This is a genomic window from Streptomyces sp. NPDC111507 (genome assembly GCF_055638955.1).
Genome location: NZ_JBVKBU010000003.1, coordinates 629366 through 990247 on the forward strand (window position 1 = coordinate 629366; position 360882 = coordinate 990247).

The 360882-nt window shown below is 70.4% G+C and carries 310 protein-coding genes, 1 tRNA gene and 19 pseudogenes (1 of these 330 running past the window's edge); 162 read left to right on the top strand and 168 right to left on the bottom strand.

Going from position 1 to position 360882, the window contains the following annotated elements; all coding sequences use genetic code 11:
- Both ACZ7M2_RS15435 and ACZ7M2_RS15440 read left to right on the top strand, forming a co-directional pair.
- Nucleotides 1-157: the 3' portion of an SDR family oxidoreductase gene (locus tag ACZ7M2_RS15435; RefSeq protein ID WP_471595669.1), read on the top strand. 755 nt of this gene lie to the left of the window's left edge; the window shows 157 of its 912 coding nt (coding positions 756-912); the start codon falls outside the window, past its left edge; it ends in the stop codon at nt 155-157.
- Between the two features lie 72 nt (nt 158-229).
- Nucleotides 230-964: a DUF998 domain-containing protein gene (locus tag ACZ7M2_RS15440; protein ID WP_471595670.1), complete on the top strand. Its 735-nt coding sequence runs from the start codon at nt 230-232 to the stop codon at nt 962-964.
- Between the two features lie 131 nt (nt 965-1095).
- Here ACZ7M2_RS15440 and ACZ7M2_RS15445 read toward each other — a convergent pair.
- A pseudogene (locus ACZ7M2_RS15445) lies at nt 1096-1422 on the bottom strand (transcriptional regulator); the annotation flags it as partial.
- Nucleotides 1423-1737: 315 nt separating this feature from the next.
- Between ACZ7M2_RS15445 and ACZ7M2_RS15450 the strand changes: the two are divergent.
- The 5 genes and pseudogenes from ACZ7M2_RS15450 to ACZ7M2_RS15470 all read left to right on the top strand — a co-directional run bounded on the left by ACZ7M2_RS15450 (nt 1738) and on the right by ACZ7M2_RS15470 (nt 7733).
- Nucleotides 1738-3801, top strand: coding sequence for a Shedu anti-phage system protein SduA domain-containing protein (locus ACZ7M2_RS15450; protein ID WP_471595671.1), 2064 nt, complete (start codon nt 1738-1740; stop codon nt 3799-3801).
- Nucleotides 3802-4088: 287 nt separating this feature from the next.
- Nucleotides 4089-4940 (top strand): annotated as a pseudogene (locus ACZ7M2_RS15455) (radical SAM protein); the annotation flags it as partial.
- Between the two features lie 170 nt (nt 4941-5110).
- Nucleotides 5111-6715 (top strand): alpha/beta hydrolase, encoded by a 1605-nt coding sequence (locus ACZ7M2_RS15460; RefSeq protein WP_471595672.1) that lies wholly within the window; start codon nt 5111-5113, stop codon nt 6713-6715.
- 56 nt (nt 6716-6771) lie between these two features.
- Nucleotides 6772-7170, top strand: coding sequence for a RidA family protein (locus ACZ7M2_RS15465; RefSeq protein ID WP_143628860.1), 399 nt, complete (start codon nt 6772-6774; stop codon nt 7168-7170).
- Nucleotides 7171-7196: 26 nt separating this feature from the next.
- Entirely contained in the window at nt 7197-7733 is a 537-nt protein-coding gene (locus tag ACZ7M2_RS15470; protein WP_471596024.1) for a GNAT family N-acetyltransferase, read from the top strand.
- 141 nt (nt 7734-7874) lie between these two features.
- On the opposite strand, the gene ACZ7M2_RS15475 is transcribed toward ACZ7M2_RS15470, so the two are convergent.
- Complete coding sequence (locus ACZ7M2_RS15475; RefSeq protein WP_471595673.1) at nt 7875-8444, bottom strand: adenylosuccinate lyase; 570 nt, start codon at nt 8442-8444, stop codon at nt 7875-7877.
- Between the two features lie 376 nt (nt 8445-8820).
- Here ACZ7M2_RS15475 and ACZ7M2_RS15480 point away from each other — a divergent pair, with 376 nt between their 5' ends.
- Nucleotides 8821-10626: a 3-hydroxyacyl-CoA dehydrogenase family protein gene (locus ACZ7M2_RS15480; protein WP_352044673.1), complete on the top strand. Its 1806-nt coding sequence runs from the start codon at nt 8821-8823 to the stop codon at nt 10624-10626.
- A 136-nt stretch (nt 10627-10762) separates the two neighbouring features.
- Complete coding sequence (locus ACZ7M2_RS15485) at nt 10763-11575, top strand: TetR family transcriptional regulator (protein ID WP_352044672.1); 813 nt, start codon at nt 10763-10765, stop codon at nt 11573-11575.
- 51 nt (nt 11576-11626) lie between these two features.
- On the opposite strand, the gene ACZ7M2_RS15490 is transcribed toward ACZ7M2_RS15485, so the two are convergent.
- Together ACZ7M2_RS15490 and ACZ7M2_RS15495 are read right to left on the bottom strand one after the other, a co-directional pair.
- The gene (locus ACZ7M2_RS15490) at nt 11627-12124 is read right to left on the bottom strand and encodes an NAD(P)/FAD-dependent oxidoreductase (protein WP_471596025.1); all 498 of its coding nucleotides are present in this window, start codon (nt 12122-12124) and stop codon (nt 11627-11629) included.
- Nucleotides 12125-12139: 15 nt separating this feature from the next.
- Nucleotides 12140-12349 carry a hypothetical protein gene (locus ACZ7M2_RS15495; protein ID WP_471595674.1) on the bottom strand — a complete coding sequence of 70 codons (210 nt, stop codon included), beginning with the start codon at nt 12347-12349 and terminating at the stop codon, nt 12140-12142.
- On the opposite strand from ACZ7M2_RS15495, the gene ACZ7M2_RS15500 reads away from it, so the two are divergent.
- From ACZ7M2_RS15500 to pssA, 8 genes are all read left to right on the top strand, one after another.
- The gene (locus ACZ7M2_RS15500; protein WP_471595675.1) at nt 12348-12614 is read left to right on the top strand and encodes a helix-turn-helix domain-containing protein; all 267 of its coding nucleotides are present in this window, start codon (nt 12348-12350) and stop codon (nt 12612-12614) included. The two genes, ACZ7M2_RS15495 and ACZ7M2_RS15500, sit on opposite strands and share 2 nt — an antisense overlap.
- A 700-nt stretch (nt 12615-13314) precedes the next feature.
- Nucleotides 13315-14652: a crotonyl-CoA carboxylase/reductase gene (gene ccrA, locus ACZ7M2_RS15505; protein WP_471596026.1), complete on the top strand. Its 1338-nt coding sequence runs from the start codon at nt 13315-13317 to the stop codon at nt 14650-14652.
- Nucleotides 14653-14661: 9 nt separating this feature from the next.
- Nucleotides 14662-16710 carry a protein meaA gene (locus ACZ7M2_RS15510; protein WP_403690906.1) on the top strand — a complete coding sequence of 683 codons (2049 nt, stop codon included), beginning with the start codon at nt 14662-14664 and terminating at the stop codon, nt 16708-16710.
- Nucleotides 16707-17672 carry an HpcH/HpaI aldolase/citrate lyase family protein gene (locus ACZ7M2_RS15515; protein WP_471595676.1) on the top strand — a complete coding sequence of 322 codons (966 nt, stop codon included), beginning with the start codon at nt 16707-16709 and terminating at the stop codon, nt 17670-17672. The genes ACZ7M2_RS15510 and ACZ7M2_RS15515 overlap by 4 nt, the downstream gene beginning before the upstream one ends.
- A gap of 5 nt (nt 17673-17677) precedes the next feature.
- Nucleotides 17678-18190 carry a MaoC family dehydratase gene (locus tag ACZ7M2_RS15520; protein ID WP_352044667.1) on the top strand — a complete coding sequence of 171 codons (513 nt, stop codon included), beginning with the start codon at nt 17678-17680 and terminating at the stop codon, nt 18188-18190.
- A 2-nt stretch (nt 18191-18192) separates the two neighbouring features.
- Complete coding sequence (locus ACZ7M2_RS15525) at nt 18193-19398, top strand: acyl-CoA dehydrogenase family protein (RefSeq protein WP_054230299.1); 1206 nt, start codon at nt 18193-18195, stop codon at nt 19396-19398.
- Between the two features lie 180 nt (nt 19399-19578).
- Nucleotides 19579-20235 (top strand): phosphatidylserine decarboxylase, encoded by a 657-nt coding sequence (locus ACZ7M2_RS15530; protein WP_352044666.1) that lies wholly within the window; start codon nt 19579-19581, stop codon nt 20233-20235.
- Between the two features lie 22 nt (nt 20236-20257).
- Nucleotides 20258-21076, top strand: coding sequence for a CDP-diacylglycerol--serine O-phosphatidyltransferase (pssA, locus tag ACZ7M2_RS15535; protein ID WP_355314172.1), 819 nt, complete (start codon nt 20258-20260; stop codon nt 21074-21076).
- Between the two features lie 100 nt (nt 21077-21176).
- Here the strand turns inward: pssA and ACZ7M2_RS15540 are convergent, their stop codons facing one another.
- On the bottom strand, nt 21177-22295 hold the full coding sequence (locus ACZ7M2_RS15540) for a glycerate kinase (protein ID WP_471596027.1): 1119 nt from the start codon (nt 22293-22295) through the stop codon (nt 21177-21179).
- 199 nt (nt 22296-22494) lie between these two features.
- On the opposite strand from ACZ7M2_RS15540, the gene ACZ7M2_RS15545 reads away from it, so the two are divergent.
- The 7 genes from ACZ7M2_RS15545 to ACZ7M2_RS15575 all read left to right on the top strand — a co-directional run bounded on the left by ACZ7M2_RS15545 (nt 22495) and on the right by ACZ7M2_RS15575 (nt 32194).
- Nucleotides 22495-23652: an ADP-ribosylglycohydrolase family protein gene (locus ACZ7M2_RS15545; protein ID WP_471595677.1), complete on the top strand. Its 1158-nt coding sequence runs from the start codon at nt 22495-22497 to the stop codon at nt 23650-23652.
- Between the two features lie 146 nt (nt 23653-23798).
- Complete coding sequence (locus tag ACZ7M2_RS15550) at nt 23799-24290, top strand: NUDIX domain-containing protein (RefSeq protein ID WP_471595678.1); 492 nt, start codon at nt 23799-23801, stop codon at nt 24288-24290.
- A gap of 70 nt (nt 24291-24360) precedes the next feature.
- Nucleotides 24361-24747, top strand: a complete 387-nt coding sequence (locus ACZ7M2_RS15555) for a CU044_2847 family protein (protein WP_471595679.1) — start codon at nt 24361-24363, stop codon at nt 24745-24747.
- On the top strand, nt 24744-26963 hold the full coding sequence (locus ACZ7M2_RS15560; protein ID WP_471595680.1) for a VMAP-C domain-containing protein: 2220 nt from the start codon (nt 24744-24746) through the stop codon (nt 26961-26963). The genes ACZ7M2_RS15555 and ACZ7M2_RS15560 overlap by 4 nt, the downstream gene beginning before the upstream one ends.
- Nucleotides 26960-27916: an AAA family ATPase gene (locus ACZ7M2_RS15565; RefSeq protein ID WP_352044662.1), complete on the top strand. Its 957-nt coding sequence runs from the start codon at nt 26960-26962 to the stop codon at nt 27914-27916. Before ACZ7M2_RS15560 ends, ACZ7M2_RS15565 begins: the two co-directional genes overlap by 4 nt.
- 109 nt (nt 27917-28025) lie before the next feature.
- Entirely contained in the window at nt 28026-31397 is a 3372-nt protein-coding gene (locus tag ACZ7M2_RS15570) for an SAV_2336 N-terminal domain-related protein (protein WP_471595681.1), read from the top strand.
- A 74-nt stretch (nt 31398-31471) separates the two neighbouring features.
- Complete coding sequence (locus ACZ7M2_RS15575; protein ID WP_471595682.1) at nt 31472-32194, top strand: Sir2 family NAD-dependent protein deacetylase; 723 nt, start codon at nt 31472-31474, stop codon at nt 32192-32194.
- 59 nt (nt 32195-32253) lie between these two features.
- Here ACZ7M2_RS15575 and ACZ7M2_RS15580 read toward each other — a convergent pair whose 3' ends face one another.
- From ACZ7M2_RS15580 to ACZ7M2_RS15590, 3 genes are read right to left on the bottom strand one after another with little or no spacing between them, the layout of a single operon-like run.
- The gene (locus ACZ7M2_RS15580) at nt 32254-32736 is read right to left on the bottom strand and encodes a methylated-DNA--[protein]-cysteine S-methyltransferase (RefSeq protein WP_471595683.1); all 483 of its coding nucleotides are present in this window, start codon (nt 32734-32736) and stop codon (nt 32254-32256) included.
- Between the two features lie 50 nt (nt 32737-32786).
- Complete coding sequence (locus ACZ7M2_RS15585; RefSeq protein ID WP_471595684.1) at nt 32787-34268, bottom strand: AlkA N-terminal domain-containing protein; 1482 nt, start codon at nt 34266-34268, stop codon at nt 32787-32789.
- Between the two features lie 55 nt (nt 34269-34323).
- Nucleotides 34324-36330, bottom strand: coding sequence for a heavy metal translocating P-type ATPase (locus tag ACZ7M2_RS15590; RefSeq protein ID WP_471595685.1), 2007 nt, complete (start codon nt 36328-36330; stop codon nt 34324-34326).
- Between the two features lie 34 nt (nt 36331-36364).
- Between ACZ7M2_RS15590 and ACZ7M2_RS15595 the strand changes: the two genes are divergently transcribed.
- The gene (locus ACZ7M2_RS15595) at nt 36365-36742 is read left to right on the top strand and encodes an ArsR/SmtB family transcription factor (RefSeq protein ID WP_471595686.1); all 378 of its coding nucleotides are present in this window, start codon (nt 36365-36367) and stop codon (nt 36740-36742) included.
- A gap of 74 nt (nt 36743-36816) precedes the next feature.
- Here ACZ7M2_RS15595 and ACZ7M2_RS15600 read toward each other — a convergent pair whose 3' ends face one another.
- The 4 genes from ACZ7M2_RS15600 to ACZ7M2_RS15615 form a co-directional block, all read right to left on the bottom strand.
- On the bottom strand, nt 36817-37689 hold the full coding sequence (locus tag ACZ7M2_RS15600; protein ID WP_471595687.1) for an NAD(P)-dependent oxidoreductase: 873 nt from the start codon (nt 37687-37689) through the stop codon (nt 36817-36819).
- Nucleotides 37686-38069, bottom strand: a complete 384-nt coding sequence (locus ACZ7M2_RS15605; RefSeq protein ID WP_471595688.1) for a carboxymuconolactone decarboxylase family protein — start codon at nt 38067-38069, stop codon at nt 37686-37688. Before ACZ7M2_RS15605 ends, ACZ7M2_RS15600 begins: the two co-directional genes overlap by 4 nt.
- A gap of 173 nt (nt 38070-38242) precedes the next feature.
- Nucleotides 38243-39184, bottom strand: a complete 942-nt coding sequence (locus tag ACZ7M2_RS15610) for a M48 family metalloprotease (RefSeq protein ID WP_471595689.1) — start codon at nt 39182-39184, stop codon at nt 38243-38245.
- On the bottom strand, nt 39184-39570 hold the full coding sequence (locus ACZ7M2_RS15615) for a BlaI/MecI/CopY family transcriptional regulator (protein WP_352044652.1): 387 nt from the start codon (nt 39568-39570) through the stop codon (nt 39184-39186). Before ACZ7M2_RS15615 ends, ACZ7M2_RS15610 begins: the two co-directional genes overlap by 1 nt.
- A gap of 116 nt (nt 39571-39686) precedes the next feature.
- Between ACZ7M2_RS15615 and ACZ7M2_RS15620 the strand changes: the two genes are divergently transcribed.
- The 4 genes from ACZ7M2_RS15620 to ACZ7M2_RS15635 all read left to right on the top strand — a co-directional run bounded on the left by ACZ7M2_RS15620 (nt 39687) and on the right by ACZ7M2_RS15635 (nt 43173).
- Nucleotides 39687-40388 (top strand): DedA family protein, encoded by a 702-nt coding sequence (locus ACZ7M2_RS15620; protein WP_352044651.1) that lies wholly within the window; start codon nt 39687-39689, stop codon nt 40386-40388.
- Entirely contained in the window at nt 40385-40993 is a 609-nt protein-coding gene (locus ACZ7M2_RS15625) for a phosphatase PAP2 family protein (RefSeq protein WP_471595690.1), read from the top strand. Before ACZ7M2_RS15620 ends, ACZ7M2_RS15625 begins: the two co-directional genes overlap by 4 nt.
- 97 nt (nt 40994-41090) lie before the next feature.
- Entirely contained in the window at nt 41091-41753 is a 663-nt protein-coding gene (locus tag ACZ7M2_RS15630; RefSeq protein ID WP_168497363.1) for a response regulator transcription factor, read from the top strand.
- Nucleotides 41754-41808: 55 nt separating this feature from the next.
- Nucleotides 41809-43173 (top strand): sensor histidine kinase, encoded by a 1365-nt coding sequence (locus tag ACZ7M2_RS15635; protein WP_471595691.1) that lies wholly within the window; start codon nt 41809-41811, stop codon nt 43171-43173.
- Between the two features lie 37 nt (nt 43174-43210).
- On the opposite strand, the gene ACZ7M2_RS15640 is transcribed toward ACZ7M2_RS15635, so the two are convergent.
- The gene (locus ACZ7M2_RS15640) at nt 43211-44038 is read right to left on the bottom strand and encodes a COG4705 family protein (RefSeq protein ID WP_471595692.1); all 828 of its coding nucleotides are present in this window, start codon (nt 44036-44038) and stop codon (nt 43211-43213) included.
- Nucleotides 44039-44077: 39 nt separating this feature from the next.
- Nucleotides 44078-45397: a HAMP domain-containing sensor histidine kinase gene (locus ACZ7M2_RS15645; protein ID WP_471595693.1), complete on the bottom strand. Its 1320-nt coding sequence runs from the start codon at nt 45395-45397 to the stop codon at nt 44078-44080.
- A 171-nt stretch (nt 45398-45568) separates the two neighbouring features.
- Here ACZ7M2_RS15645 and ACZ7M2_RS15650 point away from each other — a divergent pair, with 171 nt between their 5' ends.
- The 5 genes from ACZ7M2_RS15650 to ACZ7M2_RS15670 all read left to right on the top strand — a co-directional run bounded on the left by ACZ7M2_RS15650 (nt 45569) and on the right by ACZ7M2_RS15670 (nt 51173).
- Nucleotides 45569-46219 carry a hypothetical protein gene (locus ACZ7M2_RS15650; protein ID WP_471595694.1) on the top strand — a complete coding sequence of 217 codons (651 nt, stop codon included), beginning with the start codon at nt 45569-45571 and terminating at the stop codon, nt 46217-46219.
- Between the two features lie 11 nt (nt 46220-46230).
- Complete coding sequence (locus ACZ7M2_RS15655) at nt 46231-46950, top strand: ABC transporter ATP-binding protein (RefSeq protein WP_471596028.1); 720 nt, start codon at nt 46231-46233, stop codon at nt 46948-46950.
- Nucleotides 46937-47713 (top strand): ABC transporter ATP-binding protein, encoded by a 777-nt coding sequence (locus ACZ7M2_RS15660; protein WP_471595695.1) that lies wholly within the window; start codon nt 46937-46939, stop codon nt 47711-47713. The genes ACZ7M2_RS15655 and ACZ7M2_RS15660 overlap by 14 nt, the downstream gene beginning before the upstream one ends.
- Nucleotides 47710-50352, top strand: a complete 2643-nt coding sequence (locus tag ACZ7M2_RS15665) for an FtsX-like permease family protein (protein ID WP_471595696.1) — start codon at nt 47710-47712, stop codon at nt 50350-50352. Before ACZ7M2_RS15660 ends, ACZ7M2_RS15665 begins: the two co-directional genes overlap by 4 nt.
- Nucleotides 50353-50438: 86 nt before the next feature.
- Complete coding sequence (locus tag ACZ7M2_RS15670; RefSeq protein ID WP_471595697.1) at nt 50439-51173, top strand: response regulator transcription factor; 735 nt, start codon at nt 50439-50441, stop codon at nt 51171-51173.
- Nucleotides 51174-51242: 69 nt separating this feature from the next.
- Here the strand turns inward: ACZ7M2_RS15670 and ACZ7M2_RS15675 are convergent, their stop codons facing one another.
- Nucleotides 51243-52190 (bottom strand): lysylphosphatidylglycerol synthase transmembrane domain-containing protein, encoded by a 948-nt coding sequence (locus tag ACZ7M2_RS15675; RefSeq protein WP_471595698.1) that lies wholly within the window; start codon nt 52188-52190, stop codon nt 51243-51245.
- Nucleotides 52187-53692 carry a hypothetical protein gene (locus ACZ7M2_RS15680; RefSeq protein WP_471595699.1) on the bottom strand — a complete coding sequence of 502 codons (1506 nt, stop codon included), beginning with the start codon at nt 53690-53692 and terminating at the stop codon, nt 52187-52189. The genes ACZ7M2_RS15675 and ACZ7M2_RS15680 overlap by 4 nt, the downstream gene beginning before the upstream one ends.
- A gap of 199 nt (nt 53693-53891) precedes the next feature.
- Between ACZ7M2_RS15680 and ACZ7M2_RS15685 the strand changes: the two genes are divergently transcribed.
- Together ACZ7M2_RS15685 and ACZ7M2_RS15690 are read left to right on the top strand one after the other, a co-directional pair.
- Entirely contained in the window at nt 53892-54275 is a 384-nt protein-coding gene (locus ACZ7M2_RS15685; protein ID WP_471595700.1) for a BlaI/MecI/CopY family transcriptional regulator, read from the top strand.
- Nucleotides 54272-55168, top strand: coding sequence for a M48 family metalloprotease (locus tag ACZ7M2_RS15690; protein ID WP_471595701.1), 897 nt, complete (start codon nt 54272-54274; stop codon nt 55166-55168). The genes ACZ7M2_RS15685 and ACZ7M2_RS15690 overlap by 4 nt, the downstream gene beginning before the upstream one ends.
- A 45-nt stretch (nt 55169-55213) precedes the next feature.
- Here the strand turns inward: ACZ7M2_RS15690 and ACZ7M2_RS15695 are convergent, their stop codons facing one another.
- Together ACZ7M2_RS15695 and ACZ7M2_RS15700 are read right to left on the bottom strand one after the other, a co-directional pair.
- Complete coding sequence (locus ACZ7M2_RS15695) at nt 55214-56065, bottom strand: COG4705 family protein (protein WP_352044638.1); 852 nt, start codon at nt 56063-56065, stop codon at nt 55214-55216.
- Nucleotides 56066-56274: 209 nt separating this feature from the next.
- The gene (locus ACZ7M2_RS15700) at nt 56275-57186 is read right to left on the bottom strand and encodes a polyprenyl synthetase family protein (protein WP_471595702.1); all 912 of its coding nucleotides are present in this window, start codon (nt 57184-57186) and stop codon (nt 56275-56277) included.
- A gap of 911 nt (nt 57187-58097) precedes the next feature.
- On the opposite strand from ACZ7M2_RS15700, the gene ACZ7M2_RS15705 reads away from it, so the two are divergent.
- On the top strand, nt 58098-58718 hold the full coding sequence (locus ACZ7M2_RS15705) for a TetR/AcrR family transcriptional regulator (RefSeq protein WP_471595703.1): 621 nt from the start codon (nt 58098-58100) through the stop codon (nt 58716-58718).
- A gap of 37 nt (nt 58719-58755) precedes the next feature.
- Here ACZ7M2_RS15705 and ACZ7M2_RS15710 read toward each other — a convergent pair whose 3' ends face one another.
- Genes ACZ7M2_RS15710 through ACZ7M2_RS15725 form a run of 4 tightly spaced genes read right to left on the bottom strand, consistent with a single transcriptional unit; the run spans nt 58756 to nt 62184 of the window.
- Complete coding sequence (locus ACZ7M2_RS15710) at nt 58756-59868, bottom strand: alpha/beta fold hydrolase (RefSeq protein ID WP_471595704.1); 1113 nt, start codon at nt 59866-59868, stop codon at nt 58756-58758.
- Nucleotides 59869-59872: 4 nt separating this feature from the next.
- Nucleotides 59873-60490 carry a GOLPH3/VPS74 family protein gene (locus ACZ7M2_RS15715; RefSeq protein WP_471595705.1) on the bottom strand — a complete coding sequence of 206 codons (618 nt, stop codon included), beginning with the start codon at nt 60488-60490 and terminating at the stop codon, nt 59873-59875.
- Nucleotides 60491-60509: 19 nt separating this feature from the next.
- Nucleotides 60510-61835: a YbfB/YjiJ family MFS transporter gene (locus ACZ7M2_RS15720; protein ID WP_471595706.1), complete on the bottom strand. Its 1326-nt coding sequence runs from the start codon at nt 61833-61835 to the stop codon at nt 60510-60512.
- Nucleotides 61836-61881: 46 nt separating this feature from the next.
- Complete coding sequence (locus tag ACZ7M2_RS15725) at nt 61882-62184, bottom strand: muconolactone Delta-isomerase family protein (RefSeq protein WP_382246839.1); 303 nt, start codon at nt 62182-62184, stop codon at nt 61882-61884.
- 216 nt (nt 62185-62400) lie between these two features.
- On the opposite strand from ACZ7M2_RS15725, the gene ACZ7M2_RS15730 reads away from it, so the two are divergent.
- The 3 genes from ACZ7M2_RS15730 to ACZ7M2_RS15740 all read left to right on the top strand — a co-directional run bounded on the left by ACZ7M2_RS15730 (nt 62401) and on the right by ACZ7M2_RS15740 (nt 64657).
- The gene (locus ACZ7M2_RS15730; RefSeq protein ID WP_471595707.1) at nt 62401-63321 is read left to right on the top strand and encodes a LysR family transcriptional regulator; all 921 of its coding nucleotides are present in this window, start codon (nt 62401-62403) and stop codon (nt 63319-63321) included.
- 218 nt (nt 63322-63539) lie between these two features.
- The gene (locus ACZ7M2_RS15735) at nt 63540-64253 is read left to right on the top strand and encodes an SDR family NAD(P)-dependent oxidoreductase (protein ID WP_403693911.1); all 714 of its coding nucleotides are present in this window, start codon (nt 63540-63542) and stop codon (nt 64251-64253) included.
- A gap of 26 nt (nt 64254-64279) precedes the next feature.
- A complete protein-coding gene (locus ACZ7M2_RS15740) occupies nt 64280-64657 on the top strand; it encodes a nuclear transport factor 2 family protein (protein ID WP_471595708.1) in 378 nt (125 codons plus the stop codon).
- Between the two features lie 23 nt (nt 64658-64680).
- Here the strand turns inward: ACZ7M2_RS15740 and ACZ7M2_RS15745 are convergent, their stop codons facing one another.
- From ACZ7M2_RS15745 to ACZ7M2_RS15785, 9 genes are all read right to left on the bottom strand, one after another.
- On the bottom strand, nt 64681-65199 hold the full coding sequence (locus ACZ7M2_RS15745) for a P-loop NTPase family protein (protein WP_471595709.1): 519 nt from the start codon (nt 65197-65199) through the stop codon (nt 64681-64683).
- A 45-nt stretch (nt 65200-65244) separates the two neighbouring features.
- Nucleotides 65245-65754 (bottom strand): O-acetyl-ADP-ribose deacetylase, encoded by a 510-nt coding sequence (locus ACZ7M2_RS15750; protein WP_099925284.1) that lies wholly within the window; start codon nt 65752-65754, stop codon nt 65245-65247.
- A 76-nt stretch (nt 65755-65830) separates the two neighbouring features.
- Complete coding sequence (locus tag ACZ7M2_RS15755; protein ID WP_471595710.1) at nt 65831-67303, bottom strand: glycoside hydrolase; 1473 nt, start codon at nt 67301-67303, stop codon at nt 65831-65833.
- A 249-nt stretch (nt 67304-67552) separates the two neighbouring features.
- A complete protein-coding gene (locus tag ACZ7M2_RS15760) occupies nt 67553-68962 on the bottom strand; it encodes a phytoene desaturase family protein (RefSeq protein WP_471595711.1) in 1410 nt (469 codons plus the stop codon).
- Nucleotides 68963-69395: 433 nt separating this feature from the next.
- Nucleotides 69396-70241, bottom strand: a complete 846-nt coding sequence (locus ACZ7M2_RS15765; protein ID WP_471595712.1) for an inositol monophosphatase family protein — start codon at nt 70239-70241, stop codon at nt 69396-69398.
- Between the two features lie 86 nt (nt 70242-70327).
- Entirely contained in the window at nt 70328-72151 is a 1824-nt protein-coding gene (locus tag ACZ7M2_RS15770) for a gamma-glutamyltransferase family protein (RefSeq protein ID WP_471595713.1), read from the bottom strand.
- Between the two features lie 237 nt (nt 72152-72388).
- On the bottom strand, nt 72389-72802 hold the full coding sequence (locus tag ACZ7M2_RS15775) for a hypothetical protein (RefSeq protein ID WP_471595714.1): 414 nt from the start codon (nt 72800-72802) through the stop codon (nt 72389-72391).
- A 123-nt stretch (nt 72803-72925) separates the two neighbouring features.
- A complete protein-coding gene (locus ACZ7M2_RS15780) occupies nt 72926-73048 on the bottom strand; it encodes a hypothetical protein (protein ID WP_471595715.1) in 123 nt (40 codons plus the stop codon).
- A gap of 511 nt (nt 73049-73559) precedes the next feature.
- Nucleotides 73560-74330, bottom strand: coding sequence for a TetR/AcrR family transcriptional regulator (locus ACZ7M2_RS15785; RefSeq protein ID WP_471595716.1), 771 nt, complete (start codon nt 74328-74330; stop codon nt 73560-73562).
- A gap of 107 nt (nt 74331-74437) precedes the next feature.
- Between ACZ7M2_RS15785 and ACZ7M2_RS15790 the strand changes: the two genes are divergently transcribed.
- On the top strand, nt 74438-74824 hold the full coding sequence (locus tag ACZ7M2_RS15790) for a VOC family protein (protein WP_471595717.1): 387 nt from the start codon (nt 74438-74440) through the stop codon (nt 74822-74824).
- Nucleotides 74825-74888: 64 nt separating this feature from the next.
- On the opposite strand, the gene ACZ7M2_RS15795 is transcribed toward ACZ7M2_RS15790, so the two are convergent.
- Entirely contained in the window at nt 74889-75557 is a 669-nt protein-coding gene (locus ACZ7M2_RS15795; protein ID WP_352044622.1) for a response regulator transcription factor, read from the bottom strand.
- Nucleotides 75554-76666, bottom strand: a complete 1113-nt coding sequence (locus ACZ7M2_RS15800) for a sensor histidine kinase (protein ID WP_471595718.1) — start codon at nt 76664-76666, stop codon at nt 75554-75556. The genes ACZ7M2_RS15795 and ACZ7M2_RS15800 overlap by 4 nt, the downstream gene beginning before the upstream one ends.
- A gap of 216 nt (nt 76667-76882) precedes the next feature.
- On the opposite strand from ACZ7M2_RS15800, the gene ACZ7M2_RS15805 reads away from it, so the two are divergent.
- The 3 genes from ACZ7M2_RS15805 to ACZ7M2_RS15815 all read left to right on the top strand — a co-directional run bounded on the left by ACZ7M2_RS15805 (nt 76883) and on the right by ACZ7M2_RS15815 (nt 79502).
- Nucleotides 76883-77884 carry a carboxymuconolactone decarboxylase family protein gene (locus tag ACZ7M2_RS15805; RefSeq protein ID WP_471595719.1) on the top strand — a complete coding sequence of 334 codons (1002 nt, stop codon included), beginning with the start codon at nt 76883-76885 and terminating at the stop codon, nt 77882-77884.
- Entirely contained in the window at nt 77881-78714 is an 834-nt protein-coding gene (locus ACZ7M2_RS15810; RefSeq protein WP_471595720.1) for a class I SAM-dependent methyltransferase, read from the top strand. The genes ACZ7M2_RS15805 and ACZ7M2_RS15810 overlap by 4 nt, the downstream gene beginning before the upstream one ends.
- A 122-nt stretch (nt 78715-78836) precedes the next feature.
- Nucleotides 78837-79502, top strand: coding sequence for a hypothetical protein (locus tag ACZ7M2_RS15815; protein ID WP_471595721.1), 666 nt, complete (start codon nt 78837-78839; stop codon nt 79500-79502).
- A 31-nt stretch (nt 79503-79533) separates the two neighbouring features.
- On the opposite strand, the pseudogene ACZ7M2_RS15820 reads toward ACZ7M2_RS15815, so the two are convergent.
- Nucleotides 79534-79788, bottom strand: a pseudogene (locus tag ACZ7M2_RS15820) (cytosine permease); the annotation flags it as partial.
- Between the two features lie 83 nt (nt 79789-79871).
- On the opposite strand from ACZ7M2_RS15820, the gene ACZ7M2_RS15825 reads away from it, so the two are divergent.
- Nucleotides 79872-80264, top strand: coding sequence for a hypothetical protein (locus ACZ7M2_RS15825; RefSeq protein ID WP_471595722.1), 393 nt, complete (start codon nt 79872-79874; stop codon nt 80262-80264).
- A gap of 10 nt (nt 80265-80274) precedes the next feature.
- Nucleotides 80275-81033 carry a hypothetical protein gene (locus tag ACZ7M2_RS15830; RefSeq protein WP_471595723.1) on the top strand — a complete coding sequence of 253 codons (759 nt, stop codon included), beginning with the start codon at nt 80275-80277 and terminating at the stop codon, nt 81031-81033.
- Between the two features lie 315 nt (nt 81034-81348).
- Here ACZ7M2_RS15830 and ACZ7M2_RS15835 read toward each other — a convergent pair.
- The 5 genes and pseudogenes from ACZ7M2_RS15835 to ACZ7M2_RS15855 all read right to left on the bottom strand — a co-directional run.
- A pseudogene (locus ACZ7M2_RS15835) lies at nt 81349-81477 on the bottom strand (IS701 family transposase); the annotation flags it as partial.
- A 36-nt stretch (nt 81478-81513) separates the two neighbouring features.
- On the bottom strand, nt 81514-82581 hold the full coding sequence (locus ACZ7M2_RS15840; RefSeq protein ID WP_471595724.1) for a ferritin-like domain-containing protein: 1068 nt from the start codon (nt 82579-82581) through the stop codon (nt 81514-81516).
- Nucleotides 82582-82885: 304 nt separating this feature from the next.
- Nucleotides 82886-83284: a hypothetical protein gene (locus ACZ7M2_RS15845; RefSeq protein WP_471595725.1), complete on the bottom strand. Its 399-nt coding sequence runs from the start codon at nt 83282-83284 to the stop codon at nt 82886-82888.
- An 11-nt stretch (nt 83285-83295) separates the two neighbouring features.
- The gene (locus ACZ7M2_RS15850; RefSeq protein ID WP_471595726.1) at nt 83296-83931 is read right to left on the bottom strand and encodes a transposase; all 636 of its coding nucleotides are present in this window, start codon (nt 83929-83931) and stop codon (nt 83296-83298) included.
- Between the two features lie 149 nt (nt 83932-84080).
- Nucleotides 84081-85613: a hypothetical protein gene (locus ACZ7M2_RS15855; protein WP_471595727.1), complete on the bottom strand. Its 1533-nt coding sequence runs from the start codon at nt 85611-85613 to the stop codon at nt 84081-84083.
- A gap of 371 nt (nt 85614-85984) precedes the next feature.
- On the opposite strand from ACZ7M2_RS15855, the pseudogene ilvC reads away from it, so the two are divergent.
- Nucleotides 85985-86794: pseudogene (gene ilvC, locus ACZ7M2_RS15860) on the top strand (ketol-acid reductoisomerase); the annotation flags it as partial.
- A 223-nt stretch (nt 86795-87017) separates the two neighbouring features.
- Here the strand turns inward: ilvC and ACZ7M2_RS15865 are convergent.
- The 6 genes from ACZ7M2_RS15865 to ACZ7M2_RS15890 form a co-directional block, all read right to left on the bottom strand.
- The gene (locus tag ACZ7M2_RS15865; RefSeq protein ID WP_471595728.1) at nt 87018-88010 is read right to left on the bottom strand and encodes a Dyp-type peroxidase; all 993 of its coding nucleotides are present in this window, start codon (nt 88008-88010) and stop codon (nt 87018-87020) included.
- 253 nt (nt 88011-88263) lie between these two features.
- The gene (locus ACZ7M2_RS15870) at nt 88264-89067 is read right to left on the bottom strand and encodes an SDR family oxidoreductase (RefSeq protein ID WP_471595729.1); all 804 of its coding nucleotides are present in this window, start codon (nt 89065-89067) and stop codon (nt 88264-88266) included.
- A gap of 93 nt (nt 89068-89160) precedes the next feature.
- Nucleotides 89161-89616, bottom strand: a complete 456-nt coding sequence (locus ACZ7M2_RS15875) for a VOC family protein (RefSeq protein ID WP_471595730.1) — start codon at nt 89614-89616, stop codon at nt 89161-89163.
- Between the two features lie 389 nt (nt 89617-90005).
- Nucleotides 90006-91322, bottom strand: a complete 1317-nt coding sequence (locus tag ACZ7M2_RS15880) for a low temperature requirement protein A (protein WP_471596029.1) — start codon at nt 91320-91322, stop codon at nt 90006-90008.
- Between the two features lie 337 nt (nt 91323-91659).
- On the bottom strand, nt 91660-92535 hold the full coding sequence (locus ACZ7M2_RS15885) for an MBL fold metallo-hydrolase (RefSeq protein ID WP_471595731.1): 876 nt from the start codon (nt 92533-92535) through the stop codon (nt 91660-91662).
- Nucleotides 92536-92602: 67 nt separating this feature from the next.
- The gene (locus ACZ7M2_RS15890) at nt 92603-92956 is read right to left on the bottom strand and encodes an antibiotic biosynthesis monooxygenase family protein (RefSeq protein WP_471595732.1); all 354 of its coding nucleotides are present in this window, start codon (nt 92954-92956) and stop codon (nt 92603-92605) included.
- Nucleotides 92957-93562: 606 nt separating this feature from the next.
- Between ACZ7M2_RS15890 and ACZ7M2_RS15895 the strand changes: the two genes are divergently transcribed.
- Together ACZ7M2_RS15895 and ACZ7M2_RS15900 are read left to right on the top strand one after the other, a co-directional pair.
- Nucleotides 93563-94288: a GNAT family N-acetyltransferase gene (locus ACZ7M2_RS15895; protein ID WP_471595733.1), complete on the top strand. Its 726-nt coding sequence runs from the start codon at nt 93563-93565 to the stop codon at nt 94286-94288.
- Nucleotides 94289-94647: 359 nt separating this feature from the next.
- A complete protein-coding gene (locus ACZ7M2_RS15900) occupies nt 94648-95115 on the top strand; it encodes a hypothetical protein (protein ID WP_471595734.1) in 468 nt (155 codons plus the stop codon).
- 578 nt (nt 95116-95693) lie between these two features.
- Here the strand turns inward: ACZ7M2_RS15900 and ACZ7M2_RS15905 are convergent.
- From ACZ7M2_RS15905 to ACZ7M2_RS15950, 10 genes and pseudogenes are all read right to left on the bottom strand, one after another.
- Nucleotides 95694-97244: an NCS1 family nucleobase:cation symporter-1 gene (locus ACZ7M2_RS15905; RefSeq protein WP_471596030.1), complete on the bottom strand. Its 1551-nt coding sequence runs from the start codon at nt 97242-97244 to the stop codon at nt 95694-95696.
- 219 nt (nt 97245-97463) lie between these two features.
- Nucleotides 97464-97670 (bottom strand): annotated as a pseudogene (locus ACZ7M2_RS15910) (nitrate reductase); the annotation flags it as partial.
- A gap of 208 nt (nt 97671-97878) precedes the next feature.
- Complete coding sequence (locus ACZ7M2_RS15915) at nt 97879-98898, bottom strand: TIGR03842 family LLM class F420-dependent oxidoreductase (protein ID WP_471595735.1); 1020 nt, start codon at nt 98896-98898, stop codon at nt 97879-97881.
- Between the two features lie 18 nt (nt 98899-98916).
- Complete coding sequence (hydA, locus tag ACZ7M2_RS15920; RefSeq protein ID WP_351306761.1) at nt 98917-100320, bottom strand: dihydropyrimidinase; 1404 nt, start codon at nt 100318-100320, stop codon at nt 98917-98919.
- A 154-nt stretch (nt 100321-100474) separates the two neighbouring features.
- A complete protein-coding gene (locus ACZ7M2_RS15925) occupies nt 100475-101317 on the bottom strand; it encodes a nitrilase-related carbon-nitrogen hydrolase (protein WP_471595736.1) in 843 nt (280 codons plus the stop codon).
- Between the two features lie 145 nt (nt 101318-101462).
- Nucleotides 101463-103025 (bottom strand): PucR family transcriptional regulator, encoded by a 1563-nt coding sequence (locus ACZ7M2_RS15930; RefSeq protein WP_352044615.1) that lies wholly within the window; start codon nt 103023-103025, stop codon nt 101463-101465.
- A 25-nt stretch (nt 103026-103050) separates the two neighbouring features.
- Nucleotides 103051-104334, bottom strand: a complete 1284-nt coding sequence (locus tag ACZ7M2_RS15935) for an aspartate aminotransferase family protein (RefSeq protein ID WP_471595737.1) — start codon at nt 104332-104334, stop codon at nt 103051-103053.
- Nucleotides 104331-105173 (bottom strand): nitrilase-related carbon-nitrogen hydrolase, encoded by an 843-nt coding sequence (locus tag ACZ7M2_RS15940; RefSeq protein ID WP_403694044.1) that lies wholly within the window; start codon nt 105171-105173, stop codon nt 104331-104333. Before ACZ7M2_RS15940 ends, ACZ7M2_RS15935 begins: the two co-directional genes overlap by 4 nt.
- A 300-nt stretch (nt 105174-105473) precedes the next feature.
- Entirely contained in the window at nt 105474-107072 is a 1599-nt protein-coding gene (locus ACZ7M2_RS15945; RefSeq protein ID WP_471595738.1) for a hypothetical protein, read from the bottom strand.
- A 56-nt stretch (nt 107073-107128) separates the two neighbouring features.
- On the bottom strand, nt 107129-107401 hold the full coding sequence (locus tag ACZ7M2_RS15950; RefSeq protein WP_067362435.1) for a helix-turn-helix domain-containing protein: 273 nt from the start codon (nt 107399-107401) through the stop codon (nt 107129-107131).
- Nucleotides 107402-107433: 32 nt separating this feature from the next.
- On the opposite strand from ACZ7M2_RS15950, the gene map reads away from it, so the two are divergent.
- Nucleotides 107434-108201: a type I methionyl aminopeptidase gene (gene map, locus ACZ7M2_RS15955; RefSeq protein ID WP_471595739.1), complete on the top strand. Its 768-nt coding sequence runs from the start codon at nt 107434-107436 to the stop codon at nt 108199-108201.
- 45 nt (nt 108202-108246) lie between these two features.
- Here the strand turns inward: map and ggt are convergent, their stop codons facing one another.
- Entirely contained in the window at nt 108247-110058 is a 1812-nt protein-coding gene (gene ggt, locus ACZ7M2_RS15960) for a gamma-glutamyltransferase (protein ID WP_471595740.1), read from the bottom strand.
- Nucleotides 110059-110162: 104 nt separating this feature from the next.
- Here ggt and ACZ7M2_RS15965 point away from each other — a divergent pair, with 104 nt between their 5' ends.
- Together ACZ7M2_RS15965 and ACZ7M2_RS15970 are read left to right on the top strand one after the other, a co-directional pair.
- Nucleotides 110163-110921, top strand: a complete 759-nt coding sequence (locus ACZ7M2_RS15965; RefSeq protein ID WP_352044609.1) for a hypothetical protein — start codon at nt 110163-110165, stop codon at nt 110919-110921.
- Nucleotides 110922-111056: 135 nt separating this feature from the next.
- The gene (locus tag ACZ7M2_RS15970) at nt 111057-112625 is read left to right on the top strand and encodes an alpha/beta fold hydrolase (RefSeq protein WP_471595741.1); all 1569 of its coding nucleotides are present in this window, start codon (nt 111057-111059) and stop codon (nt 112623-112625) included.
- Between the two features lie 51 nt (nt 112626-112676).
- On the opposite strand, the gene ACZ7M2_RS15975 is transcribed toward ACZ7M2_RS15970, so the two are convergent.
- The 9 genes and pseudogenes from ACZ7M2_RS15975 to ACZ7M2_RS16015 all read right to left on the bottom strand — a co-directional run.
- Nucleotides 112677-113567 carry an amino acid ABC transporter permease gene (locus ACZ7M2_RS15975; RefSeq protein WP_352044607.1) on the bottom strand — a complete coding sequence of 297 codons (891 nt, stop codon included), beginning with the start codon at nt 113565-113567 and terminating at the stop codon, nt 112677-112679.
- Entirely contained in the window at nt 113564-114208 is a 645-nt protein-coding gene (locus tag ACZ7M2_RS15980) for an amino acid ABC transporter permease (RefSeq protein WP_054230381.1), read from the bottom strand. Before ACZ7M2_RS15980 ends, ACZ7M2_RS15975 begins: the two co-directional genes overlap by 4 nt.
- An 11-nt stretch (nt 114209-114219) precedes the next feature.
- Nucleotides 114220-115137 (bottom strand): glutamate ABC transporter substrate-binding protein, encoded by a 918-nt coding sequence (locus ACZ7M2_RS15985; RefSeq protein WP_471595742.1) that lies wholly within the window; start codon nt 115135-115137, stop codon nt 114220-114222.
- 16 nt (nt 115138-115153) lie between these two features.
- Nucleotides 115154-115897, bottom strand: coding sequence for an amino acid ABC transporter ATP-binding protein (locus ACZ7M2_RS15990; RefSeq protein ID WP_352044605.1), 744 nt, complete (start codon nt 115895-115897; stop codon nt 115154-115156).
- A gap of 140 nt (nt 115898-116037) precedes the next feature.
- Complete coding sequence (locus ACZ7M2_RS15995; RefSeq protein ID WP_351306741.1) at nt 116038-116478, bottom strand: DUF6278 family protein; 441 nt, start codon at nt 116476-116478, stop codon at nt 116038-116040.
- A 56-nt stretch (nt 116479-116534) separates the two neighbouring features.
- Nucleotides 116535-117314: an exodeoxyribonuclease III gene (locus ACZ7M2_RS16000; RefSeq protein ID WP_054230385.1), complete on the bottom strand. Its 780-nt coding sequence runs from the start codon at nt 117312-117314 to the stop codon at nt 116535-116537.
- Nucleotides 117315-117384: 70 nt separating this feature from the next.
- Nucleotides 117385-118020, bottom strand: a complete 636-nt coding sequence (locus ACZ7M2_RS16005; protein ID WP_352044604.1) for an MBL fold metallo-hydrolase — start codon at nt 118018-118020, stop codon at nt 117385-117387.
- 70 nt (nt 118021-118090) lie between these two features.
- On the bottom strand, nt 118091-119386 hold the full coding sequence (gene pcaDC, locus ACZ7M2_RS16010) for a bifunctional 3-oxoadipate enol-lactonase/4-carboxymuconolactone decarboxylase PcaDC (protein ID WP_471595743.1): 1296 nt from the start codon (nt 119384-119386) through the stop codon (nt 118091-118093).
- 31 nt (nt 119387-119417) lie between these two features.
- Nucleotides 119418-119623 (bottom strand): annotated as a pseudogene (locus ACZ7M2_RS16015) (IS110 family transposase); the annotation flags it as partial.
- Nucleotides 119624-119775: 152 nt separating this feature from the next.
- Between ACZ7M2_RS16015 and ACZ7M2_RS16020 the strand changes: the two are divergent.
- From ACZ7M2_RS16020 to ACZ7M2_RS16030, 3 genes are read left to right on the top strand one after another with little or no spacing between them, the layout of a single operon-like run.
- Nucleotides 119776-120105, top strand: a complete 330-nt coding sequence (locus ACZ7M2_RS16020) for an effector-associated constant component EACC1 (RefSeq protein ID WP_471595744.1) — start codon at nt 119776-119778, stop codon at nt 120103-120105.
- A 4-nt stretch (nt 120106-120109) separates the two neighbouring features.
- On the top strand, nt 120110-120262 hold the full coding sequence (locus ACZ7M2_RS16025) for a hypothetical protein (protein WP_471595745.1): 153 nt from the start codon (nt 120110-120112) through the stop codon (nt 120260-120262).
- Between the two features lie 12 nt (nt 120263-120274).
- A complete protein-coding gene (locus ACZ7M2_RS16030; protein WP_471596031.1) occupies nt 120275-120880 on the top strand; it encodes a caspase family protein in 606 nt (201 codons plus the stop codon).
- A 168-nt stretch (nt 120881-121048) separates the two neighbouring features.
- Here the strand turns inward: ACZ7M2_RS16030 and ACZ7M2_RS16035 are convergent, their stop codons facing one another.
- Nucleotides 121049-122143 carry an NmrA family NAD(P)-binding protein gene (locus ACZ7M2_RS16035; RefSeq protein WP_471595746.1) on the bottom strand — a complete coding sequence of 365 codons (1095 nt, stop codon included), beginning with the start codon at nt 122141-122143 and terminating at the stop codon, nt 121049-121051.
- A gap of 1060 nt (nt 122144-123203) precedes the next feature.
- Here ACZ7M2_RS16035 and ACZ7M2_RS16040 point away from each other — a divergent pair.
- The 3 genes and pseudogenes from ACZ7M2_RS16040 to ACZ7M2_RS16050 all read left to right on the top strand — a co-directional run.
- Nucleotides 123204-123800: a TetR/AcrR family transcriptional regulator gene (locus tag ACZ7M2_RS16040; RefSeq protein ID WP_471595747.1), complete on the top strand. Its 597-nt coding sequence runs from the start codon at nt 123204-123206 to the stop codon at nt 123798-123800.
- A 119-nt stretch (nt 123801-123919) separates the two neighbouring features.
- A complete protein-coding gene (locus ACZ7M2_RS16045) occupies nt 123920-124654 on the top strand; it encodes an NADPH-dependent F420 reductase (RefSeq protein ID WP_471595748.1) in 735 nt (244 codons plus the stop codon).
- 470 nt (nt 124655-125124) lie between these two features.
- A pseudogene (locus ACZ7M2_RS16050) lies at nt 125125-125451 on the top strand (IMP dehydrogenase); the annotation flags it as partial.
- Between the two features lie 130 nt (nt 125452-125581).
- On the opposite strand, the gene ACZ7M2_RS16055 reads toward ACZ7M2_RS16050, so the two are convergent.
- Entirely contained in the window at nt 125582-126280 is a 699-nt protein-coding gene (locus ACZ7M2_RS16055; protein ID WP_471595749.1) for a TetR/AcrR family transcriptional regulator, read from the bottom strand.
- A gap of 195 nt (nt 126281-126475) precedes the next feature.
- Between ACZ7M2_RS16055 and ACZ7M2_RS16060 the strand changes: the two genes are divergently transcribed.
- From ACZ7M2_RS16060 to ACZ7M2_RS16070, 3 genes are all read left to right on the top strand, one after another.
- Nucleotides 126476-127153: an SDR family NAD(P)-dependent oxidoreductase gene (locus tag ACZ7M2_RS16060; protein ID WP_471595750.1), complete on the top strand. Its 678-nt coding sequence runs from the start codon at nt 126476-126478 to the stop codon at nt 127151-127153.
- Nucleotides 127154-127609: 456 nt separating this feature from the next.
- The gene (locus ACZ7M2_RS16065) at nt 127610-127966 is read left to right on the top strand and encodes a DUF805 domain-containing protein (protein WP_471595751.1); all 357 of its coding nucleotides are present in this window, start codon (nt 127610-127612) and stop codon (nt 127964-127966) included.
- 255 nt (nt 127967-128221) lie between these two features.
- The gene (locus tag ACZ7M2_RS16070; RefSeq protein WP_471595752.1) at nt 128222-128326 is read left to right on the top strand and encodes a hypothetical protein; all 105 of its coding nucleotides are present in this window, start codon (nt 128222-128224) and stop codon (nt 128324-128326) included.
- Nucleotides 128327-128526: 200 nt separating this feature from the next.
- Here the strand turns inward: ACZ7M2_RS16070 and ACZ7M2_RS16075 are convergent, their stop codons facing one another.
- The 4 genes and pseudogenes from ACZ7M2_RS16075 to ACZ7M2_RS16090 all read right to left on the bottom strand — a co-directional run bounded on the left by ACZ7M2_RS16075 (nt 128527) and on the right by ACZ7M2_RS16090 (nt 131516).
- Nucleotides 128527-129405, bottom strand: a complete 879-nt coding sequence (locus tag ACZ7M2_RS16075; protein ID WP_471595753.1) for an alpha/beta fold hydrolase — start codon at nt 129403-129405, stop codon at nt 128527-128529.
- A 108-nt stretch (nt 129406-129513) separates the two neighbouring features.
- Nucleotides 129514-129917, bottom strand: a pseudogene (locus tag ACZ7M2_RS16080) (Rossmann-fold NAD(P)-binding domain-containing protein); the annotation flags it as partial.
- A 745-nt stretch (nt 129918-130662) separates the two neighbouring features.
- The gene (locus ACZ7M2_RS16085) at nt 130663-131241 is read right to left on the bottom strand and encodes an MmyB family transcriptional regulator (protein ID WP_471595754.1); all 579 of its coding nucleotides are present in this window, start codon (nt 131239-131241) and stop codon (nt 130663-130665) included.
- The gene (locus tag ACZ7M2_RS16090) at nt 131238-131516 is read right to left on the bottom strand and encodes a hypothetical protein (RefSeq protein WP_471595755.1); all 279 of its coding nucleotides are present in this window, start codon (nt 131514-131516) and stop codon (nt 131238-131240) included. Before ACZ7M2_RS16090 ends, ACZ7M2_RS16085 begins: the two co-directional genes overlap by 4 nt.
- 112 nt (nt 131517-131628) lie before the next feature.
- Between ACZ7M2_RS16090 and ACZ7M2_RS16095 the strand changes: the two genes are divergently transcribed.
- From ACZ7M2_RS16095 to ACZ7M2_RS16105, 3 genes are all read left to right on the top strand, one after another.
- Complete coding sequence (locus ACZ7M2_RS16095) at nt 131629-133128, top strand: MFS transporter (protein ID WP_471595756.1); 1500 nt, start codon at nt 131629-131631, stop codon at nt 133126-133128.
- A 167-nt stretch (nt 133129-133295) separates the two neighbouring features.
- Complete coding sequence (locus ACZ7M2_RS16100; protein ID WP_471595757.1) at nt 133296-133460, top strand: hypothetical protein; 165 nt, start codon at nt 133296-133298, stop codon at nt 133458-133460.
- 237 nt (nt 133461-133697) lie between these two features.
- Nucleotides 133698-134267 carry a TetR/AcrR family transcriptional regulator gene (locus ACZ7M2_RS16105; RefSeq protein ID WP_471595758.1) on the top strand — a complete coding sequence of 190 codons (570 nt, stop codon included), beginning with the start codon at nt 133698-133700 and terminating at the stop codon, nt 134265-134267.
- Between the two features lie 109 nt (nt 134268-134376).
- On the opposite strand, the pseudogene ACZ7M2_RS16110 reads toward ACZ7M2_RS16105, so the two are convergent.
- From ACZ7M2_RS16110 to ACZ7M2_RS16130, 5 genes and pseudogenes are all read right to left on the bottom strand, one after another.
- Nucleotides 134377-134481: pseudogene (locus tag ACZ7M2_RS16110) on the bottom strand (TetR family transcriptional regulator); the annotation flags it as partial.
- A 343-nt stretch (nt 134482-134824) separates the two neighbouring features.
- A complete protein-coding gene (locus tag ACZ7M2_RS16115; RefSeq protein ID WP_471595759.1) occupies nt 134825-138901 on the bottom strand; it encodes a beta-galactosidase in 4077 nt (1358 codons plus the stop codon).
- A 264-nt stretch (nt 138902-139165) separates the two neighbouring features.
- Nucleotides 139166-139378: a hypothetical protein gene (locus ACZ7M2_RS16120; protein ID WP_471595760.1), complete on the bottom strand. Its 213-nt coding sequence runs from the start codon at nt 139376-139378 to the stop codon at nt 139166-139168.
- 631 nt (nt 139379-140009) lie between these two features.
- A complete protein-coding gene (locus ACZ7M2_RS16125) occupies nt 140010-140381 on the bottom strand; it encodes a hypothetical protein (RefSeq protein ID WP_471595761.1) in 372 nt (123 codons plus the stop codon).
- 60 nt (nt 140382-140441) lie between these two features.
- Nucleotides 140442-141425, bottom strand: coding sequence for a helix-turn-helix domain-containing protein (locus ACZ7M2_RS16130; protein ID WP_471595762.1), 984 nt, complete (start codon nt 141423-141425; stop codon nt 140442-140444).
- Between the two features lie 152 nt (nt 141426-141577).
- Between ACZ7M2_RS16130 and ACZ7M2_RS16135 the strand changes: the two genes are divergently transcribed.
- The 3 genes from ACZ7M2_RS16135 to ACZ7M2_RS16145 all read left to right on the top strand — a co-directional run bounded on the left by ACZ7M2_RS16135 (nt 141578) and on the right by ACZ7M2_RS16145 (nt 143862).
- Complete coding sequence (locus ACZ7M2_RS16135; RefSeq protein ID WP_471595763.1) at nt 141578-142528, top strand: NADP-dependent oxidoreductase; 951 nt, start codon at nt 141578-141580, stop codon at nt 142526-142528.
- A 35-nt stretch (nt 142529-142563) separates the two neighbouring features.
- Nucleotides 142564-143064, top strand: a complete 501-nt coding sequence (locus tag ACZ7M2_RS16140; RefSeq protein ID WP_471595764.1) for a cupin domain-containing protein — start codon at nt 142564-142566, stop codon at nt 143062-143064.
- A gap of 480 nt (nt 143065-143544) precedes the next feature.
- Nucleotides 143545-143862: a hypothetical protein gene (locus ACZ7M2_RS16145; protein WP_471595765.1), complete on the top strand. Its 318-nt coding sequence runs from the start codon at nt 143545-143547 to the stop codon at nt 143860-143862.
- A 193-nt stretch (nt 143863-144055) separates the two neighbouring features.
- Here ACZ7M2_RS16145 and ACZ7M2_RS16150 read toward each other — a convergent pair whose 3' ends face one another.
- On the bottom strand, nt 144056-144265 hold the full coding sequence (locus tag ACZ7M2_RS16150) for a DUF6243 family protein (protein WP_471595766.1): 210 nt from the start codon (nt 144263-144265) through the stop codon (nt 144056-144058).
- A gap of 74 nt (nt 144266-144339) precedes the next feature.
- Nucleotides 144340-144825 (bottom strand): annotated as a pseudogene (locus tag ACZ7M2_RS16155) (transposase); the annotation flags it as partial.
- A gap of 169 nt (nt 144826-144994) precedes the next feature.
- On the opposite strand from ACZ7M2_RS16155, the gene ACZ7M2_RS16160 reads away from it, so the two are divergent.
- Entirely contained in the window at nt 144995-148372 is a 3378-nt protein-coding gene (locus tag ACZ7M2_RS16160; RefSeq protein WP_471595767.1) for a S8 family peptidase, read from the top strand.
- 145 nt (nt 148373-148517) lie between these two features.
- Here ACZ7M2_RS16160 and ACZ7M2_RS16165 read toward each other — a convergent pair whose 3' ends face one another.
- On the bottom strand, nt 148518-149516 hold the full coding sequence (locus ACZ7M2_RS16165) for a helix-turn-helix domain-containing protein (RefSeq protein ID WP_471595768.1): 999 nt from the start codon (nt 149514-149516) through the stop codon (nt 148518-148520).
- A gap of 575 nt (nt 149517-150091) precedes the next feature.
- Nucleotides 150092-150571: a winged helix-turn-helix transcriptional regulator gene (locus ACZ7M2_RS16170; protein ID WP_362521457.1), complete on the bottom strand. Its 480-nt coding sequence runs from the start codon at nt 150569-150571 to the stop codon at nt 150092-150094.
- Nucleotides 150572-150630: 59 nt separating this feature from the next.
- Between ACZ7M2_RS16170 and ACZ7M2_RS16175 the strand changes: the two genes are divergently transcribed.
- Both ACZ7M2_RS16175 and ACZ7M2_RS16180 read left to right on the top strand, forming a co-directional pair.
- Nucleotides 150631-152094 (top strand): MFS transporter, encoded by a 1464-nt coding sequence (locus tag ACZ7M2_RS16175; protein ID WP_471595769.1) that lies wholly within the window; start codon nt 150631-150633, stop codon nt 152092-152094.
- 602 nt (nt 152095-152696) lie between these two features.
- Nucleotides 152697-153917: a metallophosphoesterase gene (locus ACZ7M2_RS16180; protein WP_471595770.1), complete on the top strand. Its 1221-nt coding sequence runs from the start codon at nt 152697-152699 to the stop codon at nt 153915-153917.
- Nucleotides 153918-153975: 58 nt separating this feature from the next.
- Here ACZ7M2_RS16180 and ACZ7M2_RS16185 read toward each other — a convergent pair whose 3' ends face one another.
- Both ACZ7M2_RS16185 and ACZ7M2_RS16190 read right to left on the bottom strand, forming a co-directional pair.
- Nucleotides 153976-154263, bottom strand: a complete 288-nt coding sequence (locus ACZ7M2_RS16185) for a hypothetical protein (RefSeq protein WP_471595771.1) — start codon at nt 154261-154263, stop codon at nt 153976-153978.
- A gap of 128 nt (nt 154264-154391) precedes the next feature.
- A complete protein-coding gene (locus ACZ7M2_RS16190) occupies nt 154392-158105 on the bottom strand; it encodes a S8 family peptidase (RefSeq protein WP_471595772.1) in 3714 nt (1237 codons plus the stop codon).
- A gap of 215 nt (nt 158106-158320) precedes the next feature.
- Between ACZ7M2_RS16190 and ACZ7M2_RS16195 the strand changes: the two genes are divergently transcribed.
- Complete coding sequence (locus tag ACZ7M2_RS16195; protein ID WP_471595773.1) at nt 158321-158704, top strand: hypothetical protein; 384 nt, start codon at nt 158321-158323, stop codon at nt 158702-158704.
- A 323-nt stretch (nt 158705-159027) separates the two neighbouring features.
- Here the strand turns inward: ACZ7M2_RS16195 and ACZ7M2_RS16200 are convergent, their stop codons facing one another.
- On the bottom strand, nt 159028-161880 hold the full coding sequence (locus tag ACZ7M2_RS16200) for an AfsR/SARP family transcriptional regulator (RefSeq protein ID WP_471595774.1): 2853 nt from the start codon (nt 161878-161880) through the stop codon (nt 159028-159030).
- A gap of 233 nt (nt 161881-162113) precedes the next feature.
- Here ACZ7M2_RS16200 and ACZ7M2_RS16205 point away from each other — a divergent pair, with 233 nt between their 5' ends.
- The gene (locus ACZ7M2_RS16205; RefSeq protein WP_471595775.1) at nt 162114-162461 is read left to right on the top strand and encodes a hypothetical protein; all 348 of its coding nucleotides are present in this window, start codon (nt 162114-162116) and stop codon (nt 162459-162461) included.
- Between the two features lie 88 nt (nt 162462-162549).
- Nucleotides 162550-163470, top strand: coding sequence for a hypothetical protein (locus tag ACZ7M2_RS16210; RefSeq protein ID WP_471595776.1), 921 nt, complete (start codon nt 162550-162552; stop codon nt 163468-163470).
- Nucleotides 163471-163994: 524 nt separating this feature from the next.
- Here ACZ7M2_RS16210 and ACZ7M2_RS16215 read toward each other — a convergent pair.
- The 12 genes from ACZ7M2_RS16215 to ACZ7M2_RS16270 all read right to left on the bottom strand — a co-directional run bounded on the left by ACZ7M2_RS16215 (nt 163995) and on the right by ACZ7M2_RS16270 (nt 178174).
- On the bottom strand, nt 163995-164135 hold the full coding sequence (locus tag ACZ7M2_RS16215; protein WP_471595777.1) for a hypothetical protein: 141 nt from the start codon (nt 164133-164135) through the stop codon (nt 163995-163997).
- Between the two features lie 192 nt (nt 164136-164327).
- Nucleotides 164328-165098 (bottom strand): DUF3566 domain-containing protein, encoded by a 771-nt coding sequence (locus ACZ7M2_RS16220; RefSeq protein WP_471595778.1) that lies wholly within the window; start codon nt 165096-165098, stop codon nt 164328-164330.
- 286 nt (nt 165099-165384) lie between these two features.
- On the bottom strand, nt 165385-165915 hold the full coding sequence (locus ACZ7M2_RS16225) for a hypothetical protein (protein ID WP_470058061.1): 531 nt from the start codon (nt 165913-165915) through the stop codon (nt 165385-165387).
- A gap of 309 nt (nt 165916-166224) precedes the next feature.
- On the bottom strand, nt 166225-168399 hold the full coding sequence (locus ACZ7M2_RS16230; protein WP_471595779.1) for an SWIM zinc finger family protein: 2175 nt from the start codon (nt 168397-168399) through the stop codon (nt 166225-166227).
- Nucleotides 168396-171254, bottom strand: coding sequence for a DEAD/DEAH box helicase (locus ACZ7M2_RS16235; RefSeq protein ID WP_471596032.1), 2859 nt, complete (start codon nt 171252-171254; stop codon nt 168396-168398). The genes ACZ7M2_RS16230 and ACZ7M2_RS16235 overlap by 4 nt, the downstream gene beginning before the upstream one ends.
- A 106-nt stretch (nt 171255-171360) precedes the next feature.
- Nucleotides 171361-171942 (bottom strand): sugar kinase, encoded by a 582-nt coding sequence (locus ACZ7M2_RS16240; RefSeq protein WP_471595780.1) that lies wholly within the window; start codon nt 171940-171942, stop codon nt 171361-171363.
- Nucleotides 171939-173084, bottom strand: a complete 1146-nt coding sequence (locus ACZ7M2_RS16245; protein WP_075032911.1) for an ROK family glucokinase — start codon at nt 173082-173084, stop codon at nt 171939-171941. Before ACZ7M2_RS16245 ends, ACZ7M2_RS16240 begins: the two co-directional genes overlap by 4 nt.
- 165 nt (nt 173085-173249) lie before the next feature.
- Nucleotides 173250-174074 carry an ATP-binding cassette domain-containing protein gene (locus tag ACZ7M2_RS16250; protein ID WP_471596033.1) on the bottom strand — a complete coding sequence of 275 codons (825 nt, stop codon included), beginning with the start codon at nt 174072-174074 and terminating at the stop codon, nt 173250-173252.
- Between the two features lie 17 nt (nt 174075-174091).
- The gene (locus ACZ7M2_RS16255; RefSeq protein ID WP_403694096.1) at nt 174092-175153 is read right to left on the bottom strand and encodes an ABC transporter permease; all 1062 of its coding nucleotides are present in this window, start codon (nt 175151-175153) and stop codon (nt 174092-174094) included.
- Nucleotides 175150-176154 carry a sugar ABC transporter substrate-binding protein gene (locus ACZ7M2_RS16260; protein ID WP_471595781.1) on the bottom strand — a complete coding sequence of 335 codons (1005 nt, stop codon included), beginning with the start codon at nt 176152-176154 and terminating at the stop codon, nt 175150-175152. Before ACZ7M2_RS16260 ends, ACZ7M2_RS16255 begins: the two co-directional genes overlap by 4 nt.
- 140 nt (nt 176155-176294) lie before the next feature.
- Nucleotides 176295-177287 (bottom strand): sugar ABC transporter substrate-binding protein, encoded by a 993-nt coding sequence (locus ACZ7M2_RS16265; protein ID WP_471595782.1) that lies wholly within the window; start codon nt 177285-177287, stop codon nt 176295-176297.
- A gap of 149 nt (nt 177288-177436) precedes the next feature.
- Entirely contained in the window at nt 177437-178174 is a 738-nt protein-coding gene (locus tag ACZ7M2_RS16270; protein WP_352044860.1) for a GntR family transcriptional regulator, read from the bottom strand.
- 128 nt (nt 178175-178302) lie between these two features.
- On the opposite strand from ACZ7M2_RS16270, the gene ACZ7M2_RS16275 reads away from it, so the two are divergent.
- Nucleotides 178303-179313 carry a Gfo/Idh/MocA family protein gene (locus ACZ7M2_RS16275; RefSeq protein ID WP_060898450.1) on the top strand — a complete coding sequence of 337 codons (1011 nt, stop codon included), beginning with the start codon at nt 178303-178305 and terminating at the stop codon, nt 179311-179313.
- 78 nt (nt 179314-179391) lie between these two features.
- Here the strand turns inward: ACZ7M2_RS16275 and ACZ7M2_RS16280 are convergent, their stop codons facing one another.
- Entirely contained in the window at nt 179392-180564 is a 1173-nt protein-coding gene (locus ACZ7M2_RS16280; protein ID WP_471595783.1) for a cytochrome P450 family protein, read from the bottom strand.
- Nucleotides 180565-180605: 41 nt separating this feature from the next.
- The gene (locus tag ACZ7M2_RS16285; protein ID WP_471595784.1) at nt 180606-181280 is read right to left on the bottom strand and encodes a response regulator; all 675 of its coding nucleotides are present in this window, start codon (nt 181278-181280) and stop codon (nt 180606-180608) included.
- Nucleotides 181281-181394: 114 nt separating this feature from the next.
- Here ACZ7M2_RS16285 and ACZ7M2_RS16290 point away from each other — a divergent pair, with 114 nt between their 5' ends.
- Nucleotides 181395-182423, top strand: a complete 1029-nt coding sequence (locus tag ACZ7M2_RS16290) for an aldo/keto reductase (protein ID WP_471595785.1) — start codon at nt 181395-181397, stop codon at nt 182421-182423.
- Nucleotides 182424-182651: 228 nt separating this feature from the next.
- On the opposite strand, the gene ACZ7M2_RS16295 is transcribed toward ACZ7M2_RS16290, so the two are convergent.
- Both ACZ7M2_RS16295 and ACZ7M2_RS16300 read right to left on the bottom strand, forming a co-directional pair.
- Nucleotides 182652-183914, bottom strand: a complete 1263-nt coding sequence (locus ACZ7M2_RS16295; RefSeq protein ID WP_471595786.1) for a sensor histidine kinase — start codon at nt 183912-183914, stop codon at nt 182652-182654.
- A gap of 204 nt (nt 183915-184118) precedes the next feature.
- Nucleotides 184119-184511, bottom strand: a complete 393-nt coding sequence (locus tag ACZ7M2_RS16300) for a guanyl-specific ribonuclease (RefSeq protein WP_403694105.1) — start codon at nt 184509-184511, stop codon at nt 184119-184121.
- A 198-nt stretch (nt 184512-184709) separates the two neighbouring features.
- On the opposite strand from ACZ7M2_RS16300, the gene ACZ7M2_RS16305 reads away from it, so the two are divergent.
- Nucleotides 184710-185717, top strand: coding sequence for a magnesium transporter CorA family protein (locus ACZ7M2_RS16305; protein WP_471595787.1), 1008 nt, complete (start codon nt 184710-184712; stop codon nt 185715-185717).
- Nucleotides 185718-185752: 35 nt separating this feature from the next.
- On the opposite strand, the gene alc is transcribed toward ACZ7M2_RS16305, so the two are convergent.
- A complete protein-coding gene (gene alc / locus ACZ7M2_RS16310) occupies nt 185753-186868 on the bottom strand; it encodes an allantoicase (RefSeq protein ID WP_471595788.1) in 1116 nt (371 codons plus the stop codon).
- A 68-nt stretch (nt 186869-186936) separates the two neighbouring features.
- Nucleotides 186937-188259, bottom strand: a complete 1323-nt coding sequence (gene allB, locus ACZ7M2_RS16315; RefSeq protein WP_471596034.1) for an allantoinase AllB — start codon at nt 188257-188259, stop codon at nt 186937-186939.
- Nucleotides 188260-188558: 299 nt separating this feature from the next.
- On the opposite strand from allB, the gene ACZ7M2_RS16320 reads away from it, so the two are divergent.
- Nucleotides 188559-189362, top strand: coding sequence for an IclR family transcriptional regulator (locus ACZ7M2_RS16320; protein ID WP_352044549.1), 804 nt, complete (start codon nt 188559-188561; stop codon nt 189360-189362).
- Nucleotides 189363-189378: 16 nt separating this feature from the next.
- On the opposite strand, the gene ACZ7M2_RS16325 is transcribed toward ACZ7M2_RS16320, so the two are convergent.
- Together ACZ7M2_RS16325 and ACZ7M2_RS16330 are read right to left on the bottom strand one after the other, a co-directional pair.
- Nucleotides 189379-189879 (bottom strand): universal stress protein, encoded by a 501-nt coding sequence (locus tag ACZ7M2_RS16325; RefSeq protein WP_471595789.1) that lies wholly within the window; start codon nt 189877-189879, stop codon nt 189379-189381.
- A complete protein-coding gene (locus tag ACZ7M2_RS16330; protein ID WP_471595790.1) occupies nt 189879-190085 on the bottom strand; it encodes a hypothetical protein in 207 nt (68 codons plus the stop codon). Before ACZ7M2_RS16330 ends, ACZ7M2_RS16325 begins: the two co-directional genes overlap by 1 nt.
- Nucleotides 190086-190191: 106 nt before the next feature.
- Between ACZ7M2_RS16330 and yczR the strand changes: the two genes are divergently transcribed.
- Entirely contained in the window at nt 190192-191667 is a 1476-nt protein-coding gene (gene yczR, locus ACZ7M2_RS16335) for a MocR-like transcription factor YczR (protein ID WP_471595791.1), read from the top strand.
- A gap of 58 nt (nt 191668-191725) precedes the next feature.
- Here yczR and ACZ7M2_RS16340 read toward each other — a convergent pair whose 3' ends face one another.
- Nucleotides 191726-192043, bottom strand: coding sequence for a DUF5955 family protein (locus ACZ7M2_RS16340; RefSeq protein ID WP_054237073.1), 318 nt, complete (start codon nt 192041-192043; stop codon nt 191726-191728).
- A 207-nt stretch (nt 192044-192250) separates the two neighbouring features.
- Here ACZ7M2_RS16340 and ACZ7M2_RS16345 point away from each other — a divergent pair, with 207 nt between their 5' ends.
- The gene (locus tag ACZ7M2_RS16345) at nt 192251-192850 is read left to right on the top strand and encodes a nucleotidyltransferase family protein (RefSeq protein ID WP_471595792.1); all 600 of its coding nucleotides are present in this window, start codon (nt 192251-192253) and stop codon (nt 192848-192850) included.
- A 187-nt stretch (nt 192851-193037) separates the two neighbouring features.
- Entirely contained in the window at nt 193038-194672 is a 1635-nt protein-coding gene (gene aceB / locus ACZ7M2_RS16350) for a malate synthase A (protein ID WP_352044544.1), read from the top strand.
- A gap of 13 nt (nt 194673-194685) precedes the next feature.
- Here the strand turns inward: aceB and ACZ7M2_RS16355 are convergent, their stop codons facing one another.
- From ACZ7M2_RS16355 to ACZ7M2_RS16375, 5 genes are all read right to left on the bottom strand, one after another.
- Complete coding sequence (locus ACZ7M2_RS16355; RefSeq protein WP_054237070.1) at nt 194686-194961, bottom strand: Rdx family protein; 276 nt, start codon at nt 194959-194961, stop codon at nt 194686-194688.
- Nucleotides 194958-195872 (bottom strand): HipA family kinase, encoded by a 915-nt coding sequence (locus ACZ7M2_RS16360; RefSeq protein ID WP_471595793.1) that lies wholly within the window; start codon nt 195870-195872, stop codon nt 194958-194960. The genes ACZ7M2_RS16355 and ACZ7M2_RS16360 overlap by 4 nt, the downstream gene beginning before the upstream one ends.
- 191 nt (nt 195873-196063) lie before the next feature.
- Nucleotides 196064-198004, bottom strand: a complete 1941-nt coding sequence (locus ACZ7M2_RS16365) for an FHA domain-containing protein (RefSeq protein ID WP_471595794.1) — start codon at nt 198002-198004, stop codon at nt 196064-196066.
- 231 nt (nt 198005-198235) lie between these two features.
- The gene (locus ACZ7M2_RS16370; protein WP_471595795.1) at nt 198236-199975 is read right to left on the bottom strand and encodes a serine/threonine-protein kinase; all 1740 of its coding nucleotides are present in this window, start codon (nt 199973-199975) and stop codon (nt 198236-198238) included.
- A gap of 290 nt (nt 199976-200265) precedes the next feature.
- Nucleotides 200266-201810 carry an IucA/IucC family protein gene (locus ACZ7M2_RS16375; protein ID WP_471595796.1) on the bottom strand — a complete coding sequence of 515 codons (1545 nt, stop codon included), beginning with the start codon at nt 201808-201810 and terminating at the stop codon, nt 200266-200268.
- 86 nt (nt 201811-201896) lie between these two features.
- Here ACZ7M2_RS16375 and ACZ7M2_RS16380 point away from each other — a divergent pair, with 86 nt between their 5' ends.
- From ACZ7M2_RS16380 to ACZ7M2_RS16390, 3 genes are read left to right on the top strand one after another with little or no spacing between them, the layout of a single operon-like run.
- Nucleotides 201897-203393: an IucA/IucC family protein gene (locus ACZ7M2_RS16380; RefSeq protein WP_471595797.1), complete on the top strand. Its 1497-nt coding sequence runs from the start codon at nt 201897-201899 to the stop codon at nt 203391-203393.
- A 49-nt stretch (nt 203394-203442) separates the two neighbouring features.
- Entirely contained in the window at nt 203443-204708 is a 1266-nt protein-coding gene (locus ACZ7M2_RS16385; RefSeq protein ID WP_471595798.1) for a VWA domain-containing protein, read from the top strand.
- Nucleotides 204708-205523 (top strand): hypothetical protein, encoded by an 816-nt coding sequence (locus tag ACZ7M2_RS16390; protein ID WP_471595799.1) that lies wholly within the window; start codon nt 204708-204710, stop codon nt 205521-205523. The genes ACZ7M2_RS16385 and ACZ7M2_RS16390 overlap by 1 nt, the downstream gene beginning before the upstream one ends.
- A 118-nt stretch (nt 205524-205641) precedes the next feature.
- Here the strand turns inward: ACZ7M2_RS16390 and ACZ7M2_RS16395 are convergent, their stop codons facing one another.
- Entirely contained in the window at nt 205642-206067 is a 426-nt protein-coding gene (locus tag ACZ7M2_RS16395; protein ID WP_471595800.1) for a hypothetical protein, read from the bottom strand.
- Between the two features lie 104 nt (nt 206068-206171).
- Nucleotides 206172-206807, bottom strand: coding sequence for a winged helix-turn-helix transcriptional regulator (locus ACZ7M2_RS16400; protein ID WP_471595801.1), 636 nt, complete (start codon nt 206805-206807; stop codon nt 206172-206174).
- Nucleotides 206808-206892: 85 nt separating this feature from the next.
- Here ACZ7M2_RS16400 and ACZ7M2_RS16405 point away from each other — a divergent pair, with 85 nt between their 5' ends.
- The 4 genes from ACZ7M2_RS16405 (at nt 206893) to ACZ7M2_RS16420 (ending at nt 210119) form a co-directional block, all read left to right on the top strand.
- The gene (locus tag ACZ7M2_RS16405) at nt 206893-208101 is read left to right on the top strand and encodes a pyridoxal phosphate-dependent aminotransferase (RefSeq protein ID WP_352044536.1); all 1209 of its coding nucleotides are present in this window, start codon (nt 206893-206895) and stop codon (nt 208099-208101) included.
- 90 nt (nt 208102-208191) lie between these two features.
- The gene (locus ACZ7M2_RS16410) at nt 208192-208791 is read left to right on the top strand and encodes a histidine phosphatase family protein (protein ID WP_471595802.1); all 600 of its coding nucleotides are present in this window, start codon (nt 208192-208194) and stop codon (nt 208789-208791) included.
- A 194-nt stretch (nt 208792-208985) separates the two neighbouring features.
- A complete protein-coding gene (locus ACZ7M2_RS16415; protein WP_471595803.1) occupies nt 208986-209615 on the top strand; it encodes a hypothetical protein in 630 nt (209 codons plus the stop codon).
- 81 nt (nt 209616-209696) lie between these two features.
- Nucleotides 209697-210119: an acyl-CoA thioesterase gene (locus tag ACZ7M2_RS16420; RefSeq protein ID WP_471595804.1), complete on the top strand. Its 423-nt coding sequence runs from the start codon at nt 209697-209699 to the stop codon at nt 210117-210119.
- Between the two features lie 21 nt (nt 210120-210140).
- Here the strand turns inward: ACZ7M2_RS16420 and ACZ7M2_RS16425 are convergent, their stop codons facing one another.
- Nucleotides 210141-210542 carry a winged helix-turn-helix transcriptional regulator gene (locus ACZ7M2_RS16425; RefSeq protein ID WP_471595805.1) on the bottom strand — a complete coding sequence of 134 codons (402 nt, stop codon included), beginning with the start codon at nt 210540-210542 and terminating at the stop codon, nt 210141-210143.
- Nucleotides 210543-210654: 112 nt separating this feature from the next.
- Between ACZ7M2_RS16425 and ACZ7M2_RS16430 the strand changes: the two genes are divergently transcribed.
- Nucleotides 210655-212154, top strand: coding sequence for an MFS transporter (locus ACZ7M2_RS16430; protein WP_471595806.1), 1500 nt, complete (start codon nt 210655-210657; stop codon nt 212152-212154).
- A 157-nt stretch (nt 212155-212311) separates the two neighbouring features.
- The gene (locus ACZ7M2_RS16435; protein WP_471595807.1) at nt 212312-213139 is read left to right on the top strand and encodes a chitosanase; all 828 of its coding nucleotides are present in this window, start codon (nt 212312-212314) and stop codon (nt 213137-213139) included.
- 141 nt (nt 213140-213280) lie between these two features.
- Here ACZ7M2_RS16435 and ACZ7M2_RS16440 read toward each other — a convergent pair whose 3' ends face one another.
- The 9 genes from ACZ7M2_RS16440 to ACZ7M2_RS16480 form a co-directional block, all read right to left on the bottom strand.
- Nucleotides 213281-215815, bottom strand: coding sequence for a DUF6185 family protein (locus ACZ7M2_RS16440; protein ID WP_471595808.1), 2535 nt, complete (start codon nt 215813-215815; stop codon nt 213281-213283).
- A gap of 5 nt (nt 215816-215820) precedes the next feature.
- Nucleotides 215821-216201 carry a hypothetical protein gene (locus ACZ7M2_RS16445; protein ID WP_471595809.1) on the bottom strand — a complete coding sequence of 127 codons (381 nt, stop codon included), beginning with the start codon at nt 216199-216201 and terminating at the stop codon, nt 215821-215823.
- A 179-nt stretch (nt 216202-216380) separates the two neighbouring features.
- Entirely contained in the window at nt 216381-217781 is a 1401-nt protein-coding gene (locus tag ACZ7M2_RS16450) for a nucleobase:cation symporter-2 family protein (RefSeq protein WP_471595810.1), read from the bottom strand.
- A 223-nt stretch (nt 217782-218004) separates the two neighbouring features.
- Entirely contained in the window at nt 218005-219393 is a 1389-nt protein-coding gene (locus ACZ7M2_RS16455; protein ID WP_471595811.1) for an 8-oxoguanine deaminase, read from the bottom strand.
- A gap of 156 nt (nt 219394-219549) precedes the next feature.
- Entirely contained in the window at nt 219550-220497 is a 948-nt protein-coding gene (gene pucL / locus ACZ7M2_RS16460) for a factor-independent urate hydroxylase (protein WP_471595812.1), read from the bottom strand.
- 5 nt (nt 220498-220502) lie between these two features.
- The gene (uraH, locus tag ACZ7M2_RS16465) at nt 220503-220901 is read right to left on the bottom strand and encodes a hydroxyisourate hydrolase (RefSeq protein WP_352044525.1); all 399 of its coding nucleotides are present in this window, start codon (nt 220899-220901) and stop codon (nt 220503-220505) included.
- A complete protein-coding gene (gene uraD, locus ACZ7M2_RS16470) occupies nt 220898-221413 on the bottom strand; it encodes a 2-oxo-4-hydroxy-4-carboxy-5-ureidoimidazoline decarboxylase (protein WP_471595813.1) in 516 nt (171 codons plus the stop codon). Before uraD ends, uraH begins: the two co-directional genes overlap by 4 nt.
- A 133-nt stretch (nt 221414-221546) precedes the next feature.
- Complete coding sequence (locus ACZ7M2_RS16475; RefSeq protein ID WP_382123558.1) at nt 221547-221915, bottom strand: helix-turn-helix domain-containing protein; 369 nt, start codon at nt 221913-221915, stop codon at nt 221547-221549.
- A complete protein-coding gene (locus ACZ7M2_RS16480; protein WP_054237051.1) occupies nt 221912-222163 on the bottom strand; it encodes a YkoF family thiamine-binding protein in 252 nt (83 codons plus the stop codon). Before ACZ7M2_RS16480 ends, ACZ7M2_RS16475 begins: the two co-directional genes overlap by 4 nt.
- A gap of 170 nt (nt 222164-222333) precedes the next feature.
- Here ACZ7M2_RS16480 and ACZ7M2_RS16485 point away from each other — a divergent pair, with 170 nt between their 5' ends.
- The 4 genes from ACZ7M2_RS16485 (at nt 222334) to ACZ7M2_RS16500 (ending at nt 226889) form a co-directional block, all read left to right on the top strand.
- On the top strand, nt 222334-223191 hold the full coding sequence (locus ACZ7M2_RS16485; RefSeq protein ID WP_471595814.1) for a TIM barrel protein: 858 nt from the start codon (nt 222334-222336) through the stop codon (nt 223189-223191).
- 44 nt (nt 223192-223235) lie between these two features.
- Nucleotides 223236-224162, top strand: a complete 927-nt coding sequence (locus tag ACZ7M2_RS16490; RefSeq protein WP_471595815.1) for a 2-hydroxy-3-oxopropionate reductase — start codon at nt 223236-223238, stop codon at nt 224160-224162.
- A gap of 718 nt (nt 224163-224880) precedes the next feature.
- Nucleotides 224881-226338, top strand: a complete 1458-nt coding sequence (locus tag ACZ7M2_RS16495; RefSeq protein ID WP_471595816.1) for a catalase — start codon at nt 224881-224883, stop codon at nt 226336-226338.
- 314 nt (nt 226339-226652) lie between these two features.
- Nucleotides 226653-226889, top strand: coding sequence for a hypothetical protein (locus ACZ7M2_RS16500; protein WP_352044519.1), 237 nt, complete (start codon nt 226653-226655; stop codon nt 226887-226889).
- Nucleotides 226890-227162: 273 nt separating this feature from the next.
- Here the strand turns inward: ACZ7M2_RS16500 and gcl are convergent, their stop codons facing one another.
- Nucleotides 227163-228947 carry a glyoxylate carboligase gene (gene gcl, locus ACZ7M2_RS16505; protein WP_471595817.1) on the bottom strand — a complete coding sequence of 595 codons (1785 nt, stop codon included), beginning with the start codon at nt 228945-228947 and terminating at the stop codon, nt 227163-227165.
- A gap of 280 nt (nt 228948-229227) precedes the next feature.
- Here gcl and ACZ7M2_RS16510 point away from each other — a divergent pair, with 280 nt between their 5' ends.
- Nucleotides 229228-230091, top strand: a complete 864-nt coding sequence (locus ACZ7M2_RS16510; RefSeq protein WP_471596035.1) for a hypothetical protein — start codon at nt 229228-229230, stop codon at nt 230089-230091.
- Between the two features lie 21 nt (nt 230092-230112).
- Here ACZ7M2_RS16510 and ACZ7M2_RS16515 read toward each other — a convergent pair whose 3' ends face one another.
- Together ACZ7M2_RS16515 and ACZ7M2_RS16520 are read right to left on the bottom strand one after the other, a co-directional pair.
- Nucleotides 230113-231720 carry an AMP-binding protein gene (locus ACZ7M2_RS16515; RefSeq protein WP_471595818.1) on the bottom strand — a complete coding sequence of 536 codons (1608 nt, stop codon included), beginning with the start codon at nt 231718-231720 and terminating at the stop codon, nt 230113-230115.
- Complete coding sequence (locus tag ACZ7M2_RS16520; RefSeq protein ID WP_471595819.1) at nt 231717-233396, bottom strand: AMP-binding protein; 1680 nt, start codon at nt 233394-233396, stop codon at nt 231717-231719. Before ACZ7M2_RS16520 ends, ACZ7M2_RS16515 begins: the two co-directional genes overlap by 4 nt.
- Before the next feature lie 116 nt (nt 233397-233512).
- On the opposite strand from ACZ7M2_RS16520, the gene ACZ7M2_RS16525 reads away from it, so the two are divergent.
- The 3 genes from ACZ7M2_RS16525 (at nt 233513) to ACZ7M2_RS16535 (ending at nt 238468) form a co-directional block, all read left to right on the top strand.
- Entirely contained in the window at nt 233513-234352 is an 840-nt protein-coding gene (locus tag ACZ7M2_RS16525) for a response regulator transcription factor (protein ID WP_471595820.1), read from the top strand.
- Nucleotides 234353-234616: 264 nt separating this feature from the next.
- A complete protein-coding gene (locus ACZ7M2_RS16530) occupies nt 234617-237439 on the top strand; it encodes an AAA family ATPase (RefSeq protein ID WP_471595821.1) in 2823 nt (940 codons plus the stop codon).
- A 237-nt stretch (nt 237440-237676) separates the two neighbouring features.
- Complete coding sequence (locus ACZ7M2_RS16535) at nt 237677-238468, top strand: S1 family peptidase (RefSeq protein ID WP_471595822.1); 792 nt, start codon at nt 237677-237679, stop codon at nt 238466-238468.
- A 161-nt stretch (nt 238469-238629) separates the two neighbouring features.
- On the opposite strand, the gene dmpI is transcribed toward ACZ7M2_RS16535, so the two are convergent.
- Nucleotides 238630-238812, bottom strand: coding sequence for a 4-oxalocrotonate tautomerase DmpI (gene dmpI / locus ACZ7M2_RS16540; RefSeq protein ID WP_054237041.1), 183 nt, complete (start codon nt 238810-238812; stop codon nt 238630-238632).
- Nucleotides 238813-238916: 104 nt separating this feature from the next.
- Complete coding sequence (locus tag ACZ7M2_RS16545; RefSeq protein ID WP_471595823.1) at nt 238917-239783, bottom strand: LysR family transcriptional regulator; 867 nt, start codon at nt 239781-239783, stop codon at nt 238917-238919.
- Between the two features lie 52 nt (nt 239784-239835).
- On the opposite strand from ACZ7M2_RS16545, the gene ACZ7M2_RS16550 reads away from it, so the two are divergent.
- Entirely contained in the window at nt 239836-240483 is a 648-nt protein-coding gene (locus ACZ7M2_RS16550; RefSeq protein ID WP_471595824.1) for a LysE family translocator, read from the top strand.
- Nucleotides 240484-240492: 9 nt separating this feature from the next.
- Here ACZ7M2_RS16550 and ACZ7M2_RS16555 read toward each other — a convergent pair whose 3' ends face one another.
- Entirely contained in the window at nt 240493-241707 is a 1215-nt protein-coding gene (locus ACZ7M2_RS16555) for a winged helix DNA-binding domain-containing protein (protein WP_471595825.1), read from the bottom strand.
- A 167-nt stretch (nt 241708-241874) separates the two neighbouring features.
- Between ACZ7M2_RS16555 and ACZ7M2_RS16560 the strand changes: the two genes are divergently transcribed.
- Entirely contained in the window at nt 241875-243032 is a 1158-nt protein-coding gene (locus ACZ7M2_RS16560; protein ID WP_471595826.1) for a magnesium and cobalt transport protein CorA, read from the top strand.
- A 712-nt stretch (nt 243033-243744) separates the two neighbouring features.
- Here ACZ7M2_RS16560 and ACZ7M2_RS16565 read toward each other — a convergent pair.
- Together ACZ7M2_RS16565 and ACZ7M2_RS16570 are read right to left on the bottom strand one after the other, a co-directional pair.
- Entirely contained in the window at nt 243745-244074 is a 330-nt protein-coding gene (locus ACZ7M2_RS16565; RefSeq protein WP_471595827.1) for a transposase, read from the bottom strand.
- A 22-nt stretch (nt 244075-244096) separates the two neighbouring features.
- On the bottom strand, nt 244097-244579 hold the full coding sequence (locus ACZ7M2_RS16570; protein WP_471596036.1) for a helix-turn-helix domain-containing protein: 483 nt from the start codon (nt 244577-244579) through the stop codon (nt 244097-244099).
- 707 nt (nt 244580-245286) lie between these two features.
- Here ACZ7M2_RS16570 and ACZ7M2_RS16575 point away from each other — a divergent pair.
- A complete protein-coding gene (locus ACZ7M2_RS16575; protein WP_101401184.1) occupies nt 245287-245919 on the top strand; it encodes a M15 family metallopeptidase in 633 nt (210 codons plus the stop codon).
- 781 nt (nt 245920-246700) lie between these two features.
- Nucleotides 246701-247447, top strand: coding sequence for a LuxR C-terminal-related transcriptional regulator (locus ACZ7M2_RS16580; RefSeq protein WP_471595828.1), 747 nt, complete (start codon nt 246701-246703; stop codon nt 247445-247447).
- On the opposite strand, the gene ACZ7M2_RS16585 is transcribed toward ACZ7M2_RS16580, so the two are convergent.
- On the bottom strand, nt 247424-248323 hold the full coding sequence (locus tag ACZ7M2_RS16585; protein ID WP_471595829.1) for a UbiA family prenyltransferase: 900 nt from the start codon (nt 248321-248323) through the stop codon (nt 247424-247426). The two genes, ACZ7M2_RS16580 and ACZ7M2_RS16585, sit on opposite strands and share 24 nt — an antisense overlap.
- 313 nt (nt 248324-248636) lie before the next feature.
- Here ACZ7M2_RS16585 and ACZ7M2_RS16590 point away from each other — a divergent pair, with 313 nt between their 5' ends.
- The 9 genes from ACZ7M2_RS16590 (at nt 248637) to ACZ7M2_RS16630 (ending at nt 257681) form a co-directional block, all read left to right on the top strand.
- Complete coding sequence (locus ACZ7M2_RS16590) at nt 248637-249857, top strand: aminotransferase class I/II-fold pyridoxal phosphate-dependent enzyme (RefSeq protein ID WP_471596037.1); 1221 nt, start codon at nt 248637-248639, stop codon at nt 249855-249857.
- Between the two features lie 3 nt (nt 249858-249860).
- Nucleotides 249861-251099: an MFS transporter gene (locus ACZ7M2_RS16595; RefSeq protein ID WP_471595830.1), complete on the top strand. Its 1239-nt coding sequence runs from the start codon at nt 249861-249863 to the stop codon at nt 251097-251099.
- Nucleotides 251092-252408 carry an ATP-grasp domain-containing protein gene (locus ACZ7M2_RS16600; RefSeq protein WP_471595831.1) on the top strand — a complete coding sequence of 439 codons (1317 nt, stop codon included), beginning with the start codon at nt 251092-251094 and terminating at the stop codon, nt 252406-252408. Before ACZ7M2_RS16595 ends, ACZ7M2_RS16600 begins: the two co-directional genes overlap by 8 nt.
- Nucleotides 252409-252450: 42 nt before the next feature.
- A complete protein-coding gene (locus ACZ7M2_RS16605; RefSeq protein ID WP_101401179.1) occupies nt 252451-253635 on the top strand; it encodes an ATP-grasp domain-containing protein in 1185 nt (394 codons plus the stop codon).
- Nucleotides 253636-253671: 36 nt separating this feature from the next.
- Nucleotides 253672-254631 carry a D-alanine--D-alanine ligase family protein gene (locus ACZ7M2_RS16610; RefSeq protein WP_471595832.1) on the top strand — a complete coding sequence of 320 codons (960 nt, stop codon included), beginning with the start codon at nt 253672-253674 and terminating at the stop codon, nt 254629-254631.
- 28 nt (nt 254632-254659) lie between these two features.
- On the top strand, nt 254660-255265 hold the full coding sequence (locus tag ACZ7M2_RS16615; RefSeq protein WP_180362368.1) for a C39 family peptidase: 606 nt from the start codon (nt 254660-254662) through the stop codon (nt 255263-255265).
- Nucleotides 255266-255311: 46 nt separating this feature from the next.
- Nucleotides 255312-256145 (top strand): glutamate racemase, encoded by an 834-nt coding sequence (gene murI, locus ACZ7M2_RS16620; RefSeq protein WP_101401176.1) that lies wholly within the window; start codon nt 255312-255314, stop codon nt 256143-256145.
- Nucleotides 256146-256387: 242 nt separating this feature from the next.
- Nucleotides 256388-257380, top strand: coding sequence for a hypothetical protein (locus tag ACZ7M2_RS16625; protein ID WP_471595833.1), 993 nt, complete (start codon nt 256388-256390; stop codon nt 257378-257380).
- A 100-nt stretch (nt 257381-257480) separates the two neighbouring features.
- Nucleotides 257481-257681 (top strand): hypothetical protein, encoded by a 201-nt coding sequence (locus ACZ7M2_RS16630; protein WP_180362103.1) that lies wholly within the window; start codon nt 257481-257483, stop codon nt 257679-257681.
- Between the two features lie 1206 nt (nt 257682-258887).
- Here the strand turns inward: ACZ7M2_RS16630 and ACZ7M2_RS16635 are convergent.
- A complete protein-coding gene (locus ACZ7M2_RS16635; protein WP_471595834.1) occupies nt 258888-260120 on the bottom strand; it encodes a hypothetical protein in 1233 nt (410 codons plus the stop codon).
- Nucleotides 260121-260425: 305 nt separating this feature from the next.
- Here ACZ7M2_RS16635 and ACZ7M2_RS16640 point away from each other — a divergent pair, with 305 nt between their 5' ends.
- The 5 genes from ACZ7M2_RS16640 to ACZ7M2_RS16660 all read left to right on the top strand — a co-directional run bounded on the left by ACZ7M2_RS16640 (nt 260426) and on the right by ACZ7M2_RS16660 (nt 265114).
- Nucleotides 260426-262393: a choice-of-anchor P family protein gene (locus tag ACZ7M2_RS16640; protein ID WP_471595835.1), complete on the top strand. Its 1968-nt coding sequence runs from the start codon at nt 260426-260428 to the stop codon at nt 262391-262393.
- Between the two features lie 45 nt (nt 262394-262438).
- Nucleotides 262439-262768 (top strand): hypothetical protein, encoded by a 330-nt coding sequence (locus ACZ7M2_RS16645; protein ID WP_471595836.1) that lies wholly within the window; start codon nt 262439-262441, stop codon nt 262766-262768.
- A 71-nt stretch (nt 262769-262839) separates the two neighbouring features.
- Nucleotides 262840-263238, top strand: coding sequence for a DUF6415 family natural product biosynthesis protein (locus ACZ7M2_RS16650; protein WP_471595837.1), 399 nt, complete (start codon nt 262840-262842; stop codon nt 263236-263238).
- Nucleotides 263222-263515: a hypothetical protein gene (locus tag ACZ7M2_RS16655; RefSeq protein WP_471595838.1), complete on the top strand. Its 294-nt coding sequence runs from the start codon at nt 263222-263224 to the stop codon at nt 263513-263515. Before ACZ7M2_RS16650 ends, ACZ7M2_RS16655 begins: the two co-directional genes overlap by 17 nt.
- A 699-nt stretch (nt 263516-264214) precedes the next feature.
- Nucleotides 264215-265114, top strand: coding sequence for a replication-relaxation family protein (locus tag ACZ7M2_RS16660; protein ID WP_471595839.1), 900 nt, complete (start codon nt 264215-264217; stop codon nt 265112-265114).
- Between the two features lie 432 nt (nt 265115-265546).
- Here ACZ7M2_RS16660 and ACZ7M2_RS16665 read toward each other — a convergent pair.
- The 3 genes from ACZ7M2_RS16665 to ACZ7M2_RS16675 all read right to left on the bottom strand — a co-directional run bounded on the left by ACZ7M2_RS16665 (nt 265547) and on the right by ACZ7M2_RS16675 (nt 269210).
- Nucleotides 265547-265624 (bottom strand) — tRNA-Ser (locus tag ACZ7M2_RS16665).
- Between the two features lie 424 nt (nt 265625-266048).
- Nucleotides 266049-266822 carry a phage tail tape measure protein gene (locus ACZ7M2_RS16670; RefSeq protein ID WP_471595840.1) on the bottom strand — a complete coding sequence of 258 codons (774 nt, stop codon included), beginning with the start codon at nt 266820-266822 and terminating at the stop codon, nt 266049-266051.
- An 804-nt stretch (nt 266823-267626) separates the two neighbouring features.
- The gene (locus ACZ7M2_RS16675) at nt 267627-269210 is read right to left on the bottom strand and encodes a glycoside hydrolase family 32 protein (protein WP_471595841.1); all 1584 of its coding nucleotides are present in this window, start codon (nt 269208-269210) and stop codon (nt 267627-267629) included.
- Between the two features lie 178 nt (nt 269211-269388).
- Between ACZ7M2_RS16675 and ACZ7M2_RS16680 the strand changes: the two genes are divergently transcribed.
- Genes ACZ7M2_RS16680 through ACZ7M2_RS16695 form a run of 4 tightly spaced genes read left to right on the top strand, consistent with a single transcriptional unit; the run spans nt 269389 to nt 274049 of the window.
- The gene (locus ACZ7M2_RS16680) at nt 269389-270798 is read left to right on the top strand and encodes an extracellular solute-binding protein (protein WP_471595842.1); all 1410 of its coding nucleotides are present in this window, start codon (nt 269389-269391) and stop codon (nt 270796-270798) included.
- A complete protein-coding gene (locus ACZ7M2_RS16685) occupies nt 270795-271745 on the top strand; it encodes a carbohydrate ABC transporter permease (protein ID WP_471595843.1) in 951 nt (316 codons plus the stop codon). The genes ACZ7M2_RS16680 and ACZ7M2_RS16685 overlap by 4 nt, the downstream gene beginning before the upstream one ends.
- Nucleotides 271746-271794: 49 nt before the next feature.
- Nucleotides 271795-272667: a carbohydrate ABC transporter permease gene (locus tag ACZ7M2_RS16690; protein WP_471595844.1), complete on the top strand. Its 873-nt coding sequence runs from the start codon at nt 271795-271797 to the stop codon at nt 272665-272667.
- On the top strand, nt 272664-274049 hold the full coding sequence (locus tag ACZ7M2_RS16695) for a glycoside hydrolase family 32 protein (protein WP_471595845.1): 1386 nt from the start codon (nt 272664-272666) through the stop codon (nt 274047-274049). Before ACZ7M2_RS16690 ends, ACZ7M2_RS16695 begins: the two co-directional genes overlap by 4 nt.
- Here the strand turns inward: ACZ7M2_RS16695 and ACZ7M2_RS16700 are convergent.
- The 6 genes and pseudogenes from ACZ7M2_RS16700 to ACZ7M2_RS16725 all read right to left on the bottom strand — a co-directional run bounded on the left by ACZ7M2_RS16700 (nt 274012) and on the right by ACZ7M2_RS16725 (nt 280898).
- Nucleotides 274012-275076, bottom strand: coding sequence for a LacI family DNA-binding transcriptional regulator (locus ACZ7M2_RS16700; RefSeq protein ID WP_471595846.1), 1065 nt, complete (start codon nt 275074-275076; stop codon nt 274012-274014). The genes ACZ7M2_RS16695 and ACZ7M2_RS16700 overlap by 38 nt on opposite strands.
- A gap of 121 nt (nt 275077-275197) precedes the next feature.
- Complete coding sequence (locus ACZ7M2_RS16705) at nt 275198-275887, bottom strand: hypothetical protein (protein ID WP_471595847.1); 690 nt, start codon at nt 275885-275887, stop codon at nt 275198-275200.
- 922 nt (nt 275888-276809) lie between these two features.
- Nucleotides 276810-278030 (bottom strand): lactonase family protein, encoded by a 1221-nt coding sequence (locus ACZ7M2_RS16710; RefSeq protein ID WP_471595848.1) that lies wholly within the window; start codon nt 278028-278030, stop codon nt 276810-276812.
- Between the two features lie 175 nt (nt 278031-278205).
- A pseudogene (locus ACZ7M2_RS16715) lies at nt 278206-278460 on the bottom strand (histidine kinase); the annotation flags it as partial.
- A 106-nt stretch (nt 278461-278566) separates the two neighbouring features.
- Nucleotides 278567-279865, bottom strand: coding sequence for an ArsB/NhaD family transporter (locus ACZ7M2_RS16720; protein WP_471595849.1), 1299 nt, complete (start codon nt 279863-279865; stop codon nt 278567-278569).
- Nucleotides 279862-280898, bottom strand: a pseudogene (locus ACZ7M2_RS16725) (cation:proton antiporter domain-containing protein). Before ACZ7M2_RS16725 ends, ACZ7M2_RS16720 begins: the two are co-directional and overlap by 4 nt.
- A gap of 294 nt (nt 280899-281192) precedes the next feature.
- Here ACZ7M2_RS16725 and ACZ7M2_RS16730 point away from each other — a divergent pair.
- Nucleotides 281193-281435 (top strand): STAS domain-containing protein, encoded by a 243-nt coding sequence (locus ACZ7M2_RS16730; RefSeq protein ID WP_471595850.1) that lies wholly within the window; start codon nt 281193-281195, stop codon nt 281433-281435.
- Between the two features lie 110 nt (nt 281436-281545).
- Here ACZ7M2_RS16730 and ACZ7M2_RS16735 read toward each other — a convergent pair whose 3' ends face one another.
- The 5 genes and pseudogenes from ACZ7M2_RS16735 to ACZ7M2_RS16755 form a co-directional block, all read right to left on the bottom strand.
- On the bottom strand, nt 281546-282010 hold the full coding sequence (locus ACZ7M2_RS16735) for a CBS domain-containing protein (RefSeq protein WP_471595851.1): 465 nt from the start codon (nt 282008-282010) through the stop codon (nt 281546-281548).
- 68 nt (nt 282011-282078) lie between these two features.
- Nucleotides 282079-282192, bottom strand: a pseudogene (locus ACZ7M2_RS16740) (IS982 family transposase); the annotation flags it as partial.
- A 23-nt stretch (nt 282193-282215) separates the two neighbouring features.
- Nucleotides 282216-287045 (bottom strand): DNA repair ATPase, encoded by a 4830-nt coding sequence (locus ACZ7M2_RS16745; protein ID WP_471595852.1) that lies wholly within the window; start codon nt 287043-287045, stop codon nt 282216-282218.
- 79 nt (nt 287046-287124) lie between these two features.
- Nucleotides 287125-289203 (bottom strand): flotillin family protein, encoded by a 2079-nt coding sequence (locus ACZ7M2_RS16750; protein WP_471595853.1) that lies wholly within the window; start codon nt 289201-289203, stop codon nt 287125-287127.
- Between the two features lie 71 nt (nt 289204-289274).
- Nucleotides 289275-289889, bottom strand: coding sequence for a hypothetical protein (locus tag ACZ7M2_RS16755; protein WP_471595854.1), 615 nt, complete (start codon nt 289887-289889; stop codon nt 289275-289277).
- Nucleotides 289890-290137: 248 nt separating this feature from the next.
- Here ACZ7M2_RS16755 and ACZ7M2_RS16760 point away from each other — a divergent pair, with 248 nt between their 5' ends.
- Complete coding sequence (locus ACZ7M2_RS16760; protein ID WP_471595855.1) at nt 290138-291196, top strand: PucR family transcriptional regulator; 1059 nt, start codon at nt 290138-290140, stop codon at nt 291194-291196.
- A 10-nt stretch (nt 291197-291206) separates the two neighbouring features.
- Here the strand turns inward: ACZ7M2_RS16760 and ACZ7M2_RS16765 are convergent.
- Nucleotides 291207-291550: pseudogene (locus ACZ7M2_RS16765) on the bottom strand (flavodoxin family protein); the annotation flags it as partial.
- A gap of 201 nt (nt 291551-291751) precedes the next feature.
- Here ACZ7M2_RS16765 and ACZ7M2_RS16770 point away from each other — a divergent pair.
- Nucleotides 291752-292126: pseudogene (locus ACZ7M2_RS16770) on the top strand (methyltransferase domain-containing protein); the annotation flags it as partial.
- Between the two features lie 207 nt (nt 292127-292333).
- On the opposite strand, the gene ACZ7M2_RS16775 reads toward ACZ7M2_RS16770, so the two are convergent.
- From ACZ7M2_RS16775 to ACZ7M2_RS16785, 3 genes and pseudogenes are all read right to left on the bottom strand, one after another.
- Nucleotides 292334-292852: a hypothetical protein gene (locus tag ACZ7M2_RS16775; protein WP_471596038.1), complete on the bottom strand. Its 519-nt coding sequence runs from the start codon at nt 292850-292852 to the stop codon at nt 292334-292336.
- 14 nt (nt 292853-292866) lie between these two features.
- The gene (locus ACZ7M2_RS16780) at nt 292867-294117 is read right to left on the bottom strand and encodes a molybdopterin-dependent oxidoreductase (RefSeq protein WP_471595856.1); all 1251 of its coding nucleotides are present in this window, start codon (nt 294115-294117) and stop codon (nt 292867-292869) included.
- Nucleotides 294118-294249: 132 nt separating this feature from the next.
- A pseudogene (locus ACZ7M2_RS16785) lies at nt 294250-294516 on the bottom strand (transposase); the annotation flags it as partial.
- 123 nt (nt 294517-294639) lie between these two features.
- Between ACZ7M2_RS16785 and ACZ7M2_RS16790 the strand changes: the two are divergent.
- Nucleotides 294640-295788, top strand: coding sequence for a lactonase family protein (locus ACZ7M2_RS16790; RefSeq protein WP_471595857.1), 1149 nt, complete (start codon nt 294640-294642; stop codon nt 295786-295788).
- Nucleotides 295789-296268: 480 nt separating this feature from the next.
- Here ACZ7M2_RS16790 and ACZ7M2_RS16795 read toward each other — a convergent pair whose 3' ends face one another.
- From ACZ7M2_RS16795 to ACZ7M2_RS16810, 4 genes are read right to left on the bottom strand one after another with little or no spacing between them, the layout of a single operon-like run.
- A complete protein-coding gene (locus tag ACZ7M2_RS16795) occupies nt 296269-296598 on the bottom strand; it encodes a TfoX/Sxy family protein (protein WP_471595858.1) in 330 nt (109 codons plus the stop codon).
- Between the two features lie 43 nt (nt 296599-296641).
- The gene (locus tag ACZ7M2_RS16800) at nt 296642-297091 is read right to left on the bottom strand and encodes an SRPBCC family protein (RefSeq protein ID WP_471595859.1); all 450 of its coding nucleotides are present in this window, start codon (nt 297089-297091) and stop codon (nt 296642-296644) included.
- A 13-nt stretch (nt 297092-297104) separates the two neighbouring features.
- Nucleotides 297105-297527 (bottom strand): SRPBCC family protein, encoded by a 423-nt coding sequence (locus tag ACZ7M2_RS16805; RefSeq protein WP_471595860.1) that lies wholly within the window; start codon nt 297525-297527, stop codon nt 297105-297107.
- 56 nt (nt 297528-297583) lie between these two features.
- Entirely contained in the window at nt 297584-298012 is a 429-nt protein-coding gene (locus ACZ7M2_RS16810; protein ID WP_471595861.1) for an SRPBCC family protein, read from the bottom strand.
- Nucleotides 298013-298125: 113 nt separating this feature from the next.
- On the opposite strand from ACZ7M2_RS16810, the gene ACZ7M2_RS16815 reads away from it, so the two are divergent.
- The 4 genes from ACZ7M2_RS16815 to ACZ7M2_RS16830 all read left to right on the top strand — a co-directional run bounded on the left by ACZ7M2_RS16815 (nt 298126) and on the right by ACZ7M2_RS16830 (nt 301204).
- A complete protein-coding gene (locus tag ACZ7M2_RS16815) occupies nt 298126-298440 on the top strand; it encodes an ArsR/SmtB family transcription factor (protein ID WP_266420974.1) in 315 nt (104 codons plus the stop codon).
- Entirely contained in the window at nt 298437-298883 is a 447-nt protein-coding gene (locus tag ACZ7M2_RS16820) for an SRPBCC family protein (RefSeq protein ID WP_471595862.1), read from the top strand. Before ACZ7M2_RS16815 ends, ACZ7M2_RS16820 begins: the two co-directional genes overlap by 4 nt.
- An 835-nt stretch (nt 298884-299718) precedes the next feature.
- Entirely contained in the window at nt 299719-300021 is a 303-nt protein-coding gene (locus ACZ7M2_RS16825; protein WP_471595863.1) for an alpha/beta fold hydrolase, read from the top strand.
- A 196-nt stretch (nt 300022-300217) separates the two neighbouring features.
- Nucleotides 300218-301204, top strand: a complete 987-nt coding sequence (locus ACZ7M2_RS16830; RefSeq protein WP_471595864.1) for an aldo/keto reductase family protein — start codon at nt 300218-300220, stop codon at nt 301202-301204.
- Between the two features lie 252 nt (nt 301205-301456).
- Here the strand turns inward: ACZ7M2_RS16830 and ACZ7M2_RS16835 are convergent, their stop codons facing one another.
- From ACZ7M2_RS16835 to ACZ7M2_RS16845, 3 genes are all read right to left on the bottom strand, one after another.
- Nucleotides 301457-302263: a VOC family protein gene (locus ACZ7M2_RS16835; protein WP_471595865.1), complete on the bottom strand. Its 807-nt coding sequence runs from the start codon at nt 302261-302263 to the stop codon at nt 301457-301459.
- 212 nt (nt 302264-302475) lie between these two features.
- The gene (locus ACZ7M2_RS16840; RefSeq protein WP_471595866.1) at nt 302476-303495 is read right to left on the bottom strand and encodes an aldo/keto reductase; all 1020 of its coding nucleotides are present in this window, start codon (nt 303493-303495) and stop codon (nt 302476-302478) included.
- A gap of 47 nt (nt 303496-303542) precedes the next feature.
- Entirely contained in the window at nt 303543-304439 is an 897-nt protein-coding gene (locus ACZ7M2_RS16845) for a helix-turn-helix transcriptional regulator (RefSeq protein WP_471595867.1), read from the bottom strand.
- Between the two features lie 289 nt (nt 304440-304728).
- On the opposite strand from ACZ7M2_RS16845, the gene ACZ7M2_RS16850 reads away from it, so the two are divergent.
- The 5 genes from ACZ7M2_RS16850 to ACZ7M2_RS16870 all read left to right on the top strand — a co-directional run bounded on the left by ACZ7M2_RS16850 (nt 304729) and on the right by ACZ7M2_RS16870 (nt 308700).
- Nucleotides 304729-305763, top strand: a complete 1035-nt coding sequence (locus tag ACZ7M2_RS16850; protein ID WP_471595868.1) for an alcohol dehydrogenase catalytic domain-containing protein — start codon at nt 304729-304731, stop codon at nt 305761-305763.
- Nucleotides 305764-305881: 118 nt separating this feature from the next.
- Nucleotides 305882-306235, top strand: coding sequence for a hypothetical protein (locus ACZ7M2_RS16855; RefSeq protein WP_471595869.1), 354 nt, complete (start codon nt 305882-305884; stop codon nt 306233-306235).
- A complete protein-coding gene (locus ACZ7M2_RS16860) occupies nt 306235-307119 on the top strand; it encodes an aldo/keto reductase (protein ID WP_471595870.1) in 885 nt (294 codons plus the stop codon). Before ACZ7M2_RS16855 ends, ACZ7M2_RS16860 begins: the two co-directional genes overlap by 1 nt.
- Before the next feature lie 92 nt (nt 307120-307211).
- Nucleotides 307212-308279 (top strand): NAD(P)-dependent alcohol dehydrogenase, encoded by a 1068-nt coding sequence (locus tag ACZ7M2_RS16865; protein WP_471595871.1) that lies wholly within the window; start codon nt 307212-307214, stop codon nt 308277-308279.
- Nucleotides 308280-308328: 49 nt separating this feature from the next.
- Complete coding sequence (locus ACZ7M2_RS16870; RefSeq protein WP_471595872.1) at nt 308329-308700, top strand: DUF2255 family protein; 372 nt, start codon at nt 308329-308331, stop codon at nt 308698-308700.
- 243 nt (nt 308701-308943) lie between these two features.
- On the opposite strand, the gene ACZ7M2_RS16875 is transcribed toward ACZ7M2_RS16870, so the two are convergent.
- Both ACZ7M2_RS16875 and ACZ7M2_RS16880 read right to left on the bottom strand, forming a co-directional pair.
- A complete protein-coding gene (locus ACZ7M2_RS16875; protein ID WP_352053317.1) occupies nt 308944-309366 on the bottom strand; it encodes a hypothetical protein in 423 nt (140 codons plus the stop codon).
- Between the two features lie 370 nt (nt 309367-309736).
- Nucleotides 309737-310900, bottom strand: coding sequence for an NAD-dependent formate dehydrogenase (locus ACZ7M2_RS16880; RefSeq protein ID WP_471595873.1), 1164 nt, complete (start codon nt 310898-310900; stop codon nt 309737-309739).
- 308 nt (nt 310901-311208) lie between these two features.
- On the opposite strand from ACZ7M2_RS16880, the gene ACZ7M2_RS16885 reads away from it, so the two are divergent.
- The 5 genes from ACZ7M2_RS16885 (at nt 311209) to fmdA (ending at nt 314466) form a co-directional block, all read left to right on the top strand.
- Nucleotides 311209-311574, top strand: a complete 366-nt coding sequence (locus ACZ7M2_RS16885) for a FluC/FEX family fluoride channel (RefSeq protein WP_471595874.1) — start codon at nt 311209-311211, stop codon at nt 311572-311574.
- Nucleotides 311571-311939: a fluoride efflux transporter CrcB gene (gene crcB / locus ACZ7M2_RS16890; RefSeq protein ID WP_471595875.1), complete on the top strand. Its 369-nt coding sequence runs from the start codon at nt 311571-311573 to the stop codon at nt 311937-311939. Before ACZ7M2_RS16885 ends, crcB begins: the two co-directional genes overlap by 4 nt.
- Nucleotides 311940-312086: 147 nt before the next feature.
- Entirely contained in the window at nt 312087-312365 is a 279-nt protein-coding gene (locus ACZ7M2_RS16895; protein WP_352053306.1) for an FmdB family zinc ribbon protein, read from the top strand.
- Between the two features lie 190 nt (nt 312366-312555).
- Nucleotides 312556-313191 carry an AmiS/UreI family transporter gene (locus ACZ7M2_RS16900; RefSeq protein ID WP_471595876.1) on the top strand — a complete coding sequence of 212 codons (636 nt, stop codon included), beginning with the start codon at nt 312556-312558 and terminating at the stop codon, nt 313189-313191.
- Between the two features lie 24 nt (nt 313192-313215).
- Nucleotides 313216-314466: a formamidase gene (gene fmdA / locus ACZ7M2_RS16905; RefSeq protein WP_471595877.1), complete on the top strand. Its 1251-nt coding sequence runs from the start codon at nt 313216-313218 to the stop codon at nt 314464-314466.
- A 300-nt stretch (nt 314467-314766) separates the two neighbouring features.
- Here fmdA and ACZ7M2_RS16910 read toward each other — a convergent pair whose 3' ends face one another.
- Nucleotides 314767-315810 (bottom strand): NAD(P)/FAD-dependent oxidoreductase, encoded by a 1044-nt coding sequence (locus ACZ7M2_RS16910; RefSeq protein WP_471595878.1) that lies wholly within the window; start codon nt 315808-315810, stop codon nt 314767-314769.
- Nucleotides 315771-317000, bottom strand: a complete 1230-nt coding sequence (locus tag ACZ7M2_RS16915; RefSeq protein ID WP_471595879.1) for a hypothetical protein — start codon at nt 316998-317000, stop codon at nt 315771-315773. The genes ACZ7M2_RS16910 and ACZ7M2_RS16915 overlap by 40 nt, the downstream gene beginning before the upstream one ends.
- Before the next feature lie 313 nt (nt 317001-317313).
- Between ACZ7M2_RS16915 and ACZ7M2_RS16920 the strand changes: the two genes are divergently transcribed.
- From ACZ7M2_RS16920 to ACZ7M2_RS16955, 8 genes are all read left to right on the top strand, one after another.
- The gene (locus tag ACZ7M2_RS16920) at nt 317314-318360 is read left to right on the top strand and encodes a magnesium and cobalt transport protein CorA (RefSeq protein ID WP_471595880.1); all 1047 of its coding nucleotides are present in this window, start codon (nt 317314-317316) and stop codon (nt 318358-318360) included.
- 313 nt (nt 318361-318673) lie between these two features.
- Nucleotides 318674-319090, top strand: coding sequence for an SAV_915 family protein (locus tag ACZ7M2_RS16925; RefSeq protein WP_470056408.1), 417 nt, complete (start codon nt 318674-318676; stop codon nt 319088-319090).
- Nucleotides 319091-319099: 9 nt separating this feature from the next.
- The gene (gene lysA, locus ACZ7M2_RS16930; RefSeq protein WP_471595881.1) at nt 319100-320536 is read left to right on the top strand and encodes a diaminopimelate decarboxylase; all 1437 of its coding nucleotides are present in this window, start codon (nt 319100-319102) and stop codon (nt 320534-320536) included.
- 133 nt (nt 320537-320669) lie between these two features.
- On the top strand, nt 320670-320759 hold the full coding sequence (gene kdpF / locus ACZ7M2_RS16935; RefSeq protein ID WP_101913836.1) for a K(+)-transporting ATPase subunit F: 90 nt from the start codon (nt 320670-320672) through the stop codon (nt 320757-320759).
- The gene (kdpB, locus tag ACZ7M2_RS16940; protein WP_471595882.1) at nt 320759-322924 is read left to right on the top strand and encodes a potassium-transporting ATPase subunit KdpB; all 2166 of its coding nucleotides are present in this window, start codon (nt 320759-320761) and stop codon (nt 322922-322924) included. Before kdpF ends, kdpB begins: the two co-directional genes overlap by 1 nt.
- Nucleotides 322925-322926: 2 nt before the next feature.
- Nucleotides 322927-323814: a potassium-transporting ATPase subunit C gene (locus ACZ7M2_RS16945; protein ID WP_471595883.1), complete on the top strand. Its 888-nt coding sequence runs from the start codon at nt 322927-322929 to the stop codon at nt 323812-323814.
- A 2-nt stretch (nt 323815-323816) separates the two neighbouring features.
- Nucleotides 323817-325466 carry a potassium-transporting ATPase subunit KdpA gene (gene kdpA, locus ACZ7M2_RS16950; RefSeq protein ID WP_471595884.1) on the top strand — a complete coding sequence of 550 codons (1650 nt, stop codon included), beginning with the start codon at nt 323817-323819 and terminating at the stop codon, nt 325464-325466.
- Nucleotides 325467-325600: 134 nt separating this feature from the next.
- Nucleotides 325601-326995 (top strand): serine hydrolase domain-containing protein, encoded by a 1395-nt coding sequence (locus tag ACZ7M2_RS16955; RefSeq protein WP_471595885.1) that lies wholly within the window; start codon nt 325601-325603, stop codon nt 326993-326995.
- 39 nt (nt 326996-327034) lie between these two features.
- On the opposite strand, the gene ACZ7M2_RS16960 is transcribed toward ACZ7M2_RS16955, so the two are convergent.
- The 4 genes and pseudogenes from ACZ7M2_RS16960 to ACZ7M2_RS16975 all read right to left on the bottom strand — a co-directional run.
- Complete coding sequence (locus tag ACZ7M2_RS16960) at nt 327035-328231, bottom strand: cytochrome P450 (protein ID WP_471595886.1); 1197 nt, start codon at nt 328229-328231, stop codon at nt 327035-327037.
- 31 nt (nt 328232-328262) lie between these two features.
- A complete protein-coding gene (locus ACZ7M2_RS16965) occupies nt 328263-329636 on the bottom strand; it encodes an NAD(P)/FAD-dependent oxidoreductase (RefSeq protein ID WP_471595887.1) in 1374 nt (457 codons plus the stop codon).
- The gene (locus ACZ7M2_RS16970) at nt 329626-329835 is read right to left on the bottom strand and encodes a ferredoxin (protein WP_352053294.1); all 210 of its coding nucleotides are present in this window, start codon (nt 329833-329835) and stop codon (nt 329626-329628) included. The genes ACZ7M2_RS16965 and ACZ7M2_RS16970 overlap by 11 nt, the downstream gene beginning before the upstream one ends.
- A gap of 75 nt (nt 329836-329910) precedes the next feature.
- Nucleotides 329911-330465 (bottom strand): annotated as a pseudogene (locus ACZ7M2_RS16975) (saccharopine dehydrogenase); the annotation flags it as partial.
- Here ACZ7M2_RS16975 and ACZ7M2_RS16980 point away from each other — a divergent pair.
- Nucleotides 330382-330799 (top strand): annotated as a pseudogene (locus ACZ7M2_RS16980) (helix-turn-helix domain-containing protein); the annotation flags it as partial. The pseudogenes ACZ7M2_RS16975 and ACZ7M2_RS16980 sit on opposite strands and share 84 nt — an antisense overlap.
- Here ACZ7M2_RS16980 and ACZ7M2_RS16985 read toward each other — a convergent pair.
- Nucleotides 330705-331817, bottom strand: a complete 1113-nt coding sequence (locus tag ACZ7M2_RS16985; protein ID WP_471595888.1) for a hypothetical protein — start codon at nt 331815-331817, stop codon at nt 330705-330707. The pseudogene ACZ7M2_RS16980 and the gene ACZ7M2_RS16985 overlap by 95 nt on opposite strands.
- Nucleotides 331818-331887: 70 nt before the next feature.
- Nucleotides 331888-332304: a hypothetical protein gene (locus tag ACZ7M2_RS16990; RefSeq protein ID WP_471595889.1), complete on the bottom strand. Its 417-nt coding sequence runs from the start codon at nt 332302-332304 to the stop codon at nt 331888-331890.
- 134 nt (nt 332305-332438) lie between these two features.
- Here ACZ7M2_RS16990 and ACZ7M2_RS16995 point away from each other — a divergent pair, with 134 nt between their 5' ends.
- From ACZ7M2_RS16995 to ACZ7M2_RS17040, 10 genes are all read left to right on the top strand, one after another.
- Entirely contained in the window at nt 332439-333821 is a 1383-nt protein-coding gene (locus tag ACZ7M2_RS16995) for a hypothetical protein (protein WP_471595890.1), read from the top strand.
- Nucleotides 333821-335050 carry a hypothetical protein gene (locus ACZ7M2_RS17000; protein ID WP_471595891.1) on the top strand — a complete coding sequence of 410 codons (1230 nt, stop codon included), beginning with the start codon at nt 333821-333823 and terminating at the stop codon, nt 335048-335050. Before ACZ7M2_RS16995 ends, ACZ7M2_RS17000 begins: the two co-directional genes overlap by 1 nt.
- A gap of 3 nt (nt 335051-335053) precedes the next feature.
- Nucleotides 335054-336643 (top strand): hypothetical protein, encoded by a 1590-nt coding sequence (locus ACZ7M2_RS17005; RefSeq protein ID WP_471595892.1) that lies wholly within the window; start codon nt 335054-335056, stop codon nt 336641-336643.
- On the top strand, nt 336640-337935 hold the full coding sequence (locus ACZ7M2_RS17010; RefSeq protein WP_471595893.1) for a CHAT domain-containing protein: 1296 nt from the start codon (nt 336640-336642) through the stop codon (nt 337933-337935). Before ACZ7M2_RS17005 ends, ACZ7M2_RS17010 begins: the two co-directional genes overlap by 4 nt.
- 206 nt (nt 337936-338141) lie before the next feature.
- A complete protein-coding gene (locus ACZ7M2_RS17015) occupies nt 338142-341051 on the top strand; it encodes an AfsR/SARP family transcriptional regulator (RefSeq protein WP_471595894.1) in 2910 nt (969 codons plus the stop codon).
- A gap of 114 nt (nt 341052-341165) precedes the next feature.
- Complete coding sequence (locus ACZ7M2_RS17020) at nt 341166-341963, top strand: helix-turn-helix domain-containing protein (protein WP_471595895.1); 798 nt, start codon at nt 341166-341168, stop codon at nt 341961-341963.
- Nucleotides 341942-343840 carry an AfsR/SARP family transcriptional regulator gene (locus tag ACZ7M2_RS17025; RefSeq protein ID WP_471595896.1) on the top strand — a complete coding sequence of 633 codons (1899 nt, stop codon included), beginning with the start codon at nt 341942-341944 and terminating at the stop codon, nt 343838-343840. The genes ACZ7M2_RS17020 and ACZ7M2_RS17025 overlap by 22 nt, the downstream gene beginning before the upstream one ends.
- A gap of 172 nt (nt 343841-344012) precedes the next feature.
- Nucleotides 344013-344891: a helix-turn-helix domain-containing protein gene (locus ACZ7M2_RS17030; protein WP_471595897.1), complete on the top strand. Its 879-nt coding sequence runs from the start codon at nt 344013-344015 to the stop codon at nt 344889-344891.
- 138 nt (nt 344892-345029) lie between these two features.
- Nucleotides 345030-346001: an alpha/beta hydrolase gene (locus ACZ7M2_RS17035; RefSeq protein ID WP_471595898.1), complete on the top strand. Its 972-nt coding sequence runs from the start codon at nt 345030-345032 to the stop codon at nt 345999-346001.
- Nucleotides 346002-346043: 42 nt separating this feature from the next.
- Nucleotides 346044-346766 carry an alpha/beta fold hydrolase gene (locus ACZ7M2_RS17040; RefSeq protein ID WP_471595899.1) on the top strand — a complete coding sequence of 241 codons (723 nt, stop codon included), beginning with the start codon at nt 346044-346046 and terminating at the stop codon, nt 346764-346766.
- A gap of 51 nt (nt 346767-346817) precedes the next feature.
- Here the strand turns inward: ACZ7M2_RS17040 and ACZ7M2_RS17045 are convergent, their stop codons facing one another.
- Together ACZ7M2_RS17045 and ACZ7M2_RS17050 are read right to left on the bottom strand one after the other, a co-directional pair.
- Nucleotides 346818-348311, bottom strand: a complete 1494-nt coding sequence (locus tag ACZ7M2_RS17045) for a sensor histidine kinase (RefSeq protein ID WP_471595900.1) — start codon at nt 348309-348311, stop codon at nt 346818-346820.
- Nucleotides 348308-349012: a response regulator transcription factor gene (locus ACZ7M2_RS17050; RefSeq protein WP_190171588.1), complete on the bottom strand. Its 705-nt coding sequence runs from the start codon at nt 349010-349012 to the stop codon at nt 348308-348310. The genes ACZ7M2_RS17045 and ACZ7M2_RS17050 overlap by 4 nt, the downstream gene beginning before the upstream one ends.
- A gap of 151 nt (nt 349013-349163) precedes the next feature.
- Between ACZ7M2_RS17050 and ACZ7M2_RS17055 the strand changes: the two genes are divergently transcribed.
- The 6 genes from ACZ7M2_RS17055 to ACZ7M2_RS17080 all read left to right on the top strand — a co-directional run.
- Nucleotides 349164-350507 carry a ferredoxin reductase family protein gene (locus tag ACZ7M2_RS17055; RefSeq protein ID WP_471595901.1) on the top strand — a complete coding sequence of 448 codons (1344 nt, stop codon included), beginning with the start codon at nt 349164-349166 and terminating at the stop codon, nt 350505-350507.
- Between the two features lie 10 nt (nt 350508-350517).
- Nucleotides 350518-350952, top strand: coding sequence for an FMN-binding protein (locus tag ACZ7M2_RS17060; protein ID WP_471595902.1), 435 nt, complete (start codon nt 350518-350520; stop codon nt 350950-350952).
- Between the two features lie 4 nt (nt 350953-350956).
- Complete coding sequence (locus ACZ7M2_RS17065) at nt 350957-351679, top strand: FAD:protein FMN transferase (protein WP_471595903.1); 723 nt, start codon at nt 350957-350959, stop codon at nt 351677-351679.
- Between the two features lie 181 nt (nt 351680-351860).
- Nucleotides 351861-353351, top strand: coding sequence for a family 43 glycosylhydrolase (locus tag ACZ7M2_RS17070; protein WP_471595904.1), 1491 nt, complete (start codon nt 351861-351863; stop codon nt 353349-353351).
- 26 nt (nt 353352-353377) lie between these two features.
- Nucleotides 353378-354823 carry a family 43 glycosylhydrolase gene (locus ACZ7M2_RS17075; protein ID WP_471595905.1) on the top strand — a complete coding sequence of 482 codons (1446 nt, stop codon included), beginning with the start codon at nt 353378-353380 and terminating at the stop codon, nt 354821-354823.
- 540 nt (nt 354824-355363) lie between these two features.
- The coding region (locus tag ACZ7M2_RS17080) for a beta-ketoacyl synthase N-terminal-like domain-containing protein (protein WP_471595906.1) at nt 355364-360882 on the top strand (5519 nt) is incomplete at its 3' end.

Here is a 360882-nt window from a genome sequence, read left to right on the forward strand (position 1 = left end):
CGCGAAGCAAGGCGGCTACTACGGCCCCCGATACAGCATGGTCGGCCCCGCCACGACGGCGAAGCTGCCGCGTACCGCCGCCGACAAGGACGTCGCAGCCCGGCTCTGGACCGCGGCCGAGCAGCTCACCGGCGTCTCAATAACCGCCAGTCTCTGAACCTCATGACCATCGCTGCCGGAATCGCGTCCGGCAGCATCCGTCATTAACAGCCCCGTCGACAGGAACGTCATGACGGCTCAGATAAGCCTTCACCGCGGAAGAGCCCTTATCGGGAGCTTCCTGCTCATCGTCAACCCTCTCTTCTACCTCATAGCCGAAGCAGTGAGTGCGGGAGCGTGGAAGCACCCCACCTACAGTTACAGCAACAACGCAATAAGCGACCTCGGAGTGCCCAGCTGCGGTGACCTCGTGGGGCACCCCGTTTGCTCGCCGCTGCACACCGTCATGAACACCGGCTTCATCACGCACGGAATACTCGTCGCTGTCGCTGCGATCCTGCTGGCACCCCTCTTGCCGAGGAAGTCTGCCCGGCCCTACCGAATTCTCAGCCTTGTGACGGGCATCGGACTCCTGCTCGTCGGCACCTTCCCCGGCTCCCCCGAGGCCGTCGCCGACGGAACCATCGCGATCCACACCTCCGGTGCCGCTCTGGCGATCTTCGGAGGAAACTTCGCCGCCGTAATCGCGGGCATCGGCCTGCGTCGGCAGACGCACCGGCGCCTCGGTACCACTCTCATCGCCCTGGGCGTCGCTGGGACGATCAGCGTGGCGATCATGTTCGTGTACGTCGCACTCTCGACCGGCGTCATCTCCGGCCTCGCGATCGCTGAACGCATCTCCGTCTACACGATCATGGCCGCCGAGCTGACGGCCGCCTTCAGTGTGCTCGCGGCATTCCGGCGTGCGGCCTGGCGCGCCGGCATTGATACAGGACGTACCCGGACAGTCACGGACCCGGCCTGACCACCTCACAGGATGCGCGCCGCTACAGACTCTGCACACGAGCAGCAGGAGATCCAGCGCCAGGCTCGCTGCCATCACACACGAGGTTCACCCGTATTCGAAAGGCCTCGAAGTCTGCGGCGGTTGCCGGGCCGGACTCGGCAGCCCCGGCGCCGCACCAGTCGAGGGTGTCTCGGCGTCGCTCGAATCCACCGGCGGCTCACCTGGGACTGGTTGAGCGGGTGGATCTCCACGCGGGTGCCGCGGTTGAGGCGGGCCAGGAGGTAGCAGGCGAAGTTCACGCGCCGCACCGTGCGGTAGGCCTGCTCGATCGCGGCGAGGTTCTTTCGCGACGGCGTGCGGACCCCGCCGAGCCAGGCCTGCGCCGTGCGGGCTGTGACGGTCAACCCGGCCGTGCGGGCTGCGGCTTGGGCGTGGTCGGTGCGGGTGAGGCAGCGAAGCCGCACGAGCAGGCCGCGCCAGGCGGCCCCACTACGGTGTGCGCGCCCCTTCCTGAGGGGCCATAGTCCGGCGGGTCCGTGCCGAACGCAGTCGGCACGGACCCGCACCGTTTCCCACCGCACCGTGCGATACGCCCCCTCGATCGCGGCACGGTTCTTCCGCGAGGTAGCCGGCAGAGCCATGAAATCCCGGGCCAGGCCAAACAGATCCCTTGCCGCGGCCAGGCGGTAACACTGCACGCGGCCGCAGCATCCGCGATGTTGCCGCTGCGGTCAGAGACATTTGAGTTCAATCACCCACCACGTGAGGCGGAGTGCGTTCATCCTGGGGCCATGACGCAGTCCGCCGCCCCGGCATCACACAGCAATAGCACGCAGAGAATCACGACTCTGACGCGACGCGACATCGTCGACTACCTGACTGGTGAGGGTGGCCCCTGGTGGGGGCGGCTCGACGAGATCGGCTTCCTCGGATCCCTGTACGACCTCGACAGGCTTGCATCGACGGACTCTCGGTACACAACAGCGCGAGAAGACATCATCAAGCACCGGGTAACCAACTACGACTGGGAAGACAACTGGGTCTTCGAAAACCCCCACTTCCAACTCCACGACGGCCCTGACGAGGTTCTTCTCGCCTTCTTGGCGCGGTTCGTGCATCCCGAGGTGCAGCCTGACGCTGACCACGCATCCCAACGGGTCGCGAAGCTGAACCGTCTCCTCGGGCCGGACGGCTGGACGCTCCGCCCCTTCAAGTTCATATCGGAACGGCCTGTCTACGCTCCAGCCCCCGCACCGTCTACCGGCCCGCTGGTCTCCCTGCCGCTCGATGACGACGACACCGGCAAACTCGACCTCGTCCTCGGACAGACCTACAGCCTCCTCGATCGCGACGGCGAGAAAATCGCCCGAGACCTGCTCCGCCCGACTGTCCTGACGCTGCGCCGTGACGGCGGCATCTACCACCCCATGCCCGGTGACGGATGGACGGACGCCACGTACGAGGCAGTCCTCACCGTGCCTTCCGTCCTCCTGCCGGCATTCACGGAGACCGTCATCAACGCAGTCTGGCAACGACTGGAAGCCGTATTCACCCGTCTCCAACGCGCAGACGTCCAGTCCCTCGTCGTCGAAGGCGACCTGGGTCCGCTGCCGGCCGTCTCACCGGACTGGAGGAGCCAGACCGCCGAGCCTGATCTCCCCGTCCTGCGGGGCTTCCGCATCGGCCTCCAGACCACGGAGTTCGATGTCACGGCGCAGGACTTCTCAGATCTTGAGATTCGCGACCCAGACCAAGGGCTCCCCTACTTCTACGACACTCGCGGAAGCCGCCTGATCACCGATTTCCTTCTGGACGACCGGCCGCGGGTGGCCACGTTGTGCAACGTGACCCTCATCAACAAGGACGGTGTCCTTTCACCCAGGATCAAGCTGTGGAAGAAGGACAAGAGCAAGGCTGCAAAGACGGCAGCCACGGAAGCGATACCCGGCACCGAGGCCCCCCAGATCATCAAGGCACTCGTCGACGCGAGTGATGCCCACGAGAGCTTCTGGAAGGTCATCCGCTTCCTCGAAAGCTGCGTCGGGCTGGACATCCCTGACAGCAGCCTGCGGCTGGTCGTCGGCGACGAAGCAGAGTTGGCTCGCCTCCTGGCCGACCAGGACCGCACAACACTCCTCGAAGCCGTCAGAGCCGCCGTCGGCGGTACCCTCACGGAAGAGGACATCCGACTGATCAGCAACCGCAAAGCCCAACTCCAAAGGTTCGAGCGGTTGTTGAACGACCCGGAGTTCTTCCAGCAGGAGCGCGGCCAGGTGGCCGGGCCGGAAGCGGTCTGGCAGGGCTTCTTCGAAAAGAATTCCTGGATCTTCGGATACGGTCTCACCTTCGTTGCCTGTGGCCCCTACGACGACGGCAAGCTGGAGCGCATCACGACCGGCGCGAACATCTTCGCGGGGGCGGGAAAGCGCAGTGACGCCGTCATGCGTTCCAGGGGCTTCATCAGCAGCCTGCTGTTCTGCGAGATCAAGACCCATCTGACATCCCTGCTGGCCAGTGCACCGTACCGGGCGCCGGACGTCTATCAGGTCTCCAAGGAAGTCGTCGGCGCCGTGGCGCAGGTACAGAAGACCGCTTACAAGGCCCAACAACTGGTCAGCGGTCAACTGCATAGGCAGTTCCGGGACGACGGTGCCCCGACCGGCATCGAGGTCTCCACCGTCCGCCCGCGACAGGTGCTCGTGATCGGAAGCCTCAACGAGTTCACCGACGGCGGCGCGGCGAACCCCGAGAAGATGACTTCCTTCGAGCAGTACAGGCGATCCATCCAGGACGTCGAAGTCATCACGTTCGACGAGCTCTACGAACGGGCCTGCTTCATCGTGCAGGACAGATGAAGCACGACCGAACCGAGCCGGAAACTCCCGAGCTGAGAGCAGCCAGTCCGAACATCCCGGCTGGCTGCTCCCCCTCGCCAGCCGTCAGCGAGCGTCTCGGGCGATCCGCCGACCGACCGCGGCCCACGTCGGCTCAGTGCTTCTCTCGGGCACGGCTCCCGTCAGGCCATCGAGATGATCAACGGCCTGCCCAGTGATATAGCGGTCGGGATGACCTGCACGATCACCCGCAACCCGGACTTTGGAAACGACCCTGCCTCATGCCTCCCGTGTCGGGCACGAGAAGACACCGCGGGAGTAGCAGTACCTGTGTGTACTGCTTCGCGCGCAAGACCCACAGCTATCTGGACCTCGACACGGGACTCGACTTCGACTCCCAGATCGTGGTGAAGGTCAACGCGCCGGAGCTGCTGCGCCGCCAGCTCGGCTCACGCCGCTGGCAGGGCGAGCACATCGCGATGGGCACGAACGTCGACTGCTACCAGCGGGCCGAGGGCCGCTACCGGCTGATGCCCGGCATCATCGCGGCCCTGCGCGACCACGCGAACCCCTTCTCGATCCTGACGAAGGGCACGCTGATCCTGCGCGACCTCGACCTGCTGAAGCAGGCCTCCGAGGTCACCGACGTAGGGATCTCGGTCTCCGTGGGCTTCACCGACTCCCAGCTGTGGCACACCGTCGAGCCGGGCACCCCGGCCCCGGAGCGCCGCCTGGACGTCGTGCGCACCCTGACGGACCACGGCATCGGCTGCGGGGTCCTGATGGCCCCCGTGATCCCCTTCCTGGGCGACAGCCCGGCCCAACTGCGCGCCACCGTGCGGGCGATAGCGGCCTCCGGGGCCACCTCGGTGACCCCGCTCGTCCTGCATCTGCGGCCCGGCGCCCGGGAGTGGTTCATGGCCTGGCTCGAGCACTACCACCCCTATCTCGTCCGGCGTTACGAGCGGCTGTACGCGGAGGGCGCCTACGCCCCGAAGTGGTACCAGCGCCGGATCACCCGTCAGGTCCACGAGCTGGCCCAGGAGTACGGCATCGGTCCCACGCGCGCGGGGATGCCCCGCAGGATCGCCGCGCCCGCGGAGCCCGCCGAGCCCGTGGCGCCCGCCACGCCGGAGCCGACCCAGCTCACCCTGCTCTGACCACGGCGAACGGCCGTTGCCCGGCCCGTTCCTGACGGCATCCGAGCGGATCACACGGCTCAATCGGGTCAAGACTTTCCAGAACGAGTTCTTCCGGGGCCCCTTTCCGGGACGATGCGGCGAAGGCCGTGGCGTGCACGGCTCAAAATCCTCCGTCCTTGGGAGGCTCTGTGAAGAAACGCGCAGCTGCTCTGTGCGGGGCGGCGGCCGTGCTGGCCGGGATGATCACGTCGATCCCCGCCGACGCGAGCGCCGGTTCCGCGACCGCACCGCGCACCACCCTCACCACCGCGAAACCCACCTGGAAGAAGTGCGGGACCAGCAGCTATCCGACACTCCAATGCGCGTCCCTGAAGGTGCCGCTGGACCACTCCAAGCCCCATGGCCGGCAGATCACCCTCGCCCTCTCCCGCGTCCCGCACACCGCGAAGACGTACCAGGGGCCGCTGCTGGTGAACCCCGGCGGTCCCGGCGGCAGCGGGCTCTCGCTGGCCGGATTCGTCGCCTCCTCGCTGCCGAAGGCAGTGGCGGCGCAGTACGACGTCATCGGCTTCGACCCGCGCGGCGTCGGCGCCAGCAGGCCCGCCCTGGACTGCAGGCCCGGGTCCTTCAACCCGGTGCGCCCGGACTCCGTGCCCAGCACCCCCGCGATCGAGAAGGCCAACCTCGACCGCGCCAAGGCCTTCGCGAAGGCGTGCGGCAAGAAGTACGCCGACCTGCTCCCGTACATCGACACGGTGAGCGCGGTCCGGGACATGGACTCGATCCGCGCCGCGCTCGGCGCCAAGAAGATCAACTACTTCGGTTACTCGTACGGCACCTACCTCGGTGCCGTGTACGCGAAGCTCTACCCGCAGCGCGTACGCCGCCTGGTGCTCGACTCCATCGTCGACCCCAGCGGTGTCTGGTACGAGGACAACATCGGCCAGGACTACGCCTTCAACGACCGCCACCAGGCGTTCATGGCCTGGGTCGCCAAGCACAACGCGACCTACAAGCTCGGCACGGACCCGGCCAGGGTCGAGGCCAAGTGGTACGCCATGCGCAAGGCGCTCGCCAAGAACCCCGCGGGCAAGAAGGTGGGCGCCTCCGAACTGGAGGACACCTTCATCCCGGGCGGCTACTACAACGGCTACTGGCCCTCCCTCGCCGAGGCGTTCGCGGCCTACGTGAACGACAAGAAGACGGCCCCGCTCGTCGCGGCCTACGAGAACCTCGGCGCCATCGACGCCTCCGGCGACAACGGCTACAGCATCTACACCGCGGTGCAGTGTCGTGACACGTCCTGGCCGCGCGACTGGAACCAGTGGCGCAAGGACAACTGGGCGGTGTACGGCAAGGCGCCGTTCATGGCCTGGAACAACGCCTGGTACAACGCGCCGTGCGCGTTCTGGCCGACGAAGACGCTGCGGCCGGTGAACATCGCCAACAAGGCGCTGCCGCCGACGCTGCTCTTCCAGGCCACGAACGACGCGGCCACTCCCTACCAGGGCGGCGTGACGGTCCACCACGCACTGCGCGGCTCCAGCCTGGTGGTCGAGCAGGGTGGCGGGAACCACGGCATCACGCTGAGCGGGAACGCCTGCCTGGACAAGTACCTGGCGGCGTACCTCACCAACGGCAAGGTGCCGCACGGCAGCGGTGTGGCCGACGCGGTGTGCAAGAAGCTGCCGGACCCGGAGCCGCAGAGCACGAAGGCGGCGCTGTCCACCGCCTCGGGCGGTGCGTCCTCGGCAGGCACGACGCTGCACGGGCTGCTCGGCTACCGCGGCTGAGCACGTCCTGACGGCCCGTCGGGGGCGTTGTCAGACCCATGGTCCACCATGGACGCATGAGTGAGCTGACCCGCATTCCCGCCCCCGACGGGGTCGCCCCCGCCGCCGCGTACTCGCATGTCGTCCTCGGTACGGGCCGCTTCGTCGCGGTCTCGGGGCAGCTCGCCCTGGACGAGGACGGCAAACTCGTCGGCGCGGGCGACGCGGCGGCGCAGGCCCGCCAGGTGTTCGAGAACCTGCGCCGTTGCCTGGCCGCCGCCGGGGCGACCTTTGACGACGTCGTCAAACTCACCTTCTTCGTCACGGACATGGCCCACATGCCGGCCGTCCGCGCGGCCCGCGACGCCCACATACCCGCGGACCGCCTCCCGGCCGCGTCGGCGGTCCAGGTCGCCGCGCTGGTCCGCCCCGAGTTCCTGATGGAGATCGAGGCGTACGCGGTGGTGGACGAGTGAGCGCACTCCCGGTCCGGATCCGGGAGATGGTCCTCTCGGACTGCGAGCGGGTGGCCGAGATCCGCGTTCGCGGCTGGCAGACCGCGTACCGGGGGCTGATGCCCCGGTCGTACCTCGACGCGCTCAGCGTGGCCGAGGACGCGGCCCGCCGGCGCGAGCGTTTCGGGCAGGGCGGCGGCGCGATCGCGGACCTGGTCGCCGAGCGGGACGGCGAGGTGGTCGGCTGGGCCCGCCACGGCCCGTACCGGGACGACGAAGCCCGCGGCGACGGCGTCGGGGCGGCCGAGTTGTACGCGATCTACGTCGATCCCGAGCGGGTCGGGGCCGGGGTGGGCCGAGCGCTTCTCACGGAATCGATCGCCCGCTGCACCGCCGCGGGGCACGAGCGCATGCTGCTGTGGGTGCTCGAGGGAAACACCAGGGCACGTCGGTTCTACGCACAGGCCGGGTTCGGTCCCGACGGTGGCGAGGAGCCCTTCGATGTGGACGGTGTCGCGGTGCCCGAGATCCGGTACGCCCGCACCCTCACGCGCCCGGGCGCCGGCACCGGCGCGCGCCCGTAGCGGGGGAACATCTTTGCGGTTCCGACCGTTCCCGTGCGGACGTCACGGACTACGCTCGAAGGGCCGGGTCCGGAGCGCGACGACACGGTGAGCACGGTCGACGAGGCGCTGCGGGAGGCGGCCCGTCGGCCGCCCGCCGTGTCACCCGGGCAGCCGGGCCAGCGCGTGCACCGCCGCCTCGGCGAGTGCCGGATGGGCGAGCGCCTCGTTCAGGACGGGTCTCGCGCGTACGTCCCCCAGCTCCCCGAGCCCCTCCACACAGGCCAGGGCGACTGCGCGGTAGGGGTCGTGGGGGCGCAGCCTGCGCCCCAGGGTGGTGATCAGCGCCGGTACGGCCTCGGGGGCGCGCAGCTCGACCAGGAGCCGCACGGGATGCAGCGCGTAGGCGACGCGCAGTTCGTTGGTGGTGAGCGCGGCCGCCGCGCGGGCCGTGCGCGGATCGCCGAGGCGGGCGAGCGCGTGCGCCGCGGACGCGCAGCGCTGTGGGTCGCGGTGGTTCAGCAGCAGGACGAGCGCCTCGAAGGCCCGCCGGTCCCCGGCGAGTCCGAGCCGGAAGGCGACCAACTCCCGGGCCCACAAGGGCTGTCCTGGCGCGATCAGCGCGTCGGCCAGCACATTCGGATCCTCGGTCGCCGCAAGTCGCTCGTACGTCGGCGAAGCCCCCGCCTCGTTTCGTAGACGCTCCGTGAGTGATCGCAACTCTTCGTCCATGAAGCCGAGCCTAGGCGCGGCCCCCGTCGCTCCGGGACCTACATCACAAACTCGGGGGCTGGCGCGCTCGTTACCGGCGGGTTAAGCTCAGACGAGCGAGTTACCCACTCGCGTCTTGCTTGCGGTGGCCTGGTGACGCAGCCACCGTGAGAGCAGTCGGTTCGGTACCTCAGGTACCTCAGTACGACACGGCTCCGGGACAGGGCCGGTCGGCTTCACCGTTCCCTGGGTGCGCCCTCGCGGGCACCCCCCTCTGGACGGCACCGGGCGTGTGCGCTCGTCAGCCCGGCAACACCCGCACTCTCCGCACTCCGTGCGCCTCCTGGGCGTACCTGCGTGCGCTCCTCAGTCGTCACCCTCTTCCTGGAGTCCCGCGATGGCAACTCCCCTGTCCGACACCCCTCTGTCCCCCATCAAGACCGTTGCCGTCGTCGGCCTCGGCACGATGGGCACCGGCATCGCCGAGGTCCTCGTCCGGGCCGGCCGCGAGGTCATCGGCATCGACATCAGCGAGGCGGCGGCTGCCCAGGCCGTCTCCGCCCTCGAAGCCTCCACCGCCCGCGCCGTGCGACGCGAGCGCCTCAGTGAGCAGGACCGCGCCGACGCCCTGCCCCGCTTCCGCACCTTCACCGACCTCGCGGCCGCCGCCGACGCCGATCTGGTCATCGAGGTGACCCCGGAGTCGTACGACATCAAGCAGCAGGTCTTCCGGGCGCTGGACGGCATCGTGCGTCCGGACACCATCCTGGCCACCGGCACCAACGCCCTCTCGGTGACGCGTCTGGCCGCCGACTCGGCCCGCCCCGAGCGCGTCCTCGGCCTGCACTTCTTCAACCCGGCGCCCGCGATGAAGCTGGTCGAGGTCGTCTCCTCGGTGCTCACCGCGCCCGCGGCCGTCTCCGCGGTCACCAACCTCGCGCTCGACCTCGGCAAGGAGCCCGTCGCGGTCGGCGACCGCCCCGGCTTCGTCGCCGACGGGCTGCTGTTCGGCTACCTCAACCAGGCCGCCGCGATGTACGAGGCCAAGTACGCCTCCCGCGAGGACATCGACGCCGCGATGAAGCTCGGCTGCGGGCTGCCCATGGGCCCGCTCGCGCTGCTCGACCTGATCGGCGTCGACACCGCGCGGACGGTCCTGGAGGCCATGTACGCCGAGTCCCGCGACCGGCTGCACGCCCCCGCGCCCATCCTCAAGCAGCTCAGCGAGGCGGGCCTGACCGGCCGCAAGTCGGGGCGCGGCTTCTACTCCTACGAGGCGCCCGGCAGCGCGACGGTCGTGCGGGACGCGCTGACCCCTCTCTCCGGCGGCCCCGAGGTGCCCGGCCGCACGGTCCGCTCCGTCGGCGTCGCGGGCTCGGGGACCATGGCCTCCGGCATCGCCGAGGTCTTCGCGAAGGCCGGGTACGAGGTCGTCCTCGCCGCCCGCACCGAGGAGAAGGCACAGGCCGCGAAGGCCCGCATCGGCAAGTCCCTGGCCCGCTCGGTCGACAAGGGCCGGATGACCGCCGAGGCCGCCGCGAGCACCCTGGACCTGATCGTCCCGGCGGGCTCGTACGACGCCTTCGCCGACGTCGATCTCGCCCTGGAGGCGGTGGCCGAGGACCTGGAGGTCAAGCAGCAGCTGTTCGGGGTGTTCGACAAGGTCTGCAAGCCCGGCGCGATCCTCGCCACGACCACCTCCTCGCTGCCCGTCGTCGCCTGCGCCCGTGCCACCTCACGCCCCCAGGACGTGATCGGCATGCACTTCTTCAACCCGGCCCCGGCGATGAAGCTGGTCGAGGTGGTCCGGACCGTCCTGACCGCGGACGACGTGCACGCCACGGTCCGCGAGCTGTGCGGGAAGGTCCGCAAGCACCCGGTGGACTGCGGGGACCGGGCCGGTTTCATCGTGAACGCGCTGCTCTTCCCGTACCTGAACAACGCGATCAAGATGGTCCAGGAGCACTACGCCACCCTCGACGACATCGACGCCGCGATGAAGCTCGGCGGCGGTTACCCGATGGGGCCGTTCGAACTCCTCGACGTCGTCGGTCTGGACGTCTCGCTCGCCATCGAGAAGGTGCTGCACCGCGAGTTCCGCGACCCGGGTCTCGCTCCCGCGCCGCTCCTGGAGCATCTGGTGGCCGCGGGCTGCCTCGGCCGCAAGACGGGCCGCGGCTTCCGCGAATATGCCCGCCGCTGAGCGTCCCGGCGACCGGCTGGCCGACACCGCCGACTGGGGCGGACTGCTCGGCCCGGCCGGGAGCCCCCCGCCCGTCGAGGGCGGGGGGTTCCCCGGACATGCGCTTTCCCCTGCGCACATGCAGTACGTTCGGGTCATGCCCCAGCCCGCCAAGTCCTCACGTACACCAGCCACGCCCGACGCTCCGGAGAGCGCCGCGGGCAGTCGCGCCGCCGCCCAACGGCTCAAGATGCGCCGAGAACTGGCGGCCGCGGCCATGGAGCTGTTCGCGACCAAGGGGTACGAGGCGACCACCGTCGACGAGATCGCGGCCCGGGCCGGGGTGGCCCGCCGCACGTTCTTCCGCCACTTCCGCTCCAAGGAAGAGGCGATCTTCCCCGATCACGACGACACCCTGATCCGCGCGGAGGCGGTCCTCAACGCGGCTCCGGCGCACGAGCACCCGCTCGACACGGTGTGCCGCGGCATCAAGGAAGTCATGACGATGTACGCGGCGCAGCCCGAGATCTCCGTCTCACGCTACAAACTGACCCGCGAGGTACCCACGCTCCGGGAGGCCGAGATCGCCTCCGTGGCCCGCTACGAGCGGCTCTTCACCCGCTATCTCCTGGGCCACTTCGACGAGCACGCGCACGACGACGACGCCAACGACGATCCGCTGCTCGCGGAGGTCGCCGCGTCCGCCGTGGTCACGGCCCACAACCACGTCCTGCGGCGCTGGCTGCGGGCGGGGGGACAAGGCGACGTCGAGGCGCAGCTGGACCACGCCTTCTCCATCGTCCGCAAGACCTTCGGGACGGGGATCGGGGCCGGGCGGGAGACCACGCCCCGTACGGCGCCGGCGTCCGCCTTCACCGAGGGCGACGTCCTGGTGACCGTGGCCAGGGTCGACGCGCCGTTGGACCAGGTCATGCGGACCATCGAGCAGGCGCTGCGGGAGCGGTCGTAGAACGCGGGGCGAGGGGGGCTTCCGGCGCCGCAGGCGCGGTCCCGCCCGGACTCACGCGCGCCCGGCGGACGGGCCGAGTCCCCTCCTGACGGCTCGGCCGGGGGCGAATCCGGGGGTCAGGGAGTCGTCCGGCTTTCCCGTCAGGAGTCCCGTCACCAGGCGTCCCGTCGCCGGGGTCGGCATCAGCCCGAGCATGTTGTGGCCGGTCGCCAGGACCACCCCCGGGTGCCCGGGGAGCGGGCCGATCAGGGGCAGGCCGTCCGTGGTCATGGGGCGCGGGCCCGTCCACTCCTGCTCCCTGTGGTCCCAGTCCGCCTCCGGCAGACAGGGGCGGGCCGCCACCACGATCGCGTCCACGCGGGACTGGCGGAAGCGGTCGGGGTCCCGGTCGAACTCCATCGTGCCCGCGACCCTCACCTTCCCTCGGGCTCTCGAATCCGCTCGACCGGGATGCTGCGGACGGTACGGGAGGTGTTCGGCGGCGGGCAGGACGTGGCCGGTGAGATCGCCGCGGGGCGCTACGCGGTGCTGCCCGGGGCGCCCCGGGATCCGGCCGAACTCCCGCTACGGTGCGCGGAGTTGACCGAACTGCTCGAGGCGCGGCACGGTCTGGACGGGTGGGTCGGCGTCGGCGAGCCCGGCCGGGACGTTCCCGGGATGCACGGCTCGTACCGGGACGCGGCGCCGGCCCTGCGGACCGTCCGGGCCCCGGCTGGAGCCGGAACGGCGGGTCTTCGCCGTCGCCGAGTCGCGGGTGCCGCACCTGGTCGCCATGGCCGTACGCCAGGAACGCGCCCGGTACGCGGAGGCGCTGCTGTCCGGGTTGCGCGAGCGCGAGGACTGGCCGGCGCTGCGGGAGACTCTCGTCGCCTGTGCGGAGTGCGGGTTCCAGCCGGCGGGAGCGGCACGGCGGCCGACCGTCCACCGGAACACCCTGCTGTACCGCCTGGCCGAGATCGAGGAACTGTCCACCCGCGACGTCCGCGACCCGCGCACGGCGATGGCCCTGTACCTGGCCTGCCTGGCAGACGCGCCCTGACGCCGACCCAACACGCCACCGCCCCAGCCGGACGGGCTGGCGGGCGCCGCGAGGCGTGGGCCGAAAAGTGCTGTCCCTCGGGCCGGTACGCCCCCGCCTCCCGTCCCCCGCACCCCCGGCTCCGCCGCCGAGCGCCCCCGTCGTCGACCGCCCGGCGCACCCGCCGCCCGGCGCCCCCCGGACGTCTCGCCGGCCCTCCGCGACGCCGGCCCAGCTCGACGCCGCCCCCGCACGCGCCCCCCACACCGGAACCCTCACGCCGTGCCACAGACACCAGGTGTTCTCCGAAGCGGCCCACCGACCCGCGCCTCCGGCCCCCGCACCGGCCCCTCCATACCGCCCCTGACCAGTGCGTTTTGATCGATCATCGGTCGATCTGATCGATCATCGCTCACGTGTTACGTAAAGATTTCACCTGAGCGAAACTCATGGCACTCCGTGCCTTGCACGGTGACACGCCGTGCCATACGTTGATGTTGTCCGGGCGGCCGGCGTGCAGAGACCTTTCGTACGCCGGCTGTCCCCGCAAGCCACGGCGAGCGCGCCCGGACGCCTGCGTCACAGGCAACCTTTTGCGCCAACCCGGCGCTGCCACCGCACCACCCCTCCGCCGAACCGACGGCACACCCCTCACTCCCAGCAGCACCGACGTAACCCTCAAGTGTCTTCCCTCAAGACACTCATCGCCGGAGGCAACATCGTGAAGGACATCCTGGACGCGATTCAGTCGCAGACCGCCACGTCTGCCGACTTCGCCGCTCTTCCGCTCCCCGAGTCGTACCGCGCGATCACCGTGCACAAGGACGAGACGGAGATGTTCGCGGGGCTCACCACCCGCGACAAGGACCCCCGCAAGTCGATCCACCTGGACGACGTGCCGGTGCCGGAGCTCGGCCCGGGCGAGGCCCTGGTGGCCGTGATGGCCTCCTCCGTCAACTACAACTCGGTCTGGACCTCGATCTTCGAGCCGATGGCGACCTTCGGCTTCCTGGAGCGCTACGGCAAGCTCAGCGAGCTCACCAAGCGCCACGACCTGCCGTACCACATCATCGGTTCCGACCTCGCGGGCGTCGTCCTGCGCACCGGCCCCGGCGTCAACGCCTGGAAGCCCGGTGACGAGGTCGTCGCGCACTGTCTGTCCGTCGAGCTGGAGTCCAGCGACGGGCACAACGACACGATGCTCGACCCCGAGCAGCGCATCTGGGGCTTCGAGACCAACTTCGGCGGCCTCGCCGAGATAGCCCTCGTCAAGTCCAACCAGCTGATGCCCAAGCCCGACCACCTGTCGTGGGAGGAGGCCGCCGCTCCCGGGCTCGTGAACTCCACCGCGTACCGGCAGCTCGTGTCGAGGAACGGCGCCGGCATGAAGCAGGGCGACAACGTCCTCATCTGGGGCGCGAGCGGCGGGCTCGGCTCGTACGCGACGCAGTTCGCGCTCGCCGGTGGCGCCAACCCCATCTGCGTCGTCAGCAGCGACCAGAAGGCGGACATCTGCCGGTCGATGGGCGCCGAGGCGATCATCGACCGCAACGCCGAGGGCTTCAAGTTCTGGAAGGACGAGCACAACCAGGACCCGAAGGAGTGGAAGCGGTTCGGCAAGCGCATCCGTGAGCTGACGGGCGGCGAGGACGTCGACATCGTCTTCGAGCACCCGGGCCGCGAGACCTTCGGCGCCTCCGTCTACGTCACCCGCAAGGGCGGCACCATCGTCACCTGCGCCTCCACCTCGGGCTACAACCACGAGTACGACAACCGCTACCTGTGGATGTCGCTGAAGCGCATCATCGGCTCGCACTTCGCCAACTACCGCGAGGCCTGGGAGGCCAACCGGCTGGTCGCCAAGGGCAAGATCCACCCGACGCTCTCCAAGGTGTACTCCCTGGAGGAGACCGGGCAGGCCGCGTACGACGTCCACCGCAACCTCCACCAGGGCAAGGTCGGCGTGCTCGCGCTGGCGCCCCGCGAGGGCCTGGGCGTGCGCGACGAGGAGAAGCGCGCCCAGCACATCGACGCCATCAACCGCTTCCGGAACGTCTGAGGTCCCGAGATGACTGAGCGTCAGAACGCCGCTGGACGGCGGGAGAAGGACCGGCCGTGGCTCATGCGGACCTACGCCGGTCACTCCACCGCCGAGGCGTCCAACGAGTTGTACCGGCGCAACCTCGCCAAGGGGCAGACGGGTCTGTCCGTGGCCTTCGACCTGCCCACGCAGACCGGGTACGACCCCGACCACATCCTCGCCCGCGGCGAGGTCGGCCGGGTCGGGGTGCCGGTCTCGCACCTCGGTGACATGCGCCGGCTGTTCCAGGACATCCCCCTGGAGCAGATGAACACCTCGATGACCATCAACGCCACCGCCATGTGGCTGCTGGCGCTCTACCAGGTCGTCGCCGAGGAGCAGGGCGCCGACATCACCAAGCTCCAGGGGACGACGCAGAACGACATCGTCAAGGAGTACCTGTCGCGGGGTACGCATGTCTTTCCGCCGGTGCCCTCACTCCGGCTGACGACGGACATGATCGCGTACACGGTCTCCCACATCCCCAAGTGGAACCCGATCAACATCTGCTCCTACCACCTCCAGGAGGCGGGCGCGACCCCCGTCCAGGAGATCGCGTACGCGATGTCGACGGCCATCGCCGTGCTGGACGCCGTCCGCGACTCGGGGCAGGTGCCCGCCGAGAAGTTCGGTGACGTCGTCGCCCGTATCTCCTTCTTCGTGAACGCGGGCGTCCGGTTCATCGAGGAGATGTGCAAGATGCGCGCGTTCGGGCGGATCTGGGACCAGGTCACGCGCGAGCGGTACGGCATCCAGGACGCCAAGCAGCGGCGTTTCCGCTACGGCGTACAGGTCAACTCGCTCGGTCTGACCGAGGCGCAGCCGGAGAACAACGTCCAGCGGATCGTCCTCGAGATGCTGGCCGTGACGCTGTCGAAGGACGCACGCGCGCGTGCCGTGCAGCTGCCCGCCTGGAACGAGGCGCTGGGGCTGCCCCGGCCCTGGGACCAGCAGTGGTCGCTGCGCATCCAGCAGGTGCTGGCGCACGAGAGCGACCTGCTGGAGTACGAGGACATCTTCGAGGGCTCGCACGTCATCGAGGCGAAGGTCGCGGCGCTCGTCGAGGAGTCGCTCGCCGAGATGGACCGGATCGACGAGATGGGCGGGGCGATGGCCGCCGTCGAGTCGGGCTATCTGAAGTCGCAGCTCGTCTCCTCGCACGCCGAGCGCCGGGCCCGGATCGAGGGTGGCACCGAGAAGATCGTCGGCGTCAACATCTTCGAGTCGACCGAGCCGAACCCGCTCACCGCCGACCTGGACGCGGCGATCCAGACCGTCGACCCGGCCGTCGAGGCCCGTGTCGTCGCCGCGCTCCAGCAGTGGCGCGACACGCGCTATCAGCCGCCGTTCAACCACCCGCGCCCCTGCAAGGCGCTGGAGCGGCTGAAGGAGGCGGCCAAGGGCACCGACAACCTCATGGAGGCCACCCTGGAGTGCGCCCGCGCCGGGGTCACGACCGGCGAGTGGTCCGAGGCCCTGCGCGAGGTGTTCGGCGAGTTCCGCGCCCCGACCGGCGTCTCGTCCGCGCCCGTCGCGGTCACTGCCGAGGAGGGCACCGCGCTGGCGCTGGTGCGCCGCAAGGTCGAGGAGACCGCCCGCGAACTCGGCGTCGGCAAGCTCCGCTTCCTGGTGGGCAAGCCGGGCCTGGACGGGCACTCCAATGGCGCCGAGCAGATCGCCGTGCGCGCCCGCGACGCCGGGTTCGAGGTGGTCTACCAGGGCATCCGGCTCACGCCCGAACAGATAGTGGACGCGGCTGTCGCCGAGGACGTGCACGGCGTCGGCCTGTCCATCCTGTCCGGCTCGCACGCCCAGTTGGTGCCGGACGTGCTGGAGCGGCTGCGCGAGGCCGGCGCGGCCGACATCCCGGTGATCGCCGGCGGGATCATCCCGAACGCCGACGCCGAACTGCTGCGCGCCGCGGGAGTCGCCGCGGTATTCACACCGAAGGACTTCGACATCACCGGAATCATCGGCCGTATCGTCGACGAGATCCGGAAAGCGAACAAGCTCGACCCCCTGGAGGTCCCCGCATGACCACGCCCGTCAACCGCCTTCGCCCGCGGCGTTCCTGCCTGGCCGTGCCCGGCTCGAACCCCCGCTTCCTGGAGAAGGCCCAGGGCCTCCCCGCGGACCAGGTCTTCCTGGACCTGGAGGACGCGTGCGCCCCGCTCGCCAAGCCCGAGGCGCGGCACACCATCGTGAAGTTCCTGAACGAGGGCGACTGGACCGGCAAGACGCGGGTCGTGCGGGTGAACGACTGGACGACGCATTGGACGTACCGCGATGTCGTCACGGTCGTCGAGGGCGCGGGCCAGAACCTCGACTGCATCATGCTGCCGAAGGTCCAGGACGCCCAGCAGGTCGTCGCGCTCGACCTGCTGCTGACGCAGATCGAGAAGACGATGGGCTTCGAGGTCGGCAAGATCGGCATCGAGGCGCAGATCGAGAACGCGAAGGGGCTCGTCAACGTCGACGAGATCGCCGGGGCCTCACCGCGCGTAGAGACCATCATCTTCGGCCCGGCCGACTTCATGGCCTCCATCAACATGAAGTCGCTGGTCGTGGGCGAGCAGCCGCCGGGCTACCCGGCGGACGCGTACCACTACATCCTGATGCGCATCCTGATGGCCGCCCGTATGCACGACCTCCAGGCGATCGACGGCCCCTACCTCCAGATCCGCAACCAGGAGGGCTACCGCGAGGTCGCCCGGCGTGCCGCCGCCCTGGGCTTCGACGGCAAGTGGGTGCTGCACCCGGACCAGGTCGCCGCGGCCAACGAGATCTTCTCGCCCTCCCAGGAGGACTTCGACCACGCCGAGCTCATCCTCGACGCGTACGAGTACTACACGTCCGAGGCGGGCGGCAAGAAGGGCTCCGCGATGCTCGGCGACGAGATGATCGACGAGGCCAGCCGCAAGATGGCCCTGGTCATCTCGGGCAAGGGCCGGGCGGCCGGCATGCAGCGCACGTCCAAGTTCGAAGCCCCGGAGGCCTGAGCACCATGCAGTTCGGACGCACGTACGAGGAGTTCGAGGTCGGCGCGGTCTACAAGCACTGGCCCGGGAAAACGGTCACGGAGTACGACGACCACCTCTTCTGTCTCCTGACCATGAACCACCACCCCCTCCACATGGACACGAACTATGCGGAGCGGACGACGGACTTCGGCAGGAACGTCGTCGTGGGCAACTACATCTACTCGCTGCTGCTCGGCATGTCCGTCCCGGACGTCTCCGGGAAGGCGATCGCCAACCTGGAGATCGAGTCGCTGAAGCACGTGGCGCCCACCTTCCACGGCGACACGATCTACGGCGAGACCACGGTCCTCGACAAGACACCCTCGAAGTCGAAGAGCGACCGCGGGATCGTCTACGTCGAGACCAAGGGCTACAAGCAGGACGGCACGCTGGTGTGCGTGTTCCGCCGCAAGGTCATGGTGCCGACCGAGACGTACATCAAGGAGCGCGGGGGCGAGCAGCCCGGCCGTCCGGAACTCAAGCAGCAGGAGAAGTAGCCATGGCGCGACTCGCCCAGACCGCCGGTCTCACCGACGTCCAGCAGGAGATCCTCTCCACCGTCCGCGACTTCGTGGACAAGGAGATCATCCCGGTCGCGACCGAGCTGGAGCACCGCGACGAGTACCCCCAGCAGATCGTCGACGGCCTCAAGGAACTGGGCCTGTTCGGCCTGATGATTCCCGAGGAGTACGGGGGCCTGGGCGAGTCCCTCCTCACCTACGCGCTCTGCGTCGAGGAGATCGCCCGCGGCTGGATGTCGGTCTCCGGCATCATCAACACGCACTTCATCGTGGCGTACATGCTCAAGCAGCACGGCACGCAGGAGCAGAAGGACCACTTCCTGCCCCGGATGGCACTGGGCGAGGTGCGCGGCGCGTTCTCGATGTCGGAGCCGGCCCTCGGCTCGGATGTCTCCGCGATCACCTCGAAGGCGGTCAGGGACGGCGACGAGTACGTCCTGAACGGTCAGAAGATGTGGCTGACGAACGGCGGCTCGTCGAACCTGGTGGCCGTGCTCGTACGAAGTGACGAAGGACACCCGGAGGGCACCGCGCCCCACAAGTCGATGACGACCTTCCTGGTCGAGAAGGAGCCCGGCTTCGGAGAGGTCCGCCCCGGCCTCACCATTCCCGGGAAGATCGACAAAATGGGCTACAAGGGCGTCGACACCACCGAGCTCATCATGGACGGACTGCGCGTTCCGGCCAATCGGGTACTCGGCGGCACCACTGGCCGAGGGTTTTACCAAATGATGGACGGAGTCGAGGTCGGCCGCGTCAACGTGGCGGCACGTGGTTGCGGTGTCGCACAGCGTGCGTTCGAGCTGGGTGTCTCGTATGCCCAGCAGCGTCACACTTTCGGCAAGCCGATCGCGCAGCACCAGGCCATCCAGTTCAAGCTGGCCGAGATGGCCACCAAGGTCGAAGCGGCCCATGCGATGATGGTGAACGCGGCCCGCAAAAAGGACTCCGGGGAACGAAACGACCTCGAGGCAGGGATGGCGAAGTACCTCGCCTCCGAATACTGCAAGGAAGTGGTCGAGGACGCCTTCCGGATCCACGGCGGCTACGGTTTCTCCAAGGAGTACGAGATCGAGCGCCTCTACCGCGAGGCACCGATGCTGCTGATCGGCGAAGGTACCGCCGAAATCCAGAAAATGATCATCGGGCGCCGACTGCTCGAAGAGTATCGACTCCAGGGTTAAGCAGGGTTGGATGTCCTGGTACGGGGTGTTTTCTTCGAGAAGAAGATCACACCCCGTCAACACTCTTCGGCCGCCGACTCGGCTTCCTGGCTTGCCCAGTTGCGGCCCACGCCCGGTACGATCCCGGGAAAGCCGCCGTCCCCCGTTCCAGCGCGGCATCATCCGCTACGAAGGTCATCCATGCCCCACAGCCAAACCTCTGCACCTCGCGACAGCCTGGTCGGCGTACGCCTTGCGCGCGGAGCATCGCCGTGGCTTCTCCCGACCGTCGCCACCGCAGCACTCAGTCTGGCCAAGGCACGCCGCTCCGGCGCCGCCAAGGCCGTGGCCGTACCCGCCACCGCGCTCGCGGCGGGCATGCTGTGGTTCTTCCGCGACCCCGAGCGCGAGATCGCCCCGGGCCGGGTCATCTCGCCCGCCGACGGTGTGGTGCAGAGCATCATGCCGTGGAAGGACGGACGCACCCGCGTCGCGATCTTCATGAGTCCTCTGAACGTCCACGTCAACCGCGCGCCGCTCTCCGGCACGGTGACCTCGGTCGAGCACATCCCCGGTGGGTTCGTTCCGGCGTTCAACAAGGAGAGCGAGAACAACGAACGCGTCGTCTGGCATTTCGACACCGAACTCGGTGACATCGAGATGATCCAGATCGCCGGCGCGGTCGCCCGCCGTATCGTTCCTTATATCCCGCAAGGTACGAAGGTCGAGCAGGGCGACCGGATCGGTCTCATCCGCTTCGGCTCGCGCGTCGACATCTACCTCCCCGAGGGTGTCGAGGTCGATGTGGAAGTCGGTCAGAAGACCGTGGCTGGGGTGACTCGAATTGACCGTGATTGATCCTGAGACTCAGGCCGGCTGGGTGCCGGAGGCCGACGAGGTGGACGACGAGGAGGAGATGCCCCTCTCTCTCCGCCTCTCAATAGCGGACACCCTCACCCTCGGCAACGCCACGTGCGGCTTCATGGCGGTGTACTTCACCACCACGGGCATTCTGATCCCGCACCTCACCGGCAGCCAGGAATCGGGCATGGCGCGCCACAGCGCCGCCACGGCCGTCATCCTGATGCTCTGCGCCGCGGTCTTCGACCTCTTCGACGGCCTCGTCGCCCGCAAACTGCGCTCCTCCCCCATGGGCGCGGAACTGGACAACCTGTCGGACCTGATCAGCTTCGGTCTGGCGCCCGCGTACTTCGTCCTCGTCTACGGCATGGTCGCGGACGACGCGCACCAGAGAATGGCGGCGCTCGGCGCGATCGTGGTGTTGCTCGCGGTCGTCCTCCGCCTCGCCCGCTTCTCCTGTGTCACGGTGAAGGACGGCACGTTCCAGGGCATGCCGTCGCCGTTCGGAGCGCTGACGGTCGTCTCGATCGTGCTCCTGGAGCTGCCCTTCGCGGCGACGCTGATGGCGATCCTCGGCACGGCGTGGCTGATGGTGAGCCGGGTGGAGTACCCGAAGCCGCGGGGCCGCCTCGCGGTGGCGATGCTCTCCTGGATCGTCCTGTCCATGGGTCTGCTGGCGGCGTGGGCCTTCGACGCCCCCAGCGGTCAGCTCCTGCTCCAGACCGGCTGTGCGCTGCAGCTCGTGATGGGTGCGGTGATTCCGCTGTTCGCGACGGCTCGGCGGGTGAACAACTTCCGCGACAACCGGCGTGAGGCACGGGCGGCGCAGCTGCCGTAGCTTTTCCTGGTACACGCCCGAAGGGGCCCGAACCGGACAACCGGTTTCGGGCCCCTTCGTCGTACCTCGTCGTACCTCGTAGTCCCTGGGACGGGCCAGGTCAGGTCAGGAAGTCACGGGCGATGTTCTGGGCCACCGTCTCCAGGATCGGCCCCGCGTCGGAGATGCATCGCGCGATGTCGGGCTCGACCTCCGTGAGGGGGTACGCGCGCCGGATGCCGGCCCTGCCGAGCGCCTCCGGGCGCAGTGCCAGGCGCCCGCACACCGCGACGACCTCCTTGCCCGCGGCACGGGCGGCCGCGGCCACCCCCGCCGGAGCCTTGCCGTGGAGGGTCTGTTCGTCGAGGGACCCCTCACCGGTGATCACCAGGGTGGCCCTCTCCAGCGCGGGCGCGAAGCCGAGGACGTCGAGCATCACCTCGATACCGGGACGGAACCGGGCGCCCAGGACCAGCGCGCCGTAGCCGATGCCACCCGCGGCTCCCGCCCCCGGCGCCGCGGCGTACTCCGTGGCGCTGGACCCGATCGACTTCTCCAGAACCGCGGCGAAGTGTCCGAGGGCCGCGTCCAGGATCTCCACGTCGTCGGGGCTCGCCCCCTTCTGGGGGCCGTACACGGCGGGCGCGCCCTTGGGCCCGGTGAGTGGGTTGTCCACGTCGCTGGCGAGGACGAAGTCCACGGAGGACAGCCGGGGGTCAAGGCCGGACAGGTCCGCGGTCGCCACGGCACTCAGCGCCGCACCGCCGGGAGCCACCGGCTCCCCCTCCGCGTCCACGAACCGCGCCCCGAGCGCGGACAGCATCCCCGCCCCGCCGTCCGTCGTCGCGCTGCCGCCCACACCGAACACGATCGTCCGGGCCCCGGCGTCCAGCGCGGCCCGCAGGAGCTCCCCGGACCCGTACGTGGACGACGTCAGCGGCGCGAACACCCCGGCGGGCAGCCGCTGCAATCCGCTCGCCTCCGCCATCTCCACCACCGCGGTGTCGCCGCGCAGCGCGAAGGCGGCGGTGAGCTCGTCGCCCAGCGGGCCGGCGACCCGCACCTCCCGCCGCTCGAACCCGGCCGCGACCGCCGCGTCCACGGTCCCGTCGCCGCCGTCGGCCACGGGCAGCGCCTCGACCTCGACACCCGGCACGACGCGGCGCAGCCCGGTCATGACGCGCTCCGCGACCTGCACGGCGGTCAGCGACCCCTTGAACTTGTCCGCAGCGATCAGCACCCGCGGAACACGCCCGGTGCCCGCACGTGTCGTCTTCACAGCAGAGTCCGCCACCTTGCATTCCCCTTGCTTTCCGGCCTCGCACACGTCAAGGCAGTCGCGCCGCTGCGACCTTAACCGGCGGACGCCCCCGCCGTCATGCCCCGACCGGCCCGTGGAACACCGCGCGCTCATGCCCGGAATTGGGTAAACCGGAGCTATGACCCCTGTGGGCACCGAACTCGCGGACCGCGTTCTCGGGGGCTGGCTGGGCCGGATCGCGGGCAACATGCTCGGCAAGCCGGTCGAGCAGGGCGACCACTGGACGCGGGACCGTATCGACCGCTATCTGCGACAGGCCGCCGCCCTGCCGCTCACCGACTATCTTCCCGAGCCCGCCACCGACGGTGACACCGGCGAGTTCGAGCTGCGGCCCGAGTGGCGGCAGTGCGTGCGCGGCCGCATCCACGGCAGTTGCCGTGACGACGACGTCGACTACGCGATCCTGGGCCTGCACCTGCTGGAGACGCACGGTTTCGGTTTCAGCACCGAGCAGGTCGGCGACCTGTGGCTGCTGCGGCTGCCGTATCTGCAGACGTTCACGGCGGAGCGGGCCGCGTACCGCAACCTCGCCCAGGGCATCAAACCGCCGCTGACGGCGACATACGACAACCCCTACCAGGAGTGGATCGGCGCCCTGATCCGCGCCGATGTCTACGGCTGGACCAGCCCGGGTGCGCCGCGCCGGGCGGCCTCCCTCGCCCGTCGGGACGCCGTGCTGTCCCACACCGGCAACGGCGTGTACGGGGCGATGTGGGCGGCGGCGCTCGTCTCGGCCGCGTTCACCGCGCCCACCGTCCGCCATGCACTGGACACGGCATTGACCGTCATTCCCGCGAGCAGCCGCCTCGCCCGCACCGTACGCCGGGTGCTCACGCTGCACGAGACCCGGATGACCTGGGAGGACACGCTCACCACGGTGTCCGAGGAAACCGCGGGGCTCGGCTGGATCCACACGATCCCGAACGCCGCCGTCCTCACAGCCGGGCTGCTCTACGGCGACGGCGACTTCACCCGGACCATCACGCTGACCGTCCGCGGCGGCCTGGACACCGATTCGAACGGCGCGACGGCGGGCTCGGTGGCCGGGGTCCTGTGCGGGGCCGGGGCCATCCCCGCGCAGTGGAAGGACCCGCTGGAGGACACCGTACGCAGCGCGGTGTTCGGCTTCGACGGCGTACGGATCAGTGAGCTCGCCGCGCGGACGCTCGCGCTGACGGCGCCGGAGACGGAGACGGGGACGGAGGTGGAGACGGGGACAGGGACGGAGGTGGAGGCAGAGGCGGAGACTGGAGCGGAGACAGGGGGCGAAGCCTAGGCCGAGGGGCGTTGCGGTGCCGGTCCCGACGTCCAGGGCCTGTCCTGGCCGACAGGTGTCGGGGCCGTTTCGAACACGTCCGCCGTGATCCCCGTCGCCGGCAGCACGTCCGGAGAGGGGCCGCGCAGGCTCGTTACGCTTCGGGGATGACCACTCCAGACTTCGCCACGTACATCGCGGGCCTCCCCCGTGTCCTCGCCGGTGCCGCCGCGCTCTTCCGTGACGGTGACGGCCGGGTGCTGCTCGTAGAGCCGAACTACCGTGAGGGCTGGGCCCTTCCGGGTGGCACCGTCGAGTCGGACGACGGGGAGACCCCGCGCCAGGGCGCGCGCCGCGAGACCGCCGAGGAGATCGGGCTCGACATCGCACTCGGTCCGCTGCTCGCGGTCGACTGGGTGCGCGGGACGGCGCGCCCCCCGCTGGTCGCCTACCTGTACGACGGCGGAGTCCTCGGCGAGCGGGAGCTCAAGGCGATCCGGTTGCAGGAGGAGGAACTGCTGTCGTGGCGGCTGGTGCCGCGGGAGGAGCTGGCCGAGTATCTGCCGGGCGCACTCGGCCGCCGGGTCCTCGCCGCGCTGGACGTCCTGACGGAGGGCGGCGGAACCGCGGAGCTGGAGAACGGCCACCGGGTGGGCTAATCGCCCATCGGCTACGGCGGATTCGTCAACTTCGCTACCTTCACGGGGCATTGATCGGCACAATGCCCGTGTGCCGCACTATGACTACATGGAGTTCGCCCTCGACGACGGGGCCCACGTCCGGCTCGAGCTCGCGGCCGCGGGGGAGGCGTCGGCGGCCCCGGCCGTCGACGCCGATCTGCCCGGCGGCATTTCCGGGGTGGTCCCGGTCGGGCGTGGCGCGCGGGTCGCGTCGCTGGCGACGGACGGTCTGCGCAGTGTGCTGAGCCCGCTGGGGCCCGTACTGCAGCAGGTGCACGACGCGATCCGCGGGATACCCGATCCGCCGCACGAGATCTCCGTCGACTTCGGCATCCAGATCGGGCAGGACCTGAAGATCGGCATCGTCGGGGTCAACGGCCAGGCCAGCATGACCATTTCGGCGACCTGGCAGCTGCCCCGCCGGACGGAGCCGTGACCTGGTTCGGATCGCCGGACGACCCGTCGTCCGGCGACGCCCGCGGCGCGCTGGTGCGCGTCCTGTCCAGCGATCGCGGCCGAACCGCGGGGGCGGGTGTCTACCTCTCCGGCCGCAGGCTGCTGACCTGTGCGCATGTCATCAACCTGGCGCTCGGGCTGCGGGGCCTCAGCCCGCACAACCCGGGGGAGGTCACCCTCGACGTGGCCTTCCCTGTGCTGTCCGCCGCGGATCTGCACCAGGCCCGGCTGGTCGCCTGGATACCGCCGCGGTCCCCGCAGTACGGCCCGGTCGCCGACGGCTCCCTGGAGTGGGACGGCGATCTGGCCGTCCTCGAACTCGACGAGGCGCCTCCCCCGCCCGTGAGCCCGCTGCGCTGGCTGGAGATGGAGCGCGGTCAGCAGGTGCGGGCCTGGTACGGCGGCGGACAGCCGTTCTCCTACGCCGACGCGCGGGTGGGGGCGTACGACGGCCGGATCTGTTATCTCGACGGACAGTTGTCCGGCGCGGCGGTCGACGAGGGCTACAGCGGCGGGCCCCTCTGGTCGGTGACCGACCGGGCGGCCGTCGGCCTGGTCGTGGGGCGGATCACCTCGCCCGACGGGATGCTCTCGGCCCAGCACACGCTGCGGCGCAGCTGGGGGCTCGGCTGGCAGTCGGTCCTGCGGGAGCTGGCCCGGGTCGGGGCGGCACCCGAGCAGGTGAACGGCAGCCGGGAACGGTCGGCCGCGACCCTCGCCGAGGCCGAATCGGTGCGCGACATGATGGTCGGCCCGCTGCACAGCCTGCTGGGCGACCCACGGGCGCGCGCCGACCACGCCACCGTGCTCGCCGCCCAGCTCGCGCTGCGGGCCCCGGGCGACGGGAGCGCGCCGACCGTGGAGGAGCTCGCCCATCTGCTCAGCGGCACGGAGCGGGCGCTGCCCACGCTCGCCGAGTCGCTCGCGCCCAAGGTGGCGGACGATCCGCGCGGCCGGGCCGAGCTCGACCGGCTGCTCGCCCTGGGCCGGCTGACGGAGGCCGCGCGGCTGCTGTCGGTGGCCGAACACCGTGCGTTGGTCGTCAAGTTGGAGCATCTCACCGAGCACGATCCGGGCCTGCTGCCGCGGGCCGCGACCGCCGCGCTGCCCTACGTGGACCTGCCGCGGTCGCTACAGGCGGCCCGCCTGGCACCGCCGGCCGTGCCCGCGGTCGTCCACGAACTGGAGGGCTGGTACGGGGACGGGTCGCCCGTGCCCGACGAGTCGCCCCGGCTGCCCGCGCTGCTGCGGGTCGTCGAGTACGTGGCGGCGGAGACGTCCGGCGATCTGGCCCGGCAGGCGTTGCGGGAGTGGAGCTCCCGGGTCGCCGCCCGCCTGGGCATTCACTCCTCGGCGCTGCAGGAGCGGCGCGGTGACGCGGACCGCTGGTCCCGGCGGTCCGCGCCGGCCGGTGTACGGGTCCTGGTGGAGCTGGACCGGTACGCCAAGGACCCGGCCGACCACTACCGCTGCTCGGTGTGGCGGCTGCGCCCCGACGGCACCCCGGCGCGCGCCGCCTCGGAGTCCGACCGGCCGCGCACCGGACGGGAGATCGCCCGGCTGATCCGGGAGGTGGCCGGGGGCGCGGAGGGCGCTGGGGACGGGGTCGTGCTGGTCGCCGTGTCGGTGCCGCCGGACGCGCTGGAGCTCGCGCTCGACGAGTGGGACGGGGCGGGCGCCGAGGAGTACATCTCCGCGCGGCTCGGCGAGGACTTCCACCTCGTGCTGCGCTGCCCGAAGATCCGGCGGCGCTCGCGCACCGGACCCGCCGATCTGAAGCGGCGTTGGAACGCCCGTCACCAGAGCGACACCCTCCTCGCGGACCACAGGATCGGCGGCCGGGCGGGACTCATCGGGCTGCTGAAGACAACCCATCGGGACACCGCGCGCGTCCTTGTGCACGGAAGCACCGAGCACCGCGGCGAGTTGCTGCCCGTGTGCCTGGTGATGGGGGTGCCGGTCGTGCTCTGGGACCGGGCCGCCCCCGGTCCGGACGACTGCGCCCCGCTCGACACCCTCGCACCACACGGTCCCGTGGACGGACTCCCGGAGCGCGTACGGCACTTCAGGGTCCGCGCCTACGCGGACCGGGCGGTGCCCGCGCGTCCCGCGCTGGTGTGGGAGGACATCGAGCTGCCGCTGCCCGACGAACTCCAGCTCGCCGATCCCTCGGAAGGAACGGAGCGGACAGGATGAACCAGCAGACGCAGGACGGGTGGCGGCTGTTCCTCGGTGACCGCGTGGCCCGTGAGGTGGAATTCCCCGAGGCGCCGCCCTGGCGACAGTTCGTCGACGGACCGGGCGGCCGCCCACGGCACCGTCCCTATCTGATCGGGCGCACGGAGGCGGACGTGGTCAGCGCCGCCCTCCATCTGCGCCGCCCGCTGCTCGTCACCGGGCACCCCGGCACCGGCAAGTCCTCGTTGGCGCACGCCATCGCGCACGAGCTGTCCCTCGGACCGGTGCTCCAATGGCCCGTCAACAGCCGCTCCGTCCTCAAGGACGCTCTGTACGGCTACGACGCGATCGGCAGGCTGCGTGAGACGCATCTGCGCCAGGAGCGCGGGGACCCCGAGCCCGACATCGGCACCTATGTGCGGCTCGGGCCGCTCGGTACCGCCCTGGTGCCGCGCGACCGGCCGCGGCTGCTGCTCGTGGACGAGCTCGACAAGGGTGACGTCGACCTCCCGAACGATCTGCTGACCGTGTTCGAGGAGGGTGAGTTCGAGATCCCCGAGCTGTCCCGGCTGCCGGAGACCCAGTCCGAGGTGCCGGTGCTGACCCATGGCTCGGGCGGCGAGCGGGTCACCGTGACGCGCGGGGTGGTGCGCTGCCGGGAGTTCCCCGTCGTGGTGATCACCAGCAACGGCGAACGGGACTTCCCGCCGGCCTTCATGCGCCGCTGCGTACGGCTCGATCTGCCGGACCCGGACGAGGCCCGGCTGCGGGACATCGTCGCCGCGCATCTCGGTGAGGACGCGCTGTCCGACGTGGACGACCTGCTGCACGCCTTCCTCAACCGCAGGGCACCGGGCGAACTCGCCACCGACCAGCTGCTCAACGCCGTGTTCCTGCGCAAGGGCGGAGTCGATCTGGACGCCGAAGGGCTGCTGGACGCCGTACTCCACCGCCTGGGCGGGATGGTCTAGCGTGCGCGGGGGCGACGGGGGCGACGGGGGCGACGGGGGGAACCCGCGTGACGCCGGCGGCGGTCCGGGCGGCCCGGACGGTCCGGGTGCCCCGCCGATCCTGCCCCCGTTGAGCAAACTCGGCCGACTGGCCGGTCACGAGCTGTCGATCCATGAACTGCTCGACACCCTGTGGCTGGCGACTCGGCTTCCGCCAGGAGCCGCGGCGCCGCTCGCGAGCGCGCTCGCCGCGGACGCCGTATCGCCACCGGGCGCCGGCGCGGGAGACAGCGGGCGCTCCACGGCCGGCCCCGCCCCGGCCGAGCTCGACTCCCCCACGCCCGCCGCACCGGACCAACCACCGCCTCCCGCACAACTGTTGGGCGCCCTGCACGCGGCGGCAGCGGCGCGCAGCGCACCCGAGTTCGCGGACCTCGCCGCGCCGGAGCTGCGTGGTGCGCCCGGCGAGGGCGCGCTGCCCGTACGGGTCCCCGAGGAGAAGGCGCTCGGGTCGGACGAGCTGCGCCTCAGCCGTGCGCTCCGGCTGCTGAAACAGCCTCAGCCCGGGCCGCTGAAGCGGGAGTTCGACGAGGAGGCCACGGCGGAGGCCATGGCCGAGACGGGGCTGCCCGATGTGGTGACCCGTCCCGCCCGGCAGCGCTGGCTCGACCTCACCCTTCTCATCGACGACGGCATCTCGATGCTGCTGTGGCGGCGGCTGGCGATGGAACTGCGCGCCCTGCTGGAACGCCTCGGCGCCTTCCGCGACATCCGTGTGCACGGCCTGGACACCCGGTCGGCGGGGGCGCCGCTGCTGCGCTCCCGCCCCTTCGACCCGCACGCCCCGCTGCTCTCCCCCGCGTCGGTCGCCGACCCCTCGGGCGGCACGCTGGTACTGGTGATCAGCGACGGCGTCGGCGCCTGCTGGCGGGACGGGCGACTGCACGCGGCGCTGGAACGCTGGGCGCACCAGGGGCCGACGGCGATCATGCACGCGCTGCCCTCCCACATGTGGGACGGGTCGGGCATCCGCTCGGAGCCGTGGCTGGTGACGACCCGGCGGCGCGGCGCGGCGAACGACACCTGGGAGGTCGCCGACCCGCTGCTGCCGCCGGGGCTCGGTGACGAGTTCCCCGGGGTCCCCGTCCCCGTACTGGAGCCGTATCCCCCGGCGGTCGCCGCGTGGGCGCGGCTGGTCGCCTCGCCGGGCGGCAGCGCGGAGCTGCCCCTGCTGGCGCCGCTGCAGGCGAAGGCGCCACGGGCCGGGGCCGACACCCGGGGCGGTGGCGCGGCGGACGCCGTGCTCAGGTTCCGGGACGCCGCGTCCCCGGGGGCCTACCGGCTGGCCGCTCATCTGGCGGCGGTGTCCCCGCTCACGGTGCCCGTGATGCGGCTGGTGCAGGCGGCCGTGCCGTGGCGGGCCGACACCGCGCATCTGGCCGAGGTGTTCCTGGGCGGTCTGATGCGTCAGGTGGAGCCGGTCGACGAGCGGCTGCCGGCCCAGCACCGCCGGTTCGGTTTCGCCGGCGAGGCCCAGGAGATCCTGCTCGACACCGCGTCCCCGATCGATCTGCTGCGCACCACCCGGGCGGTCACCGCGCGGCTGCGCACCCTGGTGGGCCGCTCCCCCGACTTCCCCGCCTGGCTCGCCCATCCCTCCGGAACGGGTGAACTCCTGCCCGGGACGCGGCCGTTCGCCTGGCTGGAGGACCGTCTCCTCACCCACCTGGGTGCCAAACCGATGGCGCCGACGCCGCCGCGCACCACCGAGTACGAGGAGGTGCGGCTGCCGTCGGGCCTGGAGGCGGCCCCGTCGTGGCTGCCGCTGCGGCTGCAGGACCTGCACACCCTGGGCCCGTACTCGCTGCTGCAACGCGACAGCACGGGCGGCAAGCCCACCGCGTACATCGGGGAGGACGAGGACGGGCAGCGGGTGCTGCTGCGGGTGTCGCACTCCTTCGACTCACCCGTGGCGCGGGAGTTGCTCGACGTGGAACGACGGGCGCTGCGCCGTATGGATGGGATGTACGCGCCCGCCGTGCTGCGCAGTGACCTGGAGGGCCCCACGCCGTGGCTGGCGCTGCGTCTGGACACGCTGAGCGGTGGTCCGCCCGCGCCCACGCTGCGTGCCGTGCTCGACGCGGCCGGGGCGCTGCCCGGGACCCCGCTGTTCACCTGGCTGGGCTGGAACCTGGCGCGGGCGCTGACCCGCTGCCACCACAAGGGCATCGTGCACGGCGCGCTGACGCCGGGCACCGTGCTGGTCACCGAGTCGACGCTGCACCTCATCGGCTGGACGTCGGCACGCGTTGACGGCGCGTGGAGCGCGTCGACACCGTCCACGCCGGCCAACTCCCCCTACCGGGCGCCCGAGGTGACGTACTGGGGCGAGTCCCGGATCACGGCGGGCGACGTGTACGCCCTCGGTTCCATCCTGTTGCAGGCCGCGACCGGCCGGCCGTGGCGCTGGTACGAGAACGACGCGCTGCGCCGGAGTCCGCAGCTCGCGCAACTCGACGAGACCATCGCGGAGTTGCTGCTGCGCTGTGTCGAGCCCGAGCCCGCGGGGCGGCCGACCGCCCGTGAGGTGGCGGACGCCTTCGGGGCACTGCTGCCGGGCGGGGTGGAGTGGGAGGACGTGGAGGGCGGCACGGGCGGGGACGACGACAGCCCCGCCGTCGAGCCGGAGACGGCGAGCGACGAGGAGGACGACCACGAGCAGTGGATGCGCACCATCCGCACCCCCTTGCCCGAGCCCCTGCGGATCGCGCTCGTGGGCGTCAAGGACGGGGTCGGCTGCACCACGACCACGATGGTGCTGGGGGCCGTACTGGCCGACCAGCGGCAGGAGCGGGTGCTCGCCATCGACGCCGACCGGCACACGGGCAGCCAGGTCCGGATCGGCGGGCGGGTCTTCCGCAACACCCTGGCCAGCCTGTCGGACCTGGCCGAGTCACTGCACGAGGTGCGGCACTTCGAGGATCTCCAGCTGTTCCTGTCGCCGCACCGCTCGGGGCTCCAGGTTCTCGCCAACGACTCCGTCTCGCGCATCGCGTCGGTCGGCCAGTTCACGGACTACGACTTCCACCGGGTGGCCCGCACCACCCGGGACTACTTCGACCTCACCCTGGTCGACTCGGACAAGTTCATGCCCACGGTGCTCAGGGCGGCCGACCGCGTGGTCATCGTCTCGCGGGCCGACCCCGCCGGTCTGACCCAGGCGCAGCAGGCCATGGACCGTCTTGTCACCCTCGACCTGCCGGACCTGGTCCGTGAGGCCGTCGTCGTCCTCAACCACAGCCGCCCCGCGGCCGGCTGGACGCTCGACGCAGCCAGTATCCGCGGCCTGAGCTCCCGCTGCCGCGGCGTCGTCATGGTCCCCCGCGACGGCCACCTCACCATGGGCAGCACGGTCGAACTCTCCTGGCTGACCCCCGAGGCCTACAAGGCATACCTGCGCCTCGCCGCCCTCCTGTTGGGCCCCCGCCCGGTCTTCCCCTGACCCGGCCGGCCCCTACCGCACACCCCCACGAATTCCGTTCGCCGTCGCACCCGGCGCGATCTACCCTCGGCACCATGACCAAGCCCCTTGTTGCCCTGCTCAGTGGCGCCGGTATCTCCACGGATTCCGGGATCCCCGACTACCGGGGTCCGAACGGGCTGTGGCGGCGGGATCCGGAGGCCGAGAAGCTCGTGACGTACGACTTCTACATGGGTGATCCGGAGATCCGGCGGCGGTCGTGGCAGATGCGGCGCAAGAACCGGACGCTGAAGGCGGAGCCGAACACGGCGCACCGGGCGGTGGCCGAGCTGGAGCGGTCAGGGGTGCCGGTGCGGGTGATCACGCAGAACGTGGACGGGCTGCACCAGCTCGCCGGGATGCCGGCCCGCAAGGTGATCGAGCTGCACGGCACCGCGCGTACCGTCGTGTGCACCACGTGTCACGCCAAGGGGCCGATGGAGGACGCGCTCGCGCGGGTCGAGGCGGGCGAGGAGGACCCGCCGTGCCTGGAGTGCGGCGGGATCCTGAAGTCGGCGACGGTGATGTTCGGGCAGCGGCTCGACCCGGTGGTGCTCGGCGAGGCGATGGCGATCACCAAGGCGTGCCAGGTGTTCATCGCGGTCGGCAGCAGCCTTCAGGTGCAGCCCGCCGCCGGGCTCGCGGGCCTCGCCGCCGACCACGGGGCGCGGCTGATCATCGTCAACGCCGAGCCCACGCCGTACGACGACCGGGCCGACGAGGTCGTACGGGAGCCGATCGCAGCCGCCCTGCCGAAGCTGCTGCGCACCCTGGGCTAAGAGAGCTGGAGGCACGGAGAGCCGGCGGCGCAGAGAGCGCGGAGAGCCGGCGAAGTGGGCTAGAAGAGTGCCGTACCGCTCTCGAAGTCCAGCAGCCGCCGCTTGCGGTCCAGGCCGCCGCCGTATCCGGTGAGGCTTCCGTTCGCGCCGACCACGCGGTGGCAGGGCACGATGATGCCGATGGGGTTCTTGCCGTTGGCAAGGCCGACCGCGCGGGAGCCGCCCGCGTTGCCCAGGGCTTCGGCCAGTTCGCCGTACGAGCGGGTCTCGCCGTAGGGGATCCGGCTCAGCTGCTTCCAGACGCTGCGCTGGAAGGGGGTGCCGGACATGCGCAGTTCGAGGGTGAACTCCGTCAACTCGCCCTCAAAATAGGCCTTCAGCTGGTCGATGACCTCACCGAAGGGGGTGTCGTCGCGTTCGCCGAAGGTCTCCTCCGGCGGGCGGTGGCGTTGGCCGACCATGTAGAGGCCGCACAGGACGCCGTCGTCGGCGACGAGGGTGAGCGGGCCGTACGGGCTGTCGATGACCGTGTGCTGTTTCACAGTTCGTACCTTCGAGTCGTTTGAAGCCATCTGCACGTGCTTGAAGTCGCTTACACGGGGAGGAAGTTGATCGGGTGGCTGTCCGTCGCCCACAGGTACTGGACCGCGTACGCCCGCCACGGGCGCCACGCCGCCGCGCGCGCCGTCAGGGCGGCGGGGGTCGACGGCAGGCCCAGCTCCTGGGCCGCGCGCCGGATCCCGAGGTCGGTGGGGAGGAACGCGTCGGGGTCGCCGAGGGCGCGCATGCCGATGACGTCGACCGTCCAGGGGCCGAAGCCGGGGAGGGCGAGAAGGCGGGCGCGGGCCTCGGCCCAGTCGCTCTCCACTCCCAAGTGGAGGGATCCGTCGGCGAGTTGGCGGACGAGCGTGGTGAAGGTGGTGCGGCGGGTGCTCGGCATCGCGAGTGACGACGGGTCCAGGGCCGCGAGCGCCTGAGGGGAGGGGAAGAGGTGGGTGAGGCCGCCCTCGGGGTCCTCGACGGGTTCGCCGTGCGCGGTGACCAGGCGGGCCGCGTGGGTGCGGGCGGCGGCGGTGGAGACCTGCTGGCCCAGGACGGCCCGTACGGCGAACTCGGCCTCGTCGACCGTGCGCGGCACCCGGCGGCCGGGAGCCTTCGCCACCAGGGGCGCCAGCACCGGATCCGTCCGCAGCTGGTCGTCGACGGCGACCGGGTCGGCGTCCAGGTCGAGCATGCGGCGGCAGCGGCTGATCGCGACGGGCAGGTCGCGCAGGTCGCTGAGGGTGAGGCGGCAGGCGATGTGGTCGACGTGCGGGGTGAGCCCGACGATCCCGTGGCCGTAGGGCAGGCGCAAGGTGCGCCGGTAGGCGCCGTCGCGCCACTCCTCGACACCGGGTACGGCGGTCGCCGCGAGGTGGCCGAAGAGGTTGTCGGGGTTGAGCGGGGCGCGGAAGGGGAGCCGCAGGCTCAGGACGCCCGGTGAGGCCGGGGCGCGTTTCTTGGGCACCCGGTCGCGCAGCTCGCTCGGGGCGAGCGCGAAGACCTCGCGCACGGTGTCGTTGAAGGTGCGGATGGAGGAGAACCCGGCCGCGAAGGCGATCTCCGCCATCGGGAGCGTGGTGGTCTCGATGAGCAGCCGGGCGGTCTGGGCGCGCTGGGCCCGGGCGAGCGCGAGCGGTCCCGCGCCCAGCTCGGCGAGCAGCTGCCGCTCGACCTGGCGGATGCTGTAGCCGAGCCGGCCGGCCAGACCCGGAACGCCCTCGCGGTCCACGACCCCGTCGCCGATCAGGCGCATCGCGCGGGCGACGAGGTCGGCTCGCTGGTTCCACTCGGGCGAACCGGGGCTGGTGTCCGGACGGCAGCGCTTGCAGGCCCGGAAGCCGGCCTGCTGGCAGGCCGCCGCGCTCGGGTAGAACGTCATGTTCTCGGGTTTCGGCGGCACCACCGGGCAGCTCGGCCGGCAGTAGATTCGCGTGGTCAGGACTGCTGTGAAGAACCATCCGTCGAAGCGCGCGTCCTTCGACTGGACAGCGCGCACACAGCGCTCCATGTCGGTGTGCATCCCATTCCGCATGCCTCAAGCATCGGGCACCCGCGAGGCCGGGGCTGGCGAGAATCCGACATCAACCTCACAGCGCCCGAGGTCGGCCTCCGTCCGGCCGACGCCATGCGGACTCCCGCAGCAGCCGAAGCCCGTTCAGCCCGACGAGCACCGTGGAGCCCTCGTGGCCCGCGACGCCGAGCGGCAGCGGGAGGTGTCCGAGCAGGTCCCACACGACGAGGACCGTGATGAACGTACCCGCGACAAGGAGATTCTGGACCACCAGGCGGCGGGCCGCGCGGGACAGCCGTACGACCGCGGGGATCGCCGCCAGCTCGTCGCGGACGACGACGGCGTCCGCCGTCTCCAGCGCGAGGTCGGAACCCGCCCGGCCCATGGCGACCCCCGCATGGGCGGCGGCCAGGGCAGGCGCGTCGTTGACGCCGTCGCCGACGAACAGGACCTTGCGGCCGGCGCGTTGGAGCTCCCGTAGGGCCGTGACCTTGTCCTCGGGCAGCAGGCGGGCGCGTACGTCCGTGATGCCGGTGGCGGTGGCCACCTGGGCGGCGGCGCGCGGGTTGTCGCCGGTGAGGAGCACGGGTGAGGTGCCCGTCAGCGCGGCGAACCCCGCGACCGTCTCGGCGGCGTCGGCGCGCGGGCGGTCGGCCAGGACGAGCGTGCCGACGGGGGCGCCATCGCGTTCCACACGGACGACCGTGCCGCCTTCGACGTCGACGTCCGTGCCCGTGTCTGTGCCCGTATCCGTGTCCAGGCCCGGGTCGGGGCGGCCGACCGTGACGACCCGGCCGTCGACCGTGGCGGTGACGCCGTGTCCCGGCTTCGCCGCGAAGTCGCGGGCGGGGGCGAGGCGCAGGTCCCGGGCGCGGGCGGCGGCGACGATCGCGCGGGCGAGCGGGTGTTCGCTGGGGTGCTCGGCGGCGGCCGCCAGCGCCAGCAGGGCGTCCTCGTCCAGCCCCGATCCGGCCGCCGGGCGTACGGCCGTCACCTCGGGCGCGCCCTCCGTCAGCGTGCCGGTCTTGTCGAGGGCGGCCGTGTCGATCTCACCGAGGCGTTCCATGGCGAGCGCGGACTTGACCAGAACGCCGTGCCGGCCGGCGGTGGCGATGGCGGAGAGCAGCGGGGGCATGGTCGCGAGGACGACCGCGCACGGCGAGGCGACGATCATGAACGTCATCGCCCGCAGCAGCGCGCCGGTGAGGTCCGCGCCGAAGGCGAGCGGCACGGCGAAGACGGTGAGCGTGGCGGCCACCACGCCCACCGCGTAGCGCTGTTCGATCTTCTCGATGAACAACTGCGTCGGCGCCTTGGTGCGCGAGGCCTCCTCCACGAGGGTGACGATCCGGGCGATCACGGAGTCGGCGGGGTCGCGCTCGACACGGACGCGCAGGGCTCCGGTGCCGTTGAGGGTGCCCGCGAAGACCTCGTCGCCCGGGGTCTTCAGGACCGGCAGCGGCTCGCCGGTGATGGTCGCCTGGTCTGCCTCGCTCGTACCGTCGAGGACCCGTCCGTCGGCTCCGATCCGCTCCCCCGGCCGGATCAACAGCTCGTCACCGACGCAGAGCCGGCTCACCGGGACGGACTCCTCACCGTCGGCGATCACCCGGGTCGCCGTCGCGGGCGCGAGGTCGAGCAGACCGCGTACGGAGTCGGCGGTGCGGGCGGTGGCCAGGGCCTCCAGGGCGCCGGAGGTGGCGAAGATGACGATCAGCAGGGCGCCGTCCAGGACCTGACCGATCGCGGCCGCGCCGAGGGCCGCGACGATCATCAGCAGATCGACGTCGAGGCTCTTCCCGCGCAGCGCCCGCAGCCCTTCCAGCGCCGGTTCCCAGCCACCGGCGAGGTAGGCGATCGCGTAGAGCGGCCCGTACGTCCAGCCGGGCGCGTCGGCGAAGTGCAACGGGAGCGCCAGCAGGAAAGCGGCGGTCGCGAGGAGCGCCCAGCGGGCCTCCGGCAGTGCGAGGAATCGGGTGCGGCGGCGCGGGGCCGTACGGGCGGATGCGTCGAGGGCGGGGACGGGCGGGAGGTCAAGAGTGGAGGACACCCTGGCACCATACAGGAACACATGAAGACTCATTCATACCTTCATGTGCGATGGGTAAGATACGCCCATGGGTCATGGAGCCGTCACCGCCGCGCAGGACGCCGCCGCTCAGAACGTCACCTCGCGCGTGCGTCTGGACGCCGCCAATGTCGCGAAGGTGGCCACCACGCTCCAGGCCCTGTCCACCCCCTCACGGCTGCTGATCCTCGCGCGGCTGCGCGAAGGGCCGCTTCCGGCGACGGAGCTGGCCGCCGAGGTGGGCATGGAGCAGTCCGCCTGCTCGCACCAGCTGCGGCTGCTGCGCAATCTGGGCCTGGTCGTCGGCGAGCGCCGCGGCCGGTCGGTGGTCTACGCGCTGCACGACCACCATGTCGCCGAACTCCTCGACCAGGCGGTCTACCACGTGGAGCATCTGCGGCTCGGTCTCAGCGACGCGTCCGAGTAGCGCGAACACCCCGGCCGACGGCCACGCGGCAGATGCGGCCGCTGTACGCCGGCCCGGGTTCACGAGGGCCGGGTTCAGGCTCCTTCGACGTAGGGATAGACGCGGGTGAAGTCGGCGCCGGGTTCCGTCGCGGCGAAGCTCTCCCACAGGGCGCCGGTGGCCGCCCCGATCGGTGACGGTCTGCCCTCTTCCTCGACGGCGCGCAGATAGAGCTGCACGTCCTTGGTCATGAGCGTGTTGGTGAATCCGGCGGCGTAGCGGCCGGTGAGGACATGGTTCGGGAACTTGTCGTTCGTCGCGGCGCTGCGCCCGCTGGCCCCGTCCAGCACCTCCACCATGGTCGCCATGTCGAGGCCCACCGACCTGCCGAAGGCGACCGCCTCGCTGGTCGCGGCGAGCGTGGTGGCCGCGAGGAAGTTGTTCGCCAGCTTCAGTGCCTGGGCGAGCCCCGGGCGGTCCCCCACCCGGTGGCGGCGGTCGCTCAGGGCGGCGAGGACAGGCTCGACACGGGCGCAGGCCTCGTCGCTTCCCGCGTACATCACGGCGAGGGTGCGGGCACGGGCGCCCGCCACACCGCCGGACACCGGGGCGTCGACGTAGGCGACCCCGCTCGCGGCGAGCAGCGCGGCGACGGACCGGGCGGCGCTCACCCCGATCGTCGAGGTGTCGACGACGTGGGTGGTACGGCGGCCGGGGGCTGCGACGATCTCGCGCGCCACCGCCTCGGCCGCCGTGCCGTCGGGAAGGCTGAGCACCACCACGTCCGCCCGGCGGGCGACCTGGGCCACGTCGGCGGCGTGGACGGCACCCGGAGGAGTGCGCCGCGGGCCCGCGGCGTCGTGGGCCACCAGGTCGAGGCCGGCCCCGAGCACGTTCGCCGCCAGGGCCCCGCCCATGTTGCCGAGGCCCACGAAGCCGGCCGTCACCCGTGCCGCCCCCGCCGTCACGCTCCCTCACGCTCCGTCCGTACGGCCTTGACGCCGCGCCGGGCGGCGACCGCGGCGGGCACGCCGCAGTAGGCGGAGATCTGGAACAGCAGCTCGTCGATCTCCTCGTCGGTGACGCCGGTGCGCGGTGAACTGCTCGCGTGCAGACGGAACTCGTCCATCCGGCCCAGCGCCGCCGTCATCGCCATCACCAGCAGACTCCGGTCCCGGGGGCTGAGGGCGCCGCCCCGGGCCCAGACTCCCCACGCGGTCGCCGTGACGTGGTCCTGGAACTCCTGGCCGGCCCGGTCGGGGTCGGCGATGGCGCCGTCGACGTAGGCGTCGCCGAGCACGGCCCGCCGCACGGCGCGGGCGGCCCGCAACTCCTCGGTCTCTTCCATGAGTTCCCCCCTGCCGCCGATCCGGTGGGCGTGACGCGCGGGCATAACCGACTCTCTCTGAAGGAGAACATGCATCTCGCCGAGCGTAAATGAAGATTTCGCGGGGAGACAGAGGGGCGTCGGGGTAAACAGCTGGGCGCTCTGCCCTGCCCCGGCAACCCGACCCGGAAGGGTCAGCGGGTCTCCTCGCCCTGGGCGATCTCCACCTCGTGATGGAAGGCGAGAACGCCGGTCGCCGCCGCGGAGGCCGAGACGGTCGCGCAGGCGACGAGGAGGAGGGCGATCCAGGAGGCGGCTCGGGGGCGGCGGCCGGGAGCCGCGAGAAGGGCCGCGACCCGCTGGGGTACGGGGCCGGTGGTCGCGGCGGCGGCGAAGTCGGGGCGGGTGGAGCGGGCGGCTGTGGTGGCGAGGGCGGCGCGGGCGATGGCGCGCGCGGTCAGCCGCCGGTCCCCCACCGCCGTGGCGGCGGCCTCGTCCGCGGCGCGCTCGGCGGCGAGCGCGATGCTGTCGCGGACCGGGCGCAGTCCGGGATGGCAGTGCGCGGCGATCTCGGCCGCGACGAGGAAGCGGTGGTGGTTGCCCGCGTTGTGGGCCCGCTCGTGGGCGAAGAGCACCTCGCGCTCTTCGGGACCGAGGCTGCGGAGCATCCCGGTGGTCACGACGATGCGGTGCGGACGGCCCGGCAGCGCGTACGCGTCCGGGTGGGGCGATTCGATCACGCACAGGTCGCCCGCGGCCGGTCGGCGGTCGGCCTGGCTGCGGGCGGTGCGGAAGGCGCGCAGCTGGCGCAGGGCGGAGCGTGCGAGGGTCGCGGCGCCGACGGTCAGGAGGCCGGTGGCCGCCGCCGCCAGGGGCAGGACGATCAGGTTCGACGGGGTGCGCAGGGGGTGGACGAGGTCACCCAGGCCCGCCAGGACCGGCAGCTTGAGCAGGCCGGTGAGGAGCAGCGCGCCGAGCGCGGCCACGGAGGCGCCGGCCAGTACGAGGACCGTGAGGGTCAGTGCCCACAGGGCGGCGACCGGCGCGAGACGGTCGAGGCAGCGGCGGGCCAGCCCCGGCAGTGCGAAAGGCAGCAGAAGCGGGATGAGCAGCGGAATGATCAGCAGAGTGGTCATTACTCACCCGATTCTAGCTGCTCACCCGATTCCAGAAGATCACGAAGGAGGCGCTCGTCATCGGGGCTGAGCTGCGCGACGAACCGGGCCAGCGCCGTCTCCCGGTCCTCGTCCCGGTCGAGCTCGGTGTGCATACGCCGGGCGGTGAGTCCGTGCGGGTCCTGGACGGGGAAGTACGCGAAGCCCCGGCCCTGCCGCTCCCGGCCGACGAACCCCTTCTCGTGCAGCCTCGACAGGATCGTCGTCACCGTCGTACGGGCCAGCCCCGAGCCGAGCTCCGTCTGGACGCGGCCCGGGGTCAGGGGCGCGCCGGCGGCCCAGAGGGCGGCCATGACGGAGGCCTCGAGCTCACCCGCCGGTCGGCGTTCGTCCTTCGCGCTGGTCATGGGAACGATCCTCACCCCGGTATCGTCTACAGTTCAGTAGACCGTCTACAGGATTGTAGTCACTCGGGTGCCGTCACCACTGCGCCCGCCCGTCCAGTATGAGAGGGCTCCCGGCGATGGCCGCACCTTTGTTCGCAGCGTCACAGCTCGGATCACAGCTCGGGTCGGAGCTGGCGGTGAACATCCTCAGCGCACAGTCCCTGCTCGCCGCCTTCGGTGTGCTGGGTGTCGGCGTGGTGATGTTCGCGGAGACCGGGCTGCTGATCGGCTTCTTCCTGCCCGGTGACTCGCTGCTGTTCACGGCGGGCCTCCTGTGCACGGGATCGGGCCACGGCGGACTGAAGCTCTCCCTGGGGCCGCTTCTGGTCTGCGCCGCCGTGGGCGCGCTGGCCGGCTCCCAGTGCGGCTATCTCATCGGCCGCAAGGCGGGCGGCGCGCTGCTCGCCCGCAGCGGCTCGTCCCGGCTGCACGAAGGGGCCGAGCGCGCCGAGGAGCTGCTGGAGCGGTACGGCCACGCGAAGGCGATCGTGCTGGCCCGCTTCGTCCCGGTCGTACGCACGGTGCTGAACCCGATGGCGGGCGCGCTCCAGGTCCCCGCCCGCACGTTCACCGTGTGGCAGGTCGTCGGTGGTCTCGTCTGGAGCATCGGCCTCACTCTCGCGGGCTACGCACTGGGCTCGTCGATTCCGAACGTCGACCGCTATCTGCTCCCGATCATCGCCGTGATCGTCATCGTGTCGCTGATCCCGCTCGCCGCCGAGTTCCGCCGCTCCCGCAAGGCCGCGACCGCGACCGCGGAGAAGGGCGCCCAGGGATGATCCTCGCGTTCAACGGGTCGTCGATCGACGGCTCCACCTACACCTACGTGGTGAATCTCGCCCATGACTCCCCGCACTGGCTGGACAGCCTGGTGTCCGCCTGGTCGACGTACGGGCTGGCGCTGTTCGCCGTTCTCATGCTCGTGGGCTGGTGGCAGGCCCGTCGCAGCAGCGCCCGGGCGGCGATGGTCGCGCTCGCGGTGCCGCTGATCGTCGTCGTAGCGTTCGGGGTGAACTCCCTGTTCAAGATGGTCGTGCGCGAGGACCGCCCCTGTCAGAGCCTGCACGTGAAAACACTGGAGGCATGTCCTGCGCCGGGCGACTGGTCCTTCCCCAGCAATCACACGGTCATCGCCGCCGCGGCCGCCGTGGCCCTGCTCTACGTCTCCCGTCGCCTCGGCACCATAGCCCTGCTGGGCGCCTGTCTGATGGCCGTCTCCCGGGTCTGGGTCGGCGCGCACTATCCGCACGACGTGGTCGCCGGTGTCCTGGTCGGCACGCTGATCGCGATGCTGCTGACGACCCTCCTGCGCAGACTCTCCGACCCGCTGGCGGGCCGGCTGACGGACTCGCGGCTGCTGCGGCCGTTGCTGGTCTCGGCGTAGGCCCACGCCCACGGCTACGGCTACGGCTACGGCTACGGCTACGGCTACGGCTACGGGGAACAGGCAAGCACCCTTCCGGAGCTGCTGAAGGAGGACCATGCGGCACACGATCCTGGTTGTCGAGGACGATCACGCACTGCGTGACGTCCTGCTGCGCGGGCTGCGCGACGAGGGCTTCGACACCGTGCCCGCCCCGGACGGGGCGACCGCGCTGCGGCTGGCCGGGGACGACGTCGACGCGGCCGTGCTGGACGTCGGGCTGCCCGACGCGGACGGGCGGGACGTGTGCCAGGCGATCCGGGCCAATGGCTTCCTCTCACCCGTCATCTTCCTGACCGCCCATCACCACCTCACGGACCGGCTGGCGGGCTTCTCGGCCGGCGGCGACGACTATCTGCCCAAGCCGTTCCACCTGACGGAGCTGGCCGCCCGGCTGCGGGCGGCGCTCAAGCGCAGCGGACCGCTTCCGGCCACCACCGCCGGGGACCTGGTCCTGGACCCGGTCGGGCACAGCCTCACCGTCCAGGGCACCCGGGTCGGCCTCACCCCGACGGAGTTCCGGCTGCTGGCGGCGCTGATGGCGGGGTCCGGGGACATCGTGCGCAGGCGGGAGCTGATCAGAGCCGGCTGGCCGGAAGGCGCCCAGGTCAGCGACAACACGCTGGACCAGTATCTGACCCGGCTGCGCCGCAAGCTCCGGGACGGCGGCAGCGCGCTGACCATCACCACGGCGCGCGGCATCGGCCATCGGCTGTCATGAAGACCCTGTCAGGCGGTGTCATGAGGGCCCTGGCAGCCGGCGCGAAGGCACGGTCATGAGGGCGTTCGCCTCCCGCTGGTGGCCGCGCACCCTGCGAGGCCGGCTCTCCCTGGTCGCGCTCACCACGGCGACGATCCTGATGGTGATCCTCACGGTCGCGTTCAACACGGTCGTACGCCGTCACCTTCAGCACCAGGCGGACGACGAGCTGCGCACCCGGGCCGCCGCCGTCGCCGCGACCGTCGTCACCGACGGCTCCCGGGTGAGGGTCCTGGAGACCCCGGGCGAGGAGCTCCTCGACACGAACGTGTGGATCTACTCGGGCGGCCGACTGCTCGAGAAGCCCTCGTCCGCCACCGCCACCAGCCCGCTGACCCGCGCCGCCGGCCGGCTCGTGGCACGCGGCGCCCGGCACTGCGTCACCGTGCACAGTCACGACAAGGTACGGCTGTGCTCGCGCCCGGTGCCCGGTGGCAAGGGCGCCGCCAGCGTCGTCACCGCACTGGACCTCTCCCCGTACCGCGGGTCGGCCGACACGATGCTCTTCGCGTCCCTCGCCCTCGACGCCGCGATGCTCGCCTGCACCTACGCGCTGACGCGGCTGGCGGTGGGCCGCGCCCTGCGTCCCGTGCGTTCGATGACCGAGCACGCCACCCAATGGAGCGCGATAGCCTCCCAGGAGCGCTTCGGCGCCGTGGCCCGTCCCACCGAACTCGCCCAGCTGGGCGGTTCGCTCGACGCCCTCCTCGACCGCATCCGCGCGCTGCTGCGGCACGAGCAGCAGCTCACCCAGGAGCTGTCGCACGAGCTGCGCAACCCGCTCGCCCGGATCATCGCCGAGCTCGACTGGTGGGGAGCCCGCCCCCGCTCCGACGCCGACACCAAGGCCACGCACGCGGCGATCGCCGACGCGGCCCAGTCCATGCGCACGATCTGCGACACCCTGCTCGACGAGGCCCGCGACAGCGCCGCCACCGCGCCCGGCACGGCCGATGTGCTGCCGGTGCTGCACCGACTGGTGGACCGCCTCGGCCCCACGAAGGCGGGCGTGGAGGTCGTCGTCACCGCCTGCGACGCGCGGTTGTCGGCCGGGGTGCCGGACGCCCTTCTGGAGCGCATCGTCAGCCCGCTGCTCGACAACGCCCTACGGCACGCGCGTACCCGGGTCGAGATCCTGGCCCGCGCTCGGCCCGGCGGCGTACGCATCGAGGCGGCGGACGACGGTCCCGGCGTACCGGCGTCGTTCGCGGCGCAGCTCTTCCAGCCCGGCCGGCGCGCCGATCCCGGGGACGGACACGGCGGAGCGGGCCTCGGGCTGCCGCTGGCGCGACGCCTGGCCCGCTCCGCCGGCGGGGAGGTGGACCACGACGGGCGGCGCACCCGCGGCGCGACGTTCGTGGTCACGCTTCCCGCGGGTTGAGCACGTCATCCCGCCTGAGGACCTCTGCTCGCGGCCCCTACGGGAGGCTGAGCTCCTGCTCGGACTCGGTGACGTCCTTGCGGGTCATCGACAGGTACACCACCAGAGCGAGGATGACCGCGAGGAACAGCACGCTGGTGACCGTGGTGCCCAGGCCCAGGCCGCCGTCGCCGGTCGGCTGCGAGAGGTAGTCGCCCATCGAGGCACCCAGCGGGCGCGTCAGGATGTACGCGATCCAGAAGCTCAGCACGGCGTTCAGGCCGAGCGCGAAGTGCGCGACCGCCACCGCGGCGATGGCGAGGCCGAACAGGATCGCGGACACCCAGTATCCGAGGGCCATCTTCTCCGCGACGAGGTCACCGGCCGCGGTGCCCAGCGCGAAGGTGAACAGGACGGCCAGCCAGTAGTAGGCCTCGCGGGACACCGTGTCGATGCTGTGGATGGACAGCGTTCCCTCGCGGCGGTACCAGATGGCGAAGACGACGGCGAGGGCGACGGCGAACACGGTGGTGCAGGTCGTCAGCGACACGCCCAGATTGTCGGTGAGGTTGTCGCTGATCAGCGTGCCGACGACGCTGATCAGGGCCACGGCGAACCAGTACACGCCGGGCCGGTAGGCCTTCGTGCGGAACTGGACGACGAGGACCCCTATCAGCAGCGCGCTCATCAGCAGCGACACGCCGGTCAGGCCCATGCCCAGGTTCGAGTTCAGGAAGTCCGCCGCGGTCTCGCCGACCGTGGTGCACAACACCTTGATGATCCAGAAGTACGCGGTGACCTCGGGAACCTTGTTCCAGCGGAGGCGGTGGCCGGGGGCCGCCCCACTGCGGACATAAGCCCCGGGCGTCTCAGAAGTCTCAGTCATGGGGCCGACCCTGGCAGCGGGACCCTGAACACATCCTGACTACCGGGTGGCGCGGGCGACCGGGACGACAGGGGCGACAGGGACGAGCAGTGTGAACGTCGTGGGGTCGCCGCCCGACAGGAAGAGTCTGCCCCCGAGCGACACGGCGAGGTCTCGGGCGAGGGCGAGACCGATGCCCGTACCACCGTTGCTGCCGCCGGTCCGTCCGCGTGCGAACAGTCCTTCCGGCTCGGCGGTGACCGTTCCCTCGTCGGCGACGTCGAAGGCGAGGGCGTCGTCGAGGTCGCGGACCGTGACACGGACGCTGCCCCGGCCGTGCGTACGGGCGTTGTCCAGGAGGACGCCGAGGATCTCGGCGACGGGCCGGCCTGGCACCAGGACATCGGCCGGGGCGTCCTGGACTCCGCAGTCCAGGCGCCTGCCGTCCTGGGCGAAGAGCCCGTGCCACCGGGCGTCGGTCTCCGCCAGAAGGTGGACCACCGACCGGTCCGGCACGACCGCGCCCGGCGGGCCGGGCGAACCCGCGAGCCGCAGCACCTCCTCCACCGTGTCGTGCAGCCGCCGAGTGGCTTCCAGCGCCTCCTCCAGTGCGGGGCGCAGCCGGGCGTCGTCCTGCGCGAGCCCCGCCTCCAGGGTGAGCTGCAGCCCGGTCAGCGGGGTGCGCAGCTGGTGGGAGGCGTTGGTGGTGAAGTCCTTCTCGTGGCGCAGGAGTTCGGAGAGGCTGTGCAGCATGTCGTTGTGCGTGCGGGCGACCTGGTCGATCTCGGCGATGGTGCTGGGCGCGGCCCGTGCGGTCAGGTCGCCCTCCATGACGGCGCGGCAGTGCCGGGAGAGGCCCTCCAGCGGTGCGGCGAGGGCCCGTGCCTGACGCCGGGCGACGAGGACGGCGACGGCGAGCGCGAACACGGCCGCGCCGAGCAGGACCGCCCAGTCCACCAGGACACGGTTCCTGACGGCCGACACGGCGGAGGAGGCCCGTACGACACCGATGACCTGCTCGGCGTGCGAGACGGGCACGGCGACCACGAGCTCACCCCCTCTCTGGGTCCGCGCGATGACACCACGGAACGCACGGCGGACCGCCGCGTCCCCGCTGCGGGGCCCGGTGCCGGTGTGGAGCCGGGGTTTCGGGTCGTACAGGCCGAGGCGTTCGCCCGGTCCCGGCGGGGGCAGTTCGGCGGGGTCGCCGGTCGCGTAGTCGGGGTTCACGCGTACGGCGGCGGCCAGGGCGGCCCGTTCGAGGGAGTCCCGCTGATCGGCGTAGAGGGTGGCCCGGACGGCGAGGGCCAGCGGGATCGCGAGGAGGACCAGCGCGACCAGCACCGCGGTGACGGCCACCCTCACGACACGCTGTCTCATGCCCCTCATGATGCGGGGCTGCCACCGGATCACGCGGGGCGGCCACGCGCTTTTGCCGTCGTCTAACCCTCGCCGTGCGGGGCGTTAACCGGGCCGCTCCTAACGTCGGTGCCATGACCGTCCGGTCGGATCCGCACCGGTGCGGCAGGGGTTTCCAGGAGGGCAGTGGCCATGGCACGCGTACGTACCGTCCTTAGTCCCGGGATCGTCGGGCTCGTACTCGCCGCGGCGGTGACCGCCGGGTGCTCCGGTTCGAGTTCCGGGCCCCCTGCCGCCTCGCACGCGTCCTCCGGCTCCGGCTCGGCCTCCGGCTCCGCCACCGCGGCCGGTGCCGCCCCGGCACCCACCGAGTCCAATCCGCCCGGTGACATCCCCGACAACCAGGCGTACGTCGCCTTCCGGCCGTCGGGGGGCGGGTTCACGGTGAAGGTGCCCGAAGGCTGGGCCCGTACCGGCCAGGGCGGTACGACCGTCTTCACGGACAAGCTGAACCGCGTCGAGATCGCCACCGCGTCCGCCTCCTCGGCGCCCACGCTCGCCTCGGTCGGCTCCAAGGTCGTACCCCAACTGCGCGTCCAGGTACCGAAGTTCAGCGGCCCCAAGGTGTCGCAGGTGAACCGGCGCGCCGGAAGCGCGGTGCTGCTGAAGTACCAGGGCGACTCCGCGACGGACCCGGTCACCGGCAAGGTCGTGCGCGACGCCTTCGAGCGGTACACGTTCTACCGGCAGGGCCACGAGGTGGACCTCACCCTGTCCGGGCCCGTGAACGCCGACAACGTGGACCCGTGGCGCATCGTCACCGACTCCTTCTCGTGGAAGTGACCGTGAGCGCCATGCCGACCCGGCCGGGCACCGCGCCCGTCCGCACCTGCCAGGCATCCCACGACGAGGCCCTGACCGCCCGGGAGCTGTACCGCTTCTTCCGGGCCGGCGAGGAGGAGACGCTCGCGCTGCGCGGGGTGTCCCTGCGGCTGCGGCGCGGCGAGACGGTCGCCGTCGTCGGACCTTCCGGCGCGGGCAAGTCCACGCTGCTGTCCTGCCTGGCCGGTCTTGACGAGCCCTCCGGCGGCGAGGTGCGGGTGGCCGGCGTACGCATCAGCCACCGGCCGGAGACCGAGCGCGCCCGGCTGCGGGCCCAGCACATCGGCGTACTCCTGCAGACCCGCAACCTCGTCGCCCACCTGAGCGTGCGCGACAACGTCCGGCTGGCGCACAGCGCCGTACGCGGTCGTCCAGCCGTGTCCGCACGGGAGTTGCTGGACGAGGTGGGGCTCGCGGGGCGGGCGCACGCGCTGCCCCGTCAGCTGTCCGGCGGTGAGCTGGCCCGGGCAGGGCTGGCCGTCGCCCTCGCCAACTCCCCCGCCGTCCTGCTGGCGGACGAACCGACCGGCGAGCTCGACGGGGGCACGGAGCGACTGATCCTCCAGATGCTGCGCGACCGCGCCGCGCTGGGCTGCGCGGTGCTGATCGTCACGCACAGCGCGGAGGCCGTACGCGTCGCCGACCGGGTGATCGCGCTGGACGACGGGAGGGCCCACGATGTCTCCGGATGAGCCCACGGCCGTCCCGGACGACGTACTCGTCGTCTGCCGGGACGCCGCTCTCACCTTTGGGCGGGGCGCGAACGCGGTCGTGGCGGTGCACGGCGCGCACCTGCGGGTGCGGGCCGGGGACCGGCTCGCGATCGTCGGCCCCTCCGGGTCGGGCAAGTCTTCGTTGCTGCATCTGCTGGCCGGACTCGAACAGCCCACGAGCGGCACCGTCACGCGGCCCGCCCTGACCGGTTCCCAGGACATCGGCCCCCGCACGAAGCCCGGCGATCGTAAGTCGGCTCCCGAGCCCGGCATCAGACGTGACATCGGACTGGTCTTCCAAGGGGACAGCCTGATCCCCGCCCTCGACGTCGTCGAGAACACCGCGCTGCCGCTGGTGCTGGCCGGGGTGCCGGACCCCGATGCTCGACGAACGGCCCTCGAGGCCCTTGCCCAGGTCGGCGCCGAAGACCTCGCCGAGCGGCTACCGGAGGAGATCTCCGGCGGCCAGGCCCAGCGTGTCGCCGCCGCCCGCGTCCTGGCCCAGGCCCCACGGCTGATCCTCGCCGACGAACCGACCGGGCGGCTCGACCACACCACCGGCGGCCACGTCCTGGACGCCCTGCTCACGGCGGCCGACCGCACGGGCGCGGCCCTTGTCGTCACCACGCACGACCCGGCGGTCGCCGCACGGCTCAGCACCCGGCTGACCATGCGCGACGGCCGGTTGCTCACGGCGGAGACCACCGGGGATCCGCAGGACACGACGGAGGAAGCGTCATGATCACCGCCTGGGCGGGCGGTCTCGCCCGTCACCGCACCGGCCGGCTGCTGGCCGCTCTGGCCGGCATCGCCCTGGCCGTGGCCCTGATCGCCTCGCTCGGTTCCTTCCTCACCGCGTCGAAGGCGACGATGACGCAGCGTGCCGTGCGCTCGGTCGCCGTGGACTGGCAGGTCGAGGTCCAGCCGGGCGCCGATCCGGCCGCGACGCTGTCCCTGGTGCGGAAGACGCCCGGCATCAAGACGGCCCTGCCGGTCGGCTTCGCGCACAGCGGCGCGTTCGTGGCCACCGTGCGGGGCAGCACGCAGACGACCGGCCCCGGCATGGTCCTCGGCCTCCCCGACGGCTACCAGCAGGCCTTCCCCGGCGAAATCCGCCCGCTCACCGGCCGCACCACCGGCGCCCTGCTGGCCCAGCAGACCGCCTCCAACCTGCACATCGCCCCCGGCGACACCGTCGGTATCCGGCTCCCCGGCACCGCCGTGCGCCGGGTCCGGGTGGACGGCGTGGTCGACCTCCCGCAGGCCGACTCCCTCTTCCAGCGGGTCGGCGCCCCCAGTCAGACCCAGCCCGCCGCGCCCCCGGACAACGTCGTCCTGCTCCCCTCCGCCGTGTTCGCCTCCCTCACCCCGCCCGCCCCCGCCACCACCCAGATCCACGCGGCCCGCGACGCGAAGCTTCCCTCCGACCCCGCCGCCGCCTTCAGCTCCGTGACCCGCGCCGCCCACAACCTGGAGGCCCGCGCATCGGGCGGTGTGATCGTCGGCGACAACCTCGGCGCCGCCCTCGACTCCGCCCGCCAGGACGCGCTGTACGCGCAGATCCTCTTCCTCTTCCTCGGCGTGCCGGGCGCGCTCCTCGCCGCCGCGCTGACCGCCACGGTCGCCGCGGCCGGGGGCGAACGCCGCCGCCAGGAGCAGGGCCTGTTGCGCCTGCGCGGGATGCGCCCCCGCCGGATCGCCACCCTCTCCGGACTCGAAGCCGCCCTGGTGGCCGTCACCGGCGGCGCCGCCGGGCTCGGCATCGCCGCGCTGACGGGCCGCGTCGCCTTCGGATCGGCCTCGTTCGGGACGACGGCGAGCGCGTGGATCCTCTGGTACGCCCTCGCTTTCGTGCTCGGCGCCGCCGTGGCCTCGGGCGCGGTCCTCCTCCCCGCGCTGCGCGATCTGCGCACGGTGACGGTCGCCGACACCCGCAAGCAGGAGCGGCGGCCGGGTTCGGTGTGGTGGATGCGGTACGGCCTCGACCTCGTCCTGCTGATCGGCTCCTGGCTGATCTTCCGCGCCTCGTCCGGCAACCAGTACGCCCTGGTGCTCGCCCCGGAGGGCGTGCCGAGCATCTCCGTGTCGTACTGGGCGTTCCTCGGCCCGGCGCTGCTGTGGATCGGTGCCGCCCTGCTGCTGTGGCGGCTCACGCTCCTCGCGCTGACGTACGGCCGTCCCGTGCTGACCCGGCTGTCGCGGCCGCTCGCCTCGAACCTGGCGGGGACCACGGCCGCCGTCCTCTCCCGGCGCCGCCGTCCACTGGCCCGCTCGGTGGTGCTGCTGGCGCTCGCGGTGTCGTTCGCCATCTCCACGGCGACCTTCAACTCGACGTACAGGCAGCAGGCCGAGGTCGACGCGCGGCTCACCAACGGCGCCGACGTCACGGTCACCGAACCGCCCGGCGCGCGGATCCCGCCGAGCGGGGCCGACACGCTGAAGATCTCCGGCGTACGTCGGGTCGAGCCGCTCCAGCACCGGTTCGCCTACGTCGGCTCCGACCTCCAGGACCTCTACGGAGTGCGCCCCGACTCGATCGCCTCGGCCACCTCCCTCCAGGACGCGTACTTCTCCGGCGGCGGCGCTCGCGCCCTCATGAACCGGCTCACTCAGCGCCCGGACGGACTGCTGGTCAGCGCGGAGACCGTCAACGATTTCCAGCTCTCGCCCGGCGACACGGTCAACCTGCGGATCCAGGACGCCCGGACCAAGGCGCTGCGCACGGTGCCCTTCCACTACGTGGGCGTCGCCAAGGAGTTCCCGACCGCGCCGAAGGACAGCTTCTTCGTCGCCAACGCCTCCTACGTGGCGAAGGCGACCGGCAGCGACGCGGTGGGCGCGTTCCTGCTGGACACCGGTGGTACGCACCAGAAGCAGGTCGCCGCGCGGCTGCGTCACCGGCTGGGCACCGGTGCCACCGTCACCGACCTCACCCAGACCCGTGGCACCGTCGGCACCAGCCTGACCTCCGTGGACCTGGCCGGCCTCACCCGTATCGAGCTGGCCTTCGCGGTGCTGCTCGCGGCCGGGGCGGGCGGGCTGGTCCTGGCGCTCGGGCTCGCCGAACGCCGCCGGACCTTCGCCATCGCGACCGTGCTGGGCGCCGGGCCCCGGCAGCTGCGGGGCATGGTCCTCACCGAGGCGATCCTGCTGACCGCGGGAGGCCTCGCGGGCGGCGCGCTGATCGGCTGGGCGCTGTCGGAGATGCTGGTCAAGGTCCTGACCGGTGTCTTCGACCCGCCGCCGGCCAGTCTCGCCGTCCCCGGCGGCTATCTGACGCTGACGGCCTGCGCCGCGACGGCGGCCATCCTGATCGCGGCCCTCAACGGAGTACGCCGCGCGGCCGGACGCCCCGCCGTCGAGGAACTCCGCGACCTGTGACCGCCACTTCGAGCCGCAGATCGGCCTCCGGCCCCCGCACGCCCGCCTCCGGCCCCGCACGCGCCGCCGGCCCTACGCTGCCCTTCATGCGAACGCCCGCCCCCGCACCGGACCACCGTCGCTTCGGCCGACCGCGTGTCCTCGTCGTCGAGGACGACGACACGATCGGCCGTCATCTGGAGTCGGGCCTGCGCAGCAACGACTACGCGCCGACGTGGAACCGGACCGGCGCGGGCGCGCTCGCGGAGTCCGCGCGGTCGTCGTACGACGTGCTGTTGCTGGATCTGGGGCTGCCGGACATGGACGGTCTCGACGTGGCCCGCACGCTGCGCGCCCGCTTTCCCGAGCTGCTCATCGTGATCCTCACCGCCCGCACCGACGACATCGACGTCATCGCGGGGCTCGACGCCGGAGCCGACGACTACCTGGTGAAGCCGTTCAGCCTGACCGTGCTGCTCGCCCGGCTCCGGGCCCATCTGCGCCGTCGGGCCATCGCCGACCCGCCGCAGGAACCGATCCGGCTCGGCGACCTGGTCGTCGACGTCACGGCACGCCGCTGCACACTGCACGAGGACGAGATTCCGCTGCGGCCCAAGGAGTTCGAACTGCTCGCCGTGCTCGCCCGGAACGTGGGCGCGGCCGTCTCACGCGAGACGCTGATGGCCGAGGTGTGGGACGAGAACTGGTTCGGCTCGACGAAGACGCTCGACGTCACCATGGCGGGACTGCGCCGCCGGCTGACGGACACGGCGTCCCGTCCGTCCCGGACACCGCGCATCACGACCCTGCGGGGGCACGGTTACCGGCTTGAACCGCCCTGAGGTGCCACGGCATTCGGCGAGCGCCGACAGGGGGCGGGGCCGGAGTCCCACAGGGACCTTGCGGCGGGCTCAGAGGACCTTGCGGCGGGCCAGTACGGCCAGTGCCAGCAGCCCGGGGATCAGGGGCAGCCACACCGTCAGCAGCCGGTAGCCGAGGACCACCGACGCCGCCGCGCCGCCCGGGACTCCGGCCAGTGTGAGGGCCACGGCGAGCGCCGCGTCCAGCGAACCGATCCCACCGGGCGTGGGCAGGAGGACGGCGGCGCTGCTCGCGGCGAGGTAGGCCAACGCCACCTGGGCCGGGGGGAGCGGCAGTTCGAGGGCCTGGGCCACGGCGACGACCACGGTGGCGTGCAGCGCGGCGAAGGCCAGCGAGCCGCCCCACAGCGCGGCCGCGCGCGCCGGGACCTCGTGCACGGCACGGACGTCGGCCAGCACGGCCCGCAGCGCGCGCCGCAACGGCCCGCGCAGCAGTACGGCGGCGGTGACCACCACGGCGAGCGCGATCGCGACCACCGTCGCCGAGATGTGCGGCAGACGGAGAAGGCCGGGGCAGGCCAGCGCGAGCACGGCGATCAGGAGGCCGCGCGAGACGGCCCCGGCGGTGGCCTTCACACCGAGCGCGGTCGCCGACCTGACGACCGGCAGACCGCACCGGGTCAGGAAGCGGAGGTTGACCGCGCCCGCGCCGAGGCCCGCGGGCAGCACATGGTTGGCGGCGGAGGCCGCGAACTGGACGGCCACCAGCTGCCCGGCGGGCAACGGCCGGGTCACCGCCCCTTGTTGGGCGAGCGCCGAACACACCCAGGTCGCCACGGTGGCGACGGCCGCCACGAGCAGCCAGCCGCGGTCGGCCACGGCCAGCCGACCGGCGCCGGTCGCGATCACCGGCCAGTGGCGCCGGCCGAGACAGATCGCGCCCACCATGACGGCGAGGGTCACCGCGGCGTGCAGGGAGACCCGCCTGCTCACGGCCGTCGCGGTCGACGTCCGGACGCCGGGCGGAAGGACGGTCATGTCGCCCCGCCTCCCTGGACGACGGGGGCGACGTATGCCATCAGATGACCGACGCGGTGCGCTTCCCACGTGCGGGCGTACGCGGGTGGCTTCTCGCCCGGTGTGGTGAGCACGCCCACCGGGATCCGCTGTCCGGCCCGCACTATGGCGCCGACGGTGGTGTTGGCGTTGTTTCCGCCGGTGTCGACGGAGGAGCAGCCGGCGTAGAAGGCGACCGGGACGTCCTCGTAGCCGGTCAGCGTGCAGGGCGGCTTCACCCCCAGCCGGTGCAGCTCCGTCGCAGCGTCGGCCCAGTCCTGATGGGAGACGGTGGTGCCGTGCACGGTGCGCTCCAGCACCGCGAACTGCACGGCGAGATGCCCGGCCAGGCCGAGCGTCACCAGGGTGACGGCCACCGGTCGCCAGGCGCCGCGGGGCGCGGTCAGCAGGTGGATCAGGCCGTCGGCGACCGGGATGGCCAGCAGGATGTACACGGGCAGCAGGAAGCGCGGCGCCGCGTATCCGATCATGAAGAGGTACGGGAAGCCCGCCGTCGCGGCGCAGGCCAGGAGCAGCAGGCTGCTTACCCCACGCCGGGCTCTGACGGCGATCACCGCTCCGAGGACGGCCACGACGGGCAGCGCGAACCACCACAGCAGCACCGGTGGGGCGGGCATCGCCCCGGTGCAGGGGCGGCACAGGACGCGCCCGCCGAGGCTGCGCAGCTGGTCGCCGACGGCGATGTTCCACCCCAGGCCGCCCTGGACCTTGGAGCCGTCGGAGAGCCGCTGGGGCAGGCCGCCGTAGCTGACATACGCCTCGACGACCCACTCGCCCCCGCCGGCGACCAAGCCCGCGACGAGCGCCACCAGCACCCGCGGGCGCCGCCAGCGGCGTACGCACACGACGAGGAAGAGCAGCGGCACGGTCACGTAGACCGCGTCGGTGGGCCGCATCCACGCCATCAGCGCGGCGCTCAGGCCCACGCCCCACAGCGCCGCCCGGTCGAAGCGGTCGGCCTGGGCGCGCAGGAAGCAGCCGACGCAGGCCAGGGCGCCGATCGCGACCCAGTAGTTGGGCATGGCCTGCGGGCCGTAGAAGAGGGTCACCCAGAGCGTGGCGAAGAGGGCACCCGCCGCCGCCAGAACCCGCATGGGGAACAGTCCGCGCCATACGCGCAGCGCCACGAACAGGCCGAGTCCGGAGAGCACCGCGAGATAGACGCGCAGCAGGGCGGTGGACGAGGACCAGGACGCGATCGGTGCCACCAGCAGCGGCACGCCGCGGGCGCGGGGGGCGCTGAAGAAGGCGGCGGGGGCATGTGAGCCGACCTGGCTGACGTAGACGGTCTCGTCCCAGCCGAGCCCCATGCCCGGCCGTACCAGGAGCAGTTGGGCCAGGGTGAAGGCGCCCGCGACCAGGGCGAGCCACTGCTGACCGTGCGGCCGTCCGGAGATGCGCCCCGTCGAGGGCGGACTGTGGCGATGGGCGCCGAGGAGCGGAAGGTTCACGGTCTTGGCCATCATTCACCCTTCGCCCTACAGTCTGTAGGGTCCTTCACCCTACAAGACGTAGGGTGAAGGAGGAAGTTGCGCAAAACACGGTCAAATTACCGTGGATCGAGCGGGGACGCAGTCCGGGGACACACCCTCGTACCGCCCCTGGGCGCACTCGCACGCCCTCACCACCCCCCGCACCCCTACGCGCTGTAAGGTGACGGACATGGCTCGCACAGGCCCCCACGGCAGAGCGGAACGACGCAACGCCGGTGAGCTGGAGAGCGAGGTCCTCGCCGCCCTCTGGGCCACCGACAGGGCCCTCACCCCCGCCGACATCCAGGGCGAGATCGGCGGCAACCTCGCCTACAACACCGTTCACACCATCCTCAAACGCCTGTACGACAAGGGTCTGGTCCTGCGTGATGTCGACGGTCGCCGCGGCGCGTACCGGCCCGCCAAGAACGCCGCCGAACTGACCGCCGAGGCCATGCACGAGGCGCTCGACCGGGGACCCGACCCGATCGCGGCCCTCCAGCAGTTCGTCACCGGCCTGAGCCCCCAGGAGGAAGAGGCCCTGCGCGATCTCCTCGGGGGGAGCGGGATGTGAGGATCGACGTCTACATCCCGCTCGTCCTGCCGCTGCTGCTGACGGCCATCGCACCGCAAGTGGGCCTCAAGGTCTCCCCCGCGCTGGCCGCCCGGGTCCTCACCATCGCCGCCGTACTGGCCGCCACCGCCTCCACCTGGGCGCTGCTCCTGCTCGCCGCCACCCTGGTCAACGAGGCGCCGCGCGTGGCCACGGAGGCCGGCGAGGACGGCCGGCGACTGCCCGAACCGGTCCCGGTGGCGATCGCCGTCGCCGCGATCATGCTCCTGTGGCTGATCGGCTTCCGGCTCGTTCGCGCCCTGCGCGCCCACTACGCGACCCGCCGCGTCTACGAGCGGCTGTGCGAGGGGCATCCGCCCGACAGCGAACTCATCGTCGCCGCCTCCTCGACGCCCCGGGCCTTCGCGATCCCCGGCACGCCGGGCCGGATCCTGGTCACGGCCGCCATGCTCGGCGCGCTGGAACCGGCGGAGCGGCGTGTGCTGCTGGCCCACGAGCGCGCCCATCTCGCCCACCGCCACTCGGTGCTGTCGACCGCGGTGACCCTGGCCGCCGCCGCCAACCCGGCGCTCGCACCCGTGCGTACCACCGTCGCCTTCCTGGTGGAGCGCTGGGCCGACGAGGAGGCCGCGCGGCGCGTCGGGGACCGCCGTACCACCGCCCGCGCCCTCGCCCGGGCCGCCCTTGTCGCCCAACGCGCCCGGCCGGGCTGCGCCCTGAGCTTCTCCGAACACGCGGTCACCCGCCGCATCGCCGCCCTGCAGACGGCCCCGCCGCCGAACCTGTGGTCCATCGGCGTGGCCGTCCTCGCCCTGGGCGCCCTGCCCGCGTTCGGCGCGCTGGACGCCACCGGCGATCTGCTGCGCCTGCTCGGCGAGAGCCTGCCGCTGTAGGCCCTGCCGGGGCCCGCCTTTCGGATCGGGCCCGGCTCGCCGGGCTCAGGTGGCGAGCGTCCTGCGCTCCCGCAGGTGGGCATAGCCCATGAGACCGACGAGCACCGCGAACAGCACGGCCGACGAACCCGCCGTACCGAGGTCGAGCCCGCCCTTGGCGGTCGGCTTGGTGAGGAAGTCGCCCGCGGTCGCGCCGAGCGGACGGGTGAGGACGAAGGCGATCCAGAACAGCACCACGTTCGGCACCGCGGGGACGCGCATCAGCGCGACGAGGACCGCGAGCAGCCCGGTGACGAGCAGCGCGCCGCCCGCGTAACCAAGCCCGGAGCTGTCCGACAGGAAGTCGCCCATCGAGGTGCCGAGGGTGTTCGACACGAGGATCGCCGACCAGAAGAGGGCCTCGGCCCGGAAGGTCACGATGTCGCGGATGACGAACGTCATCCCGGTGAACTTCCAGACGGTGAAGATCACGACCAGCAGCGAGATCAGGATCGCGGCGCCCACGGGGTACCCGAGGCCCAGGCCCTGCGGACCCCAACCCAGCGAGGTGGCCCCGTCGGAGAGGTACTTGGCGCTGGCGTCACGGTTCATGAAGTCGGACATCGTGGTGCCCGCCATGCTGGTGGACAGGATCACCGTCCAGTAGAAGAAGGGGTTGTACCGGCGCGACCTGAGCTGCACGACCAGCGTGACCACGAAGATCAGGAACAGCAGGATCGTGGTGAGGAAGTAGCCCAGCTTGAGGGTCTGCGCGAAGAGGTCGCCCGCGGTCTCGCCGAGTGTCGTCGCGGCGATCTTCATGATCCAGAAGGCCAGGGTCACCTCTGGCAGCTTCTTCATCACGGAGGCGCCGGGGTCGGCGACTTGGGGGTCGGCGGCAAGGTCCGTCTTGTCCAACGTTCGCTCCTGGGGGGTGCATCGACGTCCCCCCAGGGCCACGGCCGAAGGAGGCCGCGTGTCCGTTGGCTCAGTGTTGCGCATGCCCGCGCGCCACGCCGGTCGACGTGGCGGTCGCAGCCTGAACACACCCTGAACGCGCGATCACGCCTCCGGGCGGCCGTCCCGCGCAGGCACCCCTCACAGGTGCCTGGATGAGCCGCTACGGCTCAGTGCACCGGCCGGGTGAGGAGCGCCAGGGCGCGGACGTGGGCGACGTGGGCGGTGGCGGGCAGCCGGGTGAGGAGTTCGCGGGCCCTGCGGGCGTAGTCGTCGGCCATCGCGTGCGCGGTGTCCAGGGCTCCGGTCCGCTCCAGCACGGCCCGGATCCGGCACAGGGCGAGCTCCGGTTCGGTCTCGTCCAGCAGGGCATGACGCAGCACCGCGCGACTCTTGGGGTCCGCGCGACGGTGGGCGATCAGCACGGGCAGAGTGGGTCGCCGGTTGCGGACGTCGCTGTCGGAGGGCTTGCCCATGGTGCGCGCGGCGATCGGGTCGTACGGCAGCACGTCGTCGCGGATCTGGAAGCAGATCCCGAGGTGGTCGCCGAAGTCGCCGAGCAGTTCCGTCGTCGGGGCGTCACCACCGCCGAGAATGGCGCCCACGCGGCAGGCGGCCGCCAGCAGCACGGCGGTCTTCGCCCGGGCCATCGCCACGTACGCGCCGACGCCCAGTTCCAGGTCGCCGCGCATCGCCAGTTCGTCGAACGCGCCCCGGCAGATCGCCACCCCGGCCTCGGCCTGCGCCGCCATGGCGCGCTCGACACGCTCGGCGGGCACCCCCAGGCGACGGCACTCGGAGAGCGCCGCGAACCAGGAGAAGAACAGGGCGTTGCCCGCGACGAGGGCCTGGGCGGGTCCGAACTCCGTGTGGACGGCCGCGCGGCCGCGCCGCTGGGTGTCGCGGTCGATGATGTCGTCGTGCAGGAGGCTGCCGACGTGCGCCCCCTCGACACCGACCGCGGCGGGCAGCACCGCGCCCAGTTCCCCACCCACCGTGAGCGCCGCGTGCAGCACCAGCGAGGGTCGCAGGAGCTTGCCCGGCGGGATCATCGCGTACCGGTGCACGGCATCCAGCCCCACCGAACGCCCCGGCCACCGCCGAACGAACTCCGCCTCCAGAAGCTCCCCGAACTCGACACGGGGCGAGGGGGGATCGGGCGGGGGTCCGGGCGGACGGTGGGGCACGGGGCTGGGACCGGGGTCGGGACCGGGGTCGGGGTCGAGACCGGGGCGCAGGTTGGGGCGCGGGTTTGGGCTGGGCGCAGGGTTGGGGTCGGGACCGGGACCGGGGTCGGGGTCGGGACCGGGACCGGGGCGCAGGTTGGGGCGCGCGTTTGGGCTGGGGTCGGGCACAGGCCTGCAGTGGGGCGCGGGCCCGGGCTGGAGCCGGGGGCCAGGGTGGGGACTGGGCTCAGCCCCGGGGTCGAGTCGAGGCTTCGGCTGAGCCCAGGGACCGGGACGGGGACTGGGCTGATTCCCGGAACCGGGTTGAGGCGTGGCATGACGCCGGGGTCCGCGTCGGGTATTGGGCTGACCCTCGGGTCGGGCTTCGGGCCGGGCCTGGGGCTGAACTTCGGGCCGCACCTCGGACCGGGCGTCGGGCCGCACCTCGGACCGGGCCCGGGGCCGCACCTCGGACCGGGCCTCCGGCCGCACCTCAGGCTGCGCCTCGGGCCGGATCTGGGGCCGGGCCTCAGGCTGCGCCTCGGGCCGGATCTGGGGCCGGGCCTCAGGGCAAGGCGCGGCGGTGGGTGGGGCGTCCTCGTCAGGTGGTTCGGTCATGGAGGCTCCCCCGTCACCCGCTTGCATGAGCGTGGCGATGGACCCACCTCAGCAGACCCGCCACCTCGCCGGAACGGCTCACGCGCATCCCGTGGGAGCACGCCCCCGCCCGCTGCGGGAGCTCGTGCTCCCACACCACCCGATCAGACGGTTTCACTGCACGGACGCGACCACAGTCAGAGATAGTCGACCGGTCGTACAATTGCGTCATGGGACGAACCAGCGACGCCAGGGAAAAGATCCTCAGCGCCGCGCAGTCACTCATCGAGCTGCGCGGTTACTCGGCGCTGGGGGTGGCCGAGATCTGCAAGGCGGCCGGCGTGCCCAAGGGCAGCTTCTACTACTTCTTCGCGTCCAAGGAAGCCCTCGCCCTGGCCGTGCTCGACGAACACTGGGACGCCCAGAAAAGCGCCTGGGCACGCGTCCTGAACAGTGACGAGGAACCCCTGCGGCGGCTGTACCGGCTCTTCGAGGAGACGGAGGCCGGCCAGCGCGCCGGCCAGCAGAGCTGCGGCACCGTGTCCGGCTGCCTGTTCGGGAACCTCAGCCTGGAGATGAGCAACCACACCGAGCCCATCCGCACCCGCCTGCAGGAGATCTTCGACGCGCAGGTCGAGATGGTCGAGTCGGTCATCAGCGAGGCTCGTGAGCGCGAGGAGGTCACCACCCTCGACAGCCGGGAAGCGGCACGGGCGGTGGTCGCCCAGTTGGAGGGGCAGGTGCTGTTCGCCAAGCTCTACAACAACACCCGCCGGCTCAGCCCCCTGTGGGCGAACTGCCTGGCCCTGCTCGGTGCCCGCGCCCCGCAGGAGGCCGTGGCGGGCGCCTGACGCCCACCACGACACTGTTCAGAGCGTTCAAGAGGGTTCAAGAGACGTCGACGACCGCCGCAGCGAATGCCTCGGGTGCTTCCTGCGGCACGTTGTGACCGATGCCCTTCAGCGCCCGGTGTTCGTACGCGCCCGTGAAACGCTCGCGATAAGAGGCACCGTTTCCCGGCGGCGTGAAGGGATCCAGCTCGCCGTCAAGGGTGATCGTCGGCAGCGAGATGGCGGGACTCGCGGCAAGTCGCTTTTCCAGACGATCGAATCGCGGGTCACCCTTGGCCAGACTCAGTCGCCACCGGTAGTTGTGGATCACGATGGGAACCCAGTCCGGATTGTCGAAGGCGGTCGCGGTCCGGTCGAATGTGGCGTCATCGAAGTGCCATGTCGGGGAGACGTTCTTCCAGATGAGTTTCGCGAAATCGTGCCTGTACTGCGCGAGGCCGAGCCGCCCCCTTTCGGTGGCGAAATAGTACTGATACCACCACGCCCACTCGGCCTGCGGCGGCAGCGGCGCCTTGTTGCGTTCACGGTTGGTGATGAGATATCCGCTCACGGAGACCAGGGCCTTGCAGCGCTCCGGCCAGAGCACCGCGATGATGTCGGCCGTCCGCGCTCCCCAGTCGAAGCCGGCGAGGATCGCCTTCTCGATCTTCAGCGCGTCCATGAGCGCGATGATGTCGAGCGCGATCACCGACTGCTGGGCGTTGCGGAACGTCTTGTCCGAGCGGAACCGTGTGGTGCCGTGACCGCGCAGGTAGGGCACGATCACCCGGTAGCCCGCCGCGGCGAGCCTGGGAGTCACATCGACATAGCTGTGAATGTCGTAGGGCCAGCCGTGCAGCAGGACGACCGCGGGGCCGTGCGCGGGGCCGGCCTCCGCATATCCCATGTTCAGCTCTCCGGCACGGATCTGCTTCAGCGGGCCGAAAGAGGTGTGCCTTCCGGACTCGGACGCGCGGTCCGACGGAGAAGCCGAGGCGGAGGCCGATATCACCGGGAGCGTCGGCAGCGAGGCTCCGGCAGTTCCGATGGTGAGAATCCGGGAAAACGTGCGCCTGTCTATGACATTCACCTTTCTTGACCGGTGCGCGGAGACTGGAGGAATCGACAAGGCCGACACGTCGTGAAGGACGTCATGAAGGACGTGACGCATGAAGTCATGTGCCGTCGCCGCCTCGCCAGATGTTGTCGAAGGCCGCGTCCTCGATGCTTCGCCGTTGCCGTACCGCTTCCAGTTCGGTCACCGCGCCGTTGACGGCGGCCAGTACGGTCAGGACCGAGTCGTCGACGAGACCCGCGGCCTCCTCGGTCGACTCGTCGTGGATCCCCACGGCGGCCGCTAGGACGGTGAGGATGGGCTCGCCCGCGGTCCAGCGTTCGTCCGCGTGGCTGCGGTCCGGCGAGTCGGCCGCTTCCGTACGGCCGCCGCCGAAGGGAATCCAGCGGTGGCGCGGCCTGCTGAGCCGTCCCTCCGCCTCCAGGTACGCGCGATAGGCCGCGGACAGCCCACGGCCCCGGCGCCAGAGCCAGTCGTCCACGGACTCGTACGGCCTCTCCCGGACCAGCGACGCCACGGCCCCGTCCAACAGACGGTCGCCCATGGTCCACTGCGCGCCGGGCACGATGCGGTCGTCGTCCTCCAGCGTGATGGCCTGGGCCTCGATGAGGTCGACCAGTTCGGCTCCCGCGAGGGCCAGCGACAGGTCGCCCTGCTCGACGGGCCGGCTGGACGGGACGTCCATGGCGATCATCAACAGGTCCCGCGGTGTGGTCATGACGGACTCCACGTCTGAGTCATCGGTGGCTGCCCGCGTCCGCGGCGGATTCCGTCGGTGCGGGCTGTCGTACCGGGGCGGTAGCTCGCACTACCACCATGTGGTGCGGGAAGCCGATGCGCAGCACGGCGGCGGCCGCGGCCGCCACGAGAACCACGGAAGCGGCCAGGAGCAGTGCCTGCTGATAGCCGTGGTGGAGCAGGGGCGCGGCCACCAGCGGGCCGAGGATCTGGCCGACGGAGTATCCGGCGGTCAGGAGCGCGACGGAGCGGGGGAACTCCAGGTGGGCCCCGGTGGCGAGAGCGAGGGTGCTGACCCCGATGAACGTCGCGCCGAACAGCACCGCGGAGGCCAGGGCGGCCGGTGCTCCACCGATCAGGGCGGGCAGCGCGATGCCCACCGCCTGGACGACGAGCGCGGCCAGCAGCAGGTCGGGGCGGGACCAACGACGCCCGAGCCGGGCCCACAGCGCGGAGGAGGGCACGGCGGCCAGCCCGACCAGCACCCAGGCGCCGCCACCGAGCGGTCCCGGGGAGCTCTGCTCGATCGCGGCGACCAGGAACGTACCCGCGATGATGTAGCCGATGCCTTCCAGCGTGTAGGAGACGAACAGGGCGGTGAACCAGCGGTGCGTGCGCGGCCCGCGGCTGGAATCCGCGGTGGCCGCAGTGCCTGTGGTGGCCTCCGTGGCTTGGGTGGCCTGAACGGCCTGCATGGCCTGCGTGGCCCGCGTTGTCGTAGGAGGCGCTTCGGGGCGGAGGTTCCACGAGGCGACGGCGAGGAGCGCGGCGAGTGCGGCCGAGGCCCACCAGGCGGCCCGCCAGTCGGCGACGGGGCGCAGCACCAGGACGAGCAGACCCGACAGGGCGATGCCGGCGCCGACCCCGCCGAACGCCCATCCGGGCAGATGAGCCGGGTACTCCCGCAGGTGGCTGAGGAGCGAGCTGACCGCGATGACGAAGATGAGAGCGCTGGCGACCCCGGCCAGCAGCCGCAGCGCGAACCACCCGGTGGTGTCGTGGGTGGCGGGCATCGCGGCCAGGGTGCCGGTCAGCACGACGAGGGAGGTGCGCAACAGGGCCCGCGAGCGGACCACCGCGGGGGCCAGGATGCCGACGAGCGCGCCGAGGAGATAGCCGATGTAGTTGGCGGTGGCCAGGTTCGCGCCGGCGCCCGCGGACAGCCCCGCCCCGGCGTGCATCAGCGGGAGGATCGGGGTGTAGACGAACCGGCCGACCCCCATGCCCGCGGCGAGTGCCGCGGCGGCCTGGGCCACGTGGCGCCAGGGCGAGTGCGGCGCGCCGGCACTTCGGGCCGGGGAGGCGCGCAGGGCTCGTACGCTCATGACGAAGTCCATGTCGCACCAGTCCATGTCGCACCGGTCCCCGCCGTCACCGCGCGGCGTCCGTCCGGCCCGGGTCGTTCGGGTGGGACTCGAGCGCGGTGACGGTGAGGCTCATCCACGGGCGCAGCGGCAGTGTGCCGAGCACCTTCTCGTGGAGTTCGTCCTCGTCACCGGCACACCAGATGCCGATGCTGCGCAGTTCGCCGACCGGGCGCCACAGCCGTGCCAGGTTGCCGGTGGCGGCCAGTTCCCGGGCACGGACGGCCTCGGCGGCGCGCCGCCGGTCGACCTCGTCCTGAGGGGTGCCCTCGGGGATCGTGGTGGTGATCTCGACCAGGAACTCTCGCATGGTCCTGCTCCGCTCGATGGGACGTCCGGCGGGCACCGGAACGCCGCGTGGGCTGAGGGTGGTCGGCCGGAGGAGCGCAGAGGTCATCCGCCGTCAGATGTCCCGCCGTGCCGCCCTCGGTCGGGCTTCCCTGGGCTCCATCGTCCGCCTGTCACGGGGGCGATGCCACGACAGGCTTCCTCCCTGCTGAGAGGCACGGCCTCGCACCGACGTAGCATGACCAGCGTGGAGTTGCGCCAACTGCGGTATTTCGTCGCCGTCGCCGAGGAGCTGAACTTCGGCCGGGCCGCCGAGCGCCTGCTGATCGCGGGCCCCTCTCTGTCCCAGCAGATCAAGGCGCTCGAACGCGACCTGGGCGTACGGTTGTTCGATCGCGATCGTCGCTCGGTGTCCCTCACCGCGGCCGGCTCGGCCCTGCTCCCCCACACCCGCGCCCTGCTCGAGCGGGCCGACGACCTCCAGCGGCGGGCCGGCCGGCTGTTCGGATCAGAACCGGTGCGGCTCGGCTACGTCAACTGGCTCCCGTCGGACCTCACCGCCCGCACCGCCACCGTGGCCCAACTCCACCTCGACGCATGGGTCGCACCCTCGCACACCCAGGCCGCCCGGGTCGCCGCGGGCGGTCTGGACCTCGCGGTGTGCTGGGTGCGGACCGAGGACCTGGAAGAACGCGGCCTACGCGCCCGGCTCATCGGCGCCGACCGGCTCTACGCCGTCGCAGGCGGTGACGACACGGGCGACGTGGCCGCCCGGGACACCGCCGTCCTCCTCGACGACGACACCACCTCCTGGTCGTCCTGGAACGTCTACGCCGAAGAGCTGGCCCAGGACACCGGGGCCCGCGCGGTACGCATCTCCAACGGCGGCATCACCGGACCGGCGTTCTTCGATCACGTCCGGCGCTGCAGTCGCCCGGTGATCAACTCCCCCAAGGGTCAGACTTCTCCGCTGCCGCCCGATCTGGTCCAGCGCCCGGTCACCGCACCGGCGATCTACTGGACCTGGTCGCTGGTCTGGCGCGAGAACGAGGACCGCCCGGCCGTCCTCGCGGTCGTCGACGCCCTCTGCGACGGCGTGGGCGACCTCGGCATCCGCGCCCCGGGCGCCTGGCTGCCCGATGGGGATCCGCACCGGTAGGGCCACCGGCCCACTGACCTGGACTGGGAGGCCGCGCCTACCAGCAGGGAGGAATTCGGTCCTGGCCATACCCTTGTTGACCTTTGACTTCTCCACTCCACCCCGCCTAGCTTTCGGATAGTCGACCGGTCGGCTAGTACTAGCGAGATCGGCGACCCGTCAAGAAGCCCCCGCTTCATCACGGAATCACGGAATCACGGAACCCGGAGAAGATCAGCATGAGCTCTCAGAACCAGAAGGTCGCCGTCGTCACCGGAGCCTCGCAGGGCATCGGCGCGGGCCTCGTCGAGGCCTACCGCAAGCTCGGGTACGCCGTCGTCGCCACCTCGCGCACGATCGCCCCTGCCGACGACGCGGGAGTCGTGACCGTCCAGGGTGACATCGCCGACCCCGCCACCGCCGAACGCGTCATCGCGGCAGGCGTCGAGCGGTTCGGCCGTATCGACACCCTGGTCAACAACGCGGGCGTCTTCATCGCCAAGCCCTTCGGCGACTACACCCAGGACGACTACGCCACGGTGACCGGCGTGAACCTCGACGGCTTCTTCCGCATCACCCAGCTGGCCGTCGAGCACATGCTCGCCCAGGGCGGCGGCCACATCGTCAACGTCACCACCAGCCTGGTCGACAACGCCGACTCCAACGTGCCCTCCGTACTCGCCTCGTTGACCAAGGGCGGCCTCCAGTCCGCCACCAAGTCCCTCGCCATCGAGTACGCCACACGCGGCATCCGCGCCAACGCCGTTTCGCCGGGCACCATAAAGACCCCGATGCACGCCGAGGAGACCCACGAGGCCCTCGCCGGGCTGCACCCGGTCGGCCGGATGGGCGAGACGAGCGACATCGTCGACGCCGTGATCTACCTGGAGAACGCCCCGTTCGTCACCGGCGAGATCCTCCACGTCGACGGCGGCATGAGCGCCGGCCACTGACGGAACACGACAAGGGGAGAATCCCGATGAACAGCACGACGGACAGCGACACGCAAGCGATCCTGCGCGGCGTCCTCGACCAGTGGAAGGCCGCCGTCGACGGGCACGAACCGGAGCAGGTCGCCGCCCGGTTCACCGAGGACGCGATCTTCCAGGGGCTGCACCCCTACAGCGTCGGAAGGCCGGGGGTCGCGGCCTACTACGCCTCCCAGCCCGTCGGCATGGCCGCCGCGTACCGGATTCTCGAGACCAGACGCCTCACCGACGACCTCGTACTCGGTTATCTGAGCGTCGACTTCTCCTTCACCGACCGCCCCACCCTCAACGTCAAACTCGGCGTACTGGTGCGACGCGTGGGAGAGACCTGGTACATCAGCCACTACCAGGTGTCACGGCTCGAGTAGTCCGGCTCCCTTACAGGGACTCCCTACAGGGACTTCACCCAGGCCGCGGTGTCGCCGGGGCGGCCGAAACGAAGGGTGTCGAGGGGCGCGAAGCGCCGGTCGCCGGTGCGGCGGGTGATCTCGCGGCGCCGGTTCGCGTGCTGGGACCAGGCCCACCAGAGGGGGTGTTCCCGGCTCAGCCAGCCGGTCCAGGTCTCCCTGTTGTCACCGAACAGCGGCTCGCGTGTGACGGTGCGGCGAACGGAACGGCGCAGGACGCGGGGCAGGACGACCCGTTTGGGATAGTCCAGCCATATCACCGTGTCGGCCCGGTCCCACATCAGGTCACGGACCTCCGGATAACCGAGGGAGTCGATGACCCAGCGGGGTTCGGCCGTGATCCGCAGTACGTCCTCGCGCAGCTTCTCGTTCACGGCCCACCCGGCGCCGGTGAAGTAGAGCGCGTCCATCTCGTGGTAGGGCAGGCCGAGGCGAGCGCTCAGGCCCCGGGCCAGCGTGGACTTACCCGCACCGGTACTGCCCACCACCAAGATCCGCCGCATCCCCGCACCCTGACCGAGCGGGACCCGTCCGCGAGAAAGGGCCAGTCAGCGGACCTGCGCGGCGAACGCCTCGTACGCCGGCTCGTCGAAGAGGACGAACGTGACCTCCTCGACGGCCGTCCGCGTGGCCCGTACCGTCTCCACCGCGATCCGGGCGGCGTCGTCCATCGGCCACCCGTAGATACCGGCGGAGACGGCCGGGAAGGCGACCGTGCGGGCGCCGAGTTCGTCGGCCACCTTCAGCGACTCCCGGTAGCAGGAGGCAAGGAGTTCCGAGCGGTCCTCCTCACGGCTGAAGACCGGGCCGACCGTGTGGATCACCCACCGCGCGTCCAGCTCGCCCGCGGTGGTGGCGACCGCCCGGCCCGTGGGCAGCCCCTTGCCGTAGTGCGAGGCGCGGAGCCTGCGGCAGTCGGCGAGGATGGCGGGGCCGCCACGTCGGTGGATGGCCCCGTCCACGCCTCCCCCGCCGAGCAGCGACGAGTTCGCCGCGTTGACGATCGCGTCGGCGCTCTGACGGGTGATGTCTCCCTGGACCAGGGTGATGGCGGTCATGACGGCCTCGGCCTCCTCGTATGCGGTCTTCGATCCTCGCCGCATCGCGCTCCGGCCGCCACGCGATATCCGACTGTCAGACGACCACTCCGTCGATCTCGAAGGTCTGCACGGACGCAGCGGAGAAGGCCGCGGTCAGCGTCTTGCCGCTCAGATAGGTGTCCGAGTGGGCGGTATAGAGGTCGCCGCTGCCGGAGGTGACGGTGTTCCAGCGTCGTACGAGTCCACCGCTGCCCCCGCTGACCTGGCTGAACCTGGACAGGTCGAAGGTGAGGTTCTGCGCGGCGCCGGAGTTGACGGCCACGACGACCAGGCGCTTCGCGCTCGCGTCGTACGCCGCTGCCGCGTATCCGACACCGGTGTCGATGATGGTCATGCCGGGGCGGATGTGCCGGCTGAACTGGGCCATCACGTAGTACTTGGTCTGGACGGTCGTCGGCTGGAGGGTGCTCTGGTCGTAGGCGATCATCGCCCAGCCGGTGCTGGGGTCCATCACCTGCCAGTAGACCCACGCGGTCGGGTGCAGCCAGCGGAAGTCCAGGCAGAGGTTGCTCGCCAGGGTGAGGCCGGTGGCGTCGGAGTCGCCCGTCTCGGAGTTCCACAGCCGTTTGCCCGCCGTGGTGACGACGTCGGTGTAGAGGAGGTCACGGCGACCGCCGGAGCCCTGGTACCCGTGTACGTTGACCCGGTTGACCTGGGCTTTCGTGGTCGAGCTGAAGGAGTTCCAGGTCGTGCGGGCCAGGTCGTAGTTCGTCTCGTCGGACGCGGAGACCAGGGTGCCGGTCAGACCGCGCTTGTCGAGTTCGCTGCGCAGATACGGAAGGACGGCCGCCTGGACGGTGGCGTCCATGTGGCAGCCCTCCTGGGTGCCCGTCGCCGTCCACCAGCTGGAGGAGGGCTCGTTGAACGCGTCGACGGAGCTGAAGCTCACACCCCAGTTGTTCTTCGCGTAGAGCGCCACTGCGGCCAGGTGGGAGGCGTGCTGACGGTAGTTCCAGGACTGGAGGTTGTTGCCGCCGTCGGACGCGCCGGACGGGTTGTGGTTGAGGCACATCCACCACATCGGCGAATTGGCGAACAGCTCGCTGACGGCGCCGCGTTGGGTCGCCTTGACCAGGGCCGCCCGCTGGTTGGCGTCGGCCGTCCAGTCCCAGGCGGAGGAGGTGGGGTCCTCGTTGTTCCAGTCCTGCCAGTACCCCTCGATCTGCTTGAACGCGGGGATGTTGGCGGAGGCGACCATGCTCGCGCCGCTCACGGTGTTCCCACTGCACGCGCCCAGGTTGTAGCGGGCGATGTTGAGGCCGAGGCCCGGCAGCGTCTTGCCGCCGTACGCCACGGACTTGGTGGTGAAGAAGATGTCGGCGAAGTCGTCCCGGGCGCCGAACACATTGGCCCACCAGGCGAGGGAGGTGCCCCAGCCCTCCCAACTGCCGTACGTCGTACCCGGGTTGACCCCGATGGTCGCGTCGGCCCGAGCGGTGCCCGTGGCCAGCGCACTGCCGAGCAGCGCACCACCCGCCGCGGCCAGCACCGATCTGCGCTTGATCATGTGGAAGTCTCCTGTCACGGTCATGCCACGGCCCTCTCGCATGATCGGGCCGGGGCGGGACGTTGTCGAGACGCGTGACAGCGCTTTCTTCCTGTGAAACGAGGCACGGATGTGACGGCTCGCGCCGCCTCCGGCCAGGACGAGCGACCGCCTCTGATCAGGACTGGTGGTCGCCTCTGATTAGGGCTGGTGGTCGGCTCTGATCAGGACCGGTGGTCGCACCTGATCAGTACGGGCGGCATCCTCCGGTCAGGGCCGGCGCAGGCGCCGCCATACGGCCTTCGCCGCGTTGTGCCCCGACATGCCGTGCACACCGGGGCCCGGCGGGGTGGCCGAGGAGCAGATGAAGACGGCCGGGTGCGGTGTGCTGTACGGGAACAGGGACAGCCTGGGGCGCAGCAGGAGTTGGAGTCCGGAGGCGGCGCCACAGCCGATGTCGCCGCCCACGTAGTTGGCGTTGCGCGCGGCGAGTTCGGGCGGGCCTGCCGTGGCGCGGGCCAGTACGCGGTCGCGGAAGCCGGGTGCGAACCGCTCCAGCTGCCGCTCGATCGCGTCCGTGAGGTCACCCGTCCAGCCGTTCGGAACATGTCCGTACGCCCAGAAGACCTGCTTGCCCTCCGGGGCCCGGGAGGGATCGACGACGCTGGGCTGCACCGTGATCAGGAAGGGGGCGTCCGGCGCCCGGCCCTCGCGCGAGGCGGCGCGCAGGGCGCCGGCGATCTCGGCGCGGCTCGCGCCCACCTGCACCGTCCCGGCGGTGCGTGCCTCCTCGGCCGTCCAGGGGACGGGGCCGTCCAGGGCGTAGTCGATCTTGAAGACGGAGGCCCCGTAGCGATAGTCCTCGTAGTACCGCCCGAAGCCCGCGATGCGGGACAGCGCGGCGGGTGAGGTGTCGAAGACGTACGCGCGGGCGGGCGGCAGGTCGTCGAGACGCTTGACCTCGTAGTCGGTGTGGACGGTGCCGCCGAGATCCTTGAGGTAAGCGGTGAGGGCGTCGGAGACGGACTGGGAGCCGCCGCGCGCGACGGGCCAGCCGCGGGCGTGCGCGGCCAGCGCGAAGACCAGGCCGACGGCGCCGGTGGCGATGCCGTCGAGCGGGGCCATGACGTGTGCGACGAGACCGGCGAACAGCGCCTGGGCCCGCTCGTCTCGGAAGCGCCGCATGAGCCAGGTCGAGGGCGGCAGCCCGGCCAGGCCGAAACGGGCGAGCGTCACCGGGTCGCGGGGCAGGGCGGTCAGTGGCAGGGACATGAAGTCCTGGGTCAGCGTGTCCCACTTGGGAAGGAAGGGGGCGACCAGTCTGCGGTACGCACCGGCGTCGCGCGGGCCGAACGAGGCCGCCGTCTCGGCCACGGAGCGGGCGAGCACCGCCGCGGTGCCGTCGGGGAACGGGTGCGCCATCGGGAGCTTCGCGTGCAGCCACTCCAGGCCGTACCGCTCCAGGGGCATCGCTCGGAAGGCGGGTGAGTTGATCCCGAGGGGGTGGGCCGCGGAACAGGGGTCGTGCCGGAAGCCGGGGAGCGTCAGCTCTTCGGTGCGGGCGCCGCCGCCCACGGTGTCCCGTGCCTCGAACACGGCCACGGAGAAGCCACGGCGGGCCAGCTCCACGGCAGCCGTCAGTCCGTTCGGCCCCGCACCCACCACGACCGCATCGAGCATCGACGGCACCTTCGGACTCCTTTGTCAGCCGACGGCCACTGGACATCAGGATATGCCGGGGGACTGACAGCCTTGATGGCGCGGGGGGTTGGGAGACGGGGAGTCGTCCGGCGGGCGGGGGCCTGGGGCCGCCGGTTCAGGGGCCGCCTGGGCCGAGGGTCCGCCGGACCTCAGGTCGCCGGGGTCCGGGACCCGCCAGGGACCAGAAGGCCGTCCGCTGTCACCTTGTGCCGACGAGGCCACCGGTGTGAGACAGGTGCGCGCTCCGGTGCACATCGTCGAGAGCGGCTACCTCAACGGCGCCGTCATCCGCCTCGACGGCTCCAAACGCATGGCCGCACAGCGAGCGGCGCGATATCGGAACATCGAAGCCATTGCCCTAGCCCTTGCCCGTTCCCGGTCGTCGTCCGGGATGCTCGGCGTGTCGGTGGGGTCAGAGGCCGGCGGTCAGCAAGCCCCGTACCCGTCGGGCCGTGGTCTCGTCGCGGGCCGCCGTGAAGGGGAGGGTGTTGCCTCCCGTGATGCGGAAGGGTTCGCCCGTGAGGGTCAGGTGGGCGCCGCCCGCCTCCTCTACGAGGAGCAGGCCCGCCGCGTGGTCCCAGGCCGCCTCCCAGGAGAAGGCGGTCGCGTCCAGCTCGCCGCGGGCGACGGCCAGATACTCCAGCCCCGCCGAACCGCAGGGACGCGGCCGCACGCCCTCGGTGCGCAGGCCGAGGAGAGCCCGCTTCTGCTCGTCGGTGGTGTAGTCGGGGTGGGAGGTGGCTATCTCGAGGTCACGGCCGGGCGTGGGCGCCCCCGGGCGCAGCGGCTCGCCGTCGAGACGGGCACCCCGGCCGCGCACGGCGACGGCGAGCTGGTCGCGGGCCGGGGCATAGGTCCAGGACGCCTGGACGACCCCGCCCACGGCGAGCGCCACGAGCGTGCAGAAACCGGTGTCACCGTGGACGAACTGGCGGGTGCCGTCGACCGGGTCGACGATCCAGACCGGGGCCTGCCCCTGGATCGCCTCGTACGTCGCCGGATCGGCGTGGACCGCCTCCTCGCCGACCACGACCGAGCCGGGCAGCAGCTTGGCGAGCACCTTGGTGAGGTACTCCTCGGCCTTGCGGTCGGCGTCCGTGACCAGGTCGTGCGGGCCGCTCTTCTCGTCGATCTCATCTGCGGTCAGCTGCCTGAAGCGCGGCATGATCTCGGCGGCGGCCGCCTGCCGGATCGCTTCTTCGACGTCGGACGTACGGTGCGCGAGAAACTCGTCGATGGTTTCGATGTCTTCGATCATGGCTCCATGACAACACGCGCCACTGACAATCCCCGCACCTCCGGTGCACTCCGGGTGGAATCGCCGTGAATTCCCGGAGTTGCTGATCAGCGACCCACCGCGTACCCCTGCATCCCCCGCGGGTTCGCCGCCGCCGACAGCACACCCGTGTCCGGATCCCGGGCGACCGCGCACAGTCGGCCCTCGGACCAGGCCTCCGCGACCTCGACGTCATGGCCGCGACGGCGCAGCTCTTCGACGACCGCCTCGTCCGTGCGGGACTCGACGGTGAGGCTGCCCGGCCGCATGCCCCGTGGGTAGAACGAGCTCGGGAAGCTGTCGTTGTGCCAGTTCGGGGCGTCGATCGCGCCCTGGAGGTCGAGCCCGCCGCGTACCTCGGCGCGCAGCGCCACGGCCAGGAAGAAGTGGGTCTGCCACTGGTCCTGCTGGTCGCCACCCGGGGTTCCGAACGCCAAGACCGGGACTCCGTCGCGCAGCGCCAGCGAGGGTGTCAGCGTCGTACGGGGACGGCGTCCGGGTGTGAGGGAGTTGGGCAGCCCCTCCTCCAGCCAGGCCATCTGGAGCCGGGTGCCGAGCGGGAAGCCCAGCTCGGGAACGACGGGGTTGGACTGAAGCCAGCCACCGCTGGGGGTGGCCGCGACCATGTTGCCCCAGCGGTCGACGACGTCGAGGTGGCAGGTGTCGCCCCGGGTGCTGCCGTCCCGGGCCACCTCGGGTTCCCCCGCGGCCCTGGCGACGGTGGGTTCGCCCGCGCCCGGTACCGCCAGCGCGTCGAAGCCCGGCTTCCCGGCGGCGCCCTCGCGCGCGTGGCCACTGATCGTCGGGGTGCGCCCTCCGGGACTGCCGGGACGCAGCTCGCTGGAGGCCTTGTAGCCGATGAGCGCGCGCCGCTCGGCGTTGTACTCCTGCGACAACAGCTCGTCGAGGGGCACCTCGGCCGCGTCCCCGTACCAGGCCTCCCGGTCGGCCATGGCGAGCTTGCAGCCCTCGACGAGCAGGTGGACGTACTCCGCGGAGCCGTACCGCGGCAGCTGGGGCGGGAGCAGGGCGAGCTGCTGGAGGAGGACCGGACCCTGGCTCCAGGGGCCCGCCTTGCACAGGGTCCAGCCGCGCCAGTCGTACGTCGCGGGCGCCTCGTAGCTCGCGGACCAGGAGGCGAGGTCGGTGGCTGTCAGGGTGCCGGTGTGGCGGTTTCCGCTGGTGTCCATGGTGGGCCGCCGGGCCTGCCGTACCAGGGCCTCGGCGATGAAGCCAGAGCGCCAGACGCGGCGCGCGGCCTCGATCTGCGCCACGCGGCCGGTCTCTCCGGAGACCTCGGCGAGCAGTCGGCGCCAGGTCGCGGCGAGGGCGGGATTGCGGAACAGTTCGCCGGGGCGCGGCGCCTTCCCGCCGGGCAGGTACACCTCGGCCGACGAGGTCCACTCCGTCTCGAAGAGCGCGCGCACCGACTCCACGGTCTCGCCGACCCGCTCCACGGGCGGGTGCCCGTCCTCCGCGTATCCGATGGCGTACTTCATGACGTCGGCGAGGGACCTCGTGCCGTGGTCGCGCAGGAGCAGCATCCATGCGTCGAAAGCGCCGGGCACGGCGGCGGCGAGCGGCCCGGTGCCGGGTACGAGATCCAAACCGAGTCCCCTGTAGTGGGCGATCGTCGCTCCGGCGGGCGCGACGCCCTGTCCGCACAGCACACGCACCTCGCCGCCCGCCGGGGCGAGGATGATCGGGACCTCGCCGGCGGGTCCGTTGAGGTGCGGCTCGACCACGTGCAGGACGAAGCCCGCGGCGACGGCGGCGTCGTACGCGTTGCCGCCGTCCTCCAGGACGGCCATCGCCGACTGCGAGGCGAGCCAGTGCGTGGAGGACACCATGCCGAAGGACCCTTGAAGCGTGGGTCGAGTAGTGAAGTACATCTCTCACCTCGGTGTTTGCGCGCGTCGGCCGGTACCCGTCGGTCCTCCGGACTCGCCGTGGGAGGAATCCGGGGAGTTCCGGCCCGGCTCCGGTCGCCCTGATCAGGCAGCAGACTACCGATCGGACGCGCTCTCACTTCGGCGCCCACCGGCGGGCACCTGTCGCCCCCGTCCGCGCGTCGAGGTGCCGTGCGGGACGGCACCTCGACGCGGTTCTCGTCGGGCGGAGACTCTCGGTCAGACGACCGGCAGCTTGCCCTTGGCAGTCGTCACCGTGCCGAGGTAGGTCGCCGTCTTGCCCTTGACCCAGTACACCTTGACGCGGACCTTGTGGCCCTTGGCGATCCGGGGCGAGATCTCGCAGTCCTTGACGGAACTGGTCTCACAGGTGTTCCGCCGCTTGCCCGTGGTCGCGTCGTAGGTGACCGCTCGGATCGAGTGCCCGTCCTTGGCCGAGTCGATCACGTCGGTGAACTGAGGTCCCCCGGAGGAGTTCCGCGGCTCGAACACCACGGTCGCGACGGACTTGCCGTTCTTCTTGAACGAGCCGACGTAGTTGCCGCCGGCGAAGGAGGTTCCCGTGCCCAGTGCCAGTGCCAGCCCGGTGGCGGTGACGGCTGTGCCGACGCGGGCCATGATGTGCCGATTCATTACTCTCCCGTTGATGTGCTGTGCCGCTGAGTACGCGGCTCGCGGACTGTAGCTCACACATCTTTGTGAGTCGGAATCAACTTGAGCCCGGTCGAGCCGGCGGCGGTACCAGGAGATGGACCCTCAGACACCTGAGGGACGGGACGAGTTGGCCATGTTGATGAGGTCGTCGATCGCGATTCCCGCCTCGTCGTTCGCGACAAGGTCGCGGACCGAGCGGATGATGTCGACCGCGGAACTGTTCATGTGCACCGCATGGCGTGTCGGCCCGGGTCCTTGCACGCCGTGGTCCTTGCAAGGCGATGCCGACTTGGAGCCGAGGGTTCAGCGCGCAGGGCGCACGGCAGGCCGATTGCCCGATATCGACCGTCGGGACGCGACGCCCGCTCATCTATGGCCAAAACAGATCAAATCGCGATGCGATCTGTGCGCCGCCCGTGTTTGCATGGCGCCAACGCGGCGGGAGGCCACGTGAGTTGGGCTTGTGCACCCCTGCTGCGAAGACCAAGGCGGTCACGCCACAGGCGGGCGCACCCGCCGGGTACCGCAAGCAGCCCAACCCCATGACCACTGCGGTCCACCGCACCATGGACTGCTACCACATGCCCATCAAGGTCGCGGGCGGGGTTCGTTTTTGTGGTCATCGAGGCCGCGACGGGCAATCCGACCTATCGATGGGTGCACAGGTCACGGCGTTCCCTCCCCTCCTCTTTCTGGCCCCACAGTCTGGCCCCACAGTAGGGGGCTCGCGGGGTGGCTATCGAGAACGGCTCACGATGAGGTGCGTGAGGCCGTCCAGGATGCGCTGCAGCCCGAAACTGAAGACGTGTTCGGGGTTGTACACGCCCTGGTGAGCCGCACCCGCGGCACTTCCGACCCGAGCCGCGAGGGGGAAGCGGGCAGGATCGAAGACCCTGGCCAGAAGCGGCGCGTTGGCGGCCCACCACTGCTCGTCGGACATGGCGCTGTCGCGGGCGGCGGCCTGAGTGTCGAGATCGGCGCGGGCGACGGACTGAACGAAGCCGAGCACGAAAGTGAGGGCCGCGTCCATGTCGACATCGTCGAGCCCGAGGCCGTCGAACGCGGCCAGTTCGTGTTCGTACTTGGCCATGAGCCCGGGACCGAGCGGCGGGCGCGTGGTGGGCAGGGTCGCCACCCAGTGGTGGCGCCTGTACAAATCGCGGTTCTCGCGCGCGACGGCCTCCACCCTCGTACTCCACGGAGCGGCCGTGTGATCGGTACGCGGCATCTGCAGATAGGCGGTGTCCAGCATGAGGTCGAGCAGCTCCGCCTTGCCCGGGACGTACGTGTAGAGCGTCATCGGCGTGACGCCCAGCCGCTGGGCGACACTGCGCATGGTCAGCGCGTCCAGCCCACCGGAGTCGGCGAGCTCGACGGCGGCCTGGACGACGGCGTCGACGGTCAAGCCCTGCTTGGGGCCGCGCCGGGGGCCACCTTGTCCGGGCTCGCGCCACAGCAGTTCCAGGGTGCGGGCCGGGTCGTCCGCGCCGCTTCGTTCTTTGGCCATGCGCCCCATCCTTGCCTCTGAGGGATTCCAGGCCCCGCACCGCTTCTACTCTGTACGCTGTATATAGTACATCGTACAGAGATTGACCTCGGACTCCAGGAGAAGCCATGAAGATCACTTCCACCGCTGTCTCCCTCACCGTCGACGACGTCCCCGCCTCCGCCGCATTCCTGACCAGGCACTTCGGCTTCCAGGAGGTCATGGCCGCCGAAGGCTTCGCCTCCCTGGCCCGCGAGGACGCCGTCGACGTGATCTTTCTGCGGCGCGGCATCGAGGTCCTGCCCGAGGGCATCAGGGACCAGCACGCCGCGGGTGTGATCACCGCGTTCACCGTGGCCGACCTGGACGCCGAATACGAGCGACTCCAGGGTGAAGGCGTCTCCATCACCATGCCGCTGCGTGAAGAGCCGTGGGGTGAGCGCCTCTTCCAGGTCACCGACCCGAACGGGGTCATCCTCCAGCTGGTCGTCTGGGCCACGCCCGACGACCAGTGAGAAGAAGCGATGCCGCGGGACGACTCGGAGGTACGTGCCGTCCACGGCGGCCGTCACGCACCCCTCAGTTCGCACTCCCCCGCGCTGTCACCAAGCCCGACTCGTAGGCGAACACCACCAGTTGGGCCCGGTCGCGGGCGCCCAGCTTCGTCATCGCCCGGCTGATGTGGGTCTTGGCGGTGAACGGGCTGATGACCATGTGCGCGGCGATCTCCTCGTTGGTCAGACCGCGCGCGGCGAGTGCCGTGACCTCACGTTCGCGGGGGGTGAGGCACTCCAGGCCGGGCGCGGTGGCCCGGTCCGGGGGCCGGGCGACGAACTCGCCGATCAGGGTGCGGGTCACGGACGGGGACAGCAGCGCCTCTCCCCGCGCGACGACCTCGATGGCCTGGAGCAGGTCGGCGGGCTCGGTGTCCTTGAGCAGGAAGCCACTGGCCCCGGCCCGCAGCGCCTCGAAGACGTACTCGTCCAGGCCGTAGTTGGTGAGCATGACGACGCGTACGGCGGACAGCTCCGGGTCGGCGGCGATACGGCGGGTGGCCTCGATGCCCGACATCACCGGCATCTGTACGTCGACGAGGGCGATGTCCGGCAAGGAAGCGCGCACCAGCGCGAGGCCCTGCCGGCCGTCGGCGGCCTCGCCCACGACCTCGATGCCGTCCTCGGCGTCGAGCAGGGCGCGAAAGCCCGCGCGCATCAGCGCCTGGTCGTCGACGAGTGCGACCCTGATCACGGCACCTGCTCCGGTAGGCCCAGCGGCAGTTCGGCGCGCACCGAGAAGCCGCCCTCCGTGCGCGGTGCGGCGTGCAGGGTGCCGCCGAGGGCCGTGACGCGTTCGCGCATGCCGGTGAGGCCGATGCCGGGGATGGGCGGCCGGGACGGGTCGGCGCCGCCGTCGTCGTCGACGGATATCGTCAGGTCGTCGGTGCTGTAGTCGAGTTGGACGGCCACCTTGGCGGATCCCGCGTGGCGCGCGGCGTTCGTCAGGGCCTCCTGGACGATGCGGTACGCGGCACGGTCCACCGTCGCCGTGAGCGGACGCTCGTCGCCGCACACCGTCAGCTCCACGGCGAGACCGGCCGCGCGTGCCCGCTCCACGAGCAGCGCGGGGGTGCCGGTCGGCTCGTCGGTGCGCAACACCTCAAGGGTTGCCCGCAGTTCGCGCATCGCCTCTCCGCCCGCCTCCTGGATGGCGAGCAGCGCGGGCGGGACCTCCTCACCGCGTTTGCGGGCGAGGTGGACGGCGACGCCGGCCTGGAGCTTGACGATCGAGATGCTGTGCGTGAGCGAGTCGTGCAACTCGCGGGCGATCCGCAGCCGTTCCTCGCCCGCGCGGCGCAGGGCCGCCTCCTCACGGGTGCGTTCGGCTTCCATCGCGCGCTGTTCCGTCTGGCGCAGATACGCCTGCCAGTTGCGGTCGGCGAGGCCTGTCACCAGGGCGCAAAGGAACCAGCCGGCCAGCAGGAGGGAGCGCTCGGCGCTTGCGCGTGCCGTGAGGTCCGCGGTCACGAATGCCGCCAGGAACAGGGCACTCGCGAGCGCCGCCACTCCTCGGTGACCCGCTCGGGCCGCCGTGTGGACGGCGCTCAGTACGGGGAGGGCGGCGAGGGTGCCGGGGTGGGCGTGCAGGACGTACGCCGTAGTGGTGACCGTACTGACCGCGAGTACCCGGCGCGGGGCGCGGCGGTAGGCCGCGAGGGCGAGGGAGCCCACGGTGATCAGCGCGTAGTCGGCGGGGCTCGCGCCGTCGTCGACCGCGGCCGCGGTCATGACGAGGGCACCGACCACGACCGCGAGGGCCGCGTCGGTCAGGTGCCTGCGCGTGCCCTGGTCCAACGCCATGTTCCGCACGATAGACGGCTGTTCGGACCGTGGCGTCAGACCTGTGGAGGGGGCCCGGCGTACTCCGGCTGGAGTAGATCACGACGCGCGGGGGGCGGGTGGGGGTAGCTCGGGATGCCTTCGGGTGGGCGACGACCGGAGACGGCTCCCTGAAGGAGGGTGGCGTCGGCGGCCGCGCCGGCGGCCCCGCGCTCATTGCCTACCAGGAGGTGTCCCATGCCCAGTCCCTTCCGTTACACCACCCCGTCTCCGCCCAGGTCCGCCACCGGCCGTGTCGCGGGCGTCTATGCCCAGCTCGCCGACGACTTCGGCATCGAGCGCGCGGTGACCTTCGTCGTGCTCTCGCCCGCTCCCGGTCTCATGGCCTCAGCCTGGGCGTTGATGCGCGAGTCGCTGATCGCGGGCGAGGGCAGCCGGACGGGGAAGGAACTCGCGGCGCTCGGGGTGTCCGTCGCCAACCGGTGCCCGTTCTGCGTGGACGCGCACACGATGTTGCTGCACGCGACCGGGGACCACCGGCTCGCGGAGACGGTGGCGCGCGGGGACACCCCCGCCGACGAGGAGCACGCGCGTGTGCTGGCATGGGGCGGGGCGACCCGGACCCCGGGTGCGCCCGAGTTGACGCCGTACCCCTTCCCCGTCGCGCACGCCCCCGCCTACATCGGCACCGCCCTGTCCTTCCACTTCATCAACCGCGTGGTGTCGGCGCTGCTCACCGAGAGTCTGCTGCCCGGCAACGCGCAACGGTTCCGGGCGGTGCGGAGTCTGGCCGGGCGGTCCGTCGCCCGGACGGTGCGCCGGCGAGCCGCGCCGGGTGCGGGCCTGGAACTCCTCGACGACCCAGGGCCCGGTCCTGACTGGGCGCGCGGGACCACCGTCGGCCCGGCCTACGCCGCGCTGCGGGCCGCCGCCACCGAGGGGGAGGGTCTGCTCGACGAGGCCGACCGGATCCTCGTACGTCGGACGCTCCGGGACTGGGACGGCTCGCACCCGCCGCTCGCGTGGGACGCACTGCCCGACCGTTCGCGCCCCGGGGCGCGGCTCGCGCTGCTGGCCGCGCTGGCCCCGTACCGGATCACGGACGAGGACGTGACGGCCTGGCGTAAACCCATCCATACCGACCACTGTCTGGTGCATCTGGTGGCGTACGGCGCGTTCGCCGCCGTCGACCGGATCGAGAGCGCGCTTCCCGTCCGCACGCCCGAGGAGACCTCATGACACAGATCGCCAACTCCGCTCAGGCGCACGCCTGGAACAGCACTCTCGGCAACCACTGGGCAAGCCATCACGAACGCTATGACACGCTCGTCTCGGGCCTGAACACCGCGCTCTTCGACGCGGCGGCGATCGCTTCGGGCGACCGCGTCCTGGACGTCGGCTGCGGGGCCGGTGCGACGACCCGGATCGCGGGCCGGCTGGCGGCGCACGGGCACGCGGTCGGGGTCGACATCTCGGCACCCCTGCTCGACCAGGCCCGGGCGACGACCGCCGCGGAGGGGGTCACCAACGTCGCGTACGAGCTCGCCGACGCCCAGATCCACCCCTTCCCGCCCGCCGGATACGACGTCCTGATCAGCCGGGGCGGAGTGATGTTCTTCGCGGACCACGCGGCGGCGTTCCGGAATCTGGCGCGCTCGCTGCGGCCGGGAGGGCGGCTCGCGTTCGTCTGCCCACAGCCCGCCGGTCCCGAGGTGGAGGAGTCACGCGCCCTGAGCCTTTTCGGAAAACTCCTGGACGAACCGGACGCCGCGACGGTCGCCGTCCAGGCCGCCATGGCCTCCCTGTCCGACCCGGCGCGCATCCGCGAGGTTCTGCGCGGGTGGGACGACGTGACGGTGACTCCGTTCGCGACGGAGACGACATGGGGGCGCGACGCCGCGGACGCCGTCGGCTTCATCCTCTCCCGCACGCCCGGCCGGACGGTCGACGCCGACACGCGCGCCGCCCTGGAGGACACCTTGCGCCCTTATGAGACGGATCGCGGCGTTCGACTCCGGGCGGCGGTGTGGCTGGTGACGGCGAAGTGGCGGACAGGCGATTCCCAGTGAGTCACTGTCACCACACAGGCACGGAGTGAGTTGGCACTTCCGCCCCACAGTGAGTCATGTGAGACTGGCGTTCCGTCCGCAGTGTGGACTCCCTCCGCACCGTCCCCCACGAGAAGTGCGCCGTGCATTCTCTTCCTCTGCCACTCGCCCTCACCGCGCGCCTGCTGCCGGTCGCGGTCCTCGCCTGCACGGGCTGGGTCATGTCGTCCGGCACGTCGACGACGACTCCGGCCGCCACCGACCACAAGTCGCCCCAGGCGACGCAGTCCCCGTCGGGCCCCGCGGCGACGGCGGTCGCGAAGACGTTCACCGCGGCCCCCGCGCCCTGCACCGGCGTGACGGAGAAGACGATCAAGGCCCTTGTCCCGGGCGCCAAGACGGCCGGCCAGGAGATTCCGTCGACCGACAAGTCGGTCCGCCGCACCTGTTCCTGGAATGCGCTCAAGGGGTTCGACTACCACTGGCTGGACGTCTCGTACGAGATCAAGGACTCGGACGAAGCGGCACAGAAGTCCTATACGGGGCGCGTCGCGGACAAGAGCGGCGGCGGGGCGGTTCCCGGCCTCGGCGACTCGGCCTACTCGGTCGTGAACCTCACCACCACGGACAAGCAGCAGACCCGCGAGGGAGTGGTGATCGTCCGCGCGTCCAACGCGCTGGTGGTCGTCACGTACAACGGCAGCAACTTCGAGACGAAGAAGGCGCCCAGTACGGACGAGATCAACAAGGGGGCCATCAAGGCCGCCAAGGACGTGGTGGCGACGCTGGAGAACGGCCAGAAGGGCTGACCGTTCTCCGACGGCTGTCCTCGCTCACACGTCAGACGGCGGTCTTCTCCTTGCCCCGCAGCAGCATCAGCGTCAGGTACAGGACCATCGACGTACCGAGTCCGACCGCCCAGCCGTAGTCGGCCAGGGACTTCAGCGCCGGGATGGGCCGTCCGTCGACGAGCGGATGGAAGTCGGCGCCGCCGACGGCCAGGACGCCTCCGGTGAGAAAGGCGACGACGGCCCGCCAGTTCCAGCCGCGGTCGTACCAGTAGCGGCCGCCCGTGCGGTACAGGTCGGTGGGGTCGCTGGCGTCGGCGGCCGGGCAGCATGCCCGGGAGCCCGCCGACAGTCACACCGGATCCCCTCGGGCTCGCGCCCAAGTGCCCGTTGGAGAAGGCCAAGAGCGCCACGGACAAGATCATCGAGCTTGCCCAAGAGGGCAAAATGAGGAAGGACAGCGGCTATCACCCGCACTTCGGCGACGACCGTGTGCTGGAGATCCTGAAGAACCCGGACGCCGTGTATCTCTCCGAGGGAGGCCGCGGAACTCTCACCTGCCGGCAGGGCGAGGACATCGTGATCACGAAGGGGCCCGGAGCCGGCGCAGGCGACGTGATCACCGGCTACGGCCCTTCCGGGATCAAGGGGGAAAGCGGGGTCAAGGCACTGGACGGATCGGTCGACGATCCCGGGGCCCCAGTGACTCACGACGCTACCGTGAACGGGGAGATTCCAAGTAGCAGAGGTGGCACCATGCCACCCGCCAAGCAGATTCGATGAGGCGGCATCCATGGTGAAGTTCTCGGTCGGCGAGACCATGAGTGTCGAAACGACGGGAAACCCGCTGGCGTTCACTCCACGTTTCAATTTCTCCGGCCCTCAGGTGATCGTCGCGGGATACGCAGACCCGGAAGGACGCGAGCGGCAGCTGGCAGGCACCTTCGGCAGCATGCAGTGGCTGTGGTCGGAGAACGACCATGTGCGGTTCGACCAGGGCAGCAGGGAACTGTGCAGTCTCACGCTTTTCGTACCCCCGAAATCCGTTCCCACCAAGGCCTGTCACCGCGTGCCCGACGGGCCGCGGACCGTGCCGGGCGGGCTGCGGGCAGACACTGCGGAGGACTTCGACCTGCCCCAGGCGACGGTCTTCTGCTGCGGCCCCGAAGCCAGCGAGTTGAGGTGTGTCAGGGACCTCAGCGTGCTCGACGGACCGCTGGACGCCCGGCTCGGCATCGCCCCTGACGTGGACCTCTTGGTCCAGGATGGCTCAGTGGTCGGCTGGAGCCTCATCGATCCCGCCCGATATCTGACGGACGGTTTCGCCGAGCCCGATACAGCGCCGCCCTCGCCCGCCACCCGGCTCCGGCTCGCCGAGTGCCTCGCTCTGGTCTCCGAGCCGCTCGTCGACGAGGTGATGGACCAGGACGAGGACGCATGGCGCATGCTCCGGGCTACCGAGCGCGCCCTACGCGACCAGCGGGACGACCGGCGTCGCGCGGACGTCCTGCACCAGGTCATCAGCCGACTGCTCGAGGACTACGAGTCCTGATGGACTCAGGTCGGCCGGGGACGGACCCGCACAGAGTCAAGAAGTTCAGCGTCCCCGGCCTGTGGTGGGCTCAGCAACTGCGCTTTGAACGCGCGCTCGTACACCCTGAACGTCGACGGCGTCCACGTCCTTGAGTACGTCGCCGCTGTCTAGTACTGCAACGGTGTCTGTTCTGAGTGCTGGGCAGTTTTCAGGGGCTGTGTCCGCGTCGTTTGTAGTGACTGCGGCGGGCATGGTGTTGGCGTCGTCGGCGCCATGTCGACCAGTGCAGGATGTGGTCGATCGGTGCCGGTCGGCGGTCGGTGAGGAGGGTGATCAGCCGTCGGATCTCAGCGAGGCTGAGCTGGGATGATCCGTTTCTGCTTTCTCCGTGTCCAGCTGGCGGGCCCACAGGACGGTGAGGCAGGCGTGGGCGGCCATGGCGAGGGTCATGTGGCGGTGCCAGCGTCCGGTACCGGCACTGACCGCGCGAGCCGTGATTCAGACGCGATCCTCGGGTGCGACATAGTCGAAGGTCGGGCCTACGGCGAGACCGTCATCATCCTGGATGGCCATCAGGCTCTGCGCCTGTCCCTTGATCGCGTACATCGTGCCCACCGATACTCCCAGCATCGCCGGATTGCCGTTGAAGGCCTGCTCCAGCTGTCGCAACATCTTGCAGTACGTCTGGTTGAACGCTTCCTGCGCTGTGCGGATCGCGCTGCCCTCGGGGTGATCCTCCAGCCGCGGGTTGGGGCGCAAGGGACGGATACCGGCAGGGTCCACGGTCACCGCCTCCCCGGTGGGGCCGGACTCAGGCGTGTCCTCGGGCCGGTAGCGCCGGCCAAGCGCGAGTTCCTGGAACCGGTAGTAGTGGGAAACCGCCTTGGTCTCGGGGTGGAACAGGTCGATGTCCCCGTCCCAGACGTCGGCGCGGGCCGCGCCCTCGCCCTGCTCGACGATCTCCTCAAGCACCGCAAGCGCCGAGCTGAGGTCGGTGACGGGGCTGAGGTGCCCAGCCGTGTGGGCGAACGGGCCGCCGGCGACCTGACGGCTGGGGTCCCCGGTGAAGACCTGGTCCTCACCCAGTTCGGCGCACAGGCGCCGCAGCCCCTTCTCGATGGCGTCGTAGAACTGCCCGATGGTCTCGTAGTTGTCGCCCTCGGCCGGGTCTCCCGGATGCGCCGGCTGTTCGAGACGGAGGAACATTCCGAGGGCCTCCTGCCCGAACGGCAGCAGGGCCAGCTGGATGGACCGGTCGGCGTGCGGCATGGTCCGTGGGTGAGGAGGCAGCAGATGGGGCGCGTCCAGGCGGGGCTGTCCGCCGACCGCGTTGAGCAGGTTCGCGGCCAGAGCGAGGTGAATCATCTCCTCGACGAAGACACTGCCGATGAGCTGTGCGGCGTCCGCGTTCCGCACGGGGTCGAGGGAGTACAGGGCCGTCAGGTAGGGCGGCAGCGTGGAGTGTTCCACTTCGATGGCCCACTGCAGGTGCCTGCGCAGATCTTCCAGCGTCGCGATGCCCGTCGTCGAGAGGTCATCGGAATGGTCGAACTTGTCCTGAAGCATGGATGGGAGGCTCACTTCCGGTGTCGTAGCGCAAGGGCGGCCGGCTTGCTTGCGGCCAACGTCAGAACGCCGATGTCGTCACGTCCACAACGAAACTGTTGGTCCGCCGCCGAAAGGGCAGGCGCTGCCCTTGATTCACCTCACTGACCGGACAGGCCCAACATCTGTGACACCGACCGGGAACCCCTTCACACACCAATGATGGTTTCCACACGCAAGCATTGATGCTTGGTAGAAGTGACATAGTGTTTCGACCGTTGGCCAGTCGGGCTCGACTTTCGTCGTTCTGGCAGGTTTGGAGTGATCAGGCCGCGGCGGTGTCGAGGGTGGCTACGGCCCATGCCTGTTGGACGGCGCGGATTTCCTGATCGGTGGGCCGGCCTGAGCGGGTGGGCAGAAATCGGGCGGCGATGATGAGCCGGCGGAGCCTGGCGACCATGTCCGAGACAGACGGGGCGGTTTTGGTGGTGTACCAGGGGGCGCGCTCGCGGCGGTCGGCGGCATCGTTCGGCTGGTGGCCGTGCAGCGCGTACCGGACGACGGTGATCGTGTAGCAGTACAGGCCGAACGGGACGGTGCGCTCGACCGCTCGGGTGCGGCTGTGGGCCTGGCCGGCCCCGAGCAGGTCGCGGGCCTCGGCGAAGGTGACCTCGATCGACCGCTGGAATGCCGACGGCGAGGGCGTCGAGCGCGCCGCCCTCACCCAGGCCGGCCTCACCCGCGCGGACGCCCCCGAGGCCCTCGCACCGCGGACGCGGGCAGGCGGGTGGTGAAGGTGCGTGCAGGTGGCGGGCAGGTCGCGCAGCGTCTTGCCGTGGTAGGCCGCGTCCGCGACGACGTGGATGCGCCGGCCGTGGTGTCAGGCGGCGAGGAGGCGGAGGACGCGGCGAGGTCGACCTTGGACTGCTCCTGCTTCGGGCGCCACAGCCGGACCATCACCGGCAGGCACACCGGCCGTTCGAGGCAGGGGAGTTGGACCACGATGCCGATCACGACGAAGCAGGTCCCGCGCCCAACCGGCTTGGGACCCTTGGTGGCGCCGTCGTGCTGCCAGGCCGCCCCGAACACCTTCTTCCCGCGCCGCTTGAACAGGGTGTCGTCCGCCGCGAGGGTCAGCACCGCGCTCTCGGGCAGCAGGCGGCGCACGATCAGGTGGGACAGGGACACGCCCAGCAGGTCCGGGTTCCACCGGGAGAAGAACACGTGGGCGCGGTCATGAGACCAGACGCGCGTCAACTCCGCGCCGCTGAGCATCCCGGTCACCGTGCACCGCCCGGTCTGCGCGATCAGCCCCGTGACCAGCGAGGAGAAGGTGGTGAAGGTGGGAGCGGTGAAGCAGCCCCGCAGCAACTGCGCTCCAACACGGCGAGCAGCGAAGCAGGTACGGTCGGATCCGGCAGTATCGGTGGGTCCCTCCCCGGAGGAGACAGAAGCACCGCCGATGCTTCTCTGCTGTCTCCAGCCTGCGCGGCCGGATGACGCCACATCACCCGTCTGAACTAGCTCCGTCCAACCGGCCGGAGGTGGCTCTCGGCGAAGCTGCGCAGTTCGTCGCGGGTTCGTGCGGGGTCGGTCGCGGCTTCGGTGGCACGGCCTCTGGGGAGGTAGCGGACGCCGTCGATCTCGCAGATCAGCGGCCCCACGCCGGTGTTGAGCACCAGGGCCTCGCCGACCGGAGCGGGACCGCCGACGGTGCGGCGCTCACTGCCGCGGGATCGGGAGATCGGCTGGAGGAACAGCGGCGCTGTCACCTCGCCGCCCTCCGGTCGGAACAGGACCAGCGCCATCTCGCCGGGATTCCGGCACAGACGGACGTAGCGCATGGGCTGCCATGTGCTCTTCCCGGCGTCCGAACGCGCGGCACGCAGTACCGGACCGCACAGGGCGGAGCGGTCGGTCGCGACCCAGCCGATCCGGGCGAGGGACGCGATGCCGACCGTGCCGAACACGAGGAAGCGCCAGTGCCCCAGGTGGAAGTGGTCCTCGAGGATGGCGGCGGAGGAGAACCCCAGGGAGTACCAGGCGTTGGTGCCGAGGGCGGTGGTCAGCACCCAGATGCGCGGCGATATGGACGTGCGGCCGAAGCCGCGGCGCGGCGGGGTCACCCGGGGGCCCGGGCGATGGCGATCGCCGTGTCGGGCCGCGGCGGCGAGGCTCGCGTAGCTCAGGTCGTCATCGAGGGCGGGCCACCTGTCCTCGCCCGCCTCGCCGCCCGCGGCCGCCCGCGGGGGGATCGCCGGCCGGGCCCGGCGCGCCAGCCGGACGCGTCGGGCGCAGGCCAGCGGGTTGACCATCAACGCACCGCCCAGGCCGAGCAGGCCGAGGCCGCCTCCGAGCACGGCGACCACACTCAGGACGGTTCGCGTGTTCACGGCCTCACCCAGGAAGGGCCAGGGCAGGGCGGTGATCCGGATGCGGTCGCCGGAGCGGACGTCTGTCGTGTCGCAGTCCACAGCCGCCCGCTGTGCACCGCCGTCCCAGCCGACGGTGCAGCTGTCGTCGTCCCGGTCCACACGGACGACCTCGGCGGCGGTGTGCTTCCCGAGCAGCGCGACGTCCGCGGTGGCCAGGCCCACGAACAGGGACGCCGCGAGGGCGAGTACCGCCCATGGCGGTGCGGCCGGCAGAAGCAGCCGTCGGGCGGGCGCGGAAACCGGGCGGGTCTGTTCGCCCAGCCAGGCGCCGAGGGTCCGCGCATCGTGCGTGGCCAAGCGCAGCCGCAGCACCTGGCCTTCGGGTGTCCGGTAGCGCAGGTTGACCTTCTCGAAGGGGGGCCGGCCGTTGGTGGAGACTGTCGCGTCCAGGGCCTCGCCACCGCGTGGCAGGGCGGTGACGTTCCCGGAACGGTCCAGAAAGACGGGCCCGTCGAGGCGTGGGTCGACCAGCAGTCGGCCCTTGTGGCCGTCGAGTCGGCAGCGGAAGTGCACGGCCCGGCCCGCTGCAAGGCCGCGCCGCCTCCTTGCCGCCGCCCATCGGGCCAGCCCGGCTATGACCATGGGGATCACCACGAGCCCCACAAAGCTGGCGATCATCGCTTCTGTCGTCTCCTCCGCTGTGAGTGATCGGAGAAGCGTATGAGGGCTGCCAGGGGCCCTGACCCGGGGGTGCCCTCGGGCCTGCCTGGACGATCGGCACCGCAGTGGACGGCCGCGCCGTGCGTCGCGGGGCCCGCAGTTCCGTTGGAGAGGATCCAGTTACTCTGAGCGACCCCAACGACGATCAACGAAAACGCCGAAAGTCGAGAGTCGGGGATAGATCACGCTTTCCAAAATCGTGCCCCAGCAGGGCCATTTCCCGCCTTCCTGGCCTCATGTTCCACACTCTCCGGAGGTCGCGGTGCTCACTTTCGGCCCGGCCTCGGCAATCATGTTCCCCGGGGAGTTATCCCTGAATGGTGTGTCTCATGGCTGGGCTGTTCTACGACGCCGACGCCGACCTGTCCATCATCCAGGGCCGCAAGGTCGCGGTCATCGGTTACGGCAGCCAGGGTCACGCCCACGCGCTGTCGCTGCGCAACTCGGGTGTCGACGTGCGTGTCGGTCTGCACGAGCGCTCCAAGTCCAAGGCGAAGGCCGAGGAGCAGGGCCTGCGCGTGGTGCCCCCGGCCGAGGCCGCCGCCGAGGCCGACGTCATCATGATCCTGATCCCGGACCCGATCCAGGCCCAGGTCTACGAGGAGTCCATCGCCCCGAACCTGAACTACGGCGACGCGCTGTTCTTCGGCCACGGCCTGAACATCCGCTTCGGCTTCATCAAGCCCCCGGCCGGTGTCGACGTCTGCATGGTCGCTCCGAAGGGCCCAGGCCACCTGGTGCGCCGGCAGTACGAGGAGGGCCGCGGCGTTCCCTGTCTGATGGCGGTGGAGCAGAACGCGACGGGCGAGACACTTCAGCTCGCGCTGTCGTACGCCAAGGGCATCGGCGGCACCCGCGCCGGCGTCATCAAGACCACCTTCACCGAGGAGACCGAGACCGACCTCTTCGGCGAGCAGGCCGTCCTCGCCGGCGGTGTCACCGCTTTGGTGAAGGCGGGCTACCAGCCGGAGATCGCGTACTTCGAGTGCCTCCACGAGCTGAAGCTCATCGTCGACCTCATGTACGAGGGCGGCCTGGAGAAGATGCGCTGGTCGGTCTCCGAGACCGCCGAGTGGGGCGACTACGTCACCGGCCCGCGGATCATCACCGACGCCACCAAGGCCGAGATGAAGAAGGTCCACCGGCAAGCAGCTCCGCAAGCTGATGAGCCGGGTCGACGAGGAGGCGTGACCGCTCGCCCCGGCGGCCGTTGAGGAAGCTGCCGGCGCGGTACCCGCCCCGCGTCGAAGCACAGGCCCCGCCGCATGTGCGGGGCGCCGCTGGTCTGATGCCTACGTCCGGTCCTGTCCGGACGTAGGCATTACGATCCGGGGCAGCGAGGACTCGGCTCTCCTCCCCTGATCAGTCGTTCATGCCAGTCTGAGCGGCAGCGGAGACCTCGGCGGCCGGCGCTTCGGGCAGGTCTTCCAGGAAGCCCGCAGAGGGTGTGAAGAACAGGGAGCCCGTGACCGGAGTGGAGAAATCCAGAATACGGTCGTACCGCGCTGTCGCCGTGCCCAGGAACATCCGCTCCAGCATCGTCTCCGTGACCTCGGGGCTACGCGCGTAGCCGATGAAATAGGTGCCGAACTCCCCACGGCCCACGGATCCGAACGGCATGTTGTCACGTAGGATCTCGCGCTCGTTGCCGTCCGCATCGGTGATCGACGTGAGAGCACTGTGTGAGTTCGCCGGTTTCACGTCGTCCGTGAGTTCCACGTCGGACAGCTTCCGCCGGCCGATCGCCTTCTCCTGCGCTTCGACAGGCAGGGCTTCCCAGGCTTCGAGATCGTGCAGGTACTTCTGTACGACGACATAACTTCCGCCCGCGAAGGAGGGGTCCTCCCCGCCGACGAGCACTGCCGCATGCGCCGCCGGGCCCGTCGGATTCTCCGTACCGTCGACGAAGCCGAGCAGGTCGCGTCCGTCGAAGTACTTGAAGCCGTGCACTTCGTCCTGGACCGTGACCACTCCGCGCAGTCGGCCCATGATCTCTGCGGCGAGCGCGAAGCACAGGTCCAGCCGGGAGGCCCGGAGGTGGAACAGCAGGTCGCCAGGGGTGGCGACAGCCTGGTGCACCGGACCGTGCAGAGCCCTGAATGGATGCAGCCGGGCCGGACGCGGTCCGGCGAACAGGCGGTCCCAGGCGTGCGAACCGATGCCGGTGACGCAGCTCAGCCTGCCGTCGGGCTGGGCGCGGAACCCCACAGCCCGTTCCAGTGAGCCGAGGTCGGGCAACAGCTCGCGAACGGTGGCCTCGCCGCCGCTGTCGATCGTGACGACCAGGAAGACCGCCGCGCTGGTCAGTGGAGACAGAACCATCTGAGGCACCGGTTCTGTGACTTCTCTGGACATGAGTCATCCCCTTTTCTTCGGCCGCAGCAGCGGCAGGTGGCTTCAGTAGTCGCCTGGACGGTCGGTGCGGGACAGCTCACGCTCCTCCTGAGGCGTCAATGGCCTCGGGGCCGCGGTGGCGTTCAAACGCGTGGAGGGCGCTCCCACTCGGTACGTCTTGGGAGGCAGTTCCTCCAGGAGCTTGGCCAGGCATCTGTGCGCGCTCCGGTCCTCGCCACGCGGCGGTGCCATCGTCGGCGACCGATTCCATGCCCTAGGAAGGGATATCGGGCGCAGGGCGACTGGTGAACCATTCCCGGTAGGTCGTCTGCGCGATGAAGGCCTCGGCACCAGGAAGAAGGTCCGAGGGCCGAAGACGGGCCCCGAAGAAACGGCTGCGGACGTCCGTGAAGACTCGGTGGTACTCGAGATTCGCCGGGAGTGCGGCACGTATGAACGCGTCCAGCCTGAACTTCTCCGGGCCGGCGATCTCATGGACGCCGATCAGAGGTCGGGACACTGCGGTATGCGCAAGCAACATCGCCACGTCCGTCAGGGCCACCGGACGCACTTCGACCGGCGGCACCCATACGATCCAGTCCTCGGTGCCCGCAGTCGCTATGTCCTCGACCGACTCAAACATCTGCGTGGCGCGAAGTATGGAATAGGGCGTTCCTGACCGCTGAACAAGCGTTTCCTGAGCCTGTAGAACGCGGAAAGCGCCCTCACTTCTGATCCTGTCCACGCCTACGACGGACAAAGACACATGGTGCTTGACACCAGCAGCCTTCTCGACCTGGAGGAGGTCGCGGGTGGAACGGAGCCATGCTCTGGCGAGATTCTCCTCGTCCACGACAAGGCCTTGGACCTCGGTGAGGGTTCCGGCGGCCAGGGACGGCTGACACGAAAGGTCAATCACCACTGCGCAGTTGTGGAGGGCCGTAGCGATCTCTTCTCGGCTGAGCGAGTGAAGACCCTCGGGTGTCGATACCACGTCGACTTCGTGTCCGTGATCCCGGACCCAGAGTGCGGTCTCGACGCCTATGAGTCCGCCGTCGTCGAACACAACGACCTTCATTCGGAGAATCTCCCATGCCAAGGGGACCGCGCGGACGTCAGCGGGGCACCGTCGTCATGCGGTGTCGCCTCTGCGGACGCACGGTCCTGGTGCTCAACTGGACTCTGCGGGCATTTCCGCATGGATCCCCGCGAGGAGACCGGTGGACTGGCCCACCTCGATGAGGTAACCGTCGGGGTCGCGCAGGTAGCAACGCAGCTCGGACCCGCGGTCAACGGGCTCGGTGAGGAAGTCGGCCCCCTGTGCGACGGCATGGGCGTGGAAAGCGGCCATGTCGGCGACCCGCACATTGAGGAAGCTGGAAACACGCTCACCACTTCGGGGTGCCTCCAGTGTGACCCCCGGCTTGTCAGGCGTGGGCCCGCCTCCGGGATTCATGATGATCCAGCTGTTGGCGACCTTGACCATCGCCGGGTTCTCCTCCATCACGACCTCGCCGCCGAAGACGTCGGCGTAGAAGCGCCGGGACACGGCCACATCACGCACCGTCAGGAAATGCGCGAGGAGGAGGCCGTGTCGCGGTGTGGGCAGTTCCCCGTGAGGTGTCATCGTCCGTCATCCCTTCATGAGCCCGAACTGTCGGGGGGCAGGCCAGATGTTCCTGCTCCCCTGCGCTCACGCAGGTGCGGCGATGACACCCACATGCAGCTGAGGGGTTTGACCGAACAGGCAGCCGATCTGTGACACCGGCGGTCGTCTGACAGGGCGCCGGAGGACCGCCGGATGCGCACAGACGAGTGCCCGAGGCGCCGGTCGCGCCGGCGATGACCAGGTCATATCCCGGGCGTACGACAGCCTCAGTGGCAGACGATCTCCGGGGCACGGTATTCGAGAAGCCGCTGGTACAGGGTGACCTTGGCTGTCCACGGGTGGACAAGCACGCGCAGCCTCTGATGGATACCGGGTGATCTCGGCCGTATGCGCGTCCACCAGGGTCTTCACTCATCTGTCGAAGCAACTGACCCGCACGTGAGGCACGTTGCCACAGGCGCGGTGGGATGCTCAGGTGCGCCCGAGCCGGCCGGGACTGGCCGTCGCCGGTAGCCGCCGGGTCGGACGGCCCGGAGACGGCGTCCCTCGACCGCACGAGCGGATCGGTGCGGCCGGTCCTCAGTCCTGCTCGACACGTAAATGCGGTGACGAATGGTCAGGGACACCGCCACGCTCGCCGCCGCCACCCCACCGGCGCACAGAACCGCCCACGTACCCGCGAACGTACAGGCCAGGATCGCGGCGGCGGTCGTCGGCAGGACGACCTGCTGCCGCAGGGACGGCTTGTAGTGGCGTGCGTGCAGGAGCCAAGTGAAGAAGACGAATCCCGCCGTGGGAACGGTGACCGCGGCGGCGGCACTCAGGGTGCTGATGGGGGCCTCGCCGGTGACCTGCTCGATCGCTATGTGGAGTCCTGCGCCGATGGCCGCGGCGCTGCAGAAGACGGGGTAGTGGCCGTATCCCCACAGAAACGCGGTTTCTCCGCCGCGCAGGTGTTCGTGGATGGGAACGATGAAATAGATCCAGTAGGCGGCGAAGACGATCAGCAGGCCACCTGCCGCAATCGGCAGCAGGTCCGCGAAACTCCCCTCGTCCAGGGCCCGTTGCACGGCCACGGTCGCGGCGACGACCGTCTCGCCCAGGACGATCAGGGTGAACAGTCCGTAGCGTTCGGCGATGTGCCGGGGGTGCCAGGGGGTGGTGCCGCTGCGCTCGGCAACCGCGGGTACGGCTAGCTCCGCGGCCACGAGCAGGACGAACACCCACATCTGGACGCCGCCGCGGGGCAGGAACCCGAAGGCCACCCATCCGACCTGCAGGAGGGCGATGCCGCCTGCGTACCGCAGGGCGGTGGTCCGGGGGCCGCCTTGCTCACCGCCGGCCGCTCTGAGCCACTGGGTGGTCAGGGCCAGCCGCATCACCACATAGCCGGCCACGATGACGGAGTAGTCCGAGTGGTCGGAGGCCCGCGGCACCCCGGCCGCGAGGACGAGGACGCCCGCGATCTGCACCAGCGTGACGAGCCGATAGGGCACGTCGTCGGTGTCGTAGGCGGTGGCGAACCAGGTGAAGTTCATCCAGGCCCACCAGATGGCGAAGAAGATCATGGCGTAGCCGACGACCCCGTGTCCGGCGTGCCCCTGTGCCACGGCGTGCACCAACCTGCCGCCTGCCTGCGCGACGGCGACCACGAAGCACAGGTCGAACAGAAGCTCCAGCGGAGTGGCGGCGCGGTGCGCCTCCGCGGGGTCGCGCCTGACCATGATCCGCAACAGCGGCCTCCGCACGATCCCACCGTCCGTCGGACTGCCGCCCCGTTCGCTCACTGTCCCTTTCTCCTTTTCATTCGGAGCTTCCGCGGCAGCCGCACGACAGCGCGCTTCCCCGGTTACTCAGCGGGTCGGACCGAAGGGGCCCGGCTCGCATCCAGGCCGGGCGCACCTGTCGCGGACGGGCCCCGCGTCCGCTGGGAGACTGCCTCCACACGGCCGCTCGGCTGCGCGAACCAGCGGTTCGCGCAGCCGAGTCGGACACGGTTGTGCAGGACGGTCAATGACGCCCCGAGCCGGTTGTCACGGTCGGATGCCGAAGGGGCCCAGTTCACCGAAGTCGATGCGCAGCGACTCGATCATGGCCATCGCGTTGTCGACGGTGAAGACGTCGGCGGCGGCGAGTACGCCGGTGTACTTGGCGGCGACGGGTGCGGCGGCTGTCGTGGCGACGGCTTCGAGGTAGGCCTTGAAGATGGCCGTGGGCCTTGATCCAGGCCGGGATGTCCTGGGAGGCGGCGAGGTCCTTGAAGGGTGCCCAGCCGGGGAAGAGCACGTCGACGACCATGAGCGTGGCGTAGTCGGGCGCGTGGACGAAGATGCTGTCCGGGGAGTGGTTCGGGCCGTGGTGGGCGAGTTTGAGGTGCTCGCCGCCGACCCGCAGAACGTAGTGGTCGTCGAAGGTCACCGTGGGTGCCGGACGGTTGGGGTCGGCGTCGATGCGCAGCAGGCGGCGGGTCTCTGTGTGGCCGATGCGCACCACGTCCATGCCGAACATGGAGGAAGCTCCGATGTGGTCGGCGTGGGAGTGGGAGTACACCAGGTGCGTGACCTTGGAGGGCCTGCCGTTGGCACGGGTCACCTCCTGGATGGCCCGCAGCAGGTTGTGCCCGATGGTGGGCGGGGCGTCGACGAGCACGACGCCGTCCCTCGTCGTGAGGAACATGGCCTGGTAGTAGGAGTCGGTGACCCAGTACAGGTTGCCCTCGATCCGGCCGACGAAGTAGCCGTCGGTGTTGAGAGCGGGCCCGACGGATGCGGAAGGGACCGGCGCGTAGTCCGGAAGGCCGGACGAGTCGGCCGCAGCAGCGGTGCCCGGGAAGCCGCCGAGCAGCGAGGCGGCGGTCGGGACTGCGGCGGCGGCCGACGCACGCCTCAAGAACGCGCGGCGATCGGTAGTGCCCACATCTGCGGACTCAGAAGTCATGTTCCTTCCTTGTGAGCATGGACCAGAGGGTTTGGCCGCCTGGTGATGCGGGCGGCAGTCGTCGGCGTCAGGACGGGTGGAGTTCGACAACGACGCGGTAACTGGCAGGTTCTGAGGTGATGTGAAGCCCTGGGTCGTCGAACATGCGCTGCAGCGAGGAATGCCATTCGGGGTTCCCGGTGGCCTTGTCGAGCGCCGTACCCGAGGACCACTCGGCGACGTGGACGAACCGCGTCTCGGGGGCGTCGGCGAGGGGGCGGTGCAGGCGGGAACGGAGGAAGCCGGGCTGGGTCGACATGATCCGGGCGTTCTCCTGGTACACCTCGGCGAAGTGGTCGGCTTCGTCCGCAGGCACGGTGTAGCTCTTGATGACAGAGACCGGGTCGTCGACACCGGTCTTCGATTCCAGGGAGTGACTCACACTAAGTGAGACCGGGTACGCCCCGACCGTGTGACCGATCGTCGGATTTCTTTACCGTGTGATTACCGTGCAGGTAATCGTGCGCGATTTCCCAACCGATCGAGATGCTCTTCTCGACATCAGCGTGAATGCCCGAACGACTCCGAACTGCTCATCACATGGTCAGCGCCGATCCTCGAGGCCGTCTGCCGCCCTGCCCGAAGTCGTGCACGACGTGCCGGCGACGCGCGAGCAAGGCGTCATGGGAGCGGCAGAGGCCGCTGAGCTCTTGGAAGGTGAACAGCGTGTTCCACGCACACGGTGGGCCACAATGGCAATGGGAGCGGGCCGGAGTGGCAGGCGAGCGACTCGCCGAACTGGCCTTGGACGCCCGGCGATCGGCAGGAGTTCGGACGAGGAGCCGCACGCCGGATCAGCGACGCGCCCGCCACTACACTCACCCGCGCCGCCGTCAGGCAGCAGACCAGCGCAATGAAGAAGGCCGTGTTCATGGTGAATGCAGCAAGGGCGATCGGCACGCCACACGACGACCAGATGCAAGCCCCAAGCGCTGCCCAGGACCCTGGCTCGGCAGCGTCGGTGTTCGCCAATTTCCGTCAGTACCTCATGGGTTGGGAAGCGGAGGGCCGTCCCGGATCCGTCCTCGATCAGTTCCGAAGCGGGCTTGCCGCCCCGCAGTTCAACGGCGTGGTGCGAGTGCGGTCCGCGTCCTCGGTCGGGCAAGCTGTGGCTGCCGCCCGCACAGACCTGGCGGGTCTTCCCTGGTGGTGGTGGGTCGGCCCCGACAGCCCCGAGGGCACCGCTGCCGCCCTGGAGCGCCACGGAGGACGGGAACTCGCCGTCCTTCCGGTGATGGTGAGGCCGCTCGGCCACCCGGACGGCACGCTCGCTCCGGCCGGTTCGGACGACGCGCGCGTCGGCCTGCTGGTGGAGGCGGTCCGGGACGGGGAACGACTGGAGGAGCTGGTCCGGACGTACCGGACGTCGATGGGCATCGCCTCCGGCCTGGAGGCCGAGATGGTGCGCATCGAGTCGCAGCGCGCGGACAACTCGGACATCATCCGGCTGGCCGCGGTACTGGACGGCCGGGTGGTCGGGTCGACGGTGGTGATCACCGCACACGGGGTGGCCGGCATGTTCCTCGTGCACGTGGCCGAAGCGCATCGTCGGCGAGGCATCGGTTCGGCGCTGACGACCGCCGCGCTCCGAATCGGGCAGGAGAGGGGAATGCGCTGCGCCGCACTCGTGGCGAGCCCCGCGGGGGAGCCACTGTACCGGCGTTTCGGCTTCACGAAGATGGCCGAGTACCACCTGTTCGCCTTCCCGGCCTGAGCTGCCGCCCGCCAGGTCCGTAGACGTGGCGTCGAGGGCCTGGGTCTTCGGGGTGAACCGGGGAACGGGCCCTCGCGCGTTCGCGGCCAACAGCGGCGCCGGCATCCGCTGTCGGAGGACGAGGCAGGCACGTCCGTGTCACAGATCCACTCGGTGCATGGTCAGGGTGGGCGAAGACTTTTCCCCCGGACCCGACCGACGGGGTCCGAACGGTGTGCAGCCATGGCACACGAGACCGATGGACGAGCGCTCCGGTGCCACGGAACGCACCGCGTGTCCGCGACGGGGCGGACGGCCGCCGGGTATCCGGGGGCCGACCCGTGTCGAGGACTTTAGTGAATGCCGTACGTCGATCCCGGATGTCAACCACTCGTGAACGCCCCGCTCGCACATGGACCGTCATGTGGGCGGGTTGCGCCGCACTGATGCTGCTCGCCCTGGGCACTTTGCTGCCACACGACGCCGCCGCCCCTGGCGACGACCGCGTCGGCGCCGGGCGCACCTGCCGTTCCTCTCTCCCCGCGGACCAGGAGCTGTCCTGCGGCACCTACGGTTTCGGGGACCTGCGTTACGTGTGCCCGGCGCACGACATGCCGCGGCGCTGCACGCCGACCACACAGGTGCGGGTGCGCAACACAGGACCGTCCACCGTGTACGTCACCGTCGTCCACGGTGCGCGTCAGGGCGAGCGTCAGCAGAGCCCGGAACGAGAGATCCCTCCCGGTCACACGGCCGTCCTGCGCCCTGGGCAGGGGCACCTGCTGTTCGACCTCACCCTGCGTGGCGCCGGCCCCGTCAAGTCCCTGACGGTCGCCTCGGTACGCTGACCCCCCGTCCGCTGTATGCTCCGCGGATCCCGACGCCATGGCTCCTGTCGGTGCGGCCGTCTCCCTCGACGGCCGCGGACGTCCTCGTGAATCCCCCACGGAGGCACCGGCACTCCTCCTTCATCCGCCCCATCTCAGAACACAGGGGGGACCGAGCGGGTCGCTTCTTTGTGAGACGGATCGCGTCGGCCGGGTCGATGACTGCAAGGCGGTGTCACCCAAGACACTGTTTGCCCGGACGGAAGTCGACCGGGATCAGGACGTTCCCCGGATGCCATCATGCCGCACATCACCGCTTTCGCTAGAAACCAGTGGTTCCCCACAGGAGCAGCCAGCGAGACGCTCTCTCCAGTGATCACTTCTCACAGGCTCCACCGCCGGACGCACCATCGGTGATCGAGTTCCGCCAGAGCGGGTCGGCGAGAAGACACCCGTACATGTACTTCTGAGTGCATCCGTTGCCGAGATGTCTGCCACAGAGCGACACTGGACCGCACTTGACACCCGGAAGGTGCAATGGGGAGCCGGCCGACGTCGCGCCCTGTCGTGCGGGGCGTGTTCGTCGGCCGGCCGGGGGTTCAGCTGTCCTGGTTCTGCCTGCTGCTGAGGCTGAGCAGGGCGTAGACCAGCAGGGCGGAGGCCAGGCCGACGGCCCAGCCGTAATCGGCCAGGGGCTTGAGGAACGGGATGACGCCGTCGGCGGGGAAGGGGCCCTGCTTGACGCCCTTGACCACGGTCGAGTACGAGCCGCCGACGGCCAGGACACCGCCGATCACGAAGGCGGCCACCGCGCGCAGGTTCCAGCCGCCGGTGTACCAGTAGCGGCCGTCGGACTGGTACAGCTCCCCCAGCGCCAGGCGGGTACGGCGCACGATCCAGTAGTCGGCGATGAGGATGCCGGACACGGTGCCGAGCAGGCCGCCGACGAAGCCGAGCCACGTGAAGATGTACACGTGCGGGTTGGCGATCAGCTTCCACGGCATGATCAGGATGCCCACCACGCCGGTGATCAGCGCTCCGGTGCGGAAGCTGATCAGCCGCGGCAGCAGGTGCGACAGGTCGTACGCCGGGGAGACGACATTGGCGGCGATGTTCACCGACAAAGTCGCCACCATCACGATCAGCAGCGCGAACAAGGCGCCGACCGTGTTGCTCATCTTCGCACTCAGTGCGATCGGATCCCAGATCGGCGCCCCGTAGACGGCCTGGGAGCCGGACGTGACCAACACCGACAGGATCGCGAACAGCGTCATCGTGGTCGGCAGACCCAGTGCCTGGCCCCACAGCTGGGCGCGCTGGCTGCCGCCGAAGCGAGTGAAGTCGGGGATGTTCAGCGACAGCGTGGACCAGAAGCCGATCATGCCCATCAAGGAGGGGAAGAAGACCTTCCAGAACCCGCTCCCCCAGCCCAGGCGCGAGGGCTGGTCCAGCAACGGGCCGAAGCCCCCCGCCTTCGCGGCCATGACCCCCAGCAGCACCAGCGCGCCGACGATCACCAGCGGCGCCGCCCAGTTCTCCACCTTGCGCAGCGTCTCCATGCCGCGGGTGATGATGGCGACCTCAACCAGCCAGAACACCCCGAACGACAGCCACTGGGTCCACGGCGTGCCCCCTATCGCCCCGGCGTTCAGCCAGCCGTGACCGAACAGCTTGCCGGCCAGCAGGAAGATGCCCTCCCCACCGATCCACGTCTGGATGCCGAACCAGCAGCACGCCACCGCCGCCCGCACCATCGCCGGCAGGTTCGCCCCGCGCACCCCGAACGACGCCCGCGCGAACACCGGGAACGGGATCCCGTACTTGGTGCCGGCATGACCGGTCAGCAGCATCGGCACCAGCACGATCACGTTCGCCAGCGCGATCGTCAGCACCGCCTGCTTCCAGTCCATCCCCAGCGCCACCAGCCCCGATGCCAGCGTCCACGACGGGATGCAATGCGCCATTCCCACCCAAAGGGCGAGATAGTTGTAAGTCCCCCATGTCCGGCGCTCGATGGGGACGGGCACCAGGTCCGCGTTGGCGAAACGCGAATCATCCAGCACCGCCGGATCGGACAAGGCGACCCGGCCGTCCGGATACGCCTGCTGTGCAACGGCCGGATCGGCCAGGGTTCTTCCACTGGAGGACATCGGGACCACCTCGTATCGCGAAGACTCATGTGAAGATGCGGACTCCGGGAAGCTCAATTCATCCCCGGGAGTACGACGAACGACGGACGAGCCGACCAGCCGCGCGAGCAGACGCACCGCCGACGGAGGTCGACCCACCTCGGGGCATCAACCGCGCACGGCGGACACATGCTCGCGCGACCAGCGCGATCGGTGACGAAAACGCTGGTCAGCGCCCTGCCACGCGGTATGTGTTCTCTCTTGCGCGACACACAGCGCCGAGAAGTTGTACGTGGTCCAGGTGCGCTTCTCGACCGGGACCGGCAGCAGGTCCTCGTTGGCGTAGGGGCCGCTGGGCGCGGGCGCGCCAGGCGCGATCTCCACCCGGCCGTCGGTGAGCGTGACTTGAGCGACGGGCGGGCCCTCGCTGGGGACGGTCTCGGTCATGGGCAGGCCAATCAAGTGAGGAGTGACGGGAGAGGCCGTGCGGGTGACGCCGTGGGGGGTTGTGCGGGTGCGGTGGTGCGGTGATCCCCTTCCCGGGACGGAGGGAAGGGGACGTATGGGGAGGGGGAGCGGTGGCCGCAGTAGGGCCGGTGGGCGACCGCAGCAGGGCCGGTGGGCGGCCGGAGGCCGGCCGCCCGGAGCGGACTTGTCAGCCGTTGACGGCCGGGATGACCTTCGACCCGTACGCGTCGATCACGGCCTCCTGCGCGTCGTGCATGTCGTACACCGCGAACTGGTCCACGCCCAGCGCACGCAGCGCCTTCAGCTTCTCGATGTGCTGCTCGGCCGTGCCGATCAGGCAGAACCGGTCGACGATCTCGTCCGGCACGAACTTGGTGTCGGGGTTGTCGCTGCGCCCGTGGTGGGAGTAGTCGTAGCCCTCGCGGGCCTTGATGTAGTCGGTGAGTTCCTCGGGTACGGCGGCGGAGTGCTCGCCGTACTTGGAGACCAGGTCGGCCACGTGATTGCCGACCATGCCGCCGAACCAGCGGCACTGTTCACGCGCGTGGGCGAGGGCCTCCGGCGAGTCGTCCTCGGTGATGTACGCGGGCGCGGCCACGCAGATCTTCACCTCGGAGGGGTCACGCCCGGCCTCGACGGCCGCGTCCTTCACGGCCTTGACCATGTACTCGGTGAGATAGAGGTCGGCGAGCTGGAGGATGAACCCGTCGGCCTCCTCGCCGGTCATCTTCAGGGCCTTGGGACCGTACGCGGCCATCCAGACCGGGAGTTCGGCACCCGGCTTGACCCAGGGGAACTTGACGACGGTGCCGCCGAGGTCGGCCTCCTCGCCTCGGCCGAGGGCGCGGATGACCTTCATCGCGCCGCTGATGCGGGCGAGCGTGTTGGGCTTGCGTCCGGCGACGCGCATCGCCGAGTCGCCGCGCCCGATGCCGCACACCGTGCGGTTGCCGTACATGTCGTTGAGCGTCGCGAAGGTGGAGGCGGTGACCTCCCAGGTGCGGGTGCCCGGGTTGGTGACCATCGGGCCGACCGTCAACTTCTGGGTGTTCGCGAGAATCTGACTGTAGATCACAAAGGGTTCCTGCCACAGGACGGCCGAGTCGAAGGTCCAGCCGTACGTGAAGCCGTTGCCCTCGGCGCGCTTCATCAGGTCGATGACGCGGGAGGCCGGGGGGTCGGTCTGCAGGACGAGTCCGAAGTCCATGGCGCCGCTCCTAGTCGCTCAGAGAAGGTACTGACAGGTGGAGCGGGGGGTGTAGACGCCGTGCCCCGCGCGTCCGGTGAACTCCCGCTCGGTGATGACCGGTTCGCCGCGCGAGAGCACGGTCTCGACCTGTCCGGTGACGCGCTTGCCCTCGTAGGCCGAGTAGTCGACGTTCATGTGGTGGGTCTCGACCGACATGACCTGCTCGGCGCGCGGGTCATAGATGACGATGTCGGCGTCGGCGCCCGGCGCGATGGTGCCCTTCTTCGGGTACAGGCCGAACATCCGGGCCGGGGTGGCGCAGGCGATCTCGATCCAGCGGCGGCGCGAGATGTGCCCGTCGACGACGGCCTGGTGGAGCAGGTCCATGCGGTTCTCGACGCCCGGGAGGCCGTTGGGGATCTTCGAGAAGTCGCCCCGGCCGAGCTCCTTCTGGCCCACGAAGCAGAAGGGGCAGTGGTCCGTCGACACGACCTGGAGGTCGTTGGTGCGCAGGCCCCGCCACAGGGCGGCCTGGTGCTCCTTGGGCCGAAGGGGCGTGCTGCACACGTACTTCGAGCCCTCGAAGTCCGGTTCCGCGAGGTTGTCGGTCGACAGGAACAGGTACTGCGGGCAGGTCTCGCCGAAGACGTTCAGGCCCTCGTCACGCGCCCGTGCGATCTCGGCGACCGCCTCCTGCGCCGAGACGTGCACGACGTAGAGCGGAGCGCCCGCGACCTGGGCGAGTTTGATGGCGCGGTGGGTGGCCTCGGCCTCCAGGAGCGCCTTGCGCACCTCGCCGTGGAAGCGCGGGTCGGTCTCACCGCGCGCCAGCGCCTGTTCCACGAGGACGTCGATCGCGATGCCGTTCTCCGCGTGCATCATGATCAGGCCGCCGTTCTCGGCGGAGCGCTGCATGGCGCGCAGGATCTGGCCGTCGTCGCTGTAGAAGACGCCGGGGTAGGCCATGAACTGCTTGAAGGAGGTGACGCCCTCCTGGACCAGCAGGTCCATCTCCTTGAGCGTCTCCTGGTTGACGTCGGAGACGATCATGTGGAAGGCGTAGTCGATGGCGCAGTTGCCGTCGGCCTTGGCGTTCCACGCGTCGAGGCCCTCGCGCAGTGAGCGGCCGACGCTCTGCACCGCGAAGTCGACGATGGTGGTGGTGCCGCCCCAGGCCGCGGCCCGGGTGCCCGTCTCGAAGGTGTCCGAGGCGAAGGTGCCGCCGAAGGGCAGCTCCATGTGGGTGTGGGCGTCGACGCCGCCCGGGATGACGTACTTGCCGGTGGCGTCGATGGTCTTCTCGGCCGTCCACGACTCGGCCGCCGGGGTGCCGGTCGCGGCGAGGGCGACGACCCGGCCGTCCTCGATCAGGACGTCGGCGTGGATCTCGTCGGACGCGGTGATGACGAGGCCATTACGGATGACGGTACGGCTGCTCATGCTCCCTCTCTCCTGCCGTGCGCTGAATGCGGTGCGCTGAAAACTGCGGGTCACTCGTGGCTGCTCGCGCCCACGCGGCGGAGCCGCGCCATGCCACAGCCCCGCGCCCCGTCCGGGGCGCGGGACGCCCGGCGGACTCCAGGGCCCCGCCGGGCTACGGCGCGGTCAGCGGCTCGTACGCGTCGGGGCGGCGGTCCCGGTAGAACTGCCAGCGGTCGCGCACCTCGCGCAGCTTGGCCATGTCGAGGTCGCGGACGACGAGTTCGCTCTCCTTGTCGCTGGCCACCTCCCCGACGAACTGGGCCTCCGGGTCGACGAAGTACGACGTTCCGTAGAAGTCGTTGTCGCCCAGTTCCTCCACGCCCACGCGGTTGATGGCGCCCACGAAGTACTCGTTGGCGACGGCCGCCGCCGGCTGCTCCAGCTGCCAGAGGTAGGAGGACAGTCCGCGCGAGGTGGCCGACGGGTTGAACACGATCTCGGCGCCCGCGAGACCCAGCGCACGCCAGCCCTCCGGGAAGTGCCGGTCGTAGCAGATGTAGACGCCGATCCTGCCGACGGCGGTGTCGAAGACCGGCCAGCCGGCGTTGCCGGGACGGAAGTAGAACTTCTCCCAGAAGCCCTCGACCTGCGGGATGTGGTGCTTGCGGTACTTGCCGAGGTACGAGCCGTCCGCGTCGATCACGGCGGCCGTGTTGTAGAGGACGCCGGGCTGCTCCTGCTCGTACATCGGCAGCACGAGGACGATGCCCAGTTCCTTGGCCAGCGCCTGGAAGCGCCGGACGATCGGGCCTTCGGGGATCTGCTCGGCGTACTCGTAGAACGCCTTGTCCTGGACCTGGCAGAAGTAGGGCCCGTAGAAGAGCTCCTGGAAGCACAGCACCTGTGCGCCCTGTGCGGCGGCGTCGCGGGCCGCCTGCTCGTGGACCTGGATCATCGACTCCTTGTCGCCGGTCCAGGCAGTCTGGAAGACGGCGGCGCGGATCACTCTGCTCATCGGGACCTCCGGTCGCTCGGTGTGCGAGGAGCCTAGGAAGCCCGGACTGCTGGATTGAGTTGCACCGTGTCACGTCTGAGGCGCTGTGCCGTTCCACGGTGTCACCCCCGCGTTGTCCCATGTTTCACCTGAGTCGTCCCGTGTTTCACCGTTGTTGCGCGTCGTGTGCGAGCAGTGCGATGTGTACGGAGGCGGCCTGCTCGAAGTCGTCGAGGTCGACGCCGAGCCGGGCCTCGATGGCCTCCAGCCGGCGGTAGAGCGCGGGCCTGCTGACGTGGTGGAGCTGCGCGGTGCGGGACTTGTTGCGGCCGGTCGCGAGGTAGGTCCGCAGCACGGGCAGCAGCTCCGACTCGGCATCGGCCCCGCACAGCAGCCCGTCCAACTCCCGTTCGGCGAACGACTGGACGTTCGGATCGTCACGCAACAGCCGTATCAGACCCCGCAGATGGACGTCACGCAGCCGTACGAGCACCGGCTGGTCCTGGTCGGCGGGTGCGTCGGCGGCCGCCTCGGCGACGTGCAGGGCCTCGCGCAGACCGCCGGGCACGTCGTCCCAGGCCGTACGGGGCGAGGCCGCCGCCACGGTCGTGCGGGTGCCGGTCTCATGGCGCAGCCGCAGCGCGAAGTGGGCGGCCAGCGCCTCCGCGTCCTGGTCGCGGGCGAGGCTGAGCAGCACGGCGGTCGCCCCGTCGGCGAGCTCGGCGACCAGTCCGGGGAGCCCCAACAGACGCAGTACGCGGTCGAGTTGGGCCGGGTCGCCATCCCGTACCACCAGCGGCACGAAGGCCCGTCTGTTGACCGGCAGCCCGGCCGCCCTGGCCCGCGGGAGCAGCTGCCGTGCCGGTACGACCCCGCTCACCAGGTCCGTCAGCAGGCTCTGCGCGGACTCCTCCTCCCAGGTGTGCACGGAGCCACCCAGCATCCGGTGCAGGACCAGGGCCTCGGCGGCACGGTCCGCGAGCAGCCGTCCGGTGGCGGCGTCGCCCCGGTAGCCGCACAGCACGATGCGGCCCCATCTCTCGCCGCGCCCGCCCAGCTCGGCGCGGATCCAGCCGTCGCCCGTGCTGCCGCCCGCCTGCCGGGCGATGCGCTCCCAGTCGCGCAGCACGTCGTCCACCGCGGACCGCTCCCCCGCCGTGGCCAGGACGCGGTGGGCGAGGTTGGTGACGACGACCGGGCACGCGGCGTGCACGGCGATCTCGTCGAGCATCCGTTGCAGGGGCGCGCCCGTGGTGATGAGCCCGGTGAGCGCGGTCCGTACGGCCTCCGAGAGGCTCACCGCCGCGAACTTGCTGCGCACGAGCCGGGACTGGACCTCCTCCGTCAGCTCGGCGAACGGGAACGGCCGGTGGAGGACCACCATGGGCAGCCCGCAGCGCTCGGCGGCCCGGCGCATCACGTCCGGCGGGGTCGGGAAGGCCCGGCCGAGCCCGAGCACGACGGCCGCGGCCTCCGCGCGGTGCAGCGAACGGATGTACTCGGCCTGCGCGTCCGGGTCGCCGGCGAGCAGGACCCCGGTGGTGAGCACCATTTCCCCGCCGCTGAGCATCACGCCCACGTCGGCGGCCTCGGCGACGTGCACCCAGCGCACGGACCGGTCGAGGTGGCCCGCGCCGGCCACCACCTCGGGCTCTCCGGCGAGCACCCGGTCCAGGGCGAGGACCTGGCGTACCGACAGGGCGGGTTCCAAGGCGGTGGCGGTGGTCATGGCACGTTCCCTTGCTCAGAACTTCTTACTGGATACACCTCAGCGCGTGCTCGAGAATCGCCGCGCCCTCCTCCGCCTCCGCGACGGTGAGGGAGAGCGGCGGTGCGATGCGCAGCACGCTGGTGTTGTGACCGCCGCCCTTGCCGATCAACAGGCCGTCCCGGCGGGCCGCTTCGAGCACGGCCGCGGCGCCTTCGGGGTACGCCTCGTCGGTGCCGGGTTTGACCAGCTCGACGCCGATCATCAACCCGCGCCCGCGCACCTCCCGTACGTAGTCGAGCGGCACGGAGATCGCCCGCAGCCGCTCGCCGAGCAGACCGCCGACGCGCCGGGCGTTGCCCTGGAGGTCGTGTTCGAGGAGGTACGTGAGGTTCGCCAGGCCCGCCGCCATCGTGATCGGCGAGCCGCCGAAGGTCGAGATGGAGTTGGAGTCGAGGCAGTTCATGATCTCGGCGCGCGCGACGACGCCGCCGATGGACATGCCGTTGCCGATGCCCTTGGCGAAGGTGAGCAGGTCCGGCGGGCCCGCGGCGGCGTGCGCCTGCCACCCCCAGAAGTGCTCGCCGGTGCGGCCCCAGCCCGTCTGCACCTCGTCGGCGATCCAGAGGATGCCGTGCTGGTCCAGGACCTCGCGGAAGGCCGCGTACAGGCCGTCGGGCGGCGCGGTGAAGCCGCCGACGCCCTGGATGGGTTCGGCGATGAGGGCGGCGGGCGGGCGGACGTGACCGAGCAGATCCTTCAGGTCGTCGACGCAGGCCGCGATGAACTCCGCGTCGCCGAGATCGGCGTACGGGCCGCGGGTGCGGACGCCGCCGTGGACGTACAGCGTCTGGAGGGGCGAGAGGGAGGTCGGTGACCAGCCCTTGTTGCCGGTGATGCCGACCGCGCTGAAGGAGCGGCCGTGGTAACTGTTGCGCATCGCCAGGATCTGGTTGCTCTGCCGGTGGGCGGTGGCGAGCAGCAGGGCCGTGTCGTTGGCCTCGGTGCCGGAGGTGGTGAAGAAGACGCGGGCGTCGGGGATGCCGGACAGCTGGGCGATCCGCTCGGCGAGCTCGACCATCGGCCGGTTGAGGTAGAGCGTGGAGGTGTGGATGATCCGCCCGGCCTGCTCGCTGACGGCCTTGGTGACCTCGGGCAGGGCGTGCGCGGTCATCGTCGTCAGGATGCCGCCGAAGAAGTCGAGGTACTTGTTGCCCTGGGCGTCCCAGACGTGGCGGCCCTCGCCGTGGGTGATCTCGATCGGGTCCTCGTAGTAGAGGGCCAGCCAGTCGGGCAGGACGGCCTTGTGACGCGCGTACAGGTCGCTCACGGCTGCACCAGCCCCTCGTAGGCGTCGGGCCGCCGGTCGCGGTAGAACGCCCACTGCTGCCGGACCTCCTCGATCAGGTCGAAGTCGAGGTCGCGGACGATCAGCTCCTCGGTCTTGTCACTGGCCGTCTCCCCCACGAACTGTCCGCGCGGGTCGACGAAGTAGGAGGTTCCGTAGAAGTCGTTGTCGCCGTACTCCTCCTGCCCGACCCGGTTGATCGCGGCGATGAAGTACTCGTTGGCGACGGCCGCGGCGGGCTGTTCCAGCTGCCAGAGGTAGGCGGAGAGGCCGCGGGAGGTGGCGGAGGGGTTGTAGACGAGCTGGGCGCCGTTCAGGCCGAGCTGGCGCCAGCCCTCGGGGAAGTGCCGGTCGTAGCAGATGTACACGCCGATCCTGCCCACCGCGGTGTCGAAGACGGGCCAGCCCAGGTTGCCCGGTTTGAAGTAGTACTTCTCCCAGAAGCCCTTCACCTGCGGGATGTGGTGCTTGCGGTACTTGCCGAGGTAGGTGCCGTCGGCGTCGATCACGGCCGCGGTGTTGAAGTAGAAGCCGGACTGCTCGACCTCGAACACGGGTACGACGATGACCATGCCGGTCTCGCGCGCGAGCTCCCGCATACGAGTGACGGTGGGCCCGTCGGGCACCGGCTCCGCCCAGCCGTAGTGCTCGGGTTCCTGGACCTGGCAGAAGTAGGGGGCGTTGAAGACTTCCTGGAATCCGATCACCTTCGCGCCCTGCCGGGCCGCCTCGCGGGCGTGCTCCTCGTGCTTGGCGACCATGGATGCGGTGTCGCCGGTCCAGGTGGCCTGGACCAGAGCGGCGCGTACGACGTTGGCCATGAGCTGCTCCTTCGACGAGACGTCAGAGAGCTTCTACGCCCGTAGACAAAGGCGGTAGAGGCTCGAAAGTAAGCCCAGCGGACAGCCTTGCCAAGACCATCGCCGTTAACCCGCTGAGTCGATCACGTTTCGCACCCCTGTGGGTGATCTGTCGATCCGGTGGGCGAGGGCTCGACGGGCTCGGGGATGCCTTCCCGGATCGCTCGGGCGGCGAAACCGGCCGCGCTCCCCGGCCGTGCAGCGGCTCCCCGCTCAGGCCGTGAGGCCGCCCCCCTCGGGCAGGCCGTGAGGCCGCCCCGCTCAGGCGGTGAAGCCGGCCACCCTCAGCGCGTGCACCAGGTCCCAGTGGCGCTCGTCCGAGACGCCCTTGGCGGCCGCCAGCAGCAGCGGCACGAGGCGTCCCGGGTCCGCCTCCGCGCTGCGGGCCGCCTCCTCCGGGGTGCGGACGCGGACGTACGCGTCGAGCAGCGCCCGGATCTCGCGCTGCCGCCCCTCGTCGGCCAGGCTCAGCACGGAGGTCCCGATCTCGGGAGCGGGGCGGGCGACGCCCTGGCGCAGCATCTGCCGGCCGTCGGCGCTGCGGCCCGCCGCGACGAGCGCGTCCGCGGCGCCGACCAGCCGGTCCGCGGGGAGCGAGGCGGCCTCCCACAGCAGGGTGGCCCAGTCCGCGTCGAGGCCCGCCCGGTGCAGTTCGGCGGCGAGCAGCGGGAAGCGGGCGGCGGGCCAGTGGGCGACCTCCACGAGCACGGCGTGCGCCTCGCCGCTGCGGCCCTCGCGGCGCAGCCGGGTCAGGGTCTGGACGGTCTCGGCGGTGGCCCGCCGCGCGTCCTCGTCCAACACCTCGGCGCACGGCTGCGCGGGCTCCTCGGCGGCACCCGCGAAACGGGCTCCACGGGGGCTACGGCCGCTCGGCGCGGCCGGGGTGGACACGGGCGGCGCCGCCGTCTCCGGGACCGCCACAGGGGCCGCCTCGGCCTCCATCATCCCGGCGAAGCGGGCGCTGCCGCGGGGGCGCCGTTTGGAGCGCTGCTTGGGGACGGGGGCGGTGCTCGGAGTGGGGGCGGGGCCCGGGCTGGGGGCGGGGCCCGGGCCGGGCGTGATGCCGGCACTGGTACTGGGACTAATACCAGTACCGGTACCGGCCTGGTCGTACGAGGCGATGCGGGCGGCTGCCCAGTCGCTTCGGGCGGAACGGGCGGCCGCCGGATCGTACGGCCCGGAACCGGGGGTCGCCGGGTCGCTCGGCGCCATGGGAGCGGGGGCGGGGAGGGGGACGGGCCCGGAGTGGTCGGGCCGCGTCTCGAGCGCGCGCCGGTCGGCCGGCTCCGTTACCCGGACGACGCCCCCGTCCCCCGAAAAGTCGAACGCGCCCGATACGTGGGTACGCAGGGCGCGGCGGTCCAGGTTCTCCATCCGGTGGCGGAGTTCGGCACATCGGGCGGTGGCCCGTTCGTGGTCGTCGTGGGCCCAGGCCAGGTCGAGCCGCACGGTGCCGGCCTCCTCCTGGGTGGTGGCCGCGTGCAGCTGCCGGCTCAGTTCGGTCTGACGCTCCGCGGCGTAACGCTGTTCGCGGAGCATGACGTCGAGACGGTCACCGAGGGCGTCCCGGCCGCCGGGCCGGCCGTCGTAGGCGGTGAGCGAGGCGCTGTGCAGGGAACGGGCGCGCTGGGCCTCCTGGGCCGCGATCTGGGGGCCCTGCTCCGCGGCGAGGTCCTGGAGGAGCGCCTCCACGACGTCCCACGGGGGCACTTCCCAGCCGTCCAGACAGGCCCGCATGCCGTCGGGGTCGCGCTGCCAGAACACCGCGCACCAGCCGCCGTCCTGATCGAGCCGTTTCATCAGCCCACCCAGGTAACTCGCGAACTCCCGTACCTGATCCGGGAGTTGTTCCACAGCCATCACACAACTCCCCGCCCGACTGGAGTACTCCGGTCCGGTAGAAAACACCCTTCGTGTTACGGGACGGCTACAGGGAGTTTTCGGACGGGACGCAGAGTCCTGTGATCAATGTCGTCCATGGACAGTCCGAGCGCCCGCGCCAGTGCCGCCACGGTGAAGAAGGCGGGAGTGGGGGCCCGTCCGGTCTCGATCTTGCGCAGGGTCTCGGCCGAGATCCCGGCGGTCGCCGCGACCTCCACCATGCTGCGGCCACCGCGGGCCTCGCGCAGCAACTGTCCGAGACGCTCGCCGCGTTCGCGCTCTTCGGGGGTCAGGGGGTTACGCACCATGACCCCATTCTAATACCGGTATAGTAATTGGCATGGTGGAACTCAAGACGGACACGTCGATCGACGAGATGTACGAAGCGGGTCAGGTCGTGGGCCGGGCGCTCACGGCGGTGCGCAAGGTGGCGGACGTGGGGGTCTCGCTGTTGGAGCTGGACGAGGTCGCCCACCAGGTGCTGCGCGACGCGGGCGCCGGCTCGCCCTTCCTCGGCTACCGGCCCTCGTTCGCACCCACCCCCTTCCCTGCGGTCATCTGCGCCTCGGTGAACGACGCGATCGTGCACGGCATCCCGACCGGTTACCGGTTGCGGGACGGCGACCTGGTCTCCATCGACTTCGGGGCCGAACTGGGCGGCTGGGTAGGCGACTCGGCGATCAGCTTCATCGTGGGCGAGCCGCGCGTGGCCGACGTGCGGCTCGTGGAGACCGCCGAGCGGGCCCTCGCGGCGGGCATCGAGGCGGCGGTCGTCGGCAACCGGATCGGGGACATCGCGCACGCCGTCGGCACGGTGTGCCGCGCGGCGGGGTACGGCATCCCGGACGGCTTCGGAGGCCACGGCGTCGGCCGCCGCATGCACGAGGACCCGTCCGTCCCGAACGAGGGCCGCGCGGGCCGCGGCCTCCCCCTGCGCCACGGCATGGTGCTCGCGATCGAGCCCATGCTCATCGGCGGAGGCACCGACGGCTTCCACGCGGCCCCCGACGGCTGGACGCTGCGCACCGACGACGGCTCCCGTGCGGCCCACACGGAACACACGGTGGCCATCACCCGGACGGGCCCACGCATCCTCACGGCACGCTGATGGCCACCGGCGCACCGACGTCGACGAGCGCGAGGACGCCGCTGGCTACGACGCCGGTCGCACCACCATCGCCGAGCCGCCACCGCGCCGTACCGTCTCGGCTGCCGCCAGCCACTGGCCGCCCGGGAGGCGTTGGACGCCCGTCGCGGCGCCGATCTCGGGGTTGAGCTTGAAGGAGTGCCCGAGGGCTTCGAGCCGGGATCGTAGGGCGCTGTCGTACAGGCCGGGTTCGAGTTCGGTCTGGGCCGCGTTGCGCTGGCTCGCACGCGGGGCGGCGATGGCGTCCACCAGCGGCAGCCCCCGGTCCAGGAACTCCGTCAGGGTCTGCAGGACGGTGGTGATGATGGTCGCGCCACCGGGCGAACCGAGCGCCACCACGGGCTGGTTGTGCCGGTCCAGGACGATCGTCGGGGAGATCGACGAGCGCGGGCGCTTACCGGGGCCGGGCAGGTTCGGGTCGTGGACGGCCGGGTTGGCCGGGGTGAAGGAGAAGTCCGTCAGCTCGTTGTTGAGGAGGAATCCACGCCCCGGGACGGTGATCCCGCTGCCACCGGTCTGTTCGATGGTGAGCGTGTAGGAGACGACGTTGCCCCACTTGTCGGCCACCGTGAGATGGGTGGTGTTCTCGCCCTCGTACGTCGTCGGGGCGGCCGTTCCCCCGGTGGAGCAGGCCGCCGGACGGCGCGGGTCGCCCGGTGCGAGCGGGCTCGTCAGGACCGCGTCGTCCTTGATCAGGCAGGCGCGCGAATCGGCGTACTTCTGCGAGAGGAGTTCCTTCGTGGGGACGTCCTCGAAGGCGGGGTCGCCCACCCAGCGCCCCCGGTCCGCGAACGCGATCCGGCTGGCCTCGATGTAGTGGTGCAGGTACTGGACCTCACTCGCCTTCGAAAGGTCCGTCTTCTCAAGGATGTTGAGGGCCTCGCCGACCGTGGTGCCGCCGGAGGAGGACGGGGCGATGGAGTAGACCTTCTTGCCTCGGTACGACGTCTCCGTCGGCGCCTGTCGCTTCGCCCGGTAGGCCACCAGGTCCTTCGACGACAGCTTGCCCGGGCGGGCGTCGTAGCCCGAAGCCGGGTCCACCGGGGGCTTGTTCACGGTGGCGACGATGTCCTTGCCGAGGTCGCCGTGGTAGATCGCGCCGACGCCCTTCTTGCCCAACTCCTCGTATGTGCGGGCGAGATCGGGGTTGGTGAAGGTCGATCCGACCACGGGCAGCGAGCCGCCGGGCAGGAACAGCTTCGCGGTGTCGGGGAAGTTCTCGAAGCGCGCCTGGTTGGACTCGGTCTGCGAGCGGAAGGTCGCGTCGACCGTGAACCCGTCGCGCGCGATGCGCTCCGCGGGCTTCAGCACGCTCCCGAGCCGCTTGCTGCCCCAGCTGTCCAGCGCCGTCTGCCAGGTCGCGGGCGTGCCCGGCGTGCCCACGCTCAGCCCGCTGGTGACGGCGTCCGCGAAGGCGAGCGGCTGACCGTTCTCCAGGAACAGCCCCGAGTCGGCGGTCAGCGGCGCGGTCTCACGGCCGTCGATCGTGTGCACCGCACGGGACTTGGCGTCGTAGTAGACGAAGTAGCCGCCTCCGCCGACGCCGGAGGAGTACGGCTCGGTGACGCCCAGGGCCGCCGCGGTGGCGACCGCCGCGTCCACCGCGTTGCCGCCCTTCTTCAGGACCTCGATCCCGGCGGCGGAGGCGTCGGCGTCGACGCTGGCCACAGCGCCGCCGTAGCCGACGGCGACCGGCACCTTCGCCGGGGTGGCACGGGAGGAAGCCGCCCCGGCAGCGGGTGGCGCCGCCGCACCGACCGACACCACCGCGGCCGAAACCGCCAAGACCGCCAGATTCCGCGCAACAAGGCGACGCATCCGTACCTCCAGTCAACAGCCGTCCGCGCAGCGTAACTTCACCGCACCCCTCCCGTCAGGACCCCCTCGAACACCGGTCCGCACTCCCGATACCATGCGCGCCCATGAATGACGACGTGCGCAACATCGTCCTCGGCGTGGTCGCCGCCGCCATCAGTGCCGCGCTCGGCTGGCTCGCCCGCACCTACCTCTGGAAGCGCAGACTCCGGCGCAAACAGGCGTTCTTCGGGCTGCCCGACAACTCCGAGTCGCTGCTCGTGGTGAACCGCGAGGCGGGCGGCCCGGAACTCACCGTGATGCGCTTCGACGTGTTCGCGCTCCTCGAACTCGCCGCGCTGATCAAGGACTGCGGCGCGCACGCCCAGGTCGTCGCGCACGACGCCGCGCAGCAGGGCTTCGGGGAGCGGACCGAGTTCTGCGTGGGCGGGCCGTCGTCCAACCGGCGGATGGCCGCGCACCTGCACTCCCTGCTGCCGGGCATCCAGGTGAACACCGACGCCGAACCGGGCCCCGACCGCGGCGCCTTCCAGATCGGCAGCGAGCGCTACCTCCTGGAGTCGGGGAAGGGCGAGTACGTGATCCTCGCCCGGCTGATCGCGGGACAGGAGCGCGGGACGCGGCCCGTCTTCCTCTTCTGCGGGCAGCGCGCGATCACCAACCAGGCGGCGACCCGCTATCTCGCCCGCAACCACGAACGGCTGGCACGCAAGCACGGCGGCAACTCCTTCGTCCTGCTGCTGAAGGTGGTGAATTCGCACGCGTACGGGCCCGATGTCGTCGAGCTCGTCGCGGATGTGACCCGGGCCGCCCAGACCCCGCTGCCCACACCGGCGCCGGCTCGCAACTCCCACCGCGCCTCGTAGATTTCACCTCGCCTCGTAGATTTCACGGCCCTCTAACAATCTTTACTCGTGCGTAACTTACCGACGGGTTACTTCCGGTAAGACAACGAGGTTACCGTCGGGTCACATTCTACTGACACGAGTGAGGAGTGGCCCGTGGGACACCATCGTCATGCCCTGCGCACGTCCGCCGTCGGTGCCGTATCCGCAGCCCTGATCGCCGGTACCGCCCTCGGGCTCGCCCCCACCGCCCAGGCGGCCTCAGGCTCCGTCCGCTTCGTCGACATCGCCGGAGACGGCGGCACGGTCCTCAAGGCCAATGTCGTCACCCCCGCGGGCGCCGACGGCAGCCGCAGGTACCCGCTCCTCGTCATGCCGACGAGCTGGGGCCTGCCCCAGGTCGAGTACCTCGCACAGGCCCAGAAGCTCGCCGACTCCGGCTATGTGGTGCTCACGTACAACGTGCGCGGCTTCTGGCAGTCCGGCGGCGAGATAGAAGTGGCGGGACCGCCGGACGTGGCCGATGCCTCCAAGGTGATCGACTGGGCGCTGGCGAACACCCCGGCCGACGCCCAGAAGGTCGGCATGGCGGGCGTCTCCTACGGCGCCGGGATCAGCCTGCTCGCCGCCGCGCACGACAAGAGGATCAAGGCGGTCTCCGCCATGAGCGGCTGGGCCGACCTCATCGACTCGATCTACTCGGGCCGCACCCAGCACTCCCAGGCCACCGCCCTGCTCGGCGTCGCGGGGACCATCACCGGGCGCCCGAGCGCCGAACTCCAGCAGACGCTCAAGGACTTCTTCGCCTCGAACCTGTCGAAGGAGCAGGAGATGATCGCCTGGGGGAAGAAACGTTCCCCCGAGACCTACGTCGACCAGCTCAACAAGAACGGCGCGGCCGTCCTCATGGCCAACGGCTGGGGAGACACGATCTTCCCGCCCAACCAGTACGCCAGGTTCTACGAGGAGTTGACCGGCCCCAAGCGCCTGGAGTTCCGCCCCGGCGACCACGCCACCGCCGAGGTGACCGGTCTGTTCGGGCTCCCCAACGACGTGTGGACGGACACCGGCCGCTGGTTCGACCACTACCTCAGGGGCGTCGACAACGGCATCGACCGTGAACAGCCCGTCCAGCTCAAGCCCCGCACCACGGGCGCCTACGAGGGCTACCCCGACTGGAAGTCGGTCGGCGCGACCAGGAAGAAGATCGCCCTCGCGGGCACCACCACGATCCACACCAACGTCGACTCGGGCGCGGACGGCGGGATCATCTTCCTCTCCAGCATTCTCGACCAGATCGCCCAGGTCCCCCCGATGGCATCGATCCCGCTGCTGCCGCGCCGCTGGGCGGCCGTCTGGCAGTCGGAGAAATACGCGAGCGTCCAGCAAGTGCGCGGAACCACCACGCTGCACACCACGCTCACTCCGACCAAGGAGAGCGGCACCCTCGTCGCCTACCTCTACGACGTGGGTCCGCTCGGCCTCGGCAAGCTGGTCAGCAACGCGCCGTACACCTTCCACGGGCAGACGCCCGGAGAGCCGTTCGGCGTCGACCTGGAGCTGTACTCCACGGCCTACGACGTCCCGGCAGGGCATCGGCTCGCCCTGGTCGTCGACACGGTCGACCCGCTCTACATCGAGCACAACCCGTCCGGCGCGCAGCTGACCTTCTCCTCACCGGCGAACGACCCGTCCTACGTGTCCGTTCCCCTGCGCGAGCAGTGATCTCCGGCTGCTGGCGCCGGCCGGGTCTGGCCCTGTGAGCTGCTGCTCCCCCTACAGTCGCGGGGCTGTGGGGGGACCCCCACCCGGCAGCAGCGTCCCTGGTTCGGCCGGTGCCACATTCACGGCCTCGGTCTTGGGACTGCGCTGCTCCCGCCGGGACACCCACTGGGCGAACCAGGAGAGCAGCATGCACATCCCGATGTAGATCGGCGAGATCACCATCACCACGGGGATGAACGGCAAATCGTAGTCGAGGTTCGAGGCGATCAGTTTCCCGGCGTGGAGAAACTCCTCGTAGGTGATGAGATATCCGAGCGAGGTGTCCTTCAGGGCCACCACGAGTTGGCTGATGATGGCGGGCAGCATGGCCCGCACGGCCTGCGGGACGAGGACGTAGGTCATGACCTGGGTCTTGCGCATGCCGAGCGCGAACGCGGCCTCCCGCTGGCCGCGTTCGACGGAGTTGACGCCGGAGCGGAAGACCTCGGCGAGCACCGAGCCGTTGTAGAGGGTCAGCCCCGCGACCAGCGCGGGCAGCGGCTGCACCTTCAGCGCCACGAAGATGAAGAAGATCATCACCAGTACGGGCATGGCGCGGAAGAACTCGACGACCAGCGCGGAGATCCAGCGCACCGGACGGTGGTCGGACAGGCGTCCCGTCGCGAGCACGGTGCCCAGCGCCAGCGAGAGCACCGCGGCCATCGCGAAGGCCTTCAGCGTGTTGCCCAGTCCCCGCAGCAGCAGTTCCTGGATGCCCTTGTACTCGAACGGCATCCACTTGGTGTAGGTGAACTGGTCGGTGTCGAAGAGGAGATAGAGGATCCAGCCGACCAGGGCGAGGATCAGGGCGGTGGAAACGGCCGCGTAGAGCCGGTGCCGCTGACGGGTCCTGGGTCCGGGAACGTCGTACAGGGCGGTCGATTCGGGGGCGGTGGTGGTCATCGGGCGACTCCCCAGCGCTGTTCGAGGTAGTTGAAGATCGCGCTGATGGTGAGGGTGATGATCAGATAGCCGACGGCGATCCAGACGAAGGTCCAGACGATGTTGTAGCCGAGCTCGCTCAGCGTCTTGTAGGTCCCGAGCAGTTCGTTGACGCTGAACGCCCCGGCGATCGCCGAGTTCTTGGCGAGGGCGATGAGCGTGGAGCCGATGGGCGGGATCACGGACCGGAACGCCTGCGGCAGGACGACCACGGACAGCGTCTGACTGAAGGTCATGCCGAGGCTGCGGGCCGCCTCACCCTGTCCCTTGGGCACGGTGTTGATGCCCGAGCGCAGCGCCTCGCAGATGAACGCGGAGGTGTAGCAGCCGAGTGCCAGGACCGCGAACACCTTGAAGGGCAGCACGAGTCCGAACCGGGGCAGCCCGAGCAGCACGGCGAAGAACAGCAGGGTCAGCGGGGTGTTGCGCAGCACGGTCACCCACACCGTGCCGAAGGCCCGCAGGGAGCCGACCGGCGCGACCCGGAACGACGCCATCAGGAAGCCGAGCACGAGGGCCAGCACGCTCGCGTAGACGGTGAGTTCGACCGTGCCGAGGAATCCTTGGGCGAAGGTGTGGAAGTTGTCGATCAGTACGTTCACATCGGCCTCGCTCAGCTCGCCGGGTAGCGGTCGATGGCGGGCGGGGTGGGCGCAGGCACTCCGGAGAGCCCCAGCGTCGCCTCGTACGCCCTCTTCCAGTCGCCGTTCTTCTCGCGGGCCTCCAACGCGTCGTCGAGCGCGAACCGCAGCGCGTTGTCGTCGCGCGGCACGCCGATGCCGTACGGCTCCTTCGAGAACGGCTTGCCGACGACCTTGAGTTCGTCGGGCACCTTCGCCGCGTAGCCGATCAGGATCGCGTCGTCGGTGGTGACGGCGTCGACCTGGTAGGTGAGCAGGTTGTCGACGCAGACCGAGTAGGTGTCGTAGGCGACGAGCGTCGCCTTCGGATAGTCGGTCTGGATGCGCTGGTACGGCGTCGAACCGGCCGCCGAGCAGACGCGTTTGCCGGCGAGGTCCTGGGGGCCGCGGATGTTCTTCTCGTTCTTGCGTACGAGCAGCGACTGACCGGCCATGTAGTAGGGGCCCGCGAAGCCGACGAGTTTCTTGCGGTTGTCGTTGATGGTGTAGGTGCCGACGTAGAAGTCGATCTGACCGTTCTGCAGGGCGGTTTCGCGGTTGGCCGAGGCGATCGTCTTGAAACGGATGGTGCTCGGGTCGAAGCCGAGCGAGGCCGACATCATCCTGGCGATCTCGATGTCGAAGCCGGAGTAGGTGCCGCTCGCCGGGTCCTTCTCGCCCAGGTACGGCTGGTCCTCCTTGACGCCGATGTTGAGGTAGCCGCGCTTTCTGGCCCTCTCCCAAGTGGGCGAGGAGGGGAGCTCGAAGCCCTCCGCCACCTGGTAGTGGGGCAGTTTGCCGGCGGCCGGTCCCTTGACGGGCGGACTGCCCTCCTTGCCACAGGCGGCCGTCAGCAGCGCGATGCACACGAGGGCGGCCACGGCGAGGCGCGTACGTGTCGTACGGATCATGGTCGTACTCCCCCGCCTAGTGCTTGAGGATCTTGGAGAGGAAGTCCTTGGCGCGGTCGCTGCGCGGGTTGGTGAAGAACTCCTCGGGGGTGCGGTCCTCGACGACGCGGCCGTCGGCCATGAACACGACGCGGTTGGCCGCGGAGCGTGCGAAGCCCATCTCGTGGGTGACGACGACCATGGTCATGCCGTCGCGCGCGAGCTGCCGCATGACTTCGAGGACCTCGTTGATCATCTCGGGGTCGAGTGCCGAGGTCGGCTCGTCGAACAGCAGGGCCTTGGGGTCCATGGCGAGGGCGCGGGCGATGGCCACGCGCTGCTGCTGGCCGCCGGAGAGCTGCGCCGGGTATTTCGGGGCCTGGGAGGCGAGGCCCACGCGGTCCAGGAGTTCGAGGGAGCGCCGGTCGGCCTCCTCCTTCTTGCGGCCACGGACCTTGATCTGGGCCAGTGAGACGTTCTGCAGGATCGTCTTGTGGGCGAAGAGGTTGAAGGACTGGAAGACCATCCCGACCTCGGCGCGAAGCCTGGCGAGCGCCTTGCCCTCGTCCGGCAGCGGCTGTCCTTCGAGCCTGATGGCGCCGGACTCGATGGTCTCCAGCCGGTTGATCGCCCTGCACAGGGTCGACTTGCCCGACCCCGAGGGGCCGATGACCACGACCACCTCCCCCTTGCCGACGGTGAGGTTGATGTCCTGGAGGACATGCAACGCGCCGAAGTGCTTGTTCACGTCCTGCAGTTCGATCAAAGGATCGACAGCCATGCCCGGCCCTACCCACTCTCAGCTGTGTCGCAGAAGCCGCAAACTATCCGGGCGGGGTGACCCCTCATACGCGACACGCACTTTTCGGGCATTAGCCGTATTTTTCAATTTTCTGGTTTACGGCGTCCTGGCGAGACGGGCTACCCCTCCGCCACCTCGGCGTACAGCTGGGAGAGTTCGGGGGCGCCGCTGGACGCCCAGGTGTGGCCGGAGGCGACGACATCGATCTCCCGGCCGGAGGCCAGCCGCACCGCCGGGTGGCCGTTGGGCCAGACCTCCCAGCGGGCGCCGGGCACCGTGCGCACGATGACCGAGCCGAGATAGAGCCCCGCGTCGTTGCCGAGCCATGGCAGGCTCTCCTCGTCGTCGCGCCAGCGCGGCAGCAGCTGGTCCAGCGCTTCCAACGAGGCGACGGAGTCGTCGAGTTCGACGCCCGCCTGATGGGCCTGCGAGCGCAGCAGCTCGCACTCGGAGAGGAGTTCGGCGACGCCGTCGGAGTCGTGATCACCGTCGGAGAACACCGCGACGCCGAAGGCGGGACCGTGCTTCTTGCGCCAGGTGCCCAGGAAAGGGATGTTCATACGCCCAGCGTGACATTCGCACTCCAGGTCGCACCACAGGCGCGCCCCGGGGGCACTCACACGTCGAGGTCCACCACGACCGGCGCGTGGTCCGATGCGCCCTTGCCCTTGCGCTCCTCACGGTCCACATAGGAGTCGGTGACCGCCTTGGCGAACGGCTCGTTGCCGTAGACCAGGTCGATGCGCATGCCCCGGTTCTTGGGGAAGCCGAGCTGACGGTAGTCCCAGTACGTGAACGGGTGGTCGTACTTCAGGGGCCGCGGGACCACGTCCGACAGGCCCGACTCGCGCAGCGCGGCGAGGGCCGCCCGCTCTGCCGGGGTGACGTGGGTGGCCCCCTCGAAGAGGGAGATGTCCCAGACGTCGTCGTCCGTCGGTGCCACGTTGTAGTCGCCCAGCACGGCGAAGGGACGGCTGCCCGCCGCGTCACCCGCGACCGCGGCCTTGAGGGCCTCGAACCACTGGATCTTGTAGGCGTAGTGGGGGTGGTCCACCTCGCGTCCGTTCGGCACGTACACCGACCAGACGCGGACCGGGCCGCAGGTCGCGGAGACGGCCCGGGGCTCCTCCACGCCCTCGTAACCGGGGTCGCCGGGCAGCCCCTTGACCACGTCCTCCAGGCCGACGCGGGAGAGCACCGCCACGCCGTTCCACCGCCCGGTCGCGTGGACCGCCGCCTCGTAGCCCAGCTCGCGCAGCTCGTCGACGGGGAACTGCTCCGCGGCGACCTTGGCCTCCTGGAGGCACAGCACGTCCGTGCCGCTGCTCTCCAGCCAGGCCAGCAGCCTCGGGAGGCGAGCGGTGATCGAGTTCACGTTCCAGGTCGCGATGCGCATGCCTCACAACCTACCGGGCGGGTACGACAACGGGTCGCCGTGACCGCCCGGCGCACCCGCCCTCGGGTGCTCAGACGTCCGCCGACGCCCCCGGCGCGAGCCGCAGGTGCTCGGAACCGCCCAGGGAGCCGATCTGGTGGTCGTAGATCGGGCGTGCGAGGTCCGTCAGGAGCGCGTCGTGGATGTCGTACGCGCGCTGCGGCTTCACCTCGCGGACGTAGTCGATGACCTCGGCGATCTTGTTCCACGGGGCCATGACCGGGAGCATCAGCGTCTCGACCGGCTGCTCGGGAACGGTGAGGGCGTCGCCCGGGTGGAAGACGCGGCCACCGTCGATGAGATAGCCGACGTTCGTGATGCGCGGGATGTCCGGGTGGATCACGGCGTGCAGTTCGCCGTGCACCTGGACGTCGAAGCCCGCGGCGGTGAACGTGTCGCCGTGACCGACGGTGTGCACACGGCCCGGGAAGGCCGCGGAGATCTTCTCCGCGACCGATTTCAGGGTCCAGATCTCGGCCGCCGGGTTGGACTCCAGGCCCGCCCGCAGCCGGTCCTCGTTGAAGTGGTCGAGGTGCTCGTGCGTGACCAGGATCGCTTCCGCACCGACGGCCGCGTCCTCCTCGGAGAAGGTCCCCGGGTCGATGACGAGCACACGCCCGTCCTTCTCGAGACGGATGCAGGCATGCGACTTCTTCGTGAGCTTCATGGGTCCATCCTCCCCCTCCCGGTGCCGCGGAGGGCCCCCGAGACAGGTGCTCCCGCTACCAGGCTCAAGATCACTCCTGGGGGGTGGTCTCCTCCCGGATGACCTGCTGCGCCACCTTGAAGGCGCTGTTCGCGGCCGGGACACCGCAGTAGACGGCGGCCTGGAGCAGCACCTCCTTGATCTCGTCCGCAGTGAGGCCGTTGCGGAGGGCGGCGCGGGTGTGGAAGGCCAGCTCGTCGAGGTGACCGCCCGCGACCAGCGCGGTCAGCGTGACACAGCTGCGCGAGCGCCGGTCGAGGCCCGGCCGGTCCCAGATCTCGCCCCACGCGTAGCGCGTGATGAACTCCTGGAAGTCCCCGGAGAACTCGTCCGCCGAGGCCAGCGCCCGGTCCACATGCGCGTCGCCCAGCACCTCGCGGCGCACCTTGATCCCGGCGTCGTAGGGGTCCGGCCTGCCCAGGGCCGCGGGCCGGACGACGGGCGGGGCGATCTCGGCGACGGGGCCGACCGGCGGGGGTGCCGCGAGCACCGGCTTGACCGGGGCCGCCGGAATGGCCATCTGGCCTGTGGTCGAGTCGTAGGCGGGCTGCCAGGCGGTGGAGAAGTGCCGTACCAGCAGGTCGGTGACGGCTGCCGGCTGCTCCACGGGCACCAGGTGCGAGGCTCCGGGTACGACGGCGAGGCGGGCGTCCGGTATCCCCGCGACCAGCGTGCGGGCCTCGGCGGGGCCGGTGACCTGGTCGTCCGAGCCGACGAGGACGAGGGTGGGGACGCCGATGCGGCCCAGTTCGACGCGCACGTCGAACGCGGCGAGCGCCTCGCAGGCCGCGATGTAGCAGCCGGGGTCGGTGGTGCGCACCATCTGCACGGCCCACTCGGTGATCGCGGGCTGCGCGGCGGCGAAGCCGCTCGTGAACCAGCGCTCGGGCGAGGAGCGCGCGATCGGGTCAAGACCGTTGCTGCGCACGATCACCCCGCGCTGGCGGAACTCGTCGGCCGATCCGAAGCGGGGCGAGGCGGCGATCACGGCGAGCGAGGCGATCCGCTCCGGGTGCCGCAGGGCCAGCTCGATGCCGATGGCCCCGCTGAACGCGCAGCCCGCGTAACCGAAGCGCTGTACGCCGAGCCCGTCGAGGGTGGCGAGCAGCCGCCTCGCGAGTTCGGTCACGGAACCAGCCGGGTAGGCGGGTGCGCCGCCGTGGCCCGGCAGGTCGAACCGGAAGATCCGCCAGTTCTTGGACAGCTCCGGTATCTGCCGGTCCCACATGTGCCAGGTGGTGCCCAGTGAAGGACCCAAGATCAGGACTGGAGCCTCTTCTGGACCGTCAAAGCGGTATTGCAGGGTGTTCGGTCGTGTCTCGCTCACCCGTCAGACCCTCTCATCTCTCACACTGCCCCTATGACGGGGGTTGTGAGGATCCGGGCCGGATCAGGTGAAAAACCTCTCGGGCGGCATATCGCTTCAGGCATCGGATGATCTCACGTCGGGTCTTGCCCTCCTTGGGCGGCGTTCGTAGTACGTCTGGGTGCGGGGATCCACGCGCAGCCGGGTGAACACGATGCGGTGCAGGCCGGCGTTGGCCTGCCGGTCGCCACCCTCGTCGTTCTTGGCCCAGGCCCGGACTGGTGCCTGCCAACGCGTCCGCAGGACCCACCGGGCCTCGTGCATGCTCCTCTGCCAACCTGGGGACGGAATGGGGCAGTTCGCGCCACTCGTGTGGCTCGACCAGGGGCACGGTGCTTGTTGGAGACGCGATGCAGGTCAAGCTGGTGGCCGACGGGCTCGGGGACGACTACTTCTTCCTCCGGCAGGAGTTGGACGAGCTGGAGCACGACGGGATCACCGATCTCGACGGGGCGCCGGAGGCGGGGGCCCGCAGCGGGGTCGTCGAGGCCGTCGGCATCGCGCCAGTGGGGAGTCCAGTGCTGGTCGCGCTGGTGACGCTGGTGCAGAACTGGCTCACGCGACGGCAGTCGGGAACCGTCGTCCTGGAGATCGGGGGCGACCGGGTGGAACTGACGGGAAGTCCCACTGAGTTGCACCGGGAGGCGCTGGCCGCGTTCCTCGCGCGCCATCCGGAGTAGCCCGATGCTCAAACGGGCTCTGATCATCGCCGCGCAGTTCTACGACAACCCGAGACGGCAGCAGCTGCCCGCGGCCGGCGCGGACGCCAGGGAGCTCTCCAAGGTCCTCCGGGACCCGGCGGTCGGGGCGTTCGAGGTGGAGACCGTCGTCGACTAGACCAGCCATGTCATCCGGCTCGCCATCGAGCGGTTCTTCCGCGAGGCCGACCGCAATGACCTCCTTCTGCTGCACATTTCGTGCCACGGGCAGCGCAACAGGCGCGGCGAGCCCTATTTCGAGGTGAAGGACACCGCCCCGGCGACGCCGAGTTCCACCGGCATCGACTCGGGGTTCGTGGCCCGGCTCATGGAGGAGAGCACCGCGCGACGGATCATCCTCCTGTTGGGCTGCTCCTACAGCGGCGCCTTCGAGCTCGGGGTCCGGTCGGGGATGTCGGAGGTCGATGTGCGGCGCCTGTTCGCCGGGCGCGGCAGCGTGGTGCTCACCGCGTCCACCTCGCTGCAGGTCGCCTACGAGAACGAGATGCACTCCCGCGAGGCAGGCGAGCCGAGCGTGTTCACCTCAGCTGTCGTGCGGGGGCTTGCGATCAGGGAGGCCGATCTCGACGGCGATGGCCTCGTTTCGGTCCAGGAGTTGTTCTCCTACGTCGAGCGCCGAGTCACCGAGGCCCGGCCCACCCAGACGCCCACGCTCAGCGTCGACGACGCCCAAGGCGCTATCCATCTGACCACCAGCCCCTGGGGCCCCGTCGATCCTCGTGATGCCGCGCACTAGGCGCTCTCGCCGCTCCGGAACGAGGTCCAGCGCGCCCTGTGCGCGCTGGTCGGCCCCCGCCGTCGAACGCACCGCCTGTGAACGGCAGGCGCTCACTCAGGTCGGCCAAAGCCGAAAGCGGCCCGTGCGACGATGACCGAGATCCCGTTCGTATCGCCGCTCACCCGTTTACAACTTACCCTTCCGCATATCCGCACTGCTCTTGAGCACCGCAGACTCGACACTCCAGTTCTCCGGCTGGACCCTCTCCCAGAGACTTCCCTTACCGAGGTCTCGTCCCACCTGGTCTTCCCTGCGGAACCACTCCTCGGCACTTCGGATCCTGTGGGGGTGGATTTCGTCGAGCAGAGCGTAATCCCTGGTGACGATTCCGTGCTTCCACACATTCCAGAAGCCCGTGAAATTGTCCCTGAAGCTCATGGTGGCCTTGTCGTTGGGATCGGCGTTGTATCCGGCAGGGAGATCGGCGACCTCCTTCAGCGGACCGCTCCAATATGTGTCCAGATCAGTGTCGATGTACCGTGCCGGATGCCCCGTGACCGTCTCGAACGCCGCAGCCATATCGGCATAGGTCACGTGCTCGATAGCGACTTCGAGGTCCATGCCATTCGCCCGCTCTGGATGGTCGAAGAGCCAGCGGACGTAGAATCCGCAATCTTCGAGATCCACGTGGGGAACGGCTCCCTTGCCGAGAGGGACTCGCCACGTGACGACACCGTCCTCGACGGAGGGCGTCATGGGCGTGAGCGGTGAGATCACCATGTCCATGTAGGGACCTGAGGTGAAGACCGCCGCTCCCATCCGGTCCCTGTTCTTTTCGTTTTGGAACAGCACCCATTCGGCCATGCGGCCTTTGCCGTCATAGTGGCCGGTGCGGAACCTGGAGTCGTAGCCGGACTTCTTGAGGACGTAGTCGAGGTTTCCGTAGACGAAGAACTTGATTCCTTCTTCAATCGCTATCTCGTAACTACGGATGGCCCAGTAGGTCTCGGTCTTCTCGCCGGTGTTGAAGCCGTCGATGTTCATGAATACCCCGTCGCAGCTGCGAAATCCTTCCCGCAGCACGTCTTCGTCGGCGAATGACCCTTCGAGGATGGAGACGTTGCCGAGCGCGAGGAGGGCCTGGGCCCGGGGGGAGGTGGAATCACGAGTGAGGACTCGGACGGAGTACTTCTCGTCGGCGACAAGAGCGCGGACGATGGGCATCCCTTGAGCCCCTGTGCCGCCGACGACAAAGATGGTGGAGGTGGTGTGAGAAGACATGGCTTTCGACTCCGGAGGTTGAGTACGCACGCCATCAGTATCAGTATGCGATGCGTGCGACGTATTCGAAATTGATCTCTGCATCAGCTTGTCGACCGTCGGCACCGACTGGCGCCGCCCCGATACCCATGGGCGGTCGCGGAGACCTTGGCAGTTCCACACCCACAGGGAGCCCTGGCACTGGTCATGGAGACTCCCGCGCGGAAACCGATCGGTTTCACAAACGTACACCGATCGGTTTCCACCAGCAAGCGCCCGGAAGGAGGCAAGGCCCCCATCGCCTCTTCTGCAGAGAGAAGGACTGGTCCCGACGTCCTGGCCGATCTGCTGCGCGTGGTGGCGTGACTGCCCTGACATCGGTGCCGACGTGTTCGACTCTGGCCATGAGGTGCGTACGGCCGGATGATCTGGTGCGCGTGCGCCAGCGAAGCAGCCCAGCGGTACCGCCGGGGACATCACGTGCGCATTCGCGCGGATCTTCCAGGCCCGCGAAACTCGAAGACGCCGCCTCACGCCCCTCCGTGCGAGCAGGCCGGCCCGCCGCGCCCCCAGTAAGCGCCGGGCCAGGAGGCTGCAGGGCGCTTCACCGGGGGCCGCCGGTGACTTCCCTGCCCCACCGGCGCAGGCCCATCTCGTGGAAGAACAGATCGCGCACTTCGACGAGCCCCCGTCCTCGCGAGCCCCCCGACGCCTCCCGCCGGGGGCCGCGCCCGGCCACCCCCGCAACCCTGCAGGTCCGGCCGACCAAATGAGGCGACACAGGCTTCCCGTGCGCGCCGCACGCAACACCGCGCCGATGGAAGCCAGTACCGACCTGCCGCCCATCGCTGTCACAGACCTCTTCGGCATCAGTCCCGCGACCGCCCAGCGCTGGTCCCAGCCTGCCGGGAACAGCTGGGCTCCCTACATTGCCGCCCGGCAGTGTTCACGGCCGTAGCTCCCGACCGCAGTGCCCGGAGGGGGGCGCGGGAGAGTCGCCATTTGACCGGATGGTGCCTCCGCTTTACTGTGGAAGCAGTACGGAGGTAGCCTCCGTTTTGCGGAAGTGCCAGGAGGGCGTATGAGTGCCGGTGGACAGCAGGGGCGCAAGCCTCGTGCGGACGTCCAGCGCAACCGTGCCGCCCTCCTGGGAGCGGCGCAGCGTCACTTCCTGAAGTATGGGGTCGGCACGTCCCTGGAGGCGGTGGCCAAGGAGGCGGGCGTCGGGCCTGGCACCTTGTACCGGCACTTCCCCACCCGGGAAGCGCTGCTCGCGGCCGTACTGCAGACGCGCTCCGAGGAGCTGGTGGCCCGCCAGGCGGAGATCGCGCAGCTCGGCGACACCGACACAGCGCTGGAACAGTGGCTGCGCGCACTGGAGGAGTACTTCAGCGCGTTCAGCGGACTGCCGGAGCCGCTCATGGCCGCGGCCAGGGCGCAGGATCCGGACAACCCGCTCACGCTCCCCTGTGACACGGTCATCACCGCTACCGACGAGTACGTGCAGGCCGCTCAGCGGACGGGGTACGTGCGCGAGTCGGTGAAGGGGTACGACCTGTTCCTCGCGGCCATCTCCGTCGCCTGGCTCAAGGGTGCCGGCGCCGCCGAGGAGGAGTCGCTGGACCGCGTTCGCGCGCTCATCGCCGCCGGCTACCGCAAACGGGACACCCAGGCGTAGGCCCCCGCCTGCCGATCACCGGAACGCCCGGAAAGCTCCGGGGGGTGTCCGGCACCTCCATCCCACAGTGATCACTTTGCACCACCCTGGGGGCGGTGCGACCTGCCGAAGGACAAATCATGAAAATTTCCGTTATCGGTGCTGGAGCGATCGGCGGCAACCTCGCCCGCAAGCTCAGTGGAGCCGGTCACGACGTCGAGGTGGCGGACGCCCGCGGCCCCGAGGCCGTCGCGCCCGAGGTCCTGGAGACCGGCGCCCGCGCCGTGGCACTTGAGAACGCCGTAAAGGGCAGGGATGCCGTCATCCTGGCCATCCCCTTCGGAGTGGCCGGACAGCTGGCCGACCTGTTCGCCTCCGTCTCCGCCGAGACGGTGGTCATCGACACCTCCAACTACTACCCGCACCTCAACGGGCGGATCGAGGCCGTGGAGAACGGCGCGGTGGAGAGCGTGTACACCTCCGAACTCCTGGGGCGCGCCGTCGTCAAGGCGTGGAACGCCGCCCTGGCCGAGACCCAGCGGACGAAGAGTGTTCCGGCGGGCACTGCGGGCCGGATCGCCATCCCGGTCGCCGGCGATTCCGCGGAGGCCAAGCGTGTGGCCATGCGTCTGGTGGACGACACGGGATTCGACCCCTACGACGCCGGAGCACTGGCCGGTTCCTGGCGTCAGCAGCCGATGGGCCCCGCCTACTGCACCGAACTGACCCTGGAGGAGCTGCCGGCAGCCCTGGCCGCGGCCGATCGCGTCAAGGACACGGCCGTCCGCGACAGCATGCCGGAGCGCTTCGCCGCCCTCGGGGCCAATCCCACCCTGGAGGACGTCGTCGAGATGAACCGCGCCGCCCACCGGTGACAACGCCGCCGCGCGAGAACTCACCCAGGCGGAGAAGGAGGCACCCACGGTCATCACGAACGGCCTCTGGGCCACGCCAGATCGCCGGGAGCCCCGCCACCGTCCGCGATCAGCTCGAGCAGATGGCCAGAGCCACCGGCGGTGAGGAAGTCATGATCCAGGACATCATCGCGGACCCTGAAGCCCGGGCGCACTCCCGTGCCCTGTTGGCCCAGGCGTTCGACGTCACCCCTTTCTCATCGGCCAGGCCATCCAGCTGATCCGTCTGCTGCCGCTCACCGTCGGCCGGCTCCTGACAAGCGGACAGCGCCGGCCTGCGATGCACGTACGGCGATGCCGCAACAACGGGACTGAACACTCTTCGAAGGGACCCGCTTTGCCCACCACCGCCTCGTTCTTCACCGACCTCGCGCGGACCTGGCACTCCCCCCGGCAGTTCCTGCCCACTCCGTTGCCCGCGGCGGACATACGGCGCACACTCGGTCGTCGAGGCGGTCGGCACGCAGGAGTCGTTCATACAGGCCGTCGGCGCCACCCGCGGCGGCGGCCACATGGGCTGCGTGGGCGTGAACTACGACGTCCAGATTCCCGGCATCGAGCTCTTCTTCGCCGGCATCCACACCCTCGGCGGCCCCGCCCCCGTACGCCGCTTCCTGCCCGACCTGATCCAGCTCATCTGGGACCGCAAGATCGACCCCGGCAAGGTCTTCGACCTCACCCTGCCCCTGGAGCAGGCGGCAGAGGGCTACAAGGCGACGGACGAACGGCGCGCCACCAAGGTGCTCCTCACCCTCTGACGCGCCTGCCCATCAGCTCGGGGGCCGGCTGCTCCGCGCCACGGCAAAGGAGCGCCTCCGGAGGCACCTGCCCGACCCATCCCTGCATGGGTGGTGGAAGGTACTGCCTCGCGGGCACGGCCGGCTGTCGTCAGGCGCTCTCCTCCGGCGCCGGCGCGGTGGGGTCCACCGGGCCGGCGCGGAGCATGGCCTTGTAGAGGGCTTCGTGCTCGGGCGAGGGGGGAAGGGGGCCTCGGGCCGGCGCTTCGCAGGACTGGATCAGCAGGGCGACGATCCGTCGCCACGCGTCAGGTGCGGCGTCGCCGGTGGCGCCGACGACGCCGGCGTTGGCCATATGGATCAGGACCAGGTCCGAGGGATCGAAGTCCTCGCGCAGCCGCCCCGTGGCCTTGGCCCGGTTGATGAGCTCCACCATGCCCTCGTACGCCTCGTTGCGGCGCCGCTCCAGGGCTTTGGCGGTGGGGAAGGTCGTGGTCAGGACATCGGCGAAGCCGTAGTCGGCGGCCTGCATCGCACAGGCGGCCTCGATGTAGCCGGTGAAGCCGTCCCACGGGTCGGGGTTGTCGAGAGCGGTGGCGACCGCATCGAAGTAGGCGTCCATCCGGTCGGCGAAGACGGCGGCGACCAGGTCCGCCTTGGCGGGAAAGCGGCGCAACAAGGTGGCGATCCCCACGCCCGCCTCACGTGCCACGGACGCCATGGAGGCGTCGAGGCCGTCCCGTGCGTAGACCGTGCGCGCGGCGGCGAGGATCCGTTCCCGGTTGCGCTCGGCGTCACTGCGCAATGGCCGGTCAGCGGGGGTGTCGGGGCGTGGGGCGCGAGGACTCATGCCCTCCACCCTAGCAACTGGAGCACCCTATCCACTTCCATGCTACGGTGAGCCCAGCGAGAAACTGGAAGACCCTATCCAGTTAGAAACTGGATAGACCTATCCAGATCGCATGAGGGTCCTGAGCTCCGGTGCCCGCACCGGCGGCATGGATCTCTTACCGACACCCCACCCATGCATTACGGAAGGATCGCTGTGACCAGCATCGCCATCGTCGGAGCCGGACCCCAGCTGGGCCTGGCCATCGCCCGCACCTTCGGCTCCCAGGGCTTCGACGTCGCCCTGATCTCCCGGAACCGCGACAAGCTCGACGGCCTCGTCGAGCAGCTCACCGCCGAGGGCATCACCGCCGGCGCGTTCCCCGCGGACGTACTCGACCGCGACGCCTCCACCCAGGCGCTCAAGGACGCAGCCGCCCGGTTCGGCGGCATCGACGTCCTGGAGTACTCCCCGGTGGGATCGTTTGGCACCACCGCCCTGACCACCCCCACCGAGACGGACCCGTCCCACGTGCAGCACGAGATGGAGTTCCAGCTCTACGGGGCGATCGCCGTCACGAAGGCGGTGCTTCCCGCCATGCGTGAGGCGGGGGCGGGCACCCTGCTCTACACCACCGGGGCCGGATCCATCGATCCCGTTCCCGCGGTCGCCAACGTCAACGCCGCCGCGGCAGCGTTGCGCAACTGGGCGATCAACCTGCACAAGGAACTGGAAGGCACCGGCGTCCAGGCCGCCCATGTCGGCATCGACGTGTCCATCGGTATGTCGGTCGTCCCCGGATTCCCGACAGCCAAGCCCGAGCAGATCTCCCCCGTGTACTGGGACCTGCACACCGCCAAGCGCGACCAGGCCGAACTCGTCTTCAGCCTCTGATCCACCCCCGCCCGCCCCAGCCCCTGACGCGCCCTCAGGTATCCCTCACCGGGCATGCCCCCAGGGCCGGGGCGGGCGTGGCGGAGCGTCCCACGTGCGCACGGCTGTCGCCGAGCACGTTGGGGGATCCGGGGGCTGCGCAACAACCTGCTGCCGGTAGCGGACACGTGGGGAGCTGCCCCTGCTCCGACGTACCGCTGCCGGCCAATGCGCTCGGCTGCTACGGATCGCCGGAGAGGGGCGTCGCGCCCGTCGTCCTCTTCCTCGTTGGCCGCGACGCGCAGTGCTTGGCCGGGTACAGCCTCACGCCCGACGTCGGTTTCATGATCGACGCTGCGCGCTGTCGCGTCGGCCGAGAGGGCGCCAGCGGCCAGGCGGCCCTCTCTGTGACCTGCTGCGCAGGGGCTGATTTCTCCGCTTGCTTGTTTTCGAAGTCGTTAAGGATGGAGTTGACAGATGTCGTTCACTGACGCCGCGCATGCATGCCTCATGTCCAAGTACGCGACGTTCTCCGGTCGTGCCCGGCGCTCGGAGTACTGGTGGTTCTCCGTGCTGTACGCAGTCGGCACGCTCCTGTTGGTCGGTATCAGCGTCGCCATCGGGCAGCCGCTGCTGAATGTGTTGCTGGTGCTGCTCATCGTGCCCATGCTGGCCGTTTCCGTTCGCCGGCTGCACGACACCGGCAGGTCTGGCTGGAGGATGCTCATCGCCTTGATCCCGGTCGTCGGCCCGGTCATCTACCTCGTGGGTATGACGGTGGACAGCGCCCCGGGCGCCAATCGGTACGGCCCCCCGCTGAAGGCCGCCGGTTAGGCAGCGACTCGTCCTGCATGCGGCACCTTCGCGTGGGGACGATCGATCTGCGCCGGAGGCGCGGGGCGTCCGACCGTCCACGCCGAAGGGCTGCAAGCAGCGGGCCGGATACCGGCGGGCCATGCAACGGCATGTCCGTGAGGGACCTGCTCGCCTTCACGGAGTAGCTCCCCAAGCTCGCCTGTGACGCGCCTGCGGACGGCGGCCGTTCCGCGGGCTGGTCGATAGACTCTCAGGAGGCGTCCGGCGCACAAGTTGCAGCCGATGATCGACCCCGTCTTGCCCTTCGAGGAGGCACCTGCCGCGCCGTCCTACATGGCGCAGGGCGCTTACTTCGGCAAGGTCGTCATCAGCCACTGACACCGACACGTCTACGGCCGACCCACGCCGCCTGCCGTTGACGGGCCGGAGCCCCGCTGCCGCTGTCACGTCGGCGGCAGCCGGTCACCACACTCCCGGCAGCACGGGCGGGCTCTCCCGCCAGCACCAACGCACGAGGTCATGCGGCCGTACGCATTTCACGGCCAGAGTTGAGTAACTCCCGCTCGGTCTCGGGGCGGTCACGTCACGGCGTTCAACAAGTCGGCCAGGACGTCGGCGCGTTCCAGAGCGATGAAGTGGCCGGCTCCCGGCACCTGCGTGAAATGGGCGGCAGGCAGCAGCTCCTTGTTGGCTTCCCGGTCCGACTGCCGGGACCAGTCCTTCTCCCCGTAGACGAGGTGGATGGGGGCCTTGACCTCGGGGTAGCGCGAGCGGGCCGCGATGAGGCTGGGCAGGCTCTGGTACACGGCCCGGGCAACGGTCGGGTAGCCGGGGCGCCCGCCCACCTGGAGCAGCTCGTCCACGTAGTCCGCCCGCAGAGCGCTCTTGTCGCCCAGGCCGCCCTGCAGGATCCTGCGGAGGGCAGGCTTGGGCTCCACCTGGGCGACCACCGGGCCCACCCCCGGAGTGAGAACAGCGCCGATCACCATGCGGGCGAGGAGGCTGGACCGGGCGATTCCGTCGCGGAAGTCGTACGTGTTCACCGCAACGACGCGCCGGACCCGCTCCGGCAGATCGGCCGCGCTGGTCAGGGCGAGCACCGCCCCCATGGACTCCCCGACCAACGTCACGTCATTGAGGTCGAGTTCGGTGACGAGCCGTTCCACGCCCGCGCGCATCGCAGGCTCGTCGTACGACGCACCGGGCACGATCTCGGAGTAGCCCATCCCCGGGAGATCGAGGGCGTACACGGTGTACTGGTCGGAGATCAGCGGGATCAGCGAGCGGAAGTGCTCGGCCTGTGTGCGCACGGTGTGCAGCAGGACCAGGGCGGCACCGGTGCCCGCTTTGAGGTAACGCAGCATTCCCTCGCCGCTGTGGCGTCCTGCGCGCGGGGCGATGGTGTGGCTGGTGGTCCCGGGAATGTGAATCGTGGGACGTGAATCTTGGCTGGGCATTTCGCCGACTCCTTGTGTGTGAACTGCGGATAGGTGCCTGGGGTGCGGTCCGGCAGGGCTGGTGGTGACGCCGATTGCGCGCGGCTGGTCGTCGCTCCGGTCCGCGGCTTACTTCGCCGGCTGGGCATACAGTCCTGCCGGGTCGGGTCCCCGGCCAGACCTGCCTTGGCCTGCCGCGAGAGGCCGTCGGCGAGCGCCTCGTAGGCTCCCGTCTCAACGCCGTCGAGGGCGAGTGCGGCCGCGTGGCTGCGGCTCCGGGCGCAGGGAGTTGGCTTGCGGCCACAGCGCGGCCGTGGAGGCACTGCGGGAGCCGCCGGGGGCCGGCCAGGACAGCACGGAGGAACGTTGAGGATGGTGGCCGCCGCCGTTGCGGCCGATCACCGGCACGAAGGCCGGGCGACCAGCGGCAGACCGTAGAAGTTGGTCTCGAACTCCCGACACACGTCATCGATCGGGAACTCGAGGAGGGGCGCGCCGACCGCGGCGCCGGCGTTGTTGATCAGTACGGTGACTCCTCCACGAGGGCCTCGCCTATCCCGCTGCTGCCGCCAGTGCCGAGGGGCACTCGCATCCTTCAGTGCGGTCACGGCTGCGGCCACACCGAGAAACCGACCGGTTTCCCATCAGAGTAAACCGGTCGGTTTCCACGCGCAAGCTTTTGAGGATCGTCATCACGGTGCTCATCAACTGGCAGGCGTCGGAGGCGTAGTCCACACTCCGCCCAGGAGGAACAGAACATGGGGGCAGCCGCTTGCCGCCGGGCGCAGCCGCTCACGACCCGCTTCGCCGTGGCGTGCCGTACCCGACCATGCCGGCCTGGCCGAGCGACTGCGACAGGAGACCGGCACCACCGTCCGGGTACGCGCACGCGACGAACCAGCCTTTGACCGCCCCCTCCGGCCGACGCCGAGTCCGAGGCAGGTCTGGGCCGCCACCTGCTCCGCCACCCCGCTGCGCTGCGAGTACCCATGCACCTGGCCCGGTCGGGGGCGTTCCGCAAGCCGGCCATCATCTCGGCCAGCCAGTTCGATGACGGCATGACCCTCGACGTCCCCGGACGGCCACGCGTGGTCGCAGTACCCGGACACACGCCCGGCAGGGTCGCATTCCATCTGCCCGCACGCGCCGCCGTATTCACCGGGGATGCGCCAGTCACCCACGACGGCCTCCTGGGCCGCACCGGCACCGGATCAGACCATCGGCCCAGTATTCACGCACGACACGGCACAGGCACGAACGTCGCTGGAGGCGTTGACCTCACTGGACGCGGACCTTGTACTCCCCGGTCATGGCGACAGATCTTGTCATGATTCGTTCCGCCTTGCGGTGACGTTTTCGGTGGTGCCGGATTGTTGGATCCACGAGCTGAGGATCCGGAGTTTCTCTTCGCTCGGGGAACCGGGTGCGGGTGACCAGACGGTGAGGTGCTGGTCGGGGGTCTCCGCTCCAGTAGAACCTGTCCCAGTCGAGGGTGAGCTCGCCGAGCTTCGGGTGGTGGACGATCTTGCTGCCGAAGTTCTGCCTCGCGACATGGCGGCTTGCCCACCATTGCCGGAAGAGGGGACAGCCGACCGAGAGTTCGCCGACCAGGTTCGCGAGCCGTGGGTCCTTGGGGTTGTCGACGGCCTGCATGCGTAGGAGTGCGACGCCGGTACGGGCCATACCCTCCCAGTCGTCGTAGAAGTCCCTCATGCGCGGGTCGGCGAACAACATGCGGACGTAGTTGCGCTCGTACGGGGCGATCTTGTCGATGTCGATGAGGAGCGCCGCAGCGAGGGGGTTCCAGGCGATGAAGTCGAGGTACTTCCCCACCACGAACGCAGGAGTGAGCGTCAACCGGTCCAGGAGGCACTGGATCCGTGGCCGCGCCGGCGCCTGGGTGCCGTGCGTCGATCGGCTTGTCGGGCGAGCCCTTCGACATAGGTGCGCCGAACCGGTGTGAGGCGCAGCGTGTGCGGGCGCCCGGCGGTCCCGGCGGTGCGACACGAGGTGTCGACGCCGATGTGCACGCCCTGTTCACAGAACAGCTGCGCGGCGACGTCGAGCAACCGGTCGCGCGTCGAGACAACTCCGGCGGCCGGCGCGGGCGTCGGCGTTGTCCGGTCGCTCATAGACAAGAGACGACCCCTTCACTTGCACTGTGGAAACCGATCTGTTTTTCTAGGTGGAAACAGATCGGTTTCCAACCGGTCGTCGGCCTATGACCAGCAACTAAGGGGAAAAGTGAGTACCACCTTCGACCGTGGGGCGCCCGCCTCCGGAAATACAGACTCGGGCCGCCGCGGCTCACATGCCGTGCGCTGGTGGGTGCTTGTCGTGCTGGGCACGGCGCAGCTCATGGTCACGCTCGACGCGACCGTCGTGAACATCGCGCTGCCCGCAGCGCAGCACGACCTCGGTTTCAGCGACGGCAGCCGGCAGTGGGTCATCACGGGTTACGCCCTGGCATTCGGCAGCCTGCTGCTGCTCGGTGGCCGGCTCGGTGACCTGTTCGGCCGACGTACCACCTTTGTGACCGGCCTGATCGGTTTCGCGGGCGCATCCGTCCTCGGCGGCGCGGCGGGCAGCTTCGAAATCCTCGTCACGGCGCGGGTGGCCCAAGGACTCTTCGCCGCGCTCCTTGCGCCCGCGGCACTCTCACTGCTCAGCGTGACCTTCACCGAACCGACCGAGAGGGCGAAGGCTTTCGGTGTCTTCAGCGCGTTGGCCGGTGCGGGCGGCGCGATCGGGCTGCTGCTCGGCGGCATGCTCACCGAATGGGCGTCGTGGCGCTGGGTGATGTACGTGAACGTCATTTTCGCGGCCGTCGCGCTGGTTGGTGCGTTGTTGTGGCTGGCCAAGCCTGCGGTCGCCGAGCGGCCCAAGCTCGATATTCCGGGCACGATCGTGGTGAGTGCCGCGCTGTTCGCCATCGTCTACGGGTTCGCGCACGTCGAATCCACCAGTTGGACCAACCCGGTCACCCTCGGCGCCATGATCGTCGGTGTGCTGCTGCTCGCGGTGTTCGTATGGCTGGAGTCCAGGGTCGCGCATCCGCTGCTGCCGCTGCGACTCGTGCTGGACCGGACCCGCGGTGGTTCGTTCCTGGCGGTGTTCGTCATCGGTATGGGGATGTTTTCGATCTTCCTGTTCCTGACCTATTACCTGGAGGCCAGCATCGGCTACTCGCCGATCAAGACGGGTCTGGCGTTCCTGCCGATGGTCGCGGGCATCGTTGCCGCGTCGACCACGGCGCCTTCGCTGCTGCTGCCCAGGGTCGGCCCGAAGATCGTGGTCAGCGCCAGCTTCCTGGTCGCCGCAGCCGGCATGGCCCTGCTGAACCGGCTCGCGCTGGACAGCACCTACGTCGCCCACATCATGCCTGGTCTGATCCTGCTGGGTCTGGGCCTCGGCGGGGTGATGACCACCGCGTTCCAGGGTGCGACCGCAGGCATACATCACGAGGATTCGGGCGTCGCCTCGGCGCTGATCAACACCGGCCAGCAGGTGGGTGGCTCGATCAGCACGGCACTACTGACCACCGTTGCCTCATCGGCCGCGACCGACTACCTGTCCTCGCACAAGCCCGGTGCACTGACCGTGGCGCAGGCCGGGGTCGAAGGCTACACGGCCACCCTGGCGTGGGGGGCCGGGTTCTTCGTGGTCGGTGCGGTGCTCGCCGCGTTCCTGATACCGAATGCGCCTCTGGCGCCGTCAGAGGGCGAGCCCGTGATCGCCCACTGAGCCTGAATCCGCCGAGGGATACGCGGTCGATCACACTGAGTAGACAGTGAGAAATGCCCTGCTACCTGCGATGATTGGTGTTTTCACGGCACAAATCATCGCAGGAAGCCAGGGCATCTCCCTTGCCGTGTTCGGCACCCCCGGCATGCTGGTGGTCACGTTGTTCCATGTCGCGATGGCGGTGCCGACGACAGATCGCCACCCCCGCCGAGGCGCCGCCCGGCTCCTACCCCTTCCTCACAGAGTTCGAGCCGCTGCGGCAGATCACCGGCGGTGTCCGCTCGGTTCTCTCCTGCGGCGCCAACAGTGACGTGGGCCTGGGACGGTGCTGAGTGATGATGGCTGTCGGTCCCATTGCGGCCGCACTCTTCGGCTTCGGGATGACAGGCTGGTACGACCGCCGGGAGCCACCGCGTCCCGCCGGAGACGAAGCCCGAGAAGACCGCCACCCGGCTGGCGGGAACCGTGCCCATATGCCCGCTCGGCCGTGGGCGGCGTCGAAGATCGCTCCGGCAAGCGCCGTAAACCGATCGGTTTTCAATTGGTCGGAATCGAGTTAACCTCGCAATATGACCACCGAGGCGAAGCCAAGTCCCAGAGAGCGGCTGCTGGAGGCAGCGGCCACACTCACCTACCGAGACGGTGTCGGCATCGGCGTCGACGCGCTGTGCAAGGCGGCGGGGGTGTCGAAGCGCTCCATGTACCAGCTGTTCGAGAGCAAGGACGAACTGCTGGCGGCAAGCCTGGAGGAACGCGCCTCCGCCTACGTGCTGACGCTCCTGCCCGCGGCGGACGACAACCGTTCACCCCGCGAGCGGATCCTGCACGTCTTCGACCAGCTGGCGTCGCAGGCGGGTGCGCCCGACTTCCAGGGCTGTCGGTACCTGGCTGTGCAGATCGAGCTCAAGGACCAGAACCACCCTGCGAGCCGGGTGGCCCACCGGGTCAAGGGGAATCTGACAGGTTTCTTCCGGGCCGAGGCCGAACAGGGTGGGGCGAGCGACCCGGATCTACTGGCCCGGCAGCTGATCCTGGTCTTCGACGGCGCCAGCGCCCGCGCGGGAATCAGAGCCGACACGCCGACAGGGCTCATCGCGCCCACGGTGACCACCCTGCTCGACGCGGCGGACATGCGCTGACGCATCACGTTTACGAGCAGTCTCGTTGACCGAGTTGCTCGGCGAGCCGATGCCGGTCTCCGGTGACCCGAGCAGCTTCCCATGGCTTCACGCCCTTACCTTCCGGAACTCAGGGAGGCCCGACGGCCGTAAGAGTGTTGATGAGCATGCCGTGAGCCAGGAAGGTCGCGGTCTCGTTGACATCGGCGCGCAGCGGCAGGTGCACGGTCCCCCAGACATCCAGCCGGCCCGGACGAACTCGCGGGACCGGGCTCTGATCGCCGGGCGATCGATCGCCAACGTCCGCGAGGAACTTGGCCGACATGCCGAAGGAGGCCCGCCGCTTGGACTTGCGCGCGGAAACCGATCGGTTTACCGTGGCAAAACTGATCGGTTTCTGCCGTCAACACCGACGACCGGGTCATTGAACTCGGCGGCCCGAGGTGCTCACGCACGAACAGATCGCAGGAGCGGCTTTCCGCGCCCTGGGCACGCCCGGATCACTCACCTCCCGCGATCGGCGCTCAGGATCTGCTTGATTCTGTTGCGCCGTCGAAGCCGGGCTTGCGCGACAGGCACTACCCACATGTCAGCGTGGGCAGCCCCCAGTCACCATGATCGCTGCCGTTGCCGTCGCCGCCGTCGCCGACCTTGAGGTCGATCATCTGGGCGCCACTGACGTCCACGTCGATCGGTACGGCAGCTTGTTTGCCGTGGATCGTCGGCGTGGTCACCAATGTCTTGCCGTCGGCCGTCACGGAGAACGTCACTGTTCCCGCGCCGTTGGTCTCGTCGTCCACACCGACCTCGGCCGTCAACCGCGAGCAGTTCCCCGCGAGATAGAGCTCGATGTCGCTGTCCGCGTTGGTGCCCAGGCCCTTGGCGTAGCTCGCGCCGGCGATGCTGATCGGACGGCCGTCGCCGGCTGCCTGCTCGCCGACGCTGGTGTCACGCTCGACCGGACCCCACCCGTTGGTGGACGAGAAGAACGGCAGGTCGCTCACTGCATTCTTCCCGGCCGGTGGAGCAGGCGGTATCGCACCGACGATGCGCTCGTCCGTGCCGGTGGCCTGCCGTCCGTTCTGCAGGTAGTGGACTGTCGCGGTGAGAGCCGAGGCCGACGGCAGCTTCCCCGTCGGCGGCTGGACCTTCCAGGTGAAGGTGGCCGACTGGCCGGGTTGCACGCGCTTGACCGACGCGGGGCTCGAGGCGCTCACGTCCCAGCCGTCGGGCGCGGAGAGCGAGGCCGTCAGCCGGGAGGCGGACGGTTTGTCCTTCGGCACCCGCACCGTCGCCTCGGCCGTGAAAGTCCGTCCCGACTGGGCGGTGTCGAGCACGTCCAGGGTGACGTCCGCTCCCGGCCGCTTCGGCATCGCGTACGTGTGGGCGTCGTAGCGGGGGCTGGCGTTCTGCGCGACGTGCAGGGACGAGGCGTAGCTGCCGTAGTTGGTGAGCGACACCCTGCCGAGGCCGCCGGTGCTGCCGTCCAGGTTCCATACGGCAATGGCGATGCTGTTTCGGCCGTTCGGGTTCAGGATCCCGTTCGGCACCGGGAACGTGTGCTGCGGGCCGAGGTAGTTGACGTAGTTGCCGACCTGCCAGCCGTTCACGAAGATCGTGGTCCGGTACTTGCGTGACGGGTCGTCGGTGAACGTCAGCCCGAGCGACGTGTCCTGGCCGTGCGGCAGGTCCAGGGCGACATCGGAGCGGTACCAGGAGACCCCGGGACGGGTGTCGGTCGTCGGAAGGGACGTCTTCTTCCACTTGCCGTCCGGGTAACCGGGCAGGGACCAGCCGGCCCGCTCGCCGTACAGACCGCCCGTCGAGAGCGGCCCGCGCACCGTGTCCTGCAGGTCCTCGCCGCCGCGTACGCCCTGCAGCCGCCAGGTGACGGCGGTCAGCGGCGCCCCGGCGAGGGAGGCGCTCGTCAGTCCTCGCGCCGCCTTGTTGCCGTTGGTCGAGTTGTAGTCCTCCTCGTGCCCCATGTTCACGGTGAGCACGGAAATGACGTTGTCACCCTTGGACTTGACCACACCGGCCGGGAAGGTGAAGTCGGCCCTGCCCGTGGTGGAGCTGCCCAGGAAGGTGCCGTTGAGCCAGGCGGAGAACGCCTGCGCCCCTCCGCCGGAGTCCGAGACCAGGCGGACGCCGGTCTCCTTGCCGGTGGCGTGGAAGCGGCCGCGATACCACGTGTTGCCGGTGTGGAAGCCGTAGTCGTCCGCGTAGAGCACCGGCGGCGCGTTGACGCCGGAGACGCTGTTGGTCGTCGTCTTGTCGGCCACCTGCCAGCTGGTGTCGTCGAAACCGGGGGCCGCTTCGGGCGACTCCTCACTGTGCTTCCAGTTGGTGAGTGCCGGCAGGTGTATCGGGGCTGCCGTCGGGATCTTCCCGGTGAGGCCACCCGTGCCGCCGGCCCGGGTGCCGACGGTCCGGCCGTTCCAGGTGATGTGGTCGGCGGACGTGAACACCTCGATGTTCTTGTCGTCGGCGTTGTCGCCGGTGAGTGCCAGGGTGCGGCCGCCGTTCAGGCTGGTCGCCGTCCGCAGCAGGTGGCTGCCACGCACGAGGACAGGGCCGGCCGCTGTGTCCTGACGCCAGAAGGTCTTGGCCGTGGCCTTGTCGCCGACGAGCAGTTCGAGCGGGCGCTGTCCGCCGCCGGTGATGCTGACGCGGATCAGGTCCTTGTGCGTGTAGTTCAGCCGAAGGTCGCCGGTGGTCGCGTCCCAGGTTGTCGTGACCGGGCCGCCGCTGGAGGTCACCGTCGGCTTGGAGGCGTAGCGCAGCACGGTCTCGCCATCGCTGCCCGCATCGCCATAGAGCAGGGCGACGTCCCGGTCACCGATGGTCGCGCTGGTCATGATCTCCGAGGTCGAGTACTGCAACTGTGAGTCGCCGAGCCGGTAGTTGGCCACGACCACGTGTGAGTCGCGTCCGTCGAGCGTGATCGCGGTGCCCGGCTGCTGGGGCACGACCGGGTAGGTCGGCTCCGCGGCGGCGGTACCCGTCGGCACGTCGATGGCATCGATGGCCACGTAGTTGTCGGTGGAGCCCGAGCTGTGGCTGCCGTCGACGACGATCTTCAGGGTGTGCGCTCCGTCCGGCAGGCCGGTCTTCTGGAAGACCACTGCCTGGTTCTCGCCGCCGGAGTCGTCGACCGTCGCGACCTTGGTGTCGTCGAGGTAGACGTCGGCATTGCCGTGGTTGTTGGTCTTCGAGCCGATCCAGCGGATCGCGGTGCCGTCGAAGGGGACGGTCACCGAGTCACCGGCCTTGTTGGAGAAGGACTCGGTGTGCTTGTAGTCGCCGCCGGTGTAGCTCTGGTCGGCCACGTGCGACCACGAACCGGTGTACTGCAGCGCTGAGTCGGGGTCGTCCCAGGTGTAGGTGGTGTCGGCGGAGGGCTGGGCGTTGAAGTCCAGCGCGATGTGAGTCTTGTCGACCGCGGTGGACGTGGAGTTGCCGTGCCGCAGGACGTGGAACTGCGTCTTGGCGTCGGGGTTCATCCGGGCGGTGTCGACGACCGCGGAGTCGTCCGGCGGTGTGGCCCTGATCGTCTCGGTCTTGGTCAGCGGTGCGACCGACTGTGTGAAGTACCCGATCAGCTTGTCCTCGTCGTACTTCGGGTCGAGCTGGCGGTTCTCGCGGATCGCGGCGCCGTAGTCGTAGGACGTGTAATTCTGCGGCATGCCCAGCCAGCCCCAGTTGGTGCCGCCGTAGGTCATGTAGAAGCTCTGCGCGGTGGCGCCGACGGCTATGTTCTGCTTGTAGAACACGTTGGCAAACTGGTCGTTGATCAGCTGGGCGCATTTGTCGTAGCCCGGCCCGCCCCAGGGGTCGAAGGCGCCGCCCTGGAACTCCGGCGAGTACAGCGGCCTGCCGGCGGGGTGGTCGTAGCTGATGTCTGGAACGCCGTTCCATTTCGAGGGGTTCGAGCAGTCGAAGCCCTGCGGGTAGGAGTCAGGGCCGTCGACATCCAGGGCGCCGGTACCGGAGTTGAAGGTGCCGTTGTTGTTGCCGGTCAGCGGGACCGTGATGCCGTCGGCGCGGGCCTTGTCCTCCAGGTGCTTCATGTAGGAGTGGCCGGCGGCCGAGCCCTTGTAGTACTCGTTCTCGACCTGGTAGGCGATGACGGAGCCGGTGCCGTTGGTCAGTTGGTGGCGGGCGATGATCCGGTCGATCTGGGTCAGCCATTCGTCCGCGTACTTCAGGAACCGCGGATCGTCACTGCGATTGTTCCCTGCCTTGGTGGTCAGCCAGCCGGGCAGGCCCCCGCTGTCGACCTCCGCGTTGATGTACGGCGCCGGGCGGGCGATGACGTAGAGGCCAGCCTCCTCGGCCATGTCGAGCAGCTTGTCGACATCGCGCACGCCACTGAAGTCGTACACACCCGGCTTCGGCGAGTGGTATCCCCAGTCGAAGTACAGCGAGGTGGAGTTGAACCCGGCGGCCTTCATCTTCTGGAAGATGTCGCGCCACAGATCCGGACTCGGGAGCCGGAAGTAGTGGAACTCGCCGGACCACAGGTAGGTCCGCTTGCCGTCGACGAGGAACGAGTAGCCGTCGATACTCACCGTGTGCGCCCGCGGACTGACGGCGGGCGCGGCGGCGGGCGCCTGTGCGCCGACGTCCCGCGCCGCCGCGGCGGGCGCGCTCATGCCCGCGGCCAGGGCGATGGTCGCGGCGGTCGCGAGGACCGCCCTCCACCGTCTCCGGCGACCGGGTCTCGCAACCTCTGAACTGATCCGATTACCCCGCACTGCGGCCTCCATACAGCCCGAACGATCAGCACCAGACAGACTCAGGCAAAGTCGAACAGTAGGGCCGCACAAGGCTCAACACAATGGGGCGGGAAAGGACGGATGAGAAGGGCTGGGCTGAATGTCCCTCGCCCGCAGGGCTGCTGCCCGGCATGCGCGCAGTCATGGCCGAGCGCCGTCGCAAGTACCGGCTTCGACGAAGCGCTTTTCAGCCAGGAGGTCCATAAGTACGAACGTGGCAAGGCCGGTTGTGTACGCGTGCGCCGGGATGACGAGGTTCGAGGTGAGCGACGTCTCGTTCTCGTCGGCCACCGACGGCGCCGCGATGCGCACGGTCAAGAAGTGCGTGCCGCTGCTGAGGTGCCGTTCACGCACGGCAGCCCTGTCGCCCGGGTCCGGCGCGGCTGCGCATCCGGGTTCACGAAAAGCAGCCCTTGGGGAAAGCACACGCGCCCTGAACCAGCGAGTGATCGTCCTAGGCGAGCTTCGGGAACTCGTCCTCCTGCTCGAACAGCAAGGCGATGTGTCCAACCGGCCACGCAAAAAAGTCCGACTCGCACAGGTTGAACGTCGCCCCCTGACGCTACCGGGCTCCGACTTCTGAGCACCCGAACAGGCCGTTGACCAGAGTGCAGCCCATCCCGCCTGGTCCTGACCGAAGAGCGCGGCAATACAGCGGCGACACCCCGGTTACCGAAACCGGGGATCCGCTGCATTCTTATAGCTCCACCGCCACTCCCTGACCGCCCCACCACAGATCGTCGATGGTGCCGTACTGGGTGACGAGTTCCTTGATGGACTCGTACGCCGCGGTCTTCATCCTGGCCGATGCCGGTGCCGTCGAAGTACAGCGTGGCGCGGACCAGGTCGACCGCGGCGGGCAGGGGCAGGATGTCGTGCGGGGGCGGAAGACACACGCATGCCGACCGCTCAGCCGGCCGGCCGCGGCCACCTGCGTGGCCCAGAAACGCGTCAGGGTCTCCCGAACCAGATCCGGCAGGGGAACCTACCGCTCACCGGCGCGAGACTTCGTGTCCTTCTCCACCACCGTCTTGTTCCCCATCAGCGTTCGGGGGTCGGTAACGGCCGGCGTGGCCCTGCCCAGGTCGACGTCGGCCCAGCGCATGCCGCAGATCCCCGCCGGTCGCAGGCCCATCAAGCGGAGAAGGAGCGGGCCGTAGAGGCGGTCATCCTCCACCGAGCGCACGAAGGCATGAACCTCCTCGACGTTCCAGGGCTGCACGACCGTCCTGGCACTGCGTTCCGCTTTGCGTGCCTTCCGGGGGATCGTGACCTCCCGGGCAACGTTCGCGGCGAACAGGCGCCGGGCCACTGCCCGCTTGAGTGCCTCCTTCAGCCGCGCCAGGGACATCTCCACCGAGGTCACCCCCCAGGCCCGCGCCGGCCTTGCCACCGCGAACGCGGCCCCTGCCAGGGGTCACGTCAGCGTGCGTGCGAACTGCGCTGGTGTCACGTGGTATTGCTGCTTGAAAGAGCGGATGAAGTGGCTGCTGTCGGTGAAATGCCAGCGCGCGGCGGCCTCGGAGACGCTGAGCCGTGATCCGGGGGCGGTGAGGGCCTCGGCCGCTTCCTCCAGGCGTCGGCGGCGGATGTAGGCGCTGAACGACTCGTCCAGACTCGCGAAGGCCCGCTGCAAGGTGCGTAAGGAGACGTGCAGTTGCGCGGCGATCGCGGCCGGCGACAACCCGGCGTCGGTGAGCCGGGCATCGGCCAGGTCCTTGGCCGCTTGTGCCAGCGCCGGGGTGAAGGTGGGCTCGCGGTCGTCGAAGTGGTCGAGGACCAGCCCCTTGGCCAGTTCGAGCAGGGCGTTGCGGGACGCGTGCGCGCCCGCCGGGCTGAGCTCGCTCAGGGTCCGCTGCACCATGCTGGTGTGTGCCATGAGGATCTGCGCCGCGGGCGAGGTGGCCTGGCCGGTGCGCGGTGTACCGGCGACCAGGGGCCGCAGAGCGTCGCCGGGGAAGATGAAGATGCGGGTGCCGATCACGGGCGTGGTGTGAAAGTGATTCTCCGTCACACAGTGGTGCATGAAGTAGGTACCGGCCGAGACGTACGCGTCACCGCCCTGATCGTGCGGGTCCTGCAGGGCCACTCCGCCGCGCAGCCCGACGTACAACCTGATGGAATCGTGCTCATGTGTCCCGACTGCCCGGGTGCTCACCGGTGAGGACGCCCAGAGCTCGTTGATGGCGGTGTCCTCCAGGGTCACCGAGCGCATCGTTCCCTGGAAGCCGTCGACGGTGGAAGCGCTGAATTCCGGCAGCGGGTACAGGTCTCCCATACGGTCGTTCCAGGTGTCGATGAACGGCTCCCACGTTTCCCGGCCGGTGCCGGTGGAGCCGGCGTCGACGGTGAACGTGCCCATCCTGTCGCCCGGTCCAAGGAATCGCGGCCTGCTCTTCATGTGTCCTCCGCGCCGATGAAGATGTCGCCGGAATCCCATCTGGTGTCGCAAAGGTACACGCTTTCGACACACGGCCGTTCCTACGCTTGGCTGCGCTTCACCCCCACACACAACGATCTACCGCGACCTCTCGGGCGAAAGCAGAAAAGACCATGAAGGCAGTGCGTTTCCATCAGTACGGCGACCCCGACGTCCTGCGTTACGAGGACGTGGAGCAGCCGGTTCCCGGCGCCGGGCAGGCGCGGGTCCGTGTCGCGGCGACGTCGTTCAACCCGGTCGACGCCACCATCCGCGCCGGCTTCATGCAGGGGCCGATCCCGGTGACGCTGCCGCACACGCCCGGCATAGACGTTTCCGGCACGGTCGACGCGCTCGGCGAGGGCGTGTCCGGCATCCAGGTCGGTGACCAGGTCATCGGTTTCCTGCCGATGGCGGGGACGGGCGCCGCCGCGGAGTACGTCCTGGCACCGGCCGAGGCACTGACGCCGGCGCCCAAGAGCGTCGCGCTGTCCGACGCGGCCGCGCTGCCGCTGGTGGGCCTGACGGCGTGGCAGGCGCTGTTCGAGCACGCCAAGCTGACCGCCGGGCAGCGCGTGCTGATCAACGGCGCGGGCGGAGCGGTCGGCGGCTACGCCGTGCAGCTGGCCAAGCAGGCCGGCGCCTACGTGATCGCCACGGCCGGCCCGCGCAGCAGCCGGCGCGTCACGGCGGCGGGCGCGGACGAGGTCATCGACCACACGGCCGCCGACGTCATCGCGACGGTGAGCCGGCCGGTCGACGTCGTGCTCAACCTCGCGCCGGTCGAACCGGAACAGTTGGCTGCGCTCCTCGGTCTGATCCGCCCCGGTGGTGTCCTGGTGAACACCACGGTGTGGATGCCCGCGCCCACCGACGAGGAGCGCGACGTACGCGGCATCGACCTGTTCGTCCGCAGCGACGCGGAGCAGCTGTCGCACCTGGTGGAACTGGTCGACCGCGGCGAGCTGCGCGTCGAGGTCGCCCGGCGGGTGCCGCTGGCCGAGCTGCCGGCCCTGCACGCCGACGCCGCCGCGGGCGCGGGCGCACTGCCCAGCGGCAAGGTCGTCGTCACACCCGGCGACTGACTCCTGCCCGACTGGCCCTTGAGGAGACGACCACGATGATCCCCGACGACGATCCGTCCCGCTCACTGACCGTGGCGAACCCCGACGCCCCCGGCACGACGTACATCTCGCTGGTGGGGAACACGTACGCCATGCTGGTCACCGGCGAGCAGACCGACGGCCGGTATTGCCTGATCGACATGCGCGTCCCCGACGGCGGCGGCCCGCCGCCGCACCGGCACGACTTCGAGGAGATGTTCACGATCCTCGAGGGCGAGATCGAGTTCACCTTCCGCGGCGAGAAGCACACCGTACGGGCCGGGTCCACGATCAACATCCCGGCCAACGCGCCGCACAACTTCCGCAACGCTTCGGGTGCGCCGGCCCGCATGCTGTGCATGTGCACCCCCGCCGGCCAGGACGAGTACTTCATGCGCATCGGCGATGTCGTCGCGGGCAAGGACGCGCCGCCACCGCAGCTGTCGGAGGACGAACTCGCGGAACGCCGCCGCCGCGCGGCCGAGTTGGCCTCGACCTACCGAAGCGAGTTCCTGTAGCCCGCGTGGCCGGCATGCCCGGCACCTGTCTGCCGACGATCACCGAGCCCGGGCCGCTTTCGATACGAGTTGCTGGCCGACACGTTGAGCTATCCGGCTCGAGGCCGGTTGGTCGCGCACCAATACTCCAGGTGGCCATGAGCCCCACGGGTAGCTCGTGTGCACCGCGTCAACGGGCCTGGCTCCGGAGGCGCTCGAACCTCTCTCGACGTCTTGCTGCCACCCGACTCAGGCTCAGAGAGGTCCGCCGGCGGGCGTCGACGCCGGCCAACTCAACGGATGCGAAGGGCTGGCCTGCACGTCAGGGCAGAGCAAGGAGCGGAGGTACTGACCGGCGCAAGACGATCCCACGACCGCGACGGGGTCGAACGCAGTGATCCGCGCGTACGTCGCTCCCTGCCTCTTCGCCGTCCCTCGCTCGTACTGCCGGACCGCGTTGGGCCGGTCGCCGAGCGTCTCGAACACCTTGGCCGTACTGGAGTGGACGGTGGCCTGGGCGCTCCCCTCGCCAACGCCCAGAGCAGCACTGCGCCGTCGGCACCTGCCGGCGAGCGCGGCGCGGGCGCGGGCGGCGTCAGCGAGGGCGGCCTGACGCCGGCCAGCCGGCCGAGCCAGGGCTTCCACCTCCCGGTGCTGCTGCGGATCGCGCTCTCCGACGTACCGGCGGACCGGGCGGGGGTAGGCAGCGGGGCGCTGGTGACCGCACAGCAGTCCTCGCCGGCCGTGGGGGTGGCGACGCCGGCACGCTCTTCCTGGCGGTGTCGCCCGGGCTGGGCACGGGGAACGCGCTGGTGGTGACGCTGCTCGTGCAGCTCGGGGTGGTGGTGGCGGGGCTGCTGAATCCGCGGCTGCCCCGGGTGGTCGGCTGAGACGCGGGTACTCGGCCGGGAGCTGAGCGGGACCGGCCGCACCCGGTACGGCAGCAGGGCCCGGACCACGCCTCGCGGTCCGGGCCCTGCCCCGTGCGGTGCCGCCCTGCGGCGGCGGTGCGTCAGCTCTGTGCGGTGTCGTCGCCCGTCTGCCCGGCGTCCTCGGCTGCGCCTGCCCTCTCGCGCATCTTGCGCACCAGCTCCGCCTTCTGGTCGGCGGCAGCCTGGCGGTCGAGGTTGCGGTGCGGACCGTTGTTCTGCCGTTCGGCGCGGGACAGCTTCTTGCGCTGGCCGCCGCCCATGCCCACGGGGTTGTTGATGTTCTTGCTCACGGGTTCTCCCGGAATGATGTGAAGTGATCTACGGATTCATCGGTGGGGGACGGGCGCGGCGACGTCGAAGGACGTCAGCAGGGGCCCATCACACTCTCACTCGTAAATCGGCGTCTGGAAGAACATGACCATGACGTTACCCGGTTCCGTCGGCCCCGCACACCAACTTTTTCGCCGCCCCGGCGTCGGTGGAAGACCTCCCGGGCCGCATAGCGTTTGAGGCAGCGGACGATTTCGCGCCGGGTCTTGCCCTCCTTGATCCGGCGCTCGTAGTAATCCTGAGTGCGCGGGTCGACCCGCAGACGGGTGAACCCGATGCCGTGGAGCGCGGCGTTGGCCTGCCGGTCGCCGTCGCGGTCGCGGTCGCGGTCGAGGTCGAGGCGACGGAACTGCCGGCGTCCCGAGGAACGCTCGACAGGGCTGACCCCGCACAGCGCGGCGAACGACGCCTCGCTGTCCAGCCGTTCCGGGTTGTCCCCCACCGTGATCAGCAACGTGACCGCCGTGTCCGGGCGGATCCCCGCCCCGTCGAGCAGCTGCGGGGCATGGCACTCCACGAGCGGGCAAGTCGAGCGGATCACCCGGTTCGTCCACGAGTCGCCAACTTGGCAGCTTTTGCGCTCTTTATGAAGTATCGGGGTTGACGTAAAGGTGACTTGACGCCTGGTGGACAGGGCGAACTGCTGACCTCGGCATCGGACGGCACCACGCTGTCCTCCCATGAGAGACATGAACAACAGGTGGCGCCGCAGGGTCCGCCCTCCCCGGCCTCGGCATACGGCGGCGACCGCCGCCCTCGTGGCGCTCGTGGCCGGTCTGACCGCCGCCCCCGGCGCCGCTCAGGACCTAGGCCCGCACACCGGGCGAACGGAAGCCGCCGCGCAGACCGGAGCGGCCCGGACGCAGATCATCTCCCGGCATCAGCTCACCCTGATCACTGGCGACCGCGTCACTCTGGAGACGGACACCTCGGGCAAGCAGAGTGTGTCGGTCGAGCCCGCCGAGGGCCGCGAACGAGTCGCGTTCATCAAGCGCCAGGCCGGTCGCGACTGGACGGTCATACCCGCCGACACGCTCCCGCTGCTCGCGACGGGCCGCCTCGACAAGGCGCTGTTCAACGTCTCCGCCCTGGTCCGGGGCAAGTACGCGCAGCGGTCGAGCCTGCCGCTGATCGTCGAGTACACCGGGGACGCGGGCACCGCCCGGCGACAGCTGACCGCCGCCGGTGCCGACACCGTGCGCCCCATCGGCGGGACCCCCTTCGCGGCCCTCGGCGAACACCGCGCGGACGCCGCCGGGTTCTGGAAGGGCATCGCCCCCGGTCGGGCGGACGCCACGTCCTTCGGAGCGGGTGTGCGCCGGGTCTGGCTGGACGGCCACTCCAGGATCCAGCTCGACAGCACGGTGCCGCGCATCGGCGCCCCGCACGCCTGGGAGAAGGGCTACACCGGCACCGGCGTCAAGGTCGCCGTGCTCGACACCGGTTACGACCCCGACCACCCGGACCTCAAGGGCCTCGTCACCGAGTCCGCGAACTTCACCACCGAGCCGAACACCGACGACCTGAACGGTCACGGCACCCATGTGACCTCCACGGTCGCCGGTTCCGGCGCGGCCTCCGACGGCAAGTACAAGGGTGTGGCACCCGGTGTGCAGATCCTGTCCGGCAAGGTGTGCACCGCGGACGGCAATTGCGACAACTCGGACATCGTCGAGGGACTGGCCTGGGCCGCCCAGCACGGCGCCAAGGTGATCAACCTCAGCCTGGGCGACACGGACACACCGGAGACCGACGCCCTCGAGGCCATGGTCGACACCGTGACCCGTGACTACGGCACGCTGGTCGTGGCCGCGGCCGGCAACAGCGGTCCCGGCAAGGTCTCCTCGCCCGCCTCCGACGACCGGGCGCTGGCCGTCGGCGCGGCCGAGGAGGACGACGACCTCGCCGCCTTCAGCTCGGTCGGCCCGCGGGTGGGCGACTCCGGCCTCAAGCCCGACATCATCGCCCCCGGCGTCAACGTCGTCGCCGCGAGGGTGGGCGGCACCACCGCCGACGACGGCTATGTCGCGATGAGCGGTACGTCCATGGCCGCGCCCCATGTGACCGGAGCCGCCGCCATCCTGTTCCAGCAGCACCCCGACTGGACGGCGGAGCAGGTCAAGCGCCAGTTGATGCAGTCGGCGACCGGCGCCAAGGAGCACGGCGCCTACTTCCAGGGCGCCGGACGTGTCGACGTCGCCCGGGCGGTCGACCAGGACGTCACCGCCGACACCAACGCACTGGACTTCGGGCTGATCCGCTGGACGGACGGCAAGCGGCCTCCGGTGACCAAGAGCATCACCTACCGCAACCCGGGCGCCGCGCCGGTCACCCTTCGGCTGAAGGACAACCCGAGCAGCGGGAAGAAGGACGTGCCCGCTCCCGCCGGCCTGTTCCGGCTCAGCGCCGACACGGTCACCGTGCCCGCGCACGGAACGGCGGACGTCACCCTCACCGCGACCCCGGAAGCCGCCACGACGTACGCCGCCTACAGCGGTGTGGTGATCGCGAGCACCGGGGACGACCAGGTGTCGGTGCGCGTCCCGTTCGGCATGGATGTCGAGCAACCGTCGTACGACCTGCGCATCGGCATGAAGAGCCGCACGGGCGCCGCCCCCGACAACGCCTACCTGCTGGTCAACTCGGCCGACGGCAAGGCGTACGAGGTCGAGGCGCTCGGCAAGAGCAGCACGGTGGTGCGGCTGCCGAAGGACACCTACTCGGTGAGCGGCTTCTACTTCGACGCCTCCTTCACCGAGGGCACCATCGTCGGCGTGCCGGAGGTCGTGATGAGCGCCGACCGGCAGGTGACCATCGACGCCCGGAAGGCGAAGCCCGTCACGGTGTCGGCGCCGAGCCGCTCCGCGCGCATCATGTCGGCCGAGATCGGCACAATCAGCATGGCCGACCAGCTGCTCTCGGTCACCATGAACAACGCGATCGGCACCGACCACATCGACGGTGTGTACGCGGTGCCGACGGCCCGGTACAAGGACTCGAAGTTCACGTACCTCGTCACCAGCGTCTGGGGCGACCGGGCCGGCCCCGACGGGAATCCCTCCTCGGTCTACTACCTCACGCGACCGGTGCACGGCGCCATCCCGGCGGACCCCGCCTACCACCCCCTCAAGTCCGAGCTGGCCAGGGTGAACACCACCTTCGCAGCCACCACGCCGGGCACCACGGCCATGCGCCTCGTCTGGACGTACGTCGACAACATCCGCTTCAGCGGCCGGGCGATGGAGGGAGTTCCGGTCCCGACGCGGCGCGTCGACTACTTCTCGGCGGCCGACGGCCTGCGCTGGCAGACGGCTTTCGACCAGAACAGCTTCCTCGACCCGAACGCGCACGGGCAGAGCTACCTGAGCGACCTGCACGGCTACCGGGCCGGCTCCCAGGTCGAGGAGCGCTGGAACGGCGGGATCCAGGCCGTGGGACTCTCGTCCCAGATGGCCGCCTTCCGCGAGGGCGACACGATGTTCCGGCCCTTCCAGTCGGCCGCGAACGGCAACCTCGACCTGGTGGCCGACACCACGTCCGGCCTGCCCGAGGTGAAGCTGTGGCGCAACGGCGAGCTGGTCTCCCAGGACTGGAGCATGAGCGACGTCCCGGCCGACGCCACCCCCGCCGACTACCGTCTGACGGTCGAGCACGACCGTGACATGGCCCCCAGCTCCGTCTCCACGAGTGTGCGGGCGGAATGGCGGTTCCGGTCGCAGAGCACGGCGACCCGGCAGGCGCTGCCGCTGTACGCGGTCCGTATGTCGCCGAAGCTGGACGAGTGGAACCGGGCCGAGGCCGGCCGCGAGCTCGACATCCCGGTCCTGATCCAGCGGACGGCCGGCGCCCCGGCGTCGCCCATCCGCGTCTTCACCACCGAGGTCTCCTTCGACGAGGGGAAGACCTGGCAGTCGGTGCGGGTCAAGGGCTCCGGCATGGAGCGCACCGTGACCGTGGAGCACCCGCGCCGCACCGCGGGCGGCTCGGTCAGCCTGCGCGTCCACGTCGAGGACGCGGCGGGCAACTCCTTCAAGGAGACCGTCATCAAGGGCTACCTGCTCAAGTAGCCGCCTTCGCGGAGCAGCCACGTCCTCGCGAGTAACTGCTTCCGCGAGCAGCACAGCCCGGCCGCAGTGGCCGGACGGACAGGGACAGGGCCTGCCGGACACGTCCGGTGGGCCCTGTTCGTGTGCGTTGCGGCGTCCGCCGTGCTCAGAGCCAGTCGCGGCGGGCCGCGTGCCAGCCCAGCTGCATACGGGTCGCGACGCCCGCCAGGCTCATCAGGCCCTGGATGCGCCGCTGGACGGTGCGCTTGCTGACCCGCAGCTGTCCGGCTATCGCCTCGTCCGTCATGCCGGCGACCATCAGGGAGAGCAGGTGCCGGTCCTCCCCGACCGGCGAGGCGGCATCCGTGGTGCCGGCGCCGCCGATCTGGCCCTCCTCGGTCACCCGGAGCGGAGCACCGATCTCCCAGTGGTGTTCGAACAAGGCGATGAGCGCGTCCAGCAGGCTGCTCTCCCGCACCACCGCGGCTCGCAGTTCCCGGGGGTTGCGGGACGTGCCCGAGGCGGCCAGCGGCAGGATGGCCACCGAGCGGTCGGCGATCGCCATCCGCAGCGGCAGCACAGGCACCGCCCGGGCGACCTCTCCGGCGCACACGCCCTTGACGACATAGTCCACCGAGTCGGGGTCGTCGAAGTACGCCTGTTCGTACAGGGCCCTGTAGAGCACGCCCCGGTCCAGGGCGTCGAACTCCTCCTGATTGCTCTCCGGGGACATGGCCACGTACTGGGCCTTCACGAACCACATCATCTCGCGGCCGGCGCCGTGCTGGAGCTGGCGCAGATGCTGGCGCAGTGCCGCCGCGCCGGTGATGATCTCGACGGCCTCGCCCGTGTTCCGGGCCCATGCGCTGCGGCGGTGTGTCTCCGCGAGTTCGTAGACGGCGGCCCGGGTCTGTTCCAGGGCGTCGAAGTGGCGTTGGAGCCGGGGCATAAGGGCCACCTGCGGCGGCACGGCCGTGAACCATTCGGGATTGTCCTCGACCGCCGACGCCACGCCCTTGCGCTCCAGCGCGCGCAGCAGCAGCCGCGCGGTCACGACGTCGAGGTCCGAGCGGCCGGAGATGTCCTGAGCGGACGCCGTCCCGGTGGCGACCAGAAGGCGGTACACCTCGCTCTCGTCGGCCGTCAGGCCCACCGTCTCCAGCATGTCGCCACCTTTCTCACATCCGGGCCGCCTCCGCCCGGGTTTCCGCGGGGGGAACGCGGTCGTCCCGGCTGATGATTCCACCAGCCCCTGACCAGGCACCACGACGGTTGTCGCCGGCGATCTGGTTCACCGTGACGGGACGGTGCCGTCAGCATCCGGTGGACCCCGGGCGGGGCCGCTCGAGTGTCGCGGACTGTGGGCCACGGGGTGGCGAGGTTCGTACAGCGGCAGTTCGGCGCCACTGGGCAGACGCACCGCCGTCAGCCTGCCCCAGCGCTGTTCGCTGACCGGGCGGGTGATCTCGACACCCCGCGCACGCAGTTCCCCGAGCGGGGCGTCGAGGTCGTGGCACATCAGACAGAACTCGTGCCGGGGGCGCGCTCCCGGTGGGGTGTACGGCGATCCCTGCCGGGGGCAGCTCGAAGATCAGCCACCCGCCGCGCGCGTCGACACCGGGGAAGGCGAGAACGTCGCGGATGAAGGCGCGGTCGTCCTCCGCGTCCTGGCTGTAGAGGATGACGTCAGCGCCGTTGATCATGCCGGACCTTCGTTTCGCCGAGATGGGACCGTTCGGTCTACGGGGTAGTCACCGGGCCCGACTGGTCCCAGCCGGGTACGAGGTCGTCACGGTGGACATCTTCCCCGTGGACCCGCTCGCCGCAGGTCTCGCACACCGTGTGGGTGACGAGTTCGTGATCCCGGTGCCGGATCCGGCCGGGCGGTGCGGTGACGACCCAGCGGTCGCCCCAGCCGATCAGCTCGCGGGTGATGGCCCCCAGATCGCGCCCGGCCTCCGTCAGGTAGTAGCCGCTGTAGCGGGCGTCGTCCGGCAGCGGGCGCCGTTCGAGGATGCCGCTCTCCACCAGCGCCTTCAGGCGCGCGGCGAGCCGGTCCGTGGGAGCGCCGGTGTTCCTGGCGATCTGCCGGAAGCGGTGGTTGCCGAGCATGACCTCGCGGATCGCCGGCAGGGCCCAGCGGTCACCGATGATCTGGAGGGCCGCGGCGAGGGAGCACGGGCGCCCCGCCATGTCCCGGGGGTCGATGCGTGTGGTCATTGTCCCAGTGTCACCCGACAGGGTTTGATTTCCAAATCACCCTGTGCTTGGGTTGCCTCATGTCCACGCTGCTTCGATTTTCAAAGCACCCTCGGGCGGCCGCCGCAGTCGTCCTGGTGGCCGTCTTCATGACCAACCTGGATCTGCTGATCGTCAACGTCGCGCTGCCCGCCGTGGGAGAGGACTTCTCCGGAGGCGGTGGCGCAGCGGGCCTCGGATCGCTGTCCTGGGTCCTCAACGCCTACGCGATCACCTTCGCCGCGCTGCTGGTGGTGGCCGGGCGTGCCGGTGACCGCATAGGGCAGCGGCCGGTCTTCCTCGCCGGGATCGCCGTCTTCACGCTCGCGTCGCTGGGCTGTGCCCTGGCCCCGAACCTGGGAACCCTCATCGTGGCCCGGGTGGTGCAGGCCGTAGGGGCGTCGGCCCAGATCCCGACCTCCCTGGCCCTGCTGCTGGCGGCGGTGCCGGCCGAGCGCCGCACCCAAGCCACCCGCGGCTGGGCAGCGGTCGGCGGACTCGCCGCGGCCGCCGGGCCCGTCGCCGGTGGCCTGCTGACCGAGGTGGACTGGCGGTGGGTCTTCGCCGTCAACCTGCCCATCGGCATCGCGGCGCTCGTCGTGGGTCGATCCGCGCTGCCGAAGCCGGCCGCGCGGGAGACCGGGCCGCTGCCCGACCTCCTCGGCGCCCTGCTGGTCATCGTCTCGATCGCTTCGCTGTCCGGGGCGCTGGTGCAGGCACCCGACCAGGGCTGGACGAACGGCGAGACCCTACTGCTGCTGGCCGTCGGCGTGATCGGCGGCGCCGCGTTCGTGCTCCGGTCCCTGCGGCACCCCCGTCCGCTGTTCGAGCTGGACCTGCTGCGGCTGCCGCGCTTCGGTGCGGCGAACGCGGGCAGCCTCCTGTTCGGCGTGGCCTTCTCGATCATGCTGCTGTCGAACGTGCTGTGGTGTCAGGAGGTCTGGCACTGGAGCGCGCTGCGCACCGGTCTCGCCCTGGCCCCCGGCCCCGCGCTCGTGCCCGTCGTCACCGTGCTGACCACCCGTGCCGCGCAGCGCTTCGGGCAGGGGCCGCTGATCGCGGCGGGCGGCGTGCTGTTCGCCGGTGGCATGATCTGGTTCGCGATCTCCGCGTCGGTCACCCCGGACTACGCGAGTCAGATGCTGCCCAGCCAGCTGCTGACCGGTGCGGGAGTGGGCCTGGCCCTTGGCACCCTGGTGGCCGCCGGCGTGCACGCGGTACCGGGACACCGTGCGGCGACCGGGTCGGCGCTGGTCAACTCCGTGCGCCAGATCTCGGCCACGATCGGCGTCGCCGTCCTGGTCGCGGTCGTCGGCTCCCATGTCGACGCCACCTCGCATCACGACTTCCGGGTCGTCTGGTACACAGCCGCGGCGCTGAGCCTGGCGACCTCGGCGGTCGGGGCGCAGCTCAGCCGAGGGCGGGGCCAGGGCTCCGAGCGGACGGGACCCGCCGCGCCGAAGGAAGCCGAGGCGGCGGGGCGGGCTCTGCCGCAGACACCCTGACCGGCCGCTGCCCGGCGCGCGAGAGGTGTTCGCCGCCCGGGACGCCGGACGGGCGAGCAGCAGATGGTGCCTCGCACGTGCACGGGGGGCACGCCAACTTGCGGGACGGAGGTAGACGGGCCCACGGCCTTGGGATCGCCTTCACCGACGTGGAGTTCCCCGACTTCTCCATCGACCGAGCGGGGCGCGAGCACGCTGGCACAGCGCGCCGGCCGGACGACTCCCGTCCCCGTCCACCTGATGATGGCGCTGCGCCACCAGGGCTGAAACGGCAGTGCCATGGTCTGGGCTACTGCGTCGGCCTGGGGCGTCGGGGTCAGCTGTCCGATGTGGGTTTCGATGGCGCTCGCTTCGAGCCCGAACGGCCATGCGCCTCCCGGCAACCGCCCGCGCGAGCAGGGTGTTCCCGGGGACCGAGATCAGCCTCCCGGGGGCCGGGGCCGTAGTAGTCGGCGCCCCGGCCGCCGCAGCGGAGTCTTGCCGCCCGGCACAGACCCCTTCGCTGCATGGGGCTGCCCACCATGAACACCCCGTCCGATCGGCCCGAAGGCGGCCGGATACAGTGCGCGCGACGGCAGCCCGGTTGCTTGAGGAGGGGAAGCGTGACCGACACCAGCGAGACCCGATCCGCCGACAGTGCGGCGCACGAGACCCAGCGGAGCCGACTGCACGTCCTGATGCGCTACCTCCCCCTGATCGCCCCCGTCCTGCTGTGGACCGTGCCCTGCTGGCTGTTGCTCCACGCCGGCCAGCACTGGCCGCTCCCTGTCACTCTGGCCGGCACCGCCCTGTTCGCCCTCGGCCTGATCGGTATGCCGCTCGCGATGGTGCGCGGCCACGGCCGACGGCAGCAGGACTGGGCGGCGATCGTCGGGGACACCCTGCTGGGCACCATCTGGGTCCTGTTCACCTGGTCAGTTCTGCTCGGCGTCCTGCTGCGGCTCGCCCTGGCCGTGAGTGGCGTCGGCGACGGCCAGGACCGGGCCCGGATCGTCACCTGGGCGACCCTCGGCACAGCCGCCGTGCTGCTCGCCTGGGGGTACGCCGAGGCCCGCCGGGTACCACGCGTGCGCCGACTCGACGTGCAACTTCCGCGCCTGGGGGCCGGGTTGGACGGCACACGCGTCGCCCTCATCACCGACACCCACTACGGCCCACTCGACCGCGCCCGCTGGTCGGCGCGGGTCTGCGAGACGGTCAACACTCTGCAGGCCGACCTGGTCTGCCACACCGGAGACATCGCCGACGGCACGGCCGAACGCCGCCGCGCCCAGGCCGCCCCACTCGGCACCGTCCAAGCCACCCGGGCTCGGGTCTACGTCACCGGCAACCACGAGTACTACAGCGAGGCCCAGGGCTGGGTCGACCTCATGGACGAGCTGGGCTGGGAGCCGCTGCGCAACCGCCATCTGCTGCTCGAACGCGGTGGCGACACCCTCGTGGTCGCCGGCGTGGACGACGTCACCGCCGAGTCCTCCGGCCTCGCCGGCCACCGCGCCCACCTCGCCGGAGCCCTGCACGGCGCCGACCCCGACCACCCCGTCCTGCTCCTGGCCCACCAGCCCAAGTTCGTCGACCGGGCGGCAGCCGACGGGGTCGACCTCCAGCTCTCCGGCCACACCCACGGCGGCCAGATCTGGCCGTTCCACCACCTGGTCCGCCTCGACCAGCCCGCCCTCGCCGGCCTCAGCCGCCACGGCACCCGCACCCTCCTCTACACCAGCCGCGGCACCGGCTTCTGGGGCCCGCCGTTCCGCGTCTTCGCCCCCAGCGAGATCACCCTGCTCGTACTCCGCTCCCCCCAGCGGCTCCCCTCGCCGTAGCGCTGGGCGGGCCGGCAGTTCCGCCTGGAGATGCTGCCCCTCGGGGGCCTCGCTCCGCTCACGCGACGGAGATCGTGGCGGACGACCGGGTCTCGGAAGTGACCATGTCCCCTGTCACAGAGCCCTTATGAGCCAGGTGTTGGCTGTAGTTGTCTGACGCGGTGGAAGACCTCCCGGGCCGCGTAGCGCTTGAGGCAACGGAACTGCGACGTCCCGAAGAACGCTCGACAAAACTCACCCCGCACAAAGCGGCCAAGAACGCCTCACTGCCCCGCCGTTCCGGGGTGTCCCCCAGGTGGGCCCGTTCTTTGCTCATTCCGCGGGGCCACCGGCGGTCCACGAGCACTCGCTTGCCGTTCCGCGACGAGGTGTCCTCGTAGATCCTCTGACAACTGGGAACGCCGCGTGGGCAGGGCCGCCGGCTGCGGTCCCACCCACGCGGTGCTGTCCCAGGTGACCTCCCGGGGTGTGACGTCAGCGCAGGCCGAAGGCCCGGGTGATCGTCTGCGAGACGGTGTTGCCCGCGCTGTCCCGGGCGCCGACCCGGAGGGTGACGAAGTCGGCGGACCGCGGCGCGCGCAGGTTCGTCCGCCATCCGTCGTCGCGCCGGCTCAGGTCGGTCCGCTGCCAGGTCGCACCGTCGTCGTACGACACCTCGACGGTCGGCTTCCCGATGGTGGCGGTGGTGCCCGGCAGGTGCGAGGCGGTCACCGTCAGGCCGGCGTGCCGGTCGGCACGGCCGGACTTGTCGGTGTCCACGCCGTAGTCGAGCTGGATGAGCGGCAGGGACACCGCCGCATCGCTGCCGGTGACCGCGGAGGTGAAGTCCCACTCGGTCAGCGTGTGCGTCGAGTACGGGTTGGCCCAGGTGCCGCGGTCGTTGTCGAGGACCAGCCGGTAGGGCAGGCGCTCGGCGCCGAGGCCGGGAACCTGCAGGTACTCGGCGTTGCCCCAGTCGAGCTGCTGGTCGCCCTGGTAGAGCGACATCCAGTCTTTGACGTCGAAGTTCGCGCCGGCCTCGCCGACATGGCCGGACCCCGAGTCACCCCAGCCGGGCGCGGTGATGTACATCGTGTCGAGGTAGCGCACCGGCTGGTAGTTGATCGGGCCCATGCGGGGCCGCTGGATCGGGCCGAACCAACTGACCTTGCCGGTCTTGCGCGCCGGGTAGGTCAGCGGGTCGATCGAGTGCTGCCCGGTCTCGCCCTGGATGAATGCGTCGTCAAGCCACGTGGTGCCGGCGGTGACCCAGTCGGTGCGCTCGCCCTGGGCGGGCGCGGTGAGCTGGTTGCCGACGGCCCAGCCGCGCCAGACGTCCGGACGGAACTCCATCGCCTTGCCCTGCCGGTAGTTCCGGAAGGAGACGTTCACCCGGCCGAGGTCCTTGGGCTCCTCACGCCAGGTCGGGTCCGCCGGAACGGCGCCCGTCCAGTGGTGCACGACGTCGTAGACGTAGTCGGTCGTGGGGTGCGAGGTGACCTTCAGCGAGACCGCGCCGTGCCGAAGTTGGCCGAGCAGGTCGGCGCCCTGGTCGGCGTTGAGCGTCGCCACCGTCACCGGGGCCGGGCTCTGCGGGCTCCAGGGGTTCTCGTCCCAGGGCTGCAGGCGGCCGACGCCGTCGTTGACGACCAGCAGCAGCCGGGCGCCGGCGGCCGCGGCGGCCTCCGCCTGCGCCTTGATCCCTTCCGTGCTGGCGCCGCGCACCACGACGGCCTTGCCGCGCACGTTCTGCCGCGCGAGCTCCTCGGCCGTGCCGTCACCGGCGAAGACCGCCGTCAGGTTCCGGGTACCGGCGGGCAGCGGCGTGGCCGCGCGCTTGACCAACGGGTCGTTGAAGGTCGTCGACTTCGTGCTCACGGTCAGCGCGGGCTGCTCGAGGCGGAAGCGGGCGCCGGTCTCGAACTCGCCGTCGGTGACCTTCTTGCCGGTCGGGAGCGCCCAGATGCTGTCGTACGACGGGTCCGGCAGCATCGACGTCTCCACCAGGCTGTCCTTGAAGGACCGGTGGGCGTCCAGGCGCGGTGCGACGGCGGTGGTCTGCTGCGGCACGCGCGCCAGGATCCGGCGCGCCTTGCGGCCGTCCAGGGTGACGGTGCGGTCCTGGTCCAGCTTCACGTCGTTGAAGGCGAGCAGCACCATGCCGCGCGAGTGCGGGCCTTCGGCGCCCTGCACGTCACCGGTGAGCCAGCCACTGTAGCTGCCGACGGGCAGCCGCGCCGTGCCGGTGCCGGACGCGTCGAGGTCCACCACCGTGAAGAGGTGCTCGGCGGTCAGGACGACCCGGCCCTCCAGCGGCTTGCCCGAACGGTCCTTGGCGACCACGGTCAGGTTCTGCCGCTGGCCCTCGCGGGCCGCGCCGATCAGGGTCCGGGCGCGGACCGCGCCGCTGCCGTCCGTACCGGTGATCATGGCGCTGACCGACTGGTCGCCGCCCAGCTTGTCCAGATCCGCGGTCAGGGTGACCGTGGCGGTGCCGTGGGCGGGCACGGTGACGTGGTCGGCGGAGAGGCTGAACAACCCTGCTGGGACGGTGCCGTTGACCGCCAGGCCGAGGTTGGCGGGGGCGTCGCCGACGTTGGTGTACGTCACCGTCTGGACATCGGTCTCACCGGGCTTCGGCGGCCAGGTGTGGAAGCCGGAGTAGGCGCTCGTGGTGGCGAAGACCGTGGTGTGCACGGCCGCCAGCGCGTCGAGCCGGCCGGCGCCCGCCTGGTACGGGGTGTACGCCGGGGTTGCCTTGGCGCTGCTGACCAGCGCCTCCTTGAGCTGGGTGCCCGTCCAGTCGGGGTGCTCCGAGGCGAGGAGCGCGGCGGCACCGGCGACGTGCGGCGTCGCCATCGACGTGCCGCTCATCGTGGTGTAGTAGCCGGAGCCGCGCTTGTAGTGCGAGCGCGCCGCGACGATGTCGACGCCGGGCGCGGTGATCTCCGGCTTCAGCCCGCCGTCGCCGTCACGCGGGCCCTGGCTGGAGAAGTCGGCGAGCGTGTCGGTGGAGTCGACGGCGCCGACGGTCAGCGCGGAGTCCGCGGCACCGGGGCTGCTGATGGAGTGCGGGCCGCCGTTGCCCGCCGCGATCACGAACAACGCGCCCGTGTCGTGGCTGAGTTCGTCGACGGCCTGGCTCATCGGGTCGGTCTTGTCACCGCTGCCGCCCAGGCTCATGCTGATGATCCTGGCCTTCTGGTCGCGGGCGGCCCACTCCATGCCCGCGATGATCCAGGATTCCTGTCCGCTGCCCTCGGAGTTGAGCACCTTGCCGACGGCCAGCCGGGCACCGGAGGCGACACCCCGCTCCTTGCCGTCGGAGGCACTGCCCGTGCCGACGATGGTCGAGGCGACGTGCGTGCCGTGGCCGTTGTAGTCGGCGATGTCGTCCTCGCCGGGGACGAAGCTGGCGCTGTCGGACACCTGCCCGACCAGGTCCGGGTGTTCGGTGTCCGCGCCGCTGTCGAGCATCGCGACCTTCACGCCCTGGCCGGTGTCGCCCTCCGCCCATACCTGCTGCGCGCCGATCTGGGCGGTGGAGTCGGCCAGGTCGGCCTTCACCTTGCCGTCGAGCCACACGTGGGCGACGCCGCCCGCGAAGGACGGCTTCGCGGACCGGGCCGCCGCGCCGGAACCCCCGGTGAGCGAGGACCAGAACTCCGGTGCCTGCTTGTGGTTCTGAGCGAGGGCCGCGCCCTGGATGCTGTCCAGGCGGCGGACGTCGGTCGAGCCGGCCATCTTCGTCCGGGTGCGGGCCTTGGCGGCGGCTCCGGTGTAGCGCACGATCAGCGGCAGCCGGGAGCTGTGCGCGTCGTCGTAGCCCTCGGCTATCAGCCGCGTCACGTTGAAGAGCTGCTTGTCGAGCTTCCCTGCGCTCACGTACGGCAGGGCGGAGTCTGGGTAGACGTAGGTGGCGCCGTCGAGCACGGCACGGTGGAAGCCGGTGGTGGCTCCGCTCGCGGCCTCGAAGGAGCGCACGACGGTGCCGTCGGCGGCGGTCCCGATGGTGACCTTGTCACCCGTGATCAGGGTGACGGTGTGCGTGCCGGCATCGCCGGGGGTTTGGTGTCCGGCGTCGTTGTGCGACACCTCACCGGCGGAGTACGCGGACACAGCGGCAGTCGCCGGTATGACGCCGAGTGTGAGCGTGGCCGCCACGGCGAGGGCGATCGGCCCGGGCCGGGGGATGGGAACCTTGGGCAAGGAAGACTCCTGAGACGCGGCGAAGAGCGAAAGATCACTGGATCCTCCGGCCTCCCCCGCCGTCGTTCAAGGGGTCGCACATGTCGCTCTTGTGCCATGGCGCAGTTGCGCCGCGAGCAGACGGGGTCGTCGGCCACCGCGCGTCCGGGGGACGGCTGATCCCCTGGATATCCGCGACGACGTCCACGACGCCGTCCTGACCCTCGGCTGCGGGCATGGGTTCTGCCCCGCGCAAGCTCGCGGCTGGAGCGCCTCGCCGCGAGGGCTGGGAGCAGGCCTGGACCGCCGTCATGACGAGCCTGCTGCGCGCCAAGCACGATCACCATCCCGACCTGGCCGAGGTCCTGCCGGCAACGGACGACGCCACCGTGATCTACGACGACGCTGACTCGGCCTTCTGGGGCGACAACGGCGGCCAGGACCACAACTGGACGGGCAGGACCGGGTGCCGGGCGGCGTCCTGCGCGGTGTCCCTGTCCCGCAGCAGGCGGATCGGCGCCCGCGCGGGCAGCCCGGGGTGCCGTACTTCCTCGTCGCTGTCCCGGCTGAACCGCTCGACCAGTTCGGCAGTCGACTTCGGGTTGTCCAGGGCCAGTTGACGCATCCGCGGGTTCGGGTCATCGGCGTACCGGAGCAGGGCGGTGCGGGGAAGTTCGGATGACCGTGCGGGCGATCGGGGTTGCTGAGGCTGCCAGTTCACCTATGCCGAACCCTCAGCAGCATGTCCGCGGGCGCGTCATCGCAGGGTTCCGCGAGGAAGAGCTGTACGACACGGCCCTCATCGCGCGCGAGGAGTTCGACAACACCTCGAGTTGACAGCGCCCACGGACCGGATCGGCCGACATCAGCGGCTCGATCCGGTCCCGCATCACCTCAGTGATTACTGATCGGGCAGATATCTCCGATCAGGGACATGGCCACCTCACGGCGACGACGGTCGCGCCGGAGCTTGCGTCTGGTTAATGTCGCCGATCATCTTCCACAGCCGCAGCGCCCGCCCTCGGTGCTGGTGCGCCAGGTGGTGAGCGCCGGCGGCGGCGTCCAGGTCGCCGATCAGTTGCCAGCATGTGGCCTCGTCCTGGCGGTCGCCGTGCCGGTGGAACAGGCCCGCCGCGCGCTCCAACGCCGGGCTCGCCCGGTCCCGGTCGTCTTGACCGGCGTACACGCGGCCGACCTCCAGCAGCGTGTACGCGGCACACCGCTCGTCGGCCAGTTCCTCGAAGGTGGCCAACGCCTGCCACAGGCAGCGCAGCGCCTCGTCCGGATCACCGCGCCGATCGTGCAACCGGCTGAACCGCCGCAGCACGACAGCCACGCGATGCTCGTCATCAAGCGCCCTGGCCACGCGCAAGGCTCCGGTGAACCAGGACTCCGCCTCTTCGAGTCGACCCTGCATGAGTCGCATCACGGCCATGGAACAGGACAGCTGCGCTTCGATGTGCCGGTCACCTTCACCGACCGCGATGGCCAGCGCTTGCTCGACACGTTCGAGTGCTTCGTCGTCATGGCCCTGCACCCGGCTGACCGTACCGAGCATCGCCACCGACAACGCCTCACCGCGCTTGTCCCCACTGTCCCGGCACAGCTCGATGGAGGACTCCAGGGCGCGGGTGGCTCGGTCGAATTCGTCTTGGTAGATGTGCAGCTGGCCAAGTCCGCGTAACAGCACCGATGACCCGCGCGCGTTGCCGGCTGCCTCGGCCGCGTCCAGCGCGATTCGGTGCCCGTGCTGCCAGTCCTGATACAGACACCGGTGGTCGTAGTAGGTCGCCGTGCCTGCCGCCAGCTCCCAGGCCAACTCGTCCAGGCCCCAGTCCACGGCCAGTTTCACCGCGCCGAGCAGATTGTCGCGTTCCGCGTCGAACCAGCCGAACGGATCGGCCATCAGCCGGTCCACGACCGCATCGGGCAGCGATCGGCGCGGTGCCGAACCGGGCGCAGCGGCCAGCAGCCCGCCCGGCAGCCGATCGGTGCCGCGCCCCATCAGCTCAAGCCAGACGGACAGCACCCGGATGATCGCGTCCCGCTTGTCCTCCGTCGGCAGCGGGGCGGCGATCTCCACGGCACAGGTCCTGATCAGGTCGTGCAGCCGATAGCGCGGCTCGCCGAGGGCGTCGGTGGCGGTCAGCCGAACCAGGCTGGCGTCGACGAGGGTGTCCAGCACCTCCTCGCCGTCCGAGCGGTCCAGCAGCGGGCCGACCACCCAGCCGGGCAGGGTGTAGGCGCCGAGCAGACCCAGCAGACTCAGCGCGCGCACCGCGTCGGCCGGCAGCAGCCGTAGGCTCAGCTCTACGCTGGCTCGCACACTGAGGTCCCCGATCCTCAGCTCGGCCAGCCGCCGGGACTCATCCTCGATCCGCTCCCGCAGCACCCGCAGCGACCAAGCCGGGCGGCCCGTGAGCTTGCCGCTGGCGATCCGGATCGCCAGCGGCAAGTTGCCGCAGCAGTCGAGGATCGCGTCGACCTCCCCCGGTTCCCGCTCGACCCGCCGCCGCCCGACAATTCCCGTGAACAACTCCCGCGCCTCTGCCGGGCTCAGCACGTCCAGGTCGATGTGCCGAGCGCCGGGAAGTTGCGTCAGCAGAGTGCGGCTGGTGATCAACACGGCACAGCCGTCGGCCGCGGGCAGCAAGGGCAGCACCTGATCGGCGTGACCGGCATCGTCCAGCACCACCAGCATGCGACGGTCCACCAGCAACGACCGGTAGAGCGCGGCCCGCTCGGCCAGGCCGTTCGGGATCGCGCTGCCGGCGATCGAGAGCGCGCGCAGTGCCTCGGCCAGCATCAGCCCCGGGTCCCGCGGCTCATCCGATGTCGCCGCGAGGTCGAGGTAGAGCTGGCCGTCGGGGAAGGCGGCGCTCGCCAGCCGCGCAGCGTGCGTCACCAGGCAGGACTTGCCGACACCGGGACCGCCCACGATGACGGCCACCGGGGCCCGGTTCGGCGCCGACCCGTCGAGCAGTCCGGCGAGCTCGGCCAGTGCTTCGGCCCGGCCTACGAAGTCGGATACGTCGAGGGGCAGTTGACGCACGGGCATCGCCATGGCCGGCCCGGCGGCCGGCGCGTCAGGGCTCTCCGGTGGTATGTCTGAGGGCCTGCTTGCCGGGACCGGAGCCGTCAGGACGGGATCCGCGGTGAGAATGCGCTGATGCAGCGCCTGGAGCGGCGGGGTGGGGTCGACGCCGAGTTCGTCGGCCAGTGTCCGGCGCAGCCGCTCGTACACCTGCAGCGCCTCGCCTTGTCTTCGGCACCGGTAGAGGGCGACTATCAGGTGTTCGGCGAGCTGCTCGTCGTAGGGGTGCTCGTGGAGCAGAGCGGTCAGTTCGTCGATGACCTCTCGATGACGCCCCAGGTCGAGTTCGATGGCAAGGCACTGTTTGTGGGTGGCCGCGCGTTTCTCGTTCAGCCGTGCCGCATCGATCTCCAGGACTTGGCTGGAAGTGTCGACCAGGGCGTCTCCGCGCCAGCAGGCGAGCGCCCGCCGCAGCGCGACCGCTCTCTCGAACGGGGCCGTGTGCTGTTCGGCGAGGTGTCGCTCGTGGTCGAACTCCAGCAGGTCGAGTTGATCTCCGGCCAGGTGGATCTCGTAGCCGCCGCGCCGCGTGCTGATCAAGGAGCCGGGTGCTCCGCAGGCGACGAGGTTGCGGCGCAGCCCGGAGACGGCGTCCTGGACCTGGCGGACCGCGGTGGCGGGCGCGTTCGTGTCCCACATCACGGCGACGAGCCGTTCCGTGGCGACGATGTTGTTGGCGTCGATCAGCAGTGCTGCCAGCATCTTGGCCTGCCGCGGCCCGTTCAACCGAACTTCGCGTCCGGTGATCTGGGCGCATAACGGCCCCAGCACGCCGAATCTCATGTATCCCCCGGCACGTGAAAATTGACGCCGCCCCCAGCTGACCTCGCGTGAGGACGAATCTAGGACGGCCGACGGACCCTCGTCCGTAGCGTCACCGTAGCGGGGCTCACCGAAAGGCGGGATGTTCCCGCGGATCCAGAAGGAGAAGTGTCTTGAACTTGCGCAGGAAGTTCCTCGCTGGCGCCTTTGCTGGAACCGTCGTACTCGCGGGCATCGCGGCAGCCACTCCGGCCGGCGCGATCGCCAACGTCGGCTGCAACAACACCCTGCATGAGTGGAGCCACACCCACGACTACTGCTATGCCGGCGTCGGTGACGGCTGGGCAAACATCTCAGAGGTGTATGCGACGAGCTCGGGGAACAGCGGGAGCGTGACCGATATCAGCGTGCACGGGGTCAACTACAGCGTCCCCTTGAGCGCGGGGATGAGCGTCAACTACGAGCAGCGCTACGGAACCTGGGGGAACGTGTACGGGGTTCACATCAAGTACATCCCGTAACGGATCGTTGCCGGCGGGAGCCTCTGGCGACCGCCGGCAACGGTGTCCACGACGTGCTGCGCTACGGGACCTGCTGAGATGAGCCAAGATGAGAAACACGGGGAGAGCAACTGTCGGGCTCGTAGCACTGCTGCTGACTGCCGGGTGCTCAAGCCAGGCACCCCGGTCCCCTGCGCCGGCACTGGGGCCGATCCCGGAGATAACCTCGGTCGACGCCATCAGTTTGCCGATCGATTCCTACATACCCACCTCGACTCAGATCCTGGCGTTGCAGAAGGCCACTGACGTGGCGTCGGCGCGTTGTATGCACAGCTATGGACTGCCGTATCACCCGCCGATCATGGAGGGATTCGCCGACTTCGCCCGGCGGAACAAGGTACGCACTGCCCTGTACGGTTTCTTCGACCTTTCCACGGCCCGCAGCAAGGGATACGACACGCAGCTCGACAGTCCTGACGGCACGTCCAACGAAGTGCCCTACACCATGACGGAGATGGGTGTGCTCCGCGGACAGAGCGCCTCCGGAACCACTGTGGCCACGTTCAAGGACAAGAAGGTCCCCGCCGGCGGATGCCGTCAGCAGGGCATCGACGCTATCGGAGGCCCACCTCCGATACCTGCCGCCGAAGCGCTTCCGGAGGGAGGCCCCAAGATTCCCTCGGACAATCCACACATGAAGGTGGCCAATGCACGCTGGGCGGCCTGCATGAAAGGCAAAGGGTTCATGTACCCCAACCCTTGGGCGGCATACAGCAGTCCGAAGTGGAGAGCATCTGCGGCTGGGTCACCCCCTCGACAGACCGCTCACGCATCAGAGGAAATCGCAACTGCCACAGCTGATGTGGAATGCAAGCTGTCCACCGACTTGGTCGGCGTTGCCGTAGCCGTTGAGATCGCCTACGACCGTCAATACATTGAGGCTCATACGGCTCAACTTGCCAAATTCAAGCAGCGACTTGGCGACCAACTGCGCGCGGCCGCGCGACTGACAGGCTCCAGCTCAGCTTGACTCTTTCGGGAATCCTGGAGTTTCTCGGTGCGGCAGCGTGATCGACCGTCATGCCCGGGGCTGTTCCGAAGATCGATGCCGTTGTCGAGGTGTTCGATGTCCGTAGGAGCTGGACGATCCGGGCTTCCGCCACAGCGTGTTGGCCGACTTCCGCGAGCGCACTACGCAGCGGACCGACTCCACCCATGTTCTGGCCGCGGTGCGCGACCTGACGCGGCTGGAACTGGTCACTGAGGCGGTCCGTGCCACGCTGGAAGAAGTGGCCCGCGCCGCCGGGCATCTGCCGGTCGGCCTGGTCGACGAGGACTGGGGCGCCCCTATGGCCGTCCGGTCCGCCTGGGCGAAGGATCCTCCGACCGAGGGCGGCGGTCCGGAGCGGATTCCTGCCGCGGACCGCCGACCACCCAGCCGACGCGGCTGTGGCGTCCCGCCAGGTGGTGCAACCGATCAAGCTCCCGGAATCCACAGGTCGTCGCCGCTGGGAGAATCCCACCGGTCCCGGACCTCGTCGGCCGGAGGAATGATCATTCGGATGTCGGCTGGTCCGGCGTTTCTTCCTCCGGAGGTGGCGCCGGCGATGGAGGGAACAGAAGGTTCTCCATGGCGTCCAGCATGAACATCAGCAGCAGGAGCATCTCCGGCACGAGCAGAGCTATCACGACCACGGTGCCTCCCGACGAAGTCGGTGATCACGGGTACGGTGCGGCTGCAACAGGTACAGGCTCAGCGTGGACCGAATGGGGGAACGCCGCACGCTGAACTCGGGGGCGTTAGGCCGTTCGGGCGACACCCCTGTACGGATACTTGTGAGGAGATTGGTGTGACCCGTGCCATGGCGTGACCCGTGTTTCAGCAGGTCAGCTGGTTTCGTCGGTCTCTGCGGGCTTGTTGAGGTCGCCGCTTCCGCGTGAGTTCCGGTTCTGCCACAGGCGGCGTGCTGAACTGATGGCCTCGAGGAGCACCGCGCTCAGCACGCGGAGACGTCCCGGTGCGCGACCGCGGGGGCCGACCGTGTCGGCGGCTTCGGCACCGGTCGTGGCGTTCGTGGATTCCAGGTGTGTACTCAGACGCTGTCGGACGCGAGCGCGGAAGTGGTCCAACAGCAGGGCCGCGGCACCGGTCTGTGCCGGTTCGGTGACATCGTCGGCCAGTGTCAGCTGGACGCCGCCGATGTATTGCGAGGACATGTTGTAGAGGTAGGCGCTCAGGGTTGCCAGGGCCGTGCCCAGGATGACTTCCACCACGACGACGGCGGTGGTGATGGTCAGCCCCCGTCTCAGGGACGGCCACGGTTGCGGGTCCATCGCGCTCAACGTGCTCCATATGACGGCCATGGTGACGACCACACACGCTCCGAGACTTACCAGGACCAGAAAGCTCGTTGCCATGACCGACCAGGGATCAGCTTGGGTCATGCGCAGCCGTGCCCTCTGCGTGCCAGGTCCGCGGCGCGCCGCCCGGGGCACCGGCGCCGCCTGGTCGCGGGGGCGGCCGGCGGCCGGCAGCGGTTGTTCATCCCGGTGCGGCGGCGGGCCGTCGGCCACTGCGGTCACGGGCGCCGGATCCGTCTGGGAGCGGTCCTGCGCGTCGTTCTCGCGGGGCTGCGTCGGCTGCTGAGCAGCGGACACAGGTGCACCGTCCCTGGCGGCGTCTGCCGGTGGTCGCCCGGTGCGGCGGGGCACGTCCTGGGGGTCTCGTTGCCGGCGGCCGGCGGCACCGCCTTGTCCCGAAGTCTGTATGTTGCGGGTGCTACGGGTCCTGCGCTTGGCCCGGCTCATGCCTTCCTCCCCGGGTGGTCGGGCGCCCACTGGCCTCACGGCACACGTGACGCGCTGGGCTGGGTGCTTGGGCTGTGTCCGAGCGCTGATCCCCACGCCGGTGGCGCGGGGCCTTGAGCGGCCGCCGGGCCTGGCCTCAAGCGGCTGCGCGGACGCCGCCGGCGGCCGCTGTGCGGGTGATCCGGCCGACCTCGTGCCAGAACGGCCTCGCTGTCAGATATGCGCCCAGCACGGACAGCACGCCGAAGGAGACGTCGACACTGATGCGACCCTCGCTGGCCCAATAGACGTCCTGCAGATCCAGCAGCAGCGCGAACTCGTCGCAGATCAGCGCGGTGCCGCATCCGTAGGCGGCCGCCACGACGGGATGTCCGATCGCCCGCTCGTCACCCCGGACGGCGATCAGGCCGAGCCCGGCGAGCGTAGCGATGCCGAAGTTGTAGTGGTGCAGATGCTCGCCGCCTGCGGAGATGTTTCCCCAGGGCAGCCACCCTCCGCGGATGCCGTGCGTGATGACCCGTACGGTGCCGAAGGTCACCCCGAACGAGATCCATGTGATCAGCAGCGACCGCTGCAGCGGCGTCAGATGCCGTTCCGCTGCCTGCCGCCACCGCCGCACCAGCAGCGGCCTGGTCCGGTCGCGGCGGCCCGCCGTGGCGAGTCTCATCACTGACCGACCTCCCATGACGAACAGGCCCCTGCACACCGTCGGCAGATGCCCGCTTTCAACAACTCGTTTGCGAATCCGACGTTATGTGCAGGCTTGCGGTCGTGCATCCGGAGCACTTTCCACGGGGTGCGGACGCCCACCCGAGCATGAGCTGCGCAACGCCCCGGATGCGATCTTGTAGGTGGACCGCATCGGTCACTCTGCCCGGCGCTGCGATCAATGCCATGACGACCGTCACCGGGGCCCACGGACTGTGGGACGCGAATGGTGGGATGCCGCGTGACTCGGTCGGCGCGGGCGGTCGGGTCAGAGCTCGTCCGGTGCGCCGAGGCCGGTCAAGGCGCCGACCGGGTCGAGGTCGGGGGTGCCCCGGGGCCACCAGTCCTCGTGGCCCGGTTCCGATTCGTAGGCGTACCAGAGACCGTCGTGGCCCAGGCGGAGCTGGGCGTGGCCGCGGGGGTGGGTGAGGTGGTTGCGCCAGGGGCGGAAGGCGGGGAGGTCGGCGGCGAGGAGGAGGGGGCGGGCGCGGTCGAAACGGCCCGCGGGCGGGTCCCAGGGCTCTTCGAGGACGGTGAGGCCCTCGAGGCCGCCCTGCCGCCAGGCGGCGACCGCGCGCGCCAGGTCGGCGGGGGTACGGCCGGCGGCGGAGGCCAGTGAGGAGTAGAGGGCGCGGGTCGCGGCGGTGAGGCCGGAACCGGGGCGGGCGGCGGCGAGCCGGACCGCGTCCTGCCACAGCGTCAGCTCGGCGACCGGGTCGCGGCCCGTGGTGAGCAGCGCGTGCGCGCGGGCGGCCGCGTCGGTGGCGAGCTGGTCCAGGGCGAACGGGTCGGGGCCGCCCGGCGCGCCCGGGTAGGTCGGCGGCTGCTCGGGGTGCCCGGGGGCGGGCAGCGGCGCCGGGAGGGGCGGCAGCGCCCGGCGCGCGAGGGCGTCACGGGCCCGTACACCGGGCAGCGGCGCCGCCTGCTGTTCCTGGGCGGCGCGGGCCGCGCGGGTGGCGTTGCGGCGGGAGAGCGCGTCCAGCAGCTCGCGCTCGCCCCTGCCGCGCAGCAGAAGCAGTACGAAGGGGTCCTCGTCGAGCAGACGTGCCGTCTGGTAGCAGAGGGCGGCGGCGTGTTTGCAGGGGTGGCCGTAGTCGGGGCAGCTGCACTGGGGTGCGAGGTCGCCGGGGCCGGGGAGCAGGTCGGCTCCGCAGTCCGCGAGCGACTTGGGCATCTCCTTGTCGAGGAGCGCCGCGATGTGCCCGGGGCGCTCGGCCGCCGCGTCGAGGAAACGGTCCCAGTCGCCGTCGTCCAGCGTCCGCAGTCGGACCTGGACGCGGTACGGCCGCGGGCGGCTCCCGTGGACATAGGCCAGCACGAGTCCCGGTGTGACCGTGATGGCGTCCACGTGCCCCTGGTCGGCGTACGCCCGTCCGCGCGCCAGCCGCGCCGCGTCCAGGGCCCCTTCTTCGAGGGCGCTCACCCAGGCGTTGCCCCACCAGGTCTCCGCGAAGGTGTCCGCGCGCGAGGTACGGGCGGGGAGCGCTTCGAACGTGCGGCGCAGCTCGCCGTCGCGGCGCGGGGACGCCATGGAGCGCGGCACGGCGGCGGTCGACGAGAGCGTGCTCGGCTCGCTGAGCCGGGGCTGCGTCGGGAGCATCGGCCGCGCCGGGCGCGCCGACCTGCGGTGTCCCTTCTCTGCGTCGGTTTCGGCGTCGGTCTTGGCCTCGGTCTTGGTGCCGCTGTTGGCGTCGGCCATGGCGTCGCTGTTGGCGCCGGGGGCGGTCTCGGTGTCGGTGTTGGTCTCGATGTCTGTCTTGGTGTCCGTGTCGGGGTGCGCCGGACGGCCGGTGGCGCTTGTGTCGCGGGGCTCTGCGGCGCCGGGCAGCTCGAAGGCCTCCGCGAGCACCTCTCGTACGTCCCGGACCCGGCCTCCCCGGTCGTGGTCCCGTCGGTCGCGCCGGGCCCGCGCACCGGCCGCCGCACGGTCCGCCGACCGGTGCGCGCCTCCGGCTCCCTTGGTTTCCGCCGCCGTCCGCGCCTGTCGGGCTTCCGTGCGCGCCGCGCGCAGTGCCTCGCGGGCGATGTCACCAGGACGCGTGCCGGCTACGGGCACGTCGGCGGACGGGGCGTCCGCCGTCTCCGCACCGGCGGAAGGCCGTACCGGGCCGGGTGGGGCGCCTGCGTCGGTCTCCGGATCCGGGACGGTGTCGGCACCCGCACCGGCACTCGGGTCCGGATGCGGATCGCTCCCCCTCGTGGCCGCCCGGCGCAGGGCCTGCCTGGCCGCGTCACCCGGTCGGGCCGCCGGGGAGGTCACGCCGTCGGACCGCGAACCCGGCTCGTCCCCTGCCGCACCCCGGGTGTCGCGCTCCCGCGCGGCCCGCAGCGCGCGACGCGCCACGTCGGCGGGGCGCGGCCCGGCCGCGGGAGCAGACGACTCGGCGTCCGGCACGTCCACGCCCCCGGTCACCGGTCGTGTCTCCTCCTCGGCGCCGCTCACGACGACCTCCGCAGTGACACCAGGTCCGACAGCTCGCGGTCGGTCAGTTCGGTCAGGGAGGCCTCTCCGGAGCCCAGGATGGCGTCGGCGAGCGCCCGCTTCGCTTCGAGCATCTCGGCGATGCGGTCCTCGACCGTGCCCTCTGTGATGAGGCGGTGGACCTGGACGGGCTGGGTCTGGCCGATGCGGTAGGCACGGTCGGTGGCCTGTTCCTCGACGGCCGGGTTCCACCAGCGGTCGAAGTGGACGACGTGGCCCGCCCGGGTGAGGTTCAGGCCGGTGCCCGCGGCCTTGAGGGACAGCACCAGGATCGGGGTGGCCCCGCTCTGGAAGCGGTCCACCATGTGCTCGCGTTCGGCGACCGGGGTGCCGCCGTGCAGGAGCTCCACCGGGACGGCGCGCGCGGCCAGGTGGGCGGTGATCAGCCGGGCCATCCCCACGTACTGGGTGAAGACCAGCGCCGAGCCGTCCTCGGCGAGCAGTGTGTCCAGCAGTTCGTCGAGCAGGGCGAGCTTGCCGGAGCGGGCGGAGGGTCCGAGGGCGGCCGCCCGGGCGTCCTCCTTCAGGAACAGCGCCGGGTGGTTGCAGATCTGCTTGAGGGAGGTGAGGAGCTTCAGGACCAGGCCCCGGCGGGCGATGCCCTCGGTCGTCTCGATGGCGAGCATCGACTCGCGGACCACGGCCTCGTAGAGGGAGGCCTGCTCGCGGGTCAGGGGGACCGGGTGGTCCGTCTCCGTCTTGGGCGGGAGCTCGGGGACGATCCCGGGGTCGGACTTCTTGCGACGGAGCAGGAAGGGGCGGATCAGCCGGGCCAGGCGGGCGATCGCCTCCTCGTCCTCGCCGTTCTCCACGGCGCGGGCGTGGCGGGCGCGGAAGGACTTGAGGGGTCCGAGCAGGCCAGGCGTCGTCCAGTCCAGCAGGGCCCACAGCTCGGAGAGGTTGTTCTCCACGGGGGTGCCGGTGAGGGCCACGCGCGCGGGGGACGGGATCGTCCGTAGCGCCTTCGCCGTCGCCGAGTAGGGGTTCTTGACGTGCTGGGCCTCGTCGGCGACGACCATGCCCCACGTCTGCTGGGCGAACCGGGGCGCGGCCGAGCGCATCGTGCCGTAGGTGGTGAGGACGAAACCGCCGTCGAGGTCCTCCAGGGTGCGGTCGGGGCCGTGGAAGCGGCGGACGGGGACGCCGGGCGCGAAGCGGTTGATCTCCCGTTGCCAGTTGCCCATGAGCGATGCCGGGCAGACGACCAGGGTGGGTTCGCCGCGCTCCCGGCGCAGGTGCAGGGCGATGACGGTGATGGTCTTGCCGAGGCCCATGTCGTCGGCGAGGCAGCCACCGAGGCCGAGCGAGGTCATGAGGTCGAGCCAGGCGAGGCCCCGCAGCTGGTAGTCCCGCAGCCGGGCCTGGAGACCCGGGGGCGGCTCCACCGGGGTGATGCCGGCCGTCAGACGGTCGCGCAGCGTGGCGAGGGCGCCGACCGGCACCGCCTCGACCGTCTCGCCGTCGACCTCCGCGGTGCCGGTGAGCGCCACGGACAGGGCGTCGACCGGGTCGAGCAGGCCCAGCTCGCGCTTGCGGGCCTTGCGGACGAGGGCGGGGTCGACGAGGACCCACTGGTCGCGCAGCCGCACGACCGGGCGGTGGGCCTCGGCGAGGGCGTCCATCTCGGCCTCGGTGAGCGGGTCGCCGCCGAGGGCCAGCTGCCAGCGGAACTGGAGCAGTTCCTCGCTCTCGAAGAATCCGGTGCCGTCCGTGGCCGAGCCGGGCGCGGGGCGCACCACAGCGGCGGCGCTGAGGTCGTGGGCGAGGTCGCGGGGCCAGTGGACGGCGACGCCGGCCGCGCCGAGGCGGGTCACGGCGATGCCGAGCAGGTCGGAGAGCTCCTCTTCGGAGAGTGCGAGGACGTCGGGCACGTCCTGTTCGGACAGGCGGTCCAGGGGCGGCCAGACGCGGGCGGCGCGGCGCACGGCGAGCGCCGCGTCCACGCGCGCGCGGGGGCCGAAGGCCGTGTCGGCGTCGCCCGCCCACAGGGCCGCGGCGTCGACGACGAGCGTGGGGTCGGCGAGGCTGTGCACCTGGACGACGGCGGCGCCCGCGCGGTGCGCGCCCTCGCCGTCGTCGAAGAGCTGGTAGGCCGACAGGTCCAGGCGGAGCGAGATCCGTACGCCCGCGTCCATGCCCGCGGCGACCTCGGCGGCCCAGTCGTGGGCTCCGGGCAGCCGCTGTGGCTCTCCGGCCGCGAAGGGTTTGCCCGAGGTGTGGGGAGCGGCGGGGGTGCGCGGCAGGATGTCGGCGACCGCGTCCAGGAAGGAGCGCATCAGCGCTTCCGGGTCGGGCAGCCGGAGGGGGCCCTTGCCGGGGAGCGGGACGGCATGCCCTTCGTACGGGAGAGCGGCGGCCACGGCCCGCAGGTGGGCGATGTCGTCCGGGTCCAGTGGGCCGGCGCGCCAGGCGTCGTGGCCCTCGGGGGTGAGCCCGGGCAGCAGCCGGCCTCGCGCGACGAGCCGCAGCGCGTGCAGCGCGGCCGCGCCCCAGCAGGTCGTGGCCGGGTGCGCGGCGCGGTCGTGGCGGGCGCCGGCGAGCAGCGGGAGTGCCTCGGCGATCGGCAGGGTCAGCGCGGGGACGGTGCCGCGGCGGGCTCCCGAGCCGTGCGGTCGTACCACCGTCAGCTCGGTCGGCTCGGCGGACGACGTGTTCTCGGCGGGCGAGACGCTCCCGGCGCCATCGCCGGAGGGCAGCGGCCCGCCGTCCGGGTCCCAGAAGGCGACGCGCCCCTGGCGGGGCACGGGTGCGGGCAGGAAGACGGCGGCAAACCGCACCGGCACAGCCGTATCGGTCGTCACGGCCTCGTCGCCCATACGTCCGGTCACCTCCCGCCCCTCGGTCGAATCAGTTGTCTTCGACTCTACGGGCGGCCTCTGACAATCGGTCCCGGCGGTGGCTCCGGCGCGGGGCCGGGGCGGCTCAGGGGATCGTGCGGGAGACGACGTAGACCATGGCGCGCCCGGGCTTCGGCCAGTTCACGACGATGTCCTGGGTGGGCGCCGGGTCCTTCTGTTCGTGGACCAGGCCCCACCACGAGCCGGGGCCCGTGAAGTCCCAGCCGACGACCTTCTGGTCACGGGTACCGATGGTGATGTCGTTCTTGCGCAGGGTGTCCCGGCTGGTGCCGATCTCCGCGAGGAACTGCTCCAGCCCCACGCCGTTGGTGGCGAACTGTACGTAGAAGCGGCTGGTCTTCCAGTTGTTCGTCTCGTAGGAGGCGACGGCGACGGCGTTCAGCGGGATGGGCACCTGGTAGAGGCGGCGCTGGACGCGCGAGGGCCAGCCCACGGTGAGGCCGGTCGCCGAGTACTTCTCCTCCTTCTGCTTGCCGCTGTCGCGGCTCTGGTTGGCGGAGATCACCAGGTAGCCGGCCGGGACGCCGATGAGCAGCACGATGATCAGCAGCGTCAGGGCACGGCGGCGGAACTTGTGGCGCGGGTCCTCCGGCGGGCGCCGGGGCTCGTCCGGAGGTGAGGCCTGGCGCGGCAGCGAGGCCGTCACAGCGTCCCCTGGGTCGTACGGCGCGACTCGGAGTAGCGCTCGTACCGCTCGTAGCGCTCCACACGGCGGCGCTTGGCGCGGCGGAAGCGGCGGGCGACGAGGCGGGCGAGGTCGGCGGCGCCGACCATGCCGGCCTCGGGGCCGAGCTGGGCGCGGGCGATACGGGCCTCGGGACGGTAGCCGCGGCCGGTCAGGTGGCGGCGGAAGGCGTCACGCGCGGGGCCGATGAGGAGGTCGTCGGCCGCGCTGACGCCGCCGCCGATGACGAAGCAGGAGGGGTCAAGGGCCGCCGCCAGATTGGCGATGCCGACGCCGAGCCACTGGCCGATGTCCTGGAGCAGCTCGATGCACATGGCGTCGCCCTCGCGGGCGAGCTCGGTGATCATCGGGCCGGTGATGTCGCCGATGTTGCCCTTGACATGCTCGATGATCCCGTACGCGACCGGGGAGTCCGCGGCGGCGAGTTCGCGGGCCTCGCGGACCAGGGCGTTGCCCGAGCTGTACTGCTCCCAGCAGCCGCGGTTGCCGCACGGGCAGCGGTGGCCGCCGGGGACCACCTGCATGTGACCGAACTCGCCCGCGACACCGAACTTGCCGCGCTTGACCTGGCCGTCCTCCAGCAGCGCGCCGCCGATGCCGGTGCCGAGCGTGATCATGACGAGGTTGTCCTCGCCACGCCCCGCGCCGAACCGCCACTCCGCCCAGGCGGCGGCGTTGGCGTCGTTGTCGACCAGGACCGGGACGGCGAGCCGCCCGGCGAGGCGGTCGCGCAGCGGCTCGTTGCGCCAGGACAGGTGGGGGGCGAACAGGACGCGGTTGCGCTCGGCGTCGACCCAGCCGGCCGCACCGATACCCACGGCGTGCACGTCGTGCCGGTCCGAGAGGTCCAGGACCAGCTCCACGATGGTGTCCTCGACGACCTTGGGGCTCTTGGACTTGTCCGGCGTCTCGGCGCGGAGCTTCTCCAGGATGTTGCCGTCGGCGTCGACGACGCCCGCCATCACCTTCGTGCCGCCGATGTCGATACCGACGGTGGGGACGCGGGGAGCCGTCAGGTGGGAACGGCGCTCACGCGTCCCTACGGTCCGCAGGACAGTGGCCCGCGCGGAGCCGCGGTGTGCGAGGTCGCGGTAGGTGCTCATCGGGCCGATTCTGCCTCACCGCGCCAGGGGGGCGCATGGCGGAGTCCCCCCTGAGCGCTCCAGGGCACTCCGCCGGAGCGCCCTGGAGAGCCTTGGGCGGTCTGTGAGCTGCGGGACGTATGTGACGGGTTGCACAGTTCCCCGCGCCCCTTAAGAGGCGCTCCGCTAAGAGGCGCTCCGCTCCAGCTCGTGCCGGAGGTCGTCCAGCTCGCTGCCGCCCGCCATCTGGCGGGTCAGCTCGTCGAGGGTGATCTCGTCGCGGGTGTGGCTGCCGAACATGGCGCCGCGCTTCAGGAGGACGAAACGGTCGCCCACCAGGTACGCGTGGTGCGGGTTGTGCGTGATGAGGACCACGCCGAGGCCGGCGTCCCGCGCGGCGGCCACGTACTTGAGGACCACGCCGGACTGCTTCACACCGAGCGCGGCGGTGGGCTCGTCGAGGACGAGGACCTTGGCGCCGAAGTGGACGGCGCGGGCGATCGCCACGCACTGGCGCTCACCGCCGGAGAGGGTGCCGATGGGCTGGTCGACGTCACGCAGGTCGATGCCCATGCGCAGCAGCTCCGCGTGGGTGGTCCTGCGCATGCGGTCGACGTCCATGCGCTTAAAGGGACCGGTGCCCGTCGACAGCTCGGAGCCGAGGAAGAAGTTCCGCCACACCGGCATCAGCGGGACCACGGCGAGGTCCTGGTAGACGGTGGCGATGCCCCGGTCCAGGGCCTCGCGCGGGGAGGTGAGCCGGGTCTCCTCGCCCTCGATGCTCAGGGCGCCCGCGTCATGCTGGTGCAGGCCCGCGATGATCTTGATCAGCGTGGACTTGCCCGCGCCGTTGTCGCCGAGCACGCACGAGATCTCGCCCGCGTGCACCACCAGCGAGACGCCTTCGAGGGCGCGGATGTTGCCGTAGTACTTGCTGACGTCGTCGAGTTCGACGAGCGCCGTGCGTTCCGTGGCGTCCGCGCCGGTCGTCTTGCCCGCGTCCGTCGTCATGCCGTCGCCGTCCGTCGTCATGCCGTCGCCTCCGCGCGCTTGCGGACCCAGTGGTTGAGCAGGGTCGCCAGGAGCAGCATCACTCCCAGGAAGAACTTGAACCAGTCCGGGTTCCACTCGGCGAACACGATGCCCTTGCTCACCATGCCGAAGATCAGCGCGCCGACCGCCGCGCCGACCGCGGAGCCATAGCCGCCGGTGATCAGACAGCCGCCGATGACGGCCGCGATGATGTAGATCAGCTCGTTGCCGACGCCCTCGCCGGACTGCACGACGTCGAACGAGAACAGCAGGTGCTGCCCGGAGATCCAGGCGCCGAAGGCGACACCCATGTAGAGGCCGATCTTCGTCTTGTTGACCGGGACGCCGACCGCGCGGGCCGCGTCCTCGCCACCGCCGACGGCGTAGATCCAGTTGCCGAAGCGGGTGCGCAGCAGGATCCAGGTGGCGACGACGACCAGGGCCAGCCACCACAGGATGGTGATCTTGAAGTCGACGCCGCCGATGGTGAGCGTCGAGGCGAAGACGTCCCTGGCCGAGGAGAAGCCCTGCATGTCGGAGATCGACTTCGTGGACACCGTGCCGCTGATCAGCTTGGTGAAGCCGAGGTTCATGCCGGTCAGCATCAGGAAGGTGCCGAGCGTGATGATGAAGCTCGGCGGGTCCGTGCGGGTCAGCATGACGCCGTTGAAGACGCCGATCGCCAGCGTGACGACCAGCGAGACGAGGACGCCGACCCAGACGTTCGCGGTCATCTGGTAGCTGAACATCGAGGAGATCAGCGCGGAGCTGGTCACCATGACGCCCGCGGAGAGGTCGAACTCGCCGCCGATCATCAGCAGCGCGACCGGTACGGCCATGATGCCGATCGTCGAGGAGGCGTACAGCACCGTGCTGAGACTCGCGGCCCGTACGAAGCTGTCGGCGAAGATCGCGAAGAAGAGGAAGACAGCGATCGCGCCGACCACGGAGCCGAGCTCGGGCCGGCCCATGAGTCTGCGCAGGGGCGAGGTCTTCAGGAGGCGCTCGTCGGCCTTGGTGTCGGGCGACGGCGCGGGTGCAGGCGCAGTGGCGCTCATCGGGTCCCCCGCTTGGTGTACTCCTCGAGCGCGGCGGCCTGATCCTTGGTGATGATCTGCGGGCCGGTGAGGACCGGCTTGCCGCCGCCGAGGACATCGGCGTTGTACTTGTACAGCCACAGCAGGTCCACGGCCTCGTACCCCTGGAGGTAGGGCTGCTGGTCGACCGCGAAGCCGAGTGTGCCCTCCTTGAGCTCCGCGGCCACCTTCGCGTTCAGGTCGAAGGTGTCGATCTCCGCCTTGCTGCCCGCGTCGGCCTTCGCCTTCACCGCGGTGTCCGCGTACGGGGCGCCGAGCGTGACGACCGTGTCGATGGACTTGTCGGCCTGCAGCTTGGCGCCGATGGAGGACTGCACGTCGGGCATGCTGGTGCCCTGGACGTAGAGGTTCTGCACGGTGCCGTGGAAGGTGTTCTTCACACCCGCACAGCGCTGCTCGTGGCCGACGTTGCCCTGCTCGTGCAGGATGCACAGGGCCTTCTTGCGGCCCCGCTTGTTCAGCTCCTCGCCGACCGCCTCGCCGGCGATCGTCTCGTCCTGCCCGATGTGGGCGAGCGCGCCGAACGCCTTGGACTGCTCGGAGCCGGAGTTCACCGTGATCACGGGAATGCCGGCCTTCTCGGCGCGCGCGACGGCCGCCTTCATCGCGTCCGGCTTGGCCAGCGTGACGATGATGCCGTCGACCTGCTTGTCCACGGCGGCGTCGACGAGCTGCGCCTGCTGCTGCGCCTCGGCGTTGTGCGAGTACAGGAAGTTGATGTTGTCCTTGACCGCGGCCTGCTTGGCGCCGTTCTGCACGATGTCCCAGAACGTGTCGCCATCGCCCGAATGGGTGATCATCGCGAAGGTCCACTTGGGCGTGTTCACCGCGGCCCTGCCCTGGGCCGACGCCGCCTTACGGGCATCCTCGGCCCGCTTCCCGCCGGTGCTGCTGCATCCCGCGAGGGACACCCCCAGCGCCCCTGCGAGCGCGATGCTTACCCAGGTCCGAGTCCGTGCCACGAGGTCGTGCCCTTCTTGCTGTGTTCTTTGGTGCGCCGGGGCCCGCGAAGCGGCCCGGCGGGCCGTTCCGCGGGCCCCGGGGGCCGACATCTCGCCGGCCCCAAACGCCCAAGTATCGAACACTGGGATCGTGCACCCCATCAGCGGGTCCCGCGCGCGGTGTACTTCTCGAGGGTCGAGGCGTCCTTCTCGGTGATGATGGCCGGGCCGGTCAGGACCGTTTTGCCGCCGCCGAGGATGTCGCCGTTGGTCTTGTAGAGCCACAGCATGTCGATGGCCTCGTACCCCTGGAGGTAGGGCTGCTGGTCGACCGCGAAGCCGACCTCCTTGGCCTGGAGGCGCTTGACCACCTCGGCGTTCAGGTCGAAGGTGTCTATCTCCGCCTTGCTGCCGGCGTCGGCCTTGGCCTTCACCGCGACGGCGGCGATCGGGGCGCCCAGGGTGACGAGGGCGTCGATGCCCTTGGTGGCCTGGAGCTTCGCCTCGATGGAGGACTGGGTGGCGGGGGCGTTGGTGCCGTCGACGTTGAGGTTCTCGAGCGTGCCCTTGAAGGTCTTCTTCACACCCGCGCAGCGCTGCTCCAGCGAGACGTTGCCCTGCTCGTGGATGACGCAGACGGCCTTCTTCAGACCCCGGTTGTTCAGCTCCTCGCCGACGGCCTCACCGGCGACCGACTCGTCCTGGCCGAAGTGCGCGAGGGCCCCGAACTGCTTGGAGAACTCGGCACCGGAGTTGATCGTGACGACCGGGATGCCCGCCTGCTCGGCCTTGGCGAGGACGTCCTTCATGGCATCGGGCTTGGCCAGGGTGACGACGATCCCGTCGACCTTCTTGTCGATGGCGGCCTGGACGAGCTGGGCCTGCCCGCCCGCTTCCTTGTCGTTCGAGTACAGGAAGTCGACGTTGTCCTTGCTCGCCGCCTGCTTGGCGCCGCTCTGCACGATGTCCCAGAAGGTGTCGCCCTCGCCGGAGTGCGTCACCATCGCGATCTTCAGACGGGGCGTACTCGCGGCCTTGCCGCCGCTCCCGCCGGCGCTCGCCTTGTTCTCGGAGTCCTTGCCACCGGAGTTGCTGCAGCCGGCCGCGAGCGCGATCACGGCGATCACCGCCGCTGCCGTTCGGGCTGTACGCATGGTCGGAACACCCTCTTCTCCGCCGCACCTTTGCGGCTGAGGGGAGTTCTAGCTTTGCGCCCGCACACAAGTCAATGGACTTTTTAGAACATTCTTACGATTCAAATTCGGCCTCGCCGAAGCCGATTCACCACCCCTTCACGACCGCTTCACGGCCGTACGAGGAGCTGGAATTCGAAGGAGTAGCGCGAGGCGCGGTACATGTGGCTGCCGAACTCCACCGCGCGTCCGGTGTCGTCGAAGGTGGTGCGCTGCATGGTGAGCAGCGGTGCCCCCGCGGGCTCGCCGAGCCGCTCCCCCTCCTCCGCGGTGGCCGCGCGGGCGCCGACGGACTGGCGGGCGCTGTGCAGTGTGATGCCCGCGGCCCGCATCAGCCGGTACAGACCGGTGGCCTCCATCTGCTCGCTGTCCAGCTCCAGCAGCTCCGGGGGCAGATAGTTGCAGAGGTACGCCATCGGCTCCCCGTGGGCGAGCCGCAGCCGCTCCACCCGGTGCACGTCGCTGCCCTCGGCCACACCCAGAGCGGCCGCGACCTCGGCGGACGCCGGTACGACGGTGTTGACGAGCACCCGGGTCGCGGGACGCTGCCCGGCCGCCTCCAGGTCGTCGTACAGACTGCTGAGCTCCAGGGGCCGCTTGACCTGGCTGTGCACGACCTGGGTGCCGACACCGCGGCGGCGCACCAGCAGACCCTTGTCGACGAGGGACTGGATGGCCTGGCGGACCGTGGGACGGGACAGCCCGAGCCGCCCCGCGAGCTCGATCTCGTTGCCGAGAAGGCTGCCCGGGGTCAGGGTCCCGTGCTCGATCGCCGCCTCCAGCTGTTGGGACAGCTGGAAGTACAGCGGGACCGGACTGCTGCGGTCGACGCTGAGCTGAAGCGACACGGTCGGTTCCTCATCTGGTTTCGGCACGGGCCGAGCGTAGCTCCGGGAGATGTTGACGGGAAGTTGTGTAGTTCGATTGTCCGGACAAAGCATTGACAGCGTGCCTGGTGCGCCCTCACTTTGTTCCCATGCGCATCGGACTGATCGGAACGGGTCGTATCGGTACATTTCACGCGACCGTTCTCAACCGCCATCGCGAGGTCGGCTCCCTCATCGTCACGGACGCGGACTCGGTGAGGGCACATGCGGTCGCGGACCGGTTGGGCGCCACGGCGGCGCCCAGCGTGGACGAGATCTTCACCTGGGGTGTGGACGCCGTGGTGATCACGGCGGCCACCTCGGCGCACGGCGAACTGATCGGTAGGGCAGCGCGCATGGGGCTCCCGGTGTTCTGCGAGAAGCCCATCGCCGTCGACCTGCCGGGCACGCTGTCCGCGCTCGCCGAGGTCGACGCGGCCGGCACGGTCCTCCAGCTGGGCTTCCAGCGCCGCTTCGACACGGGCTACGCGACCGCGCGCGAGGCGGTGCGCTCGGGGCGGCTCGGACGGCTGCACACGATCCGCGCGATGACCTCCGACCAGTCGCCTCCCCCCGCCGCGTACCTCCCGATCTCCGGTGGCATGTACCGCGACTGCCTCGTGCATGACTTCGACATGCTGCGCTGGATCACCGGCCGCGAGGTCGTCGAGGTGTACGCGATGGGCTCCGACGCCGGGCCCTCGATGTTCCGTGAGGCGCATGACATCGACACGGCCGCCGCCGTCCTCACCCTGGACGACGGCACGCTCGCCACGGCGACCGCGACCCGGCTGAACGGCGCGGGCTACGACGTGCGCATGGAGCTGGCCGGCGAGCTGGACCAGATCGGCGTCGGCCTGGACGACCGTACGCCGATCGCCTCCACCGAACCGGCCGGACCGCCGGCCGCCGACAAGCCGTGGACCGGTTTCCTGGAGCGCTTCGGCCCTGCCTACGAGGCCGAGCTCGCCGCCTTCGTCGACGTCGTGCGCGGCGAACGCGCCAACCCCTGCGACGGGCAGGAGGCTCTGCACGCACTGCGCATCGCCGAGGCCTGCGAGCTGTCGCGGCTGGAGAGACGCCCGGTGTATCTGGCGGAGATCCCCGGCAGACGGGACTGAGCGGACACGTCGGTGCCGCTCCCCACCCGAGTCCGCCGCACCACCGTCACCCCTTCACTCACCCCCACGCACCACCACTCACCAGCGCACGGGCAGACTGCGCAGACCGCGCATCAGCATGCCCGAGAGCCAGTCACCAGGGGGCCCGTCCAGTGCGAGATCCGGGCATCTCTCCAGCAGGGAGCGCAGCGCGACCCGGGCTTCGAGACGGGCCAGCGGCGCACCCAGGCAGTAGTGGATGCCGTGCCCGAAGGAGAGATGGCCCTGCGGGGCGCGGTGGATGTCGAAGCGGCCCGGATCCGGGCAGCGCGCCGCGTCACGGTTCGCGGCGTCGAGCCCGATCATCACCGGGTCACCCGCCGCGATGGCCCTGCCACCGATCTCCAATGGCTCCGCCGCATAGCGGTACGTCGCCGTCTCGACCGGTCCCTCGAAGCGCAGCACCTCCTCCACCGCGCCGTCGAGGAGCGTCATGTCGGCCCGCAGCGCGGCGAGCTGGCCGGGGTGGGTGAGCAGGGCGTGCACACCGTTCGTGATCAAGTTGACCGTGGTCTCGTGGCCCGCGACCAGGAGGATGAACGCCATCCCGCGCAACTCGTCCCGGGAGAGCCGGTCGCCGTCCTCGGCCCGGGTGCGGATGAGGTCGCTGAGCAGGTCGTCGCCGGGTGCCGTGCACCGCTTGTCCTCGATGAGCTCATCGAGATAGGCGGCCAGCTGCCGGACGGCCGCCAGCTCGGAATCCCCGTCGGTCGGCGTCACGATCTCGTTCGACATCGCGCGGAACGCCACCCGGTCGATGTCCGGCACACCCAGCAGCTCGCAGATGACGGTGATCGGCAGCGGGTAGGCGAACGAGTCGACGAGGTCGGCACCCCCCTTCGGCAGCATCTCGTCCAGCAGTTCGTCGGTGATCTGCTGGACGCGCGGACGCAGCGCCTCCACCCGCCGCATGGTGAACGCGCCCGTGACGAGGGAGCGCAGCCGGGTGTGCTCCGGCGGGTCGGCGATCAGCACATACCGGCCCATCAGCTCTTCTTCGAGTGAACTCCACCCGCCTCTCCTCGTGTCCTTGGAAAGCCTCGGGTCGGCGAGAGCGGCCCGCGCCTCCTCGTACCCCACGACGAGCCAGCCCTCGTACGCGCCCGGCTGCGGTGTCCGCACCCAGTGGACGGGGCCGCGCTCGCGCAGCGCCGCGTACACCGGATACGGGTCCCTCGTGAATCCCGCTCCGTACTCCCCCAGATCGATCATGGTCGCCCTCCCGTTGCCCTTCCAACGTGCGGGCGCCACGCTCAGTGCCCGTCCTCTCCCTCCAGAAGCCCCGCGTCGTACGTCAACAGGGCGATCTGCACACGGTTGTTGAGGCCGAGCTTGGCGAGGATGCGTGAGACATGGGTCTTGACGGTGGCGACGCTCATGTACAGCACGGCGGCGATCTCGGCGTTGGAGGAGCCCCGGCCGACAGCCACGGCGACCTCGCGTTCACGGTCGTTGAGCGCGCCGATCCGGTCCCGGGCGCCGGTACGCCGCCCGCCCGGCGCCCCACCGGCCGCGTGCTCCATCAACTGGCGGGTGACGGCGGGCGAGAGCACGGGATCACCGGCCGCGACCCGGCGTACCGCGTCGAGGATCTGCACAGGCGGCGTGTCCTTGAGGACGAACCCGGCGGCACCCGCGCGCAGCGCCCGCAGCACCTGGTCGTCGGCGTGAAACGTGGTGAGGACCACGACCTGCGGCGCGTCCTCGCGTCCCCGCAGCCGTTCGGTGGCCGTGAGTCCGTCGATCACCGGCATCCGGATGTCCATCAGGACGACGTCCGGGCGGGTGCGGTCGACGAGCGCCTCGACCTCGCCGCCGTCCGCGGCCTCGCCGACGATCTCGATGTCGTCGGCGCCGCCCATCATGAAGGACAGGCCGGCCCTGACCAGCGGATCGTCGTCGACGAGAAGCAGCCGGATCGCGTTCATGGTGCCTACCGTAGGTGCCCGCCGGGGCATTACCCACGCCTCGACCGCGGCGAACGACTACCGTCGGCCGCCACGACAGTCTCGACGGGGTCTCTCCCGGGAGTGAGGAGTTCAGTGCGCTATCGGCTCTTGGGCAGGACCGGCCTGCGCGTCTCGGAGCTGTTCCTCGGTGCCATGACGTTCGGGGAGCAGGGCGGGGTGGGAGCGCCGAAGGAGGAGTGCGCGCGGATCCTCGACACGTACGCGGAGGCGGGCGGCAACGTGGTGGACACGGCCGTCAACTACCGCGGCGGCGCCAGCGAGGAGATCGTGGGGGAGTTACTCAGAGGCCGACGCGACCGTTTCGTCCTCTCCACCAAGTACACCGTCTCCCGTGACGGCACCGACCCGAACGCCGCCGGGAACCACCGCAAGAACCTGGCCCTCTCCCTGGAGACGAGCCTGCGGCGCCTCGACACGGACTACATCGACGTCTACTGGGTGCACATCTGGGACCGGAACACACCGGTCGAGGAGACCATGCGCGCCCTGGACGACGCCGTACGGTCCGGCAAGGTCCTGTACGTGGGAATCTCGGACGCGCCCGCCTGGGTGGTCTCGCGGGCCAACACCCTTGCCGAGTGGCGGGGTTGGTCCCCCTTCGCCGCACTCCAGGTGCCCTACAGCCTGCTCAGCCGCGACGCGGAGCGCGAGCTCCTCCCCATGGCGGAGACCCTCGGCATGTCGGTGGCCGCGTGGAGCCCGCTGCACAACGGCATCCTGTCGGGCAAGTACACACGTCCGGGCGGCGTGGCCCCCGGCACGGCGACCCGCCTCTCCCCCGAGGCGATCGGGGAACTCGAACGGACGGTGGCCGAAGCGGTCCAGTCGGCGGCCGACGAGCTCGGCGCCTCCCCCGCCCAGGTGGCCATCGCCTGGACCATGGCCCACTCCCCCACCGTCCACCCCGTCATCGGCGCCCGCCACGTCACCCAGCTCACCGACAACCTGGGCGCGGCCCAACTCACCCTCCCCGACCACATACTGACGAACCTGGAGGAGGCCACGGCCTTCCGCACCGGCTTCCCGACGGACTTCATCAACGAAACAGCAAGCTGGGTATACGGCACCGCGGGCCACCGAGTAATCCCCCGCAAGCCCTGACACACCCGCAGCCGACATGCGACGCGAGGGGCCGCGGCGGTACGTCGCAAGCCCGTCGCCTACGTCCGGATCGAGCAGCGGCTCCCTTGCCCGGCCCACGTCTGATCCAGCGGCGACGGGCTCGACGTACCGCCACGGCCCCGCCCCACCCCGCACCCGCAGGCACGCCACACGCTCACCCCCGCACGCACCCGCAGCCGCACCCGCAGCCACAGCCGCACCCCACGCTCACCCACCCCACGGCAGCCACGCCCGCACCAAGAAGCCCCCACCCCCGTCGGACCCGTGCTCCAGACGCCCCCCGGCCAGAGTGGCCCGCTCGGTCAGCCCGATCAGCCCCTGCCCGGAACCCGGCACATGCGGCACCTCCCCCGGAGGAGCGGGGTTGCGCACGGACACACTCACACCGTCGCCCGGGGTCCCCGAGACGCCCACCGTGACCTCGGCCCCCGGAGCGTGCTTGCGAGCGTTCGTCAGCCCTTCCTGGGCGATGCGATACACGGTCCGCCCGACAGAGGCGGGCACCGCCGCGGCATCGGCGACCCGCAGATCGAGGGCCACCTTCATCCCCGCCTCACGTGACTCGCAGACCAGCGCGTCCAACGCGCCGAGCGTCGGCTGCGGCCGCCCCGCGTCGTCGGAGTCACCCGCCCGCAGCACCCCGATGATCTCCCGCAGATCCTGAAGGGCCTCGTGCGCACTCTCCCGGATCACCCCGGCGGCCCGCGCGACCTCCTCGCGAGGCGCGTCCGGACGGAACTCCAATGCCCCCGCGTGCACGCTCAACAGCGTCAGCCGGTGCGCGAGCACATCGTGCATCTCGCGCGCGATCGCCTCGCGCGCCAGCCGCTGCGCCTGCTCGGCCCGCAGCGCGGCCTCCGTCTCGGCCCGCCGTGCCCGGTCCCGCAGACTCAGCATGAGCTGCCGCTTGGACCGCACGAACATGCCCCAGCCGACGACCGACAGGGTCAGCAGCGCGGTGACGGCGATGGCGGCGGCGTAGGAAAGATCGGGATCGGGGCGCAGCCAGAAGTAGACCGGAAGCAGGGCGAACTGGAGACCGGCGACCCAGCCCACGTACTTGAGGGGCCGGTGCACGGCGAGCGTGAAGAGGGCGACCAGGCCTGCGCCACCCGCGGTGTTCGAGAGCACTCCGACGGGGATCATCGCCACGGCCAGCCCCAGCGGCCACCGACGGCGCGACCACACGGCGAGGCAGGCGAGTCCGCCGATCCACTGGTCGACGACGGCGAGGGCGTGCGGGGTGTCCGGGTCGCGGGTCAGCGTGTGCGCGGCCATCGCCCCGATGACGACGGCCAGCACGAAGCAGCCGAAGTCGACCACCCAGTCACGCGCGGTACGCCGGGGCCGTCGGCCCTGCCCCGTCCACTCGGGGTCGAGCTCCGCGACCACGGCCGACGGCAGCAGCCAGCGCCGCCCGGGCAGAACGGGTGCCGTCGGCACCGGATTGTCACCACTCACGGTCGACAAATCTACGAGGCCCGCCGCGCGGGCACCTCCCCCGCGGGGGCGATCGTCGACCAAAGTAGCGGCGCCACATACTTTCGTCCGGACGTACCTCGCCCCGCGGCCCATGAACGTGGGGGGAACCGCGGGGCGAGGATCTTCCGCAGAGCGGCCAGAACAGTCGAACCAGATGAAGCGGTCAAACCGGTTGTACGCGCAACCCTCGGCTCAGCAGCCGAAGTTGATCAGCTTGAACGTGACGTAGTGGTCCGAGGTGTAGTAGTCCTCCTGCGTCTTCTTGCCGGTCACGATGCGCTTGGCGCCACGCGTCGAGGAGCCCGGCGTGATGACGGTGTACTCGTGGTAGTACCCGGTGGACTGGGAGGGCAGGACACCCTCCCGGTTCTGGAAGACGACCCCGTCCTGCGAGTACGGGAAGGGACCGCCGGACGCGATCAGGTCCAGCGTGTCGTACGCCTGCGACGGCAGCCTGCTGTAGCAGATGCTGCCCACGGCGGTGGCCGCCGCGTTGGCGGGGACCACGGTGGTGCCGCCGATGAGCAGCGCGGACATGAAGGCGACCAGGGCGCCGATACGAGTGATTCGTGGGGGGAATCTCATGACTCTAGGATGACGCGCGTAGACCCTGGCATGTCAATGTCAAGGCAGAGGATTTCTCCCGTCAAGTCCTATGAATTTTCCGGGAGTTAACGAAGCCCGACACGACGCCGAGCGCGGTCAGCTGCTCACGGGGCCTGCGGCGGTAGTGTGCCGGGGGACGGTGCGGTGCGCACACGACGCCATCCACGGTGAGGGGCGATGATCGTTTCGGTGGTGTCGATGCCGGAGGGCGTCGTCGTTCGCACGGGTCTGGCACAGGCCCGGGAGCACCTCGCGGTGACCTCCGGCTTCGTGATCGTGGACATCGACCTGGAAGACGAACGACCGCCCGCCGACGAGCCCCTCTCCCGCCGGCTCGGGCTGGACGACGCGGCCGGGGAGTGGCTCGGCAGAGCGGACGCGCACGTCCGGGCCGAGTACCGCGGCGGCACCGCCATCGGCGTCGTTCCGGTGGTCTGCGGAGACGAGGTCACCCACATCCATGTCCTCGCCGACGACCGCCGCTTCATCACGGTGCATCACGGGCCCGTCGAACTGATCGAGGCCTTCATCGACCGGTTGCCGCAGGACCCGCCCCCCGACGTGATGACGACGCTGTTCCTGTTTCTGCAAGGGGTCCTGGAGACCTTTCGCCGGGCCGTCACGCAGGCCCATCTGGAGGTCGAGGACCTGGAGGAGGCGATGTTCGAGCGGCGGCAACCGGAGCATGTCCAACGGCTGGCCCAGCTGCGACGGCGCGCGGCCCATCTGCATCGCGCGTTCCTGCCGTACGCCGCGGTCGCCCAGGAGATCCTGGTGCGCCGCAGGATGGCGGATCACCATCTCACGGAGGAGCGGCAGGCGATGAACCGGCTGCACGAGCACACCGTGCAGCTGGTCCTCGTGGAGATCGAGGCGCTGCGGGACGCGGCCCGGCGGGCCGCGACCAGCTACGCGTCACTCGTCGCCGATCAGCAGAACGTCGTGATCAACAGACTCACCATCGTCTCGATGGTCTTCTTGCCGCTGTCGTTCCTGACCGGCTTCTTCGGCATGAACTTCGCCTACCTCACCAACCGGCTGACGAGCGAGGACTCCTTCCTGGAGTTCGGCGTGGCGCTGCAGGTGGGTGCCGTGGTCGTCGCCCTGTACTACGTGCTGTACCGCACGCACTGGCGGCAACTGCGCGACGGCCGCGCTCGCGACGCCGCCGACGACCAGCCCTGATCGCGGCCCGCCGGGCCCCGCGCGGCAGCGCGGCCTCAGCCGCCGAGCTCCTGGTACCTGGCCGTCAGGGCCGTGGCGCCCTCCTGCGTGAGGGAGCCGAACAGACGCAGGCGGGAGATGCCTCCGTCGGGGAAGATGTCCACACGCGCGTGCGTCCCGGTCACGGGCGCGGCGAGGACGAAGCGGTGGTTGGTGTCGGGCTGGAGGCGGGTACGGGGGAGGATCTCCGTCCAGTCGCCGTCGTCGCCGTCCTTCACCGACACCGACGCCCAGCCGGCGCTGTTGCCCTTCAAGTACGCCGTGTCGATCTCCAGGGCGCGGATCTCGGACTGGGCGACCAACTGGTAGCGGATCCAGTCGTTGCCCTGGTCGCGGCGGCGGCGGGTCTCCCAGCCGTCGTCCATCTTGCGGGAGCGTCCCGGCTGGATGGTGTTCGTGGCGGGCGAGTAGAAGAGGTTGGAGGCGTCCTCGACCCGGCCGCCGTTCTCCAGGGCGAGAACGTCGAAGGTGCCGAGCGCGGAGAGCCACTCCGGGTCGGCCACGACCTCGCCGTGGACACGCAGTCGGGCGATGCCGCCGTCGGGGTGCTGGTTGACGCGGAGGTGGGTGAAGCGCTGCTCGACGGCGACGGCGAAGCCGTTGGCGGCGTGGCCGCCGACCGCCGTGCGCGGTACGAGCGTCGTCCACTTCACGTCGTCCGCGAGGAGTTCCTCCGGTGACGGGGAGCCGGGCACCGAGGCGCCCTCGACCGACACCGCCTGGGGGTAGTTGCCGCGGAAGTGGGCCGTGTCGACCACCACCCCGCGTACGACACCGGGTGCGCCGAGCCGGACGAGCGCCCAGTCGTGGTCCTCGGCCGTCGGCCACGGGTGCTCGGCCGAGGCGCCGCGGCGCCGTCGCGTCTCCCAGCCGTCCATGACCTTGCCCTTGTGCCCGAAGTGCTCGGGATCGAACTCGGCGCGCCCCGGCAGCAGGAGGTTCTCGCGCTGGGCGAAGAACTCGTCGTTGGCGGCGATGACCCCGGCGCCGAGCTGCCGGTCGGCGAGGTTGGCGTACTGGGTGAAGGGGAAGTCGGCGGTGCGGTGGTCCGCGTACGGGTCGCCGCCTCCGTAGGGGTTCGCGTCGCCGGTGAAGTGAGGAATCGCCGTCACGTTGATCAGGTCTGCCTTTCGAGGTCGGCCTCTACGGGGGCGGGTGCGGGTGCGGGTGCGTTCGAGGACTACGGGGTGCGCGTCAGGAGTTCACCACCGGGGGCGCCGAACTCGCCGTCGGCCACGATGCGCTCGCCGCGCAGCCAGGTGGACTTCACGACCCCGCTGAGCGATCGGCCGGCGTAGGCCGTGACCCGGTTGCGGTGCTGCAGCGCGGCGGGATCCACGGTGAAGGTCTCGTCGGGGGCGAGGACGGCGAAGTCGGCGTCATGGCCAACCACGATGGCGCCCTTGCGGGAGTCGAGGCCGACCAGTTGAGCGGTGCGCGTGGACATCCAGCGGACCACGTCCTCCAGGCTGTGACCGCGCTTGCGTGCCTCCGTCCAGACCGCCGACAGGCTCAGCTGGAGCCCGGAGATGCCGCCCCAGGCGGTCGCGAAGTCGTCCGTCTTCAGGTCGGCCGTGGACGGCGAGTGGTCGGTGACGACGCAGTCGATCGTGCCGTCGGCCAGCGCCTGCCACAGCAGGTCCTGGTTGGCGGCCTCACGGATGGGCGGGCAGCACTTGAACTCGCTCGCCCCGTCCGGGACTTCCTCCGCCGTCAGGGTCAGGTAGTGGGGGCAGGTCTCCACCGTGATCCGCACGCCCGCACGCTTGGCGTCGGCGATCAGGGGCAGCGCGTCGGAGGACGACAGGTGCAGCACGTGCACACGCGCGTCGAGGCGTTCGGCCTGCGCGATGAGGTTGCCGATGGCGGTGTCCTCGGCGTCGCGCGGGCGCGAGGCCAGGAAGTCGGCGTACTTCCGGCCGCCCTGCTGAGGTGCGGCGGCGAGGTGGTGCGGGTCCTCCGCGTGCACGATGAGCAGGCCGTCGAACGCGGCGATCTCGGCCAGGGACCGGGCCAGTTGTTCCTGGTCCAGCTCGGGGAACTCGTCCACGCCGGACGGCGACAGGAAGGCCTTGAAGCCGAAGACTCCCGCGTCGTGCAGCGGGCGCAGGTGCTTGACGTTGTCGGGGAGGGCACCGCCCCAGAAGCCGACGTCGATGTGCGCCTTGGGGCGGGCGACGTCCTGCTTCGTACGGAGATGCTCGACCGTGGTCGTCGGCGGGAGGGAGTTGAGCGGCATGTCGACCAAGGTGGTGATGCCGCCGGCCGCGGCGGCGCGCGTCGCGGTCCAGAAGCCCTCCCACTCCGCGCGGCCGGGGTCGTTGACGTGCACGTGGGTGTCGACCAGACCCGGCAGGAGGACGTCGTCACCGAAGTCCTCCAGGCGGGCGCCGGGCGGCACCTCGGCGTCGTACGCGAGCACGGCCGTGATCTTGCCCGCGGCGACCGCGACCGTGGCGGCGCGCGTCCCTTCGGGAGTGATGACGCGCGTCGAGCGCAGCATCAGTTCGACCCATCCGACGTCGGACACCCGGACCCCTCTCTCTGCCGCTGTCGACTCCCGCTGCCGCGGTTGACTTCCACGGAACGGAATTCAACGTTCTGTTGAAGGAGTCTTCACTCAAGCCCTCACGCCGTCAAGGGCTCACCCCTCCACCCTGCCCCCGAACGCGCCCCTCTGGATGTTTCCACAAAATGGAATTAGAATTCCACAGAGCAGAACTTAGCTACGCATCCCCCGAGGAGTCAACCAACGGCCGGGTAGGCTGCATCACTGTCTGTCAGTCGTGAAAGGACCGCGCCGTGCCTGCGTCCAGCGCCAGCACCACCGACGCCGCCAAGTCATCCGCCCCGAGCGGTGGTGTCCAGTCCCTCGAGCGCGCCTTCGACCTGCTCGAGCGCATGGCCGACGCCGGCGGGGAGGTCGGCCTGAGCGAGCTCTCCGTGAGCAGCGGGCTGCCACTGCCCACCATCCACCGCCTCATGCGCACACTCGTGGCCTGCGGTTACGTACGCCAGCAGCCGAACCGCCGCTACGCGCTCGGCCCCCGCCTGATCCGCCTGGGCGAGTCCGCGTCCCGGCTGCTCGGCACCTGGGCGCGCCCCTATCTCGCCCGTCTGGTCGAGGAGACCGGCGAGACCGCGAACATGGCGCTGCTCGACGGGGACGAGATCGTCTACGTGGCCCAGGTGCCCTCCAAGCACTCGATGCGCATGTTCACCGAGGTGGGGCGCCGGGTGCTGCCGCACTCCACCGGCGTGGGCAAGGCGCTGCTCGCGAACACCCCGGCGGACGAGGTGCGCGCGCTGCTCGCCCGTACCGGCATGCCCGCCGCGACGGAGAAGACGATCACCACCCCGGACGGCTTCCTGTCCGCGCTGGAGGAGGTGCGCCGGCTCGGTTACGCGGTGGACGACAACGAGCAGGAGATCGGCGTGCGCTGCCTCGCCGTCTCGGTCCCCGACTCCCCCACGGCCGCCGCCCTCTCGATCTCCGGTCCCGCGGGCCGGGTCACGGACGTGGCCACGGAGAAGATCGTGCCCGTGCTCCAGCAGGTCGCGGCGGAGCTGTCGGAGGCGCTGGCGAGCTCGGGCCCGGGGGCCTGACCGGAGCGCCTCCGGTTCACCCGGCGGCGACGTCGGCGAAGTCCCGCGCCATGGCCCGGCGCAGGGCACGGCGTTCGCGCCGCGCGAAGGCCGGTGCGGGCACCGTCAGGACCGGGCAGCGGGCGTGCGCCGACACCTGGCGGCGGACCGCGGCCCTACGAGCCCCCGCGCGGGCACCGAGGACCAGCAGGTCGTCCGGGTGCGCGGCCAGTCGGCACAGCGCCCGGTCGGGACGGGCCCGAACCACCCTGCGGACGACGGTGACCCCGGACGGCGTACCGCCGAAGGCCTCCTCGAAGGCGCGGTCGAGCCGGGCAGCGGCCTCGCGGGCGCAGCGGGCGGCCCAGACGCTGTCGGGGCTGCGGATGTAGAGGACCTCGCCCTCGGGCGGCTCCCACGCGAGTACGGCCACGAGCACGCGGCCGCTGTCGCGGGCGGCGCGGGCGGCGGTCCGCAGCGCGGCGAGGCTGGCGAGCGAGCCGCTGACGCCGACGACGACCTGTCCGGCGGCGGCCATCAGGACTCGCCTCGGCGTGGCCGCGGCAGCCCGAGCCCCCCAGCGGCACGGGCCGCGAAGCGCCCCGCGACCAGCCCGCGCAGCCACTCGCGCACCGGTACGCCCGGCATCCGCGCCTCCTGGCGCCGCTGCATCTCCCGCTCCCCACGATCCGTGAGGCAGTGGTCGCTTCCCTTCTCGCGGACGTGTCCGGCGTCGATCGGCATCGCTCCGCTCCCCTTCCCAGGCCAATATGGTGGGACGATTTCCCCTGGTCCCCGAAGTCTGTACGCTGATTGGCCTGCCCTACAGGGCCAATGCAAGGGAGTTGGCATGGTGAACGGACCGGTGGTCCACGGAATGGACAGGACGCTGGGAAGCCGCCAGCTCGCCGCACTGCTGTCCTCCGTGCTCCACGCCGACGGCCGCCCGGGGTATCGCGCGCTGGCCGACGGTGTACGCAGGCTGCTCCTCGACGGCCGGATCGCGCTGCACGTCCGGCTGCCCGCCGAGCGCGAGCTGGCCTCCGCGCTCACGGTCAGCAGGGCCACGGTGACGGCGGCGTACGACCTGTTGCGGGAGGACGGGTTCGCGCGGAGCCGGCGGGGCGCGGGGACGTGGACGGAGCTGCCCGCCGGCCACCGCCCGGCCAATGTGGCCTCCTTCCCGGCCGACGACGGGGTGATCGACCTGGCCATCGCGGCCCCCGGCGCGCCCGAGGCGGAGCTCGCCGCGGCCTTCGCGGAGGCGGGCGTCCTGCTGGCCCGGCGGGCCTCGACGCCCGGCTATCACCCCTATGGAATCCCGGAGTTGAGGGCCGCCGTCGCCGAGCGGTTCACCCGGCGTGGGCTGCCGACACTGCCGGACCAGATCCTCATCACGAACGGCGCGCAGCAGGCCCTCTCGCTCACGCTCGGGCTGCTCGGGCGGCCCGGTGACCGGATCCTGGTCGAGAACCCCTCGTATCCGAACGCGCTCGACGCGATGCGCCGCGTAGGACTGCGCACCACTCCCGTGCCCGTCACCGCGGAGGGCTGGGACCCGGGACTGATCGACTGCGCGCTGCGGCAGGCAGCGCCCCGGCTCGCGTATCTGATCCCCGACTTCCACAATCCGACGGGTCATCTGATGCCGCTCGAACAGCGCCTGGCGGTACTGGAGTCGGCGCGCGCGACCGGCACCTGGCTGGTGATCGACGAGACGATGACGGACATCGCGCTGGATGTGCCCGGGGCCGCGCCGTTCGCCTCGCTCGCACCCCGCGGAATGAGCGAACAGGTCGTGACGGTGGGGTCGTTGAGCAAGACGCACTGGGGCGGACTGCGCCTCGGCTGGGTGCGGGCGGGATCCCGGCTGATCACGGAGCTGGCGACCGCGCGGGTGCCCACGGACATGGGCGGTTCGGTCCTGGACCAGCTGGTCGCGCTCGGACTGCTGGCGCGCACGGACGAGGTGCTGCGCGAGCGGCTGCCGCGGCTGCGCGCCCAGCGGGACGCGCTCGCCGACTCACTGGCCCGTCATCTCCCCGACTGGCGCTGGCAGTTGCCGCCCGGTGGACTGACGCTGTGGATCGACCTGGGCCGCCCGATCGCCTCGTCGCTGGCCCGCGCGGCCCTGGCCCAGGGTCTGCGCATCGAGGGCGGTTCCCGCTTCGGCGCCGACCCGGGCACCCATGAGCACCGGCTGCGTTTCCCCTACACCCTGCCGTCCGACGTGCTCGACGAGGCCGTACGCCGGCTCACGACCGCCCTGGACAGCGGGCTCACCGCGGCCGGAGTGGAGGCGGGCCGCCCGCACTGGGTGGCGTGAGCGGTACTCCGGAAACGCACCCGTAGCCGGAGCAGAACCCCCGCCCCGCCCCGCCCCCTCAAGGGCGCCGGGGCGGTTCCCCGAACAGCTCCACCGCGCTGCGTACGCCCGCGAGGCCGGTCGACAGCGCGCTGACCGAGCCGATCGCGCCCGCGATCAGCAGCAGGGAGCGGCGCAGCCGGGGTATCTCGGGCATGCCGCTGAGGGCCATCGCCGCGAGCGCGGCGAGCTCGTCCTCGGCGATGCCCCGGTCGGGGAACTCGGCCGGATGCGTGGCGAGTTCACGGCGCAGCCGGGAGACGGCGGTCCGCAGTTCCGCCACCCTCGGATCCTCGTCGCTGCCGGTCACTGGCCTCTGTCCCAAGCTCCGCAACACAGCTCGCCCCCTCGCACGTCCTTGTGCGCACGCCCTCGCCGCTCTGCCCCACACCCCATGGCGATGGTCGGGCGCTTGGGGACGCGGGCCAGTAAACGCCACCCGATGCGGTGGCGCCACCGCGTGGACCGAAATTCAGCCCCGTGAACCGTGCCCCCGGCGCCGGGTCAGGTATGCAGGAGGTATGACGCACAGGGAAGACGGCGTATGACGCACACAGAAGACCAGGTGGCCGGGCTGCTCCTCGCGGCGGGCGGGGGGCGACGGCTCGGCGGGCGGCCCAAGGCGCTGCTCGAACACCGGGGGCGCCCCCTCGTGGAGTACGCGGTGGGGGTGCTGCGCGCGGCCGGATGCACGCGCGTCCACGTGGTGCTGGGGGCGCGGGCCGACGCCGTACGGGAGCGGGCGCGGCTCGACGGGTGTGTGCTCGTGGACAACCCGGAGTGGGAGCACGGCATGGGTTCGTCGCTACGGGCCGGGCTCGGCTCGCTGGCCGGCACGGGCGCGCGGGCGGCACTGGTCTCGCTGGTCGACCAGCCCGGCATCGGGCCGCGGGCGGTCGCCCGGGTGCTCGCCGCCTACCAGGACGACACCTCGCTGGTTTCCGCGGCGTACGACGGCGCGCGCGGCCATCCCGTCCTCTTCGGCGCCGCCCACTGGGCCGGTGTCGCGGCGAGTGCCACCGGCGACCGGGGGGCACGCGCCTATCTGAAGGAGCACGAGGCCGCGATCACCCTCGTCGAGTGCGGTGACGTGGCGCAGCCGTACGACATCGACACGGAGGACGACCTGGGACACCTTGAGTGAACGGCGTGGCACTGAGCGCCACGGTGCCTCGGCCTGGAGAATCTCGACATCAACAAACCATTGAACTTCCACTATGAGGAAACTAATATCCACTGTTCAGAAGCGCCGGGCTGCTCTCCAGGCGCTGATCGCCCTACCCGGGTCGTCTGGCACCCGGTGCCACGCTCGCTGAAGGAAGTGACAGCTCATGTCCGCACCAGCGCCGTCCCCGCTGGCCATCGTCGACGCCGAGCCCCTGCCCCGGCAGGAAGAGGTCCTCACCGACGCGGCCCTCGCCTTCGTGGCCGAGCTGCACCGGTTGTTCACGCCCCGGCGTGACGAGCTCCTCGCCCGCCGCGCGGAGCGCCGCGCCGAGATCGCCCGCACCTCCACGCTCGACTTCCTCCCCCAGACCGCCGCCATCCGCGCGGACGACTCCTGGCAGGTGGCCCCCGCCCCGGCCGCCCTGAACGACCGCCGTGTCGAGATCACCGGCCCCACCGACCGCAAGATGACCATCAACGCCCTCAACTCGGGCGCGAAGGTCTGGCTCGCGGACTTCGAGGACGCCTCGGCGCCCACCTGGGAGAACGTGGTCACCGGTCAGCTCAACCTGATCGGCGCGTACACCCGCAGCATCGATTTCACGGACCCGAAGTCCGGGAAGTCGTACGCCCTGAAGGCGAACGACGAACTCGCGACGGTCGTCATGCGGCCCCGCGGCTGGCACCTGAACGAGCGTCACCTCGTCGACGCGGACGGCACCCCCGTCCCCGGCGCGCTCGTCGACTTCGGCCTGTACTTCTTCCACAACGCGCAGCGCCTGCTCGACCTCGGCAAGGGCCCGTACTTCTACCTCCCGAAGACGGAATCGCACCTGGAGGCCCGCCTCTGGAACGACGTCTTCGTCTTCGCTCAGGACTACGTCGGCATCCCGCAGGGCACCGTCCGCGCGACCGTCCTGATCGAGACGATCACGGCGGCGTACGAGATGGAGGAGATCCTCTACGAACTCCGCGACCACGCCTCCGGGTTGAACGCGGGTCGCTGGGACTACCTCTTCTCCATCGTCAAGAACTTCCGTGACGGCGGCCAGAAGTTCGTGCTGCCGGACCGCAACGCGGTGACGATGACGGCCCCGTTCATGCGCGCCTACACCGAACTCCTCGTCCGCACCTGTCACAAGCGCGGCGCGCACGCGATCGGCGGCATGGCGGCCTTCATCCCCTCCCGGCGCGACGAAGAGGTCAACAAGGTCGCCTTCGAGAAGGTCAAGGCCGACAAGGACCGCGAGGCGGGTGACGGTTTCGACGGCTCATGGGTGGCCCACCCGGACCTGGTCCCGATCGCGATGGCCTCCTTCGACGCCGTCCTCGGCGAGAAGCCGAACCAGAAGGACCGGCTGCGCGAGGACGTGTCGGTCGCCGCCGGGGACCTGATCGCCGTCGACTCCCTCGACGCCAGGCCGACGTACGACGGGCTGGTCAACGCCGTCCAGGTCGGCATCCGTTACATCGAGGCCTGGCTGCGCGGGCTCGGCGCGGTCGCCATCTTCAACCTCATGGAGGACGCGGCCACCGCCGAGATCTCCCGCTCGCAGATCTGGCAGTGGATCAACGCGGGCGTCGAGTTCGAGCACGCGGGGCACACCGTGAAGGCCACCCCGGAGCTGGCCCGCGAGGTCGCCGCCGAGGAGCTGGCGAACATCCGCGCCGAGATCGGCGAGGAGGCCTTCGCGGCCGGCCACTGGCAGCAGGCCCACGACCTGCTCCTGGAGGTCGCGCTCGACGAGAACTATGCCGACTTCCTGACGCTGCCGGCGTACGAGCAGCTCAAGGGCTGACCTCCCGGGCGGCTCACTTGTCCGAGTGGCCCAGGGACCTTCCCGGGGCCACTCGGTCGCGTACGAGCTTCTTCACGGCCGTCGGCTCCGGGAAGCCCTGCTCGCGCCGGTCCCAGACCACCTCGTCGTTCACGCGGACGACGAACACGCCGCCGGTGCCGGGCTTCAGGGACAGCTCGGTGAGTTCCGTCTCGAAGGTGGTGAGCAGCTCCTGGGCCAGCCAGGCCGCGCGGGGCAGCCAGCGGCACTGGGTGCAGTATTCGATCTGGACGCGCTGGACGTCCGTCATCCGAGGTGCACCGACCAATCCTGTTCCGCCGCCGGTTTGCCGTGCAGGTCGGGGACCCGCTTGAGCCAGTTCGGGCGGCCCTGCTGGGTTTTAGTCGCGCGGTCCGCGTCCTCGGCGGCGAGCTGTTCACGGCTCGGGAAGTCCGTGGGAAGCCAGTCCGCCGAGGCCTTCACGCGGGCGAGGAGATAGCGGACGTACGCTTCCCGCGCCTCGTCCGGGGTCGCGAAACCGGGTTCTTCCGCGAGCCAGGCGTCCGGCACCGCGGCGGTGACCTCGCGCAGCAGTTCCTCCGTCACCTTGGGCGCCAGTTCCGCGTCGGCGGCGCGGGTGTCCGGGGCGTAGCCGCCCAGGGCGTGGCGGCGGAAGTCGTACGCCTTCTCCGGGGCCGAGGCGTCCCAGCGGTGGTGGAAGACGAGGGCGGCGCCGTGGTCGATCAGCCACAGCCGCGGGGGCGCGATGCCGAACGTCGGCCAGACCATCAGGTTCGAGCTGTGCACCGTGCGGTCCACGTTGACCGTGAGGGCGTCCAGCCAGATCACCTTGCCCGCCTCCAGCGGGTCGACGGGGAACGTCCCGGCCATCTCCGGGGTGAAGTCCTTCGCGCCCGGCAGATAGTCCATGCCGAGGTTGAGCCCTGCGCTGACGCGCAGCAGGTCCTGGACCTCCTGGTGCGGCTCGTGCTCGGCGACGGCCGGGTCGAAGTGGACGAGGACCAGCTCGGGGAAGCGCAGCCCGAGGGCGCGCGCCAGTTCACCGACGATCACCTCGGCGACCAGCGCCTTGCGGCCCTGCGCGGAGCCCGTGAACTTCACGACGTACGTCCCCAGGTCATCGGCCTCGACGACTCCAGGCACGGAGCCACCGGACCGCAGGGGTGCGATATAGCGAGTCGCAGTGACCTCGTTCAGCATTTTCTCAGGCCATACATTTTCTTGACCTTACAATCCATGACCCACCTCAGACATATGCAACCAAGGTAATCGACGTGCGCCCCTTGCCTCCATCATGATCATGCCCTGGACGACTTCGGAGAACACGGCTCCTCCACTTCAGGGAAGGGGAGGAGCCGTGTTCTCCTCGCCGCGGAATGTCCCGCCCGGCCTCAGACCGGGTTGGAGGGCACGGAATCCTGCGGCGTGCGGGCCGGCGGGCCGATGCGCGGGTCGGTGGGGCGAGGGACGTAGACGGGGGAGTCCGACTGGTAGAAGAGGTCGATGTCGGCCTCCTCGCCGCCGACGATCAGCGTGTCCCACGCGCCGCTCTCCTGGAGCGTGCGGAGCGTGGCCGGGTCCAGCGTCAAGAGGTGGTCGCGCAGTTCCTCGTCCGTGGGCATACCGGGGAGACGGGTCGCGAGGCGCTCGCGTATCGCGCTCATGCGCTCCAGCAGGGCGTCGAGGGACGCGTGCTCGGGTGCGGAGCCGTCGCCGGGTTCCGGTTCCATGCTGCGGGCGATGATGTCCTTGATGGCGCGGGTGACGCCCTGTTCATCGGTGGTGACCATGGCGTTCCAGGCCCGGCTCTTGTGCCGGTACTGGAGCATGGACATGGCCGCCTCGTGCCGGATGAAGTCGGCGTCACGCAGCGGCTTTCCCTGCCATGTGCGGCTGAGGGAGCGAGCGAGCGAAGTGGCGGAGGCGAGACCGCTGTTGAGACCGCGACCCGGCCAGAAGTGGATGGCGTTGGCCGCGTCGCCCAGCAGGAGGCCGTACGTGCCGGGGCCCGTCGCGGTCGGGCGGCTCAGCTGCGCCGTGAACCGCGGGCGCTGCACCATGTCCAGTCGGAACGACGTGATCGCGGTGAGGTCGTTCTCCGGGACGCCGAACAGCTTCAGTCCCTCCCGGATCCGCCTCCACAAGGGCGAACTGCGCAGCAGGGCGGGCAGGAAGAGGGTGCCGTGCGTGGGACAGCGGAACTCGTGGTCCTCTTCGCGGCTCATGACGCAGGGGCGAGCGGCGATGCACTCCTCGAAGACCTGACGGACCGGGTCGATGCCGATCACGTTGCGGGCCTCCTCGCGGGTGAGCCGCATGTTCAAGAAGCCCTCGCCACGCAGCGAGTTGAGAAGAAACCTGTTCTGCGACACGGTCAGCAGGACGCTCATCTGGTCCGAGAGCGGGGACTTCACCCGAAGCCCCAGCACCACGTCCTGCAAGTGGTCGCCGTCAAGGGAGTAGATCGAGGCGTCGGCCGCGCCGAAGCGGTCGGCGTAGTGGTCCCGCGTGCGGGATCGTCCGCCTTCGCAGATCGCCAGGACGTGTTCCTGCGAGAGCCGGCCCTGATCCTCCGACGGGTCGAAGCGCTCCGGCACCAGCCGGATCGCGGCGGCCTTGTTCGCCAACTCCAGCAGACGGTCCTCGATGTACGCGATCCGGATGTTGCGGGGAGGCAGGCCGTCCACGGAGTCCGGTCCGACGGGCCACATTTCCGAATAGTCGCCCACGTCGCCGAACAGCGCCGACTGGATGTCCTCGGGCAGAGCGAGGTACTGCCGGCTCTGGACGGTCACGACCTGCTGGCGGCGGACGTTTCCCTGGGTCTCGTCCTTCCAGACGACGGTGGAGCCGTTCTTCGTCCACCGCCCTTCGTAGACCGTGATCGAGACCCGCCCGCGCAGCATGTTCTCCAGCGTCAGCGCGAAGGCGAGGCCCACCGGGCCTCCGCCGGTGATGGTGACCCTGAGGACGCCAGGGTCCGCGGAGGCGCTCACCCGGGGTGTGTCGAGGTGGGAGAGATCCATCATTGTCTCGATGGCGTCCTCCGACTCGAAGAGGAAGGTCTCCTCACCGATTCGGATGCGGTCGCCTGAGCGCAGCGCATGCCGTGTGATGCGCTGGTCGTTGACGAAGGTGCCGTTCCGGCTGTTGCGGTCGTGGAGCACGAAGCCGGCGTCCTCCTCGAGGATTTCGGCGTGCAGACGGGAGGCGTTGGCGCTGACGATCACGACGTCGTTGTCGCTCTTGCGACCGAACGTCAGTGGAGCAGCGCTCAGGACCACGCTTTGACCAGTGAAGGGGCCCGTTTGCCCCAGGATGACCGATGGCACTGATACTCCTTATGAACGACATCCAACTGCGAAAGAGAGGCCGCATGACGCGGCTGACCCGACACGAGACCGGAGCCTTCACTCAAACGTGAACGTGACCTGGTTCAGTTCGATTCTTGCGACAAATTCGTTCCGCGCCTCGTCGCGGGGCCGCGATCCGGACACCGCTGCGGCCCGTTGCGAACTCGGGACCGCGGTCCGAGCCGTCGGTCGGTGCCCGGACGGCGTGCCTCAGCCCGTTTCGGCCTCGCACGTCAGCGACAGCGGCACCATGTTGGACTCGCCGTTCAAGGGTGCCTTGAGCTCCACGCCGATTTCGCTCTCGAGCTTTCCGGCTTCCGCCCACGTGGTCAGGCTCACCGTGTCCTGCTTGCTGAGCCCTCCGTCGTCCGAGAACGCCAGCGTCCTCCAGTGCGGATCGGTCACCGAGCCGTCCTTGGACACCCACCGGTAGGAGAATTGGGCCGGGAGCCGGTCCACCGTGAACGTCGCCGTAAAGGTGGGTGCCTGCTCGCTCGGTGGCGGGCACTGTCCCGAGTACGTCGTGTGCGAACCCGCCACCGTCACCCGTACCCCCAGCGTGCCGGAGGCGCCTTGGCTGTCGCCCTGTGTGCTCGCGGCGGTGGCGTTTTTGGCGTTCTGCCGATCTCCGCTTCCCTTTCCGTTTCCGTCGTTCATGAGCGCATAGCCCACCCCGGCCAGCGCCAGCACGCACAGGGACACGCCCGCGGCGACGAGCGCGACGCTGCGCCGGCTGCGCCGCGCGTCAACCGGGGGGACGGTGGGGACGGGTGTTCCGGCGGCGCGCGGATCCGGCACCGCGGGGTCCGCGACCGCGGGCTGTGCCCCAGGATCCGCGTCCGCCGCCCGCGCCAGGGGATGCGTGACCGTGGGCTGCGCCGAAGGATCCGCGAGCGTGGGCTGCGTCACGGGATCCGTGTCCGCCGCCTGCGTCGAAGGTTCCGCGACCGTCGCCTGTGCCGAGGGATCAGCGACCGTGGGCTGCGCCAAGGATTGTGTGACCGTGGGCTGTTCTCCGGGATCCGCGGGAGACGTTCGTGTCGTGGACTGCGTCGAAACGGTCGTGGAGTCGGAGGACGGCCGCGCGATTCCCGTGTCGGGGATGCCGCCCTGGCCGATGAGTCGCAGGTCCCGTTCCGCCTGCTCGGCGGTGAGGCGTTCGTCCGGATCCTTGCGCAGCAGCCCCTCGATGACCGGAGTAAGAGCGCCGGCCCGGCGGACTTGCGGCAACTCCGCGTCCACGATGGCCCTCAGGGTGCTGAGCGGGGTGTTCTGGCGGAAGGGGGAGCGCGCCTCGACGGCCGCGTAGAGCAGCACGCCGAGCGACCACAGGTCCGACGCGGGCCCGGACCGCCGGCCCAACGCCCGCTCCGGAGCCAGGAACTCGGGCGATCCGACGACTTCACCGGTCATGGTGAGCGCGGAGTCGCCCTCGATCATGGCGATGCCGAAATCGGTGAGCACCACCCGGCCGTCCTTGGCCATCAGCACGTTGGCCGGTTTCACGTCGCGGTGCAGCACGCCCGTCCCGTGGGCGGCGTGGAGCGCGGCGAGCACCTCGAGGCCGATGGACGCGGCACGCTGCGGCGAGAGCCGGCCCTCGGCCTTGAGCAGGTCGGCCAGCGACTGACCGCGGACCAACTCCATGACGATCCACGGGCGGCCGTCCTCCATGGCCACGTCGTAGACGGTCACCACGTTGGGATGCGCCACCCGGGCCGCGGCCCACGCCTCACGCTCCAGCCGCGTGTACATCCGCTCGATGTCGGGCGCCGCCAGTCCGGCGGGCGCCCGGACCTCCTTGATGGCGACCTCGCGGTGCAGCACCTTGTCGTAGGCGCGCCACACGGTGCCCATGCCGCCCGCGCCGAGGGGCGACAGCAGACTGTAGCGGCCGGCGATCACACGCTCGCTGCCCGACTCTTGAGACACGGCGTCCTCATTGGCCATCGGAGCGATTCTCCCTTTCCCTGCCCGAGCTGCTCGTCAGAGCGCGGACATCGCACGTGGACCATGCACCTGGTCTGCCCGGAAGGCGGGGCACGGACGGAGTGACCCCACAGCGGAGGAACCCGCGGCGACCCAACGGACTAATCCGACGGTGATCGTACCGTCGTTCACCGGACGGGGGTGCCGACGTGTGCGCGGCACCGCCCGGCTCGAAACGCTCCCCCATCACGTTCATCTGCCGTTCCCTGCTGGTCAGTCACCAGGTGGGGAGCGTGCAGAGGAACCCGGTACTAGGCGCGGGCCAGCGGGTTCGGCAGCGGGAGGTAGCGGGCGTCCGCGCCGTCCGCGCCCGTCCAGCGAAGCAGCAGGTTCGTCTTGCCGGGGAGCGTCGGGGCGGCGAGCAACTCCGTGATCTCGTGAGCGATCCCGGGCAGGCCGTGGTGGGCGAGCTCGGTCCGTACGGCGGGCCACGGGTCCCAGCCCGGGTGGTCCTCCGCGAGCAGGGCGGCGAGTTCTGACACGTTGTTGACGATCAGGCAGTAGACAAGGCGCTCCCATCCGGCGGCCCGGTCCACGTCCGTGAGCAGCTTCACGCCCTCCGCGTCCCGGAACAGCGCCTGCACGGGGATGCCGTCGGCGTCCACGGCGACCACCGTGTTCTGCAGATGCGCCTCCAGAACGACTCCGTACCGCGCGAACGCCTCCAGGGCCGGGGGGACGACCTGGCGCAGATACGCCGTCCACCAGGCGGACGGGTCGGCGAGACCGTCGAGGGGGCTGCCCTCGAAGCCCTCGACAAGGGCGGCGGCGAGGAGCGGGGTCGCGCCGGGGACGACGTGCTCGCGCAGCCCGTCGCGGACGAGGACCGCGAGTTCTTCGAAGGCGAAGTCGGCGGTGCGGTAGCCGCGGTCGCTCAGCCAGGCGGCGCCCTTGCTCGTGCTTGTCCCCGTGGTCGTGGTCGTCGTCGCGAACGCGGCGGCTGTCGCCTCGTCCGTACGGCGCAGTTTCAGCAGATCGTGGCGCCACAGCCGGCGGATGTCGTTGGTGATGCGCACGTCGAGGCTGAACTTGACGAAGACGTCGTCCTCGGGGGCGTAGAGCGTGCGGATGGCTGCCGTCGGCCACAGCGGACGCGCGGTGGGGCCCAGGCGGATCAGCCGGCCGTCCGCGAAGGCGGCCCGGATCTCCGGGCGGGCGCCGACCAGGTCGAGCTGCCAGGGGTGGGCCGGAAGCAGCCGGTAGCCCTCCGGGGACGGCCCGAAGTCGTCCAGCGCCGAGGTGTCGCCCTCCTCGACGACCACGTCCTCCCGCACGCCGAGCAGCTCCAGCGGGAAGCGGGCGTACGCCTCGGGTGCGTACGGCAGCCAGCCGGCGACGGGGCCGCCGCCCCTGGCCTTGGGCGCCGGGTGGTACGGGTGCCCGGTGATCAGGGACTGCTCGGAGCGGACGTACGGGTCCGCGGGCGGCGTCGCGCGCAGGCGGGCGGCGAGCAGTGCGGCCACCGTGTCCCGGCTGTCGATCATCTCGGCGGGCAGCTCGGGGTTGGACAGACCGGTGGATCCGCGCAGTTCCTCGGCGGTGAGTTTGACCAGTTCGGCGTGGGTCAGCCGGTGCCAGGCCCCGTCGGCGTACGCCTCGGGCGCCAGGGGCCTGCGCGTCCCCCGCACCCGCAGCAGCCGCCCGCTGGAGCGGAGCCGGAACACACCGGAGCCCTCGGCGGGCTCCCCCACCTCCCGCAGCAGACAATTGAGCAGCGGCGCGGCGGCGTACTCGTCGGCGGCCTCGTCTATGTCGTCCCTGAGGTACCTGGGGGGCATGGAGTCCACGCGATCCATTCATTCCATACGGTGCACTGGTGATCAGTATGTCTGTCGGCGCGGGCGACCGCGACGCGCAGTCCCCGTACCCAAGGAGCCCGACCGTGCACCGTCCCCCCACGCCCGACGCCGAGGCAGCGCTCGCCGACGAGCTGAGCGCCGTACGCCCCGCCCTGTCGGCGCCGTACGCGGCCGGGCTCCCCGGCGCCCGGGCGGCCGTGCTGAGCCGTCTGTGGCGTGCGCTGGCGTACGAGCCGATGCCGTGGATCGCGCGCCGCGAACCGGGGGCCGACGGGCTCACGCTCCACCTCACCGACGGCCGCCGGCTGCACGGCCCGCGCCCGGATCCGTACGCGACCACGTCGTACGTCACCGAGGTCCGGCTGGACAACACGGTGTACGAGCGTCCGGCGCGGCTCATGACGGCCCTCGGCGTACCGCACGCGACCGCCTTCGCCGCCGAACTCGACGACAGCGTCGCCTCGTTGGCTCTGTCGCGCGCGCACCAGCCCGCTGTCGACCACGAGCCCCTGACCAGCTGGGAGTGGGAGCAGCGGGTGGTCGACGGGCATCCCTACCACCCCAACTGCCGTTCCCGGCCAGGGTTCTCGGTGGGCGAGCAGCTCGCCTACGGGCCGGAGCACCGGCCGGTCGTGGAACTCGGCCTGGTCGGCGTGGACGACTGTCTGGTCCGGGGCGAGTGGCCCAAGTGGCTGAGGGACGAGGACCGCTTCCTGATCCCCGTCCACCCCTGGCAGCTGGCGCACGTACTGCGCACCGCGCCCCAGGAGGCCGTCCCCGCTCACCCGTTGATGTCTCTGCGCACCCTCGCCCTGCCCGAAGGACCGCACGTCAAGACCGCGCTGAGCGCCCGGCTGACCTCCTCCGTGCGGGACATCTCGGTCTACTCGATCGAGACGTCGGCGACGGTGTCGGCGTTCGCGGAGGACATGGCGGCCCGTACGGACGGCCTGCTGCACGTCACCCGCACCCTGGGCGCCGTCACGGCCCGCTCCCCCGACCTGGCGGCGGTGCTGCGCGAGTCCCCGGACGTGTACGCGCACCCGGGCGAGCGCGTCCTGCCCGTGGCCGCCCTCGCCACCACCGAGCTGCCCCGGTCGGCCGCCTGGCTGGCCGGCTTCACCCGCCTCGCGCTCACCGTCTGTCTGCGGATGCTCGACCTGGGAGTGGCCCTGGAGGCGCACGGCCAGAACCTCCTGGTCGTACTGTCCGCCACCGGCGCCCCGGTCCGGCTCGTCTACCGCGATCTGGCCGACATCCGCGTGAGCCCGGCCCGGCTGGCCCGGCACGGCCTCCCGGCCCCGGCGCTCTCCGGACGGATCGTCACGGACGACGTGACCACCCTGCGCCGCAAGATGTTCGGCTCGCTGATCGGCGGGGCGCTGGGGGCGACGGCCGGTTCGTCGGCCGTACTGCGGGAGGCCCTGGAGAACGTCGTACGGGATCTGCCGCGCACCCCGGACCTGCCGGCCCTGCTCGACGAGCCGCTGCCGACCAAGGCGTTGAGCCTGATGCGGCTGTCTCCGCAGACTCCGGGGGACATCTGGGCGCGGCTTCCCAACCCGTTCGCCACCCCATAGTTCGTAGATCGTTTTGAAGCCCGGCACCTTTGCTCCATAGGATCCTGCGATGATCACAAGACAACGGCTGGCGGCAGGAGTCTGCGCCCTGCTCGCCGCCCTGACGGCCGGGATCGCCTTCCCGACCGGAGCGGTCGCCGACGAAACGGCGGAGCAGGCCGCTCCCAAGGTCGAACTCGTGCTGGACGTCAGCGGTTCGATGCGGGCGCGCGACATGGACGGCGGGTCGCGCATGTCCGCGGCGAAGCAGGCGTTCAACGAGGTGCTCGACGCGACACCCGAGGAGGTCCAGCTCGGCATACGGACCCTCGGCGCGAACTACCGCGGCAACGACCGCAAGACAGGCTGCAAGGACACCGCCCAGCTGTACCCGGTGGGCACGCTGGACCGCACGGAGGCGAAGACCGCCGTCGCGACGCTCACGCCCACCGGCTGGACGCCGATCGGTCCCGCGCTGCTCAAGGCGGCCGACGACCTCGACGGCGGCAACGGCACCCGGCGGATCGTGCTGATCAGCGACGGCGAGGACACCTGCCAGCCGCTCGACCCGTGCGAGGTGGCCCGCGAGATCGCCGCCAAGGGCATCGGGCTCACCATCGACACCCTCGGGCTCGTGCCCGACGCCAAGACCCGCGACCAGCTCAGCTGCATCGCGGACGCGACCGGGGGCACGTACACCTCGGTCCAGCACAAGGAAGAACTCACCGACCGTGTCGGTCAGTTGGTGGAGCGCGCCGCCGACCCGGTGGTGACGCCGGTCGCCGTGGAGGGCGCCACCGCCTGCACGAGTGCCCCGACGCTGAAGTCCGGGCTGTACACGGACCGCGAGGAGTTCGGGCAGCACCGCTACTACCGCGTGGACGTCAAGCCGGGCCAGGAGCTGCGCGCCTCGGTGAGCGTCGCGGCCGACCGCGAGGTCGACCCGGACTACGGGGTGCTGCTGCGCGCCGTCACCGTGCACGGGCGTGAGATCGTGCGCGGCGAGGCGGCGGGCAACGGCCGTACCGACGTCATCTCGACCGGTCTGCGCTATCCCAAGGCCGAGAGCGACGACGAGAACGCCCCGGCCGAGACCGTGTGTCTCCAGGTGTCCAACTCCTTCTCGGCGGCGAGCGGCGTGAAGACCACGCCGGGCATGCCGGTGGAACTGACGGTCGACGTCGTGGACGGGCCGGACCAGGCGAGCGACGTGGCCTCCTTCGGCCTCGGCCGCGGCTGGTGGCTGCTCGGCGCCCTCGTGCTCACCGGCTTCCTGGCGGGTGTGCTGTGGGGCTGGGTCTCGCGCCTGCGGATCGCGGTCTGGAGGACCAACTGATGCGTGTCAGAAGAGTGTTGAGCACCGCCCTGCTGCTGCTCGGGATCGCCGCGGCGCCCGCCGCGGCCGACTCCTCCCCCTCCGCAAGCCCTTCGGGCGACAGCGCCGCGCCGACCCAGGCCGGCACGTCGTTCCGTACGGCGACCGAGATCGAGCAGGGCCGGCAGGCCACCGCCAGCGGGTCCACGGGCGACTACCTGTACTGGTCGTTCCCCGCGGACGCCGGGCAGCGGCCCACCGTGAAGGCGACGGTGAAGCTGCCGGAGGCCTCCACGCGGCACGCCGGCCAGACCTGGCAGCTCGACGTCTACGACGGGCTGCGGCGCCGCCAGGCCTGCCAGTACGGGGCACAGACACGGACGGCGGCGCAGGACGCGGCCTCCGTGGAACTGGCCTGCACCCTGCGCACGGTCCGTTCCTGGTCGGAGACCTGGGCCAACGACCCGCTGCCGGGCACGTACTACGTCCGGCTGACCGTCACCGGGCTGCAGGCCTCCGACCTGGGTCTGCCGGTCGGGGCCGAGGTCAAGGTCGACTCCAAGGACATCGGCGGGTCGGCGGCCGTGGACGGTTCGCTGGCGAAGCCGCTGGTGCCGGGCATCGCGACGAGCGCCGGGAAGTCCGACTCCGGCTCCGGTTCGTCGACGGCCGCCCTGTCGTCCATCGAGCCCGACGACGGCTGGTCCTCCGGCTGGTGGTCCGACCGCTGGGTGTGGACCGCGATCGGCGGCATCCTCGCGGCGCTCGCGGGCATCGGCGGGTACGCACTGACCCGGGGGTCGGGACGGCCTTCCCGGGTGCCGCCGGGTGCGTAGGCCCACGTAGGGCGTCCGTGACGGCTCCGTGACGGCGAAGGCCCGCCGTGCCCCCTCGGCACGGCGGGCCTCGTCCCCCGCCCGGGTTCCGGTCCGGTGAGGTGCTGGGCGTTGTGCGTTACCAGCAGGCCGGGAGCGTGTTGGTCTCGCTGCCGATGGCGGTGTCCTTCATCCAGCCGTACTGCCCGTTGTCGGCCTCGGTCCACTCCCAGCGGTAGGGATGCGGGCCGCCCACGTACTCGTCCGGGTTGCCGCCGTCGTAACGACACTCGAACCAGCTGGGGTTGGAGTACATGTGGCCGACGATGCGGCTGGGGTCCGGGTAGTACCGGGCCAGGTCCTTGTAGCCGTAGACCGGGGCGCCGGCGCGGTTGTTGCACCACCAGTGACTCCCGCTGTACCAGCAACCTCCCCCAAGCTCTCGGCTTCGCTCGAGCAGGGAGGTACCCCCATCGGCGAACGCGGAAGGCGCGGCGGTGGTCCCGAGGCCGACGGCGAGCGCCGCGGCGCTGAACAGCACCGCCAGGGGCTTCTTGATACGCATGCGAGTCACCCTGTGGCCGCCGCCCCGCCGCCCGCAATGTTTTCGAACGCGCTGGAAGTGTCTGGCGCGAGCGGCACGCGGCGGCTACGGGGACCGTAGCGGCGTCACTCCCCGCGCAGCACCTTGGCGAGGGTGCTCTCCCCCGTGACCTCGATCCGTCCCGCACGCACCGCGTCCAGCACGGTCGTGATCCCGCGGCTCACCTCCGTGCAGGTTCCGGTGTCCAGGCTCAACCGGACGTCCGGCTCCTCAGGGGCGGGCCCGTCTCCGTACACGGGCCCCTCCCCGGCGCCCAGCCACACATGGAACTCCCCCTCTTCCAGGCGGACTTCGACCAGCCCTTCGGCGCCCTCCCCCGCCAGGCCCCGCAGCAGCGGCAGCGCGAACCAGTGCGCCCGTACGGCGTCCGTGGCCCCGCGCTCTCCCAGCGAGTGTGCGCCCCACTCGCCGAGCGCCTGCAGCACGGGCAGCAACTCCCGTCCCCGGCCGGTGAGTTCGTAGACGTACACGGCGCCCGGCGGCGGCAGCCGGCGCCGGGTCGTCAGTCCGTCGCGCTCCATGTCCTTGAGCCGGGAGGCGAGGACGTCCGTGCTCACGCCCGGCAGATCCGCGTGCAGATCGGTGTAGCGGCGCGGGCCGCCGAGCAGCTCGCGGACGATCAGGAGGGTCCAGCGGTCACCGACGGCGTCGAGCGCTCGGGCCGCGGAACAGTACTGGTCGTAGCTTCGGCGAGGTGACATGCGACGCAGTCTAGACATGTTGTTGGACTTTCCAAGCGCTCACTTGGTAAAACCAAGCAACACCACGAACCGGAGGGCACAGCGCATGGAGTTCCGGCAGTCGAGCAAGCTCAGCGAGGTCTGTTACGAGATCCGCGGCCCGGTGATCGAGCAGGCCGACGCACTGGAGGCGGCAGGCCACAGCGTGCTGCGCCTCAACACCGGAAACCCCGCGGCCTTCGGTTTCGAGGCGCCGGAGGAGATCCTCCAGGACATGATCCGGATGCTGCCGCAGGCGCACGGCTACACCGACTCGCGCGGCATCCTCTCCGCCCGCCGCGCGGTCGCCCAGCGCTACCAGGAACGGGGCCTCGAGGTCGGCGTGGACGACGTCTTCCTCGGCAACGGCGTCTCCGAACTGGTCTCCATGGCGGTCCAGGCGCTGGTGGAGGACGGCGACGAAGTCCTCATCCCCGCCCCGGACTTCCCCCTCTGGACGGCCGTCACGACCCTGGCGGGCGGCAAGGCGGTCCACTACCTCTGCGACGAACAGTCGGACTGGTACCCGGACCTGGCCGACATGGAGTCGAAGATCACCGACCGCACCCGCGCGGTCGTCATCATCAACCCCAACAACCCGACCGGCGCGGTCTACCCCCAGGAGATCATCGAGGGCATCCTCGACCTCGCCCGCCGCAACGGCCTGATGGTCTTCGCGGACGAGATCTACGACCAGATCCTGTACGACGACGCGGTCCACCACTCGGCCGCGGCGCTCGCACCCGACCTGGTGGTCCTCACCTTCTGCGGCCTGTCCAAGACGTACCGGGTGGCGGGCTTCCGCTCGGGCTGGCTGGTGGTGACGGGCCCCAAGCAGCACGCCCGCAACTACCTCGAAGGCCTGACCATGCTGGCCTCCATGCGGCTGTGCCCCAACGCGCCCGCCCAGTACGCCATCCAGGCCGCGCTCGGCGGCCGCCAGTCCATCCACGATCTGACCGCTCCCGGCGGCCGCCTCCACGAACAGCGCAACCGTGTCTGGGAGAAGCTCAACGAGATCCCGGGCGTCTCCTGCGTCAAGCCCAAGGGCGCGCTGTACGCCTTCCCCCGCATCGACCCCGAGGTCCACAGGATCCACGACGACGAGAAGTTCGTCCTGGACCTCCTCCTCCGCGAGAAGATCCAGGTCGTCCAGGGCACCGGCTTCAACTGGCCCCGCCCCGACCACTTCCGCATTCTCACCCTCCCGCACGCCGACGACCTGGACGCGGCGATCAGCCGGATCGGACGTTTCCTGGGCGGGTATCGACAGTAGGGCCGCCGTATGGCGCACTCCGACCTGCGGACCGCCGGGGGCGATGACACCGTACGGAAGGAGTGACGGGAGCGGAGAAGGGTGTCGGCCATGGGTGACCTGCTCCTCGTGCGGCACGGCGAGACCGAGTGGTCCTTGTCCGGACGGCACACCGGATCGACCGACATCCCGCTGACGGAGAACGGCCGCGAGCAGGCCAGGCGGCTGGCCCCGCTGGTCGCCTCGCACCACATCGCGGCGGCGTTCGTGAGCCCGATGCAGCGGGCGCGGGAGACGGCGCGGCTGGCCGGGCTCGAGGGGGCGCGGGTCGACGCGGACCTGCGCGAGTGGGACTACGGCGGGTACGAAGGGATCACGACCGTGGAGATCCACCGGACCCGGCCCGACTGGTTCCTGTTCGACCACGGGGTCGCGCCGGGGCCGCCGGAGCACCCCGGGGAGAGCCCGGAGCAGGTCGGGGCGCGGGCGGAACGGATGCTCGCCAAGGTCGACGCGGCGCTCGCCGAGGCGGAGGGCAGTGTCGTCCTGATCTCCCACGGGCACTTTCTGCGGGTGCTGACCGCGCGGCGGCTGGGGCTGCGGGCTTCGGACGGCGCGCTGTTCCAGCTCGCCACCGGGACGGTGAGCCGGCTGAGCACCGAGCATCGGCGGCATGTCGTGGCCGGATGGAATGTCAGACCCCCGTCGTAGTCTTCGAGTGCACCGGGGATGAGGTCGGCCCATGGAGGGGGCGTCGTCCTTCGGCTGCGGGCCGGTGGGGGCCGGTCGCGCAGTTGCCCGCGCCCCTGACGGGGCGCTGCGGTCGGCGCGCCTCGTAGGGGCGCGGGGAACTGCGCGCTCAGCCACCGACTGCCCGCGGCCGATATACGGAAAGGGGTGCCGTCATGACACGAACGCCGACCGTCGCGCAGCGGCGTGTCATCGATGCGGCGGATCCCGTGACCGGGCGGCTGAAGGGGACGGACGCGCAGCTCGCCGCGCTGGTGAAGCGGGGGCTCGCCTTCCGGCATCCGCGGCCGCCGCACGACCACTTCCTGACGCCCGCCGGGCACCGGATACGGGAGGCGCCCGAGCCGACGGCGGTCCCTGAGTCTCCCGCCGCCCCCTCCGACTCGGGCGTGTTCGCCGCGCGGATCGGCGGCGAGGAGAACGCCATGGGCGGCCCCTCCCGCACCCGCGAGGTGCACAGTGCCTGGCAGGGGCTGTTGGAGCTGCGGCGGATGACCCATCGGGACGGGGCGGTGGACCGCCCGTGCGGATGGGAACGTACGCATCTGGTGCAGGCCGCCGCACTCGCCCTGGAAGCCGCCGGACACCGCCCCGCGGCAGCGGAAGGCCCCGGATACCGGGTGCGGGCGACTCCGCAGCCCGAGGCCGTAGCCGTGCGCGAGCCGGACGCCGAGGCGCTGCGGGCCTGCGCGGCCACGCTGGAGAAGGCGGGCTGGCAGGTCGGCGAATACACGGAGCCGCGTACGGGAGCGCGGTATGTGCTTGCCTCACCCCGGCGGGCGTGAGGTCCCTCGGCCCTCCTTCCACCCGTCAGTAGAGTGACGTCCGTTCCGGCCGTCGTACGCACGGTCGAAGAAGGGAATGTGGTGACTGAGCCGTTTTCCGTGCCCGTGACCGTCCGCGGGTACGAGACCGACACCCAGGGTCATCTGAACCAGAGCGTGTATCTGCAGTACGCCGAACACGCCCGCTGGTGCTTACTCGATGCGGCCGGGATAGGTCAGACCGATCTGGTCTCCAAGGGTGTGGGACCGGTGACCCTGGAGACGACCATCCGCTATCTGCGGGAGTTGCGTGCGGGGGACCGGACCGAAGTGACCTGCGCGTTCACCTGGGGTGAGGGCAAGACCTACCGGATCGGGCAGACGATACGGAAGGCGGACGGCACGGTGGCCGCCGAGTTCACCGCGGTGGGTGGGCTGCTGGACCTCAGGGAGCGCAGGCTGGTCGCGGACCCCCGCGTGTACTTCCGCGCGCTGGCCACCGATCCGAGCGTCTTCGGCCTCTGAGCCCACCCCGCGTGGCGCGGTCTACACGTCCAGCAGCTCCGGGCTGTGCTGCGCGTCGTAGGCCGCGCGCGACTCGGCGATCGTGACGCGGTGCCGCTCCGCCCAGTCCGTCAGCGACAGCAGGGTGGCGTGCAACTCGGCGGCCACCGGCGTGAGTTCGTACTCGACCTTGGGCGGGACCATCGGGTGGACGGTACGGGTGAGGAGTCCGTCGCGCTCCAGATTGCGCAGCGTCAGGGTGAGCATGCGGCGGCTGACGCCGTCGATGCTGCGCTCCAGTTCGGTGAAGCGGATCGGGCCGTGCGCGGCGGCCACGATGATCTGCACGCTCCATTTCCCGGCGACCCTGTCAAGAACCTCGCGGACGGGGCACGCCTGCGCGTGCACGACCTGCGGGGTAACACCGGTGTTCCCTTGGGACATTGAGGTGCCTCCTTATGCCGATCTCCATGGTCACTCACGATGTACCCCGTTACAAGTCGTGCACCTATGGAAGCGCGTCGCACACGTGGTCGCATACATGGAGGTCGTCGTCATGCCGTTCCGGACCGAGTCACCGTCCGAGCCGCCGGTCCCTCGACCGTACTCCCGCTGGGCCTCGCTGGTCGTCCTGTGCGCGGGCACCCTGATGACGATCCTGGACGGGAACATCGTCACCGTCGCGATGCCCGCGATCCAGAGTGATCTGGGGTTCTCGGGGCCGGGTCTCGCCTGGGTGGTGAACGCGTATCTGATCCCGTTCGGGGGGCTGTTGCTGCTCGTGGGCCGGCTCGGAGACCTCGTGGGACGCAGGCGGATGTTCGCCGCCGGGCTCGCGGTGTTCACGGCGGCGTCCGTGCTGTGCGGGGTCGCCACCGACCGGGGTCTGCTGGTCGCGGCCCGCGCCCTGCAGGGTGCCGGCGGGGCGATGACCTCGGCCGTCGTCCTCGGCATGCTGGTCGCGCTCTTCCCCGAACCGCGTGAACAGGCCCGCGCCATCGCGGTGTTCAGCGCCGTCGGCGCCGCGGGCGGGGCGCTCGGCACCTTCCTCGGCGGGGCGCTGACCCAGACGGCCGGCTGGCACTGGATCTTTCTGATCAACCTGCCGATCGGAGTGGCCGCGTGGCTCGCCGCGATCCGGATCCTGGCCCCTGACCAGGGAGTCGGGCTCGGCAAGGGCGCCGACTATCCGGGCGCGGCGCTGGTCACGGGCGCGCTGATGCTGACGGTGTACACGATCGTCGGCGCCGGCGACCGGAGTCTGGGCGTCACGCTCGCACTGGCCGCGCTCGCACTCGGTCTCTACGTCGGTTTCGTCCTGCGTCAGGCGCGGGCCGCCCGTCCGCTGCTGCGGCTGCGGCTCTTCCGCTCCCGCGTGCTGAGCGGCGCCAACGGGGTGCAGATCCTGATGATCGCGGGGATGTTCGGCTTCCAGTACATCGGTGCGCTCTACCTCCAACGCGTCCTCGGGTACAGCGAGTTGGCCACCGGCACCGCGTTCCTCCCCGCGCCGATCGCGATCGGGGTGCTGATGCTGACCCTGTCCGCGCGGACGATCGCCCGGTTCGGTCCGTACCGGGTGCTGCTCGCCGGGCTGGTCCTCATCACCGCGGGCATGGCCCTGCTGAGCCGGGCCCCGGCCGACGGCTCGTACATCGCCGACGTGCTGCCGGCGATGCTGCTGCTCGCCGCCGGTTTCGCGGCCGCGATGCCCGCGGTGACGGGGCTCGCCATGACGGGCGCCCGGGAGGAGGACGCGGGACTGGCCTCCGGACTCTTCAACACCACACAGGTGGTGGGCGGTTCGCTGGGGCTGGCCGTGCTGACGACGCTGGCGGCGAGTCGCACGGAGCGTCTGACCGGCGGGGGTGAGGGGGCCGTTGCGGCCCTGGCGGACGGTTACCGGCTGGCGTTCACGGTGGCCACGGGGATCGCGCTGGCGGCCCTGGCCCTGGCGGCGGCGATCCTGCGGCCGGGGCGGGGACACGCCCCGCACATCTCCTCCCCCCGGCCCGAGCGATTGATGACGCGCCTTTCCCCTCGCGACCGGTCCTGACCAGGACTGCGCGCCCACCCCCTGCCCCAGGGGCACCCGACAGCCGTACATGGAGCGCCAACTCGGCGTCGCCCAGCGGGTGTACGCCGCTTCCAATCTCTGGTAGGAAACTTTCCTAACAGTACGTGGACGCAACACTCCCCTCATCGGAGGTACCGTGCACACCCCCCACACAGATCCCCAGCTCCACACCTCACGGCGCACCCTGCTCACCCTGATCGGAGCCTCGCTGGTGGCAGGCCCCCTCCTCGCGACCCAGTCCCAGGCCGCCGCCTCCGGCGGTCTGGACGACCCGGCGAAGAAGGAGATCGCGATGAAGCTGGTCTCCAGCGCGGAGAACTCCTCGCTGGACTGGAAGGCTCAGTACAAGTACATCGAGGACATCGGCGACGGGCGCGGCTACACGGCCGGCATCATCGGCTTCTGCTCGGGCACCGGCGACATGCTGGACCTGGTCGAGCTGTACACCCAGCGCAAGCCGGGCAACGTCCTCGCCAAGTACCTGCCCGCCCTGCGGAAGGTGAACGGCGGCGACTCGCACCAGGGCCTGGACCCGGGCTTCCCCGCCGACTGGCGCAAGGCCGCCCAGGACACCGCGTTCCAGCAGGCCCAGAACGACGAGCGGGACCGGGTCTACTTCAACCCCGCCGTCGCCCAGGGCAAGACCGACGGCATCGGCGTCCTCGGCCAGTTCACCTACTACGACGCCATCGTGATGCACGGCGACGGCGGCGACAGCACCAGCTTCAGCAACATCCGCAGGCGCGCCCTGGCCAAGGCCAAGCCGCCGGCCCAGGGCGGCAACGAGGTGACGTATCTGAACGCCTTCCTCGACGCGCGCGTCTGGGCGATGAAGCAGGAGGAGGCCCACTCCGACACGACCCGGGTCGACACCGAGCAGCGGGTGTTCCTGCAGAAGCGGAACCTGAATCTCGATCCGCCACTGAACTGGAAGGTGTACGGGGACAGTTACCACATCGGCTGAGACCGAGACCCCTCGCCAGGCATGCCCCGGGGGCCGTCGGCGCTGCCGCCGCCGGCCCCACGCACGTCGTCGAACCGTGGTCGCGCTCCGTCTTCCACCACGAAAGGCCGGCGAGGTCGCCCGATCCGGCTGGGGCCGCGGTCAATGGCCTCTGAGATTGATGTTGCGGAAGGTGTTCAGGAGCGTAGCGACGGCGATCGCTTGCACAAGCACCCAGGCGATGATGGTCGAGAAACCGCGCAATTGATAGATCGAAAGCAGCAGACTGACCCGACTCGTCCAGAAGTGCCGCTCGCATCGGAAGGTGTCCGCGTCCATCGCCAGACTCGTCAGAGTCAGCACCAGCATCATCGTCAGGATGTAGGTGGCCGCGCTGCCGAGTTCCTGGTCGGTGAGGCGGTTGCCCAACGTGGCGAGACCGATGAGCACGCCATAGGTGGTCACCAGGCTCAGGGCGCGCACCGGGCCCCTGCGTCCGGGGAGCAGGCGCCAGAGCGCCCCCAGCACCAGTCCGGCACCGGCCCAGGTGATCTGCCAGCCGATGAACGCCCACAGCAGGTCCGGCATGCCCGTGGGATCTTTCGCCACCTTCATCCACCAGTACGGCCGATTCACGTTCGTCGACCAGACGAGGACCAGGCTGAGGGGAACGCCGAAGCAGAACGCCAGGAACGCGGCACGCCGGGCGTTGTCCCACCAGTTGGTGTGTGGGCCCCAGCTGAGGGCGACGTCCACAACGGTCACCTGGCTGGGGAGCCAGGGCCGCTCCATGCCGGGCGCCCCGCGAGGAGGCCGCCAGCGGTGGAGCAGGTCGAGCTCCTGCTCCACGGCGTGCCGCGTCAGCCCGTTCTCATTCTTCCCCTGGTCCAGTTGGCGCAGCTGGGTGTGCAGTTCGCGGTAGCGGCGCGCACGGTCCGTCAGTTCGCTGTGACGTGCTTCGGTGATGGTCTCGCCGACCGCAGGACTGACGGGTACGCCCTCCAGGGGCTGGGTCAGCACCGACAACCGCCGCCCCACCGCCAGCAGGGCGTACAACGCCACGATGCCCAGCACCAGCCATAGGCCGGCCAGCACGTTGTTGCCCGCGTACGAGATCGAGACCTGCCTCGCCATCACGACGACGGCGAAGAAGGTGGCGAGCAGCAGCTGCCCCACCCCGACCGGCCCCATCCAGGGCTCCGGCCGGGCCAGCGCCCTGGCCCGCAGCAGTGCCGCGATCCCGATTCCGGTCAACACCCAAGTGTGGGTGTAGCTCCACAGGGGAATTTGGAGCGGGAAGCCGATCAGGCCATTGGCGACGTCCGAAAGATGCCGCAGGTCGTACTCGGCTGACGTCTGGTCACTGAGCCAGGTAACTCGCTTCCAGGCTTGTTCGCCGGCCCACACGTACCAGCCGACCACGAGCACCACGATCAGGCCCAGCACCGCTCCCGTGCGGCTCAGTCGCCACGGGGTCACGGAAGCCCAGGACATTCCACCCTCCCTGGCCAGCCGCCAGGCCCATGCGACAAGCCCGGCCAGCCATAGCCACAGCACGGCCACCGCCACCAGCACGAGCGCGGTGAAGCCGTAGCGGGACGGCGGATTCACCAGGGGAAGTCGCCAAGGCAGACCGAAGAGCGCGGGCACGGATTCCAGCAGCACGCCTAGCACCGCCACCACTGACGCGGCCAGCACCACGGAACGCCGAGGACGGGCGAAAAATACCAGCGCCCAGCCGCAAAGCACCCCGATGGCTCCCTGCCAACGCCCCCCGTCCCAATGCGGGAAGAGCAGCAATACAACCAGGCCGATGGCCCCACTGAGCAGGCCCCACCGCAACAGCCAACGCGCGGCGCCCTTCTCCAGGTCGGTGACCGTGTCACCCGTCGGGTGACCGCGGGCACGGAGCGCGGCCACTACGACCACCAACGAGGCACCCAACCACAGGCTGGCCAGACCCACGTCGCTGACGATCTTCCATGGTTCGCTCGCCGCGCTCGCCGCCCAGGCTCGCTGCCACGGCACCTTGATCCGCATCGTGATCGGCGGGTGCCGCCCGGCGGGATCCCCCCACACCAGCTTCCCGTTGCTGACGGACTCCGGCACGGGGGAGAACTGGAGGACATCAAGACCGCCCACGTCCGCCTCGATCCCCTGCCACTGGGCGTTTTCCAGCGCGGGCGGCCGTTCGAGGGTCAGCGTCCACTCGTGTGCGCCGACATCAATGACCCATGGCCCCGTTTGCACGCGCCCCCGATGCTGGACCCAGGTCAGGGTCTCGTACTGCGCAGTGACCCAGGGACCTTCCGCGGTCGTGCGCGGACGCTCCTCCCGCCATTCGTCGTTGCGGTGGTAGAGGCGGTTCCCCTGATCACGCAGGAGGCAGCGCAGCGCCCGCCGGTACGGCTCGGAGTTCTCGCTCAACAGCAGGTCATCCGCATGGCTCCAGTCCCTCGGAACCTTGACCGTCACGGTCCCGTGCACGACGGCCAAGGCCCGTTTGTGGTAGTCGAGTCGGGTCGAGGCGTCGACAGTGGCGCGGGTGAGCTGCTCCGGATGGCAGTCGTCGGCCGCGGCCACCGCCTCCGGTGTCGGCCATGATCCCCACCAGATGAGCGCCAGCAGCACCAGTGCGGCACACCGCGCCCACCGGGCCGGTCGGCCACGCTCCGGACGCACAGCCGGCCGGGACATCCGCATCACTCCTCCGCGGGACATCCCGTGAGAGGGGTGCACAGCATGATCACCCGGTACGGACCCCCCTCGAACTCCGCGGCACGCGAAGGGTCCGCGCCGGCCAGGAACCGCCACTGCGAGCCCTTGACGTGCCCGGTCCGATCCGCCTTCTCCACCTGGGTCCGCAATGTACGAGTCCGCGGGTCGCAGCTCTCCACCATGACCTCGCCCGCCGCCAGCGGGAAGTGCTCGTGCAACAGGCACAGTCCGAAGCGGTCAAGGTTTCCGTGTTTCTCCAGCACGGAAACCAGGTCCTGCACGAACTGCGCGTCCTGAGGTCCGAGCTCCTCGGCGTCCTCGAACCGGGGAAGCGACTGCTTGCGGATGCTCGCTCGATCGGCCATGACCACTTCCTCCACGTCACGGTACACAACATCACGATCACCGTAAGTTACCGAACGCGTGTCCGCAATTCGGAGGTGGATCCGACATGAGGAACCCGCAGACCCGCACCGGACGGGCGCAACCGCGATCTTCGACCTGCATACGGTGATCCCCGGATCCGCCCCCGCGCCCCTCGCGCCTAGGACCTGGCCCCGTGGCCGCCGACGGGGCCCGTGCACTGTGCCACGATCTCCTCGCCCGGCTCCATCGGGGCCGTGACCTCGTCGTCGTCCCGGTTTCGGCCCAGGTGGTTGAAGACGAGGTTGAGCAGGACGGCCGCCACGCACCCCGTGGAGATCCCCGAGTCCAGGACGATCCGCGCCGTCTGCGGGAACGCGTGGTAGAAGTCCGGCGCGGTGATCGGGATGATCCCGACGGCCAGCGACACGGCGACGATCAGGACGTTGTTGTCCTTCTCCAGGCCGGCCCTGACCAGGGTCTGGATGCCGCTGGCCGCGACCGAGCCGAACAGGACGACGCCCGCCCCGCCGAGGACCGGGCGCGGTACGACGGCGATCAGCGACGCGGCCATCGGGCACAGGCCCATCAGCACCAGGAAACCGCCGCCGGTGGCGACGACGTACCGGCTGCGGATCCGCGTCATCGCGACCAGCCCGATGTTCTGCGCGAAGGCGCTGCACATGAAGCCGTTGAAGAACGGGCTGAGGGCCGAGCCGAGGGTGTCCGCGCGCAGGCCCGCCGCGATGGTCCGCTCGTCGGCCGGACGCTCCACGATCTCGCCCAACGCCATCATGTCCGCGGTCGATTCGGTCATCGAGACCACCATGACCACGCACAGCGAGAGGATCGCGGCGAGCTGGAACTGCGGGGCGCCGAAGTGGAACGGCGTCGGGAAGCCGACCACGTCCGCGTGGGTCACCGGACCGAAGTCCGTGGCACCGAACGGGATCGCCACCAGCGTGCCGATGACCAGGCCGAGCAGCACGGCGATCTGCTTGACGAAACCGCGGGTGAAGCGGCGCAGCAGCAGCACGAGCACGAGCGTGGCCGCCGCGAGGCCCAGGTAGGTCGGCGATCCGTAGTCGTGCGCCGCGGGATCGGGTCCCTGCGCCCAGCCGAAGGCGACCGGCAGCAGCGAGACACCTATGAGGGTGATGACGGTGCCGGTGACGACGGGCGGGAAGAAGCGGACGGCCTTGCTGAAGAAGGGGGCCGCCACGAAGCCCAGGACGCCCGCGACCATCACCGCGCCGAAGATGATCGGCAGGGCGTCGGACCTGTCCTTGGTGGAGGCGGCGACGGCGGTCATGGGGGCGACGCCCGCGAAGGTGACGCCGTTGACGAACGGCAGCCGCGCTCCGATCTTCCAGAGACCGAGGGTCTGGAGGAAGGTGGCGAGGCCCGCGGTGAACAGGCAGGCGCCGGTGAGGAAGGTCAGCTCGGCGGGGGACAGACCGACGGCGGCGCCGACGATCAGGGGTGGGGCGACGACTCCGGCGTACATGGCGGCCACGTGTTGCAGGCCCGTGGTGGCCATCTTGAGTGCGGGCAGTTTCTCGTCGACGGGGTGGGCGGTCACGGCGGCTCCTCCGGGCGGGTAACACGTCGGCTCTGACGTGGGTTTCAGGAGGTGGTGCGCGGTCGTGCGGGACCGGGGGACGGAGCCCCTCAAAAGGGGTAAAGGTGACCGTTCCGGGGCGCGCACGTCCATGCACGCCCCGGAGACGGCCGCCATGGACCCCGCTCGGGTCCACGGCTACCGGCCGAGGGCCGTCCCCCTCGGCCGGAGTTCTTTCGGTGGGTCAGGCCCCCGCGGCGATCCGCGCGAGGCGCTGCGCCTCTTCCCGCGTGGCGCGGGCGATGGCGTCCTCGTCGACGTGCAGGAGCCGGCTGTTCTCCACCACCGGCTCGCCGCCCACGAGCGAGAGGGTGACCGGGGCCGCGGCGCCGAAGACCAGCGCGGTCACCGGGTCGGCGATCGAGGCGTGCGCGAGGGTGTCCAGCTTCCACAGCACGAGGTCGGCGAGTTTGCCCGGCTCCAGGGAACCGATCTCCGCCGCCCTGCCCAGGACCTGGGCGCCGCCGTAGGTGCCCAGGCGCAGCGCCTGACGGGCGTTCAGGGCGGCTTCGCGGTGGGCGCCGAGGCGGTTGATGAGGAGGGCGTTGCGCAGTTCGGTGTGGAGTTCACCGGACTCGTTCGAGGCGGTGCCGTCGACGCCGAGGCCGACCGGGACGCCGGCCGCGAGCATGTCCGGGACGCGGGCGATACCGGCCGCGAGACGGGCGTTGGACGAGGGACAGTGGGCGACACCGGTCTTCGTACGGGCGAAGGCGGCGATGTCGGAGTCGTTCATGTGGACGCAGTGCGCCATCCACACATCCTCGCCGAGCCAGCCGGTGGACTCGAAGTACTCGGTGGGGCCCATGCCGAACAGTTCCTTGCAGAACTGCTCCTCCTCCACGGTCTCCGAGCCGTGCGTGTGCAGTCGTACGCCCTTGCGGCGGGCCAACTCGGCGCCCTGACGCATGAGTTCGGTGGAGACGGAGAAGGGCGAGCAGGGTGCGACGGCCACCTGGGTCATGGCGCCGAAGGAGGGGTCGTGGTGCTCGTCGACGGTCGCCTCGGTGGCGGCGAGGGCGCCTTCGAGGGTCTCGACGGCGAAGTCCGGCGGCAGCCCGCCGTCCTTCTCGCTGCGGTCCATGGAGCCGCGGGCGAGGGTGAAGCGGACGCCCATCTCTCGGGCGGCCCGGATGATGGCGCCGGACAGGTCACCGGAGCCCTGCGGGAAGACGTAGTGGTGGTCCATGGCGGTGGTGACACCGCCACGGGCCATCATGGCGAGGGAGCCCTGCGCGGCGGCGGACACCATCTGCTCGTCGATCCGCGCCCAGGTCGGGTAGAGCGCGACGAGCCAGTTGAAGAGGTTGTGGTCGGTGGCCAGGCCGCGGGTGATCCACTGGTAGAAGTGGTGGTGGGTGTTGACCAGGCCGGGGGTCACGAGGTGGCCCGTGGCGTCGATACGGCGTACGACGTTCTCCAGGCCCTCCGGGGCCCTGCCCGCGCCGAGCGACTCGATGCGGTGGTCCGCGACGACGACATGGCCCGACGCGTACTCGGTGTCGCTCGCGTCCACCGTCGCGATCGCACAGTTCTCGATGACGATGCGCCGGTTTTCTGCCGATGCTGCCATGGTGCGTCCTTCTTCGTTTCGAGGGGTGGGCACGGCAGGACCCTAGGAGGTTTGAGTGCCGCGGCTGTCGACGCCACGGGTGCCGAAGGAGGGGCCTTCGCCGAGGCCTCGGAGGCCGGCGCAGAGGTGGGGGCAGAGGCCGGCCCAGAGGTTGGCTCAGAGGTTGGTGAGGTCCACCGGGATGTGCGGCTCGCAGCCGTCGCGCAGGATGGTGGCCTCGATCAGTCCGTAGGGCCGGTCGGCCGCGAGGTACACCTCATTGTCGTTCTCGAGCCCGAACGGCTTGAGGTCGACCAGGAAGTGGTGCTTGTTCGGGAGGGAGAAGCGCACTTCGTCGATCTCGCTGCGGTTCTCGATGATCCGCGAGCCCATCTGGTACAGGGTCTGCTGCAGCGACAGGGAGTAGGTCTCCGCGAAGGCCTGGAGCATGTGCTTCCTGACCTGGTCGTAGGACTTCTCCCAGTGGGGCGTCTTCTGCTCGTCGCCGGTCCAGTTGAAGCGCCAGCGGGCGGAGACCTGGGTGGCCAGGATGCGGTCGTACGCCTCGGGGAGCGTCGTGTACTTGTCCTTGACGTAGCCCCAGAACTCGGAGTTCGTCGAGTTCATCACGACGAGGTCCTTCAGCCCCGAGATGACCTCCCACGACGAGCCGTCATAGGTGATCTGGGTGACCCGGGTCTCCTGGCCCTTGCGCACGAAGGAGTGCTTGACGTCGTCGGCCCCGATGAACCTGGAGTTGGCGTCGGAGGTCTCGATGCGCTCCCAGGCGTACTCCTCGATGCGGATGCGCGCGGTCTTGATCGGCTCCTGCGAGGTCACGAAGTGCCGGGCGAGATGGATGCCGAACTGTTCGGCGGACTCGATGCCGTACTCCTTGGCGAAGGCGTACACCGTGTTCTTGGTGGTGTCCGTCGGCAGGACGTTCGCGTTGGAGCCCGAGTAGTGGACCTCTTCCATGTCGCCGCTCAGCGCCACGGACACGTTCAGGTCCTTGATGTGGTGCGTCGCGCCGTCGCGGGTGATCTTCACGACGCGGTTCTCGGCCTTGCCGTACTGGTTCTGTCCCAGCATCACAGGGCGGCCGCGGTGGGAATTGTCAGTCATTTCTGCTAGCTCCCTCGGTAAACGGAGTAGCCGAACGGGTTGAGCAGCAGCGGTACGTGGTAATGCTCGCCCGGCCTGACGGCGAAGGTGATCGTCACCTCGGGGAAGAACACTCCGCTCGCACCGCTGTCCCGATTCGCGGGGGCGTCCTGCTGCGCATCGGCTTGCTTCTTCTCGAAGTACGCCTCGACCTCGAAGTCGAGCCGTACGTGGGTCGTCCCCTCCGGCAGCGCCGGGAGGTCCTTGCACCGCCCGTCCGCGTCGGTCGCGGAGCCGCCGAACTCCCGCCAGTCCGCCGTACGGCCGCCACGGGCCGCAAGCCGGACGGCGACGCCCTCGGCGGGGCGTCCGACGCTGGTGTCCAGGATGTGCGTGGACACGGATGCGGTGGTGTCGGTGCTCATACGTTCTCCTCCTCCACGAGACGGGCCAGCCGGATGCGGTTGATCTTGCCCAGTTCGGAGCGGACGATCTCGCGCTCCTGCTCGGGCGAGTTGCCGATCCGTTCCTTGACCGCGTCGCGCATCTGCTCGCCGGTCCGGCCGGTGGCGCAGATCAGAAAGACATGGCCGAACCTCTCCTGGTACGCCAGGTTCAGTTCGAGCATCTCCTCCTTGAGCCCCGCGGAGGCGCCGGCCATGCCGCGCTGCTCCCGGGAGGAGGTGGGGTCCCCGGGCTTCGGCCGCCCGATCGGCGGGTGCCCCGCCATCGCCTCCGCCAGGTCCTCGGCGGTCAGCTCGGCCATGACGGCGTCGCTCGCGGCGAAGAGGTCGTCGGGGGTGGTGTAGGGGCGGTGGGTGAGCAGGGTGCGCACCCAGGCCGTCGACGCGCACGCCTCATGGAGGGCGGCGTGGGCCGCGTGCTCCTCCAGGGCGTTGAACCGGGCGAGGCCGCCGGGTGTCGTACTCGAAGTCACGGCAAGCCTCCGTGGCCTTGTGCTGGACGGGCTGCGGCTAGCTAACGCCCTCGGAAACACCACGTCAACACTTTGTTGAAAAATCGAGGTAACAACCGCCACCCCACGCGCGGCGACCACCGAAGCCCGGCGCTCAGGCCTCCTTCTCGCGGTTCAGATAGTTGTAGACGGTGAAGCGGCTGACGCCCAGCGCGCTCGCCACCGTCTCCACGCCGTGCCGCACCGAGAAGGCTCCGCGGGCCTCGAGCACCCGTACGACCTCCTGCTTGGACTTGCGGTCGAGGTCGGCCAGCGGCTTGCCCTGCTTGCGCTCCAGGGCGGCCAGGATGTGATCGAGCGAGTCGGCCAGCTGCGGCAGCCGTACGGCGACCACGTCCGCACCCTCCCAGGAGAGCACGACATCGTCGGGGCCGGCCCGGTCGGGCGCCACCATCTCGCCCCCCATGGCGTCGACCAGCGGCTTGACCGCCGCGATGAAGGGGTCGTCTCCGATACCGGTCACTTATCGCCCTCCCCGACCGCGTTCACCTGCAGCGAGACCCTGGTGGCACCGGCCGCCAGAGCCCGGCGCAGCAGCGCGTCGACCGCGGTGAGCACCGCGTCCGCGTCCCCCTCGGCGGTGTTGCCGAACGGGCCGACGTCCACGGCGTCCAGTTCGGCCGCCTCGATGACCTCGCGGGCGACCAGCGCGTGCGGGGGCGCCTCGTCGAGATCGAAGGGCTCGGTCGTGAACTCCACTCTCAATCGCACGCGCTCAACCTACTGCGCGGTGCCGATTTTCCGGCAGCCCCCTCTTGACAAGCCTCGACGCCCGACGGCAGTCTTCCATTAAGCAGAAACTAACTTCCGCAATACGGAATTCAATGACGTCTCGACTCTCGCCGGCGAACGTCTCGACACGGAAGGGAGCGCCGAGCCACATGCCGGGTTCCGAATGGGGCACAGCCACCGAGCACCGCTTCAGCGTCAACCTGTCGATCCTCTTCACGGAACTCCCGCTCCTGGAGCGCCCCGCGGCGGCCGCCGCGGCGGGCTTCACCGCGGTCGAGCTGTGGTGGCCCTGGGTCGACTCCCCCACCCCCGAGCGGTCCGAACTCGGCGCCTTGAAGGAGGCGATCGAGGACGCGGGCGTCCGGCTGACGGGGCTGAACTTCTACGCCGGACAGCTGCCCGGCCCCGACCGGGGCGCGCTGTCGATCCCCGGCGCCGAGTCGGAGCGGTTCCGCGCCAACATCGACGTGGCGGCCGACTTCGCGCGCTCGCTGGGCTGCAGGGCCCTCAACGCGCTGTACGGCAACCGTGTCGAGGGCGTGGAGGCGGCCGAGCAGGACGCGCTCGCGCTGGAGAACCTGGTCCTCGCGGCGCGGGCCGCCGACCGGAGCGGCGCGATCCTCCTGATCGAGACCCTCAACCAGCCCGAGTCACCGCGGTATCCCCTGGTGAGCGCCCCGGCGGGAGTCGCCGTCGTCGACAGGGTCAACGAGGCATCCGGCCTCGGCAATGCCAGGTTCCTCATGGACCTGTACCACCTGTCCATGAACGGCGAGGACCTGCCGTCGGTGATCGAGCGGTACGCCGCGAAGACCGGCCACGTGCAGATCGCCGACAACCCCGGGCGCGGCGCTCCGGGCACCGGGACCCTGCCCCTGGAGGACCTGCTCGGCCGTCTCAGGAAGGCCGGTTACGAGGGCTGGGTCGGCCTGGAGTACAAGCCGGGCGACCGCCCGAGCGCGGCGGCCTTCGACTGGCTGCCGACCGAGGCCCGAGCCGCCCGCTGAGCGGCAACTCATCGACGTATCACAGCAGTCAGAGAGGCACCCTCATGAGCAGCACTCTTGCAGATTCTTCCCACCCGAACCGCCCGGCCCGCCCGGCGGTCGCCTGGATCGGTCTCGGCATCATGGGCTCCCCCATGTCGGAGAACCTGGTCAAGGCCGGGTACGACGTCACCGGGTTCACGCTGGAGCAGGACAAGCTGGAGCGTCTCACCGCCGCGGGTGGTAGGGCCGCCGGTTCGATCGCCGAGGCCGTGCGGGACGCCGACGTGGTGATCACGATGGTGCCCGCCTCCCCGCAGGTCGAGGCCATCGCGTACGGCCCCGACGGCATCCTGGAGAACGCGAGGTCCGGCGCGCTGCTGATCGACATGTCGTCGATCACCCCGCAGACCTCCGTGGACCTCGCGAAGGCGGCCGCCGCGAAGGGGATCCGGGTTCTGGACGCTCCCGTGTCCGGCGGCGAGGCCGGGGCGATCGAGGCCGTGCTGTCGATCATGGTCGGTGGCGAGCAGGCCGACTTCGACGAGGCCGAGCCGCTCTTCGAGGCACTTGGCAAGACCATCGTGCTCTGCGGTCCGCACGGCTCCGGCCAGACCGTGAAGGCCGCGAACCAGCTGATCGTCGCCGTGAACATCCAGGCGTGCGCCGAGGCCGTGGTCTTCCTGGAGAAGTCCGGCGTGGACCTGAAGGCCGCGCTCGACGTCCTGGGCGGCGGGCTTGCCGGCTCGACCGTACTGACGCGGAAGAAGGACAACTTCCTGAACCGTGACTTCAAGCCGGGCTTCCGCATCGACCTGCACCACAAGGACATGGGCATCGTCACGGACGCCGCCCGCACGGTCGGCGCCGCGCTGCCGGTGGGCGCCGTGGTCGCCCAGCTCGTCGCCTCCCTGCGCGCCCAGGGCGACGGCGGCCTCGACCACTCGGCCCTCCTCCGCTCCGTGGAACGCCTCTCGGGCGCCCAGCTCTGACACGACTCCGTCACGCCAGGCACGGGCCCGCTTGTTCGGACGCGCCCCTGACTCCTCGGGCACGGCCCTGGCACCTCGGATGCGTCGGCCGCAGACTCGCGACACATGGGGCGAAGCCCTGACACCTCGGGCGCGGCCTGACGCGTCAAGCACCGCCCCGGCACGAGGGGCACCGCCCCGACACAGCGGTCGAGGCCCGTACGCCGGGCGCGGCCCCGATATCTCGGGCACAGCCCGACACGACGAGCACAACCCCGGCACACCGGGCACGGCCTGCCGACGCCGGATGCCGCCCCGACACACCGGACACGACCCCTGCACCTCGGACGCAGCCCGACACGCCGAGCACAACCCCGGTACACCGGGCACGGCCTGACGGCGTCGAACGCCGCCCGATACACCGGACACGACCCCTGCGCCTCGGGCGCAGCCCGACACGTCGGGCGCGGCCCGTACGTCGGGCGCGGCCGGATGCGTCGTCGGCGCAGCCGGCTGTGCCGGGTGCAGCCCGCTGTGCCGAGCGCAGGCCCGAGCGCTTCGGGGCGGTTCTGAGACTTCCGGGTGGTGTCGTCGCTGACACCTGTCCTGTCGCGCCCAAGCGATGGCGCCACCCGGAACCCAACCCACTTCAACAAACTGTTGACGTTCGGAACACCCCAAACCTAGGCTCCACGAAGCGGAAGTCGGTTTCCGCTGCCCCTCGCATGGAAGGTCCACGATGTCGAAGCGCGTGCTTACGACCGAGTCCGGTGCTCCGGTCGCCGACAACCAGAACTCAGCCACCGCCGGCGCAGGCGGCCCGCTCCTCCTCCAGGACCAGCACCTCCTGGAGAAGCTCGCCCGGTTCAACCGCGAGCGCATCCCGGAGCGCGTGGTGCACGCCCGCGGCTCCGGCGCGTACGGCCACTTCGAGGTCACGGACGACGTCACCGGCTTCACCCACGCCGACTTCCTGAACGCGGTCGGCAAGCGCACCGAGGTCTTCCTGCGCTTCTCCACCGTGGCCGACAACCTGGGCGGCGCGGACGCGGTCCGCGACCCGCGCGGCTTCGCGGTCAAGTTCTACACGGAGGAGGGGAATTACGACCTCGTCGGGAACAACACCCCGGTCTTCTTCATCAAGGACCCGCTCAAGTTCCCCGACTTCATCCACTCCCAGAAGCGAGACCCGTTCACGGGCAAGCAGGAGCCGGACAACGTCTGGGACTTCTGGGCGCACGCCCCCGAGGCCACGCACCAGGTGACCTGGCTGATGGGCGACCGCGGCATCCCCGCCTCGTACCGGCACATGAACGGCTACGGCTCGCACACCTACCAGTGGACGAACGCCGAAGGTGAGGCCTTCTTCGTCAAGTACCACTTCAAGACGAACCAGGGCGTCCGCAGCCTCTCCACCGAGCAGGCGCAGGAGATCGCGGGCAAGGACCCGAACTCCCACCAGACGGACCTCCTACAGGCCATCGAGCGGGGCGTACGCCCGTCCTGGACCCTCCACGTCCAGATCATGCCCGCGGCCGACGCGGCGGACTACCGCTTCAACCCCTTCGACCTCACCAAGGTGTGGCCGCACAAGGACTTCCCGCTCCAGCGCGTGGGCCGACTGGTCCTGGACCGCAACCCCGACAACGTCTTCGCCGAGGTCGAGCAGGCCGCGTTCTCCCCGAACAACTTCGTTCCGGGCATCGGCCCCTCCCCCGACAAGATGCTCCAGGGCCGGCTGTTCGCCTACGCGGACGCCCACCGCTACCGTCTCGGCGTCAACCACACCCAGCTCGCGGTGAACGCGCCGAAGGCCACGACCGCGGACAACTACGGCCGCGACGGCTTCATGGCATCCAATGCGCAGGGCCGCGCCGCCAAGAACTACGAGCCGAACTCCTACGGCGGCCCGGCCGAGACCGGCCGCCCGCTGTCGGCCCCGCTGGCCGTCGCCGGCTGGACCGGCGCCCACGAGGCTCCCCTCCACACCAAGGACGACGACTTCTTCCAGGCCGGCGAGCTCTACCGCCTGATGTCGGCCGAGGAGCGGTCCCGGCTGATCGCCAACATCGCCGGCGGCCTCGCACAGGTCTCCCGCGACGACGTCGTCGAGAAGAACCTCGCCCACTTCCACGCCGCCGACCCGGAGTACGGCCGGCGCGTGGCGGAAGCGGTCCACGCCCTGCGCGAGGACTGACCCCTGACCGCGTCACCGGGCCAGACGGGAGGTCGGCCCGGTGACGCGCGGCCCGCGAGGACCCGAGCGACCCGGATGAGGGGTGGTCGCCGGTGGCACGCGGGCACGACGAGGACCGCGGCGGATGTGAGCCAGTGCGGTGGTGAAGGTCCCGGGACCCCCTTCTCGACCTGAGGGAAGGCCGGCCCCGGTTCCGTCGCGGCCGCCGCGGTCCCCGTCACACACCGAGCGAGGCGCCGGGTACGGACTCCGTACCCGGCGCCTCGGCGTGCTCCCGGGGTGCGGAGTCGGCCGGATCACAGCAGCCTGAAAGCATGGACTATCCAAGCATCGTCGTGCACGCCCCGGCACTGGACGGCTCGCGACGGGTCACCACGGGGGACGAGACGCTCGGTGTCGCCTATCACCTCGACGACGTCATCGAGATCCTGCGGCGGGCCGAGGTCGACCTGGACGAGATCGAGGTCGACAAGACCGACATCATCGACTGGCAGGGCGGCGGACCCGACCACTGGCCGGGATTCGAGGAGCTCGAGCTCCCGGACGACTGAGAACACGCCCCGGACACGTACTCCAGAGGACGTACGCCGGCTACGCAACCCTCAAATCAAGCTCTGAACACGACCCCAGGGGCTTCACCTCACCCCGGTGGTGGGCACATTCTCGGCACACGAGGCCCGCCGGCACGGGGGCGGCGGGCCTCGTGACGGGGGTACGGGGGATCACGGGGGAACAGCACGAGGGGCGGCTCACCCAAACGGTGAACCGCCCCTGGTATGTCCGCGACCGGTACGTGCGCGACCGGTACGCGAGGAATGCGTACGTCAGACCTTCAGCGTCCTGATGGACGTGGGCGCGTGGCCCGGCTCGGTCGCGATCTCCTCGAACTCCACGACGTTGCCGATGTCGTTCGTCGTGGACATCGAGATGTTGGTGACGCGCTCCAGGATCGCCTCGACGACGACCGGCACCCGGAACTCGGCGGCCAGCTTCTTGGCCTGCTCGAAGGCGGCGCCCAGCTCGGCCGGGTCGGTGACACGGATCGCCTTGCAGCCGAGGCCCTCGACGACCTTGACGTGGTCGACGCCGTAGACGCCGAGCTCGGGCGAGTTGATGTTCTCGAACTCCAGCTTGACCTGGAAGTCGATGTCGAAGGCCCGCTGCGCCTGGCGGATCAGGCCCAGGTAGGCGTTGTTGACCAGGACGTGGACGTACGGGATCCGGTGCTGGGCGCCGACGGCCAGCTCCTCGATCATGAACTGGAAGTCGTAGTCGCCGGAGAGGGCGACGACGGAGGCCTCCGGGTCGGCCTTGGCGACGCCCAGCGCGGCCGGGATCGTCCAGCCGAGCGGTCCCGCCTGGCCGCAGTTGATCCAGTGCCGGGGCCGGTAGACATGCAGCATCTGGGCGCCGGCGATCTGCGAGAGGCCGATGGTGGAGACGTACCGGGTCTCCGGGCCGAAGGCCTTGTTCATCTCCTCGTAGACGCGCTGCGGCTTGATCGGGATGTCGTCGAAGTGCGTACGGCGCTGGAGGGTCGCCCTGCGCTCCTGGGCGGAGGCGGCCCACGCGGAGCGGTCCGGCAGCCGGCCCTCCGCCCTGAGTTCCTTCGCCACCTGGACGAACAGTTCGAGCGCGGCCTTCGCGTCGGAGGCGATGCCGTAGTCCGGGGCGAAGATCTTGCCGATCTGGGTGGGCTCGATGTCGACGTGGACGAAGGTGCGGCCCGCGGTGTAGACGTCCAGCTTGCCGGTGTGGCGGTTGGCCCAGCGGTTGCCGATGCCCAGGACGAAGTCGGACTCCAGGAAGGTCGCGTTGCCGTAGCGGTGCGAGGTCTGCAGGCCCACCATGCCGGCGTTCAGCTCGTGGTCGTCGGGCAGGACACCCCAGCCCATCAGGGTGGGGACGACCGGAATGCCCGTCAACTCGGCGAATTCCACGAGGAGTTCGCTGGTATCGGCGTTGATGACACCGCCGCCGGCGACGATCAGGGGCCGCTCGGACTCGTTCAGCAGCCCGATCGCCTTCTCGATCTGGGCGCGGGTGGCGGCGGGCTTGTACGCCTGGAGCGGCTCGTACGTCTCCGGGTCGAACTCGATCTCGGTGAGCTGGACGTCGATGGGCAGGTCGATGAGGACCGGGCCCGGACGGCCGGAGCGCATGAGGTGGAAGGCCTGCTGGAAGACGCCGGGAACCTGGGCCGCCTCCAGCACGGTGACCGCCATCTTGGTCACCGGCTTCGCGATCGAGGCGATGTCGACGGCCTGGAAGTCCTCCTTGTGGATCACGGCGGTCGGCGCCTGGCCCGTGACGCACAGGATCGGGATCGAGTCGCCGATCGCGGAGTAGAGGCCGGTGATCATGTCGGTGCCTGCGGGTCCCGACGTACCGATGCAGACGCCGATGTTGCCCGGCCGGGTGCGGGTGTAGCCCTCCGCCATGTGCGAGGCGCCCTCGACATGGCGGGCGAGGGTGTGACTGATCCCCCCGGCGGCCTTGAGGGCCGCGTAGAAGGGGTTGATCGCCGCACCCGGGACGCCGAACGCGTCGCTGACGCCCTCGCGCTTGAGGATCTCGACTGCCGCGCGGGCAGCGGTCATACGAGCCATGGAGTACTCCTGCTTCGGCTGTCGGATTCGCGCTCCCGTCGCGCCCCTCGGAGAGCTGGTGATTCCTGGTGACTTCGCAGTGCGAAAATTCCACATTGCGGAAATTAACTTCTACTATCTGGAAATAATGTAGGTGGCGTGCCGAAGAGCGTCAAGGGTGCGCACCCGGCCGGATCCACAGGAGGGAAGGGCGGGGGCCGTCGGAGCGTTTCGCTCCCGCGGGCCCCTCACCCGGAGGACGATGGACACGCTGTCCCGACGTGACGTCCTGGAGTGGGCCATGGCCGAGAGCGTGCCGGTGCGGTGTCCGGCCTGCCGTCGCGAGCATCTCTTTGCCGCGCCGTCGTACCCGTGCGTGTGCGGTGCCCCCGTCACGCCTCCGCTCGACCGCCTCGCCGATCCCGCGCCGGTCACCCACCGCACCTGGGACGAGGACTGGGTCACGGTCCCCTGCGACACCTGCGGGCGCGCGGACCAGTGGCCCCATCCGGAACTGGGCTGCCCCTGCGGAGCCATGCTGCGGATTCCGGTACGAGGGGTACGGCGCCCCCTGCGCGCGGAGATCGTGCCGGGCACCGGCGCCCCCGCGGACCTGGAGACGGAACCGGACACCAAGGCGGCACCCCACACCCCCGAGCCACCGCCCCCCGGTACCGCCGGGTCGCCACCCCTCGGTACCGCAGAGTCGTCACCCGCCCCCGCCACACCGGACAGCCCTGTCATCCCCGACCACGTCCCGCTGCCCCGCACCACCCCGGCCCCCCGCCCGGTGTTCCAGCCGGTGACCATCCGCACCGCCCGTGACGCCGTCACGGCGGCCGCGCTGTATCTGCGGTGGCTCGGCTACCGCGACATCCGCAGGGCGGACCAGCGCCCGCCCACGGGCATCGGGCTCGCCGCCCGCGGCATGCTGGCGCAGGTGGACCCCACCGTCCGCCCGGCCACACTGCGCGACGTGGAGTGCCTGTGGCTGACGGCCATGTCGGAGTCCACGGGATGCGTCTACTTCTCCCTGGCCGGGTACGCGGACGACGCCCGCCGCCGCGCCGACGCCCTCGGGATCCCCCTCTTCGTGCTCGACCTCACCGGCACCCCCCAGCCGGTGAACACCCACGCCGACGAACTCCTCGCCACCGGGGCCTGAACCCCGGCGGCGGGGGGCGCTCTATTCGGCGTACGTCTGCCGCAGTTCGATCTTGCGGACCTTCCCCGACACCGTCATCGGGAAGGACTCCAGGACCTGCAGGCGGCTGGGGATCTTGTAGTGGGCCAACCGGCCCTCGCAGAAGGCGCGCAGTTCCCCCAGCGTCAGGGGGTCGGCCGGGTCCAGCGGGATGACGCAGGCGAGCACCTCCTCGCCGTAGCGCTCGTGGGGCACCCCGACCACCTGGACATCGGCGATCTTCGGATGGGCGTAGAGGAACTCCTCGATCTCACGCGGGTAGATGTTCTCGCCGCCGCGGATGATCATGTCCTTGATGCGGCCGACGATCTCGACGTACCCGTCCTCACGCATCACCGCGAGGTCGCCCGTGTGCATCCAGCGCCCCGCGTCGACGGCCTCGGCGGTCTTCTCGGGCTCGTTCCAGTAGCCGAGCATCACGCTGTAGCCGCGGGTGCACAGCTCTCCGGCGGTGCCGCGGGGCTGTGTCACCCCGTCCACCGGGTCGACGACCTTCACCTCCAGGTGCGGGAGCACCCGGCCGACGGTGCCGGTGCGGTGCTCCAGGTCGTCGTCCCTGCGGGTCTGCAGGGACACGGGCGAGGTCTCGGTCATGCCGTAGCAGATGGAGACCTCCGCCATGTGCATCTCGGCGACCACCCGCTTCATCACCTCGACCGGGCACGGCGAGCCCGCCATGATGCCGGTGCGCAGCGAGGACAGGTCGTACGACGCGAAGCCGGGGAGGTTCAACTCCGCGATGAACATGGTCGGTACGCCGTACAGCGAGGTGCATCGCTCGTCCTGGACCGCGCGGAGCGTCGCCGCCGGGTCGAAGGAGGGCGTGGGGATGACCATGCAGGCGCCGTGCGAGGTCGCGGCGAGGTTGCCCATCACCATGCCGAAGCAGTGGTAGAAGGGCACGGGGATGCAGATCCGGTCCTGCTCGCTGTAGGCGATCGACTCGCCCACGAAATAGCCGTTGTTGAGGATGTTGTGGTGGGAGAGGGTCGCCCCCTTGGGGAAGCCCGTCGTGCCCGAGGTGTACTGGATGTTGATGGGATCGTCGCAGGACAACTCGCTCTCGCGAACCCGGAATTCCTCGTGGAGATCCGGAGTCCCGCGCCCGATCAGGGCGTCCCAGCTCGGGTCACCGATGTAGACGGTCTCCCGCAACTGCGGGCATCTGCCGCGCACTTCCTCGACCATCGCCCGGTAGTCGCTGGTCTTGTGGCTGAGGGAGGCGAAGAGCAGCGAGATGCCGGCCTGCTGGAGGACGTACTCGACCTCGTGGGTGCGGTAGGCCGGGTTGATGTTCACCATGACCGCGCCGATGCGGGCGGTGGCGTACTGGACGAGCACCCATTCCGGGCAGTTGACCGCCCAGATGCCCACCCGGTCGCCCTTGGCGATGCCGGTGGCCAGCAGCGCGTACGCCAACTCGTCGACGTCCGCGGAGAACTGGGCGTACGTCCAGCGCCGCCCGGACGGCACGTCGACGAGCGCCTCCCGGTCCGGCCAGGCCGCGACCGCCCGGTCCAGGTTGGTCCCGATGGTGTCGCCGAGCAGGGTCGTCGCGCTGGTCCCGTGCGCGTAGGAGAGTGCGCTCACCGGAAGTCCTCCTCGCGGTACTCGGCGTCCGAGCCGGCGGCCGTGGCCTCGCGCAGCTCGATCCGGCGGATCTTGCCGGAGATGGTCTTGGGGAGCGTGCCGAACTCCAGACGGCGGATGCGCTTGTACGGCGCGAGGACCGTCCGCGAGTGTTCGAAGAGCATCTTCGCCAGGTCGGGGCCCGGCTCGTGGCCCGCCGCGAGGACGATGTACGCCTTCGGGACGGCGAGCCGCAGTGCGTCGGGGGCCGGGACGACGGCCGCCTCCGCCACCGCCTCGTGCTCCAGCAGGGCGCTCTCCAGCTCGAAGGGCGAGATCTTGTAGTCGGAGGCCTTGAACACGTCGTCGGCGCGGCCGACGTAGGTGATGTATCCGTCCTCGTCCCGGGAGCCGATGTCACCGGTGCGGTAGTAGCCGCCCGCCATCGCCTCCGCCGTACGGTCGGCGTCGCCGTGGTAGCCGGTCATCACGCCCACCGGTCGCGCCGACAGATCGAGCGCGATCTCCCCCTCGACCGCCCCGGGCGCACCCGTGACCGGGTCGAGGAGTTCGACGCGGAAGCCGGGACTGGGCCGTCCCATGGAGCCCGTCTTGAGCTGCTGCCCGGGGCTGTTGGAGACCTGGACGGCCGTCTCGGTCTGCCCGAAGCCGTCCCGGATGGTGACGCCCCAGGCGCGCCGCACCTGTTCGATGACCTCCGGGTTCAGCGGCTCACCGGCGGCGACGGCCTCGCGTGGCGGGGTGCGCAGCTGCGTCAGGTCGGCCTGGATGAGCATCCGCCAGACCGTGGGCGGCGCGCAGAAGGTGGTGACGCCCGCCCGGTCCATCTCCGCCATCAGCCGGCCCGGGTCGAAGCGCGTGTAGTTGTGGATGAAGACGGTCGCCTCCGCGTTCCAGGGCGCGAAGAGGTTGGACCAGGCGTGCTTGGCCCAGCCGGGCGAGGAGATGTTCAGGTGCACGTCGCCGGGCTTGAGCCCGATCCAGTACATCGTCGACAGATGACCGATCGGGTAGGAGGCGTGGGTGTGTTCGACGAGCTTGGGGCGGGCGGTGGTGCCGGAGGTGAAGTAGAGCATCAGGGGGTCGTCGGAGTGGGTGACACCCTCCGGCTCGAAGTTCGCGTCGGCGGCGTACGCCTCCTCGTACGGCCGCCAGCCGGGCCGGGCTCCCCCCACCGTGATCCGGGTGTAGCGACCGGGCACCTCGTCGAACTTCTCGGCGTCCTCGGCGCGCGCGATCACATGCCGGATGCGGCCGCGCTCGACCCGGTCGCGCAGGTCGGCGGGGCCCAGCAGGGTGGTCGCGGGGATGACGACGGCGCGCAGCTTCATCGCGGCGAGGGCCGTCTCCCACAGCTCGACCTGGTTGCCGAGCATGACCAGCACGCGGTCCTCGGCGCGTACGCCCCGCGCGCGCAGCCAGTTGGCCACCCGGTTCGAACGCTCGGAGAGGGCGGCGAAGGAGAATTCGGCGCGCTCTGCGTCCTCCTCGACGATGTGCAGGGCGGTGCGGTCGTTGCCCCGTGCGATGACGTCGAACCAGTCGAGCGCCCAGTTGAAGGACTCCGGGCGGGGCCAGTCGAAGCCCTCGTACGCCGTGGCGTAGTCCGCACGGTGCTCCAGCAGGAAGTCCCGCGCGGCGCGGAACTCGTCCGTCGCACCGTTCGTCACCGTCATGTGTCCTCCTCGTTGCCGCACAGCCGCCTTCGACAAAGGCCCCTAGCATCGTGTATTCCGTGATGGAGGTCTCACCACCCCCGAACGGGGGTACGCCGCGACGAAGGGGCGAACACGTGGCAGCAGACACGGCCGAGGCGGTGGAATTGCGTGGTGCGCTGGTACGACTGCGGCGCGCCACGGGGCTGCCGGTCGCCTTCGGCGGCCTCGTCGAACCCGGTCGCGCCCAGGTACGTATCAGCGAACTCAGTGGTACGGCGACGCCCGCACTCAGCGCCCTCGCCGTGTCCTCGGGCAACGGCCTGGGCGGCAAGGCCGTCGCGCTGGCCCGGCCCTGCGCGGTGACGGACTACTCCGCCTCCCGGCAGATCAGCCACGAGTACGACGTGGCGGTCGCCACCGAGGGCCTGTGCTCCGTGATCGCCGTACCCGTCGTCGTACGCCGCCGGGTGCGCGGGGTGTTGTACGGCGCCCTGCGCACGGCCCAGCCCCTGGGTGACCGCACGCTCGGCGCGGCGGTGGCGGCGGCCCGGGACGTGGAGCAGGCGCTGGTCGTACGGGACGAGGCGCAGGGGCTGCTGACCGTCGCCCGGGAGCCCGAACCGGCGGTCGGGAGCCCCGCGTGGGAAGAGGTCCGCGAGGCGCACGGGGCGCTGCGGGCACTGGCGCCGCGCATCGTCGACCCGGCGCTGCGGGCCGAACTGCTCGACGTGTGCGGGCGGCTGGCGGGTGCGGCGGCGTCCGACGCCCGGACGCCTCGCGTCGACCTCGCCCCGCGCGAGGTGGACGTTCTCGCCTGCGTCGCGGCGGGAGCCACCAACGGGGTTGCCGCCGAGCGGTTGGGGCTGCGGCCGGAGACGGTCAAGGGGTATCTGCGCTCGGCCATGCGCAAGCTCGGTGCGCACACGCGGTGGGAGGCGGTGGTCGCCGCGCGGCGGGTCGGGCTGTTGCCGTAGCTTCCGGCTGCCCCGGCTTCGGCCGCTCCGCGGGCTCTTCTCCGCCGCTCCGCGACGATTTCCCACCCAACCGCCCCTTATGACCGCTTCACGGCCCCCCATTCCGGCCGCTCCGCGACCCCCGCCTGGCGTTCTTCATTCAGGCGACGACGTCCTGAAATACGTTATGCCAACACTCTTGTTATTTCCCTCACCACCGTGAGACTCCGAAATTCAAAGAGTCGTTGCCTAATATTGGCTCGGACACGACATGCGAGGGGAGCGGTGACCGTGCGAGGGGACTTCAAGGAGCCTGCGAGACCCCGCCCCGACCTGGTCATCGGCCGGGAGGAGCTCTTCGCGGGCGCCCGCGAGCAGCTCTCCGACGGAGGCAGCGTGCTGGTGCACGGCCCCGCGGGAATAGGAAAGTCCACCGTTCTGCGTGCGCTGGCAGCGGAATGCGCCGAATCTGCACACACCGTCTTGCGCTGCTCGGCGACCGAGTCCGAATCCCATCTGCCCTTCCTCGCCCTGGCCGACCTCCTCGGCCTGGTGGTGGACCAGGTCTCCGACCGGCTGCCCGCCCCGCAGCGCACCGCCCTCGAATCGGCCCTCACCGGCCGCGGGGAATCGACCCTGCAACGCGACGGCCTCGCCCTGCGCCTCGCGGTCCTCTCCGTGCTGCGCGCGCTGGCAGCCCAGGGCCCGGTCCTGATCGTCGCCGACGACCTCCAGTGGCTGGATCCGGCCAGCGCCGAACTGCTCGGCTTCGCCGCCCGCAGGCTCGGCGAGATGCCCGTACGGATGCTGTCCGCGGTGCGCACCGACACCGAGCCACGGGACCAACAGCACGATCGCCATCTACGCGCGTCCCCGCCGGACACCCTGGCCGTGCGGCTCAACCCGCTCTCCCGCGCGCAGGTCGCCGAACTCCTCGGCCGGCGCGGCTACACCGGGCTGCCCCGCACGACCGTCCGCGACATCCACCGCACCAGCGGCGGCAACCCGCTCTTCGCACTGGAACTCGGCCGCGCGCTCGCCGAGAATCCCGCCCGGCCGAGCCCCGGCGAACCACTGCCCGTGCCGACCTCGTTGCGCGCGCTCGTGCTCAGCCGTCTGGAGATGCTCTCGGCCGAGGCCCGCCACACCCTGCTCGTCGCGAGCGCGGGCGCCCGCCCCACGCTGGCGCTGCTGCACGCGGCCGGGCGCGAGAACGCCGAGGCCGAGACCGCGCGCGCCGCCTCGCTCGGGCTGCTGGCGACCGAGCGCGAGACACCGGGCATCCGGTTCGCGCATCCGATGATCTCGGCCGCCCTGTACGCGGAGGCGAGCGCCCAGGAACGCCGCGCCGCCCATGCCGCGCTCTCCACGGCCGCCTCCGACCCCATCGAACGGGCCCGGCATCTCGCCCTGGCCACCACCGGTACCGATCCCCAGGTCGCCGCCCGGCTCGGGGAGGCGGCGGCTGTGGCCAGGGACCGGGGCGCGCCCTCGGTCGCGGCCGGGCTCGGGCTGCTCGCGGCCCGGCACACTCCCCCGGAGACCGTTCCCGGCCCGGACGAGCGGCGGTTGCAGGCCGCCGAGGACGCGCTGACCGCCGGGGAGTCGGACCTCGCGCGGGACATCGCCCGCGACGCGCTCCGCCGGGTCACCGCGCCGGCCGAGCGCGTGCGCGCCTGGATGGTCGTCATCGACGCGGCGGGGCAGGCCATGGCCGAGGTCGACGCGGTCTTCCCGCAGGCCCTCGCCGACGCGGGCGAGGATCCCCGGCTGCTCGCGCTCGTGCGCTACCAACTCGCCTGGCGGGCCCTGCTGGTGGAGGGCGAGATGGCCAAGGGCCGCGAGGAGGCCGCGATCGCCGCCCAGCTCGCCGCCCGCGCCGGGGACCGGCCCACCGAACTCCTCGCGCTCGGCTTCCAGGCCCAGATGGAGACTCTGATGGGCCATCCGGGCGCACCCGCCACCATCCAGCGGGCGATGCGCGAGCCGCAGGACCCCCGGGTGGCGTGCGACCACAACGGCGCCGGCGCCGCCCGCTTCCGCTGGCTGATCATGGGCGACCAGCTCGCCGAGGCCCGCACCACGATCACCGCCCTGCTGCGCGAGGTGCGGCGGCGCGGGATGGTCGAGAGCGAGGTGCACTTCCTGCGCGGGCTCGCCGAGACCGAGCTGCGCTCCGGGCACTGCGGGCGGGCGCTCGACCTGGCCCGGGAGAGCCTGCGGCTGGCCCGCGACACCGGGATCGGCGAGGCGGCCACCGCCATGTTCACCTCGCTCGCCGAGGCCGCGGGCGGTGACGTCGACCGGGCGCTGGCGCTGGCCCGGGAGGCCGTGGACCGCGCCGAGGAGGACGGCGACCTGGTCTACCTCTCCCGAGCCCTGGGCGCCCTCGGGCACGCCCAGCTGGTGGCCGGGGACTCGCTCGCGGTCGTGCAGTCCCTGCGGCGGGTACGGGAGCTGGAGGAACGGCTCGGGGTCACGGACCCGGCCCGGGGGCGCTGGCACGGCGACCTGGCCGAGGCGCTGGTGCGGATCGGTGAGCCGGTCGAGGCGCAGGACGTCATCGACGCCACGCGGGCGCAGGCGCTGCGGCTCGGGCGGGAGAGCGTGCTCGCCGTGCTCGACCGGGCGGAGGCGCTGGTGCGGGCCACGCGCGGTGAACAGGGGCCCGCGGTACGTCAGCTGACGGCCGCTCAGGACCGGCTGGGCAAGCTGGGCTACGGCCTGGAGGAGGCCCGGGCGGCGTACGCCCTCGCCGGGCTGCGCACCCACCGGCCGGGGCCGACCTCCTACGACGAGGCGACGCGGCTGTTCCGCCGCTGCCGGGCGCTGCCGTGGCTGCGGCAGGTGGAGTCCGCGAGTGCGGCCGGTCCCGCGGTGGCCCCGGCCACGACGCCGCTCGCTCCCGCCGCGCTCGAGGGCCTCGCCGCGACGGAGCGTCAGGTCGCGGCGCTGGTCATGGAGGGCGCGACCAACCGGGAGATAGCCGCGCGGCTGTTCATCAGCGTGAAGACCGTCGAGGCGACGCTGACGCGGGTGTACCGGAAGCTGGGGATCCGGTCGCGGGTGGACATCGTTCGGCTGGCTGCGGGGCGCCGGAGCGGGTGAATTTTTCCGCCTCCACCGGCCCGCGGCCGAAGGTTCGGTGGCTAAACCCCGTGTCTCTCAAGCAAGGGTTTTCCCTCCCGCAACTCGCCTAGGGGGTTCCCCTCTTGGATGCGGAACGTTCCGCCTTCTAGCGTGAGCGTCGTGCCGCTCGCTCGGGCACACGGCGTCAGCCCACAGACGCCGTGCCTCACCCCCCACACCCGCGCGTCCCCCCACCGGCAACATCTGAGGAGATCCATGTTCGGGCTCAACCGTGCCAAGAAGACCGCCGCTCTCTGTGTGGCCACCACTGCCGCCGCCGCGACCGCTCTTCTCGGCGCACCTGGCGCCGTCGCCGCCCCCCAGCCGATCGTCGGCGGCACGACGACGACCACCACCGCGTACCCGTTCATGATGCAGATCACGGACGCCTCGCAGAACCAGTTCTGCGGTGGCACCCTGGTCGCGGCCAACAAGGTGGTCACCGCCGCCCACTGCATGGTCGGCGAGACCACGAGCAGCGTCCGCGTCGTCGGCGGCAGAACCTACCTCAACGGCACGAACGGCACCGTCAGCAAGGTCAGCAAGATCTGGATCAACCCCGACTACACCGACGCCGCCAACGGCGACGACGTGGCCGTACTGACTCTGTCGACGTCGATGTCGTACACCCCGGCGTCGTACGTGGCCTCCACGGACACCGGCGTGTACGCCACCGGCGCCACCGCCCGCATCATCGGCTGGGGCACCACCTCGGAGAGTGGCAACTCCTCCAACCAGCTGCGCACCGCCACCGTCCCGATCGTGTCCAACTCCAGCTGCGCCACCTCCTACGGCTCCGACTTCGTGGCCAGCGACATGGTCTGCGCCGGTTACACCAACGGCGGTACCGACACTTGCCAGGGTGACAGCGGCGGCCCGCTGCTCATCGGCGGCGTCCTCGCGGGCATCACCTCCTGGGGCAACGGCTGCGCCGAGGCCGGCTACCCGGGCGTCTACACCCGCCTGACGACCTTCTCGAACCTGGTGAAGACGCAGATCAACTCATAGCCGACTGCCCCCGGTGACTGTTCGTCAGTCACCGGCGGCCGACGGGCTCCCGGACTCCTGAGCACCCCTCAGGTGAAAGCCAGGGGGCGTTGCGAGCCTCCACGAGCGGCCCGCAACGCCCCCTATCCACTTCCCCCCTTTCTTCCCCCCGTTCCCCCCTTCTACTTGTCGGCGGTCAGCTTCCCCGCGCTGCCCCAACTGTCCGCCGGCACCTCGTGGATCCAGACGTGCACGCTCTCGGCGGGGATCCTGTACGCGTCGACGAAGGCGTCGGTGACGCGTTTGACGAGGTCCCGCTTGAGCTCGACGTCGCGCGGACCCTGCTGGATGGTGACGATGGGCATGGCTGAACTTCCTCTCCTGGGGCGGCTTGGGCCGCTTTCCGGCTACAGGTTCAGTTCATCGCGCGGGGACTCGTCGACCAAGAAGCGGACCGCGACCGCAGCGATCAGTTCTCGTGATCGCCGCAGGCCGCGAGCAGGGCGTCCAGGTGCGGCGTCGGCGTCGAGCCGTGCACGGCGAGTCCCGTGGTGAGCGCGAGTCCCGGTGCCCGGAAGGGGACGAAGGCGACCCGGGGGCTGTGCAGGACGCGGGCGTGCGAGGCGTAGACGACCGTCCACAGCGGCCGGGTACCGATGCTGGCGAGGGTGTCCTGCAAGGAGCCACTCACCGGTCCGGGCAGAGGTTCGAAGCCGGCGTCGTGACAGGCCCCGACGACCAGGTCGACCAGGGCGGGGTTGGTCCGGCGCGCGGTCAGGCTCAGCGGGAGTGGGGCCAGTTCGGCGAGGTCGATCCCGTCGCGGGCGGCCAAGGGGTGCCCGGCGGGCAGCACGGCCACCAGCGGATCGGGCCACAGCGGCAGCACGCGTACGCCTGGCAGGGGCTCCGCGCCCCGTACGAACGCGGCGTCGAGGCGACCGTCCACGACCCGCGCGAGCCGCTCCTGCGCGGGAAGCGAGACCAGCTCGACCTGGACCGCGGGCTTCCGCCCGGCAAAGCCCGCGAGCACCCGGTCCAGGTGAGCGCCGAGGCCGGTACTGGTGCCCAGGCGCAGCACCTCGGCCGGGGCGACCGCCGCGCGGGCCCGGTCCACGGCGGCGAGCACCGCCCGCGCCTCGGGCAGCAGCCGCTCCCCCGCCCCCGTCAGCCGTACGTGCCGCGGTGAACGGTCGAACAGCTCGGCGCCCAGCTCCCGCTCCAGCCGCTGTATCTGCTGGCTGACGGCCGACTGCACGATGTGCAGACGCTCCGCCGCCCGCCCGAAGTGCAGTTCCTCGGCGACCGTGACGAAGTAGACGAGTTGCCGCAGTTCCATGTCCGGGACTGTAGGGCCCCTGTTTGAATGGCGGCCGTTGGGGGTGATGGACATGGTGTCCACGGACCGGTTCCTGGCGTTCGCGGCGATGTCGCTGCTGGTGATCGTGATTCCCGGGCCGAGTGTGCTGTTCGTGATCGGGCGGGCGCTCGCGCACGGCCGGCGTACCGCGGTGATGACCGCGCTGGGCAATGTCGTCGGCTCGTATCTGCTGGTGGCCGCGGTCGCCTTCGGGATCGGCTCGCTGGTGGAGCGCTCGCTGACCGTCTTCCTGGTGGTGAAGCTGGCGGGTGCCGCGTATCTGATCGTGTTGGGGGTGCGGGCGTTCAGACACCGCAAGGAGATGCAGGCCTCGGCGTTGCGGCAGGAGCCCACGGCCGCGGCGCGCGGCGATCTGCGGACCGTCCTGGACGGCGCTCTCGTCGGCCTCACCAACCCCAAGGGGCTGGTCTTCTTCGCGGCGGTGCTGCCGCAGTTCGTGGACCACTCGGCGGGGCGGGTGCCCGTGCAGATGCTGATGCTCGGTCTGATCCCGATCTCCATCGGGCTGGTCACCGACACCCTGTGGGGGCTGACGGCGTCGGCGGCCCGCTCCTGGTTCGCCGGCTCGGACCGTCGGCTGTCGCTGATCGGGGGCGCGGGCGGCTGCACCCTGATCGGGCTCGGGGTGACGGTGGCGGTGACGGGTCGCGCGGACTGAGTCCTGCGGTCACATGACGTACGCGGCCACGGTCCCGAAGCGGATGTCGTACGACGCCGACGCGCCGGACAGCGTCCGGAGCAGCCCCTCGGCCTCCGCCACCACCTCCTCCCGCTGGACCTTCGTGAGCCGGCCGAGGGGTTCGATGGTGAGTACGTCCCCCTCCTGCCGCCACAGGCCCCCCAGGAAGCCGTCGACGAGCAGCGTGCAGTACGCCTGGTTGCCCGCCCAGGTACGCCCTTTGAGACCGGCGGGCACCACCCGGGAGCGGTCGGCGTGCGAGAGGAGCAGGTTGTCGAACTCGGGCAGGAAACGGGGCGGGGCCGGGGTGTCGGCGTCGGGGCGGGGCGCGTCGGGGAGGTCGAAGAGTTCGACGCCGTTCTCGTCACGGAAGGTGAGCAGTCGCGGGCGGAGTCGTTCGAAGGCCTCGCGCAGCCGGGTCAGCCCCGCCCAGGTCTGCATGTCCTTCACGGAGGCGGGCCCGAACGCGGCGAGGTAGCGCAGGACGGCCGCGTCGGGGCCCGGGGACGGCTCGGTGGGACGGCCCAGCCAGTGTTCGGCGGTGGTCAGCGCGACCTGGCCGCTGCGGCCCCACAGTCCGCGCGGGGTGACCTGGACGAGCGGCAGCCGGCAGCGGGCGGCGACCGAGAGCGCGAAGGGGTCGGCGTCCGGCCAGTGCACGAGCAGTTCCTCACGCAGCTGTTTCATCGTGCGCGGCTCGGCCTCCACCAACTCCCGTGCGATCACGGCGAGCCGGTCCAGGTCGACACCGGCGAGCCCCTCGCGGAAGTTGTTCAGCTCCCGGTCGCGGGCCCCCTGCACGAGCGGTCGCAGGGTGAGGGCGTCGTCGGCGGTGTGGGTGTGGATGGTGGAGCGCAGGGTCACGATGCGGACGACGGCACGGTCCTCCATGGCCGTCGACAGCTCCTCGGGCCGGAACCCTTCCAGTCGGGCCGCGAGGGCGTAGTACGGCGGCTTCACGTTCTGCGCCTGAAGACCCACCAGGTGCCGCACGGCGTCCGTGACGCCATGCCCGGCGGAGCGGCGCAGGAGGAGCTGGCGGGCGAGGGTCGCACGGTTGAGGGCGCGGGGGTCGAGTACGGGTGCGGTGTGGGCGCCGATACCGCGGCTCCTGGTCCCACCCCCGCCGCCCGCCTTCCCACGCCCGCTGCCGTCCACGCCGCTCGTCTTCGTCTTCGTCTTCGCCGTCGCCCTCGTCGTCATGCTGTGCACGCTATCGGGGCTTGCGGACACCTTCTGTCCGCAAGCCGTGAGGCCCTTCACGGGCACGCCCGCCCGGACGGTACGCCCATTGCCCGCCCGCGACATTTGACCCGTATATCCTTCTGCATGATCACAGCGACGTACCTGCGACTTGGGAGGCAGCCGCAATGTCCGAGCGACGCCCCCGTCCGACCGCCAAGAACGGCAGAAAGCCCGTCTGGCGACGCGCCCTGAACCCGCCGGCCGCGACCGGCGTGACACCGCCGGCGCCGCGCGCCGACCCGCCGGAGCCGGAACCCGCCGCCGCCAGCGTCGTACAGGCGGCGCTGTACCGCGACGGCGTACGGGTCTCGACCCCCGCCTCCCTGGCCGACACCTTCCGGGAGCTGCGCGACCAGCCGTCCGGCATGGCATGGATCGGCCTGGCCCGCCCCACGGAGGCCGAACTCCTCTCCCTGGCGGCCGAGTTCGATCTGCATCCACTCGCCGTCGAGGACGCGATGGAGGCACACCAGCGTCCGAAGCTGGAGCGCTACGGCGACACGCTCTTCGTCGTCCTGAGCGCGGCCCGCTATCTGGACGCGGCCGAGGAGGTCTACTTCGGCGAACTACACGTCTTCGTGGGCCCCGACTTCGTGATCACCGTCCGGCACGGCGCGGCGCCGGACCTGTCGGCAGTGCGCCGCCGCATGGAGGACACCCCGGAACTGCTGAAACTCGGCCCCGAGGCCGTCCTCTACGCGATCCTCGACTCCGTGGTCGACGGCTACGTCCCCGTCGTCACCGGCGTCCAGAACGACATCGACGAGATCGAGACCGAGGTCTTCCGCGGCGACCCCGAGGTGTCGCGCCGCATCTACGAACTCTCCCGCGAAATGGTCGAGTTCCAGCGCGCCACCCGCCCGCTGGTCGGCATGCTGCACGGCCTGATGGCGGGTTTCGCCAAGTACGGCACCGAAGAGGAACTCCAGCGCTACCTCCGCGACGTCGCCGACCACGTCACCCACACCAGCGAACGCGTCGACGGCTTCCGCCAGGCCCTCACCGACATCCTCACCGTCAACGCCACCCTCGTCACCCAGCAACAGAACGCCGAGATGCGCGCACTGGCGGAGGCGGGCTTCGAGCAGAACGAGGAGATCAAGAAGATCTCGTCGTGGGCGGCCATTTTGTTCGCGCCGACGTTGGTGGGGACGATCTACGGGATGAACTTCAGGGAGATGCCGGAGTTGCACTGGGTGCTCGGATACCCCTTCGCTATCGTTCTAATGGCTATCGTATGTACCAGTTTGTACGTCATCTTCAAGCGGCGGGATTGGCTCTGAGTAATCAGCCGCGCGAGCGCGTGCCCCGCGGACCAGAAGCAACCAGGACGCGCGTCATGGCCTCTCTCGGGCCGCTGGGGAGAATGAGATGCGCTCCGCTTCAGCCGGTTCTCCCCGCCGCGAGCCAACGGCCTTGTTGAATCTTCGGACATCAGCATCAACGGCGGACGCCGATCATCACGGAGGGTAACCGCACTTCCAGACCGGAACGCCAAAGAGGGGCGCAGCAAATGCTGCGCCCCTCTTCTCGTAGGCGTCCAAGTATCGTGCCCACTACCCGGCCGTGTCCCGGTCGCTCCGGTTGAGGAGTGCGTCGATGGCACCACGCCCCTTCCCCGGGCATGAAGTGGGCGTAGAAGTCGAGGGTGATGGTGGGAGTCGAGTGGCCAAGCCACCGAGCGAGCGTGACCACGGACTCGCCCGCTTCCAGAATGACCGACGCGTATGTGTGCCGCAGCACGTGGAAGCCGTCCTTGCGAGACGCCTACCAGCGTTCCCCCTCATTCCGCACCGGGAGGGTCTGCTGCAGGGTTGGGTGACAGGTCAAGATGTCACCCGATCGTGCGGCAGACCCGACCCAGGCTGTGGCGCGGGAGTTGAGCCGTCTGGTTGCAAGGGTGGTGGCGTGTTCGATGTCGTCGCGGTTGGCGAACGAGCGGCCGGCGAGGGCGGCTTTACGGAAGATACGCCATCAGCCTTCCTGCAGGTTGAGTCAGCATGCTCCGACGGGGATGAAGGCGTCGTGGATGCGGGGATGGTCCTCGAGCCAGGTCCGGGTGGACAGGCTGTTGTGACTGGACAGGTTGTCGGTGATGATCCAGAGCTCGCCGGTCGGGTTGGCGTCTTCAATCTGTTGCAGGAACTGCTGGTAGAAGACGCTGTTACGGGAGGAGGCGGCCATGGTGATCTGCTGGCCGCCCCAGACGCGTAAGGCCCCGTATACCAAGGTTTTCTCCGTTCCGCGGCTGTAGTCGAGTTCCGCCTTGATCCGGTGTCCGTCGGGTGACCAGGCGGGTGCGGGCGGAAAGGTCCGCGGGATCACCGGCCCAGCTCGTCGGCGCAGATCACCGCCGCGTCGTCGGGCGGGTGGGTGTAGAGGCCGATGATCCTCGTCCTTTTGGGACGAAGTCCGGGTCCTTCGAGCGGGTCCAGGACCGGGTGCGGCGCCAGCGCACGCCTTCGGCGAGCAGGATGCGTCTGACCTGTGAGCGGCCTACCTCGATCCCTTCGGCCCGTGCCGCTGCGGCCAGGGAATCCAGGGTCCACTCGGATGGCCCGGTTTCGTCGAAGGCCCATAGCTCCCCGACGGGCTCCGCCCTCAGCCGGCCCGGTGGCACGGTCTTGACCAGGGAGATGATCCTTGACCGTTCTTCCTCGGTGATCCGCCCCTTGCGGCCCTGCCCGCCCAGATCATCCAGCCCCTGCAGGCCCGAGCCGTTGAAGCGGTCCAGCCAGCACCGAACCGTCTTCTGACTACAGCCCAGTTCCACCGCGATCGCCGGCGCGCGCAGCCCCGACCAACTCAGCTCGATCATCCGGGCCCGCATCACCACATCCCGCGGAACCTTCCAGGCCCGCGACAACCGGCGAACGACGCCCCGTTCGTCTTCGTCACGCCCCGGTCGTGCCCGTAAAACCATCGTCCAGCACCCGCCCCCGAGCACCCTCAACTACCCCGCCACCAGGACATATACCCAGCGAAAGAGGAATCCAGCAGCAGTAGTCGGCGTCCCGCTCCTTGCTGCTGTCGTGCGATGATCGTTCGCAGTGCCACGAGGTCCGCCTCACGATCGCGGCGCAGACGTCCCCGACCGTCCGCATCGAGATCGGCGCGGCGGACGACCAACTGCAAGCCAGGGCGGGAACCTCGGCGTCACGGCGGGCGTCGTACAGAACTTGCGCCGCCAACGCGGAAGGACAGCGTTACGGCAGTCAGTCGGCCCAGCGCGTCGTACTGCTCGGTCGCCACGTATCCGCCGGATCGGGTCGGCTGACAGGAAGCGGCCGTTGGCCGGGTCGTATTCGCGGGCGCCCAGGCTCTCAAGGCTGGTGGCGGAGTCGGGGGTACCGCCGATATGGCCCTTGTCGCCGGGCCAGGTGGTGGGAGCGGTGCCGCGGATGCCGCCGAAGGGGAGGTACTGGCGGCGGGTGACGGTCAGGGTCTGGTAATCGATGGCCAGGCTGTCCGTGCCCTGCCGGTCAGGGACCAGGTTCTGGATGTCACCGGTGGGCGCAGCCTCTAAGCTCACGCAGCATGATCTTGCTGAGTGATCCGCAGGTGATGGACATCCCGGTGGCGGACTGTGGCGACCCCCTCGTGGAGATCGCCACCATTGCGGAGATAACACTCGACCCTAGGGAACGAGATGAGGCCGGGGCATATGGACGGGTCAGAGCCGGCGTGCTGAAACGCCTTGGCTCGGCCTCCACCAGACTCCCCGCAGGCATCGGGCTCCTCATCGTCGAGGGACACAGAAGCCCCGCTGAGCAGGCACGTCGTTTCGCACTGTATGAGGACCGTCTGCGCTGCTCGGGCATCACGGACCCGGGAGATCGTCGGCGTCGAGCCAGCGCTTTCGTCTCCCCGGTCGAGGTGGCTCCGCACTGCGCCGGCGCGGCTGTGGATCTGACGCTTGTCGACTCGGATGGCGTCGAATTGGATCTGGGCGGTGCGGTGAATGGACACCGCACCGGCGACGAAGAGTTGTGTCCGTTCGATGCCCCAGGCCTGTCTCAGACCGCACGCGACAACCGCAAGCTCCTGGCCCAGTGCCTGTACGCAGAAGGCTTCGCCAACTACCCCAGCGAGTGGTGGCACTGGTCCTATGGGGACCGATACTGGGCGCTCATGACCGGTGCCCCTGCCGCCATCTACGGACCGATCTGACCCCCTATCCGGCGCCCGCCACCCGTGCCTGCCCGCCCACCACTACGGCCGCGTACACCGGCCGCGCCGCGCGAGCAGCCCGACAGCACTTCGCACACGCCGGTGGCCGGACCCGAGGGCTCGGCCACCGGCACGAGAGACGACACTACAACGCGACTTCCCCCATCGCCCACGTTCGCCTCTACACCCACCCCACCCATCCCAGCGCCGTGACCACCGTCCTGACCGGCACCCACGCCCACGTTGCCCACCTGGGTCTGGAGGCAGCCGACTGGACCGTCGTCGCCGACAGCTTCCCAGTCCTGGTCCGCATCGACCACGCGGAGTGCTCGCCCAGTCTCCAGATCTGTGGCGCTGACTCTCCAGCCCTGTGGCGCTCAAACGCGGCGTGTGGCGCTATATCCGCATCCCCGGACTGCGCGAACTCCGCCTCGACGTCGCCCTGCGCCAGGCCCTCTCACCCGGACACCAATCCCCCGGCGCCCCGGTCCCGGACGGCCGCCCGGCTCGAAGAACAAACTGAAGGCCACCCGCCCCGCCTACCGCGGGGATCGCAAGGAGTAACGAAAAATCTCAAATCATAATTTAACCCCGAGTGACCATGAGAAGCCTTTCGGGCACAGCGGGTGACAATGATCACTTTGGGCTGCTCGCATCAGGGGTCCCTCCGCAGAGCGGCTACGCTCCTGACGAAGACCAACACTGCCTCGCCAAGGCCGACTCGGGTCGGCGACGGATCGGGTGCGTGTGTGTGGGGGCACGAAACGAAGGAGAACCCCGCGTGGGCCACCTGGCCGCCGTCCGCGTGTTGCGAAACGTCGCCCCTCAGATCATCGCGGAGTACCACGCCGCCCTGAACGACATCGGCAGCCCGCTGGTCGCACGCTCCGAGGTCTGGGCCCAGTGTCGCCGGCAGGCCGCAGCCATTCTTCAAGACTGCGCGATCGCTGTGGATCGTGACGTGCCGCAGGCCACAGGAGACGACTACACCCGGCTTCTCGGGGCGCATCGAGCCCTGCAGGGGATCCCGGTCGCCGAGTCGGTGCGCGCCGCGGATCTGCTCTGGCAGGCTGCCCAGCCGTTCCTGGAGGAGGCCGCCCGGGCGGAGGCCGCGCCCCAACGGGACGCGGCCTACCGCGCCCTGGAAGCCGCCTTCCGCACCGCCACCATGCACCGCCTTTACGTCGGAGCCCTGGGACACGAGCAGACCCCCGCCGTATCGGCGGCGAACTCCACGCTCACACCCGGCCCTGACTCATTCGCCGTCACCGCGTCCCCGTCTGGCTCATCTGCGGATGCGCTCACCCGGCGTGAGTTGGAAATACTGGGCTTGGCGGCCGACGCGTTGACCAACAAGGAGATCGCCGCCAGCCTCGGCATCACGGAGGTGACCGTCAAGCGTCACCTGGCGAACGCCTACGCCAAACTCGGCGCACGATCCCGGCTGGACGCGGTCCGCAGGCTCCGCAGAGGCGCGCACCCGCGGCCGGGGGGCATGGGGCGGTTACCGGCTGGCCGCGCGAACTAGCAACAGCACCAACATCGCCGCGTTGGCCGCGTATTGGACCACCATAAACGCCCGGTAGGCGCCCCGGCGCTCTTGGCGCGCCGCGTCCCTCCCGGGCAGCTTCCGCAGCCGGAATGCCACCCAGACGCTGCCGATCGCCAGCGGGACCGTTCCGACCAGCACCGCGGGCGCCCACAGTGAGGCGGCCAGCCCGCAGCAACCCACTGTCAGTGCCCCGGTCAGTGCCAGCCGGCGGGCCGTGGCGGCGCCGTGCACAGCCGCCACCGTCCGCCGACCGGCACTGGCGTCCCCCTCCGCGTCGCCGAGGTCTTTGACCACCGCGCCCACGAGTCCCATCCACGCCGCCATGACCCCGGCGAAGACCCACGCCTCAAGTCCGGCCGAGTGACCGGCCGCCTGGGCGCCCGCCGCGTACGTGGTCAGCCCCAACCCGGTCACAATCAGCGCGCAGGCCCAACTGGAGCGCTTGGCCGCGATCGGTGGCACCGAGTAAGCGGCACCCAGCGCCAAGAAGAGCAGGATCCACCAGATGAGCCCCGGGACGGCAGCCAATGCGACCACCACAGCTGCCGCCGCGAACGCCCCGGTGGTGACACTCGCGACGCGGACCGGGAGAGCGCCTCGGGCAATCGGGCGGACGGAGCCATTGGCGCGGTCCTCGGCAACGTCCATCACCCCGTTAAGCAGGTAGACGCAGACCACCGCGCACCACCAAACCGCCACGCCGAGCGGCCAGCGGTCGGAGCCGTCGCCCTGGGTCGCGGCAAATGCCCCGCCGACCGCGAACCGCAGCAGGAATACCACCTGCACCACAGGCCGCGCCTCCATCAGGGACAGCCCCAATATGCGGGCCGGCCGCTGAACATTGCTTTCCACTGATCCTGATACCGCTCACTCGCTCAAAAGATCTTCACGGCGACCTCAACGAACACCTCGAGGGCCGCCACAAGTATGTGGGTACCTGGCCTGGGCCCGGGCAAGGGTACCCAGGTTTCGATGGAAGGCCCGCCGCGCGGGAGGCCGGGAGTCATACCAAGGATGCAGAGAGTATGCAGACGGCATGGTCCTTTGGGTCCGGGGTGCGTTGCCAGGCGGTCGGCGAGACTCCAGGATCACCACGACCTCCTGTCAGGGCTGGGGGTTTGACCAGCGCTTCCTCGTAAGAGAGCCGGAGATCGTGCACACCTTCATGAATGTGAAGAAGACCATCGGGACGAGTACCTCCTTCTGGAAGAGGGCCGAGGCCGCTGGGCTCGGCCAGCTCACCGCGACTGCGGCGCGCGGCCCCTTCCTGGTGTCGGCGGATGACGGGCGGGAATTCCTGAACATGTCCTCGTTCTCCTACCTCGGCCTGGAGTCGCATCCGGCGATCGTCGAGGCAGCGGCGGAGACGGTGGTCAAGGTGGGGTCCCTGAACACCTCCACGTCCCGGATGCGCGCAGTCTTCGAGGTCCTGCGGGACACCGAGGAGATGCTCTCCGACCTCTTCCGCGTCGAGGTGCTGACCACGACCTCGTGCGCCGCTGCCGCCTGGCAGACTCTGCCGCTGGTCGCCTCGGGAGCCCTCACCGAGGGCGATCCGCCGCTCATGGTCTTCGACAAGAACGCACATTTCTGCCTGAACGCGATGAAGCCGAGCGTCGCCGACGAGACCCGCCTGTTGACGATCCCGCACAATGACCTCAATGCGCTCGAGGAACTCTGCAAAACACACCGCAACCTCGTCTACGTCGCCGACAGCGTGTACAGCACGGGCGGCTGCGCCCCAGTACGGCAGCTGCTGGAACTGCAGGACCGCTACGGGCTTTTCCTGCTGTTCGACGAGGCGCACGGACTGTCCAGCTGCGGTGCCCGCGGGCGCGGGCTCGTACTCGACACCATGGGGGAGATCAACGACCGCACGATCGTGATCACTTCGCTGAACAAGGGGTTCGCCGCATCCGGCGGGGCAATGTTCGTCGGCCGACGCGGGGACAGCGCACGCCGCGAGCTCTTCTTGTACGGGAGCGGGCCACTGATGTGGTCCCAACGGATCAACACGGCCGGACTGGGCGCAGTGCAGGCGTCCGCAGAGATCCACCGCTCCTCGGAACTGGACGACCTCCAGCGCCGACTGCGCGAGAACATCGACCACTTCGATGCCCTGGTGCCCAGTGAGAACCGGCACGACGGGCTGCCGATCCGCTTCGTGAGCGTCGGCGACGTCGAGCGGACGATCGGGATCGCGCAGCGTCTCTTCCAGGAGGGCTGCTATGTGGCCCCGCTCTTCTTTCCTGTGATCGCCCGCGGGCGATCCGGGCTGCGAGTCATGCTGCGGGCCGATATGGACCGAGCCGACATCACGCGATTCTCCGGACTGCTTCGGGAGTTCACCGCCACACCGGACGCCGGCGCCGCCGAGGTCCGGTGAACCGTGCGAGCGCATGCCGGAACACTCGACTCCGCCACCGTGGACCCCGAAAAGGAGCGACTGGGACGACCCTTCTGGTACCTCTGGACCGGCACCTGCCTCAACAAGGTCGGCCAGCTACTCCCGGCGTTCTTCACCCTGTACCTGGTCCACCAGCACCTGGCCACCGTGCAGACTGCGGGTTGGATCGTCGGCATACAAGGCGCCGGGTCGATCATCGCCTCGCTGCTCGGTGGCCTACTCAGCGACCGCTTCGGCTCCCGGCGCACGATCGTCTACTCCCAGCTGGCCACCGCGCTCTTTGCCGTCGCACTCGGCCTGGCGATGCCGCTGTGGGGACTGGCGGCGGTGGCGTTCCTCTCCGGATGCACCACCACGATCCATCGGCCGGCCGGAGCGGCGCTGGTCGCGGGGACGGTTCCGGCAAGCCAGCGGGCCCGGGCCTACGGGCTTCTCTACTGGGCGTCCAATATCGGGGTGGCGGTGGCTCCGACTCTGGTGGGCGCGGTGATGGTACTGGCGCCGCGCTTCATGTTCGCCCTCAACGCGGTCACCTCGGTGGCCTATGCCGTGATCGCCTCCAGGATTCCGGAGCCCACCGTCGGCGGCGGACGCAAGGGCGGGCTGCCGCACCGGACCTGGTTGCAGTCCTTTCGTCATGCGGTGAACCCTTTCGTCAGGCTGCCGATCGCCCCCTTCCTCTTCCTCAGCTTCGTCATATCTGCCATCTATCTGCAGTGCAGATCGGCTCTGCCGGTGGACATGGCGGCCCACGGACTGTCCCCCGGCGCCGTCGGGCTGGCGCTCTCGGTGAACGGCGTCCTGGTCGTGGTGCTGCAGCCGGTGGCCTCCCAGTTCTCCGGTCCGGCGAGACTGCTGCCGAAGCTCGTGCTCGCCTGTGGGCTCATCGGCCTCGGTTTCCTGCTACACGGCTTCTGGCATTCGGAGATCGGGTATGTCTGCTCGATCGGGGTCTGGACCCTCGGCGAGGTGGTCCTCGCCCCGCTCGGCTCCTGCCTGATCGCCCTGTGGGCCCGCTCGGAGGAGCAAGGGGCCTTTCAGGCCGCCAACTTCTTCGCCTGGAACCTCGGTCTGGCACTGGGCGCTCCGGTTGGGCTTTGGGAACTGGAGAACCTCGGCTCGACAACCTTCTGGACCGGAACGTTCGTGCTGGCACTGCTCGTCGCCATCGGCCACGCCGCACTGGCGAAGCACCACCCCTATGGAGAATTCGGTGAATGACACCAACGGCGTCAACGACGCCTTCCCCTACCGCCCCCGGTTGGTCCTCGTGGACGGTCCCGGCGGACCTACCCTCGACTGGTCGCTGCCCCGGCTGTGCGACCGGCATGAGGTCGCGGTGCTGTGGAAGCCCACCGGGGACGAGGCTGCGGACGCCGGAAAGCGGGACCTTTTCGACGAGTGGGGATGCCGGGCCACCGTCTTCAACACCGGCCAGGAGCTGGTAGAGAGGATCAAGAACGTCGCCCTCTCAGAGGGCGCCGAGGGCATCCTCTCGTTCAGCGAGCTGTGGGTCATCGAAGCCCATACCGCGGCCGCCGAGCTTGGCCTCCCGGCCAACCCCTTGGCCGCGATCCCGGCGATGCGGGACAAGTACCTCCAGCGTCGGCGGCTCGCCGAGGCCGGCGTCCCGGTGCCCCGGTTCGCGCTGGTGCGCAGCGCCGCGGAACTGCCTGAGGCGTACCGGCACGTGGGCGCACCGGCAATCTTCAAACCGGTGACCGGGGCGGGCAGCCTGGCCACCTACGCGGTCGACTCGGACACGGAACTGGACGAGCTCTGGGAGACCGCTCGGGCAGCGCATGAGAACGACCGGCGAGCCGGGCAGACCGCCACGTTCATACTGGAAGAGCGGCTGATCGGCGTCCGGAAGCATCAGGACGAACGCTACGGCGACTACGTCAGCGTGGAATCCATCGTGTGCGGCGACCGGATCGAACACCTCGCAGTCACCGACAAGTTCCCGCTCACCGATCCCTTCCGGGAGAACGGCGGCATCCTCCCCTCCATGCTCCCGGATGACGAGCTGGCGGCGCTGCGCGCGGCCGCCTCGGCGGCGATCCAGGCGCTCGGGGTCACGCACTGCGCACTGCACACCGAGTTCAAGCTGACGGCGGCCGGCCCGATGATTATCGAGGTCAACTGCCGGGTCGGCGGCGGGGTGACGGAGCAGCTGTACCACGCTGCTGGCTACGACATCATTCGTGCGCTCGCCGAGGTCGCATTGGGTCGGGCTCCACGTCCCATCGACGAGTTCAGGGCATCCGCGGCGATCCTGCTACCGCAGATACCGCCGCGCGACCTGGTAATAACCGAGATGCCCTCGGCGGACGAACTGCTGGCTCTGCCCGGCGTGATCAGCGCCCGGGTCAACCACGCACCGGGCGCAAGGCCGCGCTGGGCTGAGGGGACTCCCGCCGGAACGCTGGCCAGGGTGTTCGCGGCCGCCCCGAGCGCGGACACCCTCCTCGAGACCTTCGACTACCTCAGGTCCGACACATGCTTCGGCTACGCCGAGTACACGAGCTGACCTGAAGGCCCGGAACTATCCGCAGATGGAGGATTTCTGAGGATGAGTCAACGCATCGCCATACTCGGCGGAAGGCTCAACCTGCTCGAACGAGCACACGCGGCGGGGATCCAAGTGGTCCTGTTCCATGGCGCCGACGCCCCCGACAGGCGCGCCCACGACCTCTGCGAGAGGGTCGTCGAGGTCGAACTGAAGGAGTTCGAGCAGGTACGGAAGGCTGTGCTGGCCGAGCACCGACGGAAGCCGTTCGTGCGGGTGGTATCCATCGCCGAGGAGTGCCTGGTCGCGGCGGCCCGCCTGAACGAGACCCTGGCTCTCGGCGGAAACACCGCGAACTCGGTGCGGCTGCTGAAGGACAAACACCTGATGCGGCGCCGACTCGAGCACACAGGTCTGAGCCCGGTCCGGACCGGTCTGGTGGCCTCCGCCCGCCAGGCCGAGGACTTTCTCGCGCACCTCGGTGGGCCGATCATGCTCAAGCCCGTGGCGGGCGCCGGCAGCCGGAACGTCGCTAGGGTCGAATCGGCGGCGGACATCGCACGCGAGTGGCCGCGGATCGGCGGCGGGGCGCCGCTGCTCGCCGAGGAGTTCCTGAGCGGTCCGGAGATCAGCGTCGAGAGCTTCTCGTACCGCGCGGAGCACTCAGTGATCTCCATAACCACCAAGACCCTCACCGATAACTTCGTCGAGGTTGGGCATGCGATGCCCAGCGCACTCGACGACAGTCAATGGCAGACCGTCGAGGCCCTGGTCACCGACTTCCTCACGGCAGTCGGTCTGACCGAGGGGCCCTGCCACACCGAGGTCAAGCTCACCCCGGCCGGGCCCCGCATAGTCGAATCGCAGAACCGCATCGGTGGCGGCGGAATCGTCGAACTCCTCCGTCTCTCCTGCGGATACGACTTCTTCCGGCTGGCCGTCACGGTGCCGCTCGGTATCGATCCCCTGCCTGCGCCACCGGCGCATCGGATCGGCGCCGCGGTGCGCTTCTTCCAGGCCCCTCCGGGACGCATCCGCGAGGTCGGCGGTCTGGATGAGGCCGGCCGGGTGGAGGGGGCCACCGTGTACGACCCGCCTCGGGTCGGCGACGTCGTACCCGAGCTGACGTGGTCCCTGGACAAGGTGAACGGCTATGTGATCGCCGAGGGGGCGGACATCCATGAGGCTGTGGCCAGATGCGAGAAGGTCACCGGCATGGTCGACATCGTGACCTCGCCCGGGAAATGACGATCCGGAAAACCCTGAATCGAAATGGAATCCAACATGGCAGGACTTACTGAATCCCAGGTCATAGGTGTCCTGTACGGAGGCGACTCCCCGGAGCGCGCCGGATCGCTGGTCTCGGGGAAGATGTCAGCGGACGCCCTCGCCACCCAGGGCTTTGACGTTCGGTTGATCGACCCCGCGGAGCCGAAAGCGTTCGAACGCCTTGCGGAGATCGATGTCGCGTTGATCGCGCTCCATGGCCCTGGGGGCGAGGACGGAAGGATCCAGGGCCTCCTGGATTCCCTCGGGGTTCCGTACACCGGATCGGGGGTGCTGGCTTCGGCGGTCGGCATGCACAAGCCGACCTTCAAGCGACTGATTGCCAGCTACGGCCTCGACACTCCCGCGTGGGTGACGGTCGACGACTCGCTCAGTGACGAAGACATGCTCCGGGTCGTGGAGTCGAAACTCGGCTGGCCGGTCTTCGTCAAACCGGCCGCAGGCGGCGGAAGCCTGGGCGCCGGCATCGTCCGGGAACCCTCTCAACTCTCCCGGATGCTGGCGGAGACGGATGAGGGCGGATACCGCGAGTACATGGTGGAGGAGCACGTGCTGGGGCGCCCGTGCTCGGTGGGCGTGCTCGAGTTGGCCGACGGTCTCGCTACTCTGCCGGTCCACGATGTGGAGACCGAGCACGAGTTCTACGACTACGCGGCCAAGCACGATCCGAGTCTGCGTACCGAGCACTGCCCGTCGATCCTGCCCAGCGAGGTGACAGAGCGGCTCCAGGCGGACGCACTCCGGGTGCACAGGATCCTCGGGGCCCACGGGGTCTCCCGGGTGGACTTCATGGTCCGAGAGGACGGGAGTTCGGTGGTGCTTGAGATCAACACCGTGCCCGGCCTCTCGGACCGGGGCAATCTGGCCACCATGGCGAGAGCCGCAGGGATCGCTTATCCCGACCTCGTGACCACCATCCTGCAGACTGCTTTCACCAGGACGGCCGCTGTTGCCTAGGAAGAACGGCTCCGCTGTCGTCCACCGGGTGCCCTACTTCTCCCAGTGGGAATCTCCGGAGCTGGTGGGCGAGTTTGTGACAGGCCGACGCACCGGGGCGGAGGACCCTCGTTGGCGGGATTCCGGTGCGGAGAGTCCGGAATCGTACGAGTTCTGGGCTCGGCGGCTCTGCGGGGTGGCCTGCCTGCGCATGGCTCTGAGCTACTGGTTCGGTACCGCACCGAACGCCTTCGAGCTCGCCGCGGAGTGCCTGGACGCGGGGGCCTACCGGGTAGAGGGACAACAGGTGGAGGGCCTGATCTATGCGCCTTTCGTGAGCTACGTGGTCGGCCGATGGCCGGTGAGCGCGGAGTCCCACCCGGAGCTGCCCGCCGAGGAGCTGGGGAAGCTGGTCGGCGCCGGGGCACTGCCGCTGCTCTCGGTGAGCTCGTCCATCCGTACGCCCGAGACCTCGCCCACGCATCGGGGCGGCCATCTGGTACTGGCCGTCGGCGCCAGCGATGCCGCGGTCTATCTGCATAACCCTTCCGGACTGCCCGGCGTCTCACAGGAGTTCGCCGAGGTTGCCTGGGACGACTTCGCCAGGTTCTATGCCGGCCGGGGCGTCGTGCTGCGACGCGCCGACGGCCGATGAAGCCGGCCACCGAGTGCCGAGTCCACCGACAGAAGGTTCGTTCAGCATGACTGGGAGTTCGGCGCCCATAGGCGTCTTCGACTCTGGTTTCGGCGGTTTGGCGCTGGTCTCCGCTGTGCAGCGGCTGCTGCCGACGGAGAATATCGTCTACCTGGGCGACAGTGCCCGGCAGCCCTACGGCCCCCGCCCGCTCGCCGAGATCCGGGAGATCTCCCTGGAATGCCTGGACCGGCTGGTCGACGATGGGGTGAAGGCGCTCGTGATCGCCTGCAACACGGCGAGCGCCGCGGCGCTCCGGGACGCACGCGAGCGCTATCGGATTCCAGTAATCGAGGTCGTAGGGCCGGCCAGCCGCACCGCGGCAAAGGCCACCAGGAACGGCCGGGTCGGCGTCGTGTGCACCGAGGCCACACGAGTTTCCAGGGCCTACGAGGACGCGTTCGCCGCCGCTCCGCACATCGACCTGGTCATCGCGGCGTGCCCGCCATTCGTCGACTTCGTCGAGGCAGGCGTGACCACCGGTCCGGAACTGGCGGCCGTGGTGCAGCGGTGTCTGGCCCCGCTGGTGGCGGCCGAGGTCGACACGCTCATCCTGGGCTGCACCCACTATTCGCTGATCAGCGAGGCCATTGCCGGGGCGATGGGCGAGCGGGTCCGACTGGTGTCGAGTGCCGAGACCGCCGCGGAGGAGCTGGCCGCATGTCTACGTCGGTCCAACCTGTGCCACCCCGCCACCGAGGGCCAGCCCTCATATCTGTTCCAGACGACAGGCGACCTCGGGTACTTCGAGAGCATCGGTAGCCGCCTTCTGGGTCTGCCCTTCCGGGGCCGCAGCGCCGAGGCCGTCAGCCGGGCGGTCTTCGCCCTGACCCATCGCTAACGCGACGACCGGCAGGAAGAACACGTTGAAGCTCGCCGTCATCGCCGGTGGCCAGACCGCGGAGGCCGAGGGCACTCTCGGTTCCGCCGATCGACTCTCCGTCTGCCCGCGACGGTGTTGATCTTGCCGTTTAACGTTCCGCCTCGAACAGGCGGACCTGGGGGTGGCATGATCGACTCCGGTTCGACTCGGCGGTGGGGTGGTGTGACGCGGGCGATTGGCGGACTGATCCGACGTTCGCGATGTGCCGGGCGTTGGCGGCCGGGGCGGATCTGTCCTCTTTCGCGGGCGGGCCGTTCGACGTGCGGGCGGCGGTGGCCGGCATCCGGCCCGAGACCAAGGATGGATTCCTGCTCGGCCAAGTCCCCTGGGAGCGTTTCTCACAGGGGGGAGACGTCAGGGATGCCGTTCACCTGCTGCACACCGACGGCTCCTTTCGTTCCGGAGCGGGCGTGGTGAGCGGCATGTGCGCCAACGACATGCGGGCCGCCGTTCTCGCCGTACCGTTCCTGATCCGCATCGCCGCCGACACCCGCCACCCCTGTCGTGCCGACGCTCTCGCCGTGGCCGCCTGCCCGGCCCGTGCCCTCCACTTCGGCGTCGCCTCCCGCGACGAACTACTGCTCCACCGCGCCGACTTCCAGGGCGGCGATCTGCACGACGACTACGGCGTCGAGGTGACCGGCTACCCTGCTGGCTGGTCGGTCGCCGCTGCCCGGGCCGCGATCACCGCCGACACCGCCCTCCTGCACCCCCTTCTCGGCAACCCCGACCCGTCGATACGTATCGACGCCGCCTACACACTGGCCACCGCCGCAGACCCCGACCGCGCCGTCCGCTCCTCCTTCCGTGCCCGGCTCGCCACTGAGCAGGACCCGAAGGTCAGCGCCGCCCTGGTCCTCGCCACCGCCGAAGCCACCCGCACGCACCCCCACGCGCCGACCACCACGTGGATGCGGGAACAGTGGCGGGACCGAACACAAGCACCCGAGGTCCGCCTGGCCGCCGCGATCGGCTGGCTCTGCCTCACCGACGAACCCGCCCCCGACGACTTGCGCACCGCCGTTGACGACCTCGCCACCGACGTACGCGCCCACACTATGGACGACCTGCGCTGGATGGCCAACGCCGGGGGATCCCACGAGACCGGACTTCAACGCTGCGTCCGAACGATGCTCCACCCCGACCAGCCCGACCCCGAGGATCGCGACGACCTGTGGGCCTCGCTCCGCTGACCGTGAGAGCAAGCCACCAGCGCTCAATCTTCGTTCAGGGACTCAGCGAGGCATACCTGAAGCGTCCGGGGAAACACCGCCGTCACTACACGCCCGAACCGTGCGGAGGGCCCGCACGAACTACACCGACCAGCTCCTCGAAGAGCTGGCAGCCAACAACAACTACCTCGTCAAGGCGGTCGAACCCGGCCCGCACGCTGTGAACTGGGCATCGCGGATCAGTGCCGCACACAAGTCCGGCAAGATCCCTCACGCACAGGAGCTCCGTGGAAAGCAGACTCACCGCGGCTACGAAATCTAGCTCGTCGACATCCCTGCCTGGCAACTCGTCGAACTCACTCCAATCACCGCGCCAGCCGGACTCACCCAGCCCCATACCGTGGCGGCCGCTCTCCAAGAGCAACCCCACCGCATGGAACTGACCAAATCCGTCTACAGCCGAGCCCTGCGCATCATCCAGGCCGTTATTACAGCCACCGAATCAAAGGGCCACACGGCGGCACTCGGCCCCACTCCAGCCGCCGCCCCGCCCCGCCCCGTCACCGTCGGCAGGCAGCACCGTACTTCACCATCACCACCCAAGGCGAATGCATCGACTTCCTCGTCCTGCAGGAACAGGACCACAGCAAACACGTCCCCACCGGCAAGGAACGCGCCGACGCTACGAAGCACACATGGATGCGCATCCCTGCTTCGACTACACCCCCGCCAACCGGCTGCGTTTCATCCTCCGCGGCAGCACCGCACACCGCGGCAACGAATAGGCCGACCTCCCTGGCCGGCCGCTGGAAGACCAGCTCGCCGAAATCGTGCAAGAAGTCGACCTCCGTGGCGAAGCCGCCGAACACAACCGCCACGTAGACGAGCAAACCCAGGAGGCGGCACAGCAGAATTGCGAAAGCGCCGTGCACAAAGCCCACGCCGCGTACACCCACACGCCTATCGCGTCAAGCACCTCGAAGAACGGACAGATGCCTGGCACCAGATCAAACGCCTGACCGAATTCGTCACAGCAGTGCGCAACCGCGCCACATCACTGCCACCCGGGCAGGAAAGGACCAAGATCGAGTCGTGGCTCGCGTTCGCAGACGCCCACCTCCAACAGCTCACCGAGTCCGCCTTGGCGCCGAAGCTGCCCACCGTCGCAGCCCAGCAGCTCAGATCTTGAGCCGTTCCTCAGCCACCGAAGCCGCTACGAACCTCGCTCCGACTGAGCCCCAAATCGGGCCATAACCGGCAGGATCTCGCCAAGAGACAGCAAAGAAGGGACTCTGGAAGACCGCACCTGACGCACCGCCACCTGCAGGAAGTCACTCCTGACGATCCATCAGAAAGTGCGTCAAACGTGCGTCATGAGGGCCTTCCATGCGTCGAATATGCGTCAAGATATCGCCCGTAACGCCCACAGCGCACATAATGCACACTCGGCGAAACCGCAGGTCAGGCACCCTTTTCGGCAGGCTCAAGGATCGCCACGCACTCCACATGATGCGTCATCGGAAACGGTTCAAAAGGAATTCGTTTCTCGCTCGTGGAGCTCTTCAGTAGATCGAGCCGGAGCCAACGCAGCCCAGCGCCAGTCCTCATCGCTGGCGGGGAGGGCACAGTCAAGGGTCACCGCGACGACTGACACGTCTTCTTGCTGCCGCTGTGTCTCCGCTTCCCGCTCTTGATGCTTCTGAACTTCGACAAGGCCATGGCCACGAGCTGGGCACTTGCGTTGTTTTGAGGCATCCCATCGGTCGCAGTGAAAGTAGGCCGTGAGGAAGATCCCAGCAGTCCTGGGGGCCTGGAGGTATCCGGCTACGAGCTGCTTGGCCAGCGCCGTATCGAGTGAGTCGTTCCAGCAACCCTTGCATTCGATGACGACTTTGATGGGATCGTTCCCCGTTCCCTCGTGGGCGGGTGCTTCGATCTGGATGTCGGTGCGCAGGCCGGGGAAGCCTGGACGGCGCACTTGGACCTCACGGTTGATGATGACTCGGTGGCCACCGATGTCCTGCAGGAGAAAGGTTGCGACAATGTCGCTGAAGTCCTCTTCCCAGCACGGCCACCATTCGGAGTGATTTACGCCGGCTCGCGCCCGGTTCCACAGGGCTACGATCAGTCCGTTGGGCCGGTGCAGGGCCTTCGCGAAGCGATCGAGGGATTCGATGATGATGTCGAGCAGATGGCGCTCGTCCGCGATCCAACGCAGTTGGGCGGTATCGGCGAGGCGGATCAGCTGCTCTGGTTCGACCGGTTCGGCATATCGGGCGGCGCCGATGCGCGTGGTGGCGCGGGCCTCTACTCGCAGCTGCCAGATGCCCGGGTACTCCTCGGAGAGGGTGCGCAGTTCGGCGGCGGCATCCAGGGTTCCTTTGTGGGCGAGGATGTTCGGCAGGGTGCGAGCCATGTCGTGCAGCCGGTCGTCGTCGTCGACGAAGCCGGATTGCAGCGGGCGATTGGCGATGGCGTCGATACCGACGTGGTTGACGAGCAGCCGGTAGAAGTCCGCAAGATCGCGTTCGGGCAGCGCGGCGACGGCCGTTGGCCAACTGCCCGGCGGAGCGGGCATGCGCGTCAGTTGGTGCAGGAACGCGTTGAGGGTGTCTGGATCGTCGAGACGGCGGCGGATGAGCGGCCAAGCGTCTGGCAGGGCCGTGAGATGCAGGAGGGCGACGGCCGCAAGCATCCACCGGACGTGTTCTGGTGAGTTGGACGCGTGGTCCGCTGGATTGTCGACCAGCGCGGCGGCCAACTGAAGGGACGCCTCTCCATCCTCAAGGGACGACCTGCTACCCGGGTAGCCGCCACGGCATCTTCCAGGGTCACCCTGGTGATCCAGGAGCCCGACTCCGGGGCATGCGTGAGGACTTCAGCCTCGGACTCGGGCTACTTCACAGGACGTGCCAAAGGCGATCACTGTATGGCCAACTCCAACGGGTGAGGCGCCGCTACGCTCACAGATTGGCATGGACACCAAGACGGCGTGGTCGGTGAAACGGCACCCCTCGTGACCAGGGTGCGACGCCGCCGCCTCTCAGGGAATTCGGGGGAATCGGGATGAAGCGTCCGACCGCGCGCCTGCGAGGCATGATCCTCGCCGTCGTCGCGTGCGTTCTCGCCGGTCTGCTGGGCGTGACCGCGGCGGCGGGCACGGCGTACGCCGCCCCGGCCAATCCGAACCCGATCAACTGGACGGTGGAAAAGCTCTTCTACGACCAGTACGGCAACGACATCCCGCTGCGCACCGGTCAGGACGACTACACGAGCCCGACCGGTCAGGTGATCGACGGGTTCGGCCGGGTCCACATCCAGCAACACGGGGTGGTCCCGCCCACACAGGACATCCAGGCCACCATCGCGAACCCGGCGAACTGCATCGCCGGCGCCGACGCCCGTATCCGGTGCACGAACGGGGAGACAAACCTCTTCGTGGTCTACAGCCCCGTGGTCGACCCCCGGTCCGGCGACAGCTACCCGTTCGGCATCATCACTGCCTACTACATCCTGCCGTGCATCGCGCCCGCGCCCGCCACCAACGTACGTCCGGACTGTGCCCCGTCGGTCCCCGCTCTGCCCACGACGCTGACGTACACCGGCCCCACCCGCGGCACCAACGGCAGCCCCCTGGCCCTATCCGCCTCACTCGTGGACGATCTGGGCATCCCGGTCCAGCGCAAGACCCTGGACTTCCGCGTCGGCACGGGCGACGCCGCCCAGTCCTGCGACGGAACCACGGACACCTCGGGCACCGCCCGCTGCACCATCGGCGAACTACGCCAGCCTTCCGGGGCGGTGGCCGTCACGGTGACGTTCACGGGTGCCGACGGGTTCAAACCCTCCTCGGACACCTCGTCCCTGGCGTCCGAGTCGCCGACGACGGTGAAGTACGCCGGACCCACGCAGGCCGTCAACGGCCGTCCGCTGGCACTTTCCGCCACCCTGAACAATTACGAGGGCAGTCCCGTGGCGGACCGGACCCTGCGCTTCCGCGTCGGCACGGGCGACGCCGCCCAGTCCTGCGACGGAACCACGGACACCTCGGGCACCGCCCGCTGCACCATCGGCGAACTACGCCAGCCGCCCACGTCCGTACCGGTCACGGTGACGTTCGCGGGCGACGCCGGATACGAGGCGTCCTCGGACTCCGCGACGGTGGCCGTCAAGTCCCCGACGACGCTGGAGTACACCGGACCCACCCGCCTCGCCAACGGCACCGGTGTCACGCTGTCGGGCGTGCTGAAGGACTATCTCGGCGCGCCGGTCGCGGACCGGTCCGTGCGCTTCGTCCTCGGCGAGGGCGCCACCGCCCAGCCGTGCGAGGGGACCACGGACGCGGCGGGCACCGCCCGGTGCACCATCGGCCGGGCCGACCAGCCGCTGAACGATGCGGCGACCGTGCCGCTGCGGGCGGCCTTCGCCGGGGACGCCAACTACCTCGCGTCGAGTACGACCGCGACGCTGCTCCTGGAGTACTACACCGGCCGTGCGTACGGCCTGTCGGCCCAGCTCAACCTGCCCCTGCTGCCTCCGGTCGCCCTGCCCGCGCAGCCCGACACCGGGCAGGTCCGAACGGCGTCCGCCACCACCACGGCGACGCCGTGCATCGCTGCCGTCCGGGCCGTCGTCCTCACCGCCGAGGGGCTGTGCCCGTCGGTGACCACTACGCTCGCGCCGGGCACTTCAACCGCCAGGACCGCGGTGACCACGGCCACCATCGGCCTTCCGGGCCTCCCCGTGATCGGCGTCTCGGGGCTGACGGCCACGGCGTCCAGCACCTGCGAGCGGGCGACCGGCAGCACCCGCCTCTCCCTGACGATCGGCGGTACGGCGGTCACCGTGCCGACCGCCCCGAACAGCGAGGTCAGCCTCCCCGGCGGCAGCCGGCTCGTCATCAACGAGCAGCAACCGGTCGCCGGGGCGTCCGAAGGGATCACGGTCAACGCCGTGCACCTGGTCGTCGCCGGCAACCTCGGCGACGTCGTTCTTGGCTCGGTCACCAGCGCGGTCCACAACTGCGCCACGTGACGATATCCGCGTGCAGATCTCAGAAGGCGTCGGAGGATGTCACCCGTGGACGTGAACGAGGCCAGGGACGAGTACGTCGAGTGCTTCCGCGCCCTCGCACGCGAAGGGCTCGACGAACTCTTCGTCCCGGGTCGGCTCCCGGGCTTGGCGGGCGGGCGCCTGGAGCACTTCGCCATCGTGGACAGGGAAATTTCGGTTCACGCGGAGACCCGCTTCTCCTTCCGCGGCCACCGCTTCCGCTACGAGCGACAGATCTGGCCGCCCGACTTCCCGCTGGAGATCAAGACCGCCCTCTACATCGAACACCTGAGGGAGCGGGTCCTCACCGGCCGCTACCAGACAACGGCGGACCCGGAGGCCGGCATCGAGATCTAGCTCCAACGCCGTGTAGTTAGGTGTGGGACTAGACCTCCCGGGGCGTGGCTGACGCTGATGGGGGCGCCAACGTGACGCAACGTACCGTCCAACCACCACCCGCCCAAGAACAGGGCCAGCACCCGCTCGACGTCGAGACCATGAGGAAGGGCGCCCGTCGCCTTCTCGCCGCGGACGTCGAGCCCCCCACCGCCGCCGAGCTGAGGCTGCTTACCGCTCAGCTCCGCGGCCACGTCGCGGCGGCCGCGCCAGACGTGGAGACGCTCGCCCTCGCGCTGCCGGAGGAAGACGTGCCGCGGACCTGCGCGCTCGCCTGCGTCGGTCAGGCGCGCCAGCGGTTCCACCAGCAGCCTGACGACACGTTGGACGCCAGGCTCGCGCCCGCGCAGGGACTCGCACACGTCGTCAACGCCCTCGCCGACCACTACGAGAACCTCGGCGGGGGTGACCGCGATGGCGTCTCGGGTTGAGTGGCAGTGGCGTGACCGCCCGTCCGGTCCCGCCTACCGGCAACGCGTTGTCGTGCACGATGAGGCCGAAACCGCCGACGCCGGTGCCCGGGCGGCCTTTCTACGGCTCGTGAACCACTGCCTGGCCTGCCCGTCCTGCCGCACCGTCGACGAGGACGGCTGGGCGAACGCCTCATGCGTGACGGCTGAGGAGCTGTACCAGGCGTGGCGACGGCTGTGGCACGCGCTCACCCTCACCGGGACCCCCAGCAGCATCGGGGAGGAGCGAGCTTCGTGAGGCTCAACCGGAAGACGGCCACCATCGCTGGCGTGGTGGCCTTTTGCATGGCCAGCGTCATCTACAGAGCGGCCAGCTCCCACGGCAGCGGGGACAAGACCAGTGCCGCTCCCCACGACACCCGGCACGCGTCACCGTCTCCCTCACCCACAGCGAAGGCCAAGGCCAAGCCGACGCCACCCCGCAGCCGAGAGGCCGCGGGGCTGTGGCGTACGTCGTCATGCCCGGTCCAACGAGCGACCGCGCGGCAGGACTTCCCCGGCTCTCACCGCTCTCTTCGCTCCTGGCCTGACGGGCTCCTGACCCGCCGAAGCGCGGAGGCAGCTGCCGACGCGCAACAGAACGCACCGCCGCCCGATCCCCCGAGGCGCTCCCGTACCCGCCCCACCCTTCCCTTTTCCTTTCTTTCTTTCCTGGAGGTGTGGGTGCGGGAGTGCAGAGGGGGATGTCGGGCTCGCGCGGGCGGCCCGACCAGCATGGTGACCTGCGGCAATGCCGGGCATGGCGTGGTAGTGCGGAAACAGTTGTCGGTGGGGATATCGGGCCGGTTGTCGGCCCGGTCGGGGGTGGGGTCATCGGATCGTGACCATGGTCGGACCTTGGTGGTCGCCAGACCGGTCGGGGCCGACTGCTGCTCTGGCCGTACACGCGGCGCCGGACAAGGCGGTGCCGCACCGTGCGGGAAGTGGGGAAGATCTGATGACGCGTGTGAACGCTGACGCGGGCGGCGGTGACCGGATGGCGCTGGCGGTGCTGGCGCAGTACCGGATGGCCACCACCGAACAGATGCACCATGTGATCGCTCCTGGGGTGCGGATCGAGCAGACGAGGCGGCGGCTGGCCAAGCTCCGTACCGAGGGGCTGGTCGACCGCATCACCCTCGCCCAGGCCGGGCGCACCCGGGTATGGTTCCCCACCACCTACGGGGTGCAGATCGCTTCCGAGTGGCCGGAGTTGCGGGGGCGGCGGCCGCCGAGGATGGTCGCCGACCGGACCGCGGTACGGCTGCGGGTCGGCCACGGACTGACCGTGACCGAGACTGCGCTGGCCTTCCTCCAGGACGCCCGGCGCCGCGGCGACCAGTGCCCGCCGCTGGACTGGATACCCGAGGTCTACCACTCCCTCGGCAGCGGAGAAGCCGTCATCCCGGACGCACTCCTGTTCTACCGGCGCGGCCCCGAGGGCGAGAAAGGGGCGATGCTGCGCGCGTTCCTGGAGATCGACCGGGCCACCATGGGCCCCGAACGCCTCGCCGCGAAAATCACCGCCTACGCCCGACTGCACCACTACATACCCGTACCCGTCGGCCGTCCCCGTTCGTTCGGCCACGAGCCGCCCCAGGAAGAATGGCGGCGGCACTACCCGCTCTTCCCACGCCTGCTCTTCGTCCTCGACAACACCGGCCCCGCCGGCATCGAAACCCGAATCACCGCCCTACGCGCGGCAGCAGACGACCTGCAACTGTCCGGCTTCCGACGCGAGGTCCTCATCCTGGCAGTACCCCTGGCCGACCTCCTCCACAACGGACCCTCAGCACCCCTCTGGCGCCCCATCCAAAACCCCGACCAACGCGTCAGCTGGATGCACCCCCACACATAGCCGCCCGACACAACCTCCCCAGCCCGCCTACCGCTGCTCTGCGCATCGGCTGCGCACCCCGACCACAGACCCGACCACGGCAGGTCACGGCGTTGCGCAGCCGATGCGCACCGATTGTGCAGACCACACCGGCTGATTGCGCAGACCCTGCGCTAGGGGTCGCCGCGCACACCGCGCAAGCACGTCCGGGACTGCGCAACTCACCGCTGCGCAAGCGTGCAGGCGCACCCGACCCGCGGTGCTCAATCGCGCGCCCGGTACGAGAACTGTATCCACCGCGCGCAGCCCCGACCGGCCATGAACGGGGCGACCACACCGGTGGTGGGGGCGGTGGTGGGCCCCACCACGCATGCACAAGCTCTCCCCTCGTTCGGCCCCGACCACGGGCGCCGTGGTCGGGGGCTTGTCAGTGAAAAGGACACTCCATACTTCTGGTGGGGCGGGTGGGACTCGAACCCACGGCCGACGGATTATGAGTCCTTTGAGGAATGTCCGCGATCTTCCCGACCCTTCCTCAAGCTTCCTTTTTCCGCAGGTCAGGGCCAGGTCTATATACGGCGGCACTCGGGCCCTTCCTGATCTTTCCCGGTCGTTCCGGCCCCTTACAGGCGCCCGGGCCCCGTCCAGGCCCCCTTACAGGCCTCTGGGGGGGGCCACCAGGTAATTGGATGGCTACGCGGCTCGCCCGCGCACAAGGGAGCTGGTCACCGCCATTCGCGGACTCCACTCCAAACAGCCGGGCAGCGGAGTGTCTTTCCAGCGCGCAGAGGCTCCTCTTCCAAGCACGTCCGGCACATCCGATCAACCGGCTCACCTCCGCTCGCGCGGAGAGGACTGGCGCTGGTAGGCGGGGATCAGCGCGCGGACCGGTTCACCTCCGCTTGCGCAGAGAGGACGCCGACGGGCTGGGTGCGGCGCCAGTACAGGTCGGCGATCAACGACTCCGGTTCACCTCCGCTTGCGCACAGAGGACCAGGCCCCGTTCGTGGCCGCCACGTCGGTGCGCGGTTCGCCTCCGCTTGCGCAGAGAGTACCCATTCGGCGCTCTTCGACATGCCGCCGATGACGGTTCACCTCCACTTGCGCAGAACTCGACGCCGGCCGCCGCCATCGGTACGACATCGCCGAGCTGCTGGGCGAGTTCCTCGAAGGAGATGACGCCGTAGTTGACGGTCTGGAACATCACGTCCATGACGTCGCTGGCGGCGGACGCCGACATGCCGTACGCGTTCAGTACCCCGAGAACGGCGCGGGCAGAGGTCTCCGTCGTGGTCAGGCCCGCTGATGCGCCCTGAGCCGCGACTTTGAGGATCTCCATGGCGTCCGCGCTGTCGAAGCCCGACGAGACGATCTGATAAAGGCCGTCTGCGAGCTGGTCGGCGGTCTGCGGCAGCTCGGTGGGCAGCTCGACGATCTGATCGGTGAAGGCTCCGACGTTCTCGAAGGTGATCTGCTGGGAGATCGTCAGCACGCTGGCCATCGCCCGCTCCAGCGAGATCGCCTGAGCCACACCGACGCCAAGAGCGGCACCGATGAGTAGACCGTTCTTCGCGGTCCGCGCAGCCTGGGCGCTCCGCCCGGCGACCAACTGGGCCTCGGCCCGAGCGACTTGCTGCGCCTGTCGCTGCGCGTTGCGCGCGGGCTCCCCGCCATGGCCGCCATCCGCGCTTTGGAGCCCCTGGTCAACCTCGCTCGCCTGCAGACCCACCGGCCCCCTCGCGGACACTTCCCGGTCCCCGCGTCCTGCCAGCGCCCCCAATCCAACGTTCCAACCGCCAGACCGGCGACCTGCGATGGCTCTAACCACCAGCAGATCGATACATCCCTGCAGGTCAGCGAAGTGCCAACCGCCACAGACCACACCGGCCCCAAACACACGAGTAGCGGATTCCTTCCGCTGGGAGGAAGTGGACGGTCCAACACCTCACTAGGAACGTTTCCGCAGGTCAGGGCATGCTCCTGGTGGGGCGGTGGGACTCGAACCCACGGCCGACGGATTATGTGTCCTTTGGGGATCTTGGCGGTCCTTGTCGATCAATGCCGATTCACGCCGTTCTTGCAGGTCAGATAGGGTGATGAGGCCCCACGGAGCCAGCCCATGCCACGCGGGAGGGTCTCGCCAGCTCGTGAACGGGGTTCGAACCCTCCCGCAGCGGATTCCCCTTCCAACGCGTAGAGGGTCCACCTCAGGGCAGGGCCCCAGGGAGTGCCACGTTCGCCTGGTTTGATCAGGGATGGGGTGGAGGGAGCAGGATGGCCTCGCCGCCATGAGGCATACGGCCCGGACGCCGGGGACGGTCGGCTTCGCCGCGCCAACCGGGCGGAGCGCGGATCCCTTCAGGACCGGGCGGCCCGTTCGGGGGTCAGCCGGGGCCGACCCGGGGTGCCGGGGCTGTCGGTCCGTCGCGCGGTGGGCGAACCCGGCGGAGCGCTCGGCCACTGCACGTGCGAAGTGGGGCGTCGTGCTGGTCAGCGGCGCGCGTACGGTCTGCACACGCGCCCCTGACCGGCCTCACACCGAGAACTCGCGTATCACCGTATTACGGAACACCGCACTGCCACCGATGGTGAACAGCGCGAGCCGGGTGTCCAGGAGGTACGGGAACACCTGGCTGGTGTGCGCGTAGCGGCCGTCGTCGACGAACATCTCCACCGAGGTGCGGTCCACCAGGATGCGCAGCTTCACCGTGCCGGCGGACGGGTCGAACGGGGTGTGGCTCTCCTGCCACTTGCCGGAGGCGTCGGCGTTCACCGTGTTGCGCCGGTTGAGGAAGGCGTAGTCGCCGTAGATCCCGGCGTCGATGTGCCGGCCGCCATCCGGAGAGCGTCTCAACTGGAGCCCAGCACCGGTTAGTTCGGACCAGGTGATCTCGGTCGTCACCTCGTAGGAGACGCCGGTGTAGTCGAGCACCTTCGTGCCGTCCACCGTTACGTCGCCCAGGTCCACCGTGCGGGAGACGTACGAGTCGAGGCCCGCGACCGGCTGGGAGGCGAGGTAGTACGTGCCGTCGGACGCCTTCTTCAGGGTGACCTCGCGGACGATGGAGTCGGTGCCGTTGAAGCCGTCGCAGTCGATGGTGGGGGTGGTGTGGACGTAGTCCCAGTCGTTCACCCAGCCGATCGCGTACCTGGCACCCGCGTCCACCGCGCCGCTCGCGTCCCGCTTCTCGAAGGTGACGCCGGCGTACCAGTCCCAGCCGTGGTCGAGCCACTGCGGGTCACTCGTGTCAGCGGTGAACGCGCTGCCGTCGAAGGAACCCGTCCAGTAGGCGTACGTGTTGGGCAGCCCCGAGCCCTTGCCGTTGGCGCTCGCGCCGAGCACCCACTTGACGGTGCCGTCGTCGGCGGCGACGCGGAACAGGTCGGGGCACTCCAGGACCCCGATGCCGTCGTGGACGAAACCGTCCACGTACGTCCAGGACTTGAGGTCGTCGGAGTGGTAGAAACCGATTTTGTCGTTCTCGGCGAGGGCCATCACCCAGCGGCCCCGGTCCTCGTCTCGGATCACCTTGGGGTCACGGAAGTCGGCGACGCCCGGGTTGGACAGGACCGGGTGGGTCCCGTAGTTGGTGAAGCTGAGACCGCCGTCGGTCGAGTAGTACAGGAACTGCTCCTGGTGGTCGGTGCCGCCGCCGGGGGACATGGTGACGATGACGACGACCGCGCCCGCGCCGAAGCCGGCCGTGTTGCCGGTGTCGACCACCGCCGAGCCCGACCAGAGGTCGCCGTTCACCGTGGTGTCCTTGGGCACGGCGACCCCGCGGTCGGTGAAGGAGACCAGGTCCTTGCTGGTGGCCAGGCGCCACGCGGTGCCGACGACGCCGGTGAAGTAGTCGGCGTTGAAGAGGTAGTAGTAGTGGTACTCGCCGTCGACCCAGACGGGCCGCTGCGGGTCGTTCTTCCACTGGTCGGGGACCGTGAAGTGGTACGCGGCGCGGTAACTCGCGCAGTTCGTAGCGGACTTGGCCTTGGCTTTGGCCGGGGCTTTGGGCTTCGGTACGGCCGTGGCCGTTCCGGTGGGCAGCAGGACAGCGGCTCCGCCTGCGGCCGACCCTGCGAACAACGTTCTCCGGGAGATCCCCGAGGTTCCGGGCATGACGCATCGCCCCTTTCATGACGCACAACGCACATGGCGTGAAACAGCGGCTCGTGTGAACGAGGACTGTAGACCTAACTCGTTAAAGGTCAAGCGTTCCCGACCCTTGACAGGCACATTGCTCGGTTCCCATCATCTTGGGCATCAACCCTGAACTAACACGAGTTAGGGCCACTCGATGACCGACTCGAACCTCCCCCGCCGCACGCTGTTGCGGTACGGCGCGTACGGGGCGGGCGCAGCCGCCCTGGCCGGTACCGCCGCCAGCTGGGACCGGCTCACCGGAGCCGACATCCCCGGCCGCGACGACGGCTCCCTCGTCGTCGCCACCCTCGGCTCAGCTTTCGACCCGGCCACCGTCGACGCTCTTACCAAGGGCTTCCACCGCATTCACCCGGACATCCCGCTGCGGGTGAATGCGGTGCAGGCTGTCGACTGGTCGGACTTCTTCGCCAAGATCCTCACCCAGATCGCCGCGGGCACCGCACCGGACCTGGTCTATGTAGCCACCGAGGGCGTGCAGTTGTTCGCCCGGAAGCTCGGAGTACCCCTGGACCACTGGGTGCGCCGGGACGCGGCGGAGCTGCGTGAGTACTTCGCCGACGTCCACCCCTCGCTCGTCGAGTCGATGATGTACGAGGGAAGCCTCTACCAGCTCCCCATGGAGTTCAACGCCGCCGACATGTACCTCAACAGGCGGGTGCTGAAGCGGACGGGCGCGGACTTCCCGGCCGCCGACTGGAGCCGCGACGACTTCACCGCGCTGCTGCGGGAGATGAGGCGGGCCGGCGGCGCGCACTTCACGCCGTACTTCTGGACCAACCGGCTGTGGGGCGGTGTGGTGCCCTGGCTCTTCGCGAACGGCACCAACCTGCTGAAGGAGTCCAAGGCGCCCGGCGGTTCGTGGCTGTGGGACAGCTTCTACCCAGCCGCCGAACGGCAGGGGCGCGGCGGCGGCTTCCGCTGGACGGCCCCGCAGGCCACCACCGCCCGGGTCGAGGAGTCGTACGACTATCTCGCCTCCCTCGTCCAGGAGGACCTGTGCTCGCGTCCCGAGGGCGGCAACGGCACCAACCTGGTCGGCGTGTTCTCCACCGGCCGCGTCGGCGTCACCCCGGCGGGCGGCTTCTGGGCGGGCGGCCTGCATCTGGCCGGCATGCGGGCGGCCGACTACGACGTGCAGTACTTCCCGCGCTGGCGCACCCAGCGCCACCAGTTCGGCGCGGCGGGCTACGCGCTGCTGCGCACCTCCAAGAAGCAGGAGGCCGCCTGGGAGTTCATCAAGTACACCGCCCGCAAGGACACGATGACCCAGCTGTTCCAGGGCAACCAGACGACCCCCGCCCGCCGTTCGATGCTGACTGCCGCCCGCTACGCCGAGACCGGCCCGGCGCACTGGCAGGTCTTCTACGACACCCTCGACCGGTTTCCCGACACCGGCCCGATCCCGGCGCCGCCGCAGGTCGCCGGGGTGACCGACGTCCTGCTCAAGTACACCGGCACCGCGCTGGCCTCACCCCGTGCGGTGGGTCCCGCGCTGCGGCAGATGCAGGGCGACCTGGAACAGGCCATGGAGCGTGAGGTATGACGAACACCCAGGTGCAGGAAGTGAGTTCACGGCCGGTCCCGCCATCCGCCACCGCCGCCCGGCCCTCCGTCCGCGACCGCGGCACCCGGCTGCTGGCCGGGCTGTTCCTGGCGCCCACGGTCGTCGGGATCGTCGTCTTCACGGTCGTACCGATCGTCGGGTCGGTGGTGCTGAGCCTGTTCCACTGGAACGTGATCGACCCGCCCCGCTTCGCCGGCGGCGCCAACTACCGGACCACCTTCACGGATTCGACCGTCCTGGTCTCCTTCCGCAACACGCTCGTCTTCATGGTCCTCGCGGTCGCGCTGCAACTCGTGATCGCGCTGACGCTGGCGCTCGTGCTGAACGGGCGGATGCCGGTGTGGCTGCGGTCGGTGTTCCGCTCGGCGTTCTTCTTCCCGCTGGTGCTGTCCGCGGCGTCCATCTCGGTGGTGATGAAGTACCTGTTCAACCAGGACTTCGGGGTGGTGAACTGGCTGATCGGCCTGGTCGGCATCGCGCCCGTGCCCTGGCTGACCTCGGAGCACGCGGCGATGGCCACGGTGATCCTGGTCTACGTCTGGCAGCAGTTCGGCTTCTCCTTCCTGCTGTTCGTCGGCGGTCTGAACAACATCCCCAAGGAGATCCACGAGGCCGCCGCCCTCGACGGCGCGACCGGCCTGCGCAAGCACCTCGGCATCACCCTGCCGCTGCTGTCGCCGACCCTGCTCGTCGCGTCGGTGGTCGGCATCATCAACGCCCTCCAGGTCTTCGAGCAGCCGTACGTCCTCACCGACGGCGGACCCGGCGACGCCACCCGCACGGTGGTGATGGTGATCTACGAACGGGCCTTCGAGCAGCTCGACTTCGGCGAGGCGTCCGCGGTGGGCGTGCTGCTCTTCGTCCTGATCATGGCGGTCACCGCCGTCCAGTTCCGGCTCAGCCGGCGTTTCGTCCACTACCAGTGAGCCGGTGATCCGTATGAGTGCCACGAGCGCAACGAGCCCAACGAGCGCTATGGGCAAAGCAACCCAGACCCCGACCCCATCCCCGACTCTGAGCCGCGCACGCCACTCGCTCGCCCCCTGGGCCCGGATCGCCGGACTGACCGTCTGCGCCCTGGTGACGCTCGGCCCGGTCATCTGGACCGTCTCCACCTCCCTGCGCACCCCGGCCCAGTCCTTCGACCTGCCCCCGCAGATCATTCCGACGCACCCGACGACCGCCGCCTACCGCGGGGTCTTCGACCAGATCGACGTATGGCTGCTCGCCCTGAACTCCACCCTCGTGACGGCGCTGATCGCGGTCGGCCAGATGATCACGGCGGGCCTGGCCGGATACGCCTTCGCTCGTATGGAGTTCCGCTTCAAGAAGCCGCTGTTCGGCCTGGTCCTGGCGACCATGATGGTGCCGTTGCAGGTCACCATCGTGCCCGTGTTCCTGGTGCTGAAGTCGATGGGCCTCACCGACACCCTCCTCGGCCTGATCATCCCCGCCTTCCCGACCGCCTTCGGCACCTTCCTCATGCGCCAGTACTTCCTCGGCATGCCGAAGGACCTCGGCGAGGCGGCCATGCTGGACGGCGCGGGCCCCTGGCGGATCTTCCGCTCGGTGTACGCCCCACTGGCCACACCCGGCCTCGCCATCGTCGGCGTACTCGCTTTCAACTACCACTGGAACGAGTTCTTCCGCCCGCTGATCCTGGAGACCTCCAGCCAGAACTACACGCTTCCGCTGGGCCTGGTCTCCCTCCAGGGCAACCTCGGCACCGGCTCGATCTCCGTGGTCCTCGCCGGAGTCGTGCTGTCGATGCTCCCCGCACTCGCCGTGTTCCTCGTGGGCCAGCGCCCGTTGCGCGAGGGCATCACCTCGGCAGGAGTCAACCGTTGAGCCAGGCCCCCCGTTTCAGGATCCGTCCGCCCGCGGGCTGGATCAACGACCCCAACGGTCCGTTCCGTTGGCGCGACCGCCACCACCTCTTCTACCAGTACAACCCGAACGCACCCGTCCACGCCGACATCCACTGGGGCCACGCCTCCAGTCGCGACCTCGTCCACTGGGACCACCACCCGATCGCCCTCACCCCGACACCCGGCGGCCCGGACGAGGCCGGCTGCTGGTCGGGCTGCGTCGTGGACGACGCCGGCACACCGACCGCCGTATACACAGGAATCGACCGGAACCACACCGGCCTCGGCACCATCTGCCTGGCGCGCTCGACCGACCCGGACGACGAACTCCTCACCGGGTGGAGACCGCTGCCGGACCCCGTCGTGGCCGGCCCACCACCGGGCCTGGACGTGGTGATGTTCCGCGACCCGTTCATCTTCCGCCACGCGCACCGGCGTTGGGCCCTCGTAGGAGCCGGACACGCCGACGGCACACCCTCGGTCCTCCTCTACGACTGCGAGGACCTGGCCGACTGGCGGTTCGCCGGAGTGCTGCTGGACGGCCGGGACCCGGTCGCCGCTGGGGTGTTCGGCGACAAGGGGGCGGTGGGCTGGGAGTGCCCGCAGCTGTACGGGACTCCGGGCGGCGACGACGTACTCCTCCTCTCCCTGTGGGACGGAGATCCGTGCTCAACCGGATATCTGACAGGTCATCTGGAAGCGGATGGCGAGAGAGAGTTGAGTTTCATGACACGGGTCGGCGGCCGGCTCGACCAGGGACGGGACTTCTACGCACCGGCCGTGCTCCAGGAGCCGGACCGGGCACTGCTGTGGGGCTGGTCGTGGGAGGCCCGCCCGCACGAGGAGGTGGAGCGGGCCGGATGGGCGGGGGTGCTCACCGCACCCCGTGTCGTGGGCGTACACCCCGACGGCTCACTGCGGGTGAGTCCGGCTCCGGAGCTCGAACTCCTGCGGGCGGCTGAGCCCTTCGTCAGCGGGCCGGGCAAGGTTCCGCTTCCGGAGTCGTACGACTTGACGGTCGTCGCGCGTGAGCCGACCACGGTGAGGCTGCTTCGGAACGCTTCGGGGCGGGAGTTGACGGTCCGGGCGGACCCCGCGGAGGGAACGGTCGTCCTCGACCGAACCGCCTGGCCCCGGACCGGCCGGGAAGGCTCCGCCCCGATCACTGTGCACGTGCCGAAGGGGCCGGAACTCGCGCTCCGGCTGCTCGTCGACGGCTCGCTCCTCGAACTCTTCGTCGCGGAACGGGCAATGGTCACCGAACGCGTCCACCGGCGCCCCGGCGACATCGCCGAGCTGACGGTCGACGGGCCGGGTGCCCGGGTCACCGGGTGGGCGCCGGCCCCACGGAGGCGCGGCTGACCACAGGGCATGCCAGACGCCGGACGGTCGCGGGCGGCGTACGGCCAGCGTCGATGGCATCCAGGAGCAGCCGGGCCGCCGCCTCGCCCATCGCCCGGTGCGGCAGCGCGACCGAGGTGAGCGGCGGGGTGAGGAACGCGGCCATGTGCTCCTGGTCGTCGTAACCGACCACCGACAGTTCGGCGGGCACATCGATCCCGAGCCGGGTCGCGGCATGCAGGACGCCCGCCGCGACCCGGTCGTTGTAGCACAGGACGCCCGTGGGGCGGCGGCCCGGATCGACCCCGTCGAGCAGGCGCAGCGCCCCTGCGTACCCCGCGGAGATCTCCCCGCCGCCGCGCACGATCCACTCCTCGGGCACGGTGACGCTCTCGGCGCGCAGCGCATCCCGGAAGCCGCGGGTACGTTCGACCGAGGCGATGTCGTCCAGACCGCCGATCACGGCGAGCCGGCGGTGGCCCGCACCGAGCAGCACCCGGGCCGCGGTACGGCCGCCGGCACGCTCGGCGGGAACCACGGCGGGCAGGGAGCCGTCCTCGGGCAGGCAGTTGGCCAGCACGGAGTGGGTGCGGTGCAGGCCTTCTGGAACGCGGACCCTGCGCAGTGACATGGCTGCGTAGATGATGCCGTCCACCCGCCGGTCGAGCAGTTCCGCGACGGCCGCGTCCTCCTTGACCCGGTCGCCGCCGGAGTCGACGGTGAGGACGAGATGGTCGCTGCTCCAGGCGGTCTCCATGGCGCCGCGCAGCAACCGACCGGCGAACGGAGAGGACGCGATCTCGTCGGTGACCAACCCGATCACGGCCGTACGGCGACGGCGCAGACCGCGGGCGACGGGGTCGGGGCGGTAGCCCAGCTGGACGGCCGCCTGCCGGATGCGTTCCTGGGTCGCGGGCGAGAGGTTGCCCTCGGCGCGGCCGTTGAACACGAAGGACACCGCGGTGTGCGACACGCCGGCAAGCCGGGCGACGTCCCGTGACGTCGGGCGCCCGGTGCCCGTGCTCCTGCTGTCCTCGGCACCGCCCATGCCGTCCGCCGCCCTCGCCCAGCCCGTCCCTGTCGATCACCGTCCACTCTATCCGCGGTGAGCGCCACGGCACACGGGAGATCCCCAGGGCCCCGAAGGCAGACTTGATCGTCCGATTTGGTCACGGGCATTCGTGGAGGGCCAGGACGATTTCGAGTGGGGCGTGAGCACGTCGGTCGCTGGCGATGCCGACCCAGCCGGCCCGGTACAGGATGGCGCGGGCCAGGTCGCGCACGGCGCTCATGACGACTGGGGCGCGTTGGCGACGGATCTGGCTGACGTCTTCGCTAAAGGTGACGTCCTTGGTCGAGTGGACGGTGTTCTCGATGATCTGGTGCGCGTGTGCCCCCGCGGCTGACGGCGCCAACGCGGCAAGCCGAGCGAAGCCCGCCGCGATCAGCGCGGCAGCGTCCAACCGCGCGAAGACATCACGCAAAGGCCGCTCACCCGGCAGATCGCCCAAGCCCTCACCGGGCAGGCCGTCACCAGCCTGTGAGACTACTCCGACCCGCACGTCGAGCGCGCCACACAGACCGGTGTAGTCGCGTCGGCCTCGGAGTCGTCGGTCGGCGCGGGCATGCGCCGCCTGGACGCGGCGGTCGGCGTCGAGGACTTCGGCTGTCTGGCCCGCGAACGCGATCTGGTGTCCCGGATCGCCGAGCAGCTCCAGGCGCCACGCGCCGAACTGCCCGTCCGTATCGCCGGGTTGTTCGACCGGCTGAAGGCAGCCGACCGGGAGACCCAGCGCCTGCGACAGCGGACCACACAGGTTCGGGCCGCCGAACTCGCCGCCGGGGCCGCGGACGCGCACGGCGTGCTGGTCGCCACAGCGACGGCCGAGGAGGGCGCCGGCTCGGCCGGGGCGCTCGCGACCGCCGTACGGGATCCGCCGTCTCCTGACCCTGTCGGCGTGGCGGCGGTCGACGCGGTATCCGGCAGCACCGCGGTCGTCGTCGCGGCCGTGCCCGGCCTGGTCACCGGGGCCTGCTACAGCGGAGTACGGGTCCGCGTCCGGTCGGGGGGATGCGGACCCGCACCCGCACAGCCACCCTCAGTAAGAGACAATGAAGCACCAGCCCGGCTTCATCTGCGCCACCTTCCACGCCTCCGAGGACGGCGAGCGCGTCATCAACTACGCCCAGTGGGAGTCCGAGGAGCACTATTAGGCGATGCTCGCCAACCCCGGACCCCACGCCACGGCCTCGGCCCATACCGGCGGTGCCTCACCCATGGCCAGAACATGTCCCCCGGCAGCGAGCAGCACGCACAGCACGGCGAACACCACCGCGCGCAGGCTTCGAACCGAAAGGAGAGGCCCTCACGGCGCTGGATACTCCCACGCTGGCCGAATCACTCACCTTGTACACGCAAGTCGGCCACCCTTCTGCGCCCCGTCAGCACCGTGCTGTCCTGCCCACACGCTCAACCAGGGCTTCACCGTCACCCGCGACCACGAGACGGTACCGACCGGGGCGGGCCTGGTGCTGTGCGCCCTGAGGCACTTCCGCAGTCGCGGATCGATCTGCTGGACGCGTGCCGTGCCAGCGGCCGGATCGACACGCTCAGAGCCACGGCACCACGCAACGGTGCGTACGTCGCCACGGTCACCAGCAGTGAGGACGAACTCGGCCTCGATGACCTGCCCGGCAGCTGCACCCGCACACCTACCCACGCATGGCGCCCCGGACAGGGACCGTCCTGTCCGGGGCGCCCGGGCCGCGGTGGCCGCTTCTTTACACCGCGGCGATGCCCTCCATGCCGGACTCGGCGAAGGGGGGCAGTCCAGTGGTCGTGCCGACCTTGGTCAGTGAGCCGTTCCGGCCGATGCGGAAGCCGTCGACGGTGCCGGACGTCGCGTTCTGCACGTACAGGAACCTCTCGTCCTTCGTCACCGCCAGGTCGATGACGCCCTGGGACTTGGCCGAGGGCGGGGTGGCGACCCCGACGTCGTTGGTGAGCGCCAGCCTTCCGTGACGGTCCGTGCGGTAGCCGGTGACGGTCGAGTTGCCGGTGTTGCCGCCGTAGAAGAAGTCACCGGCACGCTCCAGCCAGCACAGTGTGTTCTGACCGTTGGGCAGGGACTTCTGGACGACCTTGAGGCTGCCGTCGCCGCGTACCTCGTACGTACTGACCGTGGACTCCTTGGCCTCGGCCACGAGCATCCGGCCGGCCTTGTCGAAGGTGATCGCGAACGGGACGGCACCGGCGGAGCCGTTGACCACCGCCCGCCGCGCGGGGCGTCCGTCGCGCGTCATCGGGAAGACTTCGACCGTGTTGGCGGACTTGGTGGTGACGACCAGTTCGCGGCCGCCAGGAGTGAACGCGACCTGCCCGGGTGAACTGCTGAACAGCGGCACCTTCTTGTTGTCCAGCCCGAGGGAACGGTGAGCCTCACGCAGCGGTTCCAGGCCCTTGGCCGTGATCCGGAAACCCTGGACGCTGCCCGCTCCGCCCGCGTTCATGACGTACGCGAGCCTTCCCGTGACGGCGATCGACGAAGGGAAGTCCCCACCCGAGCGCACCACCCGGCGGTCCGTCAGCTTCTGTCCCTCGACTCGGAAGGACGTCACGGTGCCGCTGCCCGCGTTGACCGCGAGGAGCAGGCCGGACCGGTCGTCGTAGACGAGCGAGCCCTGCGAGGCGAGCGAGTCGGTGGGTGCGTCGACCTGGTCTCCGCCCTTGCCACCGGTCGCATAGCTGCCCGCGGGACTCAGCCTGCCGTCCTGCGCGCGCTTGAAGACGTGGACCGTGTTGCCGTCCAGTTCGTTGCCCTGCACGAAGACCGCGTGGTCGGCTCCGGCCTTCGCGCTCCCCGCGTCGTCGTGCCCGCGGGAGACCTCTCCCGCCGAGGCGACGGTCACCGTCGTCACGGCCGCCGCCGCGGCGAGGATTCCCGCTCCGACGACGGTCAGCTTGACCTGTAGAGGTGACCTGCGCCTGTTGTGCCTGCTCATACGTCGCTCCTCGGGCCTTCGCCACCACCAGGGGTCGGTGGAGGGCAGGACCAGAGTTGTCCATGAGGTGATCGAGGCATGAGGGATTCGACTGCCACGTCAGCTTCCCGTAATAACTCCATGTGCCGTCTCCCGGTCCGCTGAGTCCGCCATCCGGCAGGGAGGCGAACTCGGCCTGGGGACGCCGGGCCGGCACCGCGTCCACGTCCCTCTCGGTGAACACGGAGCCGCGACAGGCCGGTTCCCTGCGCGGGACCTGCTCCAGACCGTGCGGCATCACCTCGGTGCGCGGCCGGCCGTGATGCTCCACGAACGCGACCACGCAGTCGGTGCCCCGCTCGACCCGGCGGTGCGTGTCGGACAGCATGGCCTACGTCTTGCCGACGCCCGGCGACGCACCGAGGTGGATCCGAAGCCTGCCGCGTGCCATGGTTCCTGTCCCTCCTCGGACGGGGTGCCCCGTACCGGGCTCGGTGATCGCTCCTACGAGATGTCTGCCGAGACACGCGACCGTACGCCGCGCCATCGGCCGCGAGTCAGCCGAAGGCGAAGTAGCGCAGCCACACGTAACCGAGGGAGATGGTCACGGTGACGGCGGTGACGATCAGGCCGTACTTGGTGAACTGCCAGAAGGTGATGGGCTGACGGTTGCGTTCGGCTATTCCGAGGACGACGACGTTCGCGGAGGCACCGATCGCGGTGGCGTTGCCGCCCAGGTCGGCGCCGAGGGCGAGGGCCCACCACATGACGTGGTCGCTGCCGCCACCCATGTTGTGCACGAGATCGCTGGTGATGGGCGCCATGGTGGCGACGTACGGGATGTTGTCGACGACGCCTGACAGCACCGCCGAGGCGCCCAACAGGGTCAGGGAGCCGCCGAGTTCGTTCGTGCCGATGGCGTCGGCCAGCGCCTTGGAGACCTCGTCGATCACACCGGTGTCGATCAGGCCCCCGATCATGATGAACAGGCCGGCGAAGAAGGCGAGGGTGGGCCACTCGACCTCGGCCAGGACCTCGCTCGTGTCGGCGGTGGAGACGGCGACGAGCAGTCCGGCGCCGAGCAGGGCGACGATGCTCGGCTCGTAGTGCAGCACCGGGTGCAGGACGAAACCGGCGACCACCAGGGCGAGCACGATCAGGCCCTGGATCAGCAGGCGCGGGTCCTTGATGGCCTCGCGTTCCTCCAGGGCCATGATCTCGGCGGCGCGGTCCTCGTCGTACACGAACGCCTTGCGGAACATCACCCGGCACAGCACGACAAGGACGACGACCAGCACCGCGGACAGCGGGGCGAGGTGGACCAGGAAGTCATTGAAGGTCAGGCCGGCCCGGCTGGCGATGATGATGTTCGGTGGGTCGCCGACCAGGGTCGTGGTGCCGCCGATGTTCGAGGCGAACACCTCGGCGATCAGGAACGGCGCGGCGGGCAGCGCGAGACGCTCGCACACCAGCAGCGTCACCGGGGCGACCAGCAGCACCGTGGTGACGTTGTCGAGGAGGGCGGAGGCGACCGCGGTGATGACGACGAGCATGGCCATCACCCGGAAGGGCTTGGCCTTCGCCTTCTTCACGGACCAGATGGCCAGGTACTCGAACATGCCGGTCTTCTTCAGCACGCCGACGATCGTCATCATGCCCATCAGCAGGAAGATGACGTTCCAGTCGATGCCGGAGTCCTCGGAGTAAAACGCCGAGACATCGTCGGTCGCCCCGATCGCCAGCATCAGGCCCGCGCCGCCCAGGGCCACGGCGACGCGGTGGATCTTCTCGCTGATGATCAGGGCGTACGCGCCGACGAACACGCCGATCGCCGCCCAACTGTGCCAGCCGTTCACGTTTCTCCGGTTCCTCCGAGCGGTTGCGGAGCTTCGCTCCCGATGTCGTCCCCAGCGGGTCCGTCCGGGATACCCGCCAGGTCCTCGACGTCGAAGGCGCGGGCGATCGGTACGTCCGTGGAGCTGTGCGCGATGATCGAGAAGGCGATGCACACGGCGACGAGGGTGAACGCCTCCTCGGCCTGCGGGATGCCGGAAGCCCTTGGGGCCGAACCAGGCCGCCACCAGCTGCTCCTGGCGCGAGATCCGGGTGCCGAGCGGCGAGAGCAGCAACGAGGCCGGACGGATCAGGAAGATCGCCAGGATCACCGCCGCGTAGCCGCCCCATGACAGGTCCCCGAACAGCCGCGGAGTCAGCAGCGCGCCGAAGACCAGCAGCGCCGCGAACTTCGCGAGCTCCGCCAATGCCTCGCCGAGCGGCTCGAAGGACGCCTTCGCCGCCGGTGAGGTGCGTGCGAGGACCGCGCCCGCGGAGAAGGCCGCCAGGTAGGGGTTGGGGTGCGTGAGATGGCAGGTCGCGTACAGGACGATGCCCGTCGCCAGCGGCAGCAGCGGCTGCAGCTTGGGCTCCGCGCCCAGCAGGCGGAAGCGGACCAGTCCGTTGACGAAGAGCGGCAGCAGGACGCCGAAGGCCAGGTCCAGCACGAGTTCCAGGGCGATGGTGGAGCCGGAGGCGTCCGCGCTGCCCGCGGTCGGGCCGGCCGCGGCGATCAGAACGAGGACGACCGGGAGGGCGAGCCCGTCGTTGATGCCGCTCTCCACGTTCAGCAGCTTGCGCAGCTTGGCCGGGACCTCGGCGCGTCCGACGATCGCCGAGGCGAACACCGGGTCGGTCGGCGCGAGGAACGCGAGCGGCATGCCCAGGCCCAGGGCGCGCGCCGGGTGCCTTCAGTTGGCGCCCGAGGAAACCGTCACTGACGAGCGCGCCGCCCACCAGGAAGGGGAAGGACGTGGAGACCACGGTGCGAGCCGCCAGGCCCGACAACAGCACCGCCACCAGCAGCGCGGCCCCGAACACCACCACGAGCACCATGCCGAACGCCCCGATCGGAAGAGAGAGTCATCCCCTGCTCGCCGACCAGGCTTCCCGGCACACCGCTGGGAACCCTACAGGCCCTTGACGCATCTTTAACAGACTCTTGGCGCGCACCTTGAGGGCCGTCAGACTGCCGGATTCCGGCAACCTGACGGCAGAGTCCACCCGGGCGTCGGAGTACTCGAACCACCCGGCCCGAGCAGCGGCCACTGCGCTCTTTGCCCTGGCCAAGGATCAGGCGGGCCGGGAAGTCCGGTCGGCAGTCGGCCACCCGTCGGGACGGAGCCTCGAATGCCGGATTCGTCGTCCGCTCACGACCCCCACGAGCACCACGGATTCCGGGGCGTGGGCAGGCTCTCCGGGGAGATCACGTCCAAGAACGCCGACCAGATCGGCGACGACCTGCGGGAGGTGCTCCTCACCCGCCCGCCGGTCCTCGAAATCGACCTCACCAGGGTGGCCTGTCTCAGCAGCAACGGATGTAGGGCCGTGTTCATTGCGCTGCTCGCGGCACGGCACCACGGCACCCGGTGATCGTCACGCACGCCGGCTCCCGGATCCGCCCCACACCGACCCGGCTGGGCCTCACCCGCGTCCTCGACATCTACGAAGAGGCCGATCCCTGTCACTCGTGACGGTGGCCGTCAGCACGCCGCGGCGGCGAGCAGCCGCTCCAGCAGGTGCGAGGCAGTGATGACTCCGAGCAGCCGCGTACCGCTCTTGTCCTTGTCGACCACGGCCACCAACGGGCTGCGGACCTGTGCCATCTGGGCCGCGACCTCCAGTGCGGTGTCGTCCGGAGCGGCGACGGCGGGCGGCGGCGCGGTCTTCGACAGACAGTCGCGGACCTTGCGTCCCGCGAGCGCCTCGCACAGCCGGTCGGCGTGGCGCTCGTCGACGACCGCCGCGAGCGTGGGGTCCTCCACGACATACCCCGGCACCAGGATCTTGATCATCTGGGAAGCGGGCAGGATCGCCTTCGGCGCGCCCCGCTCGTCCAGTACCAGGAGCGCGGGCAGCCGGTGTTCGGCCATCAGTCGTGCGGCGTCCAGGGCGTCGCTGTCGACACCGACCGTCTCGTACTCCACCGCCAAGTCACGCGCACGCACCCTCGGCTCCTGTCTCGCTCTCGCCCCATCGGCAGACACGGCCACGAGGACGTGCCACCAGGCCGGCACTTCGAACGATACAACCGGCCTGCGATGGGCAAGCCATGGAGCGTGCACACCATGCGCGGCCGATGGCCCCAGAAGAAGCGGCTGTGGCTGGCGTAGTACCCGTATCTACGCCAACTTCGCCCGGGCACGGTTCACTTCATGTGCGTCTACACCCGGGGTCGGCGGCCCGGTTGATCGCGGACTCGACGGCGGAGATCCGGTCGGCGAGCAGGCCGAGCGCGGCGACCGCGCGGGGCAGGGGGGTCTCGTCCGTGCCGCCGAGGGCCTGCGCACGGAGATACGCGGCTTTCACCTCCGTCCAGCGGAGCGCCTGTCCGGGGCTGAGGGTGCCGCGCAGTTCGGCCAGTTTCAGCAGGTTCGCCTCCGCGCCGGTCGTGAGGGTCCCTGCCTCGGCCGTGTAGTGGTCGTCGATGACGGCGCCGAGTTCGGCGGCGTTCATGACCGGCTGAATGCGTTGGGCGATCTTGTTCATGGTGCGGTAAGAGCCCTGGAGCCGGAAGGGCGGCTCCGTGCGGGTGGCGTCGGTCCGGGCGGCGGAGGCGATGTAGGCCGCGTTGACGGCGAGGACGGTCGCGCGGGCTGTGAGCAGATGGCGCAGGACGGCGAGGATCCGGTCCAGCTCGGCGGCGTACGGGTGGGTGAGGCGGTCGGCCCGGGCGGTCGGGTCGCCCTCGGCCAGCCGGATCAGCAGGTCCAGGTCGGTGCGCTCGCGCCCGGCGAGCGGCGCGAGGACCGGGTTCGCGGTGAGGGCGTTCTCGACGAAGCTGACGGCGAAGGCGTCCTCCTTGCCGGTCAGGACGTCACCGAGGTTCCAGACGTCGGCACGGTTGGCGAGCATGTCGGGGACGTGGAAGCGGCTGCCGGACTCGGTGTAGGGATTGCCCGCCATGCAGACCGCGAAGCGCTTGCCGCGCAGGTCGTAGGTGCGCGGCTCACCGTTCCACACGCCCTCGACTCGGCGCGTGGCGTCGCACAGCGGGATGAACCGCTGGAGCAGCTCGGGCGAGGTGTGCTGGATGTCGTCCAGGTGGAGAAGGGTGTTGTTGCCCGCCTGCAACGCGAAGTTGATCTTCTCCACCTCCTGGCGGGCGGTGGCGTTCGGAGCCTCGGCCGGGTCGAGTGAGGTGACGGCGCTACCGAGCGAGGGTCCGTTGACCTTGACGAGGACGAGGCCGAGGCGGTCGGCGACGTACTCCATGAGGGTCGTCTTGCCGTAGCCGGGCGGGGAGATGAGCAGGAGCAGGCCGCCGGTGTCGGTGCGCTTCGCATCGCCCGTGGTGCCGAGCTGTTTGGCGAGGTTGTCGCCGATGAGGGGGAGGTAGACCTCGTCGATGAGGCGGCCCCGGACGAACGAGGACATCGCCCGGGGGCGGTACTCGTCCAGCCGTAGCCGGGTGCGCTCAGCGGTCACGAGGGTGGTGCGCTGCCGCTGGTACGCGCGGAAGGCCGGGGTGTCCTTCGCCCTGAACTCCCGGGTACGGGAGAGGAGTTCGTCGATACGGATGGTCAGGGATCGGTCGGTGATGCGCGGATGCGTGCCCAGCAGCCCCCTGACCGTGTCGGTCAGCGGCGCGTCGCACTCGTAACGCGGCAGGTCCGGGCAGAGTTCGGCGGCCACCGCCTCGGCGAGGTCTGCGGGGGTGATGTCCGTGCCGGTGGCGGAGGTGTACGAGGACAGCCACGCCTCGACGAGCTGGCGGCGCGCGGCGAGGTCGTCGAGGGCGGTGAGGTCCTCGTCGTACGCCGACGTGCCCACCGTCCGGCGGAACTTGTCGAGCAGGGTGCGGGTGGCCGCGCTGACGACGAAGCCGTCGGGGCCGGTCGTCAGTTCCTCGAAGAGGTACACGGCGGACGCCTCGCCGACGTGGACCGCCAGCTCCGCCCGGAAGTCGGCGATCGCGGGCGTGAGGCCGAACGTGTCGCGGGCGCGGGCGAGCGACAGCGCGCGGCGTTTCAGGGTCGCGCGCTCCTCGGCCGGAAGCGTGTGGACCCAGAACAGCTGGGCGGCGGCGCGGGCGCCGGGTTCGTGACGGAGGAGGCCCGCCCTCTCGTGCAGGCGCAGCACCGCGGTGAGGATCGCGGTCGCGTCGTGGTCGTGGACGCCGCGCTCGTGGCCTTCGTCGTACGCCGTCTCCGCGGCCTGTCGTACGAGGTCGGGGAGGTCGGCGTCCGTAAGGGCCGCCGGGCCGTGCTCGTCCAGCAGCCGGGCCGCGAGGTGCTCGGCGCGGTAGACCTGGGGCGATTCGGAGGGCAGCGCCCGATCCCAGTAGGGGCGGGTGGCGGCGAAGTCCGGGTCCGTGACCGGAGAGCGGTAGTCGGTGCCGGTGAGCGCGAAGGCGAGGCCGTCGGCGGCCGGGACCAGGGTGAGGTCCAGGGGCTCGGTGTTCACGGCGAACCGGTGGCTGCCCAAGCGGATGATGCGGCCGTCGTCGGTGTACAGGTCGGTGCGGTCGCGCAGGGCGCGGACCGCTTCCTGGCGGGCGGCCTTCAGCCGGCCGTCGAGTTCCTCCGCCCGTACCCGGTCGCCGAGTTCGCGCAGCTCGTCCGCGGTGCGCCGGACCTTGGCGACCATCGGGTCGGAGGCGAAGTACGTACTGACCGCGTCGGCGTCGGCGAGCGCGGCGGCCCGGCGTGCGATCGTTTCCAGGACCCGGTACGCCGAGGCGACGAGCTGTTCGGCCCGGCGGGCCCGGGCGTCGGCGAGAGTCTGCTTGCGGGCCGCGAACGCCTCGTACACCTCGGTCCGCTTGTCCGCCAGCTCGCCGAGGAAGTCGTCGAACTCCGGGAAACGGGCTTCCAGGTTCTCCACCTGCACCAGCAGTCGCGCGAGTTGCTCGTCACAGGACTCCGGGCTCCCCGCGGCGGCGAGCGCGCTCGTGACCGACTGGCCGAGCAGAGCGAACTCGGCGGCGAACTCGGCGCGCCCCTCGTGCTCGAGGAGTTCGCGGCGGCGGGCGTCGAGCGTGGCGCGGGCGCGGTTGACGCCGCCCAGTACCTCGGCTACGCGTTCCAGGACGGACGTCCGCACCGTGGCATCGCCGATGTCCAGTCCCGCGACGACCTCGGTGACGATCCGCAGTCCGTCGGTCAGTTCGTCGACGCGGGCGGTGACCGGCGCCGCCTCGGCGACGGTGGCGAGCGACTCGGCGTCCGCGACGAGTTGTTCGACGGCCTGGTGGTGGCCGGTGAAGGCATCCTCGCGGGCCAGGAAGGCGACGGCACGCTGCCCGAACGAGGCGAGGTCGGCCTCCACGTCGGCGGCGAGCTCGTCGATACGGACGATGTCGGCGTACCGCAGCTCCTTGAGCGTGAGCAAGTGACCCTGGGCACGGCGGAGTTCGGCCAGGCCGTTCACCCAGGCGGCGGCGTCACGGGGCGCCTCACCGCGCAGGCGCCGTACGACCGTGGCGATGTGCGCGGCGGCCTCCGCGAGTGCGTCGATGGCCTGGCGGGTGAGGGCCTCGACCGTCTCGAATTCGGCCAGTACCTGCTCGGCCGTGGCGCGGACCGCGTCCAGCGGAGTGCGCAGGTCGCCCAGGTCGGCGTCGCCGAGCCAGTGGTAGGTGTCGGCCGCGCGGACACAGGCGGCGAGCAGCGCCTCGTACACCTCGGCTGTCGGAGCGGTCTCCGAGGCGGCACGTGTGAGGGAGAGGCAGTCGGAGATACCCCGGACGAGGTCGGCGTTGCCGACACGACCCAGCGGGCCGGCTCCGGACGGCCGGGCGGCAGCGTAGGTGTCCGAGACGTACGGGGAGCGCCAGCGCTGCAACGCATGCACGCGTGTCGGTTCGCCGGAGCCCGCCCGCAGCACGGTCAGCGTGCCGTCGTCGAAGAGCGCCCAGCCGTGGCAGGACAGCGGAGCGGCGAACTCCTTGCGGATCATGTTGTACGGGAGCAGGAGGCTGCGGCCCTCCACACGCGTGTGGAAGGCGAAAAGGACGTCCTCGCCGTTGGGCGAGCGGATCACCCTCTCGTACTCCAGGGCTGCCGTATCCAGCGGTGCGGCGGTCCCGTCGAACGTCTTGTACGCCCCCGTGGCCAGGCAGTAGCCGCCGGGGAAGACGATTCCCTGGTCCGCGGGGAGGCGGCGGCACGCCTGCCCGATGCCGTCGAGGCGCACCACGGACCTGGTGAGCGTGTTGAAGACCAGGTAGCGGTGCGCGTCCTCCTTGTAGGGGCGGATGCGGAGCAGTGTCAGGGCGCCCACGCGCGCGTACGCGATGTCCGCGTCGGCAAGGGACTGGAGCGGTTCGTCGACCGGCTCGGCGAAGATCCCCTCCCCTGTCTCGGTGTTGTCCTCGACCTTGACGGTGAGGGTGCCGCCGGTCGTCTCGACGAAGACCTCGCCCTCGATGGAGACGTGCGGGTGGCGGCCGAGGATGTGGTCCTCCCGGGTCGTCTCGCGCCACTCGAAGTCGTGCGAGGGCGGGAAGACGTGATCGCGCTCGCCGCGTGCGTCCAGGAACGCCGCCCGGCCGTCAGCAGAGAGGGCCCACCGAAGGACGCGGATGTCGTCGGTCTTCTCACCGGTCTGGAAGACGGCCAGCAACTTGCCGTCCACGTGCCGCAGCTGGAGGAGGTGAGCCGCACGGTAGTAGCGGTACAGAGCGGCGAGTTCCCGTACGAAGGCGGGGTCGTCGAGGAGGCCGGGGACGGCGTCCTCGGGCAGCCGGTTCAGGTCTCGGTCGTACAGCGCGAAGACGTCGCCCACCGTCGTCTCCGGCTCGGGGCCGAGCACGACGTTGCATCCGAAGAGCAGGACGTCACCGACGGTGACGATGTCGCGGGGCACACTGTGGTGCTCGGTGAGGATGCGTTCGGTGCCGGTGAGCTCCAGCCGGGTCGAGCCGAACTGCTCGGTGCGGCGGGTGTTGAGCGCCTCGGCACGCCGGCCGAGTTCGCCGGCCTGTGCGGCAAGCCGGTCGCGCAGCACGTCGTACGTACCGGTGTCCAGGCCGGTGGTCATGGGATCCCTCTCAGGAAGGCGGGACATGAGGTCCGGAGCCGCCGTCCCCTGTTCGGCGGCTCCGGACCTGGCTTGGCGGTCAGGCTCTGACGCTGCCGTTCAGGGCGGCGAGTGGCATGTCGGAGAGACCCAGCTCACCTGCCTTGTCGAGCAGTTGCTGCACCTGCCCGGCGCCGGCGCCGCCCGTCTTCATCAGCTTCGTCAGCAGTGCGGAGACCGTCAGGTTCTGCACGTCGGCCGTGGACACCGAGCCGAGGATCCGGCTCAGGTCGTCGGTGAAGCTCGACGTGCCGTCCAGCCACGGCTTGGCCAGCGCCTGCGCGGTCTCGGAGTGCCGCATGAAGCCGTCCACGCCCTTGCCGAGTGCGATCGAGGAGACCAGGCGGTCGAAGAAGACCGACTCGCCGCCGACGATGTTGATGTCGGCGTTCTCCAGGCCGGTGGCGAGCACCGTGGCCTGTGCCTCGGCGACCTGCCGCTGGACGTCGAGTCCGGCCAGCCGGATCTCCTTCTCGGCCTGGATCCGCAGCCGGTACTCCTCGTGGCCACGGGACGCGTCGTCCAGCGCCGCCATCGCGACGGCCTTCTGGCCGAGGCCCTCCGCCTCGGCCTTGAGCTTCTCGCCGATACCGGTGGCCTCGGCGAGCGCCTTGGCTCGCGAGCCCTCGGCTTCGGCACGCAGCCGCGCCTCCGTGCCCTCCGCCTCGGCGCGCAGCCGCGCCTCGGTGGCCACGGCCTCGGCACGGCCGGCCTTCTCCGTGACCTCGGCCGCCTTGTCGCGGACCTGCACGTCGGCGAGGCCCGCGGCGGCGGACTCGGCCTGGATGCCCTCGGCGAGCCGCAGCTTGGCCCGCGCGTCGAGGTCGGCGGACTTCAGCCGGGCGTCGGCAAGCGTCAGCTGCTCGGCGGCGCGGTGCTTGGCCGCGGTCTCCGCCGCCTCGGCCGCCTTGATGTCCTTGACCAGCTTCTCCTGGGCCTGTGCCTCGGCGGCGATGATCACGGTCTGCCGTCCGCGCTCGGCTTCCTCCACGGCCCGCAGCTTCTTGATGGACTCCTCCTGCTCGGCGACCGTACGGTCCACCGCGACCCGCTCCCGGACGACCTCGGCGATCTCCCGCTTCTCGGCCTCGACCTCCTTGTCGGCGGCGATACGGGTCAGGCTCGTCTCCCGTTCCCGGGCGATGACCTCCAGCAGCCGGTCCTTCTCGATGCGCTCGTTCTCGATGGCGATGACCCGCTCGCGGTTCTTCTGCGCGACGGTGATCTCGCGAGCCTGGTTCTCGCGCTGGATGCCGAGCTGCTCCTCGGTGCGGATGAACGCGCCCTGCGAGCCGAGCCGTTCCTCCTCCTGCACCTTCGCGGTCGCGGCCTCCTCGCGGGCGCGGAGGGTCTCGACCTCGCGCCGCTGCTTGATCTCGGCCTCGGCCTGCCGGCGCTCCAGCTCCAGGATGGTCTCCCGGGCGTCGACGTTCTGCCGGGTGATCTCCTTCTGCTCGGTGCGCTGGAACTCGTTGGTGCGGACGTGCTCGATCGTCGTCAGTTCGGTGATCTTGCGGATGCCCTGGGCATCGAGGATGTTCTGGTTGTCGAGCTGTGTCATCGGCGTCTGCTCGAGGAAGTCGATGGCCGCGTCGTCGAGGTGGTAGCCGTTGAGGTCGGTGCCGATGACCTGGATGATCCGGTCCCGGAACTCCTCGCGCTTGGTGTACAGGTCGACGAAGTCCAGCTGCTTGCCGACCGTCTTGAGAGCCTCGGAGAACTTCGCCGCGAAGAAGTCCTGGATCGCCGCCGCGTCGCTCGCGGTCTCGGTGCCGATGGCCTGCGCAACCTTGATGACGTCCTCGACCGTCTTGTTGACCCTGACGAAGAAGCTGATGTGGATGTCGGCGCGGATGTTGTCCTGGCAGATCAGACCCTCGCGGCCGGTACGGCGGATCTCGATGGTCTTCACCGAGATGTCCATGTACTCGGCCTTGTGCAGCACCGGCAGCACCACGGCGCCGGTGAAGGTGACATCCACCTTCTTCGTCTTGGAGATGATCAGCGCCCGCCCCTGCTCCACCTTGCGGAACAGCCGGCCGACCACCAACAGCATGGTGATCGCGATGAGGAGGACAACGGCGACGAGCACGCCGATGCCCAAGGAGATGACATCCATGGCAAACGTCCTTGAGGCGTAAGGAACTTCAAGCGGGTGAGAAGGTGCGGCGCGGCGCGGGCGCGTGCGGCTCAGGTGCCGTGGCCCCGCGGGTCGAGCGCCGTGTCGTACGGCGCGACCCAGAAGAACTCGCCCACCTCGTCGTAGGCGTACAACAGGCCGGTGCTGCCGCTGGTGAGGACCTCGTCCGCGGTCTGCCGCACCTGCACCACCGCGGTGGAGCCGTCCTTCGCCGCGACCTCGGCCTGCCCGAACCCGGCGTCCACCCGCCCCGTGCGGATGGTGCAGGTGAGTCCCACGAAGTCCAGCCGGGACGGGCCCGGTTCATCGGGGAAGAGGTGGCGCAACGGCCGTACGAGCAGGCGGGTCACACGCCAGGCGATCAGCAGTGCCCCCGCCAGGACCACCAGCCCGGCCGGCCCGCGGACCACCCAGGAGGACACCAGGGGATCGAGCAGGACGGTCGCGCTCAGACTCAGGAACCAGCCGATCGCGGTCACCAGGGAGAAGACGACCGTGACCGGGACCCCGCCCATCCCCCAGGCGTCGAAATGCACGTGGCCGTCGAAGCCGTGAGACTCCGCCGCGCCGACGGCGACCAACAGCCAGAAGCCGACGACCACGACGAGCGCGGCCGTGAGCAGGATGGTGGGAAACCCGCTGACAGCCACGAGAAACGACCACATGCCCCCACCCCCGCTCGTCGTGTCGTGCTGCCGACCTGTGTCGGTGGCGCACGGCTCCCCTCCGGCTGTCGGTGCCGGACACCGTCCAGGCGTCCGGCACCGAGACCATCCGCCGTGCTCCCCTGCGCACATCGTGCATGTCAGGTACCGACCAGTGCATTGCCGGTTCCCGGCAGTGTTCACTAGGGTCTGCATGCCGGTCGCCGCTAAGAAGTCGTCACCGGGCCATCAAGAAACCGGGGGACGACGTGACGGGGCGCGAGATACCCGAGCAGTATCTGAACGGCTATGCCCTGATCCTGGCGGAGGTCTCGGCCACCGGCCGGCGCCTCACCCGCGACGAGATCGAGTCACGGCGTGTCCTCGGCGAACAGGCCGCCGACGCCGGCCACGGACTGCGCGCCCTCGTCAGTGCCCACCTGTCCGCCGCCCGCGCCGCCTGGCCCACGACACCCGGTTCCGCCGACAGCACACTCGCCGCGATCCAACAGGTCATCGACGCCTTCGCCGAGGGCTACGAACGAGCACAGTTCCTCGCCGTACGGAAAGAGGAGGCGGCGCGCCGCGAGTTCATCGACGACCTCCTCTACGGCCGCAGCAACCTGGGCCGCCTCGCCGAGCGCGCCGAGCGCTTCGGACTGCGCCTCTCCCACGCGCACGTCGTCGCCGTCGCGCAGGGGACGACGGCCTACGACGAAGGCGCCGCGGTGCCACGACAGGTGGAACAGTCCCTCATCGCACGCTTCGGCGACCGGAGCATCCTGCTCACCACCAAAGACGGGCGGATGCTGTGCGTCGCGCCCGGCGACCAGGACGACGTCCTCACCTACTTCGCCAAACAGGCGTACGCGGCCACGGACGGCGGACGTGTCGCCATCGGCCGCCCCCAGACCGGCCCCGGCGGAGTCGTCCAGTCCTACGAAGAGGCACTGAACACCCTCGAACTCGCCGAACGCCTCGAACTCGACGACCCGGTACTGCGCGCCGCCGACCTGCTCGTCTACCCCGTCCTCACCCGGGACCGCCAGGCGATGGCCGACCTCGTCCTCGACGCCCTCGGCCCGCTCACCGGCGCCCGCGGCGGTGCCCAGCACCTCCTGGACACCCTCACCGCGTACTTCGACTCGGGCTGCGTGGCCGCCGAGGCCGCACGCCGTCTCTCTCTGAGCGTGCGCGCCCTGACCTACCGCCTGGAGCGCATCCACAAACTCACCGGCGCCAACCCCGCCGACCCGGCCCATCGCTACACGCTCCAGACCGCGGTCATCGGCGCCCGGCTGCTGAACTGGCCCACCCAGAGCCTGTGACCCGGCCGAATCATCGGTAGTCGGGGTGCGGGGCGTCCAGACGGCAGCCCGGGTCGAGATACGAGGGCCCCGGCCCCGCCGCGCCGATCCCAGCCCGCGTCCGCCTGGGGCGGGATCGTGTAGCCGAGGTGCTGGAGGCTGTAGAGCATGTTCATCGCGCAGTGCTTCACACCGTCCTCGTTTCCGGTGATCAGACAGCCGCCCACGCGCCCGTGGTAGGCGTACTGGGCCGACGGAGTTGAGCGGTCCCGGCCCGCCGTAGAGCCGCTCGATGACCCGCTTGGTGACCGAGCCGTTGTCGCCGAGCCGGATCGGTCCGGCGAGAACGAGGATGTCGGCGGCCATGACCTGCTCGGATCACGACTCACCAGCACCCGGCGCTTCCGCGCGGCGTCGGCCGCGCGCCGCACGCCCGCCGTCCGTCGCAGGGATCCTGGACTCGGCTCCGGATGCGTCGGGCACCCGGCAGGACGATGAGGCGGCGATGCGATGACCATCGACGTGTCCGTGGAGCGCGTGATCCCCGCTCCGCCCGAGCAGGTGGCGGCGTACGCCATGGACCGGCGTCATGACGCGGAATGGACGCAGGGCATCCGCAGCGCGGAGCTGACGAGGACGGCGGACGAGGGCGGGTTCGGCGTCGGATCCGAGGTCACCCGTACGGCGTACTTCCTCGATGCCGCGGAGCTGGAGCTACTGCGGCGGTGCGACGGGGTCGCACTCGACGTGGGATGCGGGCCCGGCAGGCTCGTGGCGGCGCTCGCCGCGCCAGGGCAGCGAACGCTGGGTATCCATGTCAGCGAGGCAGCCGTCGCCCACACCGTGCGGTTGGGCGGGCAGACGCTGCGCCGGTCCGTCCTCGCGCCGCTCCCCGGTGAGGGCCGGTGGGACACCGCCCTCCTCGTCGACGGCGATGTCGGCATCGGCGGCGACCCGGCCGCCCTCCTGCGCCGGATGGCCGAACTCGTCGCCCCCGGCGGAGTCCTGATCGCCGAGACGGCTCCACTCGACGTCGACGAACGCGTGCAGGTTCGCGTCGTCGACGGCCGCGGTGTCGCCAGTACTGCTTTCCGTGGGCCGCCTCGGTACCCCGGCCCTGCTGCGACACGCCCGCCGAGCAGGCTGGCACCGAGACGCTCAGTGGTCGGCCGGGGGCCGCTCCTTCGTCGCCCTGCGCAACCGCGCCAACCTCGCCGACCTCGCCGACCTCAGCGAGCGCAGCACGAGCAGCGCGGCGGAACCCCCGAACAGCACCGCCGTGATCAGCAGCCAGCGGGCCAGGAAGCCGTCGCCCGAGAGCCCGGTGGCCAACCGGTAGTGCTCCGCCATCTGCCCGCTGATCAGCGGAAACCACATCAGCAGCAGAAGCGCCGAGAACGCGGCCGGGAACCGGATGTAGAGCGTCCACTCCCGGCGGCCGACCGCGTCCAACCCCCGCGCAAGGGCCCGGTCAGCCCCCGCGTACAACGGAACGAGCACCAGGTCGTGGAGGACCGCCGCGCCCACGAACCACAGCGCCACCCCGAACCAGTCCCCCGCGAGCAGCCGCACCCCGGCGTACCCGGCGAGCGCGAACGAACAGGCCAGCAGCAGGATCTGCAACGGACTGCCCAGAACGGGCTTCCCGAACGGCCACCGCATCACAGGTCTCCGCATCGCAAGTGGTCGCATCACAGTTCTCCGAACGTCATCCGGGCCACCCACTTGGTGTTGAGCACGCCGGGCGCCGCGGGGACGATGATCCGCGCGGGATAGCCGTGGTCGGGGGTCAGGTCCTCGCCGTTGGCGAACAGGGCCAGCAGGGAACGCTCATCGCGCACCTGGTTGTAGCGCAGGGCCGCGTGCCGGAACGCCCCGTGCCGCTGCAACGACTCCACCAGCACATCGGGCGCCGCACCCGCCTCGTATCCCACCAGCGCCGCGAGGTCCCGCAGCCGCACGCCCCGCCACCACTGGTCGGAGGTCGACCAGCCCTCCACACAGGCGATGGGCAACGCGGCGCTGTGAAGCGGGAGTGTCAGCAGCTCGTCCCGGCTCAGCCGGACCGTGCGCCCGCGCCCCTCGACGACCAGCCGCCACACCTCACCCGTCGTCTCCCGCATGTCGATGCCGACCGCCGCCGCCGTCTTGTTGATCTGGAAGCCGCCCGGACCGCCGCCCGGCTCGGGGCCGCCGTGCGGCGCGAGCACGGCCGTCTCCCGCAGCGGCGCATCGAAACTGTGCCCGGCCGTCGTGGCGAACAGCACCAGCGATCCCCCGCCCACAAACCCGAGAGCACCACGCCGCGAGACGGTGGGCGGGTCGGGATCCGGTGCCACCAACTCATCACCCGGCTGCGGACGTTGATCCTCATCGCGGAGCTGGCGCAGATTGCGCAGCGCCATGGGCACCCGCAGCACGGCGTGTGCCACGAACGCGGCGAAGAACACCCAGGCCCCGTAGAAGTGCAGCGGATAGAAGGAGCCGGGAAAGATGTAGTCGAGCTGGACGTTCAGCACACCCGTCGTGAACTCGAACAGGGCGCCCCCGACCAGCAGGAGCAGCGAGACGCGCTCCAGCCCGTGCGCGAGCGACCGCACCGGCGGCAGCGTGAACAGCTTCGGCACGACCGACCACAACTTCGCCAGCAGTACCGGGATCAGCGTGATCCCGAGCGTGACGTGGACACCCTGGGTGAAGCGGTAGAGCCAGGACGGGCTCGTCGGCCAGGAGAAGAGGTAGAAGCCGAGCAGACCCTTGTCCGGGGTCATGTCGTTCACCGGTGACAGATTCGGGTTGTACGCGGCGTACGACACGAGACCCGTCACGAACAGCACGGTGATCCCGCCGAGCAGCACGACACCGAGCACCGAGGTGAACCAGGGACCACGCAGCGGGCTGCGCCAGAACGCGGGGGAGGTGGGGAGCTTCGGCTTGCGCATGTCCCGACCGTAGGTCGAGGGCTCCATCGAACGGGCCCTCGAACCGTGACGAAACTCCGACGTCCACCCCGGTGGCCGCGCCACGGGGCGCTACGCATCCCAGCCTGCCGATGTGAACCGCGATCTTCCCCACGTCATCGCGGTGGCGTCGTCGGTCGGCCCCAGCCGGATCACGTCCGGCGTGGCGGTCCACGATGTGCGGCCTGTTTCCAGGGCGGCGGCGAACGAGCAGGGCCGGCCCGGGATGAACTGATCAGCGCTGCGGCCCCGCCCGTCGACGTGCGAGAACAGCAGGTTCGGGCTCGTGGGGGCGTCGGGGCGCGGTCAGTTGCTCACGTCGACCGCGAGGACGAGCCGCCTGTCGGCGGCCCGCGGCAGCGGCGCGGCCGCGAGGCCTCGGCTGCCAATCCTTACGAGTCGCGGACGTCCAGGCGATATGCCGGATTCGTCGAGTTGTCGCCATCCCGAGCGACCTAACGTCTCAGCCAGCCCGAACTTCCGTTCCACATCCGGAGAATGACGATGACGCTTGCACGTACCGCCCGGATCACCGCCGCGATCGGCACCGCCGCGCTCGCCGTTGCCACCGCGCTCGCTGTCCCGGCCTCCGCTTCCGCCCCGCTCAAGACCGAGCACCACAGCTCCACGGTCTTCGTGCAGACCGACAACCCGGGCGGGAACGCCGTCGTCGCCTACGACCGCAACGCCGACGGCACACTCACCGCTGCCGGCAGCTACCCCACCGGCGGCTTGGGCGGCAGCCTGGCCGGCTCGGTGGTGGACCATCTCGCCTCGCAGGGCTCGCTCGCCTACGACCATGAGCACCACCTGCTCTACGCCGTGAACGCGGGCAGCGACACCGTCACCGTGTTCGCCGTGCACGGCGACCGGCTGAAGCGCACCCAAGAAGTAGCCTCCGGTGGGTCCTTCCCGGTCAGCATCGCCGTCCACGACAACCGGGTCTACGTGCTCAACGCCCTGGACGGAGGCACGGTGCAGGGGTTCGTCCGGGTCGGCGACCGCCTGGCCGCCGTCCCCTCCTGGAACCGCGGCCTGGGCCTGGACCCGGCGGCCACGCCCCAGTTCACCCACACGCCGGGCGAGATCGCGTTCACCCCTGACGGCACCCGGCTGATCGTCACCACCAAGGCCGCGACCAACAGCATCGCGGTGTTCCCCCTGGACCGCTCCGGCGCCCCGGCCGCCGCGCCGGTGGTGAACTCCCTCCCCGGGACCGTGCCCTTCGGCTTCGTCTTCGACGCCGCGGGCCGCCTGCAGGTCACCGAGGCCGGTACCAACGCCGTGGCGACCTTCGCCGTAGCCCGAAACGGCAAGGTCACTCCGGTGGGCTCCCCCATCGCCACCGGGCAGGCCGCGACCTGCTGGATCGTCAGGGACGGGCGTCACCTTTACACCTCCAACGCCGGCAGCAACAACCTGTCCGGCTTCCGTACCGGCCACCGGCCCAGCCTCGTCCCGCTCGGTAACACCGCCACCGACGGCGGCACCGTCGACGCCGCCGTCTCCTCGGACGGCCGCTACCTCTACGCGCAGACCGGCGCCAAGGGCATCGTGGACGAGTTCCGGGTCAACCGCGACGGCTCACTGACCGCGATCGGCTCGGTCACCGTGCCTGACTCGGTCGGCGGCGAAGGCATCGTCGCCCTGTAGCCGCCACCCGACAGGCCGCCCGACCAGCGTGCGTACCCGGGAGGCGGTCCACACCTGGTCGTCACTCCAGCCGAGCGCAGCCGGCCTCCCCCCAGGCCCCGTCACAAGCGTGGCCTGCGGCTGCATGCCCCGGCCCGGCCCGCAGCGTGAACCATCCCCACCCGCATGCACCAAGAGAGACACACCACGGCCAAGTCCCGGCTGTCTCGAACACGGCCCGAGGACATGGGCCGCACGCGCGCGGGCATCGCCGACAAAGACCATCCGCCGTATCACCCCAACCGACCACAGCTACCCGGCCAACAGCACCCGAGCCCCACCACGAGCTCACAGCGGCGCGATCCCGTGAGAGGCATGTGCGACGAGGGTGACCGTGCACCCCGGTGAGCCGGGGCGCACGCAGCGGCGGCGGCGCCCCGAGGTGAGTGCATGGCCTGACCGATCCACGACCAGACTCCTCGGACGGCACGCCGTCGCGGGTCATTTGGGCGGCAGGCCCGCTGCGAAGGTGCGCCCCTGCTCGATCCAGGCGTGGAGGGCGCAGTCCTCGGAGAGCACGGACGCGGCGACAACGACCCAGCCGCGCATGGGGCGGCCGGTGAGGTCGAAGGCCCGCGTCCCGGGCCGGGCCAAGGCGGCGCCGGTGGCTTCGGGCCCGACCCGGACCATCAGCTCGTCCCCGATCACTCCCACCGCCATGTTCCCGTGGTGCAGGAACGCGAGGCCCCCGAACATGCGTTTCTCACTCATCGCCGGATCGGCGCCCAGCCGGGCGCGGATCCGTTCCGCCAGCCCTTCGTCGTATGCCATACGCCATCACAGACCTCGGGTCGTCAGGAGCGAGGGGATCGGGTCATCCCTGGGCCTGCAGCCTGCGTTCGAGGTCGCGCAGGTCCTTGCCGAGGGAAGAGCGCACCTTCCTCCTCATGAGGGGCGCGGCCAACCGGTAGTACCGGCTGGAATCGCCCTGTACGCGGATGCGCGCGAGTGTGCCTTTCGGATGGGGGCCGAAGGTGTAGGTGACGTGCATCGGTATCGGTCCGGCGACGGACACCATGTCCAGCAGACGCCCTGGTTCGTGGGCGGCCACGCGGAGCACGTAGTCGATGCGCTTGCCGAGGAAGTACGCCGTACGGGTCACCTCCGCCCCGACGCCGAACCCGCCGCCGTCCGCCTCCCGGGTCAGGGCCGCCTCGCGGATGCCCTGGGTCCACTCGGCATCGTGGCGCCAGTCCATGGCGTAGGCCGCCACCTGGCCGGGCGGGAGCGGGATCGGCCTCTCGGCCGTCACGTCGATCGACATGACCCACCCCTGCTCAGAGAGTGAAGAAGGGCTGCGCGGTGCCCGTCTCGGCGTACTGCTTGAGCCGGGTCATGAGCTGGCTCCAGGTGTCGTCCGTGTGCGGGAGGTCGGGGTCGTCGGCGGAGAAGCCGGCGTGCCGGAAGTCCACCTGGGTGCCGGTCCCGTCGGCGGTGTCGGTCAGCTGCCAGGTGATGACGGTGCCGGACCAGTGGGGCGGGAAGGCGCCGATCGACGTCCACACGATCTCCTCCTTGTCCGCGCGGTCCCGGCGGAGCCGGAAGGGCTCGGGGATCTCCGGGAAGTCGAAGAGGAGGACCTCGCCCTCGCGGTTCACGCCGGTGGTCCACCAGCCGGTGAGGCCGTCGTGGGTGTTCAGCGCCTCGTACACCTTGGTGCGGTCGGCGTCGATGTCGGTCCGGAGGATGATCTCGGACATTGTGCTGCTCCTTGCGTGTGGGGGAAGAACGGGGCGGGGGCGAACGGGGCGGGGGCTCAGAGGGTGAAGTACGGGACCGGGGTGCCGGTCTCCACGTACTCCTTCAGGCGGCCGAACATGCCCGCCCAGCCCATCGTGACCTCGCGGAACATGTCGTCGATGTCGGCGAACCCCATGTGGTCGAACCGGACCACCGTGCCGCCCTCGGGATGGGCCTCCAGGGTGTAGACGATCTCGGTGTCGATCCACTGCGGCGGTCCCGCGACCACGGTCTGTGTCAGGCACTTGCCCGCCACGGCCTCGTCGATGCGGAAGTCCCAGGTCATCGGTGCGCCGGGGAACGACAGCCGGTGCAGGGCGCCGACGCCCTCGCCGATCTCGGCTCCGGTGGTGAACCAGCCGGCGACGCCTTCGGGGCTGGAGACGGCGCGGTACACGGTCTCCGGGTCGGCGGCGATACGGATCTGCAGGGCGATGTCAGCCATGGTGGCGTCCTTCTCGTCGGGGGTTCGGCGGCGCGCCGAACCCTTCGCTTTAGCTCACACTAAAATGACTCTGGGTGACTTGGCAAATTACAGTGGGCGCTAAAATGAGTTGTATGGATGCGGTACGGGCGGTCGCCGAGCCCAGGCGGCGCGAGATTCTGCGGCTGGTCTGGGACTCGGAGCTGTCGGCGGGTGAGATCGCCGAGCGGTTCGACGTCACCTTCGGCGCGGTCTCCCAGCACCTCAAGGTGCTCAGAGACTCCGGCCTGGTTACGCTGCGCCAGGACGGCAAGAAGCGGTTCTACCGAGCGGACCGCGAGGGCATGGGCCCCCTGGCCGACTACCTGCAGTCCATGTGGGCCACCAAGCTCGACGCCCTCGCCGAACTGGCCGAGGCCGCCGAGCGTGCGGAGGGAACGGACGCATGAGCGTGAGCGACGACGCCGTGGTCACGGTCGAGCGGCACATCGCCGCCCGCCCCGAGATCGTGTTCTCCTTCTTCACCGACCGGGACAAGTGGCTGTCCTGGATGGGCCGGGAGGGTGAGTTCGTGTTCGCGCCCGGCGGTGCGTACCGTACCCACGTCACCGGCGAGAGCGTGGCCGAAGGCCGGTTCCTCGAGGTGGACCCGCACGAGCGACTGGTGTTCACCTGGGGCTGGGCCGAGGGCGGAATGCCCGTGCCACCCGGCTCGACCACCGTGGAGATCACCCTGCAGCCCACCTCGGACGGCACCCTGCTGCGCCTGGTCCACCGCGGCCTGCCCTCGCCCGAGGCGTGCGCCGCCCATGAGGAAGGCTGGAATCACTACGTGCAGCGCCTCGCCGTACGAGCCGAAGGCCGCGACCCGGGCCCCGACCACTGGATGTGACCGTCGCGCCCGCTCACCCACACCCTGGGTCGTCCCCTTACGGAAGGGTGATGTGCCGGGCGTCGACCCGGGGTGCGGCGGGTACGCGGTCTTTCCATGACTCGCCGGTCTCGACCTGGCCGAGACCGACATGCGCGCGATCCCGCTGGTCGGCTCTGGCCGTGCGGTCGCCACTGAATCCTCGTCCGTGTGCTCCCGCAATCGATTCCTTCCAGCCGGCGCTCGCTTCCAGGGCCCAGGCGGCCGTCAACCGCCGAGAAGGGATTCCCCCATGCCTCCGAGTCCGCGGCGTGCCCATAGCGTGCCCGTAAGACCGGTCAACCGCGGTGCGACCCCGCACTCTCGGGCCGCCAGGAAGGAGCACAAAAGCCTCAGAACGACGAATGGACCGAGGCCCGCCGCTCAGTGGGACTCGACCTGCCGGCCAAGACCGGACCAGGACTGATGCTCCTCGTCCTCCAGCCGAAGCCGATGGCTCGCGCATGACCGAACTGCCGAACACCTTTGTTCCGGAGGGTGGAACTCCACCCTGGGGCGCCGTCGCCTCAGCGCCAATAGTCGTCCTCATGAGGATGGAGACGCCCGCTGTTTCGTCGCCCGGCATCAGCCGTACGACGGAGGGTCTGCGGGTCACGGCCACGAAGCGCAGCCCTTGCGCCCCCAACAGTGACCTCATCAGGCGCGACAGTCTCTTCGCTGCCATCGCTCCCTTCGCCGTCCAGCGGCGACAAACCTGACCGGGAAGCCTCGGCTCTCGGCGGTTGGCCAGTGTTGATGCGACCTTCCTCGACGACGGGCTCCGCCTCCGCACATCTACAAGAAACGAGAACCGAACATGGCGAACGATGTCTCCGTCGGACCAGATCTCACCGATGAGGGCATCATCGGCCTTCCCGGACTGGCGAGCCGCTGGGTTCGACTGGCCGACGGCAGCCGAGCCCACTACGTGACGTGCGGCGACAAGGGCCCCGCGGTCATCCTCCTGCACGGCGGCATCGAGGGGTCGTCAGGATCCGCCGGCTGGCGCTGGACGGCGCCATTCCTCGGGGCCGACGGATTCCGTGTGTACTGCCCCGACCGCGTGTACTGCCCCGACCGCCCGGGCTTCGGGCTGGCGGACACCAGCAAGCCGGAGTAACGAAGGGACGGGGACCTGTGCGCGGGACCCTTCGAGGGCCGGCCGACGATCATCCTCACCACCAGAGGACGCAGGGTTCGCCTGCGGACCCGCACCTCGCGAGAGATCCCAGTGGCCGTACTGGAGCCCGTCCGGCAGCCCTGACCACCGCCAAGAAGTGGAGGGACTCACCGGTATCCGCAAGTAGGGTCACGTCATGGAGTTTCGAAATCTCGGCCGCAGCGGCCTGATGATCAGCGAGATCGCGTACGGCAACTGGCTCACCCACGGTTCCCAGGTCGAGGAGGACGCCGCCCTCGCCTGTGTGCGCGCCGCCCTCGACGCGGGGATCACCACCTTCGACACCGCCGACGTCTATGCGCAGACGCGAGCCGAGTCCGTCCTCGGCCGAGCTCTCAAGGACGAACGCCGGGAAGGCCTGGAGATCTTCACCAAGGTCTTCTTCCCGACCGGTCCGGGCCCCAACGACCGGGGCCTGGGCCGCAAGCACATCATGGAGTCCATCGACAACTCGCTGCGCCGGCTGCAGACCGACTACGTCGACCTGTACCAGGCGCACCGCTACGACGCCTCCGTCCCGCTGGAGGAGACCATGGAGGCGTTCGCCGATGTGGTCCGCTCCGGCAAAGCCCTGTACATCGGCGTCTCCGAGTGGACCCCCGAGCAGATTCGCAACGGTCACCAGCTCGCCCGGGAGCTGCACATCCCTCTGGTCTCCAGCCAGCCGCAGTACTCGATGCTGTGGCGTGTGATCGAGGACGAGGTCGTGCCGACCTGCGAGGAACTGGGCATCGGTCAGATCGTCTGGTCGCCCATCGCGCAGGGCGTCCTCACCGGCAAGTACGCACCGGGCGCCCCGCTGCCGGCCGGCAGCCGCGCCACCGACGAGAAGGGCGGCGCGAGCTTCGTCGGCCGGTTCCTGCAGGACGAGGTCCTGGAACGCGTCCAGCGCCTCAAGCCACTCGCCGAGCAGACCGGGCTGTCCCTGGCCCAGCTGGCCGTGGCCTGGGTCCTGCAGAACGCCAACGTCTCCGCCGCCATCATCGGCGCCTCCCGGCCCGAGCAGGTCGCGGAGAACGTCAAGGCGGCAGGGGTCAAGCTGGACGCCGAACTCATGAAGGCCATCGACGCGATCCTCGACCCGGTCGTGGAGCGCGACGCGGCCAAAGCCGGACGGGTCTGACGTTTCGCGCGCCGCCGTCTCGCCGCAGATGTGCGTGCCAGATCCGGCGTCTGCGGCATGACGGGCCGGACAGGTCCCGGTTGGCGACCTGGAGGTAGCCGTCGACCATGAAGGTCGGCATCCCGCCGATGGTTCCGGTGACGCGGACGCTGTCGAGCGACGACAGGTCGGCGGGCTGCCGTCGTGGCAACGGCAGCCCGCCGAGGCGGGCCAAGGGGCGGACCCGCTTGTCGCCGGTGCGGACGGCGACGGTCAGGGGCCAGGCGGCTGTGGATCCGCTGTCGCCCGGCGCGATGAGTTCGCCGAGCGCTCCGGGAAGCGAGCGGTGGGCCATGGACGGCCGCCTCGCAGGTGGTTGTTGCGGCCGCGCGTGAGCGGGCCACTGCCCATGCCCGGAGTCGAGGCAGGCGATGCGTACGGAATGATCAGCAGGCCGGCGTCGGAGACCGGCCGAGGCAGGCCGGGTGACTCACACATCCGGCTCGTTGGGATCGGCCTTCCGGTGACCCCAGTAGCTCGCCGAGTCGTAGCGGGCGTCTCGTCGTTGGTGTGCTTGCCGAAGGTCGCCGCGATGGGGGCCGCACCGTCCTGGACCTTGTCCCAGGCACGCCCTATGAGGTCGAGATCGTCGACCTCGAACATCAGGTGCCCGACGCCGGTCAGCCCGGGGATCGGGGCGAACGCGAACGAGTGATGGCGCTGGTTGGCGTGGAGGAACGTGCCGCTGAGGCCGGGGCCGAAGTCGATGAAGTCGCTCAGCTCGAAGCCCAGAAGCTCTTGGTACAGCTTGCTCTGGGCCGCGCCGTCCGTGGCGAACTGGAAGATGTGGCCCATCCCGCCCGCCCCGGTGACGAACCGGGCTCCGGTGGGCGAGACGAAGCGCTGCTTCGACTCCATCAGGCCCCAGAAGAGCTCCGGCCTCTGGCCCGCAGGGTCGTCGAATTCGACGAGCCCACTCACCTGCCGCTCCTTGATCGCGTCGGCGCCCGCCCGCTTGACGGAGTAGCCGTTGCTCTCCAGCAGCTCGGAGATCTCCGCCAGCTCCCGCGGGCCCTTCACCTCCCACCCGATCGCCGTGACGCCGTCCGCGGCGCCGCGACGGATGTCCAGGCGTCGAGATCGTGTGCCTCGACGACCCGTTCCAGACAAGTACAACCAGGAGACGAAGAACCTGTCGGCGACCTCCCCTGGTTCATCGCGCGCCCAGGTCGACGCGGACGGCCGCCGGGTGGCTGCCTTCGACCGTCCGTGACCCAGGAATCCGCCTCGTGTCAACGACGCCGCTGGTCGGGCCGCAGCTCGAAGTCGCCGTAGCTGTTGTCGACCGGGTTGACCGTGACCCCGGGGGCCACGATGTCGTCGATGGCGTCGAGCACGTCGGCCGGGAGCGTGACGTCGGCGGCGGGCAGGAACGCCTCCAACTGCTCCATGGTCCGCGGTCCGATGATCGCCGAGGTGACGCCGGGGTGGTTGATGACGAAGGCGACGGCGAGCTCGATGAGGGTGAGGCCGGCCTTCTCGGCCAGGGCGGCGAGCTGCTCGACGGCGTCGAGCTTGCGCTGGTTGGCCGGGGCGCTCATGTCGAAGCGGGCCGGGGGGCGTGCCGCCGAGACAGGCCCCTCGGAGGCGTTCTTGCGGTAGCGGCCCGAGAGCCAGCCGCCGGCGAGGGGGCTGTAGGTGAGGGTGCCCATGCCGTGCCGGCGCACCGTGGGCAGCACGTCCTCCTCGATGCCGCGGACCAGGATCGAGTACGGCGGCTGCTCGGTCACGAACCGCTCCAGGTGCCGCTCACGGGAGACCCACTGGGCCTCGACGATCTGGGAACCGGAGTACGAGGAAGAGCCGAGGTAACGGACCTTGCCCTGGCGCACGAGATCGGAGAGGGCGCCGAGGGTTTCCGAGACGTCGGTGTCCGGGCTGGGGCGGTGGACCTGGTAGAGGTCGATGTGATCCGTGCCCAGGCGCCGCAGGGAGTTCTCCACCGCGCGAATGATCCAGCGCCGTGAGCCGCCGCGCTGGTTGGGGTCGTCCTGGTCCATCGGCATGAAGAACTTGGTCGCCAGGAACACGTCCTCGCGCCGGCCCTTGAGCGCCTTGCCGACGATCTCCTCCGAGACACCGGCGGAGTAGACGTCCGCGGTGTCGACGAAGTTGATGCCCGCGTCGAGGGCGCGGTGGATGATCCGTACGGAGTCGGCCTCGTCCGCGTTGCCCCAGGGGCCGAACATCATCGCGCCCAGGCAGAGCGGGCTGACCTGGACGCCTGTGCGGCCGAGCGGTCGGTACTGCATGAAACGGTTCTCCTCGTTCGTGTGGTCAGTGGGTTCCGGACGCACGGTCAGTCGGTTCCGGAGGGGACGACCATGCCGGTGGTCGTCCAGCTGGCGAGGAGGCCGAGGGCCTCCTGCTCCGGAGAGTCCGGTTCCGGGGTGTAGAAGTTGAGGCGGAGGCCGGGGTCGGACGGCAGGTCCATCGCCTCGTAGGGCAGGGCGAGATCACCGACCAGCGGGTGGTGGAGGTTCTTCACGCCGGAGCGGTGGAACTTCACGTCGTGGCGTGCCCATCGGCGGGCGAAGTCGCCGCTCCTGGTCGTCAGTTCTCCGATCAGGTCGGTCAGCGCCTTGTCGTGCGGTGCCCGGCCTGTCTCGGTGCGCAGGAAGGCGACCGCGTCGTCCGCCCCCTTGTCCCAGTCGACCCAGAAGTCCTTGCTCGCGGGGTCCAGGAACATGAAACGGGCGCTGTTGACCGGCCCTCGCTGGACGAACAGCGGCGAGTCGAAGACCGGGGCGTACAGCGCGCGTCCCAGTGCGTTGGCGGCCACGATGTCGAAGCGGGCGTTGCGTACGAACGCCGGCACACCGGTCATCGAGTCCAGCAGCCGCAGGATCGTGGGCCGCACCCGGGAGGAGGTCACCGTGGTCCGCCGGCCCGACGGTGTCGATGCGCGGGCCAGGTCGTAGAGGTGGGTGCGCTCGGCCTCGTTGAGCTGCAGGGCGTGTGCGAGGGATTCGAGCACCGAGTCGGAGGCGCCGGAGAGGTTTCCGCGTTCGAGGCGGACGTAGTAGTCCACGCTCATGCCCGCGAGCAGGGCGACCTCCTCACGGCGTAGACCCGCGACGCGGCGGTTCCCGCCGTAGACCGGCAGTCCGGCCTGCTCCGGGGTGATCCGTGCCCGCCGGGTGCTCAGGAACTCGCGGACCTCGGCGGCCAGGTCCTTCTTGTCAGCGCCCGCCATCGTCGGACTCCGCACGGGTGTGCCGCGACGCTGCCGGAGGGCAGGACGCGAGGCGGATGGTGGCTTCGGCGGGGGCCAGGGACACGGGAACTCCTCCTGATCGGCGTGCATCTTGCGCCAGCCTCTTCACCGTAGGTCCGTGGGCCACGGCCTGCGAGGTACTGCCAGTACCTGGAAGAGCAGTGACTCCCACCTGCGGGCCCGCGCGCTGTTCCCTGGAGAAGACCGAGAGCGGGCCACCCGGAACCGGTCCCGGCTCCCCGACTCCGAACCGACCTGAAGGAACACCGTGCGCGCAGCACTCATGTACGAAGCCGGCGACGTCCGTGTCGGGCTTGTCGCCGACCCGGCCCTCAAGGAACCCACCGACGCCCTGGTCCGCATCACCGCCGCCTGCGTCTGTGGCAGCGACCTCCACCCGTATCGGACGATGTCCGGCTCCGACGGCCCGGTCCGGATGGGCCACGAGTTCATCGGCGTGGTCGAGGCGACCGGCAGCGCGGTCACCACGGTGCGGAAGGGCGACCTGGTCGTCGCTCCCTTCGCCTACTCGGACGGCACCTGCGCGTACTGCCGGGCCGGGCTGCAGACCTCCTGCGAACACGGCGGTTTCTGGGCCAGGAACGGCGTCGACGGCGGCCAGGGCGAGGCGGCCCGCGTGCCGCTGGCCGACGGCACTCTCGTCAGGCTCCCGGTGGGCGCCGACGACGCGCTCGTCCCCTCCCTGCTCACCCTCTCCGACGTCATGGGCACCGGCCACCACGCCGCCGTCCGCGGCGGAGTGCGGCGCGGCAGCACCGTCACCGTGATCGGGGACGGCGCGGTCGGCCTGCTCGCCGTGCTCGCCGCCAAGCGGCTCGGAGCGGAGAGGATCGTGCTCATGGGCAGGCACACCGCCCGCACCGACCTCGGCCGCGCGTTCGGCGCGACCGACGTGGTCGCCGAACGCGGCGGCGAAGGCATCGAGAAGGTGCGCGAGCTGACCGGCGGCGGCAGCCCGATCGTTCTCGAAGCGGTCGGTCACCGGCCCGCCTACGAGCAGGCGTACGGAGTGGTCCGCCCCGGCGGCACCATCAGCCGCGTGGGCGTGCCCCAGTACGAGGAGGCCCCGGTCGGCTTCGGCAGCCTCTTCGGCGGCAACATCACCCTCACCGGGGGCCCCGCCCCGGCCCGTGCCTACATCGACGAACTGCTGCCCGACGTGCTGGAGGGCCGCATCGAGCCCGGCCGGGTCTTCGACCGCACCGTCGCTCTCGACGAGGTCGCCGAGGGCTACCGGGCGATGGACGCGCGCGAGGCGCTCAAAGTGCTGGTACGGCCGTGAACAGGCAACCTTCGATCAGCACGGGCGACGCACCTGTGCGCCTCGGCGGCACCTCGTCCACCGTCCGGGCGATCTCCGGAACCGAAGCCGGAAAGCTGAGGAGGGGGCTGGTGACGCCATGACCACCACCGCCGTGCGGCGCGCACCGGTGCCCGGGGCGAAGCGGCCGGACGGGGCCCCGCTGACCTCCAGCGGTGTCGACGGCGTCGCCCCCGCGGACTCGGGCGCCGCCGCGGACTCGGGCGCCGCCTCGGGCCTGGTCAACACGGTGCACCAGATCGGCAGCGCGCTGAGCCTGAGCGTCCTGACCGCCGTGGCCGCCGCCGTCTCCACCGGACACACCGCCGCCGACATCGCGGCCCGCCCAGGCGCGGTGCTGACCGGCTCCGCCGTCCTGCTCGCGCCGGCACTCGTGGCCGTCTCGGCCCTCATCGTCCCCACCCGCATCCCCCACCACCCAAGGACACCCTGATGCAGACCCTCACCCTCAACAACGGCGTCCAGATGCCCGCCCTCGGACTCGGCGTCTTCCAGACCCCGCCCGACGAGAGCAGGGCGGCCGTGACGGCCGCCCTCGACCTCGGCTACCGGCACATCGACACCGCCGCCGCGTACGGCAACGAACGCGAGGTCGGGCAGGGCATCCGCGACTCCGCGGTCCCCCGCGACGAAATCTTCATCGAGACCAAGATCTGGATCAGCGACTACGGCTACGACGAGACCCTGCACGGCTTCGACAAGAGCGCCACGAAACTGGGTGTCGACCGGATCGACCTGCTCATCCTGCACCAAGCCCTGCCGTCGGACTTCGACAGGACCCTCGCGGCCTACCGCGCTCTGGAGAAGCTCCTGTCCGACGGCAAGGTCCGGGCCATCGGCGTCAGCAACTTCATGGTCGACCACCTGACCGCGCTGCTCGACGCCACCACCGTCGTCCCCGCCGTCAACCAGCTGGAGATCCACCCCTACTTCCAGCAGCGCGCCGTCCTCGCCTTCGACGACGAGCACGGCATCCTCAACCAGGCGTGGTCCCCCATCGGCGGGATCACCTTCTACCCGGGATACGGCGAGAACCGCAAGAGCGTCCTTGAGGACGCCGTCGTCACCGGCATCGCCGAGGCACACGGCAAGAGCCCGGCCCAGGTGCTGCTCCGCTGGGGCCTCCAGCACGGCCGCTCCGTGATCCCCAAGTCGACCAGGCGCCACCGGATCGCCGAGAACATCGACGTCTTCGACTTCCACCTCACAGCGGACGAGCTGAAGGCCCTCGACGCCCTGGAGACCGGCCGGCGCGGCGGCCCCGAGCCGGAGGCCGTCACCCTCGCGAACTACGGCCGCGCGATCCCGGAAGCCTGATTCTCCTCCCCCGTACCTGCGAACCCCGTTCCTACGACCTCGTACCTGCGAACCCGTGCCCGCGAACCCGTACCCGCGAAAAGGAATCACCCGTGTCCACCACCGTCAACGCGTTCGGCGCCCTCGAGGCGGGCCGGCCGCTCGCTCCCGTCACCATCGAGCGCCGTGACGTCGGCCCGCACGACGTCAAGCTCGACATCCTGTACTGCGGCATCTGCCACTCCGACATCAACTTCGTCGGCGGCGCGTTCGGCCCGCTGCCGACCAGCCCGCTCGTCCCCGGCCACGAGATCGTCGGCCGGGTCACCGAGGTCGGCTCCGAGGTCAGCCGTCACCAGGTCGGTGACCTGGTCGGTATCGGCTGCATGGTCAACTCCTGCCGCGTGTGCGAGAACTGCCGGGCCGGCCAGGAGCAGTACTGCCTCAAGGGTCACACCCTGGTCTTCGGCAGCCCCGACCCGGTCGAGTCCGGCGCCCACACCCAGGGCGGCTACTCCGAGGCGATCGTCGCACCCGAGGACTTCGTGGTCCGCGTGCCGGAAACCCTCGACCCGGCCGCTGCCGCTCCGCTGCTGTGCGCGGGCATCACCGTGTACGCCCCGCTCAAGCGGTTCGGCGCCCGGCGGGGCACCAGGGTCGCGGTCGTCGGCCTCGGCGGCCTGGGTCACCTCGGCGTGAAGATGGCCGCGGCCATGGGCGCCGACGTGACCGTCCTGTCCCAGTCCGGCAGCAAGCGCGAGGCCGCCGCGGCCCTGGGCGCCGACCACTACGCCGTGACCGGTGACGGCTCGGCGTTCACCGAGCTGGCCAACACCTTCGACATCATCCTCAACACCGTCAGCGCGCCCGTGAACCTCCCCGACTACCTCGGGATGCTGCGCCTGCACGGCACCATGGTGAACGTCGGAGTGACGACGGAGCCCATGCCGATGGACGTCTTCACCCTGTGCCAGAACGGCCGGTCCTACGTGGGCTCGCTGTTCGGCGGCGTCGCCGAGACCCAGGAGATGCTCGACTTCGCGGCCGAGCACGGGGTGACGGCCGACATCGAGCTGATCGGCGCGCGGGACATCAACACCGCCTACGAGCGGATCCTCGCCTCCGACGTCCGCTACCGGTTCGTGGTCGACGGCGCGACCTTCACCGATCCGAAAGCGTGACACGCACCCCGGACAACGCCCGGACAACACCCCACGGAAGGTGAGGATCATGACCGCCTGGAACGACTCGGATCTGAGGAAGGTCGGCGCGGTGGAGGAAGTGGACCTCGAGTCCGAACGCACCGACGGCACACTTCGCGTCCCGGTGACCATGTGGGTCGTACGGGCGGGCGATCACCTCTACGTCCGCTCGGTCAAGGGCGTCGACGGCCCCTGGTACCGGGGCACACGCTCGCGCCACCAGGGACGTATCGCGGCCGGAGGCGTCCGGGCCGACGTCGTCTTCCACGAAGCCGGTCCCGGCGAGTACGCCGCCGTGGATGCCGCCTACCGGGAGAAGTACGGCCGGTACACGAGCATCGTCGAGCACGTCCTGACCGACCGGGCCCGCGCCGCCACCCTGCGTCTCGACCCCCGCTGACCCGCGTTCGAGCGTCATCCGAGCGTCGAGAATCGCCTGCGGCGGCGGATCATCGTCACCCGCGCGATCGTCGCCACACCATGGAACCGCAGGTCAGGCCACCCTGGACGGGCAGGCCGTCGGCTCGACAGCCGGTTCCAGGATCGTCGCGCACTCCACGTGCGAGGTCATCGGGAACACGTCGACCGCAGCACCGCATGCCCTTGGACTGCCGGAGGCTCCCTCCGCAGCCGCTCGGGTTTCTCAGAGCTTTCCGCCGATCTCGCATGCCTGGCACGGCGGCCGGCCGCAGGTGCACTGCGTGATGGCCTCGAGGACGTCGCGATCGTGGTAGAGGCACTCGTCCTTGCAGGTGTGGCGCGGGATGAATCCTGCCGGGATCTCACCGGGCCACGGCTCGTGACCGTCCCGGCAGCGCGCGAAGCGCTCAGGGTCGGTGGAGTGCAGGTCGTGCATGCGCGACCGCGCCTCGTCCTCCAGTTCCCGCACTCGCTCCACCAGGCTCTTCAGCTCGGTGGCGATGCTGGAGTACCGGTCGGCGCCGGTCCTTACGTGTGCGGCCCGCAGGGCCATCGCTGCGTTGCCCAAAAACCGGCCGGCATCCTGAAGATCGGTCACGTGATGCAACTGAATGCCGTTCACGCCCCGGACCCATACGGCGTCCATGCTGCTCACTGATCCACCTTCCCGACGTTCGCCTTGATTATCTTGCGAAACAGTATGCGCGGCGCTGGTGCGTCCGCATAGAAAAAATCTGTCTGTTTAGCAAACTAAAGGTCTCGGCCGCGCCCCGCCAGCGAATTCGGTGGTGAGTCGGATCACAGGAGGCGTGGGCTCGCAACAGGCACGACATAGCCGAAGGTCCATTGCCCACTCATGTGGTGGATCTTCGGCTGCGTCTTCCCATGGATCTTCTGCTGATTTCCGCCGTCTGCAATTGAGCCGGAATTAACGGGGTTGGTTGCCTGTTGGTAAGGCGCCGACCAGAGGCGTCGCCATGCTTGGCGGCAGCAGCGTCGTTCCGGCTCGATATGCGCTATCCGGCGACCGTGTAGGAGCGGGCTCCTGTCCCGGCGAGCCCACCGCCGTCGACGATCAGGTACTCCGGGCGGATGGGGCGCCCGTCGAACCAGCATTCCAGGATCTCCCGGGTACCGGCGGCGTAGCGGGCCTGCGCCGAGAGGGTCGAACCGGAGACGTGCGGCGTCATCGCCTCGTACGGCATGGTGCGCCAGGGATGGTCGGGCGGTGGCGGTTGCGGATACCAGACGTCACCGGCGTAACCGGCCAGTTGGCCGCTGTTGAGGGCCCGCACCACGGCATCCCGGTCGACGATGAGCGCGCGTGCGGTGTTGACGATGTACGAACCGCGCTTCATGGCCCCGATCAGGTCGTCGTCGAAGAGGTTCTGCGTCTGTGGATGCAGCGGGGTGTGGATCGAGAGCACGTCGATCGAGGAGGCCAGCGAACGCACGTCGGGATGCCAGGTCAGCTCCAGTTCCTCTTCGACCTCCGTGGGCAGCCGGTGCACGTCGCAGTAGTGCAGCTTGACGTCGAACGGCTTGAGGCGGCGCAGTACCGCCTGGCCGATACGTCCGGAGCCGAGGACGCCGACGTCCATGCCCTCGATGTCGTAGGCGCGCGCGACGCTGTCGGCGATGTTCCAGCCCTTCTTGGCGGTCACCCAGTCGTGGGCCGGCATGTAGTTGCGCACCAGGGTGAGGATCTGCATGACGGCGTGCTCGGACACGCTGATGCTGTTGCTGAAGGTCACCTCCGCCACCGTCATGCCGTGGGCGATCGCGCTGGGCAGGTCTGTGTGGTCCGACCCGATCCCGGCTGTGATCGCGAGTTTGAGCCGGGGAGCGGAGGCGATCCGCTCGGGGGTCAGATAAGCGGGCCAGAAGGGCTGCGAGATCACCACGTCGGCGTCGGGCAGCTCGCGGTCCAGGGTGGAGTCCGGTGCTTCCTTGTCGCTGGTGACGACATAGGTGTCGCCTCGGTCCTCCAGGAACCGGCGTAGTCCCAGTTCTCCCGAGACGCAGCCGAGGAGCTGCCCCGGGGTGAAATCCACGGATTGTGGAGTCGGCGTTGTCTGACCGCCCGGATATCCGGCGATGACCGGAATCTCGTCGCGGGCGTAGTCGGGAGGATAACCGCCCACGGGGTCGGGATAGAGCACCGCAATGATCTTTGCCATGGCTGTCCTCCATCGGTGAGGCCTCCGCTCCGGCTGAACCGGACGGGTACCGATGATCACGAATTTTAGTTGAGCATGCGTCGACGCTGCAATCCCCGCGGATGCCATGGAGGGTGCGCCAGTGGATAGGGATGCGGATATTCGATGGGGCCCGCGCCGGGAGTTGGGGCGACAGAGCGTACCGATCCGTATTCTGTGCGGAGGCTTCTGATGCGGGCGGACGAATCCGGGCCCGAGAGGGAATCCCGAGGGCAGCGGTCGCGCTCGGCGGCGTTCTGGGCGGGGCGGCCCGTTACGGACTTGGACTGATGTTTCCTGCGCCTCGGGGGGCGTTTCCGTTGACGACGTTCGCCATCAACGTGTCCGGGGCGTTCCTGCTGGCGCTGCTGCTCGTGTATGTGCTCGAGATCTGGCCGCCGACCCGGTACGCGCGACCGTTCGCCGGCGTCGGCTTTCTCGGCGCCTTCACCACGTTCTCGACGTGGATGGTCGACACCGATCGCCTTCTGGGTCTCGGCCACTACGCGGTCCGGCGTTCAACGTCTTCGGCAGTCTGTTCGCCGGCCTGGCCGCGACCACTCTGGCCTGGCGATCGGCAGGATGCCCTGGCCCGGCAGGTGCGGCTCACCGCGCGGCACGGCCGCGTCCGCCGCTACGGCTGGTGGGTCCGGTGATCACCCTGCTCGCCGTCGGTGCCGCGGCCGCGGTCGGGGCAATCGCACGCTACGTGCTCGACCAGTACGTGCAGTACAGACGCCCGGCCCTGTTCCCGCGCGGCACGTGGCTCATCAACATCACCGGTTCGTTCGTGCTGGGCACGGAGATAGGCCTCGGCGCACGGCACGGGCTGCCGGAGCAGGCCGTACTCATTGCCGGCGTCGGATTCTGCGGCGGCTATACAACGTTCTCCACCTTCAGTTACGAATTGGTCCACCTGCGCGAGAAAGGACAGGTCGGAAGGTCCCTGCTGTACGGCACTTCAAGCCTCGTGGTGGGTCTGTCGGCGGCAGCGGCGGGGCTCGCCGTCGGGTCGCTCTGAGAAAGGTCAGGCACAGCCGTCGGCGACTTGACACGTAGATTTACGAGACGTCTCCTTGATAGTGAGGAACATGATGTGGCGCGCCTATCCGGGCACGCCGCACCCGCTCGGGGTTGGCCAGCGTCCACCGACATCCGGAGGCTGCTGATGGCAACCTACGAATATCTATGCAGCCACTGTGGGCCCTTCGATGTGAAGTTGGAAATCGGGACGGCGCCCAAGGTTTACGGTTGCCCTGTTTGCGCACTCACTGCGAGACGTGTGTATTCTTCGCCCGGTCTCTCGTTGACCTCTCATGCGGTCGCCGCTCTCCATCTCTCGGAGGAGCAGGCGCGTGAGGCCCCGGCAGTGGTCTCCCAAGTGCCGCCACGCAGAAGGGTGCCACGGCACCCGCACCCCGCACTCTCGCGGCTGCCGCGTCTCTGAGGGCGGTGGTCGAAGGCAGAACGTCTCATGCGGGTTTCGACGTCGCAACACGACATCGTTCCCGTAGTGGTGCGCGGAATTCGGAATCACGGAAGGCGCGCCGGGAGCCGAGCCGTATCCTCGGCAACTCATCGGTGGTCTGGGCGCCACGCGATTCCGCCCCCCACGCGGACTTAGGAGGTGTGTCCCCGTGGGAAACGTGGGACTGCTCTTTGTCGGTGCTGTTCTGTTCCTGAACGGGCTGTTGCTGCTGGGGAAGGCCGACGCCAAATCTGCAGCAGTGTTCAACCTCTTCGTGGGTGGGCTGCAGGTACTGACGCCGACCTACCTCATCTTCACGGCCGGCGATGACCCCATGAAGATTCTGGCGGCATCCGGCATCTACCTGTTCGGATTCACCTATCTGTATGTGGGAATTGTCCTGCTCGCCGACATCGACAACGTCTGCGTAGGCTACTACTCCCTCTTCGTGGCGATCGTCGCCCTAGGGTATTCGTTCGCCAATTTCCACCTCTTCAAGGACTACCCGTTCGGAGTCATCTGGCTCTACTGGTCCTTCCTGTGGTTCCTGTTCTTCCTGGCGCTCGGTCTCAAGAAGACAGGGCTGTCCACGTATGTGGGCTGGGTGACGGCGATCGAGGGCTGGGTCACCGGTGTCATTCCCGCGGCGCTGCTGCTGTCCGGCTACTGGAAGCACACCACGGAGATCGCCATCGCCCTCGGGGCCTTCGGTGTCGTCGTATTCGCGGCGCTGTGGCCGCTCACCAGGAAATCGCGGCAGCCTGCCACGGCTGGATCGGCCGGAGGTACGGGCGCAACGTCCTGACCGGATCAGAAATGAGGAGCTGTCATGCCCGAAAATCTCTTCAGCGTGGACCACAGCAAGTCGATGCGTGACCAAGCCGTGCCCGGCCACAACAGGTGGCACCCGGACGTACCCACCGTTGCCATGGTGAAGCCGGGAGCGGAGTTCCGCGTGGAGTGCCGCGACTGGACCGACTGCCAGGTCGGCAACAACGACAACGCCAACGACGTACGCGACATCGACCTGACCATCCCTCACATGCTCAGCGGACCGATAGGCGTGGAAGGTGCCGAACCCGGCGACCTGCTCGTCGTCGACATACTCGACCTCGGCCCCGTGCCGCAGCAGACCGGGGACGCGGCGGGCCAGGGCTGGGGCTACACCGGCATCTTCGCCAAGGCCAACGGCGGAGGCTTCCTGACCGACTACTTCCCTGACGCCTACAAGGCGGTATGGGACTTCCACGGACAGCAGGCCGTCTCCCGCCATCTTCCCGGGATCCGCTTCACCGGAATCACCCACCCCGGGCTGTTCGGAACCGCTCCTTCCACCGAGATGCTCGCCCGCTGGAACGCCCGCGAGAAGGCGCTGATCGACACCGACCCGAACCGGGTCCCCCCGCTCGCCGTACCGCCGGACGCCACCAACGCACTCGCCGGCACAGCCACCGGGGACCTCGCACGGCGCATCGGCGAGGAAGGCGCGCGCACGGTGCCGGCCCGCGAGAACGGAGGCAACCACGACATCAAGAACTTCACCCGGGGATCGAGGGTCTTCTACCCCGTACACGTCAAGGACGCGAAGCTGTCCGGCGGCGACCTGCACTTCAGCCAGGGCGACGGAGAGATCACCTTCTGCGGCGCCATCGAAATGGGCGGCTTCATCGACTTCCACGTCGACCTGATCAAGGGCGGCATGGAGACGTATGGCATCTCCACCAACCCCGTGTTCATTCCGGGCAACGTCGAGCCGAGGTACACGGAGTTCATGACCTTCATCGGGATCTCCGTCGACCACGACACGGACACGAACTACTACCTGGACGCGACACTGGCCTACCGCCGTGCCTGCCTCAACGCCGTCGAGTACTTCAAGAAGTTCGGCTACAGCGGAGAGCAGGCCTACCTGCTGCTCGGCTCCTCCCCCATAGAGGGGCGCATCAGCGGCATCGTCGACATCCCCAACGCCTGCTGCTCGCTGTACGTGCCCACCGCCATGTTCGACTTCGACGTGCGGCCGACCTCCGCCGGCCCGACGAAGGCCGACCGCGGCGAGTGCGCGCTGACCACGACCTGAACCGGACGACGAGGGTTGCGTGCCCTCACACAGGAGCGCGAAGGCGGCTCCGCCGAACGACACATCAGGGGCGTCACCGAAACCTTCGGTGACGCCCCATACCTGGACCTGTTACTCCTTCGGCCGGTCATCGGAGCTGCTGTGGGGGCCCGCTTGTCGTCCGGGTGGGGCTGTCAGCGGCATCCTTCTGCGCGTGGTGACGCTCTGCCAGGCAGAGCGGCCGAACGGATTGGCGTCGGAGCCTGCCCGGGTTCCCGGACCCGGTGGGCGGATCGCCGCGCCCACCGCGCCGTGCGCGCGTCAGCCGAACCCGTGGGCGCCGAGCTCGGCGTAGCGCGCGGACAGCTCGGCCATGTCGCGTTCCGCTCCCTCCCGCAGCCAGCGCCCGTACATCCCGGCCGCCTCACCCTTCTCCAGGACGTGGCCCGCGACCCCCGCGGCCAGCGAGCCCGCCGTCCAGCCCGACAGGAGGGCCCGCAGCACCCCGTGCGACGAGGCGGGGTCCAGCAGGGCGCCCGCGTCCCCGGCCACGAACCAGCCCGGCCCGGCGGCCCTCGGGCACAGCCGCCAGCTGACGTCCGCGGACCGGGCCGGGCCCTCGGGCACGAGGCCCGCGAACTCCTCGGGGGGCCCGCCGCGCGGCCGCCCCTGCTCCGGTACGAAGTCCAGCCGCATCCACTGGTACCGGCCGCGGCCCACCCGCGCGGTCCATGTCCAGCCGGAGCGGTCCGCGGCGATCGCGGGAGCCGCGTCGCGCTGCGGGCAGGACCCGGCCGCGTAGCCGTACCGGATCAGCAGCCGTGGCGAGCGCGGCGGGGCGATCAGGCCGAGGGCGCGGCTCAGCCAGCGGGCGCGGCCCGTCGCGTCGATCACGATACGGGTACGCAGCGGCGTGGCCGTCCCGGCCAGCCGGACCCCGGTCACCGCGTCGTCCTCCACCACCGGTTCCCGTACCCGGCAGCCGAGGCGGACCTCCGCGCCCGCCTCCCGGGCCCGGTCCAGCAGCAGCGCGTCCAGCCGTCGGCGGTCCACCTGGAAGCCGTGCCAGGGCCCGCTGTCGTCCCGCCCGAACGGCTGGAACCGGGGCTCCGTGCCCCACCCGACCGTGATCCCCTCGTGCCGGGCTCCGACGGCGTCCGCGAATCCGCCGGGCAGCAGCCGGGCCAGCAGGGTCTCGGCGCCCGGGTGCAGGGCCTCGCCCGGGCGGGCCACGGGTGCGGCCAGGCGTTCGGCGAGCACGGTCCGCAGCCCGGCGGACGCGCAGACGATCGCCGCCGCGCATCCGGCGGGCCCGCCCCCGGCGATCAGGACGTCGGCGTCGGTACGGAGGTGTCGCGCGTCCACGGGCCTTCGTCCCTTCGCAGCAGTACCGTACGGCCGTCGGTGTAGGCCGCGACGTCCTCGGCGATCTCCACCAGCACCTTCTGGATGCTGCCGGGGTCGCGGCTCTCGGCCCCGGGCCGGTAGACCCGGAACCGGTACCGCCGCGGTCCGGCCAGGCGGCCTCCGGCGGACCGTTCGGCCTCCGCGAGTCCCGAGTCGCCCGCCTCCACCGGGGTGAACGACAGAACCGCCCACGCCGACTTGGCCTTCAGGATCTCGATCACCGCCCGGTCCCCGAACCGGGTGACGAACTCCGGGTCGTGGATGCCGAGGCTCCAGTAGACCGCCGACATCGCCAGCACTCGTGCCTTGGTCTCGGCGAGGTCCACACGGGCGGTGAGGTACGCGGTGAGCCGGTCCTGGCCGGTGATGTAGTCGGCCCGGTCGATGTCCTGATACGCGACCACCGCCCGGCCGCCGACGGCCCGGACCTCGGGTCCCCTGATCCCGTCCCACGGCAGCCGGCCCAGTCCCCTGACCTCCTCCATGCCGATCTCGGCATCGGTCAGCGGCACGATCGTCGGCCACGGGTAGGGGAAACCGGATGCGTGCTTGAGCGGGGTGAAGGTCCGCGTCGCGTCCGGTGCCACGGCGGGCCAGTAACTGCCCAGTGCGGCGCAGAGTTTGGCGTCCTCCAGGAACGGCGTGCCGAGGCTGTACGCCTGCATGAAGCGCTGGAGCGGGGCCCCGGGCTCGTTGTAGACCAGCCCCTGGCTCACCTCCCAGCCCGGGTCGGTCACCCCGGCCGCCGCGTCGGGGAGGCCCGAGTACCGGCCGCGGGCGTCGTCGGGCAGGGGGCGGGCCACCGGGTCACCGGGCGCGGGCTGCCCGACCACCGCGGTGAGGGTGTCGTCGTAGATGTCGAAGCCTTTGGGCAGGGTGATGTCGCCGGCGAAGCGGAACTCCGAAAGCGGCCGCGGCGGCAGGACCCACAGGGCGTCCCGGGTCTCCTCGGGCACCGAGGTGCGCCACCACACGGCCAGGTCGTGCTGGTTGACGCAGGGGAAGAAGTCGGGGGGCGCGACGCTGCAGAAGGCGGGCTTGAAGGTGTCGATCTCCGCCGCGAGTTGCGGGCACTGGACGGAGACGAAGCCGTCCCCGGCGAAGTCGATCCAGTTTGGGACGCGGGGGGTACGCGCGCGACGCGGCATTGCCGCCTAATGGGTCAGCCCGTTGCCGCGCCGGGTTGGCTGTGGGGGTGTCCTGGCCCGGCATCAACCGTCTGGAGCAGCGGCGCGGCCGCCCGCCGGGAGCGTGCGGGCTGGTCCTGCGCGACGGCCGCCGCCTCGGGCGATCGTCGGCCTCCCCCGGTACAGGCCGACTGCCCACAGCCTCGCCAGGTGCTGGAGGGGGGCGACCGCCCGGTCGTCACCGGCCGCGCGCCCCCGACGTAACTCGCGTCCTCGTGGAAACATGGCAACGGGCCGTACGCGCACCAGGCCGCACCCGTCGGGAGGAGACGCCATGACGGCCGGCAGTACACCACCGGCACCTCCACCGCCGCGGTCGAACCCGGACTCCGTGGTCGACTGCGCCCTGTACGAACACGGCAAGCGCCGACCGGGCCTCCTCCCCCTCCACCAGGCGATGACGGCCTGCCACGCCACCCCGGACAGCTTCGTCTGGATCGGCCTGCACGAACCCACCGAGGACCAGCTCCAGACCGTCGCGCGCGCCTTCGGCCTGCACCCCCTGGCGGTCGAGGACGCCCTCGAGGCCCATCAGCGCCCCAAGCTGGAACGCTACGACGACACCCTCTTCCTCGTCATGAGGACCGCCGTCTACCTCGAGCACGAACACCTCACGGCCACCAGCGAGATCGTCGACACCGGCGAGATCATGGTCTTCATGGGAGAGGGCTTCATCGTCGTCGTACGACACGGCCCCTCCCGCCGGCTCACGGGCGTCCGCCGCGCCCTGGAGAGCCGTCCCGAACTGCTCGCGCACGGCCCCGCCGCCGTCCTGCACGCGATCGCCGACACCGTCGTCGACCAGTACCTCGAGGTCGTCACCGCCGTCGAGACGGACGTGGACGAAGCAGAGGGCTCCACGTTCGCGCCCCAGCAGGCCCACGACATCCGCCGCGTCTACCAGCTCAGACGCGAGCTCCTGCAGCTTCGCCGCGCGGTGGCCCCGCTCGCGGGGCCGATGCGGGAGCTCGCCGGAGGCCGGCTGCCCGGCGTGGACAAGGACGTCGCCACGTACCTCCGCGACGTCAGCGACCACCTCACCCAGGCCGTCGAACGCATCACGACGCTCTGCGAGGTGACCGACACCGCCCTGGCCCTCACCCTCGCGCAGACCGGCGTCCAGCAGAACTCCGACATGCGCCGCATCAGCGCCATCGGCGCCCTCATCGCCGTACCCATCGGCATCGTGGGCGTCTACGGCATGAACTTCGACCACATGCCCGAACTCCACTGGACCTTCGGCTACCCCCTGGTGATCCTCGGCATCATCGTCATCTGCGCCGTGATCTACCGGGCCTTCCGACGCAACGGCTGGCTGTGAACGGCGTCAGCGCTGAGCAAGGCCAAAAGGCGGCGCGTCGTTGCGGTGACCTGGCCGAGCGGCGCTCGATCTGCCGGTGCGCGCCCTGGTCGCGACGCGGCGTTCCGGTCGGCATGTCCGCAGGCGCCATCCCTTAGGCGCCCGCTGACCAGGCATCCTCCTGCCCATCAGCGTCGCGTTATGGGTCGGGGGCAGCGCGTCAAGCATCCGTCAGTGAGGGGCCCCGTACCCGGTCGGGCGGGCATAGCTTCATCGAAGCGCCCGGCCGATCCGACCGGGCGGCGCACGTCGCCTTCTTCGAGGAGCAGCAACCATGTCTCCAGTCGAGCATTCCGAGGACCCGGAGCCTTCCGAACGCTTCCCGGCCGGACTTCTCTTCGTTCCTGTCCGGTCGGGGCCCGCGGGCTGTACGGCCCGGTTCTTCCGCACCCCGCTGGGCGGCCGTACGGCCGTCGGCTTCACCTCGGCGGCCAAGCTCACCGCCACTCTCGGCACGGACCAGGCCTGCATCCGGCTCTCCGAACCCGCACTGCGCGCCCTCGCCGCGCCCCTGGGCGTCACCGCCCTCACCGTCGACCCGCAGTTCTCCGCCCCCTCCGCCGACCGCACCGCGGCCACGGCCCGTGAACGCGAGAACTCCTGGCGCCGCTGGCATCCCCAGCACGTCGGCGCCCTGCGGGTGACCGGCGCCGCCGCCGTCGTCGCGTGCCTGAACCTGCTGATCGGCTGAGGAGGCGTCATGTCCATTCAGGAACTGCCCGCGCAGGAACAGATCGCGCAGGAACCGCCTGTTCAGGATCCGTCCGATCAGGAACTGCACCGGGCACCCGGGGCCGACAGCCCCGGCGAAGGAGCAGCCCGCGTCGACGCACGCGACGCCGAAGGCCTCTCCGTCTGGCCCCGCTCCGCCCGCCCCGAACCCCACGGGGACGTCTCCGTCGGCGGTGTCTCCCTCGCTGAGGCCGCCGACCGCTTCGGCACCCCCCTCTACGTCCTCGACGAACAGGAGGTCCGCGAGCGCTGCCGCGCCTACCGCACCGCGTTCCCCGACGCCGACATCGTCTACGCCGCCAAGGCGTTCCTGTGCCGGGCCATGGCCCACTGGGTCCAGGAGGAAGGCCTCGGTCTGGACGTCTGCTCCGCCGGGGAACTCGCGCTCGCCGTCACCACCGGCTTTCCGCCCGAGAAGATCGTGCTGCACGGCAACGCCAAGAGCCCCGAGGACCTGAGCACCGCGCTGCGCCTCGGTGTCGGTCGCATCGTCGTGGACAGCACCTCCGAGATCGCCCGGCTCGCCGCGATCACACCCCCCGGCACCCGCCAGCCCGTCATGGTGCGCGTGGTCCCCGGCATCGTCGCCGGCGGACACGCCAAGGTACGCACCGGCACCGACGACCAGAAGTTCGGCCTGTCCCTCACCGACGGCTCCGCACAGCACGCCGTCACCCGGATACTCGACCAGCCGCACCTCGAACTCGTCGGCCTGCACTGCCACATCGGGTCGCAGGTCGCCACCGTGAAACCGTACGTCGCCGCCGTACGACGCATGACCGGACTGCTCGCCCGCATCCGCGACCAGCACGGCATCACCCTCCCCCAGCTGAACATCGGCGGCGGCCACGCCATCGCCTACCGCCCCGGCGAGGAAAGCCTGAACATCTCCGTCCTGGCCGGACGGGTCCGCGCCGAACTGGAGGACGGCTGCGCCCGCGCCGGGCTGCCCGTGCCCCGGCTCACCCTGGAGCCCGGCCGGGCCGTCGTCGGCCCCGCCGGCGTCGCCGTCTACCGGGTACTGGCCGTCAAGCGCACCGGCTCCCACACCTTCGTCGCCGTCGACGGCGGCATGAGCGACAACCCCAGACCCGCGCTGTACGGAGTGCGATACGCACCCCGGCTCATCGGCCGCCCCTCCTGCGCACCGCCCCGCCTCGTCACCGTCGTCGGCCGGCACTGCGAAGCCGGCGACATCCTCGCGGACGAAGTGGCCCTCCCCGGCGACGTACACCCCGGCGACCTCCTCGCCGTCCCCGCGGCCGGCGCTTACCACCTGTCCATGGCCTCCGGCTACAACCTCGTCGGCCGCCCACCCGTGGTCGCCGTGTCCGACGGCATCGCGCGCGTGCTCGTACGACGTGAATCGCTGGACGACATGAGCCGCCGGGACGTCGGACTGTAGCGCCGAGTTCCTTCCCCGGACCTCCGCCGAGCTCCCGCTCGGCGGAGGGCTGCCCCCTGCGCAGCACTCGCAGTCCGAAAGATCAGTAAATGTCCCCTATCTGTATACCTCTATGTGTGAGGACGAGGTCTCGATGACCGTCGAAAACACCGTCGGCCTGATCGTGGCCGTCTCCCTGCTCGCCTACCTGATCGTCGCCCTGATCAAGCCGGAGAAGTTCTGATGTCCGCTCCCGTCGAGACCCGGCCCGCGCCCGTACCGGACTCCCCTCCGCCGGGCCCGGAACAACCGCGCCGGGTCGGCGCCGGAATGCTCGATCCGACGCAGCTGTGGCGCGCGCTCCCCCAGGCGCTGCGCAAGCTGAATCCGGTCACCCTGTTCCGTAACCCGGTCATGTTCGTGACCGAGGTCGGTGCCGCGCTGACCACGGGTGTCGCGGTGGTCCACCCCAGCCTCTTCGGGTGGCTGATCACCGGCTGGCTGTGGCTGACGGTGGTCTTCGCCAACCTCGCCGAGGCCGTGGCCGAGAGCCGCGGCAAGGCACAGGCCGACTCGCTGCGCAGGACCCGGCAGCAGACCACCGCCTGGCGGCTCGCGGGCTGGGAGCCCGGGGCGCCTCAGGACGCCTACCTCGAAGAGGCCGTCGCCGCGTCCGAGTTGAGGCGCGGCGACATCGTGTCCGTACCGGCCGGGGAGCTGATCCCCGGCGACGGCGACGTCATCCAGGGCGCGGCGAGCGTCGACGAGTCGGCGATCACCGGTGAGTCCGCGCCGGTCATCCGCGAGTCGGGCGGCGACCGCAGCGCGGTCACCGGCGGCACTCGGGTGCTCTCCGACCACCTCGTCGTCCGGATCACCCAGCAGCCCGGGGAGAGCTTCCTCGACCGGATGATCACCCTGGTCGAGGGCGCCAACCGGCAGAAGACCCCCAACGAGCTGGCGCTGAACCTGCTGCTGGTCATGCTGACCTTCGTCTTCCTGGTCGCGGTCGTGACCCTGCAACCGATGGCGATCTTCTCCAAGGACGCGATGGCCGCCGCGCACGACACCGCGGCCCTGACCTCGAACGGCGTCACCGCCATCGTGCTGGTCTCGCTGCTCGTCTGTCTGATCCCGACCACGATCGGCGCGCTGCTCTCGGCGATCGGCATCGCGGGCATGGACCGGCTGGTGCAGCGCAACGTCCTTGCCATGTCCGGCAGGGCGGTCGAGGCGGCCGGTGACGTCAACACCCTGCTGCTCGACAAGACCGGCACGATCACCTTCGGCAACCGGCGGGCGAGCGCGTTCCTGCCGGTCGGTGCGGTCCCCATGGAGCGGCTGGCGCAGGCCGCGCTCCTTTCCAGCTTGGCCGACGAGACGCCCGAGGGCCGTTCCATCGTCGAGTTCGCCTACGAGAAACACGAGTTGACCGAGCGGGTCGCGAACGGCGCCGAGTGGGTGCGCTTCACCGCCGCCACCCGCATGTCGGGAGTCGACCTTCCCAGCGGGCAACGGCTGCGCAAGGGCGCGGCGGCATCGGTCGCGGCCTGGGTGCGCGAGCAGGGCGGCGAGGTTCCGCTCGCGCTGGAGGCGATCGTCCAGCAGGTCTCCGCTTCGGGCGGCACGCCGCTGGCCGTGGCGCAGTCCACGCACGGCGGCCGGGCCGAGGTACTCGGCGTCGTCCACCTCAAGGACGTCGTCAAGCCGGGTCTGCGTGAACGCTTCGACGAACTGCGCCGGATGGGCATCCGTACGGTGATGATCACCGGCGACAACCCGGTGACCGCCAAGGCGATCGCCGAGGAGGCGGGCGTCGACGACTTCCTGGCCGAGGCCACGCCCGAGGACAAGCTGGAGCTGATCAAGCGGGAGCAGGCCGGTGGTCACCTCATCGCGATGACGGGCGACGGCACGAACGACGCACCGGCGCTCGCGCAGGCGGACGTGGGCGTCGCGATGAACACGGGTACGTCGGCCGCCAAGGAGGCCGGCAACATGGTCGACCTCGACTCCGACCCCACGAAGATCATCGAGATCGTCGAGATCGGCAAGCAACTCCTCATCACCCGGGGCGCGCTCACGACCTTCTCGATCGCCAACGACATCGCCAAGTACTTCGCGATCCTGCCCGCGATGTTCGCCGCGGTGTACCCGGGGCTCGACCGGCTCAACATCATGGCTCTGCACTCGCCGCTGTCCGCGATCCTCTCCGCGGTCGTCTTCAACGCGGTGGTCATCGTGGCGCTGATCCCGCTCGCCCTGCGCGGTGTCCGCTACCGGCCTTCCTCAGCCTCGGCCCTGCTCACCCGCAACCTGTGGATCTACGGACTCGGCGGCGTGATCGCCCCGTTCCTGGCCATCAAGTTCATCGACTTCGCCCTCGTCCAGTTCATCCCGGGGATCTGACCATGACACGCATCCCGCACTGGCTCGCCCAGCACATCGCAGCACTCCGGGTGGTCCTCGTCCTGACTCTCCTGACCGGCCTGGCCTATCCGCTGGCCATGGTGGCGGCGGCCCAGGTCCGCGGACTCGACGGCACGTCGGAGATCGCCGGCGCCGACGGCAAACCGGCCGGATCCTCGCTCATCGGCCAGTCCTTCACCGACGCCAAGGGCAACCCCGTCAAGAAGTACTTCCAGTCCCGGCCCTCCAACGCCGGTACGGGATACGACGCCACGGCATCGGGGGCCGGCAACCAGGGCCCCGAGTCCGTCGTCGACACCCAGGACAAGCCGAGCCTGCTCACCCTGGTGTGCGGGCGCAGCAAGGCGGTCGGCGACCTCGAAGGCGTCGACGGTTCACGCCCGTACTGCACGGACGACGGCGTCGGGGCGGTCCTCGGCGTCTTCCACGCGGGCGGCACGAGCGGTCGTGTCACCAAGGTGGTCAGCCTCGACCAGGCCTGCCCCGCGCGGCCGTTCCTCGCCTCGTACGAGGGAGTTCGTGTCTCCTGCGCGAAGCCCGGCGCGGACTACAGCCACGGCGTGACCGTCCCCGTGCGTGGCGACGCCCCGGCGAACCCGGTCGTCCCCGCCGACGCGGTCACCGCGAGCGGCAGCGGCCTCGACCCGCACATCAGCCCGGCGTACGCGAAGCTCCAGGCGCCGCGCGTCGCACATGAGCGCGGCGCGAGCGTGGCCGACGTACGGGCGCTGATCGCGAAGTACACCACCGGGCGTGCGCTCGGTGTGCTCGGCGAGCCGGGCGTCAATGTCCTCGAGCTGAACATCGCGCTCGACCGTAAGTACCCGACGACCGCGACAACCGCGTCGTCTCCTAAGCAGGGAGCCTGATCATGGCGGCCTGGATCCAGGCATCGATCATTCTCGCCGTGGTCGTGGGGCTGCACGTCCCGCTCGGCGACTACATGGCCCGCGCGCTCGACGGCGGGAAGCACTGGCGGGGCGAGAAGGCTCTCTACCGCGTCTGCGGCATCGACCCGGACAAGGAGCAGACCTGGCGGCACTACCTGACCGCTCTGCTCGCCTTCTCCGTCATGAGCGTCGCGGCGCTCTTCGCCCTGTTCACCCTGCAGGGCAAGCTGCCCTGGTCGACGGGGCACGAGGGCATGCCGTGGCGGCTCGCGCTGCACACCGCCGTCTCCTTCACGACCAACACCAGCTGGCAGAACTACGCCGGTGAGTCCACCACCGGACATCTCGCCGTCATGGCGGGCCTGGGCGTGCAGGCGTTCGCGTCGGCGGCGGTCGGTATCTGCGTGGCTCTCACGCTGGTCCGGGGTCTGGTCCGGCGGTCCACGGACGACCTCGGCAACTTCTGGGTCGACCTGCTGCGCACGATCTTCCGCATCCTGGTCCCGATGGCGGTCGTCAGCGGCCTGATCCTGATGGCGGGCGGTGTCATCCAGAGCCTCGGCGGCGGACACACCGTCACCACGGTCGCGGGTGCCAAGCAGACGATCCTCGACGGGCCGGTGGGCTCCTGGGAGCCGGTCAAGCTGTTCACCGGTGACGGCGGTGGCGTCTTCAACGCCAACAGCGCCCACCCCTTCGAGAACCCGAGCGCCTGGACCAACGCCTTCGAGATCGTGCTGATGCTGCTCGTCCCGACGGCCTGCGTGCGCATGTTCGGCCGGATGATCGGCAGCCTGAAGCAGAGCTGGACCCTGCTCACGGTCGTCGGCATCCTCTTCGGCCTGCTCGTCGCCGCGGGCACACTCGCGCAGAGCGCCCACACCGGCACGGTCACCCAGGCGGTCGGCGGACCGTACGAGGGCACCGAGACCCGCTTCGGCGTCCCCGGCTCGACACTCTTCGGCGTGGGGGCCACGGGTTCCGCGGACGGCGCGGCCAACTCCTCGTACGACAGCTTCTCCAGTCTCGGCGGCAGTGTGCTGCTGTCCGCGATGATGCTCGGTGAGATCGCTCCCGGCGGCACCGGCAGCGGGCTCTACGGCCTGATCATGGTGGTCCTGGTGGCCGTCTTCATCGGCGGTCTGATGGTCGGCCGCACGCCCGAGTACCTGCGCAAGCGGATCGGGTACGGGGAGATGCGGTGGGTCGTCGTGTACGCGCTGATCCCGCCGACCGTGATCCTCACGTGCACGGGTGTCGCGCTCGCCTTCGGCGACGGCCAGACCTCCATGGGGAACCCTGGAGCACACGGCCTGACCGAACTCATCTACGCGTACACCAGCAATACCAACAGCAACGGCAGTGCGATGGCCGGTTTCAACGGCGCCACCGACTTCCACAACCTGCTGATGGTGTTCGCGATGTCGGCAGGGCGGTATCTCCCGATGGTCGCCGTGCTGGCCCTGGCCGGTCGCCTCGCCAAGCAGCAGCCGGGCGTCGTCACGGTCGGCACGCTGCGCGCCCAGGGCGTCAACTTCGTCGTCCTGGCCACCGCCGCGGCCGTCGTCCTGGCACTGCTCAACTTCCTTCCGGCACTGTCCCTCGGCACCCTCGCGGACGGACTGCTGTAGCGGCCCGAGCACCGGCTGAGCCTGCGATCCCGGGTTCCGACGATCCCGGTCCTCTGGCGGTCGACGCCGGGGACGGGCAAGGTTCGTGGCTGAAGACGGGGGAACTCCTCCCCTTCCTCGGTGAGGGAGTTGTCATGAGCGATGAGCAGGACACGCTGCCGGCGTTCGTCGAGGCGACGGCCACGAAGTTCGGTGTGCCCGGCGTTGCCGTCGGGATCTGGACGGAGGGCCGGGAGGTCTACGGGTGCCACGGCGTGACGAGCGTCGAGAACCCCCTGCCCGTCGACCGGGACACGCTGTTCGTGCTGGGCTCGGTCACGAAGTCCTTCACGGCGACCGCACTGATGCGCCTGGTCGCGGACGGGCGGGTCGACCTGGACGCACCGGTGCGCCGCTACGTTCCCGAGCTCGTGCTCCCGGACGGGCGGACCGCGGCGGAGATCACCGTGTTGCAACTGCTCAATCACACCGCGGGCCTTGACTGGAGGATGAGCGTCGACACCGGCGAGGGGGACGATGCCCTGGCGGCGTATGTGGCAAGGATGTCCGAGTCGGAACTCATCGCGCCGCCCGGTGCGCGGGCCTCCTACAGCCAGATGGGGTACAACCTGGCCGGCCGGATCATGGAAACCGTCACGGGGCTGACCTATGAACAGGCCATCGCCTCGCTGCTGTTCGAGCCGTTGGGCCTCTCGCATTCCTCCTTCGCCACCAACGACGTCATGACACGGCGGTTCGCGGTGGGGCACAACGTCGGTGAGGACGGGGCGCCGGCCGTCGCGCGGAAGTGGAAGGACAGCCGCGGCAACAACCCCGGTGGGGGCGGCGCCTCCTCGGTGGCGGACGTGCTTCGTTGGGCCCGGTTCCACCTGGGTGACGGCCGTACACAGGACGGTGTCCAGGTGCTGCCCGCCGAGGCCCTGCGGCGGATGCGGGAGCAGACGGTCGAGTTGCGGGGCAGCACACTCGGCGACGCGTTCGGCATCTGCTGGTTCCTGCGCGACGTGGGCGGTCTTCGCACCGTCGGTCATGGTGGATCGGCCAACGGCCAGTTCGCCGAGCTGCTGATCGTGCCCGAACGCGACTTCGCGGTCGTCGCACTGTCCAACGCGGGCCCGGACGGCGGCCTCGCCTTCAACCAGGCAGCCGTCCGGTGGGCGCTCGAGCACTGCCTCGGGGCTGTCGACCGGGACCCGGAGCCGCTTCCCTACGACGAGGAGCGGGCCCGGGAGATCGTCGGGAGCTACGGGAACGACTTGATGACGCTCACCATCGCCACGGAGGGGGCCGGATTGACGATCGCATGCGGGATCAAGCCGGAGGTCCGCGCGGCGGCGGACACCGAACTGCCCCCGGATCTTCCGCCGGCCGGTCTCGGTCTATTGCTCGGCGACGCGGACGAATACATCGTCACCGGCGGCGGCCTGAAGGGGCAACGCGGCTTCTTCAGCCGCGACGAGCATGGCGTGATCGTCGGGGCCGACCTCGCCGGCCGGTTGTTCCACCGGCTTTCCGTGGTCTCCCGGTGACGGCCTGACCACCTCACCGCATGGCCGCCGTATCGCCGGTCATAGGTGGACGGTCAGGTGGCGGGGGCCGCGGAGCATGGCGTTCTGCCGGTAGGGGGGCGGGTCCTGGACCAGGCGGGCCGCGGCGAGGTGGGGAAGCAGCGCGCCGAGCGCGGTCTCGGCTTCGATGCGGGCGAGTGGTGCGCCGTAGCAGAGATGGATCCCGCTGCCGAAGCCGAAGTGCTCGTTGTCCGGGCGGGCGGGGTCGAAGCGGTCGGGCTCGTGGAACCGCTTGGGGTCGCGGCTGCCCGAGGCCAGCGCCAGGACGACGGACGTGCCCTGGGGGATCGTGGTGCCGGCGACGTCGATGTCGGAGAGAGGGATCCTCTCGCGCATGTGGACCGGGGGTTCGTAGCGCAGCAGTTCCTCCACCGCGTGCGGCAGCAGGTCGGGTGCGCGGCGCAGCCGGTCCAGCTCGTCGGGTCGGCGCAGCAGGGTGAGGACGCCGTTGGTGATCAGGTTGACCGTGGTCTCGTGTCCGGCGATGAACAACAGGATGGTGGTTTCCGCCAGTTCCTCGACGGTGAGCCGCAGGGCGGGGTCCGGTTCGTTGACGAAGTCGGAGAGCATGTCGCCGGTGGGATGGCCGCGGCGCTGTTCGGCGAGGTCGACCAGGTAGCGGCCCATCTCCTGGCGGGCCTGCAAACCCGCCTTGTCCCGTTCGGTGGTGTCCTCTTCGGGCCCGATGTCGGCGGACGCGACGATCACTTCGGTCCATTCCTGGAACAGTGCCTCGTCCTCGCGCGGGACGCCCATCAGCCGGCAGATGACGGTGATGGGCAGGGGGTAGGCGAAGTCGTCGACGACGTCGATCTGCTCGCGGTCCCGGAGCGCCTCGACCAGTTCGTCGGTGATGCGGGTGATCTCGCCGCGCATGGCGTCGACCCTGCCGGGGGTGTGCGGCGGCCCGAACGGACGCATGGTCAGGGTGCGCAGTCTGTGGTGCTCGGGGTCGTCGAGCCGCAGGAACGGCGGCCGCCTCGCCTCCTCGGACGACGAGTCGGTGCGGCTGCGCGGTTCGGCACTCATCCGCGGGTCGTGGAGCAGAGCGGCGATCTCGTGGTAGGTGCCGATCAGACAGCTGCCGTCGGCCTGCCGCACCACGGGACCGGCCTCGCGGAGTTCCGCGTACAGCGGGTAGGGGTCGGGGCGGTTCGCGTAGTCGGAGATCCGTGCCAGCAAGGTCTCGGAGGCCATGGTGGCTCCTCGTGGTCGGGCGGGACGTGGGTCAGCGCGTGGGATGCACCACCGTCAGCCGTCGATCGGGCAGATAACCGGTGAGCGCCACCGTGGGGCCGTGCGACAGCCCGCTCGGGTCGGGCACGTCGGACGGAATCGTGACGTCGGCCGCGATGGCGCGGTCCGCCGCGCCGGGCGGGGGCGGGAACGGAGCGGCCGTCTCGATCAGGTTCTTGTAGTAGTCGAGCGACTTGGCCATGTCGACGGTGACCGCGGCGGTGACCCGTCCCTGGTAGCCGTAGACCACCGCCAGACGGCGCGCCTCCAAAGAGCCCTGGGCGATGACCACGTGGTCGGAGTAGGTGGGCACGCCCACCGACTTGATGTTGAGCCCGAACTGGGTCGACCAAAACGTCGGGACGGCCAGGTGCGGACGCCGCAGCGGCCCCGGACTGACCATGTTGTGAGCCGCCACCTCGGCCTGTTCGACCGCGTTGCCCCAGTGCTCCAGGGAGAGCATCTGGTACCCGAACAGCGGGTGCGGGAACCGGGAGACGTCACCGGCCACGAAGACGTCGTCGGTGACGATCCCGTACATGTTGAAGGCCCGGCACCCGGCGTCGCAGGCGACCCCGCGCGGACCCGCCGCCAGCCCGGACTCCGCCAGCCACTCGACGTTGCGGACCGCTCCCAACGCCACCACGCACACATCCGCCTCGACACGACTGCCGTCGGACAGGTCCGCGCCGGTGAACCGGCCGTTCCCGTCCCCGCGCAGAGCGGTGACCGTCACCCCGCAGCGCAGGTCCACGCCGTGATTGCGGTGCATGGTTGCCGCGAGTTGCGCCAGGGTGCCGCCGAGCGCGCCCACCAGGGGTGCGGGGCCGCGTTCCGCGACCGTGACCTCGATGCCCCGCTCCCGGCAGGCGGAGGCGATCTCCGAACCGGTGAAACCGGCGCCGATCACCAGCACCCGCTCCGGCCCGGCGTCCAGCCGCTCGGCCAGCCTCCCGGCCTCGTCACTGGTGCGCAGGGTGAACACGCCGTCCAGGGAGGCCTCATCCGGGTCGGGCCAGGGGCGCGCCCGGGTCCCGGTGGCGATCAGCAGCCGGTCGTACGCCAGCGACTCGCCGTCGGCCAGCATCACCCGCTTCTCCAAAGGGTCCACGCCGGTGGCGGCCACTCCCAGTCGCCAGTCGGCGTCCGGGTCCCGGCGCATCGGCAGCGCCGTGGTGTGCGCCGGCGCCTTGCCGAGCAGCACCTGCTTGGACAGCGGTGGCCGGTCGTAAGGCGCCCAGGGCTCGTCCCCCACCAGGGTCAGTGAGCCGGTGAAGCCCTGCTCGCGCAGCGTCTCCGCGGCCCTCAACCCGGCCAGCGACGCGCCGACGATCACGATGCGGCCGTCGCTCAGATCACCGGGCACCGGCGCTCACCCCTTCACCGAGAAGGATCGCCTGGACCGGGCACGCCGCCGCGGCCTGGCGCACGCGCTGGACCTGGTCGTCCGGGACGGCCGTGGCGTACAGCAGCCCTTCCTCGCCGTGCAGCTCGAACACCTCCGGTGCGAGGAACACGCACTGCGCATAGCCCTGGCAGCGCGTGAGATCCACAACGGTCTGCATCCTCACCACCTCCTCCGTGGCCTCGCCCCCTCATTTCCAGCATGGGGGCAGATCCGGAAGCCCGCACGGCCACCGCTCACCGGCGGAGGCGACACCGACGATGTGGATCCGGCCGGTCAGGATGCGGTGGACCGCCTCCACCGCGAGCGGCGCGCTGACGGCGTGGATGTCCCGGCCGCGTGCCACAGCGCGCCGTTCGGTGCCACCGGAGCGTACGACGACGTCGACGACGAAGGTCTGGTCGGACCGCCCGTCCTCGTGGGCCGCGGTCGGCGCCGGTGTGTCCGGGGCTGAGAGGTCTCTGGCCCCTTCGGTCGTCATGTGGATGCGTACCTCGGGGACGGAGAGGTGGCTGGGGATGGTGACCACGTCGGCCATCGTGAACTCCGCGATGACCTCCCTGGTGCCCGTCGGGTCGGGGAAGGGCCACTTCAGGAGCGTCGGCTTGTCGTCGTGGCACTGCGACCGCCCGTCCGTGTGGCGGACGCGCCGGCCGCCTCGCCGCTCCTGCGAGACCGTGCCCGCGGTGCGTGTCCCGGGGGTGGGGTGCCGCCTGTTCAGTCCGTACGCGATGTCCGCTTCGTCGGCCGCCGTCCAGTCCCCCATCGCGGCGGTGGCCGGCAGGTCGCCACGCTGCTCCCCTGGGTGATCGAACGCCTCGGCCATCCACTCACCGTGGAGGACCTGGCACGCCAGGCCCGGATGAGTTCGCGCCGGCTGGGCCGCCACGTCCGGGCGGTGACCGGCACCACTCCGCTGCAATGGCTGCCGACCCAACGGATCCACCGCGCCCAGGAGTTGCTGGAGACCACCGACGCCGTCGTCGACGCCACCGCGACAACCACCGGCATGGGCACCGCCACGACACTTCAACCGGACGGTCGGCGTGCCGGGTCGCGGCGTACGACCTTTCCCTTCGCGTCCGCGTCGAGCGAGGCCCCGCCGTCGGGGCCGGTCACGGTGACCCGGATGGCGAGGGCGCCGGTCAGATGGGCGACGCTGAGCTGCCAGGTCCGCGGGGAGCGGACGCCGAGGGTGGAGACAGCCTCCTCGACCAGGGCGGGGAGACGTTCGTACGGCAGGGACCGCAGGCCGAACCCGGGGACCGGGGTGCCGGTGGGGGCGTACACCACCGACATCACGTGTTCCTGGACGACGACGGAGAGCACCGGGCTCGTGTCCTTGCCCTGGGTCAGGGAGTCGACGGCCCGGCGCAGTTCACCCTTGCCGAGCAGTGACCGGTCCGGGCCCAGGGCGACCGTGGCCAGCCCCGCGGACGACGTGACCGTGGTGGACGACGACGTCGAGGAGGTGGAGGGCCGCGCCGCGGCGGGTGGCCGCGCGGTGGCCTCGTTGCCGAACAGGTCCGCGCGGAACGACAGGATCACGGCGGCCGCGCCGAGCAGGAGTCCGACGAGGAGGACGATGCCGAACGCGCAGCCCTCGGGGGGCCGTTCCACCACGGCGGACTCGGGCGCGGAGTCCAGGAGGGCCCCGGCGGCCCGGCGCTCCCATTCCGGTGTCGGCCGCTTGACGATCCGGACCCGCCACGGCCGGTCCTGCGGGTACTCGACCACCAGGATGCCGCGCGGCCGGTAGCCGGGGACGTCGACCAGGTTGATGTCCTGTGTGATCTCGACGCGGTACGCCGGCCCGTCGTCCGGCGCGACCGAGAGGACGAAACGGATCGGTACGTCCGCCGACAACTCGGCCCCGGTGGCGTGCAGGCTCTCGATCATCGCGAGAGCCGTGCGGGGCACGACGGCCGCCGCACGCGCGCGTCGGGGCCTGCCGGCCACGGAGTACAACGCGCCGTATGCCATGGGCAGGCCCAGGCCCGTGCAGAACAGCGGAACGTTCTCGATGACGCCACCGACGACGAGAGCGGCCAGGGACGCCCCGATCACACCGCTGGTCAGGAACCCTCGTGTGAGAGCGACCGGACCGTTGCGGGTGGGCCGCGGGCTCTCGGTGATCGTCATGACAGTGACCGAGTCCGGTCCGGACGACCGCGACCGGCACCGGACCGTCCCGCGCGGGAAGCGGAGTCGGTCATGACGCCATCCCGGCGTACAGGTAGCCCCCGGGCCGCGCGGGGTCGGACAGCAGCAGCACCTGGTCGCCGGTGCGGGGGATCCGCACCTTCGACACGATGGTCTGGAGCGTGACCTGGTCGGTGCCTCCGGCCGGCTGGACGACCAGGTCCACCACCGGGTCGAAGTTGACCGACTTGCCGGTGTCACCGATCGACACGACGACGGCGGACACGGTGGGCGCGCCCATGGCGAGCAGTCGCCGCACATCGACGCCGGACTGGTGCGCGCCGACCGACTGCTGGAGCCTGCCGAAGTCCTCGGCGCCGAGGAACGCGCGTGTGGTCCGGCCGTAGAAGCCCTTGCCGCCGGCGACTTGGTTCGCGATCTCGACGGCCTTCTCCTCACGGCTCTTGCGCTTCCCGAAGATTCCCATGGTGTTCCTTCCTCGATGAGGTGCGGTGCGGCTCAGGTGCGACGACGTGGACGGTAGGCGCGACGCGGCCCCTACCGATCCCAGGTTCGTCCCTCGGCCGTCCCCTGTTCTCGAGGCGCCGTAATCTTGGGCGCATGCCGTCTCCGAGCAGGCCGACCGGCGCACACGCTCCGCGAGCCATGATCATCGACCGGGCTTGGCGCGCCCTGGGCCCGGGGCTGGAGTCGCTGAGCGGGCCCGGTGGCGCGCCGTTGACCCGGACCGTGAAGCTGATCGTGCTGCCGCTGGTGATCAGGCCGTCGCTGCACCCGGAACTCGCGGGGGACTTCCTCGGCCCGCGGGAGGCCGTACACCTGGAGGCGCTGATCCGGGAGACGGGCGCGCGTCTTGAGGCAACGGCAGGATGGTTCACCCTGCTGAAGAAGACCCGCCGTGCGCTGGGAATCGTGGCGGGCAACCCGCAGGACCTCTACTTCCGGCTCTGCTTCGAACTGGCCACCGAGCACGGAGCGCCGTCGGCCGGTGCGGACGGACTGGCCAGGGCGGCGCTCGAAGAGGTCGCGGACGCGGCCGGCGGGCGCACGGTGGAAGCGCTGAAGGAGCACCTCGCCGACCCGGCCCGGTACGCACGGCTGGACCGTGAGCTGGCCTCGGCGTGGGCGAGCCGTGCGCCGGCCCCGGCCGACGTCCCGGACGCGGTGGCCGCCGCGGCTGCCGAGGTGCTCGAAGCCTGCGGTGCTCCGGGCGCCGAGAAGCGGTCGCCGGCCTTCACCTCGATGGTCGACGGCGCCTACGGGAGTCTGGTCGGCCGCGCGTTGTGGGCGGGCCCGGGCGGTGTCGCGAACGATGTCTGGGGGCGCGCCGAGTTGCCCACCCACCTGAAACTGACCACACATCAGGTGCCGCCGCGCCCGGAGGTCGGCCGCGGCGCATCGACCGCCACGCTCTCGGCGCCGCTCGACCGTACGGTGTTCGAGCGGATCTTCGTGGTGTTGCAGGCGTCGGCCCTGCGCGAGCAGTTGCCCACGGTGCCGGAGCTCGTCCGGCGGGAGGTCGGCCGCAGCTGCGCTCCGCTCGGACTGTGCGACGAGAGCCTGCGCGTTGCCGTGGTCGTCGGCGGCCGGCTCGCGGTCGGTCTCGACCCGCTGGGCAGCGGGGACTGCGTGCCGCGGCGGACGGCCGCACACCGCGCCGTCGACGCCCGCTGGCAACGGGAGGCCTCGGTCCTGCGCGCCCGCAGGATGACGACCTCTCCGGACCCCGACGGCGGTCCGCTGGCCGCGCTCGCCGATGACCTCCGTACGCCATGGGTCGCCTACATGAGGCGGCTGTGGGTGCGGCTGCACGGGCGGGACGTCCGCGAAGCCCCGCTGGACGACGTGGCGTCGGTCTGGGCGGTACTCGACGGCGTGAGCCGCTCGGTGATAATGGACCACCGGGCTCGGGTCCGGTCGGCGCTGCGCGCCCTGTCGGCGACCGCTTCGTACACCGAGACCGCCGAGCCGAGGAGCGCGTGATGGCGGCGGAGACCGAGGTCCGCGTCGGACGGGCCGACGACGGCACGATCCGGATCACCGCCGAGGCGCCCGGCACCCACCGCCCCGCCTTCACCCAGGCCGTTCTCGACGTCGCGGGCGCGGTTCTCGTCTGGCCGGTCGCCGAGGACCCGGGCCCGCCGACGGCGTACGTCCATGACGTGGGCCGCGCCCAGCAGTGGCTGTGGGCGGTCTACGGCGAGCGCACCGCGGCCGCCGTCCACGCGTGTACCGCGGCGGAGCCGGACGAATTGCGGGCAGCGGCGGACGCGACGGCTCTCGCGGGCAGCGCCGCCCGGCTCGCCTTGGGACACTGGGCGGCCCGGTGGTGGCCCGCGTCGTATCCGGACCGGATACCCGCGCTCGAACCGGACGTGCTCGGCCTGGAGCTGGCCGCGCTCTCCTGTCAGTGCCAGCAGCTGTTCGACTCGGACTCGCTCGACGATCAGCCCGACGACTGCGCGGCCCAGTTGATCGGCGAGCATCAGGCCGGGCTCGATCCACTGATCCGGTGGTGGCACTCCGTACCGGCGCCATCGGATACCGCGCGGCTCCTCGAGAACGTCCTGCGCCTGGTCGACGCCGCGGCGGACAACGCCGGACTGGACACCACCGCGCTGCGCCGGCTCCGGTCCTCACTCGATCAACGCCCAGCGTCCGGTGGGCTGTTCACGCGCCCGGGTGGACCGGGCGGCTACGCCCTCGCCGCGGGCACCGCGCACGTCCCGAGCGGCCGGGTCATCGCACGGGGAACAGGCGTCAACGACTGGCGTCGCTATCCGCCGGGTCTCGTCGACGCGGCCGAGAACGCGGTGACCTGGACCGCCCGGGCGACCGGCGCGCGACGGGAGATCGAGGTCGAGGTCCTCGCCGACGCCGTGGAACCCGCTGTCGGTGTGCCCCTCGTGGCGGAGGTGCGCGTGGACGGCGGCACGGCGGAGCGGATCCGGCTCGGCAGGCGGGACGACCTGTGGACCGGCCGGGCCGAGCTGAACGTACCGGCCACGGGGCAACCGCACCTCGACGTAAAGGTGTTGCTCCCCGGCTTCGACCCCGGTGCCGGCGCCGACGTCCGTGCCGACCGCGACGCGATCCGCTCCCTGGTCCGGCGACGGCTGGCGGCCGGTGCTGAACCCGCGCCACGGAGCTCACCCATGGGCCCGTTCCTCGCCGAGATCGCCGCCGCCACGACCACCGAAGAGGACTACTGACTGATGCCGGACGAGGAGACCGCGGAGGTGGTGGTGCAGCTGTTCGGCGAACCGTTCGACACGGGCCTCGCCACGGCCGAACGTTCCCTGCGGACGGCGGATTTCGCCGCCGCGCACGCCTGCTACGAGCAACTGCTCGCCGCTGCCGAGGACTTCGAGGACTCGCCCGATGTGCGCTTCCTCAGAGCGCATCTGCTGGCCGACATCGGGATGGTTCAGCTCGCCGCCACGGACCTGACCGGGGCGGCGACCGCCATCGAGCGGGCCCTCGGCCTGCTGCGTGACATCGAGTCCACGCCGATGGGACCCCTCGGCCGCCAGCTGTTCCTGGACGACCTGCTGAAGGTACTGATCGGCAAGGCCGACCTGTCGCGCAGGACCGGGAACCTGGACCGGGCGCAGGCGTGTCTCGACGAGGCTGCGGCCCGGCTGTCCGAGTTCGAGGGCGGCGACGGCACGCGCGCCGCCGAACTGGGCAACAATCGCGTCCAGTTGCTGATGTCCCGGAGCGAGTGGGGCGCGGCCGAAGAGCTGGCCTCGGCCCTGGTGTCCACCACGCCCCCGACCGTACCGACCGTGCCCCACCTGCTCACCGACCTGGCACTCGTCTGTGCCTCGACCGGGCGGTTCGACCTCGCCGAGGACTACCTCGTCCGCGCCGAGGAGGGCTTCCGGGCGCTGGGGGAAACCGGTGAGCAGCCGCAGCTGATCGCCCACCGGGCGTATGTCGCGATGCGCCGTGGCGACCTCGACCGCGCGGAGCTGCTGTACGCCGAAGCGTCGTCGGTCTTCGAGCGTCGGCGGCAGTTCGGCGATCTCGCGATCTGTGAGCAGGCCCGCGGTTTTCTCGCCGCCGGGCGCGGTGACACCACCGGGGCGGACGACCTCATGGCGGCCGGCCTCGCCCGCTTCGAACAGGCCGGTGCCTCGATCGCCGCCGCGGACACCATGCTGCTGGCTGCCCAACAGGCTTACGGCCGGGGCGACATCGCCGAGATGCAGCGGCTGACCGAGGGCGCGCGCGAGGTGTACGAGGCACAAGGTGTCTACGAGCGCTGCGCACAGGCGGACTTCATGGTCGCGTCGAGCATCGAGGACCGTCTGAACCGGTCGGACCACGGGGCCCACGAGCGGGCGGCGGTCGACGCCGCTCTCACGCTCGCACTGCCCGCCGCCCTGGCACTGGAGGCGGCACGCTACGACTTCGCCACGGGCCACGCACGCAGCCAATGGCTGCGACTGGCCCAGGAAGCCATGCGGTTGGCCTTCCGCCTCGCGGTACGCCGCCAGGATCAGGGGCTGCTCTTCGAACTGGTGGAGTTCCGCTGCGCGGGCGCTCCACTGGCCCTGGACCACCGCACCCCGCCCCCGGAGTCCGCCGCGGGTGCGGCGGTCTTCCCGGACGGGGCGATGAAGACGTACGGGCATACGTCCGGCGACATCGGTACCTGGGGCGGTCTGCGGATCGGACCGCCGCCCCAGGTACTGATGTCGCCGGACCACGACCGCACGGCGCTGCGGGAGTACGTCGAGGCGGCCGAATCCCGGTATCACCGAAAGGTCGTGAGCGAGGAAACGGTGCAGTCCTGGTGACCGACAACGACGGCAGCCCGACGACACCGCGCCCCGTCGTCCAGGTCCGGCTGGCCGACGCGGGCGACCTGTTCATGGCCTGGCGATGGACGAGCGGGGCTCAGGGCTTCGGCACCGGGTACGCGCCCAGGGACGAGGTCGACGGCGCGGTCCGTGCGCTGGCCGCGGCGCTGCCCGGCCCGGACGAGGGGATGCGCGGCGCGTTCACCTCGGGGGCGATGGCCGATCACCGGACCGAGCACCGTCTCGCGCGGCGTCTGGCCGAGGCGTTGTGGCCCATCGGTCTGACACAGCAGCTGCGCCACGTGTCCGCGGGCGGCGCCCGCCCGCTGGTCCGGATCCAGCCGTCGCCCCGGGTCGCTCAGGTCCCCTGGGAACTGCTCGCCGTCGACGACGAGACCGACGTCCGGCTCCTCGACCTCGCGGACGTCGTGACCACCGCACCGGTGTCACTGCGGCAGCAGCCCGGCACCGCCGCCCGCCCGGCCCCCACCACCGAAGCCGACGGCGACGGCGACGCGGTCGTGCTCGTCCTCGACCCCCGGGTGCCCGGATTCCGGGCCGACTCCCCGCTCGGTTCGGTACTGGGGCCGGCCGGCTCGGACCCCGCACTGCTCTCGCTGGTACGGCGCCACCTCGACACAGGCGTCGTCGAGCCGCCGCTCGCCACCGCCGCCGAGGCCTTCCGCCGCACCGACCTCGACCGGGACTGGCTGAGCCGCGTTCTCCGGGAGGGCGCGCGCAGACTCCTGTACGTCGGCCATGTGAGCGGGGCGCCGGTGGAGCACGGGCAGAGCGAGGACGCGGCGCTCCACCTGTGCTGCGGCCCCGGGACCACCGGGTTCACCGAGCCGGTCCGTACCCATCGGCCGCTGTCCGCCAAGGACCTCCTGCTCGGCACCCTCACCTTGCGGGCCGACGGCGTTCCGGGTTCGCGCCTTTGGCCCGCGCCGCGCCGCGTCGCGTTGATCGCCTGCGAGAGCGGCGGCGATCTCCGGTTCACCGAGTCGTTCGGCCTGGCGTCGGCGATGATCCACAACGGTGCCGAACTGGTCACGGCCACCCGCTGGGTGCTGCCGACCAGTTTCGCGTTCCACCGGCTGGCCGGTCTGGCCGAGTCCGTACGACCGCTGTCGGAGGCGATCATCGCCGTGGACACCGCCCACGAGCACCCCGACCCCGTGCACCGGCTCGGTCTCTGGCAGCGGGAGCAGCTGGACCGCTGGCGCACCGGCCACCGGATCGAGCATTCGCCCCTGCTGTGGGCGGCCATGAGCTGCGTCGTCGTATGACGACCGATCCCCGTCGCCCTCTCGCACCGGCCCTTGCCGCCGGCTACCGGCTGCTTCCCCGCTGCCCGAGCACACCCCACCACGACAGCCGTGCCGCCGCCCGAGAGGGCTGTGACGCGCGTTAACACACTCTGTGACGTAGGGTCAATCCCTGGGGTGGAATTCCTGGGGTGGAATCCCTGGGGGATTCTTTGAGGAGGGGCGAATTGGGGCTGGAGCCGGTGCGGTTCTCGGTTCTGGGGCCGGTCCGTGCCTGGCGCGCGGGAACGGAGCTGGACCTGGGGCGTCCTCAGGAGAGGGCGCTGCTGGCGCTGCTGCTGGTGCGGGCCGATCAACCGGTCGGCATGGGCGAGATCGTGGGCGCGCTGTGGGGGCACAGCCCGCCGCACACCGCCGTCAACGTGGTGCACCGTCTCGTCGGTGCGCTGCGCCGGCTGCTGGAGCCCGGACTGCCCGCGCGGGCGACGGGCCACTGGCTGGTACGGGACGCGGGCGGCTACCGGCTGCTCACCGACAGCGGCTCCCTGGACCTCCTGCGCTTCCGTGAACTGCGGGACCAGGCCCGGCAGGCCGCCGCGGAGGGGGTGCCCACACGCAGCGCGAAGCTGTTCACCGAGGCGCTGTCCCTGTGGCGGGGGCCGGTCGCCACAGGGATCGGCGCACAGGTACGGACGCACGCGGCGTTCGGCCTGCTCAGCCGCGAGTACGTCACCGTCGTACGGGAGGCGGCCGACGCGGCGCTGCTCGCCGGTCTCCCCGGCACGGTCCTGCCCGCATTGCGCGGGGCCGCCGCCGAGCATCCCTTGGACGAACCGCTGCTGTCACGGCTGATTCTCGCGCTGGCCGCCGACACTCGTCATGCGGAGGCGCTGAGCACCTACCGGAAGGCCTGTGCCCGGCTCGCCGGCGAGCTGGGCATCGACGCGGGTCCGGAGCTGCGCGAAGCCCACCGGACGGTGCTGCTGAACGATCCCGGCACGGCGGCGAAGGACGTGGCCCGGACGGACGTGGCCGAGGCCGACGCGGTCGCCCCCGGGGCCGAGGAAACGGGCCCGGGTTCCGCCGACCCGCGGACACCTCCGGTGCCGGCCCCCGCCCAACTCCCGCACGACCTGCCGACGTTCACCGGGCGGGAACCCGAACTGGACGAGGCACTCGGGCCACTCACCGGTGAGAGGGCGCCCGCGGAGACGGTGGTGATCAGCGCCATCGGCGGCATGGCCGGAATCGGGAAGACCACGCTGGCCGTGCACTGGGCCCATCAGGTCGCCGACCGATTCCCCGACGGGCAGCTCTACGTCAATCTACGGGGGTTCGACCCGTCGGGCGCCGTCATGAACGCGGCCGAGGCCGTGCGCGGGTTCCTGGACGCCCTGGGTGTGCCGCCCGAGCGCGTCCCGCACGGCGTGGACGCCCAAGCCGCGCTCTACCGCAGCCTGTTGGCCGGGCGCCGCTTCCTCGTCCTGCTGGACAACGCCCGCGACACCGACCAGGTGAAACCGCTGCTCCCCGGTACCCCCGGGTGTCTCACCATCGTCACCAGCCGCAACCAGCTGTCCGGGCTGGTGGCCGCGCACGGAGCCCGCTCGCTGACCCTGCGTCCCTTCGACGCCGACCAGGCCCGCGCCTTCCTCGCCCGGCGGCTGGGCGCCGCGCGCATCGACGCCGAACCCTGGGCCGTAGCCGAGATCACCGCTCTGTGCGCCGGGCTGCCGCTCGCCCTGGCCTGCGTCGCCGCCCGCGCGGCCACCCACCCCGACTTCACGCTGTCGGCGATCGCCGCCGAACTGCGCGAGGCGCACGGCAGTCTCGAGGCCTTCGCCCGCCCGGACACCTCGGCGGACGTCGGCGCGGTCTTCTCCTGGTCCCTGGCCGCCGTCTCCGCCCCGGCCGCCCGGCTCTTCCGGCTGCTCGCCCTGCATCCCGGCCCCGACCTCTCCGTACCGGCCGCGGCCGCCCTCGGCGGACGTCCGGTGCGCGAAACCCGGCGGCTGCTGAGCGAACTGACCGGCGTCCACCTCCTCAACGAACACGCTCCCGGCCGGTACGCCTTCCACGACCTGCTGCGCGCCCACGCCACCGAACTCGTCCACACCCAGGACTCCGGCGAAGACCGCGACGCGGCCGTCCGGCGGCTGTTCGAGCACTGTCTGCACACCGCCCGCGCGGCCGGTCTGCTGCTCGCCCCGCACGACGACCCGATGCCGCTGGAGCCGCCCGCTCCCGAGAGCGTCCCTGAGCCGCTCGCCGACGACACCGCCGCGCTGGCCTGGCTCACGGCCGAGTACGCGGGGCTGCTCGCCGTCGTCGACGCGGCCGCGGGCTCCGGTCACGACCGGCTCGCCTGTCTGCTCGCCTGGTCCCTGGAGCCCTTCTTCGACCGGCGCGGAGCCTGGCACGACTGGGCGGTCGTCGAGCAGACCGCGCTCGATGCCGCCGAGCGGCTCGGGGACCCGGCGATGCAGGCCCGCGGACTGCGGGCGCTGGCTCGCGCGGAGGGCAGGCTGGGCCTGCTCGACCGCTCGCGCTCGCGTCTCGAACGCGCTCTGGAGCTCTTCACCGGGCTGGGGGACGCGGTCGGACGGGCCGACACCCACCGAAGTCTGGGCTGGGAGAGCGAGCAGCGGGGCGACCTGCCCGGTGCCCTGCGCCACAACCAGCTGGCCCTGGAGCTGTTCCGGAGCGCCGGCCTGCGAGCCGCACAGGCCAGCGTCCTCAACTCCGTGGGCTGGTACCACGCCCTGCTCGGCGAGCACCGGCAGGCGCTGAGCCACTGTTTCGAGGCCCTGACCATGCTTCAGGACCTGGGGGACCGCTACGGCCAGGCGGGCACCTGGGACAGCATCGCCTACGCCTACCAGCACCTGGGCCGCCATCCGCACGCCCTGCTCGGCTACCGCAACGCGCTCTCCCTCTACCAGGAGCTCGGGGTGCCCTATCTGGAGGCCGAGACCCTCACCCGCCTCGGCGACACCCACCTCGCGATGGGCAACCACGGCAGCGCCCGCGAATCCTGGCGAGCGGCCCTCGTCCTGCTCACCGAACTCGGCCACCCCGACGCCGAACAGGTCCGCGCCCGACTGTGTGAACGCGACGAGCGACTCGGCTCCGCCTGAACGCGGGCGAACGCCCGGACCGCGCAGACGCCCGCGATCCGCAAGGGCGAGCATGGACGTCGAGAATTTCCTCCGTCAGGGCCCTGGGCCCGACATCTCACCTCGGGAGTCCTCATGATCGACTCGGTGATGTCACGCGACACCGCACCGGTCCGTCGTCTCTTCCGGCTGCCGGACCCGGCCGACGACGCGTTCCTGCACCTGGGACTGCACGTCCAGGGCTCGGTCTCGGTGACACGGGGCGGCACCCAGGTGTTCCTGGCCCCCGGCGACCTGGTGTTCCACGATCCGGCCCGGCGTGACCACCTGCGTTTCAGCGGCCCTTGCCGGCTGACGGTCTTCCGGGTGCCCCGCGGTCACCTGGGGGTGTCGCCCTCGGACCTGCACCGGATCATGGGCCGGCGCGTGCGGGGCGACGAGGGCGTCGGCGCGCTGGTGTCCAACTTCCTCCGGGCGCTCGCCGCCGAAACGGACTTCCGCAGGTCGAGGACGGGCCACCGGCTCGCCCGCTCCGCCGTCGACCTCGTCGCCGTGCTCGTCATGCAACTCCTCGGGGAGGAGACTCCCGACGCGTCGGACGTCGGCACCGAGACGGTGTCGCGGATCCAGGCCTTCATCGAAGAACATCTGACGGATCCGGATCTGTCACCGGAGTCGATCGCGCTCGCCCACCACATCTCCGTCCGCTACCTGCACAAGCTCTTCCGGCAGGAGGGCACCACGGTGGGCCAGTGGATACGCCGGCGCAGGCTGGACGCGTGCCGGCGCGAGCTGGGCCGCGGCGCCAACCGCAGGCCGAGCGTGGCCGCCGTGGCGCAGCGCTGGGGGTTCAGCAGCCCCTCGCACTTCAGCCGCACCTTCCGGGACGCCTACGGCATGTCCCCCAGCGAATGGCAGAGTGCGACGAGGTGATGCGGTTCGAGGTGCTGGGTCCGTTGCGGGTCCGGCGGGCTGGGCGGGAACTCGATCTGGGGTTCCCGCAGCAACGCGCCCTCCTGGGCCTGCTCATGGTGCGGGCGGGGCGGCCGGTGCAGGTGAGCGAGATCGTGGACGTGCTGTGGGCGAGCCGTCCGCCGGCCAGCGCCCCGAACGTGGTGCGCCGGTACATCGGTGCGCTGCGGCGGCTGCTCGAACCGGGGCTGCCGCCCCGGGCGCCCGGCCGTCGTCTGCCGCGCCGCACCGGTGCCTACCTGCTGGACGCGGAGCCGGACGAGATCGATCTGCTGCGGTTTCGCGAACTCACCCTGCGGGGCAAGCGGGCGGTCGCCACCGGTCGGCCCGAGGAGGCGGTACGGCGGTTCGTCGGGGCCCTCGGCGAGTGGCGCGGGCCGGTGGCGATGGGGCTCCCCGCTTCGGCTCGCGAGCACGCCCTGTTCCGCGCCGTGGAGCACGAACTCGTGCTCACCACACGGATGGCGGCCGACGCGGCCCTGCTGTGCGGCACGGCGGGCCTCGTGCTGCCGAGCCTGCGCCGGGCCATCGACCTCGAGCCCCTGGACGAGCCCCTGCACGCCCGGCTCGTGATGGTGCTGGCGGCCTGCGGACTGCAGGCCGAGGCGCTGACGGCGTACGAGGAGGTACGGCGTCGACTGGCCGCGGAGTTGCGGGTCGCCCCGGGCGCCGAGCTGAGCGCGGCCCACACCCGGGTACTCCGTCAGGAGGTGCGTGCGTCCGCGCCCCCGGTGCACCGACCGGTCAGGACAGCGCGGTCCGAACCGGTGCAACTCCTCGCCCGGCCGGCCCAGTTGCCGCCCGGCCTGACGGTCTTCGCCGGTCGGAGCGAGGAGCTCGGGGAGCTGACCGCCCTCGCCGGGGCGACGGCGTCCTCCGAGGCGCCCGGGACGATCCTGGTCAGCGGAATGGCGGGCGTCGGGAAGACCGCGTCGGTCGTGCACTGGGCCCAAGCGATCGCACCTCGGTTCCCGGACGGCCAGCTCTACGTCGAGCTGCGCGGTCACGATGCGGCCGCCAGGCCCGCGCCGGAACCCGGTGAGGCGTTGCGCGGGTTGGTGGTGGCACTCGGAGCACCGCCCCGGCACCTCCCGGACGACATGGCCGCGCTCACGGACCTCTACCGCGAGCTGCTGGCGGACCGCCGCGTCCTCGTCGTGCTCGACGACGCTGCCCGCACCGAGGACGTACGCCCGCTGCTGCCCACCGCCCCGGGCTGTCTGGCCGTGGTCACCAGCCGTCACCGGCTGCCCGGTCTGATCACCTCCGGGGCCCGGCCGCTGCGTCTGGAACTGCCGTCCGCCGCCGACGCCCGCGCCGCGCTGGCCCTGCGCGTCGGCTCCGAGCGGCCGGCCGCCGAACCCGGGGCGACCGAGGAGATCATCGAACGCTGCGGCCGGCTGCCGCTGGCCCTGGCCATCGTGGCCGCGCGCGCCGTCAGCCGCCCCGGCTTCCCGCTGGCCGCCCTCGCCGCCGAACTCCGCGCCGCGCACGGGACCCTCGACGCCTTCGCGGGCGTCGGCGGGACGGCCGACGCCCGCGCCGCGTTCGCCGCGTCCCACCGGTCGCTGCCGCCCGGCGACGCCCGGCTCTTCCGCCTCGTGGCGCTGCACACCGGCCCCGGCATCGCGGCGGACATCGCCGCTGGGCTCGCCGGTCTGTCGCCCCGCGAGGCCCGGCCGATCCTCGACCGTCTCGCCGACGCCCATCTCGTGTGCGAGGACGCGCCGGGCCATTACACCGTGCACACCCTGCTGCGCGCGTTCGCCGCCGAGCTCGCGGAGGCCGGCGAGGCCGCCGCGACGGAGTCCCTGTCACTCCCGCGTCACTCTTTTTGAACTTGCCCCGACCTACTCTCCGAGCGGAGTGGACGACCGTCCCACGAGGCGTCGTCGCTCCTCTCGACAGTTCGGCAGCGCTCGGAGGCAACGGCGGATGACGTCCAGTTTCAGCACCGTTCGGACCGACCGCGGTGAGACGGACGAGACAGGTGAGACCGGGAGGTGCCGCATGCCCATGGGCCTCGACATCGTCGTCTCGGGCACGGCGCCCGCGGAGCTGCCCGGGGCGGGCCGGCCCTACCCGGCCCGGCGGGCACACCGGTTGGTCGCCCGGGACAGCGGCGAGTACCTCTTCGTAGGCATACGGGGCGCGGCAGGCGTACGCGGCGGGAGCGGCGCGCACGGTCCGCGGCAGCCCGAGGACGTCTTCCTCGGGCCGGGAGACATCTGCTTCTACGACGCGCACGGTCCGGCGACGCTCGACTTCCCCGAGCGGTTCCGCATGAAGGTGTTCCTTGTGCGGTACGAGTCGCTCGGGCTCGACGCGGCCGATGTGGCCCGGCTCGCGGGGACACCGGTACCCCGTGTGTCCCGGCTGGGCAGCCTGCTGTCACCGTTCCTGTCGGAACTCGCCGACACGGCCTCCTCGTCCCGGCCGCCGGTCGGCGACCTGCTCGCCTGGAACGCCGTGAACGTGCTGGCCACCCTCGCCACCGAGCGGCTCGGCCGGGACGCCACCGCGACGCCCGACGCCCGGACACCGCTGAGGGCCCGGATCCTGGAGTTCATCGACCTGCACCTGACCGACGAGGACCTCTCCCCCGAGACGATCGCCGGGGCCCATCACATCTCCGCGCGCTATCTGCACCGGATCTTCCAGGACGAGGGCACCACGGTCGGCCGGTGGATCCAGCGGCGCCGGCTCGAGGAGTGCCGTCGGGACCTGATGATCCGGGCCCGGGGAGGTCGGACCATCGCGGCGGTGGCCAACCGCTGGGGGTTCATGAGCGCCACCCACTTCAGCCGGGTCTTCCGGGCCGCGTACGGCATGTCGCCCAGCGAATGGCGGAACACCGTCGGCCGCGGCACGCCCACCGGGCGCCGCTGAGGTGATCGACGCGTTGGGCGCTGTGAGTTCAACGGCGGTGCGCTGACGGACCATTCACGCCCGCACCGCGCCTCTAGCGTGGATACGAGGCCGGAGCATTGCCCGGCGTACCCAGGAACAACGCTTCAGGAGATTCCCATGTCCGACGCCGTAGAGCCGGTCAAGCCTGTACTGGAACCGGCCGCCGCCGCTTTCGCGGAGGCCACCGCCAATCCGCCGTACCTGTTCGACCTCGCCCCGGCGGAGGGTCGCAAGGCCGTCGACGAGGTGCAGTCCGGCGAGATCGACAAGCCGGCGGTGGACGAGGAGTGGATCACCGTCTCGGGCGGTCCGACGGGCAGCGTCCGTGCCCGGATCGTCAAGCCCGCCGGGGTCACCGGCACCCTCCCGGTGATCCTCTACATCCACGGCGCAGGCTGGGTGTTCGGCAACGCACACACCCACGACCGCCTGGTCCGCGAACTGGTTGTCGGCGCCGAGGCCGCCGTGGTCTTTCCCGAGTACGACCTCTCGCCCGAGGCCCGCTACCCGGTCGCCATCGAGCAGAACTACACCGTCGCGCAGTGGGTCGTGCAGCAGGGCGCGACCAAGGGCCTGGACGGCAGCCGCCTCGCGGTGACCGGAGACTCCGTCGGCGGCAACATGACCGCCGCGCTCACCCTGATGGCCAAGGAGCGCGGCGATGTCCCGCTGCTCCAGCAGGTCCTGTTCTACCCGGTCACCGACGCGAACTTCGACACCGGCTCCTACCACCAGTTCGCAGAAGGCTACTTCCTGCGCCGCGACGGCATGCAGTGGTTCTGGGACCAGTACACGACCGACGAGGCCGACCGCGCCCAGATCACCGCCTCCCCGCTGCGCGCCACCACCGAGCAGCTCACCGGCCTGCCCCCGGCCCTGGTCATCACCGGCGAGGCCGACGTCCTGCGCGACGAGGGCGAGGCCTACGCCAACAAACTCCGCGAAGCCGGCGTCGCCGTCACCGCCGTGCGCTTCCAGGGCATCATCCACGACTTCGTGATGCTCAACGCCCTGCGCCCCACCCACGCCGCCCAAGCCGCCATCACACTCGCCACCCGCACGCTGCACACCGTGCTGCACGCCAGCTGACCCGGTCCACAAGACCGCCAAGACCGACAAGGAGACACAGTCATGTCCGGGAACACCACCCCCACCGCCCTGCTCGTGCACGGCGCGTTCGCCGACGCCGCCAGCTGGTCCGGCGTCATCGCGGAACTGCAGAACCACGGCATCCCCGTCGTCGCGCCGCCGAACCCGCTGCGCTCTCTCGCCTCCGACGCCGCGTACATCGCCTCGGTGGCCGCGCAGATCGACGGCCCCGTCGTGCTGGTCGGCCACTCCTACGGCGGCGCGGTCATCACCGTCGCCGGCACCGCGGAGAACGTGGTCGGCCTGGTCTTCGTCGCGGCGTACGTCCTCGAGGAGGGCGAGAGCCTCGGCGAGTTGCAGGGGCGCTTCCCCGACTCACCGCTGGGCAGCAGCCTGAAGCAGGCCACGTATCCCGTCGAGGGCGGTGACCCGGCCGTCGAGGTCACCATCGTCCCCGAGGCGTTCCCGTCCGTCTTCGCCGCGGACGTCCCCGCCGAGGTCACCAAGGTGCTCGCGGTCGCCCAGCGTCCGCTCGCCGCCGGGGCGTTCACGGAGACGGCCGGCGCCGCCGCGTGGAAGACCAAGCCCTCCTGGGCCCTGGTCGCCGCCGCGGACCAGGCGATCAACCCCGAGGTCGAGCGCTTCGGCGCGAAGCGTGCGGGGGCGACGATCCTGGAGGTCGAGGGCGCCTCGCACGCCGTCGCGGTGTCCCGGCCGAAGGTGGTCGCCGAGCTGATCCGCGACGCGGTCCGCGCGACCGGCTGAGCGACCGGCTGAGCGAGCCGACGGCGGCCGTGTGGACGTACTCCCCCGTAGTCATCGGAGCGCGGGCGGGAGGGGGAGGCGGATCGTGAACGTCGTCGAGCCGGGGCGGCTGGTCACCTCGATGGTGCCGCCGTGTGCACGGACCAGTGAGCGGGCGACCGCGAGGCCCAGCCCGCTGCCGCCGCGGTCGCGGCTGCGGGCCTTGTCGACGCGGTAGAACCGGTCGAAGACCCGCTCCTGGTCCGCGGCCGGGATCCCCGGCCCGGAGTCGCGGACCCGCACGACCGCCGTGCCGGACGAGCCGACGCGCACCGCCTGCCCCGCCCGCGTGGCCGACACCTCCAGGCGCACCTTCGTCCCCGCCGGGGTGTGCATGGCGGCGTTGGTGAGCAGGTTGTCGAGGACCTGACGGATGCGCAGGGGGTCCAGGCGCAGGCGCACCGGGTCGGGGCCGGCCGTCACGGACAGCACGTGCTCCCCTCGCCCGGCGCGGAAGGCGTCCGCGGCCTCCCGCGCCAGTTCCGTCAGGTCCGCGTCCTCCAGCCGCAGCGGTGTCTCCACCTCCGCGGCGTCCAGGCGGGCGAGGAGGAGCAGGTCGTCGAGGAGTACGCCCATCCTGGCGGCCTCGGCGCGCAGCCGGGCCAGGTGCTTCTCGCGTTCCTCGGGCTCGTTGGCGGCGGCGTACTGGAAGAGGTCCGCGTAGCCGCGTACCGACATCAGGGGCGTACGCAGCTCGTGCGAGGCGTCCGCGACGAACCGGCGCAGTCGCTGTTCGGCCTCGGTGCGGACGGCGAGCGCGTCGTCGATGTGCTCCAGCATGGTGTTGAACGCGGTGCGCAGTTCCTCGACCTCGGGTCCACCGCGCCCGCCTCCGGCCCGCACCTCCAGCCCCGCCGAGCCGGTGAGGTTGTGCGAGGTGATGCCGCGGGCGGTGTGGGCCATGTCGCTGAAGGGCTTCAGCCCGCGCCGCAGTACCGTCCGGCCGATCACGACGAGCCCGAGCAGGGCGAGCGCGAAGGTGACGACCTGGACCGTGATCAGCTGCCGCACGGTGGCCTGCATGTCCTGCATGGGCGCCGCGGTGACGAGGACGACGCCGGGTTCGACCTCGCAGGCACGCAGCTTGTACGTGCCCTCCCCCGCGATGTGCGCGGTGCGCAGCAGGTGCGCGTCACCTCCGTCCGGCAACGCCTGGGCGACGGCGGTGAGCTCGGCGGTGTCGGCGGGGACGTCGGCGGGCTTGCGCAGGACCGCCGTACGGCCCTGGACGTCGTACACGGCGGTGAACCAGCCGTAGTAGGGCCGCCGCTGGACGATGCCGTGCGCCTGGGCGTCCTTGGACTGGGTGACCTGGACGAGCTTCATCTGCTCGCCGAGCTGACGTTCCAGGTACTCCTTCATGTACGTCGTCAGGGCCGTGCCGACGACGGCGAACACCACGAGGGACAGCACGCCGATGCCGAGGGCCAGCCGGGTGCCCAGGCGTGTGCGGCGGTAGGCGCCCCGCAGACGGCGCAGCGCACCGCCGGTCCCGGGGCTGCTCACTCGGCGACCTGCCGCACCACGTACCCGACGCCGCGCACGGTGTGGATGAGCGACTCACCGCTGTCGGTCTCGCCGTTGCCGTCGAGCTTGCGGCGCAGCCGGCTGACGACGAGTTCCACCACGTTGGAGCGGCCGCCGAAGCCGTACTCCCACACGTGGTCGAGGATCTGGGCCTTGGTGAGGACGGTCGGTGACTTGCGCATGAGGTAGCGCAGGACCTCGTACTCGGTCGGGGTGAGGGTGAGCAGCCGGTCGGCGCGCCGCACCTCACGGGTGTCCTCGTCCATCGTCAGGTCGGCGACCTGGAGCACGGAGCGCTGGAAGCCGGGACCCGCGGCGCGCCGCAGGACGGTCCGCAGCCTCGCCATGAGCTCTTCCACGGCGAACGGCTTGACGAGGTAGTCGTCGCCGCCTCGGGTCAGGCCCGCGACCCGGTCCGCGACGCCGTCGCGGGCGGTGAGGAAGACGACGGGCACCATCGTCCCGGACTGCCGCAGCCGGTCGAGGACGGCGAACCCGTCGAGCCCGGGCAGCATCAGGTCGAGCACCACGATGTCGGGGTGGAACTCGGCGGCGCGGCGCAGCGCGTCCTCTCCGGAGTACGCGGTCATCGCCTCCCAGCCCTCGTAGCGGGCGACCGTCGCGACGAGGTCGGCTATCGGAGGGTCGTCGTCCACGACCAGGAGGCGCACTTTTTCCACCTGCTCATAGTGCGTGACGTGGCCGCCGACGCCATAGCCGCCGGCGTCTCTGATCCACATCGATAAACACTTGAAAGTTCAGCGACAGGAAAACGACAGCTCCCACCGGGCAGGCTCGGTGTCCCCACACCCGAACGAGGAGCTGCTCTCCGTGACCACTGTCGAACGTGTCCAGCCGCCCCCGACGGCGATACGCCCGAAGGTGGTGGCCCGCACCGGGCTGTACGCCCTGCTGGCCGCGAACGCGGCCGTCGTGACCGTGTTCTTCCTCCGAGCCGGGCCCGGCTCGGACACCCTGATCATGCTCGGCCGGCTGGCGGGCCTGTACGGGGCGCTCCTGATGGCCTTCCAGCTGCTGCTGGTCGCCCGCCTGCCGTGGCTCGATCACCGGATCGGCATGGACCGGCTGACCTCCTGGCACCGCTGGGTCGGCTTCGGCCTGCTGTGGACACTGCTGTCGCACGCGCTGTTCGTCACCCTCGGCTACGCGGGTGCGGCGGCGCGGCCGGCGGACTTCTGGGACGAGTTGGTGGAGCTGGCCACGACGACCGAGGGCGTGCTGCGGGCGATCGTCGCGCTGGCCCTGATCCTCGTGATCGGCGGGGTGTCGGCGCGCTTCGCGCGGCGCCGGCTGGCCTACGAGACCTGGCACTTCATCCACCTCTACACGTATGTGGCGGTGGTGCTGGCCTTCACGCACCAGGTCGCGGTGGGCACCACCTTCACCACCTCGTCCGCGGCCACCGCTTACTGGTGGGGCCTGTGGGGCGGGGCGCTCGGCTCGGTGTTCCTGGGCCGGGTGGTCCTGCCGGTGTGGCGGAACCTGCGCCACCAGCTGCGGGTCTCGGCCGTCGTCCCCGAGTCCGACGACGTCGTCTCGATCTACGTCACCGGACGCGACCTCGACCTGCTGCCCGCGCGGGCGGGGCAGTTCTTCCTGTGGCGGTTTTTGACCAAGGACCGCTGGTGGCAGGCGAACCCGTTCTCCCTGTCGGCCGCCCCGGACGGCAACCGGCTGCGGCTGACCGCGAAGACGGCCGGCGAGGGCACCGCGGCCCTGCGGCACCTGAAGGTGGGCACGCGGGTCTTCGCCGAGGGCCCCTACGGCGCCTTCACCACCCTGCACCGCACCCGCTCGGAGACCCTGCTCGTCGCGGGCGGCGTGGGCATCACCCCGATCCGGGCCCTGCTGGAGGACCTGCACGACCATGTCGTGCTCATCTACCGGGTGGCCACGGACCGGGACGCGGTGCTCCTCGACGAGCTCCGGGAGCTCGCGTACGCCAAGGGCGCCGAGCTGCACGTGGTGACCGGACCGGCCACGCCGGACAAGCTGGCGCCGCGCGAGCTCGCGCGGCTCGTGCCGGACGTCGCCGAACGGGACGTCTTCGTGTGCGGGCCGCCCGCCATGACGAGCGCGGTGCTGCGCACCCTGCGCGACCTGGGCGTGCCCAAGCCGCAGATCCACTTCGAGCGTTTCAGCCTGGCGGGATGAGAGAGACACCGTGAAACGAGCACTGCCTGTAGTGGCCCTGTCCATCGCCGGTCTGATCCCGCTGTGGCGCTACGCGCCGTCGAGCGGTACGACGACGACCACCGAGGTCGCCGCGCCCGCCTCGACTCCGTCTTCCTCTTCTTCTTCGGCACCTTCCCCGTCCACGTCGTCCGCGTCGCCCGCGGCCTCGCAGGTCGTCCAGGGTTCCACCGTCAACACCTCCAAGGGCGCCGTGCAGGTGGAGGTGACCTTCGAGGGCGACAAGATCAGTTCGGTGCGGATGCTCCAGCAGCCGAACCACCCGCAGACCACGGCGGCCGTGCCGAAGCTGATCCAGGAGACACTCCAGGCACAGAGCGCCGACATCGACTCGGTGTCCGGCGCCACGATCACCAGCGACGGATACGTCACCTCGCTGCAGGCCGCCCTCGACGCGAAGGGATAGCGGGATGCGGCGCGTCGAACACGTCATGGGGTTCCCGGTCTCGCTGCGGATCGACGACGAGAGCGCGTCCGAGGAGACCGCGGACCCCGTGTTCGCGTGGCTGCGCGAGGTCGACGCCCGCTTCAGCCCGTTCCGTGCGGACAGCGAGGTGTCCCGGCTCGACCGGGGTGAGCTCACCCCCCACGAGCTCAGCCCGGACCTGACCGAGGTCCTCGGCCTGTGCGAGGAGTACCGGGTCGCGACCGGCGGCGCGTTCGACGTGCGGCTGCCCGGCCGCGGCCTGGATCCCTGCGCGATGGTGAAGGGCTGGTCGGTGCAGCGGGCCGCCGACCTCCTCAGCGGTCGGGGGACTTCCCGGTTCTGTCTGAACGCCGGTGGTGACGTGGTGGCCGCGGGCGGTCCCTGGCGGGTGGGCGTACGCCATCCCGAGCGGGCCGACCGGCTGTGCACGGTGCTGGAGATCACCGACGGCGCGGTCGCGACCTCCGCGCGCTACGAACGCGGGGACCACATCCTCGACGGGCGCACCGGCCGCCCGGCCACCGGGCTGCTCAGCGTCACCGTCGTGGCGCCGTCACTGACCGAGGCGGACGCGACGGCGACGGCGGCGTTCGCGATGGGCGCGGAGGGCGTCGAGTGGGCCGCGTCGCGCGAGGGGTGCGAGGTGTTCGCGGTCGACGCCGAGCGCAGGGTCCTGCGCACGGCGGGGCTTCCTGTGGCCGGATGACCACCCCTGTGCGGCCGGGCGAGCCCCAAGTCCCCTGGGGGCGACCGGACTCGAAGCATGTCGGCGGACTCGAAACATGTCGGAAGCATTGACGTGTCCCTGCCTGAAACGTAACTTCTGGTCGAACCTCCGCACAGTGTTCGCAATTTCGAACACTCTCGGCCGCCAAAGGGGACCCGCCGTGTTCCGCACCCGCTCTTGGTTCGTCCTGGGGGCAGCACTGCTGGCCCTGTTCGCGTCGCTGCTCACCCAGCCCGGCGCGCCCGCCGCCGCGGCCGCCGGGCAGCCGTACACCAACCCCGTCAAGTCCCAGAAGGGCGCGGACCCCTGGCTGGAGTACTACAACGGCGACTACTACCTGGTCACCACGACGTTCACCAACGAGCTGACCATGCGCAGGTCGCCGACGCTCGCCGGGCTCGCCACCGCCCCCAGCGTCCAGATCTGGTCGGACACCACCGCCGGCCGCAACGCCAACATCTGGGCTCCGGAGATCCACTTCTTCGACGGCCACTGGTACCTGTACTACTCCGCCGCGAACAGCGGAGCCGCCTGCTGCGACACCCAGCGCACCCACGTCCTGCAGAGCGCGGGCACCGACCCGCTCGGCCCGTACACGTACAAGAACAGCCTCACCGGCTCCAACCTCGACCCCGGCGGCTGGCTGATCGACGCCAGCGTCCTCACGCACGACGGCAAGCTGTACCTGGTGGGCAGCGGCTCCGTCGGCGGCAGCAAGCAGAGCCTGGTCATCGCCCCGATGAGCAACCCGTACACACTGAGCAGTTCGGCCTTCACCGTCATCTCCAGCCCGACGCTCGGCTGGGAGACCTCCGGCGCCCCGGTCAACGAGGGCCCCGAGCCGCTCTACCACGACGGCCGGACCTTCCTCACCTTCTCCGCCAGCTACTGCCAGACCGCCGACTACAAACTCGGCCAACTCGAACTGACCGGCGGCGACCCGCTCAACCCCGCCTCCTGGACGAAGAAGCAGACCCCGGTGTTCCAGCGCGATGACGCGGCCGGCGTCTACGGCCCCGGCCACAACGGGTTCTTCACCTCCCCCGACGGCACCGAGAACTGGATCGTCTACCACGCCAACAGCTCATCGAGCGGCGGCTGCGGCAACGGCCGTACGACCCGGGCGCAGAAGTTCACCTGGAACGCGGACGGCACGCCGGACTTCGGCACCCCGGTCGCGACCGGCACCACCCTCGCGGGCCCCTCGGGCGAGAGCGCGACGACCCCGACGGCGTACACGATCGTCAACCGCAACAGCGGCAAGTGCCTGGACGTCGAGGGCGGCAACGCCGCGGACGGCACCAACATCCTCCAGTGGACCTGCAACGGCGGCGCCAACCAGAAGTGGCGGATCGAGGACCAGGGCAATGACACCAGCCGGCTGGTCAATGCCGCCACCGGCAAGGTCATGGACACCGCCGACTGCTCCACCGCCGACGGGGCGGACCTGCGCCAGTGGTCGTGGCTGAACAACAACTGCCAGAAGTTCCGGCTGGTTTACACCGGCGGCGACTCCGTGCGGATCACCAACGCCAACAGCGGCAAGGTCGCCGACGTGGCGGGCTGCGGTGCCGGCGACGGCGTCGACGTACGCCAGTGGACCTGGCTCGGCAACACCTGCCAGCAGTGGCAGCTCAAGCCCACCGTCTGACATCCGCCCCAGGAGAAACCAGGATCATGAGACGCCTTCTCGGCCGCCTGCTGACCGCGGTCCTCGCCACGCTGACCCTGCTGGCCTTCGGCACACCGGCCCACGCACTCGCCCCCGCCTCGCCCGCCGTGACCTTCACCAACCCGCTCGCCGAACAGCGCGCCGACCCTCAGATCTACCAACACACCGACGGCTACTACTACTTCACCGCGACCGTCCCGGCGTACGACAGGATCGTGCTGCGCCGGGCCACCACCCTCCAGGGTCTGAACACCGCCCCGGAGACGACGATCTGGACCAAGCACGCCTCCGGGGTGATGGGCGCGCACATCTGGGCGCCGGAGATCCACTTCATCGACGGCAAGTGGTACGTCTACTTCGCCGCCGGGTCGACCAGCGACGTGTGGGCGATCCGGATGTACGTCCTGGAGAGCGACGCCGCGAACCCGCTGACCGGCACCTGGACGGAGAAGGGCCAGATCTCGACCCCGGTCTCCTCCTTCTCCCTCGACGCCACCACCTTCACCGTGAACGGCGTGCGCTATCTCGCCTGGGCGCAGCGCAATCCGTCCGAGGACAACAACACCAGTCTGTTCCTCGCGAAGCTGGCCAACCCCTGGACGATCCAGGGCACTCCGGTCGAGATCTCCCAGCCCACGCTGTCCTGGGAGACCGTCGGGTACAAGGTCAACGAGGGCCCGGCGGTCATCCAGCACGGCGGCAAGGTCTTCATGACCTACTCCGCCAGCGCGACCGACGCCAACTACTGCCTGGGCATGCTGACCGCGTCCGCCTCCGCCGATCTGCTCGACGCGGCCTCCTGGAGCAAGGGGTCCTCACCGGTGTTCCGGAGCAGCGCCGCGACCTCGCAGTACGGGCCGGGCCACAACTCGTTCACGGTCTCCGAGGACGGCACGTCGGACATCCTCGTCTACCACGACCGCAACTACAGGGACATCAGCGGCGACCCCCTGAACGACCCCAACCGCCGTACCCGCCTGCAGAAGATCTACTGGAAGGCCGACGGCACTCCCGACTTCGGCATCCCGGTCGCCGACGGTGTCACGCCGGTCCGCTTCTCCTCGTACAACTTCCCGGACCGCTACATCCGCCACTGGGACTTCCGCGCCAAGATCGAGCCGAACGTCACCAACCTGGCCGACTCGCAGTTCCGGGTGGTGAGCGGGCTCGCCGGGACCGGGACCGTCTCCCTCGAATCGGCCAACTACCCGGGCTACTACCTCCACCAGAAGAACAACGAGGTCTGGGTGGAGAAGGACGACGGCACCACCGCCTTCAGGAACGACGCCACCTTCTACCGGAGGGCGGGCCTCGCCGACACGGCCTCCGGTGTCTCGTTCGAGTCGTACAGCGGCGCCGGCCGCTACCTCCGGCACTACGACTACCTGCTGTACACCCAGCCCGCCGACACGGCGCTCGCCAGGGCGGACGCGACGTTCTACGCCGAGTGACCCACCCCGGCACCTTTGGATCCAGCCACAGCCCGGCCGCTCCCGCGGCCGGACTGTGCTGTTGAAACGAGCCAACTTACCAGCGAGTACGAATCGTGGCCATTCATCCTCAAGTGCCGAAAATCCCACCCTTCCACCCCACGTGAATTTTGATTATGAAGAGGGGAACTAATAAAAGTTTCAATTTACAGCGGGGGAAACAGTTCGTTTCCGCAAGATCGAAGTGGACCCCGCGTTCGACACTGCGTCAGCAGGCATTGCCGCAGGCCGAATCGAGGTCGCGGAGGCCACCGACCAGCGGTCACCGACCCGCTCAACTCTCCGGAACAAGGCCTCTGTTGCCAGCCCGCACCTGGCTCGGCAACGGCTGTGTCGACCGTGTTACGTCCGGTAATGGCAGCCTCCTTGAGAGTTTGACTTTCACGGTGATGCGCAATAAGCATGAGCGTGCTTCGCATCGGCTGTCGGCTTGTTGTGAAGCGCAAGCGCTCTCCGCTCTCCCCCACCAATCCTCACCCTCGTGCGATTTGGAGCGTTCGCGTGCCTGTGTCGAAGTTCGATACTTCCGGCCTGTTTGCCGTAGAGGACATCGTCATCGCCCTGAACCCGTTCGCCGTCCCCTCGGCACGGGTCACGGCGGCCGCCGTACGGGCGGGCGGTCTCGGGGTGCTCGACCTCACCGCGGGTGGCCGCCGGGCGGCAGCGGAACTCGCGCTGTCCGAGGAATGGTCGGCGGCCGGTTTCGGCGTACGGCTGTGCGACAACGATGCCTTTCCGGCGCGGGACCTCCCCGCCTGCGTCCACACCGTCCTGCTGACCTCCGACGCCTCCTGCACGCCCGCCGACTTCCCCAGCCACCGTGTACTCGTCGAGGTGACCGGCCGCGCCCAGGCGTTACGGGCCGCCGCGGCCGGGGCACACGGGCTGATCGCCCGGGGCCACGAGGCGGGAGGTCCCGTGGGCGAACTCAGCACCTTCGTCCTGCTCCAACAGCTCCTCAGCGACGACGAGTTGGACCTGCCGGTCTGGGCCTGCGGCGGCGCGGGCCCGCACACCGCGGCGGCCGTCGTCGCGGGCGGCGGGGCCGGTGTCGTCCTGGACACCCAGCTCGCCCTGCTCGCCGAGGCCGAGGCCGAACTGCCCGCCGGGACCGCCGCGCTGCTCGCCGGGCTCGACGGCTCCGAGACCACCGTGGAGGACGGCCGCCGAGTCGTACGGCGCCGGGGCGCCCAGGAGGGCACGCCCGCCCCCGAGGTCGGTCAGGACGGCTTCCTCGCCGCCCGTTTCCAGGAGCGCTGGGGCACCGTGCACGCGGCGGTACGGGGCGTACGGGACGCCGTCCTCGACGCGTTGAAGAGCGCGGGTCCCGGTCTCGACCCTACGAAGAGCGCGGGTGCCTCGCTCGGCCCCGACGGCTCGGGCAGTCGCCCGTTCGGGAGCGAACTGCCCGTCGCCCAGGGGCCGATGACCCGGGTGAGCGACCAGGCCGCGTTCGCCGCCGCGGTGAGCGGCCACGGCGGGCTGCCCTTCATCGCGCTCGCGCTGTCCGGCGCCGATCAGACCCGCGCCGTACTGGAGCAGACCAGGGACGCGCTCGGCGAGGCGCCCTGGGGCGTCGGCGTCCTCGGCTTCGCCGCCGAGGAGATCAAGGCCGCCCAACTGGAGGTCGTACGGGAGATCCGCCCGTCCCACGCGATCATCGCGGGCGGGCGTCCCGCACAGGCCGCCGCGCTGGAGGAGGTGGGCATCTCCACCTTCCTGCACGTGCCGTCGCCGGGGCTGCTGAAGCAGTTCCTGGCAGCGGGCGCGCGCAAGTTCGTCTTCGAGGGCGCCGAGTGCGGCGGCCATGTCGGGCCGCGGGGCAGCTTCCCGCTGTGGGAGGCGCAGCTCGGCGTGCTCGACGACTTCCTGGCGGGCGCGAAGAACGGCACCGCCGGCGAACTCCAACTGTTCTTCGCGGGCGGGGTGCACGACGAACGCTCCGCCGCCATGGTCACCGCGCTCGCCGCGCCGCTGAGCGCGCGGGGCGCCGCCGTGGGCGTGCTGATGGGCACGGCATACCTGTTCACCGAGGAGGCCGTGAGCGCGGGCGCGGTGCTGCCCCTGTTCCAGCGACAGGTGATCGACGCCGAGCGCACCGACCTCCTGGAGACCGCCCCCGGACACGCCACCCGCTGTGTCCACAGCCCCTTCACCGACGAGTTCGCCGCGGTCAAGGAGGACCTGGCCGCCCGCGGGACACCCGGCCGCGAGGCCTGGGAGCAGCTGGAGCGGCTCAACGTGGGGCGGCTGCGGCTGGCCGGCAAGGGCATCGAGCGGGTCGACGGCAGGCTGAGAGCGGTCGGCGAGGACAGACAACTCGCCGAGGGCATGTTCATGGCCGGTGAGGTCGCCGTGCTGCGCTCCGCCGTCACCACCGTCGCCGAGCTGCACGCCTCGGTCACCAGCGGCGCGGCCGGCTTCCTGGCGGCGCGGCGGCAGGCCCTCGGCATCGGGGAACCCGCCGCCGAGCCCTCCCCCGAACCGCTGGACATCGCGATCGTCGGCATGGCCTGCATGTTCCCCGGCGCCCCCGACCTCGCCACCTTCTGGGCGAACGTGCTGGCGGGCGAGGACGCCGTCACCGAGGTGCCCGCGACCCGGTGGGACGCCGAGCTCTACCACGACCCGCGGGGGGCCGGCGAGAAGACCCCGTCGCGCTGGGGCGGCTTCCTGCCCGAGATCCCCTTCGAGCCGCTGCGGTACGGCATCCCGCCCGCCTCGCTGCCCGCCATCGAGCCGGTGCAGCTGCTCGCCCTGGAGGCGGCGCGCCGTGCCCTGGAGGACTCCGGCTACGGCAGCCGCTCCTTCGACCGGGCCCGCGCGTCGGTCGTGTTCGGCGCGGAGGCGGGCAGCGACCTCTCCCACGCGATGACCCTGCGCTCCGTCCTGCCCGCCTACCTGGGCAGCCTGCCGCCCGCGCTGGACGAACGGCTGCCCAAGCTCACCGAGGACTCCTTCCCCGGCATCCTCGCCAACGTCATCGCGGGCCGGATCGCCAACCGCCTCGACCTCGGCGGCGCCAACTACACCGTGGACGCCGCCTGCGCCTCCTCCCTCACCGCCGTCGACGTGGCGTGCAAGGAGCTGGCGAGCGGGACGAGCGACCTGGTGCTGTGCGGCGGCGCCGACCTGCACAACGGCATCAACGACTACCTGCTCTTCGCCTCCGCGCACGCCCTCTCGCCCTCCGGCCGCTCCGCGCCCTTCGACAGCGCGGCCGACGGCATCGCGCTCGGCGAGGGCGTCGGCTGTGTCGTCCTCAAGCGGCTCGCGGACGCCGAGCGGGACGGCGACCGGGTGTACGCGGTGATCAAGGGTGTCGGCAGCGCCAGTGACGGCCGGGCGCTCGGCCTGACCGCGCCCCGGCCAGAGGGCCAGTACAACGCGCTGACCCGGGCCTACCGCAACGCGGGCATCTCGCCCGCCGAGGTCGGGCTCGTCGAGGCGCACGGCACCGGCACCGTCGTCGGTGACCGCACCGAACTCGGTTCCCTCACCCGGGTGTTCGAGGAGGCCGGGGCTCCGCCCGGCGCGTGCGCGCTCGGCTCGGTCAAGTCGCAGATCGGGCACACCAAGTGTGCGGCCGGACTCGCCGGACTGATCAAGACCTCGCTCGCCCTGCACACCGGTGTGAAGCCGCCGACCCTGCACCTGACCGAGCCGAACCCGGCCTGGGACGCGCAGAGCAGCCCGTTCGCCTTCCACACCGAGGCCCGCCCCTGGTCCGCCGCCCCGGCCGAACGGGTGGCCGGGGTCAGCGCCTTCGGCTTCGGCGGCACCAACTTCCACGTCGTCCTGCGGGCCTACGAGGACGGGCCGCCGCCGGTCACCTCGGCTCAGCACTGGCCCGCCGAGCTCTTCACGTTCCGGGGCGCGGACCGGGCGGCGGCGGTACGGTCCGCCTCCGAACTGCTCGCCCTCGTGGAGGCGGATCCCGGACCGTACGAGCCGTGGCGGCTGCGGGACTTCGCGCTCGCCGCGTCCCGGCGCGCGGAGGCCGCCACCACCCGGAGCACCGCGAGCACGGCAAGCACCGCCAGCGCGGCAAGCGCCACGAGCATCCGTGGCGCCCGGATCTGGATCGCCCTCGTCGCCGGGTCGACCGAGGAGCTGACGGCGCTGCTGCGCCGCGCGGTCGCCGGTGAACACGCCCCGAAGGAAGGCCTGTTCGCTGCCGCCGAGGACGAGACGGGCGACGTGGCCCTGCTCTTCCCCGGGCAGGGCAGCCAGCGCCCCGGGATGTTCGCCGAACTCTTCGTCGCCTTCCCCGAACTCCAGCGCCACCTGCGGCTCGACGAGGCGACGGCCCGTGTCCTCTTCCCGCCGGCCGCCTTCGACGAGACGGGCCGCAAGGAGCAGCAGGCGCGCATCACCGACACCACCGTCGCGCAGCCCGCGCTCGGCCTGACCGGGCTCGCCGCGTTCCAGCTCCTGACCAGGGCGGGAGTGCGCCCGGCGATGGCCGCGGGCCACAGCTACGGAGAGCTGGCCGCGCTGGCCGCGGCGGGCGCCCTCACCCCCGACGCGCTGCTGCGCACCAGTCGCGAACGCGCCGCCGCCATCCTGCGCGCCACCGGCGAGGGAGACCCTGGCACCATGGCCGCCGTCGCCGCGGGCGAGCCGGAGGTCGCGGCGGCCCTCACCGCCGCGGGCCTGGCCGGCCCGGTGGTGACGGCGAACCGCAACTCGCCGCGTCAGACGGTGATTTCGGGTCCCACCGAGGACGTCCTCACCGCCGTGGAACGACTGCGCGCCCAGGGGCTCGGCGCCCAGCGCATCCCGGTCGCCTGCGCGTTCCACAGCCCGCTGGTCGCGGCGGCGGGCGAGACCTTCGCCGAGGTGCTCGCCGAAGTCCCGTTCGCCTCCACCGACTTCCCGGTCTGGTCGAACCGTACGGCCACCCGCTACCCGCGGGGCCCCGAGGAGATCCGGGCCGAACTCGCCGCGCAGATCGGCTCCCCGGTCCGGTTCGCCGAGCAGATCGAGGCGATGTACGAGGCCGGGGCCCGGGTCTTCGTCGAGGCCGGACCCGGCTCGGTGCTGACCCGGCTGGTGGGTGCGGTCCTCGGCGACCGGCCGCACCGCACGGTCGCCCTGGAGGACGGCCGACGTGCCGGTCTCGCCGGGTTCCTCGCCGCGCTCGCCCAACTGGCCGTCGCCGGTGCGGACATCAGGACGGCGTGGCTCTTCCAGGGCCGGGACGCGGTCCCCGCCGACGCCCGCGCCCCGCGTCCCCGGCGCGCCGCGTGGACGGTCGACGGCCATCTGATCCGTACGGCGGACGGCGCGATCCCCGCCGCCGCACTCCACCCCGCCGAGCGTGTCCCGGAGGCCCTCGTGACCCACAGCAGCCCGGTCGGACCGGTGGCGGCGGCCACCGGATCCGAGGCCCTGATCAGCGAGTTCCTGCGCACGAGCCGGGAGATGATCGCGGCGCAGCGGGATGTGATGCTGGGATACCTGGGAGCGGATCCGGGGATACGTCCCGCGGCCCCCGCGCCGATCACGTACGCCGATGCCCCGGTCACCGTGACCGCGCTGCCCGCCGCCGCGCCGGTCGCGGTGGCCGTACCGGCAAGCGGCTCGGTGCTGTCGGTCGTGCTCGAGGTGATCGGCGAGCGCACCGGCTACCCCGTCGACATGATCGAACCCGACCTCGACCTCGAAGCCGACCTCAGCGTCGACTCCATCAAGAGAGCCGAGATAGCCGGCGAACTCGCCACCCGCCTCGGCCTCACCGCCACCGGCGACACCGACATCGAGGAACTGACCAAGGCCCGCACCGCCGCGACCATCGCCGCGCTGGTCGAGCGGGTGACCGGCTCGGGTGCCACCCCGGCGCCCGTTTCCGCCCCCGCCGCAGGGACCGCCCCGACCGCCGAATCCGTCCTCGCCGTCGTCCTCGACGTGATCGGCGAACGTACCGGCTACCCCGTCGACATGATCGAACCCGACCTCGACCTCGAAGCCGACCTCAGCGTCGACTCCATCAAGAGAGCCGAGATAGCCGGCGAACT

Excerpts from the sequence above, each read along its gene's own strand:
- ACZ7M2_RS16730 (WP_471595850.1), top strand. The coding sequence starts at position 281,193 with ATGCCGGATTCGTCGTCCGCTCACGACCCCCACGAGCACCACGGATTC.
- ACZ7M2_RS15650 (WP_471595694.1), top strand. The coding sequence starts at position 45,569 with ATGGCACGCGTACGTACCGTCCTTAGTCCCGGGATCGTCGGGCTCGTA.
- ACZ7M2_RS16300 (WP_403694105.1), bottom strand. The coding sequence starts at position 184,511 with ATGAGATTCCCCCCACGAATCACTCGTATCGGCGCCCTGGTCGCCTTC.
- ACZ7M2_RS16360 (WP_471595793.1), bottom strand. The coding sequence starts at position 195,872 with ATGCTGAACGAGGTCACTGCGACTCGCTATATCGCACCCCTGCGGTCC.
- ACZ7M2_RS16870 (WP_471595872.1), top strand. The coding sequence starts at position 308,329 with ATGACCGCCTGGAACGACTCGGATCTGAGGAAGGTCGGCGCGGTGGAG.
- ACZ7M2_RS16640 (WP_471595835.1), top strand. The coding sequence starts at position 260,426 with ATGAAGCGTCCGACCGCGCGCCTGCGAGGCATGATCCTCGCCGTCGTC.
- uraH (WP_352044525.1), bottom strand. The coding sequence starts at position 220,901 with ATGAGCACCGACACCACCGCATCCGTGTCCACGCACATCCTGGACACC.
- ACZ7M2_RS16915 (WP_471595879.1), bottom strand. The coding sequence starts at position 317,000 with ATGCCGCGTCGCGCGCGTACCCCCCGCGTCCCAAACTGGATCGACTTC.
- ACZ7M2_RS16755 (WP_471595854.1), bottom strand. The coding sequence starts at position 289,889 with ATGTGGTCGTTTCTCGTGGCTGTCAGCGGGTTTCCCACCATCCTGCTC.
- ACZ7M2_RS15710 (WP_471595704.1), bottom strand. The coding sequence starts at position 59,868 with ATGCGTCACGTCCTTCATGACGTCCTTCACGACGTGTCGGCCTTGTCG.
- ACZ7M2_RS16225 (WP_470058061.1), bottom strand. The coding sequence starts at position 165,915 with ATGAGACTCGCCACGGCGGGCCGCCGCGACCGGACCAGGCCGCTGCTG.
- ACZ7M2_RS16605 (WP_101401179.1), top strand. The coding sequence starts at position 252,451 with ATGAGTCAACGCATCGCCATACTCGGCGGAAGGCTCAACCTGCTCGAA.
- ACZ7M2_RS15615 (WP_352044652.1), bottom strand. The coding sequence starts at position 39,570 with ATGACCAGCGCGAAGGACGAACGCCGACCGGCGGGTGAGCTCGAGGCC.
- ACZ7M2_RS17065 (WP_471595903.1), top strand. The coding sequence starts at position 350,957 with ATGCGGCGCGTCGAACACGTCATGGGGTTCCCGGTCTCGCTGCGGATC.
- ACZ7M2_RS15525 (WP_054230299.1), top strand. The coding sequence starts at position 18,193 with ATGGCGCGACTCGCCCAGACCGCCGGTCTCACCGACGTCCAGCAGGAG.
- yczR (WP_471595791.1), top strand. The coding sequence starts at position 190,192 with ATGGTGAACGGACCGGTGGTCCACGGAATGGACAGGACGCTGGGAAGC.
- ACZ7M2_RS16275 (WP_060898450.1), top strand. The coding sequence starts at position 178,303 with ATGCGCATCGGACTGATCGGAACGGGTCGTATCGGTACATTTCACGCG.
- ACZ7M2_RS15550 (WP_471595678.1), top strand. The coding sequence starts at position 23,799 with ATGACCACTCCAGACTTCGCCACGTACATCGCGGGCCTCCCCCGTGTC.
- ACZ7M2_RS16575 (WP_101401184.1), top strand. The coding sequence starts at position 245,287 with ATGATCTTGCTGAGTGATCCGCAGGTGATGGACATCCCGGTGGCGGAC.
- ACZ7M2_RS17040 (WP_471595899.1), top strand. The coding sequence starts at position 346,044 with ATGTCCGGGAACACCACCCCCACCGCCCTGCTCGTGCACGGCGCGTTC.
- ACZ7M2_RS16885 (WP_471595874.1), top strand. The coding sequence starts at position 311,209 with ATGTTTCCTGCGCCTCGGGGGGCGTTTCCGTTGACGACGTTCGCCATC.
- ACZ7M2_RS15640 (WP_471595692.1), bottom strand. The coding sequence starts at position 44,038 with ATGACTGAGACTTCTGAGACGCCCGGGGCTTATGTCCGCAGTGGGGCG.
- ACZ7M2_RS16780 (WP_471595856.1), bottom strand. The coding sequence starts at position 294,117 with ATGCGCAAGCCGAAGCTCCCCACCTCCCCCGCGTTCTGGCGCAGCCCG.
- ACZ7M2_RS16280 (WP_471595783.1), bottom strand. The coding sequence starts at position 180,564 with ATGATCGATCTGGGGGAGTACGGAGCGGGATTCACGAGGGACCCGTAT.
- ACZ7M2_RS16105 (WP_471595758.1), top strand. The coding sequence starts at position 133,698 with ATGACCACCGAGGCGAAGCCAAGTCCCAGAGAGCGGCTGCTGGAGGCA.
- ACZ7M2_RS16535 (WP_471595822.1), top strand. The coding sequence starts at position 237,677 with ATGTTCGGGCTCAACCGTGCCAAGAAGACCGCCGCTCTCTGTGTGGCC.
- ACZ7M2_RS15675 (WP_471595698.1), bottom strand. The coding sequence starts at position 52,190 with ATGACCGTCCTTCCGCCCGGCGTCCGGACGTCGACCGCGACGGCCGTG.
- ACZ7M2_RS16020 (WP_471595744.1), top strand. The coding sequence starts at position 119,776 with ATGCAGGTCAAGCTGGTGGCCGACGGGCTCGGGGACGACTACTTCTTC.
- ACZ7M2_RS16390 (WP_471595799.1), top strand. The coding sequence starts at position 204,708 with ATGCGTGTCAGAAGAGTGTTGAGCACCGCCCTGCTGCTGCTCGGGATC.
- hydA (WP_351306761.1), bottom strand. The coding sequence starts at position 100,320 with ATGAGCAGCCGTACCGTCATCCGTAATGGCCTCGTCATCACCGCGTCC.
- kdpF (WP_101913836.1), top strand. The coding sequence starts at position 320,670 with ATGACCGTCGAAAACACCGTCGGCCTGATCGTGGCCGTCTCCCTGCTC.
- ACZ7M2_RS15590 (WP_471595685.1), bottom strand. The coding sequence starts at position 36,330 with ATGAGTCTTCATGTGTTCCTGTATGGTGCCAGGGTGTCCTCCACTCTT.
- ACZ7M2_RS16810 (WP_471595861.1), bottom strand. The coding sequence starts at position 298,012 with ATGGCTGACATCGCCCTGCAGATCCGTATCGCCGCCGACCCGGAGACC.
- ACZ7M2_RS17020 (WP_471595895.1), top strand. The coding sequence starts at position 341,166 with ATGATCGACTCGGTGATGTCACGCGACACCGCACCGGTCCGTCGTCTC.
- ACZ7M2_RS16065 (WP_471595751.1), top strand. The coding sequence starts at position 127,610 with ATGTCGTTCACTGACGCCGCGCATGCATGCCTCATGTCCAAGTACGCG.
- ACZ7M2_RS16945 (WP_471595883.1), top strand. The coding sequence starts at position 322,927 with ATGACACGCATCCCGCACTGGCTCGCCCAGCACATCGCAGCACTCCGG.
- ACZ7M2_RS15465 (WP_143628860.1), top strand. The coding sequence starts at position 6,772 with ATGAGTGAGCTGACCCGCATTCCCGCCCCCGACGGGGTCGCCCCCGCC.
- ACZ7M2_RS16745 (WP_471595852.1), bottom strand. The coding sequence starts at position 287,045 with ATGACCACCGGCCTGGACACCGGTACGTACGACGTGCTGCGCGACCGG.
- ACZ7M2_RS15475 (WP_471595673.1), bottom strand. The coding sequence starts at position 8,444 with ATGGACGAAGAGTTGCGATCACTCACGGAGCGTCTACGAAACGAGGCG.
- kdpB (WP_471595882.1), top strand. The coding sequence starts at position 320,759 with ATGTCCGCTCCCGTCGAGACCCGGCCCGCGCCCGTACCGGACTCCCCT.
- ACZ7M2_RS15885 (WP_471595731.1), bottom strand. The coding sequence starts at position 92,535 with ATGACTTCTGAGTCCGCAGATGTGGGCACTACCGATCGCCGCGCGTTC.
- ACZ7M2_RS16960 (WP_471595886.1), bottom strand. The coding sequence starts at position 328,231 with ATGGCCTCCGAGACCTTGCTGGCACGGATCTCCGACTACGCGAACCGC.
- ACZ7M2_RS16285 (WP_471595784.1), bottom strand. The coding sequence starts at position 181,280 with ATGAACGCGATCCGGCTGCTTCTCGTCGACGACGATCCGCTGGTCAGG.
- murI (WP_101401176.1), top strand. The coding sequence starts at position 255,312 with ATGACTGGGAGTTCGGCGCCCATAGGCGTCTTCGACTCTGGTTTCGGC.
- ACZ7M2_RS16920 (WP_471595880.1), top strand. The coding sequence starts at position 317,314 with ATGACGGCCGGCAGTACACCACCGGCACCTCCACCGCCGCGGTCGAAC.
- ACZ7M2_RS16985 (WP_471595888.1), bottom strand. The coding sequence starts at position 331,817 with ATGACGATCACCGAGAGCCCGCGGCCCACCCGCAACGGTCCGGTCGCT.
- ACZ7M2_RS16750 (WP_471595853.1), bottom strand. The coding sequence starts at position 289,203 with ATGGATGTCATCTCCTTGGGCATCGGCGTGCTCGTCGCCGTTGTCCTC.
- ACZ7M2_RS16025 (WP_471595745.1), top strand. The coding sequence starts at position 120,110 with ATGCTCAAACGGGCTCTGATCATCGCCGCGCAGTTCTACGACAACCCG.
- ACZ7M2_RS16485 (WP_471595814.1), top strand. The coding sequence starts at position 222,334 with ATGCCGGGTTCCGAATGGGGCACAGCCACCGAGCACCGCTTCAGCGTC.
- ACZ7M2_RS16165 (WP_471595768.1), bottom strand. The coding sequence starts at position 149,516 with ATGCTGGAGACGGTGGGCCTGACGGCCGACGAGAGCGAGGTGTACCGC.
- ACZ7M2_RS15965 (WP_352044609.1), top strand. The coding sequence starts at position 110,163 with ATGAATGACGACGTGCGCAACATCGTCCTCGGCGTGGTCGCCGCCGCC.
- ACZ7M2_RS16100 (WP_471595757.1), top strand. The coding sequence starts at position 133,296 with ATGTCGCGATGGCGGTGCCGACGACAGATCGCCACCCCCGCCGAGGCG.
- ACZ7M2_RS16545 (WP_471595823.1), bottom strand. The coding sequence starts at position 239,783 with ATGGAACTGCGGCAACTCGTCTACTTCGTCACGGTCGCCGAGGAACTG.
- ACZ7M2_RS16045 (WP_471595748.1), top strand. The coding sequence starts at position 123,920 with ATGAAAATTTCCGTTATCGGTGCTGGAGCGATCGGCGGCAACCTCGCC.
- ACZ7M2_RS15870 (WP_471595729.1), bottom strand. The coding sequence starts at position 89,067 with ATGAAGGTCGTTGTGTTCGACGACGGCGGACTCATAGGCGTCGAGACC.
- ACZ7M2_RS15575 (WP_471595682.1), top strand. The coding sequence starts at position 31,472 with ATGACCAAGCCCCTTGTTGCCCTGCTCAGTGGCGCCGGTATCTCCACG.
- ACZ7M2_RS16345 (WP_471595792.1), top strand. The coding sequence starts at position 192,251 with ATGACGCACACAGAAGACCAGGTGGCCGGGCTGCTCCTCGCGGCGGGC.
- ACZ7M2_RS16440 (WP_471595808.1), bottom strand. The coding sequence starts at position 215,815 with ATGTCCCGGCCGGCTGTGCGTCCGGAGCGTGGCCGACCGGCCCGGTGG.
- ACZ7M2_RS16840 (WP_471595866.1), bottom strand. The coding sequence starts at position 303,495 with ATGCAGTACCGACCGCTCGGCCGCACAGGCGTCCAGGTCAGCCCGCTC.
- ACZ7M2_RS15855 (WP_471595727.1), bottom strand. The coding sequence starts at position 85,613 with ATGATCGCCAGCTTTGTGGGGCTCGTGGTGATCCCCATGGTCATAGCC.
- ACZ7M2_RS16210 (WP_471595776.1), top strand. The coding sequence starts at position 162,550 with ATGAGAAACACGGGGAGAGCAACTGTCGGGCTCGTAGCACTGCTGCTG.
- ACZ7M2_RS15805 (WP_471595719.1), top strand. The coding sequence starts at position 76,883 with ATGCCCAGTCCCTTCCGTTACACCACCCCGTCTCCGCCCAGGTCCGCC.
- ACZ7M2_RS16130 (WP_471595762.1), bottom strand. The coding sequence starts at position 141,425 with ATGAAGAGCAGGCCGCGATTCCTTGGACCGGGCGACAGGATGGGCACG.
- gcl (WP_471595817.1), bottom strand. The coding sequence starts at position 228,947 with ATGGCTCGTATGACCGCTGCCCGCGCGGCAGTCGAGATCCTCAAGCGC.
- ACZ7M2_RS16860 (WP_471595870.1), top strand. The coding sequence starts at position 306,235 with ATGCAGACCCTCACCCTCAACAACGGCGTCCAGATGCCCGCCCTCGGA.
- ACZ7M2_RS15865 (WP_471595728.1), bottom strand. The coding sequence starts at position 88,010 with ATGTCCAGAGAAGTCACAGAACCGGTGCCTCAGATGGTTCTGTCTCCA.
- ACZ7M2_RS15605 (WP_471595688.1), bottom strand. The coding sequence starts at position 38,069 with ATGGAAGAGACCGAGGAGTTGCGGGCCGCCCGCGCCGTGCGGCGGGCC.
- ACZ7M2_RS16410 (WP_471595802.1), top strand. The coding sequence starts at position 208,192 with ATGGGTGACCTGCTCCTCGTGCGGCACGGCGAGACCGAGTGGTCCTTG.
- ACZ7M2_RS16825 (WP_471595863.1), top strand. The coding sequence starts at position 299,719 with ATGGCGAACGATGTCTCCGTCGGACCAGATCTCACCGATGAGGGCATC.
- ACZ7M2_RS16990 (WP_471595889.1), bottom strand. The coding sequence starts at position 332,304 with ATGGGAATCTTCGGGAAGCGCAAGAGCCGTGAGGAGAAGGCCGTCGAG.
- ACZ7M2_RS15945 (WP_471595738.1), bottom strand. The coding sequence starts at position 107,072 with ATGGCTGTGGAACAACTCCCGGATCAGGTACGGGAGTTCGCGAGTTAC.
- ACZ7M2_RS16090 (WP_471595755.1), bottom strand. The coding sequence starts at position 131,516 with ATGAGCGACCGGACAACGCCGACGCCCGCGCCGGCCGCCGGAGTTGTC.
- ACZ7M2_RS15470 (WP_471596024.1), top strand. The coding sequence starts at position 7,197 with ATGGTCCTCTCGGACTGCGAGCGGGTGGCCGAGATCCGCGTTCGCGGC.
- ACZ7M2_RS16555 (WP_471595825.1), bottom strand. The coding sequence starts at position 241,707 with ATGACGACGAGGGCGACGGCGAAGACGAAGACGAAGACGAGCGGCGTG.
- ACZ7M2_RS15495 (WP_471595674.1), bottom strand. The coding sequence starts at position 12,349 with ATGGCGACCAGGTGCGGCACCCGCGACTCGGCGACGGCGAAGACCCGC.
- ACZ7M2_RS15925 (WP_471595736.1), bottom strand. The coding sequence starts at position 101,317 with ATGAGCAGAGTGATCCGCGCCGCCGTCTTCCAGACTGCCTGGACCGGC.
- ACZ7M2_RS16970 (WP_352053294.1), bottom strand. The coding sequence starts at position 329,835 with ATGCAGACCGTTGTGGATCTCACGCGCTGCCAGGGCTATGCGCAGTGC.
- ACZ7M2_RS15515 (WP_471595676.1), top strand. The coding sequence starts at position 16,707 with ATGACCACGCCCGTCAACCGCCTTCGCCCGCGGCGTTCCTGCCTGGCC.
- ACZ7M2_RS15810 (WP_471595720.1), top strand. The coding sequence starts at position 77,881 with ATGACACAGATCGCCAACTCCGCTCAGGCGCACGCCTGGAACAGCACT.
- ACZ7M2_RS17030 (WP_471595897.1), top strand. The coding sequence starts at position 344,013 with ATGCCCATGGGCCTCGACATCGTCGTCTCGGGCACGGCGCCCGCGGAG.
- ACZ7M2_RS16660 (WP_471595839.1), top strand. The coding sequence starts at position 264,215 with ATGACGCGTGTGAACGCTGACGCGGGCGGCGGTGACCGGATGGCGCTG.
- ACZ7M2_RS15995 (WP_351306741.1), bottom strand. The coding sequence starts at position 116,478 with ATGAACATCCCTTTCCTGGGCACCTGGCGCAAGAAGCACGGTCCCGCC.
- ACZ7M2_RS16830 (WP_471595864.1), top strand. The coding sequence starts at position 300,218 with ATGGAGTTTCGAAATCTCGGCCGCAGCGGCCTGATGATCAGCGAGATC.
- ACZ7M2_RS16250 (WP_471596033.1), bottom strand. The coding sequence starts at position 174,074 with ATGACGACGGACGCGGGCAAGACGACCGGCGCGGACGCCACGGAACGC.
- ACZ7M2_RS16330 (WP_471595790.1), bottom strand. The coding sequence starts at position 190,085 with ATGCCGATCGACGCCGGACACGTCCGCGAGAAGGGAAGCGACCACTGC.
- ACZ7M2_RS15585 (WP_471595684.1), bottom strand. The coding sequence starts at position 34,268 with ATGCGGAATGGGATGCACACCGACATGGAGCGCTGTGTGCGCGCTGTC.
- ACZ7M2_RS15520 (WP_352044667.1), top strand. The coding sequence starts at position 17,678 with ATGCAGTTCGGACGCACGTACGAGGAGTTCGAGGTCGGCGCGGTCTAC.
- ACZ7M2_RS15510 (WP_403690906.1), top strand. The coding sequence starts at position 14,662 with ATGACTGAGCGTCAGAACGCCGCTGGACGGCGGGAGAAGGACCGGCCG.
- map (WP_471595739.1), top strand. The coding sequence starts at position 107,434 with ATGGTGGAACTCAAGACGGACACGTCGATCGACGAGATGTACGAAGCG.
- ACZ7M2_RS16800 (WP_471595859.1), bottom strand. The coding sequence starts at position 297,091 with ATGTCGATCGACGTGACGGCCGAGAGGCCGATCCCGCTCCCGCCCGGC.
- ACZ7M2_RS16790 (WP_471595857.1), top strand. The coding sequence starts at position 294,640 with ATGACGCTTGCACGTACCGCCCGGATCACCGCCGCGATCGGCACCGCC.
- fmdA (WP_471595877.1), top strand. The coding sequence starts at position 313,216 with ATGCCCGAAAATCTCTTCAGCGTGGACCACAGCAAGTCGATGCGTGAC.
- ACZ7M2_RS15685 (WP_471595700.1), top strand. The coding sequence starts at position 53,892 with ATGGCTCGCACAGGCCCCCACGGCAGAGCGGAACGACGCAACGCCGGT.
- ACZ7M2_RS15735 (WP_403693911.1), top strand. The coding sequence starts at position 63,540 with ATGAGCTCTCAGAACCAGAAGGTCGCCGTCGTCACCGGAGCCTCGCAG.
- ACZ7M2_RS15760 (WP_471595711.1), bottom strand. The coding sequence starts at position 68,962 with ATGCTCGATGCGGTCGTGGTGGGTGCGGGGCCGAACGGACTGACGGCT.
- ACZ7M2_RS16925 (WP_470056408.1), top strand. The coding sequence starts at position 318,674 with ATGTCTCCAGTCGAGCATTCCGAGGACCCGGAGCCTTCCGAACGCTTC.
- ACZ7M2_RS15745 (WP_471595709.1), bottom strand. The coding sequence starts at position 65,199 with ATGCGGCGGATCTTGGTGGTGGGCAGTACCGGTGCGGGTAAGTCCACG.
- ACZ7M2_RS16775 (WP_471596038.1), bottom strand. The coding sequence starts at position 292,852 with ATGCGGAGACCTGTGATGCGGTGGCCGTTCGGGAAGCCCGTTCTGGGC.
- ACZ7M2_RS16680 (WP_471595842.1), top strand. The coding sequence starts at position 269,389 with ATGACCGACTCGAACCTCCCCCGCCGCACGCTGTTGCGGTACGGCGCG.
- ACZ7M2_RS15840 (WP_471595724.1), bottom strand. The coding sequence starts at position 82,581 with ATGCTTCAGGACAAGTTCGACCATTCCGATGACCTCTCGACGACGGGC.
- ACZ7M2_RS16700 (WP_471595846.1), bottom strand. The coding sequence starts at position 275,076 with ATGGGCGGTGCCGAGGACAGCAGGAGCACGGGCACCGGGCGCCCGACG.
- ACZ7M2_RS16140 (WP_471595764.1), top strand. The coding sequence starts at position 142,564 with ATGATCCCCGACGACGATCCGTCCCGCTCACTGACCGTGGCGAACCCC.
- ACZ7M2_RS15895 (WP_471595733.1), top strand. The coding sequence starts at position 93,563 with ATGGGTTGGGAAGCGGAGGGCCGTCCCGGATCCGTCCTCGATCAGTTC.
- ACZ7M2_RS16895 (WP_352053306.1), top strand. The coding sequence starts at position 312,087 with ATGGCAACCTACGAATATCTATGCAGCCACTGTGGGCCCTTCGATGTG.
- ACZ7M2_RS15530 (WP_352044666.1), top strand. The coding sequence starts at position 19,579 with ATGCCCCACAGCCAAACCTCTGCACCTCGCGACAGCCTGGTCGGCGTA.
- ACZ7M2_RS16400 (WP_471595801.1), bottom strand. The coding sequence starts at position 206,807 with ATGTCACCTCGCCGAAGCTACGACCAGTACTGTTCCGCGGCCCGAGCG.
- ACZ7M2_RS16255 (WP_403694096.1), bottom strand. The coding sequence starts at position 175,153 with ATGAGCGCCACTGCGCCTGCACCCGCGCCGTCGCCCGACACCAAGGCC.
- ACZ7M2_RS16035 (WP_471595746.1), bottom strand. The coding sequence starts at position 122,143 with ATGTCTTCTCACACCACCTCCACCATCTTTGTCGTCGGCGGCACAGGG.
- ACZ7M2_RS16355 (WP_054237070.1), bottom strand. The coding sequence starts at position 194,961 with ATGACGGACGTCCAGCGCGTCCAGATCGAATACTGCACCCAGTGCCGC.
- ACZ7M2_RS15770 (WP_471595713.1), bottom strand. The coding sequence starts at position 72,151 with ATGTACTTCACTACTCGACCCACGCTTCAAGGGTCCTTCGGCATGGTG.
- ACZ7M2_RS15780 (WP_471595715.1), bottom strand. The coding sequence starts at position 73,048 with ATGAACAGTTCCGCGGTCGACATCATCCGCTCGGTCCGCGACCTTGTC.
- ACZ7M2_RS15440 (WP_471595670.1), top strand. The coding sequence starts at position 230 with ATGACGGCTCAGATAAGCCTTCACCGCGGAAGAGCCCTTATCGGGAGC.
- ACZ7M2_RS16245 (WP_075032911.1), bottom strand. The coding sequence starts at position 173,084 with ATGAGCACCTACCGCGACCTCGCACACCGCGGCTCCGCGCGGGCCACT.
- ACZ7M2_RS16655 (WP_471595838.1), top strand. The coding sequence starts at position 263,222 with ATGGCGTCTCGGGTTGAGTGGCAGTGGCGTGACCGCCCGTCCGGTCCC.
- ACZ7M2_RS16425 (WP_471595805.1), bottom strand. The coding sequence starts at position 210,542 with ATGTCCCAAGGGAACACCGGTGTTACCCCGCAGGTCGTGCACGCGCAG.
- ACZ7M2_RS16500 (WP_352044519.1), top strand. The coding sequence starts at position 226,653 with ATGGACTATCCAAGCATCGTCGTGCACGCCCCGGCACTGGACGGCTCG.
- ACZ7M2_RS15790 (WP_471595717.1), top strand. The coding sequence starts at position 74,438 with ATGAAGATCACTTCCACCGCTGTCTCCCTCACCGTCGACGACGTCCCC.
- ACZ7M2_RS15785 (WP_471595716.1), bottom strand. The coding sequence starts at position 74,330 with ATGGCCAAAGAACGAAGCGGCGCGGACGACCCGGCCCGCACCCTGGAA.
- ACZ7M2_RS16370 (WP_471595795.1), bottom strand. The coding sequence starts at position 199,975 with ATGGCCAATGAGGACGCCGTGTCTCAAGAGTCGGGCAGCGAGCGTGTG.
- ACZ7M2_RS16395 (WP_471595800.1), bottom strand. The coding sequence starts at position 206,067 with ATGCGTATCAAGAAGCCCCTGGCGGTGCTGTTCAGCGCCGCGGCGCTC.
- ACZ7M2_RS15680 (WP_471595699.1), bottom strand. The coding sequence starts at position 53,692 with ATGGCCAAGACCGTGAACCTTCCGCTCCTCGGCGCCCATCGCCACAGT.
- ACZ7M2_RS15720 (WP_471595706.1), bottom strand. The coding sequence starts at position 61,835 with ATGAGCGTACGAGCCCTGCGCGCCTCCCCGGCCCGAAGTGCCGGCGCG.
- ACZ7M2_RS16325 (WP_471595789.1), bottom strand. The coding sequence starts at position 189,879 with ATGGCCGCCGCCGGACAGGTCGTCGTCGGCGTCAGCGGCTCGCTCGCC.
- ACZ7M2_RS15950 (WP_067362435.1), bottom strand. The coding sequence starts at position 107,401 with ATGGTGCGTAACCCCCTGACCCCCGAAGAGCGCGAACGCGGCGAGCGT.
- ACZ7M2_RS16520 (WP_471595819.1), bottom strand. The coding sequence starts at position 233,396 with ATGACGGTGACGAACGGTGCGACGGACGAGTTCCGCGCCGCGCGGGAC.
- allB (WP_471596034.1), bottom strand. The coding sequence starts at position 188,259 with ATGCTGCGCTCGACGCGCGTCATCACTCCCGAAGGGACGCGCGCCGCC.
- ACZ7M2_RS15565 (WP_352044662.1), top strand. The coding sequence starts at position 26,960 with ATGAACCAGCAGACGCAGGACGGGTGGCGGCTGTTCCTCGGTGACCGC.
- ACZ7M2_RS17025 (WP_471595896.1), top strand. The coding sequence starts at position 341,942 with ATGGCAGAGTGCGACGAGGTGATGCGGTTCGAGGTGCTGGGTCCGTTG.
- ACZ7M2_RS15915 (WP_471595735.1), bottom strand. The coding sequence starts at position 98,898 with ATGGACTTCGGACTCGTCCTGCAGACCGACCCCCCGGCCTCCCGCGTC.
- ACZ7M2_RS16995 (WP_471595890.1), top strand. The coding sequence starts at position 332,439 with ATGCCGTCTCCGAGCAGGCCGACCGGCGCACACGCTCCGCGAGCCATG.
- ACZ7M2_RS16200 (WP_471595774.1), bottom strand. The coding sequence starts at position 161,880 with ATGCTGGCAGCACTGCTGATCGACGCCAACAACATCGTCGCCACGGAA.
- ACZ7M2_RS16305 (WP_471595787.1), top strand. The coding sequence starts at position 184,710 with ATGATCGTTTCGGTGGTGTCGATGCCGGAGGGCGTCGTCGTTCGCACG.
- ACZ7M2_RS15610 (WP_471595689.1), bottom strand. The coding sequence starts at position 39,184 with ATGACCACTCTGCTGATCATTCCGCTGCTCATCCCGCTTCTGCTGCCT.
- ACZ7M2_RS16550 (WP_471595824.1), top strand. The coding sequence starts at position 239,836 with ATGGTGTCCACGGACCGGTTCCTGGCGTTCGCGGCGATGTCGCTGCTG.
- ACZ7M2_RS16160 (WP_471595767.1), top strand. The coding sequence starts at position 144,995 with ATGAACAACAGGTGGCGCCGCAGGGTCCGCCCTCCCCGGCCTCGGCAT.
- ACZ7M2_RS16075 (WP_471595753.1), bottom strand. The coding sequence starts at position 129,405 with ATGCCCAGCCAAGATTCACGTCCCACGATTCACATTCCCGGGACCACC.
- ACZ7M2_RS16855 (WP_471595869.1), top strand. The coding sequence starts at position 305,882 with ATGACCACCACCGCCGTGCGGCGCGCACCGGTGCCCGGGGCGAAGCGG.
- ACZ7M2_RS15990 (WP_352044605.1), bottom strand. The coding sequence starts at position 115,897 with ATGGCTGTCGATCCTTTGATCGAACTGCAGGACGTGAACAAGCACTTC.
- ACZ7M2_RS15765 (WP_471595712.1), bottom strand. The coding sequence starts at position 70,241 with ATGATCGAAGACATCGAAACCATCGACGAGTTTCTCGCGCACCGTACG.
- ACZ7M2_RS16690 (WP_471595844.1), top strand. The coding sequence starts at position 271,795 with ATGGGCAAAGCAACCCAGACCCCGACCCCATCCCCGACTCTGAGCCGC.
- ACZ7M2_RS16385 (WP_471595798.1), top strand. The coding sequence starts at position 203,443 with ATGATCACAAGACAACGGCTGGCGGCAGGAGTCTGCGCCCTGCTCGCC.
- ACZ7M2_RS16430 (WP_471595806.1), top strand. The coding sequence starts at position 210,655 with ATGCCGTTCCGGACCGAGTCACCGTCCGAGCCGCCGGTCCCTCGACCG.
- ACZ7M2_RS16685 (WP_471595843.1), top strand. The coding sequence starts at position 270,795 with ATGACGAACACCCAGGTGCAGGAAGTGAGTTCACGGCCGGTCCCGCCA.
- ACZ7M2_RS16375 (WP_471595796.1), bottom strand. The coding sequence starts at position 201,810 with ATGGATCGCGTGGACTCCATGCCCCCCAGGTACCTCAGGGACGACATA.
- ACZ7M2_RS15660 (WP_471595695.1), top strand. The coding sequence starts at position 46,937 with ATGTCTCCGGATGAGCCCACGGCCGTCCCGGACGACGTACTCGTCGTC.
- ACZ7M2_RS16955 (WP_471595885.1), top strand. The coding sequence starts at position 325,601 with ATGAGCGATGAGCAGGACACGCTGCCGGCGTTCGTCGAGGCGACGGCC.
- ACZ7M2_RS15830 (WP_471595723.1), top strand. The coding sequence starts at position 80,275 with ATGGTGAAGTTCTCGGTCGGCGAGACCATGAGTGTCGAAACGACGGGA.
- ACZ7M2_RS16880 (WP_471595873.1), bottom strand. The coding sequence starts at position 310,900 with ATGGCAAAGATCATTGCGGTGCTCTATCCCGACCCCGTGGGCGGTTAT.
- ACZ7M2_RS15755 (WP_471595710.1), bottom strand. The coding sequence starts at position 67,303 with ATGATCAAGCGCAGATCGGTGCTGGCCGCGGCGGGTGGTGCGCTGCTC.
- ACZ7M2_RS15670 (WP_471595697.1), top strand. The coding sequence starts at position 50,439 with ATGCGAACGCCCGCCCCCGCACCGGACCACCGTCGCTTCGGCCGACCG.
- ACZ7M2_RS15645 (WP_471595693.1), bottom strand. The coding sequence starts at position 45,397 with ATGAGACAGCGTGTCGTGAGGGTGGCCGTCACCGCGGTGCTGGTCGCG.
- ACZ7M2_RS16560 (WP_471595826.1), top strand. The coding sequence starts at position 241,875 with ATGTCCGAGCGACGCCCCCGTCCGACCGCCAAGAACGGCAGAAAGCCC.
- ACZ7M2_RS16510 (WP_471596035.1), top strand. The coding sequence starts at position 229,228 with ATGGCCGAGAGCGTGCCGGTGCGGTGTCCGGCCTGCCGTCGCGAGCAT.
- ACZ7M2_RS15930 (WP_352044615.1), bottom strand. The coding sequence starts at position 103,025 with ATGACCACCGCCACCGCCTTGGAACCCGCCCTGTCGGTACGCCAGGTC.
- kdpA (WP_471595884.1), top strand. The coding sequence starts at position 323,817 with ATGGCGGCCTGGATCCAGGCATCGATCATTCTCGCCGTGGTCGTGGGG.
- ACZ7M2_RS16195 (WP_471595773.1), top strand. The coding sequence starts at position 158,321 with ATGGGTTCTGCCCCGCGCAAGCTCGCGGCTGGAGCGCCTCGCCGCGAG.
- ACZ7M2_RS16815 (WP_266420974.1), top strand. The coding sequence starts at position 298,126 with ATGGATGCGGTACGGGCGGTCGCCGAGCCCAGGCGGCGCGAGATTCTG.
- ACZ7M2_RS15750 (WP_099925284.1), bottom strand. The coding sequence starts at position 65,754 with ATGACCGCCATCACCCTGGTCCAGGGAGACATCACCCGTCAGAGCGCC.
- ACZ7M2_RS15800 (WP_471595718.1), bottom strand. The coding sequence starts at position 76,666 with ATGGCGTTGGACCAGGGCACGCGCAGGCACCTGACCGACGCGGCCCTC.
- ggt (WP_471595740.1), bottom strand. The coding sequence starts at position 110,058 with ATGCGTCGCCTTGTTGCGCGGAATCTGGCGGTCTTGGCGGTTTCGGCC.
- ACZ7M2_RS16005 (WP_352044604.1), bottom strand. The coding sequence starts at position 118,020 with ATGAAGCTCACGAAGAAGTCGCATGCCTGCATCCGTCTCGAGAAGGAC.
- ACZ7M2_RS16405 (WP_352044536.1), top strand. The coding sequence starts at position 206,893 with ATGGAGTTCCGGCAGTCGAGCAAGCTCAGCGAGGTCTGTTACGAGATC.
- ACZ7M2_RS15620 (WP_352044651.1), top strand. The coding sequence starts at position 39,687 with ATGGCCGCACCTTTGTTCGCAGCGTCACAGCTCGGATCACAGCTCGGG.
- ACZ7M2_RS16570 (WP_471596036.1), bottom strand. The coding sequence starts at position 244,579 with ATGCGGGCCCGGATGATCGAGCTGAGTTGGTCGGGGCTGCGCGCGCCG.
- ACZ7M2_RS16055 (WP_471595749.1), bottom strand. The coding sequence starts at position 126,280 with ATGAGTCCTCGCGCCCCACGCCCCGACACCCCCGCTGACCGGCCATTG.
- ACZ7M2_RS15485 (WP_352044672.1), top strand. The coding sequence starts at position 10,763 with ATGCCCCAGCCCGCCAAGTCCTCACGTACACCAGCCACGCCCGACGCT.
- ACZ7M2_RS15450 (WP_471595671.1), top strand. The coding sequence starts at position 1,738 with ATGACGCAGTCCGCCGCCCCGGCATCACACAGCAATAGCACGCAGAGA.
- ACZ7M2_RS15730 (WP_471595707.1), top strand. The coding sequence starts at position 62,401 with ATGACCAGCGTGGAGTTGCGCCAACTGCGGTATTTCGTCGCCGTCGCC.
- ACZ7M2_RS16175 (WP_471595769.1), top strand. The coding sequence starts at position 150,631 with ATGTCCACGCTGCTTCGATTTTCAAAGCACCCTCGGGCGGCCGCCGCA.
- ACZ7M2_RS16675 (WP_471595841.1), bottom strand. The coding sequence starts at position 269,210 with ATGCCCGGAACCTCGGGGATCTCCCGGAGAACGTTGTTCGCAGGGTCG.
- ACZ7M2_RS16820 (WP_471595862.1), top strand. The coding sequence starts at position 298,437 with ATGAGCGTGAGCGACGACGCCGTGGTCACGGTCGAGCGGCACATCGCC.
- aceB (WP_352044544.1), top strand. The coding sequence starts at position 193,038 with ATGTCCGCACCAGCGCCGTCCCCGCTGGCCATCGTCGACGCCGAGCCC.
- ACZ7M2_RS16445 (WP_471595809.1), bottom strand. The coding sequence starts at position 216,201 with ATGGCCGATCGAGCGAGCATCCGCAAGCAGTCGCTTCCCCGGTTCGAG.
- ACZ7M2_RS16135 (WP_471595763.1), top strand. The coding sequence starts at position 141,578 with ATGAAGGCAGTGCGTTTCCATCAGTACGGCGACCCCGACGTCCTGCGT.
- ACZ7M2_RS15635 (WP_471595691.1), top strand. The coding sequence starts at position 41,809 with ATGAGGGCGTTCGCCTCCCGCTGGTGGCCGCGCACCCTGCGAGGCCGG.
- ACZ7M2_RS16000 (WP_054230385.1), bottom strand. The coding sequence starts at position 117,314 with ATGCGCATCGCGACCTGGAACGTGAACTCGATCACCGCTCGCCTCCCG.
- ACZ7M2_RS15880 (WP_471596029.1), bottom strand. The coding sequence starts at position 91,322 with ATGGTCAGGCGCGACCCCGCGGAGGCGCACCGCGCCGCCACTCCGCTG.
- ACZ7M2_RS15940 (WP_403694044.1), bottom strand. The coding sequence starts at position 105,173 with ATGGCCAACGTCGTACGCGCCGCTCTGGTCCAGGCCACCTGGACCGGC.
- ACZ7M2_RS15740 (WP_471595708.1), top strand. The coding sequence starts at position 64,280 with ATGAACAGCACGACGGACAGCGACACGCAAGCGATCCTGCGCGGCGTC.
- ACZ7M2_RS17005 (WP_471595892.1), top strand. The coding sequence starts at position 335,054 with ATGCCGGACGAGGAGACCGCGGAGGTGGTGGTGCAGCTGTTCGGCGAA.
- ACZ7M2_RS16265 (WP_471595782.1), bottom strand. The coding sequence starts at position 177,287 with ATGCGTACAGCCCGAACGGCAGCGGCGGTGATCGCCGTGATCGCGCTC.
- ACZ7M2_RS16845 (WP_471595867.1), bottom strand. The coding sequence starts at position 304,439 with ATGGCGGGCGCTGACAAGAAGGACCTGGCCGCCGAGGTCCGCGAGTTC.
- ACZ7M2_RS16040 (WP_471595747.1), top strand. The coding sequence starts at position 123,204 with ATGAGTGCCGGTGGACAGCAGGGGCGCAAGCCTCGTGCGGACGTCCAG.
- ACZ7M2_RS15905 (WP_471596030.1), bottom strand. The coding sequence starts at position 97,244 with ATGTCCTCCAGTGGAAGAACCCTGGCCGATCCGGCCGTTGCACAGCAG.
- ACZ7M2_RS15480 (WP_352044673.1), top strand. The coding sequence starts at position 8,821 with ATGGCAACTCCCCTGTCCGACACCCCTCTGTCCCCCATCAAGACCGTT.
- ACZ7M2_RS16625 (WP_471595833.1), top strand. The coding sequence starts at position 256,388 with ATGTGCCGGGCGTTGGCGGCCGGGGCGGATCTGTCCTCTTTCGCGGGC.
- ACZ7M2_RS16115 (WP_471595759.1), bottom strand. The coding sequence starts at position 138,901 with ATGAGCGCGCCCGCCGCGGCGGCGCGGGACGTCGGCGCACAGGCGCCC.
- ACZ7M2_RS15775 (WP_471595714.1), bottom strand. The coding sequence starts at position 72,802 with ATGAATCGGCACATCATGGCCCGCGTCGGCACAGCCGTCACCGCCACC.
- ACZ7M2_RS15595 (WP_471595686.1), top strand. The coding sequence starts at position 36,365 with ATGGGTCATGGAGCCGTCACCGCCGCGCAGGACGCCGCCGCTCAGAAC.
- ACZ7M2_RS17035 (WP_471595898.1), top strand. The coding sequence starts at position 345,030 with ATGTCCGACGCCGTAGAGCCGGTCAAGCCTGTACTGGAACCGGCCGCC.
- ACZ7M2_RS17000 (WP_471595891.1), top strand. The coding sequence starts at position 333,821 with ATGGCGGCGGAGACCGAGGTCCGCGTCGGACGGGCCGACGACGGCACG.
- dmpI (WP_054237041.1), bottom strand. The coding sequence starts at position 238,812 with ATGCCCATCGTCACCATCCAGCAGGGTCCGCGCGACGTCGAGCTCAAG.
- ACZ7M2_RS16710 (WP_471595848.1), bottom strand. The coding sequence starts at position 278,030 with ATGAGCAGGCACAACAGGCGCAGGTCACCTCTACAGGTCAAGCTGACC.
- ACZ7M2_RS16455 (WP_471595811.1), bottom strand. The coding sequence starts at position 219,393 with ATGGCAGCATCGGCAGAAAACCGGCGCATCGTCATCGAGAACTGTGCG.
- ACZ7M2_RS15625 (WP_471595690.1), top strand. The coding sequence starts at position 40,385 with ATGATCCTCGCGTTCAACGGGTCGTCGATCGACGGCTCCACCTACACC.
- lysA (WP_471595881.1), top strand. The coding sequence starts at position 319,100 with ATGTCCATTCAGGAACTGCCCGCGCAGGAACAGATCGCGCAGGAACCG.
- ACZ7M2_RS15500 (WP_471595675.1), top strand. The coding sequence starts at position 12,348 with ATGGCCGTACGCCAGGAACGCGCCCGGTACGCGGAGGCGCTGCTGTCC.
- ACZ7M2_RS16490 (WP_471595815.1), top strand. The coding sequence starts at position 223,236 with ATGAGCAGCACTCTTGCAGATTCTTCCCACCCGAACCGCCCGGCCCGC.
- ACZ7M2_RS16590 (WP_471596037.1), top strand. The coding sequence starts at position 248,637 with ATGAATGTGAAGAAGACCATCGGGACGAGTACCTCCTTCTGGAAGAGG.
- ACZ7M2_RS15545 (WP_471595677.1), top strand. The coding sequence starts at position 22,495 with ATGACCCCTGTGGGCACCGAACTCGCGGACCGCGTTCTCGGGGGCTGG.
- ACZ7M2_RS16170 (WP_362521457.1), bottom strand. The coding sequence starts at position 150,571 with ATGACCACACGCATCGACCCCCGGGACATGGCGGGGCGCCCGTGCTCC.
- ACZ7M2_RS15985 (WP_471595742.1), bottom strand. The coding sequence starts at position 115,137 with ATGATCCGTACGACACGTACGCGCCTCGCCGTGGCCGCCCTCGTGTGC.
- ACZ7M2_RS16415 (WP_471595803.1), top strand. The coding sequence starts at position 208,986 with ATGACACGAACGCCGACCGTCGCGCAGCGGCGTGTCATCGATGCGGCG.
- ACZ7M2_RS17075 (WP_471595905.1), top strand. The coding sequence starts at position 353,378 with ATGAGACGCCTTCTCGGCCGCCTGCTGACCGCGGTCCTCGCCACGCTG.
- ACZ7M2_RS16610 (WP_471595832.1), top strand. The coding sequence starts at position 253,672 with ATGGCAGGACTTACTGAATCCCAGGTCATAGGTGTCCTGTACGGAGGC.
- pucL (WP_471595812.1), bottom strand. The coding sequence starts at position 220,497 with ATGACTGACAATTCCCACCGCGGCCGCCCTGTGATGCTGGGACAGAAC.
- ACZ7M2_RS15975 (WP_352044607.1), bottom strand. The coding sequence starts at position 113,567 with ATGACCACCACCGCCCCCGAATCGACCGCCCTGTACGACGTTCCCGGA.
- ACZ7M2_RS16495 (WP_471595816.1), top strand. The coding sequence starts at position 224,881 with ATGTCGAAGCGCGTGCTTACGACCGAGTCCGGTGCTCCGGTCGCCGAC.
- ACZ7M2_RS16805 (WP_471595860.1), bottom strand. The coding sequence starts at position 297,527 with ATGTCCGAGATCATCCTCCGGACCGACATCGACGCCGACCGCACCAAG.
- ACZ7M2_RS15875 (WP_471595730.1), bottom strand. The coding sequence starts at position 89,616 with ATGACACCTCACGGGGAACTGCCCACACCGCGACACGGCCTCCTCCTC.
- ACZ7M2_RS16875 (WP_352053317.1), bottom strand. The coding sequence starts at position 309,366 with ATGGACGCCGTATGGGTCCGGGGCGTGAACGGCATTCAGTTGCATCAC.
- ACZ7M2_RS15705 (WP_471595703.1), top strand. The coding sequence starts at position 58,098 with ATGGGACGAACCAGCGACGCCAGGGAAAAGATCCTCAGCGCCGCGCAG.
- ACZ7M2_RS15665 (WP_471595696.1), top strand. The coding sequence starts at position 47,710 with ATGATCACCGCCTGGGCGGGCGGTCTCGCCCGTCACCGCACCGGCCGG.
- ACZ7M2_RS15715 (WP_471595705.1), bottom strand. The coding sequence starts at position 60,490 with ATGACCACACCGCGGGACCTGTTGATGATCGCCATGGACGTCCCGTCC.
- ACZ7M2_RS15655 (WP_471596028.1), top strand. The coding sequence starts at position 46,231 with ATGCCGACCCGGCCGGGCACCGCGCCCGTCCGCACCTGCCAGGCATCC.
- ACZ7M2_RS15900 (WP_471595734.1), top strand. The coding sequence starts at position 94,648 with ATGTCAACCACTCGTGAACGCCCCGCTCGCACATGGACCGTCATGTGG.
- ACZ7M2_RS16235 (WP_471596032.1), bottom strand. The coding sequence starts at position 171,254 with ATGGGCGACGAGGCCGTGACGACCGATACGGCTGTGCCGGTGCGGTTT.
- ACZ7M2_RS15725 (WP_382246839.1), bottom strand. The coding sequence starts at position 62,184 with ATGCGAGAGTTCCTGGTCGAGATCACCACCACGATCCCCGAGGGCACC.
- ACZ7M2_RS16795 (WP_471595858.1), bottom strand. The coding sequence starts at position 296,598 with ATGGCATACGACGAAGGGCTGGCGGAACGGATCCGCGCCCGGCTGGGC.
- ACZ7M2_RS15630 (WP_168497363.1), top strand. The coding sequence starts at position 41,091 with ATGCGGCACACGATCCTGGTTGTCGAGGACGATCACGCACTGCGTGAC.